Source organism: Pseudarthrobacter siccitolerans, from assembly GCF_030823375.1.
In the GTDB taxonomy this organism is placed as follows: domain Bacteria; phylum Actinomycetota; class Actinomycetes; order Actinomycetales; family Micrococcaceae; genus Arthrobacter; species Arthrobacter siccitolerans_A.
The window spans coordinates 3,073,859-3,519,022 of sequence record NZ_JAUSXB010000001.1; the positions used below are offsets into that span (position 1 = coordinate 3,073,859).

429 protein-coding genes, 5 tRNA genes, 1 other RNA gene, 7 pseudogenes and 1 riboswitch (2 of these 443 only partly in view) are annotated in these 445,164 nt (G+C 66.0%); of the genes and pseudogenes, 250 read left to right on the forward strand and 192 right to left on the reverse strand.

Going from position 1 to position 445,164, the window contains the following annotated elements:
- From QFZ36_RS14250 to QFZ36_RS14285, 8 genes and pseudogenes are all read left to right on the forward strand, one after another.
- A protein-coding gene (locus tag QFZ36_RS14250) for an MFS transporter (protein WP_306637544.1) crosses the window boundary here: on the forward strand, nt 1-1,128 show its 3' portion. It extends 228 nt beyond the left edge of the window; 1,128 of the gene's 1,356 nt are visible here — the last part of the coding sequence; the start codon falls outside the window, past its left edge; the stop codon is at nt 1,126-1,128.
- 57 nt (nt 1,129-1,185) lie between these two features.
- Nucleotides 1,186-2,439, forward strand: a complete 1,254-nt coding sequence (locus QFZ36_RS14255) for an aminopeptidase P family protein (RefSeq protein WP_306637546.1) — start codon at nt 1,186-1,188, stop codon at nt 2,437-2,439.
- 83 nt (nt 2,440-2,522) lie between these two features.
- The gene (locus QFZ36_RS14260; RefSeq protein WP_306637547.1) at nt 2,523-3,323 is read left to right on the forward strand and encodes an IclR family transcriptional regulator; all 801 of its coding nucleotides are present in this window, start codon (nt 2,523-2,525) and stop codon (nt 3,321-3,323) included.
- 117 nt (nt 3,324-3,440) lie between these two features.
- Complete coding sequence (locus QFZ36_RS14265; protein WP_306637549.1) at nt 3,441-4,166, forward strand: GTP cyclohydrolase II; 726 nt, start codon at nt 3,441-3,443, stop codon at nt 4,164-4,166.
- A gap of 33 nt (nt 4,167-4,199) precedes the next feature.
- On the forward strand, nt 4,200-5,513 hold the full coding sequence (locus QFZ36_RS14270; protein ID WP_306637550.1) for an acyl-CoA dehydrogenase family protein: 1,314 nt from the start codon (nt 4,200-4,202) through the stop codon (nt 5,511-5,513).
- A 28-nt stretch (nt 5,514-5,541) separates the two neighbouring features.
- A complete protein-coding gene (locus tag QFZ36_RS14275) occupies nt 5,542-6,360 on the forward strand; it encodes an HAD family hydrolase (protein WP_306637551.1) in 819 nt (272 codons plus the stop codon).
- 95 nt (nt 6,361-6,455) lie between these two features.
- Nucleotides 6,456-6,703, forward strand: a pseudogene (locus QFZ36_RS14280) (hypothetical protein).
- Between the two features lie 51 nt (nt 6,704-6,754).
- On the forward strand, nt 6,755-7,573 hold the full coding sequence (locus QFZ36_RS14285) for a glycerophosphodiester phosphodiesterase (protein WP_306637553.1): 819 nt from the start codon (nt 6,755-6,757) through the stop codon (nt 7,571-7,573).
- Nucleotides 7,574-7,585: 12 nt separating this feature from the next.
- On the opposite strand, the gene QFZ36_RS14290 is transcribed toward QFZ36_RS14285, so the two are convergent.
- On the reverse strand, nt 7,586-8,038 hold the full coding sequence (locus QFZ36_RS14290) for a hypothetical protein (RefSeq protein ID WP_306637555.1): 453 nt from the start codon (nt 8,036-8,038) through the stop codon (nt 7,586-7,588).
- 138 nt (nt 8,039-8,176) lie between these two features.
- On the opposite strand from QFZ36_RS14290, the gene QFZ36_RS14295 reads away from it, so the two are divergent.
- Nucleotides 8,177-8,443 carry a DUF6480 family protein gene (locus tag QFZ36_RS14295; RefSeq protein WP_306637557.1) on the forward strand — a complete coding sequence of 89 codons (267 nt, stop codon included), beginning with the start codon at nt 8,177-8,179 and terminating at the stop codon, nt 8,441-8,443.
- A gap of 152 nt (nt 8,444-8,595) precedes the next feature.
- Here QFZ36_RS14295 and QFZ36_RS14300 read toward each other — a convergent pair whose 3' ends face one another.
- The 3 genes from QFZ36_RS14300 to QFZ36_RS14310 all read right to left on the reverse strand — a co-directional run bounded on the left by QFZ36_RS14300 (nt 8,596) and on the right by QFZ36_RS14310 (nt 13,032).
- Nucleotides 8,596-9,660 (reverse strand): EAL domain-containing protein, encoded by a 1,065-nt coding sequence (locus QFZ36_RS14300; protein WP_306637561.1) that lies wholly within the window; start codon nt 9,658-9,660, stop codon nt 8,596-8,598.
- A gap of 171 nt (nt 9,661-9,831) precedes the next feature.
- The gene (locus QFZ36_RS14305; RefSeq protein ID WP_306637563.1) at nt 9,832-11,364 is read right to left on the reverse strand and encodes a putative bifunctional diguanylate cyclase/phosphodiesterase; all 1,533 of its coding nucleotides are present in this window, start codon (nt 11,362-11,364) and stop codon (nt 9,832-9,834) included.
- Between the two features lie 18 nt (nt 11,365-11,382).
- Complete coding sequence (locus QFZ36_RS14310) at nt 11,383-13,032, reverse strand: ATP-binding protein (RefSeq protein ID WP_306637565.1); 1,650 nt, start codon at nt 13,030-13,032, stop codon at nt 11,383-11,385.
- 220 nt (nt 13,033-13,252) lie between these two features.
- On the opposite strand from QFZ36_RS14310, the gene QFZ36_RS14315 reads away from it, so the two are divergent.
- The 5 genes from QFZ36_RS14315 to QFZ36_RS14335 all read left to right on the forward strand — a co-directional run bounded on the left by QFZ36_RS14315 (nt 13,253) and on the right by QFZ36_RS14335 (nt 17,286).
- Nucleotides 13,253-14,026 (forward strand): class I SAM-dependent methyltransferase, encoded by a 774-nt coding sequence (locus QFZ36_RS14315; protein WP_306639220.1) that lies wholly within the window; start codon nt 13,253-13,255, stop codon nt 14,024-14,026.
- A 186-nt stretch (nt 14,027-14,212) separates the two neighbouring features.
- Nucleotides 14,213-14,662: a hypothetical protein gene (locus QFZ36_RS14320; protein ID WP_306637566.1), complete on the forward strand. Its 450-nt coding sequence runs from the start codon at nt 14,213-14,215 to the stop codon at nt 14,660-14,662.
- Between the two features lie 94 nt (nt 14,663-14,756).
- The gene (locus tag QFZ36_RS14325) at nt 14,757-15,176 is read left to right on the forward strand and encodes a hypothetical protein (RefSeq protein WP_306637567.1); all 420 of its coding nucleotides are present in this window, start codon (nt 14,757-14,759) and stop codon (nt 15,174-15,176) included.
- A gap of 54 nt (nt 15,177-15,230) precedes the next feature.
- Nucleotides 15,231-16,040: an SDR family oxidoreductase gene (locus QFZ36_RS14330; RefSeq protein WP_306637569.1), complete on the forward strand. Its 810-nt coding sequence runs from the start codon at nt 15,231-15,233 to the stop codon at nt 16,038-16,040.
- Nucleotides 16,041-16,161: 121 nt separating this feature from the next.
- Nucleotides 16,162-17,286, forward strand: a complete 1,125-nt coding sequence (locus QFZ36_RS14335; RefSeq protein ID WP_306637571.1) for a glycerate kinase — start codon at nt 16,162-16,164, stop codon at nt 17,284-17,286.
- On the opposite strand, the gene QFZ36_RS14340 is transcribed toward QFZ36_RS14335, so the two are convergent.
- Nucleotides 17,287-17,616 (reverse strand): LuxR family transcriptional regulator, encoded by a 330-nt coding sequence (locus QFZ36_RS14340; RefSeq protein WP_306637573.1) that lies wholly within the window; start codon nt 17,614-17,616, stop codon nt 17,287-17,289.
- A 79-nt stretch (nt 17,617-17,695) separates the two neighbouring features.
- Nucleotides 17,696-18,193: a DUF6328 family protein gene (locus QFZ36_RS14345; protein WP_306637574.1), complete on the reverse strand. Its 498-nt coding sequence runs from the start codon at nt 18,191-18,193 to the stop codon at nt 17,696-17,698.
- Nucleotides 18,194-18,427: 234 nt separating this feature from the next.
- Here QFZ36_RS14345 and QFZ36_RS14350 point away from each other — a divergent pair, with 234 nt between their 5' ends.
- From QFZ36_RS14350 to QFZ36_RS14370, 5 genes are all read left to right on the forward strand, one after another.
- Nucleotides 18,428-19,327, forward strand: a complete 900-nt coding sequence (locus QFZ36_RS14350; protein WP_306637575.1) for an SDR family oxidoreductase — start codon at nt 18,428-18,430, stop codon at nt 19,325-19,327.
- 78 nt (nt 19,328-19,405) lie between these two features.
- Entirely contained in the window at nt 19,406-19,777 is a 372-nt protein-coding gene (locus QFZ36_RS14355) for a hypothetical protein (RefSeq protein WP_306637577.1), read from the forward strand.
- Between the two features lie 179 nt (nt 19,778-19,956).
- Complete coding sequence (locus tag QFZ36_RS14360) at nt 19,957-20,856, forward strand: glycosyltransferase family 2 protein (RefSeq protein ID WP_306637579.1); 900 nt, start codon at nt 19,957-19,959, stop codon at nt 20,854-20,856.
- 103 nt (nt 20,857-20,959) lie between these two features.
- Nucleotides 20,960-21,823 carry a GAF domain-containing protein gene (locus tag QFZ36_RS14365; RefSeq protein ID WP_306637581.1) on the forward strand — a complete coding sequence of 288 codons (864 nt, stop codon included), beginning with the start codon at nt 20,960-20,962 and terminating at the stop codon, nt 21,821-21,823.
- The gene (locus tag QFZ36_RS14370; RefSeq protein WP_306637582.1) at nt 21,820-22,674 is read left to right on the forward strand and encodes an SGNH/GDSL hydrolase family protein; all 855 of its coding nucleotides are present in this window, start codon (nt 21,820-21,822) and stop codon (nt 22,672-22,674) included. Before QFZ36_RS14365 ends, QFZ36_RS14370 begins: the two co-directional genes overlap by 4 nt.
- A 6-nt stretch (nt 22,675-22,680) precedes the next feature.
- Here QFZ36_RS14370 and QFZ36_RS14375 read toward each other — a convergent pair whose 3' ends face one another.
- A complete protein-coding gene (locus QFZ36_RS14375) occupies nt 22,681-24,033 on the reverse strand; it encodes a uracil-xanthine permease family protein (protein WP_306637584.1) in 1,353 nt (450 codons plus the stop codon).
- 220 nt (nt 24,034-24,253) lie between these two features.
- Here QFZ36_RS14375 and QFZ36_RS14380 point away from each other — a divergent pair, with 220 nt between their 5' ends.
- Complete coding sequence (locus tag QFZ36_RS14380; protein ID WP_306637585.1) at nt 24,254-24,859, forward strand: malonic semialdehyde reductase; 606 nt, start codon at nt 24,254-24,256, stop codon at nt 24,857-24,859.
- A 153-nt stretch (nt 24,860-25,012) separates the two neighbouring features.
- Nucleotides 25,013-25,501 carry a 2'-5' RNA ligase family protein gene (locus QFZ36_RS14385; protein ID WP_306637587.1) on the forward strand — a complete coding sequence of 163 codons (489 nt, stop codon included), beginning with the start codon at nt 25,013-25,015 and terminating at the stop codon, nt 25,499-25,501.
- 51 nt (nt 25,502-25,552) lie between these two features.
- On the opposite strand, the gene pgm is transcribed toward QFZ36_RS14385, so the two are convergent.
- Nucleotides 25,553-27,223 carry a phosphoglucomutase (alpha-D-glucose-1,6-bisphosphate-dependent) gene (pgm, locus tag QFZ36_RS14390; protein WP_306637589.1) on the reverse strand — a complete coding sequence of 557 codons (1,671 nt, stop codon included), beginning with the start codon at nt 27,221-27,223 and terminating at the stop codon, nt 25,553-25,555.
- A gap of 247 nt (nt 27,224-27,470) precedes the next feature.
- On the opposite strand from pgm, the gene QFZ36_RS14395 reads away from it, so the two are divergent.
- The gene (locus tag QFZ36_RS14395) at nt 27,471-28,445 is read left to right on the forward strand and encodes a nuclease-related domain-containing protein (RefSeq protein WP_306637591.1); all 975 of its coding nucleotides are present in this window, start codon (nt 27,471-27,473) and stop codon (nt 28,443-28,445) included.
- A 47-nt stretch (nt 28,446-28,492) separates the two neighbouring features.
- Complete coding sequence (locus QFZ36_RS14400; RefSeq protein WP_306637593.1) at nt 28,493-29,140, forward strand: DUF4190 domain-containing protein; 648 nt, start codon at nt 28,493-28,495, stop codon at nt 29,138-29,140.
- Nucleotides 29,141-29,311: 171 nt separating this feature from the next.
- Here QFZ36_RS14400 and QFZ36_RS14405 read toward each other — a convergent pair whose 3' ends face one another.
- Nucleotides 29,312-30,769, reverse strand: a complete 1,458-nt coding sequence (locus QFZ36_RS14405) for a purine-cytosine permease family protein (RefSeq protein ID WP_306637595.1) — start codon at nt 30,767-30,769, stop codon at nt 29,312-29,314.
- A 127-nt stretch (nt 30,770-30,896) separates the two neighbouring features.
- Nucleotides 30,897-31,595, reverse strand: coding sequence for a FadR/GntR family transcriptional regulator (locus tag QFZ36_RS14410; RefSeq protein WP_306637596.1), 699 nt, complete (start codon nt 31,593-31,595; stop codon nt 30,897-30,899).
- Between the two features lie 136 nt (nt 31,596-31,731).
- On the opposite strand from QFZ36_RS14410, the gene QFZ36_RS14415 reads away from it, so the two are divergent.
- The 3 genes from QFZ36_RS14415 to QFZ36_RS14425 are packed head-to-tail and all read left to right on the forward strand — an operon-like array spanning nt 31,732 to nt 35,876.
- The gene (locus QFZ36_RS14415; protein ID WP_306637598.1) at nt 31,732-33,099 is read left to right on the forward strand and encodes an SLC13 family permease; all 1,368 of its coding nucleotides are present in this window, start codon (nt 31,732-31,734) and stop codon (nt 33,097-33,099) included.
- 55 nt (nt 33,100-33,154) lie between these two features.
- Complete coding sequence (locus tag QFZ36_RS14420) at nt 33,155-34,366, forward strand: CaiB/BaiF CoA transferase family protein (protein WP_306637600.1); 1,212 nt, start codon at nt 33,155-33,157, stop codon at nt 34,364-34,366.
- A 1-nt stretch (nt 34,367) separates the two neighbouring features.
- Nucleotides 34,368-35,876: a carboxyl transferase domain-containing protein gene (locus tag QFZ36_RS14425; RefSeq protein WP_306637602.1), complete on the forward strand. Its 1,509-nt coding sequence runs from the start codon at nt 34,368-34,370 to the stop codon at nt 35,874-35,876.
- 47 nt (nt 35,877-35,923) lie between these two features.
- On the opposite strand, the gene QFZ36_RS14430 is transcribed toward QFZ36_RS14425, so the two are convergent.
- The 4 genes from QFZ36_RS14430 to QFZ36_RS14445 form a co-directional block, all read right to left on the reverse strand.
- Complete coding sequence (locus QFZ36_RS14430) at nt 35,924-36,406, reverse strand: LapA family protein (RefSeq protein ID WP_306637603.1); 483 nt, start codon at nt 36,404-36,406, stop codon at nt 35,924-35,926.
- A gap of 186 nt (nt 36,407-36,592) precedes the next feature.
- Nucleotides 36,593-36,955: a hypothetical protein gene (locus QFZ36_RS14435; RefSeq protein WP_306637604.1), complete on the reverse strand. Its 363-nt coding sequence runs from the start codon at nt 36,953-36,955 to the stop codon at nt 36,593-36,595.
- A gap of 173 nt (nt 36,956-37,128) precedes the next feature.
- Complete coding sequence (locus tag QFZ36_RS14440) at nt 37,129-37,332, reverse strand: hypothetical protein (protein ID WP_306637605.1); 204 nt, start codon at nt 37,330-37,332, stop codon at nt 37,129-37,131.
- Between the two features lie 87 nt (nt 37,333-37,419).
- The gene (locus tag QFZ36_RS14445) at nt 37,420-38,838 is read right to left on the reverse strand and encodes an amidase (RefSeq protein ID WP_306637606.1); all 1,419 of its coding nucleotides are present in this window, start codon (nt 38,836-38,838) and stop codon (nt 37,420-37,422) included.
- A 278-nt stretch (nt 38,839-39,116) separates the two neighbouring features.
- On the opposite strand from QFZ36_RS14445, the gene QFZ36_RS14450 reads away from it, so the two are divergent.
- The 3 genes from QFZ36_RS14450 to QFZ36_RS14460 all read left to right on the forward strand — a co-directional run bounded on the left by QFZ36_RS14450 (nt 39,117) and on the right by QFZ36_RS14460 (nt 40,795).
- A complete protein-coding gene (locus QFZ36_RS14450) occupies nt 39,117-39,443 on the forward strand; it encodes a rhodanese-like domain-containing protein (RefSeq protein ID WP_306637607.1) in 327 nt (108 codons plus the stop codon).
- 73 nt (nt 39,444-39,516) lie between these two features.
- Nucleotides 39,517-40,494: a prephenate dehydratase gene (gene pheA / locus QFZ36_RS14455; RefSeq protein ID WP_306637608.1), complete on the forward strand. Its 978-nt coding sequence runs from the start codon at nt 39,517-39,519 to the stop codon at nt 40,492-40,494.
- A gap of 94 nt (nt 40,495-40,588) precedes the next feature.
- Nucleotides 40,589-40,795 (forward strand): hypothetical protein, encoded by a 207-nt coding sequence (locus tag QFZ36_RS14460; RefSeq protein WP_142042714.1) that lies wholly within the window; start codon nt 40,589-40,591, stop codon nt 40,793-40,795.
- 24 nt (nt 40,796-40,819) lie between these two features.
- Here the strand turns inward: QFZ36_RS14460 and QFZ36_RS14465 are convergent, their stop codons facing one another.
- On the reverse strand, nt 40,820-41,884 hold the full coding sequence (locus QFZ36_RS14465; RefSeq protein WP_306637609.1) for a diacylglycerol/lipid kinase family protein: 1,065 nt from the start codon (nt 41,882-41,884) through the stop codon (nt 40,820-40,822).
- 90 nt (nt 41,885-41,974) lie between these two features.
- Between QFZ36_RS14465 and serS the strand changes: the two genes are divergently transcribed.
- The 5 genes from serS (at nt 41,975) to QFZ36_RS14490 (ending at nt 46,526) form a co-directional block, all read left to right on the forward strand.
- Nucleotides 41,975-43,255, forward strand: a complete 1,281-nt coding sequence (gene serS, locus QFZ36_RS14470; protein ID WP_306637610.1) for a serine--tRNA ligase — start codon at nt 41,975-41,977, stop codon at nt 43,253-43,255.
- Nucleotides 43,256-43,686: 431 nt separating this feature from the next.
- Nucleotides 43,687-44,484 carry a hypothetical protein gene (locus QFZ36_RS14475; protein ID WP_306637611.1) on the forward strand — a complete coding sequence of 266 codons (798 nt, stop codon included), beginning with the start codon at nt 43,687-43,689 and terminating at the stop codon, nt 44,482-44,484.
- Between the two features lie 118 nt (nt 44,485-44,602).
- A complete protein-coding gene (locus QFZ36_RS14480; RefSeq protein WP_306637612.1) occupies nt 44,603-45,466 on the forward strand; it encodes an HAD family hydrolase in 864 nt (287 codons plus the stop codon).
- 174 nt (nt 45,467-45,640) lie between these two features.
- Nucleotides 45,641-45,871 carry a hypothetical protein gene (locus QFZ36_RS14485; protein ID WP_306637613.1) on the forward strand — a complete coding sequence of 77 codons (231 nt, stop codon included), beginning with the start codon at nt 45,641-45,643 and terminating at the stop codon, nt 45,869-45,871.
- Between the two features lie 70 nt (nt 45,872-45,941).
- The gene (locus tag QFZ36_RS14490; protein WP_306637614.1) at nt 45,942-46,526 is read left to right on the forward strand and encodes a histidine phosphatase family protein; all 585 of its coding nucleotides are present in this window, start codon (nt 45,942-45,944) and stop codon (nt 46,524-46,526) included.
- A gap of 99 nt (nt 46,527-46,625) precedes the next feature.
- Here the strand turns inward: QFZ36_RS14490 and QFZ36_RS14495 are convergent, their stop codons facing one another.
- Both QFZ36_RS14495 and QFZ36_RS14500 read right to left on the reverse strand, forming a co-directional pair.
- The gene (locus tag QFZ36_RS14495; protein WP_306639221.1) at nt 46,626-47,540 is read right to left on the reverse strand and encodes an AEC family transporter; all 915 of its coding nucleotides are present in this window, start codon (nt 47,538-47,540) and stop codon (nt 46,626-46,628) included.
- A gap of 55 nt (nt 47,541-47,595) precedes the next feature.
- On the reverse strand, nt 47,596-48,261 hold the full coding sequence (locus tag QFZ36_RS14500; protein ID WP_306637615.1) for a GntR family transcriptional regulator: 666 nt from the start codon (nt 48,259-48,261) through the stop codon (nt 47,596-47,598).
- 77 nt (nt 48,262-48,338) lie between these two features.
- Between QFZ36_RS14500 and acnA the strand changes: the two genes are divergently transcribed.
- Nucleotides 48,339-50,978: an aconitate hydratase AcnA gene (gene acnA / locus QFZ36_RS14505; protein WP_306637616.1), complete on the forward strand. Its 2,640-nt coding sequence runs from the start codon at nt 48,339-48,341 to the stop codon at nt 50,976-50,978.
- On the opposite strand, the gene QFZ36_RS14510 is transcribed toward acnA, so the two are convergent.
- On the reverse strand, nt 50,975-51,574 hold the full coding sequence (locus QFZ36_RS14510) for a hypothetical protein (protein WP_306637617.1): 600 nt from the start codon (nt 51,572-51,574) through the stop codon (nt 50,975-50,977). The two genes, acnA and QFZ36_RS14510, sit on opposite strands and share 4 nt — an antisense overlap.
- Before the next feature lie 122 nt (nt 51,575-51,696).
- Here QFZ36_RS14510 and QFZ36_RS14515 point away from each other — a divergent pair, with 122 nt between their 5' ends.
- On the forward strand, nt 51,697-54,090 hold the full coding sequence (locus QFZ36_RS14515; protein WP_306637618.1) for a phosphoketolase family protein: 2,394 nt from the start codon (nt 51,697-51,699) through the stop codon (nt 54,088-54,090).
- A gap of 8 nt (nt 54,091-54,098) precedes the next feature.
- Here QFZ36_RS14515 and QFZ36_RS14525 read toward each other — a convergent pair.
- A pseudogene (locus QFZ36_RS14525) lies at nt 54,099-55,005 on the reverse strand (DUF429 domain-containing protein).
- Between the two features lie 2 nt (nt 55,006-55,007).
- On the opposite strand from QFZ36_RS14525, the gene QFZ36_RS14530 reads away from it, so the two are divergent.
- The gene (locus QFZ36_RS14530; protein WP_306637620.1) at nt 55,008-55,847 is read left to right on the forward strand and encodes an alpha/beta fold hydrolase; all 840 of its coding nucleotides are present in this window, start codon (nt 55,008-55,010) and stop codon (nt 55,845-55,847) included.
- On the opposite strand, the gene QFZ36_RS14535 is transcribed toward QFZ36_RS14530, so the two are convergent.
- Together QFZ36_RS14535 and QFZ36_RS14540 are read right to left on the reverse strand one after the other, a co-directional pair.
- Nucleotides 55,778-57,190 (reverse strand): carboxylesterase family protein, encoded by a 1,413-nt coding sequence (locus tag QFZ36_RS14535; protein ID WP_373427046.1) that lies wholly within the window; start codon nt 57,188-57,190, stop codon nt 55,778-55,780. The two genes, QFZ36_RS14530 and QFZ36_RS14535, sit on opposite strands and share 70 nt — an antisense overlap.
- A gap of 101 nt (nt 57,191-57,291) precedes the next feature.
- Nucleotides 57,292-57,780: an inorganic diphosphatase gene (locus tag QFZ36_RS14540; protein WP_142042744.1), complete on the reverse strand. Its 489-nt coding sequence runs from the start codon at nt 57,778-57,780 to the stop codon at nt 57,292-57,294.
- Between the two features lie 154 nt (nt 57,781-57,934).
- Between QFZ36_RS14540 and dacB the strand changes: the two genes are divergently transcribed.
- Nucleotides 57,935-59,440, forward strand: a complete 1,506-nt coding sequence (gene dacB / locus QFZ36_RS14545) for a D-alanyl-D-alanine carboxypeptidase/D-alanyl-D-alanine endopeptidase (RefSeq protein ID WP_306637622.1) — start codon at nt 57,935-57,937, stop codon at nt 59,438-59,440.
- Nucleotides 59,441-59,464: 24 nt separating this feature from the next.
- On the opposite strand, the gene QFZ36_RS14550 is transcribed toward dacB, so the two are convergent.
- Nucleotides 59,465-59,677: a hypothetical protein gene (locus QFZ36_RS14550; RefSeq protein ID WP_306637623.1), complete on the reverse strand. Its 213-nt coding sequence runs from the start codon at nt 59,675-59,677 to the stop codon at nt 59,465-59,467.
- 181 nt (nt 59,678-59,858) lie between these two features.
- Here QFZ36_RS14550 and QFZ36_RS14555 point away from each other — a divergent pair, with 181 nt between their 5' ends.
- The 15 genes from QFZ36_RS14555 (at nt 59,859) to panC (ending at nt 72,908) form a co-directional block, all read left to right on the forward strand.
- Entirely contained in the window at nt 59,859-60,992 is a 1,134-nt protein-coding gene (locus tag QFZ36_RS14555) for a zinc-dependent metalloprotease (protein WP_306637624.1), read from the forward strand.
- A 128-nt stretch (nt 60,993-61,120) separates the two neighbouring features.
- Nucleotides 61,121-62,179, forward strand: coding sequence for a tRNA lysidine(34) synthetase TilS (gene tilS / locus QFZ36_RS14560; protein WP_306637625.1), 1,059 nt, complete (start codon nt 61,121-61,123; stop codon nt 62,177-62,179).
- 31 nt (nt 62,180-62,210) lie between these two features.
- Nucleotides 62,211-62,762 (forward strand): hypoxanthine phosphoribosyltransferase, encoded by a 552-nt coding sequence (gene hpt / locus QFZ36_RS14565; RefSeq protein WP_142042755.1) that lies wholly within the window; start codon nt 62,211-62,213, stop codon nt 62,760-62,762.
- Nucleotides 62,763-62,823: 61 nt separating this feature from the next.
- Entirely contained in the window at nt 62,824-62,970 is a 147-nt protein-coding gene (locus QFZ36_RS14570; protein WP_306639223.1) for a LacI family DNA-binding transcriptional regulator, read from the forward strand.
- On the forward strand, nt 62,906-63,409 hold the full coding sequence (locus QFZ36_RS14575; RefSeq protein ID WP_306639225.1) for a substrate-binding domain-containing protein: 504 nt from the start codon (nt 62,906-62,908) through the stop codon (nt 63,407-63,409). The genes QFZ36_RS14570 and QFZ36_RS14575 overlap by 65 nt, the downstream gene beginning before the upstream one ends.
- A 179-nt stretch (nt 63,410-63,588) precedes the next feature.
- Nucleotides 63,589-65,652, forward strand: coding sequence for an ATP-dependent zinc metalloprotease FtsH (gene ftsH, locus QFZ36_RS14580; protein WP_306637626.1), 2,064 nt, complete (start codon nt 63,589-63,591; stop codon nt 65,650-65,652).
- A 10-nt stretch (nt 65,653-65,662) separates the two neighbouring features.
- A complete protein-coding gene (gene folE / locus QFZ36_RS14585; RefSeq protein WP_306637627.1) occupies nt 65,663-66,307 on the forward strand; it encodes a GTP cyclohydrolase I FolE in 645 nt (214 codons plus the stop codon).
- A 10-nt stretch (nt 66,308-66,317) separates the two neighbouring features.
- Nucleotides 66,318-67,238 carry a dihydropteroate synthase gene (folP, locus tag QFZ36_RS14590; RefSeq protein WP_306637628.1) on the forward strand — a complete coding sequence of 307 codons (921 nt, stop codon included), beginning with the start codon at nt 66,318-66,320 and terminating at the stop codon, nt 67,236-67,238.
- Nucleotides 67,239-67,246: 8 nt separating this feature from the next.
- Nucleotides 67,247-67,669, forward strand: a complete 423-nt coding sequence (gene folB, locus QFZ36_RS14595; RefSeq protein WP_306637630.1) for a dihydroneopterin aldolase — start codon at nt 67,247-67,249, stop codon at nt 67,667-67,669.
- Nucleotides 67,666-68,211, forward strand: coding sequence for a 2-amino-4-hydroxy-6-hydroxymethyldihydropteridine diphosphokinase (gene folK / locus QFZ36_RS14600; protein WP_306637631.1), 546 nt, complete (start codon nt 67,666-67,668; stop codon nt 68,209-68,211). Before folB ends, folK begins: the two co-directional genes overlap by 4 nt.
- On the forward strand, nt 68,208-68,756 hold the full coding sequence (locus tag QFZ36_RS14605) for a DUF3180 domain-containing protein (RefSeq protein WP_306637632.1): 549 nt from the start codon (nt 68,208-68,210) through the stop codon (nt 68,754-68,756). The genes folK and QFZ36_RS14605 overlap by 4 nt, the downstream gene beginning before the upstream one ends.
- Nucleotides 68,737-69,249 (forward strand): PH domain-containing protein, encoded by a 513-nt coding sequence (locus QFZ36_RS14610; RefSeq protein WP_306637633.1) that lies wholly within the window; start codon nt 68,737-68,739, stop codon nt 69,247-69,249. The genes QFZ36_RS14605 and QFZ36_RS14610 overlap by 20 nt, the downstream gene beginning before the upstream one ends.
- 215 nt (nt 69,250-69,464) lie before the next feature.
- Complete coding sequence (locus tag QFZ36_RS14615) at nt 69,465-71,102, forward strand: PH domain-containing protein (protein ID WP_373427082.1); 1,638 nt, start codon at nt 69,465-69,467, stop codon at nt 71,100-71,102.
- On the forward strand, nt 71,095-71,988 hold the full coding sequence (locus QFZ36_RS14620; RefSeq protein WP_306637634.1) for a Rossmann-like and DUF2520 domain-containing protein: 894 nt from the start codon (nt 71,095-71,097) through the stop codon (nt 71,986-71,988). Before QFZ36_RS14615 ends, QFZ36_RS14620 begins: the two co-directional genes overlap by 8 nt.
- Nucleotides 71,989-71,990: 2 nt before the next feature.
- Nucleotides 71,991-72,908 (forward strand): pantoate--beta-alanine ligase, encoded by a 918-nt coding sequence (gene panC, locus QFZ36_RS14625; protein WP_306637635.1) that lies wholly within the window; start codon nt 71,991-71,993, stop codon nt 72,906-72,908.
- A 94-nt stretch (nt 72,909-73,002) separates the two neighbouring features.
- Here panC and QFZ36_RS14630 read toward each other — a convergent pair whose 3' ends face one another.
- On the reverse strand, nt 73,003-73,269 hold the full coding sequence (locus QFZ36_RS14630) for a hypothetical protein (RefSeq protein WP_306637636.1): 267 nt from the start codon (nt 73,267-73,269) through the stop codon (nt 73,003-73,005).
- Nucleotides 73,270-73,382: 113 nt separating this feature from the next.
- Here QFZ36_RS14630 and QFZ36_RS14635 point away from each other — a divergent pair, with 113 nt between their 5' ends.
- Nucleotides 73,383-74,054 carry a TetR/AcrR family transcriptional regulator gene (locus QFZ36_RS14635; protein WP_373427047.1) on the forward strand — a complete coding sequence of 224 codons (672 nt, stop codon included), beginning with the start codon at nt 73,383-73,385 and terminating at the stop codon, nt 74,052-74,054.
- A gap of 97 nt (nt 74,055-74,151) precedes the next feature.
- Here the strand turns inward: QFZ36_RS14635 and QFZ36_RS14640 are convergent, their stop codons facing one another.
- Nucleotides 74,152-75,858, reverse strand: a complete 1,707-nt coding sequence (locus tag QFZ36_RS14640; RefSeq protein ID WP_306637638.1) for an HNH endonuclease signature motif containing protein — start codon at nt 75,856-75,858, stop codon at nt 74,152-74,154.
- Nucleotides 75,859-76,234: 376 nt separating this feature from the next.
- Here QFZ36_RS14640 and QFZ36_RS14645 point away from each other — a divergent pair, with 376 nt between their 5' ends.
- Together QFZ36_RS14645 and QFZ36_RS14650 are read left to right on the forward strand one after the other, a co-directional pair.
- Nucleotides 76,235-76,801 (forward strand): type 1 glutamine amidotransferase domain-containing protein, encoded by a 567-nt coding sequence (locus QFZ36_RS14645; protein ID WP_306637639.1) that lies wholly within the window; start codon nt 76,235-76,237, stop codon nt 76,799-76,801.
- A 127-nt stretch (nt 76,802-76,928) separates the two neighbouring features.
- Nucleotides 76,929-78,404, forward strand: coding sequence for a DHA2 family efflux MFS transporter permease subunit (locus QFZ36_RS14650; protein ID WP_306637640.1), 1,476 nt, complete (start codon nt 76,929-76,931; stop codon nt 78,402-78,404).
- 107 nt (nt 78,405-78,511) lie between these two features.
- Here QFZ36_RS14650 and QFZ36_RS14655 read toward each other — a convergent pair whose 3' ends face one another.
- Together QFZ36_RS14655 and QFZ36_RS14660 are read right to left on the reverse strand one after the other, a co-directional pair.
- Entirely contained in the window at nt 78,512-79,348 is an 837-nt protein-coding gene (locus QFZ36_RS14655; RefSeq protein ID WP_306637641.1) for an alpha/beta fold hydrolase, read from the reverse strand.
- 91 nt (nt 79,349-79,439) lie between these two features.
- Entirely contained in the window at nt 79,440-80,111 is a 672-nt protein-coding gene (locus QFZ36_RS14660; RefSeq protein WP_306637642.1) for a TetR/AcrR family transcriptional regulator, read from the reverse strand.
- Between the two features lie 221 nt (nt 80,112-80,332).
- On the opposite strand from QFZ36_RS14660, the gene QFZ36_RS14665 reads away from it, so the two are divergent.
- From QFZ36_RS14665 to atzF, 5 genes are all read left to right on the forward strand, one after another.
- The gene (locus QFZ36_RS14665; protein WP_306637643.1) at nt 80,333-81,835 is read left to right on the forward strand and encodes an amino acid permease; all 1,503 of its coding nucleotides are present in this window, start codon (nt 80,333-80,335) and stop codon (nt 81,833-81,835) included.
- Nucleotides 81,836-81,904: 69 nt separating this feature from the next.
- The gene (locus tag QFZ36_RS14670; RefSeq protein WP_306637644.1) at nt 81,905-82,783 is read left to right on the forward strand and encodes an urea amidolyase associated protein UAAP1; all 879 of its coding nucleotides are present in this window, start codon (nt 81,905-81,907) and stop codon (nt 82,781-82,783) included.
- Nucleotides 82,780-83,457 (forward strand): urea amidolyase associated protein UAAP2, encoded by a 678-nt coding sequence (locus tag QFZ36_RS14675; RefSeq protein ID WP_306637645.1) that lies wholly within the window; start codon nt 82,780-82,782, stop codon nt 83,455-83,457. Before QFZ36_RS14670 ends, QFZ36_RS14675 begins: the two co-directional genes overlap by 4 nt.
- A gap of 11 nt (nt 83,458-83,468) precedes the next feature.
- Entirely contained in the window at nt 83,469-87,212 is a 3,744-nt protein-coding gene (uca, locus tag QFZ36_RS14680; RefSeq protein ID WP_306639228.1) for an urea carboxylase, read from the forward strand.
- On the forward strand, nt 87,209-89,053 hold the full coding sequence (gene atzF, locus QFZ36_RS14685; protein WP_306637646.1) for an allophanate hydrolase: 1,845 nt from the start codon (nt 87,209-87,211) through the stop codon (nt 89,051-89,053). The genes uca and atzF overlap by 4 nt, the downstream gene beginning before the upstream one ends.
- On the opposite strand, the gene QFZ36_RS14690 is transcribed toward atzF, so the two are convergent.
- The gene (locus QFZ36_RS14690; protein ID WP_306637647.1) at nt 89,050-89,904 is read right to left on the reverse strand and encodes an alpha/beta fold hydrolase; all 855 of its coding nucleotides are present in this window, start codon (nt 89,902-89,904) and stop codon (nt 89,050-89,052) included. The genes atzF and QFZ36_RS14690 overlap by 4 nt on opposite strands.
- A gap of 68 nt (nt 89,905-89,972) precedes the next feature.
- Here QFZ36_RS14690 and lysS point away from each other — a divergent pair, with 68 nt between their 5' ends.
- From lysS to QFZ36_RS14715, 5 genes are all read left to right on the forward strand, one after another.
- Nucleotides 89,973-91,511: a lysine--tRNA ligase gene (lysS, locus tag QFZ36_RS14695; RefSeq protein WP_306637648.1), complete on the forward strand. Its 1,539-nt coding sequence runs from the start codon at nt 89,973-89,975 to the stop codon at nt 91,509-91,511.
- A 2-nt stretch (nt 91,512-91,513) separates the two neighbouring features.
- Nucleotides 91,514-91,690 carry a hypothetical protein gene (locus QFZ36_RS14700; RefSeq protein ID WP_306637649.1) on the forward strand — a complete coding sequence of 59 codons (177 nt, stop codon included), beginning with the start codon at nt 91,514-91,516 and terminating at the stop codon, nt 91,688-91,690.
- A gap of 134 nt (nt 91,691-91,824) precedes the next feature.
- Nucleotides 91,825-92,160: a histone-like nucleoid-structuring protein Lsr2 gene (locus tag QFZ36_RS14705; RefSeq protein ID WP_306637650.1), complete on the forward strand. Its 336-nt coding sequence runs from the start codon at nt 91,825-91,827 to the stop codon at nt 92,158-92,160.
- 406 nt (nt 92,161-92,566) lie between these two features.
- Complete coding sequence (locus tag QFZ36_RS14710; RefSeq protein WP_306637651.1) at nt 92,567-95,059, forward strand: ATP-dependent Clp protease ATP-binding subunit; 2,493 nt, start codon at nt 92,567-92,569, stop codon at nt 95,057-95,059.
- Between the two features lie 488 nt (nt 95,060-95,547).
- Nucleotides 95,548-97,686 (forward strand): S9 family peptidase, encoded by a 2,139-nt coding sequence (locus QFZ36_RS14715; RefSeq protein ID WP_306637652.1) that lies wholly within the window; start codon nt 95,548-95,550, stop codon nt 97,684-97,686.
- Between the two features lie 406 nt (nt 97,687-98,092).
- Here QFZ36_RS14715 and QFZ36_RS14720 read toward each other — a convergent pair whose 3' ends face one another.
- On the reverse strand, nt 98,093-99,556 hold the full coding sequence (locus tag QFZ36_RS14720) for an amino acid permease (RefSeq protein ID WP_306637653.1): 1,464 nt from the start codon (nt 99,554-99,556) through the stop codon (nt 98,093-98,095).
- A gap of 252 nt (nt 99,557-99,808) precedes the next feature.
- On the opposite strand from QFZ36_RS14720, the gene QFZ36_RS14725 reads away from it, so the two are divergent.
- The 5 genes from QFZ36_RS14725 to QFZ36_RS14745 all read left to right on the forward strand — a co-directional run bounded on the left by QFZ36_RS14725 (nt 99,809) and on the right by QFZ36_RS14745 (nt 103,157).
- Entirely contained in the window at nt 99,809-100,318 is a 510-nt protein-coding gene (locus tag QFZ36_RS14725) for an amino-acid N-acetyltransferase (RefSeq protein ID WP_306637654.1), read from the forward strand.
- Between the two features lie 241 nt (nt 100,319-100,559).
- Nucleotides 100,560-101,561: a dihydroxyacetone kinase subunit DhaK gene (gene dhaK, locus QFZ36_RS14730; RefSeq protein ID WP_306637655.1), complete on the forward strand. Its 1,002-nt coding sequence runs from the start codon at nt 100,560-100,562 to the stop codon at nt 101,559-101,561.
- Between the two features lie 2 nt (nt 101,562-101,563).
- On the forward strand, nt 101,564-102,196 hold the full coding sequence (gene dhaL, locus QFZ36_RS14735; RefSeq protein ID WP_306637656.1) for a dihydroxyacetone kinase subunit DhaL: 633 nt from the start codon (nt 101,564-101,566) through the stop codon (nt 102,194-102,196).
- Nucleotides 102,193-102,888, forward strand: coding sequence for a dihydroxyacetone kinase phosphoryl donor subunit DhaM (gene dhaM / locus QFZ36_RS14740; protein ID WP_306637657.1), 696 nt, complete (start codon nt 102,193-102,195; stop codon nt 102,886-102,888). The genes dhaL and dhaM overlap by 4 nt, the downstream gene beginning before the upstream one ends.
- A 47-nt stretch (nt 102,889-102,935) precedes the next feature.
- A complete protein-coding gene (locus tag QFZ36_RS14745) occupies nt 102,936-103,157 on the forward strand; it encodes a hypothetical protein (RefSeq protein WP_306637658.1) in 222 nt (73 codons plus the stop codon).
- A 55-nt stretch (nt 103,158-103,212) separates the two neighbouring features.
- On the opposite strand, the gene QFZ36_RS14750 is transcribed toward QFZ36_RS14745, so the two are convergent.
- The 3 genes from QFZ36_RS14750 to QFZ36_RS14760 all read right to left on the reverse strand — a co-directional run bounded on the left by QFZ36_RS14750 (nt 103,213) and on the right by QFZ36_RS14760 (nt 105,120).
- Nucleotides 103,213-103,704 carry a hypothetical protein gene (locus tag QFZ36_RS14750; protein ID WP_306637659.1) on the reverse strand — a complete coding sequence of 164 codons (492 nt, stop codon included), beginning with the start codon at nt 103,702-103,704 and terminating at the stop codon, nt 103,213-103,215.
- Nucleotides 103,705-103,794: 90 nt separating this feature from the next.
- The gene (locus tag QFZ36_RS14755; RefSeq protein WP_306637661.1) at nt 103,795-104,226 is read right to left on the reverse strand and encodes a DUF3592 domain-containing protein; all 432 of its coding nucleotides are present in this window, start codon (nt 104,224-104,226) and stop codon (nt 103,795-103,797) included.
- Nucleotides 104,227-104,301: 75 nt separating this feature from the next.
- A complete protein-coding gene (locus QFZ36_RS14760; RefSeq protein ID WP_306637662.1) occupies nt 104,302-105,120 on the reverse strand; it encodes an A/G-specific adenine glycosylase in 819 nt (272 codons plus the stop codon).
- Between the two features lie 302 nt (nt 105,121-105,422).
- Between QFZ36_RS14760 and QFZ36_RS14765 the strand changes: the two genes are divergently transcribed.
- On the forward strand, nt 105,423-106,112 hold the full coding sequence (locus QFZ36_RS14765; protein ID WP_306637663.1) for a hypothetical protein: 690 nt from the start codon (nt 105,423-105,425) through the stop codon (nt 106,110-106,112).
- Between the two features lie 74 nt (nt 106,113-106,186).
- Here the strand turns inward: QFZ36_RS14765 and disA are convergent, their stop codons facing one another.
- The 3 genes from disA to QFZ36_RS14780 all read right to left on the reverse strand — a co-directional run bounded on the left by disA (nt 106,187) and on the right by QFZ36_RS14780 (nt 108,335).
- The gene (gene disA, locus QFZ36_RS14770) at nt 106,187-107,263 is read right to left on the reverse strand and encodes a DNA integrity scanning diadenylate cyclase DisA (protein WP_306637664.1); all 1,077 of its coding nucleotides are present in this window, start codon (nt 107,261-107,263) and stop codon (nt 106,187-106,189) included.
- Nucleotides 107,264-107,528: 265 nt separating this feature from the next.
- On the reverse strand, nt 107,529-108,005 hold the full coding sequence (locus QFZ36_RS14775; RefSeq protein ID WP_306637665.1) for a hypothetical protein: 477 nt from the start codon (nt 108,003-108,005) through the stop codon (nt 107,529-107,531).
- Nucleotides 108,006-108,107: 102 nt separating this feature from the next.
- On the reverse strand, nt 108,108-108,335 hold the full coding sequence (locus QFZ36_RS14780; RefSeq protein WP_306637666.1) for a hypothetical protein: 228 nt from the start codon (nt 108,333-108,335) through the stop codon (nt 108,108-108,110).
- 282 nt (nt 108,336-108,617) lie between these two features.
- Here QFZ36_RS14780 and QFZ36_RS14785 point away from each other — a divergent pair, with 282 nt between their 5' ends.
- Nucleotides 108,618-110,231: a peptide chain release factor 3 gene (locus QFZ36_RS14785; RefSeq protein WP_306637667.1), complete on the forward strand. Its 1,614-nt coding sequence runs from the start codon at nt 108,618-108,620 to the stop codon at nt 110,229-110,231.
- A 6-nt stretch (nt 110,232-110,237) separates the two neighbouring features.
- Nucleotides 110,238-111,467: a beta-ketoacyl-[acyl-carrier-protein] synthase family protein gene (locus QFZ36_RS14790; RefSeq protein ID WP_306637668.1), complete on the forward strand. Its 1,230-nt coding sequence runs from the start codon at nt 110,238-110,240 to the stop codon at nt 111,465-111,467.
- A 128-nt stretch (nt 111,468-111,595) separates the two neighbouring features.
- On the opposite strand, the gene QFZ36_RS14795 is transcribed toward QFZ36_RS14790, so the two are convergent.
- From QFZ36_RS14795 to QFZ36_RS14815, 5 genes are all read right to left on the reverse strand, one after another.
- Nucleotides 111,596-112,948, reverse strand: coding sequence for an MFS transporter (locus QFZ36_RS14795; protein ID WP_306637669.1), 1,353 nt, complete (start codon nt 112,946-112,948; stop codon nt 111,596-111,598).
- 152 nt (nt 112,949-113,100) lie between these two features.
- Nucleotides 113,101-114,429, reverse strand: a complete 1,329-nt coding sequence (locus QFZ36_RS14800) for an enolase C-terminal domain-like protein (protein WP_306637670.1) — start codon at nt 114,427-114,429, stop codon at nt 113,101-113,103.
- The gene (locus QFZ36_RS14805) at nt 114,426-116,039 is read right to left on the reverse strand and encodes an aldehyde dehydrogenase (NADP(+)) (protein WP_306637671.1); all 1,614 of its coding nucleotides are present in this window, start codon (nt 116,037-116,039) and stop codon (nt 114,426-114,428) included. The genes QFZ36_RS14800 and QFZ36_RS14805 overlap by 4 nt, the downstream gene beginning before the upstream one ends.
- 53 nt (nt 116,040-116,092) lie before the next feature.
- Nucleotides 116,093-117,007 (reverse strand): 5-dehydro-4-deoxyglucarate dehydratase, encoded by a 915-nt coding sequence (gene kdgD, locus QFZ36_RS14810; RefSeq protein WP_306637672.1) that lies wholly within the window; start codon nt 117,005-117,007, stop codon nt 116,093-116,095.
- 141 nt (nt 117,008-117,148) lie between these two features.
- On the reverse strand, nt 117,149-118,033 hold the full coding sequence (locus tag QFZ36_RS14815; protein WP_306637673.1) for a LysR family transcriptional regulator: 885 nt from the start codon (nt 118,031-118,033) through the stop codon (nt 117,149-117,151).
- A gap of 141 nt (nt 118,034-118,174) precedes the next feature.
- On the opposite strand from QFZ36_RS14815, the gene QFZ36_RS14820 reads away from it, so the two are divergent.
- Genes QFZ36_RS14820 through QFZ36_RS14835 form a run of 4 tightly spaced genes read left to right on the forward strand, consistent with a single transcriptional unit; the run spans nt 118,175 to nt 121,724 of the window.
- Nucleotides 118,175-119,176 carry a Bug family tripartite tricarboxylate transporter substrate binding protein gene (locus QFZ36_RS14820; RefSeq protein ID WP_306637674.1) on the forward strand — a complete coding sequence of 334 codons (1,002 nt, stop codon included), beginning with the start codon at nt 118,175-118,177 and terminating at the stop codon, nt 119,174-119,176.
- Nucleotides 119,177-119,181: 5 nt separating this feature from the next.
- A complete protein-coding gene (locus QFZ36_RS14825; protein ID WP_306637675.1) occupies nt 119,182-119,766 on the forward strand; it encodes a tripartite tricarboxylate transporter TctB family protein in 585 nt (194 codons plus the stop codon).
- A gap of 9 nt (nt 119,767-119,775) precedes the next feature.
- Complete coding sequence (locus tag QFZ36_RS14830; RefSeq protein ID WP_306637676.1) at nt 119,776-121,323, forward strand: tripartite tricarboxylate transporter permease; 1,548 nt, start codon at nt 119,776-119,778, stop codon at nt 121,321-121,323.
- Entirely contained in the window at nt 121,320-121,724 is a 405-nt protein-coding gene (locus QFZ36_RS14835) for a universal stress protein (RefSeq protein WP_306637677.1), read from the forward strand. The genes QFZ36_RS14830 and QFZ36_RS14835 overlap by 4 nt, the downstream gene beginning before the upstream one ends.
- On the opposite strand, the gene QFZ36_RS14840 is transcribed toward QFZ36_RS14835, so the two are convergent.
- The gene (locus QFZ36_RS14840; protein WP_306639230.1) at nt 121,721-122,194 is read right to left on the reverse strand and encodes an NUDIX domain-containing protein; all 474 of its coding nucleotides are present in this window, start codon (nt 122,192-122,194) and stop codon (nt 121,721-121,723) included. The genes QFZ36_RS14835 and QFZ36_RS14840 overlap by 4 nt on opposite strands.
- 119 nt (nt 122,195-122,313) lie before the next feature.
- Between QFZ36_RS14840 and QFZ36_RS14845 the strand changes: the two genes are divergently transcribed.
- Complete coding sequence (locus QFZ36_RS14845) at nt 122,314-122,583, forward strand: hypothetical protein (RefSeq protein WP_306637678.1); 270 nt, start codon at nt 122,314-122,316, stop codon at nt 122,581-122,583.
- Nucleotides 122,584-122,603: 20 nt separating this feature from the next.
- Here the strand turns inward: QFZ36_RS14845 and radA are convergent, their stop codons facing one another.
- The gene (gene radA / locus QFZ36_RS14850) at nt 122,604-123,977 is read right to left on the reverse strand and encodes a DNA repair protein RadA (RefSeq protein WP_306637679.1); all 1,374 of its coding nucleotides are present in this window, start codon (nt 123,975-123,977) and stop codon (nt 122,604-122,606) included.
- A gap of 171 nt (nt 123,978-124,148) precedes the next feature.
- Nucleotides 124,149-125,276 carry an FUSC family protein gene (locus QFZ36_RS14855; protein WP_306637680.1) on the reverse strand — a complete coding sequence of 376 codons (1,128 nt, stop codon included), beginning with the start codon at nt 125,274-125,276 and terminating at the stop codon, nt 124,149-124,151.
- Between the two features lie 249 nt (nt 125,277-125,525).
- On the opposite strand from QFZ36_RS14855, the gene pstS reads away from it, so the two are divergent.
- The 4 genes from pstS (at nt 125,526) to pstB (ending at nt 129,677) form a co-directional block, all read left to right on the forward strand.
- Nucleotides 125,526-126,647 carry a phosphate ABC transporter substrate-binding protein PstS gene (gene pstS / locus QFZ36_RS14860; RefSeq protein WP_306637681.1) on the forward strand — a complete coding sequence of 374 codons (1,122 nt, stop codon included), beginning with the start codon at nt 125,526-125,528 and terminating at the stop codon, nt 126,645-126,647.
- A gap of 112 nt (nt 126,648-126,759) precedes the next feature.
- The gene (gene pstC / locus QFZ36_RS14865; RefSeq protein ID WP_306637682.1) at nt 126,760-127,692 is read left to right on the forward strand and encodes a phosphate ABC transporter permease subunit PstC; all 933 of its coding nucleotides are present in this window, start codon (nt 126,760-126,762) and stop codon (nt 127,690-127,692) included.
- A complete protein-coding gene (gene pstA / locus QFZ36_RS14870; protein ID WP_306637683.1) occupies nt 127,693-128,805 on the forward strand; it encodes a phosphate ABC transporter permease PstA in 1,113 nt (370 codons plus the stop codon).
- A 92-nt stretch (nt 128,806-128,897) separates the two neighbouring features.
- A complete protein-coding gene (gene pstB, locus QFZ36_RS14875; RefSeq protein WP_050056681.1) occupies nt 128,898-129,677 on the forward strand; it encodes a phosphate ABC transporter ATP-binding protein PstB in 780 nt (259 codons plus the stop codon).
- A 95-nt stretch (nt 129,678-129,772) separates the two neighbouring features.
- Here pstB and QFZ36_RS14880 read toward each other — a convergent pair whose 3' ends face one another.
- From QFZ36_RS14880 to QFZ36_RS14895, 4 genes are all read right to left on the reverse strand, one after another.
- Nucleotides 129,773-130,177: a hypothetical protein gene (locus tag QFZ36_RS14880; RefSeq protein ID WP_306637684.1), complete on the reverse strand. Its 405-nt coding sequence runs from the start codon at nt 130,175-130,177 to the stop codon at nt 129,773-129,775.
- A gap of 270 nt (nt 130,178-130,447) precedes the next feature.
- On the reverse strand, nt 130,448-131,461 hold the full coding sequence (locus tag QFZ36_RS14885; RefSeq protein WP_306637685.1) for an inorganic phosphate transporter: 1,014 nt from the start codon (nt 131,459-131,461) through the stop codon (nt 130,448-130,450).
- A 1-nt stretch (nt 131,462) separates the two neighbouring features.
- Nucleotides 131,463-132,080, reverse strand: coding sequence for a DUF47 domain-containing protein (locus QFZ36_RS14890; RefSeq protein ID WP_306637686.1), 618 nt, complete (start codon nt 132,078-132,080; stop codon nt 131,463-131,465).
- A gap of 349 nt (nt 132,081-132,429) precedes the next feature.
- Nucleotides 132,430-133,089: a hypothetical protein gene (locus QFZ36_RS14895; RefSeq protein ID WP_306637687.1), complete on the reverse strand. Its 660-nt coding sequence runs from the start codon at nt 133,087-133,089 to the stop codon at nt 132,430-132,432.
- 178 nt (nt 133,090-133,267) lie between these two features.
- Between QFZ36_RS14895 and QFZ36_RS14900 the strand changes: the two genes are divergently transcribed.
- The 3 genes from QFZ36_RS14900 (at nt 133,268) to mmuM (ending at nt 135,538) form a co-directional block, all read left to right on the forward strand.
- Nucleotides 133,268-133,340 (forward strand) — tRNA-Lys (locus tag QFZ36_RS14900).
- Between the two features lie 171 nt (nt 133,341-133,511).
- Nucleotides 133,512-134,528, forward strand: coding sequence for a LacI family DNA-binding transcriptional regulator (locus QFZ36_RS14905; RefSeq protein WP_306637688.1), 1,017 nt, complete (start codon nt 133,512-133,514; stop codon nt 134,526-134,528).
- Between the two features lie 44 nt (nt 134,529-134,572).
- Nucleotides 134,573-135,538, forward strand: coding sequence for a homocysteine S-methyltransferase (gene mmuM / locus QFZ36_RS14910; RefSeq protein ID WP_306639231.1), 966 nt, complete (start codon nt 134,573-134,575; stop codon nt 135,536-135,538).
- A gap of 37 nt (nt 135,539-135,575) precedes the next feature.
- On the opposite strand, the gene QFZ36_RS14915 is transcribed toward mmuM, so the two are convergent.
- Nucleotides 135,576-136,073: a hypothetical protein gene (locus QFZ36_RS14915; protein WP_306637689.1), complete on the reverse strand. Its 498-nt coding sequence runs from the start codon at nt 136,071-136,073 to the stop codon at nt 135,576-135,578.
- A gap of 223 nt (nt 136,074-136,296) precedes the next feature.
- Between QFZ36_RS14915 and araB the strand changes: the two genes are divergently transcribed.
- The 3 genes from araB (at nt 136,297) to araA (ending at nt 140,345) form a co-directional block, all read left to right on the forward strand.
- Nucleotides 136,297-138,063, forward strand: a complete 1,767-nt coding sequence (araB, locus tag QFZ36_RS14920; RefSeq protein WP_306637690.1) for a ribulokinase — start codon at nt 136,297-136,299, stop codon at nt 138,061-138,063.
- The gene (locus QFZ36_RS14925; RefSeq protein WP_306637691.1) at nt 138,060-138,761 is read left to right on the forward strand and encodes an L-ribulose-5-phosphate 4-epimerase; all 702 of its coding nucleotides are present in this window, start codon (nt 138,060-138,062) and stop codon (nt 138,759-138,761) included. The genes araB and QFZ36_RS14925 overlap by 4 nt, the downstream gene beginning before the upstream one ends.
- A 63-nt stretch (nt 138,762-138,824) precedes the next feature.
- Complete coding sequence (gene araA, locus QFZ36_RS14930; RefSeq protein WP_306637692.1) at nt 138,825-140,345, forward strand: L-arabinose isomerase; 1,521 nt, start codon at nt 138,825-138,827, stop codon at nt 140,343-140,345.
- Between the two features lie 2 nt (nt 140,346-140,347).
- On the opposite strand, the gene QFZ36_RS14935 is transcribed toward araA, so the two are convergent.
- Entirely contained in the window at nt 140,348-141,154 is an 807-nt protein-coding gene (locus QFZ36_RS14935) for an ANTAR domain-containing protein (protein WP_306637694.1), read from the reverse strand.
- 726 nt (nt 141,155-141,880) lie between these two features.
- Here QFZ36_RS14935 and arfA point away from each other — a divergent pair.
- The 12 genes from arfA (at nt 141,881) to QFZ36_RS14995 (ending at nt 152,444) form a co-directional block, all read left to right on the forward strand.
- A complete protein-coding gene (arfA, locus tag QFZ36_RS14940) occupies nt 141,881-143,371 on the forward strand; it encodes an arabinosylfuranosidase ArfA (protein ID WP_306639232.1) in 1,491 nt (496 codons plus the stop codon).
- Nucleotides 143,372-143,473: 102 nt separating this feature from the next.
- The gene (locus tag QFZ36_RS14945) at nt 143,474-144,064 is read left to right on the forward strand and encodes an HhH-GPD-type base excision DNA repair protein (protein ID WP_306637695.1); all 591 of its coding nucleotides are present in this window, start codon (nt 143,474-143,476) and stop codon (nt 144,062-144,064) included.
- A 101-nt stretch (nt 144,065-144,165) separates the two neighbouring features.
- Complete coding sequence (locus QFZ36_RS14950) at nt 144,166-145,170, forward strand: LacI family DNA-binding transcriptional regulator (protein WP_306637696.1); 1,005 nt, start codon at nt 144,166-144,168, stop codon at nt 145,168-145,170.
- Between the two features lie 62 nt (nt 145,171-145,232).
- The gene (locus QFZ36_RS14955; RefSeq protein WP_306637697.1) at nt 145,233-145,784 is read left to right on the forward strand and encodes a cysteine hydrolase family protein; all 552 of its coding nucleotides are present in this window, start codon (nt 145,233-145,235) and stop codon (nt 145,782-145,784) included.
- A 253-nt stretch (nt 145,785-146,037) separates the two neighbouring features.
- Entirely contained in the window at nt 146,038-146,340 is a 303-nt protein-coding gene (locus QFZ36_RS14960; RefSeq protein WP_306637698.1) for an urease subunit gamma, read from the forward strand.
- 10 nt (nt 146,341-146,350) lie between these two features.
- Nucleotides 146,351-146,689 (forward strand): urease subunit beta, encoded by a 339-nt coding sequence (locus QFZ36_RS14965; RefSeq protein WP_306637699.1) that lies wholly within the window; start codon nt 146,351-146,353, stop codon nt 146,687-146,689.
- Nucleotides 146,686-148,428, forward strand: coding sequence for an urease subunit alpha (gene ureC / locus QFZ36_RS14970; RefSeq protein ID WP_306637700.1), 1,743 nt, complete (start codon nt 146,686-146,688; stop codon nt 148,426-148,428). The genes QFZ36_RS14965 and ureC overlap by 4 nt, the downstream gene beginning before the upstream one ends.
- A 25-nt stretch (nt 148,429-148,453) precedes the next feature.
- Nucleotides 148,454-148,933, forward strand: a complete 480-nt coding sequence (gene ureE / locus QFZ36_RS14975) for an urease accessory protein UreE (RefSeq protein ID WP_306637701.1) — start codon at nt 148,454-148,456, stop codon at nt 148,931-148,933.
- A 141-nt stretch (nt 148,934-149,074) separates the two neighbouring features.
- A complete protein-coding gene (locus QFZ36_RS14980; RefSeq protein ID WP_306637702.1) occupies nt 149,075-149,740 on the forward strand; it encodes an urease accessory protein UreF in 666 nt (221 codons plus the stop codon).
- Between the two features lie 30 nt (nt 149,741-149,770).
- Entirely contained in the window at nt 149,771-150,388 is a 618-nt protein-coding gene (gene ureG / locus QFZ36_RS14985) for an urease accessory protein UreG (RefSeq protein WP_306637703.1), read from the forward strand.
- Between the two features lie 143 nt (nt 150,389-150,531).
- A complete protein-coding gene (locus tag QFZ36_RS14990) occupies nt 150,532-151,362 on the forward strand; it encodes an urease accessory protein UreD (RefSeq protein WP_306639233.1) in 831 nt (276 codons plus the stop codon).
- On the forward strand, nt 151,362-152,444 hold the full coding sequence (locus tag QFZ36_RS14995; protein WP_306637704.1) for a HoxN/HupN/NixA family nickel/cobalt transporter: 1,083 nt from the start codon (nt 151,362-151,364) through the stop codon (nt 152,442-152,444). Before QFZ36_RS14990 ends, QFZ36_RS14995 begins: the two co-directional genes overlap by 1 nt.
- A gap of 73 nt (nt 152,445-152,517) precedes the next feature.
- Here QFZ36_RS14995 and QFZ36_RS15000 read toward each other — a convergent pair whose 3' ends face one another.
- From QFZ36_RS15000 to QFZ36_RS15020, 5 genes are all read right to left on the reverse strand, one after another.
- Entirely contained in the window at nt 152,518-152,970 is a 453-nt protein-coding gene (locus QFZ36_RS15000; RefSeq protein WP_306637705.1) for a transferase, read from the reverse strand.
- A 93-nt stretch (nt 152,971-153,063) separates the two neighbouring features.
- Complete coding sequence (locus tag QFZ36_RS15005) at nt 153,064-153,723, reverse strand: GntR family transcriptional regulator (protein WP_306639234.1); 660 nt, start codon at nt 153,721-153,723, stop codon at nt 153,064-153,066.
- Nucleotides 153,724-153,867: 144 nt separating this feature from the next.
- Complete coding sequence (locus QFZ36_RS15010) at nt 153,868-154,899, reverse strand: transketolase family protein (protein ID WP_306637706.1); 1,032 nt, start codon at nt 154,897-154,899, stop codon at nt 153,868-153,870.
- Nucleotides 154,896-155,837, reverse strand: a complete 942-nt coding sequence (locus QFZ36_RS15015; protein ID WP_306637707.1) for a transketolase — start codon at nt 155,835-155,837, stop codon at nt 154,896-154,898. The genes QFZ36_RS15010 and QFZ36_RS15015 overlap by 4 nt, the downstream gene beginning before the upstream one ends.
- Before the next feature lie 35 nt (nt 155,838-155,872).
- Nucleotides 155,873-157,210 (reverse strand): MFS transporter, encoded by a 1,338-nt coding sequence (locus QFZ36_RS15020; RefSeq protein WP_306637708.1) that lies wholly within the window; start codon nt 157,208-157,210, stop codon nt 155,873-155,875.
- A gap of 184 nt (nt 157,211-157,394) precedes the next feature.
- On the opposite strand from QFZ36_RS15020, the gene QFZ36_RS15025 reads away from it, so the two are divergent.
- From QFZ36_RS15025 to QFZ36_RS15050, 6 genes are all read left to right on the forward strand, one after another.
- Complete coding sequence (locus tag QFZ36_RS15025) at nt 157,395-158,219, forward strand: sugar phosphate isomerase/epimerase family protein (RefSeq protein ID WP_306637709.1); 825 nt, start codon at nt 157,395-157,397, stop codon at nt 158,217-158,219.
- Between the two features lie 100 nt (nt 158,220-158,319).
- Entirely contained in the window at nt 158,320-159,093 is a 774-nt protein-coding gene (locus QFZ36_RS15030) for an SDR family NAD(P)-dependent oxidoreductase (protein ID WP_306637710.1), read from the forward strand.
- 38 nt (nt 159,094-159,131) lie between these two features.
- Nucleotides 159,132-160,880, forward strand: coding sequence for a dihydroxyacetone kinase family protein (locus QFZ36_RS15035; protein ID WP_306637711.1), 1,749 nt, complete (start codon nt 159,132-159,134; stop codon nt 160,878-160,880).
- A 101-nt stretch (nt 160,881-160,981) separates the two neighbouring features.
- Nucleotides 160,982-161,452, forward strand: a complete 471-nt coding sequence (locus tag QFZ36_RS15040) for an RpiB/LacA/LacB family sugar-phosphate isomerase (RefSeq protein ID WP_306637712.1) — start codon at nt 160,982-160,984, stop codon at nt 161,450-161,452.
- A gap of 48 nt (nt 161,453-161,500) precedes the next feature.
- A complete protein-coding gene (locus QFZ36_RS15045) occupies nt 161,501-161,788 on the forward strand; it encodes a hypothetical protein (protein WP_306639235.1) in 288 nt (95 codons plus the stop codon).
- 84 nt (nt 161,789-161,872) lie between these two features.
- Nucleotides 161,873-162,313 (forward strand): SRPBCC family protein, encoded by a 441-nt coding sequence (locus QFZ36_RS15050; RefSeq protein WP_306637713.1) that lies wholly within the window; start codon nt 161,873-161,875, stop codon nt 162,311-162,313.
- A gap of 5 nt (nt 162,314-162,318) precedes the next feature.
- Here QFZ36_RS15050 and QFZ36_RS15055 read toward each other — a convergent pair whose 3' ends face one another.
- Together QFZ36_RS15055 and QFZ36_RS15060 are read right to left on the reverse strand one after the other, a co-directional pair.
- Nucleotides 162,319-162,612: a hypothetical protein gene (locus QFZ36_RS15055; protein WP_306637714.1), complete on the reverse strand. Its 294-nt coding sequence runs from the start codon at nt 162,610-162,612 to the stop codon at nt 162,319-162,321.
- A gap of 73 nt (nt 162,613-162,685) precedes the next feature.
- Nucleotides 162,686-163,546: an SDR family NAD(P)-dependent oxidoreductase gene (locus tag QFZ36_RS15060; RefSeq protein WP_306637715.1), complete on the reverse strand. Its 861-nt coding sequence runs from the start codon at nt 163,544-163,546 to the stop codon at nt 162,686-162,688.
- A gap of 137 nt (nt 163,547-163,683) precedes the next feature.
- Here QFZ36_RS15060 and QFZ36_RS15065 point away from each other — a divergent pair, with 137 nt between their 5' ends.
- The gene (locus QFZ36_RS15065; RefSeq protein WP_306637716.1) at nt 163,684-164,280 is read left to right on the forward strand and encodes a TetR/AcrR family transcriptional regulator; all 597 of its coding nucleotides are present in this window, start codon (nt 163,684-163,686) and stop codon (nt 164,278-164,280) included.
- Between the two features lie 74 nt (nt 164,281-164,354).
- Entirely contained in the window at nt 164,355-165,485 is a 1,131-nt protein-coding gene (locus QFZ36_RS15070) for a DMT family transporter (RefSeq protein ID WP_306639236.1), read from the forward strand.
- Here the strand turns inward: QFZ36_RS15070 and QFZ36_RS15075 are convergent.
- Together QFZ36_RS15075 and QFZ36_RS15080 are read right to left on the reverse strand one after the other, a co-directional pair.
- Nucleotides 165,441-165,896: pseudogene (locus QFZ36_RS15075) on the reverse strand (DUF3040 domain-containing protein); the annotation flags it as partial. The gene QFZ36_RS15070 and the pseudogene QFZ36_RS15075 sit on opposite strands and share 45 nt — an antisense overlap.
- The gene (locus QFZ36_RS15080) at nt 165,796-166,842 is read right to left on the reverse strand and encodes an aldo/keto reductase (RefSeq protein WP_306637717.1); all 1,047 of its coding nucleotides are present in this window, start codon (nt 166,840-166,842) and stop codon (nt 165,796-165,798) included. The gene QFZ36_RS15080 and the pseudogene QFZ36_RS15075, both read right to left, overlap by 101 nt.
- Nucleotides 166,843-167,040: 198 nt before the next feature.
- On the opposite strand from QFZ36_RS15080, the gene QFZ36_RS15085 reads away from it, so the two are divergent.
- From QFZ36_RS15085 to QFZ36_RS15100, 4 genes are all read left to right on the forward strand, one after another.
- Nucleotides 167,041-167,775: a GAF and ANTAR domain-containing protein gene (locus tag QFZ36_RS15085; RefSeq protein ID WP_306637718.1), complete on the forward strand. Its 735-nt coding sequence runs from the start codon at nt 167,041-167,043 to the stop codon at nt 167,773-167,775.
- Nucleotides 167,776-167,919: 144 nt separating this feature from the next.
- On the forward strand, nt 167,920-170,175 hold the full coding sequence (malQ, locus tag QFZ36_RS15090; RefSeq protein ID WP_306637719.1) for a 4-alpha-glucanotransferase: 2,256 nt from the start codon (nt 167,920-167,922) through the stop codon (nt 170,173-170,175).
- A 48-nt stretch (nt 170,176-170,223) separates the two neighbouring features.
- Complete coding sequence (locus QFZ36_RS15095) at nt 170,224-170,706, forward strand: NmrA family NAD(P)-binding protein (RefSeq protein ID WP_306637720.1); 483 nt, start codon at nt 170,224-170,226, stop codon at nt 170,704-170,706.
- Entirely contained in the window at nt 170,687-171,133 is a 447-nt protein-coding gene (locus QFZ36_RS15100) for a hypothetical protein (protein WP_306637721.1), read from the forward strand. Before QFZ36_RS15095 ends, QFZ36_RS15100 begins: the two co-directional genes overlap by 20 nt.
- 49 nt (nt 171,134-171,182) lie before the next feature.
- Here the strand turns inward: QFZ36_RS15100 and QFZ36_RS15105 are convergent, their stop codons facing one another.
- Entirely contained in the window at nt 171,183-174,206 is a 3,024-nt protein-coding gene (locus QFZ36_RS15105; protein WP_306637722.1) for an alpha-amylase family glycosyl hydrolase, read from the reverse strand.
- 533 nt (nt 174,207-174,739) lie between these two features.
- Nucleotides 174,740-175,786 carry a lactonase family protein gene (locus tag QFZ36_RS15110; RefSeq protein ID WP_306637723.1) on the reverse strand — a complete coding sequence of 349 codons (1,047 nt, stop codon included), beginning with the start codon at nt 175,784-175,786 and terminating at the stop codon, nt 174,740-174,742.
- 205 nt (nt 175,787-175,991) lie between these two features.
- Here QFZ36_RS15110 and QFZ36_RS15115 point away from each other — a divergent pair, with 205 nt between their 5' ends.
- Both QFZ36_RS15115 and QFZ36_RS15120 read left to right on the forward strand, forming a co-directional pair.
- Nucleotides 175,992-176,813, forward strand: coding sequence for a putative protein N(5)-glutamine methyltransferase (locus QFZ36_RS15115; RefSeq protein WP_306637724.1), 822 nt, complete (start codon nt 175,992-175,994; stop codon nt 176,811-176,813).
- Nucleotides 176,814-177,089: 276 nt separating this feature from the next.
- A protein-coding gene (locus tag QFZ36_RS15120; RefSeq protein WP_306635277.1) for an IS3 family transposase occupies nt 177,090-178,285 on the forward strand; the annotation gives its coding sequence in 2 pieces (ribosomal slippage) (nt 177,090-177,357 and nt 177,357-178,285; 1,197 coding nt in all).
- 106 nt (nt 178,286-178,391) lie between these two features.
- Here QFZ36_RS15120 and QFZ36_RS15125 read toward each other — a convergent pair.
- From QFZ36_RS15125 to QFZ36_RS15165, 9 genes and pseudogenes are all read right to left on the reverse strand, one after another.
- Nucleotides 178,392-180,392 (reverse strand): HNH endonuclease signature motif containing protein, encoded by a 2,001-nt coding sequence (locus tag QFZ36_RS15125; RefSeq protein ID WP_306637725.1) that lies wholly within the window; start codon nt 180,390-180,392, stop codon nt 178,392-178,394.
- A gap of 963 nt (nt 180,393-181,355) precedes the next feature.
- Nucleotides 181,356-181,841 (reverse strand): hypothetical protein, encoded by a 486-nt coding sequence (locus QFZ36_RS15130; RefSeq protein WP_306637726.1) that lies wholly within the window; start codon nt 181,839-181,841, stop codon nt 181,356-181,358.
- Between the two features lie 121 nt (nt 181,842-181,962).
- Nucleotides 181,963-182,229, reverse strand: coding sequence for a GlsB/YeaQ/YmgE family stress response membrane protein (locus tag QFZ36_RS15135; RefSeq protein ID WP_091423653.1), 267 nt, complete (start codon nt 182,227-182,229; stop codon nt 181,963-181,965).
- Nucleotides 182,230-182,362: 133 nt separating this feature from the next.
- On the reverse strand, nt 182,363-183,196 hold the full coding sequence (locus QFZ36_RS15140; protein ID WP_306637727.1) for an aldo/keto reductase: 834 nt from the start codon (nt 183,194-183,196) through the stop codon (nt 182,363-182,365).
- 29 nt (nt 183,197-183,225) lie between these two features.
- A pseudogene (locus QFZ36_RS15145) lies at nt 183,226-185,184 on the reverse strand (rhamnogalacturonan lyase family protein); the annotation flags it as partial.
- 71 nt (nt 185,185-185,255) lie between these two features.
- Nucleotides 185,256-185,468, reverse strand: coding sequence for a hypothetical protein (locus QFZ36_RS15150; RefSeq protein ID WP_306637729.1), 213 nt, complete (start codon nt 185,466-185,468; stop codon nt 185,256-185,258).
- Nucleotides 185,469-185,604: 136 nt separating this feature from the next.
- A complete protein-coding gene (locus tag QFZ36_RS15155; protein WP_306637730.1) occupies nt 185,605-186,633 on the reverse strand; it encodes an NAD-dependent epimerase/dehydratase family protein in 1,029 nt (342 codons plus the stop codon).
- Nucleotides 186,627-187,598, reverse strand: a complete 972-nt coding sequence (locus QFZ36_RS15160) for an aldo/keto reductase (RefSeq protein ID WP_306637731.1) — start codon at nt 187,596-187,598, stop codon at nt 186,627-186,629. The genes QFZ36_RS15155 and QFZ36_RS15160 overlap by 7 nt, the downstream gene beginning before the upstream one ends.
- 120 nt (nt 187,599-187,718) lie before the next feature.
- Nucleotides 187,719-188,540: an aldo/keto reductase gene (locus QFZ36_RS15165; RefSeq protein WP_306637732.1), complete on the reverse strand. Its 822-nt coding sequence runs from the start codon at nt 188,538-188,540 to the stop codon at nt 187,719-187,721.
- A gap of 231 nt (nt 188,541-188,771) precedes the next feature.
- Between QFZ36_RS15165 and QFZ36_RS15170 the strand changes: the two genes are divergently transcribed.
- Together QFZ36_RS15170 and QFZ36_RS15175 are read left to right on the forward strand one after the other, a co-directional pair.
- Nucleotides 188,772-189,677, forward strand: a complete 906-nt coding sequence (locus QFZ36_RS15170; RefSeq protein WP_306637733.1) for a helix-turn-helix domain-containing protein — start codon at nt 188,772-188,774, stop codon at nt 189,675-189,677.
- 129 nt (nt 189,678-189,806) lie between these two features.
- Nucleotides 189,807-190,022, forward strand: coding sequence for a hypothetical protein (locus QFZ36_RS15175; RefSeq protein WP_306637734.1), 216 nt, complete (start codon nt 189,807-189,809; stop codon nt 190,020-190,022).
- Nucleotides 190,023-190,108: 86 nt separating this feature from the next.
- Here QFZ36_RS15175 and QFZ36_RS15180 read toward each other — a convergent pair whose 3' ends face one another.
- Both QFZ36_RS15180 and QFZ36_RS15185 read right to left on the reverse strand, forming a co-directional pair.
- Nucleotides 190,109-190,321 (reverse strand): dodecin, encoded by a 213-nt coding sequence (locus tag QFZ36_RS15180; RefSeq protein ID WP_306637735.1) that lies wholly within the window; start codon nt 190,319-190,321, stop codon nt 190,109-190,111.
- A 125-nt stretch (nt 190,322-190,446) separates the two neighbouring features.
- Complete coding sequence (locus QFZ36_RS15185) at nt 190,447-191,163, reverse strand: FadR/GntR family transcriptional regulator (RefSeq protein WP_306637737.1); 717 nt, start codon at nt 191,161-191,163, stop codon at nt 190,447-190,449.
- Between the two features lie 160 nt (nt 191,164-191,323).
- Between QFZ36_RS15185 and QFZ36_RS15190 the strand changes: the two genes are divergently transcribed.
- From QFZ36_RS15190 to QFZ36_RS15220, 7 genes are all read left to right on the forward strand, one after another.
- Nucleotides 191,324-192,814 carry a four-carbon acid sugar kinase family protein gene (locus QFZ36_RS15190; RefSeq protein ID WP_306637739.1) on the forward strand — a complete coding sequence of 497 codons (1,491 nt, stop codon included), beginning with the start codon at nt 191,324-191,326 and terminating at the stop codon, nt 192,812-192,814.
- Nucleotides 192,815-192,865: 51 nt separating this feature from the next.
- Nucleotides 192,866-193,765, forward strand: coding sequence for an NAD(P)-dependent oxidoreductase (locus QFZ36_RS15195; protein ID WP_306637741.1), 900 nt, complete (start codon nt 192,866-192,868; stop codon nt 193,763-193,765).
- Nucleotides 193,766-193,930: 165 nt separating this feature from the next.
- Nucleotides 193,931-195,397 (forward strand): GntP family transporter, encoded by a 1,467-nt coding sequence (locus QFZ36_RS15200; protein ID WP_306637743.1) that lies wholly within the window; start codon nt 193,931-193,933, stop codon nt 195,395-195,397.
- Nucleotides 195,397-196,248: a class II fructose-bisphosphate aldolase gene (locus QFZ36_RS15205; protein WP_306637744.1), complete on the forward strand. Its 852-nt coding sequence runs from the start codon at nt 195,397-195,399 to the stop codon at nt 196,246-196,248. Before QFZ36_RS15200 ends, QFZ36_RS15205 begins: the two co-directional genes overlap by 1 nt.
- 35 nt (nt 196,249-196,283) lie before the next feature.
- The gene (locus tag QFZ36_RS15210) at nt 196,284-196,691 is read left to right on the forward strand and encodes a DUF1304 domain-containing protein (RefSeq protein ID WP_306637746.1); all 408 of its coding nucleotides are present in this window, start codon (nt 196,284-196,286) and stop codon (nt 196,689-196,691) included.
- A 90-nt stretch (nt 196,692-196,781) separates the two neighbouring features.
- Nucleotides 196,782-197,135 (forward strand): GNAT family N-acetyltransferase, encoded by a 354-nt coding sequence (locus tag QFZ36_RS15215; RefSeq protein ID WP_306637748.1) that lies wholly within the window; start codon nt 196,782-196,784, stop codon nt 197,133-197,135.
- Nucleotides 197,136-197,311: 176 nt separating this feature from the next.
- On the forward strand, nt 197,312-198,271 hold the full coding sequence (locus QFZ36_RS15220) for an NAD(P)/FAD-dependent oxidoreductase (RefSeq protein ID WP_306637749.1): 960 nt from the start codon (nt 197,312-197,314) through the stop codon (nt 198,269-198,271).
- A gap of 73 nt (nt 198,272-198,344) precedes the next feature.
- On the opposite strand, the gene QFZ36_RS15225 is transcribed toward QFZ36_RS15220, so the two are convergent.
- Nucleotides 198,345-198,686 carry a hypothetical protein gene (locus QFZ36_RS15225; protein WP_306637750.1) on the reverse strand — a complete coding sequence of 114 codons (342 nt, stop codon included), beginning with the start codon at nt 198,684-198,686 and terminating at the stop codon, nt 198,345-198,347.
- Nucleotides 198,687-199,193: 507 nt separating this feature from the next.
- Here QFZ36_RS15225 and QFZ36_RS15230 point away from each other — a divergent pair.
- From QFZ36_RS15230 to QFZ36_RS15250, 5 genes are read left to right on the forward strand one after another with little or no spacing between them, the layout of a single operon-like run.
- Nucleotides 199,194-200,780 carry a pyridoxal phosphate-dependent decarboxylase family protein gene (locus tag QFZ36_RS15230; RefSeq protein ID WP_306639237.1) on the forward strand — a complete coding sequence of 529 codons (1,587 nt, stop codon included), beginning with the start codon at nt 199,194-199,196 and terminating at the stop codon, nt 200,778-200,780.
- A complete protein-coding gene (locus tag QFZ36_RS15235; protein WP_306637752.1) occupies nt 200,777-202,186 on the forward strand; it encodes a lysine N(6)-hydroxylase/L-ornithine N(5)-oxygenase family protein in 1,410 nt (469 codons plus the stop codon). Before QFZ36_RS15230 ends, QFZ36_RS15235 begins: the two co-directional genes overlap by 4 nt.
- Complete coding sequence (locus QFZ36_RS15240; RefSeq protein WP_306637753.1) at nt 202,183-202,770, forward strand: GNAT family N-acetyltransferase; 588 nt, start codon at nt 202,183-202,185, stop codon at nt 202,768-202,770. The genes QFZ36_RS15235 and QFZ36_RS15240 overlap by 4 nt, the downstream gene beginning before the upstream one ends.
- Nucleotides 202,767-204,677 carry an IucA/IucC family protein gene (locus tag QFZ36_RS15245; RefSeq protein WP_306637754.1) on the forward strand — a complete coding sequence of 637 codons (1,911 nt, stop codon included), beginning with the start codon at nt 202,767-202,769 and terminating at the stop codon, nt 204,675-204,677. The genes QFZ36_RS15240 and QFZ36_RS15245 overlap by 4 nt, the downstream gene beginning before the upstream one ends.
- A 9-nt stretch (nt 204,678-204,686) precedes the next feature.
- Entirely contained in the window at nt 204,687-205,478 is a 792-nt protein-coding gene (locus QFZ36_RS15250; RefSeq protein ID WP_306637755.1) for an SDR family NAD(P)-dependent oxidoreductase, read from the forward strand.
- On the opposite strand, the pseudogene QFZ36_RS15255 reads toward QFZ36_RS15250, so the two are convergent.
- Nucleotides 205,428-206,520 (reverse strand): annotated as a pseudogene (locus QFZ36_RS15255) (FUSC family protein). The gene QFZ36_RS15250 and the pseudogene QFZ36_RS15255 sit on opposite strands and share 51 nt — an antisense overlap.
- A gap of 220 nt (nt 206,521-206,740) precedes the next feature.
- Entirely contained in the window at nt 206,741-208,351 is a 1,611-nt protein-coding gene (locus tag QFZ36_RS15260) for an MFS transporter (protein ID WP_306637756.1), read from the reverse strand.
- 546 nt (nt 208,352-208,897) lie between these two features.
- Between QFZ36_RS15260 and QFZ36_RS15265 the strand changes: the two genes are divergently transcribed.
- Nucleotides 208,898-209,158 carry a hypothetical protein gene (locus QFZ36_RS15265; RefSeq protein ID WP_306637757.1) on the forward strand — a complete coding sequence of 87 codons (261 nt, stop codon included), beginning with the start codon at nt 208,898-208,900 and terminating at the stop codon, nt 209,156-209,158.
- A gap of 135 nt (nt 209,159-209,293) precedes the next feature.
- Here QFZ36_RS15265 and QFZ36_RS15270 read toward each other — a convergent pair whose 3' ends face one another.
- Entirely contained in the window at nt 209,294-211,861 is a 2,568-nt protein-coding gene (locus tag QFZ36_RS15270; protein WP_306637758.1) for an ATP-dependent DNA ligase, read from the reverse strand.
- A gap of 40 nt (nt 211,862-211,901) precedes the next feature.
- Here QFZ36_RS15270 and ku point away from each other — a divergent pair, with 40 nt between their 5' ends.
- The 3 genes from ku (at nt 211,902) to QFZ36_RS15285 (ending at nt 214,476) form a co-directional block, all read left to right on the forward strand.
- Nucleotides 211,902-212,993: a non-homologous end joining protein Ku gene (ku, locus tag QFZ36_RS15275; protein WP_306637759.1), complete on the forward strand. Its 1,092-nt coding sequence runs from the start codon at nt 211,902-211,904 to the stop codon at nt 212,991-212,993.
- Nucleotides 212,994-213,197: 204 nt separating this feature from the next.
- Nucleotides 213,198-214,055, forward strand: a complete 858-nt coding sequence (locus QFZ36_RS15280) for a class I SAM-dependent methyltransferase (RefSeq protein ID WP_306637760.1) — start codon at nt 213,198-213,200, stop codon at nt 214,053-214,055.
- Entirely contained in the window at nt 214,045-214,476 is a 432-nt protein-coding gene (locus QFZ36_RS15285) for an SRPBCC family protein (RefSeq protein ID WP_306637761.1), read from the forward strand. The genes QFZ36_RS15280 and QFZ36_RS15285 overlap by 11 nt, the downstream gene beginning before the upstream one ends.
- A gap of 100 nt (nt 214,477-214,576) precedes the next feature.
- On the opposite strand, the gene QFZ36_RS15290 is transcribed toward QFZ36_RS15285, so the two are convergent.
- The 5 genes from QFZ36_RS15290 to QFZ36_RS15310 form a co-directional block, all read right to left on the reverse strand.
- On the reverse strand, nt 214,577-214,855 hold the full coding sequence (locus QFZ36_RS15290; RefSeq protein ID WP_306637762.1) for an HPr family phosphocarrier protein: 279 nt from the start codon (nt 214,853-214,855) through the stop codon (nt 214,577-214,579).
- A gap of 64 nt (nt 214,856-214,919) precedes the next feature.
- Nucleotides 214,920-216,992, reverse strand: a complete 2,073-nt coding sequence (locus QFZ36_RS15295) for a PTS fructose transporter subunit IIABC (RefSeq protein WP_306637764.1) — start codon at nt 216,990-216,992, stop codon at nt 214,920-214,922.
- Nucleotides 216,993-216,994: 2 nt separating this feature from the next.
- Nucleotides 216,995-218,032, reverse strand: a complete 1,038-nt coding sequence (locus tag QFZ36_RS15300) for a 1-phosphofructokinase family hexose kinase (protein ID WP_306637765.1) — start codon at nt 218,030-218,032, stop codon at nt 216,995-216,997.
- The gene (locus QFZ36_RS15305; protein ID WP_306637767.1) at nt 218,029-218,835 is read right to left on the reverse strand and encodes a DeoR/GlpR family DNA-binding transcription regulator; all 807 of its coding nucleotides are present in this window, start codon (nt 218,833-218,835) and stop codon (nt 218,029-218,031) included. The genes QFZ36_RS15300 and QFZ36_RS15305 overlap by 4 nt, the downstream gene beginning before the upstream one ends.
- Nucleotides 218,836-219,121: 286 nt before the next feature.
- The gene (locus QFZ36_RS15310) at nt 219,122-219,379 is read right to left on the reverse strand and encodes a DUF6458 family protein (RefSeq protein WP_157239533.1); all 258 of its coding nucleotides are present in this window, start codon (nt 219,377-219,379) and stop codon (nt 219,122-219,124) included.
- Between the two features lie 268 nt (nt 219,380-219,647).
- Here QFZ36_RS15310 and QFZ36_RS15315 point away from each other — a divergent pair, with 268 nt between their 5' ends.
- The 3 genes from QFZ36_RS15315 to QFZ36_RS15325 all read left to right on the forward strand — a co-directional run bounded on the left by QFZ36_RS15315 (nt 219,648) and on the right by QFZ36_RS15325 (nt 223,969).
- Complete coding sequence (locus QFZ36_RS15315) at nt 219,648-220,286, forward strand: alpha/beta hydrolase (protein ID WP_306637771.1); 639 nt, start codon at nt 219,648-219,650, stop codon at nt 220,284-220,286.
- A gap of 423 nt (nt 220,287-220,709) precedes the next feature.
- Nucleotides 220,710-221,459 carry an HAD family hydrolase gene (locus QFZ36_RS15320; protein WP_306637772.1) on the forward strand — a complete coding sequence of 250 codons (750 nt, stop codon included), beginning with the start codon at nt 220,710-220,712 and terminating at the stop codon, nt 221,457-221,459.
- A 143-nt stretch (nt 221,460-221,602) separates the two neighbouring features.
- Nucleotides 221,603-223,969 (forward strand): glycoside hydrolase family 65 protein, encoded by a 2,367-nt coding sequence (locus QFZ36_RS15325; RefSeq protein WP_306637773.1) that lies wholly within the window; start codon nt 221,603-221,605, stop codon nt 223,967-223,969.
- On the opposite strand, the gene QFZ36_RS15330 is transcribed toward QFZ36_RS15325, so the two are convergent.
- Complete coding sequence (locus tag QFZ36_RS15330) at nt 223,966-225,273, reverse strand: MFS transporter (protein WP_306637774.1); 1,308 nt, start codon at nt 225,271-225,273, stop codon at nt 223,966-223,968. The genes QFZ36_RS15325 and QFZ36_RS15330 overlap by 4 nt on opposite strands.
- A gap of 105 nt (nt 225,274-225,378) precedes the next feature.
- Between QFZ36_RS15330 and QFZ36_RS15335 the strand changes: the two genes are divergently transcribed.
- Nucleotides 225,379-226,182: a hypothetical protein gene (locus QFZ36_RS15335; protein WP_306637775.1), complete on the forward strand. Its 804-nt coding sequence runs from the start codon at nt 225,379-225,381 to the stop codon at nt 226,180-226,182.
- Nucleotides 226,166-226,915 carry a LamB/YcsF family protein gene (locus QFZ36_RS15340; protein WP_306637776.1) on the forward strand — a complete coding sequence of 250 codons (750 nt, stop codon included), beginning with the start codon at nt 226,166-226,168 and terminating at the stop codon, nt 226,913-226,915. Before QFZ36_RS15335 ends, QFZ36_RS15340 begins: the two co-directional genes overlap by 17 nt.
- 6 nt (nt 226,916-226,921) lie before the next feature.
- Here QFZ36_RS15340 and QFZ36_RS15345 read toward each other — a convergent pair whose 3' ends face one another.
- Complete coding sequence (locus QFZ36_RS15345) at nt 226,922-228,283, reverse strand: DUF445 domain-containing protein (RefSeq protein ID WP_306637777.1); 1,362 nt, start codon at nt 228,281-228,283, stop codon at nt 226,922-226,924.
- Between the two features lie 49 nt (nt 228,284-228,332).
- Here QFZ36_RS15345 and QFZ36_RS15350 point away from each other — a divergent pair, with 49 nt between their 5' ends.
- From QFZ36_RS15350 to QFZ36_RS15375, 6 genes are all read left to right on the forward strand, one after another.
- Nucleotides 228,333-229,232 carry a glycerophosphodiester phosphodiesterase gene (locus QFZ36_RS15350; RefSeq protein WP_306637778.1) on the forward strand — a complete coding sequence of 300 codons (900 nt, stop codon included), beginning with the start codon at nt 228,333-228,335 and terminating at the stop codon, nt 229,230-229,232.
- 8 nt (nt 229,233-229,240) lie between these two features.
- Complete coding sequence (locus tag QFZ36_RS15355) at nt 229,241-230,635, forward strand: CoA transferase (RefSeq protein ID WP_306637779.1); 1,395 nt, start codon at nt 229,241-229,243, stop codon at nt 230,633-230,635.
- Between the two features lie 41 nt (nt 230,636-230,676).
- On the forward strand, nt 230,677-231,162 hold the full coding sequence (locus QFZ36_RS15360) for a DoxX family protein (RefSeq protein ID WP_306637780.1): 486 nt from the start codon (nt 230,677-230,679) through the stop codon (nt 231,160-231,162).
- Nucleotides 231,159-231,956, forward strand: a complete 798-nt coding sequence (locus QFZ36_RS15365) for an AzlC family ABC transporter permease (RefSeq protein ID WP_306637781.1) — start codon at nt 231,159-231,161, stop codon at nt 231,954-231,956. The genes QFZ36_RS15360 and QFZ36_RS15365 overlap by 4 nt, the downstream gene beginning before the upstream one ends.
- The gene (locus QFZ36_RS15370; protein WP_306637782.1) at nt 231,953-232,264 is read left to right on the forward strand and encodes an AzlD domain-containing protein; all 312 of its coding nucleotides are present in this window, start codon (nt 231,953-231,955) and stop codon (nt 232,262-232,264) included. Before QFZ36_RS15365 ends, QFZ36_RS15370 begins: the two co-directional genes overlap by 4 nt.
- Nucleotides 232,265-232,360: 96 nt before the next feature.
- A complete protein-coding gene (locus QFZ36_RS15375; RefSeq protein WP_306637784.1) occupies nt 232,361-232,627 on the forward strand; it encodes a hypothetical protein in 267 nt (88 codons plus the stop codon).
- Between the two features lie 9 nt (nt 232,628-232,636).
- On the opposite strand, the gene QFZ36_RS15380 is transcribed toward QFZ36_RS15375, so the two are convergent.
- Together QFZ36_RS15380 and QFZ36_RS15385 are read right to left on the reverse strand one after the other, a co-directional pair.
- On the reverse strand, nt 232,637-232,876 hold the full coding sequence (locus QFZ36_RS15380; RefSeq protein WP_306639238.1) for a hypothetical protein: 240 nt from the start codon (nt 232,874-232,876) through the stop codon (nt 232,637-232,639).
- 202 nt (nt 232,877-233,078) lie between these two features.
- A complete protein-coding gene (locus QFZ36_RS15385) occupies nt 233,079-233,708 on the reverse strand; it encodes a TetR/AcrR family transcriptional regulator (protein ID WP_306637786.1) in 630 nt (209 codons plus the stop codon).
- A 120-nt stretch (nt 233,709-233,828) separates the two neighbouring features.
- On the opposite strand from QFZ36_RS15385, the gene QFZ36_RS15390 reads away from it, so the two are divergent.
- The 3 genes from QFZ36_RS15390 (at nt 233,829) to QFZ36_RS15400 (ending at nt 235,492) form a co-directional block, all read left to right on the forward strand.
- On the forward strand, nt 233,829-234,155 hold the full coding sequence (locus QFZ36_RS15390; RefSeq protein ID WP_306637788.1) for a thiamine-binding protein: 327 nt from the start codon (nt 233,829-233,831) through the stop codon (nt 234,153-234,155).
- A 77-nt stretch (nt 234,156-234,232) separates the two neighbouring features.
- A complete protein-coding gene (locus tag QFZ36_RS15395) occupies nt 234,233-234,910 on the forward strand; it encodes an O-methyltransferase (RefSeq protein WP_306637789.1) in 678 nt (225 codons plus the stop codon).
- A gap of 108 nt (nt 234,911-235,018) precedes the next feature.
- Entirely contained in the window at nt 235,019-235,492 is a 474-nt protein-coding gene (locus tag QFZ36_RS15400) for a Dps family protein (RefSeq protein ID WP_306639239.1), read from the forward strand.
- 139 nt (nt 235,493-235,631) lie between these two features.
- On the opposite strand, the gene QFZ36_RS15405 is transcribed toward QFZ36_RS15400, so the two are convergent.
- From QFZ36_RS15405 to QFZ36_RS15430, 6 genes are all read right to left on the reverse strand, one after another.
- Nucleotides 235,632-235,808: a CsbD family protein gene (locus QFZ36_RS15405; protein WP_306637790.1), complete on the reverse strand. Its 177-nt coding sequence runs from the start codon at nt 235,806-235,808 to the stop codon at nt 235,632-235,634.
- Between the two features lie 101 nt (nt 235,809-235,909).
- Nucleotides 235,910-236,167, reverse strand: coding sequence for a hypothetical protein (locus QFZ36_RS15410; protein ID WP_306637791.1), 258 nt, complete (start codon nt 236,165-236,167; stop codon nt 235,910-235,912).
- A 373-nt stretch (nt 236,168-236,540) separates the two neighbouring features.
- Nucleotides 236,541-237,737, reverse strand: a complete 1,197-nt coding sequence (locus QFZ36_RS15415; protein WP_306637792.1) for a YihY/virulence factor BrkB family protein — start codon at nt 237,735-237,737, stop codon at nt 236,541-236,543.
- A gap of 107 nt (nt 237,738-237,844) precedes the next feature.
- Nucleotides 237,845-238,507, reverse strand: a complete 663-nt coding sequence (locus tag QFZ36_RS15420) for a DUF3618 domain-containing protein (RefSeq protein WP_306637793.1) — start codon at nt 238,505-238,507, stop codon at nt 237,845-237,847.
- The gene (locus tag QFZ36_RS15425) at nt 238,504-238,935 is read right to left on the reverse strand and encodes a phage holin family protein (RefSeq protein ID WP_306637794.1); all 432 of its coding nucleotides are present in this window, start codon (nt 238,933-238,935) and stop codon (nt 238,504-238,506) included. The genes QFZ36_RS15420 and QFZ36_RS15425 overlap by 4 nt, the downstream gene beginning before the upstream one ends.
- A complete protein-coding gene (locus tag QFZ36_RS15430) occupies nt 238,935-239,894 on the reverse strand; it encodes a hypothetical protein (RefSeq protein WP_306637795.1) in 960 nt (319 codons plus the stop codon). Before QFZ36_RS15430 ends, QFZ36_RS15425 begins: the two co-directional genes overlap by 1 nt.
- 212 nt (nt 239,895-240,106) lie before the next feature.
- On the opposite strand from QFZ36_RS15430, the gene QFZ36_RS15435 reads away from it, so the two are divergent.
- Complete coding sequence (locus tag QFZ36_RS15435) at nt 240,107-240,703, forward strand: hypothetical protein (protein ID WP_306637796.1); 597 nt, start codon at nt 240,107-240,109, stop codon at nt 240,701-240,703.
- Nucleotides 240,704-240,743: 40 nt separating this feature from the next.
- On the opposite strand, the gene QFZ36_RS15440 is transcribed toward QFZ36_RS15435, so the two are convergent.
- Nucleotides 240,744-241,778, reverse strand: a complete 1,035-nt coding sequence (locus QFZ36_RS15440; RefSeq protein WP_306637798.1) for an NAD-dependent epimerase/dehydratase family protein — start codon at nt 241,776-241,778, stop codon at nt 240,744-240,746.
- A 146-nt stretch (nt 241,779-241,924) separates the two neighbouring features.
- Here QFZ36_RS15440 and QFZ36_RS15445 point away from each other — a divergent pair, with 146 nt between their 5' ends.
- The 11 genes from QFZ36_RS15445 to QFZ36_RS15495 all read left to right on the forward strand — a co-directional run bounded on the left by QFZ36_RS15445 (nt 241,925) and on the right by QFZ36_RS15495 (nt 253,879).
- The gene (locus QFZ36_RS15445) at nt 241,925-242,845 is read left to right on the forward strand and encodes a sigma-70 family RNA polymerase sigma factor (RefSeq protein WP_306637800.1); all 921 of its coding nucleotides are present in this window, start codon (nt 241,925-241,927) and stop codon (nt 242,843-242,845) included.
- Nucleotides 242,846-242,998: 153 nt separating this feature from the next.
- On the forward strand, nt 242,999-243,535 hold the full coding sequence (locus tag QFZ36_RS15450) for a D-glycero-alpha-D-manno-heptose-1,7-bisphosphate 7-phosphatase (protein ID WP_306637801.1): 537 nt from the start codon (nt 242,999-243,001) through the stop codon (nt 243,533-243,535).
- Nucleotides 243,535-244,623 carry a glycosyltransferase family 9 protein gene (locus tag QFZ36_RS15455; protein ID WP_306637803.1) on the forward strand — a complete coding sequence of 363 codons (1,089 nt, stop codon included), beginning with the start codon at nt 243,535-243,537 and terminating at the stop codon, nt 244,621-244,623. Before QFZ36_RS15450 ends, QFZ36_RS15455 begins: the two co-directional genes overlap by 1 nt.
- The gene (locus QFZ36_RS15460; protein ID WP_306637804.1) at nt 244,620-245,654 is read left to right on the forward strand and encodes a glycosyltransferase; all 1,035 of its coding nucleotides are present in this window, start codon (nt 244,620-244,622) and stop codon (nt 245,652-245,654) included. The genes QFZ36_RS15455 and QFZ36_RS15460 overlap by 4 nt, the downstream gene beginning before the upstream one ends.
- Entirely contained in the window at nt 245,651-246,904 is a 1,254-nt protein-coding gene (locus QFZ36_RS15465) for a glycosyltransferase (protein WP_306637805.1), read from the forward strand. Before QFZ36_RS15460 ends, QFZ36_RS15465 begins: the two co-directional genes overlap by 4 nt.
- Nucleotides 246,901-247,644, forward strand: a complete 744-nt coding sequence (locus QFZ36_RS15470) for a D-sedoheptulose-7-phosphate isomerase (protein ID WP_306637806.1) — start codon at nt 246,901-246,903, stop codon at nt 247,642-247,644. Before QFZ36_RS15465 ends, QFZ36_RS15470 begins: the two co-directional genes overlap by 4 nt.
- Nucleotides 247,641-249,017, forward strand: coding sequence for a PfkB family carbohydrate kinase (locus tag QFZ36_RS15475; RefSeq protein ID WP_306637807.1), 1,377 nt, complete (start codon nt 247,641-247,643; stop codon nt 249,015-249,017). Before QFZ36_RS15470 ends, QFZ36_RS15475 begins: the two co-directional genes overlap by 4 nt.
- Before the next feature lie 94 nt (nt 249,018-249,111).
- Entirely contained in the window at nt 249,112-249,813 is a 702-nt protein-coding gene (locus QFZ36_RS15480) for an SDR family oxidoreductase (protein WP_306637808.1), read from the forward strand.
- Nucleotides 249,814-249,852: 39 nt separating this feature from the next.
- Complete coding sequence (locus QFZ36_RS15485) at nt 249,853-251,364, forward strand: aldehyde dehydrogenase family protein (RefSeq protein ID WP_306637810.1); 1,512 nt, start codon at nt 249,853-249,855, stop codon at nt 251,362-251,364.
- Nucleotides 251,361-252,938: a D-glycero-beta-D-manno-heptose 1-phosphate adenylyltransferase gene (gene rfaE2 / locus QFZ36_RS15490; protein WP_306637811.1), complete on the forward strand. Its 1,578-nt coding sequence runs from the start codon at nt 251,361-251,363 to the stop codon at nt 252,936-252,938. The genes QFZ36_RS15485 and rfaE2 overlap by 4 nt, the downstream gene beginning before the upstream one ends.
- Nucleotides 252,939-252,970: 32 nt before the next feature.
- Entirely contained in the window at nt 252,971-253,879 is a 909-nt protein-coding gene (locus QFZ36_RS15495) for a spermidine synthase (protein WP_306637812.1), read from the forward strand.
- Nucleotides 253,880-253,881: 2 nt separating this feature from the next.
- On the opposite strand, the gene QFZ36_RS15500 is transcribed toward QFZ36_RS15495, so the two are convergent.
- Nucleotides 253,882-254,793 (reverse strand): LysR family transcriptional regulator, encoded by a 912-nt coding sequence (locus tag QFZ36_RS15500; RefSeq protein ID WP_306637813.1) that lies wholly within the window; start codon nt 254,791-254,793, stop codon nt 253,882-253,884.
- A 130-nt stretch (nt 254,794-254,923) separates the two neighbouring features.
- On the opposite strand from QFZ36_RS15500, the gene QFZ36_RS15505 reads away from it, so the two are divergent.
- Both QFZ36_RS15505 and QFZ36_RS15510 read left to right on the forward strand, forming a co-directional pair.
- Nucleotides 254,924-256,306 carry an MFS transporter gene (locus QFZ36_RS15505; protein ID WP_306637814.1) on the forward strand — a complete coding sequence of 461 codons (1,383 nt, stop codon included), beginning with the start codon at nt 254,924-254,926 and terminating at the stop codon, nt 256,304-256,306.
- A 49-nt stretch (nt 256,307-256,355) separates the two neighbouring features.
- A complete protein-coding gene (locus tag QFZ36_RS15510) occupies nt 256,356-257,105 on the forward strand; it encodes a 3-hydroxybutyrate dehydrogenase (RefSeq protein WP_306637815.1) in 750 nt (249 codons plus the stop codon).
- Nucleotide 257,106: 1 nt separating this feature from the next.
- Here QFZ36_RS15510 and QFZ36_RS15515 read toward each other — a convergent pair whose 3' ends face one another.
- Together QFZ36_RS15515 and QFZ36_RS15520 are read right to left on the reverse strand one after the other, a co-directional pair.
- Nucleotides 257,107-257,370, reverse strand: coding sequence for a hypothetical protein (locus tag QFZ36_RS15515; protein ID WP_306637816.1), 264 nt, complete (start codon nt 257,368-257,370; stop codon nt 257,107-257,109).
- A gap of 217 nt (nt 257,371-257,587) precedes the next feature.
- Nucleotides 257,588-257,977, reverse strand: a complete 390-nt coding sequence (locus tag QFZ36_RS15520) for a winged helix-turn-helix transcriptional regulator (RefSeq protein WP_306637817.1) — start codon at nt 257,975-257,977, stop codon at nt 257,588-257,590.
- 96 nt (nt 257,978-258,073) lie between these two features.
- Here QFZ36_RS15520 and QFZ36_RS15525 point away from each other — a divergent pair, with 96 nt between their 5' ends.
- Nucleotides 258,074-258,937 (forward strand): SDR family oxidoreductase, encoded by an 864-nt coding sequence (locus tag QFZ36_RS15525; RefSeq protein WP_306637818.1) that lies wholly within the window; start codon nt 258,074-258,076, stop codon nt 258,935-258,937.
- Between the two features lie 82 nt (nt 258,938-259,019).
- On the opposite strand, the gene QFZ36_RS15530 is transcribed toward QFZ36_RS15525, so the two are convergent.
- Together QFZ36_RS15530 and QFZ36_RS15535 are read right to left on the reverse strand one after the other, a co-directional pair.
- Complete coding sequence (locus tag QFZ36_RS15530) at nt 259,020-259,655, reverse strand: LysE family translocator (protein ID WP_306637819.1); 636 nt, start codon at nt 259,653-259,655, stop codon at nt 259,020-259,022.
- Between the two features lie 27 nt (nt 259,656-259,682).
- Nucleotides 259,683-261,188: an amino acid permease gene (locus QFZ36_RS15535; protein WP_306637820.1), complete on the reverse strand. Its 1,506-nt coding sequence runs from the start codon at nt 261,186-261,188 to the stop codon at nt 259,683-259,685.
- Between the two features lie 246 nt (nt 261,189-261,434).
- On the opposite strand from QFZ36_RS15535, the gene QFZ36_RS15540 reads away from it, so the two are divergent.
- The gene (locus QFZ36_RS15540) at nt 261,435-262,409 is read left to right on the forward strand and encodes an NAD(P)-dependent alcohol dehydrogenase (RefSeq protein ID WP_306637821.1); all 975 of its coding nucleotides are present in this window, start codon (nt 261,435-261,437) and stop codon (nt 262,407-262,409) included.
- Nucleotides 262,410-262,661: 252 nt separating this feature from the next.
- On the opposite strand, the gene QFZ36_RS15545 is transcribed toward QFZ36_RS15540, so the two are convergent.
- Together QFZ36_RS15545 and QFZ36_RS15550 are read right to left on the reverse strand one after the other, a co-directional pair.
- Nucleotides 262,662-262,976: a winged helix-turn-helix domain-containing protein gene (locus tag QFZ36_RS15545; RefSeq protein WP_306637822.1), complete on the reverse strand. Its 315-nt coding sequence runs from the start codon at nt 262,974-262,976 to the stop codon at nt 262,662-262,664.
- Nucleotides 262,973-263,428: a hypothetical protein gene (locus QFZ36_RS15550; RefSeq protein WP_306637823.1), complete on the reverse strand. Its 456-nt coding sequence runs from the start codon at nt 263,426-263,428 to the stop codon at nt 262,973-262,975. Before QFZ36_RS15550 ends, QFZ36_RS15545 begins: the two co-directional genes overlap by 4 nt.
- A gap of 290 nt (nt 263,429-263,718) precedes the next feature.
- On the opposite strand from QFZ36_RS15550, the gene QFZ36_RS15555 reads away from it, so the two are divergent.
- The 4 genes from QFZ36_RS15555 (at nt 263,719) to QFZ36_RS15570 (ending at nt 268,435) form a co-directional block, all read left to right on the forward strand.
- The gene (locus QFZ36_RS15555; protein ID WP_373427048.1) at nt 263,719-264,552 is read left to right on the forward strand and encodes an IclR family transcriptional regulator; all 834 of its coding nucleotides are present in this window, start codon (nt 263,719-263,721) and stop codon (nt 264,550-264,552) included.
- A 136-nt stretch (nt 264,553-264,688) separates the two neighbouring features.
- A complete protein-coding gene (hutU, locus tag QFZ36_RS15560; RefSeq protein ID WP_306637824.1) occupies nt 264,689-266,440 on the forward strand; it encodes a urocanate hydratase in 1,752 nt (583 codons plus the stop codon).
- A 2-nt stretch (nt 266,441-266,442) separates the two neighbouring features.
- Nucleotides 266,443-268,035, forward strand: a complete 1,593-nt coding sequence (gene hutH, locus QFZ36_RS15565; RefSeq protein ID WP_306637825.1) for a histidine ammonia-lyase — start codon at nt 266,443-266,445, stop codon at nt 268,033-268,035.
- A 163-nt stretch (nt 268,036-268,198) separates the two neighbouring features.
- Nucleotides 268,199-268,435: a hypothetical protein gene (locus tag QFZ36_RS15570; RefSeq protein ID WP_306637826.1), complete on the forward strand. Its 237-nt coding sequence runs from the start codon at nt 268,199-268,201 to the stop codon at nt 268,433-268,435.
- A gap of 92 nt (nt 268,436-268,527) precedes the next feature.
- Here the strand turns inward: QFZ36_RS15570 and QFZ36_RS15575 are convergent, their stop codons facing one another.
- Nucleotides 268,528-268,788 (reverse strand): hypothetical protein, encoded by a 261-nt coding sequence (locus QFZ36_RS15575; RefSeq protein WP_306637827.1) that lies wholly within the window; start codon nt 268,786-268,788, stop codon nt 268,528-268,530.
- Between the two features lie 226 nt (nt 268,789-269,014).
- On the opposite strand from QFZ36_RS15575, the gene QFZ36_RS15580 reads away from it, so the two are divergent.
- Nucleotides 269,015-269,929, forward strand: coding sequence for a fumarylacetoacetate hydrolase family protein (locus tag QFZ36_RS15580; RefSeq protein WP_306637828.1), 915 nt, complete (start codon nt 269,015-269,017; stop codon nt 269,927-269,929).
- Here the strand turns inward: QFZ36_RS15580 and QFZ36_RS15585 are convergent.
- The 4 genes from QFZ36_RS15585 to QFZ36_RS15600 all read right to left on the reverse strand — a co-directional run bounded on the left by QFZ36_RS15585 (nt 269,926) and on the right by QFZ36_RS15600 (nt 273,451).
- Entirely contained in the window at nt 269,926-270,318 is a 393-nt protein-coding gene (locus QFZ36_RS15585; RefSeq protein WP_306637829.1) for a universal stress protein, read from the reverse strand. The genes QFZ36_RS15580 and QFZ36_RS15585 overlap by 4 nt on opposite strands.
- Before the next feature lie 78 nt (nt 270,319-270,396).
- Nucleotides 270,397-271,941: a tripartite tricarboxylate transporter permease gene (locus tag QFZ36_RS15590; RefSeq protein WP_306637830.1), complete on the reverse strand. Its 1,545-nt coding sequence runs from the start codon at nt 271,939-271,941 to the stop codon at nt 270,397-270,399.
- Nucleotides 271,941-272,444, reverse strand: a complete 504-nt coding sequence (locus QFZ36_RS15595; RefSeq protein WP_306637831.1) for a tripartite tricarboxylate transporter TctB family protein — start codon at nt 272,442-272,444, stop codon at nt 271,941-271,943. Before QFZ36_RS15595 ends, QFZ36_RS15590 begins: the two co-directional genes overlap by 1 nt.
- Complete coding sequence (locus QFZ36_RS15600; RefSeq protein ID WP_306637832.1) at nt 272,441-273,451, reverse strand: Bug family tripartite tricarboxylate transporter substrate binding protein; 1,011 nt, start codon at nt 273,449-273,451, stop codon at nt 272,441-272,443. Before QFZ36_RS15600 ends, QFZ36_RS15595 begins: the two co-directional genes overlap by 4 nt.
- A gap of 299 nt (nt 273,452-273,750) precedes the next feature.
- On the opposite strand from QFZ36_RS15600, the gene QFZ36_RS15605 reads away from it, so the two are divergent.
- Nucleotides 273,751-275,367 (forward strand): sensor histidine kinase, encoded by a 1,617-nt coding sequence (locus QFZ36_RS15605; protein WP_306639242.1) that lies wholly within the window; start codon nt 273,751-273,753, stop codon nt 275,365-275,367.
- Nucleotides 275,364-276,032 (forward strand): response regulator, encoded by a 669-nt coding sequence (locus QFZ36_RS15610; protein WP_306637833.1) that lies wholly within the window; start codon nt 275,364-275,366, stop codon nt 276,030-276,032. Before QFZ36_RS15605 ends, QFZ36_RS15610 begins: the two co-directional genes overlap by 4 nt.
- Before the next feature lie 42 nt (nt 276,033-276,074).
- Here the strand turns inward: QFZ36_RS15610 and hutG are convergent, their stop codons facing one another.
- Nucleotides 276,075-277,028 (reverse strand): formimidoylglutamase, encoded by a 954-nt coding sequence (hutG, locus tag QFZ36_RS15615; RefSeq protein WP_306637834.1) that lies wholly within the window; start codon nt 277,026-277,028, stop codon nt 276,075-276,077.
- Nucleotides 277,029-277,206: 178 nt separating this feature from the next.
- Between hutG and QFZ36_RS15620 the strand changes: the two genes are divergently transcribed.
- On the forward strand, nt 277,207-278,511 hold the full coding sequence (locus tag QFZ36_RS15620) for a cation:proton antiporter (protein ID WP_306637835.1): 1,305 nt from the start codon (nt 277,207-277,209) through the stop codon (nt 278,509-278,511).
- A gap of 6 nt (nt 278,512-278,517) precedes the next feature.
- On the opposite strand, the gene QFZ36_RS15625 is transcribed toward QFZ36_RS15620, so the two are convergent.
- Complete coding sequence (locus tag QFZ36_RS15625; RefSeq protein WP_306637836.1) at nt 278,518-279,960, reverse strand: NCS2 family permease; 1,443 nt, start codon at nt 279,958-279,960, stop codon at nt 278,518-278,520.
- Between the two features lie 113 nt (nt 279,961-280,073).
- On the opposite strand from QFZ36_RS15625, the gene QFZ36_RS15630 reads away from it, so the two are divergent.
- The gene (locus tag QFZ36_RS15630; RefSeq protein ID WP_306637837.1) at nt 280,074-280,697 is read left to right on the forward strand and encodes a copper resistance CopC family protein; all 624 of its coding nucleotides are present in this window, start codon (nt 280,074-280,076) and stop codon (nt 280,695-280,697) included.
- Nucleotides 280,698-280,703: 6 nt separating this feature from the next.
- On the opposite strand, the gene QFZ36_RS15635 is transcribed toward QFZ36_RS15630, so the two are convergent.
- On the reverse strand, nt 280,704-281,330 hold the full coding sequence (locus tag QFZ36_RS15635; RefSeq protein WP_306639244.1) for an FAD-dependent monooxygenase: 627 nt from the start codon (nt 281,328-281,330) through the stop codon (nt 280,704-280,706).
- Nucleotides 281,331-281,820: 490 nt separating this feature from the next.
- On the opposite strand from QFZ36_RS15635, the gene QFZ36_RS15640 reads away from it, so the two are divergent.
- From QFZ36_RS15640 to QFZ36_RS15660, 5 genes are all read left to right on the forward strand, one after another.
- A complete protein-coding gene (locus tag QFZ36_RS15640; protein WP_306637838.1) occupies nt 281,821-282,858 on the forward strand; it encodes a universal stress protein in 1,038 nt (345 codons plus the stop codon).
- 27 nt (nt 282,859-282,885) lie between these two features.
- Nucleotides 282,886-285,660, forward strand: coding sequence for a PEP/pyruvate-binding domain-containing protein (locus QFZ36_RS15645; protein ID WP_373427049.1), 2,775 nt, complete (start codon nt 282,886-282,888; stop codon nt 285,658-285,660).
- 86 nt (nt 285,661-285,746) lie between these two features.
- Nucleotides 285,747-287,063 (forward strand): hypothetical protein, encoded by a 1,317-nt coding sequence (locus QFZ36_RS15650; protein WP_306637839.1) that lies wholly within the window; start codon nt 285,747-285,749, stop codon nt 287,061-287,063.
- Nucleotides 287,060-288,121: an ABC transporter ATP-binding protein gene (locus QFZ36_RS15655; RefSeq protein WP_306637840.1), complete on the forward strand. Its 1,062-nt coding sequence runs from the start codon at nt 287,060-287,062 to the stop codon at nt 288,119-288,121. The genes QFZ36_RS15650 and QFZ36_RS15655 overlap by 4 nt, the downstream gene beginning before the upstream one ends.
- A 40-nt stretch (nt 288,122-288,161) precedes the next feature.
- Nucleotides 288,162-288,995, forward strand: a complete 834-nt coding sequence (locus tag QFZ36_RS15660) for an ABC transporter permease (protein WP_306637841.1) — start codon at nt 288,162-288,164, stop codon at nt 288,993-288,995.
- Between the two features lie 57 nt (nt 288,996-289,052).
- On the opposite strand, the gene QFZ36_RS15665 is transcribed toward QFZ36_RS15660, so the two are convergent.
- From QFZ36_RS15665 to QFZ36_RS15685, 5 genes are all read right to left on the reverse strand, one after another.
- A complete protein-coding gene (locus tag QFZ36_RS15665) occupies nt 289,053-290,540 on the reverse strand; it encodes a C40 family peptidase (RefSeq protein ID WP_306637842.1) in 1,488 nt (495 codons plus the stop codon).
- A 271-nt stretch (nt 290,541-290,811) separates the two neighbouring features.
- Nucleotides 290,812-291,732 carry a cation diffusion facilitator family transporter gene (locus QFZ36_RS15670; protein WP_306637843.1) on the reverse strand — a complete coding sequence of 307 codons (921 nt, stop codon included), beginning with the start codon at nt 291,730-291,732 and terminating at the stop codon, nt 290,812-290,814.
- Between the two features lie 10 nt (nt 291,733-291,742).
- On the reverse strand, nt 291,743-292,207 hold the full coding sequence (locus QFZ36_RS15675; RefSeq protein ID WP_306637844.1) for a metallopeptidase family protein: 465 nt from the start codon (nt 292,205-292,207) through the stop codon (nt 291,743-291,745).
- 9 nt (nt 292,208-292,216) lie between these two features.
- Nucleotides 292,217-293,296 carry a DMT family transporter gene (locus QFZ36_RS15680; RefSeq protein WP_306637845.1) on the reverse strand — a complete coding sequence of 360 codons (1,080 nt, stop codon included), beginning with the start codon at nt 293,294-293,296 and terminating at the stop codon, nt 292,217-292,219.
- 76 nt (nt 293,297-293,372) lie between these two features.
- Nucleotides 293,373-294,431: a PHP domain-containing protein gene (locus tag QFZ36_RS15685; RefSeq protein ID WP_306637846.1), complete on the reverse strand. Its 1,059-nt coding sequence runs from the start codon at nt 294,429-294,431 to the stop codon at nt 293,373-293,375.
- Nucleotides 294,432-294,595: 164 nt separating this feature from the next.
- Between QFZ36_RS15685 and QFZ36_RS15690 the strand changes: the two genes are divergently transcribed.
- The 8 genes from QFZ36_RS15690 (at nt 294,596) to QFZ36_RS15725 (ending at nt 297,715) form a co-directional block, all read left to right on the forward strand.
- A tRNA-Glu gene (locus QFZ36_RS15690) sits at nt 294,596-294,668 on the forward strand.
- A 91-nt stretch (nt 294,669-294,759) separates the two neighbouring features.
- Nucleotides 294,760-294,833: transfer RNA gene (locus tag QFZ36_RS15695), tRNA-Asp, on the forward strand.
- Between the two features lie 48 nt (nt 294,834-294,881).
- Nucleotides 294,882-294,957, forward strand: a tRNA-Phe gene (locus QFZ36_RS15700).
- Nucleotides 294,958-295,475: 518 nt separating this feature from the next.
- On the forward strand, nt 295,476-295,937 hold the full coding sequence (locus tag QFZ36_RS15705; RefSeq protein ID WP_306637847.1) for an Asp23/Gls24 family envelope stress response protein: 462 nt from the start codon (nt 295,476-295,478) through the stop codon (nt 295,935-295,937).
- Nucleotides 295,934-296,125: a hypothetical protein gene (locus tag QFZ36_RS15710; RefSeq protein WP_306637848.1), complete on the forward strand. Its 192-nt coding sequence runs from the start codon at nt 295,934-295,936 to the stop codon at nt 296,123-296,125. The genes QFZ36_RS15705 and QFZ36_RS15710 overlap by 4 nt, the downstream gene beginning before the upstream one ends.
- Nucleotides 296,122-296,502 carry a hypothetical protein gene (locus tag QFZ36_RS15715; protein WP_306637849.1) on the forward strand — a complete coding sequence of 127 codons (381 nt, stop codon included), beginning with the start codon at nt 296,122-296,124 and terminating at the stop codon, nt 296,500-296,502. Before QFZ36_RS15710 ends, QFZ36_RS15715 begins: the two co-directional genes overlap by 4 nt.
- Nucleotides 296,499-297,107: a DUF6286 domain-containing protein gene (locus QFZ36_RS15720; protein ID WP_306637850.1), complete on the forward strand. Its 609-nt coding sequence runs from the start codon at nt 296,499-296,501 to the stop codon at nt 297,105-297,107. Before QFZ36_RS15715 ends, QFZ36_RS15720 begins: the two co-directional genes overlap by 4 nt.
- Entirely contained in the window at nt 297,104-297,715 is a 612-nt protein-coding gene (locus QFZ36_RS15725; RefSeq protein WP_306637851.1) for a hypothetical protein, read from the forward strand. Before QFZ36_RS15720 ends, QFZ36_RS15725 begins: the two co-directional genes overlap by 4 nt.
- 12 nt (nt 297,716-297,727) lie before the next feature.
- Here the strand turns inward: QFZ36_RS15725 and QFZ36_RS15730 are convergent, their stop codons facing one another.
- The gene (locus QFZ36_RS15730) at nt 297,728-299,530 is read right to left on the reverse strand and encodes a glycoside hydrolase family 13 protein (protein ID WP_306637852.1); all 1,803 of its coding nucleotides are present in this window, start codon (nt 299,528-299,530) and stop codon (nt 297,728-297,730) included.
- A gap of 140 nt (nt 299,531-299,670) precedes the next feature.
- Between QFZ36_RS15730 and QFZ36_RS15735 the strand changes: the two genes are divergently transcribed.
- The 5 genes from QFZ36_RS15735 (at nt 299,671) to QFZ36_RS15755 (ending at nt 304,335) form a co-directional block, all read left to right on the forward strand.
- Nucleotides 299,671-300,960: an ABC transporter substrate-binding protein gene (locus QFZ36_RS15735; RefSeq protein WP_306637853.1), complete on the forward strand. Its 1,290-nt coding sequence runs from the start codon at nt 299,671-299,673 to the stop codon at nt 300,958-300,960.
- A gap of 7 nt (nt 300,961-300,967) precedes the next feature.
- Nucleotides 300,968-302,005, forward strand: a complete 1,038-nt coding sequence (locus QFZ36_RS15740) for a carbohydrate ABC transporter permease (protein WP_091420997.1) — start codon at nt 300,968-300,970, stop codon at nt 302,003-302,005.
- Entirely contained in the window at nt 302,002-302,898 is an 897-nt protein-coding gene (locus QFZ36_RS15745) for a carbohydrate ABC transporter permease (protein WP_306637854.1), read from the forward strand. Before QFZ36_RS15740 ends, QFZ36_RS15745 begins: the two co-directional genes overlap by 4 nt.
- A complete protein-coding gene (locus QFZ36_RS15750) occupies nt 302,895-303,143 on the forward strand; it encodes a hypothetical protein (protein WP_306637855.1) in 249 nt (82 codons plus the stop codon). Before QFZ36_RS15745 ends, QFZ36_RS15750 begins: the two co-directional genes overlap by 4 nt.
- A gap of 139 nt (nt 303,144-303,282) precedes the next feature.
- Entirely contained in the window at nt 303,283-304,335 is a 1,053-nt protein-coding gene (locus tag QFZ36_RS15755) for a LacI family DNA-binding transcriptional regulator (RefSeq protein ID WP_306637856.1), read from the forward strand.
- A gap of 55 nt (nt 304,336-304,390) precedes the next feature.
- Here QFZ36_RS15755 and QFZ36_RS15760 read toward each other — a convergent pair whose 3' ends face one another.
- Both QFZ36_RS15760 and QFZ36_RS15765 read right to left on the reverse strand, forming a co-directional pair.
- Nucleotides 304,391-305,278: a hypothetical protein gene (locus QFZ36_RS15760; RefSeq protein ID WP_306637857.1), complete on the reverse strand. Its 888-nt coding sequence runs from the start codon at nt 305,276-305,278 to the stop codon at nt 304,391-304,393.
- 34 nt (nt 305,279-305,312) lie between these two features.
- The gene (locus QFZ36_RS15765) at nt 305,313-306,119 is read right to left on the reverse strand and encodes an exodeoxyribonuclease III (protein WP_306637858.1); all 807 of its coding nucleotides are present in this window, start codon (nt 306,117-306,119) and stop codon (nt 305,313-305,315) included.
- Between the two features lie 160 nt (nt 306,120-306,279).
- Here QFZ36_RS15765 and QFZ36_RS15770 point away from each other — a divergent pair, with 160 nt between their 5' ends.
- From QFZ36_RS15770 to QFZ36_RS15790, 5 genes are all read left to right on the forward strand, one after another.
- Entirely contained in the window at nt 306,280-307,779 is a 1,500-nt protein-coding gene (locus tag QFZ36_RS15770; RefSeq protein WP_306637859.1) for a CoA-acylating methylmalonate-semialdehyde dehydrogenase, read from the forward strand.
- Nucleotides 307,779-308,864, forward strand: a complete 1,086-nt coding sequence (locus QFZ36_RS15775) for an enoyl-CoA hydratase/isomerase family protein (RefSeq protein ID WP_306637860.1) — start codon at nt 307,779-307,781, stop codon at nt 308,862-308,864. The genes QFZ36_RS15770 and QFZ36_RS15775 overlap by 1 nt, the downstream gene beginning before the upstream one ends.
- Before the next feature lie 12 nt (nt 308,865-308,876).
- Nucleotides 308,877-309,914, forward strand: coding sequence for a 3-hydroxyisobutyrate dehydrogenase (gene mmsB, locus QFZ36_RS15780; RefSeq protein ID WP_306637861.1), 1,038 nt, complete (start codon nt 308,877-308,879; stop codon nt 309,912-309,914).
- Nucleotides 309,911-310,687, forward strand: coding sequence for an enoyl-CoA hydratase (locus tag QFZ36_RS15785; RefSeq protein WP_306637862.1), 777 nt, complete (start codon nt 309,911-309,913; stop codon nt 310,685-310,687). Before mmsB ends, QFZ36_RS15785 begins: the two co-directional genes overlap by 4 nt.
- 74 nt (nt 310,688-310,761) lie before the next feature.
- Complete coding sequence (locus QFZ36_RS15790; RefSeq protein ID WP_306637863.1) at nt 310,762-311,415, forward strand: DedA family protein; 654 nt, start codon at nt 310,762-310,764, stop codon at nt 311,413-311,415.
- A gap of 50 nt (nt 311,416-311,465) precedes the next feature.
- On the opposite strand, the gene QFZ36_RS15795 is transcribed toward QFZ36_RS15790, so the two are convergent.
- Complete coding sequence (locus QFZ36_RS15795; RefSeq protein ID WP_306637864.1) at nt 311,466-311,975, reverse strand: MarR family winged helix-turn-helix transcriptional regulator; 510 nt, start codon at nt 311,973-311,975, stop codon at nt 311,466-311,468.
- A 106-nt stretch (nt 311,976-312,081) separates the two neighbouring features.
- On the opposite strand from QFZ36_RS15795, the gene QFZ36_RS15800 reads away from it, so the two are divergent.
- Nucleotides 312,082-313,272 carry an acyl-CoA dehydrogenase family protein gene (locus tag QFZ36_RS15800; RefSeq protein WP_306637865.1) on the forward strand — a complete coding sequence of 397 codons (1,191 nt, stop codon included), beginning with the start codon at nt 312,082-312,084 and terminating at the stop codon, nt 313,270-313,272.
- A gap of 116 nt (nt 313,273-313,388) precedes the next feature.
- Nucleotides 313,389-314,366, forward strand: coding sequence for an SDR family oxidoreductase (locus QFZ36_RS15805; RefSeq protein WP_306637866.1), 978 nt, complete (start codon nt 313,389-313,391; stop codon nt 314,364-314,366).
- Nucleotides 314,367-314,442: 76 nt separating this feature from the next.
- On the opposite strand, the gene QFZ36_RS15810 is transcribed toward QFZ36_RS15805, so the two are convergent.
- The 5 genes from QFZ36_RS15810 to QFZ36_RS15830 all read right to left on the reverse strand — a co-directional run bounded on the left by QFZ36_RS15810 (nt 314,443) and on the right by QFZ36_RS15830 (nt 318,074).
- Nucleotides 314,443-315,228, reverse strand: coding sequence for a MerR family transcriptional regulator (locus QFZ36_RS15810; protein WP_306637867.1), 786 nt, complete (start codon nt 315,226-315,228; stop codon nt 314,443-314,445).
- 33 nt (nt 315,229-315,261) lie between these two features.
- Nucleotides 315,262-315,645: a hypothetical protein gene (locus QFZ36_RS15815; protein ID WP_306637868.1), complete on the reverse strand. Its 384-nt coding sequence runs from the start codon at nt 315,643-315,645 to the stop codon at nt 315,262-315,264.
- 191 nt (nt 315,646-315,836) lie between these two features.
- Nucleotides 315,837-316,040, reverse strand: a complete 204-nt coding sequence (locus QFZ36_RS15820; protein WP_013599688.1) for a cold-shock protein — start codon at nt 316,038-316,040, stop codon at nt 315,837-315,839.
- Between the two features lie 130 nt (nt 316,041-316,170).
- Nucleotides 316,171-316,797 carry a response regulator gene (locus QFZ36_RS15825; protein ID WP_306637869.1) on the reverse strand — a complete coding sequence of 209 codons (627 nt, stop codon included), beginning with the start codon at nt 316,795-316,797 and terminating at the stop codon, nt 316,171-316,173.
- A complete protein-coding gene (locus QFZ36_RS15830) occupies nt 316,794-318,074 on the reverse strand; it encodes a sensor histidine kinase (protein ID WP_306637870.1) in 1,281 nt (426 codons plus the stop codon). Before QFZ36_RS15830 ends, QFZ36_RS15825 begins: the two co-directional genes overlap by 4 nt.
- 208 nt (nt 318,075-318,282) lie before the next feature.
- Here QFZ36_RS15830 and QFZ36_RS15835 point away from each other — a divergent pair, with 208 nt between their 5' ends.
- Both QFZ36_RS15835 and QFZ36_RS15840 read left to right on the forward strand, forming a co-directional pair.
- Nucleotides 318,283-318,846 carry a GlcG/HbpS family heme-binding protein gene (locus QFZ36_RS15835; RefSeq protein ID WP_306637871.1) on the forward strand — a complete coding sequence of 188 codons (564 nt, stop codon included), beginning with the start codon at nt 318,283-318,285 and terminating at the stop codon, nt 318,844-318,846.
- A 248-nt stretch (nt 318,847-319,094) separates the two neighbouring features.
- Nucleotides 319,095-319,607 carry an ankyrin repeat domain-containing protein gene (locus QFZ36_RS15840; protein WP_306637872.1) on the forward strand — a complete coding sequence of 171 codons (513 nt, stop codon included), beginning with the start codon at nt 319,095-319,097 and terminating at the stop codon, nt 319,605-319,607.
- A 119-nt stretch (nt 319,608-319,726) separates the two neighbouring features.
- On the opposite strand, the gene QFZ36_RS15845 is transcribed toward QFZ36_RS15840, so the two are convergent.
- From QFZ36_RS15845 to QFZ36_RS15855, 3 genes are read right to left on the reverse strand one after another with little or no spacing between them, the layout of a single operon-like run.
- Nucleotides 319,727-320,911 (reverse strand): acetyl-CoA acetyltransferase, encoded by a 1,185-nt coding sequence (locus tag QFZ36_RS15845; protein ID WP_306637873.1) that lies wholly within the window; start codon nt 320,909-320,911, stop codon nt 319,727-319,729.
- A complete protein-coding gene (locus QFZ36_RS15850; protein WP_306637874.1) occupies nt 320,908-321,603 on the reverse strand; it encodes a 3-oxoacid CoA-transferase subunit B in 696 nt (231 codons plus the stop codon). The genes QFZ36_RS15845 and QFZ36_RS15850 overlap by 4 nt, the downstream gene beginning before the upstream one ends.
- A gap of 31 nt (nt 321,604-321,634) precedes the next feature.
- Nucleotides 321,635-322,366: a CoA transferase subunit A gene (locus tag QFZ36_RS15855; RefSeq protein ID WP_306637875.1), complete on the reverse strand. Its 732-nt coding sequence runs from the start codon at nt 322,364-322,366 to the stop codon at nt 321,635-321,637.
- 196 nt (nt 322,367-322,562) lie between these two features.
- Here QFZ36_RS15855 and QFZ36_RS15860 point away from each other — a divergent pair, with 196 nt between their 5' ends.
- Entirely contained in the window at nt 322,563-323,342 is a 780-nt protein-coding gene (locus tag QFZ36_RS15860; protein WP_373427083.1) for an IclR family transcriptional regulator, read from the forward strand.
- 132 nt (nt 323,343-323,474) lie between these two features.
- On the opposite strand, the gene nadE is transcribed toward QFZ36_RS15860, so the two are convergent.
- Nucleotides 323,475-324,329 (reverse strand): ammonia-dependent NAD(+) synthetase, encoded by an 855-nt coding sequence (gene nadE / locus QFZ36_RS15865; RefSeq protein WP_306637877.1) that lies wholly within the window; start codon nt 324,327-324,329, stop codon nt 323,475-323,477.
- Between the two features lie 74 nt (nt 324,330-324,403).
- Between nadE and pyrE the strand changes: the two genes are divergently transcribed.
- From pyrE to QFZ36_RS15885, 4 genes are all read left to right on the forward strand, one after another.
- The gene (gene pyrE, locus QFZ36_RS15870; protein ID WP_306637878.1) at nt 324,404-324,988 is read left to right on the forward strand and encodes an orotate phosphoribosyltransferase; all 585 of its coding nucleotides are present in this window, start codon (nt 324,404-324,406) and stop codon (nt 324,986-324,988) included.
- 130 nt (nt 324,989-325,118) lie between these two features.
- Complete coding sequence (locus QFZ36_RS15875; RefSeq protein ID WP_306637879.1) at nt 325,119-325,886, forward strand: GAF and ANTAR domain-containing protein; 768 nt, start codon at nt 325,119-325,121, stop codon at nt 325,884-325,886.
- Nucleotides 325,887-325,970: 84 nt separating this feature from the next.
- Complete coding sequence (locus QFZ36_RS15880) at nt 325,971-326,624, forward strand: hypothetical protein (RefSeq protein ID WP_306637880.1); 654 nt, start codon at nt 325,971-325,973, stop codon at nt 326,622-326,624.
- Between the two features lie 83 nt (nt 326,625-326,707).
- Nucleotides 326,708-327,748 carry an alpha/beta fold hydrolase gene (locus QFZ36_RS15885; protein WP_306637881.1) on the forward strand — a complete coding sequence of 347 codons (1,041 nt, stop codon included), beginning with the start codon at nt 326,708-326,710 and terminating at the stop codon, nt 327,746-327,748.
- A 1-nt stretch (nt 327,749) separates the two neighbouring features.
- Here the strand turns inward: QFZ36_RS15885 and QFZ36_RS15890 are convergent, their stop codons facing one another.
- Complete coding sequence (locus tag QFZ36_RS15890; protein WP_306637882.1) at nt 327,750-328,580, reverse strand: HAD-IIA family hydrolase; 831 nt, start codon at nt 328,578-328,580, stop codon at nt 327,750-327,752.
- A 70-nt stretch (nt 328,581-328,650) separates the two neighbouring features.
- On the opposite strand from QFZ36_RS15890, the gene QFZ36_RS15895 reads away from it, so the two are divergent.
- The 3 genes from QFZ36_RS15895 (at nt 328,651) to QFZ36_RS15905 (ending at nt 330,950) form a co-directional block, all read left to right on the forward strand.
- Nucleotides 328,651-329,322 carry a TrmH family RNA methyltransferase gene (locus QFZ36_RS15895; protein WP_306637883.1) on the forward strand — a complete coding sequence of 224 codons (672 nt, stop codon included), beginning with the start codon at nt 328,651-328,653 and terminating at the stop codon, nt 329,320-329,322.
- Between the two features lie 183 nt (nt 329,323-329,505).
- Entirely contained in the window at nt 329,506-330,525 is a 1,020-nt protein-coding gene (gene fbaA, locus QFZ36_RS15900) for a class II fructose-bisphosphate aldolase (RefSeq protein ID WP_306637884.1), read from the forward strand.
- 2 nt (nt 330,526-330,527) lie between these two features.
- The gene (locus tag QFZ36_RS15905; RefSeq protein ID WP_306637885.1) at nt 330,528-330,950 is read left to right on the forward strand and encodes a DUF3151 domain-containing protein; all 423 of its coding nucleotides are present in this window, start codon (nt 330,528-330,530) and stop codon (nt 330,948-330,950) included.
- A 157-nt stretch (nt 330,951-331,107) separates the two neighbouring features.
- Here the strand turns inward: QFZ36_RS15905 and QFZ36_RS15910 are convergent, their stop codons facing one another.
- Both QFZ36_RS15910 and QFZ36_RS15915 read right to left on the reverse strand, forming a co-directional pair.
- A complete protein-coding gene (locus QFZ36_RS15910) occupies nt 331,108-331,737 on the reverse strand; it encodes a uracil-DNA glycosylase (RefSeq protein WP_306637886.1) in 630 nt (209 codons plus the stop codon).
- 212 nt (nt 331,738-331,949) lie between these two features.
- On the reverse strand, nt 331,950-333,158 hold the full coding sequence (locus tag QFZ36_RS15915) for a cobalamin-independent methionine synthase II family protein (protein ID WP_306637887.1): 1,209 nt from the start codon (nt 333,156-333,158) through the stop codon (nt 331,950-331,952).
- Between the two features lie 9 nt (nt 333,159-333,167).
- A riboswitch (SAM riboswitch) is annotated at nt 333,168-333,273 on the reverse strand.
- 223 nt (nt 333,274-333,496) lie between these two features.
- Here QFZ36_RS15915 and QFZ36_RS15920 point away from each other — a divergent pair.
- The 5 genes from QFZ36_RS15920 to QFZ36_RS15940 all read left to right on the forward strand — a co-directional run bounded on the left by QFZ36_RS15920 (nt 333,497) and on the right by QFZ36_RS15940 (nt 338,304).
- Complete coding sequence (locus QFZ36_RS15920) at nt 333,497-334,558, forward strand: M14 family zinc carboxypeptidase (protein ID WP_306637888.1); 1,062 nt, start codon at nt 333,497-333,499, stop codon at nt 334,556-334,558.
- 256 nt (nt 334,559-334,814) lie between these two features.
- Entirely contained in the window at nt 334,815-336,104 is a 1,290-nt protein-coding gene (locus tag QFZ36_RS15925) for an adenylosuccinate synthase (RefSeq protein ID WP_306637890.1), read from the forward strand.
- A 372-nt stretch (nt 336,105-336,476) separates the two neighbouring features.
- The gene (locus tag QFZ36_RS15930) at nt 336,477-336,830 is read left to right on the forward strand and encodes a YegP family protein (protein ID WP_306637891.1); all 354 of its coding nucleotides are present in this window, start codon (nt 336,477-336,479) and stop codon (nt 336,828-336,830) included.
- A 284-nt stretch (nt 336,831-337,114) separates the two neighbouring features.
- The gene (locus QFZ36_RS15935; RefSeq protein WP_306637892.1) at nt 337,115-337,666 is read left to right on the forward strand and encodes an RNA polymerase sigma factor; all 552 of its coding nucleotides are present in this window, start codon (nt 337,115-337,117) and stop codon (nt 337,664-337,666) included.
- The gene (locus QFZ36_RS15940) at nt 337,663-338,304 is read left to right on the forward strand and encodes a hypothetical protein (protein WP_306637893.1); all 642 of its coding nucleotides are present in this window, start codon (nt 337,663-337,665) and stop codon (nt 338,302-338,304) included. Before QFZ36_RS15935 ends, QFZ36_RS15940 begins: the two co-directional genes overlap by 4 nt.
- Nucleotides 338,305-338,317: 13 nt before the next feature.
- Here QFZ36_RS15940 and QFZ36_RS15945 read toward each other — a convergent pair whose 3' ends face one another.
- The 7 genes from QFZ36_RS15945 to QFZ36_RS15975 all read right to left on the reverse strand — a co-directional run bounded on the left by QFZ36_RS15945 (nt 338,318) and on the right by QFZ36_RS15975 (nt 346,266).
- Nucleotides 338,318-338,812: a CoA-binding protein gene (locus tag QFZ36_RS15945; RefSeq protein ID WP_306637894.1), complete on the reverse strand. Its 495-nt coding sequence runs from the start codon at nt 338,810-338,812 to the stop codon at nt 338,318-338,320.
- The gene (locus tag QFZ36_RS15950; RefSeq protein WP_306637895.1) at nt 338,809-340,164 is read right to left on the reverse strand and encodes an O-acetylhomoserine aminocarboxypropyltransferase/cysteine synthase family protein; all 1,356 of its coding nucleotides are present in this window, start codon (nt 340,162-340,164) and stop codon (nt 338,809-338,811) included. Before QFZ36_RS15950 ends, QFZ36_RS15945 begins: the two co-directional genes overlap by 4 nt.
- Entirely contained in the window at nt 340,164-341,372 is a 1,209-nt protein-coding gene (sfnG, locus tag QFZ36_RS15955) for a dimethylsulfone monooxygenase SfnG (protein WP_306637896.1), read from the reverse strand. The genes QFZ36_RS15950 and sfnG overlap by 1 nt, the downstream gene beginning before the upstream one ends.
- A gap of 10 nt (nt 341,373-341,382) precedes the next feature.
- Nucleotides 341,383-343,377: an acetate--CoA ligase gene (acs, locus tag QFZ36_RS15960; RefSeq protein WP_373427084.1), complete on the reverse strand. Its 1,995-nt coding sequence runs from the start codon at nt 343,375-343,377 to the stop codon at nt 341,383-341,385.
- Complete coding sequence (locus QFZ36_RS15965; protein ID WP_306637899.1) at nt 343,368-344,270, reverse strand: ABC transporter permease; 903 nt, start codon at nt 344,268-344,270, stop codon at nt 343,368-343,370. Before QFZ36_RS15965 ends, acs begins: the two co-directional genes overlap by 10 nt.
- Nucleotides 344,270-345,319 carry an aliphatic sulfonate ABC transporter substrate-binding protein gene (locus QFZ36_RS15970; protein ID WP_306637900.1) on the reverse strand — a complete coding sequence of 350 codons (1,050 nt, stop codon included), beginning with the start codon at nt 345,317-345,319 and terminating at the stop codon, nt 344,270-344,272. Before QFZ36_RS15970 ends, QFZ36_RS15965 begins: the two co-directional genes overlap by 1 nt.
- Before the next feature lie 131 nt (nt 345,320-345,450).
- Nucleotides 345,451-346,266: an ABC transporter ATP-binding protein gene (locus tag QFZ36_RS15975; RefSeq protein WP_306637901.1), complete on the reverse strand. Its 816-nt coding sequence runs from the start codon at nt 346,264-346,266 to the stop codon at nt 345,451-345,453.
- Nucleotides 346,267-346,585: 319 nt separating this feature from the next.
- On the opposite strand from QFZ36_RS15975, the gene QFZ36_RS15980 reads away from it, so the two are divergent.
- A complete protein-coding gene (locus tag QFZ36_RS15980) occupies nt 346,586-347,011 on the forward strand; it encodes a CoA-binding protein (protein ID WP_306637902.1) in 426 nt (141 codons plus the stop codon).
- A 14-nt stretch (nt 347,012-347,025) separates the two neighbouring features.
- On the opposite strand, the gene QFZ36_RS15985 is transcribed toward QFZ36_RS15980, so the two are convergent.
- The gene (locus tag QFZ36_RS15985) at nt 347,026-348,054 is read right to left on the reverse strand and encodes an isopenicillin N synthase family dioxygenase (protein WP_306637903.1); all 1,029 of its coding nucleotides are present in this window, start codon (nt 348,052-348,054) and stop codon (nt 347,026-347,028) included.
- 45 nt (nt 348,055-348,099) lie between these two features.
- Between QFZ36_RS15985 and QFZ36_RS15990 the strand changes: the two genes are divergently transcribed.
- The 4 genes from QFZ36_RS15990 to QFZ36_RS16005 are packed head-to-tail and all read left to right on the forward strand — an operon-like array spanning nt 348,100 to nt 349,677.
- The gene (locus QFZ36_RS15990) at nt 348,100-348,516 is read left to right on the forward strand and encodes an MmcQ/YjbR family DNA-binding protein (protein ID WP_306637904.1); all 417 of its coding nucleotides are present in this window, start codon (nt 348,100-348,102) and stop codon (nt 348,514-348,516) included.
- Nucleotides 348,513-349,070, forward strand: a complete 558-nt coding sequence (locus QFZ36_RS15995) for a DUF1990 family protein (RefSeq protein ID WP_306637905.1) — start codon at nt 348,513-348,515, stop codon at nt 349,068-349,070. Before QFZ36_RS15990 ends, QFZ36_RS15995 begins: the two co-directional genes overlap by 4 nt.
- Nucleotides 349,067-349,384, forward strand: coding sequence for a putative quinol monooxygenase (locus QFZ36_RS16000; protein WP_306637906.1), 318 nt, complete (start codon nt 349,067-349,069; stop codon nt 349,382-349,384). The genes QFZ36_RS15995 and QFZ36_RS16000 overlap by 4 nt, the downstream gene beginning before the upstream one ends.
- Entirely contained in the window at nt 349,384-349,677 is a 294-nt protein-coding gene (locus tag QFZ36_RS16005) for a DUF503 domain-containing protein (RefSeq protein WP_306637908.1), read from the forward strand. The genes QFZ36_RS16000 and QFZ36_RS16005 overlap by 1 nt, the downstream gene beginning before the upstream one ends.
- Nucleotides 349,678-349,762: 85 nt before the next feature.
- Here QFZ36_RS16005 and purL read toward each other — a convergent pair whose 3' ends face one another.
- Genes purL through purS form a run of 3 tightly spaced genes read right to left on the reverse strand, consistent with a single transcriptional unit; the run spans nt 349,763 to nt 353,170 of the window.
- Nucleotides 349,763-352,147 carry a phosphoribosylformylglycinamidine synthase subunit PurL gene (gene purL, locus QFZ36_RS16010; protein ID WP_306637910.1) on the reverse strand — a complete coding sequence of 795 codons (2,385 nt, stop codon included), beginning with the start codon at nt 352,145-352,147 and terminating at the stop codon, nt 349,763-349,765.
- Nucleotides 352,147-352,917 carry a phosphoribosylformylglycinamidine synthase subunit PurQ gene (gene purQ / locus QFZ36_RS16015; RefSeq protein WP_306637911.1) on the reverse strand — a complete coding sequence of 257 codons (771 nt, stop codon included), beginning with the start codon at nt 352,915-352,917 and terminating at the stop codon, nt 352,147-352,149. Before purQ ends, purL begins: the two co-directional genes overlap by 1 nt.
- A 1-nt stretch (nt 352,918) precedes the next feature.
- Nucleotides 352,919-353,170 carry a phosphoribosylformylglycinamidine synthase subunit PurS gene (gene purS / locus QFZ36_RS16020; protein ID WP_003798434.1) on the reverse strand — a complete coding sequence of 84 codons (252 nt, stop codon included), beginning with the start codon at nt 353,168-353,170 and terminating at the stop codon, nt 352,919-352,921.
- A gap of 257 nt (nt 353,171-353,427) precedes the next feature.
- Between purS and QFZ36_RS16025 the strand changes: the two genes are divergently transcribed.
- Both QFZ36_RS16025 and QFZ36_RS16030 read left to right on the forward strand, forming a co-directional pair.
- Nucleotides 353,428-353,610 carry a hypothetical protein gene (locus tag QFZ36_RS16025; RefSeq protein ID WP_306637913.1) on the forward strand — a complete coding sequence of 61 codons (183 nt, stop codon included), beginning with the start codon at nt 353,428-353,430 and terminating at the stop codon, nt 353,608-353,610.
- 283 nt (nt 353,611-353,893) lie between these two features.
- Nucleotides 353,894-356,998 carry a S8 family serine peptidase gene (locus QFZ36_RS16030; RefSeq protein ID WP_373427085.1) on the forward strand — a complete coding sequence of 1,035 codons (3,105 nt, stop codon included), beginning with the start codon at nt 353,894-353,896 and terminating at the stop codon, nt 356,996-356,998.
- Nucleotides 356,999-357,069: 71 nt separating this feature from the next.
- Here the strand turns inward: QFZ36_RS16030 and QFZ36_RS16035 are convergent, their stop codons facing one another.
- The 4 genes from QFZ36_RS16035 to QFZ36_RS16050 are packed head-to-tail and all read right to left on the reverse strand — an operon-like array spanning nt 357,070 to nt 359,476.
- The gene (locus QFZ36_RS16035) at nt 357,070-357,417 is read right to left on the reverse strand and encodes a serine protease inhibitor (RefSeq protein ID WP_306637916.1); all 348 of its coding nucleotides are present in this window, start codon (nt 357,415-357,417) and stop codon (nt 357,070-357,072) included.
- Nucleotides 357,414-358,367 carry a 3-methyladenine DNA glycosylase gene (locus QFZ36_RS16040; RefSeq protein WP_373427050.1) on the reverse strand — a complete coding sequence of 318 codons (954 nt, stop codon included), beginning with the start codon at nt 358,365-358,367 and terminating at the stop codon, nt 357,414-357,416. Before QFZ36_RS16040 ends, QFZ36_RS16035 begins: the two co-directional genes overlap by 4 nt.
- The gene (locus QFZ36_RS16045; protein ID WP_306637919.1) at nt 358,324-358,935 is read right to left on the reverse strand and encodes an SSI family serine proteinase inhibitor; all 612 of its coding nucleotides are present in this window, start codon (nt 358,933-358,935) and stop codon (nt 358,324-358,326) included. Before QFZ36_RS16045 ends, QFZ36_RS16040 begins: the two co-directional genes overlap by 44 nt.
- 34 nt (nt 358,936-358,969) lie before the next feature.
- Complete coding sequence (locus tag QFZ36_RS16050; protein WP_306637920.1) at nt 358,970-359,476, reverse strand: MarR family winged helix-turn-helix transcriptional regulator; 507 nt, start codon at nt 359,474-359,476, stop codon at nt 358,970-358,972.
- 77 nt (nt 359,477-359,553) lie between these two features.
- On the opposite strand from QFZ36_RS16050, the gene QFZ36_RS16055 reads away from it, so the two are divergent.
- Together QFZ36_RS16055 and QFZ36_RS16060 are read left to right on the forward strand one after the other, a co-directional pair.
- Nucleotides 359,554-359,796: a hypothetical protein gene (locus QFZ36_RS16055; protein WP_306637922.1), complete on the forward strand. Its 243-nt coding sequence runs from the start codon at nt 359,554-359,556 to the stop codon at nt 359,794-359,796.
- 175 nt (nt 359,797-359,971) lie between these two features.
- A complete protein-coding gene (locus QFZ36_RS16060) occupies nt 359,972-360,187 on the forward strand; it encodes a hypothetical protein (protein WP_306637924.1) in 216 nt (71 codons plus the stop codon).
- A 131-nt stretch (nt 360,188-360,318) separates the two neighbouring features.
- Here the strand turns inward: QFZ36_RS16060 and QFZ36_RS16065 are convergent, their stop codons facing one another.
- A complete protein-coding gene (locus tag QFZ36_RS16065) occupies nt 360,319-361,677 on the reverse strand; it encodes an aspartate kinase (RefSeq protein WP_306637927.1) in 1,359 nt (452 codons plus the stop codon).
- A 244-nt stretch (nt 361,678-361,921) separates the two neighbouring features.
- Between QFZ36_RS16065 and QFZ36_RS16070 the strand changes: the two genes are divergently transcribed.
- The 3 genes from QFZ36_RS16070 (at nt 361,922) to QFZ36_RS16080 (ending at nt 365,180) form a co-directional block, all read left to right on the forward strand.
- Nucleotides 361,922-362,887, forward strand: a complete 966-nt coding sequence (locus tag QFZ36_RS16070; RefSeq protein ID WP_306637929.1) for an ABC transporter ATP-binding protein — start codon at nt 361,922-361,924, stop codon at nt 362,885-362,887.
- Nucleotides 362,884-364,014: an ABC transporter permease gene (locus QFZ36_RS16075; RefSeq protein WP_306637930.1), complete on the forward strand. Its 1,131-nt coding sequence runs from the start codon at nt 362,884-362,886 to the stop codon at nt 364,012-364,014. The genes QFZ36_RS16070 and QFZ36_RS16075 overlap by 4 nt, the downstream gene beginning before the upstream one ends.
- Nucleotides 364,015-364,100: 86 nt before the next feature.
- Nucleotides 364,101-365,180: a hypothetical protein gene (locus QFZ36_RS16080; protein WP_306637932.1), complete on the forward strand. Its 1,080-nt coding sequence runs from the start codon at nt 364,101-364,103 to the stop codon at nt 365,178-365,180.
- Here QFZ36_RS16080 and QFZ36_RS16085 read toward each other — a convergent pair.
- The 5 genes from QFZ36_RS16085 to QFZ36_RS16105 all read right to left on the reverse strand — a co-directional run bounded on the left by QFZ36_RS16085 (nt 365,169) and on the right by QFZ36_RS16105 (nt 370,588).
- A complete protein-coding gene (locus tag QFZ36_RS16085; RefSeq protein WP_306637934.1) occupies nt 365,169-365,765 on the reverse strand; it encodes a GNAT family N-acetyltransferase in 597 nt (198 codons plus the stop codon). The two genes, QFZ36_RS16080 and QFZ36_RS16085, sit on opposite strands and share 12 nt — an antisense overlap.
- Nucleotides 365,766-365,779: 14 nt before the next feature.
- Complete coding sequence (recR, locus tag QFZ36_RS16090) at nt 365,780-366,379, reverse strand: recombination mediator RecR (RefSeq protein ID WP_091421154.1); 600 nt, start codon at nt 366,377-366,379, stop codon at nt 365,780-365,782.
- Between the two features lie 32 nt (nt 366,380-366,411).
- Nucleotides 366,412-370,071, reverse strand: coding sequence for a DNA polymerase III subunit gamma and tau (locus tag QFZ36_RS16095; protein WP_306637936.1), 3,660 nt, complete (start codon nt 370,069-370,071; stop codon nt 366,412-366,414).
- A 51-nt stretch (nt 370,072-370,122) separates the two neighbouring features.
- An RNA gene (ffs, locus tag QFZ36_RS16100) (signal recognition particle sRNA small type) lies at nt 370,123-370,219 on the reverse strand.
- Between the two features lie 18 nt (nt 370,220-370,237).
- Nucleotides 370,238-370,588 carry a hypothetical protein gene (locus tag QFZ36_RS16105; protein WP_306637937.1) on the reverse strand — a complete coding sequence of 117 codons (351 nt, stop codon included), beginning with the start codon at nt 370,586-370,588 and terminating at the stop codon, nt 370,238-370,240.
- Nucleotides 370,589-370,912: 324 nt separating this feature from the next.
- On the opposite strand from QFZ36_RS16105, the gene QFZ36_RS16110 reads away from it, so the two are divergent.
- Nucleotides 370,913-370,997, forward strand: a tRNA-Ser gene (locus tag QFZ36_RS16110).
- A gap of 72 nt (nt 370,998-371,069) precedes the next feature.
- Here QFZ36_RS16110 and QFZ36_RS16115 read toward each other — a convergent pair.
- Nucleotides 371,070-371,996: an oxygenase MpaB family protein gene (locus QFZ36_RS16115; RefSeq protein WP_306637939.1), complete on the reverse strand. Its 927-nt coding sequence runs from the start codon at nt 371,994-371,996 to the stop codon at nt 371,070-371,072.
- 397 nt (nt 371,997-372,393) lie between these two features.
- Here QFZ36_RS16115 and QFZ36_RS16120 point away from each other — a divergent pair.
- Nucleotides 372,394-372,915: pseudogene (locus tag QFZ36_RS16120) on the forward strand (M23 family metallopeptidase); the annotation flags it as partial.
- Nucleotides 372,916-373,025: 110 nt separating this feature from the next.
- Here the strand turns inward: QFZ36_RS16120 and QFZ36_RS16125 are convergent.
- Together QFZ36_RS16125 and QFZ36_RS16130 are read right to left on the reverse strand one after the other, a co-directional pair.
- Nucleotides 373,026-373,436: a hypothetical protein gene (locus QFZ36_RS16125; protein ID WP_306639297.1), complete on the reverse strand. Its 411-nt coding sequence runs from the start codon at nt 373,434-373,436 to the stop codon at nt 373,026-373,028.
- Between the two features lie 210 nt (nt 373,437-373,646).
- Nucleotides 373,647-373,814, reverse strand: coding sequence for a hypothetical protein (locus QFZ36_RS16130; RefSeq protein ID WP_306639298.1), 168 nt, complete (start codon nt 373,812-373,814; stop codon nt 373,647-373,649).
- A gap of 159 nt (nt 373,815-373,973) precedes the next feature.
- On the opposite strand from QFZ36_RS16130, the pseudogene QFZ36_RS16135 reads away from it, so the two are divergent.
- Both QFZ36_RS16135 and QFZ36_RS16140 read left to right on the forward strand, forming a co-directional pair.
- A pseudogene (locus QFZ36_RS16135) lies at nt 373,974-374,488 on the forward strand (glutathione peroxidase).
- 160 nt (nt 374,489-374,648) lie between these two features.
- The gene (locus QFZ36_RS16140) at nt 374,649-375,578 is read left to right on the forward strand and encodes a phosphodiesterase (protein WP_306637940.1); all 930 of its coding nucleotides are present in this window, start codon (nt 374,649-374,651) and stop codon (nt 375,576-375,578) included.
- An 80-nt stretch (nt 375,579-375,658) separates the two neighbouring features.
- Here QFZ36_RS16140 and QFZ36_RS16145 read toward each other — a convergent pair whose 3' ends face one another.
- Together QFZ36_RS16145 and QFZ36_RS16150 are read right to left on the reverse strand one after the other, a co-directional pair.
- Nucleotides 375,659-377,074, reverse strand: coding sequence for a stealth family protein (locus QFZ36_RS16145; RefSeq protein WP_373427086.1), 1,416 nt, complete (start codon nt 377,072-377,074; stop codon nt 375,659-375,661).
- A 287-nt stretch (nt 377,075-377,361) separates the two neighbouring features.
- Nucleotides 377,362-378,291, reverse strand: a complete 930-nt coding sequence (locus tag QFZ36_RS16150; protein ID WP_306637942.1) for a hypothetical protein — start codon at nt 378,289-378,291, stop codon at nt 377,362-377,364.
- Between the two features lie 147 nt (nt 378,292-378,438).
- Between QFZ36_RS16150 and QFZ36_RS16155 the strand changes: the two genes are divergently transcribed.
- Nucleotides 378,439-378,738 carry a type II toxin-antitoxin system VapB family antitoxin gene (locus QFZ36_RS16155; protein WP_306639248.1) on the forward strand — a complete coding sequence of 100 codons (300 nt, stop codon included), beginning with the start codon at nt 378,439-378,441 and terminating at the stop codon, nt 378,736-378,738.
- Nucleotides 378,731-379,405 (forward strand): LytR C-terminal domain-containing protein, encoded by a 675-nt coding sequence (locus tag QFZ36_RS16160; RefSeq protein WP_306637943.1) that lies wholly within the window; start codon nt 378,731-378,733, stop codon nt 379,403-379,405. The genes QFZ36_RS16155 and QFZ36_RS16160 overlap by 8 nt, the downstream gene beginning before the upstream one ends.
- A 7-nt stretch (nt 379,406-379,412) precedes the next feature.
- Here QFZ36_RS16160 and QFZ36_RS16165 read toward each other — a convergent pair whose 3' ends face one another.
- Entirely contained in the window at nt 379,413-380,063 is a 651-nt protein-coding gene (locus QFZ36_RS16165; protein ID WP_306637944.1) for a TetR/AcrR family transcriptional regulator, read from the reverse strand.
- A gap of 55 nt (nt 380,064-380,118) precedes the next feature.
- Nucleotides 380,119-380,817: a DsbA family oxidoreductase gene (locus QFZ36_RS16170; RefSeq protein WP_306637945.1), complete on the reverse strand. Its 699-nt coding sequence runs from the start codon at nt 380,815-380,817 to the stop codon at nt 380,119-380,121.
- A gap of 224 nt (nt 380,818-381,041) precedes the next feature.
- Between QFZ36_RS16170 and QFZ36_RS16175 the strand changes: the two genes are divergently transcribed.
- Complete coding sequence (locus tag QFZ36_RS16175) at nt 381,042-382,103, forward strand: glycosyltransferase family 4 protein (protein WP_306637946.1); 1,062 nt, start codon at nt 381,042-381,044, stop codon at nt 382,101-382,103.
- 54 nt (nt 382,104-382,157) lie between these two features.
- A complete protein-coding gene (locus QFZ36_RS16180; protein ID WP_306637949.1) occupies nt 382,158-384,305 on the forward strand; it encodes an amylo-alpha-1,6-glucosidase in 2,148 nt (715 codons plus the stop codon).
- Nucleotides 384,306-384,356: 51 nt separating this feature from the next.
- Here QFZ36_RS16180 and QFZ36_RS16185 read toward each other — a convergent pair whose 3' ends face one another.
- From QFZ36_RS16185 to QFZ36_RS16205, 5 genes are read right to left on the reverse strand one after another with little or no spacing between them, the layout of a single operon-like run.
- Nucleotides 384,357-384,890, reverse strand: coding sequence for a GNAT family N-acetyltransferase (locus QFZ36_RS16185; RefSeq protein WP_306637951.1), 534 nt, complete (start codon nt 384,888-384,890; stop codon nt 384,357-384,359).
- A 29-nt stretch (nt 384,891-384,919) separates the two neighbouring features.
- Complete coding sequence (locus tag QFZ36_RS16190) at nt 384,920-385,915, reverse strand: sugar phosphate isomerase/epimerase family protein (protein ID WP_306637953.1); 996 nt, start codon at nt 385,913-385,915, stop codon at nt 384,920-384,922.
- A gap of 1 nt (nt 385,916) precedes the next feature.
- A complete protein-coding gene (locus QFZ36_RS16195) occupies nt 385,917-387,092 on the reverse strand; it encodes a Gfo/Idh/MocA family protein (RefSeq protein ID WP_306637955.1) in 1,176 nt (391 codons plus the stop codon).
- Nucleotides 387,089-388,264 carry a Gfo/Idh/MocA family protein gene (locus QFZ36_RS16200; protein ID WP_306637957.1) on the reverse strand — a complete coding sequence of 392 codons (1,176 nt, stop codon included), beginning with the start codon at nt 388,262-388,264 and terminating at the stop codon, nt 387,089-387,091. Before QFZ36_RS16200 ends, QFZ36_RS16195 begins: the two co-directional genes overlap by 4 nt.
- Nucleotides 388,261-389,007: a sugar phosphate isomerase/epimerase family protein gene (locus tag QFZ36_RS16205; RefSeq protein ID WP_306637959.1), complete on the reverse strand. Its 747-nt coding sequence runs from the start codon at nt 389,005-389,007 to the stop codon at nt 388,261-388,263. The genes QFZ36_RS16200 and QFZ36_RS16205 overlap by 4 nt, the downstream gene beginning before the upstream one ends.
- Nucleotides 389,008-389,182: 175 nt before the next feature.
- On the opposite strand from QFZ36_RS16205, the gene QFZ36_RS16210 reads away from it, so the two are divergent.
- On the forward strand, nt 389,183-390,391 hold the full coding sequence (locus QFZ36_RS16210; RefSeq protein ID WP_306637960.1) for an ROK family transcriptional regulator: 1,209 nt from the start codon (nt 389,183-389,185) through the stop codon (nt 390,389-390,391).
- Between the two features lie 36 nt (nt 390,392-390,427).
- On the opposite strand, the gene QFZ36_RS16215 is transcribed toward QFZ36_RS16210, so the two are convergent.
- Nucleotides 390,428-391,387, reverse strand: a complete 960-nt coding sequence (locus tag QFZ36_RS16215; RefSeq protein WP_306637962.1) for a D-2-hydroxyacid dehydrogenase family protein — start codon at nt 391,385-391,387, stop codon at nt 390,428-390,430.
- 138 nt (nt 391,388-391,525) lie between these two features.
- On the opposite strand from QFZ36_RS16215, the gene QFZ36_RS16220 reads away from it, so the two are divergent.
- Entirely contained in the window at nt 391,526-392,722 is a 1,197-nt protein-coding gene (locus QFZ36_RS16220; protein WP_306637964.1) for an MFS transporter, read from the forward strand.
- A 251-nt stretch (nt 392,723-392,973) separates the two neighbouring features.
- Here QFZ36_RS16220 and aceB read toward each other — a convergent pair whose 3' ends face one another.
- Nucleotides 392,974-394,626, reverse strand: a complete 1,653-nt coding sequence (gene aceB / locus QFZ36_RS16225; RefSeq protein WP_306637965.1) for a malate synthase A — start codon at nt 394,624-394,626, stop codon at nt 392,974-392,976.
- 253 nt (nt 394,627-394,879) lie between these two features.
- Nucleotides 394,880-396,223 (reverse strand): isocitrate lyase, encoded by a 1,344-nt coding sequence (gene aceA, locus QFZ36_RS16230; protein WP_306637966.1) that lies wholly within the window; start codon nt 396,221-396,223, stop codon nt 394,880-394,882.
- 176 nt (nt 396,224-396,399) lie between these two features.
- On the opposite strand from aceA, the gene QFZ36_RS16235 reads away from it, so the two are divergent.
- Nucleotides 396,400-397,887, forward strand: a complete 1,488-nt coding sequence (locus tag QFZ36_RS16235; RefSeq protein WP_306637967.1) for an XRE family transcriptional regulator — start codon at nt 396,400-396,402, stop codon at nt 397,885-397,887.
- 1 nt (nt 397,888) lies between these two features.
- Here the strand turns inward: QFZ36_RS16235 and QFZ36_RS16240 are convergent, their stop codons facing one another.
- The 4 genes from QFZ36_RS16240 to QFZ36_RS16255 form a co-directional block, all read right to left on the reverse strand.
- Nucleotides 397,889-398,395, reverse strand: coding sequence for a hypothetical protein (locus QFZ36_RS16240; RefSeq protein WP_306637969.1), 507 nt, complete (start codon nt 398,393-398,395; stop codon nt 397,889-397,891).
- 105 nt (nt 398,396-398,500) lie between these two features.
- Nucleotides 398,501-399,529, reverse strand: a complete 1,029-nt coding sequence (locus QFZ36_RS16245; RefSeq protein WP_306637971.1) for a TAXI family TRAP transporter solute-binding subunit — start codon at nt 399,527-399,529, stop codon at nt 398,501-398,503.
- Nucleotides 399,522-400,976 carry a sensor histidine kinase gene (locus tag QFZ36_RS16250; protein ID WP_306637972.1) on the reverse strand — a complete coding sequence of 485 codons (1,455 nt, stop codon included), beginning with the start codon at nt 400,974-400,976 and terminating at the stop codon, nt 399,522-399,524. The genes QFZ36_RS16245 and QFZ36_RS16250 overlap by 8 nt, the downstream gene beginning before the upstream one ends.
- Nucleotides 400,973-401,641, reverse strand: coding sequence for a response regulator transcription factor (locus tag QFZ36_RS16255; protein WP_306637973.1), 669 nt, complete (start codon nt 401,639-401,641; stop codon nt 400,973-400,975). The genes QFZ36_RS16250 and QFZ36_RS16255 overlap by 4 nt, the downstream gene beginning before the upstream one ends.
- A gap of 328 nt (nt 401,642-401,969) precedes the next feature.
- Between QFZ36_RS16255 and QFZ36_RS16260 the strand changes: the two genes are divergently transcribed.
- Nucleotides 401,970-403,364: an MFS transporter gene (locus tag QFZ36_RS16260; RefSeq protein WP_306637974.1), complete on the forward strand. Its 1,395-nt coding sequence runs from the start codon at nt 401,970-401,972 to the stop codon at nt 403,362-403,364.
- Between the two features lie 234 nt (nt 403,365-403,598).
- Nucleotides 403,599-404,840 carry a serpin family protein gene (locus tag QFZ36_RS16265; RefSeq protein ID WP_306639249.1) on the forward strand — a complete coding sequence of 414 codons (1,242 nt, stop codon included), beginning with the start codon at nt 403,599-403,601 and terminating at the stop codon, nt 404,838-404,840.
- Nucleotides 404,841-404,872: 32 nt separating this feature from the next.
- On the opposite strand, the gene QFZ36_RS16270 is transcribed toward QFZ36_RS16265, so the two are convergent.
- Nucleotides 404,873-405,184, reverse strand: coding sequence for a hypothetical protein (locus tag QFZ36_RS16270; protein ID WP_306637976.1), 312 nt, complete (start codon nt 405,182-405,184; stop codon nt 404,873-404,875).
- Between the two features lie 97 nt (nt 405,185-405,281).
- Here QFZ36_RS16270 and QFZ36_RS16275 point away from each other — a divergent pair, with 97 nt between their 5' ends.
- Entirely contained in the window at nt 405,282-405,890 is a 609-nt protein-coding gene (locus QFZ36_RS16275; RefSeq protein WP_306637977.1) for a TetR/AcrR family transcriptional regulator, read from the forward strand.
- Nucleotides 405,891-405,908: 18 nt separating this feature from the next.
- On the opposite strand, the gene QFZ36_RS16280 is transcribed toward QFZ36_RS16275, so the two are convergent.
- The 7 genes from QFZ36_RS16280 to QFZ36_RS16310 all read right to left on the reverse strand — a co-directional run bounded on the left by QFZ36_RS16280 (nt 405,909) and on the right by QFZ36_RS16310 (nt 412,210).
- Complete coding sequence (locus QFZ36_RS16280) at nt 405,909-406,766, reverse strand: hydroxymethylpyrimidine/phosphomethylpyrimidine kinase (protein WP_306637978.1); 858 nt, start codon at nt 406,764-406,766, stop codon at nt 405,909-405,911.
- A gap of 111 nt (nt 406,767-406,877) precedes the next feature.
- Nucleotides 406,878-407,627 (reverse strand): dienelactone hydrolase family protein, encoded by a 750-nt coding sequence (locus QFZ36_RS16285; RefSeq protein ID WP_306637980.1) that lies wholly within the window; start codon nt 407,625-407,627, stop codon nt 406,878-406,880.
- Between the two features lie 36 nt (nt 407,628-407,663).
- Nucleotides 407,664-409,004: a tRNA guanosine(34) transglycosylase Tgt gene (gene tgt, locus QFZ36_RS16290; RefSeq protein ID WP_306637981.1), complete on the reverse strand. Its 1,341-nt coding sequence runs from the start codon at nt 409,002-409,004 to the stop codon at nt 407,664-407,666.
- Between the two features lie 32 nt (nt 409,005-409,036).
- Nucleotides 409,037-409,762, reverse strand: coding sequence for an SRPBCC family protein (locus QFZ36_RS16295; protein WP_306637982.1), 726 nt, complete (start codon nt 409,760-409,762; stop codon nt 409,037-409,039).
- Between the two features lie 60 nt (nt 409,763-409,822).
- Nucleotides 409,823-410,839, reverse strand: a complete 1,017-nt coding sequence (locus tag QFZ36_RS16300) for a DUF6707 family protein (RefSeq protein ID WP_306637983.1) — start codon at nt 410,837-410,839, stop codon at nt 409,823-409,825.
- An 87-nt stretch (nt 410,840-410,926) separates the two neighbouring features.
- Nucleotides 410,927-411,466, reverse strand: a complete 540-nt coding sequence (locus QFZ36_RS16305) for an NUDIX hydrolase family protein (RefSeq protein WP_306637984.1) — start codon at nt 411,464-411,466, stop codon at nt 410,927-410,929.
- A 9-nt stretch (nt 411,467-411,475) separates the two neighbouring features.
- Nucleotides 411,476-412,210 carry a VOC family protein gene (locus QFZ36_RS16310; RefSeq protein WP_306637986.1) on the reverse strand — a complete coding sequence of 245 codons (735 nt, stop codon included), beginning with the start codon at nt 412,208-412,210 and terminating at the stop codon, nt 411,476-411,478.
- A gap of 71 nt (nt 412,211-412,281) precedes the next feature.
- On the opposite strand from QFZ36_RS16310, the gene QFZ36_RS16315 reads away from it, so the two are divergent.
- Complete coding sequence (locus QFZ36_RS16315; RefSeq protein ID WP_306637988.1) at nt 412,282-412,881, forward strand: YdeI/OmpD-associated family protein; 600 nt, start codon at nt 412,282-412,284, stop codon at nt 412,879-412,881.
- 389 nt (nt 412,882-413,270) lie between these two features.
- Here QFZ36_RS16315 and QFZ36_RS16320 read toward each other — a convergent pair whose 3' ends face one another.
- The 4 genes from QFZ36_RS16320 to QFZ36_RS16335 all read right to left on the reverse strand — a co-directional run bounded on the left by QFZ36_RS16320 (nt 413,271) and on the right by QFZ36_RS16335 (nt 418,556).
- Nucleotides 413,271-414,377 (reverse strand): ABC transporter ATP-binding protein, encoded by a 1,107-nt coding sequence (locus tag QFZ36_RS16320; RefSeq protein WP_306637989.1) that lies wholly within the window; start codon nt 414,375-414,377, stop codon nt 413,271-413,273.
- 152 nt (nt 414,378-414,529) lie between these two features.
- A complete protein-coding gene (locus QFZ36_RS16325) occupies nt 414,530-416,119 on the reverse strand; it encodes an ABC transporter permease (RefSeq protein ID WP_306637990.1) in 1,590 nt (529 codons plus the stop codon).
- Nucleotides 416,120-416,123: 4 nt separating this feature from the next.
- Entirely contained in the window at nt 416,124-417,188 is a 1,065-nt protein-coding gene (locus tag QFZ36_RS16330; protein ID WP_306637991.1) for an iron ABC transporter substrate-binding protein, read from the reverse strand.
- Nucleotides 417,189-417,353: 165 nt separating this feature from the next.
- On the reverse strand, nt 417,354-418,556 hold the full coding sequence (locus tag QFZ36_RS16335; RefSeq protein WP_306637993.1) for a glycoside hydrolase family 76 protein: 1,203 nt from the start codon (nt 418,554-418,556) through the stop codon (nt 417,354-417,356).
- A gap of 134 nt (nt 418,557-418,690) precedes the next feature.
- Between QFZ36_RS16335 and QFZ36_RS16340 the strand changes: the two genes are divergently transcribed.
- Together QFZ36_RS16340 and QFZ36_RS16345 are read left to right on the forward strand one after the other, a co-directional pair.
- Nucleotides 418,691-419,500 (forward strand): 3-hydroxyacyl-CoA dehydrogenase, encoded by an 810-nt coding sequence (locus QFZ36_RS16340; RefSeq protein ID WP_306637995.1) that lies wholly within the window; start codon nt 418,691-418,693, stop codon nt 419,498-419,500.
- On the forward strand, nt 419,497-420,702 hold the full coding sequence (locus QFZ36_RS16345) for an acyl-CoA dehydrogenase family protein (protein ID WP_306637997.1): 1,206 nt from the start codon (nt 419,497-419,499) through the stop codon (nt 420,700-420,702). Before QFZ36_RS16340 ends, QFZ36_RS16345 begins: the two co-directional genes overlap by 4 nt.
- On the opposite strand, the gene QFZ36_RS16350 is transcribed toward QFZ36_RS16345, so the two are convergent.
- Nucleotides 420,699-421,544 carry a DUF1684 domain-containing protein gene (locus QFZ36_RS16350; protein WP_306637999.1) on the reverse strand — a complete coding sequence of 282 codons (846 nt, stop codon included), beginning with the start codon at nt 421,542-421,544 and terminating at the stop codon, nt 420,699-420,701. The genes QFZ36_RS16345 and QFZ36_RS16350 overlap by 4 nt on opposite strands.
- A gap of 104 nt (nt 421,545-421,648) precedes the next feature.
- On the opposite strand from QFZ36_RS16350, the gene QFZ36_RS16355 reads away from it, so the two are divergent.
- The 3 genes from QFZ36_RS16355 (at nt 421,649) to QFZ36_RS16365 (ending at nt 425,565) form a co-directional block, all read left to right on the forward strand.
- On the forward strand, nt 421,649-422,209 hold the full coding sequence (locus QFZ36_RS16355) for a hypothetical protein (RefSeq protein ID WP_306638001.1): 561 nt from the start codon (nt 421,649-421,651) through the stop codon (nt 422,207-422,209).
- A gap of 113 nt (nt 422,210-422,322) precedes the next feature.
- Nucleotides 422,323-425,145 (forward strand): phosphoenolpyruvate carboxylase, encoded by a 2,823-nt coding sequence (gene ppc, locus QFZ36_RS16360; RefSeq protein WP_306638003.1) that lies wholly within the window; start codon nt 422,323-422,325, stop codon nt 425,143-425,145.
- A gap of 114 nt (nt 425,146-425,259) precedes the next feature.
- A complete protein-coding gene (locus tag QFZ36_RS16365) occupies nt 425,260-425,565 on the forward strand; it encodes a hypothetical protein (RefSeq protein WP_306638005.1) in 306 nt (101 codons plus the stop codon).
- 5 nt (nt 425,566-425,570) lie between these two features.
- On the opposite strand, the gene QFZ36_RS16370 is transcribed toward QFZ36_RS16365, so the two are convergent.
- Together QFZ36_RS16370 and QFZ36_RS16375 are read right to left on the reverse strand one after the other, a co-directional pair.
- Nucleotides 425,571-426,191: a DedA family protein gene (locus tag QFZ36_RS16370; RefSeq protein ID WP_306638006.1), complete on the reverse strand. Its 621-nt coding sequence runs from the start codon at nt 426,189-426,191 to the stop codon at nt 425,571-425,573.
- A 40-nt stretch (nt 426,192-426,231) separates the two neighbouring features.
- Nucleotides 426,232-427,209: an RluA family pseudouridine synthase gene (locus tag QFZ36_RS16375; protein WP_306639250.1), complete on the reverse strand. Its 978-nt coding sequence runs from the start codon at nt 427,207-427,209 to the stop codon at nt 426,232-426,234.
- Between the two features lie 106 nt (nt 427,210-427,315).
- Here QFZ36_RS16375 and QFZ36_RS16380 point away from each other — a divergent pair, with 106 nt between their 5' ends.
- Complete coding sequence (locus QFZ36_RS16380; protein WP_306638007.1) at nt 427,316-427,981, forward strand: winged helix-turn-helix domain-containing protein; 666 nt, start codon at nt 427,316-427,318, stop codon at nt 427,979-427,981.
- Nucleotides 427,974-428,666, forward strand: a complete 693-nt coding sequence (locus tag QFZ36_RS16385; protein ID WP_306638009.1) for an SRPBCC family protein — start codon at nt 427,974-427,976, stop codon at nt 428,664-428,666. The genes QFZ36_RS16380 and QFZ36_RS16385 overlap by 8 nt, the downstream gene beginning before the upstream one ends.
- A 130-nt stretch (nt 428,667-428,796) precedes the next feature.
- Here QFZ36_RS16385 and QFZ36_RS16390 read toward each other — a convergent pair whose 3' ends face one another.
- On the reverse strand, nt 428,797-429,372 hold the full coding sequence (locus QFZ36_RS16390; protein ID WP_306638011.1) for a TetR/AcrR family transcriptional regulator: 576 nt from the start codon (nt 429,370-429,372) through the stop codon (nt 428,797-428,799).
- 87 nt (nt 429,373-429,459) lie between these two features.
- Between QFZ36_RS16390 and QFZ36_RS16395 the strand changes: the two genes are divergently transcribed.
- On the forward strand, nt 429,460-429,963 hold the full coding sequence (locus QFZ36_RS16395) for a DUF4188 domain-containing protein (RefSeq protein ID WP_306638012.1): 504 nt from the start codon (nt 429,460-429,462) through the stop codon (nt 429,961-429,963).
- Here QFZ36_RS16395 and yczR read toward each other — a convergent pair.
- Nucleotides 429,953-431,503 (reverse strand): MocR-like transcription factor YczR, encoded by a 1,551-nt coding sequence (yczR, locus tag QFZ36_RS16400; protein ID WP_373427051.1) that lies wholly within the window; start codon nt 431,501-431,503, stop codon nt 429,953-429,955. The two genes, QFZ36_RS16395 and yczR, sit on opposite strands and share 11 nt — an antisense overlap.
- Nucleotides 431,504-431,564: 61 nt before the next feature.
- Here yczR and yczE point away from each other — a divergent pair, with 61 nt between their 5' ends.
- Entirely contained in the window at nt 431,565-432,200 is a 636-nt protein-coding gene (gene yczE, locus QFZ36_RS16405; RefSeq protein WP_306638013.1) for a membrane protein YczE, read from the forward strand.
- Between the two features lie 5 nt (nt 432,201-432,205).
- On the opposite strand, the gene QFZ36_RS16410 is transcribed toward yczE, so the two are convergent.
- The 3 genes from QFZ36_RS16410 to QFZ36_RS16420 all read right to left on the reverse strand — a co-directional run bounded on the left by QFZ36_RS16410 (nt 432,206) and on the right by QFZ36_RS16420 (nt 439,860).
- Complete coding sequence (locus QFZ36_RS16410) at nt 432,206-433,036, reverse strand: Fpg/Nei family DNA glycosylase (protein ID WP_306638014.1); 831 nt, start codon at nt 433,034-433,036, stop codon at nt 432,206-432,208.
- Nucleotides 433,029-438,230 (reverse strand): Lhr family ATP-dependent helicase, encoded by a 5,202-nt coding sequence (locus QFZ36_RS16415; RefSeq protein ID WP_306638015.1) that lies wholly within the window; start codon nt 438,228-438,230, stop codon nt 433,029-433,031. The genes QFZ36_RS16410 and QFZ36_RS16415 overlap by 8 nt, the downstream gene beginning before the upstream one ends.
- 79 nt (nt 438,231-438,309) lie before the next feature.
- A complete protein-coding gene (locus QFZ36_RS16420) occupies nt 438,310-439,860 on the reverse strand; it encodes an FAD-dependent oxidoreductase (protein WP_306638016.1) in 1,551 nt (516 codons plus the stop codon).
- A gap of 187 nt (nt 439,861-440,047) precedes the next feature.
- Here QFZ36_RS16420 and QFZ36_RS16425 point away from each other — a divergent pair, with 187 nt between their 5' ends.
- The gene (locus tag QFZ36_RS16425) at nt 440,048-440,509 is read left to right on the forward strand and encodes a DUF4383 domain-containing protein (RefSeq protein WP_306638017.1); all 462 of its coding nucleotides are present in this window, start codon (nt 440,048-440,050) and stop codon (nt 440,507-440,509) included.
- Nucleotides 440,510-440,623: 114 nt separating this feature from the next.
- On the opposite strand, the gene QFZ36_RS16430 is transcribed toward QFZ36_RS16425, so the two are convergent.
- The 5 genes from QFZ36_RS16430 to QFZ36_RS16450 all read right to left on the reverse strand — a co-directional run bounded on the left by QFZ36_RS16430 (nt 440,624) and on the right by QFZ36_RS16450 (nt 444,253).
- Nucleotides 440,624-441,256, reverse strand: a complete 633-nt coding sequence (locus tag QFZ36_RS16430; protein ID WP_306638018.1) for a DUF4232 domain-containing protein — start codon at nt 441,254-441,256, stop codon at nt 440,624-440,626.
- Nucleotides 441,257-441,358: 102 nt separating this feature from the next.
- On the reverse strand, nt 441,359-442,108 hold the full coding sequence (locus QFZ36_RS16435; protein WP_306638019.1) for a YcnI family copper-binding membrane protein: 750 nt from the start codon (nt 442,106-442,108) through the stop codon (nt 441,359-441,361).
- An 83-nt stretch (nt 442,109-442,191) separates the two neighbouring features.
- Nucleotides 442,192-442,794: a hypothetical protein gene (locus tag QFZ36_RS16440; protein WP_306638020.1), complete on the reverse strand. Its 603-nt coding sequence runs from the start codon at nt 442,792-442,794 to the stop codon at nt 442,192-442,194.
- Between the two features lie 110 nt (nt 442,795-442,904).
- On the reverse strand, nt 442,905-443,972 hold the full coding sequence (locus QFZ36_RS16445) for an NAD(P)H-dependent flavin oxidoreductase (protein WP_306638021.1): 1,068 nt from the start codon (nt 443,970-443,972) through the stop codon (nt 442,905-442,907).
- Between the two features lie 71 nt (nt 443,973-444,043).
- Nucleotides 444,044-444,253 (reverse strand): hypothetical protein, encoded by a 210-nt coding sequence (locus tag QFZ36_RS16450; protein ID WP_306638022.1) that lies wholly within the window; start codon nt 444,251-444,253, stop codon nt 444,044-444,046.
- Between the two features lie 232 nt (nt 444,254-444,485).
- On the opposite strand from QFZ36_RS16450, the gene QFZ36_RS16455 reads away from it, so the two are divergent.
- Nucleotides 444,486-444,830 carry a hypothetical protein gene (locus QFZ36_RS16455; RefSeq protein ID WP_306638023.1) on the forward strand — a complete coding sequence of 115 codons (345 nt, stop codon included), beginning with the start codon at nt 444,486-444,488 and terminating at the stop codon, nt 444,828-444,830.
- 96 nt (nt 444,831-444,926) lie between these two features.
- Here the strand turns inward: QFZ36_RS16455 and QFZ36_RS16460 are convergent, their stop codons facing one another.
- Nucleotides 444,927-445,164, reverse strand: the end of a protein-coding gene (locus QFZ36_RS16460; protein ID WP_306638024.1) for a LacI family DNA-binding transcriptional regulator. Its footprint extends 842 nt past the window's final position; the window shows 238 of its 1,080 coding nt (coding positions 843-1,080); its start codon lies beyond the right edge, outside the window; the stop codon is at nt 444,927-444,929.

The following is a 445,164-nucleotide window of genomic DNA, read 5'->3' on the forward strand; positions in this document are numbered from 1 at the left end:
CTGACCTTTGCCCTGTTTGCAGTCTCGTTCCTGGTGCGCCCGCTCGGTGGCTTTGTGTGGGGGCACATCGGAGACCGGGTAGGCAGGCGGACCGCCCTCTCACTGTCCATCCTGATCATGTCCGGGGCCACGTTCTGCATTGCCCTCATCCCCGGATATGCCACGATCGGACTCTGGGCTCCCGTCCTGCTCCTGATCGTCAGGGTGGTCCAGGGCTTCTCCGCCTCCGGTGAATATGCGGGTGCGTCTGCCTTCCTGGTGGAGTACGCACCGGCCAACCGGCGCGGCCTGTATGCCGCCGTCGTTCCCGCCAGCACGGCGGCCGGACTGCTCCTCGGTTCGCTGCTCGCCGGCCTTCTGACTACCCTGCTCAGTTCCGAAGCGATGCACGGCTGGGGCTGGCGGCTGCCTTTCCTGCTGGCCGCCCCGATGGGCCTGATCGGCCGGTATATCCGGACAAAGCTCGAAGACACACCGGTGTTCCGGGAACTGGAGGCCGAAGACCACGCTGCGAAGGCGCCTGTCTCCAACCTCTTCCGGAACCACTGGCGGCAGCTGCTCCAGGCTGTCGGGGCCGTGCTGCTCAACGCCGTGGGCTTCTACGTGATCCTCAGCTACATGCCCACCTACTTGTCCTCCGAGCTTGGCCTGGGTGCCACCGAGTCGTTCCTTGCCACTACTGTCGCCCTGGTCACGTACATCGGCTTCATCTTCCTGACCGGCATGCTCTCGGACCGGTATGGCCGCAAGAAGGTACTGCTCGCCGCTTCCATCAGCTTCATCCTGCTGACGGTGCCGGCGTTCGCCCTGCTCGGAACGGGCAACTTCCTGGTGATCGTCCTGGTCCAGATCCTGCTCGGGGCCATGCTCACCCTCAATGACGGCACCCTCCCCAGTTTCCTGGCGGAGATGTTCCCCACCAGGGTCCGCTACAGCGGCTTCGCGGTCAGCTTCAACCTCTCCAACGCCCTGTTCGGGGGAACTGCCCCGTTTATGGCAACCCTCCTGATCGCCGCCACAGCCAGTGACCTGGCGCCGGCTTGGTACCTCGTCGCTGCCGCCGTGATTTCCCTGGTTGCCGTCGCTCTGTCCAGGGAAACCTGCAAAGAGCCCCTGCGCCACGAATAGCTTCCCTCCCAAACCACCCGTACAAAAAGAAACGCACCAAAGAAAGGCATCACCACGATGACCATCACCACCGAGAACGCAACGTCCGTCGCCGAACTGGAGCGCCTGAAGGTCCTCAAGAACGGTGAAAAGGTCAGCCTCACCTTCTCTGATGCCGAGTTCGAGCGCCGCCTCGCCGGTCTCCGCCGCATCATGGTCGAGAAGGACCTGGACGCCGTTGTCCTCACCAGCTACCACTCGATCAAGTACTACTCCGACTTCCTCTTCACCTACTTCGGCCGGTCCTACGGCATGGTGGTCACCAAGGATGACACCGTCACCGTCACCGCGAACATCGACGCCGGAATGCCATGGCGCCGCAGCTTCGGCGACAACATCGTCTACACCGACTGGCGCCGGGATAACTACATCTTCGCGATTCAGGAAGTCCTGCGCACCCGTGGCGTCAACGTTCGCCGGCTCGGCGTCGAAGACGATTCCCTGCCGCTGGACAACCGCAACAAGATCCAGGCCGCGTTCCCGTCCGCAGCCCTGGTGGACGTCGCCCAGGCCGCGATGCGCCAGCGCATGATCAAGTCCGCCGAGGAAATCGAAGTGATCAAGCACGGTGCACGCATCGGCGACCTGGGTGGCGAGGCCATCCGCAGCGCCATCACCGCGGGCATTACCGAATACGAGGTGGCCCTGATCGGCACCGAGGCCATGGTCCATGAGATTGCCCGGACCTTCCCCAACTCCGAGATCCGCGACACCTGGGTTTGGTTCCAGTCCGGCCTCAACACCGACGGCGCGCACAACTGGGCCACCACCCGCAGGATCCAGGAGCACGACATCCTGTCCCTGAACTGCTTCCCCATGACCTCCGGCTACTACACCGCCCTCGAACGCACCCTGTTCTACGGCGAACCCGACGCCCGCTCCCTGCAGTTGTGGAACATCAACGTCGAGGTGCACAAGCGCGGCCTGGAACTGATCAAGCCCGGCGCCGTCTGCAAGGACATCGCCGCTGAGCTGAACGAGATCTACGTCAGCCACGGTCTGCTGGCCAACCGCACCTTCGGTTACGGGCACTCCTTCGGCGTCCTGAGCCACTACTACGGCCGCGAGGCCGGGCTTGAACTCCGCGAGGATATCGATACGGTGCTGGAACCGGGCATGGTGGTCTCCATGGAGCCGATGATCACCGTGCTGGACGGCCAGCCGGGCGCCGGCGGCTACCGCGAGCACGACATCCTGGTGGTGGGGGAAGACGGCGCGGAGAACATCACCAAGTTCCCGTTCGGCCCCGAGTACAACATCATCGGCGCCTGACCGCGGCAGTACCCATAGCCGAAGCGGCGCCGGCACCGCGCCGGCGCCGCTTTCGGCCTCACTAGGGAATGATGGTCTACATCATGAGCACAACAGAATCCGAGACCACAGGCACCGGCGACACCAAAGGCGCTTCCGTCATCGTCAACGCGGTGGCCGTCCTGCGGACCTTCACGGCAGATGAACCCCTCCTCGGGGTCACCGAGATCGCCAACCGCGTAGGGCTGCACAAAAGCACCGTCTCCAGGATCCTGGCCACCTTCGAACAGGAACACCTGGTGGAACGCGACGCCGAAACCCGCCGGTTCCGGCTGGGGCTCGGGCTGATTGCCGTGGCAGGACCCCTGCTGGCAGAGCTGGAGGAGCGCCGTGTTGCCTACCCTGTGCTCCGCGAGCTGTCCGAACAGACCGGTGAAACCAGTGCCCTGATGGTGTGGAGCGGCGACGAATCAATTTGCGTGGAGCAGATCGCCAGCCACCACCAGATCAAGCACACCACACCGCTGGGCGCCCGTTACGGCGACGCCTTCAGTGCTTCAGTCCAGGTTTTCCTCGCCCAGGAACCCGAACTTCGCGTCCGTTCCCTCCTCAGCAGCGGCGCCATCACGTACCCCGGCCTGGATGAACCCAGCCTGGACGCCTACCTTGTCAGGCTGAAGGACGACGCCCGGCGGGGCTGGGCCATCAACTACGGCGAAACCTCCATCGACGAAGTGGGGGTGGCGGCACCTGTCTATGACCATCGCGGGGAGGTGGTGGCCGCCGTGTTGATCCCGGCACCGCGGTTCCGGGTGTCGCAGGACCGCCTGCAGGCGCTCGGCGAATCCTGCGCCGCCGCGGCAGCGAAGGTGACCGCCCGCCTGGGCGGTACCGGCAAGAAATAGGAGCGCCTGGGCAGGCCACACACGAAGTTCCGCGGTCAATTCCACCCCAAGGCTTGAAGCTTCAAGTGATCAGGCGTAAGCTTGGTTGAAGCTTCAATCAACTTTGAGGGAATCAACATGACCGCTACTCTTGACCACCATGTCTCCAGCCATACCGGCGCCGCCCACCGGTGGAGCCGGGTAACAGGGCAGGGCCAGGTAACAGCGCAGAGCAGGGTAACAGTCCGGAGCCAGGTCACGGTGCCGCTGCGCTTCAATGACGGATTCGCTGTGACTGCCGACGTCCTGACCTTCCACGGACTGGCAGATGGCAAAGAACACCTGCTGCTCGCGCTGGGTGAATGGGAACAGGCGCTGCTGCAGCAGGGTTCCGGGAGCCCGGCACCCCTGGTCCGCCTCCACAGCGAATGCCTGACCGGCGATGTCTTTGGCAGTGAACGCTGTGACTGCGGGCCCCAGTTGCGCGAAGGTGTCGAAGCAGTTTCAGCCGCCGGCGGGTTTCTCCTCTACCTCCGGCAGGAGGGCCGGGGAATCGGCCTGTACGCCAAACTGGATGCCTACGCGCTCCAGGACACCGGCATGGATACCTACGAAGCCAACGTTGCTTTGGGGCATGGCGAGGATGAACGGGACTACACCGCTGCCGCCCAGATGCTCTCCGTCCTGGGCGCGAACTCCATCCGCCTGCTGAGCAACAACCCGGACAAGGCCGCGCAACTCACCGCCCACGGCATCAGCGTCAGCGAGCAGGTCCCCACCGGAGTGCACCTCTCGGCCGCAAACCACCGGTACCTGGCGGCCAAGCGGGACCATACCTCCCACACGCTGAACCTGCCAGCCTGAACCGCTGCCTCAAAGTCCCGGACAGGACACGAAATGACAATCTTTCTTGACGACGTCGCCGTGGATGCAGCGCCCGCCATTGACGCCGGCCTCCGCGCCCTTAGCGAGGCATACGCCACCTCAACCCAGGTGCTCGTGGAGGCGGGGCCGCCGTCGCACATCCCAACTCACGACGAAATGCTCGCCCGCGTGGATGCCCTCATTCCCCGGCTGCGGGAGCGGGCGGAGGAGACGGAACGCCTTCGGCGCATCCCCGGGAGCACGGTGGCTGAGGTGAAGGAAGCGGGCGTCTTCAAGATCCTTGCGCCCAAGGGTGTGGGCGGATACGGCATGGGCCTGGAAACCTACGTCGAGGTGGTGCGCCGGCTCGCGCTGGGCTGCCCCTCCACTGCCTGGAATGTAGGACACCTGATCGAGCACGTCTGGATGCTCGCACGCTGGCCCCAGGCGGCCCAGGATGAAGTCTTCGCCGCGGGCCCCGCCCCTCTGGCCGCTGCCACCGGCGCGCCGCCCGGTGCCGCCGAAAAGGTGCCCGGCGGCTTCCGCATCACCGGCCGTTGGAGCTTCGCCTCAGGCGTACTGCACTCACAATGGGCACTGCTGGCGGTAGAACATAACGGGCCCGGGCACAACGAAGTACGCCTGCAGTGCCTTGTTCCCATCGGGGACGTCGAGGTGCTGGACACCTGGCACACGGCCGGCCTCAGGGGGACCGGGAGCAATGACATCCACGCCGACGGCCTGTTTGTGCCCGCCTACAGAGCCCTGGAATGGCCGCTGCTGGCAGCCCCGGACAATCCCGGCAGCCGAATCCACCCGGACCCGCTGATCCATACGCCCATGGCCACCCTTCTGAACATCGTTGCGCCATCCACCGCCCTGGGGGCCGCCGAACATGCCCTGGAACTTTTCCGTGAACAGATGCTGAAGCGCAAGGTCAAAAACACGGCGGAGAACCGGCAGGCTGATTCGCCCCTGGCCCAGGCGCGGTTTGCGCAGGCCTACGGCCTGGTCACTACCGCGCGGCTGCATTGGGCAGAAGCGGTGCGGCTCGTGGCGGCGTCCCACCGGCGCCGGCAGGGGGCCGCGTCAGTCAAAGGAATGGCAGAGGAGGAAAGGGCCCAATACCGGCTGTCCTTTGCCCTGAGCGGCGAGGCATCCGCGCAGGCCGTCTCCATGATCATGGCGGGCTCCGGCGGCAGCGCACACCGGCTTTCGCATCCCCTTCAACGGATCCAGCGCGATGTGGGCGTCCTGCTCAACCATCCAACGCTGGCCACCGACCCCATCCTTGAGCAGGCGGGCCGCGGCCTCCTCGGCCTGGGCCTGACCGTCCCCAGCTTCTAGCCGGGGGCAGCCCACGTAGACTTGCATGATGCGGTTGGTAGCGAGCGATATTGACGGAACGATCCTTGGACACGATGGAAAAATCAGTGACCGCACCGTCCGCGCCTTCCACGCCTGCCGGGACGCCGGCGTCGAACTCGTTTTTGTCACCGGCCGGCCGCCGCGCTGGCTGCACCCCCTGCAGGACCAGCTGGGCCACACCGGCACGGTCATCTGCTCCAACGGTGCCGTGGTCTGGAATCTCGAAACCGAACAGCTGGTGTCCGCCCGCACCCTGGCCATCGAATCCGTGCTGGAAATCCGCCGGATCATCAAGGAGCTCCGCCCGGCTGCCCTGTTCGCCGCAGAAACACTGACCGGCTTCCACCTTGAACCCGGCTTCATCGAGAACGAATCCAGCGAACTGCTCAGCGAGTTCACCCCGGCGCCGCTCGCCGAAACCCTGGCCATGGATGATTCGGTGGTGAAGTTCCTGGCCATCATCCGGGAGGGCACTCCTGACGACTTCCTCGCGGAGGTGCGGCCCGCCGTCGGGCATCTTGCGGCCGTCACACACTCGTCACCGGGGGTGGCCATGCTGGAGCTGTGCCTCCCGGGCGTCAACAAGGCGGTCACCCTGGCCGAGTACGCGTCCTCGCTCGGTATCGACGCCGAGGATGTTGTGGCCTTCGGGGACATGCCGAACGATATCGAGATGCTCCGCTGGGCCGGCCAAGGCTACGCGATGGCCAGCGGTCACCCTGAAGCCATCCTCGCGGCAGGCCAGCAGGCGCCGCACTTTGACGACGACGGCGTGGCCCAGGTCCTGGAGGCCAGGCTGGCGTCGCTGGGTGTCCAGCTTCCCTGAGCCATGTTCACAGCCTGCGCTCACCTGGCGTTCATCTTTGCTCCCTAGCGTGGAGGCTGGGGGCAACACCTCCCTTCACGGCTCAAGGGGTAACGATGGCACGGAACGTAAAACACGGCGCTGTTGATCTGCCGCTGCGCAGGGCGACGCCTGCTCCGCACTGGAAGTAGCTGAGGCAGGGCGACCGCGTCAGGGTGGTCCTCGCCCCCGGTTTTGAGACCGGCGGACTGGTGGACGCGATCACCAGAGACCATGCTGCCGTATGGGTGAACCTCGACGGCGGCCGCGGGCGTACCCTGCTGCACTGCAGCGACGTGTGGAGATTTTTCCGGAAGAGGACTAGCCTCTGCTTCATGGCCGCGCCGCGGTCCTGCCGCTCCGGTACGCTCGCAGGGTGAGTCTGCCGTTCTTCACCCACCCCGACGTTCCCGGGTCTCGGCCGCCGGTGGCCATGGCCCACCGCGGATTTTCACGGGACGGGCTGGAGAACTCCATGGCCGCGTTCCGCGCCGCCGTCGAACTCGGCTACCAGTACCTGGAAACTGATGTCCACACCACGGCGGACGGTGTGGTGCTCGTTTTCCACGACAGCACACTGGACAGGGTGACGGACGGGGCCGGCCTGATCGCGGACCTGACAGCCGCGGAGGTGGCGCGGGCGCAGATCGGCGGCCGCGAGCCCGTTCCCACCTTTGATGACCTGGTCACCGGGCTGCCCGGCGTTCGCCTCAACGTGGACGTCAAGGACTGGAACTCCGTCCAGAGCCTCGCCGCCGCGATCGAACGGCACCATGCACATCACCGGGTGCTGGTAACCAGCTTTTCGGACCGGCGGCGGCGGGCGGTGCTGAAGCTGCTGAGCCAGCAGGTCGCGTCGTCGGCCGGGGTGGTGCCGGTGGCCTTGTTTGTTGTGCTGGGGCGGGTATTGCCGGGCCTGGTTTTCCGCTGGGCCATGCGCAGGATCCTGCATGACGTGCAGGCCCTTCAGGTACCTGCGCGCCGGAGCGGCGTCCAAGTGGTCACGCCAGGATTTGTCCGGCGGGCCCACGCGCTGGGGCTGGTGGTCCACGTCTGGACGATCAACGAGCCCGCGGAAATGCGCCGCCTGCTCGACCTTGGCGTGGACGGTATCGTCACCGACCGCGCGGACCTGCTCCGGGACGTGCTGCTCGAACGCGGTGAGTGGCCAGGGGGCCACCCGCCTGATAACTAGCTTGCTTCTTCCTCAGCCCCGGCCCGTGCTGGTGGACGGGTCCTGGTCGCCTTCGGTTGGATCGGCCCGGAGTTCGTCGGGGTTGCTCTCAGGCAGTCCTCCTGAAACGCCCGAAACATCCCCTGTTGGGCCGGACCCTTCTGACCCTCCTGCGCTGTCCGGAGCGGAAGCGCTGCCCGCCAACCTGCCGTCGTCGTTCGCTTGGTCATTGCCAGTCTCGTCAACGTCCCCGCCAAGGGGAGATTGCGATACCGGTCCCGGAGCCGGCCCCGGCTTCAGGCCCGGAGCTTTTTGCTTCTCCGCTTCCAGGGCGTTCGATCCCTCGCTGAGGGAGGAGTGGACCTCCACGTCGCTGTTGGGATCCGAGGGCTCAGGAACATCCCGTTTCTCGACGGGATCGCTGGTCCCCGCGAGATCCTCCATGGCGTTTTCTGCTGCCTTGCCGATGCTGTCGCCGATACCCATGTGACTGCTCCTTCTGACATCGCATCCCGGCGCCCCCAGTGGACTACCGAAAGATTACCCTTCCAGAATTATCAGCATGCTTACAATTAGTCCAGAGCTGAGGTAACGGCCCCGGCTAGGCAGGAGAGGACAATTACTGTGAGCAGCTACCATCCGGAAAACGACCCCGCGAATCCCGACCAGCCGGGCAAAAGCCACTCAGACCCAGGCCAATCAGGCGTGGGCCGGCAGGGCGCTGATCAACAGGTGTTCGGACAGCAGGGAAGCGAGGACTCTGCGGACTCACCGAACCCGGACCCGGCGGACGGCAACATCACCGGGCTGGAGCCCGGAGGGGGAGTGCCTCCCGGCGAGACGCCGCCGGCGGAGGACCAGATGAGCGCCGATCAGGGCCACGAAGAATAGCCCGTCCGGGCCCGGCAGCCGTCCGGGCCCGGCAGATTGACCGCTCCAGCTGGCTGATTCTGTCATGACGACGGCGGGGCTCGCGTCAGTGGCCCGACGGCTGATGCCGGTACGTGTTTCGTACCAGTGCCGTCAGCGGGCGTCGGTGGCCGCTAGTGGTCGTCCTTGGGCGGTGTAACGTGGCTGCCCTGTTCCGGGCTAACGAGCTGGCGTTTCAGGCCGTCCGTATCCAGGGCGGTGTTCCAGCTGGCCCAGTCCTGGGGACGGACGGAGGGCCGGCCCAGAAGGTAGCCCTGGCCGGCGCTGATGCCCAACTCGGTCAGGACCTTGAGTTCGCCCACCGTCTCGATGCCTTCGGCAATCAGGATGGTGCCGATCTGCTCGGCGAAGTCCACCAGGCAGCCGGCAAGGGCGCGCTGGATGCCGTCGTTGTCGACGTCTCCAATGACGTTCCGGCCCACCTTGAGGAAGTCCGGCCGCAGGTGCACCATCCGGCTCAGCGCGCCCGCGCCGGGGTGGGTGTCGTCGACGGCGATGCGCAGGCCACGGTCGCGCAAGGGATTAATGGCGGCAATGAACTGCGGGTACTCCTCGTCGTTCACGGATTCCGTCAGTTCGAGCACCACCCGGTTGATCGGAAGGTCGATGTGTTCGAACAGTTCCGGCAGTCGCGGGTCCAGGCATGACGTCGGCGAGATGTTCAGGGATACATACAGGTTTCCGGGAAGATCCCTGGCTGCCGCGGCGGCGGATCCGAGCGCTGAGAATTCCAGGTTCGCACCCAGGCCTACGGCTGCTGCTTCCGCGAACCACAGTTCGGCGGCGGCGCCGTCGTCGCTGACAAAGCGCGACAATGCCTCCACGCCCACCACAGTTTCTTTGGCCAGGCCGTAAATGGGCTGGAAGGCCGTCATCAGCATGTTGCTTTCAAGCAGTGCACTGATGCGGGACGTGCTGCGGATCGCGTCGATTTGTTCTGCGAACTGCGGCGGAATGGCGCTGGGTTCCAGGCGCATTTTCCTGGCGCTGTCCAGCGTTTCAACGGTGTTTGCATCGCTGCGGCGGGTTTCCAGGAGATACTCCAGCAAGGCCCTTTCGGGCACGCCGGGATTTTCATCGAGGCTCTTGCTGAGGCGTTGCCGGACTGCGGCGCCGGACGGATCCGGATCCGCCAAAACAGCGGCGATGATTCCCCACGCCTGTACACGAACCGACATTAGCAACGCCCCCAGTTGACGAAGTAATGACCCAGTGGCCCTTTGTTGTTCAATTTATAACCGCTTCTAAAGTCCAATGTTGCTGGCAAGTCCGCAAATCACGGCGATGAAAATACAGACCCAGCACGATGATCGTATATCGGGGTGGACAAAAGCGCAGTAGTTTTCGCCTTACGGGTTGGCGCTTTCCGGCTGGGCCGCCAACAGATCGGGAACCTGCTCCGGCGGAACGGGCCTGCTGAAGTAATAGCCCTGGGCACTGAGGCAGCCCAGGCTGCGGAGGATCTCCGCCTGCTCCGCCGTTTCAACGCCTTCCCAGACGGCCTCCAGGCCGCATGCCCGGACGAGTTGCAGGACCGCCGCCACGAGGGCCGGCTGGCTGGGGTCGGTGCCCAGCCCATGGATCAGGGAACGGTCCACCTTGACCCGGTCCACCGGCAGTCGGCGGAGGTAGCTGATGGACGAGTAGCCGGTGCCGAAATCGTCAATTTCGATGCCGACGCCCAGCCCGCGGAGCCCGCCCAGCGAATAGCGGTCCAGTTCGTTGCCCTTGACGATGGCTACTTCGGTCAGTTCCAGGACCACTTGTTCGGGCGCCACACCGGTTTCCTTCAGGACACTCCGGACATCCTCGATGAACTGAAGGCTTTGCAGGTCCGTGGCGGAGATGTTGATCCGGACGGAGAAACGCCCGTCCACCAACTGCCCGTCAATCCATTTCCGCAGCTGGTGCACCGCCGTGCGCAGCACCCACAGCCCCAGTTCGGAAATCAGCCCGGCTTCCTCGGCCAGCGGAATGAATTCGTCCGGCATGATCAGCCCGCGGGTGGGGTGGTTCCAGCGGACCAGGGCCTCCACGCCTTCGATCCGCCCGGAGCCGAGTTCCACCACGGGCTGATAGTGCAACGTCAGTCCGTCGGTCTTGATGGCATTCCGGAGGTCCTCCACCAGCTGGCTGCGGAGCCTCCGGACCAGCAGGAGGCCAGGCTCGAACCGGTGCAGCCTGTTCTGCCCCTCGGCCTTGGAGGCGTACATGGCGACGTCGGCCTCCATCAGCATGTCCTCCGGGGTCTGGCCTGCGCCGCCGACGCTTAGCCCGATGCTGGCTCCGCAGCGCACGCTCCGGCCCGGCAGTTCTATGGGTTCATTCAGCGACGCCAGGATGCGGTGCCCCACGATGGCCGCCTGGTCCGCGGAGACCGCCGGCATCACGATCGCAAACTCGTCCCCGCCCAGCCGGGCGACGACATCCGTGCCGCGCACGGCGCCCTGGATCCGTTCACCCACCGTGATCAGCACCTTGTCACCGGCGGTGTGGCCCAGGCTGTCGTTAATGGATTTGAAGGCGTCAAGGTCCATCAGCAGGATCACGGGCCCCTCATCCGCGCTGTCGTCCTCGATGGTGGCCCTCAGGGCGTCGATGAGTGCAGAGCGGTTGGCCAGGCCCGTCAGGGGGTCCTGCATGGCCATTTTCTGCATTTCCAGGTGCGCTTCGTGCAGGAGCTGGGTGCGGACCTGCACCCGCTGTTCGAGCTCCTCGTAGATGATCTGCAGGTCCTCCGCCAGGAGGTTGGTGCCCATGATGATCGCATCAAGCTCGTCGCGGGCTTCCGATACGTCTATCCGCGAGTTGAGGTCTCCCGATGCCAGCCGGACAATGCCTTCCAGCAGTTGCGAAAGCCGGGGGTCGTCGTCGGCAAACATCGGTTCCTCCTCCCGTGCTCAGTTGGCCCGGCTGCGGTCAGCATCCAGCGGAAGGCTCACAGTGACGGTTGTGCCGGCGCCCAACGTGGATGCCACGTCAATATGGCCGCCGTGGCGCGCCACGATGTCCTGGGTGATCGCCAGGCCGAGCCCGGTTCCCGGGATGGCTCCGGACATGGCATTGGACGCGCGGTAGAACCGGGTAAAGACGTGGTCGATTTCCTCGCTGGAGATGCCGATGCCGTTGTCAGCCACGCTGATGGTTGCCCACCGGGTGCCGTCCGGGGCCGCGTGCGACTCGCTGCCCACCTCGATCCGGCCGCCGCTTGGCGTGAACTTGATGGCGTTGGACACCAGGTTGGTGAACACCTGCTGCAGCTGCACCTCATCGGCCAGGATCTCCGGGTCCTCGGGGGCAGGATCCACCTCAATGGTGACGTTCTGCAGCTGGGCCAGGGGCCGCAGTGCCCCGGCCACCAGGTCCAGCGTCTGCCCCAGGTGCACCGGGGTGAGGTGCATCAGGTTGTCCTCGAGTCCGTTGCGGGACACACTCAGCATGTCCTCGATCAACATCCGGAGCCGCTCGGTGTTGCGGACCACGATGTCCAGCATCTGGTGGACCTCGGGTGAGACGGGCTGCTCGGTGCTTTCCTGGATCATGTCCAGGTACGCCATGATGGACGTCAGCGGGGTCCTCAGCTCGTGGTTGACGGTGGCGAGGAAATCCGTTTTCGCCTTGTCGAGCTGCTGAAGCTGCTTGACCACCTGCTGCTGGCTGCTGATCAGGTGGCTCTGGATCAGCCCGTGCGCGGCGTTGCCGGCCACGTGCTGGATCAGGCCGAGCTCGGCGCGGGACCATTGTCGCGGCTGGTCCAACATCACCACCCAGATGATGCCCAGCGAGGAACTGCCCTCACCCATCGGCACCGCCAGCAGCGATGCCGCAGGCCCAAGTCGCCTGGTGCCGGCGGGGTCGCCCGTGCGGGCGTCCTCCTCGGACCCCTCGGAGGAGAGCGTTTCAGCCACGGCCCACAACATGTCTGCCGTCTGCCGCGCGGATTCTTCATCCGGGAGCGCTTGGTCTCCCAGCGGTTCAAGGCCCGGCCTGGTCCACGTCGCGGTAATGGGGGGAACCCGCTCGTCCTCAAACGTGGTGAGCCGGACATGGTCAGCTTTGAACGTCCGCCCAAAACCAGCCACCACATGGTTGGCGATCTCCTGCGGATCGTTTGTTCCGCGCACGGCGGCGGATACCAGCCGGAGCTGTTCACGGAGTGCCTCCGCCTCCTGCCGGAGGGTATTGCGCCGGGACACCTGGCGGATGAGGGAGGTGGCCCGGTGGGCCAGTTCCCTGGGCGGCGGGGGTTTCGCAATGCAGTCATGGACCCCGGGGGGCTGCATGGCTGCCAGCTCCGCGGGGCTGTCCAGGTCCACCACCACCAGGACAGGTGCTTCTGCTTCAACCGCAGACAGGGACGTGTCAACCACGATGACTGACGGTTCGCCTGCACCCAGCAAACGGGCCAGGCCTTCCTTATCGCGTGCGGTGCGTACCTCGTAGCCGGCATCGCGCAGTGCCCGCGCATTCAAAGCCAGCCGCCCGTCGTCGGGGTCCGCCACAAAAGCGGTGCGCGGCACAGACGGGTCCCACGGTAAATCAGCCGCCACAATGCCCCCTTCGCTCCCAGTTGAGTACATTGTAGGGCGGCGCGTCCCGGATGATCCCTTGCAGGCCGTACATCGCGCCAGCGTGACGGAACGGGGCCCCGTTGAGTGCGGGCGGCGCACCGCCTGGGGCCCGCCAACTGCTGGCCCCTGCTTCGCGACATATATTTGACCTGTGTCCTCCCCAGCAAAATCGGTGCGCTCCTCCTGGCAGAAGTACCTGATGATCCCCAAGCTCGCCCGGCTGTCCCGTTCTGCCCCCAAAGACAGGCCCCTGGCCTGGGATAAGTATTGGGCGGGCATCAAAGCGACCGGTCCGGGCGGCGAGGTTTTGTGGGATTCCGGCCGGGACCACGAGTTCCTCGGCTACCGGGATGTGCTGCTGCGCCACCTCGATCCGGAACTGCCCTTAGTTGACGTGGGCTGCGGTCACGGCAGTTTCACCCGCGCCTTGGCCCGTACGTTCCGCGAAGTCATTGGTGTTGATGTATCCGCCCATGCGGTGGCGCGGGCGGGCGCCGAGTCGGAAGGGCAGGAAGACCTGGCGGGCCGCGTCCGCTACGAAGCCCGGGACATGACAGCGCCCGGGGCCGGCCGGGGGCTGGCCGACGAACGCGGGGCCAACATTTTCATCCGCGGCGTGCTCCACGTGCTCAGTCCTGGTGATCAGGAAGCGCTGGTGGAGAACCTCCGGGTGCTGGCCGGCAGCCGCGGCACGGTCTTCCTTGCCGAGACCAACTTCCAGGGCAATCCGCTGGACTATGTCTCACATCTGGGCGCCACCACCAGGGGCATCCCGGCCCCTCTTGAACGGGCCATCCGCGAATTGCCGATGCCCGGCCATTTCGGTCCTGCCGAACGCGCCCGGGTCCTGCCCGCGGAGAGCTGGGAACTGCTTGAGGACGGCGCGGTGGCCATCGAAACCAACCCGATGACGGACGTGGCGGCCCAGAGCCTGATCCCCGGCTACTACGCCGTGCTGCGGCCCCGGCCCTAGCTGTTCCTCTCCCTGGCTATTCCTCTCCCTGGTTGTCCCGCGGCCTCAGATGGTCTGCACCCTGGCTGTTTTGGGCAGTTGAGCGGGCGCCGCGGCGACCGGACAGGCCCCTTGACATGGAGGCTGGTCCGGAGGCTCCATAGTAAGTAGACTTACTAGTTACCTCCAGGGGAAAGGACAGTCATCATGGCACAGGATAAGGGCAATAAGACGCGCGACGCTGATGCGGACCGGGACGAAGAAGATCTGGGCGCGGGACCTGACGGCGGGAAAGTGCGTACCGGCCCGGAGTCATCGAAATCCTTGAAGTATTCACAGGAGGTCACCTCGCCGGAGGACGAACCGGAACGCGAGGGACGCAGCCTGGTCACCACGCACCACGAAGTCATCAGGCAGTGGGCTGAGGAGCGCGACGGCGTTCCGGCCACTGTGGAAGGCACCGAGCACGGTGACCATCTTGGTGTGCTGCGGATCGACTTCGGCGGCGAAAACGACAAGCTTCGCCACATCAGCTGGGAGGAATGGTTTGAAACCTTCGACTCCCGCGGGCTGAATTTCATTTACCAGGAACAGCGCAGCGACGGCCAGCAATCGAATTTCTTCCGGCTGGAAAATCCCGGCCGGGAAGACGCCTAAGCCGCATCCGTCCTGCCGTACCGCCGCAAGACAGCACCGGACCACCTCCGGCGCCGTCCCGTCGTCGGCAGGCGCATAATCTACAGGAACTACTATGCGCGAACTTATCCCTTCCGGTTCCCTCCGCGGAATGCTGCTGCCTCCCACCTACGGCCGGCACGTCACGGATTCCACAGCCTTCACTGTGCTGAGCGTGGAAATCTGGACCACCGGTTTGGTGGTCAATATCCAGTTGGCGTCCGATCGCGAGCCGGAACCCGCCATCATCCTCCAGGACCACTTCGGCACCGAATATACGTTGCGCAGGTCCGCTAATCTGGGGTCCCGGAACCTGCAGGTTTTCACCCCGTCCGTGCCGCCGGGAACCAGGAGCCTGACCGTCAGGTCGGCCGACGAATCCCACCCCCGGCCGGTGGTGACCTTCGCCGTGCCGCTGAGGGCAGTGCGGGACAACTTTCCGGAAGCGGGTGAGGGCGATTATCCCCCGTCGTCCGAACTCCGCCGCCCCGCCTGACTACCAAGCCCCGCCTGATTGCCAAGCCCGCCTTATTAGCGAAGAGGAGCCACCATGCAGGACACCACAGGTTTCAGCCCCACCACCGCCATCGTCACCGCATCAGACTCCGGCATCGGCAAAGCCACAGCCGTTGCGCTGGCCAGGGCGGGCATGGATGTGGGCGTCACCTGGCATTCGGACAAGGAGGGCGCAGAGGCGACCGCGGAAGAAATCCGCGGCCTGGGGCGCAGGGCGGTGGTGCGCCAGCTGGACACTACCGACCTCCAGGGCGCCGGCGCCGTCATTGACGAACTGGCGGAAGAGCTCGGCGGTGTGGACGTTTTTGTCAACAATGCGGGGACCGGTGACGGGACCAAGTTCCTGGACCTGGATGTCGAGACCTGGATGCAGACACTCGACACGAATCTCAATGGCGCATTCGTCTGCCTGCAGGCCGCCGCCCGTCGCATGGTCCAGGCCGGCAGGGGAGGACGGCTGGTGGCAGTTACCAGCGTCCACGAATTCCAGCCGCGGGTGGGATCGTCCGCCTACGATGCCTCCAAGCACGGGCTGGGCGGGCTCATGAAAACCCTCGCCCTAGAGCTCGCCGAGCATGGCATCACTGCCAACAGCGTGGCCCCCGGCGAAATTGCCACGCCCATGACGGGGCAGGAGGATGAAGATCCCACCACGAAGGACAGGCCAGGTGTTCCACTGGGCCGGCCGGGCGACGCCAGGGAAATCGCCGCAGTGATCGCCTTCCTTGCTTCCCCGGCCTCAAGCTACGTCACTGGAGCCTCATGGGCCGTGGACGGCGGCATGCTGCAGATGGGGCCGCAGGCAGGCTCGCACATCACCAGCCACGAATGGCGGCAGGGGTAGCGGCAGCCGGCGAGGGCTTCATGGGCTGAACCTGGGCGGCAGAACCTCCCAAGGGAAGGCCAGTGTCCGCATTACGGATTTGGCAAGCGCTTTCCCGTTTTGGGCTGGCATGATGGAGCCCATGCGCATTCTTATTGCTCCGGACAAGTTCAAGGGTTCCCTTACGGCCGCTGAAGCAGCCGCCGCCATCGCCGAGGGCGCCCTGCGCGTCTACCCGGACGCCGTCGCCACGCAGTTTCCCATTGCCGACGGCGGCGAAGGCACCCTTGAAGCTGCCGTGGCAGCGGGTTACGAAGAGCGCATCAACGCCGTAGTGGGTCCCATCCTTGCCCCGGTTGGCGCGGCGTGGGCCATCCGGAAGGCCGACGGTGCCAAGGTGACTGCCGTGATTGAAACTGCCCAGGCCTCCGGACTTGCCGATATGGAGCCCACCCCCGGCAACGCGCTCCGCGCCCACAGCTACGGCTGCGGCCAGCTGATCGCTGCCGCCTTGGACGCGGGTGCCACGGAAATCGTCCTGGGACTCGGCGGATCGGCAATGACCGACGGCGGCAGCGGCGCCCTGCGCGCGCTGGGCCTGAAGCCGCTGGACGCCGCTGGCAATGTGGTGCCGCTCGGGGGCGGTTCCCTCGCGGACATCGTGGTCCTGGACGCCTCCGCGCTCGATCCCCGGCTTGCCGCCGCCACGTTCCGTATCGCCGTCGACGTCCGGAACCCGCTGTACGGCCCGCTGGGAGCGGCCCACGTCTTTTCCCCGCAGAAGGGCGCCGACCCGGAGTCCGTGGAACTGCTCGACGCCGGCCTGCGCAACTGGGCATCCCTCCTGGGGGAGGCGACGGGCCGGGACGTCAACGTCGAGGGAGCGGGCGCCGCCGGCGGCTTCCCGGCGTCGTTCCTTGCCTTCACTGATGCCGCGCTTGAAGGCGGTTTTGCGCTGGTGGCGGGACTGACCGGCCTTGCCGATCAGCTCTCCGCGGCCGACCTCGTGATCACCGGAGAAGGGTCCATGGACGGCCAGTCGCTGACAGGGAAAGCCCCGATCGCGCTCGCGGACGCGGCACGGGAACGGGGTATCCCGGTGATCGTGGTGGCCGGGCGGATCCTCGTGACTCCCGAAGACCTTGCCGGGCACGGCGTGGTGGCCGCAGCCCAGTTGCTTGACGTGGCAACGGGTCCGGAAGATGCGGTGGCCAACGCCGCCAAGTACCTGGCCTGGGCAACAAGCCAGGTACTTGAGGGCGCCTGACTAGACGATGGTGGTGTTGCGGCGGCGGCGCCAGATCAGGATTACGATCAGGGTCAGCAGGACCACACCGCCGATAACCCATGGGGTGTAATCAAGCCGCGTGGACTCGTTTTCCGCTGATTCGCCGGTTCCGGGATTAGCCGGGCCGGTGGAGGCGGTATCCCCGGGAGACGGTGTGGGAGACGCGGCTGACTGCGCCCATGCCCCTCCGGAGGATGCCGTGATTCCGTGTACATACGTTGCTGGCGCGGCCTGCGCGGCTCCGGCCGACAGCGCCGGTGCGACCAGCAGCAGCAGGGCCACGAAGGCAATCCTGAGGAATTTCCGCATGAAGTTCTCCTGTCATTGGTTGAGGATCAATGGCCTTGTAAATCGGGGGATCGCAGCGCGGTTAGGCTCGCGGCCACGGCTAGCGTCCGGCCGTGGCGCGCCTGTTCAAGTGCAGCGGGACGTAGACCAGCAGGACCACCAGCACGGCCAGGAGCACACCCCCGGCTGTCAGCCCGGCTGACCGGCCGGCGGTCACATCAAAGACCAGCGCGGCAGTTCCTGCACTCAACAGCCCTATGCCGCCCAGGGCGATTTTGGTGATGACGTCAGCGCTGGAAACCAGCGTTTCCTTGAGCCGCTTTCGGAAGAGCCTCCGGTGCACGCTGACCGGAAGAAGGATGAAGGCGGTGGTCAGGGCGGCGACCACCACGTTGACCAGGTAAAGGCCAACCTGGAAGTCATCGAGCTTCTCGAAGCGCGACTGGAAGGGGAGGGTCAGGAGGAAGCCGGCAAGAATCTGCACGCCAGTCTGCAATACCCGCAGTTCTTGGAGCAGTTCCGCCCAGTTGCGGTCCATCTGTTCCTCGTGGGTTTCGTTCCTGCCCGTCCTGCCCGTGTAGTCCTCTACATCAGACATCGCTTCTCCCTCCTGCACCAACCACTCCCTGCACCAACCACTTCCGGGTAGCTTTCTACTCCTTAGCTACCCAAAACCAGGGCAACGTTGCGCAGCGGCCACCATTTGATAAGTTTACTGATTATCCGGACCGGGCGGTGGACTTTGCTTCTCCGGCCGGGATAGCGTCGAAGGGCCGGTGCACGCGCCTTTCGAAACCGACACAGTGAAACCGACACAGTGAGCAGGCGGACTATGAGCGAGACGGACAAGCAGACAGACCAGCCAAAGGATCCCCGGGGCGGCTACCACTCAGGCCCCTTTCCGGAGCAGGAACAGAAGCAGCCCGGCCTGACGGCACCCATGGAGCCCAAGCCGGACCACGGGGAACTCAGCTATGAGGGGCACGGAAAACTGCAGGGCAAGGCCGCCCTCATCACCGGTGGGGATTCGGGGATCGGCAAGGCGGCGGCCATCGCGTTCGCCCGTGAAGGGGCCGACGTCGCCATCTCCTACCTCCCGGAAGAAGAAGAGGATGCGCAGGACACCGCGGACTGGATCCGGAAGGCGGGCCAGCGGGTCCTCCTGTTTGCCGGTGATGGCCGGGAGGAAGAATTCAGTACCCGGATTGCCGACGAAACGGCGGCGGAGTTCGGCCGGCTCGACGTTGTGGTTCTGAACGCGGCGTACCAGAAGAACCGCGAAAGCTTCGAGTCGCTGCCCACGGAGGAATTCGACCGGGTCTTCAAGACCAACCTCTACTCGCTGCTGTGGACGGCAGGGGCAGCCGTGCCGCATCTGAAGCCGGGCGCCTCGATCATCACCACGGCATCAGTCCAGGCCTTCAACCCGTCACCGGGCCTGATCGATTACGCCATGACCAAGGCAGCGCAGGTAGCTTTCACCAAGGCCTTGGCGCAGGAACTTGGCCCCAAGGGAATCAGGGTAAACGCTGTGGCACCGGGACCCATCTGGACTCCCTTGATACCGGCCACCGAGTGGCCGGAGAAGCTCCCGAAGTTCGGGCAGGACACGCCGCTGGAACGGGCGGGCCAGCCCGCCGAGCTTGCCGCGGCCTATGTCCTGCTGGCCTCGGAGGACGGGTCCTACATTTCCGGGGCTGTACTGCCGGTGACCGGTGGAAAGGGGCTCTGAGCAGCTGAGTTTTCATCCGAGGTCCAGCCTCATCCCAGATCCAATGCACTATCCATCCAACGCACAGCAGGAGGAACCATGACAGAGGAAAGCCAGCACGCGCAGCCGGAGACCGATCCGGGCGGATACGGCACTCCCACTGCAGAGCAGGAACTGGGTGGAAGCCAGGGCTCGGCAAACGGCTCGGCGACTACCGGTGACGGTGGGGCGGGCGGCGTGGACACCAACGAGCCCCAGTCCGGCACTGGCAGTGATCCAGTGCCCCGCGACGTGGACCTTCCCTCAGGCGAAGCCGAACTCGACGCGAACAATGACGACTCCAAGGGGTCCGCTCCCGTGTCCTCGGAGCCAGGGCAGGAAGCAACAGGAATTCCGGACGGCAGCGGCAATGACCTGCCCCGGGAGGAATCGCCGAACGACGACGGCGGCGAAAGCTTCGACGCCGGCTGACCGGCCCGCCGCGGCTGCTTGAGCCCGCCGCGCCTACCGTTGCAGGCCTCCGCCTGCTGTCACATGTGGCAGCGGGCGGGGGCCTTCGCCGTGTCCGGCATACATCCCGGTGATGTGGGTACAGGACACGAAGATACCCATTCACTATCGATGCCGATGCAGGCGCCTGGAGGTGGGCTGTGAGCAGGAGATCATCAGAACAGTGGGCACGCAGTGGCGGGGTGCCGGAACCGGTGGCGGTGGACGTGCTGGTCCCCACGTGCAACCGGCCTGCGGAGCTGGCAGTGACATTGGCTGGTCTGGCCGGGCAGGCGGATCCTTCCTTCCATGTGGTGGTCAGCGACCAGTCCACCGATGCGCCCGGCTGGGAGCATCCTGCGGCCGCTGCAATGGTGCGGGTCCTCGAGGCCCAGGGCCGCCCGGTGACGCTGCTGCGCCATCTGCCGCGGCGCGGGCTGGCTGAGCACCGCCAGTTCCTGCTCGACCAGGCAAGCGCGGAGAAGTGCCTCTTCCTTGACGACGATGTGTGGCTGGAGCCCGGTGCTCTGGAGCGGCTCAACGCGGCACTTGAGGCGCTGGGTTGCGGCTTTGTGGGCATGGCTCCGCAGGGACTGTCCTACCTCGATGACAGGCGGCCGGAGCAAACGGCGGGTTTTGAAGCGTGGGACGGGCCGGTAACGCCGGAACGCATCCGTTCGGGCACGCCCGGATTTGAGCGCTGGCCGCTTCACAACGCCGCCAACCTCAGCCACATCAGCGCGGATCTTTCCCTGGAGCCGGGGGAGTGGCTGCCCTACCGCGTGGCCTGGCTCGGCGGCTGCGTCCTGTACCGGCGCGAAGCCCTGACCGATGCCGGCGGCTTCACCTTCTGGCCGAGCCTTCCCGTGGAGCACGCCGGGGAGGACGTCGTGGCCCAGTGGCAGGTCATGGAGAGGTACGGCGCCGCCGGCATCCTGCCGTCGGGGGCAGTGCACCTGGAGTCACCCACCACGGTGACGGACCGGCGGGTGGAGGCCTATGACGTCGTCCTCAGTGAAAGCGCCACTGCGTTCGCAGGTAACAGCCCCGCCGTCGACTGAACAGGGAACAGCGCCGCCCCCTCCCGCCAACCGGGGCATTCGACGTATTCTGTAGAAACAAGGTTTTGCAGTGGGCCGGAGCGCTTCAAACAGGGCGTGGATAATGGCCGCTGAACCCACGGGGCAGGTTGGCTGGGGACCGCTTCCGATTCCGCCAGAGCCAGTCTTCGACAGCAAGGACGTTGAAGACTACCTCTGGGATGTCACCCATGAGTTCATGAAGGACATCAAAGGTGAAATCCGCGGCATCGGCTGGGCTGCAACCCTCTTCCGCCTGGGGAAGGCACGCACCCTCGCGGCCAGCAGCGAGCAGGCCCGTGACGCGGACCGGGAACAATGCTCCTTTGCTGACGGGCCAGTCCTCGAAGCCCTGCGCAGCGGCGAATTCGTGCTCCTGTCGGACGTCGGCCGGGACCGCCGCTGGCCCGGGTATGCCAGCGCCGCCGCCAGCCACGGAGTACAGTCCCTCCTGTCCATGCCCATCGTTTCCGAGGGCATGACGAGCGCGGCCATGAACCTCTACGCTCCCTCGCCGCATGTTTTCGGCAGCGACGATCTTCTCCGCAGCCAGAGCTACGTCAGGCAGGTGGCCCGCGCACTGCGGGTGGTGGTTCGCGTGGCGGAGCGCGCGGAGGCCGCCGCGGGCATTGCCGTAGCCCAAAGCTCCCTGGTCCTGGTGGACCTTGCGGTCCGCAGCCTCATGGACGAGTACGGCCTCAGCAGGGAGGGTGCCCTGCGCTTCCTGCAGCGGGAGGCGTCTCACCATGAGTTCGGCCTGCGGGACGCTGCCTTGAACGTGGTTGCCCCGGTCACGCAGGTCCCCGGGCGGGACCCTTCCAGGGACCGGCGGGAAATGGCCGACGACGTTGAGGACTTCCGCCTGCTGGCTCCGGCAGAGCTGGGCCAGCCGCCCGAGGCTGGGGCGCCGGATGCGCATCCTTCTACCGCGAAAGGACGGCCGGCATGACCACCGGACAGCAGGAAGCCTGGCAGGAACGTCCCCCGGCCGAGCGGCACCCCTGGCACCGCTTCGTAGCCCTTGGCGATTCGTACACTGAAGGAATCGGCGATCCCGAACGGCACAGCATCGGCGGTTTCCGCGGCTGGGCTGACCGGGCGGCAGAGGAACTCGCCAGGGGGCAGCACGACTTCGCCTACGCCAACCTCGCCGTGCGGGGGATGCTGCTGCAGGAGATTATCGACGGGCAGCTCGCGCCGGCTCTCGCACTTAAGCCGGACCTGGTGGCAATGTCCGGGGGCGGCAATGACGTTGTGTTCCGCCGCGGCGACCCGGACAAGCTCGCCGAGAAGATGGACCAGGCTGTCGGCGTGCTGGCTGAAACCGGGGCCACCATCATGTTGTTCGCCGGGCCCGACTGGGGCGGTACACCGGTGCTGGGGCAAATCCGCGGGAGGCTTGCTATCTACAATGAGCACCTCCACACGATCGGCATGCGCCACCACGCGGTGATGATTGACCTGTGGTGCCTCCCGGCGCTCCATGACGCCCGGATGTGGGACAAGGACCGCCTGCACCTGTCGCCCCTGGGGCATCACGTGGTTGCCGTTGCCGCCCTCGACGCGCTCGCGGTGCCGCATTCGCTCAAGCCCCTGCAGCCGCGGCCGGTCCCGTCACATGGCTGGACCCAGGCCAGGGCCGAAGACCTGATCTGGGCAAGGCAGTACTTGTTCCCCTGGGTCCTGCGGAGGCTGCGGCCCCCGGCCGGTGAGGCACTGGAGCCTAAGCGGCCGTTGCCGGGCCCGGTCTTTGGCCTCGGCAGCGATGGCGATGGCGTCGACTCACATGACGTCGCTTAGCCCGTACTAGCGCTTCTTCGGCCCCCGTTTCGCGGCCGCATTCATGGAGGCTTTGGCGGCTGGGGGCAGTCCGGCCTGCTCCGTTTCGGGTTCCGCCACCGTGCCCCTGGCCTTCGCGATCGCCTTCATGCCGTGGTAGATCACCAGTGCTGCGGCGGAACCCAGGGCGATGCCCGTGAACTTGAGCTCGCCGATGGTCCAGGTGTAGTCCGCGATGCCGATGATCAGGGCGACGGCGGCGGTGGTCAGGTTCACGGGGTTGGAGAAGTTCACTTTGTTCTGCACCCAGATCTTCACGCCCAGGATGCCGATCATGCCGTAGAGCATGGTGGCTGCGCCGCCCAGCACACCTGGCGGCACAGTGGCGATCAGCTCGCCGAATTTGGGGGAGAAGCTCAGCAGGATGGCGAACATTCCGGCCACCCAATAGGCTGCCGTGGAGTACACCTTGGTGGCGGCCATGACGCCGATATTCTCTGCGTAGGTGGTGGTGCCGGAGCCGCCGCCGAAGCCGGCCAGGACGGTGGCGCCGCCGTCGGCCATCAGCGCGCGGCCGGAGACGCCGTCGAGGTTCTGTCCGGTCATGGCAGCCACTGACTTCACGTGGCCGATGTTCTCGGCCACCAGCACCAGCACCACGGGCACGAACAGGCCCAGGACGCCGAGGTGGAATTCGGGGGCCTGGAACTGCGGCAGGCCCACCCAGGCGGCCGCGTCCATCTTGTCGTAGCTCACCTCGCCCCGGAGCATGGCCACGAGGTAGCCCACCACCACGCCCACCAGGATGCTGAGGCGGCCCAGGATCCCGCGGAACAGGACGCTGACCAGGATGATCGTGGCCAGCGTGATCACGGCGGTGACGGGGGCGGCGTCGAAATTGTTTTTCGCGGCAGGGGCCAGGTTAAGGCCGATGAGAGCCACGATCGCGCCGGTGACGATGGGCGGCATCAGGCGGTTGATCCAGCCCGCGCCGAACTTCTGCACAATGGCACCCACCAGGGCCAGTGCGGCGCCGGCCAGCACCACGCCGCCCAGCGCTCCGGGGACGCCGAACGCCTGCTGGGACGCCATGATGGGCGCGATGAACGCGAAGCTTGAGCCCAGGTAGCTGGGCACGCGGCCTTTGGTGATAACCAGGAACAGCAGTGTGCCGATGCCTGAGAAGAACAGGGTGGTGGCAGGCGGCATGCCGGTGATGATGGGTACCAGGAAGGTGGCGCCGAACATGGCCACGACGTGCTGCATGCCCACCCCAATGGTCAGCGGCCAGGCAAGCCGTTCATCGGGGGCCACCACGTGGCCCGGCTTGATGGACTTGCCGTTGCCGTGCAGCTTCCATTTGATTCCAAGCATGCTCATGGGCGGAGGCCTTTCAAGGGGGTGGCCGCGGAGGGCGAAGATCAACTGGCTCCAGAATACCGCCAAGCTTTTCGCGCCGGGTCTCCAGGTTGCTCGCGGATGCCGCTGTGGCTGAAGTCACGAGCCGTCACGGGAAGAGGAAAGGAGTGGTTGAAGTTGCAACTATGGAAAGCGAACACGCCACCCCGGCACGCGGGGCGGCGCAGCGAAAGGTACGCCAATGACTATTGCCCACGAAGAAGCGGTTATCGATTCGGCCGCCGTCGACGCCATTTTCGCCCAGGCCCGCACCGCCAACTCCTTCACCGGACAGGTGACCGACGAGCAGGCACAGGCCATCTACGAGCTCACCAAGTTTGGCCCCACCGCCTTCAACTCGCAGCCGCTGCGCGTGACCTACGTCCGCTCCGCTGAAGCCCGCGCCACGCTCGTTGACGCACTCGCCAACGGGAACAAAGCCAAGACCGCCTCCGCCCCGCTCGTGGCCATCCTCAGCTATGACACCGACTGGGCCGGGCAGTGGGACAACTTCCTCCCCGGCTACAACGCCCCGAAGGCCATGTACGACACCAACCCGGAACTGGCCGCCGCCACCGGCAACAACAACGCCCACCTGCAGGCCGGCTACTTCATCCTGGCTGTCCGGTCGCTCGGCTTCGCCGCCGGCCCCATGACGGGTGCGGATTTCGCCGCGATCGACGCTGCCTTCTTCCCCAAGGGTGACCAGAAGAGCTTCCTGGTGGTCAACATCGGCCAGCCCGCCGAGGACGCCTGGGGCACAGCCAAGCCCAAGTTCTCCTACGAGGACGTCGTCCGCACCGTCTAACCTCGACGCCCCATCACTTCCTGCGTCTTTTTCATCAACGCCCCATCACCGAGTGATGGGGCGTTGATGTTTTAAGCGCGTTATGTGATGGAGCGTTTGGGATTTAGGTGCAGAATCTGATGGGGCGTTGGAGGGCGGTGGGAGACTGGGCAGATGCGGAATCTGATCTTTGTGGCGTTCGTCGAGCCCGTGACCGAAGGACTGGTGTTCCTGCGGTCGGCATGGCCGCTGCATATCACGCTGGTGAGGTTCGACGTCGAGAGTCCGGCAGGTGCCGACGTCACCGTCAGGGTCGCCGAACTGGCAAAACCCTATGCAACGGCAGCCTTGGGCGCCAGCCTCACGGTGGGCGAAGATACCGGGTTCGGCCGCAACGGCTCGGTGCCCGTGAGCCTTATCCAACCGCAGCCGGATCTGCAAACCCTGCACGAGCAGCTCGTGGGTGCGCTCGCGCGTCTGGACGGCAAGGTGCTCACGCCCGCCCACACCCTCTCCGGCTACCGGCCGCACGTCTCACACCACGGTGACAAACGGCTGAATCCGGGCGACGCCGTCGTGCTTGACCGGATTGCCCTGGTGGACATGGCGCCGGACGGTGACCGTACCGTCCGGCGCGTGCTCCGGCTCTGGGACCGGGACTAAAGGGCCGCGACTAAACAGCGGGGGGCTGAATAGCCGGGAGCACGCAGCCTCCTAGGCGATGACGCCGTCCACCAGTGCCTTGGCTTCCGCCTGCACCTGCTTCAGGTGATCCTCGCCCTTGAAGGATTCGGCGTAGATCTTGTAGACGTCCTCCGTGCCGGACGGGCGGGCCGCGAACCAGGCGTTCTCGGTAACCACTTTGAGTCCGCCAATCGAGGCGCCGTTGCCGGGTGCTTCCGTAAGCTTGGCGAGGATTGGCTCGCCTGCCAGTTCGGTAGCCGTGACGTCCGACGGCGACAGCTTGCCCAGTGCCGACTTCTGCTCCCGGGAGGCGGCGGCATCAATGCGGGCGTAGACGGGGGCACCGAACTGGTCCGTGAGGCCCTTGTAGAGCTGGGACGGGGACTTGCCCGTGACCGCGGTGATCTCCGAGGCGAGCAGGGCCAGCAGGATGCCGTCCTTGTCCGTGGTCCAGACGCTGCCGTCCTTCTTATTGAAGGAAGCACCAGCCGACTCCTCGCCGCCGAACGCGCCCTCGCCGGAGAGCAGCCCCGGAACGAACCACTTGAAGCCCACCGGGACCTCCACAAGCTTGCGGCCCAGGCTTTCGGCCACGCGGTCGATGATGGAGGAGGACACCAGCGTCTTGCCCACCACGGAACCCGGGTTCCAGCCGCTGCGGTTGCGGTACAGGTAGTCGATGGCGACGGCGAGGTAGTGGTTCGGGTTCATCAGCCCGCCATCGGGGGTGACGATGCCGTGCCGGTCCGCGTCCGCATCGTTGCCGGTGGCGACATCGAACGAGGCACCCGCCCCGGCGCCGCCGTCGGCCATGCGCTGGATCAGTGAGGCCATGGCCGCGGGCGAGGAGCAGTCCATCCGGATCTTCTCGTCCCAGTCCAGGGTCATGAAGGCCCACTGCGGATCCACGGTTGGGTTGACCACGGTGAGGTTCAGCTGGTGGCGTTCGGCGATCTCGCCCCAGTAGTCCACGGACGCCCCGCCCATGGGGTCCGCCCCGATCCGCACCCCGGCTTCGCGGATGGCGTCCAGGTCCAGGACGGAGGGGAGGTCGTCCACGTAGCTGCTCAGGAAGTCGAATTTGCCGGTGGTGTCCGCGGCCAGCGCGTCAGCCACCGGGATGCGCTTGACGCCACGAAGGCCGTTTTCGAGCAGTTCGTTGGCTCGGTTGGCGATCCAGCCGGTGGCGTCCGAATCGGCCGGGCCGCCGTGCGGAGGGTTGTACTTGAAGCCGCCATCGCCCGGCGGGTTGTGGCTGGGGGTGACCACGATGCCGTCAGCCTGGGGCGCACCCGCACCCGCACCGGCATTCCGGTTGTAGGTGAGGATGGCGTGGCTCAGGGCCGGGGTGGGGGTGTAGCCGTGGCGGGCGTCGATGAGGACCTGCACGCCGTTGGCCGCAAGCACCTCAAGGGCTGAGTTCTGCGCCGGCTCGCTCAGCGCGTGGGTATCCTTGGCCAGGAACAGCGGACCAGTGACGCCCTCCGCCGCCCGGTACTCCACAATCGCCTGGGTAATGGCGACAATGTGCTTCTCGTTGAACGACGCTTTGAGGCTGGAACCGCGGTGCCCGGAGGTGCCGAACACTACGCGCTGGCCTGGATCACCCAGATCCGGCGTGATGTCGTAGTACGCGTCAAGAAGCGCTGTGATGTCAACAAGGTCCTGGGGTTGGGCAACTGTACCCGCGCGGCTAGCCATGGGACCAGCATGCCAGACGGGAGCCACAGTCAAAACGACCCGTCCAAAATCCGGGCCCTGTGTCCGGTCCTGTGACGGCACAGCGTCATCAAACAAGTAGCCAACCTGAGTACTGGCCCGGCAAAGTACTTATATACCGCCGCCTGCGCGCCCTGTTACTTTCGAAAAATCGGGCGGAATGCTCGCAGGCAAAGGACGACGGCGGCCTTCCGCCAATCGTTCTCCGGCAGGGGAAGCAGGGACGGCCATGGGGGCAGGCGACGGGGCAGCGGAGCAGTCCAAGCTGGCAGCGGAACGGGTTGCGAGGCTGAAGCGCCAGCTCGACCAGGCCGAACATACCACCAAGGCTTGGGACGCAGGCGCGGTTGGTGAGCGCGTGGTGGCGGAAAAGCTGAGCGAACTGGTCCCGCGCGGCTGGTACGTGCTGCACGATGTCCACTGGCCCGGCCGGCCCAAGGCAAACCTCGACCATGTCCTGGTGGGCCCCGGGGGAGTAGTGGTGGTGGACGCCAAGAACTGGACCGGCGAGGTAAAAGTTTCCTCAGGGGTGCTGTGGCAGGGCCGCTACGCACGCACCCAGGCGGTGGAGGGGGCGCTCGCCCAATGCGCCGCCGTCGCGTCCGTCCTCGCGCCGCCGCACCGCCGGATGGTGCGGCCCTTGATTTGTATGGCTGCCCAGCCGGACCTTTTTGGCGTGACCAACTCGGATGTTGCCGTGGTGGGAGCTCAGCGCGTGGTGGGGGCCATCGAAGCGTTGCCTGCCGTGCTGGACCAGCAGTCGGTGGTGGGGCTCTATGCGCACCTCGGACAGCAGCTCACGCACGAACAGGAGCCGGGCATCACAGCCTTCCGGAGCGTGCGGCCCGGGACAGTGGTGAGGCCCGCCGACCCGCGCCCAGCGTCTCCAGGTGCAGACGGCCACCCGGATCCGGCAGAGCCGCGTCCCGTCCCGGCCCGCTCGGTATCATCACGCCAGGCGCCATCCCGTGCTGGTTCACCCCGCACTGGCTCATCCCGGACTGGCTCACCCCGTGCCGGGGCAACACGTGCTGAGGCACCGGGTGCCGGCGCAATCCGTCCGGCAGGAGATCTCTCGAAGACGACCGCCGGCGGGCGGAACCCGAAGGGCCGCCAGCGCCGCGCCACCGGCGGCGGAGGCCTTGCCCTGCTCGCTGCGTTCGTCATCTTTGCCGTGTACGTGCTGCCCTACCTGGGACGCTGACCTGCCGGCGGCGGTAGGCTGAAAGCAAAACTTCCAGGGGGAAAATCTTGACTGACCAGCCCGCCCACCGGCCTGAATCGCAGTACCCCGACGGCAGCAGCACGCCGTCGGGCTTTGAACCGCCGCGCTTTGCCCCGCCCTATGGCTCAGGGGCCGCGTCCCAGCCGCAGTATGGGCAGGGCAGCTATAGCCAGGGCAACGAAGGCCAGGGCGATTACGGCCGGGGCAAAGACGCCCAGGCTGGCTACGGACAGGGCAGCTACGGGCAGTCCCAGTACGGCCAGGCTGGCTATGGGCAAGGTCATTTCGGCCAGGGCGGCTACGGCCAGAGCCCGAACGCAGGCCAGAGCCAGTACGGCACATATAACCAGCCGCCGAGCGCGTACAACCAGCCGGCTGGTCCCTACGGGCAGCCCGGCTACTACGGCATGCCGGCCGAACCGAAGACGCTCAGCATCGCCAGCATGGTGTGCGGCATCGCTTCGGTGATCATGGGCTGGATCCTCCTGCCGCAGATCGCCGCGATCATCACCGGCCATATGGCGCTCAAGCGCGAGCCGACGGGGAAGGGCATGTCCATCACCGGCCTGGTGCTGGGCTACCTGTGCCTGCTCGGCTACGGCGCCTTCTGGCTGCTGGCCATCATTGGCCTGGCCATCGCCAGTACCTCCACCAGCTCCTCTTACACTTTCTGAACTGCCGCTTTCTGGACTGCCACTTTCTGGACTGCCACTTTCTGAACTGCCACTTTCTGGACTGCCACTTTCTGAACTGCCACTTTCTGAACTGCGCCCCTCAAGCCTCGGGACCCGCAACCGACGGCGGCCCGAGGCACAGTGCCCCGGACCGCCGTCGTGCCTTCAGCCTTAGGTCCCGGAAGGGACAGGAAGGCTCTCTGCCGCGCTGTCCAAATGGATATTGCCAGGATAGATCGACTCGGCCGGGGCACGGTTGGTGGCTTTTGCCCACGGGTAGTAGACGGCGAGCGTGACCGCGATCCCTACCAGCCACGAGATGTCCGCGCCGCCCAGCCATTTGGTCACGGGTCCGGTGTACAGCGCCTGCGCGAGGAACGGGATCTGGACGACGACGCCGACCCCGTAGGACACCAGCGCCGCGGTATTCCAGCGGCCATAGCGGCCGTCCGGATTGTAGAGGGCGGGAATGTCCAGCCGGTCGCGGGAGATCTTGTAGTAGTCCACCAGGTTGATCACGGACCATGGCGTGAACACCATCAGCAGCAGCAGGACGAAGTTCTTGAAGAGGTTCAGGAAGTCCTTGCTGGCGAAAAGCGCGATGAGGACGCTCGCCCCAATGACGGCGATGATGAAGACAATCCGCAACGTCCTGGACACGGTGTCCTTGCGGTTGACGGCGGTGCTGATCGTCACGCCGCACATAAACGCGCCGTAGGCGTTGAGGCAGTTGACGGTCAGCTTGCCGGTGACGATCACCAGGTAGATAAAGACGGCGATCAGCCCGCCGCCGGCGAGGTCACCCATGTAACCCACCTGGTTCTTCAGGAAGTCGCCGCCCAGTTTTGCGGCGGAGAGTCCGCCGCAGACTGCGCCGAGGGTCATGGCCCACTGCGCACCGCCTACGGATCCGGCGAACGTGTACCAGAATGTCTTGCGCTCGGAGGTGGCCGCGGGAAGGTAGCGGGAGTAGTCGGCCACGTACGGCCCGAAGGTCAGCTGCCAGCCCGCCCCGAGGGCGATGGCCGTCAGGAACGTCGGCCATTCGAAGCCTTTGACCATCATGACCTGGGTGACGTCGAACTTGGTGAGGACGGCGATGGTCAGGTACAGGAAGCCGGCCAGCCCGGTCACCGTGGCGATCCGGCCGAGGGCGTGGATGTATTTGTAACCCAGGATCGCCAGCAGGGCGGTTGCGGCGCCGAAGATGAGGATGCCGACGGCGGGGGCCTCCACGCCGAGCATCAGGTTGATGGCCTGGCCTGAGAGCACGGTTCCGGTGGAGGCGAACCCGACGTACATCAGGATTACCAGTGCCAGGGGGATCACTGCCCCGTAGACACCGAACTGCGCCCGGCTGGAGATCATCTGCGGCAGTCCCAGCTTCGGCCCCTGGGCCGAGTGCAGGGCCATCACGGTGCCGCCCACGATGTTGCCCACCAGCAGTCCCACGATGGCCCAGAAGGCGTCGGCGCCAAAAACCACGGCGAGGGCGCCGTCAACGATGGCCGTAATCTGGGCGTTGGCGCCGAACCACAGCGTGAACTGCCCCCGCGGGTGGCCGTGGCGCTCGCCGGGCGGAATCATGTCAATCGATCGTGCCTCTACGGCACTGCTTGCTGCGGCCATGGCCAACACTCCTTGGGTGATAAAACGTAGGTTCCATCACACTCGGTTTGCGGCCCGACGAGAACAGGAAATCGTCCGGGACTGTCCGGCCTACCAGACAGCCCGGCGTGTCGCGGCCGCCGGGCGGTCAGCGGAGCAGTTCCACGTCCGAGACGAGTTCGATGTGGGCCTGCATTGCTTCCGCTGCCGCTTCCGGATCCTGTGCGCGGATGGCGTCCGCAATTTTCCGGTGCGAGGCGAGGGACTGTTCCGGCCGGCCAGGCTGGCCCAGCGATTCCATCCTTGTCTCCAGGATCATCTCGGCGATGAATGCCATGAGCTGGGCCAGCACGCCGGAATGGGCGGCGGCGGTGATGGCCTGGTGGAAGAGTTCGTCGCCATGGGTGCCGCGGTCGCCGTCGTTGATCTCCTTGGACATGGCTTCCAGGGCGTAATCGATCGCCGAAAGGTCCTCGTCGGTGCGGCGGGCTGCGGCGAGGGCGGCCAGTTTGACCTCCAGGGTGCTGCGCGCCTCCACTATCTCCGGCAGCCGGCTGCGGTGTTCGCGCAGTCCCTTGATGACTGAGGCAACGCTTGGCCGCCTCGCCAGCACGGCACCGGTTCCGTGCTGGACGTCGATGACGCCGAGTACCTCGAGCGCCACCAGGGCCTGGGCAAGGGTGGCCCGGGAAACGCCCAGGCGCTCCGCCAGGTCCCGTTCAGCGGGCAGGAGATCGCCCGGCCGCAACTGGGCGGACTCGATGTACGCGAGGATCTGCTCCACCAGCTGTTCGTACAGCCGCGGGCGCGTCACCCGCTCCAGTCCAAGCCGTGCTGTCTTCTCCACAAAGCCCTCGCTACGTCGTAGGTCCCTCCAGACTACATGGCTCCTGCTATTGACAGATAGACTCACTGTCTAAGAGGCTAGTCCAGTGAGCCAGTAACTCACATCACACTTTTCGTTCCCCAACGGAGGACCAACGATGTCCGCTCCTGTCCTGTCGATTATCATCCTGGCGGCGATGTTCCTGCTTGCCACCGTCCTGCCCCTGAATATGGGCGCCCTCGCCTTCGTCGGCGCGTTCCTGCTCGGCACCGTGGTGCTGGGCATGTCCACCAACGAGATCCTGGCCAACTTCCCCGGCGGCCTCTTCCTGACCATCGTCGGCGTCACCTACCTGTTCGCCATCGCCCAGAACAACGGCACCATCGACCTCCTGGTCCGCGGCGCCGTCCGGCTGGTGGGAAGCCGGGTGGCCCTCATCCCCTGGGTGATGTTCGCCATCACCGCAGTCATCACGGCCGTGGGCGCACTCTCTCCCGCCGCCGTCGCCATCATCGCGCCCATCGCGCTCACCTTTGCCGGCAAGTACAAGATCAGCCCGCTGCTGATGGGCATGATGGTGATCCACGGCGCCCAGGCCGGCGGGTTCTCTCCCATCGCCGTCTACGGCGTCACGGTCAACGGCATCCTCGCCAAGACCGACCTGGCCTTCAGCCCCACCGCGCTGTTCCTGTCGAGCCTCGTCTTCAACACCCTCATCGCGCTGGTCCTTTTTGTTGTCCTGGGCGGCCGCGGACTGCTGTCGTCCCGTGTGGGCCACTTCGTGGAGCAGGCCGCCGAGGCCCGGATGGCCGTCAGCGTCGGCGCCAAGGGCGGCTCCGACGTCTCCTTCAAGGGCTTCGGTTCCGGCATGTACGGCCCGCGCGACCCCGCAGGCGACGGCGTCGGCGCCACCAAGGAGCGCTCCGAGCGGATCCCGCAGCTGGTCACCATTGCCGGCCTGATCGCACTGGCCGTCATCGCCCTCGGCTTCAAGGTGGATGTCGGGTTTGTGTCCATCACCATCGCCCTCGTGCTGGCGCTCGTCTCGCCGGCAGCCCAGAAGGGCGCCATCAACAAGATCAGCTGGTCCACGGTGCTGCTGATCTGCGGCATGCTGACTTTCGTCGGCGTGCTGGAGGAGGCCGGAACCATCGAATTCGTCTCCAATGGCGTGGCCGGCATGGGCATGCCGCTGCTGGCGGCCCTGCTCATCTGCTTCATCGGCGCCGTAGTTTCCGCCTTCGCTTCGTCCACCGCCATCCTTGCCGCACTCATCCCGCTCGCCGTGCCGTTCCTCTCCACCGGTGAGATCGGGGCCGTCGGTGTCATCTGCGCCCTCGCCGTCTCCGCCACCATCGTGGACGTTTCCCCCTTCTCCACCAACGGCGCGCTGGTGCTCGCCAACGCTCCCGAAGGCGTGGACAAGGACCGGTTCTACAAAAAGATCCTGGGCTACAGCGGGATTGTGATCGTGGCCGGGCCCGTCCTGGCGTGGCTGGCGCTGGTCGTGCCCGGATGGCTGTAGCGGACCGGTCATCACCTTCGAACTTCCAAGCCTGATCAAGAAAAGGAACCAGCCCATGAGCAGAACTGATACCGCAGGGGGTCCCCTGTCCGGCCACCTTGTTGTTGACCTGAGCCGGGCCCTGGCCGGTCCGCACGCCGGAATGATGCTGGCAGACCTGGGCGCCCGGGTCATCAAAGTGGAAAACCCCGGAACCGGGGACGATACCCGCGGTTGGGGCCCGCCCTTTGTTGGCCCCGCGGACGACCTTCAGTCCACCTACTTCATGTCCTGCAACCGCAACAAGGAATCGATCAGCCTGGACCTGAAAAGCGGTGACGGGCAGGAGGTGCTGCGGGGCCTGCTGGAGCGTGCCGATGTAGTGATCGAAAACTTCCGCCCCGGCGTGATGGACCGACTGGGCTTCTCGCCCGCGGCCATGCACGAGCTGAACCCGCGGCTGGTGATCCTGTCCATCACCGGCTTCGGCCACGACGGGCCCGAGTCGCAGCGGAGCGGTTACGACCAGATCCTCCAGGGTGAGGCCGGGCTGATGTCCCTCACCGGCTCCGGGCCCAACGACCCCCAGCGGGTGGGCGTTCCCATCGCGGATCTGCTTGCGGGCATGAACGGTGCGTTTGGTGTCCTGGCGGCGCTGGTTGAGCGGGAGCAGACCGGCCGCGGCCAGGTGGTGCGCACGTCCCTGCTGGCGTCCCTGATCGGAGTCCACGCCTTCCAGGGCACCCGCACCACGGTGGCGGGGGAAGTTCCCGAGGCCCAGGGAAACCACCATCCCTCCATCGCCCCCTACGGCCTGTTCAACTGCAAGGACGGGAGCGTGCAGATCAGCGTCGGCAGCGAAAAGTTGTGGTCCGCGTTTGCCGCTGCCTTCAGCCTCGACCCGGCGGCGCCCGGTTTCGGCAGCAACGCCGAAAGGGTGCGGAACCGCGCCGCGGTGATTGCCGCCGTCGAACGCGTCTTCGCGGACTATGGAGCGGCGGAGCTGCTGCAGACACTGAACGACGCCGGGATCCCCGCCGGGAAGGTGCGCTCGCTTGACGAGGTGTACGCGTGGGAGCAAGTGGCATCCCAAGGCCTCGTAGTGGACGTGGACCATCCGGTGCTCGGCAAGGTCAGCCTGCCCGGCCCGCCGCTGAGGTTCTTTGCCCCCGGTGACACTGCGGAAACCACCGTCACCGAGCACGACGCGCCGCCGCTGCTGGATGAGGACGGGCCGGCCATCCGTGAATGGCTGGGCTTGGCAGCCGTTTCCGCGGGGGTTTCGTAGGGTGCCGACCGTCGAAAAGGTGCGGCACCTGAATGCTGCCGAACTGCTGGAAGCCGTGGTGGACGAGGGCTCCTTTGTCTCCTGGGACTCGCCGGCGCAGGAGCCCCCGCTGTCCGAGGAGTACTTTCGCGACCTGGCCAGGGCGCGGGAACGCAGCGGGACCGACGAATCCGTCATCACAGGCGCCGGGCTCATCCGCGGACGCCGGGTGGCGTTGATCGTCAGCGAATTTTCCTTCCTTGCCGGTTCCATCGGCCACGCTGCGGCCCAGCGGATCGTGGCCGCCGTCGAACGGGCCACTGCTGAGGGACTGCCGTTGCTGGCCGGTCCTGCGTCCGGTGGTACGCGGATGCAGGAGGGGACGCTGGCTTTCCTGTCCATGGTGAAGATCACCGGGGCGGTGCGGGCCCACCGCCAGGCCGGTCTTCCGTACCTGGTCTACCTGCGCCATCCAACAACCGGCGGCGTGATGGCCTCCTGGGGATCCCTGGGCCACATCAACGTGGCGGAGCCCGGTTCGCTCCTGGGCTTCCTGGGCCCGCGGGTGTACGAGGCGCTGCACGGCGAAGCGTTTCCCGACAAAGTGCAGGTGGCGGAAAACCTGTTCAACAAGGGCCTGATCGACGGCGTGGTGGAGCCGGCCGACCTTGCCGACCTCGTGGGCAGGGCCCTTGACATCCTCTGCGCCCGGCGCGGCACACCGCCGGAGGCGCCGGCCACGCTCGCTGTGCGGCCCGCTCCGGTTGACGCGTGGACTTCCATCGGCATTTCCCGGCGTCCCCGCCGGCCGGACCTGCGGCAGTTGCTCAAATACGGTGCCACCGACGCCCTGCCGTTGAACGGAACGGGGCAGGGGGAGAAGGACCCTGGACTCCTGTTGGCCCTGGCCCGTTTCGGCGGACAGTCCTGCATTGTCCTCGGGCATGCCCGCCCGCTGCGCAGGGACGCGGCCGGGATGGGTCCCGGTTCCCTGCGGGAGGCGCGGCGGGGCATGAAGCTGGCCGAGGAGCTGCGGTTGCCGCTGCTCACCGTCATCGATACTGCGGGTGCGGCCCTCTCGCAGGAGGCGGAAGAGGGCGGGCTGGCGGGCGAAATCGCGCGCTCGCTGCACGAACTTATCGGGCTGGAAGCACCGTCCGTCTCGGTGCTGCTGGGCCAGGGCGCAGGGGGAGGGGCCTTGGCGTTGCTGCCGGCCGACAGGACCATTGCGGCACAGCACAGCTGGCTCTCACCGCTGCCGCCGGAGGGTGCCAGTGCCATCGTCCACCGGACCACCGCACATGCCCCGGCCATGGCGCAGGCGCAGGGGGTGAACGTCGCTTCGCTCTACGCCAACGGCCTGGTGGACCACATCGTGGACGAGCGGGACGATGCCTCGCTGGAACCCCAGCAGTTCTGCCGCCGGATGGCGCTAGCGATCGAGTACGAGCTGGGATCCGTGGCTGGCATTGCCGTGCCGGAGCTGGTGGCGGCCAGGTCTGCAAAATACCGGAGCCTGGGTGCCGGCTGAGCTGCCCAGGCTGGCTACCCGCAGTGGCTACGTTCGCTGCGCCCTGGCTACTTCCGCTGGCTGGAGCGGGCGCGGTGCGCGTTTCTGCGAAGTTGAAGGATCCGGGCGCCACCGGCCACGGCAACCAGGACGCCGCCGGCCACGCTGGCAATAAACAAGGCCATGCCCAGCGGGACGAAGCCTTCAAGCGCGAAATAGCGGACAGCCACCTGCTCCTGGTTTTGCAGGATAAAGATGATCAGCAGGATCAGGAGTACCAGGGCGGCCACGACGGCGGCCCACACCACTCCCGTGCGGGTCACGGGTGGCTGGTTGGCGGCAGGCCGGGCGGCGGTTGAGGGCGTTGGATCCGGTAGCGGCCTCGAATCCGGTGCCTGCGCTCCGGGTGCCGTTCCCTGCGCCTCCGGGGCAGGACCGGGGGTAGTTGTTGCATCCACGCGGGCGGGTGTTCCGGCAGCAGGCGGGTTGCTCCCGGCGTAATTTCCGACGGGCTCCGGCTGTCCGGCTGGCGGGTAGTTTCCGGTGCTCATGCTGGTTCCCTTCCCAATACTCCTATAAACGCAATACTAAGCATGCTTATGGTCCCACCCTAGTAGGTGTCCTCGGAACAACACAACGGGAGGGACGCGCAACAGGAATGCAGATGCAGGCCCCCGCGCAGAACTAAGCAGCGGTTCATTGGCCGCAATGCCGAGTCAGATTCCGGATGGGCGCCGCTACGTTCCGGAGATTCGTTCGGCGTGCTCCCGCTCTTGCTCGCTCAGTTCCGCCCGGCCGCTCGCGAGGAGCGTCCAGCGGGAGACGGTGTTGTGGGGCGTGTCAAAGGCGCCCCATGCCAGGGCTCCGTCAATGAGCCCCCGCACGTCGCCTTCAGAAGCGGGTTGCGTGGCGAAGATGATCCGCAGCGAAACCACGTCCCCGTCCCGGGATAAGCCGGTGTAGTGTGCGGCAAGCGGGCATGGCGGCGGATGTTTCGAACTCCCGCACAAGGCAGTAGTGATGGCGGCGCCAGGTGCGGCAGGATCGGCAGCGGCGCCAGTCATCAGCAGGGTGGCGGCGTGCACATAAAGTCCGTTCATTCCACTGATCCTTTCGCCCCGGTCTTGCGGCTTGCCGTTCCCTGGTTGCCGCTTCCTTACTCCTGCTACCCGCCGCTCCTGCAACCTGCCGCCCCTGCAACCCGCCGCTCTTTCTCAAACGCAGCGGAAGGGCCTCCGGTGGAGTCCCTTCCGTTGTTTGCACCGTCAAGGCGTCAGACCCTCTCTTTGCTCTTTTCAGCCGAGGGGGTGCGGGGCGCTGGCGTCCTGCGCCAGTTGGGGAATGCCCAGAACGTGAAGTCCTGCGCCTTGACCGGCTTCTCCGGAGTTTCCGCCGGGGTTTCCTGCTTCGCCTCGGGCTGGCGGTCAGCTTCCTTCCTGATGCCCCACCCGAAGTCCTTGCTGGATGAATAGCACATCACAGGCCTCCTCATAGTGACTGCCCCTTAATCGTCCTCCTGATCGCCCGCGGAGTCGAGGCTATGGCGGTAAGAGCCGCGGCAGCGTCAGAAGCCCAGTTGCCGGGCCACCTGCAGCAGGAGCGCCTCCGACCCCATCCGCCCCACCAGCTGGATCCCCATCGGCAGCCCTTGGCCGGCCGCGCCGCCCGTCCAGTGGACAGGGATGGTGATGGCCGGGAGGCCGCACACGTTGACCATGGAGGACCACGGTGCGAATTCGCACTGTTTCCGGTAGTCGCCGTCGGCATCCCCTGCCCACTGCCCCGCCGGCCAGGGGGCACTGCCGTGTGCTGCTCCGGTGAACCAGCCCACCGGGCGCGGCGTCTGCGCGAGCGCCGGCATCAGCAGCAGGTCCCACTGCGCGTACTGGGTCACCGTGTCCCGCTCAAACTGCCGCAGGAACGCCAGTGCTTCGTTCAGCTTGGCGGCGCTGCGCTGTTGGGCCCGGCGGCGGAACGTCCGGGTCAGCGGTGCCAGCAGCGCTTCGCGGTGGGGGCTGATCCGCGCCGCGCCCACTGCCGCCGTCCACGCCGTGGTGAACGCATCCGGGTACCTGTTGTCGTAGCGGACGCCGGCGTCACTGAGCGAATGACCGGCACCCTCAAGGAGTTTTTCGCCCGCCCGGAGTGCGTCCAGGGCCTCCTGGTCCGGGGTGAACGGGAAGGTGCCGGACCAGGGACTGTCCAGCGTGACGCCGATCCGCAGCCGCGGCGGCTCCTGTTCCACCGCCTTGAGGTAGCTGCTTTCCGGAGACTCCGCCGGAACGAGTGCATCCATCATCAGGGCGGCGTCGGCGGCGCTCCGGGCCAGGGGACCGGCCGCTACCAGCCGGGCGGGGTCGCCCAGGCTTTCCCCGGCGGGCACCAGGCCCCGGCCCGGCTTCAGGCCCACCAGGCCGCACGCCGCGGCAGGGATGCGGATGGAGCCGCCACCGTCCGTTCCGGGCGCAAGCGGAAGAAGTCCGGCGGCCACCGCTGCGGCGCTGCCGCCCGAGGAACCGCCTGAGCTCCTGCTCAGGGCATGGGGATTGCGCGACGGCGGCGCCACGCGGTTTTCGCTGTAGGCCGTCAGTCCGAATTCAGGCACCTGCGTCTTGCCCAGGGAGATCACGCCGGCTTCCTTCAGGAGCGAGACCAAGGGGCCATCGCTGACCGCGGGTTTGTGGTCCCGGGCGGCGCTGCCGTGGGTAGTCACCACACCGGCCACGTCGGTGAGGTCCTTGAAGGCCAGGGGCATTCCGTGCAGGAGGGGAAGCTCTTCCTGGGGAGTGCGGGCCCGGAGCGAGTCGGCGGCGCCCGCACTGCTCATCGCCTGCTCGGCCGTGACCGTGACAAACGCGCCCAGCAGGGGATTCTGCTCTTCGATCCGGGCCAGGAAGTGGGCCGTGACTTCCGCAGAGGAGACCTCGCCCTTGCGGAGGCTGTCCCGGAGTGCGACAGCGGATAATCCGTGAAGATCAGCCAAGGTACCGCGGCTCCATGGACTCCCGGGCCGCGCCGCTGGACATGGTGCCGGGCTGGTCTGCAGGCAAGGTTCCTCCCAGGGTTCTTGCTACAACATGGTTCCCAAAGCCTAACGCGCAGTCCCTCGGGCAGGCAGGGGCGCGGGGATCAGGCTCAAGCGCGGGACCGGTCCCATGCAGCACTGGTGTCAGGGCCCGGGGCTGGTCTTAGGACCGGGCACTGGACCCAGAGCCGTACTAGGCTTAAAGCTGACCACGATCTGCCAGACAGGACTTTCCCATGAGCGATTTCGATACCGTCCGCGTCAACGACATTCCTGAAGACGCCGCGATCCTGGATGTCCGGGAGGACTATGAATGGGTGGCCGGCCATGCCGACGGCGCTGTCCACATCCCGCTGGACCAGTTGCCCGCCCGGCTGGACGAGCTCGATCCGGACCATGACCTCTACGTCATCTGCCGGACCGGCGGCAGATCCTTCCGGGCCGCGCAGTGGCTGACGGGCCAGGGCTACACCGCGATCAATGTCTCGGGCGGCATGGACCAGTGGCTGGAAGCCGGAAAGCCCCTGGTATCCGACAACGGCCTGAAGCCGCTGGTGCTCTAACCCGCCCCAAAGCGCCCCTTCGCCCGCAGCGCACACCTTTTCACTTTCACCGCGCCCCTTCAAAGGAGCCTTCATGCCCGCGTCCCGCCTCACCTATGCCTTCCTCGGGCCCGAAGGCACCTTCACGGAGGCCGCGCTGCTGCAGGTGCCGGGCGCTGCGCACGCCAGCCGCGTCCCGGCGTCGAACGTTAATGCCGCCTTGGACAAAGTGCGCGATGGTTCCGCCGACGCCGCCATGGTGCCCATCGAAAATTCTGTGGAGGGCGGCGTCACCGCCACCCTTGACGCCATCGCCACCGGACAGGAACTGCGGATCCTCCGCGAAGTCCTGGTGCCCATCAGCTTTGTCCTGGTGGCCCGGCCCGGCGTAGGGCTGCAGGACATCCGGCGGGTCTCCACCCACGGCCATGCCTGGGCGCAGTGCCGGCTCTGGATGGACGCCCATCTTCCGGACGCGGAATACGTGCCCGGGTCATCCACCGCTGCCGCTGCCCTGGGGTTGTTGGAGGAGGACTGCCATTACGACGCCGCGATCTGCGCACCGCTGGTGGCCGAGGAACAGCCCGGGCTCTCCGCGCTCGCCGGGAACATCGGCGACAATCCGGATGCCGTCACACGCTTCATCCTGGTCAGCCGCCCCGGCACCCTGCCGGAACGCACCGGAGCGGACAAAACCAGTGTGGTTGTTCCGCTGCCCGAAGACCGGCCCGGCGCCCTGATGGAGATCCTGGACCAGTTCGCCAGCCGTGGCGTGAACCTCAGCCGGATCGAGTCCCGGCCCACCGGCCAGTACCTGGGCCATTACTTCTTCAGCATCGACGCCGACGGCCATCTCGGTGACGCACGGGTGGCTGATGCCCTGGCGGGACTTCACCGCATCAGCCCTGCCACCCGTTTCCTGGGTTCGTACCCTCGGGCGGACCACCGGGAGACGGTGGTGAAAGCCCACACTTCGGACGGGGCGTTCCAGGCAGCGCAGGCCTGGGTGGCAGGGCTGCAACCCGGTCCTGCCCGCAGGGAAAGCGGTTCCGCCGCTTCGCCGACAGCGTAGGCAATTCCCTCTTTTACCACTTCCGCAGGCTGTGGACAATGCGTATGCTTACTTGATCCACATGGGGGATGGCCCCTAACGAAGGGAGCGGGTCATGACTACCAGCAGCACCGACAATGATGGCCAGGGAATGATCGTCAATCCCCGTCCCACCGCGGACAACCAGGATTGGGACGGCGACGACGCTGACCGTGCCGACCGCCTGCGCTTCGAAGAGGAACAGGCCATGATCCGCGAGCAGTCCGAGGCCCGTGCCGCAGCGAAAGCCGCCGCCGAGGCGAAAAAGGAAGCCAACGCCTGACAGTCCGGTTCGGCTGAATGCCGCTTAGCCCCGGGACGCCCCGCCCTTGACCCTGATCAATAACGAACGCGGTTCCACCTGGACAGTGACCTTGGTGGCCTCGCCTGCCGTGTCCCCGTCGAGCTGGGTGGGCATTGGTTCCGGGCACTTGATGACGATCCTGCCGGACCGGTAAATCGTCATGATGGGCAGCTTCCCGCTGTGCTTGAACATGATTTTGACGTACATCAGCAGCCAACCGATGGCACTGCGCGGACTCATTACCACCACGTCCAGCATGCCGTCGTCGATCATGGCCTGCGGGATGAAGTCGATACCGCCGGGGACCAGGCCACAGTTGGCGAAGAGGACGCTGCGGATGTTGCGGACCTGGTCCGGGCTGCCGTCGAAGGAGATGGAGATCTTCTTCCGCCGGCCGGGCAGGTGGCGCATCCCCGCCTCCGTATAGGCCAGCCAGCCGAACGTCCTTTTCAGCCCGGCATTGGTGTCCGCCAGCACTTCTGCGTCCATGCCGATTCCTGCGATCACCAGGAATACGTGCTCGGATGAATGCCCGGTCCGTGAGTTCTCGATGCCCATCCGGGCGGTGTCGATGTGACGCTGGTGGCCGAAGAGGGCCGTCTGCACGTTGCCGTGAAGGTCGTTGACGTCCAGGTCCACGTTGCGGGCCAGGAGGTTCCCGGTGCCCAGCGGGATAAGACCCATGGCAACCCCGGTGCGGGTAAGTGACTCGGCCACGACGCGGACCGTACCGTCGCCGCCGCCCACCAGGACGACGTCGGGCTTGTGGGCCAAAGCCGCCTGCACCTGAGAGAAGCCGGGGTCCTCCGCCGTCGTCTCGTAGAAGACAGGTTCCTCCCAGCCGGCCGTCAGGCACGCCCGCTGGATGGTGGCTTTTGTTTCGTCGGCGCGGGCTTTGATGGGGTTCAGTATCACGGCCACGCGTTGCTGGCTAAGGCCGGACTCGTACGCGTCCCCACCTACCGCACTGCGCACATGCAGGGCCTTGAGCCTGCGGACTCCCCACCAGCTGGAAATGGCGAAGGCAAGCGCCACCGCAATCAGCACGTAGAGAATCAGGTCGCTCATAGTGCCTCAACAGTATCCCGGCGGCACCTGCGCGTTCCGGCCCAGCGGCCCGCCGCCGTCGTACTCCTTCGGATTGGATACCCTTATGTGGTGATCGACGTAAAAGACCTCAGCGAAAACCCGGAGAAGTTCCGAGCCAGCCAGCGCGCCCGCGGCGCGGACGAATCAGTGGTGGACGCGATCATTTCCGCCGACTCCGCCCGCCGCGCGGCGCTGATCCGCTTCGAAAACCTCCGCGCCGAGCAGAACGCCTTCGGCAAGAAGGTGGCCCAGGCCAAGGGCGACGAGAAGAAGGCCCTGCTGGCCGAGGTCAAGGAGCTGGCCAATTCGGTGAAGGCAGCCTCCGCTGAAGCGGACGCCGCGCAGACCAAGCAGGAAGAACTACTGCGCACCATCCCGAACCTCATCGAGGACGGCGTGCCCGAGGGCGGCGAGGACGACTACGTAGTGGTCAAAACCGTTGGCACGCCCCGCGAATTCCCCGACTTTGAGCCCAGGGACCACCTGGAAATCGGCGAACTGATCGGTGCCATCGACATGGAGCGCGGCGCCAAGGTGTCCGGCGCGCGCTTCTACTTCCTCCGCGGCGTGGGTGCCCGGCTGGAGATGGCGCTGCTGCAGATGGCCATGGAACAGGCCATCCAGGCCGGCTTCGTCCCGATGATCACGCCAACCCTGGTGCGCCCCGAGACGATGCAGGGCACGGGCTTTGATGTAAAGCACGACGCCGAGATCTACCGTCTCGCCGAAGACGACCTTTACCTGGTGGGCACCTCCGAGGTGGCGCTGGCCGGGTACCACGCGGACGAGATCCTGGACTTTTCTGCCGGTCCCATCCGCTACGCCGGCCAGAGCTCCTGCTACCGCCGGGAAGCAGGTTCCCACGGCAAGGACACCCGCGGCATCATCCGCGTGCACCAGTTCAACAAGGTGGAGATGTTCATCTACACCACTGTTGAGGAGGCTGCGGCGGAGCACCAGCGGCTGCTGGCGTGGGAAGAGGAGATGCTGGCCAAGTGCGAGCTGCCGTACCGGGTTATCGACACCGCGGCCGGCGATCTCGGAACGTCAGCGGCCCGCAAGTACGACTGCGAAGCCTGGGTTCCCACCCAGGGCGCGTACCGCGAGCTGACCTCCACCTCCAACTGCACCACCTTCCAGGCCCGCCGCCTGAACATCCGCGAACGCGTGGTGAACGAGGCAGGCGTCGCCAAGGGCACCCGGGCCGTGGCCACCCTGAACGGAACGCTGGCCACCACCCGCTGGATCGTGGCGCTGCTGGAGCACCACCAGAACGCGGACGGCTCGGTGAACGTGCCCAAGGCGCTGCAGAAGTACCTGGGCGGGCTTGAGGTCCTCCCGGTTCTATAGTTTCGGCTGGTCCTAAGCTTGTTCGCGGATCGGAATCTTCAAGGTTCGGATCCGCGAACAAGCTTCTGAACCCTGCCGTGCGCGGGGCTCCCGTCCGCTTGCTTGTCCACATAGGCCGGCCTGTGCACTGACTTCGGGGCTTCTTCCCGTCAGCCTTGTGGCATGGAGATTCGGCCTGGGCTTATCGATTCCGCCGCTGTCCTGCGCACGCAGGGGACCACTGACGCCATCCACCGGGAGTTTCGGGCGGGACGGCTGGTCCGGATCCGCCGCGGTTTCTATGTCCGGACGGCGGACTGGCTGAGTGCAAGGCCTTCAGAGCGCTTGCCTGGACGACGGCGGCCGTGGCCAGATCGGTAAAGGGTGCGGTGTTGTGCGGGGAAACGGCAGCACTAGCCAACGGATTGCCTACGCTACGCACCCCGGGATGCGTGGAACTGGCCACGACACTGCCCGGGCGAAGCGGAGTCCGCCGGTCGCCCCTGATGGTCCTGGGCGACGACCCAGCTGCCCGGCAGGCCCGGGAAAAGCGTTCGTATCCCCTCCGCTACTGCCTGAAGCCCCCAGTTGAAACTGTGGCCCGTGGGGAGTTCAGGTGCACCAGCCCGGTTCAGACAGCCCTGGACATGATGGTTGGCGGCAAGTTTGCTGAGGCCCTGGTGGTCGCCGACGGATTGGCGCGGATGTTGCTTCGCCAGGGCATGCTTCAGGCGGATGCAAACCTGCTGGCCTTACCCCAAATCGTGGCCGGCATTTCGTCCCATCAGCACTCCTCGGCACGCCGCCGGGCCGAACGGGTGGCGGCCCTGGCGAGTCCGCTGGCCGAGTCCGTGGGTGAGTCCTACAGCCGTGCAGCCTTTGAGTTTCTTGGATTCGAGCAACCTGTGCTCCAGCACGCCTTCCGGGACGCCGACGGTTTCATCGGCAGGGCAGACTGCTGGTGGCCGCGGAACCGGGTGGTTGGGGAGTTCGATGGAAAGGCCAAATACGTAGAGGCCGCCGTGCGTGGTGCGGCCACTGCAGAGGAAGCCCTTTACCGGGAAAAGCTCCGCGAGGACCGCATCCGTGCGCTCGGCCTCGGCTTCGTGCGCTGGGGTTGGGCGGACGTGGAAGATCCGGAGCGGCTGAGGCGGAAGCTCCTGACAGCGGGGCTGCGCCCACGAATCAGGGGCCAGTTCGCGGATCCGGATCTTGAAGGTTCGGTTTCGCGAACAAGCCTGGGAGCGTAGGACCTGCGGGAGGTTAGCACCCACAACGGGGAAAACCTGTGGGTATTCACCAACTGTTCGATAAATTCTGTGGCGTGCGTCCTAGCGGGTTTTTGGGGGTTTCTGCTCTACTTGATGGATGACAACGCTGACTGAAACCTCAGTCGCCGGCAACGATGACCGGCGAGACAACAACGAAGACAACAACGTAGACCAGAAGCTAATGATCGCCCTGGACGTGGACGGCACCCTGGTGGACCACGACGGCCACATGTCCCCGGCCGTTCGTGAAGCGGCGCAGGCAGTAGTAGCCGCTGGCCACGAGGTCATGATCGCCACCGGCCGGTCACTCAACGCCATGCTGCCCATCATTGAAAATATCGGTATTGATCGCGGTTACGCGGTGTGCTGCAACGGCGGTGTGACGCTGCGGCTGCATCCGGAACTGGACAACGGCTACGAGGTCATCCACAAGGCCACGTTCGATCCGGCTCCCGCCCTCCGTGCCCTCCGCGAGCGGCTTCCGTCCGCCAAGTACGCGCTGGAGGACGAGGACGGCAACTTCCTGTCCACGGAACGCTTCCAGGACCCGAGCTTCGGTGTGGAGGCTGTGGGCGTCGACTTCCACACCATGCTCGAAGCCACCGCCGTCCGCGTGGTGGTGTTCAGTACCGAAAACACCCCGGAAGAATTTAACGAGGCCATCGAGCACGTGGGCCTTGCCGGTGTCACATACTCGGTGGGCTGGACGGCGTGGCTGGACATCGCGGCCGCGGGCGTCACCAAGGCGAGCGCGCTGGAGAAGCTGCGAGGCCGGCTCGGCATCGAACCGCACCTTACCGTGGCAGTAGGCGACGGGCGCAACGATATCGAGATGCTCAGCTGGGCCGGCCGGGGAGTGGCCATGGGCCAGGCTCCGGAGGAAGTGATCGCCGCCGCGGATGAGGTTACCCACTCGGTGTACGACGACGGCGCTGCACACGTGCTTCGCAGCCTCCTTTAGTTCCCGGGGGACTGGCGGTGTCCTTGGTTCAGCTTGCGGCCGTGGCCGCCTGCGCCGTTTTAGCCGGCCTTGCCATCTTCCAGGCCGCCCTGATCAGCGGCGCTCCGCTCGGGCGGTTGGCGTGGGGAGGACAGCACAAAGTCCTGCCCGCGGGCTTGCGGGTGGGAAGCGCGGGTGTCGATAGTCCTGTACGCGGCTTTCGGGTACGCCGCGCTCGCCAAGGCAGCCTTGGTGCCATCCCTGGGCAATGAGGTTGTCACGGCGGTGGTCACCTGGGTGCTGGCAGCATATTTCACCCTCGGAGTGCTGATGAACGCAATATCGCGGAGCAAATCCGAGCGCGTCGTGATGACGCCGGTGGCCCTGGCGCTCGCCGTCGTCTACCTGGTCCTTGCCCTTAGCTGACTACCAGCCAGCCGCCTCAGGCAAGCCTCGTTGGTCCGACTGGTGCCAGCCTTCGGGCAGAATGGAAAGCATGACCCTGACGACGTTCGCCCTCATCCGCCATGGCCAGACTGACTGGAATGCCGAGCGCCGGCTGCAGGGAGCCACGGACATCCCGTTGAACGACGTCGGTCGTGCCCAGGCGCGTGACGCCGTCGCCGTTTTGTCCGCTTACGAATGGGACGCCATTGTGTCGTCGCCGCTGAGCCGCGCCGCCGAAACAGCCGACGTGATCGCGGCCGGGCTGGGGCTCAGCGAGGTCCGCCGCATGCCGGAACTTACCGAGCGGAGCTTCGGACCGGCGGAGGGGATGCAGGCGGGCCCGGAACTGGATGCCCTGCGCATCCCCGGCGGTTTCCGCGGCGCCGAAAGCGAGGACGAGGCAGCTGACCGGGGACTGACGGCACTGGAGGCACTGGCGGAGGAGTACCGCGGAAGGCGGCTTCTCGTCGTCGCGCACGGGACGCTCCTGCGCGTGAGCCTCAGCCGCGCCGTGGGCAGCACGCTGAAAAGCATTGACAATGCCGTCCTCAACCTGGCCCACCATCACGCGATCGACGGCTGGCAGCTCGAATACTTCAACGGCGAGCCTGTGATGGCCGCCAGCCAGGGCTGACGGCCGGCAACGCGGGTACGGCCAAGCCACCAGCAGCTCAGCTAAAAGGCGACTCAGCCACACACCGCTCAATCACACACCGCTCAGCGACACAGCATCTCAGCCGAACAGTAGCGCGGCTCCGAGCAGCAGCGGGACGGACAGGACTGTGGTGATCACGGCGGTCGACTGCGCCAGCGCCTGCCCAACACCGTAGCGGATGGAGTAGAGGACCACGTTTTGTCCCGTGGGAAGGATGGCGCAGGCCGTGACCACGAACGTGCTGAACGCGTCGAGGTGAAAGACGAACGCCGCCAACGCCCAGGCCAGCGCGGGCTCGACCGCTGATTTGAGCACCACGGCGACAGTGGTGGGAGCGGCCTCGCCGGTGCCTCCGCGAAGGGTGAGGCCGTGCAGGGACATCCCGAAAATGATCAGCATCAGCGGCACGGTCATCTGCGCCGCCAGGGAGACCGGGGCGAGCACGAGCTCCGGTACTTCGATCTCTAAGGCGCTGAGCAGGATGCCCAGCATGGCCGCGACGGTCACGGGGTTCCGGAAGGGCGTGCCAAGGACCTTCCCTACCGAGGGCTTGGGCCCCTTCGGATCTGCCAGGTCCATGATGGTGAGCGCGACCGGTGTCAGCAGGGCCAGCTGGAACAGCATGATCGGTGTGACATACGTGGCGCTGCCCAGGACATAGACGGACAGCGGCACACCCAGGTTGGTGGAGTTCACAATTCCGGTGGACAGGGCGCCGATGACGGTCCGCCGGGTTCCCCAACGCCGCACCGCCCCGACTGTGGCGAAGATTGTCATGCAGGCGATGGCCGTGACAACGGAAATCAGGCCGGTGGCGCTCAGGACCTCGGTGATGTGCCGCGTGGCAATCATGGAAAACATCAGGCTGGGCAGCCCCACGGTGAACGACAACGCGGAAAGCACTTTCGTGCCCTGCTTCCCCAGCACGTTGTACCGGGCCAGGAGGTAGCCAGCCAGCAGCACCATACCCACAACAAAAAAGCCCTTCAGCACCCCTTCCAAAAGGCAGGCCTCAATTCTGTTCGGGGGAAAGTTTGCACTTGTAAACCTACCCGGCCGTGAGGACGTCAATGGCGCGGCGGCCCAGGCTGCCCTCAACGTGCCTTCGCATGCTCTGGCGCGCGAGTTCGGCATCGCCGGCAATAACAGCCCCGGCGATGCGGCTGTGTTCCTCCTGGACCCGGAGCAGGTCCTCGCGGGAAGCCTCCTGGCTTCGCAGCCCGATCTGGCGGTACCGGTCGGATTTGTCCCACAAGCCTTCGAGGATGCCGATGAGGAGTGGGTTGTGGGAAGCCAGATAAAGGGCGCGGTGGAAATCGCGGTGGGCCGTCAGGGCCCTGATGTCACCGGCGTCCTGCAAGGGCTGAAGTCCCTCAAGGGCGGCCTCAATTCTTGTAACGTCCAACGGCGTCCGGCTCTCCGCTGCAAGGGCGGCTGCCAGTGGGTCGAGGTTCTCGCGGATGACATACAAGTTGCGCGCTTCGTCGGCTGTCAGTGCGGCAACCCGGGCGTCACTGTGCGACTTGAGCTCCACCATCCCCTCGGCCGCCAGACGGCGGAGCGCCTCGCGCAACGGGGTAGTGCTGACGCCGATCTCCTGGGCGAGCCTGGACTGGCTCAGCACGGACCCCTGCTCCATCTCGCCCGTCAAAATGCGGCGACGGAGTTCCTCGTAGGCGTACGCGTTCTTGGTGAGAACTGGGGGTTGAGCCACGGCCCCTCCTTCGTTATAGGCTATAACCTGCACTGTAGTAGATCGTACTGACTCTCCCGACCCAGGAAAGGGCGCCTGTGACCGTTGTCCCCGCCGGGCCGGAAACCCCAGCTACGCAGCTGTCCGTGAATGGCCAAGTGCTGCGCATGGTCGATGTGGAGACCTCTTTCGGCCCCGGCTATTCCAGGCTTCCCATTGTCCTCAGGCTGCTGGCGGAAAACGTGTTGCGCAACATGAAGGGACAGGAACGGAACCAGGCCGTGGAGGCCCTGCACGCTTGGTTGGAGAGCGGCACCAGCACTGCCGAGATCGAGTTCCTGCCGACCCGGGTGCTGATGCACGACACCACCAGCACGCCGGCCCTGGTGGACATCGCCGCCATGCGCGACACCCTGGCCGAACACGGAGCGGATCCGATGGCGCTGAACCCGCTGCTGCGGGTGGACGTTTCGATCGACCACTCGCTGGCCGTTGAGGAATACGGCCGGGCCGATGCCGCTGCACTGAACATCAGCCACGAGATTCGCCGGAACCGGGAACGCTACCAGTTTTTGAAGTGGGCGTCGAAGGCCATGAATGATGTGCACATCCACCCTCCCGGCACCGGGATCATGCACACGATCAACCTCGAACAGCTGGCCACCGTCGTCACCACCATCGACCAGGACGGCGTCCGCTGGGCGGTCCCCGACATGATGCTGGGCACCGACAGCCACACCTCGATGATTAACGGCCTCGGTGTCCTGGGCTGGGGAGTGGGCGGCCTGGAAGCACAGACGGTGATGTTCGGGATGCCCGCAACCTTGCGCATCCCCGACGTCGTCGGTGTCCGGCTCATCGGTGAGCTGGGGACCGGGACTCTGGCCACAGACCTGGCCCTGACCATCACCCACCGGCTTCGCGAGGTGGGCGTCACGGGCGAGTTTGTGGAATTCTTCGGTCCCGGCGTCTCCACCCTCGCAGTAGGGGAGCGCGCCGTCGTCGCGAACATGGCGCCCGAATACGGCGCCACCACCGGATACTTCCCGATCGACGCGATGGTGCTGGACTATCTCGCCGGTACGGGACGCACGGCGGAGCAGACCCGCCTCGTCGAGGCCTATGCCAGGCGGGCAGGATTCTGGTTCGACCCGGAAGCCACTCCCGTCTACACCAGGGTCATCGAGGTAGACCTGTCCGCCATTGAAATGCACGCCGCAGGTCCGCGCAGGCCACAGGACCTGCTGCCCTACGGCGGCATCCGCAAAGTTTTGGAACAGGAGGTTGGACCGGATCTTCCCGGCACAGGAACGCTCCCCGACTTCCCGGTGGCCCTGGCCGCGATCACGAGCTGCACCAACACTACGGACCCGAAACTGCTGATCGCGGCCGGACTCCTCGCCCGGAACGCCCGCATGCGCGGCCTGCAGGTTCCCGCTTGGGTGAAAACCTCCCTCGCCCCGGGCTCTCCGGCCGCGGCAAGCTACCTCAACCGTGCCGGCCTCACCGATGACCTCGCTTCCGTGGGATTCGACATCGTAGGATTCGGCTGCACCACGTGCATCGGCAACCCCGGGCCCCTGACGCCGGCTGTTGCCGCGGCGCAGAACGACGGCGCGAGCGAACCCGTGGCAATCCTCTCCGGCAACCGCAACTTCCCCGGCCGGGTACACCCCGACGTCGAACTCAGCTTCATTATGTCCCCGCCGCTCGTCGTCGCCTTCGCCCTGGCAGGGGATGCCAAACGCGACCTCAGCGCCGAACCCCTGCAGTACCTGGCGGACGGCATCCCCGTCTACCTCGAGGACCTGTGGCCCGCCCGCGAAGAGATTGATGCGCTGGTGCTAAAGGCCAACGACCCCACCGACTTCCGCCGCGACTTCCTCATCGCGGCCAGGGATCCGCAGTGGCGGCGCGTCGAAGCTCCCGACGGCGCGCAGTACCCTTGGGATCCGGCATCGACCATCCTGCGCAGGCCGCCCTTCGCGGCGATGACCGAGGGCAGCCTCCTGGGCCACTTCACAGCCCATCCGCTGCTGGTACTCGGTGACGACATCACCACGGACCATATCTCCCCCGCCAGCGCCATTCCGGCGAACAGCGACGTGGCGGACTTCCTGGTGGAGCGGGGCGAGGACCGGGCTGACCTGAATGTCTTCGCGTCCCGCCGCGGGAACTGGGAGGTAATGGTCCGCGGCGCTTTCCACAATAAATCCGTCAAAAACCTGCTCCACCCCGAGGCGCCCACCGCGCAAACCGTCCACGCGCCGTCGGGCAAAACCATGCCCATATGGGACGCTGCGCAGCGGTACCGCGACGAGGGCGAACCCGTGGTCATCGTGGCGGGGGAACGCTATGGCATGGGCTCCTCCCGCGACTGGGCTGCCAAAGCCCAGCGGCTGCTCGGCGTCAGGGCCGTGATCGCCGCCAGCTTTGAACGGATCCACCGCTCCAACCTCATCGGCATGGGTATCCTCCCGCTCGTGATGCCAGCGGATATGAGGGACAAGCTCCTGCGCCTTGAACCCGGGGACCGGATCAGGCTTGAGGCCGGGGAAGAGCACATCCGCCCCCGCACCGGCATCGCGGCGGCGGTTGTCCGCAGCGACGGAACTGAGGAGTCTTTCACAGTCACGGCCGCGGTGGAAACCGGGCTCGAATGCGAACTCCTGGCGGTGGGCGGAGTCATCCCGCTGATCCTTCGCCGGACCCTGGCAGCCAGCGCAAGCAAGCCTTAGCGGGCCTCAAGGATCAGGGCCAGCAACCGGGCAGCAGCCGGCCGGGCAGCATGTTCCTCGTTCCACTGCGCCCGGGCCACCGCCTTGCTGACCGCCTGGGTAGTGATTCCCAGTTCCTGGGCCACCGCCTTCTGCTGGCCGCGCACCCCCGGGGTCAGCAGGTCAAGCACCCGCCACTCGGCTTCGGACCGGTCGCGGACGATGTGCCCCAGCAGCCGCAGCACCGCCTCGGCGTCGTGGGCCACGTCAGGCAAGGGCCCCTCAACGGCAACCGGGACCCGGTCCTTGCTGTTCCGCAGCCGGTCCACCGCACGCCGGGCGTACACCAGCCCATGGCCGGAGGCGTCCTTGATCTGGTTGGGCAGCGGCTCATTAACAGGCCCGACGCCGATCCCCACATACCAGTAACCGGCCCGCAGCGCGATCAGCGCCACCTCCACCGCCTGGTGCGGACATTCAACGATGCCCTGCACTTCGTCCTCCACTGACCGGTCAAAGTCCAGGCGCGCAGGAACGTGCCGCAGGTCCTTGAGCAGCTGCGGCACCCGGTCACCATCGCGCCGGCTATCGGTCTGGTTGATTGTCAGCGTGAACATCTGAAAGCACAGCCTACCCGCAGGTAGCCTTGCCCGGGCAAGCAGGGTTGCCTCACCCGGGCCCATCTGGTGCGATGGAGCAACGGCCGCCTTCGGGCGGCGACCGCGACGTGAGGATGGCTATGACCAGCAGCATGGGGCAGGACGAACTCGAACTTGTGGACCGCTGGTGGCGCGCCGCCAACTACCTTTCGGTAGGCCAGATCTACCTCCGCTCCAACCCGCTGCTGCGCGAACCGCTGAACGCCGGGCACACCAAGTCCCGGCTGCTGGGGCACTGGGGCACCACGCCCGGGCTGAACTTCATCTACGCCCACCTGAACCGCGTTATCCGCCGCGACTCCGCTGAGATGCTCTTCGTGGCTGGTCCCGGCCATGGCGGTCCCGCCGTCGTCGCCAATGCCTGGCTGGAAGGGACGTACTCCGAAATCTATGGCCATGTGGGCAACGACGGGGAGGGCCTGGCTGAGCTCTTCCGCCAGTTTTCCTACCCGGGCGGCATCCCCAGCCACGCCGCCCCGGAGAGCCCGGGCTCCATCAATGAGGGCGGCGAACTCGGGTACTCCCTCGCCCATGCCTACGGCTCGGTCCTCGACAATCCCCAGCTGGTGGCCGCCGTCGTGATTGGCGACGGCGAAGCCGAGACGGGGCCGCTGGCCGCCAGCTGGCACTCCCACAACTTCCTGGACCCGGCCGCGGACGGCGCGGTGCTGCCCATCCTGCACCTGAACGGCTACAAAATCGCCAACCCGACCATCCTGGCGCGCATGCCCGAAGCACAGCTGGAACAGCTCCTGCGCGGTTACGGCCACGAGCCCTACTTCGTCACGGTGAAGGATCCGGACAACACGGAGCAGGCCCACCGGGACTTCGCGGAGGCGCTCGAAAGCTGCATGACCGACATCCGCGCCATCCAGGACTCGCGCCGGCTGCCGGAAAGGGGCGTCGGGCAGGCAGGCAACGAAGAGGCTGTGGAAGCGCCGCATTGGCCCATGATTGTCCTGCGCTCGCCGAAGGGCTGGACTGGTCCGCGGAAGGTGGACGGGCTGCAGGTTGAGGGGACATGGCGGAGCCACCAGGTGCCGCTCTCCGAAGTCCGCACCAACGGCGAGCACCTGCGGCTCCTGGACGAGTGGCTGCAGTCCTACCGCCCGGAGGAACTGTTCGACGGCGACGGACGGCTTCGGCCCGACGTCGCCGAGGGTGCGCCCACCGGTGACTTCCGGATGAGCGCCACGCCCCACGCCAACGGCGGCCTGCTCCGGCGCGCGCTGAAGCTGCCCGCCTACCTGGACCACGCCGTCGAGGTGTCGCAGGCGGGGACTGAACGGGTCAGTCCGATGATTACCCTGGGCTCGTGGATGCGGGACGTGGTGGCCCTGAACCTGGAAACGTTCCGGCTGTTCGGCCCGGACGAGACCGCGTCCAACCGGCTCCAGAACGTCTACGAGGTCACCGACAAGGTGTGGCAGTACCGGATTGACGACGTCGACGAGCACCTTGCGCGCTCCGGCAGGGTGATGGAGGTACTGAGCGAGCACCTGTGCCAGGGCTGGCTGGAGGGCTACCTCCTGACCGGCCGCCACGGCGTCTTCAACTGCTATGAGGCCTTCATCCACATTGTTGATTCCATGTTCAACCAGCACGCCAAATGGCTGAAGGTGCACCGGAAGCTGCCGTGGCGCCAGCCCATCGCGTCGCTGAATTATCTGCTGTCCTCGCATGTATGGCAGCAGGACCACAACGGTTTTTCGCACCAGGACCCGGGGTTTATCGACCACGCCGTGAACAAAAAGGCCGAGGTCATCCGGGTGTACCTGCCGCCGGACGCGAACACCCTGCTGTCCGTGATGGAGCACTGCCTGGCGTCCACGGACTACGTGAATATTGTGGTCAGCGGAAAGCAGCCCTCACCCACCTGGCTGGGACCGGCCGACGCCGCCACCCACTGCCAGCGCGGGCTGGGCATCTGGGAGTTCGCCGGATCCGAGGTGCCGGGGGAGGAGCCCGACGTCGTCCTTGCCTGCGCGGGTGACGTTCCCACGGTGGAGACGGTGGCGGCGGCGGAGCTGCTCAAGGCAGGTGCGCCGGGGCTGAAGATCCGCGTGGTCAACGTGGTTGACCTGATGCGGCTGCAGGACGAGAGCGAACATCCGCACGGGCTTCCGGCCCGGGACTACGACGGGATCTTCACCACGGACAAGCCTGTCATCTTTGCCTATCACGGCTACCCCGCGCTGATCCACCGGCTGGCCTACCGCCGCACGAACCAGGAGGGACTGCACGTACGCGGCTACAAGGAGGAGGGGACTACCACCACGCCGTTCGACATGGCCATGCTGAACGGCATCGACCGGTTCCAGCTGGCTATCGACGCCATCGACCGGGTGCCGGGCCTGGCCGAGAAGCATTCGATGCTGCGGCAACAGCTGCAGGACAGCAGGATCCGTGCCCGCGAGCACACCCGCACGCACGGTGAGGACCCGGAGGAGATCCGGAACTGGAAACTCGGCTGACCGCTTTCCTAGCCGGGCAGCCCGTCGAGGCCGCCGGCGGGCATGTGGATCCAGCCTTCCTTGCGGGCGGCGGCAGCGTGGGCGCCATCGGGCAGGGCGGTCAGTCCGACGGCGACTGCACGGGCGGTGAGGGAAGCGACGACGGCGTCGAACAGGTCGTCCGAGCCGGCCAGCCTGTCCTCGTGCCCGGCAAGGTCCAGCCACGGCGCCTGCCGCCGAAGGCTTCCGAGCAGCACCGAAAGGCGCTCGGCTTCGGAGGTGCCGCGTCCTTTGTAGCCGTGGGCGCCCAGGCCCCAGAGCTTCAGTGAGGCAGCGGGGGTAGACCTCCGCCAGTTTGCCGGATCCGTCCCTGGGCTGGGGTCCGTGGAGTGCTGCGATCTTCGCCTGGATGACCGCACACCTCATGGCCGGGTGCGCGAGCCGGTCTGCCGAGACGCTCAGCGGAATCAGGCCGGTGTTCGCGGTGACGAAGCGGTCCCTGTCCCGGTACGCGAGCAGGCGCCGGCCCTCGATGCCGTCATAGGCCAGGACGGGGCCGGCGTCGAAGTCCAGGTGCCCCGTGAGGAACGGGATCAGCGCCTGCGGCCAGCCCACCGGGCAATCAATGCCGGTCATATCCGTGGCGGCGAAGAGGTCCACGATGTCCTGGTCAGAAACGTCGAGTGCGAGGTGAACCAGCCGCGCCGGGCCATTGTCCCATTCGATGACCGCCACGGCTGTCTTTTTGGTGGCCGCGGCGAGGTCCACTCCGAGCGTTCTCACGTGACCAGACTCTACCCCTGGCTGTTCTGGACCCGTTCTGGCCCGTTTTGGGGCTGCTCTGGCCCGTTCTGGACACCGGATGACTCCGGCCCCTGGTTCTGGAACTCTGGTGCAAGGCCGGCCGCCCGGCAGTCCACCGCCCGAAAGGACCACCCATGCCCTGGCTCGATGTGCTGGGCAATGACATCCACTACACGGACTCCGGCCGGGGCCAGCCAATAGTGCTGCTGCATGGCCACGCCTCAGCGGCAGCCTGCTGGGAGCCGATTACCGCCGAGCTGGAGCAGGACTTCCGGGTGCTGGCGTACGACACCTACGATCACGGCTGGTCATCGAACTCGCCCCGGCAGGGTCCACTGGTTGACCGGGTTGCGGAACTGGATCAGTTCATCAGCTCCTTGGCCTTGGAGAATCCGGTCATTGTGGGGCAATCCATGGGCGGCATGACAGCCCTGCGCTGGGCGGTCCGGAATCCCGGCGGTGCCGCAGCACTGGTGGTTTGCGGGATGGGCTGGCCGCTGGTGGTGCCGCCTCCGGGGCAGGCCGGCCAGCCGGAGAAATTCGAGGTGTTCAGCTCGCTCGACGCCGACGAAAGGATCTGGCTCGGGGTAGGGAACTCCTTCACGGACCGGTGGATCGCAGAGAACCCGAAGGACTATGCCCGCTATATCCGGGTCCGCTCCACCGCTGCCGCCATCGAGGCAGCCCGCTACCCGCGCAGCCTTGAGCAAAGCCAGGGGGAGTTCCTCAGCGCCGACCCGTCGGACGTGGGCTGGTTCCAGCAGGGACTGGAATCCATAACCAGCCCGCTGCTGGTGTTGATCGGGAACCAGGAAAGGCCGCGCATCCGCCGCGGGGCCGAACACGTGGCCGCCACCGTGCCTGGCGCCAACCTCCTGGTGGTGGAGGACGCCGGCCACAACGCCTACTTCCAGCGCCAGGACATCCTGGTGGAAGCCATCCGGAACACTGTCGCCGGCGCCCGCACAATCTGACGGATGCCTGCCCCCTTGTGCTCTGCCCTGTACCTGAGCGCGCCCGGGATCCCGCCCCTCTCGCCGAGGGAGTCTCCCCGGGCGAAAGCCGCCCATAAGCTGCGCACTTGCCGCCCGACGTCGTCCACGTCCTCCCAGCCGGCTCCGGCGATCAGCCCGACGCCGTCCCACGTGGTCCGGTTGCCGAAGAGGAGTGGGAGGTCGATGGTGTGGGCGGCACCAAAAATGTTCCCGGACGCATGCCAGTTCAGCACGTACCTGTGCGCCTTTCCGCCTGCGCCGGCATGGCGCCGGGCGAACCTTCGGGCCGCCCGGCCATAGACAGTCTCTGTGACTATCCAGTCGATGGCCCTGACCGCGGCGGCTCCGGCGACCGGGACCCGGGCCAGCCGGCTCAGGTAAGGGCTCCGCGGCAGGAACAGCCGCGCCTCCTCGGACGTGTGCCCGATCAGTACCTCAATCCCGGGGGCGGACCGGTTCCAGGCCGCCTCGATCTCTGGTTCCTCCGGCAGGGGCGCGTGCCCGTATTGGGTGCCGAAGGGCATGGCGGCCAGCATCCCGAACTTCCGGGCCACCTGTGCCACGTGATCCTCCCGTTCCACCACGTCCATTGCGGGAGTCTTCTCGGTGACTGTTTCGGCCGCGATGCCCATCGCATGGTTCATCTTTGCCCTGCCGCGGGAAATGCCCAGCGGGGCGCTTTGGACGATGGCCCGCTGGAACAGTTGCGGCGCTTCCGGAGTGGCCATGAGGTGGGCGATGGCGTCGCCGCCGGCGGACTGTCCGAAGGCGGTCACACGGCCCGGATCACCGCCGAACGCGGCAACATTCCGCTGCACCCAGCGGAACGCCTCAAGCTGGTCCAGCAGGCCCAGGTTGCCCGGGCGGCCCGAATGCGTGGCCAGGAAGCCGAACAGCCCCAGCCGGTAGGTCACCGAAACCACCACTACGCGGTTTTCGGCCACCAGCACCGCCGGGTCGAAGATGGCAAGGTCGCCGGAACCGGTGGTGTAGGAACCGCCGTGGATCCACACCATCACCGGCAGCAGCTCGCCCGGGGCAAGATCGGCGGGCATGGTGATGGAGAGGTTTTGGCAGTCCTCGCTGCCCGGGAGTTCCCCGTAGCGGGTGCCCAGGACGTCGTCGAGGAACGGCACGGGCCCCTGCGGACAGGCCGGTGCGGGGGACGTTGCCGCAAACGGTTTGGTCCAGCCCGCAACAGGTACGGGAGGCTGGAAACGGGCCGCCCTGGCGTAAGGAATTCCGGTGGCCCGGACGACGTCCCCGTCGCGCCAGCCGGTGACAGGACCGCAGGGCGGGTTGAAAGTAGGCTCCGAACTCACGAACCAAGCGTTGCACATCCCGCTGGTGCTTCCCTGACAAACGACGACGGCGGGTGCCCGGCTCTCGCGAACCAGGCACCCGCCGTCGGACAGCTTGCGAATCAGTGGCCGGTAGGCACGTAACGCTTGATGGAGGCTTCCAGTTCGGCTTCGGCGGCGGCGCGGTCGCCCCAGCCCTCGGCCTTGACCCACTTGCCCGGCTCCAGGTCCTTGTAACGGGTGAAGAAGTGCTCGATCTCCTTGATCAGGAACTCGTTGACGTCGCTGACTTCCTGGATGTGGTCAAAGCGGGCATCCACGGGGACGCAGAGGACCTTGGCGTCTCCGCCGCCGTCGTCGGTCATGTTGAAAACGCCGATGGGGCGGGACTCAACGATGACGCCGGGGTGCAGGTCGAAGTCCTGCAGGAGCACGAGTGCGTCCAACGGGTCGCCGTCCTCGCCGAGGGTGTTCTCGAAGTATCCGTAGTGCGTGGGGTACTGCATGGAGGTGAAGAGGACGCGGTCCAGGCGGACGCGGCCGGTCTCGTGGTCAACTTCGTACTTGACGCGTGATCCCTTGGGGATCTCGATGGTCACGTCATGCTTCATGGAATGCTCCTCGGCAATTGCAGGGGGTTCGCGGCACACTTGACGGCCCTTTAAAGGGAGTGTCCGTGCCGCCGACTATTATTGAGGATATAGCGAGAGGCCCTGGAATCAGGAACTTGTGGGGAAATTTCAGGACTTGAGGATCAGCACCAGCATGACCAAACCAACTGCCGCGGAACCATGGCTCGACCGTGTCCGCCATGGTCTCCGGGGCACCGTCCCGGCCCTGAAACGCTTCTGGCCTTCGGTTTTGCCGGCGGTACTCCTGGTGGTCCTCATCGTCCCCGGGGCCCTGCTGGTTGCCCCGGGTTTCCTGGGGCCGGAGGCGCCTGCACCCGCTCCGCCGGCGCCGGAATGGCAGCAGCCTCCCGCCACATTGTCACCAGCGCGGGGACTTGCCCCGCTGGATGATTCGGCGGACGTCCCGCTCGCGTCCAGCGTCACTGCCCAGGTGGAGCCCCTGTTGAAGGCCGACGGCGGCGGGAGCTTTACGGGGCTGGTGCAGGATGCGCTGACCGGGCAGGTCCTTTTTGACCGCGGCGGTTCCGAGAGCCGGGTCCCGGCATCCAACCTGAAGCTGCTGACCGCGGTGGCGGCCCTCCGCTCCCTCGGCCCGGAGCGCCGGTTCACCACCTCCGTGGTGCAAGGTCCGGAAGCCGGGCAGGTGGTGCTGGTGGGCGGCGGCGACGTCCTGCTCGGTGCGGGGGAGTCGAACGGGGACCTGGTGATGGGCCACGCCGGCCTGGCGACGCTGGCTGCCCGGACGGTGGAAGCGCTGAAAGCAGCCGGCACCAACGGGGAGCTCAGAGTGCTGGTGGACGATTCCCTCTTCACCGGCCCTGCCCTGAACCCGGCCTGGGAGAGCGGGGATGTGGCTGCGGGGGAAGTGGCGCCCGTGTACCCCTTGGCCATGAACTCGGCCCGCTACGATCCCGCCGTCACCACCGGCCCGCGCCCGCAGGACTCTGCGGTGACGGTGGCGGAGGAATTTGCGGCCCGGCTGCGGACGGCAGGCGCGGCCGCGGGACTGGCCGTGGCAGCCGCCGTCGAACATTCCCCCCTTGCTGTCCAGTCAGGCGGCGGGGAGCCGGCGGTCCTGGCGGAAGCGGAGTCGGCCACGATGGCCGAGCAGGTGGACCTGATGCTGCAGGCCTCGGACAACTACCTGGCGGAAGTGTTGGGACGGATGGCCTCGGTAGCGGCGGGCGGACCGGGCAGCAACGACGGCGCCACGACCGCTGTCCGCGCGCAGCTCGCAGACGCCGGAATTTCCGTCGAAGGCATCAAACTGGTGGACGTGTGCGGGCTGGCCATGGGCAACCAGGTCTCAGCCCGCCATTTCTCCGAAGTGGTGCGAACCATTGCAGCCGGCGCGGACAGCCGGCTCCGCGCCGCGCTGAACGGTTTCCCGGTGGCCGGCCTCACCGGCACCCTGGACACCCGTTACGGCGAAGATTCAACGGCCCGGGGTGCAGGCCTGGTCCGGGCCAAGACCGGAACTTTGAACACGGTGTTGGCGCTCAGCGGTTACGTGGTGGACGCTGACGGCCGCCTCCTGGTCTTCTCCTTCATCGGCAACGGGCTCACGCCGGGCGCCGCCGGCAACAAGGTGGCTTTGGACCGGGCCGCAACGGCGCTCGCGGCCTGCGGCTGCCGGTAGCGGTGCTGCTTGCAAAACCCGCCGCTAGGACTCCCGGCGTGCCGGCTCAGTCGCCTGCAGCTTGGATGCGGCGGTACTAACGGATTGAACGCCTGACGGCTGCGTTGCAGGTTCGGCCGCAACAGCGGCGGTAGCAGTGGTGCCCAACAGGGCAGCCATCACGACGGCGGCCAGCACCGACTTCCAGCCCTTCCGGGGACCGACGGTGAGGGGAGCAACGGGACGGTACGGGATCATGGAGTTCTCCTTCGGTGGTTGGGCTCTTGGTTACTACCGTGCCGGACCGACTTAGCGATCGGCTTTCGCGATCCTGTGAGCCGGCTGTGCAACAGGTCAGGCCCGGGGCAGCAGGGGCGGCTGGTTCGCCGGTCAGCGAACTTAAGGACTATCCACAGCCTGCTGTGTTCTGATGGGACCTATGGAGTCCACTGCAGGTGAGTCGTCAGCACAAACGTTGTCCAGCCAGGCCTCGTCCCTGATCAACTGGGACCTTGCCGCCTCCACGGCGGCGCGGCTGGCTCCGGCGGGCCCGGTCTTGAACCCGGCCGCAATCGGCGACGCCGTGGAGAGCCTGCGCAGGCTCGCCGACGCCTCGGTGGAGCACGTCCATGAGATCACGGGGCTGGAAGCGGCCCGGAATCTACGGGATTCGACCGTGCTGGTAGTGGACCGCGCCTCGTGGGCCAAAGCCAACACCCAAAGCTTCGCCGTGATGCTGAAGCCCGCCATGGAAAAGATGCTCGAAAGCCGGCGCGGTTCATTGAGTCCGGCCGCGGCCAGTGTCAGCGGCGCCATCACCGGCAGCCAGTTGGGCGCTGTCCTGGCCTTCCTGTCCAGCAAGGTCCTTGGCCAGTACGATCCGTTCGCGGCGCTCGCCGAAGGTTCCACGGCGCCGTCGGGCGGACGCCTGCTCCTGGTTGCCCCCAACATTGTCGCTGTCGAACAGGAACTGAACGTCACTCCTGAGGATTTCCGGCTCTGGGTCTGCCTGCACGAGCAGACCCACCGGGTCCAGTTTGCCGCGGCGCCCTGGCTGCGGCACCACATGCTGGAGCAGATTGACGAACTCAGCGGGCACCTGTTGGGCAATGTCGATTCGCTGATGGAGCGTGCCACGGCCGCCGCCCGTTCGCTGAAGGACCGCTCGGCCAATGGCAACACGCCCGGCCGCGGAGCCATCCTCGACCTGCTGCAGGATCCCGAGGAGAAAGCCGCCATCTCGCACCTCACCGCCGTGATGAGCCTCCTCGAAGGCCATGCGAACGTGGTGATGGACGCCGTGGACGCCAGCATCGTGCCGTCGGTGAAGACCATCCGGCAGCGCTTCAACGACCGCGGCAAGGACCGCGGCGTCATCGAGAAGTTCATCCGCAGCCTCCTGGGCCTGGACGCCAAGATGCGCCAGTACTCCGACGGCGCGCGCTTCGTCCGTGCCGTGGTGGACGTGGCGGGAATGGAAGGCTTCAACCGGGTGTGGGAGTCGGCGGACCACCTGCCCACCGAGCCAGAAATCCACGATGCCAAGCTGTGGATTGAGCGGATGGGACTCTGATTAACACCGTTCCCCAACCCAGCGAACCAGCCCAGCGCAGTGACCCGGCCCAGCGCATCCAGCCAGCCCAGCGCAGCGGACGACGACGGCCCGGCCGGCTGGCGCCCGTCGTTGGCACTGCCCGCAAGATGCTCCAGGACGTGCTGGCCCAGGCCGGCTACCCCCGGCACCTCCTGATCGCCTGCAGCGGGGGGCCGGACTCCCTCGCCCTGGCAGCAGTGGCCGCCTACTTCGCCCGCCGCGGCCACGTCGATGGCCACCCGGTGACGGTGGGCGCCGTGGTGGTGGACCACCAACTGCAGGAAGGGTCCGCCCAGGTTGCGGCCACGACAGCCCGGGTACTGCAGGAACTGGGCCTTGCCCCCGTGGAAATCCGGACGGTGACAGTGGCCACTGCCGGCACAGGCCCCGAAGCCGCGGCCCGGGGAGCCCGGCATGCAGCCCTTGTAGCAGCCGCCGAAAACCAGGGCGCCGACGCCATCCTGCTGGGCCACACCCTGGACGACCAGGCTGAGCAGGTGCTCCTGGGCCTGGCCCGGGGGTCGGGAACCCGGTCGCTCGCCGGGATGAGGCCTGCCCGCGGCAAGCTGCTGCGGCCCTTCCTCGGACTCCGCCGGGCGGACACGGAGGAGATCTGCGACCTCGAGGAGCTGGACCCGTGGCACGATCCCAGCAACGCGGATCCGGCCTTCGCCCGTTCGCGCACCCGCGTGGAAGTCCTGCCGCACCTTGAGGAAAAGCTGGGGCCCGGCGTCGCGGAATCCCTCGCCCGGACAGCCTCCATCCTGCAGCTCGACGCCGACTACCTGGAGGAAGTGGCGGAAACCACCTTTACATCGCTCGTGGAGCGGAATGGCCGCGAACTGGCCCTTCCCGAGGACGCGTTGCGCGGCTTGGCCCCCGCCATCAGGTTCCGCGTGATCGCGAAGGCAGCGGCCGACGTCGGCGGGCAGCAGCCTGGCTACCAGCGCCTTTTGGCGGCGGAAGCGCTGCTGCGGCGGCAGGGTTCCGCCGGCCCGGTGGAACTGCCTGGAGGCGTGAGCGTCTACAGGTTGTCCCTCGCGCAGCTGGAAGGCCTTCCAGCGGTGAACAGTGCGCAGGGACCTGCTCAGCCCGCACCCGTTCACCGCGGAGGCGCACGCTGTGGGAAGCTAGTATTCCGGCCTCAAAAACCGCCCGCAAAATAGTCGCACCCCCGCATCTACACAGGAGCCATTGGTGGATTCAAACGACGTCCAGGCAGACCTCAAGCACGTTCTCTACAGCAGGGAGCAGATCCAGCAGCGCATCACCGAGCTCGCTGCTCAGATCGACAAGGACTACGAGGGCCGCGAGATCCTCATTGTGGGCGTCCTCAAGGGTGCCGTGATGGTGATGGCTGACCTGGCCCGCGCCCTGCACAGCCACATCTCCATGGACTGGATGGCAGTTTCCTCCTACGGCTCCGGCACCCAGTCCTCGGGAGTAGTCCGCATCCTGAAGGACCTGGACACGGATCTGATGGGCAAGGACGTGCTGATCGTGGAGGACATCATCGATTCCGGCCTCACCCTCTCCTGGCTGAAGACCAACCTGGAATCCCGCGGCACCGCCTCCGTGGAGATCTGCACCGCCTTCCGCAAGCCGACGGCCGCCAAGGTGGAGATCGACGTCAAGTACGTGGGTTACGACATCCCCAACGAATTCGTAGTGGGCTACGGCCTGGACTACGCCGAGAAGTACCGCAACCTGGACTTCGTCGGCACCCTCGCGCCGCACGTCTACGAGTAGGCCGCGCCGCTCGAACTTGGGTAACAACATTGGCATCAAGGACGTGGCCCTGGCCGCTGGAGTGTCCGTCACCACGGTCTCCCATGTCCTGAACGATGTTGCCTACGCGCGCGTCAGCGCAGAAACGCGGAACAAGGTCCGGTCTGCGGCGGAGCCACGTCCGCGTCGGCTTCATCAACAACATCGCGGACGCGCCTTTCAACCTTGAACGGCTGCGCGGCTTCCGGGAGACGCTCGCCGGCGCAGGGCTCGACGGCGACGGTGCGCCTGTGCAGGCAGCCTCCTCCGACGCGCAGGGCGGCTACGAGGCCGCGCCGCATCCTGGAAGGCGACAACCCGCCGTCGGCCCCTGTTCTGCTACAACGACCGCATGGATGGGCGCCTACCGCGCAGCCGCTGAGCTGGGCCTGTCCATCCCGGCGGACCTGTCCGTGGTGGGCTTCGATGACCAGGAGCTGATCGCCGCCAACCTGCACCCCGGGCTTTCCACCGTTGCCCTGCCGCACTATGAAATGGGCGCCTGCGCCGCGGAACGCCTGATTGACACGGTGGAGGGAACGCCGTTGCCCGGTGCTTCTGCCCCGGAACCGGTACTCCTTAACTGCCCGCTGGTGGCCCGTGCCTCCGTGGCCGGGCCCCGGGTTTAGCTGTAATGGCGGCGCCGGCACGGGTGGCGGCGGCCACTACGCCCAGAGGGAACTTTTGCCCCACACCATGCGTGATCTACTCCGGACGGTGTATAGCTAGAAGCTGACGCAGCACCATCACGCGCGCAGACTACTCGCCGTGAAGCACTACCAGGAGGGACGGGGCCAGCCCCGAACAGATGAAAGCTAAGAACTTCTTCAAGGGCCCGGGCATCTGGATCGTCGTTGTGATCGTGATGCTCCTCGTGGCCTTTGCAACGCTCGCTCCCGGCGGTGCAGCCCGGATCGACACTGATAAGGGCCTTGAACTGCTCGCCGGCAACAAGGTGGAGCAGGCAAAGATCTTCGACGGCGAAAACCGCGTGGACCTGGTGCTGAAGGACAATCTCCAGGTGGACGGGCAGGACAAGGGGAAGAGTGTCCAGTTCTTCTTTGTGGACGCCCGCGCCCAGGACGTGGTCAAGGCAGTCACCGACTCCAAGCCGGCCGAGGGCTACACGGACCAGCCGATCGAAAGCAACTGGTTCTCCGGCCTGCTCTCGCTGCTGATTCCGGTCATCCTGCTCGGTGCCCTGTTCTGGTTCCTGATGACCCGGATGCAGGGCGGCGGTTCCAAGATCATGCAGTTCGGCAAGTCCAAGGCCAAGATGGTCAGCAAGGACATGCCGCAGGTGACGTTCGCTGACGTGGCAGGCTCTGATGAGGCTGTGGAGGAACTGCAGGAAATCAAGGAATTCCTGCAGGAACCGGCCAAGTTTCAGGCTGTCGGGGCCAAGATTCCCAAGGGCGTGCTGCTCTACGGCCCTCCGGGTACCGGTAAGACCCTCCTGGCCCGCGCTGTTGCGGGCGAGGCCGGCGTCCCCTTCTTCTCCATTTCCGGCTCGGACTTCGTGGAAATGTTCGTCGGTGTGGGCGCCTCCCGCGTCCGCGACCTCTTCGAACAGGCCAAGACCAACTCTCCCGCCATCATCTTCGTGGACGAGATCGACGCCGTCGGACGCCACCGCGGTGCGGGCATCGGCGGCGGCAACGACGAACGCGAGCAGACCCTTAACCAGCTGCTGGTGGAAATGGACGGCTTCGACGTCAAGACCAACGTCATCCTCATCGCCGCCACCAACCGGCCGGACGTGCTGGACCCCGCGCTGCTGCGCCCCGGCCGCTTCGACCGCCAGATCGGTGTGGAAGCGCCGGACATGATCGGCCGCGACCAGATCCTGCAGGTACACGCAAAGGGCAAGCCCATGGCACCTTCCGTGGACCTCAAGGCCGTTGCCAAGAAGACGCCCGGCTACACCGGTGCAGACCTGGCCAACGTCCTGAACGAGGCGGCACTGCTCACCGCCCGCTCCAACGCCAACCTGATTGATGACCGCGCACTGGACGAGGCCATCGACCGCGTCATGGCCGGCCCGCAGAAGCGCAGCCGCGTCATGAAGGAGCACGAGCGCAAGATCACCGCGTACCACGAAGGCGGCCACGCACTGGTGGCGGCCGCGCTGCGGAACTCCGCACCGGTCACCAAGATCACCATCCTTCCCCGAGGACGCGCCCTCGGATACACCATGGTGGTTCCGGACAACGACAAGTACTCCGTGACCCGCAACGAGCTCCTGGACCAGATGGCCTACGCCATGGGCGGCCGCGTGGCGGAGGAAATCGTCTTCCACGATCCCTCCACCGGCGCCTCCAATGACATCGAGAAGGCCACCGGCACCGCCCGCAAGATGGTCACCGAGTACGGCATGAGCGAACGCGTCGGCGCCGTCCGGCTCGGCCAGGGCGGCGGTGAGCCCTTCCTGGGCCGCGATGCCGGGCACGAGCGCAACTACTCGGACCAGATCGCCTACGTGGTGGACGAGGAAGTGCGCCGGCTGATCGACCAGGCCCATGACGAGGCGTACGCCATCCTCGTCGAGAACCGGGACGTCCTGGACCGGCTGGCCCTCGAACTGCTGGAACGTGAAACGCTGAACCAGGCCGAGATCGCTGACATCTTCCGTGACATCCGCAAGCGCGATTTCCGTGAGGTGTGGTTGTCCAAGGAGACCCGCCCGGTGCAGAAGGCCGGGCCGGTGGAATCCCGCCGGGAGCAGGCTGAGCGTGAAGCCCAGGAAGAGGCCAAGAAAGCGCGCCTGGACGAGCCGCTGGACGCCCAGCCGCCGCATCCGCAGGGTGTTCCGGAAGACGCTCAGTTCCAGGGAGGCATCCCCGACTCGGGGCCTGACGCCCTTCGCGGCTAAGCTTTCTTACGTGAACCACTTCGACGACGACGACGTTCCCGCCTCCGCCGGATATCCGGCGGAGGGCGGCGCCCACCATTCAAAGCACCATAAAGTGGACCGGCCCCGGATCGAGGCAGCCGTCCGCGAGATTCTCCTGGCCATTGGAGAAGACCCGGACCGCGGCGGCCTCGTGGACACCCCCAAGCGGGTGGCCAAGGCCTACGCCGAGGTGTTTGCCGGGCTGCACCACGACCCCGCCGACGTCCTGTCCACCACCTTCGACCTCGACCATGAGGAACTGGTCCTGGTCAAGGACATCCCCTTCTACTCCACCTGCGAACACCACCTGGTGCCGTTCCACGGGGTGGCCCACGTGGGCTACATTCCCTCGCACGACGGAAAGGTGACCGGGCTGAGCAAGCTGGCCCGGCTCGTGGATATCTACGCCCGGCGTCCGCAGGTGCAGGAGCGCCTCACCACGGAGATCGTCGAAGCGATGGTCCGCCACCTCAAGCCCCGCGGCGCCATCGTCGTTGTTGAATGCGAACACATGTGCATGTCCATGCGCGGTATCCGCAAGCCCGGAGCGAAGACCGTCACCAGTGCGGTCCGCGGGCAGCTTCATGACCCGGCCACCCGTGCCGAAGCCATGAGCCTCATCCTCGGAAGGTAATCGACACACCATGGATTCACTCGCTGCAGCGCCGGGAACCGGCCCCGCAACCTCGCCACTGCCCGTCCTGCGCAAACCGCGCCCGGCAGCCCGCTTCGAAGACCTGCCCACCGACCGCACACTGGTCATGGGAATCGTCAACGTCACGCCCGATTCCTTCAGCGACGGCGGCCAGCACGCCACAGCGGACTCAGCCATCGCCGCCGGGCTGCGCATGTTCTACGCGGGAGCGGACATCATCGACGTCGGAGGCGAATCCACCCGCCCCGGCGCAGAAGACGTCAGCCCGGACGAGGAACAGCGGCGCGTGATCCCCGTGATCGAAGCATTGGTGAAGGCCGGCGCCCTGGTCAGCATCGACACCATCCACACCGCCACCGCCGCCGCCGCGCTGAACGCCGGCGCGGCCATCATCAACGACGTCTCCGGGCTCACCATGGAACCGGAAATGGCCGACCTCGCAGCGTCTTCCAAGGCCCCGTACATCCTCACCCACCGCCGCGGCGATGCGCGCACCATGAACTCCCTCGCGGAGTACAAGGACGTTGCCGGCGAAGTGGTTGCCGAGCTGGCCGGAGTGCGGGACAAGCTTTACGCCGCCGGCGTCAGCCCGGAGCGGATCATCATTGACCCGGGCCTGGGGTTCGCCAAGAACGACGCCCAGAACTGGGAGCTCCTGCAGAACCTGGACCAGCTGGACAGCCTGGGCCACAAGGTCCTGGTGGGCGCCTCCCGCAAGAGATTCCTCGGCACCCTCCTGACCGTTGCCGGGAAGACAGCCGCCCCCCAGGAACGCGATGACGCCACCGCGGCCATCACCGCCATCAGCGCCTACCGGGGCGCCTGGGCAGTCCGCGTGCACGACGTCGGCCCCAGCCTGGACGCCGTGAAAGTTGCCGCGCGCATGGCCGCCCCCAGAACCAGCCAGTAGGCCCAGCCATGGACAGGATTACGCTGACCGGTGTCACCGCCGTCGGCCATCACGGCGTCTTTGATTTTGAACGCCGCGAAGGCCAGCCCTTTGTTGTGGACGCGGTGCTGTACCTCGACTTTGCCCGGGCGGCGGAATCGGACGACGTCCGGGACACCGCGCACTACGGCGAGGTTGCACAGCGTATTACTGAATGGATTTCCGGTGAACCGCTGAACCTGATCGAGGCGCTGGCTGTACGGATCGCGGACAGCCTGCTCAGCGAATTCCGGCTCCAGGCCGTGGACGTCACCGTGCACAAGCCGCAGGCCCCCATCGAGGTGCCTTTCGGCGACGTGGCGGTCAGTGTGCACCGGGCCAGGAATGACGGGCGCAGGGCCAACGGGGATCAGGCCAACGGGGAGAGACCAGCGCAGGGGGAAGCCGCATGAACTCCGGGTATTCCAAGGCGGTGCTGGCCCTGGGCAGCAACCTTGGCGAGCGCAACGAGACACTGACCGAGGCCGTTGCGGACCTCGTGGATCCGCCCGAGATCCGCCTGCTCGCCGTTTCACCCGTTGTGCAGACCAAAGCTGTGGGTGGTCCGCCCGGCCAGCCGGACTTCCTGAACATGGTGATCACCATCGAAACCAGCCTCAGCCCGCAGGAACTGCTGGAACACTGCCAGTCGGTGGAAAACAAGCACCACCGCGTGCGGGAGGTGCGCTGGGGGCCGCGAACGCTCGACGTCGACATCATCACTTATGGCGACCTGCGCAGCGATGACCCTGTCCTCACCCTGCCGCATCCCCGTGCGGCCACCCGCGCCTTCGTCCTGTACCCCTGGTCGTTGATCGAGCCCGCTGCCACGCTGAACGGCGAACGCATCAGTACCCTTGCCACCCGCGCAGATGACTTCGGCGACCTTGCCCTGTTCGACGGCTTCGGCGACTTCGACGGCCTGCCCACCGCAGGAGCTGTGGAGGAGCGATGAAACCCCTCAACCCGTTGCGCCTGATGCTGATCGGCGTCATTCTGGCCGTAGCGGGCTGGTCCGCGACGGTGGTGACCGGCCGCTACGGCATGGGAACCCCCGTCCTGCCGGCCACCGCGCTGGCCACCATGGGCGTGATTGTGGCCATCACCCTGATCCTTGGCATCAGGATCCTGCGGTGGCGCAACAGCAACAAACCCAACAGCAACAAGAAAAAAACCCTGCTCGATCCGCTCCTGGCGGCCCGGACGCTGGTGCTCGCGCAGGCTTGCGCCTACGCGGGAACAGTCCTGCTGGGCTGGCATGTGGGGATTTTCCTGGACCAGCTGCGGATCTGGAGCCTGCGCAGCAACCAGGGCATTACCTGGCTGGCGCTGGCGATGGCGGGCGGCGGACTGGTGATGATCGTGGTGGGCCTGCTGGTGGAGCGGTTTTGCCGGATTCCGCCGGAGGACGGCGACGCGGACAGTGCAGACGGGAAGCCGGGCCGCCAGGTACGCGGCGAAGCCGCGGGGGAAGGCGAATATGCATACCGAGGCGATTGACCCGCCGGGAATCGCCTGGCACCGGGTGTCACCCAAATATGTCACAGTCCGGCTGGTGGAGTGGGCGCTGGCGAACCTCGTCACGGTGCTCCTGTTGTCCCTGCCCCTGGTGCTTGTCCTCCTGGATGCGTGGGCCTGGCCGCCGCTGTGGCTTGCAGTCACCGTGCCGTCGGCCGGGCTGGTGCTGGCCCTGTGGCGGCTGGTGTTGATTCCGCGGCAGGTCCGTGCCATCGGGTACGCCGAACGGGACGAGGACCTGCTGATCAGGACGGGCATCTTTTTCCAACGCACCATGGCCGTCCCTTACGGCCGCATGCAATACGTGGATATCGGCGTGGGCCCGGTGGAGCGCGGACTGGGCCTCTGCACCCTGAAACTCCACACCGCCTCACCGGGGACCCGCGCGCACATCCCCGGGCTGCCCGCGGCGGAAGGCGCACGCCTTCGTGAGCAGCTTGCGGCCCGCGGCGAAGCCAGGCTGGCTGGACTGTGACCGCAGAGGGACCGCTCCCGGAGCCTGGCGCTCCGCGCACTGACCCTGCCCCCGAAAGCGCCGCTCCCGCCGGTGTTCCGGGCAGTGTCCCCGCTGGTGTTCCGGGCACTGCGGCCGACGGCGCTCCAGGCGTCCCCGCTCGTGTTCCGGGCCCTGCTAGCGTTGCGGGCACTGCGGCTGGCGGCGAACCAGCTACCGCAGCCGACGGCGAATGGCTGCGGGTGCACCCGGCGTCGCCTTTTGTGCGTGGCTGGGTGGCCCTGGCAGCGATCGGCTTCTTCTTTGGCCGGGACGTTTTCGAGCGCGCACTGCAGGGCCGGCCCCTCACGGGCGACGAGTTCGCCGGCCGGGCACCATGGCTGCTGGCGGCGGGCGGCATCATGCTGATCATCGCGGTGCTTGGTTTTATCCTCACCTGGTACTTCACCAAGTACCAGGTGTCCGGAGGCTACGTCCGGGTCAACACCGGCTTCATTTTCCGCCAGCAGCGCCAGGCGCGGCTGGACCGGGTTCAGGCCATCGACATTGTGCAGCCCCTGCTGGCCCGGATCTTCGGCCTGGCTGAACTCAAGTTTGAGGTGGCAGACGCGGGGGAGTCCGCTGTACGCCTGGCCTACCTCACCATGGACGAAGCACGCCAACTCCGCGCCACCATCCTGGCCCGCGCGGCCGGTGTGGCCGTGGACCCGTCTTGCCCCGACGGGCCGGCACCCGAGGCGCCGGAATATCCGGTACTGGCGGTGCCGCCGTCGCGCCTTATCGGGTCCCTGCTGCTCAGCGAGCAAAGCGTTGTTGTGGTGCTCGGTGGTGCCGCATCCGTGGTTCTTTCCGCGGTCACCGAAAACCGGAGTTTCTACTTCTACCTGATTCCGGCTGCCCTGGGTCTGGCGGCCAGCTACTGGAACCTGTTCAACAAGGGCTACAACTTCACCGCAGCCATCTCTCCGGACGGCATCCGGCTGCGCTACGGGCTGCTGGACACCCAGGCGCAGACGCTTCCGCCGGGCCGGATCCAGGCCTTGAAAGTGGCCCAGCCTCCGTTATGGCGGGCGCTGGGCTGGTACCGCATCCAGGTCAATGTGGCCGGTTACGGCGGTATCGAGAACGCGGCGGAGGGTTCCGCGCGGACCACGCTCCTGCCCGTAGGCCGACTGGAGGACGTGATGGCGATCCTCGCACTGGTGCTTCCGGATCCAGGCACGCCTGATCCTGCGGTCGTCTTCGGCGCCGGGCTCCATGGCCTGGATTCCGACGGTGGCTTCATCACCACACCACGCAGCGCCCGCCTGCTGGCGCCGCTGGGATGGCGCCGGAACGGATTTGCCGCAACGGACACAGCTCTGCTGATCCGCTCCGGCCGCTGGTGGCGCGAGCTGATGATGGTGCCGCACCAGCGGACCCAGTCCATGGCACTGCACCAGGGCCCGCTGGCACGCCGCTTCGGAGTGGCCGACCTGGTGCTGCACACCACCGTGGGGCCTGTCTCCCCGCGGCTGCGGCAGGCCGGCGTCGAGCAGGCTCAGGCGCTTTTTGACGCCCAGTCCGCCCGCGCACGGCTTGCGCGGAAGCGGCAGACCACTGAGCAATGGCTGGCGCAAGTGGCACCACGCGAGCGCGTAGTTGAGTCTGAGCAGGTGGTTGAGCCTGGCCCTATGGTTGAGCCTGGCCGAGCGACTGAGCCTGGCCCTATGGTTGAGCCTGGCCGAGCGACTGAGCCTGAGCCAGTGGTTGAGCTTGGCCCGGTGTTCTGGCCGGAGCCTGTCGAAGGACCCCAGCCGGTCAGGAAGCATCTACCGGTGGTTGAGCCGGCCGAAACCCCAGTTCCCACGCAGAAAGGCCACCACCATGGCTAAGCCCGGACGCCTCGGCGTCGGAATCATCGGAGCGGGCAAGGTGGGCGCCGTGCTCGGCGCAGCGCTGCGTGCAGCTGAGCACGCCGTCGTCGGGGTTTCAGCTGTTTCCGATGCCAGCCGTGAACGTGCCGAGACGCTGCTGCCGGGCGTGCCGGTCCTGGAAGTCCAGGAAATTGTGGAACGCGCGGAGCTGGTGCTGCTGGCGGTGCCCGACGACGCTCTGCCCGGCCTGGTGGACGGACTGGCGAAGCTGGGTGCGTGGCAGCCGGGTCAGCTGGTTGCCCACACGTCGGGCCGCTTCGGAGTGGGAGTGCTGCGTCCCGTTCGTGCGGCCGGCGCTGTCCCGCTGGCACTGCATCCCGCGATGACTTTCACCGGGATGAGCCTGGACCTCACCCGCCTGCTGGACTGCACGTTCGGCGTCACCGCGGATGCCGCAATGCTGCCGATAGCGCAGGCGCTGGTGGTGGAAATGGGTGCGGAGCCGGTGGTCGTTGCCGAGGCGGACCGGACGCTCTATCACGCAGCCCTGGCGCACGGTTCAAACCATCTGGTAACCCTGGTGGCGCAGGCTTCCGAGCTGCTGCGCGATGTGGGAGTGGAGGCGCCCGAGCGGATGCTGGGTCCGCTGCTGCGGGCAACCCTTGAGAACGCGCTGGCGTCAGGCGAGTCCGCCCTCACCGGGCCGGTGGCCCGCGGCGACGTGGGAACTGTGAAAGCCCACGCGGAGGCATTGCGGGAGTTCGACGGCGGCAGGCAGGGCGATGTGCTCGCAGCGTACCTTGCGATGGCGCGCGCCACAGCCCTCCGCGCCGAGGGGCGCGGGCTGCTGAAACCCGACCAGCTGGGGGAATTGCGCACGGCCCTGGAACCGGAGGAAGACTGAAGATGCCCATCGAACTCGCCACAACCGTTGCCGACCTGCATGCCGAGAGCGCCCGGCTACTCACATTGAAGCGCGGAACCTCCCAAGGCCTGGTGCCCACCATGGGCGCTCTGCATGAGGGGCATGCGGCACTGGCCCGGACCGCCGTCGAGCAGAACGACGTGGTGGTGGCCACCATTTTCGTTAACCCGCTGCAGTTCGGCGACGCCACGGACCTGGACCGTTATCCGCGGACTCTGGACGCCGACCTCGCCTTGCTGGAAGCGCAGGGAGTGGACCTGGCCTTTGCACCGTCCGTGGAGGAGGTGTATCCCGCCGGCGCACCGCTGGTGCGCGTCACGTCCGGAACGCTGGGGGAGAAGTGGGAGGGAGCGTCCCGGCCAGGCCATTTTGACGGTGCCCTGACAGTGGTGGCCAAGCTGCTGCACTACGGAATCCCCGGCGCCGGGCTGACCGCTGGTGAGGGGGCGCAGGGCGGACTGCCGTCATACCGGGCCTACTTCGGCCAGAAGGACGCCCAGCAATTGGCACTGGTCCGGCGGATGGTGGCTGACCTGAACTTCCCGGTCGAAATTGTCGGCGTGCCCACGGTACGGTCAGCCGACGGGCTGGCGCTCTCCAGCCGCAACCGCTTCCTGTCCGACGACGAGCGGGAGGCCGCGCTGGTGCTGTCTCGGGCGTTGAGGCTGCTTGAGGAGCGGGCAAACGCGCGGGAACCGCTGGACCTTGAGTCTGCACAGGCAATGGTGGAGTCCCAGCCGCTGGTGTCGTTGGACTACTTCGATGTGGTGGATCCGGCCACCTTGGAGCCACTGGCCGAGAACTGCCGGGAGACCCCGTTCCGGGGCGAGGCGTTGGCACTCGTCGCGGCCAAGGTGGGGCCTGTGCGGCTGATCGACAACGTCCCCCTGAGCTCCTAGCTGCTTTTGCCGGCTCCTGTCGGTTCCTGTCGGTCTCGGGAGCCCTTCCCGTCGCGGGGCCAGCTCGGCCGGAATTTGCGGGCGGGTGCTTGGGCTAGATGCCGGGCCTGCCCCGGCTGGTCATCAACTGTTCCAGGAGCGCGCGTTCGGGCATGCCCGGGTTCCTGGCAACGCAGCGGCGGAGCCTGGCCCTGGCAAGCTCTTCGCCCGGTTCGTTACTGCAGAGCACCTCGTCGATGATCTCTTGGGCCTGCCACCGCAGTGACTCGATGGCGAACTCCCTGATCTCAGCCGGAGTATCGCTCGTCATCCACGGATCGGGATCCGACGGCAAGCTTTGGAATATCCGCTCTGCTGACATAGGGGCCTCCTTGCACTGATCCGACTACGGCGTCGTAAGAACTGCGCGTAGGAAAAACACTACAGCGGGGCAGACCGGTCTGTCTTCCCCTGCGGCGGTAAACTGGGGTTGTAATGATTCCAGAAGCGGAGTATCCAGCGGCCAGTGCGCGTGTCCACGCACCGTCAGCAGAGCCTTCGGCGGCAGCTCCCGTGCCTATTGTCAGCGAAGCGCCCGTGCCGGAGAGTGCTGCCGCCAAATCGGTCGGCAGGATAATGGCCGTAGCCTATGAACTTTTCTCGCGACGCGGTGTTCGGGATGTTGGCGTCAACGAACTGATTGAGCGGTCCGGGGTAGCAAAAGCCACCTTCTATCGTCATTTCCCCTCCAAGGATTCCCTTGTCCTGGCTTTCCTCGAGCAGCGGGACAAGCAGTGGACTGTGGATGCAATCGTCTCCGAAGCCCGGCGCCGGGGAAACACGCCCGACGAGCAGCTGTTGGCCATTTTCGACGTCTTCGGGGACTGGTTCCTGCGCGAGGACTTCGAGGCATGCTCCTTCATCAACGTCCTGCTGGAAATGGGCCCGGCCCATCCGCTCGGCCAGGCAAGCATCGACTACCTCGCGAAAATCCGGGGACACGTCCAGGCTCTAGCTGAAGAGGCCGGGCTCCAGCGGCCCGATGAGTTCGCCCGGTCCTGGCACATCCTGATGAAGGGTTCCATCATCTCCGCCACCGAAGGCGACATGCAGGCCGCCAAACGCGCCCAAGAGATGGCCGGCTGGCTGATCGAGCACCACCGCTGAAGTCCCACCTCGTGGTTGAGCCTGCCGCAACCTGGCCGTGGGACAAGCCTCCTCTGGTGGTTGAGCCTGTCGAAACCCGGCCGTGGGACAGGCCTCCTCAGCCGGTTAACAACTCCATAAGGGCGTGTTCGAACGGGCTTTTATCGGAAGGCTGGTAATTGGATATTTCGGCGTGCAGGAGTCCGGGTGGCCATTGTGGTGGTTCCGGGTCGGGTTGTTCGGGTTTGTAGTGTCGGCCGGTGGGTGAGGTCCAGCCGGGTGGTTCGTTGTGGGTTGCTGGGGTGGGTTCCCAAGGGCTGTTGTGTTTGAGGCGGTGGTGTTTCGGGCAGAGCTGTGCCAGGTTGCTGATCCCCGTATGTCCGCCGTGTTGCCAGGCTTGAAGGTGGTCGGTGTCGTTGTCCAAGGTCCGGTTGTTACAGCCGGGGAAGGTGCATTTGCCGTCCCTGAGCTGCAGGGCTTTTTTCATGGCTTTGGTGAGGCGGTAGCTGGTGCGTCCGATTTCCAGTGGTGCCCCGTCCCGGGGGTCGACGAGCACCCGGTAGAAGGAGCTGGCCCCGTCGGTGACGAGCTTGCGGGCCATGGAGACAGGGATGGGACCGTAGCCGTCCAGGGTTGCGGGTTCGTCGGTGAGGCCGAGGAGCGCGAACACGGGGACGGTGATGAGGACGTCCACCTTTGGCATGGGGACGTTGCCGAGATCCGCGTAGCCGTTGCCGCCGGCGTTCTCGTACTCGGCGGTGGCCGGAGCCTGGTGGTCGGTGGTGGCGGTAGCGGCCGCGGTAATCGAGTCATCGAGGTCAGACGGGGTCAGCGAGGCCAGCCCGATCGTGTCCTGGTCGTCGTCGTGGGTTCTTACCGCGTTACCTTGACCCGGGTTGCCTTGACCCGGGTTGCGTTGACTCGTGTTTCCTTGGCCTGTGGTGTTTTGTCCTGTGCTGATTCCGGCGGTGCTGGTTCCGGCGGTGCGGGTGAGGGCTGGGCCGGCGCTGAGAAGCAGGCCGGCGGCGATGTCGGGCCGGAGTTGTGTCATTGACCGGGGCTCATCCGGGCCTTGCAGGCCGCGGGCGAGGGCGGTGGTGCGGTTCCAGATGGCTGAGGCCTGGTGTGCGGGGATGTAGAGGGAGAGCCAGGCCATGCCGTCGCGGTCCGGGGTGCATTCCATCCGCCGGTCGGCGGCGCTTTTGGTGTGGCGTTTTTCGAGGGATTCGGGGTGGTGGCGTTCGCGCCAGTTACGGACTCTGGTCCGGAACCGTGACGGTACGAGTTCGCCGGCGGCGGCTCCGCGGGTGGGGTTGGGGTCCAGGACGTGGGCTACGAGGGCGGCCGCGCCGGCAGGGCCGAGGCCTTCGGTTTCGTCGGCGATGATTTTGGCGTGCTGCCAGGAGATGGCCCCGGCGAAGAGGGCGTCCATGGCGGGTGGCAGGGAGGTGAGGTGGCGGGATTGGGTGACGAGTGCTCCGGCGGCGGGGGAGCTGATGGTCAGGACGCCGGCGATTTCCTCAACTGCGGACATCTCCGCGTAGGTCCGTTCCTGTACGGACGCTTCGGGCGGGGTCATCGCGTGCTGGATTTCGATGGCCTCGGCGGCATCCCGCGCCTTCACGGCGGCGAGCTGGGCTTCGACCTGCTTCACGCCCGCCATCCGCTCCAGCCGGATCTCATACTGCCGCTGCAGGACATCCATCTCAGCCCCGGTACTGGCGCCGGTAGTCAGGGCGGCATCCTCAACGAACAGCGCATCAAGGCCAGCGATGGAGGCATGAATGCCGTCCATCGCTGCCACTGTGCCCGCGCCGTTTCCCATAGAAGCATCATCTATCGAGGCACTGACATTTTTTGAGGTTGCGACTGATGGACGAACCGGCGCAGCAGGAAACAGCGATGCCGCACTTACAGCCCCGCCTGCCGGATCCATTTCCATACGAAAATCATCCATCGAGGCACTGACATTCTTCGTTCCAGCCAAACAAAGCCAGCCATGGGTGGGGAGGCAAAAGTGCCTTGCCGCCGTCGTAACGGTCCTCCCTTCCCGGCCCTAAAAGAGGATGCACGCAAAAGATAGTCAGCTTGCTTATCACTTTCGGTTTTCCTACGCTGGAAGCTGTCAGGCAAACAACTCTCGAAGCAGTATTCTGCGCCCTCAATAACGCGCGGAACGCTGCCTCATATGAGGAGGAAAAATGGCAGAAAACAGCATTGCAGGCAAGAAGGTCGCATTCCTGCTGACGGACGGCGTGGAGCAGATTGAACTGACCAGCCCATGGCAGGCAGTGAAAGAGGCCGGCGGCCAGCCCACCCTGGTGGCACCCAAGAGCGGAAAGCTGCAGGGTTTCGAGGGTACAGAAAAGGGCGACACGTTCGACGTCGACCTCACCGTGGCCGAGGCGAATGCCGGCGACTTTGACGCCCTGGTGCTGCCTGGCGGCGTCGTTAACGCCGACCACCTCCGGGTGGACAAGGACGCCCAGGCCTTCACCAGAAGCTTCTTTGAACAGCACAAGCCGGTCGCCTCCATCTGCCACGGACCGTGGCTGCTCATCGAGGCCGGCGTGGTGCGCGGGCGGAACGTCACTTCCTATCACACGCTGCAGACGGACCTGAAGAATGCGGGCGCCAACTGGACCGACGAGGAAGTAGTGGTGGACCAGGGCCTCGTCACCAGCCGCAACCCGGATGATCTTCCGGCCTTTAACAGCAAGCTGGTCGAGGAAATCTCGGAGGGCCAGCACGCCGGCCAGACAGCCTAAACCCCCTTTGTTCCCTCAGGGTTAAGGAAAAAATACCGTGCGGAGGAATTACTCCAGCCGGTAGAGTGTTGGAGTCTGCAGCGACGCCGATCGCGCACCTTTCAAACAACTCCCTGAGGGAACACCCATGTCTACCGAAGTCTCTCCGAACCCCAGCGGCAAGCCCGTCCAAACCGAAGGGACCAAGCCCGCCGCGCCGGAGAAGATGTCCCGCGAATCGGTGACAGTCATCAGCACGCTGCTGGTGGCGACCTTTGTGGTGATCCTCAACGAGACCATCATGAACGTCGCCCTGCAGCGGCTCATGGTGGACCTCCAGGTGGACGCACCCACCGTCCAGTGGCTCTCCACCGGATTTATGCTCACCATGGCCGTGGTCATTCCCACCACCGGCTTCATCCTGCAGACCCTGTCCACCCGCGCAGTATTTATGCTCGCAATGGGTCTTTTCGCAGGCGGCACCGCACTTGCCGCAGTGGCTCCGGGCTTCGAGATCCTGCTGCTGGCGCGCATTGTCCAGGCCGGCGGGACGGCCATCATGCTGCCCCTGCTGATGACCACCATCCTCACGCTGGTTCCGCTGGCCAAGCGCGGCGCCGTGATGGGCAACGTCAGCATCGCGATTTCCGTGGCACCCGCCATGGGCCCCACGGTTTCCGGGCTGATCCTTGAGCACTTCACCTGGCGGTTCATGTTTGTGTTCGTCCTCCCGGTCGCCCTCGCGGCCCTTGCCATCGGTGCCAAGTACCTGACCAACGTGGGCGAGACGGAGAAGGCCAAGCTTGACGCCCTTTCCGTGATCCTCACCGTCCCGGCTTTCGGCGGCCTGGTCTACGGACTGAGCCAGATCGGCGGAGGCCACGGCGGCCAGGCCGGTCCGAGTGTTCCCGCGATCGCCGCACTGGTGATCGGCGTCGCCAGCCTCACCGTCTTTGTCCTTCGGCAGGTCCGCCTGCAGAAGGCCGACGCTCCGCTGCTGGACCTCCGCGCCTTCAATATCCGAATGTTCACCGTATCGGTCCTGCTGATGGTGGTGGCCATGATGGCCCTGTTCGGCGGCGTCATCCTGCTGCCCTTGTACCTGCAGGAAGTCCGCGGCCTGGGCTCCTTGGAGACAGGTCTCGCGCTGCTGCCCGGCGGCCTGGCGATGGGCCTGCTGGGCCCCGTTATCGGCCGGTTGTTCGACAAGGTTGGACCGCTGCCACTCACCGTCACCGGTTCAGTCCTGATGGTGGTGACCCTCTGGCAGTTTTCAATGCTCGACGCCGGCACGTCCGTCGCGTGGATCATTACACTTCACGTGGGGCTGAGTTTCGGCCTGGCCCTGCTGTTCACCCCGGCGTTCACCACCGGCCTGAACCCGCTTCCGCCCCACCTTTACTCGCACGGCTCCGCGATCATGAGCACCACCCAGCAGGTTGCCGGTGCCGCCGGTACTGCGCTGCTCGTGTCCATCTTCGCCGTGGTCTCTGCGGCGTCCGGCCTCGTTGCGGGGATGAGCGCGGCCTTCCTGACAGCGACTGTCATAGCCTTCGCCGCCGTCGTACTCTCCGCCATGATGCGCAAAACCGAAGGTGCCGGGCCGGGTCACGGGGGCCACTAGGCTTTGGGTGATCGAGCCTGTCGAGGCCCTTGGGTTTCGACGGGCTCAACCACCGGGTCGACGGGCTCAACCAGAGAATTAGACAGGCTCAAGCACCGGGGGACGGGTCAGCCGGCGTAGAAGTCCGCGAGTTCCTTGATCAGCTTGTCCGGAGCCTTGATGACGCCGTCGTGGCCGAAGCCGGGCAGGATGGTGTAGCTGGAGCCGGAGAGGACGTCGTGGATCTGGCCGCATGCCACCCCGAAGTACGCCGGGCTCTTTTCGCCCACCACGATCAGTGTTTCCAGCGGCAGTTCCAGGAACGGCTCTGCCGGCATGTCCGCGGCGATGATCGCCTTGATCTCACGAACACCGGTGCGCATCAGTTCGCGCTGCTGCTTGCCCTCTGACGTGCCGGCGGTGAGCTTGTTGGCCAGGGTCAGCATGGCGAGCGGCATCCTGGACGAGAAGGCGCCGCCGGCTTCGAGTCCGCGCTGCAGGACGGCGAGGGCGCGGTCGTCGTCCCCGGCCGCAATGGCGCGCTCGTATTCGGTAGTCCAGTCCGCCTTAACGCTGTGGTTTACGGAAACCGCGGGATCGTAGACGGCGAGCCGTTCCACCGGCAGGGTCCGTGCCGCGTGGAGCGCAACGGCCCCGCCGAAGCTGTGCCCGAAGACATCCGTGCTTGAGGTGTGCTTCATGACGGTGTCGAGGTCGCGGATGTCCACGTCCAGGGTGTAATCCTCCGGCTGCGGGGATGACGAGCCACGGCCGCGGCGGTTGAACGTGTGCACCGGGCGGCCCAGGGCGGCGCTGAGCTTCTGCGCGAACTTGGTGTAATCCGCGGCCGTCACCAGGGACGGCGGGACAACCACTACGCCTGAACCGGCGGAAGCCAGTTCCGTACCGGTGGAAAAGAGCTCCAGAGTGCCGCCGTCGGGGGTCCTGATGTTCTCGCGCGTCATGTTCCGAGCCTAGCCGAGCAACCTGAACGCGGGCACCATGGACACTACGGGCTGCCCGGGCAGTAGCGAGCAGGGACAGTGAGTGTGCCCGTCAGCCGAGGCGTTGGATGAGCGCCGCGCTCTGCTCCCGGATCGCCGGCAGCTCAGTACCCAGCCCGCAAAGAATGAGCCCGGCATCCGCGGCCTGCAGCGGAGAGGCCGAGGTGGCCAAGCCGTCTGCCCGCAGATTGATCAGGGATTCGACCAGGCGGAAAGCCAGGTCCCCCGGGTTGGCTCCAATAGCGGCCGCAGTGCCCGCAGGGGACAGGGCCCGGCCGAGCTCCCCGTACACATTGCGCAGCTCCTGCCGGTCGGCCAGGAACCGTTCGAAGCGCCCGCTGCGCGCCTCGGGCAGGTGGTACAGGACGCCGAGGTTCCAACGGGCACTGCACAATTGCGTTCCGTCATAAAGGGCGACGGCGTGAAGGCGGCTCCCAGCCGGAACTTCCCTTACGGGCAGGGCAGCCACTGCCCGGGCGAACGCCAGCCCGCCGGACACGGTGCCCTCAAGGAGGTCCTCGAGGATGTCGTCCTTGGTCTTGAAGTGGTGGTACAGCGAGGACTGCCTGATCCCCACGGAATCAGCGATGGAGCGGGTTGAGGTGTTGGCGAACCCTTGGGTGGTGAAGAGTTCAGCAGCCGCATCCAGGATCTCCTCCCGGGCGGTGGCCCCTGGCCTGGAGGGTTGTTGGCTGCGAGGGCGTCCCGGTCCGGCTGAAGTCACCGCTTCATTCTTGCACCATCGTTAGAGCGCATTTGAGCGCCGCGGGAACGGTGAGGGGACGGAAATACACCGGAAACAAGATGTCTATGCGCCTTTTACAGGGGTGAAACTGTTTGGGGACATCGCGCTGGAAAACTATCAATTGACCGGTATTCCGCAGCCATCGGCCGAGGGCTGCATTACCGCCGGCCCCCTCGCCGTTCCAGCCCCCGGAGAATCCGATGACCTCAACCGTTCTTCCCACCGTCCACACGGACGATGCAGATTTGACGTCCCTTGGCTACGAGCCCACCCTCCACCGGAAACTGGGCCGCTACGCTTCCTTTGCCGCCGGCTTTTCCTTCGTCTCCATCCTCACCACCATCTTCCAGCTGTTCGCCTTCGGCTACTCCTTCGCGGGACCGGCCTTCTTCTGGACCTGGCCGGTAGTGCTGGTGGGCCAGCTCCTCGTGGCCCTGAACTTCGCCGAACTCGCTGCCCGCTATCCGTTGTCCGGAGCCGTGTACCAGTGGGCGCGGCGGGTTGGCGGCGAGGGCGTGGGCTGGTTTGCCGGCTGGTTCATGGCGATCGCCCAGGTGGTCACGGCCGCGGCCGCCGCCATCGCCCTGCAGGTGGTGCTGCCCCAGCTGTGGGACGGCTTCCAGCTCGTGGGCGGAGACCCCGCGCTCAACACGGTGACGGGAGCTGCCAACGCGGTGATCCTGGGTGCCGTCCTCCTGGTGGCCACCACCATCATCAACTCATTAGGCGTCAAGCTCATGGCCCACGTGAACTCGGTGGGCGTCACCTGTGAAATCGTCGGAGTCGCAGCCGTCATCCTGGCCCTCATCAGCGCCGCCCAGCGCGGACCGGACGTTGTTGCGGACACCACCGTGCTCCAGAATTCCGAGCTCGGCTCCGTGGGAGCATTCCTGGTCTCCGGGCTGATGGCCGCTTACGTCATGGTGGGCTTCAACTCCGCCGGTGAACTCTCCGAAGAAACCAAGGACCCGCGCCGGACCGCTCCCCGCACCATCCTCTCCGCCCTGCTCATCTCCGGAATCGGCGGCGCGCTGATGATCATCACCGCACTGATGGCCGCACCAAGCCTCGACGACGGCCGGCTCGCCACCGAAGGTCTGCCCTACGTCCTCACCGCCGTCCTGGGCACCTTCTGGGGCAAGGTCCTGCTGGTGGATGTAGCCATCGCCATCTTCGTGTGCACCCTGGCCATCCAGACCGCCGGTTCACGCCTGGTCTTCTCCATGGCCCGCGACGGCAAACTTCCCGCCTCGGCACTGCTGTCCTCCGTCCACCCCACCCGCGGAACGCCCATGTGGCCCTCGATTGTCATCGGCGCCCTGGCCGTCGGAGTACTCGCCATCAACGTGGGTAACGCGGCCCTGTTCACCACCCTCTGCAGCGTCTGCATCGTGATGGTCTACCTCGCCTACCTCCTGGTGACCGTGCCCCAGCTCCTCAACCGCCTCCGCGGCGACTGGAACCAGGTGGGGCAGACCCTTCCGGCGGGACTCTTTTCACTCGGACGCTGGGGCCTGCCCGTCAACATCCTGGCCGTCCTCTACGGAGCCGTGATGGTGGTCAACCTCGCTTGGCCGCGGCCCGAGGTTTACGACCCCAGCGGCGAAAACCCCGTCCTGCTCTACTCCGCACCGCTCATGGTGGCAGTGGTCCTGCTCCTCGGAGTCTGGGTCCGGCGCCGGAACCTGGCAACCAAGGCCTGAGCGCCCGCACCAGAGCCCGCAACAACATCGGCGCGAACCAACAGCGCTTCCGAACAACACAGGATTGACATGACACAAGTAACCGATCGCCCAGCAGGTACAGCAACTACCGCAGGCGCCCGTGCCCACGCCAGGGAGCAGCACGGCAGGACCGTCGACAACATGCGGTACGTGCCGGCCGCCTCTGCCCCGGCACGCCTGACCGCCGGCCTCAGCGACGGCGCCATGGGCAAGCTCACCTGGGCTGAATCCCTGGCCTTTGGCCGCTACACCACGCTGGCCCTGGCCCGCGGCACCCGGATCAGGCTCACCGACACCTCCGGCGATGCCTGCGTGCACGCCCTCCTCTACCGCGCCGAAGCGCTCCACGAGCGCCTCAACGTCGCTGATACCGTCAAGGTCCCCTGGCAGGCCTACCCCACCACCGGCCACCCATTGCTTTCCGACGCCGGCCGCCTGATGGCCACGATCGCCGCCGATACGTCCGCCCGCCACGACGCCCTGACCGGCGCCACCACGCTTGAGAGCAACACGGCAAAGTACGGTGCCGGAACCGCCCATAGTGCGTCCCCGGCCGCCCGCGAACTGCTCACCCTCGGAGCGCTGAAGAACGGGCTGGGACCGCGCGATGTCGCCCCGTCCCTCTCCCTCTTCAAGGGCATCACCGTGGACCCTGCCGGAAGCATCACCTTCACCGGGAGCGCCGGGCCGGGTGCCGCCGTCGAACTTCTCCTCCAGATGGATGCGGTGCTGGTCCTTGCCAACACCGCGCACCCGCTGGACCCCCGCCCGGATTTCACTGGCACCGCCGTGGACATCGTTGCCTGGTACGCCCCGCAGGACCTGGCAGCGCTGGAAGCCGGCAGCCTCACCGGCCCACTGCCGCCCGAACACCAGCAGGCACTGCGCAACACCGACCACGACCTGACCGCGAGGAACGCCCGATGAACACCGCCATCCACACTGAAACCATCGCGGCGGCCCGCGACATCGCCTTCGCACCCGGCGACGTGGTGCTTGACGAATTCGTCGAGGCCCGCGGCCCCTGGTCCGCCGTCGTGGCCGCCGGCGATGTGCTGACCATCGTGGACCTCGAAGGCAACCAGGCCGTGGACTGCCTGCTGTACGCCGCGGGGGACACCGCCGTGCGCTACTCCGCCGCCGTCACCATCGCGCGGCAGCAGTCGATTGTCCTCACCACGGGATCCGTGCTGAGGGCGGACACCGGGGCGCCCCTGATGACCGTCGTCGCGGACGAGGTAGGGGTCCACGACACCATCGGCGGCGCCTGCTCGCAGGAATCCAACACCCTCCGCTACGGCCAGCACACCCGGGAACAGCACGCCTGCGTGGAGAACTTCCTGATCGAGGGCTCGCGCTGGGGCCTAGGCAAGCGGGACCTGGTGTCCAACATCAACTGGTTCATGAACGTCCCCGTGGATCCGGACGGTGCCCTGGGAATCGTGGACGGCCTGTCCGCTCCCGGCAAGCGGGTGGCCCTGCGGGCCGAGGTGGACACCCTGGTGCTCGTCTCCAACTGCCCCCAGATCAACAACCCCTGCAACGGCTTCAACCCCACCCCCGTCCGCATGATCGTCACCCGGCCGGAGGCTGCACTGTGAACAACAAGAACCTGAACACCTTCGACACCCTCCTGATCGCCAACCGCGGCGAGATCGCCTGCCGCATCATCGAATCCGCCCGGAAGCTGGGACTCCGCACGGTTGCCGTGTTCTCTGAAGCGGACCGGGGCGCCAAGCACGTCCGGCTCGCGGATGAAGCGGTGCTCCTGGGGCCCGCGCCGGCCAAGGAGTCCTACCTGCGGGTGGAGGCCATCCTCGAGGCTGCCAAGTCCACCGGATCCGGCGCCATCCACCCCGGCTACGGCTTCCTGTCCGAGGACGCCGCCTTTGCCGAGGCCGTGGAAGCAGCCGGGCTCGTCTTTGTGGGACCCACCGCCGAGCAGCTGCGCATCTTCGGCACCAAGCACACAGCGCGCGAAGCCGCCCGGGCAGCCGGCGTGCCGATGATCGCCGGTTCCGGGCTGCTTGAGGACGTGGACGACGCCGTTGCGGCCAGCACCGCGATCGGGTTCCCGCTGATGCTCAAAGCCACCGGCGGTGGCGGCGGCATTGGTATGACCGTATGCCGCAGCGAGGCCGAACTCGTGGACAGCTTTCCCCGCGTTGCCCGCCTCGCCGGCGCCAGCTTCGGCACCGCCGGTGTCTTCGCCGAACGGTACGTCGAGAACGCCCGCCACGTTGAGGTCCAGATCTTCGGCGACGGCGAAGGCCGGGTGGCCAGCCTCGGCGACCGGGACTGCTCGCTGCAGCGCCGCCACCAGAAAGTCCTCGAAGAGGCACCCGCCCCGGACCTGCCGGACGAACTGCGCGAAGAACTCCACCGCAGCTCCCGCGCCCTCTGCGCCTCCCTCAACTACCGCTCCGCCGGCACCGTCGAATTCGTCTACGACTCCACCCGCCGCGAGGCTTCCTTCCTGGAGGTCAACGCCCGGCTCCAGGTGGAGCACCCCGTCACCGAAGCCGTCACCGGCGTGGACCTGGTGGAGTGGATGCTGCGCCTGGCCCAGGGCGGAAGCGAAGCTGCATCAGTCCTCGACGGAGTGCCGGACAGCCTGCCAGTCTCGGGGCACGCCGTGGAAGCCCGCGTCTACGCCGAGGACCCCGCCCGCGGCTTCCAGCCCAGCGCCGGCACCGTGACCAACGCCGTTTACCCGTCCACCGAAGATGTCCGCGTGGACGCCTGGGCCGAAACCGGAACCGAAGTCTCCACCAACTATGATCCCCTCCTGGGCAAGATCATCACCTCCGGCGCGAACCGCACCGAAGCCCTCGACCGGCTGGCCGCCGCGCTCGCCGGCACCCGGATCGACGGGATCGAAACCAACCTTGGGATGCTCCGCGCCGCCACCGGCCTCGGCGTGGTCCGCAGCGTCCAGCACTCCACCAGCACGCTGGACAACGTGGGCGACCCGGAGCCGCGCATCACCGTGGGGCGCCCCGGCCTGCAGACCAGCGTCCAGGACTGGCCCGGCCGCACAGGACTGTGGCAGATCGGTGTACCCCCGAGTGGGCCCATGGACGATCTTTCCTTCCGCCTCGGCAACACTGCCCTCGGCAACCCGGAAGGTGCTCCCGGCCTGGAATTCACCATGACCGGCCCCAGCCTGACCTTCACCCACACCACCACCGTCTGCGTCACCGGCGCGGAAGTCACGGTCACGGTTGACGGGACGGAGGTACCCACCTGGGCTCCCGTCACGGTCCCCGCGGGAGGAACGCTCGACGTCGGAATGGCCGGCAGCAAAGGCCTCCGCGGCTACATCCTCTTCGAGGGCGGCCTGGACATACCGCAGTACCTGGGCAGCGCCTCCACCTTCACCCTGGGCCAGTTCGGCGGCCACGCCGGGCGGGTCCTGCGCGCCGGTGACGTGCTGCGGGCAGTTGCCCCGGACGCCCGGACTGCCGGCAAGGCGTTGAGCGCAGCGGTCCCGCTGGACAGCCGCCCGGCCCTGACCTCGGCCTGGGAACTTTCCGTGGCGGAAGGTCCGCACGGTGCCCCGGAGTTCTTCCAGCGCGAAGATATCGAAGAGCTGTACGCTTCGGAATACGAAGTCCATTTCAACTCCGCCCGCACCGGTGTCCGGCTGATTGGCCCCAAGCCGCGCTGGGCCCGGACGGACGGTGGCGAGGCCGGCCTGCACCCGTCCAACATCCACGACACTGCCTACTCCGTGGGAGCGCTGGACTTTACCGGTGATACTCCCATCCTGCTTGGACCAGACGGCCCCAGCCTGGGCGGGTTTGTCTGCCCGGTCACCGTGGTGACTGCCGACCGCTGGAAGCTGGGCCAGCTCCGGCCGGGGGACAAGGTCCGGTTCGTTCCCATCCGGGTCAGCCAGGCGCCGTCGGCAAAGGACCTTGGCCCGGGCCGCCAGCTTGTCCTGCCCGGCGACGCCGCCTGGTCCGGTGGCATCTCAGCAGTGACCTCAGCCGTGACCTCCGCGTCCGGCCTCCGTACGGCCCGGGGCGATGGCGACGACGGCGTGCTCGGACGGGTGCCGGAAGGTCCCGGGCGGCCGGCGGTCACCTACCGCCGCTCCGGTGACGACAACCTGCTGGTGGAATACGGCGAGATGGTGCTGGACCTCGGCCTCCGCGCCCGGGTGCACGCCCTGCACCAGCACATCGAACAGCTCCGCGTGCCCGGGATCGTCGACCTCACCCCGGGGATCCGCTCGCTGCAGATCAAGGTGGACCCGTCGGTGTTGACCACCAAGCGCCTGCTGGGCCTCGTCCAGGAAATCGAAGCTGCACTGCCGGCGAGCTCTGAGCTGGTGGTTCCCAGCCGCACCGTCCGGCTGCCGCTGTCCTGGGACGATCCCGCCACCCGTGAAGCGATCGAACGGTACATGGCCGGTGTCCGCGACGACGCCCCGTGGTGCCCCTGGAACATCGAATTCATCCGCCGGATCAACGGCCTGGACTCCGTGAACGACGTGTTCGACACTGTCTTTGACGCCGAATACCTGGTCCTGGGCCTGGGCGACGTTTACCTTGGCGCCCCGGTGGCAACCCCGCTGGACCCCCGCCACCGCCTGGTCACCACCAAGTACAATCCGGCCCGCACCTGGACGCCGGAGAACGCGGTAGGCATCGGCGGAGCCTATATGTGCATCTACGGCATGGAAGGACCCGGCGGCTACCAGTTCGTCGGCCGCACAACCCAGGTGTGGTCGCGCTACGCCGACTCGGCCCCGTTCGAGCCCGGCTCGCCCTGGCTGCTCCGCTTCTTCGACCGGATCTCCTGGTATCCCGTCAGCCCCGAGGAACTCTTGGACCTGCGGGCCGACATGGCGGCCGGAAGGGGCCGCGGGGTGGACATCGAGGACGGCACCTTCTCGCTGGCCGAGCACGAGGTGTTCCTTGAGGAAAACCGCGAGTCCATCGCGGCGTTCCGGGAAAAGCAGGGCGCAGCGTTCGCCGTTGAACGGCAGGCATGGGCCGACGCCGGCGAGTTTGACCGTGCCGACGCGCTGGCCGCCGTCGTGTCACCGGTGGTGGACGAGGTGGACGTTCCGGAGGGTGGGTCGCTCGTGGCCGCGCCCTTCGCGGCGAGCGTCTGGAAGGTCGATGTGGCGGAAGGTGACCGGGTGGTCAGGGGCCAGCCGCTGGTGTCCCTGGAAGCAATGAAGATGGAAACTGTCCTGGAAGCGCCCTGTGACGGCGTGGTGCTGCGGGTCCTGCCGGTTGCCGGCTCCCAGGTGGTCGCCGGCGAGGCAGTGGTAGTCCTTAGCGGTAATGATGTGGCGCCCGCGGAAGTGGATGCCCCGGAACTGGAAGAGGCAGCAGTATGAACAACGTAATTACCGGGGCTGCCACAAAGCGTGTTCAGGCGGCCCTCGCCGCCCTGGAAACCATCGACCGCCCGGAAATCTGGATCACCCTGCGCGGGGAGGCCGATCTGCTGGCCGAGGCCGCCGCCATTGACACGGCAGTGGCTGCCGGCGCCGGCAAGCCGCTCGCCGGGCTCTTGCTCGCCATCAAAAACAACGTCGACGTGGCAGGAATACCGACGACGGCGGCGTGTCCCGGCTTCGCCTACCTGCCGGAAAAGGATGCAGAAGCGGTGGCGCGGCTCCGGACCGCCGGAGCCCTGGTCCTGGGCGCTACCAATTTGGACCAGTTCGCCACCGGCCTGGTGGGCACGCGCAGCCCGCACGGCGCGGTCCGTGATGCCCGCCGCCTGGACTTCATCTCCGGCGGCTCCAGCTCCGGGTCTGCGGTTGCCGTTGCCCTTGGCCTCGTGGACATCGCCATCGGGACGGACACGGCTGGTTCAGGCCGCGTCCCGGCCGGGCTGCAGGGCATCGTGGGGATCAAACCGACGCTGGATGTTGTGTCCACGGCCGGCGTGGTCCCGGCCTGCCGGTCCTGGGACGCCGTCACGATTTTCGCCCGCCACCTCTCCACCGCCGAGCTGGCCATGGGCGTGATGGCGGGAGGAGCGCGGGAATGGCCCACGGACATCCGGCTGGCAGCGCCGGAAAAGCCGCGGGTGGCCTACCCGGCAACCCTGCCGGCACTTCCGGAGGCGTGGGCCGCCGAATTCCACCGCAACGTTGACCGGCTCAAGGCATTGGGCGTGGACCTCCAGGCCATCGAATTCGATGCCTTCCTCGATGCTGCCCGGCTGCTGTACGACGGCGCTCTGGTGGCGGAGCGTTACGCCGCCGTCGGGGATTTCCTGGAGAAGTACGACGGCGGCGCGGACCACGAAGCGGGCATCGACCCCACGGTGGCGCGCATCATCCGGGCGGCGGGCACAGTGCCCGCCCACCGGTACGTCGCCGATACGGCCCGGCTCGAGGCGCTCAAGGAGCAGGCGATGGCCGAACTGGAGGGCTTTGACGCCCTGCTGATCCCCACGGCCCCGTTCCACCCCACCCTTGCCGAAGTGGCCGCGGACCCCGTGGGTGTGAACTCCCTGATGGGCACCTACACGAACTTCTGCAACCTGTTCGACCTGTGCGCTGTGGCGGTGCCGGCAGGCGAGGTTGACGGTGCCCAGTTCGGGCTGACAGTGGTGGCCCGCACTTTCGAAGACGCCGTCGCCGCTGACATCGCCCGCCTCCTGGAGGCAACCCCGGACGCGCCGGCGCTTTTCGCCGAGGGGGCGGCACGGCCGGCCGCGCTTGCCGCTGCCGCGCCGTCGTCGTCCGCTCCGTGGCCCCTGGCAGCAGGCGCAACCGCTGTACCGCTGGTGGTGGTGGGCGCCCACCGCAAAGGGCAGCCGCTGGCTCCGCAGCTCGAGGAACTGGGTGCGGCCTGGGACGGCCCCGTCCGGACCGCGGCCCGCTACCGCATGGTCTCCCTCGACACCGTGCCGCCCAAGCCGGGCGTGTACCGTTCGGACGACGACGGCGCGGAGCTGGCGGGTGAACGGTGGCTTGTGTCCGAGGCAGGGCTGGGGCGGTTCCTGGCTGCCCTCCCCGAGCCCATGCTGCTCGGCTCCATCGAACTTGCCGACGGTTCCAGCGCCGTGGGGTTCGCCTGCGATGCCGTGGCCGCTGCGGAGGGGGAGGACATCACCCGCTACGGCGATTGGCTGGCAGCCATGGACTACCTGGCTCAGCCGAAGAGCCTGTGGCAGAACCTGGGGAATGCTGCCTTGGCGGGGTTCAACCGGGGAAACTAACCCTTGAAGTAGTCGGAGATGTCGGTGACCAGTTCGCCTACGGCCGCCGGGATGGAACCGTGGAAGCATTTGGGGGAGAGCTCATAGGTGCTGCCGGGGACTGCGGCGTGCAGCCGCTCAGCCGTTGCCTTGTAATAGCTGGGACTCTTGCCGCCCGCCATGAAGTGGGTGTTGGCAGGGAGCACGCTGAAGTCCCTGGCATGGTCCGCCTCGTTGTAGGCGGCCCGGAGTTCGCCCACACCGCTGGGCATCACCTCCTGGAACATCCTGTTCACCTTGGTGCGGGACAGCACGGCCATCAGCCCGGCGAGGACCGGCTCCGGAATCTTTGCCATGGCGGATCCCGGTTTTGTGGCCTTCTTCATGTGGGCCAGGGCGTGCCCCACCTTGCCCTTGTTCACGGCGTCCTCAAAGCCGTCCAGCCATCCAGTGTCGATGCTGCCGTCGATGTTCACGGCGGCGTCGTACACTGCGAGCTTGCCCGGGACGTAGGGGGTTCCGGTGAACTCCTGCACGGCATTGGGTGCCACCGATCCGCCCAGGCTGTGGCCCAGGATGTTTCTCGCCCCGGTGGCGTCCAGGACGGTGCGGACGTCTTCGATCTCGGTGGCCATCGAGTAATCTGCCGGTTGTTTGGAGGAGCTGCCGCGGCCGCGCCGGTCGTAAACGTCCACGGCCCAGCCCTCACCCAGTCCCTTTGCCAGCGCAGTCGAAAACGGCCGGTAGATCAGGGCGGTGAGGAACGCTCCGCCGATCAGCACCACCCGGCGTTCTCCCGGCGCATTCCGGGTACCGTAGCTGTACAAAGCCAGCCGGCCGCCGTCGTGCGTTGAAAGTACCTGTTCTTTCACCACCCCATCCTAGGCAAGCCAAGCTCGGAGGCTGCGCAGCCAGTGCGGCCCGATGCCCGGTAAACTTGATGATTGTGACTTCCCAAAACACCCCCTCGCCCAAGAACGCCCCGGAGCCGCTGGATGCCAGCGAACAGATGCGGATCCGCATGGAGAAGCGCGCCAAACTGATCGAGCGCGGCATTGAGGCGTACCCGGTGGGTGTGGAGCGGACGCACTCCCTGGCGGAGATCCGCGAAAAGTACGCGCACCTCCAGGCGGACGACACCACGGGCGACGTCGTGGGCGTCACTGGCCGCGTTGTGTTCGTCCGCAACACCGGAAAGCTGTGCTTCGCCACGCTCCAGGAGGGCGGCACGGACGGCAAGGGCACCCGCCTGCAGGCCATGCTCAGCCTTGCCAACATCGGCGAGGAAGCCCTCGCCGACTGGAAAGCCCTGGTTGACCTCGGCGACCACGTGTTCATCAGGGGCGAAGTCATTTCCTCCCGCCGCGGCGAACTGTCCATCATGGCCGACTCCTGGTCCATGGCCTCCAAGGCCCTCCGCCCGCTGCCGGTGCTGCATGCGGAACTGAATGAGGAGACCCGCGTCCGCCAGCGCTACGTGGACCTGATGGTCCGCGACGAAGCCCGCGAAATGGTCTACACCCGCGCGGCCATCACCCGCTCCATCCGCGAGACGCTGTTCCGGCACAACTACGTTGAGGTGGAGACCCCCATCCTGCAGCTGGTCCACGGCGGCGCGCTGGCGCGGCCGTTCGAGACCCACATGAACGCCTTCGACCAGAAGATGACCCTGCGCATCGCTACGGAGCTTTACCTCAAGCGTGCCGTGGTGGGCGGCATTGACCGCGTCTACGACATGGGCCGGGTGTTCCGCAATGAAGGCGTGGACTCCACCCACAGCCCGGAGTTCACCACGCTCGAGAGCTACGAAGCGTGGGCGGACCAGTTTGTAATGGCCGAGCGCATCAAGGAGATCATTCTCGATGCCGCCGATGCCGTGGGCGCCGGCCGCGTCCTGCAGACCGAAGCAGGGGAGATCAACCTCGACGGCGACTGGGCCTGGGTGTCCGTATACCCCGGACTGTCCGACGCCGTTGGGCAGGAGATCACGCCGGACACCTCGGTGGAGGTGCTGCGCGGGATTGCGGACAAGCACGAAGTCAAGGTTGACCCCAAGTGGGACGCCGAGAAGCTGGTGGTTGAGCTCTTCGGCGAAATTGTCGAGCCCACGCTGCTGAACCCCACTTTCGTCTATGACTACCCGCCCTCCGCCCAGCCGCTGGCCCGCCCGCACCGCGAGGACGGCAGGCTGATCGAGGCCTGGGACCTCATTATCGGCGGCATGGAGCGCGGCACCGCATTCTCCGAACTGATCGACCCCGTTATTCAGCGCGAGCGGCTTACCGAGCAGTCCCGCCACGCCGCAGCGGGCGATGATGAAGCGATGCAGCTGGACGAGGACTTCCTGCGCGCCCTTGAATACGGTGCCCCTCCCATGGGTGGCATTGGCCTCGGGATCGACCGGCTGGTAATGCTGTTCACCGGCGCGGGCATCCGCGAAACAATCCTCTTCCCGCTGCTCAAGCCTGAGGGGCACTGACCATGGAATACGTAGCCGTCCTCCTTCCCTCGCTGGTGGTGGGTTTGCTCTTCTGGTTCGCCATGAAGGCAATCTTTAATGCGGACAAGTCAGAACGCCAGGCAGAGGCGCGGGCACAGGAAGAAGCCGAGGCGCGGGCCGCGTCACCGGCGGAGCGGCCGCAACCGGAATCGAATTGATAAACCCCGGACTTTCTGCCTTTATCCCCAGGAACCATTTGGCGCTTTGACGCGTTGCCATAAAAAGAGTCATACTTTTTAGGAAACATCCTGCTTTTCTGAAAATCGAACCCTTTCCAAGAGGAAGACTTTAAATGGCACAGAAAGTAAACATCATCCTCGTTGATGATCTGGATGGGGGATCCGCAGACGAGAATGTTAAGTTCGGCCTCGACGGGGCCAGTTATGAGATTGATCTTTCGGCGGCCAATGCCGCTGAACTCCGTTCTTCATTGGAGCGGTTTATCGGCGCAGCGCGGAAGGCTTCCGGCAGCAGCGGCCGGACTGCCCGAACCAAACCGTCGGGCGGCGGCCGCAGCCACGATTCGGCCCAGATTCGCCAATGGGCCCGTGAAAACGGCTATACGGTTAACAGCCGTGGCCGAATCCAGGCCGAAATCCAGGAAGCCTACCAAAAGGCAAATTCCTAGTTCCGGCAAGAACCCGGTAATAAGCCCTGCTTCCCGCTTCGGGAGGCAGGGCTTTTTTGTGCCCTGCTCCCCGCTCGCCTGGTCCTCCGCGCTGCAACCGGAATTGCGGCGGACCACCGCAATTAGTCCTTGGCCGCTGCAGGGACGACTGAGCCCCGGACCGGAACGCGCCGCAGGAGGCCCGCCGCAGCGAGCTGTTCAGGGAGGTGGAAAAGGAACGGCGGGATGTTGCCGGACGAGGCTGTCCATGGTCCCTTTCCAAGCCGACAGGACGTCCCGGCAGCGGTGCTTTGCGGCCGTTGTCACTATTTCCGGCCGGGCCGGGTTTCCCCCGTGGCGAACACGCTCCACAAGTTCCGGCCGGCCACGTAGCATCAAAGTACGTCGTAGCTAGGAGTGTGGCGAAATGTTTGAGCGATTTACGGACCGTGCCCGTCGCGTAGTTGTGCTTGCCCAAGAAGAGGCACGCATGCTGAACCACAATTACATCGGTACCGAACACATCCTCTTGGGTCTGATCCATGAGGGTGAGGGCGTTGCCGCCAAAGCTCTTGAGTCCTTGAGCATTTCGCTCGACGGCGTTCGCGAGCAGGTGCAGGAGATCATCGGGCAGGGCCAGCAGGCGCCGTCCGGCCACATCCCCTTCACCCCCCGTGCCAAGAAGGTGCTGGAGCTCTCGCTGCGCGAAGCCCTCCAGCTGGGCCACAACTACATCGGCACGGAGCACATCCTGCTGGGCCTCATCCGCGAGGGTGAGGGTGTTGCTGCCCAGGTGCTGGTCAAGCTCGGCGCCGACCTCAACCGGGTCCGCCAGCAGGTCATCCAGCTCCTGTCCGGCTACCAGGGCAAGGAAACCACCGGCGCAGGCGTCGGCTCGGGCCAGCCCGAAGGTGCTCCGGCCGGTTCCGTGGTGCTGGACCAGTTTGGCCGCAATCTGACCCAGGCTGCCCGCGAAAACAAGCTGGATCCGGTCATCGGCCGCGAGCAGGAGATGGAACGCGTTATGCAGGTCCTCTCCCGCCGCACCAAGAACAACCCGGTGCTGATCGGTGAGCCCGGCGTCGGCAAGACGGCCGTCGTCGAAGGCCTTGCCCAGGCGATTGTCCGCGGCGACGTCCCGGAGACCATCCGCGACAAGCAGCTCTACACCCTGGACCTCGGGTCCCTGGTGGCCGGCTCCCGCTACCGCGGTGACTTCGAAGAGCGCCTGAAGAAGGTCCTCAAGGAAATCCGCACCCGCGGCGACATCATCCTCTTCATCGACGAAATCCACACCCTTGTTGGTGCCGGTGCCGCCGAAGGTGCCATCGATGCTGCGTCCATCCTGAAGCCCATGCTGGCCCGCGGTGAACTGCAGACCATCGGTGCCACCACGCTGGACGAGTACCGCAAGCACATCGAAAAGGACGCCGCCTTGGAGCGCCGCTTCCAGCCGATCCAGGTCAAGGAACCCTCCGTGGCGCACGCCATTGAGATCCTCAAGGGCCTGCGTGACCGCTACGAAGCACACCACCGCGTCACCATCACCGACGGCGCCCTGGCCTCCGCTGCCAGCCTGGCCGAACGCTACATCTCGGACCGCTTCCTGCCGGACAAGGCGATCGACCTGATCGACGAGGCAGGCGCCCGGCTCCGTATCCGCCGCATGACCGCTCCGCCGGAGCTCAAGGCCATGGACGAGCGCATCGCCAAGCTGAAGATGGAAAAGGAGTCCGCGATTGACGCGCAGGACTTCGAAGGTGCAGCTTCGCTCCGCGACAAAGAGCAGAAGATGATCACCGAGCGCTCGGAGAAGGAGCGCCACTGGAAGTCCGGCGGCATGGACGACATCTCCGAGGTGGATGAGGATCTCATCGCCGAGGTGCTGGCCAACTCCACCGGCATCCCCGTCTTCAAGCTGACGGAGGAAGAGTCCTCACGCCTGCTGAAGATGGAAGACGAACTGCACAAGCGTGTGGTGGGCCAGGACGAGGCCATCAAGGCGCTGTCCCAGGCAATCCGCCGGACCCGTGCAGGGCTCAAGGACCCCAAGCGTCCCGGCGGCTCGTTCATCTTCGCCGGCCCCACCGGCGTCGGCAAGACCGAGCTGGCAAAGGCACTGGCGGAGTTCCTGTTCGGTGAAGAGGACGCCCTCATCACCCTGGACATGTCCGAGTACTCCGAGAAGCACACCGTCTCGCGGCTCTTCGGTGCCCCTCCGGGCTACGTGGGCTACGAGGAAGGCGGCCAGCTGACCGAGAAGGTGCGGCGCCGTCCGTTCTCCGTGGTGCTGTTCGACGAAGTGGAAAAGGCCCACGCGGACCTCTTCAACTCACTGCTGCAGATCCTGGAAGACGGCCGCCTGACCGACTCCCAGGGCCGCGTGGTGGACTTCAAGAACACCGTGATCATCATGACCACCAACCTGGGCACCCGGGACATCTCCAAGAGTGTTGCCACCGGCTTCCAGTCCGGCACCGACACGCAGACCGGCTACAACCGCATGCGTGCCCGCGTGACGGAGGAGCTCAAGCAGCACTTCCGCCCCGAGTTCCTGAACCGTGTGGATGACGTTGTGGTGTTCCCGCAGCTCACCCAGGACGAGATCATCGAGATCGTGGACATGTTCGTTGGACGCCTGGAGAAGCGCCTCAAGGACAAGGACATGGGCATCGAACTCACGCCCAAGGCCAAGGTGCTCCTCGCTACCCGCGGCTACGATCCCGCCATGGGTGCCCGGCCGCTGCGCCGCACCATCCAGCGCGAGATCGAGGATCAGCTCTCCGAGAAGATCCTGTTCGGCGAGATCCACGCCGGCGACATCGTCGTAGTGGACGTGGAAGGCGACGGCGACGACGCCAAGTTCACGTTTGCCGGCAACGCCAAGCCGCGCATCCCGGAAATCGCCCCGAGCGTCTAAGCACCACAGCCAAAGCCCCGCCACTCTGCAAGGAGCGGCGGGGCTTTCGCTTTGCCTCAGCTTTCGTCACTGCACGACCGTGGTCGTGGCGGGTCGGGTCCGGTGCCGGCCATCAGAGATTTCCCGGCGCCTGCTCCTTCGTCGCTCTGACGGCGCCTACACAAATCCCTGATGCCCGGCACCTCGTGCCACCACCCCCTGCAGGCACTGGATGGTGGCACAAGTGGCCCTGCCCCGGATGAACGGTGTTGAGCAGCACCGTTCATGGGGCGCAGGGCCATTCATGCTCACGGCCGCCTCGCCGCTGACAATCCGTGCGATGCCAAGCGAGGGCGCCGGGGTCATTTGTGTAGCTTGCGTCAGAGCGACGAAGGAGCAGCAAGCGGCAAATGGCGCCGGGGCCGGAGCGTACCAGCCACGGAAACGCACCCAGGTGTGGGTCGCCTTCCGGTTTGTGATATGGGGCACAGTCGGGGTTGAATCGGGGCATGGCTAACTTGGAACCGGTGATCCCGGATGAGCGACCTTTGACTCCTTTTCATGACCTTGACCATTACCTCTCCATCCCACGGGTGAGTGGGCTGGCGTTGAGCCCGGACGGTACCCGGCTGGTCACTACCGTGGCTACCCTCAACGGCAAGGGAACCGAATTCGGCACGGCGCTGTGGGAACTGGATCCTGCCGGGCAGAAGCAGGCGCGCCGGATTACCCGCAGCGCCAAGGGTGAGGCCGGGGCGGCGTTTGCGGCCAACGGCGACGTCTACTTCACCTCGGCGCGGCCCGATCCTGAGACCCCGGAGGGTGATCCCGTCAACGCGCTGTGGCTGCTGCCGGCCGACGGCGGTGAGGCCCGCGTGGTGCTCAACCGGCCGGGCGGTGTGGGCTCGGTGCTGACCGCCAGGAAGGCAGACGCCACCTTCGCCGTGGCGGAGATCCTGGCCGGCTCGGCGGATGAGGATGACGACGCCGAACGCCGCAAGTCGCGCAAGGACAACAAAGTCTCGGCCATCCTGCACAGCGAATACCCGGTGCGGTACTGGGACGCCGACCTCGGGCCCGGCCAGCCGCGGATTTTCGCCGTCGAGCCTGGAAACGGTGAGGAGCCCGGGAAGCCCGCCACCGTGGACGCCGCCGCCCCGTTGGTGCTGCGGAACCTTACGCCGGATGCAGGGCCCCGGCTGCGCGAAGCGGAAACCGCAGTCAGTCCCGATGGCCGCACCATTTACGCGAGCTACACCAAGCCGCTGGCCAAGGCGGACAGCCGCTCCATCCTGGTGGCTGTTGACGTGGCTTCCGGGACCACGCGCGTGCTCCTGGACCAAGAGGGCATGAGCTACTTCCCGGGCCCCGTCAGCCCGGACGGAAACACCCTGGTGGTGGTCAGCGAGAGCGACAGCACCCCGCACCAGGCTCCCCAGATCAAGCTGCACCTTATGGATGTATCCGTAGCGGCCGTATCCGAAGGGGTCGAGCCCGGGACGGGCCGGCTGACACCCCTCGCGCACGACTGGGACCGCTGGGCCAAGCCCGCAGCCTGGCTGCCCGACGGCTCCGGCCTCCTGGTCACCGCGGACGACGACGGCGCGTCGCCCGTTTTCCGGGTCAGCGTTCCGGCGGCCGCCGCTGAGGTGGGCGTTACCCGGGTGACGCAGGACGCCGCGGCATACACCGACGTCGTGATTTCTCCTGAGGGGCGCCACGCCTATGCCCTGCGCAGTTCCTATGAGTTTCCGCCCGAGGCGGTCCGCATCGACCTTCAGACCGGGGAAACGACCCGTTTGCCGGCGCCTGCCGAACGGCCTTCCCGCTCCGGGAGGCTTGAACGGATCGCGGCCAGCGCGGCCGACGGTTCCCGTGTCGCCTCCTACCTGGCGCTGCCCGAGGGCGCCTCCGCGGAGTCCCCGGCTCCGATGCTGCTGTGGATCCACGGCGGGCCGCTGGGATCCTGGAATGCCTGGACCTGGCGCTGGAACCCCTGGCTCCTCACTGCCAAGGGGTACGCGGTGCTCCTGCCGGATCCAGCGCTCTCCACGGGTTATGGCCAGAACTTCATCCAGCGGGGCTGGGGTGCCTGGGGCAAAACGCCGTTCACGGATCTTATGGCGGCCACTGATGCTGCCATCGGCCGGCCTGATATCGATGCCGAACGCACTGCCGTCATGGGTGGCTCCTTCGGCGGCTACATGGCCAACTGGGTTGCAGGCCAGACGGACAGGTTCAAGGCTGTCGTGACCCACGCCAGCCTTTGGGCGCTGGACCAGTTCGGTCCCACCACCGATGCCTCCCAATACTGGCTCAAGGAAATGACCGAAGAGATGGCACAGGAGAACTCGCCGCATCTTCACGTCGAGAAGATCAGCACCCCCATGCTGGTGATCCACGGTGACAAGGACTACCGCGTCCCGATCGGGGAGGGGCTTCGGCTTTGGTACGAGCTGCTGTCCAAGTCGCAGCTTGCCGCGGACCAGGAAGGCCGGACCCCGCACCGGTTCCTTTACTTCCCGGATGAGAACCACTGGGTCCTTCAGCCACAGCACGCGAAGGTTTGGTACGGGGTCGTAGAGCACTTCCTGGCCCGGAACGTCCTGGACCAGGATCTGCCCGTGCCTGCCGAGCTGGGACTCTAATTTTCCTTGTTGGCACCGGCTCCTAGCTGGGCTCTGTGGCCTCCGGCTTGGAGGCTGGGACATTTCCCGCGTGCTGCTCCTTCATCCCCACTGGCACCCTAGCCTCGCAAGCTCGGCCAGGGAACCCTGCCAGCGTGGGCCCTCAAGCACGCTACGTAAATGTCCCAGCCGCCTTCGCCTCTTGCCGGGCGTCGCCTGACGCACGCTACGTAAGTGTCCCAGCCCCCTTCGCCTCTTGCCTGGTGTCGCCGGACGCGCGCTACATGTCCCAGCCTTCCTACCTTTTGCCGGGAGTACTCCGACCGCACACCCGAGTTCCAGGCCCACCCGTCTGGTGCCGTGGTCGCTGCCTTCGGACGCTAAACAGCCCGGCCTTGCCGCTGGCCTGTGCCCTACTTTCTTGGGGCTAGGGTGCGTCGACCTTTTGGGCTTCTGTTTCCTTCTCGTTGGTCAGGACCTTCTTCCCTCGGCCGTGTTTGAAGTGGAAGTAGGCGTAGCAGGCTGCCACGAAGGGGACTCCGAAGTAGAGGGCTGTTGCCTGGGTGGGGTCGAAGGCTATGCCGATCAGGGAAATGACGCACAGCACGAACGCGGCAATGGGCAAGATCGGGAACAGCGGGGCACTGTACGGGAGCGACGCGGTGTCGCCGCCCGAGCGCAGGAAGTTCCGGCGGTGGAAGAAGTGTGCCGCGGTGATGGACATCCAGACGCCCACCGTGGCAAATCCGGCAACGGATACGAGGACCAGGTAAACGGTTGTTGGTGCCACCACACTGCTGATCAGCGAAGCCAGGCCGCCCAGCATGCTGACGCAGAGGGCAAGCAGTGGGATGCCGCGCCTTGTGAGTTTTTGCAGGGCTTTTGGGGCGTGGCCTTCATCCGCAAGGGAGAAAAGCATCCGGGCGCAGGAAAACAGGCCACAGTTTCCGGCAGACAAAAGTGCGGTGATGATAACGAAATTCATGATGTCGGCGGCGTAGGGAATGCCCAGCTGCGAGAAGACGGTGACAAAGGGGCTTTGTTCGAGCGACGTTTCCTCGTAGGGCACCGTACCGGCGATAACGGCGATGGCGCCAACAAAGAAAATCATCAGGCGGATAACGGTGGTCCGCATCGCCTTAGGAATATTGGCTGCGGGGTTGGCAGTTTCTCCTGCCGCCACGCCAATGAGTTCAGATCCCGAGAATGCATAGAAGACAGCAAGGGTGGTGATCAGCACTCCGGTAATTCCGTTGGGAAACAGGCCCTGCGGCGTGTTGAGGTTTTCACCCAGGAACGGATAGCCATTTTCGGCCAGCGGATGAAAGCCGAGCAGGGCTGCGCCGCCCAGGACAATCAGCCCGATGACGGCGGCAACCTTTATGAGCGCGAACCAGAACTCCGATTCACCAAAGACCCGCGAAGAGATGGCGTTTAGCGTGAAAAGCACGGCAGCAAAAACGAGGCACCAGATCCAGACGTCCACCTGCGGGAACCAGCGCTGCATCAAAAGGCCGGCCGCGGTGAACTCCGAGCCCAGGGCAACCGCCCAGCAGAGCCAGTAAAGCCAGGCGGTGGCAAAGCCGGTGGCGGGACCTATCGACCTCGCTGCATAAATGTGGAAAGCACCTGACACCGGGTACGCAACTGCCAGCTCACCCAGGCAGGCCATCACCATGTAAACCACCACGGCGCCGAGGAGGTAGGCGATGATTGCTCCCAGCGGCCCTGCCTGGGCAATGGTGTACCCCGAACTGAGGAACAGGCCGGACCCTATGACACCTCCCATGGCAATCATCACCAGGTGACGGGCCTCCATGGACCGTCGAAGGCCCTGCTTCTCATCTTGCGCCAACGGTTCATCGGTCAGCGTGGGGGAGCCTATGGCCATTTTTCCTCCGGGTCGGGCGGCTGCACCTTTTGGGGTGACGTGGATAACATCCGCAACACTGGTTGGTTCCGGCCCGCGTCCGCAAACGCTGCCGGATGTGAACTCCTAACTCTTCGCCATCCGGCTCACTTCTCACAGTCGAGGGCAAGCAAAACTTCACCTCAGCAGCTCTATGAAGAAATCAGGCTGGCGCAGCACCAGCCGCCGAACCCAAGCAGCGAAGCATGCCAGCACTCGAACTAGGATTGCCCTGTGACTGACTCCTTCCATATCCGGCCTGCCCGCACCAGTGACGTGTCCGCCATCAAGAAGCTTGTAGCGCCGCTGGCTGAGCAGCGGATTCTGATGGCCAAGGAGACGGTGGCGTACTACGAAAGCCTCCAGGAGTTCCGCATCGCAGAGTCCGACGGCGGCGACATCATCGGCTGCGGGGCGCTCCACGTCATGTGGGAAGACCTGGCCGAGGTCAGGACGCTGGCCGCTTCCGAGGACTGGCGCGGGCAGGGCGTGGGCCATGTGCTGGTAGAGAGCCTGCTTGAGGAAGCCCGCGCCCTGGGTGTGGCCCGCGTATTTTGCCTCACATTCGAGGTGGACTTCTTCAAGCGCCACGGCTTCGAAGTCATGGCAGACCAGTCCGCTGTGGACCCAGTGGTCTACTCCGAGCTGCTCCGCTCCCATGACGAAGGCGTGGCCGAGTTTCTCGACCTCGCGCGGGTGAAACCGAACACCCTTGGCAACACCCGCATGGTCAAGTTCCTCTGACGGGACTCCCCATTCCGGGCTTGGGAAAAACTGATGCCGTAACCCGCTGACCTCCAGTTCCTTTTACTCGAGTTGATGGATAAACTAAGCTCGGCCGGGTTTGGGGGCCCAGGGAAAGGGACGGTCATTGGGGGCTGTCCCTTTTCTGTACCCGGGCAGATCCGGACCCTATCGCCTCGCCACCCGCCGGTAGTAGGGTCGGGAATGTCATCCTCCAGGAAGCAGACCCAGGAGCACCGCCATGAAGAAACTCATCAACGATCCAAAGTCGGTAGTTGAAGAATCAGTGCAGGGTTTTGGCCAGGCACATGCAGACCTAGTCAACGTCAGTTCAGATCCCACTTTCATCACGCGCAAAGATGCGCCGGTCAGTGGGAAAGTAGGCCTCGTCTCTGGCGGCGGCAGCGGCCACGAACCCCTCCATGCCGGGTTCGTGGGCCGCGGCATGCTCGACGCCGCCGTGCCGGGGGCGGTGTTCACCTCGCCCACGCCGGACCAGATCCTTCCGGCGACGCTCGCCGTGAACTCAGGTGCCGGCGTCGTGCACATCGTAAAGAACTACACCGGTGACGTCCTGAACTTCGAAACCGCAGCGGAACTCTCGGAGGCGGAGGGCGTGAACGTCCGCACCGTCCTGGTCAATGACGACGTAGCCGTGGAGGACTCGCTGTACACGGCTGGGCGCCGCGGGGTGGGCGGAACGGTGTTGGTGGAGAAGATTGCCGGTGCCGCAGCCGAACGGGGCGACGACCTCGACGCGGTTGCAGCCATCGGCGAACGGGTCAACACAAACGTCCGCACCATGGGCGTGGCACTGTCAGCCTGCACTGTTCCCCACGCGGGCTCGCCAAGCTTCGACCTGGCCGAGGATGAAATCGAGATCGGCATCGGGATCCACGGTGAGCCCGGCAGGCACCGCATCCCCATGGAGAACGCGGACGGCATCACGGACCGGCTGCTGGAGCCCGTGCTGTCCGACCTGAGGATCACCTCCGGAGACAAGGTGCTCCTGTTCGTCAACGGCATGGGCGGCACTCCACTGAGCGAGTTGTACATTGTGTACCGGCGGGCCGCGCAGGTGCTCGCTGAGAGGGGCGCCGCCGTCGAGCGTTCCCTGGTGGGCAATTACATCACCGCACTGGAAATGCAGGGCTGCTCCATCTCCGTGCTGAGGCTCGACGACGAGCTCACGGAACTGTGGGACGCGCCGGTGCACACGGCAGCACTGCGTTGGGGCGTGTAGCGGTGGCCCTGGATGTGAACTGGACGGTCAAGTGGCTCACGCTCTGTGCCCAGGCCATGGCGGAGCACCGGGTGGAGCTGATCGAGCTGGACCGGGCCATCGGGGATTCGGACCATGGCGAGAACATGGACCGTGGATTCCAGGCCGTCCTGAACAAACTCGCCGAGTCGCCGCCGGAAACCCCGGGGGCCGCGTTGAAGCTCACGGCCATGACACTGATGTCCAAAGTGGGCGGTGCGGCGGGCCCGCTGTACGGGACGGCATTCCTGCGGGCGGCCACGTCCCTGGGTGATGCTCCCGAAATTGATCCTGCCGCCTGGGCTGGTGCCCTCACCGCGGCGCGGGACGGCATTGTGGCCCGCGGGAAAGCTGAGCTGGGGGACAAGACCATGGTGGACGCCTGGACGCCGGCGGCTGAAGCGGCTGGCAAGGCGGCCGCAAATGGCAGCAATGAGCCGTTGACCGTCCTGGTTGCTGCGGCCGAGGCTGCGGAGGCGGGGGCAGTGGCCACCGACCCGCTGGTGGCACGGAAAGGGCGGGCCAGTTACCTGGGCGAGCGGAGCGCCGGGCACCGCGATCCCGGCGCGGCGTCCAGCGCCCTCATCCTGCGTGCTGCGGCAAAGGCGGCTGCGTGACCGTCAGCATCGTGGTGGTTTCCCATAGCGAAAAGATTGCCGACGGCGCCGCGGAACTTGCCGCGCAAATGGCGCCTGACGTCGTCATCCTGCCGGCGGGCGGCACCACCGACGGCAGGATCGGCACCAGCCTGGAGAAGGTCATGGCCGCACTGGACCAGGTGCCCAACGGCGGCGGCACGGTGATCCTCACCGATCTGGGCTCGGCCGTGATGACAGCGGAATCAGCGCTGGAGTTTGTGGACAATCCTGCCGACGTGGTGCTGGCGGATGCACCGCTGGTGGAAGGACTCGTGGCCGCCGCGGTGGCTGCGCAGGGTGGCGGCGACGTGCAGGCGGTCAAGCAGGCAGCGGAAGCAGTGCGAGGTCCTGCCAGGCAGCCCGGTGCCCCTGGGCTGCAGGAGGTGGAGGAAGGTTCCGTCACCGGTTCCGGGCCAGACTTCACCGGCGACTTTGAGCTCATCAACCAGGCCGGCATGCACGCACGGCCGGCTGCCAAGATAGCCGGCGGCCTCTCGTCCCTGGATGCCGAAGTCCACGTGAACGGCGTGGACGCCACGTCCATGACAGGGCTGATGACCCTGGCAGCCGGGAAGGGATCGGTGCTTCACGTTGAAGCCTGGGGCGTGGACGCCGAACGCGCCGTGAACTACGTGGGCGGGCTGGTGCAGGCCGGCTTCGGCGAGCCGTAGGACGCCCGTTCCTGACGCCTGGACAACCGGAATGATGACCCGGCGGTGTGTTCGCACCGCCCCAGCAGGCTCCTGCGAATATGCTCGATGCCATGGAACGGCTCGACCTCGAAGACAACACCCCGGATATCGCCGTGCTGGAGGGGCAGACGTCCGTTGAGGAACTCCTCGCTGACCTGGGCTTCGAGTGGTTGCCGGAAACTGCCGCAGGCGCTGGCGGTTCCGGGGCTTCCGCGGAGGAGAACTTCAGCCAGCCCGCGTTGTTCTAGGACCCGCGTTTGTTACAGGACCCGCGTTTGTTTTAGGATCCGCGCCGTTCCAGGATCAGGTTCTTTCCCGCAGTCCCTGGGCATCCAGCAGCACGGACGCAGAAATGAACCTGCCGCACTGCTCGCCGAAGGGGTAGTTGCCCCGCGGGCGGAAATCCAGGGTCCGCACGGGCAGGGCTGATCCATCCGGCGCAGCTGCGGAAGCCGTCACCGCCATGGAGGATTCCGTAAGGTTTTCCAGGAACAGCGTGGCGATCTTCGTCCCGTCAGGGGAGGCCGTCGCGGAGCAGGCGCCCTCCGGGGTGCAGCCTTGGTCCATGGACGCGCTGCCCTGGCGCAGCTCCACATCTTCTTCCTTGCACTGCCCGTCCTGGCAGGCCTTGACGTGCAGCTTCTCCACCTGCGGTGCGTAGTGCGCTGCAACGGTAACCGCAACAGCCGTGGCTTGGGCGATGGCAGGGCACGGGACCGCCCCGGGGCCGGGCCCGCACGCAGTGGCGAGTCCCGCCGTCGTCAACAACGCCAAAAGCAGCCCGCCCTTGCCCATACTTCAGCGTAAGGCCGGGGGCGCTGCCTGCCTGCGCTCTATGTTGAAGTGATGCAAACATCGTTATGGTGCCCCTCAGCTGTGGCTGGATCAGCCCAGCGGGAAGACGCCGATGAACCAGAACAAGGCAAGCGCGAACACGGCGAAGAAGGGGATAAGGCACCCCATCGCTGTCCGGGGTGCTGACGAAACCTGCATCGACTCGTTGGGGTTGCCCGGGTTGTAGGCTACCTCGATCAGCGAACCCGGGACGGGCTTACCGGCCGAGGAAACATCGGATTCGCCCGCGAACAGTGTTCCGTGCGGGTCCGTGAACTGGTACATGGGGAAAAAGCGCCGGCTCCGGCTGGATCCGCCGCCGCCGTTGGTCCACCCCGCGATGCTGCCGGTGACGGTAGCCTGCGCCCGCGGCCAGCCCGCAATCTGCTGCTCCCGGTGCCGCGTTTTGCGCACCGCGTGGACGCAGGCGAAGACGGCTGCCACAACGAACAGCGCCCACACAATGTACAGAATGGTCCTCACGGTTTTCCCCCTGTTCCAGTCTCCAAGAAGTATGCCATCCCACGTATTTGTTCACGCGGGCCACCTCCGACACGCTTAGGCGGGAAGGCGGTATCCGCCGTCATTCACCTCGGCAAGGCCGTCGGCAAGCAGTCCCGACAGCGCCCGGTCCAGTTGCTCGGGGGCGGAGTTGAGCCTGTGCAGGGCGGCCAAGGGCACGGCGATCCCCTCCGGCGCGAACCCCAGGTCCGCCGGCTCCCGCTGGAACATCTCCGTCGGCACGGGCGCCTCCGCTAAGCGCAGTACCGCCATCACGGCTCCACGCACCTGGCGGTCAGTGCCGTGCCAGGCCTGTCCCTTGGGGACGTACGACGGCGGTGGCTCACCTGCAGCCCGCCAGGCACACGAGTCGCGGACGGGGCAGTCGCCGCACTTGGGCGCGCGGGCCGTGCAGACCAACGCCCCCAGCTCCATCACCGCAGCGTTCCATCGCGCTGATGTGCCGTCGTCGGCCGGCAGAAGCCGGGCGGCCAGCCGCATCTCGGCGGCCGTCAGGGCAGGGGCGGGAAGCGCCGTGCCGGAGATCAGCCTGGCGTGGACCCGCCGGATGTTGGTATCCACCACGGTTTCGCGCCGCCCGAAGGCGAAGGCTGCAACAGCTGCTGCCGTGTAACTGCCCACTCCGGGCAACGCCAGCAACTCGGTGTAGCTGTCCGGAACCTTGCCGCCATGGTCCTGCATAATGGCGACTGCTGCCGCGTGCAGCCGCAGCGCACGGCGCGGATAACCGAGCCTGCCCCAGGCACGCACTGCCTCTCCGGCCGGCTCCCCCGCAAGGCCAGCCGGGGTGGGCCAGCGCTTCAGCCATTCGTGCCAGACCGGCAGCACCCGGACCACGGGGGTTTGCTGCAGCATGATCTCACTGACCAGCACACCCCAGGCCGAACAGGCCGGCTCGCGCCAGGGCAGGTCGCGGGCGATGCCGGCGAACCAGGTGTTGATCCGGGTGTGCAGCGCCTGCAGTTCCGGCCCCGAAGGAAAACGGGCAGGCGCGGCGGGAGTTAAGGCTTCAGTATCGATCCCAACACTGTAATGGATCCCTTCCCGGAGCCTGAAAAGGGAAGTGGACCGGCCACTGGGTGGATGTGACCAGAGCGATGGGCCTGCCGGCGGCGTGGTGGCAGGGCAGATCCGCGGCGGTTCTCTAGCCTAGGAGGATGGGCGGGCAAGGCAATTCAACATCACGCGGCAGGACAACGGCATCCGGATCCAGCATGGTTCGCAAGCCGAGCCCTGCCGTGTACCGCCGGCGCCGGCTGTTCCTTGGTGGGGCGCTGCTGCTGGTGATCGCACTGGTGGTCGGCGGCTTCTCCCTTGCCGGCGCCTTCAGCGGCAGCTCCGAGCAGGCGTCGTCCACGGATCCTGCCGCCGGGGCAACCGCGTCCGCCGACCCATCCAGCCAGGCATCGCCGTCGTCTTCTGCTCCGGCGCCCACCCCGACGCCGTCAACCACCCCCACCTGCAACCAGAACCTGGTGACCGTTTCGGCGTCGACGGACAAGGCCGCGTATGGCCCCGAGGAAAACCCGATGCTGACCCTCAAGGTGACCAACGGCGGCACCATTCCGTGCGAGGTCAACATCGGAACCTCGCAGATGGAATTCCTGGTGACCAGCGGCGCGGACCGGATTTTCTCGTCGAAGGATTGCCAGGCGAAGAGCGAGGACCTGGTGAAAATCATTGCGCCGGGGGCCAGCGAAACCGCCAACTTCCCGTGGTCGCGCAACCGTTCAATTGACGGCTGCCAGGCAGTTGAAGCCAAGCCGGGGGGCGGCGGCGCGTACTACATCTTCACCGCAAAGCTCGGCTCCAAAGCCAGCCCGAAGGCTGTGTTCCAGCTGAACTGACGGGCGTCTGCGGTGGGCGCCACGCCGGCAGGGTTGTCTGTCCGGGATTGCTGGGCGAGGGCGCCAGTTGGGACTTAGAGGAAACGGTCCAGCAGGCTTGCTTCTGCCATCCGGCTGAGGCCTTCGCGCACTGTCCGGGCCCGCTGGTCGCCGATGCCGTCCACGGTCATGAGGTCGTCGATGGTGGCTGCCATCAGGAACTGGAGGCCGCCGAAGTGGTCCACCAGCCGGTCCGCAACCGCCTTCGGAACTGCTTTCAGGCCCGAGAGCAGGCGGTAACCCCGGGGCTGCACCACGGCATCCAGGTTCGCTTCGCCGCCGGCAAACCCCACGATGCTGGAGATTTTGCCCAAATCAATCAGCTCTGTGGGGCCAAGGTTCACCAGTTCGTTAACTGCTTTTTCGATGTCCTCGGCGGAGGCGGTGGGGCTGGCGTAATCACGGATGATCACATCGCTTCCGGGGCCGCGGCCAACTGTGAGCTCATCGAGCTGGAGCGACAGGAGCCGGCCGTCCTCGCCCAGTTCCAGGACGTACTGGGAGATTTCTTCAGAGATGCGGCGGACCATTTCCTGCCGCTGGAGGGTGACAGCGACATCCCTTACCGTCACCATGGCTTCGATTTCCAGGGCGGAAAGCGAACTGGTCACCTGGTCCAGGCGGGACCGGTAGCGCTCCAGGGTTGCGAGGGCCTGGTTGGCGCGGGCCAGAACTTTTTCGGATCCCTCCAGGACGTGGCGCAGGCCGTTTACATACAGGGCGATGATCTGCATGGACTGGCTGACCGAGATAACGGGTACGCCAGTCTGGATAGCCACGCGTTCCGCGGTGCGGTGGCGGGTGCCGGATTCCTGGGTTTCGATGCTGGAATCCGGGACCAGCTGGACGGCGGCACGGAGGATGTTGCCGGCGTCCTTGTCGCAGATGATGGCACCGTCCATTTTGGCGAGCTCGCGGAGCCGGGTGGGGGAGAAGTCGATGCCGATATCGAAACCACCCGAGCAGATGGAGTCGATGGTCCGGTCCGAGCCCAGGACGATCAGCGCACCGGTCCGTCCCCGGAGGATCCGCTCCAGCCCGTCCCGGAGCGGAGTCCCGGGTGCCACTCTGGCCAGGGTTGCCCTGAGAGATTCTTCGGGGCTCCGCGCCATTAAGTGTTTTCCCTTCAAAGGTGCGGGCCGGACGCCCGCAGGAATGCCGGTTTTATGCTTCGCCGGCAGGATTCAAAAATGCTCATTTTCCCGCAAGCTCAATGATAGGGGCAAGAGAGACCAACTTCCGTACAGGCAAGCCCTAAAGTGCCCCGTTAGGGGATGCCTCCAACCGGACCAAAATGCATTCGACGGCGGGCAGCCGGGTGGACATTTTGTGGCGCCGGCCATCACGTTTGCGGCTGCTGCCCGGGCAATCCTTTTATCAGCCCCAGTGTGACGCGCTTGCCAAATCAGGGCCGCGAAGGTCGGATGCAATCAGGCAGGCGCCCCTGAGGTCCACCTCGCACAAGCGGCGGGCCCCCAGATCCTTGCCAACCAGATCCGCGCCGGGCTTCAGTTCCGGGTCCAGCTGGTCGGTCTGTGTGGCGAAGTAGGATGCGCGGACTTCTTCACTGACAGCCATCAGCAGCGCCCTTACTTCGGCATGGAGCTCCTGTACGTCCAGTGACAGCAGCCCGTCCGGTTCACCGCCGTAGGCTTTTTCGGTGGTGCCGCGAAGCTGCACCGCACGCAGGGAAGCATCAGGATCGAAGGTCCGCATCTGCGCCTCCGGCAGGTACCAGAGCATCTCGTGCAGCTGCCTGGCAGCCTCGAAGGCTGCGAACATTTGTTCCCTGGTGGCGGGCTGCTCCAGCCGGCTCACTCCGCCGAAGAGACCCTGGGACACCATCTGTCCCACACCAAACAGCCAAACACCGTGCAGCCATTGAATCCCCTGGCCTTCAGGCTGTGATGGATGGTGCAGGAAAGTGTCACTGGCATCTGAATACCGCGTCGGGCGTCAGCGCATCCGCTCCCGCACCATTCGGTCCAGGTCCCTGCTGACCTTCACCAGCGACGCGGCCCGGAGTGCCTTCTGCTCGGCGGCCGTCTGCGTTGCGCGCCGCCGGGCGGGGGTCGCGGCACCGTCGGATTCGTTGCCTCGGAACTGGGAAGTTGGGGCCGACGTCACCAGCCCTGTGGCAAGGGGATCAAAAAAGAGGTTGCCTGGGAAAGAGACACTGTGCACGCCGGATCAGTTCCTTTCCCGGCGGGACATGGAGGTGCGGCGGGACATGGAACCGCATAACACGTTGCTGATCGTTATCATGCGGTCACGGTAGCCCGCACTCATTTCGCGGCTTTGAACTACTGGTTTCCGCGGCGTTAAGCGGAACCCTGGTGATTTGCCGGGCTGCGATAAACTGGAACTTGGCTTTCCGCCAGTCCGTTTCCCGGCCCGGGCCGCAGCGCCCGCGCGCAGTGCCTTCAACGGCGCCCGGGCAGTCCCACCCGCAGCGAAAGTAGCACCGTGTCCCAAGATGTCCTCACCCCCGCCCGGATCTCGGAGATTCACAAAGAGGCAGGCCGACGCAGGACCTTTGCTGTCATTTCCCACCCCGACGCAGGCAAGTCGACGCTGACCGAAGCGCTCGCCCTGCACGCGAGGGTGATCGGCACAGCGGGCGCCTCAAGCGGCAAGGCCAACCGCAAGGAAACCGTCTCGGACTGGATGCAGATGGAGAAGGACCGCGGCATCTCCATCAGCTCCGCGGCGCTGCAGTTCTCCTACCGGGACACCGTCATTAACCTCCTGGATACCCCCGGTCACGCCGACTTCTCCGAGGACACCTACCGGGTGCTGGCCGCCGTCGACTGCGCAGTGATGCTGGTGGACGCCGCGAAGGGCCTGGAAACCCAGACCATGAAGCTCTTCGAAGTCTGCAAGCAGCGCAACCTGCCCATCATCACCGTCATCAACAAATGGGACCGCCCAGGCCTGGACGCGCTGGCCCTGATGGACGAAATCACCGAGCGCACCGGCCTGCAACCCATGCCCCTGACCTGGGCCGTGGGCATCTCCGGCGACTTCCGCGGCGTCTGGGACCTCCGCAACGACCGCTTCGCCCGGTTCCAGCGCAACAACGCCGGCGCGCAGATCGCCATCACCGAGTACTTCACGCCCGAAGAAGCAGCCGAAAGCCAGGGCAACAACTGGTCCGACGCCGTGGATGAGGCCGGCCTGGTCATCGAATCGAACCTTGAGTTCGACGTCGAGGCGTTCCATGCCGGCAAGGCCACCCCCATCCTGTTCAGCTCCGCTGCGCTCAACTTCGGCGTCAAGGAGTTGCTGGACGCGCTGGTGGACTTCGCTCCGCCGGCAGCCCCGCGCCCGGACATCGAGGGCAGGCACCGCCCGGTTGAATCCCCGTTTTCCGGCTTCGTCTTCAAGGTCCAGGCCGGCATGAACAAGGCCCACCGCGACCATGTGGCCTTCATCCGCGTCTGCTCCGGCGTGTTCGAGCGCGGCATGGTGGTCACGCAGACCCGCACCGGCAAGTCCTTCGCCACCAAATATGCGCAACAGGTGTTCGGCCGCGAACGCGAAGTCATTGACGAGGCCTACCCCGGGGACGTAGTGGGCCTGGTCAACGCCTCATCCCTGCGCGTCGGCGACAGCCTCTTCCTTGAAGAACCCGTGGAATACCCCGCCATCCCGCTGTTCGCCCCCGAGCACTTCCAGGTGGCGCGCTCCAAGGACCCCAGCAAGTTCAAGCAGTTCCGCCGCGGCATCGAGCAGCTTGAGCACGAGGGCGTCATCCAGGTGCTCCGTTCGGACGTCCGCGGTGACCAGGCTCCGGTGCTTGCCGCCGTCGGCCCTATGCAGTTCGAGGTGGTGGAGGACCGCATGGCGCACGACTTCAGCGCCCCCATGCGGTTGGAGCGCCTGCCCTACTCCCTGGCCAGGATTTCGACGGTGGATGCCATGCCTGCGCTGGCAAATGTCATCGGCGCCGAGGTGCTTTTGCGGTCCGACGGCGAGTACCTCGCCTTGTTCAACGACGTTTGGGCGCTGCGCCGCATCGAAAAGAACCATCCTGACCTGACCCTCGTGCCTATCGGCACGCACAACCCCGCAAAGTAGCCAAAGATGACTGCAGTTAAACCCCGCGCGCTGGTCACCGGCGTCGGCACCATCAACCCGCTCGGCTCATCCGTGGCCGAAACCTGGTCCGCCCTGGTGGCAGGAAAGTCAGGCATTGCACCGCTCGAGGCCGAGTGGGCGGAACAGCTGCCGGTGAAGATGGCAGGGCAGGTCACTGCGGACCTCTCAGGGCACCTCAGCACCCGCGAGATGAAACGCATGGACCGCTGCGGGCAGCTGGCGCTGATCGCGGCACGTGAGGCCTGGAAGCAGGCCGGCGCCCCCGAGGTTGATCCGGAGCGCTTCGCTGTGGTGATCGGCTCGGCCTACGGCGGGCTGGGTTCCACGCTGGAACAGGACAGGACCCTGGCAGCGTCGGGCCCGCGCAAGGTCTCGCCGCACACCCTCACCCGCCTGATGGTCAACGGCCCCGCCGCCTGGGTGTCCATCGATCTCGGTGCCCGCGGCGGCGCCCGGACGCCGGTCAGTGCATGCGCCTCCGGAGCTGAGGCGATTGTCCAGGCAGCCGAGATGATCCGCTCCGGTGCGGCCGACGTCGTCATTGCCGGTGGTGTGGACGCCTCGGTCAACGACCTGGTGATCACCGGCTTCTCCCAGATCCGTGCATTGTCCACGCGCAATGATGACCCGCAGCGGGCGTCGCGGCCGTTCGACGGCGGCCGGGACGGCTTTGTGCTCGCAGAGGGCGCCGGCGTGGTGGTGCTTGAGAGCGAAGAGCACGCACGGGCCCGGGGAGCTGCGGTGCTGGGGGCAGTGGCCGGGGGAGCGGTAACCTCCGACGCGAACGACATCGTGGCCGCCGATCCTGCCATGCAGCGCCGGGTGATGCAGAAGGCCCTTGAATCCGCTGGCGTGAATGCGGACGATATCGGTTTTGTGCACGCCCACGCCACGTCCACACCTGTGGGAGACAAGCTTGAGGGCCAGGCCATCAACGCGATCTTCGGGTCCGAGATCCCGGTGACGTCCACAAAGGGGCATACCGGCCACCTGCTGGGCGGCGCGGGGGCGCTGGCCGCCGTCGTGGTGGTGGAAGCCTTGCGGACCGGGACGCTCCCCGGGACCCTCAACGTTGAAAACCTGGACCCCGAGGTGGAACTTAACGTTGTTACCGAAGACGTCCGCCATCTTCAGCCCGGTACTCCCTCGGCCGGGCTGGTGAATGCCTTCGGTTTCGGCGGGCACAGCGTTGCCCTGGTGATCACGGGCCCATAGCCCCTCGACCGGGACGGTTTGCGCCCGGTCGGTTTCCCGGAGCCGGGACGCTGGAACGGTGCGGTGACGCCCGAACGCTACAGCGTCCCGGCACCGTTCCGGCGATTGCGGCGCAATCGCTTCATCAGCTAGGCCCGGCTCGGAACCGGCATCTCCACGCCGGGATTCCCGGCCTCGGCGGCTGGCTCCGTGCCCGTGCGGCGTTCCTTCAGGAAGTACACCAGGCCGGCGGCGATGGTGGACGCGGCGGCCAGTGCGAAGAGGCCCGGGATGACACTGCCGGTCTGCTCCTTGATGATGCCGAAGCCGAACGGAGCCACGAATCCGCCCAGGTTACCCAGCGAGTTGATGATGGCGATGGCCGGAGCCAGCACCAGCGGGTGCAGCCCGGACTGCGGGATGGTCCAGAACAGCGGGGAAGCGCTCTTGAAGCCCATGGCGGCGATGGCCAGGAACACCAGGGCCATAACGGGCGATGCGACGGCGGCTGCGAACGTGCCCACGGCGGCGACCAGGAGCGCGGCCACCAGCAACGGGCGCTTGGACTTGGCCTTGTCCTGCCACTTCGCCGCGAAGTACATGGCGAACACCGCGCAGATCCACGGAATCGAAGAGAGGAAGCCGACAGTGAGGTCGGTGGTTCCGGGGATCTGCTTGATGATGCTGGGGAGCCAGAACGTGTTGGCGTAGATGGACAACTGAACCGAGAAGTAGATGCCGCAGAGCAGCAGGATCTGCGGGTTCAGGAGCATCTTCCAGCGGTTGATCTTGCCGCCGTCGGCTGTGGCGTGCTGGGCATCCTCGGCGCTGATGGCCAGGGACAGGGCGTCCTTTTCAGATGCCGTGAGCCATTTGGCGTCCTTGATTTTGGCGTCCAGGAGGAAGAACACGGTGATGCCCACCAGGATGGACAGGATGCCCTCGAACCCGAAGAGCCACTGCCAGCCGCGCAGGCCAAAGGCGCCCTGGAGGCTGAGCAGAACCCCGGCGATGGGTCCGGAAATGGCTGCGGCGATGGAGGAGCCGGCGATGAAGACTGCGGTGGCTTTGCCGCGCTGCCCGGCGGGTACCCACCGGGCGAAGTAGAAGATGACGGCGGGGAAGAAGCCGGCTTCCGCGGCACCCAGCAGGAAGCGCAGGACGTAGAACATGGTCTCGTTCTGCACGAACGCCATCAGGAAGGAAACGGCGCCCCAGCTGACCATGATCCTGGTCAGCCAGACCTTGGCGCCGTACTTCTCCATCATCACGTTGCTGGGAAGTTCAAAAATTGCGTAGGCGATAAAGAACAGCCCGGCACCGAATCCGTACGCGGCGGCTCCAATGCCGACGTCAGCCTGGAGGTGGTCCTGCGCGTAGCCGATGTTTGACCGGTTCAGCTGGTTGCACACAAGCATGACCAGCATGATGGGCAGCACGCGCTTGAAGAATTTCTTCGTGGCCGAGGCCACGTCCGCGACAGCATTGTCCACAGACATCATTGAATGTTTCCTTTGGGGTAGATAACGCAGGCCGGCTGCGGGGCGCAGGTAAAGTAGTGGGGCCCGTCACAGCGACCCCACTACTTTACCGGAAGCTGCTTGGGGAGAGCAGCTTCGGATTCTGCCAGCGAAGGCCGGCAATCGGACGGCTCTTATCGAACGAGGCAGGGCCGCTTGGGGTCGAAGGACCAGCCGTCGATGTAGTACTGCATGCCGATGCTGTCGTCACGGGCGTCGAGGCCGTGCGCAAGGTACAGCTGGTGCGCCTTGTCCAGGGCTTCGCGGTCCAGTTCGATGCCGAGGCCGGGGGCGTCCGGAACCTCGATGGCGCCGCCCCTGATCTGCAGCGGTTCCTTGGTGAGGCCCTGCCCGTCCTGCCAGATCCAGTGCGTGTCCAGGGCCGTGATCTCGCCCGGAGCCGCAGCACCCGTGTGGGTGAACATGGCCAGTGAGATGTCGAAGTGGTTGTTCGAGTGCGAACCCCAGGTGAGGCCGAACTCGTGGCACATCTGGGCCACCCGCACCGAGCCGTGCATGGTCCAGAAGTGCGGATCGGCCAGCGGAATGTCGACGGCGTTGCTGCGGATGGCGTGCGACATTTCCCGCCAGTCGGTGGCGATCATGTTCGTGGCAGTCTTCAGCCCGGTGGCCCGGCGGAACTCCGCCATGACCTCCCGGCCGGAGAAGCGCCCTTCAGCGCCACAGGGATCCTCGGCGTAGGCTACAATGCCCTGCATCCGCTTGCCCAGCCGGATGGCTTCATCCAGGAGCCAGCCGCCGTTGGGGTCCAGGGTTACCCGGGCTTCGGGGAAGCGCTTGGCCAGAGCCGTGACAACGTCCACCTCGTCGTCGCCGGACAGCACGCCGCCCTTGAGCTTGAAGTCGCTGAAGCCGAACCGTTCCTGTGCTGCTTCGGCCAGCGCGACGACGGCGTCCGGCGTCATGGCCTCCTGGCGCCGGAGCTTTTCCCACCGGTCAGCCGGGGCTTCCTCCACGAGGTACGGCAGGTCCGTGCGCGCGTGGTCGCCGATGAAGAACAAGTAACCCAGCATGGGTACAGAGCTGCGCTGTTGCCCGTCGCCCAGCAGTTCAGCAACAGGCAAGCCCAGGTACTGGCCGTGAAGGTCCAGCAGGGCTGACTCGACGGCGGTCACGGCGTGCACCGTGGTGCGCAGGTCGAAGGTCTGCAGGCCACGGCCGCCGGCGTCGCGGTGGGCGAACTCAGCCGCGACCTCGCGCAGCAGGGAGCGGTAGCGGGCCACCGGCTGGCCGTTGATGAGCGCGCCGGCTTCCTCGATGGTGGTGCGGATCTTCTCGCCGCCGGGGACCTCACCCAAACCGGTGCGGCCGTCCGAGTCGGTGATGATGACGATGTTGCGGGTGAAGAAGGGGCCGTGCGCGCCGCTGAGGTTCATCAGCATGCTGTCATGGCCCGCCACCGGCACTACTTCGATGCGGGAGATGGTGGGCTGGTTGCTCATGCGCCGACCTCAGCATTCTCTGCAGCGGGGACCACTTCGCCGTCGATCCTTCGGTTCAGGTGCCAGGGGTTGGCGTCCTGCAGCGGGACCGGCAGCAGTTCCTGGGGCAGGTTCTGGTAGGCGACGGGGCGGAGGAACCGGTTGATGGCGAGCGTTCCCACGGAGGTGGTGCGGGAGTCGGAGGTGGCCGGGAAGGGGCCGCCGTGGACCATGGCGTGGCCGACTTCGACGCCGGTGGGCCAGCCGTTGACGATGATGCGGCCCACTTTCTGCTCGAGGGCCGGGATCAGGGGCGCCGCCGTCGGGTAGTCCTCTTCGGTGAGCTGCAGGGACGCGGTGAGCTGTCCTTCGAGCCGGTTGACGGCCGCGATGAGTTCTTCCACGGAGCCGTAGCGGATGACGAGGCTTGCGGCGCCGAAGATCTCCTCGTGGAGGACGTGGTTGGACACGAAGTCTTTGACCTGGGTGCCGAAGATGGTGGGCGCCGGGGCGTTTTTGGTCGCCCCTGCAAGGCCCTGGCCGATGAGGTCCACGCCTGCTGCGCTGCCCAGTGCTTCCGTGCCGGCATTCCATGAGCCGGCGATTCCTTCGGTGAGCATCGTCTGGCCTGCGCAGGCGGAAACAGCACGGCCGACGGCGGCAGCGAGTTTGTCGCCCAGCTCACCTTCGGGGGCGAACAGCAGTCCGGGGGAGGTGCACAGCTGGCCCGAGCTGCCGGTGACGGCGGTAACATACTGCTGCGCCAGCGCGTCGATTTTTTCGGCGGAGCCGTTCAGGGCGCCCGGGAACACGAACACCGGGTTCAGCGACGACATCTCCGCGTAGACCGGAATGGGCTCGCGGCGTGCGGCAGCGGTGCGCATCAGTGCGATGCCGGCACTTTGTGAGCCGGTGAAGCCCACTGCCTTGATGGCCGGGTCTGCCACGAGGGCCTGGCCGATGCTGCTGCCCGGGCCGTATACCAGGGAGAAGACTCCATGGTGGAGGCCGCAGTCCTTGACGGCTTTGGCGACGGCCTGGCCAACGAGTTCGCCGGTGCCGGGGTGGGCATTGTGGGCCTTGAAGACTACGGGGCAGCCGGCGGCGAGGGCCGAAGCGGTGTCTCCGCCCGCCGTCGAGAAGGCCAGCGGGAAGTTGCTGGCGCCGAAGACGGCAACGGGGCCGAGCGGGATCTGACGCTGGCGGATGTCCGCCCGGGGCAGGGGAGTGCGTTCGGGCAGGGCCGGATCCACGCGGACGCCACGGAAATCACCCTGGCGGACGACGGCCGCGAAGAGCCGCAGTTGGCCGGTGGTGCGTGCCCGTTCGCCGGTCAGCCGGGCCGCGGGCAGCCCTGTTTCCTGGCCGGCGCGGATGATGAGTTCGTCGCCGATGGCGTCAATGTTGTCCGCGATGGCCTCCAGGAAACCGGCGTGGGTCTCCGGGTCCAGCGTCGAGAAGGACGGGTAGGCGGCGGCAGCGGCGGCGGTGGCTTCGGCGAGCTGGTCCCCGGTAATCAGGGAGTAGGCGGGATCGAGCTGTTCGTTCGTGGCGGGATTGAAGCCGAAGGCTGTTTTTCCTTCGCCGACGACGGGCTGTCCGGCGATCAGGGAGTGTCCGGTGAGGGTCACGATGGTTCCTCCTAGGGGGGATGGATCAGGAGACAGTGCTCAGGAGACGGTGCTCAGGAGACGGTGGCGATGAGGGCTTTGAGGTCCGCGAAATCCTGCTCCGCAAGGTTCTGCAGCGGCGGGCGGACAGGGCCTGCGGAGCGGCCGATAGCATCGAGCCCCGCCTTGACGATGGACACCGAGTAGCCTTTCACGCGGTCGCGGATGTCCAGGTACGGGATCACGAAGTCGTTGAGCTTCTTGTTGACGGCCACGCGGTCGTTGTTGCGCACGTCCTGGTAGAAGTCCAGGGCGAACTGCGGAACGAAGTTGTACATGGCGCTGGAGTAGGTGCTCATGCCGAGCTGCAGCAGGGGAAGCGCGAAGGTTTCGGCCGTGGGCAGGCCGCCGAGGTAGAAGAGCCGGTCGCCGAGCTTGGCGTAGACGCGGGCATCGTGCTCGAGGTCTCCCACGCCGTCCTTGAAACCGATGAGGTTTTCGTGCCGGTCGGCCAGCGTCGCCACGGTGGTGTCCTTGTAAATGGCGTTGGCCCGGTTGTAGATGATGACACCCAGGGACGTGGCGCGGCACACCGCGCTGACGTGCTCAACCAGGCCGGCCTGGTCCGCTTCGGTCAGGTACGGGGGCAGCAGGAGGATGCCTTCGGCACCGGCTGCTTCGGCAGCCGTCGCGTTCTCGATGGCCTGGGCAGTGGACCCGCCCGCGGAGGCGAGCACAGGAACGCGGCCGCCCACTTCCTCCACGGCGGTGCGGACCACGTGGGCGGACTCCGCCGGCGTCAGCGAAAAGCCTTCGCCTGTGCCGCCGGCCGCGAAGAGGCCGGCGACCGGGAAGCTAGCCTGCCACGCCAGGTGCTTGCGGTAGTTTTCCTCATCGAACTGCAGCGCCGCGTCGAATGAGGTCACGGGGAAGGACAGGAGCCCTTCCTTGAGAATGTCCGCCAGTTCCTGGGGTGAGTGCTTTGCCACGGTGTGGTCCTCCGGTAAGTGCGCCTTTCGGCGGCGCGCTGATGATTCCTTTCCAGACTAGGAGCGGCGCTGATGCCTGTCTAAGTGCATTTTTATATGTATTGATACCTTGGGAGCATGATGTCACGCTGAGGCGGGAAACTACTCCATCGAGAACTCCAGGTCCCGCAGGAGGCGTGACAGTGCAGGGTTGGTGATCCTGCGGTTCCAGAGCGCGTGCAGTTCCACCTGCTCACCTTCGCCCACTGCAAGCGGCAGGAACTCCACACCCTTGATGCCCAGCAGGGTGGCTGAATGGGGCACGAAGGCCACTCCCCGGTTGGCCGAAACCAGCGACACCATGGTGAGGATCTGGCTGACGGTATGCACAACATTGGCGTGCCGGATCGGCAGCATCCGCACCACGAGGTCGTAGAAGTAGCGGGCCTGGGTGGGTGAATGCATGATCAGGGGTTCGTCTTTGAAGTCCTCCGGAGTGATGTCCCGGCCCAGCAGCGTCAACGGATGCCCGGTGGGCGCGGCCATGACCAGGGATTCCCGGTACAGCAGATGCGAATCGAAGGTCTCGCTGTCGAAGGGTGGACGGGCCAGGCCAAGGTCGAGCTCGCCGGTCAGCAGGCCGCTGAGCTGGTCCCCCGTCACCAGCTCCTGGAGATCGATGTCCACTTCCGGGATGATTCCGGCGAGCTCTTCGAGCAGCGGCCCCAGGATGCTGAAGCCGCTGGCCGCGGTGAAACCGATGCGCAGGATGCCGGAGCGTCCTGAGGCGATCCGGCGGGCGGTCACCGGCGCCCGTTCGGCCAGCGCCATCAGGCGCCGGGCTTCATCCAGGAACGTCTGCCCGGCGGACGTCAGCTGGACTTTCCTGTTGTCGCGCTCCAGCAGTTCCGCCCCGATGATCTTTTCCAGTTTTTGGATCTGCCGGCTCAGCGGCGGCTGGGTCATATTCAGTCGCTCGGCGGCCCGGCCGAAATGCAGCTCCTCGGCTACGGCGATGAATCCGGCCAGCTGGTCGAAGGTAAACATGATGCCTTCCGGGTATCAAATGATGCTGATTTGGGCTTAGACAAGCATCATAACGGCTCCCTACACTCGTTCGAGCAAGCCGAAGTGATTCGGTTCACAGCACCGTCCGGGAGCATCCCGGAGTTTTCATGAGGAGTTCCAATGAAGCACTTCCCCACACGCCGTTCGGTCCTCGGCGCGGCTTCGGCCATTACGCTGCTGGCCATGACCGCTTGCGGCAACGTCGCCGGCGGCCAGGCCAAAACCGCCGATTATCCCTCCGGGCCCATCAACCTCACGGTGGGCCAGGCAGCAGGCGGCAGCACGGACCTCATTGCCCGCGCGCTGGCCGAAGGCGCCTCCAAGACCTTGGGCAAGCCCGTGCCCGTAGTCAACAAGCCCGGCGCCAACGGTGCCCTCGCCACCAAGGAAGTTGCCGGCAAGCCCGCCGATGGGCAGGAACTGGTCCTGCTGACCGCTTCGCTGATCACCATCACGCCGCTGGCTGTCTCGCCTGACGAAGCGGTCAACATCGACGACCTGGACATCATCGCCGGACTGTCCCAGGACGACTACGTCCTGGTGGCCAGCCCCGGCTCCGGCTTTAAGTCCTTCAAGGACGTGACCGACGCCGGCCGCAGCGTTACCTTCGGCACCACCGGCGTTGGCACCGGCAGCCAGCTGGCCCAGACCGTGCTCTTCAAGCAGGCCAACGTCACCGGCACCGACATCCCCTTCGACAGCGGCAAGCCGGCGCTGACGGCGGCCCTGGGCAACCAGGTAGAGCTCGCCACCATCCAGCTCGGTGAGGCCATGCCGCAGATCCAGGCCGGCAAGGTGTCTCCGCTGCTGGTCTTCTCCGAAGAGCGCAACAGCTTCCTTCCGGACACCCCCACCGCCAAGGAAGCAGGATATGACGTTCCGGTGGCGCAGTACCGTGCGGTCGCCGCTCCCAAGGGCACGCCCCAGGAGGTCAAGGACAAGCTGTACGGGGCATTCCAGGAAACCTTCAAGTCGGACGCCTACAAGGAATTCAACAAGAAGAACATGCTGACCCCCAAGGAAATCCTCGGCGCGGAAGTTGTGACCGAGTGGAAGGAATACGCAGCGAAGTACAAGGAACTGGTGGAGAAGTACGGCATCAGCCTGAGCGGAAATAAGTGATCCCTGTGACAGGAACACCCGCAGTACCCGCCGGAGGCAGCAGCGCGGCTGCCGCCTCCGGCGGGGACGCCCCCCACAGCCTTCCCGGTGACGTCCTGGACGACCTCACACCCGAGCAGCTTGCGGCACAGTGGGAGGAAGAAAAGCCGCCCGCGGCCGGTCCCCTCGCAAACGCAGCCTCCTCACTGGTGGTCATCGGTGTGGGCATTGGCGCCGTAGTCCTCTCCATTGCCATGGGGCTGGGCACTCCGGAGAAGCCGCAGCCAGGCCTCTGGCCGTTCATCATCAGCGTTGTCATGGTGGCCCTCGGGCTGTTCCAGCTGATAGCCGGCCGGCGCAACCGCGATGCCGAGAAATTCACGCGGATGTCCGCCGCGCCGCTGACCGGCCTGGTAACCCTCGCCGCCATGGTGGCCCTGATGCCGCTGATCGGTTTCGAGCTGCCGGCCCTGGTCCTGTGCATCATCTGGATGCGCTTCCTGGGCGGGGAAACCTGGCGCTCCACCCTCGTGGTCAGCGCGGCCGTCGTCATTGCCTTCTACGGCATTTTCGTCCTTGCACTCAACACCTCCATTCCCCACCTCTTCTAGGAGACCTACGTGGATTTTCTGAATCCCGTTATCAACGGATTTACGGTTGTCCTGGAGCCGACCAACCTCCTTTACTGCCTGATCGGCGTCGTCATCGGCATGCTGATCGGCGTGCTGCCCGGACTGGGGCCCGCGGCAACCATCGCCATCCTTCTTCCGCTCACGTACAACGTGGAGCCCGTCACGGCCATCATCATGCTGGCCGGCATCTTCTACGGTGCACAGTACGGCGGCACCATCACCTCGGTGCTTCTGAGGCTCCCCGGGGAGGCCTCCTCGGTAGTGACGGTCTTTGACGGCTACCAGATGGCCAAGCAGGGCCGGGCCGGCACCGCCCTCGGCCTGGCATCCATCGGCTCCTTCATTGGTGGCACCGCCTCCATCATCGGACTGACATTCCTCGCCCCGCTGGTGGCCAGTTTCGCGCTGGACTTTGGTCCGCCCGAGTACACAGCCCTGGCATTGCTGGGCATCCTGCTGGTAGCCACCATCAGCAATGGTGCCAAAGCCAAGGCCCTCATCGCCGCGGCCCTGGGCCTCCTGCTCGCTACGATTGGCCGGGACATCTTCACCGGCGAAAGCCGGTTCACCTTCGGCAACCTGCAACTCGCCGACGGCATCGACTTCGTGCCCATTGCGATGGGCATCTTCGGCCTCGGCGAGATCCTCTACAACCTGGAGGAACGGCACCGCGCGGCCAAGGCGCCGTCGAAGGTCACCAACGTCTGGCCCTCTCGGAACGACCTCAAGCAGGCCTCCGGAGCCATCGGCCGCGGATCCGTGCTGGGCTTCTTCCTCGGCATCCTTCCCGGCGGTGGCGCGACTATCGCTTCGATGGCCTCCTATGCGATGGAAAAGAAGCGCGCCAAGCAGCCGGAACGGTTCGGCAAGGGCGCGCCGGAAGGTGTGGCAGGGCCGGAAACCGCCAACAACGCGGCAGCGACGTCGTCGTTCATTCCGCTGCTGACGCTCGGGATACCGGCCAACGCCACCATGGCGCTGATGTTCGGTGCGCTGCTGATCCAGGGCGTTACGCCCGGTCCGCAGCTCGTTGAGCAGAACCCGGAGCTCTTCTGGGGCGTGGTGAACTCCATGTACATCGGCAATATCCTGCTCCTCATCATGAGCCTGCCGCTGGTGGGAATCTTCGTGAAGATCCTCCGCGTCCGGGCCGCCATCCTGGCGCCCGTCACCGCCCTCATCACGCTGTTGGGCGCCTACACCATCAACAACAGCATGTTCGACGTCACGCTCGTGGTCGTTTTCGGCATCGTCGGCTACCTCATGAAAAAGTTTGGCTTCGAACCAGGCCCCCTGGTGCTGGCCTTCGTGCTCGGCGAACTGCTTGAAAGCTCGATGCGCCGCTCCCTGCTGGTCTTTGGCGGTGACCCGTCGGGCTTCTTCGGGCGCCCCATCTCCGCCACGCTGCTGGTGGTGTTCGTCCTGGTGGCTGTCCTGCCCGCCATCCGCACCGCCATCGCCAAACGCAAAGGCACGACGGCGTCCGCCAGCGCAGCCGCCGAGGGCGCCGCCCACACGATCAAGGAGAAGGTATGAGCATCATCGTCGGATTCGTCCCCACCCCGGCAGGCGAGGCCGCCCTCGCGGCCGGCATCGCCGAAGCGAAGCTCCGCCAGCAGGACCTGTTCATTGTGAACTCCGCCCGCCAGGGCGCCCTGGTGGACAAATCAGTGGCCACCGAGGACGTCCTGGCCCAGGCAGCCAAGCGGGCCGCCGACGTCGGAGTGACGGCAACTGTCATCCAGCCGCCCTACCAGCACGATCTGGCGGACGAGTTCCTCGACGTCGCAAGGGAAGTGGATGCCTCGCTGATTGTCATCGGCCTGCGGCACCGCACCCAGGTGGGCAAGTTCATCCTGGGCAGCCACGCACAGCAGATCCTGATGCAGGCTGACCGCCCGGTCCTGGCCGTCAAGGCAGACGGCGGGCACTTCTAGGATTGCCCCTTGACGTGCTCCACCAGCGCGTCAAGGACCGGCAGTTGGCCCTTGACCAGTTTGAGCCGGGCCTCCGGTTCCGGAAACCAGCGGGCGTCATCGATTTCCGGGTACTGCTGGATCCGGCCTGAACCCTTGGGCCACTCCAGCGGAAAGGTATTGCTGACGATCTTCCCGGGCTGGAAGTCCTGCTCCGCAGCGTAGACAGTGATGATCTTGCGGGAGGGCTGCCGGAACTCTCCGAGGTGCGCGTAATCGGCGGCAGGTGGGGGAGTTCCCATCTCCTCGGCGAACTCCCGGAGGGCGGCCGCCAGCGGATCCTCGTCCTCCGTGTACTCGCCTTTCGGAATGGACCAGGCATGGGCATCCTTGCGCGCCCAGAAGGGCCCGCCCATGTGGGCTATCCACACCTCCACAGTGCCTGGGTCCGTGCGCCTGTACAGAAGGAGTCCTGCACTCCGAACCTGCATCATGCCTCCGTCCTGGACGTGAATTTCATAAGATTCCTAACCGCCGTCAGACGTTAACGTGCAGTTCACAGCCCTGCTTTAGGTTATTCCTTCAGGCACTCTGCTCGAAGGGACCCGTCATGGCCAATATCGCTGAGGTTTTGGGGCGGCTTACGCCGGAAGAACTTGATGAGCTTCGCAATCTTGGCCCGCAGGGCCACCTGCCGCGGCATCTGGTGGCTGCCTTGGACCGCGCGGCCGGCGGCGCTGGAAACGGCCGCGGCTACTACGTGCCCACCGGAAACGTCAGCGCTACCGGCGGCCCGCTCCTGGTGCTGCGCAGCGATGTTTCGGGCTGGCTTTTCGGCTCCCACCGGGACGATCCGGACTCGTTGCCGCAGCACGGCTAGCACCGGGCCCGTATCTGCAGCTAGCCAATCAGAAGGCTAAGCGCCTCCGTCAGGTGCTCCACTTCGCGCACCGAGAAGCCTGCCGGGATGGGCCCCGGTCCGGCGTGGCTCGCGGGTACCACGGCGTGGGTGAATCCGAGCCGGTGTGCCTCCTGGATGCGCTGGTTGATGCCCGGGACCGGGCGGACCTCGCCTGCCAAGCCCACCTCGCCGAAAGCGATCAGCCGGATGGGCAGGGGCTTGCGTGCCTTGGCCGAAGCCACGGCAAGGGCAACGGCGAGGTCCGTGGCGGGTTCGCTAAGCTTCACCCCGCCCACGGTGGCCACGTAGGAATCGTCCTTGTGCAGCAGGGTTCCCGCGCGCTGCTGCAGCACAGCCAGCAGCATGGACACCCTTGAACTGTCCAGGCCACTGGTGGCCCGGCGCGGCTGCGAGTTGGGGCTCTCGGCCAGCAGCGACTGCACCTCGGCCAGCAGGGGCCGCCTGCCCTCCATGGTTACGGTGATGCACGTGCCCGAGACGGGGTCCTTGGTGCGGCTGACAAACAAGCCGCTGGGATCGGCGAGCCCTTCGATGCCGTTTTCGTTCAGGTCAAAGCAGCCCACGTCATCGGTGGGCCCGTACCGGTTCTTGACGGCGCGCAGCATCCGCAGCCGGGAATGGCGTTCGCCCTCGAACTGGCACACCACGTCCACGAGGTGCTCCAGCAGACGCGGCCCCGCGATGGAGCCGTCCTTGGTCACGTGGCCCACCAGCAGGGTGGTCATGTTCCGCCGCTTGGCCGCGGCAATGATGGACGCCGCCACCTCCCTTACCTGCGAGACGCCGCCGGCGCTGCCGTCAACGTCAGCGCTGCTGAGGGTCTGCACCGAGTCCACGATCAGGAGCCGGGGCTCGATCTTTTCCACCTGCCCCAGCGCCTGGCCCAGATCCGTTTCCGCGGAAAGGTAAAGCGATTCGGCGACGGCGTCGATCCTCTCCGCGCGCAGCTTCACCTGCGCTGCTGACTCCTCGCCCGTGACATAGAGGACGTCCTGGGCGGTCCGGGCGAACTTCGCTGCCACGTCCAGCAGCAGGGTGGACTTGCCAACGCCGGGTTCCCCGGCCAGCAGGATCACGGCGCCCGGCACCAGGCCGCCGCCCAGCACCCGGTCCAGTTCGTCCACTCCCGTAGGCAGGAAAGCCGCGGTAGTGGCATCCACTTCGGCAATTCGGCGGGCCGGCTCGATGACAGTAGTGGCCGCCGTCGTACGCGCCACGGCGGTGCCCGTTTCCTCCACGGTGCCCCACGCCTGGCACTCGCCGCAGCGCCCCACCCATTTGACGGTGGTCCAGCCGCATTCGGCGCACTTGTAGGCGGGCGCCTTGGACGCCCGGGAAGTCTTTGTTGCCATGGTTTCCACCCTAGTGGCGGGCACCGACAATCCCCGCCCGCACCCTAACCTCGCACGCTCGGCCAGGGAACCCTGCGGGCGTGGGCCCAGCCCGCACCCTAACCTCGCACGCTCGGCCAGGGAACCCTGTGGGCGTGGGCCCAAGCTCGACCACCGAAGGCCCACCCGACCCTAAAGCGCCGGCAGCACGTCCCGGGCTTCGCGCGCATCCATCCCCGTGGCCTCGAGCAGGTCCACCATCAGGGGCCGGTAGAGCATCACCACCGTTTCACCTTCGAGCCGCTGCACCTCCAGCAGCTTGGGGTGCAGGCGCAGGGCAATCTCGCTCAGGTCGCGGCGGGCCGTGCGCAGGTGGGCGCGGCGGACGCCGTCGTGCGTTTCCGCCAGCCCCAGCGAGAGCTCGTCAATGGCGGCAGCGGTCTCCTGCAGCACCTCCGCGATGTTTTCCGTCGCCTCGTCGGACAGGGCCGCGTTATTGATGGCGCTGGTGAGCCGGCGTGCGAACACCCGGCTGTTCCGCAACGCCAGGTCGATGAAGTCGAGCGACTGTTTCAGCTGCTCCAGCTCGTCCCGGTGCCGCCGGTAAGCGGGCGCCAGGCGGGCCACCTCTCCGGATGAACGGAGGGACTGGCGCATTGCATCCACCAGTGGCTGGCAGTTCCGGCCCCGGATAAGGGCGTGCCAGGCCTGGCTTGAATCACTGCTGGCCATCGCCCCGGCGCACTCCCGCAGCACCTCGGCCAGTTCATGCAGCAGCTTCTGGACATCCTTGCGCGGCTCCCGCCGGGGATCCTTCGGGATCAAAATCGTCACGAGCAGTGCGCAGACCCCACCTACTACCGCGTCGATGCTCCTTGTGAACGGGCCACCGGCCGGCGCGGGCAGCAGCACCACCAGAACGGACTGCAGCGCCAGTTGGGTGGTGAAGATGGTGCCGCTGTCCAGGAAGCGCGCCAGCAGGATAGAGAAAAGAAGGACGACGGCGGCCTGCCAGATTCCGCTGCCCAGCCAGTGCAGGAGCAGGTCACCCACGGCAATGCCGATGGTGCAGCCCACCCCCACCTCCACAACCCTCCGCAACCGCGGTTCCCGCGAGAAACCCAGCGCGATCAGGGACGACGTGGCGGCGAAGAGGGGCCCGGAGTGGCCCAGTACATACTCGGCGAAGGCATAGGCGCCCACAGCGCAAAGGGTCATCTGAATGGCGGGAACAAGGGAATTGCGGCTTCGGATCAGGCCCGTGCGGAAACGGCCGTGCAGGAAACGCCTGCTTGCTGAAAGTCCTGCTGCCTGGGCCATGACGTCCAGTCTATTTGCTGGCTGTCCGTTTGCCGGCGGCGCACTACGGCTGGCGATGTGATCTGCGCAATGGGGACCCGGCACTTGTCAACGAATATCCCGCCGTCGTTAATGTTCCGTTCACTTTGGTCAGCCCATCCCGTTACCTGCGCCCCATAACTTCATTGAAGGTACAGAACGTACGCATCGCGCTGCAGGGCCTCTCCGTCCTTGCTCCGCACCTGAGAAACCCTGGAAGGGGTACATCTAGTGAAGGCACTCCGCTTCGGCCGCCACGCGGCTATCGCTGTTATCGCAGCCGGCGCACTCGCGCTCACGGCCTGCGGTTCAGACAACGCCACGGGCACCGCTCCCACAGGCGGCCAGACGTCTGCCGGTCCCAAGGTCACCGGCACCCTCACCGGAATCGGCGCATCCTCCACCGGGGCAGCCATGGACGCCTGGAAGGCCGGCTTCGCCAGCGCCAACCAGGGCGCCACTGTGCAGTACTCTCCGGACGGCTCCGGCGCGGGACGCAAGGCAATCGTTGACGGCTCCGCACAGTTCGCCGGCTCTGACGCTTACCTGAAGGACGAAGAGCTCGAGAACTCGAAGACAGTCTGCGGTCCCGCCGGCGCCATCAACATCCCCGTCTACATCTCGCCGATCGCCGTGGCCTTCAACGTTCCCGGCGTCACCGAGTTGAAGCTGGACGCAGCCACCGTGGCCAAGATCTTCCGCGGCCAGGTTGCCAAATGGAACGATCCCGCCATTGCCGCTCTCAACGAGGGCGTCACCCTGCCGGACCTCAAGGTCACTCCGGTGAACCGCTCGGACGACTCCGGCACCACCACCAACTTCACCGACTACCTGGCTTCGGCTGCACCTGAGGTCTGGACGGACAAGTCCGCCGGCATCTGGCCCGCAAGCCTGCAGGGCGAGAACGCCAAGGGCACCTCAGGCGTGGTCAAGACCGTGACCGACACCCCCGGCGCCGTAACCTACGCCGACGACTCCGCCGTGGGCGGCAAGCTCGGCACCGCTGCCATCAAGGTGGGCGGGGAGTTCGTCAAGATCTCCGCTGATGCCGCCTCCAAGGCAGTGGAAGCCGGCAAGCCCGTCGAAGGCCGTTCCGCCAACGACGTCGCCATCAAGCTGGACCGCAAGACCACCGCCTCCGGTGCCTACCCGGTGGTGCTCGTTTCCTACCACGTTGTCTGCAGCGCCTACGACAAGCAGGAGACCGTTGACCTGATCAAGGCGTTCGAGAACTACGTAGTTTCCGAGGAGGGCCAGAAGGCCGCTGCGGACTCAGCGAAGTCCGCACCGCTTACCCCGGCCCTGGCGAAGAAGGCCGCGACGGCCATCGAGTCCATCAAGGTCAAGTCCTAATTACCGCACCGGATCCGGGTTCCCCGCCTGCCGCGAGGCAGTGCGGGGAACTTGGCTTTGGACGCCACGCTTTCCAGTCTTTAAGTAACCTCCACGATCGAAGGGCCGTCGAATGACCGCCACCCCCCTGACCAGCACCCAGGCCGCCGGCCGCGCCGGGGACAAAATCTTTTCGGGTGCCGCGCTGGCCGCCGGCTGCCTTATTCTCGCCGTCCTCTTTGGCGTCGCGCTCTTCCTGGTGGTCCAGGCCATCCCGGCACTGACCGCACCGGCGGCCGGGATCCAGGGCGGGGAAGGCTTCTTCGCCTACATCTGGCCCATCGTGATCGGCACGCTCATCGCCGCGGTGATCGCACTGGTGATCGCCACGCCAGTTGCCATCGGCGTTGCACTGTTCATCTCGCACTTCGCGCCGCGCGGCCTCGCCGCCGGTTTGGGCTATGTGGTGGACCTGCTCGCCGCCATCCCGTCCGTGGTCTACGGCGCCTGGGGTGCTGCGTTCCTGGCCAAGGAAATCTCCCCGGCCTACAACTGGCTCGCCCAGAACATGGGCTGGCTGCCCGTTTTCCAGGGACCCGCCTCGGCCACGGGCAAAACCATCCTCACTGCGGGCATCGTCCTCGCCGTGATGGTGCTGCCCATCATCGCCTCGCTGTCCCGCGAAATCTTCCTCCAGACCCCCAAGCTGCATGAGGAAGCCGCGCTCGCCCTGGGCGCCACCCGCTGGGAAATGATCAAGATGTCGGTCCTGCCCTTCGCGCGGCCGGGCATCATCAGCGCCGTGATGCTCGGCCTGGGCCGCGCCCTCGGCGAAACCATGGCCGTGGCGCTGGTTCTCTCCTCCGGAGCCCTGACCGCCAGCCTGATCCAGTCCGGCAACCAGACCATCGCAGCGGAGATCGCCCTGAACTTCCCCGAGGCCAGCGGGCTCAAGGTCAGCACCCTCATCGCCGCCGGCCTGGTCCTGTTCATCATCACCCTTGCCGTGAACATGATCGCGCGCTGGATCATCACAAGGCACAAAGAATTCTCGGGAGCCAACTAAATGACCTCCACGCTCACGCCCGTCCGCAGCAAGCGCTCCACGCTCACAAAGGGCCAGCTGCCCAGGTATGCCCCCTACGTGGTTCTGGCCGCCGCCCTCATTGTGGGCGCCGCGGTCCTCGCCCTGGCAGGGTTCAACGCCTTCGGCTGGGGCATCGTCTCGGCTGTCCTGTTCGCCATCGGGCTGGTGTCCTGGAGCGCCGCGGTGGAGGGTTCCCGCAAGGCGAAGGACAAACTGGCCACCTGCCTGGTGGTGGGGTCCTTCCTGGTGGCACTGCTCCCGCTCGTCTCGGTGATCTGGACCGTGCTGGTTAACGGCGTGCCCGGGCTGCTCACGCCGGGTTTCCTCGGCACCTCCATGAACGGCGTGACCGGTGTTTTCGACAACAAGGCAGTGGAAGAAGGCGCAGCCGTCAAGGGCGGCATCTACCACGCCCTCCTCGGCACCCTGCAAATCACCCTGCTGGCCACTGTCATTTCGGTGCCGGTTGGCCTGCTCACCGCCATCTACCTCGTGGAGTACGGCCACGACGGCCGGCTTGCACGGGCCATCACGTTCTTCGTTGACGTGATGACCGGCATCCCCTCCATCGTGGCCGGCCTCTTCGCCGCCGCCTTCTTCTTCGCTGTTGTTGGCCCCGGCACCAAGACAGGCGCGGTCGCCGCCGTCGCCCTTTCCGTCCTCATGATTCCGGTGGTGGTGCGGTCCAGCGAGGAGATGCTGAAGATCGTGCCCAACGAACTTCGGGAAGCGGCCTACGCGCTGGGCGTGCGCAAGTGGCGGACCATCATCAAGGTGGTGATTCCGACGGCGATCTCCGGCATCGCTTCGGGCGTCACCCTGGCCATCGCCAGGGTGATCGGCGAGACGGCGCCCATCCTGGTCACCGCCGGCTTCGCCACCAGCATCAACTCCAACGTGTTCAGCGGCTGGATGGCCTCGCTGCCCACGTTCATCTACACCCAGATCCTGAACCCCACATCACCGGCGAACCCGGACCCGTCCTCCCAGCGGGCCTGGGGCGCCGCCCTGGTGCTGATCATCCTGGTGATGATCCTCAACCTGGGCGCCCGGCTGATCGCCAGGGTCTTCGCCCCCAGGACAGGCCGCTGACGCCTGCTCCCTGCTTTATGCCGGCACTCCCATTCCGCTCCTTCGGGCCGGAACCTAGACTTCAATCCATCCCCAGTTAGTGAAGGAACACCATGTCTAAGCGCATCGACGTCAAGGACCTGAACGTGTACTACGGCGATTTCCTCGCAGTGGAAGACGTCACCATCAACATCGAGGCCAAGTCCGTCACCGCGTTCATCGGCCCCTCCGGCTGCGGCAAGTCCACCTTCCTGCGGACCCTGAACCGCATGCACGAGGTACTTCCGGGCGCGCGGGTTGAGGGTGAGGTGCTCCTCGACGGCGACAACCTGTACGGACCCGGAGTCGACCCCGTCACCGTCCGCTCGCAAATCGGCATGGTGTTCCAGCGGCCCAACCCGTTCCCCACCATGTCCATCCGGGACAATGTGCTGGCGGGCGTGAAGCTGAACAACAAAAAGATCTCCAAGGGCGAGGCCGACGTCCTGGTGGAGCGTTCGCTGAAGGGCGCCAACCTCTGGAACGAGGTCAAGGACCGCCTGGACAAGCCTGGTTCCGGCCTTTCCGGTGGCCAGCAGCAGCGCCTCTGCATTGCCCGGGCCATCGCCGTGGAGCCGCAGGTGATCCTGATGGATGAGCCCTGCTCCGCCCTGGACCCCATCTCCACCCTGGCCATCGAAGACCTCATCAACGAGCTCAAAGACCAGTACACCGTGGTGATCGTGACGCACAACATGCAGCAGGCAGCCCGCGTCTCGGACCGCACCGCCTTCTTCAACATCGCCGGCACCGGCAAGCCCGGCAAACTCATCGAAATCGGCGACACCCACACCATCTTCAGCAATCCAACCCAGAAAGCAACGGAAGACTACGTCTCCGGCCGCTTCGGATAAGCCCCGGTTGTACCGCCGGAATCTGATGCAGATCCGGGCAGGAAGCTGCTGCGAACCGCCGCTTTTCCTATCTCGCGGGGGCCGTCGTCGTGCGCTTACTCCGGGACTTCAAGCTGGAAGCCGCACCGGCAGCGCAGCACCCTCGTGGGCAATGACACGGTGTTGAGCCCGTTGGCGCCCTCGCTCTGATAGCACAGGCGTTCTATCTCGAATTCGGCTTCCTCCATGGGGAATCCGCAGTGGATGTAGTCGTCACCGAACATCACGACCTTCGCCATCCAGCGCACCTGGCCCAGAGCCGCAGCCACGTCGGCCGCATAGGCGAGGTGTTCGTGGAACCGCTGGCACTCGTTGCAGGTATAGGAGACAGTCACCAGGTCGCCATGGGCCGCTTCGATCGCCATGATCGCATGGATGGTCAACTGCTGTTCCGTCCCGCAAAGCTCGCAGCGCATCTGCCGCGGCTGTGGCGCGTTGTTCGGGGGAGTCAAGTGCGACATGACGCCTGGTCTTTTCCACGTTTGTGCAGCCAGGCCGCCGATATGCTGCAGCGGAATTATCCGCGGCCCTGCACCCGGCGGCGGATGTCAGACCCGGCAAGCAGCCCTGGGGGTCTGTTGTTGAATCTACGGCACAGGCTTCCGGCTGTATAGATCACCCGCCGTATAGATCTCGGGCTGTACAGGCCTGGGGCAGTACGGATCACCGGCTGTCGAAGGGCGCACGGGGCGGCGGTCCCTGTCATAGACAGGCGGACCGGCATGGGCGCGTCATCCCGGCAGTGGCGAAAGTGCCAGCGCCAGCACGAAGGCAAGCACGGCCGTGGCCACCGGGGTCAGGACCCAGAGCCCCACGATGCGGATCACCAGCTTCCGGTTGGTCACCGAAAAGTGCTGGTTCTCTCCGGCGCCCAACACTGCCGAGGTGACTGTGTGCGTGGTGGAGAGCGGCCAGTGCAGGCCGATGGCGCCCACAAAAAGCATCACGGCGCTGAAGATCTGTGCCACCGACCCCCGCAGCGGATCGATCCTGGTGATTTTGTAGCCGATGGTGTGCGAGATCCGCCAGCCGCCGCACATTGCGCCGGCGGTGATCATCACCGCGGAAAGCAGGGCCACCCAGACGGGGATGGTGCCGCCGCCGGAATAGCCGCCCGCCAGCAGGGCCAGGAGGAGGACTGCACTGACCCGCTGCCCGTCCTGCAGGCCGTGGCCGAATGCCACCGCGCCCGCGGCGATGGACTGGCTCCTGCGGAACCGCTGGTTCACCACATTCGGCTGGGTGTGGCGGGCGGCCCAGGTAGTGGGGTAGACGAGCAAAAACGCGCCGCTATAGGCGACCAGCGGCGACAGTACCAGTGGCAGGATGACCTGGACCAGTAAGGAGCGGTCCGCCCCTCCAACCCCCAGCCCGCCCAGGGCCAGGCTTGCGAGCCCGGCCCCGGCGAGGCCGCCCACCAGGGCATGGGTGGAGGAAGCGGGGATGCCCCGCCACCACAAAAGGATGCCCCAGGCGATGGCGCTGGCCAGGCCGGCGAGGAGGATGCTAAGTCCGTCCGTCCCGGCGGGAAGGCTGATCCAGGTCTGGCTGACGGCGACCGCCAGTCCCGCGCTGACCAGCGCGCCGATGAAGTTGAAGAAGGCGGCGAGCAACACTGCGACGGTGGGGGTGAGTGCCCTGGTGCGCACGGCAACGGCCACGGAGGTGGAGACGTCGCGGAACCCGTTGAGGAAGGCGAACACGGCGGCCAGGAGCACCACGGCGCCGAAGATAACTTCGGCCACCTCACGATTCCTTGACGATGATGCTGCCTACCTGGGTGGCGATGCGCCGCATGTCCTTGGTGACGTCCACCAGCTGGTTGGCAATATCGCGGTTGCGGGAGTACTGCGCCCACTTCATGTCGCTGATCATGTCCGCCACCCACACCCGGTGCGTCCGTTCGGCGCGCTTTGCCAGCCGGAGGATTTCGATCCAGTAGTCCTCCAGATCGTCCAGGTCGTCGAGCCGGCGCATGGCGTCCACCGTGAGCTCGGCTTGCCGGCTGATGATTTCCAGCTGGTCCGCGGCCCGTTTGGGCAGCCGCTCCAGCCGGTACAGCGCCACCAGTTCTGCGGCGGCATCCAGCTTCTCGATGGCCTCATTGAGGTAGCGGGAGAGGGCGTACATGTCCTCGCGCGGCAGCGGATTCACGAAACTGGTGCGCATATGGGTGAGCAGGGCGAAATGCAGTTCGGCGGACCGTGCCTCGTGGTTGTGCATGTCCTCCACGAGCTTGCCGTGCTCGTCGGCGGGGACACCGAGGATTTCGGCGAGCGTGGCGCTGCCCAACACGATTTGCTGCGCCATTTGCGATAAGAGGTTCAGCCCGGCGGGCTCCTGGGGAAAAAGGCGCAGTTTCACTTAGTTACCGGTCTCCGGGAAAAGTACAGGGCGGGAGTTGCCTGCCGTGTGACCTGACCCCGGCGCAACCAACGCTAACTCTACCGGTCCGCAAAAGGCCCCTGAAATGGGCTAACAGGGAAGTGGCCAGCCAAGACCTGGTTGGCAGGCGGCGGGCATAAAAATGGTGCCGAACCGGATACGCCTCTCGGCGGTAGGCCGCTCTAGGCGGCTAAATGTTGAAGCCCGGGGGTTTCGCGGCTCGGCACCAGTTTCAGTGTTCTACGTTGGTTGGCCCAAGTCAACATTGACAGATGCGCGGTCTTGGGCCACTGGAATTGGGCCCTCCCTGCCGGGCATCCCCGCTGCCTTAGTCCAGCTCGCCCAGCCGCCAGGCGTTGGCGGCGTGCTCGAGGTCTTCGGCGGTTTTCACCAGCTGGTGGGAGTTGCGGGTGAGTTTGCTCGCGTGGGCCTCGTTGCCGTAGTCGGCACCATCGGCAAGCGTCGCCTGGCCGAGCGCCACCACACGGCAGAACGCGGCGGAACGTTCCAGCGCAACGTCGAACTCGCCGTCGAACGCGCCGGACAGGATGGCGTCCGCCATCGTCTTCATCTCGTCCGCTCCGGGAGGCTCGGCGGCACCTGCCACCACATTGGAAACCTGGGCCGTGTCCTTGCCGGCCCGGAAGTACACGGAAATGCGCTCCGGGTCCTGCACCGTGGCCGCCCGCAAGGCGTAGAGGCGCCAGAGTGCGCCGGGAAGCGACCTGGCCGGGCTCTCCGCCCACATCTCGGCAATGGCGTCCAGTCCCTGCTCGTCGGCAAGCCGGACGAGCCGCTCGGTCACCGCCGGATCATCGCTGTCGCGGCCGTGCCGGACCAGCGCCTGCGCGGCGAGGTGGGCGGCTTCGGACACCCGCGCGGGATCTGCGCCGCCGGCAAAAGGCTCGAAGTCCACGGGGGCGAAAGGCTTCGGCTTATGGTGCCGGTTGGCGCCGCCGTACGGACTGGGACCTGGTTGCTCGCTCATGCCACCCACGCTACTCCTGTGCCCTGCCGGAAATCGAGCATCAGGACCCCGGTCAACGAGCCCGACGACGGGTCCCCACTTGCGTTCAATGGGGCCGGAACCATGGGTTAGAGTATTAAATGTCCAGAAATGGACTGGGCCGGGCAGGCCGGCACAGCGTGCCGCTACAGCCCGGCAGGGGCCTTTAGCTCAGTTGGTAGAGCATCGGACTTTTAATCCGTGGGTCGTGGGTTCGAGCCCCACAGGGCCCACTCTTTACGAAGAGCGGGAATCCCCCGGCAGCCTCCCAAGGCCGCCGGGGGATTTCTCGTTGGGCCACGGGCATCAAACCGGGGTTAGGGGTTGGTGGCAACAACTGACAGAAACAGGACAGGGACCAGCCAGCCAACGGGTTACCGGCAGCAAGCGGGCACAATGGGGACATGACAAAAAGCAGCACCGGGCGGCTGCCGCGGCTCGAGGACGTGGCAGAACTTGCTGGTGTTTCGCACCAGACCGTTTCCCGGGTAGTCAACGGCCACCCCAACGTCAGCAAGGCAACGCGTGAAAAGGTCGAGGCCGCCATCGCGCAGTTGGGCTACCGGCGGAACACCGCGGCACGGAGCCTGGTGACCCGGCGCTCGCAGACCATCGGCGTACTGGGCAGCGAGCTTTCACAGTACGGCCCGGCCAACACGATGCTGGGGGTGGAGCGCGCGGCGCGGGACGCCGGCTACTTCGTCAGCATCGCCGCGCTGCGTTCCGTCGGCAGGGACGCCATCTTCGATGCGCTGCGGCACTTCACCGACCAGTCCGTGGACGGGATTGCTGTCCTGGTGCCGCACACCGAAACCCTGCGGATCCTGGAAGAGTTCAACCCCGGGGTGCCGGTGGTGGCCGTCGGGTCGCCGGGCAATGATGCCGTCAGTGGCGCGATGGTGGACCAGGAACGCGGTGCCCGGATCGCCGTCGGCCATCTCATCGAACTCGGGCACCGCAGGATCGGCCACGTTGCCGGGCCGGCGGACTGGATCGACGGCGCGCTCCGCACCGACGGGTGGCGCGCGGCCCTGAAGCAGGCAGGTCTGGACGATGACCTGCTGCTGGAAGGTGACTGGAGCGCGGAAAGCGGCTACGCGATCGGGCGGCGCCTGGCGGCGGAGCGGACGGCAACCGCCCTGTTTGTCGGCAACGACCAAATGGCCCTCGGCGTGCTGCGGGCGTTCAACGAGGCAGGCGTGCGGGTGCCCGACGACGTCTCCGTAGTGGGATTCGACGATCAGCCCGAATCGGGCTACTTCACCCCGCCCCTCACCACGGTGCGCCAGGACTTCGAAGAGCTGGGCAGGCGCTGCATGGATGCCATGCTGAAGGAAATTGAAGCCGGGGCCCCGGTGACTTCCACAGTGGTCACCCCGGAGCTGGTGCCGCGGGAGAGCACCGCAGCACCGCACCCCTAGCACCGCCTTCGCTGTAGCCTGAAGTGATGCCCCAGCCTGACATGATGCCCCGCAGCAACGCCCTGCCCCGACTGCTCGACGCCGGAGAGAACCTGGTTCTGGACGGTGCGCTGGCCACGGAGCTTGAAGCGCATGGCTGCGACCTCGAGGACCCGCTGTGGTCCGCTAAAGTCCTGCTGGAGCAGCCGGAACTCGTCAGGCGGGTCCACCTCGACTACTTCAAAGCCGGGGCGCGCGTCGCCATCACCGCCAGCTACCAGGCCACGCCGTTGGGGTTTGCGCGCCGGGGAATTCCTGAAGCCGAAGCCTTGGAACGCGTTGCCATGAGCGTTCGCCTGGCTGACGAGGCCCGCCGTGAGTACCTGGCCGGGAACCCGGAGTCCGGTCCGCTGCTGGTGGCCGGATCTGTTGGACCGTACGGGGCCTACCTTGCCGACGGGTCCGAATACCGCGGCGACTACACGCTCACCAGGAACGAATTTATGGAATTCCACCGGCCGCGGGTCGCGGCGCTCGTGGCAGCGGGAGCCGATGTCCTTGCCTGCGAAACGTTGCCCTCACTGCCTGAAGCTGAGGCGCTGCTGGAACTGATTGCGGAGTTCGACGTCGGATCCTGGCTGACGTTCACGCTCCGGGACGGAGCGCACATCAGTGACGGCACGCCGCTCGAACGGGTAGCGGAGCTCTGCAATGCTGAGCCGCTGGTCGCCGCCATTGGTGTGAACTGCGTTCCGCTGGAGTTGGTCACCCCGGCATTGGACGCTTTAGGCCGGGCCAGCCGCAAACCGCTGATCGCCTACCCCAACTCCGGGGAAACCTACGACGCCACCACCAAGACCTGGGGACCGGCCGTGTCCGCCCGCGGAGGGGCAGGAACCGAACGGCCGCCGGCCAGCCTCGTGGAAGGAATCCCGGCGTGGCAGGAACGTGGCGTGCGCATGGTGGGTGGCTGCTGCCGGACCACACCAAACGACATTGCCGCTTTGGCACGGCTCTGGCGGCAGCCCTAATTTCGCCGCGTGACCTGAGATCACAACCGGCGACTCACTAGGCAGCGGGGGACTTCTGCCGGGCTGCCTGGACGCGGCGGGGCCAGCGGGTAAAACTGGGCCAGTAGTTCATGACGGCATAGGCTGCCAGCGCCGCAGCCATGTGCACGTGGAGCATCAGTTGGAGCGAGTACCCCGCGGGCGAGGCCGCCTCGACGGCTGGGCGAGGACCTTGGGCGGTGTCAACGTTCTGCATATTGCCGCCGTGCCCATGACCGGACAGCCCCTCGCCGGAACCGCCGGAAAACGCTGCAAACCCCAGATGGAGCAGTTGCTGGGCGAGTCCGCACGCGAGCAGCACGGCCCAGCCGGGCAAGCTGAACCGGCCCACCATCGCTGCCGCCATGCCCATCAGCGCAGCCACGGCCGCGAGGATCATCAGTGAGGGCACCGGTCCGCCGGCTGCCACATGCGCCACCAATCCAAGCCCGGTGGAGAGCGGGCCGGCCAACCATACGCGGGATGCAGTGCGCTCTTTGGGTTGCACGGTTTCCACGGAGCCCCTTCTTGTCGCCTGGCGTTTGTTCCGGCGGGTTCATCCTGTCCCTACCCCTTTTGGGCAGCCTCGCACAGTTTTTCCGGGCTTCGGGTGCAGTACGCATGGAGCTGGACGTGCAGCCGCATGCCGGGTTTCGAAACTCCTGGCATTGACTTCATTGTTGTTAGCGCTCACAATTAAGAGCGCCGTGAAGCTGCGGCAGCTACTGGAGGAAAGTTTTATGGACGTCAGAGTGGACATGGACAATTACGTCATCGGCGTGGACTACGGAACGCTGTCAGGACGGGCCGTGGTGGTCCGGGTGCGGGACGGCGAGGAGCTCGGCAGCGGCGTGTACGAGTACCCGCATGCAGTGGTTACGGATGTACTTCCGGAGGACCTGGCGGGCCACGGCACTGACGGAAAGAGCGTCAGGCTTCCGGGGGAATGGGCGCTTCAGGTGCCGAACGACTACCGGGACGTCCTGCGCAACGCTGTTCCCGCCGCCATCGCTGACGCCGGGATTGACCCGGCCGCCGTCGTCGGAATCGCCACGGACTTCACCGCCTGCACCATGGTGCCGGTGAAGGCGGACGGCACCCCGCTGAACGAGCTCCCGGGGTTCGAAAACCGCCCCCACGCCTACGTGAAGCTCTGGCGCCACCACGCCGCCCAGCCGCAGGCGGACAGGATCAACCAGCTCGCCGCCGAACGCGGCGAGGACTGGCTGCCGCGCTACGGCGGCCTGATCTCCTCGGAGTGGGAGTTCGCCAAAGGCCTGCAGCTGCTGGAAGAGGACCCCGACGCCTATTCCGAAATGGACCACTGGGTGGAGGCCGCGGACTGGATCGTCTGGCAGCTGTGCGGCCAGTACGTCCGGAATGCGTGCACCGCCGGCTACAAGGGCATTTACCAGGACGGGCGGTACCCGTCGGAGGACTTCCTGGCGGCACTGAACCCCCAGTTCAAGGATTTCGTCAGCGCCAAGCTGGAACACACCATTGGCCGCCTGGGCGACGCCGCGGGCTACCTCACCGCGGAGGCTGCTGAATGGACCGGCCTTCCCGAGGGCATCGCCGTCGCTGTGGGCAACGTGGACGCCCACGTCACCGCTCCTGCCGCGCGCGCAGTGGATCCGGGCCAGCTGGTGGCCATCATGGGCACCTCCACCTGCCATGTCATGAACGGCACGGAGCTCCGCGAAGTGCCCGGGATGTGCGGCGTGGTTGACGGCGGCATCGTGGACGGACTCTGGGGCTACGAAGCCGGCCAGTCCGGCGTGGGCGACATCTTTGGCTGGTTTACCAAGTACGGGGTGCCGCCGGAATACCATCAGGCCGCCGACGCCGCGGGGCTGGGCATCCACGAATACCTCACCGGCCTCGCCTCCCGGCAGGCCATCGGTGAACACGGCCTCATCGCCTTGGACTGGCACTCGGGCAACCGCTCAGTGCTGGTGGACCATGAGCTGTCCGGCATCGTGGTGGGCCAGACCCTCGCCACCCGGCCCGAGGACACCTACCGCGCGCTGCTGGAAGCCACCGCCTTCGGCACCCGGACCATCGTGGACGCCTTCCGTGACTCCGGTGTCCCGGTCAAGGAGTTCATCGTGGCCGGCGGCCTGCTCAAGAATCCGCTCCTGATGCAGATCTATGCGGATGCCACCGGACTGCAGCTATCCACCATCGGTTCAGCCCAGGGCCCGGCCCTGGGCTCGGCCATCCACGCCGCCGTCGCCGCCGGTAAGTATGCCAACATCCGCGAAGCTGCCGCCGCCATGGGTTCGGAACCGGGCGAGGTGTACACCCCGATTCCTGAAAACGTGGCCGCCTACGAGGAACTGTTCCAGGAATACAAGACACTGCACGACTACTTCGGCCGCGGCACCAACAACGTAATGCACCGGCTCAAGGCCATCCAGCGCAGGACTGCCGGTTCCCTGGGGGGAGCTGCGGGTTCCCCGGTGGGGGCTGCCGCTGCTGAGGCTGCCGTGGAGGTATCCGCATGAGCGCCGGAACGGGAATCCTCGAAACCATCGCCCGGGTCCGGGACGAAGTCTGCGCCCTGCACGCCGAGCTGACGCGGTATGAACTGGTGGTATGGACGGCGGGCAACGTCTCGGCCCGCGTCCCCGGCCACGAGCTGATGGTCATCAAGCCCTCCGGGGTTTCGTATCAGGACCTGACGCCGGACCAGATGGTGGTCACGGACCTGTACGGCGTGCCTGTTCCGGGAGATGCAACGGGTGAGTGGGGCAACCCGGCGCTGTCGCCGTCGTCGGACACCGCGGCACATGCCTACGTTTACCGGCACATGCCCGAGGTGGGCGGGGTGGTGCACACGCATTCCACGTACGCCACCGCCTGGGCCGCCCGCGGGGAAGCCATCCCGTGCGTGCTCACCATGATGAGCGACGAATTCGGCGGATCCATCCCGGTAGGCCCATTCGCCCTGATCGGCGATGACTCGATCGGCCACGGCATCGTGGAGACGCTCAAGAACTCCCATTCCCCGGCCGTGCTGATGCAAAACCACGGCCCGTTCACCATCGGCAAGGACGCCAAATCGGCGGTGAAAGCGGCCGTGATGTGTGAGGAAGTGGCCCGGACGGTCCACATCTCCCGGCAGCTCGGTGAACCCGTCCCCATCGACCAGGGCCATATCGACTCCCTCTACGCCCGCTACCAGAACGTCTACGGCCAATAACAGCCCGGACAGCAACAGCCCGGCCAATAACGGCCCGCCCAGCTTTACTCCCAAGGAGAACCCATGAGCACCGCAGCAAACACTTCCCTTGACGGTTACGAGGTCTGGTTCCTCACCGGCAGCCAGCACCTTTACGGCGAGGACGTCCTCAAACAGGTGGCCGCCCAGTCCCAGGAGATCGCCAACCGGCTCAACGCCTCCTCATCGGTGCCGGTCCGGATCGTGTGGAAGCCGGTCCTGACCGATTCCGATGCGATCCGCCGCACCGCCCTTGAGGCCAACTCGGACGATTCCGTCATCGGCGTCACCGCCTGGATGCACACGTTCAGCCCGGCCAAGATGTGGATCCAGGGCCTTGACCTGCTCCGCAAGCCGCTGCTGCACCTGCACACCCAGGCCAACCGGGACCTGCCCTGGGCGGACATCGACTTCGACTTCATGAACCTGAACCAGGCCGCCCACGGCGACCGCGAATTCGGCTACATCCAGTCCCGCCTGGGCATCGCCCGCAAAACCGTCGTGGGGCACGTCTCCAACCCCGAGGTGGCCCGCCAAGTGGGTTCCTGGCAGCGCGCCGCAGCCGGCTGGGCCGCCGTCCGTACCCTGAAGCTGACCCGCTTCGGGGACAACATGCGCAACGTGGCCGTCACCGAAGGCGACAAGACGGAGGCCGAGCTGCGCTTCGGCGTCGCGGTTAACACCTGGTCCGTCAACGAGCTCGCCGATGCCGTGCACGGCGCCGGAGAGGCCGACGTCGACTCACTCGTTGCCGAGTACGAGGACCTTTACGACGTGGTGCCGGAGCTCCGCGCAGGCGCCGCCCGCCACGAAGCGCTCCGCTACGGCGCCCGGATCGAACTGGGCCTGCGTAGCTTCCTGGAAGCCAACGGATCGGCCGCGTTCACCACGTCGTTCGAGGACCTGGGTGCGCTCCGCCAGCTTCCGGGCCTGGCCGTGCAGCGGCTCATGGCGGCCGGGTACGGCTTCGGCGCCGAGGGCGACTGGAAGACCGCCATCCTGGTCCGCGCCGCAAAGGTGATGGGCGCCGGGCTGCCCGGCGGCGCCTCCCTGATGGAGGACTACACCTACCACCTGGAGCCCGGGGCGGAAAAGATCCTGGGAGCCCACATGCTGGAGGTCTGCCCGTCCCTGACTGCCGGTAAGCCGCGCCTTGAGATCCACCCGCTGGGGATCGGCGGCAAGGAAGACCCTGTCCGGCTGGTGTTCGACGCCGATGCCTCACCGGGCGTGGTGGTGGCTCTGTCCGACATGCGGGACAGGTTCCGCCTGGTGGCCAACGCCGTCGACGTCGTTCCCCTGGACCAGCCGCTGCCCAACCTGCCGGTGGCCCGCGCCCTCTGGCAGCCTCAGCCGGACTTCGCCACCTCCGCCGCCGCCTGGCTCACCGCCGGCGCCGCACACCACACCGTGCTCTCCACCCAGGTGGGCATGGACGTGTTCGAGGACTTCGCCGAGATCGCCAAAACGGAGCTGCTGACCATCGACGAGGGAACCACCATCCGGCAGTTCAAGAAGGACCTCAACTGGAACGCCGCCTACTACAAGCTTGCCGGCGGAATCTAGGGCTAGTGGCCGAAGTGCGCCCGCGGAGGGCCCTCGGGCAGCCGCTCGAGGATGTCCTCCGCGACCAGGCGTACCTTGATATTCCGGTGGCTGGAGGCCCGGGCGAGGATTGAAAACGCCTCATGGTAGGAACACCTGTTTTGGGCCATGATCACGCCGCAGGCAACGTTGATGGACGTACGGCTGTCCAGGGCGAGCCGCAGATCCGATGCAGTGGACCTGGCGTTATGGAGGTCCAAAGCCATCTGAAGGCTTTTCGCGGCGAGGCCGGCGAAGGAGCGTGCCTCCGAGATCACCTGCAGTGGAAACGCCTTGGCGTCCTGGGCAAAGAACGCCAGGGCGGCGGTGGTCTCGCGGACGGGGACGGCACCGTCACCAGGTTCCTCGTTGTCCGGCTCCAGGCGGAGCCGTGTGCCCAGGACGCTGCCAAGGTTCGCCTTCTGTAGCTCCTGGCAATACCGGGGCCAGCGGAAGTCGCCGCTCCTCTGCAGCACGGCTACGGGATGTCCGCCGGCCAGGACGTCATTGACGGGACCTTCGCCCTTTTCCTGTTCCCATTCCAGCAAGCGGATGACTTCTCCGGAAGTACCGGTAATGACCGGGCTCCTCTTCGGCTGCCGCACCACCACGCCGCACTCGATTACGGGGCCGGCCGTGCCCACAACAGCCCGCGCTGATGCGGCTGCCAGCAGTTCAAGGGAGTGGCGCAGCGTTTCGGCGCCGGTTACGAGGTCCAGCAGGATTGCGCTCGGCGTCCCGTTGGGGGAGCCGGATGCCGCGGGCGGCCTTGCCTTCCCGGATCCGGCCATTCGCGGTGCGCCGTTTCCAGATGCAGTGCTTCCAGGTGCGCCCTTTCCAGGTGCAGTGCTTCCAGGCGCGCTGCTGCCAGGTCCAGTGCTGGCAGGTGCGGTGCTGCCGTGGGGAACGCGCGCGACTGCCGGGCTTCCGTGTGTGGCAGGCCCGCGAGGATGGTGAACGGGGCCTTGCTGGGAAACCAGAGGGCCGGCGACGGCTGGGGGAGAGGCCTTGGTCTCAAAGGCCTCCTCGTCGCCGGCCCCGCTTAATACCCGGGTGCGCCGGCCCGGGAAATCGGAGTTTGCGTGTTGTTGGTGCATTGCCAGTCTCACTTCCCCCTCGTGAGCCAAGTACTGCGGGCCGGAACCCGTCTTGTCTCTGAGGAAAAACCTAGTGGCGCGGCCGTTCGCGGTGAATGCGTAACCGGTACTTGTTTTTGAGATTAGGTACTACTTGGGTTTGCCTCCCACTGGCTTCTTTTTGGTGTTGCCGCAGGTGGGCGGCGTGTGCCCGGCGGAGACCGCATGCCGCCTGGCCCGGAACGATCAATGGCAGGGCGCTTGACTCAATCCGCGGAACCCCCAACAATACTTCTATAACGTTGTAAAAGAACGAGGAACGAGGACGTTTTCGTGGCATCAACAGAATCCACCGCCCCTGGCCGGTCCACCGGACCCGCCGGATCCGAATCGCCGGCAGCAGGACCTGCAGCACCTGGCTCAGCAGCGGCAAAAATCACCATGGACCGTGCCTTCATGGTGGGGCCGGTCCGCCGCCGCACCTTCGGTGCCTTCGTGGAGCACCTCGGCCGCTGTGTTTACACCGGCATCTTCGAGCCGGAACACCCCACGGCGGACGGGGACGGCTTCCGCGGCGACGTACTGGAGCTGACGCGCGAACTCGGCGTCTCAACGGTGCGTTATCCGGGCGGCAACTTCGTGTCCGGCTACCGCTGGGAGGACGGCGTGGGCCCCGCGGACAAGCGCCCCGTCCGGCTCGACCTCGCCTGGCACTCCACAGACCCCAACCTCGTGGGTGTGGACGAGTTCGCCAAGTGGTCAGCCAAGGCCGGTGTGGAAACCATGATGGCAGTGAACCTCGGAACCCGCGGCACGCAGGAAGCGCTGGACCTCCTGGAGTACTGCAATATCGACGGCGGCACGGCCTTTTCGGACCAGCGCAGGGCCAACGGGGCGGAAAACGGCTACGGCATCAAGATGTGGTGCCTGGGCAACGAGATGGACGGGCCATGGCAGATCGGCCACAAGAACGCCCTCGAGTACGGACGGCTCGCTGCGGACACCGCCCGCGGCATGCGCATGATCGAACCCGACCTCGAGCTTGTGGCATGCGGCAGCTCCGGGCCGACGATGAGCACCTTCGGCGAATGGGAGCGGGTGGTCCTCTCCGAGACCTACGAGCTGGTGGACCTGATTTCGGCGCACCAGTACTTCGAGGACTTCGGCGACCTGCAGGAACACCTCTCCGCCGGCCACCGGATGGAAACTTTCATCCACCACATCGTGAGCCACATCGACCACGTGAAGTCGGTGAAGAAATCCACCAGGCAGGTCAATATCTCCTTTGACGAATGGAACGTCTGGCACATGAGCCGGGACGAATCGCGTGCGCCAACCGGCAAGGACTGGCCCGTTGCCCCAGTCCTGCTCGAGGATACTTACACCGTTGCGGACGCCGTCGTCGTCGGGGACCTCCTGGTGACCCTGCTCAAGAACACTGACCGCGTCCACTCAGCCAGCTTGGCGCAGCTGGTTAACGTGATCGCCCCCATCATGACCGAGCCCGGCGGCCGCGCCTGGAAGCAGACCACATTCCACCCGTTCGCGCTCACCTCCCGCCACGCCTCCGGAACCGTGCTGCAGCTCGCCGTCGAATCCCCGCTGGTCAGCGGCGGCAAGACCGCCGGCTTTGCCGCCGTGTCCGCCGTCGCTACGTATGACGCAGACAAAGGCGAGGCCGTAGTGTTCGCCGTCAACCGCTCGGCCACTGACTCGCTCGGCCTGGACGCCATGGTGTCCGGCCTGGGCAACGTGCGGGTGCTGGAAGCTCTCACCTACGCGAACAAGGACCCCTACTGGCAAGCGACGGCGGATGATTCGACCTCGGTCCTGCCGGCCGAGAACGTCTCGGCCAAGGCCGACGGCGGCCGCCTCACCGCCGAGCTGCCGGCAGTGTCCTGGTCCATGATCCGGCTCGCCGTCGGCCAGTAGCCTGCCCGCGCCGGCGAGTAACCGGAGCGGGAACACAGCCTCAGCGGGGCGCCGGAAGTGAATTCCGGTGCCCCGCTGACGCACCTGCCAACCTCTGGGAAAATGGACGGCATGGAACTGCACATCACGGGGGATCCCGCCGCGGACAAGTTGTTGAGTGAAGACGCCTTTGCGCTGCTGACGGGCATGCTGCTGGACCAGCAGGTGACCATGGAATCAGCCTTCGCGGGCCCGGAGAAAATCCGTACCAGGATCGGGTCCATCGCCCCGGAAGCAATCGCATCCCAGGAGCCTCAGGCCTTCGTGGAGATGTTCAAGGAACGCCCTGCTGTCCACCGCTTCCCGGGCTCAATGGCGGCCAGGGTCCAGGCGCTCGCGGAAGCAGTCCAGAACGAATGGGACGGTGACGCCGCCGCGATCTGGACCAAGGGCAACCCGGACGGCGCCGAAGTCCTGCGCCGGCTCAAGGCCCTTCCCGGCTTCGGGGAGCAGAAGGCCAAAATCTTCCTCGCCCTGCTGGGCAAGCAGCGCGGCCTCCAGGCGCCGGGCTGGCGGGAGGCCGCCGGGCACTACGGCGAGGAAGGTTCGTACCTCTCGGTCGCGGACATCGTTGATCCCGGGTCCCTGGTGAAAGTCCGCGCCAGCAAGCAGGCGGCCAAAGCCGCAGCGAAGGCGGCGAAGGCAAAGGACTGACCAGCTGCTTCTGCCCCGTTCCGACGGCGGGTTCCCGCCACAGCCGCATCTTCTGCAACGATGTATGGCAGGAACAGGCGGAACCACAAGAAGGAGCCATCATGGCGGTCACCATGAACGACGTTGCACGGGCAGCGGGGGTGTCGCTGAAAACGGTCTCCAACGTCCTCAACGACTACGAGTTCATCCGTCCTGCCACCAAGCAGCGGGTCCAGGATGCCATCGCCGAGCTGGGCTACGAGGCCAACCTGACAGCACGCAGCCTCCGCTCCGGCAAGACCCGCATGCTGGGCCTGGTCCTGTCCGACCTCTCTGCCCCTTATTACGCCGAGCTGGCTTCGAGGCTGATGAAGGCCGCATCGCAGCGCGGTTACCGGGTCCTGGTGGAGCAGTCCGATGCCGTGGCGGATGCGGAACTGAACGCCCTGCAGGGGCCGTTCCGCCAGCTCACCGACGGCCTGTTGTTCACCCCGTTGGCCATGGACGCCGACGCGATTGCCGGCCGCCTGGGCAACAAACCACTGGTGATGCTGGGCGAACATATCCTTGATCCACGGTTCGATCTGGTCACCATGAAAAACGAGGAAGCCGCCGCAGCATTGACAGCGCACCTGGTGGCGGGTGGCCGCCGTCGGATCGCAGTCCTTGGCGCCCACGCGGACGAGTCCGGCGGAAGCGCCGGGCTCCGGCTCAACGGCTACCGGCGCGCACTGGAGAAGGCAGGATTCCCCTTCGACCCCGCCCTGATCGCGCCCTGTGAATGGCGCCGCGACGGGGGTGCAGCGGCCGTGGCCGGGCTCCTGGACAGGGGTGTCGAATTCGACGCGGTGTTCGGGCTGAACGATGCCATGGCCCTCGGAGCCCTGCACGAGCTGCTCATCCGCGGCGTCAAGGTGCCGGAGCAGGTGGCTGTGGCCGGTTTTGATGACATCGACGAGGCCCGGTTCGCCTCGCCCTCCCTGACCACGGTTTCACCCGGCATGGCCGAAATCGCCGAGCGTTCCATCGCCCTGCTCATCGACAGGATCGAAGCGCATGAGATGGCGGAGCAGGGCGTGCACGTGGAAGCCGGGTTCCAGCTGCAGATCCGCGAATCCGCACCCTAGGTTTCGGCCGGCCGGCCGCAGGGTACGTTTCCGGCACGAGCAAACCGTGGAAAGGTTCCTGGATGATTGCCCTTCTTGTCATCGACATGCAGAACGCGTACTTCGAGGCGCCGGAACTGGCAGCCCGGCAGGAGGACCTGGTGGCGTCCTGCAACAGGTTGCTCGAGGCTTTCAAGGCCAGCGGGCACAAGGCTTTGATGGTGGGCACCGAGCACGAACGCGACAAATCCACATGGACGCTGAACATGCTCGACGACGACCAGGGCTTTATCTTCCGCGGCAGCAGGCAGGCCGAAGCTGTGCCCGGGCTGGCCATCGACGGCCTGCCCCAGCTGAACAAAACGAGGGACAGCGCCTTTGTGGGCACGAACCTGCTGTCCCGCCTCCGCAACTGGGGTGCGGAGGAGGTGGTGCTCGCCGGCGTCTCCACCCACAACTGCATCGCCCAGACCGGCGCCGACGCCTTCGCCCACAACCTCCGGGTCACCTACGCGGAGGAAGCCATGGCCTCCGAGGACAGCCAGGACGCGGCGGACATGCTGCGCATCCTGTCCAGCACCTACCGCCAGCCCGTCCAGTCCACTGAGGAGATCCTCGCGCGGCTGGCACCCTAGGGTTCCCGCTGGCGGGGAGCCTTCCCACTGAGTGCACCCCGCTGAGTCTCCCCACCTTTAAGGACGGACGACGGCGTGTCCCGGCGAAACGCCGTCGTCCTCCCGGTGGGCGGAATGAAACCTGGGGAAACCCCGCGCTGCGCGTTGCACGCTCCGGAAGTGGAGAGCCCCGCATAATAGGCCTGAAACGTGGCTGAAACGTCCGCAACCTATTGTGGGCAGGAGCCGTCCGCTGGCCGTTGAAGGGACCTCTATGCATCTCATGCCCCGTGAGCAGGAAAAGCTATTGATCGTGGTGGCCGCCGATCTGGCCCGCCGCCGCCAGGCCCGCGGACTCAAGCTCAACTATCCCGAGGCCGTTGCCGTCATCAGTTACGAGTTGATCGAGGGGGCCCGGGACGGCCGCACCGTCGCCGAGCTGATGAGCTACGGCACCACCTTGTTGGGCCGGGAGGACGTGATGGAAGGCGTGCCGGAAATGATCCACGACGTGCAGATCGAGGCAACTTTCCCGGACGGCACCAAGCTCGTCACCGTCCACGACCCCATCCGCTGAAGGGCAGGCCATGATTCCAGGAGAGTACATCCTTCGCCCCGAACCGGTGACGGCGAATGCCGGGCGGGAGGCGATCGACGTCGTTGTCACCAACACCGGCGACAGGCCCGTCCAGGTGGGCTCGCACTTCCACTTTGCCGAAGCCAACGCCGCTCTGGCCTTTGACCGCGAAGCAGCCTATGGCCGCCGGCTGGACATACCGGCAGGGACCGCCGCCAGGTTCGAACCGGGGGACTCCCGGAACGTCCGGCTGATCGAACTCGCCGGCAGCCGCGAGGTGTACGGGCTCAGCAATGCGGTCAACGGCAAACTGGCTCAGCCCGGCCATGAAGAGAAGGACGCCCAGTGAGCTTTGAAATTCCCCGCCGGCAATACGCCGATCTTTACGGCCCCACCACGGGCGACGCCATCCGCCTGGCAGACACGGACCTGTTCCTCGAGATTGAGAAGGACCTCACGGTCTACGGCGAGGAGGTGGTGTTCGGCGGCGGCAAGGTTATCCGGGACGGGATGGGCCAGAACGGCCAGGCTACCCGGGACGAGGACATCCCCGACACCGTCATCACCAACGCGGTAATCCTGGACTACACCGGCATTTACAAGGCGGACGTCGCCCTCAAAGACGGGCACATCTTCCGGATCGGCAAGGCCGGCAACCCGCAGATCACTGATGGCGTGGACATCGTGATCGGCGCCAGCACCGAGATCATCGCGGGGGAACGCAAGATCCTTACCGCCGGGGGCGTGGACACGCACATCCACTTCATCTCCCCGGACCAGATCCCCACGGCACTGACCAGCGGCGTGACGACGATGATCGGCGGCGGCACCGGCCCCGCCGAAGGCACCAAGGCCACCACCGTGACCCCCGGAAAGTGGCACATCCAGCGGATGCTGCAGGCGGCTGAGGGATTCCCCGTGAACATCGGCCTGTTCGGCAAGGGCCACGCATCCGCCGTCGAACCCCTGGCCGAGCAGATCCGCGCCGGGGCCATCGGCTTGAAAGTCCACGAGGACTGGGGGTCCACTACCTCCTCGATCGACATGTCCCTGACTGTGGCCGACGAATACGACGTCCAGGTGGCCATCCACACCGACACGTTGAACGAGTGCGGGTTCGTGGAGGACACCATCCGTGCCATCAACGGCCGCGTCATCCACACTTTCCACACCGAAGGCGCCGGCGGCGGGCACGCCCCGGACATCATCAAGATCGCCGGGATGCCCAACGTCCTGCCGGCGTCCACCAACCCCACGCTGCCGTACACGCGCAATACCATCGAAGAGCACCTGGACATGCTGATGGTCTGCCACCACCTCAACCCGGATATCCCTGAGGACGTCGCCTTCGCCGATTCCCGGATCCGGGCCGAGACCATCGCCGCCGAGGACGTGCTGCAGGACCTCGGCATCTTCTCCATCACCTCCTCGGACTCGCAGGCCATGGGCCGTGTGGGTGAAGTCATCACCCGCACGTGGCAGGTGGCGGACAAGATGAAGAAGCAGCGCGGCGTCCTGGAAGACCCCCGCGGGGACAAAGCAGCCGACGCTCACGGCAGTGCGGGCAGCGACAACTTCCGGCTCAAGCGCTACGTGGCCAAGTACACCATCAACCCGGCCATCGCCCAGGGCATCGCGGACTCGGTGGGCTCCGTGGAAGTGGGTAAGTTTGCGGACCTGGTGCTGTGGGATCCGGCCTTCTTCGGCGTGAAACCGGAGCTGGTGCTCAAAGGCGGCCAGATTGCCTACGCACTCATGGGCGACGCCAATGCCTCCATTCCCACCCCGCAGCCCCGCACCATGCGTCCGATGTTCGGCTCGTTCGGCAAGGCAGTCCAGCAGTGCTCCATCACGTTCCTTTCGCAGGCAGCCATCGACGCCGGGGTGCCCCACGAGCTGGGGCTGGAGAAGGTTATCCGGCCCGTCTCGGGAATCCGCACCCTCACCAAGGCCGACCTCAAGTACAACGACGCGACCCCGGATATCCAGGTGGACCCGGAAACCTACCAGGTGACGGTCGACGGCGAGGACGTCACCTGCGAGCCCGCCGACGTCCTGCCCATGGCCCAGCGCTACTTCCTGTTCTAGAACTCATCCAACGTCGGAGAACCACGTGATCATCGAAAAAGTCCTCGGCAACCTGCACGAACTGCCGGACCCGCACGCCTATGCCAACCTGCACCAGGAAAAAGTGGTCCTGCCCAGCGCCCAGCTGGTCAAACGCATCCAGCGCGCCACCACCGACCACGGCAAGGAGATCGGCATCCGGTTGCCCTCCGGCGCCGGCGACCTGCGCGACGGCGACATCCTGCACGTGGAAAAATCCAACATGATCGTGGTGTCAGTGCTGCCCACCGACGTGCTGGTGATCGCGCCCCGTTCGATACACGAGATGGGCGTCGTGGCCCACTCCCTCGGCAACCGGCACCTCCAGGCCCAGTTCTTCGACTCGGCGTCCGAGTACGGGGCCGACGTCATGGTGTGCGCCTACGACCACACAGTCGAGGACTACCTTCGCCACGTCGGAGTGCCCTACACCCGCCAGGAACGCGTCATGCCTGTGCCTTTCCGCCATGCTGAGCATTCGCACTAACTCGGCTCCTTCGACCGGGTGCGCCTTGGGGGCTTTGACGGGAGATAGGGGCCGTGCCCGCTTCGCGGTGCCCACCACGCCGCGGCCCCTATCTCCCGTCTCCGCCGATCCAAAAGCCCACCTTTTGTCGAGGTGCTTGTCATGAATTACCAGCTTGCCTTGCAGCAATTGGTTGATTCCGCTTTGCCTACTGGGGCTTTTGCGCACTCCTTCGGTTTTGAGAGCTATGTTGCTTCGGGGGTGGTCGCTGATGAGGCTTCTTTTGGGCGGTGGCTCTCAGCGTTTATTGGGCAGCAGTTGACCTATTCCGATGGCCTTGCCGTTCGGTTTTTTTATGAGGGCTGGGATGTTGGGGAGCTGGATTCTTTGCTCTCTGCTTCGCTTTTGCCTCGGCAGGTTCGGGAGGCCTCTGTCAAGATGGGCTTGCGGCTGCTGGAGATTGGCAGTGAGGTGTTTCCGTCGACTGAGCTGGGGGTGTATCGGGACTTGGTGACCAACGGCTGCGCCGCGGGGCATCAGCCGCTGGCGTTCGCCGTCGTCGCCCGTTCGCTCGGTGTGCCGCTGCGGGAAGCGCTCGCCGCCTACCTTTTCGCCACCGTCACGTCCCTGACCCAGAACGCCGTCCGCGCCATCCCACTGGGGCAGAACGCCGGCCAGCGGCTGCTGCGGCAAGCGGCCGACGACGTCGCTGCCGCCGTCGAATGCATTCCGCACCTGACGCCGGACGACTTCGGGGCCGTCACCCCCGGACTCGAAATTTCACAAATGCGGCACGAACGCCAACGTGCACGGATGTTCATGAGCTAACTGCGCTTTTGGCTTTCTTAGGAGGAAACAATGACTGAACCCATCAAAATCGGCATCGGCGGACCGGTGGGCGCCGGCAAGACCCAGCTCGTGGAGCGCCTCACCCGGCACATGAGCGGCGAAATCTCCATGGCCGCCATCACCAACGACATCTACACCATCGAGGACGCCAAAATCCTCGCCGCCAACGGCATCCTCCCCGTAGACCGGATCATCGGGGTCGAAACCGGCGGCTGCCCGCACACCGCCATCCGCGAAGACACCTCCATGAACACCGCCGCCATCGAGGAACTCAAAGCCCGGCACCCCGACCTGCAGGTCATCTTCGTCGAATCCGGCGGCGACAACCTCTCCGCCACCTTCAGCCCCGAACTCGTCGATTTCTCCATCTACATCATCGACGTGGCCCAAGGCGAGAAAATTCCGCGCAAAGCCGGCCAGGGCATGATCAAATCCGACCTCTTCATCATCAACAAAACCGACCTCGCCCCACACGTCGGGGCGGATTTGAATGTAATGGAGAAAGATTCGAAGGACTTTAGAGGGGATAGGCCTTTTTGTTTGACTAACCTGAAAACTGACGAGGGCCTGGACAAGGTCATTGAATGGATCCGGCACGACATCTTAATGCTCGACCTGGCGCAATAGACATGGCTGTGGACCTGCGTAAAGGTGACGTACTCGCTGAGGCGGCGAGGCCGGATTTGGGGGCCGCGGCGTGGTGGGCACCGCGAAGCGGGCACGGCCCCAAATCCGGCGAAGCCGGCGGACCCAACCACGGACGAGCACTCATGGGGGAGCTTGAGCTTCGGGTCGCCTTGCGCGGTCAGCGTTCAGTTGCGGCGCATCAGTACCATCGGGGCGCTTTGAGGGTCCTTCGCCCGCACTATCTGGATGACTCCGGGCAGGTTTGTTATGTCGTTGTGAATCCGGGGGGCGCTTATCTTGGTGCGGACCTGTTTGTCCTCGATGTTGAAGTCGGGGACGGTGCTGACCTTTTGCTCACCACCCAGTCCGCCACGAAGGTTTACCGGACTCCTGGTTCGTTTGCTGAGCAGCGGATGAGCCTGCGGCTGGGGGAGGGGGCCCGGCTGGAGCTGGTGCCCGACCAGCTCATTGCCTACCGGGAGGCCAGCTACCGGCAACGGACCTCCGTGACGGTCCGGCCGTCGTCGAGCCTGGTGATGGCTGAAGTGGTGACTCCGGGGTGGTCTCCGGACGGAGCCGCTTTCCGGTACGAGGAAGTGCGGCTGCGGAACGCGATCCACGTTGAAACGGACGAAGGCAGCCGGCTCCTGGCGCTCGACAACCTGCTGATCCGGCCACCGATGGGGGATGTCACCGGGCTGGGGTTCATGGAGGGTTTCAGCCACCTCGGGTCGCTGATCGTTGTCGACGCCCGCGTGGACCCGGCGCTCGCGGATGAGCTTCACCACCTAACGTCGGTGCATGACGCCTTGACCGGTATTTCACTGACCCGCACCGTCGAGGGAACCACCGGCCTGGTCCTTCGCTCTCTCTCCAACAGCACCGGAGAACTGAACCTCCTTCTCGGCGCCTGCACGGCCCTCCTCCGCAAGCAGTGGTACGGGCAGGAACCACTGGACCTGAGGAAGCACTGATGACAGCCATCACGAACATCGCCACCCTGTACCGGGAGCGGGAAGCACTGCCGCTGCGGACCCGCCTGCTGTGCATGTTCGGTGCGGTCGCCGCCTTGCACGCAGCCGCCATCGTACTTTTGCTCGCCGGCAGCACCGGCAGCACAGGCAGCACGGGCAGCACGGGCGGCACAGGTGCGCAGGCGCTCACCTGGGGCCTGGTCCTGACCGCCTATCTCGCCGGCGTGAAGCACAGCTACGACTGGGACCACCTCGCGGCCATCGACAACTCCACCCGCAAGTTTGCGGCAGACCGGCAGGACCCGGTGAGTGTCGGGTTCGCCTTCAGCCTGGGCCACAGCTCCGTGGTGACGCTCGCCGGTGTCCTGGTGACCGCAGGCGCCGCGGTGGTGGGGGATGTGATGCAGGACGGCTCCGCTGGCAACCTGGTGCTCGGCCTGATCGGCAGCGGCGTTTCCGGGCTGTTCCTGCTGGCGATGGGCTTGTTCAATGGCTCGGCGTTCGCCCGCTCGGCCCGCGCCTACCGCCGGGCACGGGCCGGAGCTGCCGTCGATCCGCTGGACCTCCAGCCGCAGGGACTGGTGGCCCGGCTTCTCGCCCGGCCGCTGTCCCGGGTGCGGCGGCCGCGCAACATCTACGTGATCGGCTTCCTGTTCGGTCTGGGCTTTGACACCGCCACCACCATCGGTTTGCTGATGATGACGACGGCGGCGTCCCTGGCCGGGGTGCCGCCCTTCGCCTTGCTGGCACTGCCGCTCGCGTTCACCGCCGCCATGACCCTGTGCGATTCCCTGAACGGCATGGCCATGATGCGGATGTATCGGTCAGCCATCGCTGACCCGCTAAGGAAACTGGGCTTCAACGCCCTGGTGACAGGCATCTCCGCTGTGTCCGCCTTGTTCATCGCCGTGATTACGCTGGGCGGCTTCACCAACGCGGCATTCGCCGTGGAGGACCCGGTCACCGGATGGCTCGGGTCCATCGACCTGGGCGATGCAGGCCTGTTGCTCGTGGCGCTGCTGCTGGCGGTGTGGGCCGCTGCGGCATTGAAGGTGCGGCTGACGGGCAGCTCGAGGCCGTAGGAAACGGGCGAAACAGGGGGAGCGGGCGGCACTCAGGCTGGCCGGTCAGGAGCCGCCTGCCCTGCCGGCAGGATCAGGCCGCCATCCGGCCTTTGCTCTTCCGGTGCGGCCGGTTCTTCGCCTGGTCACCGACGCGTACGTGCGGACCCAAGGGGACGTGCCCGCCGTCAGGAACTGTGGTGTCGGTGTGCAGGTGCACCCCGTGCTCAATCAGGACGCCGGAGCCAATCCGCGAATGGCTTCCGATATGCACCCGGCTGCCCACCACTGTGCCACGGCCGATCCGCACGCCGTCACCGATCACCGCGCGGTCGCCAATGGTCGCATCGCGGTCAATCCAGCTGCCATGGCCAATCCGGCAGCCCGAGCCGATCCGCGCGCCGTGCTCCACATACGTCATCGGCCCGATGCGGGCGGTGTCGGCGACGATGGCACCGGGACCGATAAGCCCGCCGCCGTTGGCATGGCGGACATAGCGGGTGACCTTCCCGGCGTCGTCTTCAACTGATACAAACTTCGCGTTCATTCAATCCCTCGCTAAAACGCGCGGCGTCTTCCGTACATTCAGTTAACGGCCCGCAACTCAAAGGGATTCCCGCGTAGTGCGAAGGGCGGTAGCTCAGGCCACCAGGTTGGCCGCGGCAGTGTCCATGTGCTCCCGGATGGTCTTGCGGGCCAGGGACGCGTCACCGGTTTCGATCGCCGCCACAATATCGTGGTGGCGGTCCACGCTCATGTTTTTGACGCCCTTCTCCAGCCCCGCAAACATGATGGACATGCGGATGGAGCCTTCCAGCGATTCCCACGTGTGCAGCAGCGTCTCGTTCTCCGTGAGCCGGCACAGGGTGCGGTGAAACTCCAGGTCCGATTCAACGCGCTCCTGCAGGCCTGCCTTCTCCGCCGCCTTCATCGCATCGATGGCTGAGCGCAGCGAGCCAATGACGTGCTGCCGGTCCGGCAGTTCACACAAGGTCCGCGCGGCCAGGGACTCCAAAGCGGCGCGGACGGAGTAGATGTCGCGGATTTCCTTTTCATCCAGGTGGCGGACCGAAAGCCGGCCGCGGGGCCCGGCAGACAACAGGCCTTCCTGCTCCAGTTGCCGGAGTGCCTCACGCAACGTGCCGCGGCTAATCTGCAGCATGTCTGAGAGCTCGGTTTCCACCAGGTGGCGGCCGGGTTCCAGCTCACCGCTGGTGATGGCGGTCCTCAGCGCCGAAAGCGCCTGCTCGCGCAGGCTTTTCTTCTGCAGCCCGAGCAGTGGTGCTGTCATTCCGGCCATGTCGTCTGTCCTCAATGTCATAAGTCAACTGTTTACAGTCGTTGTTTCGATAGTACGGCAGAAAGCACGGCACCGGACGGGACTGGTGCCGTGCTTTCTGCTCCTGATGATCGCCCCTCCTGAACCCCGTCCAGCGCGGGCCTGCTAGCCGAGTTCGGCGAGCACCTTTGCCACGATACGGTCTACCGCGAGGCCGTAGCGGTCGTGCAGGGTAGGCAGGGCGCCGGCGTCGAGGAACTGGTCCGGCAGTGCCACGGGAACCACGCGCTTGCCAAGCCCTGCGGTGACCACGGCGGAGGCTACTGTCTCGAAGAGACCGCCCACCACGGAGTGGTTTTCCAGCGTCACAGCGAGACGGTCGGTGTTGATTTCGGCGAGGACGGTTTCGGCGTCGAAGGGTTTGATGGTGGGGGTGTGGACGACGGCGACGTCCACGTTGTGTGCCGCCAGGGCCTTGGCTGCCTGCAGGGCGCGCATGGTCATCAGGCCGCTAGATATGAAGACAACGTCGTTGCCTCCGCGCAGGACCTTGGCCTTGCCGAGCTCGAACGTGTAGCCGTACTCGTCCAGCACGGTGGGCACGTTGCCGCGCAGCAGACGCAGGTAGGTGGGTCCTTCGCTGGCTGCCAGCTGCGGGACTGCCTGCTCGATGTCGATCGAGTCGCAGGGGTCCACGATGGTCAGGTTAGGCATGCCACGGAAGATCGCCATGTCCTCCGTGGCCTGGTGGCTGGGGCCGTACCCGGTGGTCAGGCCGGGAAGGCCGCCCACGATGTTCACGTTCAGGTTCGGTTCGGCCGCGTCGAGGCACAGGAAGTCGTAGGCGCGGCGGGCGGCGAACACCGAGTACGTGGACGCGAACGGCACCAGCCCGGTTTCGGCCAGGCCGGCCGCGGCGCCGAAGAGCAGCTGCTCGGCCATGCCCATCTGGAAGAACCGCTCGGGGAAGGCCTTGGCGAAGATGTGCATGTCGGTGTACTTGCCGAGGTCCGCGGTGAGGCCCACGATCTTGTCGTTCTCCTGCGCGGCCTTGACCAGTGCGTGCCCGAACGGTGCGGAGCTGGTTTTCTGGCCGGGGTCGGCAAAGGAGGCGATCATGGCCGAGGTCTTGAGCTTCGGCTTCGCGGCTGTTGTCGTGGCTGCAGGTGCCGAAACGGCCGTGGTGGTGGTGCTCATGCTGAAGCCTTTCCTTCGTATCCGGCGGTGAGCTGCTCGCGGCAGGTCTGCCATTCGTGTTCTTCGATGCGCATGAAGTGCGCCTTTTCGCGGTCCTCGAGCAGGGGTACGCCGCGGCCCACCTTGGTGTCGCACAGGATCACTGAAGGGCGTCCGACGGCGGCGGCCTGGGCGGCTGCGTTGTCGAACGCTGCGAGCAGCGCGCCGACGTCGTTTCCGTCCACGCGCTGGGTGTACCAGCCGAATGATTCCCACTTCTCGGTCACCGGCTCGGTGCGCAGCACCGTGTCTGTCTTGCCGTCGGCCTGCAGGGCATTGATGTCTACCATGGCGGTGAGGTTGCCCAGCTGGTGGTGATGGGCGCCCATGGCGGCCTCCCAGGTGGAGCCTTCGTCCAGTTCGCCGTCGGAGAGGAAGTTGAACACCCTTGCGCTCGAGCCCTGGTACCGCAGGCCCAGGGCCATACCCACAGCGATGGTCAGGCCGTGCCCCAGGGAACCGCCGGAGATTTCCATGCCGGGCGTGTAAGTGGACATCCCGGACATCGGCAGCCGGGAATCGTCCGAGCCATACGTTTCCAGCTCCTCGACCGGGACGATCCCGGCTTCGGCCAGCGCTGCGTAGTGGCCGATCGCGTAGTGGCCGGTGGAGAGCAGGAACCTGTCCCGTGCTTCCCAGTGCGGATCCTCGGCGCGGAAGTTCAGCTGGTCGCCGTAGACGGTGGCGAGCATGTCCGCGGCGCCCAGGGCCTGGCCCACATAGCCCTGGCCCTGCACCTCACCCATGTTCAGGGCGTGGTGCCTGATCCGGTACGCCGCGGCGCTGATCTTTGCGAGGCGGTCCTGCCCTGTCCCGGCGCCGGCCAGGAGGCCCTGCACAGCGCCGTCGTCGTTCACCCTGGCCTGTGCTGCCAGGTCCTGGACGGTATTGGTTGGCATTGCTTGCTCCGTGTTCGTTTCGTGCGTGAGGCTCATTAGACGCTTACCGTGTTGGGGGTGCTTTTGGTGGCTTCGTCAGCCAGCTCGCGTTCGCGCTTGCCCCAGGTTTCCCGGGTGGCGACGGCGGCCCAGAGTCCTATCAGGGCGTACGTGCCGAAGAGGAGTGCCGGGCCCATCCAGCCGAAGCTGACGAACAGCAGGGTGGTGATGAACGGGGTGAAACCGGAGACCATGGCGGAGATCTGGTAGGCCAGGCTGGCGCCGGAAGCGCGGGTCTTGGCCTGGAAAAGCTCCGGGAACCAGGACCCCTGGGCACCTGCCAGCGAGTTCTGGCAGACCGCATACGAGATCACCAGGGTGGCGATGACGAAGAAGAACATCCCGGTGTTGACGAGCAGGAACATCGGTACTGCGAACAGGACGGCGAAGGCGCATGACCAGATGTAGAGCGGACGGCGGCCGATCCGGTCCGTCAGCCGTGCCCAGGCCTGGGTGGCGAAGATGCCGATGGCGGACGCAATGCAGAGGGCCACGAGGGTCTGGGTCTTGTCGGCCAGGTGCTGGCTGTTGAGGTAGGAAATCATGTAGGTGATGGATACGGCGTAGCCGGCGGTCTCGGCAACGCGGAGGCCGATGCCCTTGACGATGTTGCGCCAGTCCGTCTTGATGACCTCAACGATGGGGGACTTGACGATGTCGCCGCTGTCTTTGACCTCATCAAAGACCGGGGACTCGGGGACCTTGGAACGAATGATCAGGCCGACCACCACCAGCACGATGCTGGCCAGGAAAGGAATGCGCCAGGCGAGTTCTCCGCCCAGGTTCACGCTGACCAGGAAGGTCAGGTTGGCGAGCAGCAGGCCAACGGGGAAACCGGCCTGAACGATGCCGGTGTACTTGCCCTTGGACTTCCACGGCGCGTGCTCGTAGCTCATCAGGATCGCCCCGCCCCATTCAGCGCCGAAAGCAAGGCCTTGGACGATGCGGACGAACACCAGCAATGCGGGGGCCAGCAGGCCCACTTGGCTGTACGTGGGGAGCAGGCCGATGAGGAACGTGGCCACGCCCATGAGAATCAGCGAGGCGACCAGCACCGGCTTGCGGCCCAGCTTGTCACCGAGGTGGCCGCCGATGATGCCGCCAAGGGGACGGGCAGCGAAACCGACCCCCAGGGTGGCGAAGGCCGCCAAGGTACCGGTGACGGGGTCACCGGTGGGGAAGAAGGCAGTTCCGAAGTACAGCGCAGCAGCGGTGCCGAAGCCAATGAAGTCATAGGTCTCAATGACGGCCCCCACGCCGGAGCCAACGGCAACGCGCCTGGCGTCCTTGGTTCCGTGGACCGGACCGCGCATGGTCAGAGCATCTTTGCTCATGGTGGTTCCCTTTCGAAAAGCGGCTGAAGGAGTCCGCCGCTGTCGACTGTTAACAAATGATATCCCCAGTGTGACTTCCATCATGCTCACTGTCAACAGTCGATGTTTAGAGTTGACTGTCAACAGACGACAGCGCTACTGTGGTGGGCATCACTACTGCACGGCACTGACCAGAGGATCAACGATGTTCCATTCCCGACTTGGGTGCTCATCCATCAGCTTCCGCCACCAGGAGCTGCCCACGGCCCTGCGCACCATCGGGGAACTGGGCTTCGAGGAAATCGACCTGGGTGCGCTTCCGGGGGTCTGTGACCACGTCCCCTACGAACTCACCGCCACAGCCGTCAGCACGGTCTCCGCCGAAGTTATGGCGTCGGGCCTCCGGGTGCGCTCCGTGAATGGGGACATCGGCGACCTGAATGCGCTGCTCGACGCCGATGGCACGGCAGCACGGCAACGTCACCTTGACGCCCTGCTTGCCCTCGCCGCCGCCACGGGTGCCAACGCACTCGTCCTCCCATGCGGCGCCCTGGACCACAACCCGGTCCGGGGCGTGGAGGAGGACCTGGACCTCATCGCCGCCCAGCTGATCGGCGCCCGTGAGCGGGCAGCGGAGTTCGGCGTCGAACTCTGGACCGAATCCCTGCACTTCCTGCGGTTCTGCTGGAACCTTGAACGCGCAGGACTGCTCGCGGACCGCCTTGCCGGTTCCGGCGTCGGAATTGTTATGGACTTCAGCCATATCGTGGCGGCCGGCGAGCAACCGCTCGATTACCTGGACCGGCACCGGGGCCGCATCACGCACGTCCACCTTCGCGATGCCGTGCCAGGGAATATCAACCTCAGCATCGGCAATGGCAGCGCGGATTTCTCCGGCGGACTTAAGCAGCTCGCTGCCCAGGGCTACACCGGGCACTTCTCGCTCGAGCTGGAAACCCGGGATGTCACGCACCATGAGCGCCCGGCAGCGGCAGCCAAAGCCGCAAGCTTCATCACCGACCTGATTTGACCATCGATTCCTCCAGGACTGCCCTTTTGACCCCTCAAAACGGCGCCTGCGGAGCAATCGATCCAACCCACCACACTGAACAAAAACCCAAGGAGCAACCATGACCACCATTCAGCGCACCGCCGTCCTCACCGGGGCCACCTCGGACCGGGGCATCGGCCTCACCACCGCCCGCCGCTACGCCAGCCAGGGCTGGGCAGTAGTCATCCTGGACCTCGACGGCGAGAAGTCCGCCAAGGTGGCTGCCGAGGTCGGCAACGAGTTCAACGTCCCCGCTTTCGGCCACGAAATCGACGTCGCGAATGAAGCTTCCGTCACGGCCGCCCAGGTCGCAGTCGCCGCCGAGGTGGCCGCGGGCAACCTGCCTCCCGTCGGTGCCCTGGCCAACATCGCCGGCATCACCTCGCCGGTGCCGTTCCTCGAGACCACCCTTGAGCTGTGGCACAAGGTGATGGACGTCAACGCCACGGGCACCTACCTGGTGACCAAGGCCTTCCTGCCGGACATGATCGAGAACGGCTGGGGCCGGATCGTGAATATGTCCTCGGTGTCCGCCCAGCGCGGCGGCGGCGTCTTCGGCAAGGTCCCCTACTCCGCAGCCAAGGCCGCCATCCTCGGCTTCACCAAGGCCCTCGCCCGGGAACTCGGCGCCACCGGCGTCACCGTCAACGCCATCACGCCCGGCGCTGTTGACACCAACATCCGCGTGGGCAGCACCGAGGAGCAGGAAGCCGCCATCAACGCCGGCATCCCGCTGGGCCGCAACGCCACCACCGAGGAAGTGGCAGCCGTGATCACCTTCCTGTCCTCCGAGGACTCGGCCTACCTTACGGGCACCACAGTGGACATCAACGGCGGAAGCCACATGCACTAACGGTCCCCCTGAAAACCGCGGATGCCAGAGAGCCCACCATGACAAAGATCTTCAATGACCCTTCAGATTTCGTCGAGGAAGCCCTGGCCGGCTTCTGTGACATCCACTCGGACCTGGTTCGCCAGGTCGCGGGCGGCGCCGTCCGGCGCCACCGGCCTGCGCAGCCCAAGGTGGCCGTCCTGGCCGGGGGCGGCTCGGGGCACTACCCGGCCTTCGCCGGCCTGATCGGCCAGGGATTTGCTGACGGCGCCGTGGTGGGCAACATCTTCACCTCGCCCTCCGCGCAGCAGGCGTACGCCGTGGCCAAAGCCGCGGAGTCCGGTGCCGGCGTCGTTTTCACCTACGGCAACTACGCCGGCGACGTGATGAACTTCGGCATGGCCTCCGAACGGCTGGCCGCCGAAGGCATCGCCGTGGAGAACGTCCTGGTCACGGACGACATCGCCAGCGCACCGCCGTCGGAAGCAGACAAGCGCCGCGGCATCGCCGGCGACTTCACCGTCTTCAAGATCATGGGCGCCGCCGCCGAAGCGGGCGCGGACCTGGCCGAGGTGGTGCGTCTGGGCCGCAAAGCCAACGACCGGACAAGGACCATTGGCAGCGCCTTCTCCGGCTGCACCTTTCCGGGTGCGTCCGCCCCGCTGTTCTCGCTCCCGGACGGGCAGATGGGGCTGGGGCTCGGGATCCACGGCGAGTCGGGCCTCTTCGACACCGATCTCCCGTCCGCGATGGACCTTGGCCAGGAGCTGGTGACCCGGTTGCTGGCGGAGACGCCGGAGGGAACGGGGACGCGCATTGCCGCGATCCTCAACGGGCTGGGTTCCACCAAACTTGAAGAGCTCTTCGTCCTGTGGGGAACGGTGGCGCCGCTGCTTCGCGCAGCCGGCTACACCCTGGTGATGCCTGAGGTAGGCGAACTGGTCACCAGCCTGGACATGGCCGGCGTCTCGCTCACGGTCACCTGGCTGGACGAGGAGCTGGAGCCGCTCTGGGTTGCTCCTGCAGAGACCCCCGCCTACCGCCGCGGAAACGCGTCCCGGGAGGCAGGTGTGTTGGCTGTTGAAGGAACGTCCGACGGCGGCGCAGACGTTGCCGCGTTCGTTGCCACTGCAGGCTCCCGGGACTATGCCGGCGCCTGCGTTGCGGCACTGGAAGCAGCCAGGTCCTCGATCCACGAAGCTGAAGAGCAACTTGGCAGGCTGGACGCGATCGCAGGTGACGGCGACCACGGCCGGGGGATGGTCCGTGGCATTGATGCCGCGGCCGCTGCAGCGTCCATCGCCCTGGGGCAAGGAGGCGGCGCCGGTGACGTGCTCATTGCAGCCGGCGACGCCTGGGCCGACAAGGCAGGCGGGACCTCCGGTGTCCTTTGGGGCGCCGGGCTGCGGGCCTTCGGCGAATGCGTGGGGAATTCAGCGGCCCCGGACGCAGTGGAACTGGCCGCAGCGGTAACTGCGTTCGCGGACCGGATCGTCCAGCTGGGCAAAGCGGAAACCGGCGACAAAACCATGGTGGATGCCCTGCTGCCTTTTGCAGCCGAATTCAGCCGCCTGGCTGCGGAGGGCCAGCCGTCCGGCAAGGCGTGGGAGGAGGCGGCCGTGCTCGCCACCTCAGCGGCAACGGCCACCGCAGGCCTGCTGCCGTTGAAGGGACGGGCCCGCCCGCTGGCCGAGAAGAGCCTCGGAACGCCGGACCCCGGCGCCACGTCCCTGGCTATGGTGTTCACCGTTATGGGCCCCCACTTCACGGCCGCTCCCGCCCGGGAACCGGCCGGTGCGCAAGCATAAACCCGCGCAAGCATAATCCCGCGCAGTCATGAGACCGGCGCAAGCATAAACCGGAGCGCAAGCATTAGCGCGCGCACGAGCATAAAACGGAAGGACAAGCCATGGGACTGCGGCTGATTGTGGGCGCGGACGAAGCGGGAGTGGACTACAAGGACAAGGTCCTTGAGGACCTCCGGCAGGATCCCCGTGTCAGCGAAGTTATCGACATCGGCGTCAACCGGACGGATGCCCGGGACGACTTCACCCGGCCCTACCCGTATGTGGGGATCGCTGCCGGGGAAATGATCCGGGACGGCGCCGCCGACCGTGCCATTCTCTTTTGCGGCACCGGAATCGGGGTGGCCATCGCAGCCAACAAAGTCGAAGGAATCAGGGCCACCGCCGCCCACGACTCGTTCTCCGTGGAGCGTTCCATCCTTTCCAACGACTGCCAGGTCCTCACCATGGGCCAGCGCGTGGTGGGCATCGAACTTGCCCGCCGCCTGGCCAGGGAGTGGATCGGCTACACCTTCGACACGGCGTCCGCTTCAGCGGGCAAGGTCAAGGTCCTGACGGACTTCGAAGCCTGCTGACCGGCCTCACCGGTGGAGCAAGGACATGGTGGGGACGGTGTGGTCACAATGGGAAATGGCCGGCACAGGACCGTGAAGCCGTACCGCTATCATGACTGGCGCCGGCTCATTGGAACGCCGGTCGAGGTCCGAAAGAACTTCGAGATTGTCCGCACCGGCGTGGTGGACGACGCCATGGAAGACTCCTCTGCCGTGTGGATCGCGGCAGACGCCGGCGGTGGCAGGACGCTGTTTGCCGCCGCGGAGGGCTTTGAACTGTGGATCAGGCCGCAGGAGTTGGGCGGAAAGCTGTGCTTCAAGATGGCGGCCGCCCAACTCCCCTCGTCCCGCCGCTGATGGGGAGCTGCCAAGACAGGGAGCCTTGAGGACCGGGCCGCGTCGGGGGTAGGTTTCCGACGGCGCGATTCCTACACTGGGGTGATGATCACAGTCACCGGAAGTGTGGAAACAAAACTGCCCGCCAGCCAGGCCTTCGCCTACATGCGGGAGTTCGAGAACACCAGCGAGTGGGATCCCAGCACCCCGGTGATGAATAAACTGACGCCGGGCCCGGTGGCTGTAGGGCACCGGTACCATGCCGAGTCCGAATTCCGGGGAAAGCGGCAGTCCCTCGAGTATGAGGTCATCGAACTGACGGAGAACCACATCAAGCTCCGCGGCGAAAATAAGACCGTCACCGCTTTCGACTCCATCGACGTCAGTCCTGCCGGCGATGGCTCGGTGGTCACATACGCCGCCGAGTTCAGCATCAAGGGTCCCGCGAAGATAATCCAGCCGCTCCTGAAACCGGCGTTTATGTCGTTGCGCGACCCGGCACTGAACGGAATCAGGGACACCCTCAACTCGCGCGCCCGGGCCTGAAACGCTTAGCAGGGGCCCGGGGGATCCTTCCGCGCATTGGTGAGCGGAGAATCACTGTAGGGGGCCATCGCCAACAGTTCACGAGGGCGTCCTGCAGCATCCGAACGCTCGTTGACCGCCTGGGACAGGATGTCGCGCTCTTTCGAGGGAAGGCTGATGAGTCCCGCGCTGTAGCCCTTGATGTCCTGTTGCGTGGCGCTGCCGCCCAGCGCGGCGTAGTCGAGCCACAGCTGGGCCAGGTCAAGATCGTGCTCCTGGATCACACCCCCGGTCAGTGCCTGTTGGTCCTTTTCGTCCATCGCTCCGTCCGCTCTTATGGGAGTTCTTCTCCCTGCGGTTCGGCGCCATCGCCGCGGCGGATGGGTTGGGGATTCAAGAAAGTTCTGCGAGGCGGCTGCAGGCCTCCCACAAACGCCGGCGGGCTTCAGGATCCGAGCCCATCCCGGGCGTGGGCAGCTCCTTCCGGCTTGCCCACAGTTTCCCTGACACCCCGGCGGTTTCGGGTGAGCCGGCAAGCCAGATTACGGTGTCGGCAGCCTTTTCGGCCGGGGCGCCGATAGTGTTGGTGATCCAGCGGAACGGGCCGCCGACGTCCGCCAGCAACGCGGTGTTTTTGACCAGACCGGGATGCACGGCGTTTGCCACCACCCCCGTTCCCCGAAGCCGTTCGGCAAACTCCTGGGTGAGGAGGACGCGGGCCAGCATGGTGGGCGGCGTGGAGCGAAGGTAGCTGTACTTACCCTTCGCCGTCTGGAGGTCGTCGAAATCCAGGCTGGTTTTGCCGTATCTCGAAGCCACATTCACGATGCGGGCATCACCACCATTGCCAGCGGCCGCCCCGCTCTTCAGTGCGTCCATCAGCAGGTTGGTCAGCAGGAAATAGGCCATCACGTTTGTAGCGAAAGTCAGCTCGAGCCCGTCCGGAGTCACGTGGCGTTCCTTCCGGAACACGCCCGCAGCGTTGACCAGTACGTCCAGCCGTTCGTGCCGGGACAGGAAGTCTGTCGCCGCCGAGCGGATGGAGGACTGGACCGACAGGTCACATGCCAGCGGCTCGAGCGTGGCGCCGGGCACCTGGGCGCGGATGCCCGCCATTGCTTCCTCGGCGCGGGCGATGGAACGTCCGACGACGACAATTGCGGCCCCTTCGCGGGCGAGCCCTGCGGCCACCGCCTTTGCCAGCCCGCCGGTCGCACCGGTCACGAGCGCCAGACGTCCATCGATTGAACCCACAGCCGCCTCCTCAGCGCTGAAACGCCTTCAGGTTACGCCTCATCAGGGTTTCCATCACTACAACTTTGGGAAAGGCTCGCTTTAGCGGCACTGGGGTAGGTAGACTGGTCTACCTACCATTACGAAGAGGAGCTCCAATGTCTGCGGCTGACGTATCCCTGCCAACGAAAAAGCGCGCCCGGGAGCTCCTGCTTGAGGCCGCCGCAAGGCTCTTTTATGCCCGGGGCGTCGGTGCCACGGGCATCGACGCGATTACGGCCGAGGCTGGAGTGGCCAAAAAGAGCCTGTACAACAACTTCGCTTCCAAGTCGGACCTGGTGGCCGCTTACCTTGAAGCCCGGCATGAGGAATGGCTCGGCCTGTATCAGGCGCGGGTGGACGGCGCTGCCGGACCCAGGGAACGGGTGCTGGCCGTTTTTGATGCCTATGTTGATCACGCGCGGTTCGCCTATGAGCATGGATTCCGGGGCTGCGGGCTACTCAACGCGGCGGCAGAACTGCCCGCCGGCAGCCCGGGGCGGTTAGCGGTCTGGCGCCACAAGGAAGAAGTTGAGGCGCTGCTGGCCGGGCACCTGGGGGAGTTGCTCCCAGGGCAGGACGAACGCGGCGCCCGGCTTGGCGCCCATTTGGCCTTCGTCCTGGAGGGCGCCATGGTCCGGGCGGGACTCGAAGGCGGGGATGCCCGCCTTCTGGAGGGCCGAACAATTGCCGCGCAGATGCTGGCCGGGCTGTGACGGCTTCCACCCGGCGCGTCTCCGGGCGGTCCCGGCGGTTCCGGCGAAAAGACCGGAGGTCCGGGAGCGGCCATCTGTCCGGGCCGGGCTGGGGTGCGGTTTTTGTGCTGGCCGCATCGGTCCTGTGGGGTACCACCGGAACGGCTGCCACGCTGGCGCCGGCAGTCAGCCCCCTTGCCATCGGTGCTGTGGCGATGGGAGTGGGCGGCCTGCTGCAGGCCCTGTACGCGGCAGGGCCGATCCGCAGGCAATGGCGGCGGCTTTTGGAGCAATGGCCGCTGGTGTCATTGGGGGCATTGGCCGTCGCGGTTTATCCCTTGGCCTTTTACACCTCGATGCATCTTGCCGGCGTCGCCGTGGGAACAGTGGTTTCCATTGGCTCAGCCCCTGTGGCCGCAGCGGTCATCGAGCGCTTTGCCGACCGGAAGCCGCTCACCCGCCGCTGGCTGGCAGGGGCGCTGCTCGGCGTCGGCGGCGCCGTGCTGCTGTCCGTTGCCGGGCAACGGCCCGATGCCGGTGATGCCGGCAGTCCCGCTATCGATGGCGCCGGCAGCGCCGCCGGGCTGGGCCTGGCCCTGGGGTCATGGACTGCGCCAGCGGGGATACTGCTGGGGCTGGTTGCGGGCACCACGTATGCCCTCTACTCCTGGGCTGCCCATCGACTGATTGGGAGCGGTGTGTCCTCCCGCGCCACCATGGGGGCAGTTTTCGGGGCGGGTGGGGTGCTGCTGATGCCCGTTCTCTTCCTTACCGGCCGGCCGCTCGCCGAGTCCTGGACGAATTTCGGCGTCGGGGCCTACATGGCCCTCGTCCCAATGTTTGCCGGATACGTCCTGTTCGGGTGGGGCCTGGCCCGGATCCGCGCGAGCACCGCCACCGGCCTTTCGCTGGTGGAAACGGTGGTGGCGGCGGTGCTGGCGGTCCTGGTGGTGGGGGAGCGCCTTCCGGCAGCGGGCTGGATCGGAGCGGCAGCCGTCCTGGCCGGGCTGGTTTTCCTGCTTCCACGTGCTTCAGGGCAGGGGGAGCCGGCAGGCGGCGAAGGACTACCCCGTCTGTCCTTGCCCGCCACGTCGATTGAGCGTGCGCTTGCCCAGCACGAGGCAGGTGCCGAGGGCCATCAGCAGGAACCCGGTAATGCCGGCCCCGATGATGTGGCTGCTGACGCCGGTAATGAAGACTACGAGGCCCAGCAGGCCCGCGGCTGAACCGTAGTAGACACCGGACCTGAACCGGCGTGTTGGGTGACCGGACAGCAGTTCCATCGCCAGGTGCGGATCGTCGGCGATCAGCCCGAGCTCCAGCTCCTTGAGGAGCCTCCGCTCCTCTTCGGACATTGGCATTGGACGCCCTTGAAATCTTGATTCGGGACTCTCGATATTGACCGTAGGAGCCTTGCCCTGTCCAGTCAAGGGCGTGGCCGGCAGGCCAGGTGGCGGTCCTTTCGTAAACGTCGCAGCGCGGGGAAGTTCGGCAGCGTTGGCCTCCACCTCCAGGCGGGCCGATGGCGGGACGGGACTACCGTCGTCGTAATTCTGCGAACTCGAGGGAGGGAACGATGGCGCCCGCGTCCCGCTCCACAAAGTTCGTGCCCGGCGGCACCACGTCGTCAATCGCATCCAGCACCGACTCACCGAGCTGGACGTCCGCCGCCTTCAGGTAGGCTGCCAGGTGCTCCTCGCTGCGCGGCCCGATGATCACACTGCTGATGGCCGGGTGCGTGAGGGCGAAGCCGATGGCGAGGTCCACCAGCGGGAGCTCCAGCTTGTCGGCCAGCCGGGCCAGGGCGTCCGCCGCGTGCAGCTTCCGCTCGCTGGCCGGACCCGAGATATCGTAGCGGCCGGGCAGTGAATGGACCCGGGTGGGCGCCTTTCCTGAATCCAGGACGAAATCGCCTGACAGCCAGCCGCCGGCCAGCGGACCATAGGCCAGCACGCCGAGCCCGTATTGCTGGGCGATGGGGAATACGTCGCGTTCGTTGGCGCGTACCAGCATGGAGTAGGGCACCTGGTTGCCGAGGGGCGGAATCAGGTGGTTGGTGGTGGCGACCCATTGGGCCTCCACCAGCTGCGCGGGCGTGAACACCGACGTGCCGTAGTAGAGGATCTTTCCCTGCTTGATCAGGTCGTTGAGGGTGGTAATCGTCTCCAGGACATCGGTGTTGTAGTCCGGCCGGTGCGCCTGGTACAGGTCGATCCGGTCAGTCTGCAGGCGGCGGAGGCTGCCTTCCACGGCCTGGGTGATCCAGCGCCGGGAGTTGCCGGAATGGGCAGGATTGGGACTCATCTGGCCATGGAACTTGGTGGCCAGGAAGACGTCGTCCCGGCGGCCGCGCAGTGCACGCCCAACAACCTGCTCCGACTCGCCCTGCGAGTAGACGTCGGCAGTGTCGATGGAGGTGATGCCGGCGTCCAGCGCGGAGTGGATGATCCGGATGCTCTCCTCGGCTCCGGTGGGGGCGCCGGGCGGCCCGCCGGTTCCCTCGCCGAAGTTCATGGTGCCCAAGGTCAGCGGGCTGATCGGCGTGCCTGACCGCCCGAACAACCGCAGTTCGCTGAGGCTCATCTTTTCCGGTCTCCTCACAATTTTTCCGGCACAATGCTTCTGGCACATGCCCTTGATCGTCACGAGGCTACACAGATCGGCGGTGCACCGGCAGAATTGCGCCTTAGTGCTTCTCTTTTCGACTTTTGGAGTAATGCGCAGGGCTGGTGTGACGTTTTATGGAGCGCCGGAGGGGTGCCATGTCGCATATATTGAGGCATGGACACTCCCAGCAGCGACGAACAGTTCGTCAAGCTGCACGACATGATTATCGGCAGCGCCAACGTGAGCGGATTCCTTGGCGAACTCTCCATCCTCGCTGCCTCCACGCTGGGGGAGACAGCCCTTTCCCACGTCGAGTGCGGCGTTACCCTGCGGCAGCGCAAGCGCAATGCCACCGTGGCCGGAAGCAGCCCGCGCGCAACCCGGCTGGACAGGCTCGAGCAGGATCTGGGGCAGGGACCCTGCCTCACAGCCCTGGAGATAATGAAGCCCGTGCTCCTCGCTGACGTGGCAAGAGACTCCCGCTGGCCGGAATACCAGAAGCTTCTGAAGGAAAACGGCTGCGGCAGCGTGCTGGGCGTTCCTCTCGCCCTCGACAATAACCACGCAGCCGCACTCAACTTCTTCGCTTCCGAACCGGGGGTCTTCACCGACGCCGTGGTCCAGCGGGCCGAGAGTTTTGCCGAGCTGGCGGGACGGGCAGTGCGGCTCGCGCTGAGGATCGCTGATGCCCAGAACCTGGCGGAGGACCTCAGCGCCGCCCTGGAACACCGGACTGTCATCAATTTGGCGTGCGGTGTGGTGATGGCCCAAAACAGGTGTACACAGGATGAAGCGATGGCTGTCCTGACCAGGGCTTCCAGCCACCGGAACCGGAAACTGCGCGATCTGGCCGGGGACATCCTGAGCCAGGTCAGCTCGGGCGCTGTCACCACCCATTTCGAGCCCTGAATTGCGACTCAAACCGGCCTGGGTTTCACCTGTGCGCCGGCCTGCAATAATCTGAACCAACGGTTGTGCGCGGGGTGCAAACGCCCGGCGCAACAGGCAGCACAGTAAGTTCGGGCCACATCACACCAGACGAGGCGGACACGAATGACGGCTTCAGACCAGCAGCACTTCCCACCACCGGCGGCGCCCACGGATCCGCCGGCCTTTCCACCCGCTGCCCGTGAACCCGCTACCCGTGAACCCGCTCCTGCCGGGGAGCCCGTGGATCCGCACCTCCTCCAGCAGTTGGCGGATGCGCATGGGGTGGGAACCTCCTTCCAGGGCTGGGATGGGCTGCCGCACGCTGTTGCCGAGGACACCTTGATCAAGGTCCTCGCCTCCCTCGGGGTGCAGGCGAACACCAACCAGCTCATCGAAGAGGCCCTGGCGGAAGCGGAACTGGCGCCCTGGCGGCGCATGCTGCCACCCGCCGTCGTGATCCAGCAGGGTGAACCGGCGCAGGTTCCGGTGCACGTGCGTGATGGCGCCACAGCCCGATTAAGCATCACGCTTGAAGGCGGTGCCGGGTCCAGGGACGCGGCCCAGCAGGACTTTTGGATGCAGCCACGTGATGTCGACGGCGTTGCGACCGGACGTGCCACCTTCGCCCTCCCGCAGGACTTGCCGCTGGGATGGCACACCCTGCACGCCGAATCCGAAGGTGCCACCGCGTCCGCCACCCTGGTGGTGGTGCCCGCCCGGCTGTCCACCGCAGCGCCACTGGAGGAGCGCCGGGGCTGGGGACTGGCCACCCAGCTCTATTCCGTACGCTCCAAGCGGTCCTGGGGCATCGGCGACTTCTCTGATTTGGCTGACCTGGCGGCCCTCAGCGGCACCCGCGGGGCGGACTACGTCCTGGTTAACCCGCTGCATGCTGCGGAGCCGGTTCCGCCCGTGCAGCCGTCACCGTATTCGCCGTCCACCCGGCGGTTCTTCAACCCGCTGTACATCCGCATCGAGGCGATCCCTGAAGTGGCGTACCTCAAGCCGCGCAAACGAGCCGTCGTGGAGAAGCTCCACGACGAGGTGGCAGGGCTGAACAGGGAGGCCAACCGGCTGGACCGCGACGCCGTCTACGCGGCCAAGCTGCAGGCACTTGAGCTGCTCTACCATGCCCGCCGCCCGCCGGCCCGGCAGGCTGCCTTCGACGAGTTCTGCCGCATCTCCGGCCAGGGACTTGACGACTTTGCCCTGTGGTCCGCCATCCGGGAGGACCTGCCGGCCGGGGACCCGTTCTGGTCCGATCCCGACTGCGCACTCGGCAGTCCCCAGACTGAGGCGCTCCGGGAAAGGCTCGCGGACCGGATCGGGTTCCACCGCTGGCTGCAGTGGATCTGTGACGAACAGCTCGAAAGCGCCCAGCAGGCCGCGCTCCGGTCCGGCATGCGGCTTGGCGTGGTGCACGACCTCGCCGTGGGCGTGGACCACAGCAGCGCCGACGCCTGGACACTTCACAACGTGTTGGCATCGGGCACCAGCGTGGGTGCCCCGCCGGACATGTACAACCAGCAGGGCCAGGACTGGGGCCAACCCCCTTGGCATCCCGCCCGGCTGGCGGAGGCGGGCTACATCCCGTTCCGGAACATGCTGGCCACCGTGCTGCGCCATGCCGGCGGCGTCCGGGTGGACCACATCCTGGGTCTCTTCCGGCTGTGGTGGATTCCGGCGGGCAATGCTCCGGGCGATGGTGCGTACGTGAAATACGACCACGAGGCACTGATTGGCATCCTCGCCCTCGAAGCGCAGCGTGCCGGAGCCGTGGTGATCGGGGAGGACCTGGGCACCTTCGAGCCGTGGGTCCGGGACTACCTTGCCGCCCGCGGCATCCTGGGCACCTCCATCCTCTGGTTTGAGTACGACGGCGATTCGCCCCTCGCGCCGGAACGCTACCGCACGCAGGCACTCGCCAGCGTCAACACCCACGACCTTCCGCCCACCGCCGGCTACCTCGCCGGGGACCACGTGGCCCTGCGCAGCGGGCTGGGCCTGCTGGAGCGCTCGGAAGCGGAGGAGCGGGCCGAGCACAACGCCTCGCTGGAGAAGATGTTTGCCCTCCTGCGGGAACGCGGGTACCTGCCCGAAGACGCGTCCGGCGGAGCGGCCGGCAAAGAAGAAAGGACCATCGAGGCGCTGCACCTGCTGTTGGCCCAGGCGCCGTCGGTGCTCCTTGGTGTTGCCCTGGTGGACGCTGTGGGCGAGCGGCGGGTCCAGAACCAGCCCGGAACCACCGAGGCCCTCTACCCGAACTGGCAGGTTCCGCTGGCCGGTCCGGACGGCCGGTCCGTCCTCCTGGATGATCTTTCCGCAAACCCGCGGTTCAACTCGCTGCTGGCTGCGGTGGAGGGAGCCCTGCACGGCTAAGGCAGGCGGGCCGGGCCAGGCGGCCAGGTTAACAGTCAGGAGAGGGCGATGGGCGAGGGACCGGTACTGGTAGTAGGCGGCACTGGCATGCTCGGCGGCCAGGTAGTCACCGAGTTGTTGAACCGGGGGAAGCAGGTGCGTGCCCTGGTGCGCGAGGGCTCGGATGCGTCGACGTTGGAGGCTGCGGGCGTGGAGATCGCCCGCGGGGACATGATGGATCCGGACTCGCTGCTTCGGGCCATGGCTGACGCGGATGCCGTGGTTACCACCGCCGCCGGCTACACCAGGCACCGGAAAGGCGACAGCGCCGTGATCGACACCGTGGGCAACTCGAACCTCGCCGATGCTGCGAAACGTGCCGGCGTCCGCAGATTTGTCTTCACCAGCATCCTGACCTGCGACCAGACGCCCAACGTCCCGCACTTCTGGCACAAACGGCTGATGGAGGACCGGCTGCAGGCCCTCGGGGGTCCCGTTTGTGGCGTTACGTCCCGGCGCTTTCCTGGACCAGGTGACCCGGTTTGGCGGTGACCCCATCACCAAGCACAGGGTCAGATGGTTTGGTTCGGCAGGAATCCCGCTGACGTTTGTCCTCACGCCGGATCTGGCTGAATACCTGGCGGCCGCCGTGGATGTACCGGGCGTGGAGGGCCAGCGGATCGATATCGGCTGGGGCCGGCCCATCTCCATGCAGGAGTTTGCCGACATTGCGGAGCGGCTGACCGGTGAGGAGATCCGGGTGCAGTCCGTTCCCGTGAAAGGTGTGCAGGCGGCGGGTGCGCTGCTCGGGCCGTTCAATTCGATGGTACAAAGTACGGCCGCCATGATGGGCTGGTTCCAAACCGGCAAGTACGTTGCCGACACAACGCGACAGGCCGAGGTTTTTGGCGCACCCCCCACCGCAGAGGATGCCGTGCGCCGGCTCATCGTCAGCCTGGGGCACGCCTTAAGAAGTTAGGCGGCCCTCCAACGCCCGCAGGGAACCCTGCGGGCGTAGGAGTGTGCTGCTAGCCCGCCGTCAGCAGGTGCGTGAAGTGGTCGTACCGGAAGGTGACTGCGCCGCCGTCGTGCTCAAACGGAATATTGCCGCCGTTCGGCATGCCGTTGGCGCCGTAGTTCACGTTCCAGGACCGGTCCAGCGCCGCCTTGAACTCGTACATGCCTGCCGGCAGGTCCGGAACGGTCAGCTTCCACACCAGGTCGGCAGGATCCAGTGCGAGCTGGGCCTGGTTGCACTCGGGCAGCCAATCGCCGGTGCAGCCCAGCTCAGACCCCAGGCTGCCGGCGACCGAAACGGCCTGCGGCTGCTGCGACGTGTAGACGGTGCTCAGCAGGTGGGTGCTGTTGTCGTAGCGGAACGTGACGGGCCCGCCCGGGTGGTCCAGCACGATATTTGATCCGTTCAAGGCACCGTCGGCTCCGTAGTTCACATCCCAATTGCCGTTAAGGGCGGCCTTGTACTCGTACTTGCCGGCGGGAAGATCAACGGTCAGGCGCCAGATCTTGTCCGCGGGATCCAGGACCATCTTGGCCCGGGTGCACGCGGGGTCCCACTGCGCAGGGCAGCCCATGACCTGGTTCAGGGAACCGGCTATCGTGACCGAATCCGGCTGCGGCGCTTCGCCTATGGTGACGGTCCGGACGCCGCTGACGACGTTGAAACCGATGCCAGCCATGCTGGCGCGGTACCGCAGCTGGGTTCCGTCCGCGAGGCCCGACACGTCGTCCTTCACCGAGTACACCGGTGAGGAGTCGTCCGAGCCAACTGCGGTCCAGTCCCCGCCGGCGACGCTGCGTTCGAAGGCCACCACGTGGCTGGCCTTTTCCGGGTCTGCCGTGGCACTGAGCTCCACCGAGCCCTTGACGCTGCTGCCCTCAACCGGCTTCTGGAGCGTGAGGACTGGTGCAGGAACTGCGGCGCTGCGGGACTCGGAAGCGGCGGTGTGGCCGCCGTTGTCCAGGACAGTGGCGCGGTACTCCACGGGAGTGCCGGCATCCAAGGCCGCCACGTCATGGAACACCTGGTAGGGCGCCGTGTCGTCCGTGCCGATGGGCTCCCACCCGCCGTCTGCCGTCCTGGCCTCGAAGGTGACCTCGTAGAACGAAGAACCGTCGACGTCGGCCGCCACCTTAAGCCGCCCGTTGTCACCTTGTGCCGGGGCCGGCTCCTGGAGGACGACGGCGGGCGCCGCTTTGGATTGCGGAATCCGGCCGGAGGACTGGTAAACCACGGCGGAAAGCGGGGGAACCGTGACCGTCAGCTTGCCCTCTGCGGTCGTTTTGACCTCGTCCGCGCCTTCGCCGTAGATCCTGGTGTAGGTGCGCTTGTCGATGTAGGTGGGCACTTCCGCGGTCTGCGGCTGCTCACTGTTGTTCAGCGCCACCACGTACTCGCGCTGGTCCCCGGCGTTCGTTCGGGAGAAAGCATAGATGCCGGGACCGATCGAGGCGTAGCGGTGCTGGTGGGCGCCGTCGCGCAATGCCGGGTGTTCCTTCGCCAGTCCTGCGAGCTGGCTGATCTTGCCGTAAAGCGGGTGCCCGGTGTTGAAGTTGTCCGTGGCATGGGTTGCATCGGTGCCCAGCAGGTCGTCGTCGAGGTACTCCGGAACCTGGCTGGCAAAGAGCGTCTGCCGGGCATCCTGGTCCCCGCCGGGGCCGGTGAAGCCCTGCTCGTCGCCGTAGTAGACCACTGGGTTGCCGCGGGAGAAGTACATCAGCTCGTGGGCCAGCTGGTCCCGGGCCACCTGCTCCGCATCAGTTGATCCGGGATTGTCCGCCGCGATGAAGCTGCCAATGCGGCCCATGTCGTGGTTGCCCAGGAAGGTGGGAAGCTCGTAGACGTTTGAATCCGCGTCCGTATACCAGTCGTCGCCTGCGAAGAACGTTTCCAGCGCGGTTGCGTCCTGGCCCTTGGAGGCGAAGTTGCGGGCTGCGTCCTGGAAGGGGAAGTCCAGCACTGCCTGCATGTTGTTCCGGGTGGTGAACTGCGAGGTGAAGCTCTTGGTGGTGTCGAAGACCTCGCCGAACATAAAGAACTCGTCCTTGCCGTGCTCCTTGGCGTAGCTGAGGACGTCGGGGCCGAATTCCTGCCAGAACTCGTTGTTGACGTGCTTCATGGTGTCGATCCGGAAGCCGTCCACGCCGAATTCGCGGATCCAGGTCTGGTAGATGTCCTTCATCCCGTCCACCACTTTGTGGTGCTCGGTGAAGAGGTCATCCAGGCCGAAGAAGTCACCGTAGAACGAGTCCTCGCCCACAAAAGTGGTGTCGCCGCGGTTGTGGTAGAGCGTGGGATCGTTCAACCAGGCGGGAACCTTCAGGTTTTCTTCGCCCGGATCCAGCACGGGTTCGTAGGGGAACGATGTGGCCGGGTCGAGTTTGGGGAAGCTCCCCGTGCCCGCGTAGTTCCGGTCATCGAATGCGGTGCCTTCCGCCGTGTTGTAGGGCATTGCGTCCTTGGAGACATAGCCCTCCCGGGGGTGGTCGCCGTAGCCGATGACGTCAGCGGTGTGGTTGGTGATGATGTCGAAGTACACCTTCATGCCGCGGCTGTGGGCTACGTCGATGAGTGCCTTGAGTTCGTCATTGGTGCCAAGGTGGGGATCGATCTGGGTGAAATCCGTGACCCAGTAGCCGTGGTAGCCAGCGGACTTGTCCTCGGGCTGCACCGCCTTGTTCTTGAAGCTGGGGGTCAGCCAGATCGAGGTGGTGCCCAGGCCCTGGATGTAGTCGATCTTCTCCAGCAGGCCGGCCAGGTCGCCGCCGTTGTAGAACCCCTTTTTGGTGGGATCAAAGCCGGACACCATAGGGTCGGTGCCCAGGCCGCCATCGTCGTTTGCGGTGCTGCCATTGCTGAAGCGGTCAGCCATGACGAAGTAGAAGTTCTCGTCCGTGACGGGCCCTCGAAGGCTGTGCAGGGCCGACGTCGAGCCCGGGTTTTTGTTGTTTTGTCCATTAGCGTCTGGGTCTTTGGTGCCGGGGGCGGCCTGAGCGGGAAGAACGGAGGCGGACAGGGCAACTGTCGCGGCCACGAGCGCAGCTGCCGCGCGCGTTGTGGTCCTGGCGGCGGTTCGAGCCCCGGAGGCGAGTTCACTTCGGCTGAGCTTTGGATGAGGTGTGATGGCTGATCTTGTGTTTGTTCTGGTGCTCGTTTTAGCGCGTGGGAATGCGCTGGGGAGGGTGCGGAATTTCAAGGAAGAGACCTTTCCTGGGAGCTGCGCTGCTATACAGGCTTGCCGGGGCAAGGGGTGTGGCAAGAGGTGCTTTGGCCGATAAGGGCCTGGCTCCTGTGAACCACGTCACAACTGTAAGCGCTTGCACTGAATAACTCCAGCGTTTAGGGAAAGCCTCTACGCCGCAGTGTTGGTGCAGCATGACTGCGTGGAGGGAGCCGTACGCGTTGCGGGACTTACCGTCACGGAGCCTGCACCAGGGCCGTCGGCGACGGCGTTTCTGGACTTGCCGTCACGGGGCCGGCACCAGGGCCGTCGGCGACGGCGTTTCTGGACTTGCCGTCACGGGGCCGGCACCCGGGCCGTTGGCGACGGCGTTTCTGGACTTGCCGTCACGGGGCCGGCACCAGGGCCGTTGGCGACGGCGTTTGCAGGTCGTGGACCAGGGGGCCCGGTAGCCCGCTGGCAGGGTCCAACTCGAAAGTGGCGATGTTGTCCGAGCGTTCGTGGGCGACGTGAAGCCAGTTTCCCCTGACGATGTGGTGGCGCGGCCAGTTTCCTCCGCTGGGAAAGTCCTGGACGGGCAGCAGTTCCGTCCCTTCGGCAGCGACGTCCAGCACGCTCAGAAGGTTCGAACCGCGCACACCCACGTACGCGTGCCTGCCCTCCTGGTCCAGGCAGATTTCGGCTGCGGAGTCATCCGGCATGCTGCCGCCGGAGGTTGCCGGACCCCGGAAAACGAGCTCAAAGGTCCCGGCCTCGGGCCGGACTACGAAGACCTCGATGGAGTATTCCGAAACCACAAAGACGTTGCCGCTGGGATGCTGCACCAGATGGCGGGGCCCGCAGCCGAAGGGGAGTGCCACCTCGTGGTCCGCTACCAGTCCTGATCCCGGCACATAGTTCCAGATGCGCAGGGTGTCATGCCCCAGGTCTGTTGTCATGATACGGCCGTCCTGCAGCATGAGGCTGGCATGGGCGCGGCTCCGCCGGGGCTCACCCGGGGTCCGGACGGAGTGCGGATCCGCTGAAGCGGGCGCGGGGAAGCGTGCCGTGATGCCGCCGTCGGAATCCAGTTCGTAGAGCAGCACTTGGCCATCCCCCCAGCAGGCGGCGGTGAGGAAGCGCCCCTGGGGGTCTACCGCCACATGGCAGGTTGCTTCCCCGGCTGGCTGGGGCTCGCCAAGCGGCTCAAGCCCGAAATCGCCCGTGCGCCGGAAGGCCCGCACCATCTTGCGCTGCTCGGCCACTGCGTACACCACGGGCAGGGTGGGATGGACGGCAACGAACGACGGCGAATCGGCCTTGGCTGCCGTACCCAGCCATTCCAACCTCCCGTCGGGGTGGGCGGACAAGGCTCCGATCCCTTCTGCCCGGCCGCCGCCGTCGGAGGTGTAGGTGCCGGTCCAGATAATGGGGTGCTGGGCAGGGGAAGTCATAGGTCAATCCTGCCAACAAAGTGCCCCCATTCGGTGCAACGACGGATTAGCATTGGATTCCAGCCATGGCAAAGGGAGGTGAGTCCTATTCCTGCTTCATCAGTTTTGGGTACTCCTTTCCAGTGCCGCCCGGGCCGCCAGGGCTAGTTCGGACAAGCTGCTGGAAGAAGTGCGAGTGCCCGCCGGCCCACCGAAAGGCGCTCCCATGCCGCGTCCCGAATCACTTGCCCGTCCCGTTTTTGGCGAAATTGTCACCCTCCTAAGGGCCGCCGGCTGCGTTTTCGCCGAAGATGAAGCGCAGTTGCTGTTGTCCGAAGCGTCCGGCCCTGCGAAGCTCACCGAATGGATCAGGCGCCGTGTTTCCGGTGAGCCACTTGAATACATTGTTGGCTGGGCCGGGTTTTGTGGTCTTCGCATTGCCGTTGATCCCGGTGTCTTTGTGCCGCGCCTGCGCACGGAACTCGTTGTTTCTGAGGCCGTTACGCTGCTGCGGAAAAACCGCATGGCAGGCGCTGAGCCGGGGGCCGTTGTTGATCTTTGCTGCGGATCCGGGGCAGTGGGTGTGGGGGTTGCTTCCCAAATGCCGGTGAAGGAGCTTCACGCCGAGGACATTGACTCCGCGGCCGTGGAGTGCGCCCGCCGGAACCTCGCGACCGTAGGCGGGCAGGTTCATCAAGGTGATCTCTATGCCGGGCTTCCCTTCCGGCTCCGCGCGCAGGTGAAGCTCATTGTGGTGAATGCTCCGTACGTACCCACGGACGTGCTGCCCACCATGCCGCCCGAAGCCAGGATCTATGAGCCGCGGATCTCGCTCGACGGCGGCCCGGACGGCTTGAGCCTCCACCGCCGAATCATCGGCGAAGCCCCGGAGTGGTTGGATCCGGATGGTCATCTTGTCATCGAAACCAGTGAGCGCCAGGCAGCTGGAACGGCCGGCATCATGGCTGCAGCCGGACTGGCCGCACGAACTGTTCACTCGGAAGAGCTCGACGGAACGGTCGTGGTTGGCACCCTGCGCTCCCAGTAGTGACAGCAGCCCAAAGCTTTTCGGCGTCCCTTTTGCTGCCGCTTCGAGGAACTAGGCTTCCCGCGGCGGCGTCGGAACCGTGATGCCTTCAGCCAGCGGCTGAACCTGCTTTTCTCACCAGCGGCATCGATGCATGAGGTCCTCGCTCCAGCCCTACGGTCAATGTGCTCTTCGTCCAATCCCAGACACTCTCCCCGTCGGCAGAGATTGGGGTTAACCTCTGTTGGTGGACACCTGAAGTAGCGGGATCCTGGGATTCTGCGGGAAGGTGTTCTTGTGAGCACGACACGACGTAAATTCACTCCCGAGTATCGGCGGGAGGCTGCGCGCCTTGTCATCGATACGGGCCGGCCGGTCGCGCCGGTGGCCCGGGAGCTGGGTCTGGGTGAGCAGTTGCTGGGCCGGTGGGTGGCTCAGGAACGGGCCCGCCTGGAGGCTCCCGAGGAGTTCGCTGCGGCTGAGACGGAGAAGTCTGAGCTGGAGCGTTTGCGCAGGGAGAACGCGCAGCTGCGGATGGATAACGAGTTCCTGGGAAAAGCCGCAGCCTTCTTCGCTTCCAAGCAGCAGAATCGGAATGCTTCGAGCTGATGGAGGCCGAGAAGGCTAACTACCCGGTCCAGCGGATGGCCCGGCTTTTGCGTGTGTCCCGGTCCGGGTTCTACGCCTGGCGCCGACGAAGCTCCGAGGAGTCGGAGCGGACCGTGCTGCGGGCGCAACTGGATGCGAAGGTCCGGCGGGTGCACCGGGATTCGACCGGGATCTACGGGGCGCCCAGGGTGCAGGCCGCGTTGGCCAGGAACGGGACCGGCGTTGACCGGAAGACCGTGGCCGCCTCGATGCGCCGGCAAGGCCTGGAAGGGATCTCGCCGCGGCGGTTCCGGCCGGTAGCCCCGATCGGTGAGGCGCGGGTGCATTCGATCCCTGATCTGGTGGCCAGAAAGTGGGACACCGGGGCTTTGGATGCTGTCTGGATCTCGGACATTACGTACCTGCGCACCGGTGAAGGGTGGGTGTATTTGTGTGCTGTCAGGGATGCCTGCTCCCGGCGTGTGATTGGGTGGGCGATGGACTCCACCCAAACCACCAGCCTGGTGGAGCGGGCGCTGCGCATGGCCTACGTCCTGCGCGGCGGCGGCCCGGCCGGGGTCGTGTTCCATGCAGACCGCGGCACCCAGTACACCTCCGCCCAGCTCAACGACGTCTGCTCTGGACTGGGCATCAGGCAGTCCGTCGGGCGGACCGGCGTGTGCTGGGACAACGCGATGCAGGAGTCCTTCTGGTCGACCCTGAAAACCGAGTTTTACGACCGGCGCCGGTGGGCAAACAGGCAGGACGCGATCCGGGAAACAGGACGCTGGATCGAGGAGTTCTACAACCGCTCCCGGCTTCACTCAGCCCTGGGTTACATCACGCCGGTGGAACACGAACAATTCCTCACCAGCAATAAACTTCAGCCGGCACAAGCCGCCTGATCAACTGTCCACGATTTGCGGGTAACCCCAAGATCAGTTTCCATGATTTGCGCCTGTCAGCCTGGTGCTGAGAGCAGCCTGAGGTTCTGTGTTTTCGTTCGCGCGCTTATTCGCGGGGTGTTGGTGGTGGGGGTGGTTTGAAGTAGGTGTTTTGTTGGGGGTTTTGGTGGGGGTCGAGGTGTTTTGGGGGTGTGAACGAGGGGGTGTTGTTGGTGGTGGTGATGGTCCATTGTTCTTTGTGGATGAGGTGGTGGTGGCCGCTGCAGAGGAGGACGCCGTTGTTGGTGTTGGTTTGTCCGCCGTGTGACCAGTAGGTGATGTGGTGTGCTTCGCACCAGGGTGCGGGGATGGTGCAGTTGGGGAAGGCGCAGCCTTGGTCGCGGGCGGTGAGGGCGGTGCGTTGGGCTGGGGTGAAGAGCCTGGTTTTGCGGCCGAGGTCGAGGATTTCGCCGTGGGTGCCGAGGAGTGCGGGGATGATGCCGGCGTCGCAGGCGATTTTGCGCAGGGTGGCGGCGGCTACGGGCCCGGTGAAGACGAAGTTCCCCGTGCCCGTGCTTGCGCCCATGCCCGTGCCCACGCCTGTGCCCGTGCCGGATTCGGTTGCAGTCGTGGCGGGGTCATGGCTCGCGACCGGACCTGGCGGCGTGGGGGTGCTGCCGGTGCCGCTGCGGCTGCGGCCGGGGTCTGGGTCGTTCCAGGCTCCTGTGTCTGCCCCGGTGGTGGCGCTGTGGTGGTGGGGGAGGAGGTCTTGGTAGTTGATGGTGGCGATGATTTGGGGGCGGTTGCCGCCGGTCGTGGGCAGGGCGTTGGTGGCCAGGGCTACTTTGGCGGCGCCGACGAGGCCGTCGAGTTGTTTTTGTGGCCGGGTGCGCCGGTCCAGGTCCGGGCCGGTGTTGTTCTCGTTCCAGAGCCCGTCCTGGGTGGTGCGGTCCTCTTCTCCGGTGCCGCCTTCGTTTTCTCCTGTGCCGCCTTCGTTGGTGCTGCCGTTAGTACTCGTGGCTCCTGCGGTAGTGCCTGCAGGGGTGGTGCCGGTGGCGGTCTGGTCTGCGGTGCCGGTGGTGCGGGGGTTGGTGGCGGTGTTCATGACGGTCAGGAGGTGTTCGTATTGGTCGGTGGTGGCGAAGATTTCGAGGTGGTGCAGGCCGTGGCGGGGTTTGCGGATGAACGCGCCTTGGGTGTGGCGGAGGGCTTCTTCGCTGGGTTCGGTGCCGTCGGCGTCGATGGTGTCGGCCCAGCGGCGGGCGACGCGGGCGAGGAAGTCGGGATCAGCGGTTGCTGCGGTGGTGGTGAGGTTTTCCTCGATGAGGGCGAGCTTCCCGGGGGTGGTGAGGTGCTGGAGCCGGTTCAGGGTCAGGCTGATGATGGTCCCGGCCCGGGACGAAACCGCGGGGATGCTGGCGGGCGGGTTCTCCGCACGGTCCTTGGAGCCGGGGCTGGCTTCGGTGCCCGTGGTGTCTTCTGTGTCGGTGCCGGTGGTGTCTTCGGGGTTTGTAGCGTCTGTGCCTGTGCTGGCGGGTGTGGGGGTGAGGGCGGCGGCGAGGTGTTCGCGGGGCGCGGGGATGATGTCGCCGGTGAGTGTGATGGTGGGCAGGATGTCTGCTGCGAGGGCCAGACGGCGGTTGGCTTCGCTTTTGCCGATCCGGAGCCGGAGCCGGAGGAACTCGGCGGTGTTGGCGCAGCCGTCATCGGCCGGTGAGGTGATGGCCCGGCCATGGCCGCCCGTCCCGGTGCCGGTCTCGTTCCCGGTGCCGGGCCCCGTCCCGGTGTCACAGGCTGTCGGTTCGCCGGGCCAGTTGGTGTCGGTTTCGTTCAGGGTTTCGACCCCGTTGTCCCAGCCCGTGACCCAGGTCTTGCCGGTGCGGGAGCGGCTGGCCCGGGCGGCGTCCGCAGCGGCAACGGCTTGGGTGCGGGTGCGGTCCACGGTCCCGGCAGAGAGGACCTGCAGGTACTCCACGCCGCGGGAGAGATTCTCCACCTGGCCGGCATAGTTGGCGGCTTCAACATAATCGGCTCCCGCAAGGATCCCGGGTGCGGCGGCAGCGGCCTCGGCCAGGAGCCTGCCGATCTCCGCCAGGCTCAACGGCTCCCGGCGCGTGTGCGCGACCATACCCGGGAGTGATACAGAATCAAAGGGCCCAGCAACTGCCGTCGGAGCTTCATCGGGCGCCGATGCTTGGACCGGCGCGGACCCTTCCGGCACGGAATCTTCTAGTCCGGATTCTGTTGGTGCAGCGTCTGCTGGCCCGGATTCTGTTTGTGCGGAATCTACTAGTCCGGATTCTGCTGGCCCTAACGCTGCTGGCCCCAACACTGCTGGCCTCAACACTGCTGGTTCGAACGCTGCTGGTGCCGACTCAGCCGGCACCGCCCCGGCTGGTACGGCGCGAAGGGGCCATCCGGGACTAAGCCGGGTGCCGTCGCCGGCCTCGGAGGCGGCAGGCGAGCCCGGGATGCCGGATCCCGAATCAGTGAAGCCCGAATCAGTGAAGCCCTCCGCCGGCGGCCGGGCTGCAACACCAGCCCGCCCAAGCACCACGACGTTACCGCCGAACTGCCCAGGCCGTTCCCCAATGGCTTTCATGGACCCATTCTTGTATGGGGGTCTGACAATTCTGCCGCCACCCGTCCCACCCATGGAAGAACCACAAGAAGAACCACCCGAAGATGCCCCTGGCTCAGCTCCAGAATCCGCACTCACTTCAGGATCAGCCCCAGCGTTAGAACCAGCACCCGAGGAGTCCTCAAGAACAAGCCTGGGCGCGGCGACGCTACCGCCGTACTCCGCAGGCCGTTCCCCAATGGCTTCCATAGGTCAACTTTGCCAAAGGGCACCGACAAAAGTGGCTGCTGCAGTAGCTATGTGGAAAACTCCCGGGCGCCTGGCACCTGCAGGACGTATCAGTGCACCTTGCCGGCCAGTGAAGGGCTGGCCAAGCGGGTTGGTTTAAACGCCGCCGGCCGCCGCGTCCCCCAAGGATCGCGACGGCCAGCAAAACCATCTAGTTGTAGCACATCAGCACTGCCGCTCCTTGTCACACGGGGAACGGCGCGTAATGAGCCAACGAGTTAGCTACGCCTTGGACTCCGTTTCGCCGCTGGAGGTATCCAGGTTGAGCGTCTCGGGATGCGTGCTGTGCGCCGGGATGTGGCTGTCGTCAAGGCCCGCGGCCGAGGAAGGAGTGCCTGCCGCAGAAGCCGTGCCAGTGGTGCCGGCGCTGCCCGAAGTGCCAGGCCCGCCTGAAGTGCCAGCGGAGGCACCTGCTGTAGTTCCGCCGTCGGAAGTTGAGGACTTGCCCTCACCGGACGAGCCTTCCCGGTGCATTGCCGAGCCGATCACGGTGCCTGCACGGCGGGCCGCCTCAGTCAGCTGATCCGCAACTTCGGGGGCTTTTTCCTTGATGGCCTCGGTGGCTACGGTCACTTTGTCCTGGACAGGCTTGCTGTCCCAGATTCCAGCGGCCCGCGCCTTGAGCTTGTCGTAGGCTGCCCGGCCTGACCGCGACCCGAGAACGTACCCCGCGGCGATTCCGACACCCAAAAGAACTTTGTTTTTCATGGTGAACTCCTGCTCCGTGAGAAGGTTTTCAATTCCGGACCGGGACAAAGCCAGAGGCCGGGAAAGGGAAAACCGGCCCGGGGATGATGTCCCCAGGCCGGTTTCCTGGCTGGTGTGCCAGTTAGCGGCGCGCGCCGCGGTTGGTGACCAGGCCGTACACCAGCAGCACGATAAGCGCGCCACCGATGGCCAGCAGCCACGTCTGCAGGGAGAAGAACTCCTGCAGTCCGCTGCCGAAGATCATTCCGCCGATCCAGCCGCCGAGGAGTGCCCCGACGACGCCCAGCACGAGGGTGACGAGCCAGCCGCCGCCCTGCCTGCCGGGAAGGATCGCCTTAGCGATCGCACCAGCAATAAGTCCGAGAATCAAGAATGCAATAAATCCCATTTTTCGTTCCTCTTCCTAAGTAAAGGAGGCCCCCGGATCCCGGAAGCACTTCATCCTTCTGCCCCAATAGTAATCATGCTTACTATCTATTTGCCAACCCGGTGTTAAGAAAAAGTCCATTTCAGGACGTTTGTCAGTGCCCTGCGACGTCCGAATCGTTGCCTGCCTTGGGGCCCTCGTCGAGGATGGATAATTCCGCGAGATCCTGCGGATCCAGGGCGAAATCGAAGATGTCCAGGTTCTCCCGCATACGCTCCGGATTTGCCGTTTTGGGAACCGCAACAATTCCATTCTGGATATGCCACCGCAGGACCAGTTGGCCGGGGGTTTTCCCATGCTTTTCCGCCAGTTGGGCCAGGACGGGAGCGCTCAGCAGGGGAGCGCCATTCCCGCCCAAGGGGCTGTAGGACTGTGTGACGATGCCGTGCCGGTCATGGAATTCCCGTTCCGCCGTCCGGGTAATGGCCGGACTAAGCTGGATCTGGTTCACCGCCGGCACCACCCCGGTGTCGGCCATCAGCCGCTCGAGGTGGGCCGGCTTGAAGTTGGAAACGCCGATGGAACGGACCTTGCCCTCCGCCTGCAACCGCTCAAAGGTCTTCCAGGTGGACACGTATTCATCGCGCTGGGGAAGCGGCCAGTGGATCAGGAGCAGGTCCACGTAATCGAGCCCCAGCCGTTCCAGCGCCCCGTACAGCCCCTCAACGGCGCGATCGTTGCCCTGGTACTGCCCGTCCAGCTTGGTGGTGATAAACAGCTCCCCACGGTCCACTCCGCTGGCCCGGACGCCGTTCCCCACGCCACGCTCGTTTCCGTATTTCACGGCAGTATCGATATGCCTGTACCCGGCTTCCAGTGCCTGTACGACGGCGGTGGCCGCCTGATCGTCGTCCAGCGGCCAAGTGCCGAGGCCCAGTTGGGGGATGGAGTGACCGTCATTGAGTTTGGTCAGCGGTGCAAGTGTCATTCCAACAGTCTCTCCCTTATCAAGTGATCCTAGCCCTCGAATGCCCGCAGAATATTTTCCGCGTTGTACGTCAGGGACACGCGGGCGGTGTCGGACACCTTGTCCGGGCCCTTCTGCTGGCCGAGGAGGTCCACGAAGCGCTGCAGGGCCTGTGCTGCCTTGCCGGCGTCGCCGTCTTCCACGGCTTTCGCCGCCTGCTGTACGTTCGCCGTCAACTGGCTGCCTAGCGGCCCGGCCACGTCTCCGGACTCCACCAGGTCTTCCACCACGTGCTGCAGCGCTTTCACGCTGCCGGGCAGCCACGCCGCCCGCAGGGGGACGTCCGCGAAGTCCATATCGGAGGCGAAGTAGAAGTCCGTGTAGGCAGGCTGGTTGTAGGCAGTGTTCTGCCGGGCAACCTCTGCACGGTACTGCGGATCGTGCATCAGAGTGTAGAGCTTGTGGCTGGTCACTTCGGTGCTGAGGTACATCCGCAGCGCGGAGCTGTCCGCGGTCCTGACCAGCAATTCCTCGCGCCAGTCACCTACGACGTCCGCCACCAGGCTGGGGTTGCCCTTGGTGCCGTTATTGGTACGCGTGCCCGTGGCGGTGAGGAGCCGGCCGCGCTTCCAGTCGTCGATGGTGGGCGTCTGGTCCCCTGAGCCGTTAACGATCTGCGTGGTCATGTCTGCGGACCACTTGATGCTCATGTTGGTGCCGGGAGCAGACGAGGAGAGCTTGCGGCCATCAGCGGACTGCATGCCGATGGCCCAGTTTTCGATGCCGGGAACCGTGGGATCAACGTCACCGATCATGCCGCGGCCGGTGTCCTTGCCCGAGTAGGCGCCGAAGAGGACCTCACCGGTGGCCGCGTCCCGCATGGCGTAGCCGTAGGGCGCGTAGGTGGCTCCTTCATGGACTGTGAAGATTTCCTTGCCCGGACGGGCCGGATCAATGTCCGTGACGTGCATGGCGTCGCCGTGGCCAAGCCGTGCCTCTTCGCCGGGGACGGCGCTGCCGGGTGGCAGGGTGTCGAATGAGGTGTACAGCAGCGACCCGTCGTCGTCGAGCGTGGCAGAGCCGTAGACGATCTCCTGCTTGCCGTCGCCGTCCACATCCGAAGCGCTGAGCGAGTGGACGCCCTGCGTGGTGAGCTTGCCGAACTCCGGATCCGTGCCGTCCCGGCCGTGCGGGCTGTCGTTGAAGGGGTTGGTCATGGGCGTCCAGCCGGAGTCCACGTTCCACACGGGGGAGAGGCTGGACCCGTCCCAGGTGTAGGCCGCGAGGGTGCTGCGGGTGTAATAGCCGCGCGCGAAGACTGCTGCGGGCTTCTTGCCATCCAGGTAGGCAACCCCGGCAAGGAACCGGTCCACCCGGTTGCCCGGCTCGATGCGGGCCATGGCGTAATCGCCCCACATCAAGCCGTCGTCGGTCCTGCCAGGCTCATAGGCGACCGTCTTCAGCTCCTTGCCGGTGGCGCCTTCGAACACGGTGAGGTACTCGGGGCCGGCGACGATGAACCCCTCAAAGGCGCGCAGGTTGTTCCGGGCGCTGCGGGACGGGGCGTAGACGTCCACGAAGTAGTCGGTCAGGGCCTCGGCATCGGCCTGGGACAGCGGATACTTGTACTTCGGCGCGATGCCGAACGCTTCCTCCAGGGTGGCTGGCCAGTGGCCGGCCTTCACCTCCGGGTGCTCAGTCCAGCCCTGGAAGGTCTTCACCATGTGCTGGTAGTAGTCGGCAGCGCTCATGCGGTAGTCGTCGGAGTTGGAGTAGCCGGCGTTGACGTCCGACTGCAGGAGGGAAATGAAGTTCTCGGAGGCGGCGCTTCCGTCGGCGTTGAAGCTGGTGCTCTTGGTCCCCGGGGCGGTCTTCATCATCATTTCGGCGCGCCCGTCGCCGTCGAAATCATTGACCAGGAGCTGGGTGTAGTGGGCGCCGGAGCGGATGTTCACGCCCAGGTCGATCCGGTGGAGCAGTGTGCCATCCGCCTTGTAGGTGTCCACGTAGGTCCTCAGCTGGCGCCTGCTCGGCCACGAAGCCACCGGGTCCTCTGCCACCGGCCTCACCGGCACCGACTTCAACGTCTACCGGGACGGCCAGAAGCTAACACTCCTTCCGACGTCTTGGCAGCCACCAGGCCGCGGTCCAGATGGTCCAGCTGGACGTCGGGCGTACCTGGCTTGGAAGAGGAGTCGACGGCGGAGGCTGGGGCTGCGAGGCAGCCGAAAGTGAGTGCGGCGCCAACGGCGGCGACGGACAGGAGGCGCGCGGGGATACGGCTCGGATTCATCAGTGAATCCTTTCAATTCTCGAACGGGAAAACGCTTCCCCAGTAACCTAGTGGCGACGGGCGGACAACACAAGCCCTTGTGGCATGCGTGGAAAGCGGGTATTTAGAACGTTGTAGATTATGCGGTCGGAGCGGCTCAGGCCCCGCGCCGGGCCCAGCCGGTCAACCTGTCACTCAGGTCCATGAACCCCTGGTCCACTACCTGAAGATCGGGGTTGGCGTCGTACCAGTCGACAATTTCGCGGGCGCCATCAGCAAAGGGGATGGTGGCGACGTAGTCGGGCACCAAGGACTTAATTTTGGTGTTGTCGAAGACCACCGAATGGGAGCGGTCACCCAACAGGTTCGCGCCGAGCTCGTCGCTGTGCGCGGCGATGGTTTCTGATGCAACGTGGACCAACTCCGGCTCACGGACCCCGGCCGCCCGGGCGAACAACTGGTAAATCTGGTTCCACGGCAGGTACTCATCGGAGGTGATGGTGTAGCTCTCACCCACCGCTTGAGGCCGGCCCAGGAGCCCGACGAAGGCCTTGGCGAAGTCCTGGCTGTGGGTCAAGGTCCAGAGCGATGTTCCGTCGCCGTGCACCATGACCGGGAGCCCGGCGCGCATCCGGTGGATATCGGTCCAGCCGCCCACCATGGCGATCTTGGTCCGGTCATAGGTGTGCGACGGGCGCACCACAGTTACCGGGAAATCCTGCTCGCGGTAGGCCTCGTAGAACAGTTCCTCGCAGGCAATCTTGTCCCGGGAATACTGCCAGAACGGATTTTTCAGCGGTGTGGATTCCCGGATCGGCAGCCGGGTTGGCGGCTTCTGGTAGGCGGACGCGGAACTGATGAAGACGTACTGACCGCTCCGGCCGGCAAATAGGTCCAGGCTGGCCTTGGCCTGGTCCGGTGTGTAGGTGATGAAGTCCGCAACGGCGTCGAACTCCCTTCCGCCCAGCGCTTCCCGGACCGCCGAGATGTCCCGGACGTCCGCGGACAGGGTTTCCACCCCTTCCGGGACCGGCCTGGTGGACCGGCCCCGGTTGAGGATTGTCAGCCGGTGGCCCAGCGCGACGGCGCGCTGTGCCGCCGCCGCGCTGATGACCCCTGTGCCGCCGACGAAAAGGATGCTTTTCGGCGCCACCGTATCGGCCCCGCGAACGAGTGGGTTCACCACGCGTAGTCTTCCGGAGCAGTCTTGTGCCCCGGGAAAATGTCATCGAGCCGCTTGAGGGCATCGGCGTCGAGCGTGACGTCCAGGGCCCGTACTGCGGCGTCGAGCTGTTCCTGGGTCCGCGGCCCCACGATAGGCGCCGTGACGGCGGGCTGGTGCAGCAGCCAGGCGAGGGCCACATCGCCCGGTTCCTGTCCCAGCTCATCGGCAAAGTCCTCATACTGCTGGATCTGGTCCTGGTGCTTCTTAAGCGTTTCCGCGGCGCGTCCCTCGGTCCGCCGGACGCCCTGCTGCTCCTTTTTCAGCACGCCGCCCAGGAGGCCGCCCTGGAGCGGCGACCAGGGGATGAGCCCCAGCCCGTACTGCTGGGCCGCCGGGATGACCTCCAGTTCCACCTGGCGCATGAACAGGTTATAGATGGATTGTTCGCTGACCAGACCGGTGTAGTTCCGCCGCCGCGCCGCTTCCTGCGCCTGGGCAATGTGCCACCCGGCGAAGTTGCTGCTGCCCGAGTACAGGATTTTGCCCTGCTGGACGGCGACTTCGATGGCCTGCCAGATCTCGTCCCAGGGCGTGTCCCGGTCGATGTGGTGGAACTGGTAGACGTCGATATAGTCCGTTTGCAGGCGCTTCAGGCTCGCATCCAGGGCACGCCGAATGTTCAGCGCGGACAGCTTCGATTCGTTGGGCCGGTCCGTCATGGTGCCGTACAACTTGGTAGCCAGCACCGTGTGCTCGCGGCGCTCGCCGCCCTTGGCGAACCAGCGGCCGATGATTTCTTCGGTCCAGCCTCGGTGCCCGGCGCCGCCGTACACGTTGGCGGTATCAAAGAAGTTGATGCCGTTTTCATGCGCGGAGTCCATGATGCTGTGGGCATCGGCCTCCTCGGTCTGCGGGCCGAAGTTCATGGTCCCCAGGCAGAGCCGGGAGACTTTCAGGCCTGAGCGGCCAAGATGTGTGTACTGCATTGTTCAAATCCTCTCGGTGGTACAGCTTGCCGGGCCGGTGGTTGAGCCTGTCGGAACCGGTGGTTGAGCCTGTCGGAACCAATGCCTTGCCGGACCGGTGGTTGAGCCTGTCAGAACCGGCTACAGCTGGGTGAAAGCGGCGACGGCGGGATCGGAGCCAAGCCGCGCTCCCGCCTCCAAAGCTGTAATGGCGGCGAACTCCTCGCTGGAAAGCGTGAGGGTGGAGGCGGCGAAGTTTTCCCGGATTCGTGAAGCCTGGCTGGACTTGGGGATGACGATGTTCCCGGCGGCCAGGTGCCAGGCGAGGACCACCTGGGCGGTGGTGGCATTGTGAGCATTGGCGATGGTGGTCACTGCATTGCCGTTCAGGTCCGCGCCGCGGCCCAGCGGGCTGTAGGCTTCCACGGCGATGCCAAGGCTTCGGCACTTGTCTGCCAGCTCCGCCTGCTGGTAGCTGGGGTGCAGTTCGATCTGGTTAACGGCAGGAACAATTTCCGAGGATTCCAGCAGGTTGTCCAGATGATCGGCGAGGAAGTTGGAGACGCCGATGGCGCGGATCTCGTTGTTCTCGTAGAGCCGCTCCAGCTCCTTCCAGGCCTGCACGTACAAGCCCTGGGACGGGACCGGCCAGTGGATGAGGTACAGGTCCACGTAGTCCAGTCCGAGCGCCTTACGGCTGTCCTGGAATGCGGCCTGGGCTCGGTCCTGATCGCCGTTCCGGAGCTTGGTGGTCACAAAGATGTCTTCGCGCGGAATGCCGGCAGCCGCGATCGCTGCGCCCACGCCCTCCTCGTTGCGGTAGGCTGCAGCCGTGTCGATGTGGCGGTATCCCGCTTCGAAGGCGTCCTCGACGGCCCGCTGGGTGTCCTCCGGCGGCACCTGGAAAACACCAAAACCAAGCTGGGGGATGGTAACGCCGTTGTTCAGTGTCAGCTCTGACATGGGGGCTCCTTTGGAAAGTACTGGGGGTGGATGCCGTTAAGTGGATGCCGTTAACTCGACCGCGAGAAAGCGGTTTCCGCTTTGGCTCGCTACTGAGCCTATGCAGTTTTGCCGGCGATGTCAGTAAGTATGGCTGATCTTGTTTTTCCTAGGACTGCCAGTCCTACCTTCGTTGTAGAAATCAGGTGCCGTTGTAGAACCCGGTAGGCAGCGCGGGTCACAATAGTTTGCATGGGTCAAAGCGCGGAGTTCGGAAAATTCCTCAAAGCCATGCGGTCCCGGCTGAGCCCGGAGGACGTCGGCGCCGGGCCAACACCCGGTGCACGCAGGGTGCCCGGACTTCGGCGCGAGGAGGTGGCCCGGCTGGCCGGAGTCAGCACGGACTACTACGTCCGGCTGGAACAGGGCCGGAACATCCACCCTTCCCGCACAGTCCTGGATGCTGTGTCCCGGGCGCTCCGGCTCAGCGCCAGCGAGCATGCACACATGATGGACCTGCTGGAGAACTGCGCCGGGACGCCCCGCTCCACTGGGCAACCGGCGCAGGGCGTCCGCCCCGCACTGCGCCATCTGCTGGAAGCCGTGGGCGAGGTTCCGGCCTTGGTCCTGGGCCGCCGCAGTGATGTTCTGGCCGGCAACGGGCTGGCCTTCCTGCTCTTCGCCGACTTCCCTGCGCTGCCGCCGGCGGAAAGGAACCTGACCCGTTGGCTCATTCTCGACCCGGCCGCCCGCGAGCTGTTCCGCGACTGGAAGACGGTGGCCGCGGAAGCAGCAGGAGCTCTCCGCCTCGACGTCGGCCGGCACCCCAACGATGCACTGGCGAACCAACTGGTGGGGGAACTGGCAGTCAACAGCGAACACTTCCGGCAATGGTGGGCGGGCCACCGGGTGGCCAGCCGGTCGGCAGGCACAGTCCGCCTGCACCACCCCGCCGTCGGGGACCTTGAACTGAACTTTGAAAACCTTGTCCTCCCGGACGATCCCGACCAGACGCTTAGGGTTTATTCCGCCCGGCCTGGCTCGCCGTCGTCGGACGCCCTTTCCTTGCTGGGCAGCCTCGGCGCCGCGGCCGGGAAACAGCCGCCGCACCATCCGAGCACGGACGCCCCGGCCGCCACTGTGGACAGCCGGGAGTAGCTGCGCCCGCGCCACGGCTGTACATTTGGCCAGCCCGGCGCGCTGATTCTGGCCACGAGCCCATTGGGAAGCTGCCGCGGCCTTCCTAGGCTGGAAGCACGAACTGCTTACCCAAGGATGGTCTCAACGATGAAACGCATCGCACTGCTCAAGGAACGCCAGGCTTCGCCCGCCGGCACTCCCTCCACCGCCACCGGCTCGCACTGCCCGGTGTCCGGCCTCTGGAGTCCTGACCACGACCCGCACACAGTGCTGTCCTTCTTCGAAGGCCACGTGTTCCCAGCGTTCGACGGCGTCCCTACCGTGTGGCGGCGACGCTCGGCGGGTACCGTCTCGGCTAACTAGCCTGCGGTTAAACCCAAAACTGGCCCGCAGATAACGTCCCCTGAACGGGTTTCCACGACGTTACCTGCGGGCCGGTTGGACTTGGTCTAGGACTCTTCCAGCCGGAAACCGAGCTTGATGGTCACCTGCCAGTCGGCGATCTTTCCCTCTTCCAGGTGCCCCCGGATTTCCTTGACTTCGAACCAGTCAAGGTTGCGCAGTGTCTGGGAGGCCTTGGCGATACCGTTGCGGACGGCGTCGTCCACTCCTTGATCCGACGTGCCGACAATTTCAGAAATGCTGTACGTGTGGTTGGACAACTTCGCTCCTCGTGATTGCCTTGGGGCTCCCGGTGCGGGCCGTTCTTGAAGACTAGTGGCACTTCAAGATCGTTGGCCAGCCCTTATCCCGATGTTCCGTTGGTAGCCACGGCCCCGCCTGCGGGCTAAGCCGGCTGCGGCTTCTCCTCGAGAACCAGGTTCTTGAGGTCGTCCAGGGTCTGCTGCATGTGCGCGTCCATAGCTTCGCGGGACCGTGCAGCGTCCCGGGATTCCAGCGCTTCGGCAATGTTCTGGTGATGCCCGATGGCGTGTTCCTGAATTTGGGGCACCGCCGAGGTCTCCGTGCGCCTCTTTTCCAGCACGCGGTGGAGCGGCTCGAAGAGCACGGCCACAAAAACATTTTCCGAGGCATGCAGGATCAGGTCATGGAAAGCCAGATCCGCTTCCACGAAGGCGGCAACGTTATTCACCTCGTGCGCGGCACGCATGGCGGCCACGTGCCCGAAGAGTGTTTGGACGCCGGCGTCGGTGATCCGTCCCGCAGCCAGTTCGCACGCGCCGGTTTCCAGCATGCGCCGGAGTTCGATGAGCTGGACAGAGGCTTCAGCTTCATTCTTGCCCTCGGAAGCTGCGCGCAGCACGGCTTCCAATGATGCCCACCGGTTGAGCGGGTTGACGAACGTGCCCCGGCCACGTTCCACGCTGAGGATCTGCTGCGCCTGCAGGGTTTTCATGGCTTCACGGACGGTCATCCGGCTTACTTCGTGCCGGGCGCTGAGCTCGTGCTCACCGGGAACGATGGCGCCAGGCAGAAATTCTCCGGCAATGATGCGGTCCAGGAGCTCATCGGCCACCTGGCCTACCAGCGACTTCCTTGCCATGCTGCTGCCCCCATCACTGCTTTGTGGATATGTCAGACAAGTCTACTTGCGCGTCTTTATGTCCTGTGCCACACTAACATTCAAATGCAAGATGTCAGACATCTTACAGTTTCCTAACATCAGGATCCGATGCCCGGATCCATACACAACGGAGTGCACCGTGAAGCTTGAAGCAGATGTTCTGGCCGCCTACCCGGCCGAGGTCCGGATTCCCGCCGAACTGGTGGCCAGCACCCTGGCCGCCTCGAACGCGGAGACCCCGCGCGTGCTGGTAGTTCTCGACGACGACCCCACCGGAACGCAGTCCGTGGCAGACCTGCCCGTGCTCACGCGCTGGGACGTTGAGGACTTCATCTGGGCCTTCGGCCAGTCCAAGCCGGCCGTGTACGTCCTCACCAACACCCGCAGCCTGGACCCGGCCGAAGCCGCCGCCCGCAACGAGGAAGTGGTCCGCAACGCCCTCGCCGCCGCCGGCTCGCCTGACGTGCTGCGGCTCGGCTTCGTGAGCCGCAGCGATTCGACCCTGCGCGGGCACTACCCGCTGGAGCCGGACGTCATTGCCGCCACCGTCGCCCACGTCAGTGGAGAAAAGACCGACGGCGTGGTGCTGGTTCCGGCCTTCCCCGACGCCGGGCGGGTCACCATCGGCGGCGTCCACTCCATGCGCGGCACCGGCGAGGCAGCCGGCACCCTCACCCCGGTGTCCGAAACCGAGTTCGCCAAGGACGCCACCTTCGGGTTCGCCACTTCCGTGATGGCCGACTACGTCGAAGAGAAGTCCCAGGGACGCTTCGCCGCTGACTCGGTCATCGTCCTGGACCTCAACACCATCCGTGCCGGCGCCTCAGCCGAAAACCCCGCCGACGGGGCACAGATCAGCGCCAACGCCATCGCCGACGCCATCGAAGCCGCCACGGACTCCACCCCCATCGTGGCCGACATCGTCACCGAAAACGACCTCCGCGCCCTGTCCCTGGGCTTGGAAGAAGCCGAACGCCGCGGCAAGAAACTCCTCTACCGCGTGGGACCGCCGTTCGGTCGTGCACGGATCGGCCAGGAAATCCGCACCGAACTCAGCGGCGCTGAAGCCTACGCCGGCAACACGCCGTCCGAGGCCGGCGGCCTCATCGTCGTCGGGTCCCACGTTGGCGTCACCACCCGCCAGCTCAAGGCCCTGACCGAACAGCACTCCGCCGCCCGGATTGTGGAGATCGACGTCGAAAAACTGCTCGGCGCAGACGCTGACGCCCACCTGGACCAGACCGTGGACACCGTCGTCGAAGCCCTCCACAGCGGCGACGTCATCGTCCACACCAGCCGCCTGCTCATCAAGACCGACGACCCCGCCGAAAGCCTGCGGATCGCCCGCACCGTCTCCGCCGCGGTCGTCGCCGTAGTGAACCGGACGCTCAAGACCTTCCCGCCCCGCTTCGTCATCGCCAAGGGCGGCATCACCTCCTCCGACGTTGCCGCGCACGGCCTGGAAATCCGCCACGCGATCGTCCGCGGCCCCATGCTTCCCGGCATCGTCTCCCTCTGGGAACCGGTGGACGGCCCCGCCAAAGGCATCCCCTACATCGTCTTCGCCGGCAACGTAGGCGACGACCAGTCCCTCGCCGACGTCACCCGCAAACTCAGCAACACCTTCTAGTCCCACCCTCCACTAATCGTAATTCCCCGCCAAAATTCAATGGAGAACACCATGACCAGCAATTACACCGTCACCGTCCTGGGCCTTGGCGCCATGGGCCTGCCCATGGCCACCCGCCTCGCGTCCCAGCTGACGGTCCACGGCTTCGACATCGCCGAGCCCCGCCTCAAGCTCGCCGAAGAAGCCGGCATCGCCACCTTCACTACCGCCCGGGAAGCCGCGAAGGGCGCCGACGCCGTGCTGCTGGCAGTCCGCAACGGCGAGCAGCTTAACGACGTCCTCTTCGGCGAGAACGGTGTGGCCTCGGTGCTTGAGCGCGGCGCCGTCGTTATCCTCGGCAGCACGGTGGGCACCGAGGCCATCCCGGCCACCGTGGCCAAGCTCGCCGAATACGGCGTGGAGCTCGTTGATGCCCCACTGTCCGGCGGCCCCAAGCGCGCCGGCGAAGGCGACCTGCTGATCGTCGTCGGTGCTTCCCCCGAGGCCCGCGAAAAGGCAACTCCCGCCCTGGAACTCCTGGCCTCCACCCTGACCGTTGTGGGCGATAAGCCCGGCGACGGCCAGGCCCTCAAGACCGTCAACCAGCTCCTCTGCGGCGTCCACATCGCTGCCGCTGCCGAAGCCTTGGCCCTCGCCGACGCACTCGGGCTGGACCAGGCCAAGACCCTGGCCGCCCTCGAAGCCGGCGCCGCCGGATCGTTTATGCTCTCCAACCGCGGCCCGCGCATCCTCGAGGCCTACAACGAGGAAGGTGCCGAGGTGCTGTCCCGCCTGGACATCTTCGTCAAGGACATGGGCATCGTGGGCAAGGCCACCCGCGCCGCCGGCCTGGCAGCCCCGGTTGCCGCCGCCGCCGAGCAGCTCTACCTCCTTGGCCAGGCCCAGGGCCTTGCCGCCGCCGATGACTCCGCGGTCATCAAGGTGGTTGCCCCCACCAAGCGCAATAACTAGCAAGCCGACTCCCCTTAAAAGAAGTACGACGACGGCGGTCCCCCCTCCGCCGTCGCCGTACCTCCCAGCAGTTCCCCAGCAGTCCCCAGCGTTCCCCCAAACAAATAACCAGCGCCTGATCGCCCGTCTTCTCGAAAGACTGGCTCGTCAAAGGAGACACCTGTTATGAACCACCTTATGAGCCCGCTCATAGTGCGGGCGGCTGATGCCCCGGCCATCAAACCCGCAGTGGAGCTCGGCACCCCGCTGCTGCTGACCATCGCAGCCGTCGGCATCGCCGTCCTGCTGGTGATGATCATCCGCTTCAAAATCCAGGCTTTCGTTGCCCTGCTCACAGTCAGCATTTTGGTTGCTGTCGCCGCGCAGATCCCGCTCAAGGACGTCTTCACCGTTGTGGCCAACGGCGTGGGCAGCACCATGGGTAAGGTGGCGCTGCTGATCGCACTCGGCGCCGTCCTGGGCCGCATGATCGAAGTATCCGGCGGCGTCCAGTCGCTCGCCGCCCACTTCACCGAGAAGCTCGGTGCCAAGCGCGTGGCCGTGGCCCTCACCGCCGTCGGCTTCCTGGTGGCCATCCCCGTATTCTTCGAGGTGGGCGTCATCGTCCTGGTGCCCATCGTCTACGCCTTCGCCAAGATCGCCAGGGTCCACCCGGTCAAGTTCGGCCTGCCCATGGCCGGCATCATGCTCTCCATCCACGTGGCAGTCCCGCCGCACCCGGGCATCGTGGCCGGCGCCGGCGTCTTCGGCGCGGACATCGGGCTCATCACGCTCATCTCCCTGGCCATCTGCGTTCCCCTCGGTTTCCTGTCCTACTGGGTGGCCAGCATCATGAACCGTAAGGACTACGAGCTCCTCCCCGGCGTGAAGGCCCAGGTTGAAGAATTCGGCTCCGACTCGCTGGTGAAGGTGGGCCACGACGGCCCCGGCGCCGCCGCCATCGCCCCGCCGCGTCCCGGCCTGATCATCTTCCTCATCGCCGCCCCCATCGTGCAGATCCTGCTCGGCACCCTGGGCACGCTCACCCTCCCCAAGGACAACCCCTGGTACGGCCTGGCCGCGTTCGTCGGCAACCCGTTCTTCGCACTGCTGGTCGCCGTCGCGCTGTCCTTCTTCCTGCTGGCCGTGCGCCGGAACTGGTCGCTGAAGGAAACCGGTGAAATCTTCGAGGGCGCACTGCCTCCCATCGCCTCCATCCTGATGGTGGTTGCCGCCGGCGGCGTGTTCGGCGAAGTCCTGCGCACCTCAGGCATCGGGGCCGCCCTGTCCCAGACCCTGGACCACCTGGGCCTGCCTATCATCGCCCTGGGCTTCGTGATCTCCCTGGCCCTGCGTGCAGCGCAGGGTTCGGCCACCGTTGCCATCGTCACCACCACCGGCCTGCTCACCTCCGCCGTCGCCGAAGGCGGCTACACCCCCGCCCAGATCGCAGTGATCGTCATCGCGATCGGTTTCGGTGCGCTCGGCCTGTCCCACGTCACCGACGCCGGGTTCTGGACCGTGATCCGCTACTACGGCCTCACCGTTTCGGACGGCCTGAAGACCTGGACGGTCCTCACCACCATCCTCGGACTGGCCGGCTTCGCCCTGACCTTCGTGGCCTGGATCCTGGTGGGAGGCCTGGGCGTCTGATGCGCACCCGACTCGACCACCTGGTCACTTCCGCCCTCCAGCACGGCTCCGCCGTCCCGGCCTTCACCTGCTACGACTTCACCACGGCGCTGGCCGTGGTGGCCGCTGCAGAGGAAGCCGGCCGGGGCGTCATCCTGCTGGTCGCGCCCAAGACGGCGGCCACGTCCAACGGCCTGCGCCTCATCGGAGCCCTCCGGGGCCTCGCCGACGCCGCAGCCGTGCCGGTCGCGGTGCAGCTTGACCACGCAACTGACCTGAAAGTGATGGCCGACGCCGTCACAGCGGGGGCGGATTCCGTCCTCGCCGACGGTTCGTCCCTTCCGTACGAGGACAACATTGCCTTGGTCCAGGCGGCCCGTGCGCTGCTGGGACCGGACGTGGTGCTGGAAGCCGAGCTGGGCGGCCTGGCCGGAGACGAGGACCGGGCATTTTGCGCGGACCAGTCCGGCGTGTCAGTGGCCGGCCTGACGGATTCGGCGCAGGTGGAGGACTTCGTGTCCCGGACCGGCGCGGAACTTCTGGCGGTCGCCGTCGGAAATGTCCACGGCAAGTACAAGGGGGAGCCGCAGCTGCGCTGGGACGTCCTGCAGGACATCGCCGTGCGGACCCACCTTCCGCTGGTGCTCCACGGCGCCTCCGGCATTCCTGCCGAAGAGCTGGTGAAGGCGGCGTCCATGAACGTCGGCAAGGTCAACTTCAACACGGAGCTCCGCACCGGCGTCCTGGCCACCCTGCAGGAGCAGCTGCCGGCCCACCGGTCCGACGGCGAAAACCTCCAGGGGCTCCTGGGCCACTGGAACCAGGCCGCAGGCAGCTTCGCAAGCACCACCCTGGCGACGCTCACCCGCTGACGCTCACTCCCGAAGGGGGAGGCTAGGATCAAGCAATGATCCTGGCCTCCCTCTTTTTTGCCTTCCTGGCAGCCGCGCTGCACGTCTACATCTTCACCATGGAGTCAGTCACCTGGACCAGGCCGGCAACCTGGAAGCGTTTCGGTGTGGGTTCCCAGGCCGACGCCGAAACCACCAGGCCGCTCGCGTACAACCAGGGCTTCTACAATCTGTTCCTGGCCGTCGGGGCCCTCATCGGCGTTGGCTGCGTGGCACTGGGACGTGACGGATCAGCCCCGTTTGTGGCGGGCTGGACCCTGGTCTTCAGCTGCTGTGGATCCATGCTGCTGGCCGCCGCAGTCCTGGCCGTAACCGGCAGGAAGTACCTCCGTGCTGCCGCCACTCAAGGCACCACGCCGCTGCTCGCCGTCGTACTGGGCATTTTGGCCCTCCTCATGTCCTGACGCCGCACAGCCCCCTCCTTAATCCCGAACCGCGGCAGGAGGGGGTGCCGGGGCATTGCCAGCAGGGTGAAGTAGTGCCAGTGTCGAACCATGACCGAGAACATGATGTCCACCGAGGATAAGTTCACCGCCGACGTCACGCTGAGGCGCAATGACGCGCAGCACCGGTACGAGCTGCTGGTGGGCGGCAAACTGGCCGTCCAGTCCTTCTACCGGGACCTGCCCGGCCATATCGACTTCAGCCACACCCAAACGTCGCCGGACTTTGAAGGCCAGGGCCTGGGCAAGGTCCTCGCCCACTTTGCGCTGGATGATGTGGTGGCAGCAGGCAAACGGATCATCCCGCACTGCCCCTTCATCTCGGCCTACCTGCGCAAGCACGAGAGCTATGAGCAGTGTGTCGACTGGCCGGAAAGGCCGGCCAGCACCGGTTTAGGAGCTTGATCCGGGGCCGGTTAGCTGCTTCCTTCTTTCCTCGATTCCTGATCGGACCGGGGCTGCGCGTTAGGGTGCAGCCGCATCGGGTAATTCCTTCTCAGCGCGGTCTTGCAGAAGGCGCGGGCATCGTGAATGCGCACGCTTTTCTGGAGTGCTGCGCACACACCGGGAAGGAATCCGGGATGAACCATCTGGAACAACTGTTTGACGTCGCTGTTATCGGCGGCGGCCCCGCAGGGCTGAGTGCGGGGGTTGCCCTGGCCAGGGCATTGCGCCCGGTCCTGGTGGTTGACGCAGGCGGGCAGCGGAACCTCCGGGCGGAGGGGGTGCATGGTTTCCTGACGCGGGAGGGAATGAGTCCCAAGGAGTTCCTTGCCGCGGGACGCGCAGAATTGGAGCGCTATGGCGGGACGGCGGCGGCCGGCCGTGTGGCGTCCGCCCGCCGTGAGGGAGGGAACTTTGTCCTCTCGCTCGAGGACGGCTCCACGTGTTCTGCCCGCCGGCTGCTGATCACGTCGGGGACCGAGGATGAGCTTCCGGACCTGCCCGGCCTGCGCGAGCGATGGGGCCGGGACGTCCTGTATTGCCCCTACTGCCACGGATGGGAGATCCGGAACCGAAAAGTGGGGATACTGGCTTCGGATTCCCACGCCGTGCTCCAGGCCCTGACCTTCCGGCAGTGGAGCCACGATGTGACCCTCCTGCTCAACAGTGAACTGACGCTCAGCCCGGGTCAAAGAGAACAGTTGGAGGCCCGGTCCGTGAAGGTGGCCGATGGCAGCGTGTGCGGGCTGGTGGTTCAGGAAGACACGCTCCGGGCGGTCACGCTCCACGACGGTTCTGCTGTACCGCTGGAAGTGCTGGTAGTGAGCCCCGCCACTGTGAGCAGGGCGAACATGCTAGAGACCCTCGGGCTGGAACCGGACGGCCTTGAGGAGGGGCCGGGCACCCGCCTGGAAACTGACGAATCGGGGTTGACCGCTTGCCCTGGAGTGTGGGCCGCGGGGAATGCCACGGATGTTTCAGCCCAGGTGGTGACGGCGGCGGCCGCCGGGCTGAAAGCCGCCGAAGCCATCAATGCGGACCTGGTGCTGGAAGATACCCGGCTGGCGGTGGAGGCTGCCAGGGTTCCCGCACGTTAGCCGGGCCGGCCAGCCCGTGTATGGGGGGCTGGCCGCCTTGGCTGGCCACACGGACATACCGGCCAGGGGTGGGTCAGCTGGCCAGGGCGTGTGCCGTTGCCACAGGCACATCGATGGTGAAGCCGCAGGCGCAGCGGTAGGTTTCCACGCTGTCGGCTGACGGGCTGGTGCGTGAGGGACCGGCGGCGTGTGAGGAGCCGGCTCGGACGGGAATCACCATGGCGCCATCCACCCGCACCGGCTGGAAGAGCGGGGTCTCGTCCGGATCCACGCGCTTCATCGGGGTCCGGCAATGCACTTTTGAACTCAGCGTTTCCAGCAATGCCATGTCTGCAGGACGGATCGAGCTCACGGGAGCTCCTGCTGCTGCCGTTCCCATGGGAGCCGGGAGCTGGTCTTCTGTAACGGTGGTCATGATGTTCGTCCTTGGGCTTCTTACGGTCCTGCCGGCGTTGGCAGGCCCGCCGCGACTGCTTGCGGAGGTTCACTTACCCCATAAGCAAAGCATGCTTACTATCTCCAAACAAATCCGCGTGTTTCGCAGGTCACACCGACAGGGCCCGGATGAGGCCTAAAGAGCCCGGGAGCGCTTCCGCTGCCACTGGCGTGCGTGCCAGAACAGCAGCCCAATAATCCCGATGACCCCACTCAATGCCGCATGCGGGGCTGGCTGCCCGTACCCCAACCCTAGCCCTCGCTGCGCCGCCCCCCCTTTTGGCCCTCATGAGCCCGTAGCGGCGGAGTATTTTGCACGAGAAGGGCGTGGGCCGCCAGTCAATGACGCCGGCAGGAGGCGTAATGTAGCGAAATTCCGAGGCGCCGGATAAATACATCACGAAAGTTTGATTAAAAGGCTGACCTAAGTAAGGCTTACCTTTGCAAATCCCCTGAAACGCCGACCGAAGGACAACAAGTGCCGCTGATGCCCCGCCTTGATGAGTTAGAAGTGGATGAACCGCGAGGGGGCCAGGATGCCTCCGGCCAGGATTTCGGCTCCCGGGTGGAGCTCGCGCTCGCGGCCAGCAACCACCTGCTCAACGCGCGCAATTCGCCCCGCTACGTAGCGCAGGTGCTGCAGGGCGTCACGGCCGTGGCCACCAAACTGGAGCGGACCACCCGGCCCTTCACCGGCGTCGGGCCTTCGGAGCTGAAGGCCCGGGTGGCAGCGGTGGACCTGGAAACGCCCCTGCCGGACACGGCAGCAGCGCTGCAGGAACTCGAAGATGTCTACCTGCGCGACGCCGTCTACTTCCACGATGCCAAGTACGCCGCCCACCTGAACTGCCCTGTGGTGATTCCGGCGCTGGTGGGTGAGGCCGTCCTGTCCGCGGTGAACTCCTCACTGGACACCTGGGACCAGAGCGCCGGGGCCACCATGATCGAGCGGCGCCTCATCGACTGGGCCGCCGCCCGGCTGAACCTGGGCGACGCCGCCGACGGCATCTTCACCTCCGGCGGCAGCCAGTCCAATCTCCAGGCCCTGCTGATCGCCCGCAACCACGCCGTGGCTGGCCTCCGCCAGGAACCGGCGCGCTCGGGACTTCGGTTGCCGGCCCTGCTGGATACGCTGCGGATCTTCACCTCCGAAGACAGCCACTTCAGCATCCAAAAATCGGCATCAATGCTCGGGCTGGGATTCGACGCCGTGGTCACCGTCCCTTGCATGGATGACCACCGGATGGATCCGGCCGCCCTCGCCGAAGCCATGGCGGAAGCGCGTGGCGCCGGGCTGACCCCCATGGCAGTGGTGGCCACCGCCGGTACCACCGACTTCGGCGCCGTGGACCCGCTGGCAGAGCTCGCCGCACTGGCCAGCGCCTATGGCGCCTGGTTCCACATCGATGCCGCGTACGGCGGCGGCCTGATGGTCTCGGGGCGCTACCGGCGCCTCCTGGAAGGAACCAGGCTCGCGGACTCGGTCACCGTGGACTTCCACAAGACGTTCTTCCAGCCGGTGAGCTCCAGCGCACTGATGGTCCGGGACAAGGCCATGTTGCGCCACATCACCTACTACGCCGATTACCTCAACCCGGAAAGCGCAGCACTGGCCGAAATTCCCAACCAGGTGGACAAGAGTATCCAGACCACCCGCCGGTTCGACGCATTGAAGTTGTGGCTCACCCTGCGGATCATGGGCGCGGACGCCATCGGTGCCTTGTTCGACGAGGCGATCGACCTCGCTGCCCGTGTGGGCACGCTCCTCGCTGCCGACGAAGACTTCGAACTGGCCGCACCGCCGCAGCTGTCCACCCTGGTATTCCGGTACCGGCCCCGGCTGGAGGATGGCGGACGCCTCTCCGAGGACGCGGCAGACGTCCTCAACCCTGCCCTCCGCGCCGCAGTCTTCGCCTCCGGAGAAGCAGTGGTCGCGGGAACCAGGGTGGGAGGCCGCCACTACCTGAAGTTCACCCTCCTCAACGCCGAAGCCACCCTCGAGGACATCTCCGGGATCATCACCCTCCTGCGTCGCACGGGCGCCGGACTGCTCGAAAGCAAGGTATCCGCATGAGCATCCCCACCTCCGGCAGGACCTACGACTTCGCAGCCATCGGCGTCGGGCCCTTCAACCTGGGCCTGGCCGCACTGGCCGAGCCGGTGGACGGCCTGGACGGCGTCTTCCTGGAACAGCGCGCATCCTTCGACTGGCACCCCGGCATGATGCTGGAACCGGCCCACCTGCAGGTGCCCTTCCTGGCGGACCTCGTCACCCTGGCCGACCCCACCTCGCCATACTCCTTCCTGAACTTCCTTAAGCAGACCGGCAGGCTGTACCGCTTCTATATCCGCGAGAACTTCTACCCTTTGCGGGCCGAGTACAACCAGTACTGCCAGTGGGTGGCGGGGCAGTTGCCCGCCGTCCGTTTTGGCACAGCTGTGCTGGAGATAACGCACGACGACGGCGTGTACCGGCTGTCCGTCTCGGGTCCGGAAGGGCCCGAGGTACTGCTGGCGCGGCGGCTGGTGCTGGGCACCGGCACCTCCCCGTACGTGCCGGCGTCGGCCGAGGGCATTGTTGCCGAGGCAGCCGCCGGGGGCGGGGGACTGATCCTCCACAACGCCGACTACCTGGCACGGAAGGCGGAGCTGCAGCAGCAGCGCAGCATCACCATCCTGGGCAGCGGCCAGAGCGCCGCGGAGATCTACTACGAGCTGCTGCAGGAATCGGACGCCCACGGCTACCAGCTGAACTGGGTGACCCGCTCCGGCCGGTTCTTCCCGCTGGAATACACCAAGCTGACCCTTGAGATGACCTCGCCCGAGTACGTGGACTACTTCCACGGACTCCCGCAGCACCAGCGAGACCACCTGAACAAGACCCAGAAAAACCTCTACAAGGGCATCAACTCGGACCTGATCGACGCCATCTATGACCTGCTCTACACCAGGAGCATCTCTGGCATGGTGGATACGCAGCTGCTGACCCACTCCACCCTGACCGCTGCCCATTGGGACCCCGACGCCGGCACCCATACCCTGCACCTGGAGCACGGGGAGCAGGGCACGTCTTACACCCTGGAGAGCGAAGCCGTGGTGCTCGCCACCGGCTACGGCTACCGGGAACCAGAATTCCTGGCCGGCATCCAGGACCGCATTGCACGGGACAGCGCCGGCAGGTTCGCCGTAGGCCGGAACTACAGCACCGGCGTGGAACCCGGCGAAATCTTCGTCCAGAATGCCGAACTGCACACCCACGGCTTCGTCACCCCGGACCTGGGCATGGGCGCCTACCGCAACTCCTGCATCCTGCGGGAAATTACCGGCCGCGAGGTATACCCCGTGGAGCGAAGCATCGCGTTCCAGCAGTTCGGGGCGCCGGCGGACGTCGGTCCAGCGGGCATCACCGCGACGGCCGACTTCAGTACAGCGGCGGACATCGGCGCACCGGCAGACTCCGCAGCAGGGGTGCCGGCATGAGCTTCACCTTCCGCTGCCTTGACCCACGGTCCGATGCGCCGCTCCTCCACAGCTGGGTGACCCGGCCCTACGCCGCGTTCTGGGGCATGCTGTCCGCCAGCGTTGAGGACGTGGTGGAGGAGTACGTGAAAATCCAGGCGAGCGGCCACCACCATGCGTTGCTGGGGCTCGACGACGGCGTCCCCGCCTTCCTGATGGAGGAGTACCTTCCTGCGTCCTCGCCGCTCGCTGCGGTGTACCCGGTCCTCCCCGGGGACCTGGGGATGCACCTGCTGGTAGCGCCGCCGTCGAACGCTCCGGTGCCCGGCTACACCACGGCTGTGATGGACGCGGTCCTGGACCGGCTGTTCGCCAAGCCGGGGGTGGAGCGGATTGTGGTGGAGCCGGACGCCAGGAACACCAGCATCCACGCGCTGAATGAACGGCTGGGATTCCAGCCTGCCGGGATGGTCACGCTCCCGGACAAGGACGCCCTGGTGAGCTTCTGCAGCCACTCCGACTACCTGGCCGCCCGCGCGGCACTCGACACGCTTTCCACACCCAACACGCCTTCCACACCCAACACACAGGGAGCCTCACTGTGACAGTCCACCTCGATTCCGCAGTACCTGCCCGCAGTGCCACCGCAGCCACCGCGAATGCCGCACCCCACCTCGACGGCGACCGGTGGGACAACGCGAACCGGCACCTGCTCCGCAAGGCGCTCGCCGAGTTCTCCCACGAACGGATCATCACGCCGGAAACCATGTCCCGCACGGGTTCAGGTGCCGCCGCCTACCGGGTGCGCAGCGATGACGGCACGCACGAGTACCGCTTCGACGCCAGGGTCCTGGAACTTGAGCACTGGTCCATCGACGCCGGTTCCATCCGCTCCTTCCAGGACGGCACCGAAGCGCCGCTGGACGTACTGGAGTTCATCACGGCGTTCCACGGCACCCTGGGCATCAACCTCCAGATGCTCCCGGTCTACCTCGAAGAGGTCAGCAGCACCCTGGCAAGCCACGCTTACAAGCAGTGGGCCGGCCAGCCCTGGGCCGCGGAACTGGCGGCCGGAGTCACCGGCGGCCGGAACCCGGCCGTGGACTTCCAGGCGATAGAGCGCAGCATGACCGAAGGCCACCCCTGTTTTGTGGCCAACAACGGGCGCCTCGGCTTCGGTATCACCGACTACCACGCCTTCGCGCCGGAGACCGGCGCCCCGGTACAGCTGGAGTGGGTCGCCGTCCACCGGAGCCGCGCTGTCTTCACCGCAACTGAAGGGCTCGATTACCGGGCCCACCTGGACTCTGAGCTGGGTCCGCTGCTGGCCGGTTTCGACGCTGAGTTGCGGCTGCAGGGCCTCGACCCGGACCAGTACTACCTGATGCCTGTTCATCCGTGGCAGTGGGAGAACAAGCTGACCGTGACGTTTGCGGCGGAGATCGCACGGCAGCGGATTGTGTACCTGGGTACCGGGAGAGACAGTTACCAGGCGCAGCAGTCCATCCGGACCTTCTTCAACACCAGTGCCCCGGCCCGGCACTACGTTAAGACCGCCATGTCCGTGTTGAACATGGGCTTTATGCGCGGGCTGTCGCCGCAGTACATGAAGGCCACACCGGCCATCAACGACTGGCTGCGGGACCTGATCGAATCAGACGACGCACTTCAAGGCCGCGGGTTCACCATGATCGGCGAGCTCGCTGCGATCGGCTACCACAACGGGTACTACGAGGCCGCCTCTCCCAGCGGTTCACCGTACCGGAAGATGCTTTCCGCCCTCTGGCGCGAAAGTCCCCTTCCGCTGCTGCAGGACGGACAGCAACTGTCCACCATGGCCTCGCTCCTGCACGTGGATGCCGGGGGAAAACCCATGGTCTCCGCGCTGATCGAGCGGTCCGGACTGGCCCCGCAGGACTGGCTGCGGCGGTATTTTGAGGCCTACCTGGTACCGCTGGTGCACTGCCTTTACAAGTACGAGCTGGCCTGTATGCCGCACGGCGAGAACGTGATCCTCGTCCTCGAGGACGGCGTGCCGGTGCGGGCCATCATGAAGGATATCGCCGAGGAAATTGTGGTGATGGGGGACAGGCTGGACCTTCCGGAAGGGGTGTCCCGGATCAAGGCGGCCATCCCGGACGGGGAGAAGGTACTGGCCATCTTCACGGACGTTTTCGACTGCATCTTCCGCTTCCTCGCCGCGCTGCTGGAGGAGGACGGCAAGCTTAGCCAGGAGGAGTTCTGGCGCACCGCGGCCGCCAGCATCAGTGACTACCAAGGGCAGCACCCGGAGCTTGCCGCCCAGTTCTCCCGCCATAACCTGTTCGCCCCCGACTTTGAGCTGTCCTGCCTGAACCGCCTCCAGCTTCGCAACAACCAGCAGATGCTGGACCTCACCGATCCCTCCGGCGGCCTGCAGACGGCCGGGCGGCTCGCGAACCCGCTCGCGAGGTTCGCCGGGCAGGGCAACGGGCAGGAAGAAACCCGGGAAAAGGCGAAGGGACGCGGCTAGGCTGGCACCATGACGTCAGATATCTCCGGAACAACAGCCCTGGTCACTGGGGCCAGTGCAGGCCTTGGCGCAGAGTTCGCCCGCCAGCTCGCTGCGCGAGGCTGCAACCTGGTGCTGGTGGCGCGGAACCGGGCCCGTCTCGAGGAAACCGCGGCGGGCCTGGAGCGGCGCTACGGGATCACGGCGGAGGTGCTGCCCGCGGACCTGACGTCCGACGACGGAGTAGCCGCCGTCGTCGGACGCCTGTCCGATCCGCAACGGCCGGTAGGGATCCTGGTCAACAACGCCGGCATCGGGCTCCTGCACAACTTCGAGGACAACCCCATCGCCGAGGAGCAACTGCACCTGAAGCTGCATGTGGAAACGTCCATGGTGCTGGCCCACGCCGCTCTGAAGGGCATGCTGGACCGTGGCGAGGGACGGATCATCAACGTGGCCAGCGTTGCCGCGTTCCTGCCCAGGGGCACGTATTCCGCGGCGAAGGCGTGGATGGTGAGCTTCAGCCGGTGGGCCAACCTGGCCTACGGTGCGCGGGGCGTGAAAGTTACGGCGGTCTGCCCTGGCTTTGTCCATACGGAATTCCATGACCGCATGGGCATGGACAAGTCCGTGGCTCCATCATGGACCTGGTTGCGTCCGGGGCGCGTTGTCCGGGAAGGGCTGGCGGACAATGACAGGGGCAAAGCCGTTTCCATCCCCACTAAACGCTACAAACTGGTGGCTGCGATGGCGCGGATAGCCCCGGCGAAACTAGTGGCGGGCCCTCCGCGAACGCCCAAGGAGGGCAGCAACGGTCCGTGAACCTGACCGCCGCACCCCCACCACCACTGCGATACCCATGAGTGCGCCCACCAGGGTCTCCACGCCGCGTTCCAGGATCAGGACCGCGGGGTCGATCGGGGCGGCAAGCTGGGTCACCAGCAGGATCACCGGCGTAAAGGAAACCATCGCGAAGCCATAGTGGGCGGGCCATAAACAGCTCTGTGGTGAACTGGAACAGGATGACGAGCAGTGCCAGGACCAGCGCCTGCTGCCCGGGAAGCAGTCCCGCCAGGGTCCAGGGCCCGGGAATAAGTACGACGCCGGTGACCGCCAACCCCACGAACGTTCCGACGATGCGGTGGATGCCCCGCCGGACGCTGCTCGGCAGGTCGGCGCCGGCAAGCGGAACGGCTGCGGCGGCCATGGCCCAATGCGGGTGGCCGCTGCCGCTGAGGACCCCCACCGTACCGGCAGCCCCGACCGCGAGCACGTAACGGGCTGCGTGCACCAGCAGTTCTTTGCGGCCGGCGGCCTGCAGGGCGGGCCTGCTCCTGGCGGCGCCCCGCTGCCAGGACCTGCGGCGGACCCAGCCGGCGAAACCCACCAGAATGGAAAAGGCGGCGGACCCCGCCGCAATGAGCAGAGCCACCTGCAAGGGAACCACAACGGGTACCGAGGCGCAGGCCCCCAGCGCCAGGATGCCAAAGAACGGCCCGTTTGGCTTGAGCCGCACCCGGTCGGCGAAAACCGATCCCACACCGGCCAGAACCGCTTCGACGGCGACGAGCCACCAGGACTGGAGGTGGTTGACGGACAGCAAGAGGCCTGCAGTCACTCCGCCCAACAGCACCACAGCGGCCTGGCACTGGTGCAGGAAGCGGAGCTGGTGCGGTTCCGAGCGCCCGTACATCCCGGTCAGGGCGCCGAACACGGCATACATGATGAGGTCGGTCCTGCCGGCGGCCAGGAGGAGGAGTGACGGGACGGCGACGCTGATGGCCACGCGCAGGGCGGCGAGGTGGTCGCGGTTTGCCGGTTCCAGCCGGTGAAGGGCGCGCACCTGCTCCATCAGAAGCTTCATGCCGCACCATCCCTGCCTGTATCCCGGATCCCCATAAGGTCCCTTTGGAAGGTATCACCGGGCCCGGCCTGAAAGCATTTCCTGACGTGACATGGGGAAACAAAACGACCTCGGCGCGGCAAAGGCCCGCCCGGCGCTTTTCGTGGAAGCTGCGCAGGACGGGCCTTGGGAGCGTGGGCTGCTGGGTCTGCCCGGTCCGGATTCTGCCGGCCAGGAACATCTAAACCTGGGCGGGCACCTTTTCGGCACTTGAATCGGTGATGTCCTGGGTCTCGAACGGGAGCTCGTCCAGGTCGATCAGCGGGTTCTCGTCCTGGGTGGCTACCAGTTCGCGCGCCTCCGCCTGGGTGTCCACGCTGGGCATGGAGCCGGGCAGCGGCCGCTGGGCTGATTCCTTCAGGAAGTAGATGGCCACGGCACCCACCAGCGAGGTGGCCATGAGGTAGTAGGCAGGCATCATGTCGTTGCCGGTGGCGCTGATCAGGGCTGCCACGATGAAGGGGGTGGTGCCCCCGAAAATCGCCACTGAGAAGTTGTAGGCAATGCCCATGGCACCGTAGCGGCTGGACGTGGGGAACTGGGCCGGCAGGGCCGAGGCCAGGTTAGCCACGTAGAACGTCACCGGGAACGCGATCAGTGCAAGGCCGGCCAGCGTGGACCAGATCTCGCCGACGCCGATCAGCATAAACGCCGGGGCTGCCAGGACTACCGTGCTCAGCGCACCGATCCACAGGACAGGCCTGCGGCCGATGCGGTCAGACAGCTTGCCCGTCAGCGGAATGCAGAGGCTCATCACCACCAGGACGGGGATGGTCAGCAGGGTGCCGTGCACCTCGTCGTAGCCCTTGGACTCAGTGAGGTAGGTGGGCATATAGGAGGTCAGGGCGTAGCCGGCGGTATTGGCAGCGGCCACCAGGACCATGGCTACGATGAGCGAGCGCCAGTAGGCCTTCACGATTCCTACTGGGCCCTTGGCCGTTGCCTCATCGGAAGAGGCGGCATGCTTGGCGAGGTCCTCCTGCGCATCCAGGGTGGCCTGGAATTGGGGGGACTCTTCGATCTTGCTCCGGAAGTAGATGGCGATCAGGCCCAGCGGACCGGCCACCAGGAACGGGATGCGCCAGCCCCATTCCTCCATAACGCCCTGGCCCAGGGTCAACTGAAGCGCGGACACCAGCGCGGCGCCGAGGGCGAAGCCGAGGTAGCTGCCCATGTCCAGGAAGCTTGCGAAGAATCCGCGACGCTTGTCCGGGGCGTACTCGCTGACGAAGGTGGTGGCGCCTGCATATTCACCGCCGGTGGAGAAGCCTTGGATGACCTTCAGGAGCACCAGCAGGCCGGCGGCCCACAGCCCGATCTGCGCGTAGCCGGGCAGGAGCCCGATGGCGAACGTGCTCGCCGCCATGATCATCAGCGTGGTGGCCAAAATCTTTTGGCGGCCCATCTTGTCGCCAAGCCAGCCGAAGATGACGCCGCCGAGGGGACGGGCGATGAAGGTGGCGGCGAAAGTTCCGAGCAGGAACAGCGTTTGCGTGGTGGGATCCGATTCCGGCAGGAAGACCGGTCCCATGGTGGTGATGAGGTAGCCGAACACGCCTACGTCGTACCACTCCATGGTGTTGCCAACGATGGTTCCGCCCAGTGCCTTCTTGAGCATGGGCTGGTTCACCACGTTGACGTCCGACTCCTTGAGCCGGCGGCGCCCCAGTTTTTTGGGTTTCCGTGGTGCTGTGGCAGCCGCGGATGGGGTGCCGGGGGGTGTAGCCGGGTTGGTTCCGGAGGCGCTGTACATGCCTGCGGAAGAGTCGGTGATGCTTCGGTCTGTGGGCATTTGGGCAACTCCTGTGGAGGGTCATTTGCTTGCGACTTGTAGCTGCCCCGCTCCGGGCAGGCCTTCAATTTTACGCGAATCCCATAGCGCCCGCCGGTTTTATGCCGTAGGATCAACCCTTTTCGGGACCTTTCATCCCGGTTTCGCGGATTTCTTTTCCCTGTTTTTCCCGCGCCAGCACAGGGAACGGGGAAGTCGGCGCAATCGTTACCGAATTTTTTCCCGATTGTGCCCCCTGCAACCGCTTTCGCCGCGCCCGCAGCCGCAAATAGTGACGCCGCCCACGGCTTTCGGGCGCTCTTCCGAAAGCGTCCCGCCCGGGCGGACAGGGCCCCGTCGTTCGTTGCATTGGTGGTCTCTTTGCACCGCGGTTGTGGGGGTTCACAGGTGCCCGCTGCTTCCCTATGGTTGTGCCATGGGAACACTCACTTTCGGGTAGGCGGGCGCCTGCGGCCAGGCCATTGCCGGCCACCCAACAGTCGCGAAAAGGCCTTGAAGGGTCTTTCTTTGGTAGCACTTCGTTTCATCGTGGAAAGGAAGAACAAAATGGCTGACGAAATCAGTGGAAAGAAACTGGCGCCTGAGGTCGCGGCGCATCTGGCGGAGGCAATGAAAGCACCGGATATGCCAGGGGTCGCAGCTCCTGCCTCCTCCATGGGTGCGGGCGGATCTGGCACCTGGCCGGATGGCAGCGCGAAGCGGCGGCATCCCAAGGAACGCGGTCCGGGCCAGGGCCGCATGGGGCAGGCGGCAGCCGTGACGGCCGTGCACCGAACCAGCCGGCCACAGATGCCGCACTCGTCATAGGCTTCGCTGGAACAGAACCTCCATACTGAAATCCCTGGGGACTCCGGAATTGCGGGGTCCCCAGGGATTTTTTGTCCCGCGCGATTTCCGGGCGGAGCTGCCTTCGGCGTGCCCGGCGTACGGCGGCAGATCCGCTCAGCCTTCCAGGACCACGTCCGCCGGTTCCTTGTCCAGCCGCCAGCCGCGCCACCGGGGGTGCCGGAGCCGCCCGGTGCCGGTCCACTCGCTGTACGTCACCTCGCCCACCAATTGAGGGCTCACCCAGTGGGCATCTGCCGCGTCCTCCCGCGGGACGTCCTGGAACGGCGACGTTTTCCGGGCGAGACGGTCCACGGTCTGCCGCAGTTCCGTCAGTTCGCGGAAGCTAAAGCCGCTGCCCACCCTGCCCACATACCTCAGGTCCGGACCGTCCGGGATGCCGACCAGCAGCGATCCCACTGACCCTTCACGGGCGCCCTTGCCAGGCCGCCAGCCGCCCACCACCACCTCCTGGGTCTGGTCGAGCTTGAGCTTGATCCAGGTCCGGGTCCGCTGCCCGCTGACGTACCGGCTCTCCGTGCGCTTCGCCATCACGCCTTCGAGGCCCAGTTCCTGCGCGCTCTCGAGGATGTGTTCCACCGGTTCCTCGAGGACCATGGACAGGTCCACCGGACAATCCGACGGAGTGAAAAATTCTTCCAGTCGACTGCGCCGCTTTGCGAGGGGCAGGGCGCGGAGGTCCGTGCCGGCGTCGTAGATCAGGTCGAAAAGCATCAGCCGGACCGGGATGGCCTTGCGGGCTTTGGCGACGTCGCCGGGCCGGGTGAGTTTCATCCTCCCTTGGAGGAGCCCGAAGTCAGGCCGGCCTGAAGGCCCGACGGCAATGATCTCGCCGTCGGCAACGAACGGCTGGGGCGGCCAGCAGGCCCTGTCCGTGAACTCCGGGTACGTCCTGCTGACGTCGTTCCCGTTGCGGCTGAAGATCCGGATACTGTCCTCGTCGGCGACGAGCATGGCGCGGACCCCATCCCATTTGAGCTCAAACTGCCAGTTGCTGCCCTGCAGGTCCGCGGTTGTCCCGGACGTGGCCATCATCGGGCCAAAATCATCGGGTGTTACGGAAGCGGCCGGTTGCGGAACAGGAGACGGCCCGCCTGTCTGATCCTCAGGCTTATCCGCATCAGCTTCCTGCAGTTCGGGCTCGTCAGCGGCGTTGTCCGGCGCAACAGAGTCCCCTTCCTCAGGCGCCTGGTCCCCTGTCCCACCGTCGTCGGGCACTGACACGGCCGCGGGCCGGTGCCGCCTGCTGGGGTGGTCTGTGTCCATCAGATGGATCAGCCATTGGCCTTCGGCGTCCTTGCCCTGTCCGCGACCGGTATGGATCAGCGCGATCTTTTTGGTGCCGCCCAGTCCGCCGCCTTCGGAACCGTGCAGGGTGGCGATGACTTCCTTGCCGTTGATCCACTTGTGCAGTTCGTAGGTACCCGTGTCCCAAATGGTCATCTCACCGGCCCCGTACTGCCCCTTGGGAATGGTCCCGTGAAAGGTGAGGTAGTCCATGGGATGGTCCTCGGTGTGGACAGCCAAATGGTTCTTGCCGCCGGATTCGGGGACACCCTTGGGCAGGGCCCAGGATGCCAGGACGCCCTCATGCTCCAGCCGGAGGTCGTAGTGCAGACGGCTGGCGTGGTGCTCCTGAATGACAAAGCTGTTGCCACCGGCGGGAATGCCTGCGAAGGGCTCCGGGGTTTCCTTGGGATCACGCATGGAGCGGTACTTGCCCAGGCGCGGGTCGCCGTCGTCATGCTTGTCCGGTACGTCCAGGCTTTGGTTCGAGGCGCGGACGACGGCGGCGAACGGGTCCGTGCCTTCCTGCACCCGCCGCAGCACAGCCTGGTAGTCCAGGTGCTTCAGTCCCGGCGAACTGATTTCCGCCCAGGTACGCGGAGCGGCCACCATCGGGGTGGGACGGCCGCGCAAGGAATAGGGCACGATGGTGGTCTTTGCCGCGTTGTTCTGGCTCCAGTCCACCAGTACCTTGCCTTGGCGCAGGGTCTTTTTCATGTCGCTGACGGCCAGGTCGGGATGGTCGGCTTCCAGGGCGCGGGCCAGTTCACGGGCAAACGCGGAGATCTGGTCGGAGGTTTGGCTCCGGTCCAGGGCTGCATACAAATGGATGCCCTTGCTGCCGCTGGTCACCGGGACCGGGTCCAGTCCCACATCCTCGAGGATGCCGCGTGCCAGCAACGCCACCTCCACGCATTCCTCAAGGCCGGCGCCCGAACCGGGATCGAGGTCCAGGACCAGGCGGTCCGGGTTCAGCTGGTTGCCGTGCGAATCCACCTGCCACTGGGGAACGTGGACTTCCAGGGAGTTGATCTGGCCGAACCAGGTGAGCGTCGCCGCATCGTTGACCATCGGATAGTGGATGGTCCGCTCCTTGTGGGTGATGGCAGCGCGGGGAAGCCAACCGGGGGCGGAATCCTCAAGGTTCTTCTGGAAGAAGACCTCGCCCGGCTTCTCTGTGGTTCCCACGCCGTTGACCCACCTTTTCCGGGTGGCCGGCCTGTTGGCTGCGGCGGGGATCAGGACGTGTGCCACGGCGGCGTAGTACGCCAGGACGTCCGCCTTGGTGGTGCCGGTTTCCGGATAGATGACTTTGCCCAGGTTAGTAAGCGTTAATTCCCGGCCCGCCACCCGGACACGTTCCTTAGCGGCGGCCACAGGTCTTCACCTCCGGCGCTGCGTGCTGTTGACTTAGGGAATGAGAGCCATCTGGAAAGGTGCCATCGCGTTTGGCCTGGTCAACGTGCCCGTGAAGGTCTACAGCGCAACCGAAGATCATGACATCAGTCTGCACCAGGTCCACAATGCCGACGGCGGCCGGATCCGGTACCAGCGCAGGTGCGAGGTGTGCAGCCAGGTGATCGACTACTCGGACATCGAGAAGGCCTACGAGGAGGACGGCAAGACGGTGGTCCTCTCCAAGGATGAGCTCAAGGCCATTCCCGCCGAGAACAGCCACGAGATCGAAGTGGTGCAGTTCGTCCCGTCCGAGCAGCTTGAACCCATGATGTTCGAGAAGAGCTACTACCTGGAACCCGACTCCAAGTCGCCCAAAGCCTACGTGCTGCTCCGCCGTGCGCTGGAGGACACGGACAGGGTGGCAATTGTCCAGTTCGCGCTGCGCGAGAAGACGCGGCTGGGCGCGCTCCGGATCAAGGACGACGTCCTGGTGCTCCAGTCCCTGCTCTGGCCGGATGAGGTGCGCGAGGCGAACTTCCCGTCCCTGGACGTGTCCGTCAAGATCTCCCCACAGGAACGCGACATGTCCGCGGCCCTGGTGGAGTCCATGGCGGCCGATTTCGATCCCGACCATTTCACGGATGACTACCAGGTGCAGCTGCGCCACCTGATTGAGGCCAAACTCGAGCAGGGCGACGCGCTGGACACTGACGAAACCTTTGGTGTGGAAGCCGGGGAGGGCGGCAAGGGCGAGGTCATCGACCTGATGGAAGCGCTGAAGCGGAGCCTGGACCGGAAACGCGGGGGTGCCTCCGGAGCTGCTGCCGGCGGCTCCGGGGCCGGGGCCGCGGAGTCCGGCGACGAGGAAGAGATTGCCAAGCCGGCGCGCAAGAGGGCCACGGCCGCCAAGACCGCAACCAAATCCACCGCAACCAAGTCCACTGCCGCGAAAGCGACCGGCACCAAGACCAGTGCTGCCAAGACCAGTACCGCCAAATCGACGGCCGCCAAATCCACCGCCAAGTCCACGGCGGACAAGGCGTCGTCCAAGCCTGCTGCGAAAACCGCCGCCGGCAAGGCCACGGGCACCAGGGCGCGCAAGCCGGCGTGATGGTTGCGCCCCTGCCGGGAGCGCAGCGTGGATGAGTGCCATGTCTATGAAACTACTAAGCTTGCTTGCTTTTCGGTAGTCGATGCAAAACGGCTCTCTTTACAGCGAGGGCAGGCGCGTCCACAATGAGTCGCATCGCAGCCTCCGCCATGCCGGCAGCGTGCTGTTAGCTCACTGGGAACCATCGCAGTAGGAGGCACAGTCATGAATGACCAGGCTGATGTTCTGGAGGCGGACCGGGCGCTCAAGCAAAAGCACCGCGCCATGTGGGCATCGGGGGACTACCCTGCGCTCGCAAGTGAACTGCTCCCCGAGCTGGGCGCAATCCTCGTTGAAGCCTGCGGCATCAATTCGCGCCAGCGGGTCCTGGACGTCGCCGCGGGCGCCGGGAACGCGGCCATCCCCGCCGCCATGATGGGCGCGAAAGTCGTCGCCAGCGACCTCACTCCTGAGCTGTTCGACGCCGGCCGCCATCAGGCAGCGGACCGCGGCGTTGAGCTGGAATGGAAGGAGGGGGACGCGGAGGCCCTGCCGTTCGGCGACGACGAGTTCGATACCGTGATCTCCTGCCTCGGTGTGATGTTCGCGCCCCACCACCAGGCCGCAGCGGACCAGCTCCTGCGCGTTTGCAAACCGGGAGGCACCATTGGGCTGCTCAGCTGGACGCCCGAAGGGTTCATCGGCCAGATGTTCGCCGCCCTGAAACCGTTTGCCCCGCCACCGCCACCGGGTGCGCAGCCCGCCCCGCTGTGGGGGAGCGAGGACCATGTACGGCAACTGCTCGGCGAGCGGGTCACGGACGTCCACGCCCGCAAACAGTCCCTGGCTGTCCGGAGTTTCCACCAGCCCGAAGACTTCGTGCGCTACTTCAAGTCCCACTACGGGCCCACCATCTCGGTGTACAAATTCATTGCCGACGACGGGGACAAGGTCAAGGCGCTGGACAATGCGTTGACGGAGCTGGCTGAATCCTTTGGCGATGCCCACGGCGATTCCCCGTTCCAGATGGAATGGGAGTACTTGCTCCTCACGGCAAGGAAGGCCAAGGGCAATGCCGGGTGACTTCATGGCGGCGTCGTCCGTCACCGTCGAGGCCCCGCCCGGCCGGGTGTGGGAGGTCATCACGGACCCTGCGGCCACGAAGGAGTTCATGTTTGGCACGGAGCTCACCACGGACTGGAGCGTGGGCGGACCCATCAGCTGGCGCGGGAGCTGGGAAGGCAAGGAGTACGAAGACAAGGGAGTGGTCCTCGAAGTGGAACCCGGCCAGCGGCTGGTGTACAGCCACTTCAGCCCGCTCGGGGGCCAGGAGGACAAACCGGAAAACTACCACACCCTGACCTGGACGCTGCAGGACCAGGGCGGCCGGACGCTGCTGACACTGGCCCAGGACAACAACCCCACAGCGGAGGCGGCCGAGCACTCACAGGGAATGTGGGACCGGCTGGTGGCAGACGTCAAGAAGCTGGCTGAACGCGGCTGACACACCTGGTTCGGCCGGACACCTAACGCAAGCGGCCGCCGTCTTACACCTCCCGGGGAAGGGAAGGTCCGACGGCGGCCGTGCGGCTTTGCTGTTGCTGCTACTCGGCGTCGTGGTCCGTTTCCAGGATCTGGACCAGGTGCTCCAGGGCCGCGTCAGCGCCGTCGCCCTCGGCCCGGAGGACCACCACGTCCCCGTGTGAGGCGCCCAGGCTCATGAGGGACAGGATGCTGGCGGCATCCATGGCCTCGTCCGCCGGCTCGCCTTCGCGGGCGATGGTGATGTCCAGGTCGTACTCTCCTGCTGCCTCGGCAAAGATGGCGGCGGGGCGGGCGTGCAGGCCCACGCGGCTGGCGACGGTTGCTGTGCGTTCTGGCATTTTTGCTCCTTTGTCTTCCGGCGGGCTTGGTGAATGCCGGGTAGAGGTAGTGGGTGAGGCAGGGTCAGACGGTTGCTGGAACGGTCTCCACCGTAGCAGCGGTCTTGCGGGCTGCCCAGCGCTTGAGAGCCACCACAGCAAGCGCGCTGACGATGGTTCCGGCGATGATCGCGACCACGAACATCAGCAGGTTGCCGATGGCGAAGAACACGAAGATACCGCCGTGGGGCGCCTGCGACGTAACTCCGAAAGCCATGCAAAGTGCACCGGTGAGGGCGCCGCCCACCATACTGGCGGGGATGACGCGCAGCGGGTCGGCTGCGGCGAACGGGATGGCCCCTTCGGAGATGAAGGAGGCGCCCAGCAGCCAGGCCGCCTTGCCGTTTTCGCGCTCGGCCAGGCTGAAGAGCTTCTTGTCCAGGACAGTGGCCAGGGCCATCGCCAGCGGCGGCACCATGCCGGCTGCCATCACGGTGGCCATGATCTGCCACGGTGCCTGGTTAGTGGCACTGCCGGCACCGAGCCCGGCGACAGCGAAGGCGTAAGCGACCTTGTTGACGGGTCCGCCGAGGTCGAAGCACATCATGAGTCCGAGGATGATGCCGAGGACGACAGCGGAGGCGCCTGACATGCCCGAGAGCCAGCCGTTGAGGGCCTTGGTTAGGCCGGCGATTGGGCCGCCCAGCACGAGGAACATCAGGCCGGAAGCCACGATCGAGGCGAGCAACGGGATGATGACAACAGGCATCAGGCCGCGCAGCCAGCGGGGCACCTGCCAGGAACCGATCAGGTGGGCGATGTAGCCGGCCAGCAGGCCGCCCACGATGCCGCCGAGGAATCCGGCACCCATGAAGCCGGACACGGCACCGGCAACAAAACCGGGGGCGATGCCGGGGCGGTCAGCGATGGCATAGGCAATGTAGCCTGCCAGTGCGGGAACCAGGAAGCCCATGGACAGGGCGCCGATCTTGAAGAAGACGGTGCCAAGGTAGAGGGCGAGGTTGCCGTTGGGCAGGTTGAACAGGGTGTTGTTGGCCAGGATGTCGTTGGCCTTGGTGCCGAGCGCGATGTCGAAACCCGCGAGCAGGAAGCCCAGGGCGATCAGCAGGCCGCCGCCGGCAACGAACGGAATCATGTAGCTGACACCGGTGAGCAGTGCGCGCTTCAGCTTCTGGCCGATGTGCTCGCCCTTTTCGTCCGCCTCATGCTCGGCCTGCTCTTCCGCCCCGAAGTGCGGGACACGGCGGGCGTGGGGGTTGTCCGCCGCCGCGAGGGCCTCCTGGACCATCTTCGCGGGCTCGTCGATGCCGCGCTTGACCGGCGCGTTGATGACTGGCTTGCCGGCAAAGCGTTCCTTGCCGCGTACGTCCACGTCCACGGCGAAGATGACGGCGTCGGCTGCAGCGATGACGGCGGGGTCCAGCGGCTTGGCGCCGGAGGAACCCTGCGTCTCAACCTGCAGGTCCACACCGGCTTCCTGTGCGGCGAGAACCAGTGAGTCAGCCGCCATGTAGGTGTGGGCGATGCCGGTGGGGCATGCGGTCACGGCTACCAGGCGCTTGGGACCCCGGCTGGCGGAACCAGCGGCACCGGTTGCCGTGCTGCCGGCAGGTGAGGAGGAGCCGGCACCGACAGCTGCGCCAACCGGGACGGCGTCAGCAGCGGGCGCGGCGTGGGCGGCCGGCTTGTCAGCCAGTGCGCCGTCCACCAGGTCCACGATCTCCTCGCGCGAGGAGGCGTTGCGCAGGGCTGCGGTGAAGTCTTTCTTGATCAGGGACCTGGCGAGCTTGGACAGCAGCTTGAGGTGCTGCTGGTCAGCGCCGTCCGGGGCTGCGATGAAGAAGATCAGGTCCGCCGGGCCGTCCTTGGCGCCGAAGTCCACCTTGGGATCCAGGCGGGCCATGGCCAGGGTGGGTTCGTTGACGGCCGCGGAACGGCAGTGCGGGATGGCGATGCCGCCGGGGATACCCGTGGCAGTTTTCTGCTCGCGGGCGAAGGCGTCCGCGAAAAGGCCTTCAACTTCTGAAGCGCGTCCGGTGGCAGCTACTTTGCTTGCCAGGTGCCGGATCACCGTCTCGGGGGAATTGCCCAGGTTCTGGTCGAGCTCGACCAGTTCCGTGGTGATGAGCTGGGTCACTGTCAATCCTTTCGAAGGGCCGTGATGGTTACGGCATCCGGGGTGGTTTGGTGGACTGCCGGGACAGTGGAGCCCGGCAGGGAGGCGGCTGCGGCACCGTGGGCCACCGCCTGACGAAGGCAATCGGCCGGGGCGGCGCCCTGGCCTTGGGCGAGCAGGTAGCCGGCCAGGGCTGAATCGCCCGCGCCGACCGTACTGACCGCGGCGACCGGCGGGTGCGTGGCCAGCCACGCGCCGTCGGCCGTTACCAGGACAGCTCCCTTGGATCCGAGAGTTGCCAGCACAGCACCCACACCGGAACGTACGACGGCGGCGGCTGCTGCTGCGGCTGCAGCCGGGTCCGCTTCCAGTTCGTCAGCGGTGGCCGGGGAGGCGAAACCGGCTGCGGCAGCCAGCTCCGCCAATTCTTCGGCATTGGGTTTGAGGAGGTCCGGTTTTCCCGAACCATTGGCTGCCCCGCTGCCGGACAACCCGCCGGCCAACCCTTCGCTGGAGAGGCCGTCGCTGGAGACGGCGGCGGCAAGGGGGGCACCGGAGGAGTCCACGGCGATCTGCGGGGCGGTGCCGTCTGCGGCGGAGCGCACCCGGCGGGCCACCGTGGCGTAGAAGTCGGCGGGGAATCCCGGGGGCAGCGAACCGGCCAGGACCACCCAGCTGGCACCGCGGGAGCTCTCAACCAGCAGCTTCATCAGGGATTCCTGCTGGTCCGCATCGAGCAGCGGGCCGGGTTCGTTGATCTTGGTGGTCACGCCGCCGGGCTCGGTGAGCGCGACGTTCGTCCGCAGCGGCTCACCGATAGGCAGGGAAACGAAGGGCACGCCGCTTTCGCGCAGGCCGGCCAGGACCGGATCGCTGTCCGCGCCCGGGAGGACGGCCAGGGACTCCAGGCCGGACGCCACCAGGGCGCGGGAGACGTTGACGCCCTTGCCGCCGGACTCCTGGCTGACGGAGACGGCCCGCTGCACTTCGCCCCGTGCAAGCGGGCCGGGGAGGGCCACGGTCCGGTCAAGGCTCGGGTTGGCGGTGAAGGTGACGATCATGCGATCACCACGTCTACGCCGGCGTCCTCAAGGGCGGCTGCAAGTTCCGGGCCGGGTTCGCTGTCTGTAATCAAGGTGTCCAGATCTTTCAGGGAGGCGAACTGGACCAGGGTTTCCGTGTCCAGCTTGGAGGAATCGGCCAGCACCACGATCCGGCGGGCCGATCGGACGAAAGCTGCCTTGACGGCGGCTTCCTCGGGGTCAGGAGTGCTCAGGCCGAACGATGCGTGGATGCCGTTGGTGCCGATGAATGCGATGTCCGGCCGCAGCCTGCTGGCCGCCTCCACCGTGGCCTGGCCTACGGCAACCTGGGTGATTCCGCGGACTCTTCCGCCGAGGACATCGAGCGCAATTCCGGGAATGTTGGAAAGCTTGCCGGCGATGGGGAGGGCGTGGGTGATGGCAACCAGTTCGGCCCGGGCTTCTGTTCCGTCGGAAGGTTCGACGGCGGTGCGCCGGGAGAGCAGGTCTGCCAGCACTTCGGTGGTGGTGCCGCCGTCAATCAGGACGCTGCCCGGGGACGTGCGGGGGATGAGGGCCAGTGCCGCCTCTGCGATGCGGACCTTCTGGTCCGGACGCTGGATGGCCCGCTCGGTGATGCTTTCTTCTGTGGTGCTGAACCTGTCCGTGGCCACCGCGCCGCCGTGCACCCGCCGGACGGTTCCGGCGACCTCGAGCGTGGCAAGGTCCCGGCGGACGGTTTCGGTAGTGATGCGGAAGCGCTCGGCCAGGTGGGTCACGGTGACCCGGCCGGTGCCGGCTACAAGCTCGGCAATCTTCTGCTGGCGCTCCTCGGCGAACACATACCCTCCGTTGCGTAAGGCTTGCTGTTAGTGACTGGCATCACATGATGTTGAGTTACTTGACTTTATCTTTGCTTCTGTTGGTTTGTCAATGGAAACCCACACGAAACAAAGTTGACGAGGTTTGCCGTCCCGGTCCGGGCGCTGCTTCTGGGAGCCTTCGGACGCCGATAAAGCCCCGCAAAACTTTGGGGGCAGCGAAAAGCCGGGCCGGACCATAGCGGTCCTGCCCGGCTTTCCTCGGGTCCACGACAGGTTTTCTGTCCTCGGGTTCCTCCGGCCCTGGCTACAGCCCGCCGTCCCTGCTTTCGTTCCTGGTGATGCGCTCGCCGGTGTTCGGATCCACGACTGACCGGGTTTCACTGATCCGCCGGCTGCGGCCCGGCGAGGCGAGGATCAGCGAGGCGATAAGGCCGATCACGCCCACGGCCATCAGGATGTAGCCGATCAGCACCTGGTCAACGAAAGGGATCAGGCCCGGAGCAACCGCCCAGGCGAGGATGGCGCCGAGTGCGATGAGGAAGATGGAAGAACCGATTCTCATGTGCTGCTCCTTGATGGTCACGGAAAGGGCCTTGTCTCGGCCCGCGACGGAATAATAAGTATGCTGTCCGTCATGCGCCACGCTACAGCCCCGAGGTGCCCTGTTCAATGGTTTTGGCCCGTCCCCGGACGTCTCAAATGGGTAACACCCTTGCGGCCAGGGGTGGGTTTTCTGCCCCTTGGCCTGGCTGTAACGGCATAGCTTTTACGGCGCGGCTTCAGCGGCACGGCTCAGGTGCCGTGGCGGCCTGGCTCGCTAGGCTGATCCGATGAAAACAGTTGTGTGGTCAAAGCCCGACGAAGAGCGGGCGGGCACTCCGTTGCTCGTGATGATGCACGGCTACGGCACCGACGAGTCCCGGATGGTCCGCCTCTTTGAGTACTTGCCGGCGGAATTCACCTGCGCGGCGCTGCGCGCGCCCATGGCGATCGGGGACCACTACGGCTGGTTCCTGCTGGACTACTTTTTGGCCAACGACTTCGCTGACGTGATCAAAGCTTCCAACGCCGTCCAGACCTGGATCAACAGCGTTAAGGGCCAGCACACCAGCGTCAGCCTGCTCGGCTATTCCCAGGGCATGGCGATGGCCAGCACCCTGCTGCGCCTGCATCCCAAGGACTACGCAGCGGTTGTGGGACTTTCCGGCTTCGTGCTCGAAAATGAGCTCCTGTCCCTCACTGAGTCCTTCGATGCGCCGCCGCCATTTTTTTGGGGACGGGACAAGGCTGACCTGGTCATCAACGAAGACGCGGTGGCTTACACGGAGGAGTGGCTGCAGGACAACACGCTCCTCACCGCCAGGACCTACCCCGGCATGGGCCACGCCATGTCCAAGACGGAAATGGTGGATGTCAGCGCCTTTCTCCGCCACTACGTGCTTCGCGCCAACCGGACCGCGGGCGCCTAGCACCTTCCGGGCGCAGGCAGCGAGACGTGCGTCACAAACAGCGCTGGCGAAAAAACAGTTGCCAGCCAAATTTGTAAGCGCTTACACTCGACTTCGGCCTCAAATGGGGCCTTGACCTGCGTGGACAAGGAGGGCGGTGTGGTGCGGATGGTTTCCGGCAACAGTTTATGGCGTGCCGTTGCTTGCTCCCGCCGCAGTGCCGGACGCACGATCAGCTTGTCCGCCAACCCGGAACAGGCCCATGATGGTAGGGATAAAAGGATCAGCAAGGCCCCCGGCGGGACAGCAACCGGGACCACGCCGCTGCGCATGTAACGCCGGCCGGCCCGCCGGCTCTGCAGATGATCCGGGCACCGAAGCCACCACACCCCAGAAGCAACGCCTTCGAGGCTGCCCGCCGTCTGAAAGGACACCGCACCACGCATGAGTGAAAATACCGCAACGGACCAAACAGTCAACAGCCTCACCGCCTGGACGGGCGCCTCGGCCGTCCTCTTTGATCTCGACGGCGTACTGACGCCCACCGCAACGGTGCATGAGCAGGCGTGGCAGGAGTTGTTCGAAGGCTACCTCTCATCCCGGCCGGATATTACGGGCTACAGCGAGAGCGATTACTTCGACCACATCGACGGCAAGCCGCGCTTTGACGGCGTCCGCGATTTTCTGGCCTCGCGCGGGATCGTCCTTCCGGAAGGTCCCACCGACGACGACCCCGCCAACACCACCGTCCAAGGTCTGGGCAACCGCAAGAACAGAATTTTCAACAACATTGTCAGCACGGGCGTGGAACCGTTCGGAGGCTCTGTCCGTTTCCTGGCAGCCGTCCTGGACCGCGGCCTGAAAGTCGCCGTCGTCTCCTCCTCACGCAACGCACCCGCCGTCCTGGAAGCAGCGGGACTCAGCCGCCACTTCCGCGTAGTGGTGGACGGTGTGGTGGCAGCCAGGGAAGGCCTGCCGGGCAAACCCAGCCCCGCCACCTACCAGTACGCAGCCCGGCTGCTGGACCTTCCCAGCGAGGAGTGCGTGGTGGTGGAGGACGCAGTCTCCGGTGTCCAGGCCGGAGAGGCAGGTTCGTTCCACTCGGTGATCGGAGTGGACCGGGGCGCCGGACGGCAAACGCTGCTGGAAGCCGGAGCAACCGTGGTGGTCAACGACCTCGACGAACTCCTCTAGCCCGCCGGGCATACAGCCGGCTTCCCCATCCCGGCGCCCGCACCCAACGAATTACTTCAGCAGACAGCAAGCAGCACCCAAGCTGCCGCGCCCGCAGGGGCCAATGACAGCTGCCCCAGCACACGCCTAAGGACCCCAATACCATGGCTCTCATCACCGCAGACCGCGAGCGGTTCCCCAACACCCCCTGGCAACTCGTCGAAACACGCCACGAGCCGGGCGCGGAAGGCGCACTGGAAACCCTTTTTGCCCTCGGCAACGGGCACCTGGGAATCCGCGGCGCCCACTGGGCGGCGGCCGACTCCGACCTGCCGGGCAGCTTCATCAACGGATTCCACGAGATCTGGGACATCAAGCACGCCGAAAACGCGTTCGGCTTTGCACGCACCGGCCAGCGAATCCTGTACATCCCGGACGCCAACAACTTCACCGTGGTCATCGACGGGGAGTCCCTCAGCCTGGCCGAATCCGAGATCCTGGATTACCGCCGCTCCGTTGACTTCGGCACCGGCGTCTACGAATGCCGCATCACCTGGCAGTGCCGCTCCGGCGCCGTCGTCACCACCACTGAGCGCCGCGCCGTCGGGTTCGCCTCCCGCGGATCCCTCGGCATTTCGCTGGACGTGGCCACGGACCGGGAGATCTCCCTGGACGTCACGTCGTCGGTGATCAACCGCCAGGACCAGCCGGTGGAGGACCACTCGGTCCATGATCCGCGCAGGGCGGGCCGCCACGCCGGACGCGTGCTGCTGCCCCTGCGCCTGGACGGCGGTGGCGGCTCGCTGCGCCTGGCCTGGGAAGCCGCGGAATCAAAGCAGCGCGTGGGCGTTGCCGTGGACCACTGGACCTCGGCAGGCCACCAGCCGTTCGATACGCTCGTGGACCAGGACGACAGCAGCGTCCGCTACGTGCTGGCAGTGAGCGCGGATGAGCCCTTCCGCCTGGAAAAGACCGTCAGCTATGCCGCCGGCCGCGCAATCCAGGACGCCTCCATTGACGCAGCTGCCGTCGCGGAAGAAGGCCTGCGGCCGGTAGCCGATATCTTCGCTGAAAGTGAAGCGCACTACCGCGAGCACTGGGCCACCGCCGATATTGTGGTGGCCGGCGGCAGGCCCGAACTCCAGCAGGCCATCCGCTGGAACCTGTTCCAGCTTGCGCAGGCAACGGCCCGCGCGGACGTGGCCGGGATCCCCGCGAAGGGCGTTACAGGCTCGGGGTACGAGGGCCACTATTTCTGGGACCAGGAGGTTTACCTCCTCCCGTACTTGACCTACACCAACCCGGTGGGCGCCCGCCAGGTCCTGGAGTTCCGCCACGCCATGCTCCCGGAAGCCAAGATCCGGGCCAAGGAACTGAGCGTGGAGGGCGCTTTGTTCCCGTGGCGCACCATCAACGGGCTCGAGGCCAGTGCCTACTACGCCGCCGGCACCGCCCAGTTCCACATCGCCGCCGCGATCGCCTTCGCCACCAACCGGTTCGTCTGGGCCACAGGCGACGTCGAGTTCCGTGACGGCATGGGGGCCGAGCTGCTGATTGAAACGGCCCGGATGTGGATTTCCCTGGGCTTCTTCGGCAAAGACGGCATGTTCCACATCCACGGCGTCACCGGCCCGGACGAATACACCGCAGTGGTCAACGACAACCTGTACACCAACGTTATGGCCCGGTTTAACCTGCGTGCCGCCGCCGCCCTGGAACACGCCGGCGTCGCCCAGGAGGAGCGGCAGTTGTGGCAGGCCGCCGCGAACCGTATGCACCTGCCGTTCGACAAGCGCATGCAGGTGTACTCGCAGGACAACGACTTCATGACCCTGGAGTCATGGGACTGGACCACGCCACGGTCCAAGTACCCGCTGCTGCTGCACTTCCACCCGCTGGTCATCTACCGCCACCAGGTCCTGAAGCAGGCGGACACCGTCCTGGCGATGTTCCTCCAGTGGCAGGATTTCACCGCCGAAGAAAAGCATCGGGCCTTCGACTTCTACGACCCGCTGACCACGGGAGACTCAACGCTTTCCGCCTGTGTGCAGGGCATCATGGCCGCCGAGGTGGGGTACCAGCGGGAAGCGCTGGAGCACTTCACCAACGCAGTGTTCATCGACCTGGACGATACGCACGGCAACACCATCGACGGCGTGCACATCGCCTCCACCGGCGGGGTGTGGAGCTCCCTGGTGTGCGGTTTCGCGGGCCTGCGGGACCAGGGTCCTGTTCCGTTCTTCGACCCCCGGCTTCCCGGCGGGTGGGAGGGACTCACCTTCCACCTCAAGATCCGTGGACGCCTGCTGCTGGTCCAGCTCGGCGCCGGCGCGATCACGCTGGCCATCCAGGACGGCGAATCGCTCGAGGTGGATGTCCGCGGCCAGCTGTTCGCGGTTGGTGCCGAACCTGTCCAGGTGCCTCTCGCACCCGTCCCGGAGCCGGAGTCCACGGTGTTCCCGAGCGGACATCCGACGGCGAGCATTCCGGTGGTGCGTGCCACTAACGACGTGCCGCGCCCGGCTGCCTAGTCTCCGCCCGCCGTCGTCCGCTCCGTCTCAGGTGAGCGGTCCAGCGGGTGGGCCAGTTCGTCCTCGGACATCCGTGCCGCCATCATGGCGATGACCGCCATGATGGGGCACACGCCCCCGGCCACCACGAAGATCAGCCAGATGGGCAGGACTTCGGCGGCGGGCCCGGCCAAGGCCATGGATACCGGCATCAGCGCGAGTGAAACAAAGAAATCCAGGCTGGACACCCGGCCCAGGAGGTGCGGCGGAACGCGCCGCTGGAGCAGGGTGCCCCAGATGACCATGCCCACACTGCCGGTGGCGCCGAAAATGAACAGTGCCGCCGCGATGGTCCAGAAGTTATCCATGATCCCGACGGCGGCGAGCGGCAGGCTGCCGGCGCCCCAGCTCACCATCATCACCGTGAGGTAGCGCCGCGGCAGCCGCAGGGAGGCAGTGAGCAGCGAGCCCAACGCGGCGCCCACGCCCATCACGGCCAGCAGGAAGCCAAACACGCTGGAGTCGCCGCCGAGCTGGTCGCGGACCACAAACGGGAGCAGCACCTCGATGGGGCCGATCAGGAACAGCACCGAGATGCACGCCCAGATCAAGGTCCAGAGCAGCCACGGGGTCCGCAGTGTATAGCTGACACCTTCGCGGAGGTCCTGGAAAAAGGATCTTGTGCCGCGCGCTGCGACGCCGCCGTCGTCCGCGCCGTCCACCGGCGCGGCCAGTCCGTGCCGGCCCAGGAAGTTCAGGATGATGAAGGCCGAAAGGTGGCACAGGGCCACCGCCGTCACGGCGTGCGAGGGCGACAGGGCAGCCACCACAACGCCCGCCACGGCAGGCCCGGCGGCCTGCTGGAGCACCGGCCGCATGGACCCCTCCATGCCGTTGGCGGCGAGAAGGTCCTCCGCAGGGAGGATCCGCGGCAGGATGGCCGAATAGGCAGGGAAGAAGAAGGCAGCGCCCACGCCGAGCACAAAGGCGCCCGCAGCAACATGCCAAAGCTGTAGCCAGCCTGCGAGGGCCAGCCCGCTGATGGCAGCGATCACCGCCAGGTTGGCTCCCTCCACGGCGATGATCAGGCGGCGCTGCGGAATCCGGTCAGCGGCGATGCCCCCGGCCAGGACAAAGGCCACCAGGCCCACGCTGCCGGCAGCGGCCACCAGGGACAGTTCCAGCGGTTCGCCGCCGAGATGGATCACCTGGTAGACCATGGCCACGGCCCACATGCCGGAGCCGAAAATGGAGATGGCCAGCGCGGAAATCAGTACCCGGTACTCACGGTGGACAAAGGGCCGCAAGGCTTTGGGAGCGGGCATAGGGTAAGTCTAGGCTTCACCCGCCGTGCCCTGGCATGGTGCTCAGCAACCTTAGTATTGAGGAAAGGCCGCAAACCACGGCCTGCGAGACCAACAGAGGTGACCATGGCCAAGCGCAGCAATCCCGCAGTACGAATCGCACACGAAACCGCCCACAACGCAGTGTTCGACGCAGACGGCAAACCCAAGCCCGGCGTCCACACTGTGCTCCTCCGCGCGGTGGAGATCCAGCGCCCGCTGGTCCTGGCGTACATCCGCCGGCTCCAGAAAAAGCACCCGGGCGCCACCGCCGCCCGGCTGGCAGACATCCTGGAACGCGATTATCTCCGTGCGGTTACCGGCGGCGGCGCCGTCGTCGGGGCAACGGCCGTGGTGCCCGGCGTCGGCACCGTGGCATCCCTGGGACTCTCAGCCGCAGCGACGGTCGGGTTCCTCGAAGCAACCGCCCTCTACGCCACCTCCCTTGCAGAGCTCCACGGCATCCGCCTCACCAACCCGGAAAAGGCCAGCACCATGGTGATGGCCCTCATGCTGGGCGAGGAGGGAACAGCCCTGCTCGGAACACTCAGCGGCCAGGCCGCCGGCAACGGCATGAACGCCACCAGGGCCTGGGGCAACGTGTTGTCCAAATCCACCGTGCCCGGCTTCGGCTCGATCCGGAACCGCATCCAGAAAGCCTTCCTCAAAAACCTCCTCAAACGGCAGGGGACTGCCCTGTTCGGCCGGGCGCTGCCGTTCGGCATCGGCGCGGTGGTGGGCGGAGCCGGTAACCTCATCATGGGGCGGGCAGTGGTGTCGAACGCCAAGGAAGCGTTTGGTCCCATGCCGGACACCATCCCCGGCGAGCTCAACGCCGCCGCACCGGAGCACCTGACGCTGGAAGGCAACAATTTTGGACCTCAACGCTGACCTCGGCGAATCATTCGGCTCGTGGACCATGGGGGACGACGCCGCCATGTTCCAGCTGGTCACGAGCGCCAACGTGGCCTGCGGGTTCCATGCCGGCGACCCCGTCACCATGCTGGACAGCTGCCGCGCTGCGTACGAGCTGGATGTAACTGTCGGGGCACACGTGGGCTACCGCGACCTCGCCGGTTTCGGCCGCCGCTCGCTGGACATGTCCTTCGACGAGTTGTTTGGCGATGTGTTGTACCAGTTGGGCGCGCTCGACGGCGTGGCGCACGCCGTGGGTGCCTCCGTGGACTACGTGAAACCGCACGGCGCGCTGTACAACCGGCTGGTCCACGACGCCGAGCAGGCCTCCGCAGTGGTGGCGGCCGTGAACTCCTACGATCCCGGCCTGCCCATCCTGGGCCTGCCCGGGTCCGAGCTGCTGAAGCAGGCGAAGGAAGCCGGGCACCCGGTCTTCATCGAAGCCTTTGTGGACCGCGCCTATCAGGCCGACGGGACATTGGTGCCGCGGTCGCAGGAAGGTGCCGTCCTGCACGACGTCGACGCGATCGTTGAGCGGGCCGTGCGCCTTGCCACCAGGGGTGAAGTCGTGGCCCTGGACGGGACCGTGGTCCAGGTGCAGCCGGACTCACTGTGCATCCACGGCGACACCCCCGGCGCAGTGGGGATGGCAGCGGCGGTCAGGGCAGGGCTTGAAGCCGCCGGTGTGGAGCTGGAAGCGTTCGCCTAGCAGCACTCACCCGAAGATCAGGTGCGCCACCGTAAAGATCGCCAGGCCGGCCAAGGAGCCCACCACGGTTCCGTTGATCCGGATGAACTGCAGGTCCTTGCCCACCTGCAGCTCGATCTTCTGGGACGTTTCCTCGGCATCCCACCGGGCCACCGTATCCGTGATGACCGCGGCGATATCGGACCGGTAGGTACGTACCAGGTAGCCAGCGGCGTCGCCGATCCAGGCGTTCACCTTCCCCGCCAGTTCGGGGTCGTTGACCAGCCGGGAGCCGAAGTCGCGGACGGCTCCCTTGAACTTGATGGTCAGGTCGCTGTCCGGATCGTCAACGGCGCCCAGCAGTGCATTCTTCACCGTGCCCCAGGTTCGGGAGGCGAGTTCACGCACTTCGGGGTCCCCCAGGACCTGTGCCTTGATGTCCTCGGCACGGGCGATCATGGCCGGATCGTGCTGCAGGTCCTGGGCGAGGTCGTTCAGGTACTTGTCGATCTGCTGCCGGACCTGGTGGTTCTGGTCGGCCTGCACAGCGCGGACAAACTTCAGGATTTCCACGTAGACCTTGTCGCCCACCAGGCCGTCTACAAATTGCGGGACCCAGGTGGGGGAGCGGTCGGACACCAGATGGGTCACGGTCTCGTGGTTATCATCCACCCAGTCCGCAGCCCGGTCCACCAGCAGGTCCACCAGCTTGTGGTGGTGGCCATCGTGGAAAATCCGCTCGGCCATCCTGCCCACGGGAGGTCCCCACGGCGGAGCCAGCAGGTGCTTACGCACCATTCCCTCGATCACTGCCTGGACGTCGTCGTCGTTCAGGACCTTGAAAGCGCCGCGGATGACGGCGGCACCCTCCTTGGCCACGCGCTCAGCGCCACCCGGCGCGGCAAGCCACTCGCCCGCGCGGCGGGCGATGTTGACGCTGGCGAGCTTGTCCTGGACCACCTCTTCCGACAGGAAATTGGTTTCCACGAACTCGCCCAGCGAGGCGCCGATCTGGTCCTTGCGCCGCGGAATGATGGCTGTGTGCGGGATCTTGATGCCCATGGGGTACTTGAACAGCGCGGTGACGGCGAACCAGTCGGCCAGCGCACCCACCATGCCGCCCTCGGCGGCAGCCCGCACGTACTGGAGCCACGGATACTCCCGCTGCAGCGCGAACGCAAAGACAAAAACAACGGCCATGGCAATCAGCAGCGCCAGCGCCACGAGCTTCATCTTCCGCAGCGCTGCCGCCTTTTCGGCGTCACCGGCAGTGAGTTGCTGGCGGACGACGGCGGCACGCGCCTTTGTGCGGTCCCTTCCGGGAGGTGCCCCGGACGTTGCCGGCCTGGCGGGTGCTTCCCGGGTAGTTGGCTCAGAGTTCCCCTGCATGTGCCAAGCCTAGTCCCGCAGTCCGGGCCGGGTCCGCTACCGTGTCTGCATGACTACTGACGAGTCACTGCCGCAGCGGCCGCTGGTCTTCGCCCACCGCGGTTCGAGCGCCGCGTTCGCCGAACACACCCGCGCAGCCTACCTGCAGGCGCTGGCGGACGGAGCCGATGGCGTGGAGTGCGACGTCCACCTGTCCCGCGACCAGCACGTCATCCTCCTGCACGACGCCAACCTGGACCGTACTTCCGATGGAACCGGGCCGGCGGCGGAGCGGACACTGCGCGAACTCCGCCGCCTGGACTTTTCCTCCTGGAAGGGTGTTCGCATCCCTGAAATGTACGGGGCGCGCTCCGAGCAGTTTCTGACCCTTCCCGAGCTGCTGGAGATCCTCCGCCATGCCGGCCGGCCCGTGAGGCTTGCTATTGAGCTGAAGCATCCCAGCCCGTACCAGCTCAAGCTGGAGGACCGCGTGCTTGAGGTCCTCCGGACCGAGGGCTGGGAGGCGGCGGACTCTTCGGTGGATAACGTCTCGGTGACCTTTATGAGCTTCAGCCCGGAGTCCGTCCGCCGGCTCCTCCGGTCCGTTCCGCCGCAGTACGTCTGCCAGTTGGTGGACGACGTGGACGTGCGGGAACTCCGCGGGGAACTGGGCCTGGGACTGATCACCGGGGGCGCGATCGCGAACGTGATGAAAGCTGCCCAGCTGGAAGGGGAGCGGATCCTGGATGCCGGCGAAGCCGGACTGGCCGGCCCCGGTGTGGACTATGTCCGCCGGCATCCTTCCACCATCCTTCGATGGCTGGAGCGGGGCCGGCGGTTCCGGGTGTGGACCGTGGACACTGAACAGGACGTGTCGCTGTGCCAGGGACTGGGCATCCACGAGATCACCACCAACGTGCCCGCCCGCGTGTTGGGGCAGCTGCACATGGCGTCGCCGCAAGGAAGGTAGGGAGGCAGATGGCCGGGGAAGCTGCCGGCGCCGTTCCTCCGCTGTACCGCTGCCTGGAGCCGGTGTTCACCGACGCGGGGCTGGTGATGGGTGAGGCGGCCGCTTCCTGGTCCGGTCCCCGGCGGTGGTGGCGCGGTGCGCTGGACGTAGAAGGCCTGGCACTCGGTTCCGTGGGGGCTGCGGCCGCAGCTTTGAACTTCCTGACAGGAAGGCGGGGCCGGTTCGGCACCACTGCTGCCCTGGCCGCGGCCGCCTTCGACTCCTACGGCCACCTGCGCATTGACGGGCGTAAGATCCAGGGCTTCGCCCCGCTGTCCGGCTTCCGGCGTACCCGTGACGGTTGGATCCGGCTCCATGCCAACTACCCGCACCATGTGCAGCGGCTGATGCAGGCGCTGGACGCCACTACGGCAGACGGGGTGGCTGCAGCCCTCGCCGCCATGTCCTCGCTCGAAGCAGAAGCCGCGATCCAGGCCCGGGGAGGAATCGCCGCCGCCGTTCGAAGCCGGCAGGAGTGGCTCAACTCAGGCATGGGCAGCGCTGCCCGTACGGGGCCTTGGATCGACCTGCGCCTTGCCGGCAGTGGAAGTGCCGGGCCAAAGCCCAGGCACTTGCCCGGGGACGACCCATTCCGCCCCCTGGCCGGAGTGCGGGTGCTGGACTTGACCCGCGTCATTGCCGGACCCGTATCCACCCGGTTGCTGGGGTCGCTTGGCGCCGACGTCCTGCGGCTTGATCCGCCGGGCCTTCCCGAAATTACCGATCAGTTCGTGGACACAGGGTTTGGCAAGAGAAGCGCAGAGGCGGACCTGGCAACGCCCGGGAACCGGCACCTGCTGGAACAGTTGCTGGCCACCGCCGATGTTGTCATCACGGGGTACCGCCGCGGCTCCCTGAACCGCTTCGGGCTGGAACCGGAAATGCTGCTGGCAGTCCGGCCGGAGTTGGTGGTGGTCACGCTGGACAGCTGGGGAATCGCGGGGCCCTGGAGTGGCCTGCGCGGCTTCGACAGCATTGTCCAGGCGGCAACCGGAATCGCCGAACTTTACGGGGCAGGGAACCACGACGGCGAGTGGCAGCCGGGTGCGCTGCCTGTCCAGGCCCTGGACCATGCCACCGGGTATGGCGTGGCAGCGGCAGCGATCGCCCTGCTCGCCAGGCGCCGGCACAAGGGGCTTGGCGGATCGGCACGGCTGTCCTTGGCCCGCACCGCCGAGGAGCTTTTCGCATTGCCCGAACCCGGGCTGCCCCGACCCGAGCTACCCGCACCCGAACTGTGCACCATGGCCAGCACCTACGGGGAGCTGCGCTACGCGGGGCCGCCCCTCCTGGTGGACGGACAGCCGCTGGACTACCCCGGCCCGCCAGCAGCCTACGGAAGTTCCGCGCTCGCCTGGGCCTGACCGGTTTTAGGGCCCTGCCGCGCTTGTGATTGAGTGGAGGCATGCTTTTTCCCCGGTCCGGCCAGGCCCCCCAGAGCCTTTCCGCTGCGGCCATGAGTGCCCTCCTGCTGGCCAGCGCCATGAAACACTTCCGCGAGCCCCGGTTCTACCGCCAGGTGGTGCCGGACTACCTCTGCCTGGAGGACAGGGAAAGCGGTACGGAACCGCACCGTCATGGGCCGCTCGCGGTGATGACACGGGAGGAATGGATTGCCGTGAGTGGACTGCTGGAACTGGCGGCCGCCGTCGTAATCCTTGTCCCGCCGGCGCGCAAGGCAACGGCCACCGCCCTCACCGCCATGTTCGCCGTCTTCCTGGCCGGGCACGTCGACGCCCTCCGGCGGGCCTACAGCCCCGAAGGGACTCCCGCCGAGCGCACGGTGCACACGCTGCGGCTTCCGCTTCAGGTGCCGCTCATCCTGTGGGCCTGGAGCCTTCGAAAGCCTGCGCTGCGTCCCGGCAAGCCTGCGCCGGGAGCCTGGACGTGAAGCTCCTGCAGTCGCCTGCCGTTCGCGTGGGGCTTTCCATCAGTGTTGCCACCGGGCTGTACGGGGTCTCCTTCGGCGCCTTGTCCGTCACGTCCGGCCTGGACTTTTGGCAGACCATGGCACTGAGCCTGCTGCTGTTCAGCGGCGGGTCGCAATTTGCGTTCATCGGCGTGGTGGGTGGAGGCGGCTCAGGCATCGCAGCGATGAGCGCGGCCACGCTGCTGGGCATGCGCAACGGAATCTACGGCATGCAGCTCAACGCGCTCCTGCACCCCACCGGATGGCGCAAATACGTTGCTGCGCAGGTGACCATCGACGAGTCCACCGCCACCAGCACCGGGCAGACCGATCCCGCTGAACAGCACCGCGGCTTTTGGGCAGCGGGCCTTGGCATCTACGTGCTCTGGAATCTGTTCACTGCGGTGGGGGCGCTTGCCGGCAGCGGGCTGGGCGACCCGAAGCAATGGGGGCTTGACGGGGCGGCAGTGGCTGCTTTCCTGGCACTGCTCTGGCCCCGGCTCAAGGGCCGCGAACCGATCGCCATCGCGGTGGTTTGCGCGGTAGCCACGGTGGTGGCGGTGCCGTTCGTTCCGGCCGGCGTGCCGATCCTGGTGGCAGCCGTGGTGGCGGCGCTGATCGGCTGGTACAGCCACGGGCGCAGCGACGAGGGCCTGGAGCCGGATGTGGAGCCTTACCGGGAGCACCACCACCGCGGCGCGGATCACCGGCAAGCTGAAGGCCGGCAAGCGGAAGGCCGGGAGCGCGGCCAGGGCGTATCCGGAGTGGACACATGAGCCTCTGGATCTGGCTGCTCATTGCGTGCGCCTTGGCCTATGCCTGGAAGCTGATGGGGTACTTTGTCCCGGCCAAGCTTCTCGAGAACCCGCGGATGTCGAGGGTGGCAGGAACCATGACCATCGGGTTGCTGGCTTCCCTCACCTTGGTGAACGCCGTGGCGTCCGGGCAGTCACTTGCTGCGGACGCCCGCCTCGGCGCGCTCGCGGCGGCAGCGATCGCACTCGCGGTGCGGGCGCCGTTCCTGCTGGTGGTGGTGGTGGGTGCGGGAACTGCTGCCGTGCTCCGGATGCTCGGCTGGAACTGAGCCGGTACCGGGAACGTGACATCAGTCACTACCGTTGGGAGCGGCCAGTTGTAGGATGAAAGCGGCTATGCAGTTGGCCGCGAATGATTCCTATGAATGGCGACGATGGACAATCAACTGCATGCGGCCGGGGAAAGAGCCGGGCGGCCCCACTTCCACAAGAATGGCCGTCGCCGCGCAGGGCTTCCAGCCAAACGATTCTTTAAGCGTTTTGCGGGCTTGTCCGATGTTCCTGCCGAAGATCTTGAGGCGCTGTCAGAAAGCCTGCAAAGGGCAATGGACCTTGATCCTGCATCCCAGGTTCTGGCGCTGCGGGCCTTGGTGCGTGAAGAGCTCCGGGCCAGGGGCGCGGGCAGCAGCTAAGCCGGCCAGTCACGCTACTCCGTGCGCAGCGCCTTCGCTCGAATTTGAACCGACCGGATCGGATCGGCGCGCGCTTTCTTCAACGGCCATCTCATACCAGGCCTGCGCGCCGTATTCCGGTTCGGGAGTATCCAGGTTCTGGAAAAGGGCATCCAGCAGTTTTGCCAGTTCCTCCGCCGGCAGGGTGGGAAGAACTTCCTCTGGACCGCGCGGATCGGTGATGTAGTGCAGAAGCCTGGAACTGTTCATCACGATGCGGCCATCGGCCGGAGGTGCACGAACTGGGGCATGGATGGCTCCTTCTCGAACGAACAGAGAGGCTGGCTGCGTAACCCACTTGAAGTGTATTGCACCGACCCGGCGCCCACAATGGGGGAATCTGCCGCCCAAATCACGCTGCCCGGGCTCGTTTGAGCTGCCTGTCCGGAGTTATTTCCCAGGTGCAGGCCTGTCAGGGGAGCGGCGGCAGGGGAGCAGCAGGCACCGGCACATGGGCAGGGAGCGGGCGGCTGGGCCTGACAGTCCTGATGGCGTCCTCCACGAGGGCCAGGGGCCTGCGCCACGCATCGGATCCCGGTTCCATGGTGTCCACAACTCCAATGAGCATCGCCAGCAGCCGGAACATGTCCGTCATGGAGATGTCCTCGCGCAGGCTTCCCTGGCCTTGCCCGCGCACCAGCAGCACGCTGATCGATTCCATCAGTGAGCCCGTAATGCCGGTCAGCAGTTCCCTGCGGCCGGCAACGGCCCCGAGGAGGTTTGCGTCGTCGCTGGCGGCAGCCATCAGGGCTTCCAGGACCCGCAGCAGCCCCGCGGCGGCGTCGATATCTGCCAGGGCGCCGTCCACCACAGGATCAACGCTGAGCCGGAGCTGCCGGTTGAGGGCTGCAAGGACCAGCTCCTCCTTGTCCGAAAAGTTCCGGAACAGCGTGGCGGGCCCCACCCCTGCCGTTGCTGCGATGGTCTGGAGGGGAACATCCGGGCCGAACTCGCGGAAGCATTGGCGCGCCGCCGTGATGATCTTGTCCACGTTCCGCGCTGCGTCGGCGCGGAGGGGCTTGCGGGCGACTGCGAGGCTCATGCCAAAAGGTTAGCAACGGAGGTCCTGCCGTTCACCGTTACTGGAGGGTAGGGGGTTTTGTGACGGCGGCAGCGGTACGTTCCGCCTGCGTCCGCTCCTCCGCCATGGGACACTGGCCCTATGCTGCTTGCCTTTTCCGTTGCCCCCTCCGGTACCCCCGCTGAAGGTTCCCGGCCCGTGGACGCGTCCGTTCACGACGCCGTCGCCGCCGCGGTGAAAATCGTCAGGGATTCAGGCCTGCCCAACACAACAGACTCAATGTTCACCACCATTGAGGGTGAATGGGATGAAGTTTTCGACGTCGTGAAGCGGGCAACGGAGGCGGTGGGCCGCTACGGCAGCCGCGTATCCCTGGTCATCAAGGCCGACATCAGGCCCGGGTATTCAGGTGAGTTGACGGCCAAGGTGGACCGGCTGGAAGAAGCACTCGCCCAGGACGCTTCTTAAGGCTCGTGCCCGTTGGCACCGGCTCCCCGCTGTCTAAATCTCTGGACCCGCGGGGAGCCCCGTGCCAGACTGTGCCCATGTTCGAGCACAAGCCCCGGCCGGAGTGGATCGCCACCGAAAAGTTCCTGTCCGACGTCGTGGTCCATCCTGATCCGGCCCTGCTCCAGGCGGTGCAGTCCGCCGCTGAGGCCGGCATGCCGCCCATCGAGGTGGCGCCCAACGCAGGCAAACTCCTGAAGCTCCTGGTGCAGCTGTCCGGCGCCCGCAGGGTTTTGGAGATAGGCACGCTGGCGGGCTTCAGCACCATCTGGATGGGGCAGGGGCTGCCCGACGACGGCACGCTGGTGACGTGCGAATTCCTCCCTAAGCACGCTGAAGTAGCGTGGGCAAATATTGACTTCGCCGGGCTGGGACAGAAGGTGGAGATCCGGCTGGGACCTGCCCTGGACACGCTCGCCGCGCTGGCCGAGGAGGACCGGGACCCCTTCGACTTCATCTTCATTGACGCCGACAAGGAGAACAACAGCCACTACCTGGACTGGGCGGTGCGGCTCGGCCGGCCGGGCAGCACGGTGGTGCTGGACAACACCATCTGGGAGGGCGCGGTCCTGGACCCTGGCATGGATCCTGTTAACGCACCGGGGATCCTCGATGCCCTTAAGCTGCTGGGCGGGCACCCCCGTCTCGACGCCACCGTTATTCAGACCGTGGGCTCCAAAGGCTGGGACGGATTCGCGCTGGCGCGGATAAAGTAGGACGCTCCCCGGCATCCAAATGTCCGGGCCTCCATTAACTGCTAAGTATGCTTATAGTAATTGCCCGGTTGATCGGCAGCCGGATACGCAGCTTAGTGGAGGAAAATGATGAAAGCATCGCCCACCCTTGCCAGTAACCTGCAAATGGTGCTCACTGACCTCATTGAGTTGCACCTGCAGGGAAAGCAGGCCCACTGGAACCTTGTGGGCACCAACTTCCGCGACCTTCACCTGCAGCTGGACGAAATTATTGCCGCTGCCCGGCTGTTTGCCGATCAGGCAGCCGAACGAATGAGGGCCCTTCACGCCCTGCCGGACGGCCGCAGCAGCACTGTCTCTTCCGGCAGCCGACTGGAGGAATTCCCACAGGGGCTGACCAGCACGAAGGACACCGTCAAGCTGATCACCGGGCGGCTGGAGCGGACTGTCCAGACCATGAGGGATGTCCACGACGAAGTGGATGAGGAAGATCCCACCAGCGCTGACCTGCTGCATGCTGCCATCGAGCGCCTGGAACAGCTGGCCTGGATGGTCAATGCCGAAACCATGGCTGCCACGGCTTCGGTTACCGAACCCGCCTAGCGGATTTTCGCTTAAGCGGGCGGGGAATTGAAGCCGGCCGTTCACTCGAAGCCGGCAGCGGACTGGAGCGGTGAGGACAAAAAGGGGGCTGCTGCGGAATTCGCAGCAGCCCCTTTTCCAAAGCCGGATTATCGGGGACCTAATCCTTCTTGAAAGCGTCCTTGATTTTTTCGCCGGCCTGCTTCAAATCGGCCTTGGACTGGTCCATTTGACCTTCAGCGCGCAGGCTTTCGTCGCCCTTGGCCGCACCTGCAGTTTCTTTGGCTTTGCCGCCCATCTTTTCCGCGGCATTATCGATCTTGTCATCCAAACCCATGGTGATTCTCCCTTCGGCTGGTGGCCGGCGGACGATAATGCGCCGGTCATGCCTTTATGCTAACCAGCCAAAGGCGCCTTCAACAGGGTATGGAAAAGAACTCAGACCAGATCGGGCGCGCTGGCCACGATGTAGTCGGCGGCGGCGGGACCCGTCATGGACAAGTTGTTGCTGTCCGGATTGATCCCCTGGGCCTGCAGTGCCTCCCACAAGGCTTCCGGGGCCTGCAGTTGCTCTTTCCCGAGCAGGCACCAACTGGTGTAAAGCCCATAGAGCTCGTCACGGCGGAGGCCCAGCCCGGGCTCCCTGTCCGCGACGACGGCTTCAGCAATAAATTGTTCAAAATGGGTGGCAGGCATGTTCGCTCATTCGGGCTCGACCGTGTTGCCGCCGTATCTGCTTCAGCGGCCCTGCGCGGCCCCGGGGGGTGCCGAGCAGAGTACACATGAAACTATGGCAGGGTGGCTCACTTTGTCCAGTCGCGCGTCTATTCCCGGGATCGCGTCTATTCCCGGAATCGAGGGGGCCGACGGCGACTGGGGGGACTGGCCTCGGTCTCAGAAGAGGCCATCTCACCGCCGGCCCCGCCTTGTCCCCGGACCACCTTGTTGACCCGGGAAACTTCAACAGAACCTCTACAACAATTTTCCCCCATCTTGAAGGTCCTGCCTAGCCCCCGGGAACGACGCCCCGCGCCCGCCGTCCGTCGCTTGCATGAGGGCCGGCTGCCGCCTATTCCCTGCCGGTGCTGCGCCCACGGAGCTTGTCCCGGACCCTGTCCCGGTGCCGCTCTGCGGACTGGCCGGAACGCTGGCTTCTGTCTGCACTCTCGCTGGCATCTTCGTTCCGGCCGTTCTCTGCGCCGTTCTCTGCGCTGTACTTTTCGCGCAGTTCGCGCCCGTGCCGGATGTCCTCCTCCTCCTGCTTCTGAAGCTTCTCGCTCTTCTTGGTGTCCCGCGGCGGCAGCTGGATGGTTTCCTCTGCCTCGATGCCTGCCTGAAGCTGGCGGCCACGCTCCATTTCGGCGTCAAACTCGGCACCGAAGAGCAGGGACATGTTCAGGATCCACAGCCACAGCAGCATCACGATCACGCCGCCCAGGGCGCCGTAGGTCTTGTTGTAGTTTCCGAAGTTGCCTACGTAGAAACCAAAGGCAAGTGACGCGATCAGGAAGGCGAACAGCGCGATGCCCGAACCTATGCTCATCCACTTGAATTTGGGCTGCTTGACGTTGGGCGTGGCGTAGTAGAGCACGGCAATGATCACGATGATAAGCACCACCATCACAGGCCATTTGGCGATGTCCCAGATGCTGAGGAAAACACCGCTCAGTCCGATCAGGCCGCCTACCGCCTCGGCCACCGGGCCGCTGAGGACCAGCATGCCGGCAAGGATGGCGACGACGACAACGGCAAAGAGGGTAACCACCAGCATGGTGCCGCGCAGCTTGATAAACGGACGTCCCTCGTCCACTTCGTAGACACGGTTCATGGCCCGGCCGAAGGCCCCGACATAGCCGGAGGCGGACCAGAGGGCAGTGGCGAGACCGAGCACCAGCGTGAGCCCCGCAGCGGGTGCGTTGGCGAGATCCGAGACAACGCCGCCAACGGTATCGACGGTCTCAGCCGGGACAAATCCTTGCACAATCTGCAGCAGGGCATCCGTCGTTTTCTGCGGGTCCCCGAAGAGTCCGATCAGTGAAACCAGCGCCAATATGGCCGGGAACAGGGACAACACCCCATAGTAGGTGAGGGCCGCCGCGAGGTCCGGGCACTGATCCTTGCTGAACTCGCGCAGGGTCTTCTTGAGGATGTATATCCAGGACGGTTTGTCCACGTCCCTGGGGCCGTCCGGTTTCCGGCTGTCGTTCGGGTCCGGCGCCTGGCCTGCTTTGGCGGTGCTGGTTTCGGAAGAATCCTGAGTGGCCATGGGTTGTCCTCTCGCTAAGGGTGCAAAAACTGAGAGGCCGGCTCCGCGGGATGGCGGGGCCGGCCTGTCAGGGTGATGCTCATGCCTTGGGGTGCCGCGGTGGATGCTTACGTGTTTTGGACGTGGTCTTTGGCGTCGGTGGCGCGGTCTTTGACGTCGGTGGCGGCGTGCTGGCCTTCGGCTTTGACGTTCTGGACGCCGTCGGTAGCGGTGGCTTTGACGTTTTCCATGGCTTCCTGGGCTGGTTCCTTGAGGTCCTGGACCATGTCCTTGGCGGCGTCGGTGACCTGGGTGGCCAGGGGTTCGGCGGCGGTCTTGAGCTGCTGGGCTGCCTCGCGTTCCTTCTGGCTTGGCGGGATCAGGGACGAGACGAGCATCCCGGCGCCGAACGCGATCAGGCCGGCGGCCAGGGGGTTGCCCTGGGTTTTGGTTTTGACCTGGTCCGGGGTGTGCGAGATGGCTGTGCCGGCGTCACTGAGTTTGGCGCCGACGTTGTCTTTGGCGTCGTGCAGGGTGTCTCCGGTGCTGTGCAGGGCGCCGCTGGCGTGGCCGGTGCCCGAATGCATCCGGTCCTGGACGGTACTGCTGGCTGAGTCTGCTGCTCCCATGATCCTCTCCTTGACTCCGGTGACGGCGTCTTTGACTTTGTCGGTCTGGCGGTGGACGACGTTGGAGGGGGTGACTTTGTCGGCGACCGCGTCCACGTCGGTGCCCAGGCGGGCACGGGTGGCTTCTATGTCGGCACGGATTGCGTCCGGGTTATCGCTCATCGGTTTACCTCACCTGGTTTTAGGGTTGGGGGAATTTCGGAGAGTGTTTCTCCCGTTTGGGGCATGCCCTGGATCTGTTTGAGTTCCTTGCGCCCCATCGAGGCCAGGATGGCGGCGATGATCGCCCAGATGACGGCGACGATCACGGCGGCCCAGCCCAGCGGCATCAGGGCGCCCAGGGCGAACATCAGGGCCAGGGAGAGGAAGACCAAGACGAAGTGCCCGGCCACGCCGGCTCCGGCGAGCATCCCGCCGCCTTTGCCGGCCTTGGTGGCGGACTGTTTCAGTTCGGCCTTGGCCAGTTCCACTTCCTGGCGCATCAGGGTGGACAAATCCCGGGTCACATCACCCAGCAGTTCACCCAGCGATGCGTTGTCCGCCTTCACATGCGCCGCACCCGGGGCAGGCTCCGGAACAGAACTACTCATCAGAGCCCGCCTGACTGCCCGCCGGCCCGGCGGTCCCGGGCGAGGGGATCGTCATCCAGCGGATCAGCGGCAAGCCGGGGGTCACCAAGGGGGTCCTCGGCCGCACGGTTACCGGACCACGGTTCTTCTTCCACGAGGTCAGGACTGCCCAGGGGGCTGGCGGTGGCTGAAGGGTACAGGGTGCCGGAAGCCCCGTCGTCATAACCAGCCGTAGTGGTGCCAGGGGCGGGAAGCTGGACCGGCGGGGGCGGAACCGTCCCGCCGGCCGGAGCATAGCCCTCGCTGTACTGGTCGCCGTAGGGGCTGGAGTACTGGCCTGAGAGCCCCCTGCTGCCGGTGCCGGCCTGGCTTTCGGTTGCGCCGGCGGTGAGCCCGCGGGTGAGGCGGCCCGCCAGGACGCCCGCGCCCGCAGCGAGCAGGAGGAAAGTGCCCGGGCGGTTCCGGGCGAACCTCTGGACTTCGCCGAGCAGATCTCCGGGCTGCCTGTTCTCCAGCCAGGAAGCAACGGCCTCGCTGCGCTGGGCAGCCTGCCGGATCAGGTCACTGGCCATGCCCTGCTGATCGGGGGCATCAGCCATGCTCTGCAACTGGCTGGACATGGTACGGATGCCTTCGGCTGCCTTCTGCTGCTGCGTGCCGGCCTGGCTGGTCAGTCCCGACTTTGCCTGTGCCAGCAGGTCCTGCGCGCTGTACTTCGCCTCTGCGGCGACGTTGGCAACTTCTTCCTTAGCCGTTTGGGCCACGTTTTGCGCGGAGCCTGCGGCAGTCCGCGCCACATCTGCTGCTTCTTCCTTCGCTGCTTCCTTGCGGGACGTCCCGGAGGTGTCACCGGCGGGTGCCTCGCCGTATTGGGGAGTGGCAGCGGACGGGAAGGTGGCCGCGCTTCGCTCGTCCGGAATTCCTGTGGAGGCCGGCGGAGCCGTGTAAGCGGGATCCTCGGGCCATTGGTTCTCTGTCATCTTCGCTCTCTCTTTCCAAGAAGGCCGGTTGTTGATCAAGAACCAGCGATACTGGCCCTAAAATAATAAGCATGATTACTAATAAAAGGTAAGTACGCTTGCTAAGCGAGTTACGAACGGTTCCAAAAAGTCAGCCGGAACGGCTTCGGCCGGCCGGTCAAATCGAAATGGAAGTGGTGGGTAATTTGGAAATAGCTCCGTGGGTTTGGGTGTTGGTTGCCGTAGTCGTGGTGGTGCTGGTTGTGCTGCTGCTGCTCACAACAGGACGGCGCCGGAAGGCAATCCAGCAAAAGCGGGACGATGCACACCGCGAGGAGGCCGCGAAGATTCGCCGGGAGGCCGAAAACCGCGACCTTGACGCCCGTGAACGCGAGGCCAAGGCGGCGCGCGCCCGGGCAGACGCCGAGCAGGCGCAGGTTGAGTCGGCGCGGCTGCGCCAGCAGGCGGACCAGCAGGCATCAGAGGCCAAGTCACTCCGAGATGACATCAACGAACGGACGCGGAAAGCGGACGAGCTCGACCCTGACGTCCCAACGGACCGCCGGGACCGGAACAACCGCGACGGCGACCATCACGACGGCACCCACCATGACGGCGCCCACCATGACGGTGCTGCCGGGAGGGTGGCTGACGCGGCCCGTGGCACCGCTGCTGCCCACGACGGCGCTCACGACGGCGTCCGTGATGATGGTGTCCGTGGTGATGGCGTCCGGAATGACGGCTACAAGGATTCGGCCAGCCCGGCCGGGGGCAGCCATATCGACCGCGGCACCCATGGTGAAGGGGAAAAGCCCCGCTCAGGTATCTAGTCCAAAGCCCAACAGCGGGGTGGATTGCCGGTGGTGTGGATTACCGCGGCTTCAGGGCGGGGGAAGGGGCTACTCCTTCCCCCGTCCCCATGCCCTCCAGCAAATCAAAAACCGCCTCCACTGATGATTTCTTCGCTTCCCAGCCCAAAATCCGGCGCGCACGCCCGGTGTCCATGACCGGGACGCCGGCCGCCATCTCAACCCACCCGGAGTCCATGGGCAGCAGGCGGAGCTGCCAGGCGACGCCCACGAGTTTGTGGAGTAGTCCCATGGGGATGGGAAGGATTCTCCGCGCCCGAACGATCCGGGCAAGTTCCTGCGGCGTGAGCACCGGCTCCGCTGCGATATTAAAGGCGCCGGACGCCCGCTGGTCGATGACCCGCCAATAGGCTTCAGCGACGTCCTCGGCATGGACGGCCTGGAAAATGAGGTTGTCCGGGGCGGGCAGCAGGGGAATCCATGGCCTTTTGGGCAAGAGGCGGGGAATGAGCGGTCCGAGGAAGTACCGCCCGATCTCGCTCCCGGCGGCGCGCTGGAAAATGAGTCCCGGCCGGAGCCTTGCCACCGCGATACCTGGCTCGGCTGCGGCGAACTCGTCCAGCAGCTTTTCCTGTGCCGCCTTGTGCCGGCTGTAATGCGAGCCGGCCATGCCCTGCGCAGGCCAGGATTCATCCGCACGCCGGTCCTTGGTGGCCTTGCTGTAGGCGCCGATGGATGACGCGCAGACAACCTGTTTGACGCCGGCCAGGCGCGCGGCTTCCAGGACATTCGCTGTTCCAGTGACATTCGTCCGGTACAGCTGGTCCAGGTCCCTGTTCGGCTGGATCTGCCACGCCAGGTGCACCACGCAGTCAACCCCCGCCAGCGCCGATGCCAGCAGGGGCCGGTCACTGTCCAGGCCAATATCGAGCGTATGCCAGTCCACGCCGGCGTAGGGGGCGCGGGAAGTATCCGGCAACCGCCTGCTGATCCCCGTCAGCTGCACGCTCCCCGGCTTCCTGGTGAGCTGGCCCTGCAGGTTTCGCAGCAGGGCTGTCCCCGCATTTCCGCTGGCTCCGGTGATGGCGATGCGCATGACAAAAACTCCTTGGCAGGGGGTGCGGTTTCGTCTTACATGCCGAGCCTAATGCCGCGAAGGATTGTTTTATAAGCAGCCTTATGATTTCCTACTGCTAAGTCTTGCCGCAGGCTTTCGGAACCAGACCGAGGGAACCAACGACAATGCCCGAATCTTTCGCCGCGCTTGCCGTGGATACTACGCCCGTCCAGGAGCCATGCCTGGAACCTCCGAGGGAACACCGGCCTGCCAGCAAACAGGGGCGGCTTCGGGAGACCTTCGAAAATGACCTGGTCCTGGGCTACCTGGACCTCGCCGAGGCCCTCGCTGCCCGGTTTGAAGCGCGGGGCCGGGAACGTGCTGACCTGAACCAGGTGGCCTACCTTGGCTTGGTTAAGGCCGCCCGCGGCTTCGACCAGTCCAAAGGGGAGAGCTTTCCGGCTTATGCCGCGCCAACCATCGCCGGAGAGTTGAAGAGATACCTGCGTGACCGCACATGGGTGGTCCGGCCGCCCCGGCACATCCAGGACCTCCGTACCAGGATGTTCCGCGTGGAACCGGAGCTGGTGCAGGCGCTGGGCAGGAATCCCAGTGTGGACGAGCTGGCCTCCGAGCTGGGGGCCGACGCCGCCGAAGTCCAGGAGGCCATCTCGGCGTCGAGCAGCATGCACCCGGACTCCCTGGACGCAGCCAACCCGCACAGCGATGCCCCGTCCATCGGCGACCTGCTCGCCTGCCCGGAGACGCCCCTGGAGCGGCTCGAGGACCTGGCATGCCTGCGTGAGGCCATGCAGGACCTGGATGCCGCGGACCGGGAACTCCTGTACCGCCGCTATTTCTGCGAGGAAACCCAGGTCCAGTTGGGGAAGCGGCTGGGGATGTCGCAAATGCAGGTTTCGCGCCGGCTGGCCCGGGTGCTGGTGGAACTCCAGCGCCGTCTCTTGAACAACGGGCAGGTGGACAGCGCCCAGCCGGAACCGGACCGTGCGGCCGGCTCTTTCCCGTCCGCGCGGGGCACGGCCGGTCCGGCAGTTTCCGGCAAAAATCCGTCCCGCCGAACCACTTCCAGGGCCCGGAGCAGATAGCCCGCCAGGCCTGCCAGCGGCAGCGCCGGCACCGGCCAGGAGCCCAGTGCACTCCTATCTTGCCTGTTCAAAGCCTCCTCCTGTTATCGATCGAAAGGTGAGAAAAGCAGCAGCCTCTGTTTAGGAGCAGCAGCAGTGGGGAACGGAGGGGGTATGGGAAGCTCCGTAACCTCCAAGTTCCGCGCTGTCCTGTTCGACCGGGACGGGACCCTGGTAATCGATGTGCCCTACAACGGGGACCCCGGACGGGTCACGCCGATGCCGGGCGCCAAGGCAGTCCTGGACGCGCTTCGGGCGGACGGGATAGCCACCGGAGTCATCAGCAACCAGTCCGGAATCGCGCGGGGCCTGATTACCGCCCAGGATGTGGCCGGCGTCAATGCCCGGGTGGAGGAATTGCTGGGGCCCTTCGACGTGTGGGAGGTGTGCCCGCATTCAGAGCAGGACGGTTGCTCCTGCCGCAAGCCCGCTCCGGGAATGGTGCACAGCGCCTGCCGCAAGCTCGGCATCCAGGAATCAGAAGCGGCGCTGATCGGCGATATCGGCGCTGACGTCCGCGCCGCCGAAGCCGCCGGAGCAACCGGCGTCCTTGTTCCAACTCCCGTGACCCTGGCCGAAGAGGTAGCCGGGGCCCGGCTGGTGGCCGGGAACCTGGCCGAGGCCGTCTCTCTGCTGGCGGAGCACCCCTGATGGGCCGCGTCCTGGTGGCACGCCTGGACAGCATGGGCGACGTCCTCCTGGCCGGGCCGGCAGTACGGGCCGTTGCCAACGGGCGGTTCGCCGACGGCAGCCGGCCAAACCAGGTGGTGATGCTCTGCGGACGGCAGGGCGAGGCGGCAGCAGGAATGCTGCCCGGCGCAGCAGAGGTCTACAGCTGGGACAGCCCATGGATCATGAACCCCGCGCCCCGGATGACCGGCCCGCACGCCGACAGGCTCATCGAGTACGTCCGGAACTCCAGGATCACCGAAGCCGTCATCCTCACCTCCTTCCACCAGTCGCCCCTGCCGCTGGCTCTGCTGCTCCGCCTGGCCGGCGTGGAACGGATCACCGGGGCATCCACCGATTACGCCGGCTCCCTGCTGGATGTCCGCCTCAAGCCCGGTGAAGACTTTCCGGAAGACCAGCCCGAAGCCGAACGCGCATTGGGCATCGCCGAGGCGGGCGGATTCCGGCTCCCTGCCGGAGACGACGGAAAACTCCGCCTCACCTCCGTGCCCGACGTCAGGAACCTCGTGGGGGACGATCCCTACGTGGTGGTGCACCCCGGAGCAGCAGTCCCCGCCAGGGCGTGGCCGCCGCTGCACCATGCTGCCGCCGTCGAACTCCTGCAGGGCGCAGGGCGCCGCGTGGTGGTGACCGGCGGCCCCGGCGAGACATCGCTCACTGCCACGGTCGCTGGACCATCCGCCCTCGACCTTGGCGGCCGCACGGACCTGCATACCCTCGCCGGAGTGATGGCCGGGGCTGACGCGGTGGTCACGGGCAACACCGGGCCCGCGCACCTCGCCGCGGCCGTGGGCACTCCAGTGGCCTGCCTTTTTTCGCCGGTGGTGCCGGCCATCCGCTGGGCGCCGTACGGCGTCTCACTTGAACTGCTCGGCGACCAGAACGCCGCCTGCCGGATGTCCCGGGCGCGGGTTTGTCCCGTTCCGGGCCACCCCTGCCTTGACTCCGTATCACCCGAGGAAGTGGTGGCGGCCGTGGAACGGCTGATCGGCGGAGTGAGCTCCTTCAGCACCCACGTCAGCACCCGTAGAAAGGCCCGTAACAGATGAGAATCCTGCTCTGGCATGTCCACGGTTCCTGGACGGACGCGTTTGTCCGCGGCCGTCATGAGTACCTCCTTCCGGTCCTGCCGGGGGGTGGTGCCTGGGGACTGGGCCGTGCCGGCAGGGACTGGCCGGCGTCAGTGCGGGAGGTGGACCTTGGCTCGCTGGACGCGGAGGCTGTTGACGCCGTCGTCCTGCAGCGTCCCGAGGAAATCGATGAAGTTGCCCGGCTGCTGGGCCGGAGGCCGGGCGTTGACCTGCCCGCGGTGTACGTGGAGCACAACACCCCCAAGGGCGACTTTCCGTTCACCGGGCACCCGCTCGCAGACCAGCGGACCATCCCTCTGGTGCACGTCACCCACTTCAACAGGCTGGCCTGGGACAACGGATCCGCCCGCAGCCTGGTGATCGAACACGGGATCCCGGACCCCGGGCACCTGTACACGGGGGAGCTGCCCGAGCTGGGGGTGGTGGTTAACGAACCCATCCGCCGCGGCCGTGTCACCGGCACGGACCTCTTACCCGCTTTCGCTTCCGTTGCCCCGCTCCAGGTCTTCGGCATGAAGACCGATGGCCTGGCGGCCGCTGCGGGAATTGAAGAGTCCCGGCTCACAGTCCGGGGTGACCTTAAAACCAGGGAACTTCACCGGGAACTGGCCCGCTGCCGCGTCTACGTACACCCGATGCGCTGGACTTCCCTGGGGTTGTCCCTGCTGGAAGCCATGCACCTGGGAATGCCGGTGGTTGCCCTGGCCACCACTGAAGCGCCGCGGGCGGTGCCGCCGGAGGCCGGCGCAGTGTCCGCCGATATCGATGAGCTGTTCCGCTGCGCGCAGCGGCTGGTCGCCAATCCGGATGAAGCCCGACGGCGGGGCGTTGCCGCCCGGGAGGCGGCACTGGAACGCTACAGCCTGGGCAGGTTCCAGGACCGCTGGGATGAGCTCCTCGCGGACCTGGACGGCCGGCTCCGGCACTCCGACAGCGGACGCTTGGAAGAGAAGATCCTTGTTCCGGCGCGAGAGAGGAAAACGCCATGAAGATCTCCATGATTTCCGAGCACGCCAGCCCGCTGGCGGCGTTGGGCGGAGTGGATGCCGGCGGCCAGAACGTGCACGTTGCCGCGCTGTCCGAAGCACTTGCCAAGCGGGGCCACCACGTCACTGTCTACACCCGCCGGGATGCAACGGAGCTCCCGGAGCGGGTCCGTGTGGGGCGCCGGCTGGAGGTGGTCCACGTGGACGCGGGACCCGCCCGGCACGTCCCCAAGGACGAGTTGCTGCCCTACATGGGCGAGCTTGCCGACGGTGTGGCCAGGGACTGGAGCAGGCGGCCGCCTGATGTGGTGCACGGGCATTTCTGGATGTCCGGCCTGGCAGCCCTGGACGCTGCCCGGCGGCCGGAGCAGGGCTACCGCGTTCCCGTTATCCAGACCTTTCACGCCCTTGGCACCGTCAAGCGGCGGCACCAGGGCGCGGAGGACACCAGCCCGGCTGAACGCCGCTGGCTGGAGCCCGGAGTCGGGCGTTCCGTGGACCGCATCGTGGCCACCTGCTCAGACGAAGTTTTCGAACTCAAAGCCATGGGCATCAACACGGGCAAGATTTCCATTGCCCCCTGCGGGGTGGACCTCAGCTTCTTTTCCGCCGACGGTCCGGCGGCGGCCAGGCAGCGCAAGCACCGGATCCTCTCCGTGGGCCGCCTGGTGCCGCGCAAGGGGGTGGACCTGGTGATCCGGGCCCTGCCCTACCTCCAGGACGCGGGTTTCGAGGACGTCGAACTCCTGATTGTGGGCGGCGGCGCGGACTCGGGTGTGCTCCACGCCGACCCGGAGGTCCGCCGCCTGCTGCAGCTTGCCGGGGAACTGGGGGTTTCAGACCAGGTGAACCTGCAGGGCCAGGTGTCACGCGGCGAGATGCCCGGGATTTTCCGCAGCGCCGACGCTGTGGTGTGCGCACCCTGGTACGAGCCGTTCGGCATTGTCCCGCTGGAGGCCATGGCCTGCGGCGTCCCTGTGGTTGCCGCCGCAGTAGGCGGCCTCCGGGACACGGTGGTTGACCACGGCACCGGGCTGCACGTGCCGCCACGGGACCCGGAGGCCATTGCCTCCGCCCTGGCCCTGCTGCTGGAGAACCCGGCCCTGCGGACGGAGCTTGGCACTGCAGGCAAGCGGCGCGCACGGACCAGGTACTCCTGGGACCGGGTGGCCGCCGAAACCGAAAAGGCCTATCAGCTGGCGGTGGCTGGCGCTGCCGCCGGCGTTGTCCCGATGGAAGGAGCAGCACTGTGACTGCGGAATGGTCCCTTCGTGAAGCCGACCTGCCGGTCCTGGCACGGCCGGCCCCCCTGCCCGCGGTGCTGCCCGGCGCCACCTTTGCGGATCCGGACAGTGCGGAGGCCGTGCGCAGGCACCTGGACAACGTGGTGCCCGCCCTCGATTCCCTGCGGAGCCAGTCCGGCCGCCTGGCGGCCTGGGGCGTTGAACTGGCACAGCGCCTGCTCCGCGGCCAGCGGCTCCTCGCCGCCGGAAACGGCGGTTCAGCTGCGGAGGCCCAGCACCTTACAGCGGAACTGGTGGGCAGGTTCGACGGCGAGCGCGTTCCGTTCTCGGCCATCTCGCTGCATGCGGAATCCTCGGCAATGACCGCCATCGCCAATGATTACGGCTACGACGACGTCTTCGCCCGGCAGGTGCGCGCCCACGGCAGGTCCGGCGACGTCCTGATGCTCCTGTCCACCAGTGGCAAGAGTCCCAACCTGCTGCGGGCTGCCGAAGCCGCATCCCGCCTGAACGTCACCACCTGGGCGCTCACGGGGGCCGGTCCCAATCCCTTGTCCGACGCCTGCGACGAGGCGGTGATGGTTGACGCGCTCAACGCCAACGCCCAGGAGGGGCACCTCATCGCCCTGCACGCCGTCTGCCGCGCCTTTGACCTGGAAGTGGGCCGGCGCGGCTCCGCTGATCCGCTGGCCCTGACAAACCTTGGTGTGCAAAACCAGGGCCTGCAGAATCGTGGTGGTGTGGCATGAGGATCGTGGTGGTGGGCGATGTGATGCTGGACGTGGACCTGTCCGGTGAAGCTACGCGGCTGAGTCCGGACGCGCCCGTCCCTGTGGTGGACGTGTCCGGCGTCAAGCGCCGTGCCGGGGGAGCCGGCCTGGTAGCCCGGATGCTTGCCGAGGACAACTGGCCCGTCACGCTGGTGACGGTCCTGGGTGATGACGACGCCGGCCGGCAGCTGGCAGCACATCTGGCCGGAGTGCGGCTCGTCTCTGGTCCCAGTGGTTATCCCTCGCCGGTCAAGACCCGGGTCAGGGCAGGCTCCCATCCCGTGGTCCGTTTTGACCAGGGGTGCGAAAAGACGCCCGTTCCGGAGGTCAGTCCGGCCATGCTCCGTGCAGTGGAGAAGGCCGGCGTGATCATTGTGGCCGACTACGGCCGCGGCCTGGCGGCCAATCCGCAGTTGCGGGAGCTCCTGGCCCGGCTGGCGGACCAGGTGCCCATTGTGTGGGACCCCCACCCCGCCGGGCCGGATCCGGTGCCGGGCGTCGCCGTCGTCACGCCGAACCTGGCTGAGGCGCGAAGGGCCGTGCAGTCGCGCGGCCGGAAGGAAACCGGGCCAACCTCGGATCCTGCCGCCGCGGCCGGCGGGATCCTGCTGGCGGAATGGGGCAGCAGAGCTGTCCTGGTGACGAAGGGCGAACAGGGTGCTGTCCTGTGCCGGCCCGGCCGCAGTCCGGAACCAGTTCCCGCTCCGCGGGTGGAAGCCGGTGATCCCTGCGGGGCCGGAGACAGGCTCTCCGCCAGCCTTGCCGTGCACCTGCTCGCCGGCCGGGAGCTCGACGAAGCCGCGGTGCTTGCTGTCCACGACGCCGCGGATTTCCTGGCCAACGGCGGGGTATCTGCCCTCCCCGATGCCGGGGAGCCTGCGCCGGTCCAGCGCCGCATCAGCGACCCCCTGCTGCTGGCCCGCGCCGTGCGCGAACGCGGCGGCAAGGTGGTGGCCACGGGCGGCTGCTTCGACCTGCTGCATGCCGGGCACGTCCGGTCCCTGGCAGCAGCCCGCGAACTGGGGGATTGCCTGATCGTATGCCTGAACTCGGACGATTCCGTGCGCCGGCTGAAAGGCCCGGAACGGCCCATCATCGGCCAGCATGACCGCGCCGAGCTGCTCCTCGCCATGGAATGCGTGGACGCTGTGATGGTTTTCGACGAAGACACCCCCGAGGCTGCCCTGGAACGCCTTCGCCCGGACCTCTGGGTCAAGGGCGGCGACTACAAGGGCGCCAGCCTGCCGGAGGCTGCCCTGGTGGAGAGCTGGGGCGGACGCTGCGTTACCGTCCCCTACCACCCGGCACGTTCCACCACCGGCCTGGCCGATGCGCTCGCCAAGGTCAGCTGACAGCCGAGATGAGTTCACGGCAAAGGTGAGCCCAGCGCAAAGGTGAGCCACCGGCCCAACCAGAAGTTTTGTTTTCCCGATTGAAAGGAACACCATGACTGCAGATTCGAAATCACCCGGACGCGTGCTCGTGACCGGAGGTGCCTCCGGACTGGGGGCCGCCGTCGTCGACGCCGTCCTGAAGGCAGGCGGCACCCCTGTGGTGCTGGACCGGGACATCAGCAATGTGTCCGCCGTGAAGGCTTTCGAAGTGGACGTCTCGGACCGGCTGGCCGTGGAGGCCGCTGTCAAGGAGGCCGCGGAATCGCTCGGCGGGCTTGAGGCTGTGGTGACGGCGGCAGGCATCGACCGTTGCGGCAAGCTGGCCGACGTCGAGGCCACGGAATGGGAAAAGGTCATCGGGGTAAACCTGATGGGCACCGTCTCCGTGGTGCGGGCGGCCCTGCCTTACCTCAAGTCCTCCCACGGCAGGGTGGTGACTATCGCCTCCACCCTGGGCAAGCGTGCCGTGGCCGACGCCACCGCCTACTGCGCATCCAAGTTCGGAGTGGTGGGCTTCAGCCATGCACTGGCTGCGGAAACCGGCGGAGACATCGGGGTGACCACCATGATCCCCGGCGGCATGAAGACGCGCTTTTTCGACGACCGCACCGAGCAATACAAGCCGCAGGATGATTCACGGCTCAACGACCCCGCCAACGTGGCCCAGGCAATCCTTTTTGCGTTGTCCCAGCCCGCCGGGTGTGAGGTCCGCGAAATGCTCATCTGCCATGAGGAAGAGGGCTCCTGGCCCTAAACAGAACGGACCCATGACGGAACCGACGGGAGGAACATCATGCCCAGCATTGCCACGGATACCACTGCACAAGATTCCACTGCACACCATTCCAGCGCACAGCGGGAACCAACGGACAACAACGGCATCACCATCCGCAACCCACGGACGGGTGAGGTCCTGTGGACTGTCCCGGAAGCGGAACCGGCTGCGGTGGCCCATGCCGTAGAGGTGGCGCGCAGCGCTGCCGCCGAATGGGCCTCCACTGCGCCGGCAGAGCGGGCAGCCGCCCTCCGGAAAGCGGCCAAGGCACTTGAGGCAGCCGCGCGGGAACTGGCCGAGTTGAACTTCAGCGAAACGGGCCGGCCGGTGGAGGAGTCCCTCGCCGGCATCGGCGCGGGAATTTCCACCCTGGAACAGTATGCCGAGCTGGGTCCTGTCCACCGCGGGCACAGCCTGCGGGGCAACCGGCTCGCCGCCGACTACACCGTGGCCGAGCCCCGCGGCGTAGCCGTCCTCCTGACCCCCTGGAACGATCCGGTGGCGGTGGCGTGTGGCCTGATCGGCGCCGCGCTGGTCAGCGGCAACACCGTTGTGCACAAGTCGAGCGAACGCTGCCCCCGGCTGGGTGAAGCACTGGGCGAAGTCCTTGCGCCTGCCTTTCCGCCAGGGGTGTTCCAGACGGTGTCCGGCGGCGCGGGAGTGGGTGCCCTTCTTGCCCAGTCCGAGGTGGACGTGATCGCGCATGTCGGCTCGAGTGCAGCCGGTGCGCGGATCGCGAGGGCCGGCGCGCTCACGGGAGCCCACGTCATCCGGGAGAACGGCGGCAACGATCCGCTGCTGGTGGACCGCGACGTTGACCCCGGGTGGGCAGCCGGGCAGGCCGCGATTGGTGCCTTCAGCAACAGCGGCCAGATCTGCGTGGCAGTGGAGCGGATCTACGTCCATGAGGACATCGCCGCCGAGTTCTGCGCGGCCCTGGAAGCCGAAGCGGCGCTTCGCAACACCAACGGGACTGTGGCGCCGCTGGTGGATCTCCGGATGCGGGACGAGGTCCATGCCCAGGTGGCGGACGCGCTCCGGCAGGGGGCGCGGGCGGTGGAGGGTGGCGCCCTTCCGGACGGCCCGGGCTCCTTCTACCCGGCTACGGTCCTGCTCAACTGCACCGACCGGATGCAGGTCATGACCGAGGAAACCTTCGGGCCCATCGCGCCGGTGCAGGTGGTGAAATCGTTCGATGACGGGCTGCGGCTGGCGTGCAGCGGCAGGTACGGCCTGGCCGCCACAGTCCTGAGCGGCAACATCGCTCACATCCAGCAGGCTGTGGCGGCCCTCCCGGTGGGCACCGTCAAGATCAACGAAGTGTTCGGCGGCGCCCCGGGCGGCGCGGCCCAGCCGCGGGGCGAAAGCGGCGCCGGCTTCGGCTATGGTCCGGAGCTCCTGGACGAGTTCAGCCGCGTGAAAGTGGTGCACATCGCGGCGCCGCTGGCACTTTCCGATAGTGCGGCCGCGGCTGGCCGGGAGTCCGCTGGTGCCGGCGAATCCGCGGCTGACGAGCGGGACAGGTCATGAGCCTGGACCCGGCAGACCTGCCCGTTCACCCCGACAACCTGCGGCTGGACCCCGCCCTGGTGGACCTGAGCAGCCAGCGGGCATTATCCGACTGGCTGCCGGGGCGCCTCGCGGCCGAAGAACCCGCCATCCTGGTGATCGGCGACCTCATGCTCGACGGCTGGTGGAGCGGCAGCATCGAACGGCTGTGCCGGGAAGCGCCGGCTCCGGTGGTGGATATCCACGTCCGTGAATCCGTTCCCGGCGGGGCAGCCAACACCGCCATGAACCTGGCTGCCCTCGGGGCCCGGGTGTCCGTGGCCGGCATCATCGGAACGGATGACGCCGGCGAGGACCTGCGCAGCCAGCTCGTAGCCGCAGGCATCGACGTGGCCCACCTGCACAGCCACCCGGACATGGTGACCACCACCAAGATCAGGATCAGCAGCGGGGGCCAGGTAATGCTCCGCCTCGACGACTCCGCCAAGACGGTGCCGGGCGAGGCGCTGGCCGCACTCGCCGCTTCGGTGCGCGCCGCCGTCGAACACCAGGGCGCGGTGCTGGTGTGCGATTACGGCAACGGCGTGCTGGCCGATCCCGTCCGCAAGGGGCTGATCGAAGCCCTCGGGAAGGCCCCGGCTCCCGGTGGGAACCGTCCGCTGCTGGTGGTCGACTCCCACGATCCCCGGCCCTGGGCGCCGCTCCACCCGGACCTGGTGACGCCCAACGCGCAGGAAACGGCGCGGATGCTGGACCTCCGGCTTCCGGACGGCCAGGACAGGGCGGAAGCGGTCAGCCAGCACGCGCAGGAGTTGCTGGACGCCACGGGTGCGGGTGCCGTGGTGGTCACCCTGGACCGGGACGGCACCGTGCTGTTAAGGCCCGACGGCGTCACCCACCGTACGTGGGCCCGCCCGGCAGCCGAAAAACAGGCTTCCGGTGCCGGCGACACCTTCGTGGCGGCGCTGACGCTGGCGCGTTCGGCCGGGCTGCCGCTGACGGCGAGCCTTGACCTTGCCCAGTCGGCCGCGGACGTGGTGGTGCACCAGCCGGGTACGTCCGTCTGCAGCACAGGCCAGCTGAGCCGCTACCTGAAGGCCTTCGCCGACACCGCACTTGGTGCCGACGAACTGGAACGGCAGCTGGAGCTGCACCGGTCGCAGGGCCAGCGCATTGTCCTCACCAACGGGTGCTTCGACGTGCTGCACAGCGGCCATACCCGCTACCTCAACCAGGCAAAGCAGCTGGGTGACGTCCTGGTGGTGGCGCTCAACAGCGACGAATCCGTCCGGAAACTCAAGGGCGCGGGCCGGCCCATCAACGCGATGGCGGACCGGGCCGCCGTGGTGGCGGCCCTGAGCTGCGTGGACTACGTGACGGTGTTTGACACCCCCACGGCGGCGCCGCTGATCCGGCAGCTGCGGCCCGAGGTCTATGCCAAAGGCGGGGACTACACCCCGGAAATGCTGGCGGAGACGCCCGCCGTGGAGGAATACGGCGGCCGGGTGGCCATCCTGGACTATGTGGCCGAGCGGTCCACCACCGCAGTGGTGAAGCGGATCCGCGAGGGCGAGGGAGCCGTGCCCGGCAACTAAGGTTGAACCATGATTGAAGCGTGGCACGGGTAATGGCAAAAGGCGGAAGGTCAGGCGGCCGGAACAGCAGCCGCGCGGTTGCCGGCGTGGTGGATTTGCCCGCGGGTTCCCGCCCGAGCGGACCCGTTGAAGGCGTGTACTACATCGACACCGGGGACTGCGAGCTGATCGCGGACCAGGACAACTCCACCGGCTGGCTCCTGAAGATCAACGGCGTGATGAGCTCGCACATCGACCTCGCGGATCCGCTGTTCCTGGACTTCGAGTACATGCGGTGGATGGCCGCCCTCATCGAGTCGCGCTGGCCGCCGTCGGCTGTTTCGGGGACCAGGCCCAAACTCCGCGGCCTGCACCTGGGCGGCGGTGCCTGCTCGCTTGCCCGCTACTTCCACGCTGTCTATCCGGAAGCCCGGCAGGTGGTGGTGGAGCTGGACGGCAAGCTCGCGGAGTATGTGCGCGGCTGGTTCGACCTGCCCAAGGCGCCGCTGCTGCGCCTGCGGGTGGGGGAGGCCCGCGAGGTCACCGAAACGCTGACCCCGGAAACCCGCGATTTCATCATCCGGGACGTTTTCGCCGGTGCCCTCACCCCGCGTGCACTGACCACCGCAGAGTTCAACCAGCACGTCAAACGCGTCCTGGCACCCGGCGGAGTCTACGTGGTGAACTCGGGCGACGCCCCGGATCTCAAGAACGCCCGCGAGGACGCCGCCACCATCGCGGCCGCCTTCAAGCACACCGTGATCATCGCGGACCCCGCCATGCTCAAGGGCCGCCGCTACGGGAACATGGTGATGGCCGGCAGCGACGTCCCCTTTGGAGATGACCCGAAGCTGCCCCGCCGCCTCCTGGGCGGGGCCGTTCCGGCCCACCTCTGGGACGACGCCCAGGTCCGGGCCTTCGCCGCCGGCTCACCGGTCCGCCACGACCCGCCGGCGGCCTAGTTTCAACTACCTGCCGGCTTCCCCCGGCCCAGCAGCCAGTCCCGGTGCTCCGCCATCTGCTCCCGCAGCGCCTGCACCACGGCAGCCACGGCCGGGCGCCGCATCGAATCGGGCCGCAGCACCATCCAGTAGGGCAGCAGTTCGGCGATCTCGGCGGGCAAAAGGCGCACCAGGTCCTCGTGCAGATCACCCATGAAGCAGGGCAGGAAACCAATCCCGGCTCCTGCCCGGGTTGCCTCCACATGGACAAAGACGTTGGTGGATGTCAGGCCGTCGCGCATGGCGGGCACCAGCCGCCGGGGCGCGTCGAGATCGTCCACCTGCAGCATCGAGTCCACGAAATAGACCAGCGGGTGTTCATTGAGCCCGGCCACGGTAGCCGGCGTACCGTGCTCTGCCAGGTAGGCCCGCGACGCGTACATCCCCAGCATGTAGTCACCCAGCCGCACGGCCTCGGCCCGGTGCACCTGCGGTTCGCCCACCACCACTTCGATGTCCAGCCCGGAGCGCTGCTGCAGCGCCCGCCGGGTCATGGTCACCACCTCCACGCTCAGGCCGGGGTGTTCGCGCCGCAGCCGGGCCACCGCCGGCGCGGCGATGTACGCGCTGAACCCGTCCGTCGCCGTCATGCGCACGACGCCGGTGATCGGATCGGGTGCCTGCCCGGCGGCTCCCAGCGTGCCCACCACAGCCTCCACCTGTTCGGCCACCTGCACGGCCCGGGCGCCAAGGTCGGTCAGCTCCCAACCTCCGGTGGCTCGAGCCAGGACCCTGCCGCCAAGCGCCTTCTCCAGTGCGGCTATCCGCCGTGAGACGGTGGTGTGGTTGAGACCCAAGGCCTGCGCCGCCGTCGTAAATTTTGCGGACCGCGACACCGCGAGAAGTACCAGCAAGTCATCGGGGTTGGCTTTCATATCTGCAATTCTGCACACACTTCGTGCTTGATTGGTTATTGAAGCTCGATGTCTGTGCAGTAATACTCAGTGAAGCCATTAGTGCTGGAGATCACAGCACGTGTCATCGTGGACACTAAGGAGAGACCCCATGAGCGTTGAACAACGCCCGGCGGATAATACTGCCGGACCTGCATCCAAAGGATCCGGACTAAAAAAGATCGTGGCCGCCTCAATGGTGGGCACGGTGGTGGAGTGGTACGAGTTCTTCCTCTATGCCACCGCCGCCACGCTGGTGTTCGGCAAGTACTTCTTCCCGGCCACCGGGAACGAACTGGACGGCATCATCCAGGCCTTCCTCACCTACGCCGTCGGCTTCGTGGCACGTCCCTTGGGCGGCATCGTCTTTGGCCAGATCGGCGACAAGCTGGGCCGCAAGCCCACGCTGCAGCTCACCATCGTCATCGTGGGTGTGGCCACCTTCCTCATGGGCTGCCTGCCCGGCTTCGCCGACATCGGCTACCTGGCACCGGCCCTGCTGGTGGCACTGCGCTTCATCCAGGGCTTTGCGCTGGGCGGCGAATGGGGCGGAGCCGTCCTGCTGGTTGCCGAGCACAGCCCCAACAAGTCGCGCGGCTTCTGGTCCAGCTGGCCCCAGGCCGCCGTGCCGGTAGGCAACCTGCTCGCCACGCTGGTGCTGTTCATCATGTCCACCACACTGAGCAGCGAGGCATTCCTCGGCTGGGGCTGGCGTGTGGCATTCTGGCTCTCCGCCGTGATCGTCTTCGTCGGCTATTACATCCGCACCCACGTCACCGAAGCCCCGATCTTCCTCGAGGCCAAGGCCCTGGTGGAGAAGGAGCAGGCGGTCAGCTACGGCGTCTTCGAAGTTGTCCGCAAATACCCGAAGGGCATCTTCCAGGCCATGGGCCTGCGGTTCGCGGAAAACATCATGTACTACCTGGTGGTCAGCTTCGCGATTGTCTACCTCAAGACTGTCCACAAGTACGACACCTCCTCGCTCCTGCTGGCCCTGCTGATCGCCCACGTCATCCACTTCCTGGTCATCCCGCAGGTGGGACGCCTCGCCGACAAGTTCGGCCGCAAGCCCGTGTACCTGTTCGGTGCCATCTCCGGTGCGGCCTGGCCGTTCTTTGCCTTCCCGATGTTCGATACCCGCAGCCCGGTGGTCATCGTGGCAGCTGTGACCATCGGACTGTGCCTCCACGCGTTTATGTACGCCGGCCAGCCCGCCATCATGGCAGAACTGTTCCCCACCCGCATGCGCTACTCCGGCGTCTCGCTCGGCTCCCAGGTGACCTCCATTTTCGCCGGTTCACTGGCGCCGCTGCTGGCCACCCAGTGGCTGAAGGACACCGGTTCGTGGGTGCCCACCGCCATCTACCTGGTGGTGGCCTGCGCCATCACCTCGGTGGCCGTGCTGAGCCTGCGGGAGACCAAGGGCATCGCCTTGGAGGACGTGGACAAGGCCGACGCCGCCCGTGAAGGCCTGCTCCCCGCCAGGACCCGCTGAGCTGCTTGAGCAGCCGTACTGTCTGTTGGACGAGCGCAAGGAAACTGCAATGGAAAACACTTTGAACGGCCGTAAGGCACTGGTCACCGGGGGAGCGAGCGGAATCGGCGCCGCGTGCGTCAGGGAGCTGGCGGCGCGGGGAGCGAAGGTGGTGGTGGCCGACGTCGACTCCGCCGGTGCCGCCGCGCTCGCCGACGAGGTGGGTGGCACGTCCTGGGCAGTTGACCTGCTGGACGTGGACTCGCTCGCCACCCTGAGCCTGGACTGTGACATCCTGGTGAACAACGCCGGGATCCAGCGCATCAGCCCCATCGAGGAGTTTGATCCGGTGCAGTTCCGCCGGATCCTCGCCCTGATGCTGGAGGCCCCGTTCCTGCTGATCAGGGCCGCGCTGCCGCACATGTACACCAACGGGTTTGGCCGCATCATCAACCTGTCCTCCGTGCACGGGATCCGGGCTTCGCCGTTCAAAAGCGCGTATGTTTCCGCCAAGCACGGCCTGGAAGGGCTGAGCAAGGTGACGGCACTCGAAGGCGGCGACCATGGCGTCACGTCCAACTGCATCAACCCTGGCTACGTCCGGACGGCACTTGTGGAGAAGCAGATCGCGGACCAGGCCCAGGTGCACGGCATCCCCGAATCCGAGGTGCTGGCCAAGGTGATGCTCACCGAGTCTGCCATCAAGCGCCTGGTGGAGCCTGAGGAGGTTGCCTCCCTGGTGGCCTGGCTGGCCTCCGACCATGCCGGCATGGTCACCGGTGCCAGCTACACGATGGACGGCGGCTGGTCGGCCAGGTAACTCAGTCCAGCTGCCGCAGTTGCCGGTGGTCATAGAACACAACTCCGTGGGCGGTTTTTACGCCCACGGAGTTTCTCTGTTGCACCACCACTATTCCCTCGCAACGGCCACTGAACGGATCGTCGCCCACTACTGCGTCCCCGATTTTGTAAGGGGACCTGGGGGTGAGCGTGGCCCTTGCCCGGTCCCACGCTCTCGCTGCTGCAGTGGCAAGGCTGATGGGCTGGCCCATGCTGGCCGGGTCGGGGACAAAAGTCTTCACCATGCGTACCAACTCCTTGCGGGCGGCAGCGAAGCCACCCACTGGCGGTGCAGGTTAACCGGAACGCTCCCAGCAGAGGGCGGCCCTCCCATTCCGGCTGGCACCTTACGCCAAAGCTATGCGCTATTCACACCAGTCACACCAGTAACATGTACTCGCTTTTTCAAGGGGGTCATACCCGCTTGGGCCGGCTGCGCGGAACTCAAGGGATCCATGCCGGTCAGCGCTGTCCGTTAACGATCTCTTCCGCATTCTCGAAGGCCCAGGCGACCAGCGGAACCAGCAGGCCACTCAGTTCGTAGCCGCGCTCCGTGAGGCTGTAATCCACCCGCGGCGGGATGACCGGCTGGGCCTTGCGGCTGACCAGGCCGTCACGTTCAAGCGTCTTGAGGGTCTGGGCCAGCATCTTCTCGCTGACGCCCTCGGCCCGACGCCGCAGTTCACTCCACCGCTGCTCGCCCTCGGACAACGCGAGCAGGATCAGCACGCCCCATTTGCTCGTGATGTGGTCCAGCACGGTCCGGCTGGGGCACCCGGCCGGGAAAACGCCGTCGGCCAGGGCCACGGGAAGGGGTGCGGCATGCGCAGGAGCGGCAGTACTTACTTCCATGCCAGTACCTTACCTTAAAGTGCGTACTCTCTTTCGGGAAGTAATCGGAAAGGAGCGTGGTTGTGCTCTTTGACCAACCCCCAACGGAAGGAAATCATGAGCATCGTCGTTACAGGCGCAACCGGCCAGCTGGGCCGTCACGTAGTCGAGGCACTGCTGGAGCGCAATGTTCCCGGGCAGGAGATCGTGGCCACCGGGCGCTCCATCGAAAAGCTGGCAGACTTCGCGGCGCGCGGCGTCCAGGTTAAGGCCATGGACTACGCGGATCCCGCTTCGGTGGCCGCCGCCCTCCAAGGCGCTGCCAAGGTCCTCCTCATTTCCGGCAGCGAGGTGGGCCAGCGGGTGGAGCAGCACCGTACCGTGATTGAAGCCGCAAAGGCAGAGGGCGTTGAACTGCTCGCCTACACGAGCATCGCCAATGCGGACACCACCGAAATGTTGCTGGCGGCAGAGCACCAGGCCACGGAAACCATCCTGCGGGAATCCGGCGTTCCTTTCGTCCTCCTGCGCAACGGCTGGTACCTGGAGAACTACACGGACCAGCTGCCCGGCACGCTTGCCCAGGGTGCTATCGCAGGAAGCGCGGGGGACGGCCGGGTCAGCGCCGCTTCCCGCGCCGACTACGCCCACGCGGCTGCCGCTGTCCTGGCTGCCGGCGGCCAGGCCGGCAGGATCTACGAGCTGGGTGGCGACGAGCCGTTCACGATGGCAGAGCTTGCCGCCGAGATCAGCGCTGTCGCGGGAAAGCACATTTCATACCAGGACCTCCCCGCCCGGGAATACGCCGGACTGCTGACCGGCTTTGGAGTTCCCGAGGCGTTCGCGGAGATCCTCGCCGATTCGGACCTCGGCATTGCCCGCGGCGACCTCCTGGTCAGCACGGGGGACCTGCGCAAGCTGATCGGACGCCCGGCTACTTCCCTGGCTGAGGCTGTTCGTGCGGCCGCTGCTTCTGCCTGACCGGGTTCCCTGGCTGAGCCGGTTTCACTAGCTGACCCGTTGCCCTGACTGATCTGGTTGCCCGGCCCTGCCGGCCGGGCAGCTAGGATTTGGTACATGTCAGGGTCAGGGTGCCGCCAAGGCCGATCATCAACGCCCCGCCGGTTGCCTTCATGGCAGAAATCCGGCGGGGCGACCTGGCAAACCAGTGGCGGGCGGAACCGGCAGCGATGGCCCAAAGGCTGTCCGAAACCAGTGCAATCAGCAGGAAGGCCATGCCCAGCAGTGCCAGTTGGAACGGGATGGCCCCCGACGGGTAATCCACAAACTGCGGCAGGACGGCCACGAAGAACACCACCGATTTGGGGTTGGTGGCACCGACCACCAGGCCTTCAGCCACCAGGCGCAGCGGCCGCGGGTCCACCGGCGGGCGCTGGGTGGAGAAATAGTCCCGCCGGTGCCGGACGGCTTTGATCCCCAAGTAGACCAGATAGGCGGCGCCCGCCAGTTTCACGGCGCTGAACAGGATCACCGACTGGGCCACCACTATGCCCACACCCAAGGCCACCGCTGCCACCTGCACCAGCTGCCCGGCCGCGTTGCCCAGCACGGTGAGGACGCCGCCCTTCCAGCCCAGCGCCAGGGAGCGCCCGATCACGAACAGGACGCTTGGTCCGGGTACGGCGATGAGGACCACCGCTGCCAGGGCGAACGCCAGCAGGTTGGAAAGTGGAACCATTCCTGATCTTAACCCCGGCAGGCTCGTTCAGTCGCCGCTGCGGGCTACGGTGACCGGAACTGGACCGACCACCGGCAGCGGTGACGTTTCGTCCACCAGTTCGGCGCGCCGTCGTCCGTCACCTTTGATCCACAAACGGTACGCAAGGATGAGAAGCCCCAGCCACGCGCCGCCCACGTAGAGGGCGATTCGAGTGTCTTCGAAGGCGCCGAGGACGGCGATCACCAGCGCCATGAAGGCGATGGTCAGGACGGAGGCGGCCGGCCACCAGGGCGAAGGGAATTCCGACGCCGGTAGGCCGCGCCGCTTGATTTCGCGCTTCATGGCCACGTGGGAGGCGAGGATCATCACCCATACCCAGACGGTGGCGAAGGTCGCGATGGAGGCGATGAGGATAAAGACGTCCTCCGGAATGACGGCGTTCAGGACCACACCCACCAGCAGGATCGCAGCCATCATCACCACGGTCATCCACGGCACCCCATGCCGGGACACCTTCCCGAAGGCGGCCGGGGCATGGCCTTGGCGGGAGAGTCCGAAGAGGATGCGTCCGGCGCCGAAGATGTCGCTGTTGATGGCCGAGAGCGCAGCTGTGATGACTACCGCGTTCAGGATGTGCGGGGCGGCGGGGATGCCCAGCCCGCTGAAGATCTGCACGAAGGGGCTGCCGTTGCTGCCGATTTCGTCCCAGGGGAAGAGGCTCATGAGCACCCCCAGGGTGAGGACGTAGAACAGCAGGACGCGCACGGGAACAGTGTTGACTGCCTTGGGGATCACCTTTTTCGGGTCGGCGGCCTCGCCGGCGGTAATGCCGAGGGTCTCGATCCCGCCGAAGGCGAACATCACCACCGCGAAGGAAGCCAGCAGCCCTTCGAAGCCGGACGGGAAGAACCCGCCGTGCTCCACGAGGTTGCCCAGGCCAGGAGCGACAGTTGAACCCTCAGCCTGGAAACCGAAAACGATAATGGCAGCGCCGCCGGCGATCATGGCGACGATGGCGGCGACCTTGATGAGCGAGAACCAGAACTCCAGCTCGCCGAAGACCTTGACGCTCAGCAGGTTCAGTGCGGCCAGGAAGAAGATGATCGCCAGGATCCAGACCCAGCGCTCCACCTGCGGGAACCAGAAACCCATGTAGATACTGAACGCCGTCACGTCGGCGATCGCAACGATGGCCATTTCGAAGACGTAGGTCCAGCCGGTCACGAAGCCGGCCAGCGGGCCGAGATAGCGGCTGGCGTACTGGCCGAAGGAGCCGGAGACAGGATGCCGTACGGCCATTTCACCGAGTGCGCGCATCACCATGAAGACTGCGGCGCCGCCGATGATGTAGGCCAGCAGGACGGCCGGGCCGGCCTTTTGGATTGCCGAGGCTGAACCATAGAAGAGTCCCGTGCCGATTGCAGAGCCCAGGGCCATGAACCGGATGTGGCGCACGTTCAGTCCCCGGTTCAGGACGCTTCCGACGGCGGCTGTTGCGGTCTGTTGTGCGGCCGGACTTTCGTTCCTGGTTGGGGTTGGTGCTGGTTGCATAGAAATACCTTCTCGTCTTTGGGAGGGGAGCCGCTAACCAGCAGACCACTTCCGCGGGTGACGTGATGAGCCTCACGGGGGCTTGGTGTCTTTCATCTCAGACTTGGCGGTGAATCGCTGCTTGTCCCGTTCGTGTGCGTACCCCCTTGACTCGATGCGTGCTTTTCCTTACGTTGAGGGGCCGCTGTTGAACTGCGCGGAACTGCTTGAGGTTTGTGCCCGGTAACAGCAGTCCGAAGGAGATCGATGATGAAAGCAATCGTGCAGGACGTTTACGGTTCGGCAGAGGTGCTCACGTTGCGGGACATCGCCCGGCCCGGGCCCGGCGACGGCCAGGTGCTGATCCGGGTGCGGGCGGCCGGCGTTGACCAGGGCGTGTGGCACTTGATGACCGGACTGCCGTACCTGGTCCGGCTCTTTGGTTACGGGCTAAAGAAGCCGAAGGTTCCCGTTAGGGGCCGGGAAGTGGCTGGCGTAGTGGAAGCGGTTGGGACTGGGGTGACCCGCTTTGCCGCGGGGGACGAGGTGTACGGAACCTGCGACGGGTCCTTTGCCGAATACGTTTGTGCCAAGGAGGACAAGCTGGCCCGAAAGCCCGTGGGCCTCTCGTTCGAAGAAGCGGCGGCGGCGCCCATCTCCGGCGTCACCGCTTTGCAGGCTGTACGCGACGCCGGCCAAGTGACCGTTGGCCAGAAGGTGCTGATTTTGGGAGCCGGCGGGGGAGTAGGGTCCTACGCGGTCCAGCTGGCCAAGGTCTTTGGAGCTGAGGTCACTGGTGTGTGCAGCACCGGCAAGGTTGAGCTGGTGCGTTCCCTGGGAGCCGATGCCGTCATCGACTACACCGCTTCTGATATTGCGGGCGCCGGGAAGCTGTACGACCTCATCCTCGACACGGCCGGCAACCGGCCGCTGTCCGTCCTCCGCCGCCTGCTGGTACCCAAGGGCACGCTGGTGATCGTCGGTGGCGAAGGGGGTGGCAGGCTGACCGGCGGATTTGAGCGGTCCCTTAGTGCGCCGCTGATGTCCCTGTTCTCCGGCCAAAAGTTCAAGGGCCTTGCCGCGAAGGAAACGCACCTGGATCTCGAAGCCCTTGCGTCGCTGATCGAGTCCGGCAGCGTGAAACCCGCAGTGGATAAGGTCTTCCCGCTTGCTGAAGCGCCGGCCGCCATCCAGTACCTCCGCGCCGGGCAGGCGCGCGGCAAGGTAGTGGTCAGGGTCTGAGCGGGCTCAAGCCTGCCTCGCCGCAGCTTCGATGGCGGCACGGTGGGCGGCCCATTCCTCCGTGCTGTGCCTGGTGAGGTTCGGATTCCCTGGGCGCTGCCCCGAGCTGCCGTCCATAAGTTCGCGCAGAAGGTCTGGTAGCCGGGACTCTACCCAACTGCTGGGTGCTCCGGATGGCCGCTTGTGGCCTCTAGCCGGCGGGGGGAGCTGCGCGCATGCTCACTAAAGGGACGCAAAGCCGTCTCCCGGCGGTCAGAGGCCATCGATGAGTGTGTGCAGGGCTGTCAGGTGCCGGCGCAGGGCCGCGCGCCCCTCGTCAGTCAGGCTCAGCCAGGTGCGGGGCCGCTTGCCGACATAGCCCTTCCGGGTGCTGACGTAGCTGGCACCTTCGAGTATTCCGATCTGTTTACTCAACACGGGGTCGCTGACTTCGATGGCATCACGCACTGCGCCGAACTCGGCGTCGTCCACCCGGGCGAGGGCGGCCACGATGCTGAGCCGGACCGGCAGGCTTAGGTATTCGTCCAGCTTGAGCCGGGGGTGGGCCGGCGCACCGTCGGGGCTCACCGGTCGCTCCGCATCAGGCCGGCCGCCAGGAGCGGCAGCGCCGTCACCGCGGCATAGGGGATCCAGAGCCAGGCCGCGCGCGAGTCGGTCAGGTCCAGCAACACCATTCCCAGGCCGAAGATCAGGGCGCTGAGGGCGAAGCCGACCGAATACCGTCTGCTCCAGCCCAAGCCGGAGGCACTCCGCCGACGCCCGTACGTGACACAGGTGCCAACCATGCCGGCGACGAAGACTGCCGTGACCGCGATGTTCAGCCAGAGGATGTCCTGCGGATAGACATAGACGACCACCAACAGGTACAACGCCACGAGGGTGGCCATCGTGGCGGCGTAGCGGGCCCCCGCCAGGCCCGCTGACCGTGCGATCCGCGCACCGCCGCCGTCGCCGGCTTCGGCTGCGCGAAGCTGCTCATCCAGACTCGGGTGGGATCCGTGGAAAGGTGCGTTCGTCATGTGGGTCTCCTCTGCTTTTGCAGGCGTTAGTTCGTCCGGCGGACTGTAGCCAGAGTATGGCAACTACTTTCCATAAGGCAAGTAGTTCTCGATACTAATTTTCCTACCGGTCGAAAGCGGCGGTTCAGCCGCCCAGGTTCGCCATTGATCGCAGGATGTCCGGGCACCATGTCTGGTATGGCAGACACGAAGCGCGTATAGATAGGTCCAAGCGGCTCAGCGAGGAGGCAAGCTTAAGTACGGGATCCCGGACTGCGCCGGGATGGACCGCAGAAGCGAAGGAGTGTCCGGTGTTAGCTACCGAAGCAGTGCCACAGGCCGGCAATGAACCAAAAGCGGCCGCAAAAGTGGCATCGAAGGTTCCCGCTGCCGAGAACACGCTCCGTATCCTCAAACTGCTGGCCTCCCGGCGGGGTCCGATGGCGGCGTCGCAAATTGCCTCTTCCTTGGGCCTGCCCCGCTCCAGTGTCTACCACCTGCTGGGCGTGATGGAGGCGAACGGTTTTGTGCTCCACCTGCATGAGGAGCAGCGGTACGGGCTCGGAATCAGTGCGTTCGAGTTGAGTTCCGCCTACTCGCGGCAGGAACCGTTGTCCCGGCTCGGCCGGCCGCTGCTCGCGAGCCTTGTCGATGCCCTCGGGGAGAGCGCCCACCTGGCAGTCCTGCATGGACGCGACGTGCTCTACATCGTGGAGGAGCGGGCCAAGAACCGCCCGTCCCTGGTGACCGACGTCGGCGTCCGGCTGCCCAGCCACCTCACCGCCAGCGGCCGGGCGATCCTGGCCGCGCTGCCCAAATCCCAGGTGCGCGCCCTGTATCCGAATGCCGCCGCCTTCACGGCCCGGCATGAGGTGGAAGGAGCCATCATGAAGTACTCCGCGCTGTCCTCCCACCTCGACCAGGTCCGGCAGCGCGGCTACGCGACGGAACACGGCGAGGTCACCCCTGGCTTCGGTTCCATCGCCGCCGCTGTGACGGACCACCTTGGCTGGCCGACGGCGGCCGTCGCCGTCACCTTCCTCGAGGACAAGGTGCCCGTGCAGGAATGGCCGTTGCTGGCCGGCCGGGTCCAAAAGGCCGCCGACGAATTGTCCATCCGGCTGCACGGCCGCCCCGCGAAGTAGCCGGCGCGCAAAGTGGCGGGAGCGTCTGGAATTCCGGACAGCACCGGCCTGAAACCCCTGTAAAGCCCCTTCCCCAAGGGCTTTAGTTGTTACAGAACTTCTTCGAAACCTCAGACACCAACGAAAAGGAGCCATCATGGCACCCGCCGATTTCACCACCGGTGCCCGCCCGGTCAAAGCAGCCCGCGGCACCGGGCTCACCGCCAAGTCCTGGCAGACTGAAGCCCCGCTGCGGATGCTGATGAACAACCTGGATCCCGAAGTTGCCGAGCGTCCGGACGACCTGGTGGTTTACGGCGGCACCGGCCGTGCCGTCAGGTCATGGGCTGCGTTCGACGCCATCACCCGCACCCTGGAAACCATGGAAAAGGACGAGACCCTCCTGGTCCAGTCCGGCAAGCCCGTGGGTGTGTTCCGCACCAACGAGTGGGCCCCGCGCGTGCTGCTGGCCAACTCCAACCTGGTGGGCGACTGGGCCAACTGGCCCGAGTTCCGGCGGCTCGAAGCCGAAGGCCTGATGATGTACGGCCAGATGACCGCCGGGTCCTGGATTTACATCGGCACCCAGGGCATCCTGCAGGGCACCTTCGAAACCTTCGCCGCCATCGCCCGGAAGCTGACCGGCGACGAGGACGGCACCCTGGCCGGCACCCTGACCCTGACCGGCGGCTGCGGCGGCATGGGCGGCGCCCAGCCGCTCGCCGTCACCCTGAACGAGGGCGCCTGCCTGATCGTAGACGTCGACGAGACCCGACTGCGCCGCCGCGCCGGCAAGCGCTACCTGGACGAAGTGGAAACCGACCTCGACGCCGCCATCGCCAAGGTCCTGAAGGCCAAGGAAGAGCGCCGTGGCTGGTCCGTGGGCTACGTGGGCAACGCGGCCGAGGTGTTCCCCGAGATCCTGCGCCGACACAAAGCCGGCGAACTGACCGTGGACATTGTCACCGACCAGACCAGCGCGCACGATCCGCTGTCCTACCTGCCCGAGGCAATTTCGGTGGAGGAATGGCACCGCGAAGCCGAGGCCGATTCCGAAGGCTTCACCAAGAAGGCGCAGGCTTCGATGGCCCGGCACGTCCAGGCCATGGTCGAGTTCCAGGATGCCGGCGCCGAGGTGTTCGACTACGGCAACTCCATTCGCGACGAAGCCCGCAAGGGCGGCTACACCCGGGCCTTCGAATTCCCCGGCTTCGTTCCCGCCTACATCCGGCCCCTGTTCTGCGAGGGCCTCGGCCCGTTCCGCTGGGTTGCCCTGTCCGGTGACCCCGAGGACATCCGCGTCACCGACGAGGCCATCAAAGAGCTGTTCCCGGAGAACAAGCACCTGCACCGCTGGATTGACGCCGCGCAGGAACGGGTCGAGTTCGAAGGCCTGCCGGCACGGATCTGCTGGCTCGGCTACGGTGAACGCGCCAAGGCCGGGCTGCTGTTCAACCAGCTCGTCAAGGAAGGAAAGGTCAAGGCCCCCATCGTCATCGGCCGCGACCACCTGGACTCGGGATCCGTTGCTTCCCCATACCGTGAGACCGAAGCCATGGCCGACGGTTCCGACGCAATCGCCGACTGGCCCATGCTCAATGCCCTGCTCAACACCGCCTCCGGCGCGACCTGGGTATCTCTGCACCACGGCGGCGGCGTCGGGATCGGCCGGTCCATCCACGCCGGCCAGGTCTCCGTCGCCGACGGTACAGACCTCGCCGCGCAGAAGCTCGAACGCCTGCTCACCAATGACCCCGGCATGGGCGTCATCCGGCACGCCGACGCCGGCTACGAGCGCGCCCTCGACGTCGCCAAAGAACGCGGCGTCCGCATCCCCATCCCCACACGCCCCCTAACCTCGCAAGCTCGGCCAGGGAACCCTGCGCGCGTGGCCCCAGAAAGCGAGTAACAATGACAACCATTACCCACGAACCGCTGACCGTCACCCTCGGCTCCAGCGGCGTGACGCCCGAGGATGTCGTCGCCGTCGCCCGCCACAATGCCAAGGTGGCGCTCTCGGACGAAGCGCTCGAAACGGTGGCCAAGGTCCGTGCGCACATTGACGACCTCGCCTCCAGCGACGTGCCGGCCTACGGTATCTCCACCGGCTTCGGCGCCCTGGCCAACCGCCACATCCCCAATGAACTTCGCACCCAGCTCCAGAAGAGCCTGATCCGAAGCCACGCCGCCGGGATGGGCCCGGCGGTGGAACGCGAAGTGGTGCGATGCATCATGTTCCTGCGCGCCAAGACCCTCGCCTCCGGCCGCACCGGCGTCCGCCCCGTGGTCCTGCAGACCATGGTGGACGTCCTCAACGCCGGCATCACGCCCGTGGTCCGCGAGTTCGGTTCCCTGGGCTGCTCCGGGGACCTCGCGCCGCTGTCCCACTGTGCACTCGTCCTGATGGGTGAAGGCCAGGCGGAAGGCCCCGACGGCGAATTGGTTGGCGCCCCCGGCCAGCGCACCGTCGCCGAACTCCTCGCCGAACACGGCATCGAGCCCGTCACGCTCGCCGAAAAGGAGGGCCTGGCACTGGTCAACGGGACCGAGGGAATGCTGGGCATGCTCCTCATGGCCATCGCCGACCTTCGCCAGCTGCTCACGACGGCGGACATCACCGCCGCGCTCAGCGTCGAGGCCCTGTTGGGCACCGACCAGGTGTTCCTGCCCGGGCTGCACGCCGCGCTGCGTCCCCACCCCGGGCAGGCGGCAAGTGCCGACAACATGCTGCGCGTGCTGTCTGATTCGCCGATTGTGGCGTCGCACAAAGTGGGGGACTCGCGGGTGCAGGACGCCTACTCGCTCCGTTGTGCCCCGCAGGTGGCCGGTGCGGTCCGCGATACCGTGGATCACGCTGCCTTGGTAGCGTCCCGCGAGCTGGCCGCGGCCATCGACAACCCGGTGGTCCTGCCGGACGGGAGGGTGAGCTCGAACGGCAACTTCCATGGTGCCCCGGTGGCGTACGTCCTGGATTTCCTGGCCATCGCCGTCGCGGACCTCAGCTCGATCGCCGAGCGGCGGACGGACCGGATGCTGGACCCGGCCCGCTCCCATGGCCTTCCCGCGTTCCTCGCGGCTGACCCGGGAGTGGATTCCGGCCTGATGATCGCCCAGTACACGCAGGCAGGGCTGGTGTCCGACAACAAACGGCTGGCGGTTCCCGCGTCCGTTGACTCCATCCCCAGTTCGGCTATGCAGGAAGACCACGTCTCCATGGGCTGGCACGCGGCACGCAAGCTGCGCAAGGCTGTGGAGAACCTGCGCCGCGTACTGGCCGTCGAGCTGGTGACCTCTGCCCGGGCCTTGGACATCCGCACGCAGCTCTCCGGCGGAGTGCTGACACCGGGTCCGGCAGGGATGGCCGTCGTCGCTGCCCTCCGCGCCGTGGTGGATGGGCCGGGGACGGACCGGTTCCTCTCGCCGGAACTGGAAGCGGCGGACCAGTTCGTCGCGGCAGGTGGAGTGCGCCGCTCCGCCGAATCGGCCGTCGGTGCACTGGCGTAAAGAAGAAGAATCTTCGGAAAGAAAGCGCTAACCGTCCGCCTGGTGAAATTTCCGCCGACACGGTCATCAGGCGGGCGGGGAGTGTAGTAGAACTGAAGGTGTAGTAAAAGTCACATCAAAGAAGCTGTGGCGGAAGAACATATACAAAGGGGTAGAAGTTCACATGAAAGCACGTGGGGCAGTCTTATCGAGGCGCAATGCCCATTCCGCCGCTGTTTCTGACTGGAGGATTCTCCGGGCCGGGGAACGCGTGGAGATCATCAAGCAGGCGCACGTTGTAGCCACCGGGGAGGTGGAGGAAGTGTCCCAGAGCGGCAACGTTCTGTGGCTTGTGCCGGCTGGTCCGACTGAGAAACAGCTCTTTTTGAAGTCCGACGGCGTGCAGGTGCGACGCGGCTGACAGTTTTTGGCACGGCAAACAAAAGTTCCCCGTCCTGCGATGCAGGGCGGGGAACTTTTGTTGATGCGTGGAGAGGCGACCATCGCAAACTGTCAGGCGGCGATGGCCTCGTAGGTCTCGCCGAACGGCACTGATTCATCCAGGGCTACCGTGTAGCGTCCCGGACGGAGCCGGGTGACGAGGATGCCGCATGAGGCGTCCTTGGCGGCGGTCTCGATGAGCCCGGCGACTGCCTCTTCCAGACCGGCGTGCACTTCGCCTGCAGTGGAAAACTCCAGGTCGATGGTCCGGTCCGGCAGCTCTTCCGTAGAGTCGGAGGAGGCCGGAAGGCGTTCCATAGTGGCTGTAGGCATGTACTGAACTTTCTGTGTTTCGTCCCCCAGGGCCAACCCAGTCTACCGGTAGGTCCTCTAAATGTCAGATGACTGTCCTATGTAGCCCGCCTTAGCGGTCCGTCAACGGCCCGAAACCCTCGCTGCAGCCGGCAGTCACAATCGGCGCACTGGCGAACGCCCGCCCGCCTCCGACACCATAGTGCTAAGCCATCGTTAACCGGACTTCAGAGAGAAGGAATCCTGTATGAAGATCATGCGCCTCGGGGATATCGGCAAGGAACAGCCCGCCGTTCTGGCTTCATCCGCTAACGGAAACGAAGAGTACTTCAGCCTGCTGCCCCTGACAGGGGACGTTGACGGCGCTTTCCTCGCCGGCGGAGGGCTTGCGAAGGTGCGGGCCGCCCTCGACGCCGGCGCCCTGCCTGTCCTCGAGGGAGCAGCCGGCCTGCGCATCGGTGCTCCGGTGGCCCGGCCCGGAGCCGTGGTGGGGATTGGCATGAACTACGCCGCGCACGCGGCCGAGTCAGGCTCCGCGCCGCCGGAGATTCCTGTGGTGTTCCTCAAACCGGCGAACACCGTGACGGGGCCTTATGACCTCGCTCCCGTTCCGCCGCACTCCATGAAATACGACTGGGAGGTGGAACTGGGCGTTGTGATCGGTACAGAGGCAACGTACCTTCAGTCCGTTGAAGAGGCCAAGGACTGCATCGCCGGCTACGTCACCGCCAACGACTTCTCCGAGCGTGAATACCAGATTCCCGGCGCGGCCGGCCAATGGACCAAGGGCAAGTCCCTGCCCGGCTCGAGCCCCCTGGGCCCGTGGCTTGTTCCGGCAGAGGAGATCGACGGCGGCAACCTGGCCCTGCGCAGCTGGGTGAACGGCGAGCCGCGGCAGGACTCGTCCACCTCCGGGCTCATCTTCGACGCCGCCACCCTGGTGCACCACTGCAGCCAGTACATGCGCCTGGAGCCCGGTGATGTCATCATCACCGGGACTCCAGAGGGTGTTGCGCTCAGCGGCCGCTTCCCGTACCTGCAGCCGGGAGACGTCGTCGAGGTTGAAGTTGAAGGCCTGGGGCGCCAGCGCCAGGAACTGTACCGCGCATCAGGAGCAGCGCGTGCCGAGCAGGCGCCGCAGGCACAGCTTCAGTCCAGCTAACCGGCCTTCACTGCCAGGACCGGGCAGTCCGCCTCAAGCAGGATCCGCTGGGACACGCTGCCCATGATGAGCTTGCCCACGGGAGTCCGGCGCCGCAGCCCGATCACAATCAGTTCAGCGTTGTTCTCCTCCGCGGCATCCAGGACCTCGGCGGCGGCATCGTGGCCACGGACGGGCTGCTTGATGACGTGGTCGATGCCCTGCGTGGCCAGCCGGTCCTCGATGCTCTGGATGTCCGGCTCCTGGGCGTAGCGGTTGTCCACCAGCGCGTCGCCCTTGGACGAGTTGATGACCAACAGCGTGGAGTTGCTCTTCCTGGCTTCAGCGATGGCCTGCGTCAGGGCTGCTTCACCCTCGGGGGTCGGGACGTATCCCACCACGATGGTCATGGTTGTTCTCTTTTCTGTAGGTCTATTGCTTGGGATCGGTGCCAAGGGGTCTGTCCAGGAGGCGGTGTCCGGGACTGGTCAGCCAACATCCGTCGGTTCGGGAGCACCGGAATTTGCGGGAATCAGCGGGCTGCGCGCCGGGCGGTTCCGCCGGACCAGCTTGAAAAGCAGCGGCCACAGCAGGATGAGTCCCACGATGATGTAAATAACGACGGCGATCGGCTCGCTGAGCAGCCCTGCCGGGTCGCCGGCACTGAGCTGCAGCGTCTTCCGGAGCTGGCCTTCGATGCGCGGGCCGAGGATGACACCGAGGATCAGCGGCAGCACGGGCAGCCCGAACCGGCGCATCATGAACCCGAGTGCGCCGAGGACCAGCAGGATCACCAGGTCAAACGCCTGCAGGTTCACCGAGTAGGCGCCCAGCGTGGCGAAGAACAGGATGCCTGCGTACAGGTACGGGCGGGGGAGCTGAAGGAGCTTGGCCCACAGGGGTGCCAGCGGCAGGTTGATGATCAGGAGCAGGAAGTTGCCGATGAAGAGGCTGGCGATCAGTGCCCAGACCAGCGGTCCCTGGCTGGAGAAGAGCTGCGGACCGGGCTGGATGCCGTAGGAGGTGAAAGCCGCCAGCATCACCGCGGCGGTGGCGTTGGTGGGCAGGCCGAGGGCCAGCATCGGGGTCAGCGTGCCGGCGGCTGCGGCGTTGTTGGCTGCTTCCGGACCGGCAACACCCTCAATCGCGCCCTTGCCGAATTCTTCCGGGTGCTTGCTGAGGCGCTTTTCCGTGACATAGGACAGGAACGTGGGAATCTCGGCGCCACCTGCCGGCAGGGCGCCGAACGGGAACCCGAACAACGTTCCGCGGAGCCACGGTTTCCATGAGCGTGCCCAGTCCTTCTTGCCCATCCAGGGCTGGCCCACGGGAATGGCGTGCAGGGGAGTGCGGCGCAGGTGCGCGGCAACCCAGAGGGCTTCGCCGACGGCGAAGATGGCAACGGCCACCACTACGATGTCCAGGCCGTCCGCCAGGAGCGGCTGGCCGAAGGTCAGGCGGCGCTGGCCGGTGACGGAGTCGATGCCCACCAGGCCGATGGCGAGGCCGAGCGCCAGCGAGGCAAACCCGCGGAGCCGGGACGAACCCAGGACGGCGGTGACGGCCAGCAGCGCCAGGACCATGATGGCGAAGTAGCTGGGGGCGCCCAGGCTGACGGCGAACTGGACCACGATCGGTGCGCAGACTGCCAGCAGGGCGGTGCCGATGGTGCCGGCAACGAACGAGCCGATGGCCGCCGTCGCAAGCGCCTGTGCCGCCCGGCCGGCCTTGGCCATTTTGTTGCCCTCGATCGCCGTCACCACCGACGATGATTCGCCCGGTGTATTCAGCAGGATGGAGGTGGTGGAGCCGCCGTACATGCCGCCGTAGTAGATTCCGGCGAACATGATGAAAGCGCTGGTGGGTTCGAGGGCATAGGTGACCGGCAGCAGCAGGGCTACCGTCATGGCCGGGCCCAGGCCCGGAAGGACGCCGACGGCGGTGCCCAGGAGTACACCGATCACGGCGTAGAGGAAATTCATGGGGGTGAGGGCGGTGGCGAACCCGTCCATCAGTGAGGACCAGACGTCCATCAGAGGATTCCTTCCAGGAGTCCGGCGGGCAGTGCAATGCCGAGGCCAAGGTAGAAGCCGTAGAAGGTCAGCAGGGACATAGCCACGGAGATCAGCCCGTCACGGATGTAGTGCCTGCTCCCAAGGGCAAGGACGCAGCCCCAGAACAGGACGGTGCCGGAAATAACCCAGCCGGCCCAGTCGATGAGCAGGATATTGAGGATAAACGCGCCGGCAAGGGGCAGGACGGTCTTCCAGTCTGCCGGATGGGTGAGGTCCACGTCTTCGCCGCCTTCAGCCTCGCCCTGGCCGCCGCGCATGACGTTGATGGCCAACAGGACGGCGGTTACCAGCAGCAGGCCGGCAACGACGTAGGGAACCGTTTTAGGCCCGACCGGATCGGATTGGGAGTACGGGGTTACCAGGCGGTTGGCGTCCACGAAGACCAGGACGCCGGCCGCGCCGAGCAGGAGGGCAACCCCCAGCTCGGCGCGGCCTTTAAGGCCTGAGGTCAGGGAGCTCACGCCAACCCAAGCTTGGTGAGCACGTCCGCCACCCGCTTGTCCTGGTCGGCGAGGAAGGACTTGAACTCGTCGCCGGTGATGAAGGCGTCAGTCCAGCCGCGCGTCTTCAGTGTTTCCTTCCAGCCCTCGGTTCCGTGCATCTTCTCAAGGGCGGCGATCAGGGATGCCTTGTCCGCGTCGCTGATGCCGGGAGGGGCCACCATGCCGCGCCAGTTGGTGAATACCAGATCAATGTTGGATTCCTTCAGCGTGGGGGCGTCCACGCCTTCAAGGCGCTTGTCGCCGCTGGTCGCCAGGACCCGCACTTCGCCGGACTTGATCTGCTGCAGGAACTCGCCTGCGCCGGAGGCGGCAAAGCCGAGCTTGTTGCCGAGGATTGCGGGGAGCAGGTCGCCGCCGCCGTCGTAGGCGACGTAGTTGACCTTGGTGGCGTCGATGCCTACTGCGCCAGCGAGCTGCATTGGGAGCAGGTGGTCAGGGCCGCCGGGGGAGGAGCCGCCGCCCACGGAGATGGAACCGGGGTTGGCCTTCCAGGCCGTCACCAGGTCATCGATGGTCTTGTAGGGGGAGTCCTTGCCGACCATGATGGCGCCGGGTTCCTCGATGAGCCGGGCCAGCGGAGTGGTTTCGGTGAGCTTCGACTCGGACTTGTTGGTGTAGCTCGCTCCCACCACGCCGAGGCCCATCAGCATGGCGAGGTCCCCGTTGCCCTTTTCGTTGACCACGCGGGCCAGGCCAACGGTGCCGCCGGCGCCGGCGAGATTGAAGACCTCGGTGTTGCTGGAGATCTTCTCGTCATCGAGGACCTTCGCTGCTGCGCGGGCGGTAGTGTCATAGCCGCCGCCCGGGGTGTTGGGGACCATGATCTGCAGCCCGGTGATGGGTCCGGCGGCAGCGCCGGAGCTTTCCGAACCGGTGGAGCTCTTTCCGGTGGCACCGCAGCCGGTGGCCATCAGGGCGATGCCGGCAGCGACGGCGGCAATACGCAATGCGCGGATCTGGCGCATGGTGTTCCTTCTCTCATGAAAAATGATCAGCAAGACTGACTTGGTGATTCGATGCTAGGTTGCGCCGTGATGCCGGTCACTCTTGTGTACGCAGAGAAAGTTAAGTTCATTGCGTTCACGTTTCGCAGACCCAACCGCCGCTGTTCGCCCCGGGGTTGAAAAGCCTGCAGGCCCTGGCTCCGGCGCTGGCTGCGGTATAGTTCCCCTACCTCCGCGGCGCGGCCGAAAATGCCCGCGCCTGGCCGGAGATACGTGCTGAACCACCCAAAGGACCAACCACAGTGACTCGACGAAGAGGGATGTCCCTCGCGGGGCAATACCTCGTGCTGCAGTTGCTGATTGTGTTGGCGGTCCTGGTGGCCGTGGTGGCCATCTCCCTGGCCCAGTCCGCCGCTACGTTCGAGCGGGTCGAGGGCCGGCGTGCGCTCTCTGCTGCCGAGGCACTGGGCAACAACCCGGCGGTCCGTGAGCTGCTGCCAACCGCCGAGCCCCGCAACGGGGCGGCACTGCCCGCCGTGGCGGAGGCCGTGCGGACGTTGTCCGGATCCTCCCAAGTGGCGTTGGCGAAACAGGACCGTACCGTGGTGGCCTCCTCAGACCCCGGGTTGCTGGGCGAGAAGCTGGACATTGGGTCGAGCCGGGTCATGGAGGGCCGCGCCTGGACCGGTGTAGTGGCGGAAAGCAATGCGGCGGTCCTGTCCGCGCACGTTCCGGTGCTGGATGACGCCGGAAAGATGATCGGCATCGCCTCCATCAGCCGGAACTATCCCACCACCCTGGAGCGCTTGGGGGATGCAGTTCCCAATCTGCTCACCTATCTGGGTGTGGCCAGTGTCCTGGGCGTGGCCGGTTCCCTGCTGCTGTCCCGGCGCGTCAAACGCCAGACCCTCGGCATGGAGCCGAGTGAGATTACCGGCCTCGTGGAAAACCGGGAAGCCATGCTGTATGGGCTGAAGGAAGGGGTGGTGGCACTCGACCCGAACGAGCGCATCACGGTGGCCAATGACAGTGCCCGCGAACTGTTGGGCCTGCCGGCAGACTGCGTCGGCAAGAAAGTTGCATCGCTTCGCGTGGACCCGGCACTTAAGACAGTCCTCACGCGCAACCAGCCGGACCCCGACCAGCTGGTGCTGGTGGGGGAGCGGCTGGTGGTGCTGAACCGGGTGCCCATCCGGTCCCGCGGCCGTGAAATAGGCTCCGTAACCACGTTGCGCGACAGGACCGAGATGTCCTCGCTCGAGCGTGAGCTGGGCGCCACCCGCACCGCCACGGATACGCTCCGCGCGCAAGCCCACGAGTTCGCCAACCAGCTCCACGTGATCTCGGGCCTGATCCAGATCGGCGAATATGATTCCGTGGTGCAGTTCGTCAACGGCGCCACCCTGGACCGGACCAGGCTCAACGATGAAGTCACCAGCCGGATCCAGGACCCCGCCCTCGCCGCGTTGCTGATTGCCAAATCCAGCCTCGCCACTGAGCGCGGCGTGGCCCTGCAGCTGGATCCCGAATCCGCCTTGCCGCCGGTCAGCGATGCTTTGTCCCGCGACCTCACCACCGTAGTGGGGAACCTCGTGGACAACGCGTTCGACGCCGTGGCAGGACTTCCGGACGCCGCTGTCCGCGTGCTCGTGGAGGACGTGAGGAATCCGCGCACCGGGGCTGATCAGGTCACTGTCACCGTCCGTGATACCGGTCCGGGCGTCCCGGACGAGGCGGTGGAGGAGATTTTCCGCCAAGGGTTCACCACCAAGGAAGCGGAGCCTGCGGAGGGGCGCGGCTTCGGACTGGCCCTGTCCCGTGTGGTCTGCCGGAGATCCGGAGGCGACCTCACCGTGGCCAATGACAACGGAGCAGTTTTCACGGCACGTTTCACCAGAGGTACAACGCAGCCCAAAGGAGGTGCAACGAAGCCATGATCAAGGTGCTGATCGTTGACGACGACTTTATGGTGGCCAAGGTGCACGCCGGCTTCATCCAGCGCACGCCGGGCTTCACCGTGGCGGGAGTGGCCCACACCGGTGCGCAGGCCGTGGTTGAAACCGGGCGGCTGCAGCCGGACCTGGTGCTGCTGGACATCCACCTTCCGGACATCAACGGGCTGGACCTCATGCAGAAGCTGCGGGATGTTGCCCCGGAACTGGACGTGCTGGTGATCAGCGCTGCGCGCGAGGTGGAAACCGTGCGGAAAGCGCTGCGGGGCGGGATTGTGCATTACCTGATCAAGCCGTTTTCCCAGTCGGACCTGCAGGAGCGCCTGGAGCATTACCGCAGCGCGTACCAGGGCCTGGACTCAGCCAAGGATGTGGCGGAGCAGTCGGACGTCAACCGGGTGTTCGGCCTGGACCGGACGGAGCGGCCGCTGCCCAAGGGCTGCAGCATCGAGACGCTGAAGCTGGTGGAAGCCGCCCTCAACGCGGCTGAGGGTGACGTGTCCGCGGCCGAGGTGGCCGAGCGGCTGGGCACGTCCCGGGTCAGCGCCCGCCGCTATCTGGAGTACCTGCACGACGAAGGAACGCTGGCGGTGCGGCTCAAATACGGGGTGGGGCGTCCGGAACGGCGCTACGTTTTGAAGGGTCAGTAAGCCTGCCACTCATCCCGGCGGCCCCTAAGGGAGGGAGCAGGCTCAGCGCAGCAGCGTATTGATCAGCCGTGCGGCAACCTTCGCTGTCCTGCCATCAATATCGAATGCGGGGTTCAGTTCCGCGACGTCAAGGTGCAGCAGCTTCCCGGACCGGGCCACCTGCCGGCACACGGCACTGATGACCGGAAGCGGCACGCCGTACGCCGCAGGTGCGCTGACGCCCGGCGCCACCGCTGCAGGCAGCACATCCAGGTCGATCGTCAGGTAGAGGACGTCGATGTCCGCAAGGAACCCGGCCACGAACCCCCGCACCCGCTCCTCGCCGCAGTCCTCATCCAGCAGGTACCGCACGCCCAGCTTCTGCGCTGTGTGGAACAGGGCGCGGGTGTTGTTGGGTTCGGAGATTCCGACGACGGCGTAGCGGAAGTCGCGTCCGGCGGCCGCTTCCGCGCGGGCCATCTGGAGGAACGGTGTCCCGGAGCTGGGTACGGGCTCGTCGCGCAGGTCGAAGTGGGCGTCGAGGTTCAGCACGCCCAGCCGCCGGCCGGCCTGCACAGCGGCGGATCCGGCCACGCCGGAATAGCTGGCATAAGCGGTTTCGTGGCCGCCGCCCAGCACCACGGTGAGCCGCCCGGCGTCGAGCATTGCCGATACTGCCCGGCCGGCGCGTTCCTGGCCTGCCTCCAGGCCGGTGCCGGCAACCACCACATCACCGGCGTCTGTTATGGCGCGGTCCAGGTGGAATGCCAGCGGTCCCAGGGCGGCGCGCAGGGCAGCCGGTGCGGCAGCAGCGCCCGTGCGGCCCTTGTTCCGGCGCACCCCCTCGTCGCTGCAAAAGCCCAGCAGCGCGGCAGGTTTCGTTTCCGGGTCAGCTGCCCCTCCGGCGTCGTACGCTTCCACTGCCTGCCACCAGCGGAGGTGCTCCGCGCCGTCGCCATCGAAGCGGCCGGTCCAGGGCTGGGGCGGGACGTCGACGGCAGGCAGGAAGGCAGGCATGGATCAAGCTCACCGCATGCCGGGGGCGAAAACCAGCAACGCCGCCCCCGTGCTGTCTGGAATTCAAGAACCTGCCCGGGGAAACGGGAGGGGTTAGGGTGGAACAACCCCTTTCGGGATCCAGTGCCAACTTGCCGCGCCAGCAGGGCGCAACCGACCCAGGCCGGAGAACAGTATCGTGTTTGAAGCCCCCAGCATCCTGTTTGCCGCTGCCGGACTTGCCGTGTTCATCGCCGCGGTGCTCCCCAAATTGCTGCGCGATGTGCCGTTCTCCATGCCTATGGTGTTCCTCGGGGCGGGCATGGCGGCGTTCGCCCTGATTCCCACGCTTCCGGATCCGGACCCGCTGGTCCACAGCGACTTTGTCCTGCACCTCTCGGAAGTCTGCGTGATCATATCCCTGATGGGCGCGGGGCTGGCCCTGGACCGGCCGGTGGGGCGCCGGCTCTGGTCCACCACCTGGCGGCTGCTGGGAATCGCGATGCCGCTGTGCATCATTGGCCTGACCCTGTTGGGGTTGTGGTTCCTGGGCCTGGGCCTGGGTGCCGCCCTGCTGGTGGCGTCCAGCCTGGCGCCCACGGACCCGGTTCTTGCCTCCGAGGTCCAGGTGGGCGAGCCCGCGGACGACGACGGCGGCACCAACAAGGAGGACGAGGTCCGTTTCGGCCTCACCTCCGAGGCCGGACTCAACGATGGACTGGCCTTCCCGTTCGTCTACCTTGCCATCGCCATCAGCATCGCCGGATCATCCCCGTCCGCCTGGTTTCCTGAATGGTTCGGCGTGGATGTGCTGTGGCGGCTCGCCGTCGGGCTGCTGCTGGGCTTCCTGACTGGGAAGGTCCTGGCCAGGCTCTTCTTCTCCGCCCGGGCCGAAAGCCTGCGGCTGTCCAACCACTCCGAGGGCTTTGTGGCGCTCGCCGCCACCTTCCTGGCCTACGGCGTCACCGAAATGATCGAGGGTTACGGGTTCATCGCAGTGTTTGTCTGCGCTGTGACCATCCGTACCGCCGAGCGGACCCACGGCTACCACCGGGTGCTGCACTCCTACGTGGAGCAGCTGGAACGCCTCCTCACCGTGGTGATCCTGGTCCTGCTGGGCGGCGCCATCGGCCGGGGACTGCTGGCGGGGATCGGCTGGGCCGAGGTGCTGGTGGCGCTAGCGTTCCTGCTGGTGGTGCGGCCCATGGCAGGGTGGCTGGGACTGCTGGGCGGCAAGACCGGCCCGCGGGAAAGGATTGCCCTCTCCTTCTTCGGGATCCGCGGAATCGGCTCGCTGTACTACCTCGCCTATGCGCTGGGCAAGGGCCGGTTTGCCGACCAGGCGGAGTGGTTGTGGGCTTTTGTGGGGCTGGTGGTGGCGCTCTCGATCGTGATCCATGGCGCCACCACCACGCCGCTGATGAACCGGCTGGACAGGCTCCGCCTGAAAAAGGCCCGGGCCGTGTCCGGAGATGAGGGCCTGGCCCCCAACACGCCGGTGTGAGCGGGCCTACATGCCCAGGGCCGCCTCGATGGAACCAATCGCGAAGAACAGCAGGAACGCCGCGGCCACTGCCCACATCAGCGGATGGATGTCCTTGACCCGTCCCTGGACAGTCCGGATCAGGACGTACGAGATGAACCCGGCGCCGAGCCCGTTGGCGATGGAGTAGGTGAACGGCATCAGCGTGAAGGTGAGGAAGGCCGGGATGGCGATGCCCCAGTCCTGCCAGTCGATCTTGCCCACCTGGGACACCATCATGAAGCCCACCACCACGAGGGCCGGGGCCACGGCCTCGAACGGGACCAGGTTGATCAGTGGCGTGAAGAACATGGCCACCAGGAACAGCAGGCCCGTGACGATCGAGGCAATACCCGTGCGGGCGCCTTCGCCAATCCCGGCGCCGGCTTCAACGTAGATCTGGTTGGAGGACACGGAGGCGCCGCCGCCGACGATCGCCCCGAGGGCGTCCACCTGGAGGACCCGGTCGACGTCGGGAATGTTGCCGTGCTCGTCCACCGTGCCGGCTTCGTTCGCCAGGCCCACCATGGTGCCCATGGCATCGAAAAAGATGCTCAGCAGGATGACGAAGGCCAGCAGGGTGGCGGCTACGAAGCCAAGGTGCCCGAAGGCTCCGAACGGGTTGGCCTTGCCGATCAGGGAAAGGTCCGGTGCTGCCCAATCTGAGAAGGCAGGCGCCACCAGTGACCAGCCCTGCGGGTTGAAGGGCTTGCCTGGCTGGACGCTGGGGCCGATATGCAGCGTGAATTCCAGGATCACGGAGATGACAGTGGAGGTGATGATGCCAATCAGGATGGCACCCTTGACCTTGCGCACCACCAGGGCGATGGTCAGGATCAGGCCGAACACAAATACCGCCGTGGGCCAGCCAAGCAGCTTGCCCTCAAAGCCGAGACCAACCGGGACGGTAGTGCCGGCCACGTCCGGGATGCGGCGGACAAATCCGGCGTTGACCAGTCCAATCAGGGCGATGAACAGCCCGATTCCTACCACGATCGCCGTTTTGAGCCCGTCCGGTACCGCCCTGAAAACGGCGGTGCGGAAACCGGTAAGGACCAGGATCAGCATGGTGACGCCGGAAAGGACCACCAGGCCCATCATGTCCGGCCACGTCAGCCCGGGGTTCGTGGCCACGGTGACGGCCACGAAGGCATTGACGCCCAGTCCTGTGGCCAGTGCGAAGGGATGCCTGCCCCAGGCTCCCATCAGGATGGTGAGGATTCCGGCCACGAAGGCGGTGACGGCGGCCACCGCGGGAAAACCGAGCGTGGTGCCGCTGGAGTCCGGGCCGGAAAGGATCAGGGGGTTCAGGACCACGATGTAGCTCATCGCGAAGAAGGTGGCGAAGCCGCCGCGGATCTCGCGGGAGTAGTTGGAGCCGCGCTCGGTGATCATGAAATACCGGTCCAGGGCAGAGCCTTGCTTAAGCATTAGTCCTCCGGGGGAGTCTGTGGGGATACCTGAATCCTATGGGGGCTCCGGTCGGATGCCCGCCAATTTCGCCTAGTCTGTTAGGAAGCCAACACCAAGGGAGCAGTCCAAGCATGGGATCCATCCGCCGCCGTTTACTGAGCCTTGTGCTCGGGTCCTTCGTTTGTGCCGCCGCGGTCCTGGGACTGGCCGGTCCCGCAGCCGCGCACGACGCCGCCGAATCCAGCAGCCCCGCCGAAGGGGCTTCGGTACCCGTTCCGCCGGAGAAGGTGTCGGTGACCTTCAGCAACAACCCGCTGGGGATCGGCTCGTCCTTTTCCATCAAGGATGCCTCTGGCGCAGAGTGGGCGGACGGGACTGTGGAGATCGTGGACAACGTGGCCAGCCAGAAGCTCAAGGCCGGCGCGCCGGCCGGGCAATTCACCGTTGCCTGGCGGGTGGTCAGCTCTGACTCGCACCCTATTGAGGGGACCTTCAGGTTCACGGCCGCTGCGGTTGCCGGTGGGGCTGCTCCGGCAACCAGTTCGACGGCGGGGGCAACAGCTCCCGCCATCGGCACCGCTCCCGCCATCGGAACCGCCCAGCCGGGACAAACAGCGGCACCGGATTCCGCCGGCTCCGGCGAGCCGTTCCAGTGGAGCATCTTCATCTTCGCCGCGGCCGCGGTGGGATTGCTTGCCATCCTCGCCATCGGTGCCCGCCGCAGGCTCACGGCGGGCACCGACGACGAGCGCTGAGTGGCGCTAGCAGGGCAGGATCGCCAGGCTTCCAGTGAACGGGGACGGAGCGCCGTCCGGGTGAACCTTGGCGGAAATGGCGTGGCCCACCGTTTTGGCCTGGCGCAGAACTTCCTTGGGCGAAGGGGTTATCAGTTCGCCTACGCCCACCAGGTAGATGCCGATGGCGCGCATGGCAGCGGCAAGGTTGCGGCCCACCGCGATCCCGAAGTCGCTGATCATCCGCCGCAACTGGCTGTGCGCACAGCGGGTCAGGACAATGTGGTTGGCAATCAGGACGCCGGTGGGGGTATGCACCTCCCACTGCGGAACAGCAGTCCCCCCGGCCCGGCCCTCCACCATGGTCAGTTGGACAGCGCGGGTGGTGTTCCGGACATCCACAGCGTGGCTGGCGGCATAGTTGCGGAGGTGGCGCAGTATCTCGTTGCGTTCACGGAGGGTGGCAGGATCCGCTGCGTCGCAGCGCTGGAGGGATGCTGTGTTGGCCGGCTGGGCCGCACCCAGGATGTCCAGTCCGTCCACCACTATCGAATCAACCCCGCGGCGGCACAGTTCGGCGGCCACGGCGAGGCCGGAAAGGCCCGTGCCAATGATCACAGTGGTGGTCTGCTCGGTCCCGGCATTCCCAGGCATGCTTGACACTACAGTTTCCCTCCTTCGAAGATTCGGCAGGTGCAGGCGTCGTCGCCCACGCGCGTCCCGTTACCCCCAAAGTCCGGCCGCAGTTTATGGCCGGGCAGCACTTACTCGAATGTCTTGGCGTCCCGGACCAACAATGTCCTGAAGACTACAGAACAATTCAGGTGGTGGATAGCCCAATCCCGAAACATTCCCCTGCGGGTGAACACGCTTTCCACGGTGCCGCCGAAAGGCGGGGACTGGTCCTGCCGCAGGGCCTGGGCCGGTGACGTCGAAGGCCTCCGGCCAGTACGTCTGCAGGCCTGTGGATAACCTGCGCTTTCCGGCCCTGAACAGGCTTGCTATGGAACGGTGGACGGAGAATAGTGAGAACTGGAAGCGGGCCTTCCTGCGCAGCGGCTGCTGCGGAACGGGTGCACGGGGAAAGGTCCGGTTTCTGGCAGAATAGCCGCAACATACGGCAGTATCGCAAGGAGGCGGCCCCATGGGCGCACAAGAGTTGCATCCGGACCCGGCGCGGGACAGCGGTGGCGCTCCTGCCGCTCCCGACGGGATTGTTGTTGGCGTGGACGGATCGGACCATGGCCAGTGCGCTTTGGTCTGGGCGGCCCGGGAGGCCCGCCGCCGCCGGCGCCCCCTGCACATAGTGACCGCCTATTCCGTGCCCATCTTCGCCGCCTCGGGACTGGACGGCGGATACGCCACGGTGGACGATTCGGTGATCCGCGAGGGCGCGGAAGCCGTGGTCAAGCAGGCGTTGGAGAAGGTTTCCGCGTACGACATCGACGTCAGCGCCTCCGTGGAGAACGGGGATGCATCGGGTGTGTTGCTGGAGATGTCCCGGACGGCGGAACTCCTGGTCTTCGGCACCAGGGGCAGGGGCGGCTTTGTGGGCAGGCTGCTGGGTTCTGTGAGCAGCGCGCTGCCGGCGCATGCGAAATGCCCTACAGTCACGGTGCCCCTGGTGTGTTCGGACCGCCTTGGCGAAACGACGGCGGACAGGCGCATCAGGGCCGAGCAGGCCAAGGCCGGGCACCAGCGCGTGGACAATGTGGTGGTGGTGGGCGTTGACGGCTCGGAGCAGGCCCGTGTTGCAGTGCTTGAAGCGGCGGACCAGGCCCAGCGGCTGCGCGCCTCGCTCCGCGTGGTGTGCGCCGTGCCGCAATACAGCGGGTCATTGGCCTGGGTCCCCGCCCCGATGGACCGGAAGGCGCTCTTCGCCGACATCCAGGTGACCCTGGACGCCGGCATGGCCTGGCTGAGGAGCCACTACCCCAACCTTTCGGCGGAATGCGAACTGCTGGACGGCTCTCCGGTGGATGTGCTGGTGGACGCCAGCCGCCATGTTGAGCTGGTGGTGGTGGGTACCCGCGGCCGCGGCGGCTTCACGGGCATGCTCCTGGGTTCCACGTCGGATGGCATCCTCCATCATGCGAAGGGCCCTGTGATGGTGGTTCCGGACCGTGAGGATCCCCGGCTGGCCGACCGGGCACGTTTTGGGCCCATCCTCGGCGCAGCCTGATCCGGTCCTGCCACACGGAGCGCCGCCATGGCTGCCTACTATTCAGGAGAGGCGGGGCAGCAGCCCCGCCAACCGGGCGGGGAAAGCGGCCATGCCCTGGTGGTCCGCCTCAGCCATCTCGACCGCAGCATGCTTCCGCTGGTGGGCGGCAAGGCAGCCAATCTTGGTGAACTGATAACAGCGGGGCTGCCCGTGCCCGACGGGTTCTGCCTGACCACGGAGGCGTACAAGGAGGCCACCGCCACGGTCCATGACGGAGTCCTCCGGCAGCTCGGTGACCTTCAAAAAGCACTGCAGGGGAAAGCAAGCCAGGCCTCGGAACTTGCCGCGATGGCTGGCCGGGCACGTGAAGCAATCCGCGGCGCACCGGTGCCGCCCAACATCACCGAGGCCGTGGAACAGGCCTACTTGGCGTTGGGGCAGGAGACCCCGGTAGCGGTCCGGTCCTCGGCTACGGCCGAGGACCTGCCCTTCGCCAGCTTCGCCGGCCAGCAGGACACCTACCTGAATATCATCGGAACCGATGCCGTCCTTGAGGCAGTCCGGAACTGCTGGGCGTCCCTCTGGACAGACCGGGCAGTGGCCTACCGCGCCGCCCTGGGGATCGCGCCCCGCGAAGTAGCCATCGCCGTCGTGATTCAACGGATGGTTGACGCCGCAGCAGCCGGGGTGATGTTCACCGCCAACCCACTGACGGGAAGGCGGCGGGAAGCCGTCATCGATGCCGCTCCGGGACTGGGTGAAGCCGTGGTCTCCGGGGCGGTCAATCCGGATCACTTCGTAGTGGACACGGCAACAAAGCGCGTCCTTGAGCGGAAGCTGGGCGATAAGCGCGTGGCCATTCGGACCAGGCCCGGCGGTGGAACGGAAACCCACAGCGTGCAGGGCGGGGCAGACGCCTCCAGCCTTAGCGACGGACAGGCGCTGGAGCTCGCAGCCCTGGGCTTGCAGGCCGAGCGGCACTTCGGAGCGCCGCAGGACACGGAGTGGGCCGTCGACACCACCGGTGCGCTATGGCTGACGCAGTCCCGGCCCATCACCACCCTGTACCCGGTCCCCGAAAGCCGTTCGGCCGCCGGTGGGGGAACCAGGGTGTACTTGTGCTTCAGCCTTGCCCAAGGGCTGACCCGTCCCCTCACTCCCATGGGGCTGGCGTCACTGCGGCTCATTGGCTCCTCCGTGGCCAGGGCCGCAGGGTTTGCAGTCCCTGATCCCCGCCGTGGTCCTTCACCGTATGCCGAGGCTGCCCAGCGCGCCTACGTCGACGTCACTACACCGGTCCGGAGTACCGCTGGCCGCCGCATCCTGCCGCGCGTGTTCGATGTGATGGAGGCCCGGTCCGCCACGGTGCTGCGCCAGGTTTTCGAGGACCCGCGGTTTTCGGTGACCCGGAGGACCCCGTTTGGACTCTTGCGCCATGTCCTGCCGGCCGCGGTACATGCACGGGTCCCGGAAACGGTGCTCCGCGGGCTTTTAATGCCCAAGGCGGCGCTCCGCCGTGTTGACCGTTTCACCCGCCAGTTCGCCGGCCACCTGGAACTGGACGCAGGAGCGGGTCCCCTGGAACGTCTGGACCACGCCGAGCAGCTGCTGGGAAGCCAGCTTTTTACGATCGTTCCGGCAATCCTGCCCCTGCCTGCGCTGGGATTCGCGGCGCTCTGGGCCGCCGGGAAGCTGCTGGGCGGCGCCGGCCGCGGGGAGGAACTGCAGAAGGTTCTCCGCGGCCTGCCGCAGAATGTGACCACCGAAATGGACCTCGAGCTCTGGCGCCTGGCTTCGGCCATGAAGGACGACCGCGAAGCGCGCGAGGCCCTGAAGACGCGGGAACCGTCCCGGCTTGCGGCGGACTTCCGCGGCGGAAGCCTTCCCCCCGTACTGCACGCAGGCCTGGCCCGGTTCCTCGCCCGGTATGGTCACCGTGCCGTGGCCGAGATCGACGTGGGGATGCCGAGGTGGTCAGATGATCCCACATACATCCTCGGTGTCCTGGCCAACTACCTCCGCCTGACAGATCCGGACATGGCCCCGGACGCCCAGTTCAGCCGGGCAGCAGCGGAAGCGGAAGCAGCAGTGGATCGGCTTGCAGCCGAGGCACGCACGCGCGGCAGGTTGCGGGGCCTGCTTGTTCGCGCGGCCCTGGAACGTACCAGGTTGTTCGCCGGCTTGCGGGAACTGCCCAAGTACCAGCTGGTCCTGGGACTTGCGGAAGTACGGAAGCAACTGGCCCTTGTGGGAGCCGGACTGGCGGCCGACGGCCGGCTCGACAGCGGGGAGGACGTCTTCTTCCTCGAATTTGATGAGCTCCGGCAGGCACTGAGCCGCAGCAACGCGGCTGGGACCGGCCAGCACCGCAACCTGCGCGAACTCGTGGGGGAGCGGCGCGCCGCATATTCCAGCGAATTGGGCAGGCGGCACATTCCCAGGGTCCTGCTCTCCGATGGCACCGAGCCCGAAGTGCTGTACGCCGCCCGCGCCGGAACGGCCGGCGGAGCGCTGAGCGGCAGCCCGGCCTCAGCCGGGTCCGTTACAGCTCCGGCCCGGGTCATCCTGGACCCCGTCGGGGCGCATCTTGAACCCGGGGAGATCCTGGTGGCGCCCTCCACCGACCCCGGCTGGACCCCGCTGTTCCTGACCGCCGGGGGCCTGGTGATGGAGATGGGCGGACCCAACTCGCACGGTGCCGTGGTGGCCAGGGAGTATGGCATCCCAGCCGTAGTGGGAGTTCCCGAGGCCACAATCCGGCTCACCACCGGGCAGAAAATAACGGTCGACGGCGGTGCGGGAACCGTGGTGCCCACGTAGACCTTGGGGACGGCCCGGGCGGGTGTAGGGAGCGATCCTGAGGCGTACCCTTGGACTATGGGCTCCAAGGACGGAGACGACCGGCAATGAACCAGACCATCAACCACCGGACAAACCACGGGACCAGCCACCGGCTCAGGGACCGCGGCGTGAAGCGCGTCATGGGCCGCCCTTGGTTGCGCTGGGTCCCCGCGGTGGCCGTACCATCAATGATCGCCGCCGGGCTGCTGGCGGGAACCATACCCGCACGGGCCGGCGATCCCCTGCCCGCCAAAACCCCGGCAGAAGTCATTGCCCTGCTCGCTGCGCATAAGCCGCACACGTTTTCAGGCACCCTCGAACAGACCTCGGAGCTGGGGCTGCCGGAGCTGCCGGCAACACCCCCCACGTCCGGTCCCGCATCAGCCGACGCCGTGGCGTCACTCATGGAGTTCCTTAGCGGCGGGCACACGGCGCGGGTATTTGTGGACGGCATAACCAAGGCCCGGATCCAAGTGGTGGACCGGCTCGCGGAACGGGACATCATCCGCCACGGCAACGACGTCTGGTTCTACTCGTCCAAGGACAACTCAACCGCGCACCTGACCCTGCCGGACCACGCGCGTGACCTGCCGTTGACGGACCCGTCCCAGACCGACCCGTCCCAGACCGACCCTTCCCAAACCGACCCGGCCAGGCCGGCCCCGGACGCGAACGGAACTCCCCCTGCCGACGGGCCCCGGACCGACATGCGGGTTCCGCACACGCCGGAGGAGCTGGCGGAGAAGTTCCTGGCGGCAGCGGACAGCAGCACTGCCGTGACTGTGGGTGCTGACGTTGAAACAGCCGGCCGCCGTGCCTACAACCTGCTGCTTGAACCCCGTACTGACGGCACATTGGTGGACAAAGTAGCCGTTGCCGTCGACGCGGAGAACGGCATGCCGCTCTCCGTGAAGGTCACTGCACGCGGCGCTGCCGAGCCGGCCTTCAGTGCCGGATTCACCAGCCTTTCACTGGAAGCGCCGGACGCGGCCCTATTCAACTTCACCCCGCCAACCGGCAGCACCGTGAAGGAACTGCAGTTCCACCACCGCGCTGGCACTCCCGGTTCAGCATCTCCCGAATCCCCGGGAACGTATATAACTCCGGACCTCCTGGCAAAGAGCGCCCAGGACAAGGCCGGGCGCCACCTGTCCGGCTCCGGCTGGGAAACGGTAGTGGAAGTCCCGGCGGAAAGCGGCGCCGGCTCGAACCTCAGTGCTCTGCTCACCCGCAGTCCGCTGCTGGCCCAGGCCGCTGTCGCCGTTCCTGGCGGCCGCCTCATTTCCACCGCACTGTTCAATGTCCTGCTCACCGACGACGGCCGGATCTTCGCGGGCATGGTTCCGCCGGAGAGGCTGCAAGCCGCATCCGCGGCTCCGTGACCGGGGCCGCGAGGGGCCCCTCCTGGACGTACGGGCTGACCATCGAGACGCAGGGGCTGACCAAGCGGTTCGGGCAGCAGCTGGCCGTGGACAGCCTTGACCTCGCGGTGCCCCAAGGAGCCGTCTTTGGCTTCCTGGGCCCCAACGGCTCGGGCAAGACCACCACCATCAGGATGCTGCTGGGCCTGGCCGCGGCCTCCGCAGGAACTGTCAGGCTGCTCGGAATGGAAATGCCGGGCCGGTTCCAGGAAGTCCTTCCGCATGTGGGGGCGCTGGTGGAGGGCCCGGCCTTCTATCCGTTCCTCTCTGGAACCGCGAACCTCCACCGCCTCGACGCCGCCACCCGGCATGCGGCGCCCGCCACCCGTTCGTCACGGGTGAACCAGGCCCTAGAAAGGGTGGGGCTCGGGCACGCCGCAGGCAAACGGGTCCACGCGTACTCCCTGGGCATGAAGCAGCGGCTGGGTATCGCTAACGCCCTGCTCTCGCCCCGCGAACTGCTGGTCCTCGACGAGCCCACCAACGGACTGGACCCGCAAGGCACCCGGGAAGTCCGGAACCTGGTCCGGTCCCTCGCGGCAGACGGAACCACCGTTTTTGTGTCCAGCCATCTGCTGGCCGAAGTGGAACAGATCTGCACCCATGCGGCCGTGATGAGTGCGGGCCGGCTGGTGGCCCAGGGGCCGCTGCAGGAACTGCGTCGGAGCGGAAGTACCCGCATCCGCCTCCTGACGCCTGACGCCGTGGCAGCGATGGCAGTACTCGCCCGGCTGGGGCTGGTGCCGGAGGAAGCAGCAGCGCAGCCGGACGGCCAGATGGTCACGGCGGCACTGGATATAGCCCATGGAAACACAGCCTCTGGAAGCACCGAGGCTGGAAACACGGCCCCTGGAAACACGGCCCCTGGAAGCACGGCCCATCGAAGCATCGCCCCTGAGGATATTGTGGCGGGCCTCGTGCAGGCTGGTGTCCGGGTCAGGGGATTCGCCGTGGAACGGGAAAGCCTTGAGGACAGGTTCGTTGCCTTGACGGGGGAGGGGTTCGACGTTGCCCAGTAGCGCACATTCACAGAGCACCCGACTAACCCGCGCGCCGGCGATGTCCGCACGGCAGCGCGGAGCGGGCCTTTCCCTCCTGCGCTCGGAACTCCGGCTGCTGATGGTGCGCCGCCGCACCTGGGCGCTGCTGCTGGCGCTCGCCGCCATCCCGGTGCTGATTGCCGTGGCCGTAAGGATCTCGTCGGCGGTTCCGGCCGGGCGCGGGCCGGCATTCCTGGACCGCATCACCCAGAACGGCCTGTTCGTCGCCTTTACCGCCATGCTGGTGTCCGTTCCCTTGTTCCTGCCGCTCACGGTGGGCGTGGTGGCAGGGGACACCATCGCTGGTGAAGCCAACCTCGGAACGCTCAGATACCTGCTGGTTGCCCCGACAGGCCGGGTACGGCTGCTCCTGGTGAAGTACGCGGCAGCGCTGGCATTCTGCCTGGCCGCGCCTTTCACGGTTGGACTGGCCGGCGCCGCAATCGGGGCGGCACTTTTCCCGGTCGGCCCGGTGACGCTGCTGTCCGGGGACCTGATCGAGCCTCCGGAGGCTGCGCTGCGCATCCTGCTGATCGCCGCGTACCTGGCTGTTTCCCTGGCCGGACTTTCCGCGGTGGGGCTGTTCCTGTCCACGCTCACGGTGGTCCCCGTGGGGGCCATGGCTGCCACTGTGGTGGTTTCCGTGGTGTCCCAGGTCCTTGACCAGTTGCCGCAGCTGGAGTGGCTGCATCCGTGGCTCTTCAGCCACTACTGGCTGGGCTTTGGTGACCTGCTCCGCCAGCCCGTGCTCTGGGACTCCTTTGTGGACAACGCCTGGCTCCAGGCGGGCTATGTTGCCGTCTTCGGTGCGCTCGCCTACGGACGGTTTGTCACCAAGGACATCTTGAGCTGATGTCCACCCGATTTGAGGCAGAGCCTCATTGGGGAGAGGGTGCTATGGCAGGCAGGGTCAGTAGCGGGCAGCGTATGAATAGAGCTCCATGCCTGCCATGGCGCTCAGCGGGGTCACTGCGATACCCTCCTGCGGGTTGAGCGCCTGCACCACCTGGCCGTTGCCGAGGTAAATGGCAACGTGGTAGAAGTTCGACGGCGATCCCCACACCAGCAGGTCACCCCGCCGTGCCTGTGAGATGGGAACGTGGACCGGAGCGGCAGCGTACTGCTGGGCGGCGGTGCGCGGAAGGTACTTTCCCGCCGCTGCGAAGGCTGTCTGTACCAGCCCGGAACAGTCGAATCCGTAGGGCCCGGCACCTCCGTATTGGTAGTAGTAAGGAGCGCCCACCTTGCTGAGGGCCACCGAGATGGCGGCCTCGTAGGTCCCGCTCCCGGTCGAGGGGGCAGGAGCAGGCGTCGGAGCCGGCGCCGGAGCGGGTGCCGGTGCCGGCGCGGGGGCTGGCGCCGCAGGTGCAGGTGCAGGAGCAGGTGCCGGCGCGGGGGCGGGTGCAGGTGCCGGGGCGGGTGCAGGTGCCGGCGCGGGGGCGGGTGCAGGTGCCGGCGCGGGTCCAGCGGGGGCCGGGGCCGGAAGGGGTGCAGGTGGGGCCTGTGCGGGAGCAGCAGCGGCCGGCGCTGGAGCGGCAGGAAGATCACCCGGGGCAGCTGCCTGTTCCCGGGAAGCGCGCTCCGCTGCGGCTGCGAAGGCGGCCGCCAGCCGGGCTTCCTCGCGTTGCCGGTCCAGCGCATCCACGCGCGCGGATTCGAGTGCCACCGTGGTGTTCCGGAGCTCGGCCAACTGGTCCACCAGGAGGCTGCGCTGAGCCTTGGCGTCCGCCACGACTTTGGCCTGGGCAGCCTTGGCCTCCTCCGCCCGGGTCTTGCGGGCTTCGGCCGTGCGTGCCGCGTCGTCGGCCGCCCTGGTGGCGTCCTTTGCAGCTGCGGTCAGCGACGTTGATGCCTGGGCGGCGGCATCGGCGGCCTCAAAGGTGCGGCTCCGGCTGGCAGAAATCGCCTGGAGGGTGGCGGCCTGCTGCAGGGTTTCACCGTCGCCGCTTACGAAGGTGCCCAGGGAGGGGTTCAGCCCGCCGTTGCGGTAGAGGTCGCTGGCAAGCTGTCCCACCTGTTTCCGGGTTTTGTCCTGCTGCTCCCGGGCAGTTGCAGCCTTCGCCGACGCAACTGCCACGGCGGATGAACGCTGCTCCAGCTCCACCAATGCCTCGCTGTAGGCGTTGTTGGCTTGCATTGCTGCAGCGAATGCCGTCTGCTGGGCGCTTGCGGCGGCGTCCAAAATCCGCTCGATTTTAGCCACCTGGTCCGCTGTGGCTGCCTCGCTGGCTTTCGCTGCGGCGATGTCCTCCGGTGAAGGTACTTCGGGAGCGGCAGGAACGGCAATGTGCGGTGCGAGCGGTGCGGCATCAGCACCTGCCGGAGTTGCCAGCGCTGCACTCAGAACGACGGCGGCAGCCAGCACGGCAGCCTTGCGCCCGGATCCAGTCAAAACCATCGGCGGAAACCTCGAAACGGTAGGGCCGGGAGGTCCTGACCGCGGCAGGGCGATGCCCCTGGCCTGCTCCCCAGCAGTCCGAGGCTACGCGACTCTGCTGCACTTTGGCAACAACAGTCACGTCAGTAACAGTAACCACAAGACATTGTCGGAGTTGGATGCCGAGCGGCGTGTCGCAAGATGGGTGCCCCTGGATCTGGAAAAGGCGCTTGCTGAAAGGCTCCAATCCTGCCCGGATCCAAGGAATCCGGGAATGATAGGAACGGCCCGGTCAGGCGTGCTGGTGCGCTTCGTGTTCGGAGTGGGTGGCCGGTTCCAGCTGGAAGGTGCAGTGGTCAGTATCAAAGTGGGAGCCCAGGCAGGTGACCAGTTTGTCCAGCAACTGGTCCGCGCCCCGTGCGGTCAGCACGCCGTCCTCCACCACCACATGTGCTGAAAAGACCGGGACGCCGGACGTGATGGTCCAGATGTGGATATCGTGCACGTCCGAGACGCCCTCGACGGACAGGATGTGTTCCCGGATCATCTGCACTTCCACGCCCTTGGGGCTGGCTTCCAGCAGTACATCCACAACATCACGCAGCAGGCTCCAGGCTCGGGGCAGTATCAGCAGGGCGATCAGCACCGAGGCAATCGTATCCGCGGCCTGGAACCCGGTGACCATGATGACCACGGCAGCGGCAATAACGGCGAAGGAGCCCAGCAAGTCGCCCAGAACTTCAAGGTAGGCGCCGCGGACATTGAGGCTCTCTTTGTGCCCGCCCCGGAGGATCAGCAGTGACACCAGGTTCGCGGCGGCACCCAGGATGGCGGCGTACAGCATGATGTCCGTCTGGACCTCGGGCGCCGCCCCGATCCGGCGGATGGCTTCGCTAAAAATGACCACTGAGATCACGATCAGGATCAAGGCGTTGGCCAGCGCGGCGAGCACTTCGGCGCGCTGGTACCCGTAGGTCCGCTGGTCGCTTGCCGGTTGGCCGGCAATCCAGGCGGCCAACAGCGCAATGGTCACCCCGGCCGCATCCGAGAGCATGTGCCCGGCATCAGCGAGCAGGGACAGCGATCCCGAGAGGGCGGCACCCGCCACCTGGACCAGGACCACGGCCAGTGTGATGGCCAGGACGGCCACCAGCCTGTTGCGGTGCCGGCCCGTTGCGGTAACCCCATGGGTGTGGCTGTGGTTGTGTCCCATGCCTACAAGGCTAGTCCCAGCCGAGCTCGTGCAGCCGCTCATCGTCTATCCCGAAGTGGTGGGCAATTTCGTGGACCACAGTGACCGCCACCTCGTGGATAACGTCCTCGCGCGACCCGCAGATTTCCAGGATGGGTTCACGGAATATGGTGATGCGGTCCGGCAGCGAGCCGGCGTCCCACCACGAGTCCCGTTCCGTCAGCGGCACCCCCTCATAGAGTCCCAGCAGGACCGTGTCCGGGTCCTCCCCGGGCCGGGGCGCATAGTCGTCGTCAATGAACACCGCCACGTTGTCCATGGCCTGGGCCAGCTTTTCGGGGATGCTGTCCAGCGCGTCCTGGACAGCAGTCTCAAACTCATCCGCGGACATCCTGAACGCCTGGGACGGGGCGAAGTGGACGGGCCCGGTGGCATGCAGGGGCTCGCTGGGGCCTTCGGGAATAGTGGGCAGGCCCGGCGGCAGGCTGGCTGGCATACTCCGACTTTAGCGGGAAGTGCTCCGCTTGGCCTCGCGTCCCGGAACTGGTCCTGCGGCTTGCCTCGCCGTTGGTCCTGCAGTTGGCCCAGCCGCCTGCTCCGCCGCTGGTCTTGCAGGCTGTCCTGCAACATCGTGACGGGTCCCCGGCCGGGACCTGCGCCGGGTCAGGCCCACGCCAATCAGGCAAACGAGGCCGCCGACCATTCCGAGCGCGGTGGGGATCTCGCCCAGCAGGAGCCAGGAGATCAGGATGGTGGTGCCGGGCACCAGGTAGGTGGTGGCTGCGAGCTTGCCGGCATCGATCAGCGAGAGCGCGTACGCCCAGGTGGTGAAGGCAATCGCCGTGGGAAAGACTCCGAGATAGACCAGTCCCATCGTCGCCCCGGGCGGTGCGGCCTGCACCTCGGCCACCAGTTGGCCTGTGAACGGCAGGCAGCATAAGGCGCCCACCAGGATCCCGAACCAGGTGGCCTGGGCGGCGGGAAACTTGCGCAGCACAGGCTTCTGGATGATGACGCTGACTGCGGCGAGCACGGCGGCCAAGAGGCAGAGCAGCACACCCGCAACATCCGCCGTCGGACTTTCCCCCGGCCGGGAGGGCTGGCCGGAACCCCAGGCGATCAGCGCCACGCCGGCGAAGGCAACCAGGCTTCCGATGATGAGCCAGCGGGGGAAGCCTTCCTTGAGGAAGATCCCTGCCATGACGGCCACCAGGATCGGGTTCACGTTGATGAGCAGGGCGCTGGTTCCGGCGTCCAGCACGTGCTCCGCAGCGTTCAGCGCCACGTTGTACCCGCCGAACCACATCGCGCCGTAGGCGAGGATGGGCCACCATTCGCGGCCTTTAGGGAGGAGCCGGCTCTTCAGCAGCTGGGGCAGGACCAGCAGGGACAGTGCGACGGCGGCAACCGCCAGCCTGCCGAGTGTCAGGGAGCCGGGGGAGAAGTGGGGGCCGATGGCCCGGATGCCCACGAAGGCCGACGCCCACAGCACCACCGTCGTGACCATGGCCGCCACTCCAAGGGCTCTGGTGCGGGATGGAAGAGGCGGAGGAACGCTTGAGCTGACGCGGGTGGTTGATGCCATGCTGCCAATGTAGCTGGGGGCAGGGACACCAGGCTGGCGGAAATCGGCCATGTCTAGCCAAGTTCCTGCCAAAGATTCACGGAAGTTGCGGCAAAGGAGATCCCGCCCACTGCAGCAGCCGTTCCACTGGCCAGGTGGTGATGATGCGTTCGGCCGGGACACCGTTCCGTTCCGCGCGTTCGGCGCCGTACTGCAGGAAGTCCAGCTGGCCGGGCGCGTGGGCGTCACTATCGATCGAGAACAGGCACCCTGCTTCCAGCGCCAGCTGGATCAGCGCATCCGGCGGGTCCTGGCGCTCCGGCCGGGAGTTGATCTCGACGGCCACATTGTGTTCGGCGCACGCGGCGAACACCTCTTTGGCATCGAAGTCCGACGGCGGACGCGTCCCCCGCGATCCCTCCACCAGGCGGCCGGTGCAGTGGCCCAGCACATTCGTGTGGGGATCCTGGATACCGCCAAGCATGCGCCGGGTCATGGTCTTTGAATCGGCACGAAGCTTGGAATGGACGCTTGCCACCACAATGTCCAGGCGGTCCAGCAGTTCCGGAACCTGGTCCAGCTCACCGGACTCGAGGATGTCCACCTCGATGCCGCTCAGCAGTTGCACCTTGTGGTCGTGCTGTCCGTCCGAGCCCGGGTGGTCTCCCGCATTGATCCCGTCCACCACATCCAGTTGCTGGAGGAGGCGCTCTGCCGAGAGCCCGTTGGCGATGGTGAGGTTGGGGGAGTGGTCCGTCAGCGCGACGTACTCCCTCCCGAGCACCCCGGCGGCCGCCACCATCAGCTCAATGGGGGATCCGCCGTCGGACCATTCACTGTGGCTGTGCAGATCGCCACGCAGCGCCTCCCGGATGGCGGAGCCGCCGGATGCCAGGGGCTGGATGCCTTTCTCGCGGAGGTCGGCGAGGTAGTCCGGGACCTGGCCCTCCACTGCGTCCCGGATGACCTGGTAGGTCCGGTCGCCGATGCCCTTCATGGATTTCAGCCGGCCGTTCCGGACCCGGGCCGCCACTTCCTCCGGCGGCAGCGGGGCGATCACCGCCGCGGCTTTCCGGAAGGCCTGGACCTTGAAGGTGGCAGCGCGCCCGCGCTCCAGCCAGAAGGCAATCTCATTGAGTGCTGCAACGGCATCCATCAGTCCATCTTCACCTGTGTTTCGGGTTCAGACACGGTGTTTTTGGCCGATTTTGGATATTCCGAACTAAGCCCTATAGTTTTAGAGTCCAGTTCGGAGAAACGCAAAGGACAAAGACGCAAAGCCAAGCTTTACGCCTTTTATTTTGTTCCGAACGGGTTCTGGCCCCCATCGTCTAGCGGCCTAGGACACCGCCCTTTCACGGCGGCGGCACGGGTTCGAATCCCGTTGGGGGTACGCAAGGAACTGGTCAGGCAGGCTAAAAAAGTCTGGTAGGCTGGAAGCCTTGAAAAAAGCGGTAGAGATACTGTGAAAGCAAGAAACGCAAGGCCCTGTAGCGCAGTTGGTTAGCGCGCCGCCCTGTCACGGCGGAGGTCGCGGGTTCAAGTCCCGTCAGGGTCGCTCTGATTGCTGGAAGAAATTCCGGCACTCATGGTGACAAGTCACCTAGGCTCTGTAGCTCAGTTGGTAGAGCGTTCGACTGAAAATCGAAAGGTCACCGGATCGACGCCGGTCGGAGCCACCACTGGGAAGCATCAGTTCTTCGGAACTGGTGCTTTTCTTCTTTAACCCGGGCCGCTAACCCCCACTGGGGGTTCAGGCTAACCCGAGGTAGGGGTCAATTCGGCTGTCTTCTGAGGCTTGTTCGCAAATCCTTGCCTTGAAGATTCTGATCCGCGAAAAAGCTTGGGACCGGGCCGCTCGTCGGGTCGCGTCGGGAGGTGCGGCAGGAGGTGGGCGGCACCGGCCCCACGCTGGGCTGGCCTTGCATCCTCTTCCGGACAAAACACCGTGGCGTGCGCGGTGGGATTGTCCCGAAAAGGGTGTCTTTCGGACGGCATCCATCGGAGACATCCCGAATCGGAGTGCGGTCGAACACATTTGGCCGGTCCCGAAAATTGCGGGCGAACAGTCCCCCAGGAAAAATTGACGGAGCCAGCAGCACTACAGGCAGGAACGTTCCGCGGTGCGGGCGTTCCTGCCTGCTGCCGTTAAGTCACAGCCAGGGGATAGGGTTGGGACCAACAGAAGGGGGAGTGCCTGATGGAATACCAGAACCCACAACCCGGCCAGGGCAGCCACGCTGTGCCGGCTCCGGTACCGGTTCCTGTGCCAGGTCTTGGCCGCACCGTAATCTCCGAAACCGCAGTGGCCAAGGTGGCGGGAATCGCCGCGCGTGCCGTCCCCGGCGTGTACTCGTTGGGTTCCGGACCATCGCGTGCGCTGGGAGCTATCCGCGACGCCGTCGGAAGTTCAGACCATGCCGCCGGTGTCCATGCCGAAGTGGGCGAAACGCAGGTGGCCGTGGACGTCAGCCTGGTGGCGAGCTACGGAACGCCGCTGCATTCCCTGGCCAATGCAGTCCGGGCCGCGGTCTACCGGGCAGTCGAGGAACTGGTGGGGCTGCAGGTGATTGAGGTCAACGTCGAAGTCACGGACGTCTATGTGCCGCCCCCTGTAAAACCTGCAGTTTCCGGCCCGGCCGAGAGGGAGGCGCTGCTGTGAACCTCACCGTCGCCGGTACTGCCATGGGCGCCTTCGTCGCGTTTATGTCCCTCCAATTTGGTTTGTGGGGCTTCCTGATATCCCTGCTCTTTATGGCCATCGGGGCATTCCTGGGCCGCGCCGCGGAAGGAAAACTGGACCTCCGCGGCGTCCTGGACGCCATCACCGGCCGGCGCTCGTCCTCATGAGCTCCACCGCCCCACTGGTCCGGGCGCGGGAGCTCAGCGGCCACAACCGCATCAGTACCCAGGCGCTGACCAGCCTTGCGAAAGCCGCTGCCGGCCAGTTCCTGGGCGTGGAGGCGGAGGACGTGCGGGCTGACTGGGCGGACGACGACGGCCTGCTGGCCCTGTCCCTTGTCACACCTATCAGCATCCCGCCCTTGACTGCCGTGGCCATCGATGCCTCGCGGGTGGATGCCGCCGGCGGCTCCATCCGGGACCGCACGGTCAGGGCAAAAGCGGGCATCCTGGCAACAGTGGCAGAGCTCAGCGGGGCGCATTTGAGCCGGGTAGACATCAGGATCAGCGGAGCAAGGATCACCGAAGGGGGACGGGTGCGATGAGCCGGCACCAGGAGGACCAATCGCCGGACATGGGCCGGGTCCTGCGCCGCGAAACCCATTCAACGCGTGCAGCGCCGGCCATTGCCGCGGCAGTCCTGGTCATGGTTTTCGCTGCCTACGGGCTCCTCGAGGCGGGCGTGCACGCCCTCGGTCAACCGGCATGGCTGATCGAGCCGCAGGTGGCTGCTGAGCGCCTTGTGGCGCTGCCCGCGGGGATCCCGCCGCTGCTTCTGGGCGCCCTCGGTGCGGTGCTGGCGATGTTTGGCCTCGTATTTTTCCTCAACGGGATCCTGCCGGGACGGCGCGCCCGGCATCTCCTGGCCGGCGGCCCGGATCCGGGCGGCCCTGCCGTGGTGGTGGACGACGAAGTCATCGCCTCCTCGTTGGCACGGCGGGCCCGGCTTGCTGCGAACGTCACGCCCGAACAGGTCATGGTGGTTGTCTCGCAGCGCCAGGTGGTGGTCAATGTCCGGCCCACGTCCGGGGTGCCAGTGGAACGGGATTCCGTGCTCGCCGCCGTCGAAAGCGAACTCGCTGCCATGGCGCTGGACCCCTCTCCTGAGGTGCGCGTCAATGTGGCGCCGTCCGGGGTTATTGGCGCATGAACAGCACCCCGACCCTGCTCAACCGGATCCTGATCACCATCCTGGGCCTCAAACTGCTGGCCGTGGGCGTCCTGCTGATGCTGCTGGCCTCCGTCCCGGCCGTCGCTTCCTGGTGGCATTCCTGGTCCGCCGGGGCCTGGGCTGGAGTCAACCAGGCCTTCAACGCCACAAGGTTTCCAGGACGGCCCGAAAGCTGGCTGTGGATCCTGGTGGCACTGGCCCTGCTGGTGCTGATCGGGCTTATGGTGGCCTGGGCAGCCCAGCAAGGAAAAGGCCGGGCCAACCTCCTGGCCATGGAATACGACCCCGGCGAAGTCCCCGGCGATGTGCGGATCGGCGGGGGAGTTGCGGAGCAAGCCCTGAAGCACGCCCTGGCAAACCGACCGGACCTGGCAGGGGCCAGCGTGACCACCTATAACGTCAAAGGCTCCCCCGCCTTGAAGGTTCGCCTGCTGCCGCGACAAGGGGTGGCGCCGCACCTGCTGGCAGACGAGGTGTACGCCCTGGTGGCCGCGCTCGAAGCCGTGGTAGGCAAAAGGATCCCAGTGCTGATCCACATCGGAGCCGGTGCGCGGACGCGCTTCAGCAGGGCTGAGCGCGTCCGCTGACCAGCCGTGGACTTAGTCCTTGGTGAGGTAGACGGTACAGTCCACCGGGATCTCGTCCATCCCGCTCCAGTCTGAGGCGGGTCCAGGACCGCTCGAAAGAACCACGGAATACCCCTCCGGAACCGGGGCGGAGGCGAAACCGAGATTGCCCAGGACCAGGACCTCTCCGTTGTGGAAGGCGAGCAGTCCGCTCTCGGGGGCATGGACCTCAGCCCACGCCAGGGAGCCCCTGCCGAGTTGCCGGGCGGACCGGAATGCGAGGGCAGTCCGGTAGAGCTCCAGGGTTGAACCCTCCACGCCTTCCTGCTGGTCGGCAGCGAGGGGGCCGAAGCTGTCCGGCTGGGGAAGCCAGGGAGCTGCTGCCGCACCTCCGCTTATCGCAAACCCATAACCAGGTGCGTCCTGTGCCCACGGCAGCGGGACCCGGCACCCGTCGCGCCCGATCTCGGCGCCGTTGGTCCTGTGGAACGTGGGATCCTGCCGCGCTTCGGCCGGCAGCGTGGTGTGCTCGGGAAGCCCCAGCTCCTCGCCCTGATAGAGGTAAGCGGAGCCAGGCAAGGCCAGCGATATCAATGTGGCGGCACGGGCGCGGGCCAGCCCCAAAGCCGGGTCGGGCTGCTCATCGTCCGCGGCGATGCCCTTCGGAAAGGTGGTGGGATCTTTGAGCCCGAACCTGGTGGTGTGGCGGACGGTGTCGTGGTTGCTCAGCACCCAAGTGCAGGGGGCACCCACCGAAGCGGCTGCCGCCAGGGACGCGTCAATGGCCTGGGCCACGCGCTCCGCATCCCAGCCCGCCAGCAGGAAATCGAAGTTGAACGCCTGCTGCATCTCGTCAGGCCGGGTGTAGCGGGCCAGCCGTTCAGCGGGCTCCACCCACGCCTCGGCAACCATCATGCGGTCCCCGCCGTACTCCGCCAGTACTTGGTGCCAGTCCCGGTAGATGTCATGGACGCCGTCCTGGTCGAAAAACGGAGAGGGCGGATATACGGGAGAGACGGCGCGGTGCGGTTCCTCTGCATCGGTATGGGCGCCAGGGGCGTCACCGGGAGGGGTTGGCTCCCTCCTGACTTCCGGCGTGCCTTCAACCATGGCGGCCACGCCGTCCCAGTCGGGAAGGCCGGCCTCTTTGACCAGGCCGTGGGCAACGTCCACCCGGAAGCCGTCTGCGCCGCGGTCCAGCCAGAAGCGGAGCACCGAGCGCATCTCGTCCCGCACCTCCGGGTTGTCCCAGTTCAGGTCCGGCTGCTTGGTGTCGAAAAGGTGAAGGTACCACTCACCCGGAGACCCGTCCGGCCCGGTGGTCCGGCTCCAGGCAGGTCCCCCGAAGATCGATTTCCAGTTGTTGGGCGCCCGGTTGCCGTCTCCGGAGCCGGGGATGCCATCCTTGCCCGGCCGGAAGATGTAGCGGTCCCGCTCCGGCGAGCCGGGGGATCCCGCCAACGCCTCCTGGAACCACGCGTGCTCGTCCGAGGTGTGGTTGGGAACCAGGTCCACAATGACCTTCAAGCCCCGCTGGTGAGCTTCCTGCAACATCGCATCGAAGTCGGCCAACGAGCCGAACAGGGGGTCAACCTGGCGGTAGTCGGCAACGTCATATCCCGCATCCGCCTGAGGCGATTTGTAGAAGGGTGAGAGCCAGACGGCGTCCACGCCGAGCTGCTGAAGATAGGGCAAGTGTTGCTTGACGCCGCGAAGATCGCCCATGCCATCGCCGTTGCCGTCCGCGAAGGACCGGGGATAAATCTGGTAGACGACGACGTCCGTCCACCATTGCGTGCCGGTTGGCCGGCCGGCAGGAACGTCCGGGTTGGACATTTGGTTCCTCTCAGATAACTTTTTGATGTAAACGCTTGCATTACCCGCAGCAACCTTACTAGTGTGAGCGTCACCACATCAACCTCACCCAGCAAGCGCACTGTCGACTTACTTGTCACTCAGCGAGGAGCTTCAAGCTAATGAAAACCCGTAGATTCCTACTTCCGGCTGCTACCGCCGGCATCCTGGCCCTGACCTTGTCTGCCTGTGGCGGCGGAGGCGGCGGCACCACCGGAGGTGGCGGTGGCAGTGATGCCGAAGCCAACCTGGACGGCCGGGGTCCCATTACGTATGTACAGGGCAAGGACAACAACAACGTGGTCCGTCCGTTCATCGAGAAGTGGAATGCAGCGCATCCTGATGAAAAGGTCACGTTCAAGGAACAGACAGACAAAGCGGACCAGCAGCACGACGACCTGGTCCAGCACTTCCAGGCGAAGCAGTCCGACTATGACGTGGTCAGCGTAGACGTCATTTGGACTGCTGAGTTCGCTGCCAAGGGTTGGCTGCAGCCGCTCAAGGACAAGATGGCGATCGACACCTCGAAAATGCTTAAGGCTCCGGTTGAGGCTTCCACCTACAAGGGGACGCTGTACGCAGGACCCAAGGATTCCGACGGCGGCATCCTCTACTACCGCAAGGACCTCGTCCCAACGCCACCCAAGACCTGGGACGAAATGATGAGCATGTGCTCGATTGCCAAGGCCAACAACATCGGGTGCTACTCCGGGCAATACAAGCAGTACGAGGGCCTGACGGTTAACGCCTCTGAGGCGATCAACTCGGCCGGTGGATCCGTTTTGGATGACCAAGGCAAGCCGAGCCTGAACACGCCTGAGGCAAAGGCTGGCCTGGAGAACCTGGTTAAGGCGTACGCCGACGGCAACATTCCGCAGGAGGCCATCACCTACCAGGAAGAGGAGAGCCGCCGCGCCTTCCAGTCCGGCAACCTGCTCTTCCACCGCAACTGGCCTTACATCTACAGCCTGATCACGACTGAGGGATCGTCTGCTGTAAAGGACAAGTTCGCAATGGCGCCCCTGCCGGGCAAGGACGGCCCCGGTGCGTCCTCCCTCGGTGGGCATAACGCAGCCATCAGTGTCTACTCCAAGAACAAGGCAACGGCACTGGACTTCATCAAGTACATCGAGACCGAGGAAAACCAGAAGTTCTTTGCAAACCAGGCGTCGTTGGCTCCAATCCTGACCTCGGTGTACGAGGACAAGGAGCTGGTGGCTAAACTGCCCTACCTGAGTGTCCTCCAGACGTCTATCCAGAACGCGGTACCGCGCCCCGTGACGCCCTTCTACCCGGCGGTCACGAAGGCAATCCAGGAGAATGCCTACGCAGCTCTGAAGGGCGAGAAGCCCGTAGAGACGGCACTCTCTGACATGCAGAAGTCCATCCAGTCATCAAGCGCAGGATCGTAATTCAGCCATGGCAACAGAATTAGGCCCGACGCCGGTCACCAAGCCGGCGTCGGGCGGGACTCCAGTCCACCAGGCACCCAAAGGCGTAGGTGAGGATAACAGGATCGCGAGCCAGGGCCGCTGGGCATCGTGGCTCCTTGCCCCCACCGTCATCGCCCTGGGCGTAGTCATCGTTTACCCGATCATCAGTGCCATCGTGATGTCCTTCACGAAGGACGCGGGTCTGGATCCGGCCACAGGTCTCTTCACTGAGGGCGGACCGGCCGGCATCCAGAACTATGTGAACTGGCTGGCGCAGCAGTGCGCAGCCCAGGGCGGCGGCACAGTAGCCTGTCCGCCGGGTACCTTGGCCGGCCAATTCTGGACGGCTACCGGCACCACCTTCATTTTTACTGTCATTACGGTCGCCTTCGAAACTGTCCTCGGTTTCTGGATGGCCATGATCATGGCGCGCACGTTCAAGGGCCGCGGCCTGGTCCGCGCGGCTGTCCTCGTCCCTTGGGCTATCCCCACGGCCGTCACCGCACAGCTGTGGCTCTTTATGTTCGACTTCAACGGAATCATTAACAAGCTGTTCAACGTCAGCATCCTGTGGACCGGCAGCGAATGGCCGGCCAAGTGGGCAGTCATCATCGCTGACACCTGGAAGACCACCCCGTTTATGGCCCTCCTGATTCTGGCCGGCCTGCAAATGATTCCCGCCGAAGTCTATGAGGCGGCCAAGGTGGACGGAGCCACTGCCTGGCAGCGGTTCCGGATGATCACCCTTCCGCTGGTCAAGCCGGCTCTGATGGTGGCCATCCTGTTCCGTACCCTGGATGCGCTGCGTATGTTCGACCTGCCGTACATCCTCACGGGCGGTGCCAACAACACCACCACCCTGTCCATCCTGGTGATCAACCAGATCAGGCAAGGGTTCAACGCTGCGGCTGCCTTGTCCACCATCACGTTCATCATCATCTTCCTGGTCGCGTTCATCTTTGTCCGGTTCCTTGGGGCGAACGTTGTGGAGCAAAGCGGAGCCACCGGTAAGGGGAAGAAATGACCACCGCAACAGCAGATTCAGCCCTGCGGGCACGCCAGGACAAAGGGCGGCAGGCTGCCCAGAACAGGGAAAAGTGGGCCCAGGCGCGGACCTACATCAGCGCCGCCGTCATCCTGATCTGGTGCCTGGCGCCAGCCTATTGGATGGTGGTTACGGCCTTCCGCGAGGTGGGGTTCACGTACGACACAACGCCTTGGCCAACGCACGTGACACTGGACAACTTCATCACTGCCTTCGATACCTCGTTCGGCAACAAGTTTGGTCAAGCGCTGCTCAACAGCGTCTTTATCGGTGTGACCGTCACCGTGATCTCGCTGGTGATCGGCGTCTTCGCCGCGTACGCACTGGCACGCTTGAACTTCCGGTTCAAGTACCTGGTGCTGGGCTTCATCCTGGGTGCTTCCATGTTCCCCGGCGTTGCCCTGATTACCCCGCTGTTCCAGCTCTTCACCAACATCGGCTGGATGGGCACCTACCAGGCCCTGATCATTCCGAACATCTCCTTCGTCCTGCCACTCACCGTCTACACCCTGACCTCCTTCTTCCGCGAAATGCCGTGGGAACTTGAGGAGTCGGCCCGTGTTGACGGCTGCACGCAGGGCCAGGCGTTCCGGAAGGTGATCATGCCCCTGGCGGCTCCGGCGATCTTCACGACGGCGATCCTGGCGTTCATCTCTTCCTGGAACGAGTTCCTGATCGCCAGCCAGCTGTCCAGTGAGGCTACGAAGCCGGTCACGGTTGCCATCGCCAGTTTCGCCGGCGCGCAGCCCAACCAGATCCCGTACACGGCCATCATGGCCGCCGGTACCATCGTCACCATTCCCTTGGTGATCCTGGTGCTGGTCTTCCAGCGCAAGATCGTCGCCGGCCTGACGGCAGGTGCGGTCAAGTGACAAACGGCCCTTCCCGCCCCCGGTCCACGGGGGCGGGAAGCGATGGCCGGCGGATGAGGTCCGGGCAGGACTTCGACATCATCATCGGCTTCCTGGCTTTCTGGGCGCTGGTCCTGCTCGTCGTCACAGTCTGGATGGAAGTAACGGCACAGCCGGCCCTGGGCTGGGCACTGGGCCTGCTGGCCGTCCTCCTCGCGATCTACGGGATGGTGCGGCTGCGCCGGAAGCTGCCGGACCGGAGGTAGCGCAAACGGCTGATCCTCCGCCGTCGGCCGTCCGGCCCAAAAGGTAACACTGCGATATTCCCAGGCGCCCAAAATACTATGGCGTGGGGGCATCGCACAAAGCATGGCGGAGGCCTGCAGGAAGTATTGAGGGGGCACCGTGGCTCGCACAAGTGAAAGGTCCCAACGGGGCGGCCACAGCGGTGTCAGCATCGAAGATGTGGCGGCGGCAGCCGGAGTTTCCACCGCCACTGTTTCCCGGGCGGTCCGGGGCCTGCCCCGCGTCTCCCCGGCCACCCGCGAAAAAATCCTCGAGGTAGCCGGGAACCTGGGCTATGTAGCGTCCAGCTCCGCCTCCGGCCTGGCCACGGGAAGAACCAGGACCATCGGGGTGCTCGCCCCGTTCGTGAGCCGGTGGTTCTTCTCCAAAGCCATCGAAGGCGCGGACCGGGAACTCCACGCCCGGAACTACAACCTTTCGCTGTTCAACCTCGGTGGCCATGGCAGCAACCGGGAGCGGCTGTTCAGCAAGACCATGGTCTACAAGCAGATCGATGCCCTGCTGGTCCTGTGTATGGCGCTGTCCCATGATGAACTCGACCACCTCCAGAAAATCGACATCCCGCTGGTGGTGGTGGGCGGCCACGTGGAAGAGTGCGCCTACATCGGCATCGATGATTACGCCGCCGCGTCCACCGCGGTCCGGCACCTGATCGACCTGGGCCACCGCAACATCGCCCTGCTGCACGGCGACGACGAAACAGACTTGAACTTCGATGTTCCCCGCGTCCGGATCCTGGCTTTCAAGGACGTGATGACCGCCGCGGGCCTCCCCACCCGCCCCGAATGGGATGAGTGGGGGGATTTTACGGTCCGCAGCGGGCAGGAGGCCTTCCGCCGGCTGTGGGCCAAGCCGGGGGACAAGCCAACAGCCATCTTCTGCGCTTCGGACGAGATGGCCATGGGTGTCATCTTTGAAGCCTTGCGGCTCGGCGTCCGGGTGCCGCAGGAACTCTCAGTGGTGGGCATCGACAACCACGATTTCGCCGACGCCATGGGCCTGACCACGGTGGGCCAGCGGCCGGACGAGCAGGCCGAGCTGGCCACCAAGATGCTCCTTGACGAACTGGACGGGGAGACGGGATCGGTCCAGTCCGCCGTCGCGCCCCATGAACTGATTGTCAGAAGGACGACGGCGCCGCCCCGGTCCTAGTGCCTGGGTTCAGTTTCCAGCAGCGTCAGGACGCCAGCCGTCAGGGCGCCAGCCGTCAGGACGCGCGGGCCAGTTGCCGGATGGGGATCCAGCGTGACGCCAGACGGCGGTAGGCCGCGGCAGCGCCTGTCATGTCGCCCTCAGCCAGGCATTCAATGCCAAGCCTAATGTCCATGGGCGAATCGTCCGGGTACACCTTGTCCGCCACCGCCCCGTAGTCCAGTTCCACCATCGACTCCACGTGGAACGTTTCCAGCCACTCCGTGAGCTGGGCGAGGTCATCGAGCATGTCCAGGTCCGGTGCCGCGAGTGCAAGGTTGGCCACCGCGTACCGGGCCCGCTCCAGGGCTTCGGTGATGGGTGCCCACACACGGACGGTGAGGATCCGGCCCGCAGCCTCCACCACGTCCTTGTGGTCTGCTTCCATGAACAGCGAAAACCAGCTGAAGGGGATGCCCCAGGTGGACGCCCGGGTGTGCACGCGGATGGACCCGTCGCGGGCCTTTACCTGATCGATCCGTTCCTGGTGCTTGTCCCGCTGCTCTTCGGGAATGAGCAGCTCCGCCAGGGGGCCGTGGATTCCCTCCATCAGGGCATTGGCCGCCAGGCCCGCGCGCAATACCAGCTGGCTGGGACAGTACAGCAGCACGGGGTCGGCGTCAGCGTCGTCGTCGGACTTTCCTGCCGCGGGTGCGGCCGGGGCAGTGGTGACGCGTACCAGATCGGTGCGTCCCGTGGGGAAGGGGTCACCGCCGGAGCGGGTGATGCGTCCCAGCGAGGCCAGCAGTTCGGCGTTTTCGACGGCGGCACGCGAGGCAGAGCGCGCCCCGGCGGCCTGGATCGCGGCGCGCTGCTCCTCCGGAAAGGCATCCAGCGGTTCGTAGACGCGCAGGGTTGACGAGAATGGCAGGCCGGCCTGGCCCCGGTAGAGGTTTCCCGTCATCACGGTCTCCTTGAATGGGTCCAGGATTCTGTCATCAGCCGGCCAGTTCCACCAGCACGGGGGCATGGTCCGAGGCGCCTTTGCCCTTGCGCTCCTCGCGGTCGATCGAGGCGCCCGTGACGCGCGCGGCCAGGGCCGGGGAGGCCAGCACGAAGTCGATCCGCATGCCTTCCTTCTTCGGGAAGCGGAGCTGGGTGTAGTCCCAGTAGGTGTAGACGCCCGGGCCGGGAGTGTAGGGCCGGACCACGTCGGTGTATCCTGCCGACTCGAAGGCGTGGAATGCTGCCCGCTCCGGCGGACTGACGTGGGTGTAGCGGTTGTTGACGAAAAGATCGATGTCCCATACGTCGTCGTCGAAGGGGGCGATGTTCCAGTCGCCCATCAGCGCCACCTGGGCTTCCGGATTCCGGGCTACCAGTTCCTGGGCATGCGTTTTCAGGCTTTCCAGCCACTTGAGCTTGTACGGCATGTGCTCATCGTCCAGGGAGCGGCCGTTGGGGACGTAGAGGCTCCAGATCCGGACGCCGCCGCAGGTAGCGGCCATGGCACGTGCCTCCTGCACGGGATCCGTGCCCGCCTTGCCGAATGAGGGCTGATCCAGGAAGGTCCGCTCCACGTCTTCGAGCCCCACCCGCGAAGCGATGGCCACGCCGTTCCACTGGTTGACTCCGAAGTGGGCCACCTCGTAGCCCATCCGTTCGAAGAGCTCCCAGGGAAAGTTCTCGTCTTTGCACTTGGTTTCCTGGATGGCCAGCACGTCGCAGTCACTGCGCTGAAGCCAGGCTTCCACGCGGTCGGCACGGGCACGGAGCGAATTCACATTCCAGGTAGCAATCTTCACAGTTCCTAACTTACCTTGGCGGTGCGGCCGCAGGTAAAGCATGCTCCGGCAGGGGCGCCAGGGCCTGTGCGGGCATACCGGGCCGGTGGAGTTTAGTTGGAGGTCCGAGTATATTCGCAACCAGAAATGACCTGGGTCACATGCGAAGGAGCGTCTGCTCATGGTGCGCGAGCTTTCCCACTACGTCGGCGGCCAACACGCCGCAGGCTTGTCCGGCCGTTTCGGCGACGTCTTTGATCCCTGCACCGGGACAGTGCAGGCGCGCGTGCCGCTGGCCGGCAGGGACGAGGTGCACAACGCCGTTGCCGCCGGCGCGAAGGCACAGGAGGAATGGGCGGCCATGAACCCGCAGCGCCGGGCGAGGATCCTGCTCCGGTTCGTGGACCTGGCCAACCAGGACATGGAGGGGCTTGCGCGGCTGCTCTCTTCCGAACACGGCAAGACCCTCGCCGACTCCAAGGGGGACATCCAGCGGGGACTGGAAGTGGTGGAGTTCTCAGCCGGCGCGCCACACCTGCTCAAGGGCGAATTTTCCACCGAAGCCGGATCCGGGATAGACATCCATTCGCTGCGGCAGCCCCTGGGCGTGGTGGCCGGGATTACGCCGTTCAACTTTCCCGCCATGATTCCGCTGTGGAAGTCCGGCCCGGCGCTGGCTGCGGGCAACGCGTTCATCCTGAAGCCCTCGGAACGGGATCCTTCCGTGCCCCTGCGCCTGGCCGAGCTGTACTCCGAGGCGGGCGTCCCGGACGGAGTGTTCAATGTGGTCAACGGGGACAAGGAAGCCGTGGACGCGCTGCTTGAAGATCCCCTGGTCAGGGCCATCGGATTTGTGGGTTCCACCCCTATTGCGCAGTACATCTACGCCACCGCCGCTGCCCACGGAAAGCGGGCGCAGTGCTTCGGCGGTGCCAAGAACCACATGGTGGTGATGCCGGACGCAGACCTGGACCAGGCGGCAGACGCCCTGATCGGCGCCGGGTACGGCTCCGCGGGGGAGCGCTGCATGGCCGTTTCGGTGGCCGTCCCGGTGGGACAGGAAACAGCTGACCGGCTGGTGGCCAGACTCCAGGAACGGGTCAAGTCGCTCAAGGTGGGCCACAGCCTGGACCAGCATGCGGACTTTGGCCCGGTGGTCACGGCTGCCGCCAGGGAACGGATCGTGGGCTGCATCCAGGCGGGAGTGGATGAAGGCGCAACCCTGCTGGCCGACGGCCGCGGCCTCACGGTGGAAGGCTACGACAATGGCTTCTGGGTGGGCCCCACGCTCTTCGACCATGTGACACCGGAGATGGCCATCTACCGGCAGGAGATCTTCGGCCCCGTCCTCAGTGTGGTGCGGGCTGCCGATTACGATGAAGCGCTCCGGCTCTGCAGCGGGAACGAGTACGGAAACGGGGTGGCCATCTTCACCCGCGACGGAGACGCCGCGCGGGATTTCGCCACCCGGGTGGACGTAGGCATGGTGGGCATTAATGTGCCCATCCCGGTGCCCCTGGCCTACTACACGTTCGGCGGCTGGAAAGCGTCAGGATTCGGCGACCTGAACCAGCACGGCGCCGATGCCTTCCGTTTTTACACCAAGACGAAGACGGTCACCACCAGGTGGCCCTCAGGGATACGGCACGGGGCCAGCTTCGTGATGCCGGAAGGAAGTTGATGACGGACAGCACGGAAACCGGTGGGGACCCCAATGCCGAGGTACTGTTTGAACGCCGCGGGCGGCTGGGTGTAGCCACCCTCAACCGGCCCCGGGCGGTGAACGCGTTGACAGCGGGCATGGTGGGTGTGCTCCTGGACCAGCTCACCGCATGGGCGGACGACGACGGCGTTGCCACGGTCCTGGTGCGTGGCGCCGGTGAACGGGGATTGTGTGCCGGCGGTGACATTGTGGCCATCTACGAGGACATCCCCGCCGGCGGGGGGAAGACTGCGGACTTCTGGCAGGCGGAGTACCGGCTGAATTCGCTCATTTCCCGCTACCCGAAGCCGTATGTCGCCTTCATGGATGGGCTGGTCCTGGGCGGCGGCGTGGGCATCTCCGCGCACGGCTCGGTGCGGGTGGTTACTGAGCGGACGCGGATGGGCATGCCGGAGACGACTATTGGTTTTGCCCCCGACGTCGGCGGGACCCTTTTGTTGTCCCGCTCGCCCGGGGAGGCGGGCACCCATGCGGCGTTAACCGGAGCACATCTGAGCGCAGCGGACGCCCTGCACCTGGGCCTCGCCGACCACTACGTCCCGTCCGGGCGGCTCGAGGAACTCATGGTGGCGCTGGAAAGCGAAACTGCGGAAGCCGCCGTCGGACGATACAGCGAGGCGGCGCCGCCCTCAGCACTTGCGCAGCAGCGGGCGTGGATCGACAGCTGCTACGCCTCCGATGACGCCGTGGAGATTGTCCGGCGCCTCCGGAGCTTCGATGGTGAAGGCGGCGGGGAAGCCGCCAATGCCGCCGACACCATCGAGGCGAAGTCGCCCACGTCCGTGAAGGTCACGCTGGCCTCCCTGCGGCGGGTCCGGGGCCTGACGCTGGATGAAGCGCTGGCGCAGGAGTACCGGGTGGGACTGCGTTTCCTGGCGGCGCCCGATTTCCGCGAGGGCATCCGCGCGCAGGTGGTGGACAAGGACCGTGCACCCCGCTGGCGCCCGCCCACTCTCGTGGAGGTGCTGCCGGATCAGGTGGAGCGCTTTTTCGAGCCGCTGGGCAGCAAAGAACTGGACCTTGGATTGAAAGAGCCGAATTGAAGGAGACTGACCATGCCTGAGAACCACACCATCGCGTTCCTGGGCCTTGGCCACATGGGTGGGCCCATGGCGGTGAACCTGGTCAGCGCCGGCCACACGGTGGCAGGTTTCGACGTGGTGCCCGCGGCCCTTGACGCTGCACGGGAGCATGGCGTCCCTGCTGTTGCCAGCGCCGCCGAAGCGGTTTCCGGGGCGGACGTGGTCCTGACGATGTTCCCCAGTGGGCGGCACGTGCTGGACGCCTACCAGGGCAGCGACGGCGGCCCCGGCCTGCTGGCCGCTGCTGCCCCCGGAACCATGTTCCTGGATTGTTCCACCATCAATGTTGACGAAGCCCGTGAAGCAGCCAGGCTGGCCATCGGTGCCGGCCACCGCTCGGTGGACGCGCCGGTGTCCGGGGGTGTGGTGGGTGCCGAGGCCGGGACGCTGACGTTTATGGTGGGCGGAAACCCGGAGGATTTCGAGGCGGTGCGTCCGCTGCTGGAGGTAATGGGCAAGCGGGTGGTGCACTGCGGTGGCCACGGCGCGGGACAGGCCGCAAAGATCTGCAACAACCTGATCCTGGGCGCCTCCATGATTGCCGTGAGCGAGGCCTTTGTGCTGGGGGAGAAGCTGGGCCTTAGCCACCAGGCGCTCTTTGATGTGGCATCGGCGGCCTCGGGGCAATGCTGGGCACTGACCACCAACTGCCCCGTGCCCGGGCCGGTTCCCACCAGCCCGGCCAACCGCGATTACCAGCCCGGTTTCGCCGGAGCCTTGATGGCAAAGGACCTCCAGCTTGCCGTGAATGCACTGCAAAGTACCGGCGTGGCAGCCCGGGTGGGTCCGCTCGCCGCGGAAATCTACGGTACGTTTGCCGCAGAAGGCGGCGCCGGCCGTGACTTCTCCGGGATCATCACGGACATCCGGGACAAATCCGATGCCCGGGACAAATCCGATGCCCGGGACGGATCACGGAACATCTTGGGTGACAAAGCCGGCGGCGCTCCACACACGGCATCAAAAAGTGCAGCGTACGGCGCAGCTCAGGACGACGGGAGCCCCGAATGACCGAATACACGAACATCCTGGTGGAACAGCGGGGCCGGGTGGGGCTGGTGACGCTCAACCGGCCACAGGCGCTGAATGCCCTGAACAAAGCCACCATGGAAGAGCTCGTCAAGGCCGTGGGTGTTATGGATGCCGATCCCGCAGTAGGAGCGGTGGTGATAACCGGCTCCAGCAAGGCCTTCGCTGCCGGGGCTGATATCAAGGAGATGGCGGGCCAGGGCTATATGGAGATGTACGCTGCGGACTGGTTCCGCGGCTGGGAGGACTTCACCCGGCTCCGCATTCCCACCATTGCCGCAGTCTCCGGGTTCGCGCTGGGCGGCGGCTGTGAACTGGCCATGATGTGCGATCTCATCATCGCTGGGGACAACGCCAAGTTCGGCCAGCCCGAGATCAACCTGGGGGTGCTGCCCGGCATGGGCGGATCGCAGCGGCTCACCCGTGCCATCGGCAAGGCCAAGGCGATGGACCTCATCCTCACCGGCAGGTTCATCGGCGCGGAGGAAGCTGACCGCTGCGGCCTGGTATCCCGCGTAGTTCCCGCTGAGGACGTGGTGGACGAGGCCGTCAAAGCTGCAGAAGTGATCGCGTCCAAGTCAAAACCGGTGGCCATGGTGGCCAAGGAAGCCGTCAACGCGGCCTTCGAAACCGGCCTCGCCCAGGGAGTGGTGTTCGAGCGCAGGCTCTTCCATTCGCTCTTCGCCACAGAGGACCAAAAGGAAGGCATGGCCGCTTTTATGGAGAAGCGCCAGCCCGGATTTCAGCACCGCTGAGCCGAAGTCAGCCTTCAGACAGCTGCGTAAGGTAGACAGGTCAGGGCAGCTGTGGAATCGGACGGGGAGCTTGTATGTGGGGAACGGCGGCGGACGCAGGCGGCTCAGCCGATAACCTGACCGGGTTGGTGGGCGTCGCTGCCCGGGGCATCGAGCAGCTCGGGGAGTGGGGCGTGGGGCTCTTCACCCTGGCCGAAACCGTGGTGCCGCCCATCCCCAGCGAAGTGATCCTGCCGCTGGCCGGCTACCTTTCCAGGCAAGGCTCCCTGAACCTGGTCCTGGTTTTTCTCACGAGCACGTTGGGCGCCTGGCTGGGGGCCCTCTTCCTGTACTGGCTCGGGGCCAAGCTCGGCCTGGAGCGGTCCATCCGCGGGTTGTCGAAACTCCCGCTGGTGGATCGGGAGGACTTTGAACACGCGGCCGGCTGGTTCCGCCGGCATGGACGGCGGTCCATCTTCTTCGGGAGGTTACTTCCCGGTGTGCGGAGCCTCATTTCCCTTCCGGCCGGAGCTGCAGCCATGCCGCTGGGCACGTTCACCATCTACACGCTCGCCGGCAGCGGGCTGTGGAACGGGCTGCTGCTGGGGCTCGGGTACCTGCTGGGCACCCAATACCGGGTGATCGAGGAGTACTCCCGTTTCCTGAACTATGCCGTCTACGCCGCTTTGGGCGTTACCCTGGTACTCCTCGTTGCCCGGCGGATCAAACGCGCCAAAGAGCGGCGCTGACCCTGTTTCCGCGCTGACCTGCGATCGCATTGACCTCGCATCCGGCCCGTTCAGGAGTCGATGAAGTCGCCGGCATTCCGGCGGAAGTCACCGAGTATCCGGATCAGCTGATCGATATCCTCCGGCCCGAAGCCCGAGGCGCTGAAAACTTCGGCGTTGAGTGCCGCCGTCGAACGTTTCGCCAGCGTGCGGCCGTCGGCGGTGAGCTCCACCAGCGTGGTGCGGCCGTCCGTTGGATGCGGTAAACGGCGCACCAGCCCTGCGTCCTGCAGCCGGTCAACCGCGTTGGTAACGGATGTCGGGTGGACCTGGAGGAGCGTGCTCGCTTTCTTCATGGGAAGGGATCCGTTCCTGGCGAAGCCCAGCAGGGCGAGCAGTTCGTAGCGCGCGAAGGTCAGCCCGAAGGGCTTCAGTACGAGTTCGATCCTGGCGAGCAGAATCTGCTGGGTCCGCATGATGGCGGTGATCGCCGCCATGGGAGCGGCCATATCCGCCCAGCCGTGGTCCTCCCAGTTTCGGCGGGCATCGGCGATGGGGTCACGGGAGAGCGGAGTGCCCATAGCCAGCCTTTCGCTATGTGATGCGCCTCACTTGCTTCGGAGGCCTGTGCAATATACTAGGACATCCAACGGTTTGGTAAAGCAGTCCGGCAGAGCGAGGGGACCAATGCCCGTGCAGCCCGCAGGAGATGACGGAACACCACCCTTCCCCGATGCCGACCTGATGTACATCGCTGACCTCCTGGCGCCGCCCGAACGGGACAGATACTTCGGCATCCGCCGGTTCCTCCAGTCCTCGGTCCGGCAGCCCTCCATCGAGTACTGGAACCGCGAAGAGTTCCCCTTTGGGCTGCTCGCGGACATGGGAAAGCATGGCCTCGGAGCCCTCCAGCTGGACGGCAGTTCCACACTGTTCAAGGGCCTGATGTACGTGGAATTGGCCCGAGCGGACGTATCCCTCTCGGCGCTCGCCGGGATCCACAACGAACTCATCCTCGGGATGATCAGCGGGCTGGGGTCTGAGGAGCAGAAGGACCGGTGGCTGCCCGGACTGAAATCCTTCGCCCGCCTCGGAGCTTTTGCACTGACGGAGCCGGACCATGGCTCGGATATCGCCGGGGGGCTGGAAACGTCGGCCAGGCTGGATGGCCGCGAGTGGGTCCTCAACGGTGCCAAGCGCTGGATCGGCGCCGGCACCATCGCAGATTTCGCCTTGGTCTGGGCCAGGGACGCGGCGGACGGAGAAATCAAGGGCTTCATCGTGGAGACGGACAGGCCTGGCTATATGGCCACCAAGATCTCCAACAAGATCGGCCTGCGGATCATGCAGAACGCGGACATCGTCCTGCAGGACGTGCGGATCCCGGCGGGCAACCTGCTGCCCGGGGCCACGAGCTTCTCCCGGGCGAACGAGCTGTTGCGGGACTCCCGGGCCTGGGTGGGCTGGCAAGGTGCGGGAATCCAGCTGGCTGCCTTCGACGTCGCCCGCGCCTATGCCTTAACCCGGCGGCAGTTCGGCAAGGAGCTGGCCGGCTTCCAGCTGGTCCAGCAGCAGCTCGCCGACATTTTGGGGAACGCCTCCGCCTCGTTGGCGTTGATGGCGCAACTGGCGCGCATCCAGCAGGAGGGAAAGCTGGAGATGGTCCAGGCTGCCATGGCCAAGGCCACCATCACCCGGTTGGCCCGGTCCTCGGTGGCCATGGGCCGCTCGCTGCTGGGCGGCAACGGCATCAGCAGCGACTACGAGATGGGCAAGCTGTTCGGCGACGCCGAAATCCTCTACACCTACGAGGGGACCTATGAGGTGAACTCGCTCATCGTGGGCAGGGCCGTCACAGGAAAATCCGCTTTCCACTAGGTATCCACCCGTTTAGCCAACTGCCGTTGTCCCGCAGCACCGGCCTCGGTAGCATCAAACACTAAGCCTGCTTAGTTTTATGCCAGGGCAGTCCACGGACGAAAAGGGGATGCCAAATGCGCATCAGGAATTCAGTTGTGGTGATCACCGGCGCATCCAGCGGGATCGGAAGGGCAACGGCCCTGCGCTTCGCCTCCAAGGGGGCGCGGCTGGTCCTGGCGGCGCGCGGAGCTGAATCCCTGGAAGAGGCAGCACGGGAATGCAGGAAACGCGGCGGGAAGGCCATTGCCGTCCCTACCGACATGACCGACGTGGCGAAGGTGGAGGAACTGGGGGCCCGCGCCGTTAAGGAGTTCGGGCGCCTGGATGTGTGGGTCAACAATGCCGCTGTGGGCGCATTCGGCCTGCTGACCGAAATTCCACCCAAGGACTTCCAGCGGGTACTGGACGTCAACATCTCCGGGTACGTGAACGGTGCCCGGGCGGCACTGCCGCGTCTGCGCGCCCGCGGATCCGGCACCCTGATTAACGTCGCGTCCATCGTGTCGGAAATCCCGTTGCCGTACTCCGCCGCTTATTCCATCTCCAAAGCCGCGGTGCGAGCCCTCAGCGTCAGCCTGCGCTCCGAACTGGCCCGCGAAGGCGCCGACGGGGTGCACGTGTGCACGGTCCTCCCGGCCACCATCGACACGCCTTTCTACCAGAATGCAGCCAACTACACCGGCCGCCGCCCGATGGCCATGCCTCCCGTTTACACTCCCGAGCGGGTTGCGAAAGCCGTGGTAAGGCTCGTCGACCACCCGCGCCGGGAGACGGTCGCGGGAGGGCTGGCCGGGCGCCTCCTGGTGCTGCAGCACAAGGCCGCCCCTGGCGCCGTCGAAGCTGCCACCGCCCGCCAAGTGGATACCCGCCAGCTGTCCCGGCGGCAGCCCGCCCCCCTCACCTCCGGAAACCTATACCGGGCGTCGCAGGCAATCCGGAAGACTTCCACGGGCGGCGGATGGCACGGCCGACGGCGGACGGCGCAGCGGCTCATCGGAGCCGCTGCGGTGGTCGCCGCCGCCGCAGTCGCCTTGCGGAAGCGGCTGGGCTGACTGCTGCGGGCCTTATCAGGCAGCCACCTGCCCGCCCGGCTCCCAACGCCCGCCTCCGCCGTCGCTCTTTCCCTTTCTAGAGGTTCCTCTCGGCGTAGGCACGCAAAGCGTCCCGCACGAAGCCCGCGCCCGATTCGCCACCGTAGTTGGCGGCGAAACGCGGATCGGCAACGTACATTTCTCCCAGGCCCACCACGTACCCCTTGATGTCACCGCCCGCCTCCCAAGCGGGAGTGCCAGGGATGGAGGTGAGCCACTCAACGTGCCGCTGCGCCAGGTCCTGCGCCTCCGGGCTGTCCGCGGCCAGGCCGGATTCCGAAGCGGCGGTCCAGTCGCTGCCGAGTTTTTCTGCCCTGGACTTCCATTCCTGTTTTTCCGCGGGTCCCATTCCACGCCACCAGGTGTCCCCCTTCGCGTAGGCCTCCTTGCCCCAGCGCTCCTCCACCTCGTCCTTGTACTGGGTGTGGTCGAAGCCGTCAAACATATTCTCGGCCATCAGTTCGCCCCCTCCTTTCACGGTTTCGATTGTTTGCCGGACAGACAGGACCTGCCGGGCCAGCCGCTCCTGCTCCTGCCGGAGCCAGTCCAAGTGGCGGCTGAGCGCTTTGACGGCATCCGTCTCATGGCTGAACACCCCGGCAATGGCCGGCAGGCCCAGGCCGAGCTCCCGGAGCAGGAGGATCCGCTGGAGCTGCAGGAGCGCTGCGGCGTCGTAATAGCGGTATCCGTTACTGCCAACCCGGCTGGGCTTCAGCAGCCCGACCTCGTCGTAGTGGCGCAGCGTCCGGCTGGTTGTGCCCGCCATCCTGGCAACGTCCTGGATGGGCCAGTCAACACCTGGGGTGGTTCCGGTTGCTTCCATGCTTCGAGCGTAGGGGTTGACGCAACGTCAAGGTCAAGCAGGTTTCCCCGGGGACCGGCGCGGTGAAGACCGGGTGCGCGGTGAGCGCGTGCGGGCCTGGGCTAAGAGCCGGGTGAACGCAAAGATGAAGACCGCCTCGATGAGGAGCATCAGGGCCACGAGCAGCCATTGTTCCCCGGCAACAAAAACAATGCATCCTGCCAGCGCGAGGATGGTTCCGAGGACCAGGGTGTACACGGCAAATCCGACGGCAACCCGGGCGCTGCGGACTCCGGTGCGGAAACCGAAGCCCAGCGGTTCCCCGCCGGGATGCCCCGGGACACGGTCCGGCCCGGCAGGTGGGAGACCGTCGAACTCCTCCCACGGGTCCTTGCCTGCATCGTTGCCTGGAACGTTGTCCGGGTGCTGTCCGGTCATAACCCAATTATCCCAAATCCCGGCATGCGATAGGGAGCCCGGACGCAGAGGCCGCCACCCAGGAGAGATGTGAAAGGCCGCCGGGGAGCCAGACTTGGGGGAAGGCAAAAACAGCGGCCCCGCCAACGGGTGTTGGAGGGGCCGCTGCCTGGCGGGATTCCTCCTGCTGGTGCGGGAGGAAAACCGAAGCCTTAGAGCGGGCGGATGTTCTCTGCCTGCGGGCCCTTCGGACCCTGGGTCACATCGAATTCAACCTTCTGGTTCTCATCGAGTGAGCGGTATCCGCTGCTGGCGATTGCGGAGTAGTGGGCGAAAACGTCAGCGGACCCGTCATCGGGGGCAATGAAGCCAAAACCCTTTTCGGCGTTGAACCATTTAACTGTGCCTGTTGCCATGGCTGCATTCCTTCGTGTGACTCTGATTCTCTCCCCGGGCATCAACCCGAGGTGTGCGGAGAACGTCCCCCGCAGTCCCCAACGTACGGGGCGAAAGCCCAGCTTGCAAGGGTATGGACACTCAAAGTCGTCAGCGCATGCCCTCGCGGCGGATGGCGGTGGCGATGGCAGCGGCCCTGGTGTCCACCCCGAGCTTGGCATAAATGTGCGCAAGGTGGGTCTTGACGGTGGCCTCGGAGATGAAGAGACGTTGGCCCAGTTCACGGTTGCTGAGGCCTTCAGTCAGGAGGCTGAGCAGTTCAGCCTCACGCGGCGTCAGGATCTCGTCAGGGTTCCGCAGCTGCTGGAAAAGCCGGGATGCCACGGGAGCGCTCATCACGCTCTTGCCTTGGACAGCCCCGCGGATGGCTGTGAAAATCTCGTCCGGCGCGGCGTCCTTCAGCAGGTATCCCATGGCGCCGGCATCCACGGCCCGGACAATATCGGCGTCGGAATCGTAGGTGGTGAACACCAGGATGGCCTGCCTCTTGTTGCGCTCCCGGATTCTGCGGATGGCTTCGATCCCGTCCATCCCGTGGCCCATGGCGAGGTCCATCACCACCACCGACACGGCATCCTGTTCCAGGAGCTCCAGCGCTTCCTCGCCGGACGCTGCCTCGGCCACGACGTTGATATCGGGTTGCGTGCCCAACAGGGCCCGCAGCCCGCTTCGGACCACCAGGTGGTCGTCCACCAGCAGCACGGTTATGGCGGTCATGGAGATTCTCCCGGCCCTTCTGCGTCCGCCGGTGCAGGCAGCTGCGCTGCCACAATGGTCCCTTCGCCCGGTGCGCTTTCCACCGAAAAGACGCCGCCCAGCTGTTCCACGCGTTGCCGCATGGCCCGCAGCCCGTACCCTCCGGCGTCCGACGGCGGTGCTGCAGCCGCCGGATCAAAGCCAGTGCCGTCGTCGTACACATCCAAGGTGACGGCGTCCGGCAGGAAGCCGAGCGTCACTGTAGCCGCGGAGGCGGCGGCGTGCAGCTTGATGTTCGATGCCGCGCTCTGGACAACCCGCAGGAGGGCGTGCCGGACGTCGGCCGGCACGGGCCGTGGTTCGCCGGTGACCAGCAGCCGGGCTTCCAGTACATATTGCCTCACCGCGAAAAGCAGGGCGTCCGGCAAAGGGGAGGCGTCCAGCCCAGGGGTGGCGAGCTCGTGGACCAGGCTGCGGGTCTCGGACAGGTTGCCCCTCAGCAGCGCGGTGGCCTGCCCAAGGTCCGCCCGGGCGGCATCACCTGGCCAGGCCCTGCCGGCCGCTTCCAGCAGGAGGAGACTGCTGGCCATGCCCTGCGTTATGGTGTCGTGGATCTCCCGGGACACCCGTTCCCGTTCGGCGATGGTTCCGGCCCGGCGCTCGCTGGCCGCGAGCTGTTCCTGTGCGAGCGACACTTGCGTGTGCAGGCGGCGCTGTTCCTCGGCGTCGTGCTGGATCCTGTCATAGACCAGGGTGAGCATCACACCTACGGCAAGCGGGCCCAGGAGCATGGCCAGGTCTGTGCCATCGCCTAACTTGAACAGGCCTGCCGCAGTGGCAGCCGCCGTCACGCCTGCCGCCACGTACGCGGCTATTCCAGTGAGGGCGCTCCGGCACAGGAAGAACAGCGCGAACGAGCACCAGCCAAAGCTGGGAGCAGCGATAACCAGCGCGGCCCAGACGCCCACCAGGGCAACCATCCATGGCACAGCCGGCTGGCCGCGCCGCGCGTGGACAGCAACGGCGAGATACAGCAGGCAGGCGCCGGCGGCCAGGCCGAGGACCGGGATGTTGTCCGCGGGGCTGTGCCGCATCACGTAGCGGACCAGGGATGCCACCAGGAGGACGGCGAAACCGAAGTGTACCGCCGTGTCAATACTGCCGAGGCGCGGTTGCCCCGGGCGGGTGTTGTTGGATGGGGACGTCCCTCCGGGGCCAGTCCCGGCGGGGCCGGTCCCGCCGGCAGCGCGTGGGTCCGGGGCGGGCGCGTCGTGGGCGGCGGTGGCTCGGGGAGGCATGGACATTCCGGTTCAGGTGGGGGACGGCTACCCACCATGCTAAAGCTCCTGCCTCTGTCCCGTCTCTCAACCTTTTGGCTGATACGGCTGGCCTTTTGGTGCAGGAGGGTTCAGCCAAAGGCCCGATGGCAGGCGCCCGTGGTCCCGAAATGATGGAACTGCACCCAGCACTGAACCGTGGCTGGGGATCCGTTCAAAGGAAAACACCATGAAGAAGTCCTCGAAAGTCTTCGCCGCCGCAGCCGCCGGCGCCCTTGCCCTCACCGCCGCCGCTACGGTCACCGCAAACGCCGGCCCCGGGTCCGCTGCAACGGCCGTCCCCGCCGCCGACGTCCAGCCCGTGCCGGAGAACGTAATCCAGCAGAACCGCATTTCCGCCGGTGCCTCCGCCAAGGCCGTGTCCGCAGCCCTCGCCAAGTGCCAGGCGGACAAGCTCCCGTTTGTCACCGTGGCGCTGGTGGACCGCTTCGGCACAGTGCAGGCGCTCCTGCGCGGTGACAACGCCGCCGAGCACACCATCGAAGCGGCCAAGCAGAAGGCCTACACAGCGGCAGCCTTTGGAACCCCCACCAGTGAACTGGCCAAGCGGATCAACGGCAACGGCCCCAGCATCGCGGACCTTCCCGGCACCCTCTTCCTGGCCGGCGGCGTCCCGCTGAAGGTGAACGGCGTTTCCGTGGCGGGGATCGGCGTAGGCGGCGCCCCCGACGGTGCCCTGGATGAAGCCTGCGCCGCTGCAGGTGCTGAAGCCATCGTTGCCGCCGCTCAGTAGGCTTGGGATGCATGGGATGGTGCCGGGCATGATGTGGCACAGCGCATGAAGCGGGCTGGGGTCCTCGGGCTGATTCTCTGCCTCTCTGTGTCAGTGACAGCGTGCCTGCCTGAGCCGGGGGAGACGCCGCCGCAGCCTGCTCCGCCGTCGTCCGTTGCCGCCCCGAAGCGGAGGCGACTGCGGCAAGTGCCCCGCCATCTGCGCCGGCAACCGCCACGTCTCCGCCTGCCCCGGCAACCGCTCCTCCCGTGCTGTCCGCGCATGACCAGGCACAGCTCGACCAGGAACTCATCGCCGCTGCCAAAGCCAACAACGTGCCACTGGTGCAGGAGTTGCTGGCGCGTGGGGGCAACGTCAACACCAAGGATGCGATCCAGGACTCGGCGTTCCTCTACGCGGGCGCCGAAGGGTTCAACGAGGTGCTCCGGTTGACACTGGACGCAGGGGCAGACGTCGCCAGCACCAACCGCTACGGCGGCACCGCCCTGATCCCGGCCAGCGAACACGGCCACGTGGAAACGGTCCAGATCCTGATCGCCGCCGGGGTGCCGGTCAACCACGTCAACAACCTCGGCTGGACCGCGATGCAGGAAGCCATCCTGCTGAACAACGGCGGGCCCAGGCAGCAGGAGGTGGTCAGGCTGCTTCTTGAGGCCGGCGCCGACCCGAACATCCGGGACCCGGAGGGAAGGACAGCCCTGCAGAACGCCGAACGGCTGGGCTTCACGGAGATCTCGGCCCTCATCCGGGCCCGCGGCTAGCCTTCTCCCCGACCCCGCCGCCGGGTTTCCCCACCTTTTCCCGACAAGCACGACGACGCGCCGCACTTTTGGTGCAACGCGCCCCCGTCGTGCCCTAAAAGTGGGGAAACCCAGCGGGGCTACACCGCTTCGAGGACGCTGACGTAGTTCGCGATACCCACGCCGCCCATGTTCTGGACCGCCGCCCGGCGTGGGCTGCCAAGCTGCATGGCACCGGCCGTCCCGGTGAGCTGCATCGCGGCGATGACGTGCTGGGATACGCCGGTTGCGCCCACGGGGTGGCCTTTGGCCTTGAGGCCGCCGGAGACGTTGACGGGCAGTTTGCCGCCCTTGTACACCCAACCTTCCTCGATGGCGCGGGCGCCCTGCCCGGGCTCGGTCAGGCCCATTGCCTCGTACATCAGCAGTTCGGCGATGGTGAAGCAGTCGTGGACCTCGGCGAAGTCCAGGTCCTCCAGCCGCGTGCCTGCCATGGCCAGCGCCCGCTGCCAGGACACCCGGGTGGCGTTGAACGCTACCGGATCCCTGCGTGCGGCCGGGAAGAAGTCGTTGGCGTGGCCAAAGCCGGCAAGCCGTACCGGACCGGTGGCGCCGCCGGTTGGGGAAGTGGACAGGACGACGGCGGCAGCACCGTCGGATACGGGGGAGCAGTCGGTGCGGCGCAGGGGATCGGCCACCATGGGGTTCTTGTCCGAGACGGTGCGGCAGAACTCCTCGCCGAGGTCCTTGCGAAGCTGGGCATACGGGTTGTCCACGCCGTTGCGGTGGTTCTTGGCGGCGATGCTGCCCAGGACGTCGGAAACAGTCCCGTACCGCTTTTCGTAGTGCTTGGCCACCTCGGCAAAGAGCCCGGTGAAGCCGGTGGTGGACGCCTTACCGGCCATGTCGTAGTCGGCGCCCAGCAGGCCGGCCCCCACAACGTCGGCTCCGGCGTGGGTCATCTTTTCCGCGCCGATCACCAGCACGGTCTTCGCGGTGCCGGCCAGCAGGGACTTGGTGCCCTGCTGGAAGGCGGCGGAACCGGAAGCGCAGGCGTTCTCCACCCGGGTGGCGGGTACGTTCGCCAGGTCGGGGGAGACCTGCAGCGCGAGCGAGGACGGGAACGCCAGCGGCATCATGCCGGAGTTGAACTGGCCCAGGTAGACCTCGTCAATCTGGCCCGGCTCGATGCCGGCATTTGCAATGGCTTCGGTGGCCACCTGGACGATCAGGGACTCCAGGGTGTCCTCGCTCAGTTTGCCGAACCTGGTGTGCCCCCAGCCGGTCAGCAGGACGTCCTTCCCGAACTGTTCCTTCAGGCTCACGCCGGCGCTCCTTCCAGGGCATCGTCGTCCAGGGCAGGGGTGTCCAGGGCAACGGCGAATTCAGCTTCGGTCTTTTCCCGGATCTCCTCAACAGTGACCCCGGGCGCAAGGCGGGCCAGCGTGAGCTGCCGCCCCCCGCCGTCGCGCTTTTTCAGGTCGAAGACTGCGAGGTCGCTGATGATCCGGTCCACCACGCCGAGGCCGGTCAGGGGGAGTGAGCATTCGCGGACAATCTTGGCGCTGCCGTCCTTGGCGTTGTGTTCGGTGAGGACCACGACGCGGGGTGTCCCGGCCACCAGGTCCATGGCGCCGCCCATGCCCTTGACCATCTTGCCGGGGATGGTCCAGTTGGCCAGGTCGCCGCTGCCCGAGACCTGCATCGCTCCCAGGATGGCCACTTTGACGTGCCCGCCGCGGATCATGCCGAAGGACGTGGCGGAGTCGAAGATGCTGCCGCCCGGCAGGACGATGACGGTCTGCTTGCCGGCGTTGATGAGGTCGGCGTCCTCCTCGCCCTCATAGGGGAACGGGCCCATGCCGAGCAGGCCGTTTTCGCTTTGCAGCACCACCCGGACGCCGTCGGGCAGGTTGTTGGCCACCAGCGTGGGAATGCCGATGCCCAGGTTCACGTAGTCGCCGTCGTTCAGTTCCTCGGCCGCGATGGCGGCCATTTCATCCCTGGTCCAGCCCATGGGGCACTCCTCTTCGGTAGGTGTTCGGTTGTCAGACGGCCAGCGCTTCGGCATCTGCCGAAACAGGGCGCTGCCGGACGGTCCGCTGCTCAATGTCCTTGACCCTGCCGCTGGCCTGGACAAGGCGCTGGACGAAAACGCCGGGGGTGACGATGTGGTTGGGATCCAGTTCGCCCGGTGCCACAATCACCTCGGCCTCCGCAATGGTCAGGAGTCCTGCCGTAGCGACCACCGGGTTGAAGTTCCGGGCGGTGTAGCGGTAGATGAGGTTGCCGTCCGTGTCTGCGGTGTGGCCATGGACCAGCGCGACGTCGGCACGGATGGCGCGCTCCTGGACGTACGTTTCGCCGTCGAATACCTCATGCGGCTTGCCTTCGGCAACCAGGGTGCCAACGCCCGTCTTGGTGTAGAAAGCGGGGATGCCCGCGCCGCCGGCCCGCAAGCGCTCTGCGAGGGTACCCTGCGGAGTGAACTCGACCTCCAGGCGGCCGGCAAGGTACTGCTCCGCGAACAGCTTGTTTTCACCCACGTAGCTGGCAATGACCTTGCGGACCTGGCCCGCTTCGATCAGGATGCCCAGCCCCTTGCCGTCCACTCCCATGTTGTTCGAGACCACCGTCAAGTCCTTTACCCCGGAATCCCTGACGGCTTCGATGAGGTCTGCCGGGATGCCGCTCAGGCCGAACCCGCCTACGGCAAGAGTCATTCCGTCCCGCAGTGCCCCTTCCAGGGCGACGGCGGCAGCTGGCTGAAGTTTGGACATGGCGCCTCCTCGTTGAGCGTCCCGGTCTCTTGTCCACTTTGTGGACATCTGGTCTGGATATGGACACTACGGGTGGGCTGCAAGGGCTGTCAAGGCGCTAAATCGCTCGAGTAGATCCCGTTTCTACAGTGTGGACGGTATGATGACGAGTGTCCATATTATGGATATCTGAAGGAGAAATGTGAATAATTCCCCAATGCCGGGTGCCCAGGTGGTCAGCCGCATCGCAGGGCTGCTGCGCCTTGTGGGGCGCAGTGCGGACGGGCTGCCGCTGTCCGCCCTGGTGAACGAATCCGGCCTCACCCGGCCCACCGTGCACCGGCTGTTGTCCTCATTGGCTTCCGAAGGGCTGCTGGACCACGATCCCGGCAGCGGGAACTGGGTGCTGGGGCCGGAGATCTTCCTGATGGGGTCCGTGGCGTCGGCCAGGTTTCCCCTGGAGGACGTTGCCCGCCCCAGCCTCCGCCGGCTTGCCGAGGCAACCGGTGAGAGCGCATTCTTCTCGATCCGGCGCGGCGCCGAGACCGTGTGCCTGCTGCGGGAGGAAGGCAGCTTCCCGGTCCGCTCCTTCGTGCTGCACGAGGGCGTCCGGTTCCCGCTGGGCGTGGCCTCCGCCGGCACCGCGATCCTGGCTTTCCTGCCCGAGGCCGAGCAGGAGGAGCTGCTGCACGACTGGGCCGGACACGCGGGAGCGTTCGCGGCAGGCCATCCGGAGGAGCTCGTGCGGGCCAACCTTGCGGCTACCAGGCAGAAGGGTTACTCCGTAAATCCCGGGCTGGTGCTGGAAGGCAGTTGGGGGATGGGCGCAGCAGTGTTCGATCAGTCCGGCCGACCGGCATGGGCCCTGTCGCTGACTGGCATCGAACCGCGGTTCAAGGGGGAGCGGCAGGAAGAGCTGGGGAGCCTCCTCATGGCCGAGGCGCACCGCATCACCCAGCAGTTGGGCGGAGACGGGAAAGGCAGCCGCGCCCGCTGAGTCTCCCCGGCTTTTCCATGGAACCTTCGACGGCGCGCCGCCCTTTTGGTGCGACGCGCCGTCGAGCCTTCCGAAAGGTGGGGGATTCCAGCGCCTCGGGGTCAGGCTCTGCAGTGGGCCAGGCAGGGTGAACTAAAGCCCGGCGCGGGGCTCCTCCGGACCCTGGCCCTGCCACCAGGTGTCAAAAATAGTGACCGGGACGGTGCGCTTGTGCCGGGTCCGCAGGTACTTTTCCTCGATGGATGCAGCCACGGCATCGGGGACGTCCCGGCCCTCCAGGTAGTCGTCGATCTGGTCGTAGCTGAGGCCCAGCTCGTCCTCGTCAGTACGGCCGGGCCTGTCATCCAGCAGGTCCGCGGTGGGCACCTTCTCCCAGACGCGGGCCGGTGCGCCGAGCTCGGCCAGGAGGGCGCGGTTCTGCCGCTTGTTCAGGCCGAACAGCGGCAGGATGTCCGCACCGCCGTCGCCGTATTTGGTGAAGAAACCGGTGACGGATTCGGCACCGTGGTCCGTACCTATGACCAGGTAGTTGTGTTCCCCGGCCAGCGCATACTGGGCGATCATGCGGGTGCGTGCCTTGGTGTTGCCCTTGTGGAAGTCGGAGATTTCCGAGCCCACGGTCTTCTCGAACTCGTCCTCGAAGCCGTCCACGGCCGCGGAAATGTTGAACGTCCATTCGGTCTTGGGCCGGATGAAGTCCAGCGCGGCCTGGGCGTCTTCCTCGTCGTGCTGGACACCATACGGCAGCCGCACGGCCACGAAGTTCGCGTCAACGCCCTCTGCCTCGAGTTCCTCGACCGCCAGCTGGGCCAGTTTTCCGGCCAGGGACGAGTCCAGTCCGCCGGAAATTCCCAGGACAAAGCCCTTGGTATGGGTGGCCTTGAGGTATTCCTTCAGGAAAGTGACGCGTTTGCGCACCTCCCCAGCGGGGTCGATCCGGGGCTGTACGCCCATTTCTTCAATGATCCTGGCCTGGAGTTCGCGCATGAGGTCCAGCCTAGCCAGCAGTGTCAACGGCGCTCAAGCATCCACACCGGCACGCCCACACTAAACTGGAGACCATGACTTCCCCCAGTGACACTGCAGTTGACCCTGCAGCCGCCCGCGCCCGCCTGCTGGAACTGATCAAGGAACTTGCCGTAGTCCGCGGCAAGGTGATCCTGTCCAGTGGAGCCGAAGCCGACTACTACATCGACCTGCGCCGCATCACCCTGCACCACGAGGCCTCGAAGCTGGTGGGCCAGGTCATGCTGGCGCTGGCGGACGACGCCGGCATCGACTTTGAGTGCGCGGGCGGGCTCACCATGGGAGCCGACCCCGTGGGTACTGCGGTGATGCACTCCGCCCGCGAGGCCGGCCGGACTGTTGACGCGTTTGTGGTCCGCAAAGCCCAGAAGTCCTACGGCATGGGCCGCCAGGTGGAGGGCCCATCGGTGGAAGGCCGTAAAGTGCTGGTCCTGGAGGACACCTCCACAACCGGCGGGTCGGCCCTGACGGCAGTGGAAGGGGTGCGGAAGGCAGGCGGAAACGTGGTGGCTGTTGCCGTCATCGTGGACCGGGACACCGGAGCCAAGGAAAAGATCGAAGCTGAAACGGGCGTGCCGTACCTGTTCGCGTTCGGCAAGGACGAGCTGGGCCTTTCATAGCGCCGGCCTTTCATAACAAGTCCCCATTGCTGCCCGGGCCTGCGTGGCCCGGGCAGGCGGTGTTGGATCTGAGGTGGGGGTCCTTTATCATTTGCGTTATCCCCTCTTTCCCGTACGGAGAACGTGCACAATGCTCCCCACTGAACAGCCCTTGAGCGCCACCGAGAAGGTCCAGAACCTGATCCTGGACAGCGCGGACTTCGAGGCCTTCATGAACGAACTCGCCCGGTTTTCGGCACATCAGGTGGCCGGCGACGGCGAGGACGCCCTTTGCGGCATCACCTTGCTCCGCGACCGGAAGGCCGCCACCATCGGCTGGAGCAGTGATTCCGCCCGGGAAGTGGACGAAATTCAGTATTCGCTGTCGCAGGGACCGTGCCTGACTGCCGCAAAAGAGGAACGGGAAGTCCACGTGCCTGACCTGTTCGAAGAGAACCGGTGGGGACCGGACTATGCGTCCGCGGTGGCCTCGCACGGGCTGCGGTCAGTGTTGTCGCTGCCATTTAACCTCCAGGGCGAGGCCAAGGCGGCTTTGAACCTGTATTCCGATGTCCCGCGTAAGTTCGATGAACGGGCCGCCGCCAAGGCGCGGGGCTTCACGCGGGAAATTTCACAGGCGCTCCGGCTGGCGGTGCGGTTCTCGCTTCACTCTGACAGCGCGGCCAATCTCCGGGCGACCCTGCAATCCCGGACCATCATCGACATTGCGATCGGCATCGTCATGGCCCAGAACAGGTGCAGCCAGGAGGCTGCGGTGAGTATCCTCACCGAGGCCGCCAGCAACAGCAACACCAAGCTGCGGGACATCGCCAAATCCCTCGTGGATTCGGTCGGCGGAGTTGGAACGCGCACCCATTTCCAGGAACCCGGACAGCTGCAGGCGGATCAAACGGCGTAGCACAGCGCTTGTGCCGGACTCATGCCGGAGGTTACGCTTACCGAGGTTGAGCCGTCGGCCATAGACACCTTTTTTGGAGTACCTATGGACCGCATACTGAATGCCCTCGTCAACCTCGATGTCCCTGCCGATGTTGTCCGCATCGACGTCCAGGGAAAGCTCAACCAGGATTCCCGCCCCGGCCTCGTCCAGATCATCCGCCGTATCCGGCGCATGGGGATCCGTTCCCACATCCGCGTTGAGCTTTCCCGGGCTGCCCTGGTTGAGTCCTCCGCACTCGCGGGCCTTCGCCATGACCTCAACGCCATCGATGCAGGCACGCTGATGGGAATCCACGGTGCCGGGGTATCGCTTGATCTTTCGCCTGCAGACAACGGGTCCCCAGGCGGAGAACTGCTGACGGTTATCGATGGTTTTTCCGCTGATGCCACTGCAGTAACTGATTCCATGGCAGAACTGGACGCCATCGAATCCGCGGCAGCGATGCCGGGCCTTGATGACGCGCCGCCCCTGGAACTGCCAGGGCTGCGGGCGTGGGGCGGCCGGGCGCTGCAGGAGTTTTCGGATGAGGAACTGCTGCTGGCCAGCGACACGCTCTTCGCGCTGCTGGATAACCCCGGTGCTTTTGCCGGCTCGGATCTCCTGGCCCGGTACGACGACATCGGCGCGGAGATCACCCGGCGGCAACAGGCTGCCGCCAGCCCTTGTCCCGCAACGGAAGGCCAGGCCGCCAGCTGAACCACTCCTGCTGACCAGGCGTCACTGAATGGTTACCGCCGCCTTCTTGCGGCGGTGTCTTCCGTTGTGCCTACGGTAGGGGTGTGCCGTATGAGGGGGACACGAGTCCGCAGGACAGGCAGGGGGCTTCCGGAGCCCGGCTGCTGGGGGAAGCCGCTGCCCTGAAGCAGTTTTCCCGCCGCGCGTTCCTGACCGGCGCCGGCGCATCCGGCGTGCTGGCCGCCGACATGCTGCTCACCCGGGAAGTGCAGTCGCAGCGCCGGTCCAACCGGATCCTCGCCCTGCCCGATGACTTCGCGGACGCCTACTACCCGGACGCCAGCTGGTTCCTGTTCCCCGGCTACAAAACCAGCTGGGAAGAAGCGCAGTGGATCCTGAACTCCCTCCGCGGCACACTGAACAAGCGCGCCCGGCTCGCCGGCGTCGGCTATTCCAACCAGGGACTGGACATCGATGAGCTGGTGATCGCCGTCATCGAGTACGTCCGCGCCGAGAAGCTCACGAAATTGTTCTTTTACGGACACAGCTTCGGCGGGATGGTGGCCACGCAGGTGGCTGCAAGACTGCTGGAAATCCATGGTGTGGAGGTGGAGTTCATAGTCCTGGACTCCAGCCCCTACAGCAAGCATGACGTGCTGGACCAGAGCTGGTTCGACGGCGTGGTGTTCCTTTATGAACGCGGCGTCCGGATCCCTTCCACGCTGCGCGGCGGGTACGAGCTGGGGGAGCGGGTGATTCACAAGGACGAACGGACCTGGCGCCAGATCCTTGACCAGGCGCTCGAACAGCTGTCGCCGATCGCGCCGTCCAACCTGCTCATCCAGTCCGAGTCCGCATACATTTACCATTTCGACGGCCTGCCGTTAGTGGACAAACTGGGCGGTGCCAAGATGGCCTACATCGGCAATCCCCGGGACCGCACCGTCCGCTACCAGACGGCCGTTGAAGCGTGGGCCGTGGCGTTCAAGGCGAACATGGTTTCCAGTGACCTGCAGACTGACGGGGCTGCCCCTGCCCACGCCAGCCCGGGCTGGAACCCGAACATCTACCGGCCCATCCTGCAGCAGCTGCTGGACGAGAACTTCCCGTTGCCCAGCGGCGGATCCCGGGTGACGGTCTTCTAGCCTAGATCTGGTTCTTCAGGTCCGCCACGGAGTTCAACACCTGGTTGGGGCGGAACGGGTATGAACCGATTTCATCGCGCTGGGTGATGCCGCTCAGGACCAGGACCGTGTGCAGCCCGGCTTCCATGCCAGCGATGATGTCCGTGTCCATCCGGTCACCGATCATCGCGGTGGTCTCCGAATGCGCGTCGATCTGGTTCATGGCGGAGCGGAACATCATCGGGTTGGGCTTGCCCACGATGTAGGGCACCCGGTCCGTGGCCTTGGTGATGAGTGCTGCTATCGCTCCGGTGGCCGGCAGGGGGCCGTCCTTCGAAGGGCCCGTTGCGTCCGGGTTCGTGGCAATGAAACGTGCGCCGGCCAGGATGAGGCGGATCGCCGTGGTGATGGCTTCGAAGGAATAGGTGCGGGTCTCGCCCAGCACCACGAAGTCCGGGTCCTGGTCGGTGAGGATGAAGCCGGCCTCGTGCAGCGCCGTCGTCAGCCCTGCCTCGCCGATCGTGTAGGCGCGGTTGCCGGATCCGGAACCTTCCACCTGGTCCTTGAGGAACTGGGCGGTGGCCAACGCGGAGGTCCAGATGTTTTCTTCCGGGACCGCCAGCCCCGAAGCCTTCAACCTCGCGGCGAGGTCGCGCGGGGTGAAGATGGAATTGTTGGTAAGGACCAGAAAGCGCTTGGACGTGTCCACCCACCGCTGAAGGAGTTCCGCGGCGCCCGGCACCGCCTGGTTCTCGTGGACCAGGACCCCGTCCATGTCCGTCAGCCAGCATTCAATCTCCTGGCCGCTGCGGTATACCGCCGGGCTGCCTACAACCTTGTCCGCTTCTGCCATGCCTACCTCCGCCGGTGATGAAAGCCCGAAAGGTCCAGTCTAGTGTTGAGGGGTGAACCAAACGCCCGGTATGACGTCCGAACCGCTCCCGTTGCCCGGGGAAGCACTGCCGGAGGAGGCCGCCCCCGAAAAGGCGGAGGTCGGCGTCGGGCCCTGGGAAGGCGAACTGCCTGAAGGCGACCACTGGGACCCTGACCTCCTGGCGGACGGCGACCGGCGCAACGTGCTGGACAAGTACCGCTACTGGAAGCACGAGGCGATCGTGGCTGAGCTGGACTCCCGGCGGCACAACTTCCACGTCGCCATCGAAAACTGGCAGCACGACCTCAACATCGGCACGGTGGTGCGCACCGCGAACGCCTTCCTGGCCAAGGAGGTGCACATCATTGGCCGACGGCGGTGGAACCGGCGGGGTGCCATGGTCACCGACCGCTACCAGCACGTCCGCCACCACCCCACCGTTGACGACTTCGTGGCCTGGGCGCAGGGGGAGGGGCTGGCGATCATTGGAATCGACATTTTCCCGGACTCGGTGCCGCTGGAAACCTACGAACTGCCGCGGGACTGCGTGCTGGTGTTCGGGCAGGAAGGCCCCGGTTTGACCCCCGAGGTGCACGAGGCCGCCGTGGCCACCCTGTCCATCGAACAGTTCGGCTCCACCCGGTCCATCAACGCAGCCTCGGCCGCGGCCATCGCCATGCACGCCTGGGTCCGCCGGCACGTCTTCCACCAGCACGTCTAGCCCCGCGGGATGGCATTTGAAGGCACTGCGGGGGCAAATTGCCCTGAAAAGCCGTCCCGCGCCAGTATTACCGTCCGGTGACCCGAAACACTCCGCTCGTCCGGAAATGACTAGGATGGTGCTAGCCGTAAGCGGTACTCCAGGGTTACCAGCCCACAGACGAACCTCAGCATAGGAGTCAGCATGCCCATTGCAACCCCAGAGATCTACTCCGAGATGATCGACCGCGCAAAGGCGGGCGGCTTCGCATTCCCGGCCGTGAACGTGACGTCCTCGCAGACGCTGAACGCCGCCCTCCGCGGCTTCGCCGAAGCTGAGTCCGACGGCATCGTCCAGGTCTCCACCGGCGGTGCGGCCTACTGGTCCGGTGCCTCCACCAAGGACATGGTTGCCGGTTCGCTGGGCTTCGCGGCCTTCGCCCGCGAGGTGGCCAAGAACTACAACGTCAACATCGCGCTGCACACGGACCACTGCCCCAAAGACAAGCTGGACGGCTTCGTCCTGCCGCTGCTGGCTGCTTCCGAGGCCGAGGTCAAAGCCGGACGCAACCCGCTGTTCAACTCCCACATGTGGGACGGCTCCGCCGAAACCCTGCAGGAAAACCTGCGCATCGCCCGCGAACTGCTGGAGCGCACCGCTGCTGCCAAGATGATCCTCGAGGTCGAAATCGGCACCGTGGGCGGCGAAGAGGACGGCGTGGAGAACGCCATCAACGACAAGCTGTACACCACCGTTGAGGACGCCCTGGCCACCATCGATGCCCTCGGCTCCGGCGAGAACGGCCGCTACATCACCGCGCTGACCTTCGGCAACGTCCACGGCGTCTACAAGCCCGGCGGCGTGAAGCTCCGCCCGGAGATCCTCAAGGACATCCAGGCCCAGGTTGGCGCCAAGATCGGCAAGGACAGCCCGTTCGACCTCGTGTTCCACGGCGGCTCCGGCTCCTCCGACCAGGAAATCGCGGACGCCGTCTCCTACGGCACCATCAAGATGAACATCGACACCGACACCCAGTACGCCTACACGCGTCCAGTGGCGGACCACATGTTCCGCAACTACGACGGCGTGCTCAAGGTCGACGGCGAAGTGGGCAACAAAAAGACCTACGATCCCCGCGTCTGGGGCGCATCCGCGGAAGCAGGACTGGCTGCCCGCGTGGTCGAGGCCACCAAGCAGCTCGGTTCAGCCGGAAAGACCTTCTAGGAATGTCCGACGAGTTCCGCCGTAACCTGATGGGCCCCGAGCCCACGCTCCTGCCTGCCGAGACCGAGGTCAACCAGCAGCTGGAAGCGGGCCAGGAAGCCCTGGACCTCGTGGCGAAGCACCCGACGTCCTCATTGCTGTGGGCTGTTCTTGCCGAGGAGGCCTGGGCCGAGGGACGCACCATCGATTCCTACGCCTACTCCCGTGTGGGCTATCACCGCGGGCTGGACTCGCTGCGCCGCAACGGCTGGCGCGGCGTGGGGCCCATTCCCTGGGAGCACGAGCCCAACCGCGGCTTCCTGCGGGCGCTGTATTCCCTTGGCCGGGCATCCGCAGCCATCGGTGAGGCCGAGGAGCCGGAGCGGATCGAGAAATTCCTGAACGACTCCGACCCTGCGGCGAAAGCCGCCATCGAAGCAAAGTAGCAAAGAGGACGACGGCGGGCGGTCACCTTTTCGAAAAGGTGACCGCCCGCCGTCGTTCCCTAAGTGGCGTTGGATTGAGTTCTGGTGGTTGGGCTAGTTGAAACCTGGGTTCCGACAAGCTCAATCACCGGAAATCGCGAACTCAATCACCCTGTGGCTATGCCTTCTGGAGCCCTGTGCGCGCCATGGCGTCGGCGTAGGCCACACGCATGGCCTCGAGGTATTCCTCCTGGCGGGCGGGTGAACCGGCGAAGGCGCGGCCGCTGAGGGATCGCACTTTGTAGGTCTTCAGGCCGCGGCGCCAGAGCAGCGGAACTTCGGTCTTCAGCAGCAGGTTCGCCAGGCGGTTGGCCTCTGTGCCGTGCGCCACGATCACTGAAGCGCGGGGGACCAGGGCCAGGAATTTGAGCAGCGGCTTCAGGCCGGCGGACACCTGATCCGGGGTGAACTTTCCGTTCGGCTCCCCGGGGATATGCCACGGGTGGACGTTCCACGGCATCACGAACTCCGGCCGAAGCCCCAGCTTCCACTGGATACCGAGCATCCGCGTTGCGGCGTCAGCGTCCCCGGCCGTGATGAAACCGGACTTGTCGGCCTCGCCGATGTTCGAGTACAGGCTGATGATCCGGCACTCGTCGACGTCGTGCATCGGGTCAACGTAGGGTACTGCCGTGCCGGGCTTGGCCTCCTGCAGGGAATCGCACAGTTCGTTGACGGCGGCAACATTGGGTTCGTAGCGGCGGCTCAGAAGCTGCTCATGGAATGATTCGGGTGCCAGGGCGGTCATGTAGGGCTGGGTCTCCTGCGGGGATTGGTGTTGCGCCACCGCGAAAATGGGCGCACTGTGGCGCAACACATCCGAGGTGGTTGAAATGGGGTGGGCCGATTCCTGGTCGGCCTTTCCCAGTTTAGCAAGCCCCGGGAAACGAAACGCCGGTCCCGTGCACCCGGCTGAAAAGGGTGCCCGGGACCGGCGGGGGTCCGACGCGCTGTTATTGCCTACCAGAGGCGCTTGGTGGCCCGGCGGGCACCCTCGCCCAGTGCTTCCAGCTTGGCGAATGCGATCTGCGGGTGCACCCTGCCGCCCAGGCCGCAGTCGGTGGACGCGATGACGTTCTCCCGGCCCACCACCTCTGCGAAGCGGACGATCCGATCCGCCACCAGGTCCGGGTGCTCCACCACATTGGTGGCGTGTGAGACCACGCCGGGAATGATGACCTTGCCCTCAGGGAGCCTGGCGTCTTCCCAGACGCGCCATTCGTGTTCGTGCCGGACATTGGCGGCCTCAAAGGAGTAGCCGCCGGCATTAATCTGCAGTACGGACCCGATGATGTCCGCGAAGGGAATATCCGTGGTGTGCGGGCCGTGCCAGGATCCCCAGCAGACGTGCAGCCGGATCTGTTCCTGGGGCAGGTCACGCAGCGCCCAGTTGGTGGCCTCCACGCGCAGCTGGATGAACTTCAGGTAGTCATCAAGAGCCGGCTCAGGGTTGATCTGGTCCCAGCTTTCGGCGAGTGAAGGATCATCGAGCTGGACCGTGAGTCCGGCATCGATAATGGCCTTGTATTCCTCGCGCATGGCGTCGGCGCAGGCGTACAGCAGTTCCTCGTCGGTCTTGTAGTACTCATTGGCAACCCGTGCACAGGACCCGGGGGAGAGCGAGGCCACAAAGCCCTCGGACAGTCCTGCGGCGGCCAGCCCGCTCTTCAGGTTCTTGACGTCGGAGGCCACCAGGCCGTGCCCGGTGTAGGTGAGGGGCCCGGCAATCTTGGGCTGGGAAACGCTCTTGCGGTGGGCCAGGATGCCGGCGGACGGATCATTGTAGGCATCGTTGAACTTCTGCCGGTCACGACGGTCCGGGAATGAGGTCAGGACAATGTTCCCGGGGGAGGACCGGCGTACCTGGGTATCAGCCCAACGGTCCACGTCCGTCGCTTCGAGGCCACCAAGCCGGGAGAAGGAGTAGTTCCACCAAGCCCCGTAGTCAACCGAGCTGGACATCGCGTGCCCATATTCGCCGTCATTGGCGATATCGATGCCCAAGTCCTTCTGGCGCTGCACCACGTCCGCCACTGATGCTTCCAGCAGGTCAAGGAACCGAGGGGTGAGGCCCTCCTGCTCCTTGGCGGCGTTGGCTGCTATGAGTTCAGGGGTGCGAGGCAAAGACCCTGCATGGGTGACGCGGATGTGGTCTGTGTTCAGGGACACTGGAATTCCTTTCCATCGGTCCTGGCAGTAGCACCTTCGCGGCAGGGGGTACCTGCACTTAGCGGGGTTGCTGCGGCGTCAACGATCCAGGTCTCTCGGCCGCTCCGGATGGTTCACTCTCACTTAATTCCAAGACTTTCCCGGGAGCAAATCCGGTTCGGATTGTTTCGGCGGAAAGCAGGCGTGGCGACTGCTTTCCAAATCGCTATAACTGCATGCAGGTTCCTGTTATATCCATTGACAGGTTTCGTTTAGCTTGGTTGGCTCTTGTCACAGGCCGCAATGGGGGACATGGCTGCCTGAACGCACCCCAATGCACTCGAAAGAGGTAACGCACCGTGAGAAAAGCCCTGGCAACTTTCAGGACCCTTGCCGTTTCCGGAGCCCTGGCGCTGGCAGCAGTGACGGCGCCCGCGCCGGCGATGGCCGTAGGCGAAGGCCCCAACTACGACGGCAATGGCCAGATCACCACATCGAAGCTGGCCACCTACGACGAGATGGTCTCCTTCCTCAAAGACCAGGACACCCGCCAGCCGGCCATGGAGCTGGAGGTCATCGGGCAGACGGTGAAGGGCCGCGACATCCACCTGGTCAAGTACATCTCGGACCCGGCCAAACCCACCATCCTTTACCTGACGCAGCAGCACGGCAACGAACAGCTGACTACCGAGGGCGCCCTGGAATTCGTCAAGCACCTTGGCACCGGCAAGTCAGGGGATGTCCTGGACGGCGTCAACATCCTCATCGTTCCCATGCTGAATGCAGACGGGGCCATGGGTGACGTGAACTTCTCCCTGGCGGACTACCAGGCCAAGGGCGGCCGCAACATGACCCGGTACAACGCCGAAGAGGTGGACCTCAACCGTGACCACGTGGACAAAGTCCAGCCGGAAACCCAGGCGCTCCATAACAACGTGATGCGCAAGTACCGGATCGACTACATGATCGACCTGCACCACCAGGGCACCCGCAGCCAACGTGACGGAGAACTCGTCTCCGGCTCCATCCTCTACCCCACCACCCCGAACGCCGATCCTGCAGTTGTGGAGAAGTCCAAGCAGCTGGGCGCGGTGGTGTTCCACAACGTCGATTCCACCGGCTGGGGCCACCTGGGCAAGTACGTGGGCGGCAGCGCCGAAACCATCAGCCGCAACGGCATCGCGGTGGAATACGGCATCGCAACCCTGCTGTTTGAGATGCGGGGCATGTCGGACCACTACCTGGACGGATATGCCCTGGGGCTCCGGAGCAACGGGTACCTGATCAAGCAGACAGTGACCACCCTGACGGCCACGGCCGAAGCCATCGCTGACAGATCAATTGCCGACGCCGACACCTCCTTCTGGGACAGCCTCGCCACCCAGACCTCCCGCCCGGGCGAGGAAGCTGAGGACGAGTAGTAACTGCTGACAGTCCGCCGCGGTCCCACGGCATGGGTGCTTTAGCCTGCAAGAAGGACCGCGGCGGCCCAACGAGTGGACAAAGTCCCTCATCCGCTAAACTTGGGTGGTAAGAGCCCCGGAACTCTTGCATCGCTGTGCTGCCCCGCGGACCAGCGAAGGCCGGTCCATTCGGGGCATTCTCATGAACGGCGCTGTACAGGCCCGCCACGCCGTGGCCGGGCCCGGGCAGCCCGAACGAATGGGGGAGGATCCCATGCCAGCAATTGTGATCGTAGGAGCCCAGTGGGGCGACGAAGGAAAAGGCAAAGCGACCGACCTGCTGGGCGGCCGCGTTGACTATGTCGTCAAACCCAACGGCGGCAACAACGCCGGGCACACCGTCGTCGTAGGCGGTGAAAAATACGAACTCAAGCTGCTTCCGGCAGGCATCCTCAGCCCCAACGCCGTCCCCATTATCGGCAACGGCTGCGTGGTAAACCTCGAGGCACTCTTCCAGGAGATTGAGGGCCTCCAGGCGCGCGGTGCCGACACCTCAAAGCTTCGCGTCTCCGCCAACGCCCACCTCGTGGCTCCGTACCACCAGGTGCTGGACAAGGTGACGGAGCGCTACCTCGGCAGCCGGGCCATCGGGACCACCGGCCGCGGCATCGGCCCCGCGTACATGGACAAGGTGGCCCGCCTGGGCATCCGCGTCCAGGACGTCTTTGACGAGTCGATCCTCCGCCAGAAGGTGGAAGGCTCGTTGCGGCAGAAGAACGAACTCCTGGTCAAGATCTACAACCGCCGTGGCGTGGTGGTGGACGAGATCGTGGAGTACTTCCTGTCCTTCGCCGAGCGGCTGCGCCCGCTGGTCATCGACAGCACGCTGGTGCTGAACACCGCCCTGGATGAGGGCAAGGTAGTGCTCATGGAAGGCGGCCAGGCCACCTTCCTGGACGTGGACCACGGAACCTACCCCTTCGTGACTTCCTCCAACCCCACCGCCGGCGGCGCCTCCGTGGGTTCGGGCATCGGCCCCACCCGCATCTCCCGCTCCATTGGCATCATCAAGGCGTACACCACCCGCGTAGGCGCAGGCCCGTTTCCCACGGAACTGTTCGATGAGATGGGCGTGTACCTGCAGAAGACCGGCGGCGAATTCGGCGTCAACACCGGCCGGCCCCGCCGCTGCGGCTGGTACGACGCCGTCCTGGCCCGCCACGCCTCCCGCGTCAACGGCTTCACGGACTACTTCGTGACCAAGCTGGACGTGCTCACCGGCATCGAGCAGATTCCCGTGTGCGTAGCCTACGATGTGGACGGCGTCCGGCACGACGAGATGCCCATGACGCAGACAGAGTTCCACCACGCCGTGCCCATCTTCGAGTACTTCGACGGCTGGACCGAGGACATCACCGGGGCACGCACCTTGGCGGACCTCCCGGAGAATGCGCGCAACTACGTGCTGGCCCTGGAAAAGCTGTCCGGTACGCGTTTCTCCGCCATCGGAGTTGGCCCGGACCGCGACCAGACCATCGTGGTCAACGACCTCATCAACGACTGACATGTGGGCCCACGCCTGGGCCCACGCTACCGAGGGGCCCCGACCGAGCTTGCGAGATTGGGGAGGTAGCAGGGAGGCTTCCCTGGCCGAGCTTGCGAGGCTAGGGAGCGGGTGGGGACGACGCCGGCGGGTCACCTTCACAGGTGGCCCGCTGTTTGCGTTATCCAGGGAAACTTAAGGCAATTTACACAGGGTTAACGCCGTAGGTCTTGCGGCGCTGCACGCCTACCGGCGAGACTCTTTGTTACACCCGGTGACTTGATCACCAAATCGTTCGACCAGACCCGCGGGATTGAGGGGCAGTGATGCGCCCGGACCGGCCGGTGGCAATGGCGCCTCCGGACAAGGACCCGCAGAACGGAAGGATTTGTTATGGCCGGAAAGTTCGAAGCGTTTGTTGACCAGGATTCTTTTTTCAGGTTCCGCCTCCTTGCCCCGGACGGCACCATCATGGCCGTCTCCGGCCCCTTTGACAGCAAATCCTCCCTCGCAGCCGGCATCACCGCCGTCAGGGAGTGCGCAGGAACGGGACTCGTGACCGATCTCTGCCCCGCGGGTACGGCGGCGCGTCAGGCACCTGCTGCAGTTCCGGCGTCGGCCGCTGCAACCGTCCAGGATGACTGTGACGACCGGCGCGTACCCGCCAGCACACACACTTCCAGCCTTTCCCCCGGGCCGCGGCGGCAGGGAAGCCGGCCACGCTGGATCACCGCAGCCGCCCGCTGAACCGGGCCGCGAAAATTCCTTAAAAGTTTTTGGGCCTGGGCGTAACCCTTAGGGTGCCCCGGGCGATTACCTTTATGTAGCGCCGGTCTGGAACTTGTCCCCCATCACGTTCCAGGCCGGCTCTTTCACTTTCGGGCGGAAAGGCATGTGCTGCTGCAGCATCGCGTGGCGCATCCGGACAGTGGTTACCGAGGGGTAAAGTGATCCCGGGAAAAGGCACTTCCGAGGTTCGGATCCTGCCTCTCCCGCCAAACAGCCTCTCTTTGACTGAAAGCACTACGTCCGTGACTGATGCACTGACAGGCCTGGCCCCGGGGGACCAGGCCACCGGGTCTTCCGGTTTCAGCGCGGTGTACCGGACGTATGCATCACAGGTCCTGGGATATTTCACCGCCCGGGGCGTCGAGGATCCGGAGGCGGCAATGCAGGAAGTGTTCCTGTCCGTCCTGCCGCGGCTTGGCACCATCCATGGCGGTCCCGCCGGGCTCCGGACGTTCATCTTCTCCGTGGCCCACGCCCGCATGGTGGATGACCAGCGGCGCCAGAGCCGCACGCCCGCGAAGCTGCCGTTCGAGCCCGGGCTGGACCAGCGGGAAGATCCGTCGGCCGAGGCGGAAGCGCTGGAACGCATATCCCCGCAGGAGGTCCTGGATCTGCTGGACGGGTTGCCCCGGGACCAGCGCGAGGTCCTGGCACTGCGCCTCGTGGCCGGACTCACGGTGGAGCAGTCAGCTGATGCCATGGGAAAGAGCTCCGGTGCGGTGAAGCAGTTGCAGCGGCGGGCGCTGGGTAAGCTCCGGGAACTTTCGGCCGTGAAGGAGTACCTGAGCTCATGACACCGCAAACTGATGTGTTGCCGGTCCTCGTGGAGGACATGCTCCTCGACGCCGGATTCGGGCAGGACGCCGTACTCCGGGACACCCTCCTTGCGCTGGGGTCCCTCGCCAACCTGGCTGCCCCGCAGCCCGGCCCTGAGCTGGCGGCTCTGTTGTCCCGGCCGGCAGGCCAGCTGGAACGCCGCCGGCGGGTCCTCCAGCGGAGGACTACGGCCCTGGGCCTCGCCATCATTGCCGGTATGGGACTGGGCGTCACCGGGGTGGCCGCGAGCTCCACCGGACATGGGGATTCCACTGGTCTCTCCGTCCAGCATCTGCTTCAGGACTGGACCCCGTCCTGGAGCATCGCCCCAGCGGCGTCGCCCCCTGTGGCGCAGGAGCCGGCGCCTTCTGCCGGACCGGCGAGGGAACCGGCAGTGGCGTCAGCCGAAGCCGTTGCCGGGCATACTGGCGGCATGGCGGAACTTCCTGCACCCGGCAAAGTGCTTGGGGCCAAGGATGTACCGCGAACCAAGAATGAGGTGCCGAAAGGGAATGCCGGCAGTGACGGGGAATTTGCGGGCGGCGGCGGCAAGCCGGGACAAACGGGGCCGGCCCTGGGGCCGGCCCCGTCCCGTGCCGGGAAGCCCGGCCGTTAAGAGCGGCCCCGGCTTAGGCCAGGACCTGGCGCTTCGATGAGATGACGCCGGTGTCAAAGCCTGCCAGATGGAGTCCGCCATGGAACCTGGCGTGCTCGATCTTGACGCACCGGTCCATCACAACATGGAGCCCGGCAGCTTCGGCCTCCGCGGCCACGCCTTCATGCCAGGACCCCAGCTGCAGCCACAGGGTTTTGGCGCCCGCAGCGATAGCCTCGTCCAGGACGCCGGGGAGGTCGTCGTGCTTGCGGAAGACGTCCACGATGTCCGGGCTTTCCGGCAGGTCTGCGAGCGACGCGTACGTGGGCTGGCCCAGGATCTCCTGGACTACCGGGTTAACGAAGTACACCTTGTAGCGGGAAGAGGACAGCAGGTAGGTGGCCACGAAGTAGCTGGCCCGGGAGGGCTTGTCCGATGCCCCCACGATGGCGATTGTCTTTGCTTGCCGCAGCAGGTCCAGGCGTTCGGGCGCCGAGGGGCCTTCCCAAGTGCGTGCTGTAATGCTCATGCGCGTGCTCCGATCGTGCAGGCGTCGGCTGCTTCGTCATCCCGCATCCCCGCCTCCGCAGCTGTGGCTTGCGATGCTGCGGTGAGGGCCTGGTCAAGGTCCCACAGGATGTCCTCGATGTCCTCCAGGCCCACGGAAATGCGGACCAGGTCCTCCGGCACGCCTGCTGACTCGAGCTGCGCCGGGCTGAGCTGCTGGTGGGTGGTGCTGCCAGGATGGATCACCAGGGTACGGGAATCGCCCACATTGGCCAGGTGCGAGGCCAGCTGCAGGGATTCGATGAACTTCTGCCCCGCAGCCCTCCCGCCCTTCACGCCAAAGGAGAACACCGAGCCCGGACCCAGGGGAAGGTACTTCCGTGCCCGTTTGAAGTGCGGATGTGACGGCAACCCCGAGAAGTTCACGTAGGCCACGCGCTCGTCGGCCTCGAGCCATTCGGCCACGGCCTGGGCGTTCTTCAGGTGCTCGTCCAGCCGCTGGGGAAGGGTTTCCACGCCCTGCAGCAGCTGGAAGGCGGACTGCGGGGAGAGCGCGGGGCCAATGTCGCGCAGCTGCTCACAGCGGAGTTTGGTGAGGAAGCCGTACTCGCCGAAGTTGCCCCACCAGGAGACGTTGCCGTAGGAGGCTACGGGTTCGGTCATGGTGGGGAACTTGCCGTTGCCCCAGTTGAACCGGCCGCTTTCCACGATCACGCCACCCAGCGTGGTCCCGTGGCCTCCAAGGAACTTGGTGGCCGAGTGGATCACGATGTCCGCGCCGTGTTCGATGGGCCGCACCAGGTACGGCGTGCTCAAGGTGGCGTCGACGACGAGGGGGATGCCGGCGTCGTGCGCCACTTGCGCCAAAGCCGCAAGGTCCTGGACTTCCGACGACGGGTTGGCCACCACCTCAACGAAAATTGCCTTGGTGTTCTTCCGGACCGCCGCCGCGTAGTCCGCAGGTTCGGTACCGGGCACGAACGTGGTGTCCACGCCGAAGCGGCGGAGGGTGACGTCCAGCTGGGTCACGGTGCCCCCGTAGAGCTGGGAGGCGGCAACGATGTGGTCGCCCGCCTGGGTCAGCGCGGCGAAGGTGATGAACTCCGCGGCCATGCCCGAGGACGTCGCGACCGCTCCGATGCCGCCTTCCAGGGAGGCGATGCGCTCTTCGAACGCGGCCACAGTGGGGTTGCCTATGCGGGAGTAGATGTTGCCGTACTTCTGCAGTGCGAACAGGTTGGCGGCGTCCTGGGTGTCCTTGAACACGAAGGATGTGGTCTGGTAGATGGGGACGGCCCGGGCGCCGTGTTCGGCGTCAGGGGTGCCACCGGCGTGCAGGGCGCGAGTGCGGAATCCGAAAGTTCGGTCACTCATCAGACCGTCACCAGCCCGGTGGTTGAGCCTGTCGAAACCGCGGGGGTGCGGGAAAGGTCCAGCTCCGTGCCGTTTTTCCGGGCGAGGTCCGCTTCAAGTTCCCGGACGATGGGCAGGATGTCCTGGCCGAACGCCGCCACCTCCTCCTGGAAGTGCAGGTAGCAGGTCAGGAACAGGTTCACGCCGAGCTTTTTGTACTCCACGATGCGTTCGGCGATCTGTTCCGGGGTGCCGATCAGCTGCGTCTTGAAGCCATCGTTGTACTGGATCAGGTCCTCGAAGGTGGAGTCTGCCCACATGCCCTTGCCATCCTTGGTCGAGGCGCCGGCTTCCTGCACGGCGTCCCGGAAACCCTGGACGGCCGGCCTGTGCGCCTTCGCCACGATCTCGCGCAGGGTCTCGCGGGCTTCCTTCTCCGAGTCGCGGGCGATGACGAAACCGTTGAGACCGAACCGGGGTGCAGCCAAGGCACCTTCGGTGCCGCGGCGGGTTTCGCCGGCGGCGGCCACGACTCCGGCAATGTTGTCCTTGAAGCCTTCCAGGTCCTTGCCGTTGGAGAAGTACCAGTCCGCAACGCGCCCCGCGGTAGCCTGGGCCGCCGTCGAATTTCCACCGAAGAAGATTTCCGGGTGGGCGCGCCCGGGCACGTCAACGGGTGCGGGGTTCAAGGTGAAATCGGTGATGTTGTAGTACTTGCCGGACTGGCTGTACTCCTGCTCCGTCCACAGGCCGCGGAGGACCTTGATGAACTCCTCGGTGCGGACGTAGCGTTCGTCATGCTCCAGCCATTCCAGGCCGAAGTTGGTGAACTCGTTCTTGAGCCAGCCGGAGACGATGTTCACGGCGGCGCGGCCGTTGGAGATGTGATCGGCGGTGATGATGTACTTGGCCAGCACACCGGGGTGCCACATGCCCGGGTGGACTGCGGCGATGACCTTCAGCCGCTCGGTAGCGGCCAGCAGCGCCAGGCTGAAGGACGTGGCTTCGTGCTGCTTGTCCGCGCCGTAGGACGCGGCGTAGCGGGTCTGGGTCAGGGCGTACTCGAAACCTGACTCCTCGGCGATCCGGGCGAGCTTCTTGTTGTAGTCGAAGTCCCAGCCGGTCCGCTGTTCGATGGTGGAGACCACCAGTCCGCCGGAGACGTTCGGTACCCAGTACGCGAACTTCAGCGGCTCGGAAAGACGGGCAACGCTGCTGATGTCATTCATGATTGTTCCTTTACTTTTGTCCGTTGAGATTGGGTGCCGGTACGGCTTTGACGTAGTCGCGCACCGCGCCTTGGATGCCGGCGATCGCCGGCTCGTTTTGGAGCGAGGTAGTGTCGCCGAGGGTGGTTCCCTCGAACAGTTGGGTGAGCAGCCGGCGCATGATCTTGCCGCTGCGGGTCTTGGGTACATCCGGAACCACGACGACGTCGCGCGGCTTGGCGATCGGGCCGATCTCCTTGGCGACGTGGTTGCGTAGGTCCTCGCTGGTTGAGCGCGTCTGGCCGGTGGTTGAGCTTGTCGAAACCCCTGCCTTCAGGACCACAAATGCGACGACGGCGTGCCCGGTCTTCGGGTCGGCCACGGGGCAGACGCCTGCCTCCACCACGTCCGGGTGCGATACCAGCGCGGACTCGATCTCGATGGTGGAGAGCAGGTGGCCGGAGACGTTGAGGGTGTCGTCCACCCGGCCGAGGATCCAGATGTCGCCGTCGGCGTCGTATTTGGCACCGTCCCCGGCCAGGAACCATCCATGCTCCGCGTACTGGCTCCAATAGGAGTCAAAGTAGCGGCGCGGGTTGCCCCAGACCGTGCGGGCGATGGCGGGACCGGGGGAGTCGACCACGATGTTCCCCTGCACCCCTGGGGGAACCGTGTTGCCGGCGTCATCCACAATCCGGGTGCTGACGCCGGGCAGCGGGCGCGCCGCGCAGCCGGGCTTGAAGTCTGTGTCCGTCGGAGCAGGGGAAAGTATGGTCGCACCCGTTTCCGACTGCCACCAGGTGTCCACAATAGGGGCGGTGCCCGCGCCGACGTTATCGCGAAGCCACCGCCAGGCCTCCGGGTTCACTGCCTCGCCAACGGTGCCGAGCACGCGGATGGAGGAGAGGTCGTAGGTGTCCGGAACGCCGTCGGGGAACCAGCCCATGAGGGAGCGGACCAGCGTGGGCGCGGTGTAGTACTGGGTGACGCCGTAGCGTTCGATGATTTCGAAGTGCCGGCCCGGGTGCGGAGTGTTGGGGGTGCCTTCAAAGATCACCTGGGTGACCCCGTTCGAGAGCGGACCGTAGATTTCGTAAGTGTGCGCGGTGACCCAGGCGAGGTCCGCGGTGCACCAGTGGACATCGCGGTCCCGCAGGGCCGGGTCCGGGTTGCTGAACAGGTGCTCGAAGCTCCAGGACGCCTGGGTGAGGTACCCGCCCGAGGTGTGGACCAGGCCCTTGGGCTTCCCAGTGGTTCCTGAGGTGTACATGATGAACAGGGGAGTCTCGGCGTCGAACGCCTCCGGCTCATGGACATCCGCTGCATTCCCGACGACGTCGTGCCACCACACGTCGCGGCCTTCGGTCATAGCGACTGTTGCCAGGTCCGTTGCCGGAGTGGTGCGGTTGACCACCAGGACGTGCTCGATGGCGTTCTCGCCAGCCACTGCGGCGTCCGCGTTGTCTTTCACGGGAACGGCCACGCCGCGCCGGAACTGGCCGTCGGTGGTGACCAGGAGCTTGGCGCCGGTGTCCTCCACTCGGAACTTCAGTGCTTCGGCGGAGAAGCCGCCGAACACCAGGGAATGGATGGCACCGATGCGTGCCACGGCCAGCGTGATGATGATGGTTTCGGGGATGACGGGGAGATAGATGACCACGCGGTCGCCCTTGCCGATGCCCAGGGCCAGGAGCGCGTTGGCTGCCTTGGACACCTCGCGCTGGAGTTCGGCGTAGGTGATGGACCGGCGGTCGCCGGGTTCGCCCTCGAAATACAGCGCCACTCTGTCACCGCGGCCCTCAAGCACATGGCGGTCCACGCAGTTGTAGGCGACGTTGAGCCGGCCGCCGTCGAACCAGCTGATCTGCGGCCCGGTGCCGGCCTCAGGATCTGCGGGCACCCAGCGGTGCGCCGTGTGCCACGGGTTTTCCCAGTGGAGCCGCAAGGCCTGCTGTTCCCAGAAGGTCACGTTATCCGGGTGCACCCCGGCGTTCAGGTCAAAGGTTTCGGTGGTGCTCACGCCCATCGTTTCACCGCCCACTTTTCTGCCAGGCCCAGCAGGGCGTCAGTAATTTTTCCGATCACGGCGAGCATCACGATGGCCAGGAACAGCCGGTCGGTGCGCCCGTTGTTCTGCGAATCCATCAGCAGGAAGCCCAGGCCCATGGACGAGGCGATCAGCTCCGCCGCCACCAGGAACAGCCAGGCCTGGGCCAGCGCCAGCCGCAGTCCGGAAAAGACGGCGGGAACGACGGCGGGCAGCTGCACCGTGGTCAGCAGCCGGACGCCCTTAAGGCCGAAGGCGCGGGCCGCCTCCACCAGGTTGCGGTCCACGTGGCGCAGCGCCAGCGAAACGGTGGTGAACACGGGGAAGAACGCGCCGATGATGATGAGGGTCACCTTGGAGTCCTCACCGATTTTCAGCCACAGGATCAGCAGCGGCACCCAGGCCAGGGACGGAACCGCCCGCAGTGCCCCGATGGTGGGGGCCAGCAGGGCGTCCGCTATTTTGGACAGGCCCACGGTTGCGCCGAGGACCAGGCCCAGCAGGGCACCGACCAGGAAACCGATCACGACCCGTTGGGTGGAGATGGCTATGTGGGTTCCGAGCTCTCCGCGTTCCAGCAGCTCGCCTGCAGCCTCCAGCACCATGGCCGGCGGCGGCAGTTGCACCACCGTGAACAGGTGGCTGGAGGAGGCGATCTGCCAGGCGGCCAGCAGGACTGCCGGGATGATCAAGCCAAGGGGCAGACGCGCCCAGTTCCTGGAGCGGACTCCGGCGGGAGACCATCCCGGTGCCGGAGCGGGTGCCTGACCGGCGCCCGCCCGGGCAGCGTCTGCCGTTGTTGCGGGAGCGGCTGCAGCACGCTCATCCGCAACAGTGTTGCCGGTGATGTGGGGATCTCCGAGAGTGCTCATCAGGAGTCCTTGATGGCTGACGGATCAGCCTTCTTCACCAGCGAGTCGTCGAGAAGGGAGCTGACCGCGTCGTCAATCTGCTGCTGCGTCTTGACGTCACCGGTTTCCACGAAGGTGGGCCCGATCTTCTCCAATACTTTGCGCTGTGCCTCGCCGGGTGCCGGATCAACGTTCAGGTTGCTGCGTTCCAGGACCACGGTCTTGGCCACCGCCGGGTCCAGGCCTGCAACCTTGGCCAGAATGTCGGCCGTCTGGTCCGGGTTTGCGGCAGCCCAGGCACGGGCCTTCTCGTAGGCATTCACCACGGCCTGGGCCAGTTCCGGCTTGTCCTTGAGGAACGATTCGGTGGCGTTGAGGAAGCCGTAGGTGTTGAAGTCGAGGTTCCGGTAGAAAAGTTTGGCGCCCTTCTGCTCGGCACCGGCCATGATCGGATCCAGGCCGGACCAGGCCTGGACGGAACTGTTCTCCAGGGCGGTGCGGCCGTCGGCATGCTGCAGGTTCTGCACCGTCACGTCACCGGGCTTCAGCCCCGCCTCCTCCAGGGCCTGCAGGAGGAAGAAGTAGGGATCGGTGCCCTTGGTGGCGGCCACGGACTTGCCCTTGAGGTCGGCCACGGAGGTGATGTCCGAGCCGGCCGGCGCCACCAGGGCCGCCCATTCGGGCTGTGAGTAGATGTCGATGGTCTTGATGGGTGAGCCGTTGGAGCGGGCCAGGAGGGCAGCGGAGCCAGCGGTGGAACCGACGTCGATAGCACCTGAGCGCAGAGCCTCATTGGCCTTGTTCGAGCCGGCGGACTGGACCCAGTTCACGGTGACGCCCTGGTCCTTGAGGCTCGCTTCCAGCCAGCCCTGGTCCTTGATGACCAGGCTGAGCGGGTTATACGTGGCGAAGTCGATGTTCAGGGTGCCGCCCTTGATGCTGCCGGCGGCAGCAGCGCTGCCGGACGAGCCCTCGCCTGCGACGCATCCGGTCAGTGCCAGGGCCGCTGAGGCGGCCAGGGCGGCCGCGCCCAGGAGTGAACGGCGGGAGATGGGGTGTTCGTACGGCATGGTCATCCTTTGATGCTGGGTCAGGCGGGAAACTAAAAGGGGGAATGCAAAAGGAATTGCAATGGAGCTGCGCTGCCGGCTGCTGAAGTTAATTACGACGTCTGCGGGGGAGCCGCTGCGGCTGCGGGCGGTCAGTGCCCGTCCACGCCCAGCGTTTCCAACAGCGAGCCGCGCATAACGGCGAGTTCAGCGGAGGCGCGATCCCGGGGCCGGCTGCCCGGCACTTCGAGAGTGCGCACGATGGTGGCGCCCTCGCCGTCGCCGTCGGCCCCGAGCACGATGATGCGGTCCGCGAGCTGCAGGGCTTCGTCCACATCGTGGGTTACCAGCAGGACCGTGGTGGGTTCCGCCCGGTGGATGTCCAGGAGGAGGTCCTGCATCCTGATCCTGGTCAGCGCGTCCAGGGCGCCGAAAGGTTCATCCAGGAGGAGGACGCCAGGGTTCCGTGCGAGGGCCCTGGCCAGGGAGGCGCGCTGGGCCATGCCGCCGGAGACTTCGCGGGGGCGGTGCCTGGCGAAGTTGTCCAGCCCCACAAGTTCCAGCAGGCGTGCCACTTTGGCCTTGCCCTCTTTTGCACTGCATCCGGTGGGCAGGCCGATAGCCACGTTCGCCTGAAGGGTGTGCCAGGGCAGCAGCCGCGGTTCCTGGAACGCGAAGGCGCAGCGGGAGTCAATGCCGTGCACAGCGGTGCCGTCGATCACTACGGAACCGGCGCTGGGTGCATCAAGTCCCGCCGCGGCGCGCAGGAGTGTGGACTTGCCGCAGCCGGAGGGGCCCAGGATGGCAAGGACTTCCCCGGCGGCGACGTCGAACGTGACGTCGCGAAGGACAGTGTGGGCAGTGGGGCCGGCCCCAAAAGTCCGCCGCAAGCCACTGAAAGCGACGGGCAGGGCGGCTGGGTGGCCGGAGGCAGCCCCGGCAGGGCGGGACGACAGAACTGCAGTCATGAGGATCACTCCATCGGTCCTGGCAGTAGCACCCTACGGATTCAGCCTTTGCCGGAATGGTCAGTTCCGGATGCCTACGGCTGCTTCCTTGCTATCACCGGCGCGTCGGCCGCGCCCAGTGACCAGGGTTGCTGCGGCTTCATCGATCCAGGTCTCTCGGCCGCTCGGGATGGTCAACTATCACTACACCGGAGCCGCATCCTCTGGACCAAATCTGCCTAACTGGGAGCGTAATATTCGTTCACGCCGGCTTCACCTGCGCATGAACAGTCACTTATTCGAGCATTCGCCGTTTGCGGCAGCGATGTACGCTTGCTGCATGGGCCACGTCAACGATCCGGAAGTCATCGAGCGCCTCATGCGAAACAAAGGGCGGTGGGCCATCGTGGGCCTCACCACCAACGAGTGGCGCGCCGCCTACGATACCTCGCTGTTTATCCGGGACCGGCTCGGTATGGAAATCATCCCCGTGAACCTCCCTGGTGACCCCGTACATGGGGAAGCGGGGTACCGGAGCCTCGGGGACATTCCTCCCGAAAAGCGACCCATCGACGTCGTGGACTGCTTTGTGAACTCGCAGAAGGTGGGGGCCGTGGTGGACCAGGCCATTGCAGTAGGCGCGAAAGCGATGTGGCTGCAACTGGGCGTCATTGACGAGGAGGCCGCGGAACGGGCCAAGGCCGCCGGGCTGGATGTCGTGATGAACACCTGCCCCGCCCAGCAGGCCTGGAAATACAACCTCTGACGCCGCTTGCAGGTTCAGCGCGTCAGGAGCCCCGGATAGTGCCGTTCCGTGACGTCCGGGTGCGCGCGCATCCTGCCCTTGAGCATGTTCATCCCGTAGGAAGCCAACAGCGGGTTGGCGGGATCGTCAGAGATACCCCGCGCTTCGGCCCGCAGTTCGGGCGGCAACGGGACGGGGTCGATAACGGCGTCCAGACGCGGTGACCAGAAGAACGGGACCGAATACCGGTCCACGCCGGGAGGGGGCGCCTGGACCCGATGGATGGTGGCCACGAGGTAGCCTTCAGTAGCGACTTCGAGCATCTCGCCAAGGTTCACCACCAGGGCACCGGGGATCGGCTCCACGGGCGCCCACTCAGTTGCCCCGGGCGGGAGGACTTCCAGCCCGCCGATGTCGTCCTGCAGCAGGAGGGTGACGAATCCGTAGTCCGCATGGGAGCCCACGCCCTGGTCGCCGGCAGCCTCCACAACGCCGCCCACGTAGTGAACCAGTTTTCCCATCCAGGCGGGAGTGCCACCGAAAGGCTCATCGAAGTAGTCCTCCGGCAGTTTCAGAGAGACCGCGATGGCCCGGAGCAGCTCCATTCCTACCCGGGACATCAGCTCCGCCCACTCCATGGCGGCCGGTTTGAGCTCCGGAAAGGACTCCTCCGGCCAAAGATTAGGGCCTTGGAGCAACCAGTACGGCTTGTCGTCCGGATAGTCCCGGACCGGCTCGCGCTCCGGCGAATAGTCGATCTGCTCCCGGGCGTCCGCGCGTCCCCGGGTCACCTCGGTGCCCATCCGCGTGTAGCCGCGGAAGTGCGGTGAAAGCCGGTTGTCCAGCTTCATCCTTTCCTCCAGCGGCAGTGCGAAGAACCGCCTGATAAGGTCCAGCAGCCGTTCCGGCTGACCGGGGGACGCGCCGTAACCGGTGATTTGGAAGAAACCCACATGGTGCGTCGCGTGGCGCAGCTGTTCAATGAAGTCCGGGCTGAATGAACCGTCGTCCTGCCGTGCCTTGCCCAGGTCCAGAACAGGAATGGCCCCCTGATCGTGTGACATCCTCGCAGACTAGCACCGTGGCAGCCGGCTTTGTAGGCTTCCTGCATGGACCCTGCTGCATTGAGGAAAATCTGCCTCTCGTTTCCCGGCGCGTACGAGGATTATCCGTTCGGACCGGAAACCGCCGTCTTCAAGGTCCGGGCCAATATCGCCGGAGGGGCGCGGCATGAGGCCAAGCTCTTTGCTTTGTCCGGCATGAATCCCCAGGACTGGTACGTGAACCTTAAGTGCGAGCCAAACCTTGCCGTGCAGCTGCGCGCTGCCCACCCGGAGATCACCGGTGCCTGGCACATGAACAAGACGCACTGGAACGGCGTCCGCCTGGACGGGACCCTTGCGGACGACATGATCCGGGACATGGTGGAGGACTCTTACGACCTGGTGGTGGCAGGCCTGACCAGGAAACAGCAGGAGCAGCTTGGATGGGCCCGCCTGGCGGGTTCCCGGGGTGCCAACCAGTGAAGGCCAAACGGTCGCCGCAGGGCAGGCACCTCGATTACCCCGGCATCGGGGGCACGGAACACGGGGTTGCTCCCGATGGATACGCCCCTGTCCTGCAAGAAGCGCAACTGGGCTCCGGCTTTGCGGTCTACCGGCGGGTGGCCGCCGGCATCCTTTCCTGGGAGCTCCAGCGGCGTGCCGGCCTACGAGTCCGGACGGATTCACCAAGGGTGGTGCCCGGGGCACGGGTGGTGAGCGGTTTCGGCGTCGGGCCTTTTCGGCTTAGTGCACCCTGCGAAGTGGTTTGGGTACGCGAACCACTGCCGGCGGGGGTCCCGCAGTCGGCAGGATTTGGTTATGGAGCCCTGCAAGGCCACCCGGCGCGGGGCGAGGAGTCCTTTGAAGTGGAGATCAACGGCGACGCCGATGTGCATTTGAGGATTCGTTCCTTCAGCAAACCCGGCAACTGGTTCTACTCGGCCGGGGGACTGGTGACCCGGGCAGCGCAGCGCCACGTTACTTCCCGGTACATTGAAGGGGCACGCCAACTCGCCGCGGAAGGACTACGCCCGTGATTTTTATCGTCGTCAAGTTCAAGGTCAAGCCGGAGTGGTCGGAGCGCTGGCCCGCTCTGGTGGCCGATTTCACCCAAGCCACACGGCAGGAGCCGGGCAACCTCTGGTTCGATTGGTCCCGCAGCCTTGAGGACCCGAACGAATACGTCTTGGTGGAAGCCTTCAAGGACGATGCCGCGGGCGAGCACGTCAACAGCGCGCACTTCAAGCAGGCCATGGCGGACATGCCCCAGGCCCTGGCCGAAACGCCCCGGATCGTCAGCCGCCAATTTGAGGGCGACGGCTGGGACCGGATGGGGGAGCTGGCCATCTGATGTGGATCGGCTGGATCGAATTCGACATCCTCCTGGGCGACGTCCAGAGCCTGAAGGAAAAGCGGTCCGTCGTCAGGCCACTGATAGCTGAAGTCAAGCGCCGTTTCGACGTCTCCGTCGCCGAGGTGGGGGATCACGACCAGTACCGGCGCACCCGGCTGGGCGTTGGCCTCGTGGCAGCAGACCGCGCGCACCTCGTGGAGGTGCTCGCCGCCGTCGAACGCCTGGTGGCCGGGCGCCCGGAAATCGAACTGCTCAGCGCGCGGCAGCGGGATCTGCACAGCGAGGATTAAACCAAGCAACGCGGGGTCACGTGGCGCCCATCCCGAGGGGATTCATGGGCGGCAGGTGACCCCGCGTTGCTTTTAGTGGGAAAGGTCAGCCGAAGTACTTCGGCAGCGTACCTTCGTGGGCTTCGCGGAGGGCGTCAAGCGACAGGCTCTGCACTCCGTTGATGTCCAGGGTTCCGCTGGCCGCGTCCACCACACCGATCCGGGTGTGTACGAAGCCGCGGGCGGTGCACATGTCCGTGAAGCGGACTTCCTCGGAACGGGGAACACCTACAACGGCACGGCCCTGTGACTCGGCGAAGAGCGCCGTGAACAGGTCCACGCCGTCCCGGTCCAGAACGTCCTGCAGCGCGATCCTGGCACCCACGCCGTAGCGCAGCGAGGACTCCACCAGGGCAGCTGCGAGGCCGCCTTCGGAGAGGTCGTGGGCAGAGTCGATCATGCCGTCGCGCGATGCGTTGATCAGGATCTCACCCAGGGCGCGTTCGGCGTCGAGGTCGACCTTGGGAGGCAGGCCGCCCAGGTGGCCGCGCATGTTGGCCCACTCGGAACCGTCAAGTTCCGCAGCCGTGGTGCCCAGCAGGTAGATGGCCTGGCCGTCCTCACGCCAGCCCGACGGCGTGCGGCGGGCTACGTCGTCGAGCTTGCCCAGCACTGCCACCACGGGGGAGGGGTGGATCGGCGTGGTGCCGGTCTGGTTGTACAGCGAGACGTTGCCGCCGGTGACCGGGATGCCCAGCACCATGCAGGCGTCGGACAGGCCGCGGATAGCCTCTGCGAGCTGCCACATAACGTCCGGGTCCTCGGGTGAGCCGAAGTTCAGGCAGTCGCTGACGGCCATGGGAACGGCGCCGGAGGTGGCGACGTTCCGGTAGGCCTCGGCCAGGGCAAGCTGTGCACCGTGGTAGGGGTCGAGGTAGGTGTAGCGGCCGTTGGCATCAGTGGCCAGGGCCACACCCAGGCCCGTTTCCTCGTCCACGCGGACCACGCCTGCATCGTCGGGCATGGCCATGGAAGTGTTGCCGCCCACATAGCGGTCGTACTGGTTGGTGATCCAGGACTTGGAGCACATGTTCGGCGATGCCACCAGTTCGGTGACGGCCTTGGCGAGCTCAGCCGGAGCGGAGGGCCGGCCGGCGTCCTGCACGGAGCCGGTGAAGGTGTCTGCCTGCACGGCGTCCTGCCACTCGGGACGGGCGAACGGGCGGTCGTACACCGGACCGTCGTGTGCCACAGTGCGGGGATCGACGTCGACGATCACCTCGCCTTCCCAGGTGATGATGAGGCGGCCGGTGTCGGTCACCTCGCCCAGCCAGGCGTACTCAACGGCCCACTTGTCCATCACGGCTTCGAACGCCGCAACGTTCTCCGGGGTGACAACGGCCATCATGCGTTCCTGCGACTCGGACATCAGGATCTCGCCCGGGGTCAGCGTGGGATCGCGCAGCAGCACGGAGGTCAGCTCAACCTGCATGCCGCCGTCGCCGTTGGAAGCCAGCTCGGAGGTGGCGCAGGAGATGCCGGCGGCGCCGAGGTCCTGGATGCCTTCCACCAGGGAGCCCTTGAACAGTTCCAGGCAGCACTCGATGAGGACCTTCTCGGCGAACGGGTCGCCCACCTGCACTGCGGGGCGCTTGGACGGCTTGGTGTCGTCGAAGGACTCGGAGGCCAGTACGGAGGCGCCCCCGATGCCGTCACCACCAGTGCGGGCACCGAACAGGACCACCTTGTTGCCCTTGCCGGACGCGTTGGCGAGGCGGATGTCCTCGTGGCGCATCACGCCAACAGCCAGCGCGTTCACCAGCGGATTGCCCTGGTACACGGAGTCGAACACCATTTCGCCGCCGATGTTCGGCAGGCCCAACGAGTTGCCATAGCCGCCGATGCCGGCAACGGCGCCATGCATGACGCGTGCCGTGTCCGGGTGGTCAATGGCGCCAAAGCGCAGCGGATCCATCACGGCCACCGGGCGGGCGCCCATGGAGATAATGTCGCGGACAATGCCGCCGATGCCGGTCGCGGCGCCCTGGTAAGGCTCAACGAACGACGGCGAGTTGTGCGACTCGATCTTGAAGGTCACGGCCCAGCCGTCCCCGAGGTTGGTCACGCCGGCGTTTTCGCCGATGCCCACCAGCATGTCCTTCTTCATCTCCGGGGTTACCTTTTCGCCGAACTGGCGCAGGTGGTTCTTGGAGGACTTGTAGGAGCAGTGCTCGCTCCACATCACGGAATACATGGCGAGCTCGGCACCGCTGGGGCGCCGGCCGAGGACCTTGACGATCTCGTCGAACTCGTTCTGCTTCAGTCCCAGTTCAGCCCAGGGCAGCTCCGTGTCCGGAGTCTTCGCCGCATGCTCAACGGTGTCGATATTGAATTTCTTGACCTGGGTGATGGCACCCGGGGCAGCGGTGGGCGAGGCGGCAGTAGACGTGCCTCCGCCGTCGGTGATCGAGCCTGTCGAGATCCCGGTCATTACTTGCCTCCCACAATCTTGGTCAAAACGGAGGTGAAGAAACCCAGCCCGTCGGTGTCGGAACCGCCGATTCCGTCCAGCGATTCGGGGCCGAAGCCGGCCTCAACGGCGTGCTCGGGGTGCGGCATCAGGCCCACCACGTTGCCTGCGGCGTTGGAGATACCCGCGATGTCACGGCGGGAGCCGTTCGGGTTGAAGCCCACGTAGCGGAACACCACGCGGCCCTCCGCCTCGAGGGCGTCCAGGGTCTTATCGTCCGCGAGGTACTGGCCGTCCTGGTTCTTCAGCGGAACGGTAATCTCCTGGCCCGCCTGGTAGTCCAGGGTCCATGCGGTGTTGCTGTTTTCCACGCGCAGAACCTGGTCCCGGCACATGAACTTCAGGTGGTCGTTCTTGATCATCGAACCGGGCAGCAGGTGCGATTCGGTGAGGATCTGGAAGCCGTTGCAGATGCCGAGCACGGGAAGTTTGGCGTCACTGTTGGCGGCGTCAATGATCCTGGACATCAGCGGGGCAAAGCGGGCGATGGCACCGGCGCGGAGGTAGTCGCCGTAGGAGAAGCCGCCCGGAATCACCACGGCATCCACGTCGCCAAGTTCCGTGTCAGCGTGCCAGAGTTCGACGGCGGTGCCGCCTGCGAGGCGCACGGCGCGGGCGGCGTCGCGGTCATCGAGGGTGCCCGGGAAGGTGACGACGCCGATCTTGGCCCCCGCGAGGCGCGGTTCGGCGGCGACGGCGATGGCCTCGCCGATCAGGGGAAGTTCAGTCATGTCAGGCCTCGACGACCTCGACGTTGACGACGTCCTCGATCACGGGGTTGGACAGCAGGGTCTCTGCGGCATCGCGCGCCTGGGCCAGGATGTCCTCGGTCACCTCGCCGTCGACGGTCAGTTCGAAACGCTTGCCCTGGCGGACAGAGCTGAAGCTGGTGAAGCCCAGCCGGGGGAGGGCGCCGACGATAGCCTTCCCCTGCGGGTCCAGAATCTCGGGCTTGGGCATGACGTCAACAACGATCCGGGGCATCCGGTAACTCCTGTGCGTGAGCTTGGGTAAGGGCGCAGCTCAGTGGTGCCGTCTCACGCCGTACCGGGGTGTCGGGGGACACACTTGTTAACCTTGTGGACGGGCGCTCCGCGAGCTTGCTAGTCCATTCTACCGGCCGGAGCGTCCCACCCCGCATTCGGCGGATTCCAGTCACAAGCCTTGGCTGGACTCCGTGGTTCATGGGGCAGCAGGCCGTGGCTCTGGAGTTGGGCCGGTGGTGTTACTAGGATTGCTGAATGGCTGAGAAATCGAGATCCGTACTGTTGCCGATGGTTGCCGCCGCAGTGTTCGCCGGGCTGGGGCGGATGGTGCTGCAAAAGGTCAAAGCGGACCGGCTTGCGCGTGAGAATCGGGTTGCCGGACCGGTGGACGAAAAGACCAGGCAATGGATCAGCGACGTGGTCCGAACACCCCGGTAACAGGTTCCGGGCGGCACTTGGTCCGAGCTCATCGGGGCGTCCTGCGGGGCGCCCTTTTTCCTGCCCCTTTGCACCTCCACGCGCTGCATATGACTGGTAAAGAAATCGCTTTTGTGCCCTATGTCATATTGAGCTATCAGTCTGTACCCTGTGAATCGGCTGGTCGTGCGGAATGACAAGTTCTGTAATTCCCCGCGTCAAGACCGTCATTTCGGGCCCGCAACCATGGCTGGGCCGGTACCTCGTGAAAGGGTTGCACGTGAGATCTACTGGAAAGAGCCCCTTGCGGGCCGGGGGATTCCGGAAGGCTGCGGCGCTGGCCGTGGGTTTGCCACTCCTCCTCACCTCGATGGCCGCAAACGCGGCCATCGCGGCGCCCGTCGGCAAGGATGTTGCTATCGGGGCACAAAATGCAGCGTCTGCCGGGTTCGCTGACGGCCGCTACATTGTTGTCCTCGCAGGTGCAGCAGCCGCGGCCTATGAGGGTGAGACTCCGGGGCTTGCGCCCACCAAGCCCCAGAATGGCCGCAAGCTGGACGCTGGAAGCCCCAACTACAAGGCGTACGACGCACACCTGCGCCAGCAGCAGCGGGACGTCGCTGCCAGCCAGGGGGTCACGCCGCAAAAGCAATTCACCGCTGCCCTCAACGGTTTCAGTGCCCAGTTGACTGCAGCGCAGGCCATGGAGCTGTCCAAGGACAAGAAGGTCCTGGCGGTGGCGCCGGACGTGGAGAATGCCCCTGACTACACCACCACGGACTTCCTCAAGCTGACCGGACCCGACGGTATGTGGGCCAAGCAGTTTGGTGGGGAAGCCAACGCCGGCAAGGGCGTGGTGGTTGGGGTCATCGACTCCGGCTATGCCCCCGACAACCCCTTCCTGCAGGGCGAACCCGTCCAGCCGTTGAGCGGCCAGGCGCAGGTGGGCGTCCCCTACCGCACCGCAGATGGCAAAATCGCCATGCTCAAGGCCGATGGAACTGTCTTCGAGGGTGAATGCCAGAAGGGCGAGGGGACGGGCGTGTCCTTCGACGGCTCGCTGTGCAACTCCAAGGTGATCGGCGCCAGGTACTTCGCTGACTCCTTCCTGCAGTTCGTAGCACCGGAGAACCGGGCCCCTGAAGAACTCATTTCCCCGGTGGACGTCGGCAGCCACGGCACCCACACCGCCACGACGGCAGCCGGGAACGCAAACGTGGAGCAGGTCTTGGACGGCACCAGCTTTGGCAAGAGCTCCGGGGTCGCCCCCGCTGCAAAGGTCTCCGTCTACAAGATCTGCTGGGAGGACACCAACCCTGACACGGGAGGCTGCTACTCCTCCGCCTCAGTGGAGGCAGTGGACGCCGCCATCAAGGACGGGGTGGATGTCCTGAACTACTCCATTTCAGGCAACAACAACAGCACCACCGATCCTGTGGCACTGGCATTCCTGAATGCTGCCGCCGCAGGGGTCTTCGTCTCCGCTTCGGCCGGCAACTCCGGCCCCACCGAGTCCACCGTCAACCACTCCGCACCCTGGCTGACCACGGTGGCCGCATCCACCTTCCCCAGCGATCTTCTTGGAACCGTCAAGGTCTCCGACGGCTCGTTGTACCGTGGAGCTTCGATCATGAAGTCCGAAGTGGCAGACAAGCCGGTTGTTGTCGCAGCCGCCGCGGCAGCTGCAGGTGCCGCCAATCCAAACCTTTGCGGCCCCGGTTCACTTGATGCTGCGAAGGTGGCGGGCAAGGTGGTGGTCTGTGACCGCGGCGTTGTGGACAGGACGGCCAAGAGCCAGGAGGTCCAGGACAAGGGCGGCGTCGGAATGATCCTGGTGAACCTCACCAGCAGCTCCGAAGATGCGGACAACCACGTGCTGCCCACCGTGCACGTGAATGCCCCGAAGAGCCTGGAACTGAAGTCCAAGCTGGAAGCCAACCCGGCACTGACCGTCAGCCTGGTCAAGGGGGACCTGACCGGTGAACCCCCGGCCGCGGCGCCGCAGGTTGCCGGGTTCTCCTCCCGCGGGCCAAGCCTCGCTTCCGGCGGTGACTTGCTGAAACCCGACATCGCGGCGCCCGGCGTCAACGTCCTGGCCGGCGTCTCCACCATCGGCAACCATGGAGCCCAGTTCGGCTTTATGTCCGGCACCTCGATGGCAGCACCGCACATCGCCGGATTCGGCGCGTTGGTGCTCAGCAAGCAGCCCCAGTGGACCCCTGCCATGGTCAAGTCGGCCATGATGACCACGGCCTACCCGTTGGTCAAGGCTGACGGCTCGCCGAACACGGATCCGTTCCAGGGGGGAGCCGGACACATTGACTCAACCCGTGTCCTGGATCCGGGCCTGGTCTACAACTCCGGCATCAAAGACTGGCTGGGGTTCCTCAACGGCCAGGGCGTGGACACCGGTGCCCCGCAGGCCGGGACCATCGCCGCCCGGGACTTGAACCTGCCCTCGATCGCGCTTGGCAGCCTGGTGGGCGAAGTCCAGGTCAAGCGCCAGCTGACCGCCCTGGTTCCCGGCATGTACCGGCCCGAAGTCAACCTGCCGGGCTTCAACGTCCAGGTGGAACCGCAATCACTGAATTTCGCCAAGTCAGGCCAGACGCGTGAGGTTACCCTGACCATCAGGAACGTCAGCGCCCCGGTGGGCAAGTTCAGCACCGGCAGCCTTACGTGGAAGGGCCCGCGCACCGTGAGCTCGCCGATCGCCATCCGGCCCGTGGACGCACAGATCGCACCGTCGTTCTCCTTCGACTCGGCAACCGGAACCGGCAGCGGGACCATGGAACTGGTCTCCGGGTCGGACAACCCCATCAAGGTAGGGGTGGAAGGCCTTGCTCCGCTGAGCCAGACTGCGATCACCAAGACCCCCGGGGAATACGCGCCGGCCAACGATGCGCACAACGCACTGCTCCGGGTGACAGTGCCGGAAGGAGCATCCTTCGCCCGCCTGGGTGTCCAGGCCCAATCCAACGACGTCGACTGGGACATGGTGGTCTACGCACCGAATGCCGCGGGAGGACTGACGGCAACCCAGGTGGCGACGGCTTCGGCCAGCGAGTTCCTGGATCTGGAGGCGCCGCGTGCCGGCACCTACTACATCGTGGCCAACCTATACTCCACGCCGGACAACGGGGCGGCCACGGCGACGGTTCAGGCCGTGACATTTGCCGGGGATGCGGGCAACCTCACGGTGGACCCCAATCCGATCGTGGCTCCCAACGGCACCGCCACCTCGGCCACACTGTCCTGGACAGGCCTGTCCGAAGGGGCCTACCTGTCGCGCCTGAGCCTGGGCGATAACGGCATCAGGACCTGGGTCAACGTCCAGGTGGGTGCAGCCTCGGCAGCCCCATCGGGAGCTCCACAAGTAGCCTTCGCGGACGGCGTCCCCGCGGCTTAGCAGCAGGCGTTTACAAAAAGCAGGATCCCGGGCGGTTGGACCGTCCGGGATCCTGCTTTTTGCCGGTAAATCTAGGTGCTGCCCCAGGCGCCACCTGTGCTGCCCAACAGGGGTGCCATTGCCTTCCACCGGGAGATTTCGCAGCCGTCCGTCCGCGTGAATACAGAATCGACCGGGCGCCCGTGGAACGTCCCGGTGACCAGGGCAACCTGCGGCCCGCCGTACTGCTGGGTGCACAGCCTGGGCGGCCCGGGCTTCGGGAAGAAGATGTCCTCACCGTGCTCCCGGACTGCTGCCAGCGCAGCTTCCGGATCCGGGAGGTTGCTCTCAGCGGAATGGCCGTCGTCGTCGGCCACCAGCCGAAAGAGGTATTCGGCTGCCTCAGGGGTTTCCCGAAGCCTGATGGTCAGGTCGATCATGACGCAGCATCTCCTGTGAGCGCGGCCAGCTCGAGGGCAAGCTTTTCACGGAGTGCGGCTGCCTCGGCGGCGAAAGAACGCTGGCGTTCCACGTAGGCGGCTTTGCCCTGCTGGGTTTCGATGGGAATGGCCGGGTAGCCCCACTCGGCAAGGTCGTACGGGGACGCCTGCATGTCCATGACCCGGATCCGCCAGGACAGCTCAAAGCAATCCATCACCAGTTCGCTGGGCAGGGCCGGCAGCAGCTTGTAGGCCCACTTGTACAGGTCCATGTTGGCGTGCAGGCACCCCGGCTGCTCCAGCTGCCGTTGAGTTTCACGGCTGGGTGCCAGTTCATTGAGCGGGACGGCATCCGGGGTGTAGAAGCGGAATGCATCGAAGTGGGTGCAACGGATCCGGTTGTCCTCCACCACCTTGTCCGTCCCGGCTGATCCGAGGCGCAGCTGCAGGTACTCGTGCCGCAGGTCGAACCGGTCCTGGTGGTAGACCATAGCCCACTCGTGCAGGCCGAAGCAGCCAAACTGGGCCGGGCGTGCAGCGGTACCGAGCAGGATGATGCCCGCAAAGGAGACCGCATCCTTGCGGTCGGCGAGAAAGCCGGCGCGGTCAAAGGTAACCGCGGTACTTCCAGGCGGCAGGCCCAGGGAGGCCAGCTCGCCGTCGTCGGGTGTCCGGTAGTGTTTCCAGCCACGGCGGACAGCCGCCTCCTTACCCACAAGGACGACGCCGGCACCCGGGTGCCAGCGCCGGAGCTGGCCTGGTTTCTGGGTGTAGTACGTGAAGAGGAAATCCTCCACAGGGTGCTTTTGCCCGGCGGAGCGCCGGGCAAGGTAGGGGTCCGCATAGCGGCCGACGCGCTGCTGGTGGGCTTCCTCCCTGGCCCGCCATTCGTCCGCCGCGAGGACTCTAATATGCTCCACCGGTGGCACCGATGACGTCCTGGGCAGCATTCCAGGCGCTGATTTCGCAACCGTTGGTGCGTTTGAAGACGTCATCGACAGGGACGCCGTCCACCACTCCGGTAACCGTGGCTTCCTGGGGACCGCCGTACTGCTGCGTGCACACCTGGTCAGTCCGGAGGGCCGGGGGAGCCAGCAGGGCCGCGTTTTCCTTCAGGGCTGCACAGCCGGCATCGGCGTTCGGGTGCTTGCTTTCAGAATCGGGCACGCCGCTGACGCAGACCAGGGTGTAATTGACCTCCGGCTCACCGGCCGATGGTTTGACGGTGATCGCCAGTTCGGCATTGCCCTGTCCGGGGCCGGCTGATGGTCCTGTAGCTGGCCCGGGTGAGGGGGCCGGGACAGTTGATTCGGCGTCCGGGGACGTGTTGCCGGAGGGGGTGGCCGATGACGATGCCGAAGAGGGGGCTGCGGGGCTGGGCGAGGCGTCACCGGACGGCGTGCCGCCGCCCTCGCCCGGCGAGCAGGCGGGCAACAGCAGGAGCGACGCCAACAGCAGCACTGTGGAGTGCACCTTGCCTGCCTGCAGATGGTGCCCGCGCCGTGGCCTGTCCGTCATGCTGCCATTCTACTGCCCCGGCCCCGCCCGCAGGCTAAGCCTGCCGGCCCTGGGAGGTAGCTTCGATAAGGCCCATCATGGATGCGTGCAGCTCGCTGACCTGGTCCCGCGTCAGGCCCAGGCGCTCCATCATGGTCCCGGGGACCTTAAGCGCCTCCTGTCGCAGCGCCGCACCCGCGGGGGTCAGGTCAACGGCGAGGGCGCGCTCGTTGCCGTCCACCCGCCGTCGTGAGATCAGGCCCGATGCCTCAAGGCGCCGCAGCAGGGGCGAGATAGTGGCCGGTTCCTGGGCCAGGGCATCACTGATGTTCCGCACTGTCCGGGGACTGGATTCCCAGAGGCACAACATCACGAGGTACTGCGGGTGGGTGAGGTTCAACCTCTCCAGTACGGGCTTGTAGGCTCCCACCACACTGCGGGCTGCCACTGTGAGGGCGAAGCACAGCTGATGCTCCAGGAGGAGGTCATCATCCTTCGGGGGGACAGTACCGGCAATGGTGCCAGCCGGGCTGGCGGTGGCAGTGCTGGTTGCAGGGTTCATCGGGACTCCAATTGTTAGTGCACTAACTATTAGCGTACACTGTTGTTGGTCAAGAGGTCACTGGAAGGAGTCGGTTCATGGGTAAGGCAAGCCCTGGAGGCAGGGGAAACGCTTCGCAGCGCTTCATGCGGGCAACGGGCAAGCTGCGGGCAGTTTTTGGTCCGGCCAGCCGCACGTCGCTGATCCATGACATGACGGAGGAAAACCGCCGGCTCCTGGCCCAGCGCGAGGCTGAAACCCAGCAGTGGGAGACCGTCACGCGCCCCGACGGCAGCACCTACGTGGTGCCCCGGAACCCGGAAGACAAATCACTTCGCTGACCCTGCTGCGGAAATTGGTGCCTGTTCAGCATCTGTTCTTCGCACCTGCTTCTTCCGCACTGCAGGTCCTTTTCAGGGCGCCGGGCGTAAAATAAGGGCACTGGCTCCGCCAGGAGCACGGGCATTTCTCTTTGGTACGGCTCTTTCCCCGGTATACGGGAAGGGGGTGGAAAACATGGCACATTTCATTGACGGGTTCATGAGCGTGACGGACAGGCTCCGCTTCCTCTTTGGCCCCGCCACGCGGGTGGACTCCAATTTGCCGGTAGTGCACAGGCATGACGAGTTCGAGCAGGCCTCGGAGGAGGAGCTGACGCACTTCATGGTGGAAAGCGACTCGGAAGGCCATCACTACGCGGTACGTCGCGACGACCTCCAGAACGAAGCCTGACCCAGCCGCCCCGGACAGCACTGCTGTGGCCTGACTCGAAAAAATGCACTGGTGACGGACTCAGTCCGTCACCAGTGCATTTTTTGTGTGGCAGGCAGCTTTGCAGCGGAACCCTTTGCTGTGCGGAGCGGCTAGCGGCCGGTGCCGCCGTACACCGTGGCTTCACTTTCGCTGTCCAGCTCAAAGGCCCGGTGGATTACCCGCACGGCCTCGTCCAGCAGGTCGGCGTGGGTAACAACCGAGATGCGGATCTCCGAGGTGGAGATCATGTTGATGTTGATGCCGGCGCCCGAGAGTGCCTTGAAGAACGTGGCGGAGACGCCGGGGTGGGAGCGCATGCCGGCACCGATCAGGGACAGCTTGCCGATCTGTTCGTTGTACTCGATGGTCTCGAAGCCGATCTGGTCCTGGGCTGCATGCAGCGCTGCCAGGGCGTCGGCGCCTTCAACGATGGGCAGCGTGAAGGAGATGTCCGTCCGGCCGGTGCCGTGGGTGGACACGTTCTGCACAATCATGTCGATGTTCGAGTGCGCATCGGCAATGACCTGGAAGATGGCGGCAGCCTTGCCGGGAATGTCCGGAACACCAACAACGGTGACCTTGGCTTCGGAACGGTCGTGCGCGACGCCGGAGATGATTGGCTGCTCCAAGGCAACTCCCTCTTGTGTGGTGATCTTGTCTTCGGCGCTGGGGATGACCCAGGTGCCTTCATGCTGGCTGAATGACGAGCGGACGTGCAGCGGCACGCCGAACCTGCGCGCGTACTCGACGCAGCGAAGGTGCAGGATCTTGGCTCCTGAGGCTGCGAGTTCAAGCATTTCCTCGCTGGAGATCGTGTCGATCTTCTGGGCCGAGGGCACCACGCGCGGATCCGCGGTGTAGATACCGTCCACGTCGGTGTAGATTTCGCAGACATCGGCCTCGAGGGCCGCTGCCAGCGCCACAGCCGTGGTGTCGGAACCGCCGCGGCCAAGGGTGGTGATCTCGTTCGTGGCGCGGCTCATGCCTTGGAAACCCGCCACGATGGCGATGTTTCCCTTATCGAGCGCGGTGCGGATCCGGTGGGGGTCGACGTCGATGATCCGGGCCTTGCCGTGGATGCCGTCGGTGATCATGCCGGCCTGGGAACCGGTAAAGGACTGGGCAGAGGCGCCCAGCTTGTTGATGGCCATGGCCAGGAGTGCCATGGAGATGCGCTCACCGGCGGACAGCAGCATGTCCATTTCGCGGGCAGGGGCGGAGTCGGTCACCTGGGCAGCGAGGTCCAGGAGTTCGTCAGTGGTGTCGCCCATGGCAGAGACCACAACGACTACTTCATTGCCGGCAGCATGGGCGTCCACAACGCGTGCAGCCACCCGCTTGACGCCATTGGCGTCCGCCACCGAGGACCCGCCAAATTTCTGCACGATGAGCTGTTTGGTCACGGCGCCGCCGGCGGGCAGCCCCTGCGGCTGCGTTGCGTTGTGCACTTCGGTAGTGGGCGTACTCATGCGCGAACCTTTACTGGATCAATTTGGAGTCCGGCCAGGCAGCCGTAATGCTGTGTGGCCCTGACCCGGGGGAACTAGCGCCATTGTTGGCGCGACTTCTTCGCACCAGTTTATCGCCGCCCACGGCCAGGGGTTGAATTGTGACCGAATATCAGCCCGCAGGGCGCCTGCCGTCACGCTCTGCGGGCGTACGCTCAAAACCGTCAGCATGCATCACAAACTGTGGGGGACAGGTGCGCAATACATGGCAATGATTTCTGAGTTACCGGACGGTGTGGCCGGGCGGGAGCCCGGCGGCGGCATCACGGCCCGGGCGGTGACCCGCAGCTTCGGCGCGGTGCGCGCCGTTGAGCATATGGACTTCCACGCACCGGCGGGCAAAGTGACAGCCCTGATCGGCCCGAACGGGGCCGGCAAAACAACGCTGCTGCTGATGCTGGCTTCGTTGCTGGCACCGGACGAGGGCAGCATCAGTGTGGGCGGTCTCGATCCGCGCCGGGACCGGGCGGCAGTGCGCCGCCGGCTGGGCTGGATGCCGGACACCCTGGGAGTGTGGGAGTCGCTGACGGCACGGGAAGTCCTCACCCAGATGGCCCGCTTCTACCGGCTTCCCGCCCAGGGCATCGGGCAGCGCGTTGCGGAGCTGCTTGAACGGGTCCGGCTGGACGACCTTGCCGACCAGCCGGCGCGGGTGCTCTCGCGCGGGCAGCAGCAGCGGCTTAGCCTTGCGCGGGCCCTCATCCACGACCCTTCCGTCCTTTTGCTCGACGAGCCGGCATCGGGCCTGGACCCCGGCTCCCGGGTGGAGCTTCGGCTGATGCTGCGGCAATTGGCGGCCGAGGGCAAGGCAGTGGTGGTTTCGTCCCACGTGCTCAGCGAACTTGATGAAATTGCCGACGGCGCGGTGTTCGTCAACAGGGGCCGTACCGTCAGGCAGCAGACCACTGAGCAGGCTGCCGCCGCCGGGCGGAGGTATGCCGTTACCGCTTCGGACATGGCGGCACTCGCTGCCAAACTCACCGGACTTGGCCTGGCGTTCCGCCTCGAGGACGGACGCCGTCCGGCTGTCAGCCTGATGCTCGGCGACGACAGCGATGCCGAACGGCTGCTGCGTGAGCTGGTGATGGCCGGCGTCGGGGTTAATTCCTTTGCCCCTGCAACAGGCGCCCTTGAAGAGACGTACATGAGCCTCGAAGGGGAGCAGGAATGAGCCACGTGACAGAGAACCGGCAAGACAGAGCCGGCAGGACAACTGGCGGCTACCTGCCCGGTATCCGGGACGTGGTGGTGCTTGAGCTCAAGCAGCGGCTGCGGTCCCGTGGCTGGTACATCATGCTGGCCATCTGGTTTGTCCTGACGGGCCTGGTGACCTGGCTGACGTGGGCCAGCTGGAATGCTTCCCAGGAGGCGCAGCGCGCCTATTCCGGTTACGTGGCGCCTCCGGAGACCGGGCCGGGGTCCATGATCTTTGAGGTGGTCCTGGCCTTTGTCCTGCTCTTTGCCTTGCTGGTTGCCCCGGCGCTGTCCGCAAACGCCGTCAACGGTGACCGGGCCGGCGGCACGCTGGCCATCCTCCAGGTAACGCTGCTGCAGCCCGGCCAGATCCTGTGGGGCAAATTCGTTGCGGCCTGGGCGGCGGCCCTGGCCTTCCTGGTGGCCAGCACGCCGTTCCTGGTGATCGGCGTGGCACTGGGCGGCATGACCCCGGGGCACGTGCTGGTGGCGTTGCTGATGCTTGCGCTTGAGGTGGGGGTTGTCTGCGCCGTCGGTGTTGGCATTTCCGCGCTCGCCGGGCGGCCGCTGTTCTCGATAGTGGTCACGTACCTGGCCGTGGCTGCGCTTGCGGTGGGCACCCTGATCGCCTTTGGGCTGGGAACCGGGCTTACCCAGGGCACCATCATGGCAAACCAGCCGCAATACCGCGCGTATGAGCAGCTCAGCAGCGGGCCGGCGGAGCCGCAGTACACGTGTTCTGGACCGCTGCAGGAGCAGAGGGTGATGCGGACCGAACGGGTTGCCTGGCTGCTGGCCATGAACCCTTACGTCGTGGTCGCTGACGCGATCCCCTACCCCGACCGGGCCGGCCAACAGGGGTTCCGCTCTGTAGGAGCAATTGAAAGTATCAGTCAGGGAGCGCGCTACGCACTTGCCGGTCCTGAAGGTACTTATCCGTGTGCCAACGGGGAGGTCAAGCCGCAGTATCTGGCGCAGTCAACACCGATGTGGCCGCTGGGGCTGGGCCTGCAGCTTTTGGTGGCGGCGCTCCTCATGTGGCTGGGTTGGCGGGCCCTCCGCACCCCCGCCCACAGACTGGCGCGCGGAACCCGCATAGCCTAGTTCCTCCTGTGGACAGGCCCGGTGCCGTGGGCCACGATGGACTGATCAGCCCGCGGGCTGGGCCTGTTTCCGGAGGGGCTTGAACTGTGGCTGGTGACGAACGGCAGGATGGAAGCCGGCGGGGCGAAGAACCCGTGTACGAAGTCATTGGGGCAGGCCGGCTGAATCCTCCTGCGGCTGAGGACGAGGACGGCCTGCCCGGCGGCCCGGGCGCCGCCCGGGTGATCCTTGGCCAGGCCCTGCTGGACATCGCCGGGTCCTTCCGGTCAGGACGGTTCTGGTGCCAGGGGGCCATGATTCTCCTGGCATCCCTGGGCGCTGCGCTGTTGACGGTGGTGTTGGCGACAGGAGGTAATGTACCGCCTGATGCCTTCGGAGGCGCGTACATTCTGACGGCGGCTGTGCTGGTTGTGGTTTCCTGCGTGCTGGCCCTCCGGTGGGGACGCCATCCGGGCATAACGGAGGAAGGACGGAAACGTCCGGGAGCCGGACCGTTCCTGCACTGGACCGTAGCCTGTGGCCGGGGTGCCGCCTTTGCCGCGCTGTCCGCATTCTTCCTGCTTGGCCTGGCCCTGGCAACGAAGTCGTCACCCGCCTTGGCCGGAGTCGCGGCAGGCCTGGCCCTTCTGGAGTTCCTGGTTTTTGGCGCGATCGGGGCGGGCACCTTGTGGTGGTTCAGCAAGAACACGGGACGGGTGGTCGCGTGGAGTGCGTCCCTCCTGCTCCTGGCAGGAAATGTGCTTGCTGTTGCGCTGCTGCTTCCCGCCGTTCGGACCTCCGAGCACGTCCTTGTGGCGGTCAACATCGAACGCGATGACTCCGGGTGGTTGCTGTCGTGGCAATGCCTGCCCGAGCTGCGGGGCTCAGCTGAGGTCTATCACAGCGAGCGGATCGCCTGGATCGCTGCAACCAACCCGCTGGTCCTGTTCACCGTCCTTGCCGCTGAATCCGCTCCCCAGGATGACGCGCTGGCGTGGCTTCCGCGGGAGATGCAAAACGCGGCTGACGGCTCCCAGGTTCCCTGTGTGGAGGGCCAGGAACGCGACCGCACAGCAGTGGAATCACCCCTGGCAGCGGTCGGTATCGCCCTGCAACTGGCCGTAGGCGGGGTGTTCCTCGCCGGCGGTTCCATAGCTGCCAGGCACAAAGCCGCCTCAGGGCGATAAGTTCGGACGGTTTAGCCGAAACGTCAGCAAGGGGAGGCCTTTGCCCGCTCGTTCCCCGTCTGCGGGGAGAACCGGGTCACTCTGGAACCCGAGACTCCGGAGAAGCCGGAGGGACGGAGTGTTCGGTTCATAGACTGCCGCTGCAACCGTGTTGATCCCGCACTGCGTGAAGAGCCACGTCACCAGGGCAGCGGCAGCTTCACGTGCGTAACCGTGGTGGTGGTAATCGGGGTGCAGGACATAGGCCAGGGCAGCATGTCCGGCGGGATGTTTTCCGGGGGCGAGTACCCCCGGACCTGAGACCGCTGCGCTGTTCCAGGTGCGCGCATCCCCGATGACGTTTCCCGATTGCCGCAGGGTGATGGCCCAGCAGTAGTTGAACCAGGTGCCGGTGGATGCTTCGGCCAGGGCCAGGAGCTCCGTCAGCCTTTCCCTGTTGGCATCAACGGAGAGTGGTTCGTGGGAGAGGTACCGGGTGGCAGCGGGATTGCTCCGGTAGCTGTGGATGGCGGCCTCGTCCGAGCCCCTGATCAGCCGCAGGACAAGCCGCTCGGTGAGCAGCGGCATGATCTCGCGCGGAGGCATTCTTTTTACCCAGCTCAGGTGAGGGCGTTGCGGCGGCCCTCGAAGGCCCGCCCCAGCGTGACCTCGTCCGCATACTCCAGATCGCCGCCAACCGGAAGTCCGGACGCGAGCCGGGTCACGGCGATCCCGATGGTCTTCAACATCCTGGCAAGGTAGGTAGCCGTTGCCTCTCCCTCCAGGTTGGGATCGGTGGCGATGATCACTTCCTGGATGGCGCCGTCGTTCAGCCGGGTCAGGAGCTCGCGGATCCGCAGCTGCTCCGGACCGATGCCGGCGATCGGGTTAATGGCTCCGCCCAGTACGTGGTACCGGCCCCGGAACGACCGGGTGCGCTCCACCGCGAGAACATCCTTGGATTCCTCCACCACGCAGATCACTGCGGGATCACGCCGGGGGTCACGGCAGATGTTGCAGAGTTCCTGCTCCGTGACGTTGCCGCAGACGGTGCAGAATTTGACCCGTTCCTTCACGGTGGTGATGGCTTCCACCAGCCGCTTCATGTCCTGCGGGTCCGCTTCAAGGATGTGGAACGCCAGCCGCTGTGCGGATTTGGGGCCCACGCCGGGAAGGCGTCCGAGCTCGTCAATCAGCTCCTGGACAGCACCTTCGTACACGTTTTCCTCTTTAGCTAGGGGCGGATAGTTGATCAGTAGCGCGGCGGCACGGGGCTGCCGTCGAGGGAACGTTCCTCGATCAGCTTTCCGCCGAGGATACGTTCCACCGCGGCACGGCCGAAGACACCGGATGCCTCAATGGTCTCATCGTCGGGGCTCGGGATGTCCTGGACGTAGGTGGCTGAGGCCGGGATGGCCCGCGCCGGGGCTTTTGCCCGGCCTGCCTCGGCCTCGGGGCTGTTGGACAGACGCTGGTAAAGGCTCTGCCGTGTGCCTGTTGGGGCAGGGGACACCACCGGAGCAGGCGAGGCCACGGGTACAGCCGGCGCTAGCGCGGCAGCGGGAGCCGGCCGCGCCGCCGGAACCGGCGCGGTGGCGGGAGCGGCTGAGGCCATGGCGAACTCCCGAGACGGTTCCGGCGCAGATCCGGAAGGACCTGGGCTTGAGAGGCCTGGGTTTGAGCGATCCGGGCTGGAGGGAGCTGAACCGGGGGTAGCCATATTCATGCTGCCAGGAACGGAGGGCACGGGTTCCATGCGCTGGCGTGCCGCCTGGGCCGTCGAAGGTGCAGGTGCTGCCAGGCCCCACTCGGCGTCTACAGCGGCGGCCGCGCCGGTGACCGGTATCGACGGGGGAATCTGCGCAACAGCCGGCTCGTAGTGGTGGGTTGGAGCGGCGGCAGCAGGTTCCTTGTCCGGAAGGCTGGCAGCCGGCGCTTTGCCCAGGTTGCTGTCCTCACCGATCACCCAGACGCCCGGCGCCTGCTCTACAGCACGGGTCCAAGGGTCGTGCGATGTATCTCCGGCAGGTGCAGGCTTGGCGGACAAGGGTCCGGTGCTTGCCGGGGTCCCGCTGTTTGCCCGGGTTCCGGGCCGGGTACCCGGCAGGTCTCCAGCGGCTGAGGCGGCAGCTGGACCGGCTGCCCCGGGGTCTTCGCCGCTGCGCTCGCTGGCCCCGCCAGTCCCGCCAGCCCTGGCGGTACGTGCTTCCGGACGCCCCGAAGGGTCCCAGTCCATGGGAGGCTCTTCATCCAGCGGGGGAGCGTCTTCGTCCCGGGGCGGACCCCAGTCGTCATCCGAGTACGAGTAGTCACCGGCAGTGCTGTAAGGATCGGCCTGAGCCGAAGAGACCTGGGCCGAAGGAACCTGGGCCGAAGGGGCGGCGGGAGGGGCTGCCGCAGCGCGTGCTGGCGGGACGGCAGAAGAGGCCGCCGCAGCCTGGGGCGAAGGGGCGGCGGGAGGGGCTGCTGTCGGTTCAGCCGAATCAAGCTGAGCCGACGGGACCGGGGCAGGGGCAGGGGCCGGTTGAGCCTGGGAAGGGCGGTTGACTGGTTCAGGCTGAGCCGGGAACTCACCGGCGGCAGAGGCACGCTGGACCTTGCCCCCTTGGGGTAGTCCGGCTGCTGGCGCGGCAGTACGCCCGGCGGGGGCGTCGGCCTCAACGCTTCCCGGAGTCGACCCCTGGCCTGTCCCCGACGACGCGGGGGATGTTGTGGCCGCCTCGGCTGGCGGGGACGACGGCGCGGGGGCCAGTCCCCAGGCAACGTCAGCTGACGTTGCCGGGGCGGGCCGGCTAGCGGGTGCTTTTGGGTTTGGTTCAGAGCTCGCCCGGTCGCCGCCGGCCACCGCGGTGATCTGGCAGTCGATACCCATAGTCTTGTGGATTGCCTGCCGCAGGTTTTCCGAATGGTCTGCCCGGCCGAAGGCGCCCGCGAGTCCGGACGTGGTGAACGAAAGAGTAAGTGTGTGTCCGTCGAAGGCGCTCACTTGGGCATTGGGCTCAACGAGTGCCCAGGTGCTGCGCTTGATCCTCGTCAGTGTCTGCAGGACGTCCGGCCACGCGCGGCGCAGCACTTCGACGTCGCCCATAGCTGCCGGCGGAGCGCCGGGAACGGAGGCAGCCGGACCCGCAGGCGCCGTCCCGGGTTGAGCAGGCCCAGCGGGAGCTGTTCGGGAATCAGAGTGCGCAGTTGGGGTGGGCTCCGGCAGCACGTCAGGAGCGTTCCGGGCATCGGGTCCTGCAGCCTGCGTAGTGCCGGTTGACCGTGCCCCCTGAGTTTGGCCCCCTGCAGGAGCTGCGGTTCCGGGGTCTGCTGTAGGGGGAACTGCGCTGTTGGACACTGCGGCGGGGGCAGGCTCCGCGTTTGGGCGCGCACCAGCCGGGGCGGGGCGGGTCCCTGCCGGAGCCTCAACGGGCCAGTCGCTGGTGCTAACACGGGGCGGTGTCAGGGGAGCGCGGGTTCCGTCGTCCGTGGGAGCGGAACCGGCGGCAGGCGTGGTTTCCGGGGCTGCTGCAGCAGCAGGCTCGTGCCGTGCAGGACCGGATACAGCAGGTTCGGCAGGCGCGGAGGCTGCGGGTACCGTTCGTGCCGGCTCCGCCCGGACGGAGCCGGGGCCGGATGCAGGGGGAGACACGTCGCCCGATGCTGGGGCCGGTGCGGCATTCCCACCAGCGGCGTCCTGACCTGCCGGTGCAGGCTGGTGCCCCGCCACCACGGCGGCGGGAGTACCGACGTCGTTTCCGGCGTAATTGAGCCGGCGTTCCACGCGGTCAATCCGCGCTGCCATGCCGCGCTCGTTCTGCTCTGAACTGGGCAGCAGTATCCGGGCACACAGGAGCTCCAGGTGCAGCCGGGGGGAGGTAGCGCCAGTCATTTCGGTCAATGCCGTATTGGTGACGTCTGCGGCGCGGGACAACTCGGCGCCGCCAAGGTTGTGGGCCTGGTTCTTCAGGCGCGCGATCTGGTCGGCAGGCATGCCGCGGAGGATGGTCTGCGCGCTTTCGGGCATGGCCTGGACAATGATGAGGTCGCGGAAGCGTTCCAGCAGGTCCTCGACGAACCGGCGCGGATCATGGCCGGTCTGGATGACCCGGTCCACGGCGCGGAAAACGGTGGCAGCGTCCGATGCGGCAACCGCCTCCACGACGTCATCCAGCAACGAAGCGTGAGTGTAGCCGAGGAGCGCAACGGCAAGTTCGTAGTCCAGGCCGTTGGGCCCGGCACCCGCCATCAGCTGGTCCAGGACAGAAAGAGAATCACGGACAGAACCGCCGCCGGCACGGATCACCAGCGACAGTACTCCGGGCGCCACCGGGACATTCTCCTGGTTGCACAGAAGTTCCAGGTAGGCCATCAGCGGCTCGGGCGGCACCAACCGGAAGGGATAGTGGTGCGTCCGGGAGCGGATGGTGCCGATGACCTTGTCCGGCTCAGTGGTGGCGAAGATGAACTTGATGTGTTCCGGTGGTTCTTCGACGATCTTCAGCAGGGCGTTGAATCCGGCGGACGTCACCATGTGGGCTTCGTCGATGATGAAAATCTTGTAGCGGTCCCGCACGGGAGCGTAAGTGGCCCGCTCGCGCAGGTCCCGCGCGTCGTCCACGCCACCATGGCTGGCGGCGTCGATCTCGATGACGTCCAGCGAACCGGACCCGCCGCGGGCGAGCTCAACGCAGCTGGGGCAGGTGCCGCAAGGGGTATCCGTGGGGCCCTTGGCGCAGTTCAGGCAGCGCGCCAGAATTCGTGCTGAAGTGGTTTTTCCGCAGCCCCTGGGGCCGGAAAACAGGTAAGCATGGTTAACGCGGTTTTTCCGCAAAGCCGTCATCAGCGGCTCGGTGACATGCTCCTGCCCGATAACGTCAGCGAACGAGTCTGGACGGTATCTGCGGTAGAGGGCGGTAGTAACTGTCACAGAGAAAACCCTACCAATCCGGGCTGACAGTCTGCCGCCCTGTGGGGGAATAGTAAAGACCCCCCATGCACCCGCCAGAGCCCATTTACCCTTGCTACCTTCCGGTCCTGGGGGAGTTCAACAGGATGACGCCACATGAGGGGCCGCCAGTTACTTTACCCGAAGTTCAGGCACGACTCGAATCGGCCTCCCGAGAGCGCCAGCCCTCAACCTTCCAGCTCATCAGGGCAGGTTCCTCATAGGGGTGCGCGGCCCACAACGCCAGGACCACGGCGTCAAGCAGCGGGCGTTCCACGATGCACTCAACCCGGTCCTCGGCCGCTTCCTCCGGAATGCCGACCCGCCCTTGGTATGGGTCGGCGCCGTCGCGTGGAGTGAAACGGCCTGTTCCCCGGGAGGTGAAGGAGCAGTGTGAGTAATTTCCAATCCGGCCCGCGCCGGCATCTCCAATTGCCTTCAGGACCCGTTCTGTGTGCGTGACTGGAACGTAAAACACCAGGTTGTGCAGTTCACTCATGCCTCCCATGGTTCCGCATCTGGCAAGCCAAGGCTGGAAATTCATTGCTTATCCACGCGCCAGCCACGATCATGGGTATGTACACCGATTGGGGCAATCTCAAGATTGTGAGCTGCGAGGCCTGGCTGAACGGGGCCGGACCCGGCAGCTCAACGGGGTTCCGATGGAATGGGCGCGTTGGGGGCGTCCATTTCTGGTTAAGCCCTGTACAGCGCCCTCATGGGAGCGGCCGGGGAAGCCGCCAAAACAGGGCCAGCCGCGGCCAATTGGGCGAAGCGGAAAACATCAGGTAGTCTAGTACCTGCTTTTGATTCAGAAGCAGCTGGAGAATTCGCCTAGCGGCCTATGGCGCACGCCTGGAACGCGTGTTGGGTTAACGCCCTCGGGGGTTCAAATCCCCCATTCTCCGCCGGTTGGAACCCGGTCCCGCACTGTCGGGACCGGGTTCTTTCGTTTCCCCCCGTCCACCGTCCGGCTGTTTTTAACGCCGCGCTTCGACCTCCTCAAGGCCCAGCCGGCGGAGTCGTTCCCTGGCTGCCAGTTCACTGGGGCCGCGCTGGCCCAAAGCAAGGCGGACGACGCCGAGCACCACTTTGGTGGACAGCTTCACCGGGAGCGGGAATGCGCCCAGCCGTGGCACGGAAAGGCCGAGCATTTGACGGTATTTGGGCTCCAGGCTGTAGACCGCTCCGGCGAACAGAACACGGTATCCGGGCCGAAGCATGGGATTGAGCGGTGGCTTCCGGATGAATTCCACAGTCTCTTCCACTTGGCGGTCCACGCGCAGCTCACCGTTCTGGTACCACCGGTCGAGTTGGGCCCGCATGGCGGCTTCGGTAAGTGGCGGATCCTCGACGCCCATCAGCATCCCGGCTTGCGCCCATTCACGAACGTAGGCATCGGGCCCGCCGGGGATGGGCCCGCCCCATAATTTGTGCGCTGTGAGGAACGCGTCCGTAAACGCTATGTGGATCCAGCTGGCCAGTTCGGGGTCATTGGCACTGTAGTTGCGGGGTGCTCCCTGATTATCCACGAAGCTGCCCTGTACCGGCTCGTGGAGGCGCTGCACGCGCCGGGAAGCTTCCGCGGCGGCGGACTTGGACCCGTAGGTCACGGTGAAGATCCAGCGGATGGTCGATGCCAGGCGGGCGAGGGGGTCCTCGCGGAAGTTGGAGTGCTCGTGCACTCCGGCAAGGGCGCCCGGGTGAAGGGACTGCATCAGCAGTGTCCGGATGCCGGCCACTATCGGAGACATGGAGCCGTGGACAGCCCACACTGCTGAGCCCGGGAGGTGGTAGCCGGGGTCGTCCCCTTCCGCCAGCTTCGTCACCCAGTCAGGGGCCGAATCGGCCGTGCCGGTAAACGTCTTCTTGAGTTCGTCCTGCCATTTCCGAAGGAAGCTGTGCATATCCCATTGTTGCCGTGGGGGAGAGGCGGGGCTAGGGGTGTCAGGTACCGCAAGGTTTGCTCAATTATTGGCGCCGAGCGGCGTGATGGGGTTCACAGGCTTCCGGCCGTATGGTCCCATGGGACATACCGTCAAGACACCGGGCGGTTGATTATGTTCTGGAGTCAGTCTTTTGGGGAATCATCGGAGACCAGATAAGCACCCTCGGCCGCACCTTCTTTATGGTTCCCTCGTGCGCGCTTTCGCGGCGACGGGTGCCCTTGCCCTCTCCGTCTGGGCTCTGAACCTTTCGGGAAGCGCGGAGGAATGGACTGCCGCGCCCACTGGGCCGGCGAGCCGGGCTGCCTTATCTGCCGGCCCTGATGCCGTTACGGCGCTGTCTGCACGCCAGGGTGAAATGCCCTCCGGCGTTGTTGGCGCCGGTAGTCTGCCGTCTGCGATCGTCACCGATCCACAGGCTCTGGTTCCTTTTCCCCATGCGGCAGTAGGAAGTTACGCGGGGGACGGTTCGGTGCCGCTGACGGTGGGGGCCGCCGGGCTGGGAAGGCCCGCGGCCGGCTTCCTCCGGGCGCCCCTTGAACTGCTCATCGCCAGCTCGCCCTTTGGTCTCCGGGTGAGCCCTCTGTCCGGGGCCGCGGGCGACTTCCACCTCGGCCAGGACTATGCCGCACCGTGCGGAACGAAAGTGTATGCCGCCGATTCGGGAGTGGTCCGCGCCGCCGGATGGCACCCGTGGGGCGGGGGCAACCGGGTGGAGATTGACCACGGCAACGGCTTGATCACCACGTACAACCATTTGGAAGCCATTGCTGTGCGCACGGGCGACAGGATCAACGTTGGACAGTTCATCGCCGAAGTGGGTACTACGGGATGGTCCACAGGATGCCACCTGCACTTCGAAACCATCCTTAATGGGCGCCATGTCAGTCCGCTGACGTGGGAGCTGCTGCCGCTGCGTCCCCTTGCAGACAACGGAGCCGACGAGCTGAAAAACTACGCGCCGGGCAGCGGTTCCCCATTGGGATGGCTTCAGTGGATCATACCTGTCGGCTTTGGTCCGGGCGACCCTGAGGGTGACGGCGGTGCAGAAACGCCTGCGACGCCGGCCTCCCTGTCTTTGGCGGCGAGCGTGCCTGCTCCAGGTGTACCGTCGCCGTCGCCCAGCTGGAGCGTGACGACGTCGCCGACGTCCACGTCGCCGACCGGTACGGTGTCGCCGTCGCCGACTTCGACTGCGTCACCGACGTCCACATCGCCGACCGGTACGGTGTCGCCGTCGCCGTCGCCGACTTCGACTGCGTCACCGACGTCCACATCACCGACCGGTACGGTGTCGCCGTCGCCGACTTCGACTGCGTCACCGACGTCCACATCGCCGACCGGTACGGTTTCGCCGTCGCCGTCGCCGTCGCCGACTTCGACCGCGTCACCGACGTCCACATCACCAACCGGTACGGTATCGCCGTCGCCGAGTGAGCCGTCCCCTACGCCGACTGAGGCGTCGTCTCCGGCACCTTCGCCGATTGAGACGTTCGTGACAACTGCGCCGGTTGAGCCGACGCCGATTCAGACGTTCACGACATCTGCGCCGGTTGAGCCGACGCCGATTGAGACGTTCATGACATCTGCGCCGGTTGAGCCGACGCCGATTCAGACGTTCACGACATCGGCGCCGGTTGAGACGTCCCTGGCACCTGCGCCGGTTGAGCCGCCGCCGATTGCGCCGACAGCGACACCGTCACCGACCTCGCTTTCCCCGACCGGGGCTGCTGACCCCACGGATCCGGCGCCCACGGCGTCACCCTCCCTTCCTGCCACCGATTAGCCGTCGGCTGAAGCGACGTCCGTCCGGGTTCCTCACTGTCTTCGGCACCGGCGGAGCCCTGGAGCCGGGGCCAGGAAACGTTGCCGCAAAACGGGCCCAGGAAACGTCCAGCCCGGACCAGTACTCTGATCCATTGGCAACGAATCCGACTTATGACCAACTTCCTGAGGACGCAGCCCGTGACACCCTTGTACCCGATCCCGCTGACCCTGAACGACGGGACCGAGACTGATTTCGGCAGGTTCAAAGGGAAGGTGGTGATGGTGGTCAACGTCGCCTCCAACTGCGGCCTGACACCGCAGTACGCCGGGCTTGAGGCGCTGTACGGGAAGTTCCGCGACCGTGGATTCGACATCCTCGGTGTCCCGTGCAACCAGTTCGCAGGCCAGGAGCCCGGCAGCGACAGCGAAATCGCGGAGTTCTGTGAGCGGAACTATGGTGTGACCTTCCCTCTTACGGTCAAGGCCGACGTCCGCGGCAAGGACCAGCACCCGCTCTACGCTGAGCTGACCAAATTCAGGACGGGGCTGCTGGGCCGGGACTGGTGAAATGGAACTTCGAGAAGTTCCTGGTGAACCGGGACGGCGAAGTGGTGGCCCGCTTCGCGCCGACCGTCGAGCCCGATTCAGCCGAAGTCATCGACGCCATCGACGACGCCCTGGGCTGAGCCTGCGCTTTCCCGAATTAATCCAAGGAATGCGCAGTTCTTTTATCTTTTTCCACACCGGTTTCGGCGATTCACCCAAAGTTTGCCAAATGTCTGATTGGATAAAGATTACTGAAGGGTACAAGGGAAGAGCAGCTTCCCCCCGACCACAGAGGCAGCAATGGAGCACATCGAGGCCGAGCATCCCCGGCCACGCCACTTCCTACTCCACCTGAGCGATCCCCACTTGTTGGGAGGTCCGGATCCCCTCTACGGCGTCGTAGACAGCGAACAGCGGCTCCTGCAGCTCTTCGAAGAGGTCAAAGCATCCGGCGCGAGGCCGGAAGCGGTCATCTTCACCGGAGACCTCGCGGACAAGGGCGATCCGGAAGCCTATGTAAAGCTCCGGGCCATCGTTGAGCCTGCCTGCCAGGACCTGGGTGCGGAGGTCATCTGGGCCATGGGAAACCACGACAACCGGGCGAACCTCCGGAAGGGCCTGCTGGACCAGCCCGGCAACGACGACCCCCTGGACCACAGCTACTTCATCAACGGCCTGCGCGTCATCACCCTGGACACGTCAGTCCCGGGCTTCCACCATGGCGAACTTGATGACTCCCAGCTCGACTGGCTGGCGCAGGAACTGGAGACCCCGGCCCCTGACGGCACCATCCTGGCGCTCCACCACCCGCCTGTCCCCTCCGTGCTGGACCTTTCGGTCCTGGTGGAGCTGCGCGACCAGGCATCCCTGGCAGCGGTGGTCCGGGACTCGGACGTCCGCACCATCCTGGCCGGCCACCTGCACTACTCCACCACGGCGAGCTTTGCCGGAGTCCCCGTCTCCGTCGCCTCCGCCAGTTGCTACACCCAGGACCTGAACGTTCCTGTGGGTGGTACCCGGGGGCAGGACAGCGGACAGTCTTTCAACCTGGTGCACGTTTATGAGCACACCATCGTGCACTCGGTGGTCCCGCTGGGAAGTTCGACGACGGTAGGCGAGTATGTCCCGCCGGAAGAGACAGAGCGCCGGCTGGCTGCCGCAGGAATACGGATCCCGGAAACGGCGAAGCAGCGGAACAGCGTGAAGCACGGCCTGCCCACAAGCCGCTAGAAGGGTGCCGCCGGAAGGGTGCCGCAACGAAGGAACAGCAGGGTCCGCGCAGTCAGGCGGCGCGGAACCTGCCGTCCGCCCTAGTTCTCCCAGGGTGCCTTGATGGGGAAGTACTTTTCCAGGAAGTCAGTGACCAGCTCGGCCCGCTCGTCCGCTGCGACTTCGGGGAAGCTGCCGTCGTTCAGGCAGAAGAAGTCCATGTTCCGTTTGGACCGCAGTTTGGGCAGGTAGTTCAGCCCCGCCCGCATGGTGGTGTCCACGTACCGGACCTTGGCTGCCGTCTGGGTGACCGCGCGGCCCGTGAGCAGCGCGTAGTAGTGGTAGAACGAGTTGGTGACGGAGATGTTGTCCGCCGCACGGAACCGGCTGGCGGCCGTCTTCCGGAACTCTTCGGGGAACTCCTGCTCCATTTGGGCCACCAGGCTGCGCCGCAGAGGTGCCGCCGTGTGCTCCAGGTGGCGGGTGGTGATGCGGCCGAACCGGTTCCACAGCAGTTTCCGGTTGACGCGTGCCGCGTTCTCAAAGCCGCTGCGCTCGGCGGCGTTCTCGCCCAGCCCGATCCGGGTTTCCGCCTCGATGAACTTGGTGATGCCGCCCGGGGTGAAGAACATGTCCGGGCCCACGGGGCGGCCAAAGAACATGTCATCGTTTGAGTACAGGAAGTGTTCAGAGAGCCCATCGATGTGGTGCAGCTGGCACTCCACCGCCTGCGAGTTGTGGGTGGGCAGCACGGCCGGATCCGAGAAGAACTCTTCACTCCGGACAATGGTGACAGCCGGGTGGTCCGCCAGCCAGGCAGGCGCGGGGGAGTCCGTGGCGATGAAGATGCGGCGGATCCACGGCGCGAACATGTAAACGGACCGGAGGGCGTACTTGAGTTCGTCGATCTGGCGGAACCGGGCTTCGTGGTCGTCGCCTTCACCCAGGACCACACCCTGCTGCTGCGAGCGCCGGGCTGCAATGTACTCGGGGGAGCTGCCGTCCACCCAGGAAAACACCAGGTCGATGTCGAAGCTGATGTCGCTGGCATGGTCGGCGAACATGTTCTCGATGGTGGGCCAGGTGTGGCCGTAGCGTTCCACGGTGCCCCGGACGGCGTCCTGCCGCAGGAGGGTCCGGCGGGTCAGTGAGTTCTCGATGGGCAGGATCAGCTGCTCGCCTTCGAAGGCCCATAGCTCGATCTGCACGCCCGCTGAGGCCCCGAACTCGAAACCACCGACAGGTTCAACCCGGGGACGGTACAGCCGGAAGATGCGCGCCTGCCGGTTGGAGGAAAGCTCTCCGTCGGCCACCAGCACGGAAGTCTTCTTCTTCGCATCCACCGTCATGGAGTAGAACGGCTCATCCCGGCAGGCCTCCACCAGGGCAGCCCGGAGCTTCTTCCGGTCCTTCCAGTCCAGGGCGATGACGGGCCGGTCGTTGTTGCCGCGGACCAGGAGGTAGGCGATTCCGGAATTGACCAGGACATTGCGCAGGAACAGCAGGTCCTCGACCATGGCCTGGTACGGCGTCCTGTTGTAGTTGATCAGGGCATAGCGGCCCTTGTGCCTGAGCACATCGGCGCGGTGCCTGAGCCGCTGTTCCGCCGCCGCAGACGTAACCTCTGCATGAAATTGTTCTTCTACGGACGCTTGGCTGCCGTAGTAGACCTCGTCCTGTACCGGTGCTTCTGTAATGGTGTTCTCCGTGCTGGTCAAAGTATGTAAGCCTTTCTACCTGCATGATAGCCGCGGGGTGGAAACGGCAGGTTTCCGGCCGGGGCCGCGCGGGCCCCGGAAGAGGCTTAGGCTCCCAGCGCCTCCAGCCAGCTGCGCAGGAAAGCGCCGCCGGCGTCGTCGTGAATCACGGAGGAATCCAGTCCCAGGTCCACAGCAGTCAGGACGTCGTAGGGCTTGTCCGGAACACCGTCCGCCGGGCGGACGTCCACATGCTTTACCTCGTGGTCGTTGTGGTGGAGCCAGTCGGCCATGGCGTAGTCCGTTCGGGAGTCACCCACCGTCCGCCAGGCCTGCGGCGTGATGCCTTGCGCGGCCAGCAGTTCCACGGCCCGGCTGGCTCCCAGGTCCTTGCCGAGCCGCACTGATTCAATGTCTGTGGAGATGATGGTGGGGTCCACGCGGTAGTCCACTTCGTCGTCGGAACTGGGGGCGTGGTGGTCCAGCCGCACCACGCCCAGGCCGTGCCGGGCCATCAGGTCCATGGCGTCCGCGTCGAAGAGTTTCTGCTCGGCAAGGTATTCGGCGCTCGGCACGTCGATGTGCTGTTCCACGGACACCATGGCCCGCTTCGTTTCGTCGAAGAACATGTGCGCCGAGTAGTCCTCGGCCACCATCCGCCGGACGTCGTCACCGTACGCCGCAGGAACGGCGAGCTCCCGGTCCACATGGATGGGGCCCGGTCCGGTGGCCGTGTAGCTGAACCAGACGGCGCCTTTTTCGCAGATGGCGTGGATGATGGTGCCCGCAGGAATCCCCGCCGCGATCATCGGCTCCATGACCTGCTCACGGATGAAGGCATCCGAGCGGCCGGTATTGAAGATGACTGGAATACCCGCAGCGGCCAGGGCTACAAGATCATTGATGATTTCAGCCTTGACATCGCGCGTGACCGGGCTGGCCACCGGCCCGTCCACATCGAGCAGGAGCGCGAGGGAAGGCGTGGCCGGCAGGTGTACGCCGGGGGTGGTGGCGGCAGGAGAAGCGGAGGCAGTCATGGCTCCATTCTGTCAGCAGGACCCTGAACTCCCGGTGCCGCACTGCCAGGATCACCGCGTGTGACACTTGGTCACTGTTTGGCTACAACCTGCCCCCGGGTGCGTCCGGCACTTTCGCTGGGACCATTGGATGCCTAGGGTGGCATGGTGATATTCAAAGCTGTGGGCGAGGGCCGCCCTTACCCTGACCATGGTTACAACACTCCCAAAGAATGGGCTGCCCTGCCGCCGCGTCCGGTCAGGCTGGACGAGCTGGTGACCACCAAGCGCACCCTGGACCTCGAAGCGCTCCTGGCGGAAGATTCCACGTTCTTTGGCGACCTGTTTCCGCACGTAGTGCAGTACCAGGGGGTCCTGTACCTGGAGGACGGACTGCACCGCGCCGTCCGGACCGCCCTGCACCAGCGAACGGCCATTCACGCCCGTGTCCTGGTTATCGATGGCTAGAAAAAAACAGCAGGACATCAGCGTCCTCCATGGCCACCGTGTTGTCACCGGGTCTGAACTGCGGGCCACCTTCGAAGAACGCAGCGACGCGGACGACACTTCGCAGGCACGCCGCCGGGTGCTTCACGGCGTGGTGCTGGTGCTCCTCATTGGACTGATCATCGCCGCCATTATCACCGCGCTGGCCATCATCAACGGGCGCCTGAAGATCCCCGCCGCGGGGCCGGCAGAGCAAACGGTGTCCTCCTGTCCGGCTGCCGCCTTTGACTACTTGCCCAATGACAAGGTCAACCTCAACGTTTACAACTCCACCAACCGGCCCGGGCTGGCGCGGTCAGTGGCCGACGAGTTCCTGGCCCGGAAGTTCGTGGTGGGTGCGGTGGCCAATGTTGAGGCCGGCTACCGCGGTGTTGCCGCGGTAGTGTCCGGCGCGGCGGGCCAGTCCGCGGCGTTGAGCGTCCAGCGCAACCTGCCGGGCTCGGACTACTTCCAGGACGGCAGGACGGACGGCAGTGTGGACGTGGTCCTGGCCCAGGACTACAAGGCGCTGGTGCCGCCGGACCTCGTTGACCAGACACCGGGCAAGCTGGGCTGCCCGCGCGAAAGCCGCCGCGTTGCCGATGACGACAAGTGGCCGGTCATGCCGTCGGCGGCGCCCACCCGCTGAAGAATCCTCAGCCGGACACGGCGGGAAGCGGTGCCAGGCGGACGGGGCAGCCGGCGTCGTCGAACCTTGCGCCGGCACCCAGCTGGATGAAACGCACCGTCCTGGCAACGCGCGCTTCCAGTTCCGCAGGTTCGTCGCTGCCCCGGGCCGCACTGGAGGAGAGGGTGCCGAGGATCAGCTGTGCCTGCTGGCCCACGTTTGCAACCGGCAGGTAGCCTTGCTCCATCCCGTCGCGCAGGATGCCCTGCAGCAGGACGCTCAGCTCGCCCACATGGTCGGCGAGTTTGGCAAAGGACGACGGCGACAGCACGGCCCCCATCGCAGGTCCCGGCGGGAGGTGGCGGCGGCTGAGGTCCACCACCTGGGCGCGGACGTACAGCGCCAGCCGCTCCACCGGGTTGTCGAGGCGGCCCAATGCCTCCCGGAGCTCGGACAGGAACTTTTCGGTCTCATCCAGCGCATAGGAGATGAGCAGTTCTTCGATGTCCGCGTAGTAGTTGTAGACAGCCGTCCTGCCCACGCCTGCATGCCGGGCCACGTCGGTCATGGTCAGCCCGGGCAGGCCGTGGGAAAAAAGGAGTTCGCCGAACGCCGTGAGAATACGGCGCTGTGTGTCCGCGCGCTGCTCGGCGTTGGTGGCCGCTGTAATCCTGGGCATGTAGACACTTTACCGCGATGTGTCAGTAAACGCGCCTGGGCTTGGGAGACGAAGGCTAGACCTGGCAGCCGTCCGGGCCGCAGGCGTCGCCGTCGGTGGAGTTCACGAGTACCAAGGGGTTGGCGGCCTGCCACGCCTGGTTGAGTGCGGCGGTGAACGTTTCGGCCGGTTGGGCGCCGGACAGGCCGAACTTGCGGTCGATGACGAAGAACGGCACGCCGTTGATGCCCAGCGTCCGGCCTTCCTCGAAGTCGAAGCGGACGTCGTCGGCGAACTTGTCCGTACTGAACAGTTCCTCCACCTCGCCCCTGCTGATGCCCAGGTCCAGTGCGAGGGATGTCAGGTATTCGCGGCTGCCGATGTCCTTGCCGTGCTCGAAGTGGTCGCTGAGCAGGCGTTCCTTGGCTTCGTCCTGCTGGCCGTGCACGGCCGCGAGATGGATCAGGCGGTGGGCGGTGAAGCTGTTCGCCACCACCACCGAGTCGAACCGGTAGTCCAGTCCCTCACCCTTGGCCTGCTCGGTGACGTGCTGGAACATCTGCGAGACCTGGTGCTGCGGAATGCCCTTGCGGGTGCTGAGATATTCCAGCTCGGTCCCGTAATAGTGCTCGGGCAGGGTGGGGTCCAGCTGGTAGCTGCGCCACTTCACTTCCACCGAATCGCGGTGCTCGAAGTTGGCAAGGGCCGTCTCAAAGCGGCGCTTGCCGATGTAGCACCACGGGCACGCGACGTCAGACCAGATCTCAATCTTCATGCTGGGGCTAACTCCGGATCCCGGCAGGGCATTCCAGGACCCGGGTGTTAGATACCGCACAGTAGGGCTTGCCGCCCGGCTCATCCTGCGCAATAGTCTGAAATGGAGGTAAAAAAGCGTCACCGGCTCACTCCGGATGACACCGCGGTGCACACGTCAGTTCCCGCGGACGGCTGTGCCTGGCGGGCTGGGGAGCCCGGCCTGTATTCTTCGCGAGGCCAGGAATGCGGATAGGACTTGTTGCAGGACCGTGGATTCCGGTTCCGCCCGTGGCATACGGCGGCACTGAAAGAGTCGTGGACAGCCTGGCCAGGGGCTTCGCCGCCGCAGGACACGAAGTGGTGCTGGCGGCCCCGTCGGACAGCACCTGCCCGGTGCCCCTGGTTCCGGGGATGCGGCCTGCCCAACCAGGCGGCCTGGGCTCCACCATCACTGAGTTAAGCCATGTGGCCCGGGCCTACGAGGCAATGGACGGCGTGGATATCATCCACGACCACACCCTGGCCGGTCCCTTATACCTGCAGCGGCCCCAACAGGTTCCGGTGGTGACGACCATCCACGGCCCGCTCAACACTGAAGCCGTGGACATCTACCGTGCGATTGGCCGAAGGGCTGCTGTCATAGCTATCTCCCGGGACCAGTGCTCGCGCGCCCCTGGGGTGCCGGTGACGCGGGTCATCCATCACGGGATGGATGTCGCCTCCGTCCCGATGGGCTCGGGGAGCGGCGGCTACCTGTGCTTCGTTGGGCGGGCCTGCCAGGACAAAGGCCTGCTGGAAGCGATCATGGTTGCCCGCGAGGCCGGCATGCCGTTGCGGATCGCGGTGAAGATGCGCGAGCGGGAGGAGTTGCGCTACTTCCATGAGGTCATCGAACCTTTGCTTGGGCCCAATGAGGACTTTGTGGGGGAAGTCGATGACGCAGCCAAGTACCGGCTGATGGGCGAAGCACTGGCCTTCCTGAACCCCATTCAGTGGCCCGAGCCCTTTGGGCTTGTCATGATCGAGGCGCTTGCTACGGGCACCCCTGTGATCGGCACGGCCGTGGGTTCTGCACCCGAAATCATCGACCATGGCCGGACCGGATTTTTGGGGCGCACCGAGCTGCTGGCGGGTTTTGTGCAGGAGGCGGCAGGCCTCAGCCGGGCAGCCTGCCGAAAGATTGCCAAGGATCGGTTCGGCGAGGAACGCATGGTGAATGAGCACCTCTGGCTTTTCGGGAAACTGCTGGCCGGGGAGATGCCTTCAGGGGTTCCGGATACGGTCGGCTTGCACCAGAATCTTTAAGCGACGGTCTTGGCGATCCGCGGCAAGTCTGTCGCCTAGCGAAGGAGTGCGTCCGTGACCGCATGGAACGCTGATACTGAAGCCGGCGCATCTGAGTCAGGTTCGGTCACCATCGTGGAAGGGTCCTCGTTCTGCATCTCGTCCGAAACGGGTGACATCAGTTCCGACGGCGGCACGAACGGGACATTCTTCCAGGACACCCGCATCATCTCCCGCTGGGTCCTCCGGATCAACGGGTCCCTGCGGGAGCCCCTGGTGGCCCAGAAGCCGCAGCCGTTCGGAGCCACCTTTGTTGGCCGGGCCAAATGGCCGGACGGCAGGTTCGACAGCCCGCTGGTGGTACGGCAGATCCGCCACATCGGCCCGGGCCTGCAGGACGACATCATCCTTGAAAACTATTCGGCCGAGCCGGTGGATTGCGATATCGAACTGCTCGTGGACGCCGACCAGGCAGATCTCTTCGACGTCAAGGGCGGCCGGACCACACTCGGTGCTGAGGCCACCCGTGCCGTAGTGGACGGCAGGCTCGTCATCGAAGCTGCCCGCCACGGCCAGCGGCGGGGAACGTCAATCAGGGCGCAGGGTGCCGAGGCAGGCGCCGACGGTCTCCGTTTCAAGGCCACGGTGCCTGCCCGGGGCAAGTGGGCCACCAGCGTGATTGTGGTGCCGCTGGTCAACGGCCAGGCGCCCGCGGATCCCTTCACGGAGGGCCGGCCTCCCCGCCACCGCGAAGGCGTACGCCGGCACCGGGCCTGGGAGGAAAACGTCCCGCGGGTTACCGTGGCGGACAGTAACCTGCAGGAAGTGCTGAACCGGAGCCAGAGCGATCTGGGCTCCCTGCGGATCTTCGACGAGCACCATCCGGGCCGGGTGGCCGTGGCAGCCGGGGCCCCGTGGTTTATGGCCCTGTTCGGCCGGGACTCGCTGCTCTCGTCCTACATGAGCCTGCTGGTGAGCCCGAACCTGGCGGCCGGCACGCTGCAGACCCTGGCCGGGCTGCAGGGAACCAAGGTGGACCCGGACTCCGAGGAAGAACCGGGACGCATTCCCCATGAGGTGAGGCTGGGCGTCACAGCGGGGCTGTCGCTTGGCGGCACAGCCTATTACGGCACGGCCGATGCCACTCCGTTGTTCGTGGGTGTCCTGGGCGAGCTCAGCCGCTGGGGCCTCTCGCGGGAGATTATCCACCCGCTGCTTCCGCACGCGGACCGTGCCCTCGACTGGATTGAAAATTACGGTGACCGTGACGGCGACGGATTTGTGGAGTACCAGAGGCCCAACGACCACGGGCTGGTTAACCAGGGCTGGAAAGACTCGTGGGACGGCATCAACTTTGCCGACGGCACCATTGCGGAAGCCCCAATAGCCCTGTGCGAAGTGCAGGCCTATGTCTACTCCGCCTATATCGGCCGGTCGCTGTTGGCGCGCTGGGACGGTGACGTGGCTTTGGAACAGCATTGGGCTGACAAGGCCGCCACCCTGAAGGCTGCCTTCAACGAGAAGTTCTGGTTGCCGGACAAAGGCTATTTCGCGGTTGCCCTGGACAAGGACAAGCGGGCAGTGGACGCCTGTGCCTCGAACATGGGCCATTGCCTCTGGACGGGCATCGTGGACGAGGACAAGGCGCCCGCGGTGGTGGAGCATCTGATGTCGCCGCAGATGTTCACCGGGTGGGGCATCCGCACCCTGGGTTCGGACATGGGCGCCTACAACCCCGTGAGTTACCACAACGGCTCGGTCTGGCCGCACGACTCGGCGCTGGTGGCAACAGGGCTGATGCGCTACGGATTTGTGGAGGAGGCCCGGCGGCTTGCCTCCGGCCTTATTGACGCCGCCGAGCACTTTGACGGCCGGCTGCCGGAACTGTTTTGCGGTTTCGACCGCGGCGAGTTCCCCGGACCCGTGCCGTACCCCACCGCGTGCTCGCCCCAGGCCTGGGCGGCGGCGGCGCCGGTGCAGCTGATGCGTGTGCTCCTCCGTTTCGACCCCGTCTATACCCACGGAGTGGTGCACCTGGCGCCGATCCTCCCCGAGGACATGGGCGACTTCGAGGCCGCGAACGTGCTGATCGACTCCTCCCGCATTACCATCAGGGCCCACGGGACGGGCGGCAGCATCGATGGGCTCCCGCCTGGCCTCAAACTCCTATCAGAGCCACGTCCGCCCCTGGCCTACTCGCCAAAGGCCCATCAGCACGTTTGATGGCACCCCGTCTGCCGGCACCCGTTCGATGTCACGCCGTCTGGTGCCCGGTCAGGGGACGGCGCGTTCCAGTACGAAGTCATGCTCCACGGTGCTGCCCAGCCGGAAAGACTTGGTGCCCACCTTCCGGAACCCGGACTTCTCGTAGAAACGGATGGCCCGGGCATTCTGGCTGTTGACTCCCAGCCAGACGCCCTTCCCGCCGGACCCGGCAGCCGCTGCAAGGCTGGCATTCATCAGTTCGGCAGCGGCACCGAGCCCGTGGTGTCCGGGGTGCACGTAGCACTTGCTGAGCTCCACCGACGGCAGGATTTCCAGGGCGGAGACAACGTCCGGGTCGGTGGCGGGCCGGTTTACCAGCAGGCTGTACCCGCGGAGGCCGCCCTCGGCGTCAATGACCAGGACCGTCACGTCGGGGTCGGCGAGGTACGCCTGGAAGTGCCGGTCACTGAGCGTGCTCGCAAGGTGGGCGGCAATATCCTCCGGCGAGGCCGACGGCGGGCACGCCAGCGGAAAGGTGACGGCCGCCAGGGCAGCCAGGGCCCCGGCGTCGTCCGTTGTTGCTGTACGGATGGAATGCGGCATGCAGGGATTCTACGTGTGCACTTTCGCAGTTACTGCTTAAAGGCGGCGTCGAAGGAGGTGTTCGACGGCGGGAAGTCGAACTTTTTGAGGGCTGCCAGGGCTTCGGGGGCGCCGTGGAGGCGGTCCATGCCGGCGTCTTCCCATTCCACCGAAATGGGCCCGTCGTAGCCGATCGCGGTCAGGGCCCGGAAGGACGCTTCCCAGGGCACGTCGCCGCGGCCGGCGGAGACGAAGTCCCAGCCCCGGCGGGGGTCGCCCCAGGCGAGGTGGGAGCCCATCACGGTGTTCCGGCCGGTCTGGCGGATCTTGGTGTCCTTGCAGTCCACGTGGTAGATCCGGTCCTTGAAATCCCAAATGAAGGAGACGGGGTCGATGCCCTGCCACATCATGTGGGACGGGTCCCAGTTCAGGCCGAACGCTTCACGGTGGCCGATCGCTTCGAGGGTGCGGACGGTGGTCCAGTAGTCGTAGGCGATTTCGGAGGGGTGGACTTCGTGGGCGAAGCGGACGCCGCATTCGTCGAAGACGTCCAGGATGGGGTTCCAGCGGTCGGCGAAGTCCTGGTAGCCGGCCTCGATGACCTTTTCGGGGACCGGCGGGAACATGGCCACGTACTGCCAGATGGAAGATCCGGTGAAGCCGACGACGGTGTCCACGCCCAGTGCCTTGGCGAGCCGGGCGGTGTGTTTCAGTTCCTCGGCGGCCCTTTGGCGGACACCTTCGGGGTCGCCGTCGCCCCAAACCTTGGCGCCGACGATGGCTTCGTGGCGGAAGTCGATGGGGTCATCGCAGACGGCCTGGCCCTTGAGGTGGTTGGAGATGGCCCAGACCTTGAGGTTGTACTCGTTGAGGATGGCGAGTTTGGACTCGACGTAGCCGGGTTCGTCCCAGCGCCAAGCGTCCAGGTGGTCGCCGGAGACGGCGATTTCCAGGCCGTCGTAGCCCCAGCCGGAGGCCAGGCGGGCCACTTCCTCGAACGGCAGGTCAGCCCACTGGCCGGTGAACAGGGTGTACGGGCGGGGCATGTCAGGCTCCTTCAGTCAGTGCATTGGCAGCGGTGGACAGCTGGATGAGGGCACTTTTAGCGGCAGCGGATTCCTCCACTGCGGCCAGGATGCGCTGGACTTCCAGTCCGTCTTCGAACGACGGCGACGGCTCTGTCCCGCCGTCGATGGCCAGCAGGAAGTCCCGGATTTCGTGCGTGAAGGTGTGCTCCCAGCCGATGATGTGGCCCTGCGGCCACCACGCGTCCAGGTACGGGTGCTCCGGTTCGGTGACCACGATCCGGCGGAAGCCCTGCTCGCGGGCTGGCGCAGTAGCGTCCAGGAACTGAAGTTCATTGAGGTTCTCAAGGTCGAAGCGGAGGGCGCCCTTGTCGCCGTAGATCTCGATCTGCAGGGAGTTCTTCCGCCCGGTGGCCACCCGGGAGGCTTCCACTGAGGCGATTGCTCCTGAGGCGAGGGTCAGCGTTGCCCAGGCGGCGTCGTCGACCGTGACGTCTTCCAGGCCTTCGGCACCCGGCCGCTGGTCCACGAACGTCTGCAGCCGGGCCGAGACTTCCGTGACCTGGTCGCCGAGCAGGAAGAGGACCTGGTCGATGGCGTGGGATGCGATGTCACCCAACGCCCCGGACCCGGCGGTCTCCTTCTTTGACCGCCATGTCATCGGTGCGGACTCGTCGGCCAGCCAGTCTTGCAGGTAGGCGGCGCGGACCTGACGGACAGTCCCGAGCCTGCCCTCGCTGGCCAGTTCCTTCGCGAGGGCCAGCGCCGGGACGCGGCGGTAGTTGAAGCCCACCATCGACTGCACGCCCTTGGCCCGGGCGGCGCGGGCTGCAGCGGTCATGGCTTCGGCTTCGGCCAGGGTGTTGGCGAGCGGCTTTTCCAGCAGCACATGCTTGCCGGCTTCGAGGGCGGCGATGGCGATCTCGGCGTGCATCCAGCCAGGCGCGCAGATGTCAACAATATGGATGTCGTCGCGGTCCAGGACAGAGCGCCAGTCCGTAGCGGTTTCCTGCCACCCGTACTTCGCGGCGGCTTCCGAAACGGCGGCGGCGTCCCGGCCCACCAGGACCTTCTGCTCAAGCGCGGGGACGTCGAAATAGCTGGCAACGTTCCGCCACGCGTTCGAGTGCGCTTTGCCCATAAAGGCATACCCGATCATCGCTACGCCCAGGGGCCGCTGGATTGGTTCGTTGCTCATGCGCCTTCTCCTAGCGTCAAGGCTTCGGGGGCCCAGTCTTCGGGGATGGGCTGCGAAATGGGTGCGTTGCTGGCTACGTCCACGAAGGTCCCGGATTCCATGGACTCGTTGATGGAGACCATGGCGTCCAGAACGTGGTAGGCGAGTTCTCCGGTGGCACGGTGGGGGACGCCGGCGCGGATGGAGCGGGCCATGTCCAGGACTCCCATGCCCCGGCCGTTCGCAGGGCCGGTGGCCGGGATGGTGGTCCAGTCCTCATCGCCTGCCCGCCACAGCTTGATATCGCCGTCGAAATAGTTGGGGTCCGGCAGCGAGATGGTGGCCTCGGTGCCGGCGATTTCCACGAAGCCCATCCGGGCGCGCGGGGACTCGAAGGAGAAGACGCTGTGGGAGGACGCGCCGGACTCGAACTGGGCCATGGCGGACACGTGGGTGGGGACCTCCACCGTGAACTCTTCGCCGGCTTTGGGTCCGGAACCGATCACGCGGACGTCTTTGGACTTGGACCCGACGGCGGCCACCTTGCGGATGGAGCCGAAAGCCTGGATGAGCGTGGTCAGGTAATAGGGGCCCATGTCGAACAGCGGGCCGGCGCCGTGCTGGAAGAGGAACGCCGGGTTGGGGTGCCAGGATTCCGGGCCGGGGGTCTGGAAGGTGGTCATGGCCGTCAGCGGAGTGCCGATGTCGCCGCGCCGGATCATCCGCAGGGCCGTCTGCAGGCCTGCGCCGAGGAAGGTGTCGGGTGCGCAGCCCAGGCGGAGCCCTGCGGCGTCGGCGGTTTTGAGCAGACCCAGCCCGGATTCACGGTCCAGGGAGAAGGGCTTTTCGGTCCAGACGTGTTTCCCGGCGTTGACCGCGGCAGTGGCTACTTCAACGTGCGCGGCCGGGATGGTCAGGTTGACGATGATCTCGACGTCGGGGTGGTTCAGTGCCTTGTCCACCCCGCCCCACTCGGGAATGCCATATTCCTTGGCCCGGGCTGCCGCGGCTTCCTCGAACAGGTCCGCGATGACGTGGACCTTGAGGTCCGGGAAGACCGTGAGGTTATCCAGGTATTGCTTGCTGATGTTTCCGGCGCCGATGACGGCAACGCCTACCGGGCCTTTGCCCGTTGCCCCATGGAAGGATGCTGAGCTTGCCGGTGCAGTATTTGCCGGTGCAGGGGTGCTCATGCCTTGATTCCTTCACCCGATGCAGTCAGGAACGAAAGGCTCTCGTTGATGCCCTCGAAGATGTCGCCGTCATAGTCGTCAAACTCCACCACGCCCACTTCGAGCGATTTAGCCGCCGCGATGACGTCCAGGACGGCCACCTTGCCCTGGCCTGCAGGCAGCTGGGCTTTGGTGTTGGTAGTGAGGGGCCCGTCCTTGATGTGGATGAACTTAACCCGGGTCCCCAGCTTGCCCAGGATGTCCACAGGGTCCTGGCCGCCCACGGCAACCCAGTAGGTGTCCACTTCAAGGACCAGTTCAGGGTCCAGCAGGTCTGCAAAGTACTCCAGCGCCGTGCGGCCCTCGATGCGGGACTCCAGCTCCCACTGGTGGTTGTGGTATCCCACGCGGATGCCGTATCCGGCGCCCTTCTTTGCCGCCTCGTTTAGTTGGGCGGCGGTGGCCTGCACGTCTTCAGCGCTCTGCCAGCGATCGGCCGGAATGAACGGTTCGATGACGGTAGTGATGCCCAGTTCCCTGGCAGCGGTGAAGATCCGGTCCTGGTCCTGGCCCAGCAGCGGGGCATGGCCGGACGGCGCGGTCAGGCCGTTTTCGCGCAGCGCCTCACCAAGTTCCTGTGCCGTGGCAACAAAGTTGTACGGCTCCACCTGGGTGAAGCCGATGTCTGCGACTTTCCGAATGGTTCCGGGCAGGTCTTCCTGGATGGCGTTCCGCAACGTGTAGAGCTGGAGCGAGTAGGACATTGAACTCTCCTGGTTTCTGGAGTCGGTTCCGGACGCGGCTCTGTATCCGGATTCGGACGGGGGAGTGGGCTTGGCCACAATTCTTCGGCTACTGCAACGCTAGGATGACTTTTGCTGCACGTCAAGCAAAAGTTGTCGGCGTGACATACAGAAGTGGCCGTGCTATCCATGTCCTATGACCAAGACCGCAGGCATCAGCGCTTCGCCCGAGCCCGCCCTGGCCCAGGGCGGAGCCGGCGTGCTGTTCCAACTGCTCCGGGACGGCAAGGCCCGCACCCGCGCTGAGCTCGCCCTGACCACAGGGCTGGCGCGGTCCACCGTGGCGTCCCGGATCGATGCCCTGATAGCCTCCGGACTGGTGGGCCCCGCGGGGGAGGCCAGCTCAAGCGGCGGAAGGCCGCCGTCGCGCTTTGCCTTCAATCCTGCCGTGCGTGTGGTGCTGGCCGTGGATGTGGGGGCCACGCACGTGATCGTCGCCGTCACGGACCTTAACGGCGAGGTCCTCGCCGAGCAGCGCCTTGCGCAGGACGTGGCGGACGGGCCCGAAGCCGTGCTGGACCGCGTGGTGAGGGAAGGCCTGCTGCTCCTGGCCAAGGCAGGACGCCCGGTGGACGACGTCGCCGGAGTGGGCATCGGCCTGCCGGGGCCCGTGGAGCACGCCACAGGACGGCCTGTTAAGCCGCCCATCATGCCGGGCTGGGACGGGTTCGACGTCGTCGCTTACGTCCAGCGCTCGCTGCCGGTTCCCGTGCTGGTGGACAACGACGTGAACATCATGGCGCTGGGGGAACGGACCGCGCACTGGCGGGAGCACGAGAATTTCCTGTTCATCAAGGTGGCCACCGGGGTGGGGTCCGGGATCATCAGCAGCGGGATGCTGCAGCGCGGCGCCAACGGCACTGCCGGCGATCTTGGCCACGTGCGGGTCCCGCGCGGCGACGACGTGCTGTGCCGGTGCGGCAACTACGGCTGCCTGGAGGCGTTGGCCTCCGGCCCGGCCCTGGCCGCGGAACTGGACCGGCTGGGAGTACCGGCGGCCAGGGGCAGCGACGTGCTGCGGCTGGTGGCCCAGGGGAACCGGCAGGCGATCCAGGTGTTGCGCCAGGCCGGGCGGGACGTGGGGGACGTCCTGGCCACGGTGGTCAACCTGCTCAACCCGTCGGTCATTGTGATCGGCGGGAGCCTGGGCCAGGCGGGGGAGCACCTGATGGCCGGGGTGCGTGAAGTGGTGTACCGGCGCTCGCTGCCCCTGGCCACAGCCCACCTGAGGATCGCCCTTTCGATGGCCGGCGACCGGGCTGCGATTCTGGGCGCCAGCCAGATGGTGACGCAGCACGTGCTGTCTCCGGCTGCGGTTGAGGCAACCCTTCAGGCAACCGGCTAGCGCCCCGCAACTTCCAGGCTCTGGGAGGCTGGGTTCCTAGGCTGAAATGACCCGCAGCGGCTCGCCGGCCAACCAGGCCTTAACGTCCTCCAGCGCCCCGCCGTAAAACTCCCGGTAGCTCTCCCGCGTCACATAGCCCAGGTGCGGGGACAGCACCGTGTTGGGCGCGGTGAGGAGGGGGTGGCCTGCCGGGAGGGGTTCGTGGTCGAAGACGTCCAGCGCGGCTCCTGCGATCCAGCCTTCCGTCAGCGCCCGCACCAGGGCGTCCTGGTCCACCAACGGCCCGCGCGCGGTGTTCACCAGAATGCCGTTGGGGCCCAGGAGTTTCAGCTCCGGCTCGCCCACGATGCCCTCCGAACGGGGAGACAGGCGCAGATGGAGGGTGGCGACGTCGGAATTTCGAAAGAGCTCCTCCTTGGACACCTTCCGCACCCCTGCCCCGGCGGCGGCCTCATCGGTCAGGTTCTGGCTCCACGCGAGTACGTCCATGCCGAAGGCCTGGCCGTAGGCGGCCATCCTGCGGCCGATCTTGCCCAGGCCCACCACCCCGAGGGTCTTGCCGGCCAGTTCGAACCCCACCGTGCTCTGCCAGGAACCGGCGCGGAGGGAACTGTCCTCGGCAGGGATGTTGCGGGCGATGGCCAGGAGCAGGGCCCACGAGAGTTCCGGGGCGGCGGTGGGGGACCCCGGCGTGCCGCAGACAGTGATGCCAAGGTCGTCCGCGGCCTCAACGTCGATGGAGGCGTTCGCCATTCCGGTGGTGACAAGGAGCCGAAGGGCCGGGAGTTTTTCGAGCACCCCGCGGGGAAAGGCAGTCCGCTCCCGCATGGCAACGATGATCGTCGCATCGGCCAGGGCGGACTCCAGTGCATCGGGCGAACCGAACGGCTCACGGTACGTGGTGACCGTGACGCCGTCGGCCTCCAGGGAGGACCAGTCGGCGAATCCGTGCGCCACGCCCTGGTAATCATCAAGGATGGCAAGCCGTTGCTGCATGTCTGTGTCCTTTGTCCCGTTCTGCGGCAGTGATGTTCATCGTATGGCAGGACGGCGCGGCCTCCCGGGACTGCCATGCATAGAGGCCGTGATAGCAATGAGGGTGATGAAAAAAGATTCAACCCCCTTGCCCTGCTGGTGAGCGGCCGGTTCCCCGCCCGGATTCCGAAGAGCTGGATCCTGCTGGCCTGTATCGGGCTGCTGGCGCTGAACCTGCGGGGCCCGTTCGTGGCCGTAGCCCCCGTGGTGGACGTAATGCAGGCGGACCTCGGGTTTTCGCCGGTGGTGCTGGGCCTGCTCACGAGCATTCCGGTGCTGTGCTTCGCGCTGGCGGCACCCCTTGCCTCGCTGGCGGCCCGGGGCTTCGGTGCCGAATTCGCCGTGACCCTCACTATCCTGGGCGTGCTGTCAGGCGTCATCATCCGGTCCGCCGGCGGCCCGGCCTTGGTTCTCGCCGGCACCGTGGTGATCGGCCTGGCCATCACCATCGGCAACATCGCCGTGCCCCTCATTATCCGCCGCGACTTCCCGCCGCTGCGGCAGGGTACCGCGATGGGTGTCTATACGGCTGCCCTGAACGTCGGGTCATTCCTGACCTCGATGATCACTGCGCCGTTGGCCGAGCTCGCAGGGTGGCAGCTCGCGCTCGCGTCCACTGCGCTGCTGGCGGTCGCGGCCATCGTGTGCTGGGTGCTCGCCATCGGACTCCGTGCTGCGTTCGTGCCGTCCGCCGCTCCGGTGCCGGACGGGCAGCGGCCGGCGGCTCCTGCCGGTTCGGCCTGGACCACTGCCGGGCTCACTGCGGCCTTCGCGGGCCAGGCATTCTCCTACTACGCCGTCACGGCATGGCTGCCCAGCTACCTCAACGACGAACTCGGGATGTCCGCTTCGGCGGCGGGGGCCGGCTCCTCGCTGTTCCAGGTGTTCGCGATCGTGGGCGGGCTGGGTGTGCCGTTTGCGGCCAAGTATTTCAGTACGACGGCGGCGGCGGTCACCCTGGGCGTGTTGTGGACGACCGTGCCGGCCGGCCTCCTGCTGGTTCCCGAGCTCTGGTGGCTGTGGTCCGTCTTCGGCGGCGTTGCCCAGGGCGGCGGGATCACGCTGATCTTCATCGCCATCATCAAACTCGCCCGGGACCAGGTTTCCGCCGGCCGGATGTCCGCCACCGTCCAGGGTTTGGGCTATTGCTTCGGCGCTGTGGCGCCTCCGCTGGTGGGCTTTGTGCACGATGTTTCGGGTTCCTGGACGCCGGCCCTGCTGGTCATCCTGGCGTCGGTGCTGACGTTCTTCCTCAGCGCCACCCTCTCCGTGCGGCGGGTGCCGAAGGGGCGCTAGCCGGACGCTCTCTCACTTAATGCGGCTTAACGACCGACGCTCTCTCACTTTCTTCTGGAAAGTGAGAGAGCGTCCCTGGATTTCTTGCGTTAAGTGAGAGAGCGTCCGGGTGCCAAACCGGTTGGGGTCGTCGGCACCGGACCTCCCCAGAGGGTGCTCCGTCGCCGGGCCGGCCCTCCGGATTTCGGAGGTGCCTGTTGCGTAAGGGCGTGCCGGCCCGGCGGACGGAAGTTTTTTCTTTTCCTGGTTGATCAGGCCGCGGCCAGTTCCTCCACGGTGGCCTTTTCACGGGCTTCGGTGAGGTAGCGGGCGTAGGCGGGGAGGGTGAGGAAGGACGGGAAGTCCTGGCTCAGCGTGACTTCTTCGAAGATGTCGCGGGCGTCTTCGAAGCGGTCGCCGTCGAAGCGTTCGAGCCGTGCGAATTCCTCGTCCAGGAGCTCTTCGATCCAGTGGTGGGTGATGATTTCACCGCGGTCGGTGATGGCCTGGGCGTAGATCCACTGCCAGAGCTGGGAGCGGGAGATTTCTGCGGTGGCGGCGTCTTCCATGAGGTTGTGGATCGCTACGGCGCCGTTGCCGCGGAGCCACGATTCAATGTAGCGGATCCCGACCTCGATGTTGTTCCTGATGCCTTGTTCGGTGATGGTGCCTTCGGTGGCGGCCACGTTAATCAGCGCCCTGTCGTCCGGGGTGACGTCGTCGCGGGTGCGGTCCAGCTGGTTGGGCTTTTCGCCGAGGATGGAGTCGAACACCTCGCGGGCAACGGGCACCAGGTCGGGGTGGGCCACCCAGGACCCGTCGAACCCGTCGTTGGCCTCGCGGGTCTTGTCGGCGCGGACCTTCTCGAAGGCATTGGCGTTCGCTTCGGGGTCTTTGCGGTTGGGGACTGCTGCTGCCATGCCGCCGATGGCCATGGCGCCGCGCTTGTGGCAGGCCCGGACGAGTTGTTCCGTGTAGGCGCGCATGAACGGGGCGGTCATGGTCACCTGGCCGCGGTCCGGCAGGACGAAGCGGGGGCCGCGGGTTCGGAAGTTCTTGATGAGGGAGAAGATGTAGTCCCAGCGGCCGGCGTTCAGGCCGGCGGCGTGGTCGCGCAGTTCGTAGAGGATTTCTTCCATTTCGAAGGCTGCGGTGATGGTTTCGATCAGCACGGTGGCGCGGATGGTCCCCTGCGGGATGCCGAGCAGGTCCTGGGCGAGGATGAAGATGTCGTTCCAGAGCCGTGCTTCGAGGTGGTTTTCGATCTTGGGCAGGTAGAAGTACGGGCCCTTGCCCTGGGCCAGGAGGCGGCGGGCGTTGTGGAAGAAGTACAGGCCGAAGTCGACGATCCCGCCGGCGATTGGCTGGCCGTCGATCAGCATGTGCTTCTCGGGCAGGTGCCAGCCGCGGGGCCGGACCACGATGGTGGGCAGTTCACCGGCGGGGCGGAGCTTGTATTCCTTGCCCTCGGGGCTGGTGAAGTCGATCCGGCGTTCCAGCGCGTCGGTGAGGTTCAGCTGGCCCTTGATGACGTTGCGCCAGGTGGGGGTGGAGGAGTCCTCCATGTCCGCGAGCCATACCTTCGCCCCGGAGTTCATGGCGTTGATGGTCATCTTCTTGTCCACCGGCCCAGTGATTTCCACCCGGCGGTCTTCCAGTCCGGGGGCCGGGGGAGCGACCCGCCAGGACGGATCATTGCGGATGCCCTCGGTCTCCCGCAGGAATCGGGGATCAGCCCCGGCAGCGATGTCAGCCCGCCGGGCACGCCGGCCCTGCAGCAGCTCCTGCCGCCGGCCAGCAGTAGCCCGGTGCAGCTTGGCCACAAATGCCAGAGCGTCCGGAGTCAGAACCTCGTCCTGCCGGCAAATCGGCTGGGCCGTCAAAGTAATGCCATTGATCGTGAAGCTGTCAGTAAAGCTGTTCATCTCAGTCTCCTTAAAGACGAAAAGGGAAGTTCGACGGCGGGACTTGTCTGGGTGGGCCGGGAAGGGAAATCCTCCGCGTGCTATTCCCCATCGCCGCCGTAAGACCTCGCAGAGCTCGGTCGACGGCGGGGACAGGGCCCCTTTTACGCACGCTTCCGGATTCCCCCTCCCGGTTAGGCGATACGCCCAGTTGGGTGCCGCCGTCGTGCCTCTTGGTGAGCGAAGCGAACTGCTCACCTTGGGCGGGAAGTGGTTAGTGGAACTGGCCCTCTTCGGTCGATCCGACCAAAGCGAGGGTGGAGGCGTTGGGGTTGAGCGCTGTTGAGATGGTGTCGAAGTAGCCGGTGCCGACTTCGCGCTGGTGCTTGGTTGCGGTGTAGCCGCGGGACTCGGATGCGAATTCCTTTTCCTGGAGTTCGACGTAGGCGCTCATGCCTTCCCGGGCGTAGCCGTGGGCGAGGTCGAACATCGAGTAGTTCAGGGCGTGGAAGCCGGCCAGGGTGATGAACTGGAAGGTGAAGCCCATGGCGCCGAGTTCGCGCTGGAACTTGGCGATGGTGGCGTCGTCCAGGTGCTTACGCCAGTTGAACGACGGGGAGCAGTTGTAGGAGAGCATCTGGTCCGGGAACTCCGCCTTGACTGCTTCGGCGAACTTGCGGGCCAGCTCGAGGTCCGGGGTGCCGGTTTCCATCCAGATCAGGTCCGAGTAGGGGGCGTAGGCCTTGGCGCGGGCGATGCAGGGTTCGATGCCGTTGCGGACCTTGTAGAAGCCCTCCGCGGTACGGACCGGCTGTCCGCCTTCGCGGAGGATGAATTCCTGGTCCCGCTCGTCGACGTCGGAGGTGATCAGGGTTGCTGCCTCGGCGTCGGTGCGGGCGATGACCACGGTGGGGGTGCCGGCGACGTCGGCCGCGAGGCGGGCCGCGTTCAGGGTGCGCACGTGCTGCTGGGTGGGGATCAGGACCTTGCCGCCGAGGTGCCCGCACTTCTTTTCGGAGGCGAGCTGGTCTTCCCAGTGAACACCGGAGGCACCAGCCTGGATCATGGATTTCATGAGCTCATAGGCGTTCAGGGGGCCGCCGAAGCCGGCCTCGGCGTCGGCGACGATCGGCACCAGCCAGTCCTCGACGGTCTGGACGCCTTCGGAGAATTCGATCTGGTCCGCCCGGAGCAGGGCGTTGTTGATGCGGCGGACCACGGTGGGAACCGAGTTGGCCGGGTAGAGCGACTGGTCCGGGTAGGTGTGGCCCGAGTTGTTGGCGTCCGCGGCCACCTGCCAGCCGGAAAGGTAGATGGCCCGGAGGCCGGCCTTGACCTGCTGCACTGCCTGGTTGCCGGTGAGGGCGCCAAGTGCGTTGGTGTACCCGCCGGTCTTGTGCTCTTCGGTGAGCTGCTTCCACAGCTTCTCCGCGCCGCGGCGGGCCAGGGTCTGTTCTTCGGAGACGCGGCCGCGGAGACGGACGACGTCGGAGGCTGAGTAGTCCCGGGTCACACCTTCCCAGCGGGGGTTGGCGGCCCATTCGAGCTCCAGGGCGGCGGCCTGCGATGTTGCGTCATGGCCGGAGGGCTGCTGGGTGGGCTCAAATGCTGCAGTCATCGTTGATCTCCTTGATTGAGCTCCGGATCGGGTAGGTGGGAACCACGTCGTTGGGGTTCCCACCGGCTCTTCCGGTGCGGTGTTTCTTTCCGTGAACACCACTTTTCTGCATTTGCAACAGGCTTTCTAGACGAAAACTATGGAAAGAAATGCACTTCTTCACGTATTCTTCATAAATGTCGCCTTCAAGCTGGAACAGGGAAGTTTTGCAGCCGCCGTCGCCGGGGACGGTGGCGGAACTGGACGTCATCTCACTTGGCCGCCGCGTGCGCCACCTCCGCAAACAGGCCGGGCTTACCCTCGAAGGCCTCAGTGCCGCCGTCGGGACAGCCCCGAGCCAGCTGAGCCTGATTGAAAATGGAAAGCGGGAACCGAAACTCGGCCTGCTGCAGCACTTGGCGTCCGCACTCAACGTGAGCATCGATCAGCTGCTCGGGGCTGAACCTCCCAGCCGCCGCGCCGCCCTGGAAATCGAGCTGGAACGGTACCAGCGCGGACCCCTCTATGAATCCCTGAACCTGCCGAAAATCCGCATCAGCTCGCGGCTTCCGCTCGATGTGCTCGAGGCCCAGGTGGGGCTGCTGCAGGAGCTGGAACGCAAGATGAACGAGCAGGTGGCCACTCCCGAAGAAGCCCGCCGGGCCAACGGTGAACTGCGGGCGATGATGCGGGAGCGAGGCAACTATTTTCCGGAGTACGAGGCCGAAGCGCAGAAGGTCCTCAAGGAGGTGGGTTACACCACCGGTCCGCTGAGCCAGCACGTGATCGCGGACATCGCCGAGCACCTCGGTTTTACCCTTCATCACGTGGGCGATCTGCCGCATTCCACCCGCTCCGTCACGGATTTGAAGAACCGCAGAATTTACCTGACCCAGAGCCAGCGGCAGGACCACGATCCCCGCTCGGTACTGCTGCAGGCCCTGGGTCACTACGTTCTGGGGCATGAGACGCCCCGGAACTACGGCGATTTCCTCGCCCAGCGGGTGGCCACCAATTATTTCGCCGCGGCACTTCTCCTCCCTGAGCAGGCGACCGTGGAATTTCTGCAAAAAGCCAAAACCGCCAAGGAAATCGCCGTCGAGGATATCCGCGACGCGTTCGCCGTGTCCTACGAAACCGCGGCCCACCGCTTCACCAACCTCGCCACCAAGCACCTGGGCATCACCACGCATTTCCAGAAGACGCACCAGAGCGGAATCATCTACAAGGCGTATGAGAACGACGGCGTGACCTTTCCGCAGGACCACACCGGCGCCATCGAGGGGCAGCCCTCGTGCAAGGCGTGGACCTCACGGGCGGTCTTCGACGTGCCGGACAAGTTCAGCGCCTACAGCCAGTACACGGATACCCCGTCCGGCACGTACTGGTGCACTGCACGCACAGAGCGGTCCGCGAGCGGCGAGTTTTCATTGAGCATCGGGGTGCCGTACCAGCACGTGAAGTGGTTCCGCGGCCGGGAGACGACGGCGCGGGCTACGTCCAACTGCCCGGATCCCACCTGCTGCAAACGCCCGCCTGAATCCTTGACGTCCCAATGGGCCGGGAACGCCTGGCCGTCCGCCCGCGCCCACTCGCACCTCCTGGCCGCCATGCCCCCCGGAGCATTCCCCGGCGTCGACGAGACCGAGGTGTACACCTTCCTGCAGGCGCACTCGGGGAGTTGATCTATCCAGACTTGCGACTGATACCCGCCGTTGTCGCCTGCGGGTTGCGGAGGGCCCAATTCAGGTCGAGCACGATGATCTCACGCAGGAAGCCATCAAGTCCCCGGTAAGATTCCTGGCTGCCGGTCCAGAGGCCTGAGTCCCGGAGAAACAGCACAAATTCGTGCAGACAGATGGTGGCGATGACGCCCTCGTCGACAGAGCCCAAAATGAGAGTCGCTACCTTCGGCGCAACTTCCGTCGGCTCCAACGCAGTTATTGGCCCAGTTCTGTTGGATTCAGGATAATCATGGAAAAAGCCTGTCAAGTGCTGAAGGACCACCCTCACATCAGTCCTGTATTGTTGCCCGGCGTACCAACGGACAAAGGCGGGCGTCAGCGAATCCAATTCCCGGATGTTGCGGGTTGAGGCCAACGCGACTTCCGGCTTAACGTTCAGGGCAGGGTTCCGGGAACGCTTCCTGACACTGCTTCCATCGCCCGCCTCCCGGTCGCTCTTTCTGGCCACGTTGATCCCCACCTTTGTTGCCGCGATTGCCTGTAGCCAAGACGCTACGGAGGGAACCCGGTCGGCCGCTATGACGGCGGACTGTATGTGGACAACGCAAAGACGTTACCCGTGGAGCTCCCGGTATGCGGCGGCTGCTGCGGGGTGCAGCGGCAGGCCTGCCGTGTTGATGAGGGATTCCGGGCTGAGGAACTGGACACCCAGGCTGGACTGTGGAATGAGCTCCTCCGCGTGGCCCACCAAAAGCTCCACGGTTCGCTTCACCGTAGCGGCCGCCAGGTCGCTTCGGCACAGCAGCAGGTTGGTCACACCAACTGTCCACACTGCGGGAAGTCCTTCGTACGCTCCTGCCGGAATCAGTACCCGGTCGTAGAAGGCGCCGTACCTTGTGCGCAGGGAAGGAAGCAGTACGGAGAGATCCAGGAAACTGAGTCCCACGTCGTGATGGGCGGCAGCGATGGCGGCAGTGGGAACGCCGCCGGACCAGAACAAGGCATCCACTGACCCGCCGCGAAGTGCTGTCAGGCCATCGTTCAGTCCCAGATTCAAGACGGTAACCGCCTGTCCGCCAGAGCCGGGGGAACCCGCGCCGGCGGCCACGGACGTGAGGCGGGCTGCTTCGAGCAGGCGCGGTGTGGTCAGGGAAGTACCGGACCCCGGCTCACCCACGGCCACCGTCCTGCCCGCCAGTTCGGCAATGCTGCGGATGCCGTCGGCCTGCCGGACCGCGCAGTGGACATAATTCTCGTAGACCCGCCCGAGGGCTGTGATTCCCGCTTCGGATGCGATCTTCGCCGCTGCCCTTTCGGCCGCAGCGTCAGCAAGGGCGACGGCGAAGGTGGCCCGCCCGCCGAGGAGGTGCTCGAGGTTGTCCAGGCTGCCGCCGGTAGGCAGCGCGGTGGCTTGCCGGGCCACCCCATTGCGCTGAAGCGAGGCGGCAAGCAGGGTGGCGAACTCGAGGTAGAAGCCGCCTGGCTCGCCGCCTGCCACAACAAGCGAATCCAGCCGGTCTTCCGGAGTGCAGGCGCCCAGAGCCGGGAGCAGAATCCCGGCCAACCCGGCTGCAACACCGGCCTTGAAGATTCCACGCCTGGACACGGAGGGTGCATCCAGAGGGTAAGAAAGTTCACTCATGCGAGGCCGCCTGCCCGTTAGGGTGCCCGGCCCGAACCTCGGCGGCACGCGGAAACTCCAGGCAAGCGAGCAGGCCGTGGGGCTGAGCCTCAGCCAGTAGAAGACGTCCGCCATTCGCCACGGCCAGCTTGTCCACGATGGTCATGCCCAGGCCGTTGCCGCCCACGGCCCGGTGCTGCTGTGAGCGCCAAAACCGCTGTGTGGCAACGGACCGTTCCTCGGGTGAAAGCCCCGGCCCGTCGTCGGAGACTTCTATCACCACAGTGTTGCCCCGCATGCGGACAGAAACTGCAATGTTGGCGGGGCCGGCGTATTTGATGGCGTTGTTCAGCAGTTCACCAACCATCTGGGCAAGGTCGTCAGCGCGGCAGGTGACGAGTGCCGGCTGTGGGGGCGGGTTCTCGAGGAAAATGGAGGCTCCTGCGAGCCGTGCAGCGGGTTCTGCCCGTTCGGTTTCTCCCTGCAGGATGGGGAACGGGTCAAGGGGGGTGCGGTCCTTGTCGGAGATCCTGGCGGGCGGGGCGCCTGCGGAGTCCTCGAAAGCCCGGTACTCGGCTGCGGCAAGCTTCAGCACACCATCAAGGATCTTTTCCAAACGTTCGAGCTCGGTGACAACGGCGGCAGCAGCGGCCTGCTCCTTAGCTGTTTTCAATTCCAGTTGCAGCAGGTCGATCCGCAGCCGCAGCGCTCCCACCGGGTTGCGGAGCTCATGGGACGTGTCAGCAATGAGCTGGCGCTGGGACTCGATGCTGTCGCTGACACTGTGCGCCATGGCGGTGAAGGAGCGGCTTAATTCCCTCAGCTCAGGCGGGCCTTCCTCCGGCAGCCGGCCGCTCCGGCCGGTAGTTTCGAGTTCGGCGACGGCGGCATTAAGCCGGTGAACCGGGCGCAGTACCCAGCGGGTCACCCGGGCCGCGGCGATCAGGAGTATGGCCGCGAGGGCGGCCGCAGCCAGTCCGACGGCGAGCCAGCGCTCGCGCAGTTTCTGCCGTGCAGCGGCCTGGTTGACGTCCAGGACGGCCGCCCCGAGTACCTGGCTGGCACTTCCGAAGGAGCGGGAGATTACAGCCGAGCCTGTGCCGAAGGGTTGGAGCGGCGCCAGGGCAGTGTCATTGAGGTTAAGGCTGGCCCTGGCCAGGGCATCCCGCACATCCGCCCGGTCTTCGCTGAGGCCGCCGGAGCGCAGGGTCCCCTGCTGCAGCCGGATCAGGACCCCTTCCCCGTAGAGCTCGGAGTATCTGTCCATTTCAGCCTGCAGCTGGGTGGCGTCGCCGCCGTCGGCCCCGGCGTCGAAGGCAACCTGGGCGAGCCGGTTGAGGGAGGCAGCCCTGTTGATCTGGAGTTCCTGCGTGAGTTCCCTGCCGGCGGAGGCCAGGATGGTGTTGGAAGCAATGAGGACCAGGAGGACGGACAGGACGCTCAGGACCCCGAGGACACGGAGCCTCACGCAGGATCCGCCTCGATGCGATAGCCGACGCCGCGGACGTTGATGATAAAGCCCGGAAGCCCGAGCTTGGCCCGGAGCCCCGTTAGGTGCACATCCAGGGCCCGCGAGGAGGCGACGAACGCATCACCCCACAGGGAGTCCAGGATCTGCTCCCGGGTCACCACCGAGCCGGCATGGCCCGCCAGGAGTGCGAGCAGGTCGAATTCCGTGGCTGTCAGGGGAAGGTCTTCCTTATCGAGGACAGCCACCCGGCGTTCGAGGTCCACTTCCAGTTTCCCGAGCGTGATGACCCGCCGCCTGGTGTCCTGCGACCTGGCCGCCCGGCGGGTCACCGCCTCAATGCGGGCCAGCAGCTCCACCAGCTTTACGGGTTTGACCAGGTAGTCGTCGGCTCCGGAGCGCAGGCCCAGCACCACGCTCCGTTCGTCGTCCCGGGCGGTGAGGATCAGGATGGGGACAGGGGTCACCCGGCGCAGCTTCCGCAGGACCTCGAGGCCGTCAATATCAGGAAGGCCCAGGTCCAGCAGGATGACTTCGAACCGGCGATGCTCGAGGAGGGCGTCGGCGCCGCGGGAAACCCTGCTTGAGGTATGCCCGGCAGAAACTACCGCCGCTTCGAGGGCGGATGCCATGGCGTCGTCGTCCTCGACGATGAGCACATCCATAGCCAGTTCCTGTTCCTTTTCGAGTGGCGTGGTGTCACGGGTCCCCGCACCGCTGTGCCTGCCCTTGGCAGATTACCCCCTTCCCCGAATCTCCGCGTGGCGGGGGACCCGGCAGAACCCCCAATAGAAAAGAAAACCTAAGGAAGTGTTAGGAATTCGGGTTTCGCTTGGGCTGTGCCCTGGCTCACGAATAGCTTGGGTAAGGTCCTCAAGCTTTGCGGGGGGATGAACAACCTCAAGGAGGAACCATGAGCAACGCTGCCATGGACAGCACAAAAATCAGGCCGGAGCGGACAGCGGGGGCCGCGCAGCCAAGGAAGGTTCAGCGATGAGCACCCAGCAAACCGCAGCAGTCAGCGAATCAGCGCAGACGCGCCGGGCAGTCAGCAACATCCTCAAAGGCTCCGCCGGAAACCTGGTGGAGTGGTACGACCTCTACGTCTACACCGTCTTTGCCGCCTACTTCCAGTCGCACTTCTTCAACTCCAAGGATGACCTCCAGGCCGGCCTGGAAGCGATGGCAGTGTTCTCGACGTCGTTCCTGATGCGGCCCATCGGCGCCTGGTTCTTCGGACGGTACGCGGACCGGAAGGGCCGCAAGGCAGCACTGACCCTCAGCGTGACGCTGATGTCTGCCGGTTCCTTCGCGATCGCGGTCCTGCCCACCACCCAGCAGGTGGGCGTCTGGGCCTTGATCCTGCTCATCCTGATCCGCCTCATCCAGGGGTTCTCCGTGGGCGGCGAGTACGGTACCAGCGCCACCTACATGTCAGAGGCCGCAACGTCGAAGCGCCGTGGCTTCTTCTCCAGCTTCCAGTACGTCACCCTGATCGGCGGGCAGATGCTGGCCCTGCTGGTGCTGGTCATCCTGCAGAACGCCCTTGCCAAGGACGCGCTCACCGAGTGGGGCTGGCGCATCCCGTTCGCTATCGGGGGCGTGGCCGCGCTGGTGGTTCTGTGGCTGCGGCGTTCAATGGAAGAGACGGTTTCAGAAGAACAGGTACAGGCGGCGAAAACGCCAGTGGCAGCAGGGGTTGCCCAGCCCGGCACCATGAAGCTGCTGTTTACCCAGTACTGGAAGCCGCTGCTGATCTGCATCGGCGTCACCCTGGGCGGCACGGTGGCGTTCTACACGTACACCAACTTCATCCTGAAGTTCATGAACGATACGTCCGGCATCGCCAAGACCGACACCTCCGTGATCAACTTCTGGGCACTGTTCATCTTTATGCTCCTGCAGCCTGTCTACGGCATCATCTCGGACAAAGTGGGCCGCAAGCCGCTGCTGCTCTGGTTCGGCATCACCGGGGTCCTGTTCACCTGGCCGCTGCTCGCCACCCTGTCCAACACCAAGGATCCGTTCACCGCCTTCCTGCTCATGATGGGCGGACTGCTGATCGTGGGTGGCTACACCTCCATCAACGCCCTGGTGAAGGCTGAACTGTTCCCCGCTTCCATCCGTGCCCTCGGCGTCGGCCTGGGCTACGCAGTCGCCAACTCCCTGTTCGGCGGCACCGTCCCGCTCATCGGTTCCGCCTTCCAGAAGGCCGAACGGGTGGACCTGTTCTTCACGTATGTCACGGTAGCCATTGCCATCTCGCTGCTGGTTTACATCTTCGCGCTGAAGAACAAGAAGGCGACCCACCTGGACCAGGAACAGGGCCACGCCTGGGTGCAGGCGCCCAAGGACGGCGACAAGGAAAAGGACTCCGTGGGCGCTTAGCCTCCACGAGGAGAAACAGAGGAAGTACGACGGCGGGTGGCCACCCGCCGTCGTACCCTTCCCGGCAAGAACCTCGCTTGGGATCCTGCGCGCCTGGTGCGAGATCCAAATGAATGCAAAGCGTGACCGTCCAGGCATCGCCCCTGGCCGTCGTCGCTGTTTCACTGGATGCAGGCGGGTGTCCGCCTGGTGATGCCGGGGGAGGCAACTGCAGTGATTCGTATCCAGCGGACCATGGTGTTCGGCGCCGTCCTGGCCGTGACGGGTTGCGCGGCCCCGGCGCCGCCGGAGCTACTCACGGCGGACGGCGTCGAACGGGCTGCCGTGGACAGGGCCGCCTTCCGCGCGGAACTCGCTGCCTTCCGGACTTCCGCCTTCACGCTGGGTGATGCCCTGCTGGCCGGCGGGGGAGAGGGCAACGTGGTTGCGTCGCCGGGCAGCCTGCTGCTCGCGCTGGCGATGCTGCGGGCCGGTGCCTCAGGGGAAGCCGCAGCAGAGATGGACGCCGTGCTCGGGCTCCCTGATGCCGGCCGGGACGAGGCCATGAACGCCTTGCTCGCGTCCTTGGAAGAATACGATGGTGACCCGGGCTCCGTTGACGAAGAGAACCCTCCTGCCAAGCCGCTGATGCATACCGCGAACGGGTTGTTTGTGGACAGGAATGTTTCCACGGGTGACGACTTCCTGGAGACGCTGGCGAAGCACTACGGCACCGGCGTGTACCCGGTGGACTTCCGCGACGAGGCAGCCACCAAGCCGGCCATGGACGCCTGGGTCAACAGGAACACCGGCGGCCGGATTGAGAAGGCGCCGGCCCGGTACGACACCAGGAACACCTTCAGCCTCCTCAACACCGTTTATTTTGCCGCGGCCTGGGATGTCCCGTTCAGTGCCGAGGCCACGTCGGATGAACCGTTCGCAACGGCGCAGGGGACTGTCACCGTGCCCATGATGCATGGCCTGCAGCACATGGCGTTCGCCGAGGGCCCCGGCTGGCAGGCGGTGGACCTGCCGTACGGCGAAGGGTTCGTGATGCGGCTGGTGCTTCCCGCCAAGGAGTCCGACGGCGCTGCTGCCGCCATCAACGCGGGCCTGTTGGCCGGGGTGTCAGCTGCCTTGGAGACTGCAGAACCGGAGGTCATCGAACTGGCGCTGCCCACCTGGGACCACAAGAGCAGCTTTGATGTGCGGGCGGTCCTCGAGCAACTGGGCCTCCACAAAACCTTGGAGACGACGACCGGTTTTGATGCCATCCAGCCGGGCCTGATGCTCACCCAGGCCGCGCAGGACGCCAACATCACGGTGGCCGAGAAGGGAACGGTGGCCGCCGCCGTCACCCAGATCAACGGCATGGTGACCAGTGCCCCGGCCCAGCCCGAAAAGTCCATCACCTTCGACCGGCCGTTCCACTACCAGATTGTGCATGTGGAGAGTGGCCTGCCGCTGTTTATGGGGAAGGTCGCAGACCCGCGCTGATGGATGGCTGCGGCAGACCCGCGCTGTCAGGGTTAGCGGCTGGACTTTGCAGCAGCGCGCCGGACGATCCCGCCGTAAGCTCCGAACAGGCGCGGCAGCACAACATACACGGCAGCCGGAACCACCACGAGGGTGAGCGCCAGGGCGCGCAGAACCGGATGCCAGCCTTCCGTCAGTGGGGCGCTCAGCAGCATACCCACGGCTACAAGGGGGAAGATGGCAAGCCAGGTGATGACTGCGCGGACGTGGATGGACGGCGCGGGTGGAGCAGGCGGGGCGGACAGAACCGCGGCTGTGGTGGCCGCTGTTGTGAGGGCGGGGGCGGGAACGGTGGTGTTGTTCACGGGAATCTCCAACTAAACGGTTGCTTTGTTGGGATCGAGACTAGACCTGCAGCCGGCAAAGTGCAACTACCTAGTTGGAAACGCGTAGAATAGCGTCATGGCCTGGAATACTGAACGAACCAAAGCGCTGCTGCTGGCTGCCGCCACGGAGGAATTCAGTGAAAAGGGCCTGGCCGGCGCGCGCGTGGACCGGATCGCAGCCGCCGCGGGCGTCAACAAGGAGCGCATCTACCAGTACTTCGGCAAGAAGGACGATCTGTTCGACGCCGTCCTGGCCGCGGAACTGGTGCGCGTCATGACCGAGGTCCCCATCGAGGGCAACGGCCCCGCGGCCGTGGGAGATTACGCCGCGAAGCTTTTTGACCGCCACACCAAGGACAGCGCCCTGGCCCGGCTGCTGTTCTGGGAAGGGCTGGAGCGCGGCCGCAACACCGTGGACCGGGCCACCCGGGCAGACCACTGCGCCGCCAAGGTGGACCAGATGCTCCGGGTTCTGCCGGGCATCGACCGCACCGATGCAGCGGACCTGGTCCTCACTATCGTGACGCTCTGCGACGGCTGGACCGTCCTGCCGCAAATCGACGCACTCCTGGCCGGCGCCGCGCCGGACCGGCTGGAACGCCGCCGGGCCTTTATTGCCCGTACCGCCATGCTGACGGCCGAAGCCCTCCTGGCAGAAGCCCCCGCGGCTGCGGCCAGTCAGTAGGCGAATGCGGCCGACAGGTTAGCGCGGGCCGCCCTGCCACAGGGCATCGAACGGTGCGCCCGAGGCCACGCGGTTCCGGATTCCGGCGGTGACGAAGGCCTTCGCCGCGCGTGCGGCCTCCAGCGGCGCCGCACCCTTGGCAAGCTCGGCGGTCACGGCGGCTGCGAGGGAGCAGCCGGCACCGGACACGGCCACCTCGCCCACCTTCTCCGCGCGCAGCACCTCGAGGGTTTCGCCGTCATAGAAAACGTCGACGGCGTCCGGGCCTTCCAGCCGCACCCCGCCCTTGGCGAGCACCGCCGCACCGCTGATTTCGTGGATGCGGACGGCCGCCGCCTTCAGCGACTCCACGTCCGTGATCGTCAGGCCGGACAGGGACTCGGCCTCGAAATGGTTCGGTGTCACAAACGTGGCCAGCGGAAGGATCTGCGCCTTGAGCGCCTGGTCCGTGTCCAGCGCGTGCCCGGGCTCCTGGCCCTTGCAGATCAACACGGGATCCAGGACCACGTTGCGGAACTGGCCGCCGTCGAGGGCGCCCGCCACGGTGCTGATGGTCGCCGGGCTGCCCAGCATGCCGATCTTCACCGTGTCCAGCACGGAGGGCGCGCCGGACGACGGGCCGTACGCCGCCGTGGTCGCCTCCAGCTGGTCGGCAATCACCTGCTGGTCCACCGGCACAAAGCGGTGGTTCCAGCTGTCGTTCGGGTTGAAGGACACGATGCAGGTCAGGTTGGCGATGCCAAAGACCCCCAGCTCCTGGAAGGTCTTCAGGTCTGCCTGCGCGCCGGCACCGCCGGTGGCTTCGGAACCGGCGATCGTCAGGACGACGGCGGGAGCTGCAGCGGGGGACTGGACATCGGCGGTAACGGAAGTCATGGCACCATCCTGCCATCCGGCGCCGGCCGCCCGCCTTGTGTGTCTGAACAGCGCCTTTCCCTGAACCCGTTCAATGCGACAACGGGGCCGGAATTCTTGCCCAAGGAGCCTTCAGGCCTTGAGTGTGGCGTCGAGCAGGGCCCGCAGCTCCCGGAAATGACGCTCCGTAGCCTCCGGATGGAAGGCTGAGGTGTCTGCCATCGAGTAGCCGTGGGATGCGCCGGGGTAGATCTCGTTCGATGCTTCAAGGCCCGCAGCCTGGAGCGCCTCACCCAGCCGGGCGACGGCGTCGGGGGCCATGCTCTGGTCATGGTCCGCGTGGCCGAACACAAACCGGGCGCGGGCGTTGCCCAGGGCCAGGTGGGGGCTGTCCGGGGCGTCCGTCGCCAGGCCGCCGCCATGGAAACCGCCACACGCCGCCACCACGTCCGGCCGTGCGGTGGCGGTACGCACCGCAAGCCTGGCTCCCATGCAGTAGCCGAAGGCACCGATGGGACCCGGCGCTGCGCCGTCGATCGCCCCAAGCGCCTTGACCCACGCATCGATGTCAGCCACGGCTTTGTCCGGAGTGAGGCGGCCCACCCGCGGGAACGCGGCCTTGCCGGCGGCCGCCCTGCCCTCCGCCGTGGCCATGTCCGCCGCAGGAGCGAGCTCGCCGGCCTTGCCTTCCCGGTAAAAGACGTTCGGGGCCAGGACAACGTAGCCCCAGTCGGCCACCCGCTGGGCCATGTCCTGGATGCGGGGGCGCAGGCCGAACGCGTCCATGTAGAGGATTACGCCCGGAAAGGGGCCGGTGCCAGTGGACGGACGGGCCACCAGGGCTTCGGCGGTGCCTGCTGCGGCGGGGATTTCGATGAGCATCCGCTCAGGATATCGGAACCGGCATGGGCGCCCTGCTCATGAGTAATACCGGCCCAGGGTCTCGGCCTTGAACTCGAAGAAGGTGCCGGCTTCGATGGCCAGCCGTGCATCGTCCACCATCTTCACCACGAACCGCTCATTGTGGATGGAGATCAGCGTGGCGGAGACCATCTCCTTGGCCTTGAACAGGTGGTGGATGTACGCCCGCGAGTAATGGGTGCACGCGTAGCAATCGCAGCCCTCCTGGAGCGGGCCGAAATCGCGCTTGTACTTGGCGCCCGAAAGGTTGAAGCGGCCCTGCGGCGTGTAGAACGCGGAGTTCCGGGCCACGCGGGTAGGTGAGACGCAGTCGAAAGTGTCTGCGCCGTTTTCGATGGCCGTGAAGATATCGTCCGGCTCGGAGATGCCCAGCAGATGGCGCGGTTTGTCCTCCGGCAGTTCCTCGTTGCACCACCGGACGATCGTGCCCAGGTTCTCCTTCTCGAGGGCCCCGCCGATGCCGAAACCGTCAAATGGCATGGCGCCCAGATCCCGGCAGGCTTTCCGGCGCAGGTCCTCGTACTGGGCCCCCTGGATCACGCCGAACAGTGCCTGGTACGGCTTGCCCTCACGGGCCGAGGTCAGCCGGAAGTGCTCCTCGATGCAGCGCAGCGCCCACAGCCGCGTTCGCTCCAGCGATTCCTCCTGGTACCCGCGGGAGTTCTGCAGGGTGGTCAGCTCGTCGAAGGCGAACATGATGTCCGCGCCGATCTGGTGCTGGACCCGCATCGAGATCTCGGGGGAGAAGCGGTGCTTGTCACCGTTCAGGTGGCTCTTGAACCAGACGCCGTCGTCGTCGATATGGGCCAGGCGTTCCTTGCCGGGAGCTACGGCGTCATCGGGCCCGGAAGCGTCCACCGATTTCATGTCGATGACTTTCTTGAACCCCGAGCCCAGGCTCATCACCTGGAATCCGCCGGAGTCCGTGAACGTGGGCCCGGACCAGTTCATGAACGCGCCGAGGCCGCCGGCTTCATCGAGGATGTCCGCTCCCGGCTGCAGGTACAGGTGGTAGGCGTTGGCCAGCAGTGCCTGCGCGCCAAGGTCAGCCATCGATTCGGGCAGCACCGCCTTCACCGTGGCCTTTGTTCCGACGGCGATGAACGCGGGCGTCCGGATTTCTCCGTGGGGCGTCGTGATGGTGCCGGTGCGGCCCAGGAATGCACCGCCGTTGGACTCCAGTTGGGCAGCCGACGGCGGGCACGTTTCGGCAAGGCGGGAGCCTACTCGGAAGCCGAACTCGGACTGCCGGGAGAGCGCGCCAGGCAGCGCGGCTTCCCTGGCTGGGGCAGCCGCCGGGGCAGCGGGGGACGGAGCGGAAACAGGGTTGGCTGGCACCGTACCAGTGTGCCAGCAATCGGGCAGGTCCCTCAGCTCACCGGTTCTGATGTGGGGTAGTTCTCAGCCCGCCAGGAGTCCCAGGATGTGCGGATCGCGTCCACCCTGGCGGCACCCAGGCCGTAGGTGGAAACAATCACCAGCGATCCGCCGTCGGGCCGGACGTCCGCGATTTTTGGCTGGTCGGCAACTATCAGCAGGCCGTCGCCGCGATCCGCGTAGCTGTGGACCGTGAGGCCCACCTGGTGATTGCTCCGGTACCAGACTTTCCCGGAGATCTTCTCGCCGGTGGCCAATGTCAGCCCGTAGTCCTCGCCCGGCGCCGGCACATCCGAGAGGCCGAGCTTTTCAATGCCGGAGCCTGGTCCGCCGGGAACTTGCAGGAACAAGGTGTGGCGCTTGCCGTGCGGGTGGTGTTCCAAGGCGAAACGGAGTTGCTGCAGGAATGTCAGCCAGCCCTGGGTGATGTCCTCGTCCCACGCAGCCCATTCCGAATTGTGGTCCAGCGCTGCCCGGGTGATGCTAACGCGGGTTCCGTTGGGCTCCGGATGGAGCTCGAAGACGTCGCCGCCGTGGACCGTGAAGCTCGTGTGGTCCGGTGATTCCTCTTCGTCCCCGGAAAAGTAGATCTGATTGATCTCGGCGTCCAGGTCCTCGGCCTGCCAGCCGTGCCATTGGGCCACCCTGGCCGGTTCGCGCAGCATCGTCCAGACCTGCGGCGCGTCAGCATTGATCACAACGCTCAGATTGTTCGTCATAGCCCCGAATGTACAACTCCGGCCCGGCGCCGGATAGGGGTTATTTGTTCACGGCCGAAGTCAGGCCCGGACGGCCTCAAGTTCGTTGCTGATGCGGCGCTCAAGCTCACCCGGACCGATGGTTTCCGAGCCTCCGTGGGCCCGCAGGAACAGCAGGGATTCGAGCCGCAGGAGCCGCCATTCCCGCTCGGCGTCATGATTGGAGTTGTCGATGGACCGGAAGATTTCCTTGTCGTACAGGTTGGGCTCGTTGAGCGAGCGCTGCCGGACCTTGGCCGCCATCCTGGCCTTGAAGGCGTCCGTTTCCTGGTTTTCCGGGGTGCGGATCAGCTTCTCGTAGACCTCCGCCCGCTCCTCCTGGCCGTTCTGCCGGCAGATGTAGCTGGCCAGGGCCAGGGAGGCTTCCACGGAGGCCCACCGGCCGGGATTCCCGTCATATGGCAGGACGTTAAGCAGGTCCGCGACGGCCAACGAACCATCGGCGTCCTTGAGGGTGACAAACAGTTCGTGCGCGAGGTCGCTGAGGTCCTTAAGGCAGCTGCCCGACTTGAAGTTGACCCCTTTCGCCAGCCGGTCGGCCAGCAGCAGAACGCCCTCCGCATCCGGGTGGGCTTCGGCCGCAGCTTCCACCACTGATTCCGGCGTACCCTTCGGCGCCGGGATCAGGGCGAGTTCCTCCTCGCCGGGGCCGGTTGCCGCCGGGGGAACCGGGGGCAAGGGAGGTACGACGACGGCGGGGGCCGCAGGTGCCGCAGCCGCCTCTTCGCCGGGCTGCCCGGGCGTGGCTTCCCCTGCCGGCCCAACCACCTCGACCGGACCGGCCTGCAGCGGAAGCTGCGTGACGGCGTCGGCCTCTCCGCCCACAACAGTCACCGCGGTGCCCACGGCGATGCGCAGGGTCCCGCCGCCTGACAGGCTGGCGAGTACCAGTGCCGGCGCGCCGAAGTCGTCTGATTCAAGCTCAACCTGGCTGATTTCCGCTGTCCGCTCACCGCCGGGCAGCAGGATGTGGCTGCCGGTGGTCAGAGATCCAGCCTGCTGTTCGCTGTAGTTACGGGCGGCTGGTGTTTCGGTCATGGGAGTCCTTAAGTTCTCTTGCGGTCCGCCCTACAGTCTACAAAGGAGGGCACCGGAAGTCGGGGACGCCGGGTGCGGCCGAGGGTGTCAGAACCCCACGCCCGCGAAGGCCAGCGCCTGCCGGATCAGGCCGCCGCGGCCGCCCGTGAACTCCAGCTGCACGCCGGGGCTCAGCACTTCCTCGGGGGTCATCCAGGTCAGCTCCAGTGCGTCCTGGCGTGGCTCGCATTCGCCCGTCACCGGGATCACGTAGGCCAGGGACACGGCGTGTTGCCGCTCATCGGTGAAACCGGTCTGGGACGGGGCCGGGAAGTACTCCGCCACCGTGAAGGGGACCGGGCTGATGGGCAGCTGCGGGAACGCCAGCGGACCAAGGTCCTTCTCCATGTGCCGGAGCAGGGCTGCCCGGATGGTCTCGCGGTAGATGACCCGCCCGGACACCAGCGAGCGGACCATGGTGCCGTCCTCGTCAGCCTGGAGCAGGGTTCCCACTTCGTTGACGAAACCCAGCGGATCCAGCCGGACAGGCACAGCCTCGACGTACACCATGGGCAGCCGCCCGCGCGCCTCAAAAAGGTCTTCTTCGGAGAGCCAGCCGGGATTCGGGTCAGGTGTGCGCACGTTCATGCTTAAGTTCTACCCCATGGGACGGCGCTCGGAGATCCACACCGTGGCCGGCACGTGGGCCGTGCCGGGCCCGGCGTCCGGGTTGGGCACGTGGAGGGTGCTCCCAAAGGCCTCCTCGGTCATGGTTGCCTCAAAGCCCGCGGCGGCGAGGCGGACCCGCAACGGTTCCAGGCCGCCGTCGTACTCAAAGCCCAACCCGGGGCGTGGCGGGCCCGCTGCCGGACGCACCAGCAGGACCCCTCCGTTCTTGGCCGTGAAGTCGGCGGTTTCGTCAGCGTCAGGCACCGGGCGCGGACGGGCGCCGATGTGCTGCAGCGTCCGGGCTGCCGCCGCGGCGTCCTCGGTGAACCAGACCCCGACGACGGCGAGGGCCGCGTCGGCATCAGCGCACTGGGCCATGTGGGCGGCATGGTCAGCCAGGAAAGTGAATCCGTCCGGCGCAGTGATCCTGCAGGTTTCGCCGTGGTCCGCCGTGATGATTTCCGCGGGTGAGGTTCCATCGTCCTGGGCCGAGAGGTTGGTGCGGCGGGCGAACTCGGCGAGATCACCCACCTCCACTGTGAACGCGGTGGTTCCGTCCTCTTCGGCTCCGTCCGGTACTTCATGGAGGGCAAGACGGCCCGAACCGGAGTCAAAGACGCGGAACCCGCCGTCGCCCTCGGTCAGAACCAGACCCAGTGTGGTGAGGAGCCGGTCCCAGGACTCGATGGCGGAGGTGAAATGCAGTGGGCGCACGCGGAGCATTAGTGGTCCTTCGTTTCGGGAAACCGGGTATGGCCATGTTGCCACGACCGGGACGCAGGCAGAATAGGGCCATGGCTGTTGAACTCGAGGAACTGCTGGTGCCGGACGCCGCCGCCTGGCGTGGCTGGCTGGAGGAAAACCACAGGACCAGCCCCGGCGTGTGGGTGGTCCTGCACAAGAAGGGCGGGCAGGTGACGGAGTTGGACTACGCCGCCGCCCTTGACGAGGCCCTGTGCTTCGGCTGGATCGACGGCCAGGGCAAAAGCAGGGACGCAGAAAGCTCCCTCCAGCGGATGACCCCACGCGGACCCAGGAGCGTATGGTCGGCCCGTAACGTCACGCATGTGGCGCGGCTGGAAGCCGCAGGCCGGATGACCGAGGCGGGCCGGGCAGCCGTGAACGCCGCCAAGGAAGACGGCCGCTGGGACAAGGCCTATGAGGGGCAGGCGGCGGCCGAAGTTCCGGCGGACCTGGCCGCCGCCATCGCCGCCGTTCCGGCCGCCCAGGCGATGTTCGATGTCCTTACCAAAACCAACCGCTTTGCCCTGATTTACCGGACCAACTCGGTCAAACAGGCTGCCACCCGCGAACGTAAAATTGCGGGGTTTGTGGAGATGCTGGCCCGTGGTGAGGCGCCGTACCCGCAGAAAAAGCGTCCAGCCGGGCTGTAACAGTAATTGGGTCCTTGTGTTCGGACGCCTAGGGTAGAAGGTTTAATTGCGCTGGTGCCGCCTCCTCATCCGGGGGCGGCATTTGTGTGTTCGGCGACGGAACGAAAACCATGATCCGCAACCCCTTCAAAAATCCCAGGCAAACTTTCCCGGGCCGCCCCCTTTGGTGGCCAGCCGGGCGGCCGTTGCCGCCCTGGTGGTGGTCCTCACCCTGGTGTCCGGCAATGCCGGGAAGGGGCCGGCTGCCACGACGCCGCAGACACTCACCTCGCTCGTCTTTCCGCCGAAGCACCAAGGACGTGGGGCTCGCTGCAGTGGGCGGCTCCGTGAACGTCAAGAACGGCACAGTCACGCCGCTCGCGGGTATCCGCTGAGGCTTCTGGGACGCGTCAGGGTTCGATGGGAAAGGCGACGCCTTCGCCGACTACCCGAAGGCACAGTTCCATCCCGGGCCGGGCGATGGAGGCGTTCCAGTGCCGGATGGTGATGATCTCGCCGCCGCCGGGGTAACGGTGGTCGCCTCCGCTGGCAAGTTCCGGGGGAACCGCCAGCTTGAGCCGCACGGTGGTTTCCGGACCGAAGTAGTCGGTGTCCACCACCACGCCGCGGATGGGGCCATCCTCGGCGATGCGGATCTGTTCCGGCCGCAGCATCAGCTGGACCCTGCCCTGTGCGGGAGGCCGGCGGACGGGGATGCCGCCGAGTGAACAGGTGGCGAGCGAACCTTCCATCCACGCGTCCAGGATGACGGCGTCGCCCAGGAACTCGGCAGTGGCGCGGTCAGCCGGGCGTGTATAGACCACAAAGGGGTTACCGATCTGCGCAAGCTTCCCGCCGCGCATCACCGCCACCTGGTCGGCGAAGGACAAAGCTTCAGCCTGGTCATGGGTCACGAGGATGGTGGTCACGCCGGCCTTGTTCAGGACCTTGGCCACTGCCCGCCTGGTGGCTACCCGCAGGCCGGCGTCGAGGGCGGAGAACGGCTCGTCGAGGAGCATCAGTTCCGGTTCGCGTGCCAGGGCCCGGGCCAGGGCAACGCGCTGCTGCTGGCCGCCCGACAACTGGTGGGGGCGCCTCTTGGCCATGTCCGGATCCAGCGACACCATCTCCAGCAGCTCGCGAACACGGTCTTCCACTGCCCTTCGGCCGCCGGGCAGTTTTGCCGGGTCAAGTCCGAAGGCAACGTTTTTGCCCACGCTCAGGTGGGGGAACAGGGCGCCGTCCTGGGCCACGTAGCCGATGTGCCGTTTGTGCGCCGGTACCCAGGCGCCGTCCCCGGCGACCTTCGCACCGTTGAGCGAGATGCTGCCGGTTACCGGATGATCAAACCCTGCGATCAGCCGCAGCAGCGTGGTCTTGCCAGAGCCGGACGGGCCAACGATGGCGGTGGTGCCGCCCCGGGCGATGGAAAGATTAACGCCCTTGAGGACAGACTGGCTGCCGAAATTCCGGGTGACGTCCGTGATGACCAGGTGACTGTCCGTGGAGGTAGCCACGGAGGGGGCGACCCGCGGTTCCGGCAGCCGCGAGGGCGCCTGATCGGCCGGTGCTTGATCGGCCGGTTCTTGATGGGCCGGCACTTGTTGGCTGGGTGCCGTTTGCTTCGCTGCTTTTCGGATCGGGGCTTGTTCGATCGGCGCTTGTTCGATCACTGTCCGGCTACTTTCTTGGACTGCTGGAAGAGGAGGTAGGTCATGGGGGCGGAGAGCAGGATCATCAGCAGTGCGTAGGGAGCTGCTCCCGCGTAGTCGATCTCGCTGCTCTTGCTCCAAAACTCGGTGGCCAGCGTGCGGGTCCCGTTGGGGGACAGGAGCAGGGTTGCGGTGAGCTCGTTGGCGATGGCCAGGAAAACCAGGGCGGCCCCGCCCGCGGCTGCGGGAGCGCTGAGCCGCAGCGTCACCCGGATGAAGGCGAGCAGCGGTGGCTTGCCCAGTGCCTGCGCGGCCTCATCAAGTTCCTTGGGCGCCTGGGAAAGCCCGGCACGGAGGTTCACGAGCGCCCGGGGGAGGAACAGCAGGACATACGCCGCCACCAGTACGCCGGCAGTCTGGTACATCCCCGGCACCACACGGATGCTGACGGTCACGAAGGCCAGGCCCACCACGATGCCCGGCAGCGAACTGGTGATGTAGTTGGAGAGCTCCAGGGATTTACTGAACCAGCCGGGATGCCGGACGGCGAGATAGGCCATCGGGAACGCCACTGCCGTGGTGGCAACTGCACCCGCCAGGCCGTAACCAAGCGTGGACAGGAGGGCCGGGAGGAACTCGTCGGCAGCCCACGCCTCCGGTCCGCCTGCCACCGTCCAACGCACCACGAAATACAGCGGCAGCCCCACAGCCAGTGCGGTCAGTGCCAGCAGGAAGGCCTGGGCCGGAACCTGGTACCCGCGCAGCGGAAGCCGCAGCGCTCTGGCCTGGGCCCCCGATCCGATCCGGGCGTACCTCGCCGTGCCGCGGCTGCGGACCTCGGCCAGGAGCAGGAGGAGGCAGAAGAACACGAGGACGCTGGCCAGCATGTTCCCGGCGGCACCATTGAACGTGGACTGGTACTGGGTCATGATCGCGGTGGTGAACGTATCGAACCGGATCATGGCGAACGCGCCGTATTCGGCGAGCAGGTGCAGCCCCACCAGCAGCGCCCCGCCGGTCATGGCAATCCGGAGCTGGGGGAGCACCACCCGGAAGAACGTGCGCCACGCCCCAAGCCCCAGCGCAGCGGCCGACTGCTCGATGGCCGGGTCCAGCCGGCTCAGGGAGGCGGCGGCCGGGATGTACACCAGCGGGAAGTAGGACAGCGTGGCAATCAGCACGCCCGAGCCCAGGCCGCCCATCGAGGGAACGGCCGAGACCCAGCCGTAGCTGTTGACGAAGGCGGGGATGGCCAGCGGGGCAGCCAGGAGGACAGCCCACATTTTGCGTCCCCGCAGCCTGGTCCGTTCAACCAGCCACGCGCCAGCCACGCCCAGCAACAGGCACAGCGGAATGGTGGCCGCCATGAGCAGGATGGTGTTCAGCAACAGCTCGGTAACCCGCGGCCGGAAGATCAGTTCGACGGCGGTCTCCCAGCCGGTTGCCACGGTCATGTACACCACGTACCCCAGCGGGACGAGGGAAAAGAGGGCGATCAGCACCGCCAGCACGGACACTGCAGAAACGCCGAAAGGCGGGCGGGGACTTTTGCCCCGGCCCGCCGTCGTCGTGCTCCTTTGGGGGGGAGCCGATAGATCGGAAGTCACGAAATTACAGGAGTCCTGCCTTGGTCATCAGATCGGTGACCTTTTCGGAGTTGAGCTTGGCGGGGTCCACGGTGGGCGCCTGCAGGTCTGCGATCGGGACCAGCTTCTCGTTGGCCGGAACATCAGAGGCAATGGCGTACTCGAAGGAGGTGCCGGTCTTCAGCACTTCCTGGCCCTTCTTGCCGGTGATGAACTTCAGGAAAGCCTGGGCGGCTGCTTCATTCTTGGACGTCTTCAGCACGCCACCGCCGGAGATGGAGACGAAAGCGCCCGGATCCTGGTTCTTGAAGTAGTACGGCGTGACGTTCTTGGAGTTCTCGCCGGTCTTGGCCTGGTCGCCATAGTAGTAGTAGTGGTAGATCAAGGCGGCGTCCACTTCACCTGCGTTGACTGCCTTCATGGCGGTGCTGTTGCCCTTGTAGGCCTTGAAGTTTTCCTTCATGCCTGTGAGCCACTCCCCGGTGGCGGCTTCGCCCTTGAGCTCGAGCAGTGCCGACACGATGGCCTGGAAGTCGGCGCCGGTAGGCGAAGCGGCCCACTTGCCCTTCCACTCGGGCTTGGCCAGGTCAAGCATGGACTTGGGCAGCTGGTCCTCGGTCAGCTTGGCCTTGTCGTAGACCAGGACGGTGGAGCGGGCCGCAATGCCGGTCCACTTTCCGGTGGAAGGCCGGAACTCTTGGGGAACCTGCTCCGTTGTGGCCTTGTCCACATCCGCAAAGAGACCCGCGTTTTCAACCTGGGTCATGGCCGGGGAGTTCTCGGTGAGGAACACGTCCGCCGGGGAGGCCGCGCCCTCCTGGATGATCTGGTTGGACAGCTCAGTGTCCGAACCCTGGCGCATGGTGACCTTGACGCCGGTTTCGGCTGTGAAGGCGTCGACCCATTCCTTGGTCAGGCTCTCGTGCTGGGCGTTGTAAACCGTGATTTCGCCGGAGACTGCGCCGCCGGAGGCGGAAGCGGCAGGTGAACCGGTGGAGGCGGGCGTGCCGCTGCCGGCGCAGGCGGTCAGGCCGAGTGCGGCGCTGGCGGCGAGTGCGATGCCGGCCAGTGCGCTGTTGCGAATCTTCATTGAGGGCGCTGCTTTCTGGGAAAGATTTGGGGCGGACCACGGTCCCGGTGAACCCTGGAGAAGGGAACCTCACCTGAGAAACTGTAGGGTAGGCAACCCTAAGGCGTAACCCGGAAAGCGCTTAAAGTGAGCAGTGTCACATCAATTACGGAACTGTTGCGTGCCCTAATCCAATGCGGCGATGGATGCGGCGGCCTCGATTGCCATCCACGCCTGCAGTTGGGTGGAGAGCTCGACGCCGGCGCCCGCCGGGGAGGGTGCGCCCCGGTCCTCCGCGTGCAGGGGAAAGGCGAGTCTTCCGGGTTGTTCCTCGCGGTTGCCATTGCCGGCGGCGGGCCGCCTTCCTGCCCAGAAAGCCTGCGCGGTGCCGGTGACAAGCCGCGCGGCGGTGGCGCGGGCCTGCCGGGGGAGCCGCGGATCTGCTGCGGCGAGCGCAAGGTAACGGCACAAGATCCCGGTGAACAGGCCGCCGTCGCCCGTTCCCTCGCAGCGCAGGACGGTCAGTTGGCCAGCAGCTGCGCCGCCGTCATTGCCCCCTCCTGCCGGAACTGTCAGGTGCCGGTCCACCGCCTCCACCAGCATGGCTGCCCTGGCCAGGTTCGCCTCCCCGCCCAGCTCAAGCAGCGCACCCAGGACCGGGCCCTGGTTGTAGGTGTAGACCGCCCGCTCGGTCAGCACGTTCCCGTCGGGGCTAAGCCGGACGCCGTCGAGGTACAGGCCCTGCCCCGGGTCGAAGAGGGTTACGTCCAGCCAGTCCAGCAGTGACTGCGCCTTGGCCCGCTGCCCTGTGCGGGCGTAGAAGAGGGCGACAGGTGCGGTGGCGGGCGTGTTTTTGAAGTCGCGCTTCTTGCTCCAGAAGGAACCGCCGCCCAGGTCATCGGTGCAGGCGGCGTCGAACTGGAGCGTGAGCGTCTTGCGGACCGCCGCGTTGCGCCGCCGCCCGGGCCGGCGCGTTTCCTGGGCCAGTGCGTCGAGCCGGAGGGTGGCGAGGGCAAGCCAGGCCATGTCGTCGTAGTAGTTGTTGACAACTGTGAGGCCGTTGCGCAGCCGGATCCCGGTGACCAGCCGGGAAGCGAGCCTTCCGGCGCTGGGATGTTCCGGGCCGTTGAACCTGGCGGCAGGAGTGGCGCCTTTGCCCAGCTCGCGGCGGCCCGCATCCACCAGGCAGTCAACATAGTGGGCCTGCCACCAGTAGTGCCAGGGCTGGAGCAGCTTGCCCTTCACGTCGTCGCGCCAGCGGGGGGCGGGCCTCTGGATGCCGCCAAGATGGGTGCCCGGCAGGAAGAACAACCTCCTGCCGAAGAGTCCGGTGACAGACCGTGCGGCCTCGTTGGCCCTTTCGTGCCAGTCAACGGGAGAGGAAGTCATGGCTTCCACCCTAGCCGGGCGTACGGCAGCGCCGGGAAGGCCGGATAGTGCGTGGACCCGATAATTTCAGTTAACATTCACTAACTAATGCTCCGCGGGCTTCTGCCGGAGCAGGCCCGCATCAAGGAGGATGTATGGACGTCACAGGCAGCGTTGCGTTGATCACGGGAGGCGCCTCGGGCCTGGGGGCAGCTACTGCCCGCAGGCTGTTCGACGCCGGCGCCTCAGTGGTGCTTGTTGACCTCCCCTCCTCTGCCGGGCAGGCGTTCGCCGAAGAGCTGAATGGTGGGACCGCGAATCCCATCCGAAGCCCCAAAAAGTCCGCCGTGTTTATGCCCGCGGACGTCACCAGCGAACCGGAGGTTCAGGCCGCCGTCGATACCGCCACACAACTGGGCCCGTTGCGCATCGTGGTTAACTGCGCCGGAATCGCCACCCCCGGCAAAGTGCTGGGCCGGGAGGGCGTGCTTCCGTTGGAAGCGTTCAACCGGGTCATCCAGGTCAACCTCGTAGGGACGTTTAACGTGCTGCGGCTGGCAGCGGCCGCCATGGTGGCCAATGAACCGGCCAGCACGGAACTGGGCGGACCGGAGCGCGGCGTCATCATCAATACCGCCTCGGTAGCAGCCTTTGAAGGGCAGATCGGACAGCCTGCCTACGCTGCTTCCAAAGGTGCGGTAGCGGCGATGACGCTGCCCATCGCCCGCGAATTGGCGCGCTCCCTGATCCGGGTGGTCACCATCGCGCCGGGAATCTTCGAAACGCCCATGATGGCCGGATTGCCGCAGGAAGCGCAGGATTCTTTAGGCGCCCAGGTGCCGCACCCCTCCAGGCTGGGCAAACCGGCCGAGTACGCCAACCTGGTAGCGCATATCGTGGACAACGCCATGCTGAACGGGGAAACCATCCGGCTGGACGGCGCCATCCGGATGGGACCGAAATGACCACGGCCGGAACGGTAACCCTGCCCCCGGCGGATTTCTTCGCCGTCGAATCCCTGCTGAACCAGGCGGAACGGGACAAGCTGGCTGAACTGCGGGATTTCCTGGCAAGGGAGATCGCCCCGTACGCGGGGGACTGGTGGAACAAGGCCGAGTTTCCCGCGCACATCCTGCCTAAACTCGCGGCCCTGCAGCTCAGCACGCCTGCGCAGCGCGGCTACAGCCACCTGTTCGCCGGCCTGGTGATCGCCGAGATGACGCGCGTGGACACGTCCATTGCCACCTTCTTCCTGGTCCATCACGATCTCTTCGTTGAGTCGCTGTACGCCTTCGGCAGTGCCGATCAAAAGCGACGGCTGCTGGACGACGCCTCGAACCTGCGCATCACCGGTGCGTTCGCCCTGACGGAACCGAACCATGGTTCTGATGTGGCCGGCGGCATGGAAACCCGCGCCAGGCGGATATCTTCCACCACCGGCAGGCCCGACGACACCGGGGACACCTGGGTGCTGAACGGCGCCAAGCGGTGGATCGGCAACGGGACGTTCTGCGACTATATGCTGGTGTGGGGCCGGGACGAGGCGGACGGATCGGTGCGCGGCTTCATCGTTGATGCCACCCTGCCCGGGATCACCCGGACGCGGATCGAAAACAAGATCGCGCTGCGGACGGTGCAGAATGCGGACATCGTCTTCGATGACGTGAGCGTGGCCGAGGCGGACCGCTTCACCGCCATCAGCAGCTTCGATGACACCAATGAGCTGCTGCGCGGCTCGCGCATCATGGTGGCCTGGCAGGCTGTGGGCCAGCAGTTGGCGGCGTTCGACGTCGCCCGGCAGTACGCCGTCGAGCGCCGCCAGTTCGGCCGCCCGCTGGCACAGTTCCAGCTGGTCCAGCAGCAGCTGGTGACCATGCTGGGCAACGCCGTGGCAAGCATGGGCATGATGGCCGGGCTCGCCAGGCTGCAGGAGAACGGCGCTGCGGACATGCCGCAGGTGGCGCTGGCCAAGTCCTACCTGAGCGCGCGGATGCGTGAGACCGTGGCGCTGGGCAGGTCCATCCTGGGCGGCAACGGGATCGTCATCGACTACAGGATGGCGAAGATTTTCTCAGACGCGGAGGCCATCTACACCTACGAAGGATCGTTCGAGATCAACACCCTGATCGTGGGCCGCGCCATCACCGGGCTTTCGGCGATTGTCTAGTCCTCGGTGGTTGAGCCTGTCGAAACCGGATAAGGCTGCATCTCGCCTGCCTCCACACGCACGTCCAGGGAGTTGTTCCTCACCGGCATGGGGCAGGTTCCGTACGGCGTAAAGGCGCTGGGATAGTTGATGGCCCGGTTGAAATCGAGCACTACCGACCCGTCCGGGCGGGGCCGCGGCACGGCGAGCTTGCGCCAGTCATCGGTGGTTTCGCCGTTTGTTTCATCATGGAATGTGAGTGTCAGGGCGCCAAGCTTCTCCTCCTCCGCCTGGAGCCGGACTTCGTGCTTACCGCCGGGAACACGGAACACCACCTCGCCCACCGTGCGATGGACGCCGTCCACCAAGGGGTTGGCGGTGGCGATTGGCACGGCCACAGGCTCCGGATAGGGCTCGAACCTGCCGATGACTTCCCAATCCGGGTTGTACCTGTACGTGGGAACGCCCCGGAACTCCGTGAAAACGGGGGATCCAGCATCCCGGGTGCGGATGGCGTAGCGGCCTCCCCGCATGGCCAGCTCAACAACCACCTGGGCGCCGTCTTCGCCGCCGTACCGGACCCACATCAGGGACGCTTCGTCCGCGAGGGCCGCGGAAATCGTCCCCTCCACCGCTTGCCCTGTCTCCACCAGCGACAACCCGTCGGCGGGCGTTGCGGTGAGTGCCGCCGTCGTACCGTCCGTGGACCAGAGCCCAGGCACCAGTTCGACGGCGGCCGGGGAGTTTTCGAGCCATTGGAAGGAGGTGAGGGTCAACCACCCGTGGCGGGCTGCCAGGGCCTTGTTCCGGTTGTCGCGGAAGCGCTGCCAGCGCTCCACCTGGCTGGCTGGAGTGGTGCTCATGGTTCCTTTCGTACGTCATTTCCGGCTGCAACTGCAACTAACCCTCCTTCATTCCGGAGCGGAGCCGGAGTCGGATTGAACCACAACGTGGTCCGCCCTGTTGAATGGACGCCGTGGACATACTTGCGGGAGTCAGCAGCGACTGGCTCAAAAACCTGACCTGGATCGTGGCACTGGCTTTCGCGGCGGTGGTGCTGCTGTTAAGGCGGTTTCGGCGTCCGGATCAGGCCCTGTTCGCCGGCGTCCACGTATTCATTGCCGGCAGCCTGGCAGCCGGCATCTACGTCCTCAACCATCTGGGCGAAGGCAGGTGGGGTGGGGACAAGGAAGCCAATCTCGATCCGCCGTCGCTCTCGGAAACGCCCATGGTGGGGCAGTTCCTGGCACCGCTGGACGGGACGCTCAGCGGTGTGGCCGACGTCGTCAACGAGTTCGTGGACTTCCGCGCCGCCTTTCCGGTGGCACTGGACTTTTTTGTTGCGGCCGGCTGGGCCCTTGCTGCCGCCGTTCCGGTGGGGCTGTGCGTCCTGATCGCCAACGCGTGGGAAACCAAACGCCGGAAGGCTGAACTTGCTGCCTCCAGGAAGGAGCTTGCCCAGCTGCGGGCTGAGCTCGAGGGCGTCAAGCAGCACATTGGTTATCGTTCCGGAGCTGACATTATCTGAGACGGATTCCCCCGAGGTGCCGGACTGCGGGTAGCATCTTTAGCTAGTAACGTGGCTCACAGTATCCAGCGCAGTGTACGAGCCAAGTCCGAAACCCTCGAAAGATAGCTTCCATGGCTCACACTGCCGCACATCCCGAATCAGACCTTGCCTCCGAACTGAGGGCAGACGTCCGCCGTGTCTCCACCCTCCTCGGCGAATCCCTGGTCCGCCAGCACGGACCTGAACTCCTGGACCTCGTGGAGCAGGTCCGCCTCCTCACCAAGGAATCCAAGGAAGCCGCCCGCGGCGGTGCCGATGCCACCGGCCCCTGGAGCGCGCACGACGTCGTAGCCCAGGTCCGCGAACTCCTCGGCTCCCTGCCCATCGAGCAAGCCACGGACCTGGTGCGTGCCTTCGCGTTCTACTTCCACCTCGCCAACGCCGCCGAGCAGGTCCACCGGGTGCGGGGCCTGCGGACCCGCGCGGAGAAGGATGGGTGGCTGGCCAAAACCGTCAACGAGATTGCCGCCCAGGCAGGGCCCGGCGTCCTCCAGGAGGTAGTCAACGGGCTTGATGTCCGGCCCATTTTCACTGCCCACCCCACTGAGGCCTCCCGCCGCTCCGTCCTGGACAAGATCCGCAAGCTTTCCGATGTGCTGGCCCAGCCCACGGCCGAAGGAACCACGGCCCGCCGCCGCCAGGACCGCCAGCTGGCGGAAATCATCGATCAGATGTGGCAGACGGATGAGCTCCGCCAGGTCCGGCCCACTCCCGTGGACGAGGCCCGCAACGCCATCTACTACCTGGGCGGCATCCTCACTGACGCGATGCCCGAGATGCTGGCGGAGTTCTCCGAACTGCTGGGCGAACACGGCGTCACCCTCGCGTCCAAGGAAGCCCCCATCCGCTTCGGATCCTGGATCGGCGGCGACCGCGATGGCAACCCCAACGTCACCGCGGCCGTGACGCGGGAAATCCTGCAGATCCAAAACCAGCACGCAGTCCGGATCAGCATAGCCATGATCGATGAGCTGATCTCCATCCTCTCCAACTCCACGGCGCTCGCGGGGGCGGACAAGCAACTGCTCGAGTCCATCGACGCGGACCTTGGGAAGCTGCCGGGCCTGGACCGGCGGGTACTGGAGCTGAACGCGCAGGAGCCCTACCGGCTGAAGCTCACCTGCATCAAGGCCAAGCTCATCAACACCGGCAAGCGGGTGGCGGCCAATTCAAACCACGAGCACGGCCGGGACTACAGCGGCACCGACGAACTCCTGGCGGACCTCGAACTGTTGGAACTCTCGCTCCGCAACCACTCGGCGTCGCTGGCTGCGGACGGTGCCCTGGCCCGGGTCCGCCGCGCCATCGCCTCCTTTGGCCTGCACCTGGCCACGCTGGACATCCGCGAACACGCCGACCACCACCACGATGCCGTGGGACAGCTCATGGACCGTATTGGTGGGCCCGGGCTCCGCTACGCCGAACTCAGCCGTGAGGAACGCTTCGAGGTTCTCGGCTCCGAACTCGCCTCACGCCGTCCGCTGTCCGGCCACCCGATCAAGCTCGACGGCGCAGCTGACGGCACGTACGACGTCTTCCGCGAGATCCGCCGCGCCCTGCGCGCCTATGGGCCGGACGTCATCGAGACCTACATCATTTCGATGACCCGCGGCGCGGACGACGTCCTCGCCGCCGCCGTCCTGGCCCGTGAAGCCGGCCTGGTGAACCTCTTCGGCGAAAAGCCCTACGCCAAGATCGGGTTCGCGCCGCTGCTGGAAACAGTCGAGGAACTTCGTGCCTCCGCGGAGATCGTGGACCAGTTGCTGTCCGATCCGTCCTACCGCGAACTGGTGCGGCTGCGCGGGGATGTCCAGGAGATCATGCTGGGCTACTCGGACTCCAACAAGGAATCCGGCGTGATGACCAGCCAGTGGGAAATCCACAAGACCCAGCGCAAGTTGCGGGACGTCGCCGCCAAGCACGGTGTGCGCGTGCGCCTGTTCCATGGGCGCGGTGGATCCGTAGGCCGGGGCGGTGGACCCACCTATGACGCCATCCTTGCCCAGCCCAACGGCGTCCTGGAAGGCGAAATCAAGTTCACCGAGCAGGGTGAAGTCATCTCGGACAAGTACTCGCTGCCCGAACTGGCCCGCGAAAACCTCGAACTGTCCCTCGCCGCGGTGCTCCAGGGTTCCGCCCTGCACCGGGATCCGCGGACCTCCGCAGACCAGCGCGAACGGTACGGGCACGTCATGGAAACCATCTCCGATGCCGCCTTTGACCAGTACCGGAAGCTGATCGATGATCCGGACCTGCCGGCCTACTTCCTGTCCTCCACCCCCGTGGAGCAGCTGGGCTCGCTGAACATCGGCTCCCGCCCCTCAAAGCGCCCGGATTCCGGGGCGGGGCTCGGCGGCCTGCGGGCCATCCCGTGGGTGTTCGGCTGGACCCAGTCCCGCCAGATCGTACCCGGCTGGTTCGGCGTCGGCTCCGGACTCAAGGCAGCCCGCGAAGCCGGCAACTCCGCCCAGCTGGTGGAGATGTGGGAGAACTGGCACTTCTTCCGCTCCGTGCTCTCCAACGTGGAAATGACGCTTGCCAAGACCGATATGGACATCGCCGGCTACTACGTGTCCACCCTGGTTCCGGAAGAGCTGCACCACATCTTCCGGGCCATCCGGGAGGAATACGAGCTGACCGTGGCCGAGGTCCAGAACCTGACGGGCGAGAGGCTGCTCCTGGACGCCCAGCCCACGCTGAAGCGCTCCCTCGAGATCCGCGACCAGTACCTGGACCCCATCAGCTACCTGCAGGTGGAACTCCTCCGCCGTGTGCGTGCGGAAGCTGCGAACAAGGCCGACACCATCAGCGGCGGCGAAATCGACGAGCGCCTCCAGCGGGCCATGTTGATCACCGTCAATGGCGTGGCGGCAGGCCTCCGCAACACCGGGTAACGGCCAACCCTCTCTCACTTGATGCTGGTTTTCCCTTAACGCTCTCTCGCTCACGAGAGAGCGTTACGGCTTTCCCCGCATTAAGTGAGAGAGCGTTTGGATAGGGTTGAAGGCATGCCATCGTTCCAGACCCGCCTGAAGATCACCGGCCTGCGTCCCGGCAACCCGCCTGAAGCCGTGATGGACGCAGCGGTGGAGGCGTTGGGAACACGCCACCACGTGGAGGCGAACCAGTTGCAGCTGGCGGGCGGCGTGCCGCAGTTGAACCTGCGCTTCCTTGTCGAAGCCACTGAATACAGCGGCGAGAACCGGCAGGCGCTGGACTCGGCGGCCATGATGCGGGACGCCGTCGAACGCGTTGCGCTGACCGGCTCGCTGATGGTGCTGCGGCGCAGCCGCGGCCGCTGGACGCCTCTCTAGGTCCGCTATGCCAGGGGAGGCTCTGGCTCCTCTACCGGGGAGCGGTTGCCCCGGCGGCGCGTGACGATAATTCCGACGACGACGCCGATCACCAGCCCCAGCGCCACCCCGATCAGCGAGCTGGCCCAGAACGGCAGGCGGGTGGCCGAGCCGGTGAAGTAGCCCAGGCCCACCAGCCAGCACGCCCAGAGGAGTGCCCCGAGCCCGGCGCACAGGCTGAAGCCTCGGACCGAAACGTTGGCGATGCCTGCGGCAGCCGAGGTGGCCAGCCGTCCACCGGGGATGAACCTGGCCCCGATGATGGCGCCGTAAGTGGAAGAGCGTCCTGCCTTGGCGAGTGCCGCGTGAATTCCGGTATGGATGCGCCGGCCCCACTGCCAGCGGTCAAGAACGTGGCTCAGCCGCCGCCGGAACAGCTGGAACACCACCATGTCGCCGAGCCAGGAGGCCAGGGCGGACAGGGCGGCCACCAGGAACACGTTGGCGCGGCCGTCCGCGGACAGTGCCCCGCCGGTGATCACCACCATCTCGGACGGGATGGGCGGAAAGATGGCGTCGCCCAGCACGACGGGGATGATCCAGAAATAGATGGCCGTCCCCCAGCTGTCAGCGCTGCCGAAGTCCATTGCCACAAGGTACCGCACATTCGTCGTGCTGGAACCGGGGTCAGGAGCCGGCGGCCTCGCTGAGCTCCAGCCGGCTGCGGTACTCCACCGGTTTTCCGGAGATCGGATCCAGAAACCGGATGCCGCGGGCGAGAAGCTGCAGGGGTTTGCTGTAGTCGTCCGGAGCCTTGTCCAGCAGGTCGGGGTAGAAGGCGTCGTTGATGATGCCCAGCCCCAGCGAGGCCATGTGCACCCGCAGTTGGTGCGTCTTGCCGGTGTGCGGTTCCAGCCGGTACAGCGCGCGGCGGGTATTGTTACTCGACACGGCAACGGCGGCGCTTGCGGCACCCGGCGCCGTGCCGCCGTCGAACGCTTCCAGCTGCTCAATCCGCGTCTCCGCGTTAGGTTCGCCGTCGATGACTTCGGCGAGCAGGTAGCTGCGCGACTTGGTCATCCGGTTTCGCACCACCACGGGAAATTCGACGGCGGGATACCCCTCGGCGGGCTCGGCTGCGGACACGCACTCGTATTCCTTCTGGACCTGGCGTTTCTCAAAAAGCACCTGGTACCTGCCGCGGGTTGACGGGTTGGTGGAGAACAGGAGCACCCCTGCCGTCATCCTGTCCAGCCGGTGCATGGGAATCAGGTCCGGCAGGTTCAACTGGTTCCGCAGGCGCACGAGCGCAGATTCCTGGATGTAGGTCCCGCCGGGGGTGGTAGGCAGGAAGTGCGGCTTGTCCACCACCAGCAGGTGCTCGTCCTGATGCAGGATGCCCAGCTCCACGGGGATCCGGGTCTCCGGCGGCAGGGTGCGGTAGTACCAGATAAAGGTATGGTCGGCCAGGGGAGTGGCCCGGTCCAAGGGAACGCCGCCCTCGCCAACGATCTCGCCGGCGTCGAACCTGTCCTCGATGCCCTGCGGATCGATGTGCCCCCAGCGGTGCATCATGTAGTCCATTGCGGTGTCCCACGGCCCCTCGCCGGGAAGGCGCAGGCGGGTGGCATTCACGCCGTCGCGGACGGGAAGGGGGGATTGCATCACCGGACAATTCTACGTGGCCCTGTTGCAGGACCGCCGCGACCGCCTCCCAACCGATCACAAAAAAGTTCTTGACAATAAAAGTTGTCGGCAAGAGACTTGAAGCATGTTGGAGATAGCAGTCATCGAGGACCCCGCGGCGGCCGAAGCTTCCCTGGATCCTGTCCGTACGCGCATCCTGCATGAACTGTCCCGCCCGGGGTCGGCCACGCAGGTCGCCGTGAAGGTGGGGCTGCCCCGGCAGAAAGTCAACTACCACCTCAAGGCGCTTGAGCGGCACGGCCTCGTGGAGCTGGTGGAGGAGCGGCGCAAGGGCAATGTAACTGAGCGGGTGCTCCAGGCCACTGCGGCGTCCTACCTGATCTCGCCGCAGGCCCTTTCCGCGGTATCGCCGGATCCGCACCGCTTTTCGGACCGTTTCTCGGCTTTTTGGCTGCTGGCACTTGCCGGCCGGATGGTCCAGGAGATGGGCAGGCTGATCGCGGGGGCTGCCGCGGCCCGGCAAAAGCTGGCCACGTTCGCCATCGACGGCGAGATCACCTTCCGGAGCGCCGCCGACCGCGCCGCCTTTGCGGAGGAACTGGGCGTGGCGGTCACACGGCTCGTGGACAAGTATCACGATGGCGGCACCCGGCCCGGAGCCTCCGGCGGCAGGGCGCACCGGCTGGTGGTGGCGCTGCACCCTGTCCTCAAGACAACCGTCCTCAAGACAACCAGGGAGAACCCGGAAAGCCCGGCAATCCCCAAAGCAAAGGAGCAGGACAATGACTGATAAGCGCGAATTCGAGATTGTCTACGACGCCGAACTGCCCGGCACGCCGGAGCGGGTGTGGGAGGCAGTGACTGCAGGCACGCCCGCCTGGATGTTCCCCACCGACCAGTGGCCCGCGGTCAGGACGGTCGAGGAATACCCCAACCACCTCGTTTCCAGGATGGACGGCCCGGACGGCTGGTTCAACCAGCTCGAGCACGTCCTGGAGCCGCTCGACGGTGGCCGCGCCCGCCTGCACTACGTACACAGCGGCATCTTCGCGGACAACTGGGACGAGCAGTACGACGGCGCCTCCCGCCACACAGAATTCTATCTCCACACGCTGGGCCAGTACCTGCAGTACTTCGATGGCCGCCCCGTGGTCTTCACGGACATCCAGGCGCCCCCGGCTTCGCAGACTGCCGACGGCTTTGTTCAGCTGCGACGTGCACTGGGCGTTGAGCCCGCCGGACAGGGGTCGCAGGTGAAACTGGAGCTCGACGGCGTGGGCCGGCTCAGCGGGGAAGTGGACTTCTCCAACGAACACTTCCTGGGGATCCGCACCTCCGATGCGCTGTACCGGTTCTTCGGGCGCAACGCCTTTGGTGCGCCGGTGGGAATGACCGTTCACGATTTCAGCGGGGCCGGGGATCCGGAAACCACCGGCAAGGCGTGGGGCAACTTCCTGGAAAAGGTGTACGCCTAAGGCGCCCTGAACGGGCAGCGACGCACAAAACACAGATCGACCCGCACAATACCTGGCGCGACGGATGTATCAGCCACGTCAGGTATTTTGCGTGCAGCAGGGGAATAGGCGCGCCGAAGAGGGGGGGGCGTCAGGCAGCCCAGCCGCGCGCCACGGCGTCCAGGGCCGAGGTGTAGGCTGCGGCCCAGTCCGCGTCCGGCGGGCCCACCTCCGCCAGCTCCAGGCTCACCAGGCCGTGCACCTGGCCCCAGATTGCGAAGGCGACCTTTTCCACGGGTTCAGCCCGCAGGGCCCCCGCCGCCTGGGCGGAAGCCACCGCCTCCATCAGCGGTTCCATGGCACCGGCGGCAACTTCGGCACTCGGCTGGCAATCCACGTAAGCGGCCAGTGCACCGCCGAACATCAGCCGGTAGAGAGCGCGGTGCTCCAGCGCCCACGTCCGGTAGGCCACTCCGAGGCCCTGCAGCCCAGCCGGCGCCGCGGCCACCTGCGAGTCCCGGAAAGACCGGAACCCGTCGTCCACCACGGCGGTGAGGAGTTGGGACTTCCCGCCAAACAGTGAATAGACGGCGGTGGTGGACGTCCCCGCGGCCGACGCAACATCCCGCAGCGTCACCCTGGCCGGCCCTTCCCGGTTCACCAGCTCGGCGGTGACCGCCAGCAGTTCCTGCCGCAGGGAATCGTTATGGATCACGGGTCTTGCCATGGGTCCCATTGTTTCATAACCTTGTTTCGTAACCCCGTTATGAAACGAGGTTATGAAACTCAATTGCCTGAACTCAAGGAGCTTCCCATGGTGCAAAGTGTCTTTCCGGGCCGGTTCACCGCCGATCCCGGCCGGGAATCAGTGACGGTCTTCCTGATCGGCATGCGCGCCAACCGGTGGTGGAAGCTGGGAACCGTCGGCAAGGTGGCGAGCGCCATGCCGCGAATGCTCCAGCAGCTGGCGGGGGACCCGGCGTCGGGAATGCTGGGGTACGAGCAGTGGTTCGGCCAGACCACCATGCTGCTCAGCTACTGGGAAAGCCCGGAGCACCTGCGAAAATTCGCCGTGGACCGGGAGTCCCCCCACCTGGAGCCCTGGCGGCGGTTTATGAAGGAGACTGCAGGCAGCGGTGACGTGGGCGTGTGGCATGAGACCTACCAGGCGCCTGCCGCAGGAATCGAAGTAATCTACAACGGGATGCCGCTCTTTGGGCTGGCCAAGGCCACTGCCCATGTTCCGGTGGGAGCCGGGACCAATACCGCGAAGCAGCGGATGGCCCGCCCCGGCCGGCAGTCTCCCGTCAGGCAATAGCCACGGCAGGTGCGTTCTTGAGGGTCCGCCGGAGCTGAGGGGCTGCATCCAGGCGGTCCTGGGCTGACCTCAGGGCCAGGACGGCCGTTTCCAGTTTTTCCGGCGGCAGCGTGAACGGCACTCGGAGATAGCGCTCGAAGGCGCCGCCAATGCCGAACCGCGGCCCTGCCGCCAGCCTGATCCCAAAGTCGGGAGCGATCACTGTCAGGGCGGTGCTGATGGGAGCCTGAAGCCTGCACCATGCGGACAAACCACCGGAAGGGTAGAGCGTTTCCCACTCCGGCAGGTGCCCGGCGAGGAGATCCAGCAGGGCTTTCCGGTTATCCCTGAGTGCGGCGAGCCTGGCGGGCAGCGGTTCGTCCATGGCCCGGACCAGATGGGCAGCGGCCAGTTGTTCCATCACCGGCCCGCCCAGATCCAGGGAGGTCCGCGCCGCCGCAAACTGCTGGATCAGGTCCTGCGAGGCCCGGATCCACCCCGTGCGCAAGCCGCCCCAATGGGACTTGCTGAGCGAGCCGATGGTGACTACCGCCGAACTGAAGGCCGCCACTGGCGTGGTGCCGACGCCGTCGAGGTTCAGCTCCCGCAGGGTTTCGTCCACCACCAGCGTGGTCCCGGCGGCCGCAGCTGCACGAACAAGCTGGCGGCGTTCAGGGTCCGCCATGAGCTGGCCCGTGGGGTTGTGGAAGTCCGGCACCAGATACGCCAGCCTGGGCCGCTGCTGCGCCAGCGCGGTCTGCAGCCCGTGCATGTCCCAGGTGATCGTGGGGCGGCCGCCTGATTTACCGGCCGGGGCTGAAAAGGCCACAGGGACGGCGCGGCAACCGGCTGCGCGGACGGCGTCCAGGGCGTTCGGGTAGCTGGGGTGTTCCACCAGCACCCGGTCCTGCCGGCTGGTGAGGGCGCGAAGGACGATGTTCAGAGCGTGCTGCGCGCCGGACGTCACCAGGACCTGGTCCGCAGTTGTAGGTACACCGGCCGCTGTGTACCGTGCCGCCACCGCTTCGCGCAGGGGGAGCAGGCCCATGGCGTCGTACCCGAAGCCCGGGAGCAGGGCCGGAAGCTCGGTCAGGGCCGCGGCGAACGCCCGGTGCACCAGTTCGCCGCTGGCCGGCAGGGACGAATACGCGAGGTCGATCAGTCCCGCCGGTGCTGCCAATCCGGGTGCGGCGAGTCCAGGCGCCAGGCCTGCCGCCGCGAGTCCCGGACTGCCAGGGCCGGAACCATCAGGCAACGGGCGGCCAAGTGCCGTGGTGCCTGCCGCCGTCGTGCGTGGAATCCTGGTCCGGCTCCTGCTGCCCTGTCCGCTGCTGAGGAATCCCTGGTCGCGGAGCAGGCCGTAGGCCGCCGTGACCGTGGTCCGGCTGACGGCCAGGGTATCGGCGAGGGCGCGCTCGCTCGGGAGCGCAGTGTCCAGCGCTACTCTCCCGTCCAGGACGAGCAGGCGCACGACGTCGGCCAGCTCGCGGTAGGCGGGCGAGGCGCCGAGGTTCCACGTGCCCAGGAGGCGGGCAAGGGCTGAGGCGGTAAGGGAAGCCATCAGGCCAGTATTTCAAACTGGCTATATATTTCAAGGCCAGTTCTTCGGCAGACTTGGGAGCATGTTGCCCCGCAGACTCCTCCAGCTCTTTATCGGCCTCGCCATGTACGGCACTTCCCTCGCGATGTTCATCCGCGCCGGGCTCGGCCTGGACCCGTGGGATGTTTTCCACCAGGGCGTGGCCGGCAGGACCGGGCTTAGCATCGGCGTGGTGGTCATCATCGTCAGCTTCCTGGTGCTGCTGCTGTGGATTCCACTGCGCCAGCGGCCCGGGTTCGGCACGCTGTGCAACGCTGTGCTGGTGGGCGTCTTCGCGGACATCGGCCTTGCCCTGATCCCGGTCTTCTCCCACTTGGGTGGCCGGATCGGCATGCTCGCAGGCGCCGTCCTGCTCAACGGGATTGCCTCCGCCTGCTACATCGGCGCGCGGTTCGGTCCCGGCGCCCGCGACGGATTGATGACCGGGCTGGCACGGCGCACCGGCTGGTCCGTCCGTTTGTCCCGGACCTTGATTGAGGTTGTTGTCCTGGCCGTCGGCTGGTTCCTGGGCGGCTCGGTGGGAGTGGGGACGGTGGTCTATGCCCTCGCTATTGGACCCCTGGTCCAGCTGTTGCTGCCGGTGTTCATGGTGCCCGCAGCCCTGCCCGAACCTGATCAGCACGACCATCAGGATGCCGGCACCAGCGTCCGGGGCTGATACTGCTATGACAGAAGTGGCTGGCAGCGCGGGCAGAAGTAGATGTCCCGTTCTTCCTCGCCGTTGGGTTTACCGAGGGCGCCGCGCTGTATTGGGGTTCCGCACTTGAGGCAGGCCCGGTGCTCCCGGCCGTAAACCCAGTAGCCCGGCCGCCCTGCCATCCTCCCGACCGGCATTCCTTTGGGATTGAGGATGGTGACACGGCGGCCGGAACCGAGGTTGACCTCAAGCAGCTGCTTCGCGTCGGTCATCATGGTGCGGACATCCTCCACGGCGGACACGGGTGTGGCCGGATGCACGCCGGACAGGAAACAGGTTTCACAGCGGTAGATGTTGCCGATCCCGGCGAGGTTGCGCTGGTCCAAAAGTGCCACCCCGATGGGGACGTCCGGAGCCGCCCGGACCCGAAGTTCTGCCTCGTCCAGGTCCCAGTCCGGACCCAGCAGGTCCGGGCCCAGAAACCCCACGATGGAGTCCTCCTCTGACGTGGCCACCACTTCCACAACCCCAAGGGAGAAGCCGACGGCGTCCGCCACGGGGGTGCGCAGCACGCACCGGGCCGTGAACCCGGGTTTACGCCACCTGCCACCGGGCGGATAGACCTGCCAGGCGCCCTCCATCTTGAGGTGCGAGTGGATGGTGAGTTTCTTGTCCTCCGGGCTTACCACCCGCATCAGCAGGTGCTTGCCGCGGGGCACCACTTCGGCCACGGTCCATCCCGCCAGGTTCAGCGTGGCGAAGCGGGGAACACGAAAGTCCGAGGCAATCAGCTTCTGCCCTGCCAGTGCCTGGTGCAGCTGGTTGGCTGCGCGCCAGACCGAATCGCCCTCAGGCACGGACCCTCAGCCCCTTGGGGGTGGAGTAGGCGCCGGCCGCGCTGAGGGCGGCAGCAACCGGCGTATCCAGGATCCCGTGCCCGTTCACTTTCTCCATGATCAGCTTGTCCACGGCGCCGCGGGTCACCACACCTACCAGCGCGGAACCGGCCGCGGCCAGGACGGCGTCGTCGTCGCTGAAGGCCAGCAGGGTTTTGCCGCCCCGTTCCACGTAGAGGACCAGCGCACCATCCACCAGCACCACGAGGGCCCCGGCCTTGCGCCCGGGGCGGTGCCCGGTTCCGGCGTCGTCGTGCTGGGCGGGCCAGGGGAGGGCCGCACCATAGGGGTTGGCGGGATCGGTGGCAGCCAGGGCGAGGGCAACGGGTTCGGGCTTGGCGAGCTGGCTGTCCTCCGAATACGAACGCAGGCGGTCTACCGTTGCCGGGACGGCGAACTGAGCCGCGCCCAGGTGTTCGATGAAGTAGCCGCGGCGGCAGCGGCCGGCTTCCTCCAGCCGGGCCAGGACTTTGTACATCAGGCCGAATCCGCCGAGGATCTGTTCCGCCATCACTGAACCGCGGGTTACCACGCCGTAGCGGTCCAGCAGGAGCTCTGCGGTGGCGCGCGCGTGGATGGTGGGGTCCAGCTCGGGCTGCGGAAGCGCGGACCAGCGGCCTGCCGCCATAGGCGGTGTGGCCACTGCAGCTGAGGACGAGCCGTAGCGGCCACTGCCCAGGCCTGCCGAACCCATCAGCCCCGTCCCATGGGAGCGGCCCAGCCGGCTCAGGCGAGGGGCACGGGCGCGCGGAGCGCGGGCAACCTGCCGGTGTGCGGTATGTCCGCCGGCGATCAGGGCCCGGACCGGCGCGAAGGTGTCACCGGTGATGCGGCCGGCCCATGCCAGGTCCCACAGGGCGGTAACAACTTCCTGGTCGTTAAGGACGGAGTCCATCCCCCCGGCGACGTCCGTCAGCTGCCGGAAGAAGTAGCCGCCGCCGTTGTTGCGCAGGTGTTCCAGGAGCCGCAACTGGGCGTCCCCTGGTTCGTAGCCGATGGCCGGGTTCAGGGTCAGCTCCGCCGAATCGGCCAGGTGCAGGCTGATCCACCCGTCGTTTCCGGGCAAGGCGCCTGCTCCGGACCAGAGAACCTCGCCGGCGGCCATGAGTTCGTCGAGCATGGCGGGCTGATAGTTGGACACCCGGCTGGCCAGGACCAGGGGCTCCCAGGCTGAGGCGGGAACGGGAACTCCGGAGAGCTGGTCGATGGCAGTGACGATGCCGTCCAGCCCGCGGAGCGCCGGTTGCCCGCGGCCGCCGCCGGGAGTCCGGACGTGCTGCCATGCAGGCAGGAACCGGCCGTAGGCGGACCCGTCCACCGGTTCCACCTCGGCACGCAAGGCCGCCAAAGACCGCCGCCGCAGCTTGCGGAGCACCTCGGCATCACACCACTCACTAATGCTGGTGTGATGGTGTGCTTCGGGGCGTTGTGGATCAGCGCCGTGTATTTCTGAGCCCGGGGTTTCAGTGCTTTGGGTATCAGCGCCGTGTATTTCTGAGCCCGGGGTTTCAGTGCTTTGGGTATCAGCCGTTGGTGCAACAGGCTGACCTGTTTCAGCGGGCGCTTCAGGTGCCGGTGCATGCAGTGCCGGTATTTCGGGTGCCGGTGAATCGCCCGCATGGGGCCGGAACTCGCCTTCCACCACCCGGCCGTCCGCTGCCAGGCGTTTCAGGGCAGTCGTTACCACGGCCACGCCCAGGCCCAAGCGGGCTGCCGCTTCGGCCGCCGTGAAAGGTCCGTGGGTCCGTGCGTAACGGGATACAAGGTCGCCCAAAGGATCCGCCACGGGCTCGATGAACGCGAGCGGAACCCCCATGGGCAGGGGCACCCCGATGGCATCCCGAAGCCGGGCGGCGTCCTCAACCGCGGCGAACCGTTCCACGCCGGCGATGTTGACCTTGATGGCGCGGTTGGCGCGCTGCAGGGCAAGCAAGTGGGCGGTGGCTGATTCAGTACTGGCGTGGGCGGTATCGGCTTGCCGGGGGTCGGCCTCAGGTTCAGCGGGCCAGGTTTCGACGGGCTCAACCACCGAGGGCTGGGTTTGGGCGGGCTCAACCACCGGGGGCTGGGTTTGGGCAGGCTTGGTTTCGCCAGGCTCAATCGCCGGTTCCAGCCGGGCGGCTGCTTCCGCCGGCGCCAATGGGCCAAGGAGGCGCAGCAGGTCGGCGACGCCCTCGAGCCCGCGCGCACGGCGGTCCGGCGCCAGGCGCTGCAACTCCCGCTCAGTGGCCTCGATGACTTTGGCGTCCAACAGCTCCCGCAGTTCGACGCGGCCCAGCAGTTCGTTCAGGAGCGTGGAATCCAGGGCCAGGGCAGCAGCCCGCCGCTCCGCGAGCGGTGAATCACCCTCGTAAAGGAACTGGGCGACATATCCGAACAGGAGCGACTTGGCGAAGGGCGAGGGCTGCGAGGTGGTGGTCTGGACAATCCGTAGCTCGCGCCGCTCCACGGACGCTGCGATGTCCTTCAGCGCGGGAAGGTCGTAGACGTCCTGCAGGCATTCCCGAACTGTCTCCAGCACGATGGGGAACGTGGGGTACTTCCTGGCGACATCCAGCAGCTGGGCGGACCGCTGCCGCTGCTGCCACAACGGCTGCCGCTTGCCAGGGGTCTGCCGCGGCAGCAGCAGGGCCCGCGCCGCGCATTCACGGAAGCGCGAGGCGAAGAGCGCGCTGCCGCCCACTTCCGCGGTGACAATCTGCTCCAGCTCCTCCGGATCAAACAGGAACAGTTCGGCGCCGGGCGGCTCGTCCTCCATCATGGGCACCCGCAGCACGATCCCGTCGTCGGCGGCCATGGCGGAGCCGTTCAGGCCGTACCGCTGGTGCAGCCGCTGGCCCACGGCGAGCGCCCACGGAGCGTGCACGGGCATCCCGAAGGGGCTGTGCAGGATCACCCGCCAGTCGCCCAGTTCGTCGTGGAACCGTTCCACCACCAGGGTGGTGTCGTTGGGGACCACCTCGGTGGCCTGTTTCTGTTCGCTGAGGTATTGGATGAGGTTGTTGGCCGCGAAGTCGTCCAGGCCGCTGGCCTTGCAGCGCTCGGTGGCGGGGCTGACGTCGGACGCTGACAGTTCGCGGACGAACGCGCCCAGGGCGCGGCCCAGGTCCACCGGCCGGCCGAGGGAATCGCCCTTCCAGAAGGGCAGCTTTCCAGGCTGGCCGAACGCGGGGGAAACGAGTACGCGGTCGTGCGTAATGTCCTCGATTTTCCAGCTCGTGGCACCGAGGGCGAAGATGTCGCCGACACGGGATTCGTACACCATCTCCTCGTCCAGCTCGCCCACCCGGCGGCCGCCCTTGGGCGCAGGCGCGGGCTTGCCGTCCGTGGAAGGGGACGAGGTCCCCTCCCCCTCGGTGCCGATAATGTAGACGCCGAAAAGCCCGCGGTCCGGGATGGTGCCGCCGGAAGTGACGGCCAGGCGCTGGGCTCCCGGCCTGCCTTCGATGGTGCCTGCGTTGCGGTCCCAGATGATCCTGGGGCGCAGCTCGGCAAACTCGTCAGACGGATAGCGGCCGGCCAGCAGGTCAAGCGTGGCCTCGAACGCCGACCGGGGGAGGGACGCGAACGGGGCTGAACGCCGGATGGTGGCGAACCATTCCTCAACTTCTATGCTGCCCAGAGCCGTGGCGGCCACGGTCTGCTGGGCGAGGATGTCCAGGGGATTGGCTGGAATGCTGAGGCGCTCGATTTTTCCCGCCAGCATACGTTCCACAGTGATGGCCGTGTGGACCAGGTCTGCGCGGTGCTTCGGGAAGAGGAAACCTTGGGAAACTTCGCCCACCTGGTGCCCGGCACGGCCCACACGCTGCAGGCCGCTGGCCACCGATGGGGGCGATTCCACCTGCACCACCAGGTCCACCGCACCCATGTCGATGCCGAGTTCCAGTGACGAGGTGGCCACAACGCACCGCAGCCGGCCGGACTTCAGGTCGTCCTCAATCAGGGCCCGCTGGTCTTTGGAGACGGAGCCGTGGTGTGCGCGCGCCAGCACCGAATCCGCCCCGGCCGAGCTTCCCGCCTGCGCCATCAGGTGCGCGGGAGTAGCCGTGGACGCGGGAACGCCGGGTGCTGCCTGCTGCGGCGCGGGATCGTCCCAGCCGCCGCCCGCCGCCACCAGTTGCCGTTCGGCGTAGATCTCGTTGAGCCGCGCGGTGAGCCGTTCGGACAGGCGGCGGGAGTTGGCAAAAACAATGGTGGACTGGTTGGCCAGCACCAGGTCCACGATTTTTTCCTCCACATGCGGCCAGATGGACGCCTGGGGCTGCAGCCCGGACGCGGGACCGGAATCGAAGGCGCCGGCGGCGCCCTGGAGGTCTGACATATCTTCAACGGGGACGGAGACGGTAAGGTCCCAGTTCTTCTTCGCGGGCGGCGCAACGATTTCCACCGGCGCGGTCCCGGCAAGGAATTGGGCTACCAGTTCCCTGGGTTCAACGGTGGCGGAGAGTCCGATCCGCTGTGCCGGTGCGGGCAGGAGCGCATCCAGCCGCTCCAGCGAGACGGCGAGGTGGGCGCCGCGCTTGGTCCCGGCTACGGCATGGACCTCATCGATAATGATGGTGTCCACCTCGGTGAGGGTTTCGCGGGCGCGGGAGGTGAGCATCAGGAACAGCGATTCCGGTGTTGTGATCAGGATGTCCGGCGGGGTGCTCAGCAGCGCGCGGCGATCTGCTGCGGTGGTGTCACCGGACCGTACGCCCACCGTAATTAAGGGTGCGGGAAGCCCGAGCCGCTTGGCGGTCTGGGTGATGCCGATGAGCGGCGAGCGCAGGTTCCGCTCCACGTCCACGCCCAGTGCTTTCAAGGGGGAGATGTACAGGACGCGGGTTTTCCGTTTGGGGGCCCCGGGACGCCTTCCTTTCGCGGGTGCCTCCGGCTCCGGGACGGCAGGGATGGGGATTTCCGGCGAGGCGGATCCTGCTGCCAGCAGCCGGTCCAAAGCCCAGAGGAACGCCGCCAGGGTTTTGCCCGAGCCGGTGGGGGCAACCACCAGCGCATGCGAGCCCGAAGAGATGGCCTGCCATGCACCGTACTGGGCAGGAGTCGGCTCTGAAAAGGCGCCGAGGAACCACTCGCGGGTGGGCCTGCTGAACTGCCCCATGGGCGTGGAGACTGAGGTCCCGCCCGGCGTCGAGCCCTGTTCCTGCTGCATGCCTCCATCATGCCCTAACCCACTGACAGCCCACCCGGCTTCCGGCCGGCCCTGACACCGGGCTGGCGTGCGCGGCTGCTCAACCCTTCCCTGCGGCGGGGAGGTTCCTGGTGGCCGGCCCCTCAAGGAGCTTTCCTTCGTTGCTGAAGCGGGAGCCGTGGAGCGGGCAGTCCCAGGTCTGTTCGCTGTCGTTCCAGTGCACGATCCCGCCCAGGTGCGTGCAGACGGCGGACAGCTTGCAGGTGGTTCCGTCCACGGTGGAGACGGCAACCGGACGGGTGCCCTCACGGTATACCTGCCCTTGGCCGTCCTCCGGGACCACGGGGGCGGGCGGTGCCGGCAACTGGTCTTTGTCCTTTTTCAGGACCTTGGCACCCTCGGTTTTCAGCCCTTCGGCAGCGAGCTGCCCCCAGCCGGAAGCCAGCTTGGCCGCCACCCCGGCATTGAGGGAAATGGCTGAGAAAGCGCCGGCCGGGGACGTGACACGGTGGTGGATGGTGTCAGCCCACGGCACATGCCCGCCCAGGATGTCCGCAGCAATTCCCAAAGAAGCGGCGACGGCGTTGGTCATGCCCCACTTGTTGTACCCTGTGCCGAAGTAGACGTGGCCCTTGCCCCGGGGCAGCTTGCCAAAGAAGGGCATCAGATTGACTGCCATGTAATCCTGCGCGGACCAGGTGTGGGTCACCTGCGAGCCGGGGTACTGCTGGCCGGCCCAGTCGAGGAGGCTCCCAAGGTGGTGTTTTTCGGACCTCGCCCGGCCCACGTGGTGGCCGTGGCCGCCCACCAGCAGCAGCCTGCGGCCGTCCGTCTCGTAGTCCCGCAGGGAATGCGTGGGCTGTTCCACTGAGATGTACATTCCCGGGGGCGGGGCCTGGTCCTCCTGCAGCTGCAGTGCGGCCGCGTAGGAGCGGCTCGGCTTCAGCTTGGCGAAGTACATCCCGCGGTCCAGCACGGGGATGCCGGTGGCCAGCACCACTTCGTTTGCGGTGACGGTGCCGCGGTCCGTGTGGACCGTGGCAGGGCGGCCGCCGGTGACATCCTGCAACCGGACCCCGCCCACCACGGAACCGCCACGGCTGCGGATGTCGGCCACGAGGGTGTCCAGCACGTCGACAGGATGGATCTGCGCCTGGTCCGCGAGGCGTACGGCCCCGTGGACAGGGAACGGCAGGCCGGCGTCGCGCACGTATTCCACGTCCAGCCCGGCGGTGGAGGCGGCGCTGACTTCCTCGCGCAGTTTCTCGGTGCCCTGCGCGGAAGCCGCATACGTATAGGCATCCCGGACCTGGTAGGGGACGTTGTGCTCGTCGAGGTACCGCAGGAGCCAGGCCTGGCCTTCCCGGTTGCCGTCCACGTATGCCTGGACCTGCTTCTGCGAGTACTGGCCGGACAGCCGGGACAGGAAAGTCCCCTGCAGCAGCGTCAGTTTGGCGGTGGTGTTCCCGGTAGTCACCGCGCCGGGGAACCGTGCCTCCAGCACCAGGACGTTCTGCCCGGAACGGGCCAGCAGGAGCGCGGTCACCAGGCCGGTGAGCCCGGCCCCCGCCACTACGGTGTCGTAAGTGCCTCCGGGCTCGAAGGGGTCAGAAGTGAATGCTTCCCGGCCGTCCAACCAAATCGACGTCATCCCAGTTCAGCCTGCCTTTGGTCCGGGCCCTGGCGGGCCGTTTTGTGATGTGTCTGTTATCGGCATGATCTATGCGTGGCATATTTGCTAAGTATACTTATGATGTCGGTGTTTAAGTCGATGGTTCAGGCGCAACCCGGCAGCCATGATGTGAACGTAAACGACAACAGGAGTAATCATGACGAGCATGAGTTCGGACGGTCGCACCGCAGGCCGTACCAACATCCAAAAAGCAACCCTTGCAGTGGGCGCAGTGTTCCTCCTGGTGGGCGTCCTCGGGTTCATCCCGGGCATCACCAGCAATTATGAAACCTTGGGATTCGCCGGCCACGATTCTGACGCTTTGCTCCTGGGCATCTTCCAGGTGTCCATACTTCACAACATCGTCCACCTGCTCTTTGGCGTAGCCGGCATCGCCCTGGCCCGCAACGCTGCACAGTCGAGGAACTACCTGGTGGTGGGTGGCGCCATCTACCTCGTCCTCTGGCTCTACGGCCTGCTGATCGGCCATGACACGCCGGCAAACTTCGTCCCGGTGAACACTGCGGACAACTGGCTGCACTTCGTCCTGGGCGTGGGCATGATCGGCCTGGGCCTGGCACTGTCCCGCGGCACCGCACGTGCCGGCCGTGCCACCACGGCTCATTAGTAAGACAGCCCACCAGTTCACCAACCGCCCGAAGGGCGGAATTAAGCTGCAGGCGGCCCGGCACTTGCCGGACCGCCTGCAGCTGTCTTTACTCACGAACGTTGTTCCGGAACCTTAAGCCGGCTGGAAAGCCCCAATGGCCAGCAGCGTAATCTCCGCGTTGCTGCAGGCCTTGGTGGGCTGGGGCAGGAACAGCGATGCTGTGTCCTCCGGCGGGTAAATCCGGTAGCCGGCGGCGTCCACCATGGCGCAGTCGGGATAGTTTCCGGCCTGCGTGTAGCGCAGGACGGCCGTGCCCGCCTGGCCGGGTGCCAGCAAAACATCGGCAGGCGCGGTGGTTTCGTCGCGGGTGGCCGGCGCGCCAATGGGGGCCCCGGCAGCATCGGCGGCCAGGGATACGCCGGCGAAACCCCGGAGGACACACGGTTCGGAACCGGTGTTGGTGAGGTTGAGCTTCATGTAGACGCTGCCTGCGGCCCCGCCGCCGGACGCATCGGTGGCCGCGGAGAGGCTGGCTGCCTTGCAGAGTCCCGGTCCTGCCGGGGGAGCGGTCGCCGGGGCAGTTGCCGACGGCGGTGCGGACTGGGCCGGCGACGCGGATGTTGCGCCGGGGCTGGCGGAACTGGTGCCCGGCGGCGTCGTCGTCGATGATTGCGGCTGGCTGGGGCCGCACCCGCTAAGCAGCAGTGCGGCGGCCGCGGCCGTCGTCGTGATGGCAAGCCCGTGTGAAATTCGCTGAGACCTCATGGCACCACCTTCGCGGCAGTGGTGGGCCGCGTCAACGATGCGGCGAGGTGGCGCGCCGATTTGATGCCCGGATCGTGATGATCCGGGCATCAAGGCCCTTCCCTACCGGGCTGCCTCCGCCGAAGGCTTGCGGCGTGCGCTGCTGCGGAAGTACGCCGCACCTCCGAGCGCCAGGCCGCCGATGCCGGCTGCCAGGCCCGCCCAGCTGCGGGCGTCCGCCCCGCTGTCCGTCACCGCAGCCTGTTCGGTGGACGGGGAGGGGTTGGAGTGAGAGGTTGCAGCGGTGTCCCCGTGTCCGGTGCCGGCTGCCCCGGTGACGGTGATCGAGGGCGCCGGAGCTTTCAGGGAGTGCGGGTCCTGGCCGTCCTTGGCGATTTCCGACCAGTCCGTCTGCCCGGTTTCGCAGCTCTGGAGGGTGGGGAAGTACAGCGTGCTGCCGGCCGCGTCCGGGAGCTTCACGGAGAGCACCAGGGCATCGCGGAGTTCGTGGGCCAGGGGCGCCTTGGCGGTGTAGACGATCTGGCTGGTCCGTTTTGTGATGGACGTGCCGTCAGCCAGTTTCCTGGGCTCGGCGAGCTGTTCGGTGACCTTCTCCACGCTCCAGCTGGGATTGACAGTGGGCTGGGCATCGTTGAGTTCCTGCGGCAGCGTGATGGCCACTTTGGTGGTGCCTGAGGTGTCGCAGCCGTGCGGAATCGCGAAGGTCAGCAGGGCGTACGAGTTGGCATCGGTCTTGTCCGGCGTCACACCGACATGTGCCGAAGCCCCGCCCGCAACGGCGAGCAGCAGGGCTGCAGCGCCTGCGGTGGCGGCGCTTGTTTGCAGGGTACGGCGAAGTGCTGGGTTGTTCATGGCGTTGCCTTTCCGGTGCGCCCCCGGAAGTCGAACGGGCGCGCAAAAGTATGGGGTGCCGCCGCCGGCGTGCGGGGCGGTTTCTAGCGGGAAATTACGACGGCGGAAGGCGGGCCGCGCCGGCTGTCCTGCCTGAGGTTCCGCCAGGGACGCCGCGGGGCAGCGGTGGCGGGAAAGGAGGCGAAAACCGGCGGGACAGCGTCGGGCGCCACGGCGCCGGGGAGGGCAGCCAGCGGCCGCAGCCAGGCGGCAAGTGTCCACAGGGCTGCTTCGCCCTTGGCCAGCAGGAGCGCGCAAGCCAGCGTTGCCAGGGCGTGCGCAGCCACCATCAGGGGCAGGGTTGTACCTTCCGCGGCGTGGACGTGGACCACCGCCGAAGCCAGCACGTCAGCCCCGGCCCGATGTCCGGGATGAAGTACGGCCGCAGCTGGATTTATGGTGCCGGGGGAACCGAAGGCCGTAAACAGCTCGTGCAGCGCCAGTTGCCCGCCGCCCAGCAGGGCGGCCATGGCCCGGAACCCGAGCCGCCGGCGGGTGGCGGCAGTACTGCCGAGGGCGGTCAGTGCCAGGACTGCCAGCAGGATGGCGGGGGCGGGCAGTTCCCCGCCGCCGGCAAGGTGGGCACCGGAGGCGAGCGCCAGGATGACGGTGGCCACGGCGGACGCGCGGAGGAGGTGGAAGGGCACGCGTGGACGCTGCGTTTGCACGGATCCTCCCTCCCGGTTCCGAATCCGGGCGCGGGCAGGCGGCGCCCGGTCAGATACCGTTCAGATTCTACCGGTGATCACCGGTCAGGTCAGGCTCCGGCCAGCAGTTCGGCCAGCACGTCTGCCGCGGTGCCGTGCCGGAGCAGCGGCGCCGACTGGCCGGCCCACAGGGACATCAGGTCCGTGTTCCCGAGGGCGGCAGCCTGCGGACGGAACCGTCCCGTCAGCCAGTTCTGTACCGGAAACGGGGCCACCGTGCCGGCTTCTTCGAGCGCGCCAATGATCCGGTTGGGAATGCCGCGGGCCAACCGGCCGCTGAGGGTGCGGGTCAGCACTGTATGGGCAGCAGCGGGGCTGCGGAGCACGTCACGGTAAGCGGGCACAGCGGCGGATTCTTGCGTGGCAAGGAATGCCGTCCCCACCTGGACAGCATCGGCGCCGAGTGCCCTGGCGGCAGTGAAACCGCGGCGGTCCGCGATTCCGCCGGCGGCGATGACGGGGATGGAAACGGCGTCGGCCACCTGGGGGACAAGCGCGAACGTACCTATCAGCGACTCCTCCGCGGGCTTCAGGAAGGACACCCGGTGGCCGCCGGACTCTAGGCCGCTGGCCACCACCGCGTCAACACCGCCAGCCTCCAGCGCCACTGCTTCGGCAACGGTGGTGGCGGTGCCGGCTACCTTGATGCCGCGGCTGTGGGCTTCCTCCACAACATCCGCCGCAGGCACACCGAAGACAAAGCTGACGACGGCGGGACGTGCCTCCAGCACCGCTTCCACCTGTTCGCCGTAGTCCGGCATGTACCGGGCCGGCATGTCGGGCAGGGGGATGCCCAGTTCCTCGAAGTACGGTTTCAGGGCGGCGGTGTATCTTTCGAAGTCTTCCTGTGGAACGGCGTTGGTTTCGGTGCCGTTGGGAACCCACAGATTCAGGGCAAACGGCTTACCCGTGGCCGCGCGGAGTTCGGCTGCCGTCTTTCGGATGGCGGCGCCGTCGTACCCGTAGAGACCGAAGGAACCCAGCCCGCCGCCGTCGCTCACTGCCGCGGTGAGTGCCACCGAGGAGACTCCGCCGAACGGGCCGAGGACCACGGGCGCTTCAAGGCCCAGGAGGTTCGTGAGCCGGTTGGAGCTGGCGAAAGGTTGATGTGTTGTCATGGCAGGCTCCTGGAGGTGTTACTGCTGGCGTGGACCCAGTCTTCCAGCCAGCGGCGCTGCGCCCAAGCCGGTTATGACCCTGCAGCCGCGAGGTCATACCCGTCAGAGATGTGGAAGAGGCGCCGGCCTCCCACAGGCGTACTGACCCACACCACCTCCCCGTCCGCAGTGCGGTCATCCACCAGTCCGGCATAGGCCGGCAGGCCGTTCCTGCTCAGTTCCACGGGTTCGCCCACCTGTACGTCTTCCCAGCGGCCCGGGCCTTTGACGCGATTCATCATCGAAGCCACGCTTTCTTTCTTTGGTTGCAGATCCTGCTGATCCGGCCGGTTGTGCCGGTCCCTCCATCAAACCGGCCGGGCGCAGCGCCCTTCAATGGAGGAGTGGCCACGCCCGTTGCCGGGACTTTGTGCACGGCTCCAACCCTTCGGCGTCCCGGTTGAGGAGGTGTACCCGGCGATCGGGGCGGGGCTAGACTGCTGGCGTAGATGTCGGCGACCCTGAGGAGTAGTTATGGAACACACCCGCAGCCAGCAGGAAAAGGCCGTTACCGCCGGTGACCTTGGCCGCAGCCACATTGGCCAGACCATCAGCTTCCAGCCGAACGAGTTCACCGTTGTCTTTGGCAAGATCGCTGGAATCGCACGGACGGAGGCCATGGTTTACCTGTCCCTGGACGGAGTGGGGAACGGCACCCACTTGAAGGATGAATACGACCTCCCGCTCACGCACGAGGTTTACCTGCCCGTGGATGTCCTCACCAACGCCGAATCCACCATCAAGGATCTGTTCGGCAAGGTCCAGGAGAACCTGCGCGGAACGGGCCACAAGGGCGAGGACCAGACGGACCGGCTCTAGCGGACCCAGACGAGGGAAGCCCCGGCGGCCAGCGCCGCCGGGGCTTCCCCACGTCCTGCCGATGACACCTTCGCGATCCACCTCAAGGCGGGTCGGTCAAGCCGGATCATGTGTCCGCGGGCGTGATGCAGGCGCGGGCCCTGTGGACGCCCGGATGGTCAGGTGTGTGGGCATGACCGCAAGCTGGCGGCCGGAGCGGCCCGGAACGGGATTCAGCTGGGAAAGCAGCATTGACACAGCCACCCGGCCTGCCTGTTCGATGGGACTGGCGATGGTGGTCAGCGGGGGATTGCAAAAGTCTGCGCCGAAGATGTCATCAGATCCGATGATGCTG

Excerpts from the sequence above, each read along its gene's own strand:
- aceA (WP_306637966.1), bottom strand. The coding sequence starts at position 396,223 with ATGACTGCAGCATTTGAGCCCACCCAGCAGCCCTCCGGCCATGACGCA.
- QFZ36_RS14375 (WP_306637584.1), bottom strand. The coding sequence starts at position 24,033 with ATGAGCATGCTTGGAATCAAATGGAAGCTGCACGGCAACGGCAAGTCC.
- QFZ36_RS15165 (WP_306637732.1), bottom strand. The coding sequence starts at position 188,540 with ATGTCAGAGCTGACACTGAACAACGGCGTTACCATCCCCCAGCTTGGT.
- QFZ36_RS16430 (WP_306638018.1), bottom strand. The coding sequence starts at position 441,256 with ATGAGGTCTCAGCGAATTTCACACGGGCTTGCCATCACGACGACGGCC.
- QFZ36_RS14710 (WP_306637651.1), top strand. The coding sequence starts at position 92,567 with ATGTTTGAGCGATTTACGGACCGTGCCCGTCGCGTAGTTGTGCTTGCC.
- QFZ36_RS15500 (WP_306637813.1), bottom strand. The coding sequence starts at position 254,793 with ATGAAAGCCAACCCCGATGACTTGCTGGTACTTCTCGCGGTGTCGCGG.
- QFZ36_RS16355 (WP_306638001.1), top strand. The coding sequence starts at position 421,649 with ATGGACGCCGTGGACATACTTGCGGGAGTCAGCAGCGACTGGCTCAAA.
- QFZ36_RS15605 (WP_306639242.1), top strand. The coding sequence starts at position 273,751 with ATGTCCCTCGCGGGGCAATACCTCGTGCTGCAGTTGCTGATTGTGTTG.
- QFZ36_RS14460 (WP_142042714.1), top strand. The coding sequence starts at position 40,589 with ATGACTACCAGCAGCACCGACAATGATGGCCAGGGAATGATCGTCAAT.
- QFZ36_RS16380 (WP_306638007.1), top strand. The coding sequence starts at position 427,316 with ATGTTGGAGATAGCAGTCATCGAGGACCCCGCGGCGGCCGAAGCTTCC.
- QFZ36_RS15785 (WP_306637862.1), top strand. The coding sequence starts at position 309,911 with ATGACCGAATACACGAACATCCTGGTGGAACAGCGGGGCCGGGTGGGG.
- QFZ36_RS16050 (WP_306637920.1), bottom strand. The coding sequence starts at position 359,476 with ATGAACCCTGCAACCAGCACTGCCACCGCCAGCCCGGCTGGCACCATT.
- tilS (WP_306637625.1), top strand. The coding sequence starts at position 61,121 with ATGCTCCAGGACGTGCTGGCCCAGGCCGGCTACCCCCGGCACCTCCTG.
- QFZ36_RS16335 (WP_306637993.1), bottom strand. The coding sequence starts at position 418,556 with ATGACTTCCTCTCCCGTTGACTGGCACGAAAGGGCCAACGAGGCCGCA.
- QFZ36_RS15130 (WP_306637726.1), bottom strand. The coding sequence starts at position 181,841 with ATGAAAAACAAAGTTCTTTTGGGTGTCGGAATCGCCGCGGGGTACGTT.
- QFZ36_RS15590 (WP_306637830.1), bottom strand. The coding sequence starts at position 271,941 with ATGGACGTCTGGTCCTCACTGATGGACGGGTTCGCCACCGCCCTCACC.
- QFZ36_RS15760 (WP_306637857.1), bottom strand. The coding sequence starts at position 305,278 with ATGACGGGAAACCTCTACCGGGGCCAGGCCGGCCTGCCATTCTCGTCA.
- QFZ36_RS16385 (WP_306638009.1), top strand. The coding sequence starts at position 427,974 with ATGACTGATAAGCGCGAATTCGAGATTGTCTACGACGCCGAACTGCCC.
- QFZ36_RS15260 (WP_306637756.1), bottom strand. The coding sequence starts at position 208,351 with ATGCCCACAGACCGAAGCATCACCGACTCTTCCGCAGGCATGTACAGC.
- QFZ36_RS14340 (WP_306637573.1), bottom strand. The coding sequence starts at position 17,616 with ATGCGGAAATTCCTCAGGATTGCCTTCGTGGCCCTGCTGCTGCTGGTC.
- QFZ36_RS14950 (WP_306637696.1), top strand. The coding sequence starts at position 144,166 with ATGGCGGTCACCATGAACGACGTTGCACGGGCAGCGGGGGTGTCGCTG.
- QFZ36_RS15985 (WP_306637903.1), bottom strand. The coding sequence starts at position 348,054 with ATGTCACACGATCAGGGGGCCATTCCTGTTCTGGACCTGGGCAAGGCA.
- QFZ36_RS15640 (WP_306637838.1), top strand. The coding sequence starts at position 281,821 with ATGGGCGCACAAGAGTTGCATCCGGACCCGGCGCGGGACAGCGGTGGC.
- purL (WP_306637910.1), bottom strand. The coding sequence starts at position 352,147 with ATGACCGGGATCTCGACAGGCTCGATCACCGACGGCGGAGGCACGTCT.
- radA (WP_306637679.1), bottom strand. The coding sequence starts at position 123,977 with ATGGCAACAAAGACTTCCCGGGCGTCCAAGGCGCCCGCCTACAAGTGC.
- hutG (WP_306637834.1), bottom strand. The coding sequence starts at position 277,028 with ATGCCTGCCTTCCTGCCTGCCGTCGACGTCCCGCCCCAGCCCTGGACC.
- QFZ36_RS14750 (WP_306637659.1), bottom strand. The coding sequence starts at position 103,704 with ATGGGCAAGGGCGGGCTGCTTTTGGCGTTGTTGACGACGGCGGGACTC.
- QFZ36_RS14365 (WP_306637581.1), top strand. The coding sequence starts at position 20,960 with ATGGCCGCTGAACCCACGGGGCAGGTTGGCTGGGGACCGCTTCCGATT.
- fbaA (WP_306637884.1), top strand. The coding sequence starts at position 329,506 with ATGCCCATTGCAACCCCAGAGATCTACTCCGAGATGATCGACCGCGCA.
- QFZ36_RS16455 (WP_306638023.1), top strand. The coding sequence starts at position 444,486 with ATGGAACACACCCGCAGCCAGCAGGAAAAGGCCGTTACCGCCGGTGAC.
- QFZ36_RS15250 (WP_306637755.1), top strand. The coding sequence starts at position 204,687 with ATGACGTCAGATATCTCCGGAACAACAGCCCTGGTCACTGGGGCCAGT.
- QFZ36_RS15280 (WP_306637760.1), top strand. The coding sequence starts at position 213,198 with ATGAATGACCAGGCTGATGTTCTGGAGGCGGACCGGGCGCTCAAGCAA.
- QFZ36_RS16305 (WP_306637984.1), bottom strand. The coding sequence starts at position 411,466 with ATGAACGTGCGCACACCTGACCCGAATCCCGGCTGGCTCTCCGAAGAA.
- QFZ36_RS16150 (WP_306637942.1), bottom strand. The coding sequence starts at position 378,291 with ATGACTGCCTCCGCTTCTCCTGCCGCCACCACCCCCGGCGTACACCTG.
- QFZ36_RS14960 (WP_306637698.1), top strand. The coding sequence starts at position 146,038 with ATGCATCTCATGCCCCGTGAGCAGGAAAAGCTATTGATCGTGGTGGCC.
- QFZ36_RS15855 (WP_306637875.1), bottom strand. The coding sequence starts at position 322,366 with ATGTCCAAACTTCAGCCAGCTGCCGCCGTCGCCCTGGAAGGGGCACTG.
- QFZ36_RS15390 (WP_306637788.1), top strand. The coding sequence starts at position 233,829 with ATGCTGCTTGCCTTTTCCGTTGCCCCCTCCGGTACCCCCGCTGAAGGT.
- QFZ36_RS15705 (WP_306637847.1), top strand. The coding sequence starts at position 295,476 with ATGGAATACCAGAACCCACAACCCGGCCAGGGCAGCCACGCTGTGCCG.
- QFZ36_RS14700 (WP_306637649.1), top strand. The coding sequence starts at position 91,514 with ATGGAATACGTAGCCGTCCTCCTTCCCTCGCTGGTGGTGGGTTTGCTC.
- QFZ36_RS15005 (WP_306639234.1), bottom strand. The coding sequence starts at position 153,723 with ATGGCCGGAATGACAGCACCACTGCTCGGGCTGCAGAAGAAAAGCCTG.
- QFZ36_RS15055 (WP_306637714.1), bottom strand. The coding sequence starts at position 162,612 with ATGGACGAAAAGGACCAACAGGCACTGACCGGGGGTGTGATCCAGGAG.
- QFZ36_RS14945 (WP_306637695.1), top strand. The coding sequence starts at position 143,474 with ATGGACGGCATGGAACTGCACATCACGGGGGATCCCGCCGCGGACAAG.
- QFZ36_RS15770 (WP_306637859.1), top strand. The coding sequence starts at position 306,280 with ATGGTGCGCGAGCTTTCCCACTACGTCGGCGGCCAACACGCCGCAGGC.
- QFZ36_RS15300 (WP_306637765.1), bottom strand. The coding sequence starts at position 218,032 with ATGATCGTCACCTTCACCGCCAACCCGAGCCTTGACCGGACCGTGGCC.
- QFZ36_RS15445 (WP_306637800.1), top strand. The coding sequence starts at position 241,925 with ATGCCCGAATCTTTCGCCGCGCTTGCCGTGGATACTACGCCCGTCCAG.
- QFZ36_RS16055 (WP_306637922.1), top strand. The coding sequence starts at position 359,554 with ATGGGTAAGGCAAGCCCTGGAGGCAGGGGAAACGCTTCGCAGCGCTTC.
- QFZ36_RS16395 (WP_306638012.1), top strand. The coding sequence starts at position 429,460 with ATGGTGCAAAGTGTCTTTCCGGGCCGGTTCACCGCCGATCCCGGCCGG.
- QFZ36_RS16160 (WP_306637943.1), top strand. The coding sequence starts at position 378,731 with ATGGCTAGAAAAAAACAGCAGGACATCAGCGTCCTCCATGGCCACCGT.
- QFZ36_RS16205 (WP_306637959.1), bottom strand. The coding sequence starts at position 389,007 with ATGTCCTACTCGCTCCAGCTCTACACGTTGCGGAACGCCATCCAGGAA.
- QFZ36_RS15405 (WP_306637790.1), bottom strand. The coding sequence starts at position 235,808 with ATGGGTTTGGATGACAAGATCGATAATGCCGCGGAAAAGATGGGCGGC.
- QFZ36_RS14760 (WP_306637662.1), bottom strand. The coding sequence starts at position 105,120 with ATGCTGCAGCAAACCCCCGTGGTCCGGGTGCTGCCGGTCTGGCACGAA.
- QFZ36_RS16425 (WP_306638017.1), top strand. The coding sequence starts at position 440,048 with ATGAGTTCGGACGGTCGCACCGCAGGCCGTACCAACATCCAAAAAGCA.
- QFZ36_RS15430 (WP_306637795.1), bottom strand. The coding sequence starts at position 239,894 with ATGACAGAGAACCAATGGCCCGAGGATCCCGCTTACACGGCTCCGCCG.
- QFZ36_RS16025 (WP_306637913.1), top strand. The coding sequence starts at position 353,428 with ATGGCTGAGAAATCGAGATCCGTACTGTTGCCGATGGTTGCCGCCGCA.
- QFZ36_RS15440 (WP_306637798.1), bottom strand. The coding sequence starts at position 241,778 with ATGCGCATCGCCATCACCGGAGCCAGCGGAAATGCGGGGACAGCCCTG.
- QFZ36_RS14530 (WP_306637620.1), top strand. The coding sequence starts at position 55,008 with ATGCCCTGGCTCGATGTGCTGGGCAATGACATCCACTACACGGACTCC.
- QFZ36_RS16280 (WP_306637978.1), bottom strand. The coding sequence starts at position 406,766 with ATGACTTCCGTTACCGCCGATGTCCAGTCCCCCGCTGCAGCTCCCGCC.
- QFZ36_RS14655 (WP_306637641.1), bottom strand. The coding sequence starts at position 79,348 with ATGACGCGCGAGAACATCAGGACCCCCGACGGCGGCACTCTGGAGCTC.
- QFZ36_RS14855 (WP_306637680.1), bottom strand. The coding sequence starts at position 125,276 with ATGGCCCAGGCAGCAGGACTTTCAGCAAGCAGGCGTTTCCTGCACGGC.
- QFZ36_RS16060 (WP_306637924.1), top strand. The coding sequence starts at position 359,972 with ATGGCACATTTCATTGACGGGTTCATGAGCGTGACGGACAGGCTCCGC.
- mmsB (WP_306637861.1), top strand. The coding sequence starts at position 308,877 with ATGCCTGAGAACCACACCATCGCGTTCCTGGGCCTTGGCCACATGGGT.
- QFZ36_RS16300 (WP_306637983.1), bottom strand. The coding sequence starts at position 410,839 with ATGACCGAAACACCAGCCGCCCGTAACTACAGCGAACAGCAGGCTGGA.
- QFZ36_RS14800 (WP_306637670.1), bottom strand. The coding sequence starts at position 114,429 with ATGAGCAACCAGCCCACCATCTCCCGCATCGAAGTAGTGCCGGTGGCG.
- QFZ36_RS16065 (WP_306637927.1), bottom strand. The coding sequence starts at position 361,677 with ATGAGTACGCCCACTACCGAAGTGCACAACGCAACGCAGCCGCAGGGG.
- QFZ36_RS16005 (WP_306637908.1), top strand. The coding sequence starts at position 349,384 with ATGTGGATCGGCTGGATCGAATTCGACATCCTCCTGGGCGACGTCCAG.
- QFZ36_RS15125 (WP_306637725.1), bottom strand. The coding sequence starts at position 180,392 with ATGGTCGCGCACACGCGCCGGGAGCCGTTGAGCCTGGCGGAGATCGGC.
- QFZ36_RS15800 (WP_306637865.1), top strand. The coding sequence starts at position 312,082 with ATGCCCGTGCAGCCCGCAGGAGATGACGGAACACCACCCTTCCCCGAT.
- QFZ36_RS16040 (WP_373427050.1), bottom strand. The coding sequence starts at position 358,367 with ATGCTGCCCAGGACGTCATCGGTGCCACCGGTGGAGCATATTAGAGTC.
- ureG (WP_306637703.1), top strand. The coding sequence starts at position 149,771 with ATGACTGAACCCATCAAAATCGGCATCGGCGGACCGGTGGGCGCCGGC.
- QFZ36_RS16350 (WP_306637999.1), bottom strand. The coding sequence starts at position 421,544 with ATGAGCACCACTCCAGCCAGCCAGGTGGAGCGCTGGCAGCGCTTCCGC.
- QFZ36_RS14540 (WP_142042744.1), bottom strand. The coding sequence starts at position 57,780 with ATGAAGCATGACGTGACCATCGAGATCCCCAAGGGATCACGCGTCAAG.
- QFZ36_RS15930 (WP_306637891.1), top strand. The coding sequence starts at position 336,477 with ATGGCCGGAAAGTTCGAAGCGTTTGTTGACCAGGATTCTTTTTTCAGG.
- QFZ36_RS14670 (WP_306637644.1), top strand. The coding sequence starts at position 81,905 with ATGACACAAGTAACCGATCGCCCAGCAGGTACAGCAACTACCGCAGGC.
- QFZ36_RS14795 (WP_306637669.1), bottom strand. The coding sequence starts at position 112,948 with ATGATGTCTGTGGACAATGCTGTCGCGGACGTGGCCTCGGCCACGAAG.
- QFZ36_RS15660 (WP_306637841.1), top strand. The coding sequence starts at position 288,162 with ATGTCCGCACGGCAGCGCGGAGCGGGCCTTTCCCTCCTGCGCTCGGAA.
- QFZ36_RS14630 (WP_306637636.1), bottom strand. The coding sequence starts at position 73,269 with ATGTCAGCAGAGCGGATATTCCAAAGCTTGCCGTCGGATCCCGATCCG.
- QFZ36_RS15835 (WP_306637871.1), top strand. The coding sequence starts at position 318,283 with ATGAAGAAGTCCTCGAAAGTCTTCGCCGCCGCAGCCGCCGGCGCCCTT.
- QFZ36_RS15550 (WP_306637823.1), bottom strand. The coding sequence starts at position 263,428 with ATGACGAACGCACCTTTCCACGGATCCCACCCGAGTCTGGATGAGCAG.
- QFZ36_RS15215 (WP_306637748.1), top strand. The coding sequence starts at position 196,782 with ATGACCGAGAACATGATGTCCACCGAGGATAAGTTCACCGCCGACGTC.
- QFZ36_RS14420 (WP_306637600.1), top strand. The coding sequence starts at position 33,155 with ATGAGCAGAACTGATACCGCAGGGGGTCCCCTGTCCGGCCACCTTGTT.
- folB (WP_306637630.1), top strand. The coding sequence starts at position 67,247 with ATGGACAGGATTACGCTGACCGGTGTCACCGCCGTCGGCCATCACGGC.
- QFZ36_RS16265 (WP_306639249.1), top strand. The coding sequence starts at position 403,599 with ATGGTGTTCGGCGCCGTCCTGGCCGTGACGGGTTGCGCGGCCCCGGCG.
- QFZ36_RS15665 (WP_306637842.1), bottom strand. The coding sequence starts at position 290,540 with ATGGTTTTGACTGGATCCGGGCGCAAGGCTGCCGTGCTGGCTGCCGCC.
- QFZ36_RS14345 (WP_306637574.1), bottom strand. The coding sequence starts at position 18,193 with ATGTCTGATGTAGAGGACTACACGGGCAGGACGGGCAGGAACGAAACC.
- QFZ36_RS14380 (WP_306637585.1), top strand. The coding sequence starts at position 24,254 with ATGACTATTGCCCACGAAGAAGCGGTTATCGATTCGGCCGCCGTCGAC.
- QFZ36_RS15895 (WP_306637883.1), top strand. The coding sequence starts at position 328,651 with ATGACGTCCGAACCGCTCCCGTTGCCCGGGGAAGCACTGCCGGAGGAG.
- dacB (WP_306637622.1), top strand. The coding sequence starts at position 57,935 with ATGACCAAACCAACTGCCGCGGAACCATGGCTCGACCGTGTCCGCCAT.
- QFZ36_RS16190 (WP_306637953.1), bottom strand. The coding sequence starts at position 385,915 with ATGCCCCGCCCGTACACCCTGTTCACCGGCCAGTGGGCTGACCTGCCG.
- QFZ36_RS16185 (WP_306637951.1), bottom strand. The coding sequence starts at position 384,890 with ATGCCGCATTCCATCCGTACAGCAACAACGGACGACGCCGGGGCCCTG.
- arfA (WP_306639232.1), top strand. The coding sequence starts at position 141,881 with ATGGACCGTGCCTTCATGGTGGGGCCGGTCCGCCGCCGCACCTTCGGT.
- QFZ36_RS15080 (WP_306637717.1), bottom strand. The coding sequence starts at position 166,842 with ATGAGCCTCAGCGAACTGCGGTTGTTCGGGCGGTCAGGCACGCCGATC.
- QFZ36_RS15040 (WP_306637712.1), top strand. The coding sequence starts at position 160,982 with ATGGGACTGCGGCTGATTGTGGGCGCGGACGAAGCGGGAGTGGACTAC.
- hutU (WP_306637824.1), top strand. The coding sequence starts at position 264,689 with ATGGCACCCGCCGATTTCACCACCGGTGCCCGCCCGGTCAAAGCAGCC.
- QFZ36_RS15945 (WP_306637894.1), bottom strand. The coding sequence starts at position 338,812 with ATGAGCATTACAGCACGCACTTGGGAAGGCCCCTCGGCGCCCGAACGC.
- QFZ36_RS15735 (WP_306637853.1), top strand. The coding sequence starts at position 299,671 with ATGAAAACCCGTAGATTCCTACTTCCGGCTGCTACCGCCGGCATCCTG.
- QFZ36_RS15175 (WP_306637734.1), top strand. The coding sequence starts at position 189,807 with ATGAAACGCATCGCACTGCTCAAGGAACGCCAGGCTTCGCCCGCCGGC.
- QFZ36_RS15235 (WP_306637752.1), top strand. The coding sequence starts at position 200,777 with ATGAGCATCCCCACCTCCGGCAGGACCTACGACTTCGCAGCCATCGGC.
- QFZ36_RS14450 (WP_306637607.1), top strand. The coding sequence starts at position 39,117 with ATGAGCGATTTCGATACCGTCCGCGTCAACGACATTCCTGAAGACGCC.
- QFZ36_RS15065 (WP_306637716.1), top strand. The coding sequence starts at position 163,684 with ATGTCTGCGGCTGACGTATCCCTGCCAACGAAAAAGCGCGCCCGGGAG.
- QFZ36_RS15610 (WP_306637833.1), top strand. The coding sequence starts at position 275,364 with ATGATCAAGGTGCTGATCGTTGACGACGACTTTATGGTGGCCAAGGTG.
- QFZ36_RS14275 (WP_306637551.1), top strand. The coding sequence starts at position 5,542 with ATGCGGTTGGTAGCGAGCGATATTGACGGAACGATCCTTGGACACGAT.
- QFZ36_RS15745 (WP_306637854.1), top strand. The coding sequence starts at position 302,002 with ATGACCACCGCAACAGCAGATTCAGCCCTGCGGGCACGCCAGGACAAA.
- QFZ36_RS15810 (WP_306637867.1), bottom strand. The coding sequence starts at position 315,228 with ATGGAAGCAACCGGAACCACCCCAGGTGTTGACTGGCCCATCCAGGAC.
- QFZ36_RS16075 (WP_306637930.1), top strand. The coding sequence starts at position 362,884 with ATGAGCCACGTGACAGAGAACCGGCAAGACAGAGCCGGCAGGACAACT.
- QFZ36_RS14435 (WP_306637604.1), bottom strand. The coding sequence starts at position 36,955 with ATGAACGGACTTTATGTGCACGCCGCCACCCTGCTGATGACTGGCGCC.
- QFZ36_RS15210 (WP_306637746.1), top strand. The coding sequence starts at position 196,284 with ATGATCCTGGCCTCCCTCTTTTTTGCCTTCCTGGCAGCCGCGCTGCAC.
- QFZ36_RS14260 (WP_306637547.1), top strand. The coding sequence starts at position 2,523 with ATGAGCACAACAGAATCCGAGACCACAGGCACCGGCGACACCAAAGGC.
- QFZ36_RS15360 (WP_306637780.1), top strand. The coding sequence starts at position 230,677 with ATGCTTTTTCCCCGGTCCGGCCAGGCCCCCCAGAGCCTTTCCGCTGCG.
- QFZ36_RS15940 (WP_306637893.1), top strand. The coding sequence starts at position 337,663 with ATGACACCGCAAACTGATGTGTTGCCGGTCCTCGTGGAGGACATGCTC.
- QFZ36_RS16375 (WP_306639250.1), bottom strand. The coding sequence starts at position 427,209 with ATGCAATCCCCCCTTCCCGTCCGCGACGGCGTGAATGCCACCCGCCTG.
- QFZ36_RS15035 (WP_306637711.1), top strand. The coding sequence starts at position 159,132 with ATGACAAAGATCTTCAATGACCCTTCAGATTTCGTCGAGGAAGCCCTG.
- QFZ36_RS14610 (WP_306637633.1), top strand. The coding sequence starts at position 68,737 with ATGCATACCGAGGCGATTGACCCGCCGGGAATCGCCTGGCACCGGGTG.
- QFZ36_RS15290 (WP_306637762.1), bottom strand. The coding sequence starts at position 214,855 with ATGCCAGAACGCACAGCAACCGTCGCCAGCCGCGTGGGCCTGCACGCC.
- QFZ36_RS14905 (WP_306637688.1), top strand. The coding sequence starts at position 133,512 with ATGACAAAAAGCAGCACCGGGCGGCTGCCGCGGCTCGAGGACGTGGCA.
- QFZ36_RS15875 (WP_306637879.1), top strand. The coding sequence starts at position 325,119 with ATGCTCCCCACTGAACAGCCCTTGAGCGCCACCGAGAAGGTCCAGAAC.
- QFZ36_RS15020 (WP_306637708.1), bottom strand. The coding sequence starts at position 157,210 with ATGAGCAAAGATGCTCTGACCATGCGCGGTCCGGTCCACGGAACCAAG.
- QFZ36_RS16330 (WP_306637991.1), bottom strand. The coding sequence starts at position 417,188 with ATGAAGATTCGCAACAGCGCACTGGCCGGCATCGCACTCGCCGCCAGC.
- QFZ36_RS14705 (WP_306637650.1), top strand. The coding sequence starts at position 91,825 with ATGGCACAGAAAGTAAACATCATCCTCGTTGATGATCTGGATGGGGGA.
- QFZ36_RS14355 (WP_306637577.1), top strand. The coding sequence starts at position 19,406 with ATGACAGAGGAAAGCCAGCACGCGCAGCCGGAGACCGATCCGGGCGGA.
- QFZ36_RS14480 (WP_306637612.1), top strand. The coding sequence starts at position 44,603 with ATGACAACGCTGACTGAAACCTCAGTCGCCGGCAACGATGACCGGCGA.
- QFZ36_RS15495 (WP_306637812.1), top strand. The coding sequence starts at position 252,971 with ATGGCAAAAGGCGGAAGGTCAGGCGGCCGGAACAGCAGCCGCGCGGTT.
- QFZ36_RS15310 (WP_157239533.1), bottom strand. The coding sequence starts at position 219,379 with ATGAGAATCGGTTCTTCCATCTTCCTCATCGCACTCGGCGCCATCCTC.
- QFZ36_RS14555 (WP_306637624.1), top strand. The coding sequence starts at position 59,859 with ATGGAGTCCACTGCAGGTGAGTCGTCAGCACAAACGTTGTCCAGCCAG.
- QFZ36_RS14880 (WP_306637684.1), bottom strand. The coding sequence starts at position 130,177 with ATGTCGCACTTGACTCCCCCGAACAACGCGCCACAGCCGCGGCAGATG.
- QFZ36_RS15370 (WP_306637782.1), top strand. The coding sequence starts at position 231,953 with ATGAGCCTCTGGATCTGGCTGCTCATTGCGTGCGCCTTGGCCTATGCC.
- QFZ36_RS15150 (WP_306637729.1), bottom strand. The coding sequence starts at position 185,468 with ATGAATCCGAGCCGTATCCCCGCGCGCCTCCTGTCCGTCGCCGCCGTT.
- QFZ36_RS14440 (WP_306637605.1), bottom strand. The coding sequence starts at position 37,332 with ATGTGCTATTCATCCAGCAAGGACTTCGGGTGGGGCATCAGGAAGGAA.
- QFZ36_RS15420 (WP_306637793.1), bottom strand. The coding sequence starts at position 238,507 with ATGAGCGATAACCCGGACGCAATCCGTGCCGACATAGAAGCCACCCGT.
- QFZ36_RS15205 (WP_306637744.1), top strand. The coding sequence starts at position 195,397 with ATGCGCACCCGACTCGACCACCTGGTCACTTCCGCCCTCCAGCACGGC.
- panC (WP_306637635.1), top strand. The coding sequence starts at position 71,991 with ATGCCCATCGAACTCGCCACAACCGTTGCCGACCTGCATGCCGAGAGC.
- QFZ36_RS15225 (WP_306637750.1), bottom strand. The coding sequence starts at position 198,686 with ATGACCACCGTTACAGAAGACCAGCTCCCGGCTCCCATGGGAACGGCA.
- pstC (WP_306637682.1), top strand. The coding sequence starts at position 126,760 with ATGACCGCCACCCCCCTGACCAGCACCCAGGCCGCCGGCCGCGCCGGG.
- QFZ36_RS14925 (WP_306637691.1), top strand. The coding sequence starts at position 138,060 with ATGAGCGCCGGAACGGGAATCCTCGAAACCATCGCCCGGGTCCGGGAC.
- QFZ36_RS15000 (WP_306637705.1), bottom strand. The coding sequence starts at position 152,970 with ATGAACGCGAAGTTTGTATCAGTTGAAGACGACGCCGGGAAGGTCACC.
- QFZ36_RS15185 (WP_306637737.1), bottom strand. The coding sequence starts at position 191,163 with ATGGCAAGGAAGTCGCTGGTAGGCCAGGTGGCCGATGAGCTCCTGGAC.
- QFZ36_RS16390 (WP_306638011.1), bottom strand. The coding sequence starts at position 429,372 with ATGGCAAGACCCGTGATCCATAACGATTCCCTGCGGCAGGAACTGCTG.
- pgm (WP_306637589.1), bottom strand. The coding sequence starts at position 27,223 with ATGGCTAGCCGCGCGGGTACAGTTGCCCAACCCCAGGACCTTGTTGAC.
- araA (WP_306637692.1), top strand. The coding sequence starts at position 138,825 with ATGAGCACCGCAGCAAACACTTCCCTTGACGGTTACGAGGTCTGGTTC.
- QFZ36_RS14350 (WP_306637575.1), top strand. The coding sequence starts at position 18,428 with ATGAGCGAGACGGACAAGCAGACAGACCAGCCAAAGGATCCCCGGGGC.
- QFZ36_RS14430 (WP_306637603.1), bottom strand. The coding sequence starts at position 36,406 with ATGAGCACCGGAAACTACCCGCCAGCCGGACAGCCGGAGCCCGTCGGA.
- QFZ36_RS15970 (WP_306637900.1), bottom strand. The coding sequence starts at position 345,319 with ATGCCGTACGAACACCCCATCTCCCGCCGTTCACTCCTGGGCGCGGCC.
- QFZ36_RS15860 (WP_373427083.1), top strand. The coding sequence starts at position 322,563 with ATGCCGGGTGCCCAGGTGGTCAGCCGCATCGCAGGGCTGCTGCGCCTT.
- dhaK (WP_306637655.1), top strand. The coding sequence starts at position 100,560 with ATGAAGAAACTCATCAACGATCCAAAGTCGGTAGTTGAAGAATCAGTG.
- QFZ36_RS14510 (WP_306637617.1), bottom strand. The coding sequence starts at position 51,574 with ATGTTCACGCTGACAATCAACCAGACCGATAGCCGGCGCGATGGTGAC.
- QFZ36_RS15820 (WP_013599688.1), bottom strand. The coding sequence starts at position 316,040 with ATGGCAACAGGCACAGTTAAATGGTTCAACGCCGAAAAGGGTTTTGGC.
- QFZ36_RS15975 (WP_306637901.1), bottom strand. The coding sequence starts at position 346,266 with ATGACTGCAGTTCTGTCGTCCCGCCCTGCCGGGGCTGCCTCCGGCCAC.
- QFZ36_RS15240 (WP_306637753.1), top strand. The coding sequence starts at position 202,183 with ATGAGCTTCACCTTCCGCTGCCTTGACCCACGGTCCGATGCGCCGCTC.
- QFZ36_RS15575 (WP_306637827.1), bottom strand. The coding sequence starts at position 268,788 with ATGCCTACAGCCACTATGGAACGCCTTCCGGCCTCCTCCGACTCTACG.
- QFZ36_RS14550 (WP_306637623.1), bottom strand. The coding sequence starts at position 59,677 with ATGATCCCGTACCGTCCCGTTGCTCCCCTCACCGTCGGTCCCCGGAAG.
- QFZ36_RS16260 (WP_306637974.1), top strand. The coding sequence starts at position 401,970 with ATGAGCACCCAGCAAACCGCAGCAGTCAGCGAATCAGCGCAGACGCGC.
- QFZ36_RS15890 (WP_306637882.1), bottom strand. The coding sequence starts at position 328,580 with ATGGCAGAAGCGGACAAGGTTGTAGGCAGCCCGGCGGTATACCGCAGC.
- disA (WP_306637664.1), bottom strand. The coding sequence starts at position 107,263 with ATGGCGCGGAGCCCCGAAGAATCTCTCAGGGCAACCCTGGCCAGAGTG.
- QFZ36_RS14620 (WP_306637634.1), top strand. The coding sequence starts at position 71,095 with ATGGCTAAGCCCGGACGCCTCGGCGTCGGAATCATCGGAGCGGGCAAG.
- QFZ36_RS15455 (WP_306637803.1), top strand. The coding sequence starts at position 243,535 with ATGGGCCGCGTCCTGGTGGCACGCCTGGACAGCATGGGCGACGTCCTC.
- QFZ36_RS16420 (WP_306638016.1), bottom strand. The coding sequence starts at position 439,860 with ATGACGTCGATTTGGTTGGACGGCCGGGAAGCATTCACTTCTGACCCC.
- QFZ36_RS15330 (WP_306637774.1), bottom strand. The coding sequence starts at position 225,273 with ATGCCCGCTCCCAAAGCCTTGCGGCCCTTTGTCCACCGTGAGTACCGG.
- pheA (WP_306637608.1), top strand. The coding sequence starts at position 39,517 with ATGCCCGCGTCCCGCCTCACCTATGCCTTCCTCGGGCCCGAAGGCACC.
- QFZ36_RS15630 (WP_306637837.1), top strand. The coding sequence starts at position 280,074 with ATGGGATCCATCCGCCGCCGTTTACTGAGCCTTGTGCTCGGGTCCTTC.
- QFZ36_RS14935 (WP_306637694.1), bottom strand. The coding sequence starts at position 141,154 with ATGGCCGGATCCGGGAAGGCAAGGCCGCCCGCGGCATCCGGCTCCCCC.
- QFZ36_RS14965 (WP_306637699.1), top strand. The coding sequence starts at position 146,351 with ATGATTCCAGGAGAGTACATCCTTCGCCCCGAACCGGTGACGGCGAAT.
- QFZ36_RS14320 (WP_306637566.1), top strand. The coding sequence starts at position 14,213 with ATGGCACAGGATAAGGGCAATAAGACGCGCGACGCTGATGCGGACCGG.
- QFZ36_RS15350 (WP_306637778.1), top strand. The coding sequence starts at position 228,333 with ATGACTACTGACGAGTCACTGCCGCAGCGGCCGCTGGTCTTCGCCCAC.
- malQ (WP_306637719.1), top strand. The coding sequence starts at position 167,920 with ATGACGGCTTCAGACCAGCAGCACTTCCCACCACCGGCGGCGCCCACG.
- QFZ36_RS16085 (WP_306637934.1), bottom strand. The coding sequence starts at position 365,765 with ATGCCTCCGCGCGAGATCATGCCGCTGCTCACCGAGCGGCTTGTCCTG.
- QFZ36_RS15645 (WP_373427049.1), top strand. The coding sequence starts at position 282,886 with ATGGCTGCCTACTATTCAGGAGAGGCGGGGCAGCAGCCCCGCCAACCG.
- QFZ36_RS14385 (WP_306637587.1), top strand. The coding sequence starts at position 25,013 with ATGCGGAATCTGATCTTTGTGGCGTTCGTCGAGCCCGTGACCGAAGGA.
- QFZ36_RS15410 (WP_306637791.1), bottom strand. The coding sequence starts at position 236,167 with ATGCCTGCCACCCATTTTGAACAATTTATTGCTGAAGCCGTCGTCGCG.
- QFZ36_RS15980 (WP_306637902.1), top strand. The coding sequence starts at position 346,586 with ATGGGCCACGTCAACGATCCGGAAGTCATCGAGCGCCTCATGCGAAAC.
- QFZ36_RS14640 (WP_306637638.1), bottom strand. The coding sequence starts at position 75,858 with ATGGGAAACGGCGCGGGCACAGTGGCAGCGATGGACGGCATTCATGCC.
- QFZ36_RS15910 (WP_306637886.1), bottom strand. The coding sequence starts at position 331,737 with ATGACCGCCCTGGCACCCGAATCATTCCATGAGCAGCTTCTGAGCCGC.
- folK (WP_306637631.1), top strand. The coding sequence starts at position 67,666 with ATGAACTCCGGGTATTCCAAGGCGGTGCTGGCCCTGGGCAGCAACCTT.
- QFZ36_RS15815 (WP_306637868.1), bottom strand. The coding sequence starts at position 315,645 with ATGACCGGACAGCACCCGGACAACGTTCCAGGCAACGATGCAGGCAAG.
- mmuM (WP_306639231.1), top strand. The coding sequence starts at position 134,573 with ATGCCCCGCAGCAACGCCCTGCCCCGACTGCTCGACGCCGGAGAGAAC.
- QFZ36_RS16415 (WP_306638015.1), bottom strand. The coding sequence starts at position 438,230 with ATGCAGCAGGAACAGGGCTCGACGCCGGGCGGGACCTCAGTCTCCACG.
- QFZ36_RS15650 (WP_306637839.1), top strand. The coding sequence starts at position 285,747 with ATGAACCAGACCATCAACCACCGGACAAACCACGGGACCAGCCACCGG.
- QFZ36_RS15950 (WP_306637895.1), bottom strand. The coding sequence starts at position 340,164 with ATGAGTGACCGAACTTTCGGATTCCGCACTCGCGCCCTGCACGCCGGT.
- QFZ36_RS16310 (WP_306637986.1), bottom strand. The coding sequence starts at position 412,210 with ATGCTCCGCGTGCGCCCACTGCATTTCACCTCCGCCATCGAGTCCTGG.
- QFZ36_RS16140 (WP_306637940.1), top strand. The coding sequence starts at position 374,649 with ATGGAGCACATCGAGGCCGAGCATCCCCGGCCACGCCACTTCCTACTC.
- QFZ36_RS16450 (WP_306638022.1), bottom strand. The coding sequence starts at position 444,253 with ATGATGAATCGCGTCAAAGGCCCGGGCCGCTGGGAAGACGTACAGGTG.
- QFZ36_RS15325 (WP_306637773.1), top strand. The coding sequence starts at position 221,603 with ATGGCTCTCATCACCGCAGACCGCGAGCGGTTCCCCAACACCCCCTGG.
- purS (WP_003798434.1), bottom strand. The coding sequence starts at position 353,170 with ATGCCCCGGATCGTTGTTGACGTCATGCCCAAGCCCGAGATTCTGGAC.
- QFZ36_RS15015 (WP_306637707.1), bottom strand. The coding sequence starts at position 155,837 with ATGCCAACCAATACCGTCCAGGACCTGGCAGCACAGGCCAGGGTGAAC.
- QFZ36_RS15465 (WP_306637805.1), top strand. The coding sequence starts at position 245,651 with ATGAAGATCTCCATGATTTCCGAGCACGCCAGCCCGCTGGCGGCGTTG.
- QFZ36_RS16370 (WP_306638006.1), bottom strand. The coding sequence starts at position 426,191 with ATGGACTTCGGCAGCGCTGACAGCTGGGGGACGGCCATCTATTTCTGG.
- acs (WP_373427084.1), bottom strand. The coding sequence starts at position 343,377 with ATGGGCGTGAGCACCACCGAAACCTTTGACCTGAACGCCGGGGTGCAC.
- QFZ36_RS15510 (WP_306637815.1), top strand. The coding sequence starts at position 256,356 with ATGGAAAACACTTTGAACGGCCGTAAGGCACTGGTCACCGGGGGAGCG.
- QFZ36_RS16165 (WP_306637944.1), bottom strand. The coding sequence starts at position 380,063 with ATGCCCAGGATTACAGCGGCCACCAACGCCGAGCAGCGCGCGGACACA.
- QFZ36_RS15375 (WP_306637784.1), top strand. The coding sequence starts at position 232,361 with ATGGCGACGATGGACAATCAACTGCATGCGGCCGGGGAAAGAGCCGGG.
- QFZ36_RS15385 (WP_306637786.1), bottom strand. The coding sequence starts at position 233,708 with ATGAGCCTCGCAGTCGCCCGCAAGCCCCTCCGCGCCGACGCAGCGCGG.
- QFZ36_RS16105 (WP_306637937.1), bottom strand. The coding sequence starts at position 370,588 with ATGAGTGAACTGCACAACCTGGTGTTTTACGTTCCAGTCACGCACACA.
- QFZ36_RS14790 (WP_306637668.1), top strand. The coding sequence starts at position 110,238 with ATGACTGCAGTTAAACCCCGCGCGCTGGTCACCGGCGTCGGCACCATC.
- QFZ36_RS15345 (WP_306637777.1), bottom strand. The coding sequence starts at position 228,283 with ATGCAGGGGAACTCTGAGCCAACTACCCGGGAAGCACCCGCCAGGCCG.
- QFZ36_RS14835 (WP_306637677.1), top strand. The coding sequence starts at position 121,320 with ATGAGCATCATCGTCGGATTCGTCCCCACCCCGGCAGGCGAGGCCGCC.
- QFZ36_RS16215 (WP_306637962.1), bottom strand. The coding sequence starts at position 391,387 with ATGCAGCAACGGCTTGCCATCCTTGATGATTACCAGGGCGTGGCGCAC.
- QFZ36_RS14995 (WP_306637704.1), top strand. The coding sequence starts at position 151,362 with ATGACAGCCATCACGAACATCGCCACCCTGTACCGGGAGCGGGAAGCA.
- ppc (WP_306638003.1), top strand. The coding sequence starts at position 422,323 with ATGGCTCACACTGCCGCACATCCCGAATCAGACCTTGCCTCCGAACTG.
- QFZ36_RS15720 (WP_306637850.1), top strand. The coding sequence starts at position 296,499 with ATGAGCCGGCACCAGGAGGACCAATCGCCGGACATGGGCCGGGTCCTG.
- QFZ36_RS15200 (WP_306637743.1), top strand. The coding sequence starts at position 193,931 with ATGAACCACCTTATGAGCCCGCTCATAGTGCGGGCGGCTGATGCCCCG.
- QFZ36_RS15335 (WP_306637775.1), top strand. The coding sequence starts at position 225,379 with ATGGCCAAGCGCAGCAATCCCGCAGTACGAATCGCACACGAAACCGCC.
- QFZ36_RS15880 (WP_306637880.1), top strand. The coding sequence starts at position 325,971 with ATGGACCGCATACTGAATGCCCTCGTCAACCTCGATGTCCCTGCCGAT.
- QFZ36_RS15170 (WP_306637733.1), top strand. The coding sequence starts at position 188,772 with ATGGGTCAAAGCGCGGAGTTCGGAAAATTCCTCAAAGCCATGCGGTCC.
- QFZ36_RS15580 (WP_306637828.1), top strand. The coding sequence starts at position 269,015 with ATGAAGATCATGCGCCTCGGGGATATCGGCAAGGAACAGCCCGCCGTT.
- QFZ36_RS14490 (WP_306637614.1), top strand. The coding sequence starts at position 45,942 with ATGACCCTGACGACGTTCGCCCTCATCCGCCATGGCCAGACTGACTGG.
- QFZ36_RS16315 (WP_306637988.1), top strand. The coding sequence starts at position 412,282 with ATGGCTGTTGAACTCGAGGAACTGCTGGTGCCGGACGCCGCCGCCTGG.
- QFZ36_RS14325 (WP_306637567.1), top strand. The coding sequence starts at position 14,757 with ATGCGCGAACTTATCCCTTCCGGTTCCCTCCGCGGAATGCTGCTGCCT.
- QFZ36_RS14895 (WP_306637687.1), bottom strand. The coding sequence starts at position 133,089 with ATGAGCGAGCAACCAGGTCCCAGTCCGTACGGCGGCGCCAACCGGCAC.
- QFZ36_RS15725 (WP_306637851.1), top strand. The coding sequence starts at position 297,104 with ATGAACAGCACCCCGACCCTGCTCAACCGGATCCTGATCACCATCCTG.
- nadE (WP_306637877.1), bottom strand. The coding sequence starts at position 324,329 with ATGCGCGAACTCCAGGCCAGGATCATTGAAGAAATGGGCGTACAGCCC.
- QFZ36_RS15790 (WP_306637863.1), top strand. The coding sequence starts at position 310,762 with ATGTGGGGAACGGCGGCGGACGCAGGCGGCTCAGCCGATAACCTGACC.
- QFZ36_RS16070 (WP_306637929.1), top strand. The coding sequence starts at position 361,922 with ATGGCAATGATTTCTGAGTTACCGGACGGTGTGGCCGGGCGGGAGCCC.
- ftsH (WP_306637626.1), top strand. The coding sequence starts at position 63,589 with ATGAAAGCTAAGAACTTCTTCAAGGGCCCGGGCATCTGGATCGTCGTT.
- QFZ36_RS14645 (WP_306637639.1), top strand. The coding sequence starts at position 76,235 with ATGGCAGAAAACAGCATTGCAGGCAAGAAGGTCGCATTCCTGCTGACG.
- QFZ36_RS14395 (WP_306637591.1), top strand. The coding sequence starts at position 27,471 with ATGGGGGCAGGCGACGGGGCAGCGGAGCAGTCCAAGCTGGCAGCGGAA.
- QFZ36_RS15740 (WP_091420997.1), top strand. The coding sequence starts at position 300,968 with ATGGCAACAGAATTAGGCCCGACGCCGGTCACCAAGCCGGCGTCGGGC.
- QFZ36_RS14335 (WP_306637571.1), top strand. The coding sequence starts at position 16,162 with ATGCGCATTCTTATTGCTCCGGACAAGTTCAAGGGTTCCCTTACGGCC.
- QFZ36_RS14465 (WP_306637609.1), bottom strand. The coding sequence starts at position 41,884 with ATGAGCGACCTGATTCTCTACGTGCTGATTGCGGTGGCGCTTGCCTTC.
- QFZ36_RS15805 (WP_306637866.1), top strand. The coding sequence starts at position 313,389 with ATGCGCATCAGGAATTCAGTTGTGGTGATCACCGGCGCATCCAGCGGG.
- QFZ36_RS16445 (WP_306638021.1), bottom strand. The coding sequence starts at position 443,972 with ATGACAACACATCAACCTTTCGCCAGCTCCAACCGGCTCACGAACCTC.
- ku (WP_306637759.1), top strand. The coding sequence starts at position 211,902 with ATGAGAGCCATCTGGAAAGGTGCCATCGCGTTTGGCCTGGTCAACGTG.
- QFZ36_RS15450 (WP_306637801.1), top strand. The coding sequence starts at position 242,999 with ATGGGAAGCTCCGTAACCTCCAAGTTCCGCGCTGTCCTGTTCGACCGG.
- QFZ36_RS15530 (WP_306637819.1), bottom strand. The coding sequence starts at position 259,655 with ATGGTTCCACTTTCCAACCTGCTGGCGTTCGCCCTGGCAGCGGTGGTC.
- aceB (WP_306637965.1), bottom strand. The coding sequence starts at position 394,626 with ATGAACAGCTTTACTGACAGCTTCACGATCAATGGCATTACTTTGACG.
- QFZ36_RS15680 (WP_306637845.1), bottom strand. The coding sequence starts at position 293,296 with ATGGCATCAACCACCCGCGTCAGCTCAAGCGTTCCTCCGCCTCTTCCA.
- QFZ36_RS15095 (WP_306637720.1), top strand. The coding sequence starts at position 170,224 with ATGGGCGAGGGACCGGTACTGGTAGTAGGCGGCACTGGCATGCTCGGC.
- QFZ36_RS16195 (WP_306637955.1), bottom strand. The coding sequence starts at position 387,092 with ATGAGCAACGAACCAATCCAGCGGCCCCTGGGCGTAGCGATGATCGGG.
- yczE (WP_306638013.1), top strand. The coding sequence starts at position 431,565 with ATGTTGCCCCGCAGACTCCTCCAGCTCTTTATCGGCCTCGCCATGTAC.
- QFZ36_RS16145 (WP_373427086.1), bottom strand. The coding sequence starts at position 377,074 with ATGGTCGAGGACCTGCTGTTCCTGCGCAATGTCCTGGTCAATTCCGGA.
- QFZ36_RS15505 (WP_306637814.1), top strand. The coding sequence starts at position 254,924 with ATGAGCGTTGAACAACGCCCGGCGGATAATACTGCCGGACCTGCATCC.
- QFZ36_RS15675 (WP_306637844.1), bottom strand. The coding sequence starts at position 292,207 with ATGCCAGCCAGCCTGCCGCCGGGCCTGCCCACTATTCCCGAAGGCCCC.
- QFZ36_RS14840 (WP_306639230.1), bottom strand. The coding sequence starts at position 122,194 with ATGCAGGTTCGGAGTGCAGGACTCCTTCTGTACAGGCGCACGGACCCA.
- QFZ36_RS14980 (WP_306637702.1), top strand. The coding sequence starts at position 149,075 with ATGAATTACCAGCTTGCCTTGCAGCAATTGGTTGATTCCGCTTTGCCT.
- QFZ36_RS15830 (WP_306637870.1), bottom strand. The coding sequence starts at position 318,074 with ATGCCTCCCCGAGCCACCGCCGCCCACGACGCGCCCGCCCCGGACCCA.
- hutH (WP_306637825.1), top strand. The coding sequence starts at position 266,443 with ATGACAACCATTACCCACGAACCGCTGACCGTCACCCTCGGCTCCAGC.
- QFZ36_RS15415 (WP_306637792.1), bottom strand. The coding sequence starts at position 237,737 with ATGGCCACTCAGGATTCTTCCGAAACCAGCACCGCCAAAGCAGGCCAG.
- pyrE (WP_306637878.1), top strand. The coding sequence starts at position 324,404 with ATGACTTCCCCCAGTGACACTGCAGTTGACCCTGCAGCCGCCCGCGCC.
- QFZ36_RS15825 (WP_306637869.1), bottom strand. The coding sequence starts at position 316,797 with ATGACCGCCATAACCGTGCTGCTGGTGGACGACCACCTGGTGGTCCGA.
- QFZ36_RS15320 (WP_306637772.1), top strand. The coding sequence starts at position 220,710 with ATGAGTGAAAATACCGCAACGGACCAAACAGTCAACAGCCTCACCGCC.
- araB (WP_306637690.1), top strand. The coding sequence starts at position 136,297 with ATGGACGTCAGAGTGGACATGGACAATTACGTCATCGGCGTGGACTAC.
- QFZ36_RS14515 (WP_306637618.1), top strand. The coding sequence starts at position 51,697 with ATGACCAGCAGCATGGGGCAGGACGAACTCGAACTTGTGGACCGCTGG.
- QFZ36_RS14265 (WP_306637549.1), top strand. The coding sequence starts at position 3,441 with ATGACCGCTACTCTTGACCACCATGTCTCCAGCCATACCGGCGCCGCC.
- QFZ36_RS14415 (WP_306637598.1), top strand. The coding sequence starts at position 31,732 with ATGTCCGCTCCTGTCCTGTCGATTATCATCCTGGCGGCGATGTTCCTG.
- QFZ36_RS16115 (WP_306637939.1), bottom strand. The coding sequence starts at position 371,996 with ATGCACAGCTTCCTTCGGAAATGGCAGGACGAACTCAAGAAGACGTTT.
- QFZ36_RS15425 (WP_306637794.1), bottom strand. The coding sequence starts at position 238,935 with ATGAGTAGTTCTGTTCCGGAGCCTGCCCCGGGTGCGGCGCATGTGAAG.
- QFZ36_RS14845 (WP_306637678.1), top strand. The coding sequence starts at position 122,314 with ATGGCCAATATCGCTGAGGTTTTGGGGCGGCTTACGCCGGAAGAACTT.
- QFZ36_RS15730 (WP_306637852.1), bottom strand. The coding sequence starts at position 299,530 with ATGTCCAACCCGGACGTTCCTGCCGGCCGGCCAACCGGCACGCAATGG.
- QFZ36_RS16340 (WP_306637995.1), top strand. The coding sequence starts at position 418,691 with ATGGACGTCACAGGCAGCGTTGCGTTGATCACGGGAGGCGCCTCGGGC.
- QFZ36_RS15315 (WP_306637771.1), top strand. The coding sequence starts at position 219,648 with ATGAAAACAGTTGTGTGGTCAAAGCCCGACGAAGAGCGGGCGGGCACT.
- QFZ36_RS15460 (WP_306637804.1), top strand. The coding sequence starts at position 244,620 with ATGAGAATCCTGCTCTGGCATGTCCACGGTTCCTGGACGGACGCGTTT.
- QFZ36_RS15025 (WP_306637709.1), top strand. The coding sequence starts at position 157,395 with ATGTTCCATTCCCGACTTGGGTGCTCATCCATCAGCTTCCGCCACCAG.
- QFZ36_RS15045 (WP_306639235.1), top strand. The coding sequence starts at position 161,501 with ATGGGAAATGGCCGGCACAGGACCGTGAAGCCGTACCGCTATCATGAC.
- pstA (WP_306637683.1), top strand. The coding sequence starts at position 127,693 with ATGACCTCCACGCTCACGCCCGTCCGCAGCAAGCGCTCCACGCTCACA.
- QFZ36_RS15140 (WP_306637727.1), bottom strand. The coding sequence starts at position 183,196 with ATGACACTTGCACCGCTGACCAAACTCAATGACGGTCACTCCATCCCC.
- folP (WP_306637628.1), top strand. The coding sequence starts at position 66,318 with ATGGATTCACTCGCTGCAGCGCCGGGAACCGGCCCCGCAACCTCGCCA.
- QFZ36_RS16235 (WP_306637967.1), top strand. The coding sequence starts at position 396,400 with ATGTCGCCTTCAAGCTGGAACAGGGAAGTTTTGCAGCCGCCGTCGCCG.
- QFZ36_RS15480 (WP_306637808.1), top strand. The coding sequence starts at position 249,112 with ATGACTGCAGATTCGAAATCACCCGGACGCGTGCTCGTGACCGGAGGT.
- QFZ36_RS16175 (WP_306637946.1), top strand. The coding sequence starts at position 381,042 with ATGCGGATAGGACTTGTTGCAGGACCGTGGATTCCGGTTCCGCCCGTG.
- QFZ36_RS14270 (WP_306637550.1), top strand. The coding sequence starts at position 4,200 with ATGACAATCTTTCTTGACGACGTCGCCGTGGATGCAGCGCCCGCCATT.
- QFZ36_RS16275 (WP_306637977.1), top strand. The coding sequence starts at position 405,282 with ATGGCCTGGAATACTGAACGAACCAAAGCGCTGCTGCTGGCTGCCGCC.
- QFZ36_RS15965 (WP_306637899.1), bottom strand. The coding sequence starts at position 344,270 with ATGAGCACTCTCGGAGATCCCCACATCACCGGCAACACTGTTGCGGAT.
- QFZ36_RS16245 (WP_306637971.1), bottom strand. The coding sequence starts at position 399,529 with ATGAGTGAACTTTCTTACCCTCTGGATGCACCCTCCGTGTCCAGGCGT.
- QFZ36_RS16255 (WP_306637973.1), bottom strand. The coding sequence starts at position 401,641 with ATGGATGTGCTCATCGTCGAGGACGACGACGCCATGGCATCCGCCCTC.
- QFZ36_RS14715 (WP_306637652.1), top strand. The coding sequence starts at position 95,548 with ATGGCTAACTTGGAACCGGTGATCCCGGATGAGCGACCTTTGACTCCT.
- QFZ36_RS14820 (WP_306637674.1), top strand. The coding sequence starts at position 118,175 with ATGAAGCACTTCCCCACACGCCGTTCGGTCCTCGGCGCGGCTTCGGCC.
- QFZ36_RS14815 (WP_306637673.1), bottom strand. The coding sequence starts at position 118,033 with ATGTTTACCTTCGACCAGCTGGCCGGATTCATCGCCGTAGCCGAGGAG.
- QFZ36_RS15515 (WP_306637816.1), bottom strand. The coding sequence starts at position 257,370 with ATGGTGAAGACTTTTGTCCCCGACCCGGCCAGCATGGGCCAGCCCATC.
- QFZ36_RS14315 (WP_306639220.1), top strand. The coding sequence starts at position 13,253 with ATGATCCCCAAGCTCGCCCGGCTGTCCCGTTCTGCCCCCAAAGACAGG.
- QFZ36_RS15535 (WP_306637820.1), bottom strand. The coding sequence starts at position 261,188 with ATGCAACCAGCACCAACCCCAACCAGGAACGAAAGTCCGGCCGCACAA.
- QFZ36_RS15600 (WP_306637832.1), bottom strand. The coding sequence starts at position 273,451 with ATGCGCCAGATCCGCGCATTGCGTATTGCCGCCGTCGCTGCCGGCATC.
- QFZ36_RS15625 (WP_306637836.1), bottom strand. The coding sequence starts at position 279,960 with ATGCTTAAGCAAGGCTCTGCCCTGGACCGGTATTTCATGATCACCGAG.
- QFZ36_RS14675 (WP_306637645.1), top strand. The coding sequence starts at position 82,780 with ATGAACACCGCCATCCACACTGAAACCATCGCGGCGGCCCGCGACATC.
- QFZ36_RS15110 (WP_306637723.1), bottom strand. The coding sequence starts at position 175,786 with ATGACTTCCCCTGCCCAGCACCCCATTATCTGGACCGGCACCTACACC.
- QFZ36_RS14305 (WP_306637563.1), bottom strand. The coding sequence starts at position 11,364 with ATGTTTGCCGACGACGACCCCCGGCTTTCGCAACTGCTGGAAGGCATT.
- QFZ36_RS16295 (WP_306637982.1), bottom strand. The coding sequence starts at position 409,762 with ATGACGAACAATCTGAGCGTTGTGATCAATGCTGACGCGCCGCAGGTC.
- QFZ36_RS15395 (WP_306637789.1), top strand. The coding sequence starts at position 234,233 with ATGTTCGAGCACAAGCCCCGGCCGGAGTGGATCGCCACCGAAAAGTTC.
- QFZ36_RS14370 (WP_306637582.1), top strand. The coding sequence starts at position 21,820 with ATGACCACCGGACAGCAGGAAGCCTGGCAGGAACGTCCCCCGGCCGAG.
- QFZ36_RS14665 (WP_306637643.1), top strand. The coding sequence starts at position 80,333 with ATGACCTCAACCGTTCTTCCCACCGTCCACACGGACGATGCAGATTTG.
- QFZ36_RS14720 (WP_306637653.1), bottom strand. The coding sequence starts at position 99,556 with ATGGCCATAGGCTCCCCCACGCTGACCGATGAACCGTTGGCGCAAGAT.
- QFZ36_RS15905 (WP_306637885.1), top strand. The coding sequence starts at position 330,528 with ATGTCCGACGAGTTCCGCCGTAACCTGATGGGCCCCGAGCCCACGCTC.
- atzF (WP_306637646.1), top strand. The coding sequence starts at position 87,209 with ATGAACAACGTAATTACCGGGGCTGCCACAAAGCGTGTTCAGGCGGCC.
- QFZ36_RS16170 (WP_306637945.1), bottom strand. The coding sequence starts at position 380,817 with ATGAAGATTGAGATCTGGTCTGACGTCGCGTGCCCGTGGTGCTACATC.
- QFZ36_RS16285 (WP_306637980.1), bottom strand. The coding sequence starts at position 407,627 with ATGCTCATCGAAATCCCCGCCGCAGCAGGCACCGCCGAAGCCCTGGTG.
- QFZ36_RS14765 (WP_306637663.1), top strand. The coding sequence starts at position 105,423 with ATGGGCGGGCAAGGCAATTCAACATCACGCGGCAGGACAACGGCATCC.
- QFZ36_RS16210 (WP_306637960.1), top strand. The coding sequence starts at position 389,183 with ATGACCAAGACCGCAGGCATCAGCGCTTCGCCCGAGCCCGCCCTGGCC.
- QFZ36_RS15485 (WP_306637810.1), top strand. The coding sequence starts at position 249,853 with ATGCCCAGCATTGCCACGGATACCACTGCACAAGATTCCACTGCACAC.
- QFZ36_RS14650 (WP_306637640.1), top strand. The coding sequence starts at position 76,929 with ATGTCTACCGAAGTCTCTCCGAACCCCAGCGGCAAGCCCGTCCAAACC.
- QFZ36_RS14255 (WP_306637546.1), top strand. The coding sequence starts at position 1,186 with ATGACCATCACCACCGAGAACGCAACGTCCGTCGCCGAACTGGAGCGC.
- QFZ36_RS15115 (WP_306637724.1), top strand. The coding sequence starts at position 175,992 with ATGCCGCGTCCCGAATCACTTGCCCGTCCCGTTTTTGGCGAAATTGTC.
- QFZ36_RS14330 (WP_306637569.1), top strand. The coding sequence starts at position 15,231 with ATGCAGGACACCACAGGTTTCAGCCCCACCACCGCCATCGTCACCGCA.
- QFZ36_RS15525 (WP_306637818.1), top strand. The coding sequence starts at position 258,074 with ATGAGCATCGTCGTTACAGGCGCAACCGGCCAGCTGGGCCGTCACGTA.
- yczR (WP_373427051.1), bottom strand. The coding sequence starts at position 431,503 with ATGGCTTCCCTTACCGCCTCAGCCCTTGCCCGCCTCCTGGGCACGTGG.
- QFZ36_RS15775 (WP_306637860.1), top strand. The coding sequence starts at position 307,779 with ATGACGGACAGCACGGAAACCGGTGGGGACCCCAATGCCGAGGTACTG.
- QFZ36_RS14990 (WP_306639233.1), top strand. The coding sequence starts at position 150,532 with ATGGGGGAGCTTGAGCTTCGGGTCGCCTTGCGCGGTCAGCGTTCAGTT.
- QFZ36_RS15715 (WP_306637849.1), top strand. The coding sequence starts at position 296,122 with ATGAGCTCCACCGCCCCACTGGTCCGGGCGCGGGAGCTCAGCGGCCAC.
- rfaE2 (WP_306637811.1), top strand. The coding sequence starts at position 251,361 with ATGAGCCTGGACCCGGCAGACCTGCCCGTTCACCCCGACAACCTGCGG.
- QFZ36_RS15585 (WP_306637829.1), bottom strand. The coding sequence starts at position 270,318 with ATGACCATCGTGGTGGGATACGTCCCGACCCCCGAGGGTGAAGCAGCC.
- QFZ36_RS15400 (WP_306639239.1), top strand. The coding sequence starts at position 235,019 with ATGAAAGCATCGCCCACCCTTGCCAGTAACCTGCAAATGGTGCTCACT.
- QFZ36_RS15220 (WP_306637749.1), top strand. The coding sequence starts at position 197,312 with ATGAACCATCTGGAACAACTGTTTGACGTCGCTGTTATCGGCGGCGGC.
- QFZ36_RS14405 (WP_306637595.1), bottom strand. The coding sequence starts at position 30,769 with ATGGCCGCAGCAAGCAGTGCCGTAGAGGCACGATCGATTGACATGATT.
- QFZ36_RS16035 (WP_306637916.1), bottom strand. The coding sequence starts at position 357,417 with ATGATCGACCTGACCATCAGGCTTCGGGAAACCCCTGAGGCAGCCGAA.
- QFZ36_RS15635 (WP_306639244.1), bottom strand. The coding sequence starts at position 281,330 with ATGCCTGGGAATGCCGGGACCGAGCAGACCACCACTGTGATCATTGGC.
- QFZ36_RS15990 (WP_306637904.1), top strand. The coding sequence starts at position 348,100 with ATGGACCCTGCTGCATTGAGGAAAATCTGCCTCTCGTTTCCCGGCGCG.
- QFZ36_RS15265 (WP_306637757.1), top strand. The coding sequence starts at position 208,898 with ATGGCTGACGAAATCAGTGGAAAGAAACTGGCGCCTGAGGTCGCGGCG.
- QFZ36_RS16365 (WP_306638005.1), top strand. The coding sequence starts at position 425,260 with ATGCCATCGTTCCAGACCCGCCTGAAGATCACCGGCCTGCGTCCCGGC.
- lysS (WP_306637648.1), top strand. The coding sequence starts at position 89,973 with ATGATTGTGACTTCCCAAAACACCCCCTCGCCCAAGAACGCCCCGGAG.
- QFZ36_RS15850 (WP_306637874.1), bottom strand. The coding sequence starts at position 321,603 with ATGGGCTGGACCAGGGATGAAATGGCCGCCATCGCGGCCGAGGAACTG.
- QFZ36_RS15160 (WP_306637731.1), bottom strand. The coding sequence starts at position 187,598 with ATGCAGTACACACATCTTGGCCGCTCAGGCCTGAAAGTCTCCCGGCTC.
- QFZ36_RS15195 (WP_306637741.1), top strand. The coding sequence starts at position 192,866 with ATGACCAGCAATTACACCGTCACCGTCCTGGGCCTTGGCGCCATGGGC.
- pstB (WP_050056681.1), top strand. The coding sequence starts at position 128,898 with ATGTCTAAGCGCATCGACGTCAAGGACCTGAACGTGTACTACGGCGAT.
- sfnG (WP_306637896.1), bottom strand. The coding sequence starts at position 341,372 with ATGAATGACATCAGCAGCGTTGCCCGTCTTTCCGAGCCGCTGAAGTTC.
- QFZ36_RS15230 (WP_306639237.1), top strand. The coding sequence starts at position 199,194 with ATGCCCCGCCTTGATGAGTTAGAAGTGGATGAACCGCGAGGGGGCCAG.
- QFZ36_RS15795 (WP_306637864.1), bottom strand. The coding sequence starts at position 311,975 with ATGGGCACTCCGCTCTCCCGTGACCCCATCGCCGATGCCCGCCGAAAC.
- QFZ36_RS15380 (WP_306639238.1), bottom strand. The coding sequence starts at position 232,876 with ATGAACAGTTCCAGGCTTCTGCACTACATCACCGATCCGCGCGGTCCA.
- QFZ36_RS16045 (WP_306637919.1), bottom strand. The coding sequence starts at position 358,935 with ATGACGGACAGGCCACGGCGCGGGCACCATCTGCAGGCAGGCAAGGTG.
- purQ (WP_306637911.1), bottom strand. The coding sequence starts at position 352,917 with ATGACTGAACTTCCCCTGATCGGCGAGGCCATCGCCGTCGCCGCCGAA.
- QFZ36_RS16200 (WP_306637957.1), bottom strand. The coding sequence starts at position 388,264 with ATGAGCACCCCTGCACCGGCAAATACTGCACCGGCAAGCTCAGCATCC.
- QFZ36_RS16345 (WP_306637997.1), top strand. The coding sequence starts at position 419,497 with ATGACCACGGCCGGAACGGTAACCCTGCCCCCGGCGGATTTCTTCGCC.
- QFZ36_RS15355 (WP_306637779.1), top strand. The coding sequence starts at position 229,241 with ATGGCCGGGGAAGCTGCCGGCGCCGTTCCTCCGCTGTACCGCTGCCTG.
- QFZ36_RS15925 (WP_306637890.1), top strand. The coding sequence starts at position 334,815 with ATGCCAGCAATTGTGATCGTAGGAGCCCAGTGGGGCGACGAAGGAAAA.
- QFZ36_RS15520 (WP_306637817.1), bottom strand. The coding sequence starts at position 257,977 with ATGGAAGTAAGTACTGCCGCTCCTGCGCATGCCGCACCCCTTCCCGTG.
- QFZ36_RS15050 (WP_306637713.1), top strand. The coding sequence starts at position 161,873 with ATGATCACAGTCACCGGAAGTGTGGAAACAAAACTGCCCGCCAGCCAG.
- QFZ36_RS15010 (WP_306637706.1), bottom strand. The coding sequence starts at position 154,899 with ATGAGCACCACCACCACGGCCGTTTCGGCACCTGCAGCCACGACAACA.
- QFZ36_RS15135 (WP_091423653.1), bottom strand. The coding sequence starts at position 182,229 with ATGGGATTTATTGCATTCTTGATTCTCGGACTTATTGCTGGTGCGATC.
- QFZ36_RS14635 (WP_373427047.1), top strand. The coding sequence starts at position 73,383 with ATGATTCCAGAAGCGGAGTATCCAGCGGCCAGTGCGCGTGTCCACGCA.
- QFZ36_RS15285 (WP_306637761.1), top strand. The coding sequence starts at position 214,045 with ATGCCGGGTGACTTCATGGCGGCGTCGTCCGTCACCGTCGAGGCCCCG.
- QFZ36_RS15540 (WP_306637821.1), top strand. The coding sequence starts at position 261,435 with ATGATGAAAGCAATCGTGCAGGACGTTTACGGTTCGGCAGAGGTGCTC.
- QFZ36_RS14300 (WP_306637561.1), bottom strand. The coding sequence starts at position 9,660 with ATGTCGGTTCGTGTACAGGCGTGGGGAATCATCGCCGCTGTTTTGGCG.
- QFZ36_RS14290 (WP_306637555.1), bottom strand. The coding sequence starts at position 8,038 with ATGGGTATCGGCGACAGCATCGGCAAGGCAGCAGAAAACGCCATGGAG.
- QFZ36_RS15475 (WP_306637807.1), top strand. The coding sequence starts at position 247,641 with ATGAGGATCGTGGTGGTGGGCGATGTGATGCTGGACGTGGACCTGTCC.
- QFZ36_RS15030 (WP_306637710.1), top strand. The coding sequence starts at position 158,320 with ATGACCACCATTCAGCGCACCGCCGTCCTCACCGGGGCCACCTCGGAC.
- QFZ36_RS15685 (WP_306637846.1), bottom strand. The coding sequence starts at position 294,431 with ATGGATGCCGTTGCAGCACTCAATGAGATTGCCTTCTGGCTGGAGCGC.
- QFZ36_RS15670 (WP_306637843.1), bottom strand. The coding sequence starts at position 291,732 with ATGGGACACAACCACAGCCACACCCATGGGGTTACCGCAACGGGCCGG.
- QFZ36_RS15085 (WP_306637718.1), top strand. The coding sequence starts at position 167,041 with ATGGACACTCCCAGCAGCGACGAACAGTTCGTCAAGCTGCACGACATG.
- QFZ36_RS15570 (WP_306637826.1), top strand. The coding sequence starts at position 268,199 with ATGAAAGCACGTGGGGCAGTCTTATCGAGGCGCAATGCCCATTCCGCC.
- QFZ36_RS14605 (WP_306637632.1), top strand. The coding sequence starts at position 68,208 with ATGAAACCCCTCAACCCGTTGCGCCTGATGCTGATCGGCGTCATTCTG.
- QFZ36_RS16435 (WP_306638019.1), bottom strand. The coding sequence starts at position 442,108 with ATGAACAACCCAGCACTTCGCCGTACCCTGCAAACAAGCGCCGCCACC.
- QFZ36_RS14955 (WP_306637697.1), top strand. The coding sequence starts at position 145,233 with ATGATTGCCCTTCTTGTCATCGACATGCAGAACGCGTACTTCGAGGCG.